Source organism: Cupriavidus basilensis, from assembly GCF_000876015.1.
GTDB lineage: Bacteria > Pseudomonadota > Gammaproteobacteria > Burkholderiales > Burkholderiaceae > Cupriavidus > Cupriavidus basilensis_B.
Map to the genome: position 1 here is coordinate 1 of NZ_BBQM01000015.1, position 451737 is coordinate 451737.

A 451737-nucleotide genomic window follows, 5' to 3' on the forward strand; every position below is an offset into this window, starting at 1 on the left:
GTTCGCGCTAATTGAGAAGGAAATCATGTTCAGCAACCTCCTCAACGCACTGTTTGGCGCCCGCGCGCCCGCCGCGCTTGCCCGCTCGGCCCAGGCCCGCTGGGAGCCGTGGCTGCAACCAATTCGCCCCGATGCCCCGGTTGGCGACGATCCCGGCTACGACGACGGCTTCCTCGCTATCAAGGAGGAAGTCGCCAAGTTGTCCGATATCGACGACGCGCTGATCATGGAATCCGCAGGCGAATTGCTCAAGCATGTCGCCAAGGATGTGCGCCTGGCGGCATACTATGCTTACGGATGTATGCGGCGCGAAGGTGCGGAAGGGGTAGCCTGTGGCTTCGAACTGCTGTCGGCGCTGATCGACCGTTTTGGCGCCCAGATGCTGCCCACCCGCGCCGAGAGCCGCAAGGCCGCGCTCGAATGGCTGGCTGGCGCCACGTTTACCGACCGCCTCGACCGGGTGCAGGGCTTGACCGGCGCGCCCCTGGAGCGGACGCTCTCCGCGCTGGCCCTGATCCTGGAGCGCACCGCGCAGTGGCCGGAGTCGGCGCGCCCGGCGCTCGACGGGCTATTCCGCCGCTTCGAAGAGCGCGTCGAGTCTCCACTGGCCGCCGAGAGTACCGGCATCGGTGAGCTATCAAGACCATCCGCCACCTCGTCGACCTTCCCGCCTGCCGCCGGCGAGGTGGCCTCCACGCGCGACCTGCTCGACCGGACGCGCCAGATGGCGCTCTTCCTGCGCGAGCAGCCCCAGGGCTATCTCGCGGCGTATCGCCTGATGCGCTGCGTGCGCTGGGATACGCTGACCGACGTGCCGCCGCATGAGGCGAGCGGCAAGACCCGCTTGTTGGCGCCGCGCGCCGAACTGCGGGCCCAGCTCAGGCGCCTGCTGCTGCAAAAGCAGTGGCCGGAACTGCTCGACCGCGTCGAACAGGCTTTCGCCGAAGGGGCGAACCACTTCTGGCTGGACTTGCAGTACTACGCCTTCACCGCCCAGGACCAGGCGGGCGGCGAGTATGCCCGCGTGCGCGACCTGCTGGCGACCGATTGCGCGCTGATGCTCGAGCGCCTGCCCGGCCTCGATCGGCTGGCCTTTACGGATGGCACGCCGTTCGCGGACGACGCCACGCTGGAGTGGATCGCACGCCATGCCACCGTGCGCGATGTGGAGCGCGGCGAAGCGGTGGCACCGGTATCGGTCGCATCCGCCAGCACCGACTGGGCGGAGACGGAAGCCCAGGCGGCCGACCTCGCCGCCCAGCAGAGCCTCGATGCCGCCTTCGCCTGGCTGCAGGGCCTGCCAGTGCCCGATGGAGAACGGGATCGCTTCGTCCGGCAACTGGTCATGGCGCGCGTGGCCGAACGTGCTGGCCGGCCGGACACAGCCTTGCACCTGCTGTCCGCTCTCGATCTGGCTGCCCAGCGCTTCCAACTGTCCGCCTGGGAGCCGTCGCTCGTATTCGAAGCCAAGCAGCAACTGCTGCGGCTGCTCAAAGCCCGCCTGACCCGCAAGGACGCGGACAAGTCCACGCTGACGCAGCGCATCGACGCACTGGTGGGCGACCTGACCGCCATCGACCCGGCCCGCGCGGTGGCCCTCGCCTAGCTGCAGAACCAATTACCTATTTCATGAACCATCCCACCCAAGACAACGAGATCCTGCGCTACTACGAGGCGGAGATGCGCTACCTGCGCGAGGCCGGGAAGGAGTTCGCCCAGGCATTTCCGGACCGCGCGCGGATGCTCAACATCGACCGCATCGGCGAGCGCGATCCCCACGTTGAACGGCTGTTCGAGGGCTTCGCCTTCCTGATGGGGCGGCTGCGCCATAAGCTCGACGACGAATTGCCGGAACTGACCGAAGGACTGGTCAGCATGCTATGGCCGCATTACCTGCGCATGATTCCCTCGCTGTCGATCCTCGAACTGACCCCGACCGCCGGCGCGTTGCAACGCCACGAGACGTTGCCGGCCGGGCTGGCAGTCACGTCCGACCCGATTGCGCTGAGTACCCAGGCCGCCAACGGCGGCGACAGCGTCGAGTGCATCTATCGGACCACGCAGCCGGTCGATTTGTACCCACTGCGGCTCACTGAAGCCAGTGCTCACGCGCGCGAGGATGGCCGCTCGGTGATCCGGCTGCGGCTCGCACTCCAGATGCAGGGGCGCCGCGAGCAACTGGCGGTGCCGCGCCTGCGGCTCTACCTCCATGCCGACCGGCCATTGGCGCTGGCGCTCTATGCCGCGCTCACCGCCGAGCCGCTGGCCGTGCTGGTACGGGTCCCGGGCTACCCGGCCGACCGGCCCGGTGCACCCCAGCCGATGGCGGGCCTGCGCCTGGAACCGGCGGGATTTGCGGCCGAGGAGCGCCTCTGGCCCAAGCCTGACAACGCCTTTGGCGGCTACCAGTTGCTGCTGGAATACTTCACTTTCCCCGAGAAATTCATGTTCGTGGACCTGGTGGGGCTGGACATGGACGCCATCCCGCAAGATGCGGAGCATTTTGACGTGGAGGTGGTACTCCACAAGCCGTTTCCGGACGACATGCGCTTCTCGGCCGAGAACGTGCGGCTCTTCTGCACGCCCATCATCAATCTGTTCGAGCTCGAAGCCAACCCGATCTCCGTCACTCACTTCGAGACCGAGTACCGGGTGCGGGCGATGGAGCAGCATGGGCAGCATGTCGAGGCATATTCCGTCGATACCGTACGCGGATTCGAAGCCGGCAGCGGCCAGCGCTTCGAGTACGCGCCGTTTGCGGCGTTCCGCCACCGGGGCGGCATGCTGCGCCACGAGATGCCGGAGCGCTACTTCCACACCCGCGTGCGTCGCGGTCCCTCGGGCAGGTTCGACACCTGGGTCGTCCTTGGTGGCCATGCTTGGGAACAGCAGCAAACCATGCCGCAGGAAACCCTGTCGCTATCGGTGACCGGCACCAATGGCATGCTGCCGCGCAAGGGCTTGCGCGAGGCCGGCATCACCCGCATGCGTGGCGGCTTCACCAATATCGGCACGGTGCGCAACCTGACCGCGCCGACCCTGCCGGTATATCCCCCCACCGGCGACCGCTTTCACTGGCGGGTGCTGTCGCACCTCGCGCCGAACTACCTGTCGCTGCTCGATGCCGAAGTCTTGCGCGGCAGCCTGGCGCTGTACGACTGGACGGACGGGGAACTGAACCGCCGGCGCATCGATGCCATTTCCGACGTGCGGCACCGTCCGCTCCAGAAGCTCGTCAAGGGAGGCCTGCTGCGTGGCGTGGAGATCGTGGTGACACTGGACAGCCCCCGTTTTGCCGGCGAGGGAGACGTGGAACTGTTCGGTGAAATGCTCAACCGGTTCCTGTCGCTGTACGCGACCGTGAACTTGTATACCCGGCTGGTGATCGTGTCCCAGCCCACCGGCAAGCGTCTGGCGTGGCCCGACAGCAAAGGGGAGGGGGCTCCGTTTTGAGCATGACAGACCAGGTTGCGACGTCCTCCCCGGCCGGCGCCTTGCTGCCGGCGCTGCTCGCCAATGCGCCACGGATGAATGTCTTCCGGCTCTGCGAACTGATCGAGCTGTCCGCGCCGCGGCACCCGCCGCTGGGTACGACCGATTCACCGGCCAACGAGCCTGTGCGTTTCCGCTCGCATGGGCGGCTGGGTTTCCCGGGGCGGGAGATCCAGGCAATCGAGCACGACAGCGACCACCCCGATCGGCCGCCCGTGGTCCGCACGACCTTCCTTGGCCTCTATGGCGTCGATGCGCGCATGCCGTCCTACTTCGTGGATGAAATTGCGCAGCGTCGCGACGGGGCCGAGCCGCTCGCAGCCTTTCTCGATCTGTTCCACCACCGGATTGTCACGCAGTTCTACCGCGTCGCGCGCAAGTATCGCTATCCGGTGGGTTTCCGTCCGGGCGGCCAGGACGACGTGTCGCGTTATCTGTTGAGCCTGCTCGGGCTGGGTTTCGGCGAGATGGAAGCCGGCCAGGCCCGGATCGAGGACACCGTTGGCACGCAGAAACTGCTGTCGATGCTGGGGCTGGCCAGCCAGCGCACGCGCACGGCCGAAGGCCTGGCCGGCGTATTGCAACACGCCGTGCCGGACGCCCGGATTGCGGTCGAGGAGTTCTACCCCGTGTGGGTGCGCCTCGACGCCGACGAACGGATGCCGCTCGGAGAGAACTGCGTGCTGGGACGCGGCTTCTACGATCGCGCGAACACCGTGCGCGTGGCGATCACGCCGCAGACACGGGAATCGGTGCTGGAGCTGATGCCGGGCAGGCGCATGCATGGGGAGGTGATGGCGCTGCTGCGCTTTTATCTCGGCTACGCAGCGCATGCCCATCTGGAGATGCGGGTAAGACCCGCGCTGATGCCGGCACCAGCCCTGAATTCGGACCAGGCGAGCCTGGGTTACACCACGCAACTGCGATGTCCGGCGGTGGCGGAAGCCAACGACGTCGACGGCGCCATGCCGGGCATGACGCGCGTGCAACTTGGGACATGGAACGGAGCTGGCGCAGCGTAGCAGGCAGCAAAGCTGTGCCGGCCGCGCGCAAGACGAATGCAACACGAAAACCTGATACGCCAAGAGGATCAATACGATGGGGCGACAGCTTCAAAATAGAGCCGGACTGCTGGTTGCCACCCTTGTTGTGGCTGGCTGCGGCGTTGGGCAAGGGATCAAGGACAGCACGGTGGAGGCGGCGAAGTGGGTCTTCACGACGCAGGTCAAGACCATGAACCTCGACCTCACCAGCCGGTTGTCGTTAAATGCTGACGGCGCCGGACAATCGTTGTCGACGGTGGTGAGGGTTTACCAACTGAAGACGCCGCAGGCCTTCGAGCAACTGAGCTACGCGCAACTGCAGGCCAACGATCTCGAGTCGCTCAAGCCCGATCTGCTGGCAACCAGGGACGTCATCCTGCGCCCGGATGCGAGCGTGAGCCTGAGTGAGCCGATGCACGCCGATGCCGGGTATGTCGGCGTGGTGGCGTTCTTCCGCAGAGCGGACAAAGAAGCGGTCTGGAAGGTGGTCGTGCCGAAAAAGCAGTGGAAGAAGACCGACCCGGTGAAGATCGAGCTGCGGGGCAGCACGCTGCAGTTGGCGGGTGTTTCCGCCGATGGCCGCGGCATTGGGAATGGCGGTATCACCCCGCGTCTGACGATGGCGCAGTCGGCTGCCAGTTCGCGAATTCCTCCGCCATGTACGGAGGAATCCCAAAAAAGTGGCATTCTAGACGCATTGACCGGTTCGCCGGAGACCTGAAATCCGGTGTGGCCACCGTTGGCGTACCGCATGTTCGCGCGTCGCCAAGGGTGTTTCGGTAACTGAGTTGCGGGTTTTCTTATCGATTCCCCCGCGCCGCCAGCCTCAGCCGGCCGCCAGGCTCACGCCCTGCGGGCCTTGCTGGGTGCGCCCGTCCTTGCCGTACAGCGTGCCGCCGGTGTCGCCGCGCTGGCGCAGCGTCTGGATGGCTTCCTGGGTGAACTCCAGGTGCGCGTCCACCACGGCCGCGTTGAGCGTGTTGGCGTCGCGCGCCATGCGGGCGGCGAACAGCAGGTTGCGCCAGGCCGTCTCGATGGCGGGGGAGAGGTCGCGCCCGGTGATCTGGCCGCCGGCGCCGAGCCGGATTCCCATCGCGCCCATCTGCGCCTCGCGCGCGCGCGTCTGCGTCTGCAGCAGGCCGGCCAGTTCGACCTTGCGCTCCAGCAGGCCGACCAGCGCCTGGTAGTCGCCCGCCTTGATCATGGCGCGCTCTTCGCCCAGCACGGCGGCGAATTCCTTGGACAGCTCGGTTTCCCGGGCGAGGTTCTGGATCAGGGACTGGCTCATGGCTTGCCTATGTTACGTGGGTTGGCTTGGCCGCCGCGGTGTGTGGCGCGTCAGGCGCCGCCGTTGAGTTCGCGCAGCGACGCCAGCAGACCGTCGGCGATCTTGCTGGGGTCGATCTTGATGCGTCCTTCGGCGATCGCCTGGCGGATTTCGTCCACCTTGGCGGTATCGATATCGTCGTCGTGGTCTTCCACCAGGCGCGCGCCGATCTCGCGCACCTGCGCGGCCAGCGGGCTGACGCGCACGCCGGCGGTTTCCGGGGCGGCGGCGGGGCCTGCGGGGGCGCCCGCCACGCTGCGCGGCGTGCCGTCGCTGGCGTCGGCCGGCCTCGAGGAGGTGGTCTGATTGATCTTCACGGTGGTTCCTTGCTGGGTTCCTCTGGCTTATCGGACGGCGGCGGCAGAACTTTAGGGCCGCCCGGTGCGGATCGCGGCCGTCCGGGCACGGGCTTGGGATGCCGGCTGCACTTCGTGCGCAGCGCGGCGCGCCATTGTCTCATGCACGGCGGCGGCGCCGGGCCGGCGCGCGGGCCTATTGTCTTATTGTCGCTATTGTTGCAGCACCACCGTATCGCCGTTGCGCACCAGCGCGTTGACCACCTGGCCGTTCTTGAGCCGGACCTGCACGTTGTTGCCGGCGGCGGCGTCGGCCATCACCTTGCCTTCGCTGCTGAGCTGGAACGACTCGCCTTCCACCACCACCGTCACGTTCTGGCCCTGCCGCACGGCAATGGCCTTCTTCAGCAGGTCCATGCGCATCGGCGAGCCCGCCGCGACGCGGTTGGCGACCACCGCGCCCGCCACCTGGGCGAGGTCGGTGACCACCGCGCGCGGCAGGCCGGACAGGTCGCCCTGGCGCAGTTCCAGGTCGGACGGGTCCAGCGGCTCGCCGGGCGTGAGGTTGCGGGCCGCCACGTAATAGTCGGCCACCACCGAGACGCGCGCCTGCACGTAGCGGGTCCAGGGTCGCTCGCCGCCGCAGCGCACGCCGACCGAGATGCGGCCCCAGGGCGACGCGCCCGGCGGCAGGAAGGGCTCGGGCAGCGGGCAGTCCGGCGCGCGGCCGCCCGACGGCGGCACCACCTGGATGCTGGCCTTGCCGGGCAGGCCGGCGGTCTGGCGCTCGAGGAACTGTTCCACGGCGGCGCGCACCGGATCCTCGGTGAAAGGCGAGGGCGGGGCCGCCAGCGCGCCGCCGCACAGCGCGCCGGCGGCGGCCAGCGCGCAGGGCAGCGCGCGCGTGGCGGTGCGCAGGGCGGCGCGGAAAGTGGCGCACAAAGTGACGCAGAAGCGAGGATTCATGTGTACATCCGGCAAGGCTGCGGGCCGGCGGCGCGCGGCGGGCGCGCGGGCCGGGCCGCGGAACAGGACCCATTGTAGGCAGCCGCGCCTTCGGGCTCGTGGCGAAATACGCGGGTTTTTTTGCCCTATTCGCGCGATTGGGATGACAGGGCCGAACCTAAGATGGCACACCTGAAGAAGGTCGACCTTCGTCGCTCTCTCCCTCCAGCGAGACACAGACATGATTGACAGACTCGATGCGGCGCTGCGCTTCCAGCAGGAAGCGCTGAGCTTGCGGACCCAGCGGCAATCGGTGATTGCCTCCAATATCGCGCATGCCGACACGCCCGGCTACAAGGCGCGCGACTTCGACTTTTCCAGCACGCTGGCGCAGACCGTCGAGCGCGGCAAGCGCGCCGAGGGCGTGTCGCTGTCCACCACCTCGGCGCGGCACCTGCCCGGCCAGGCGCCGGTGGCCGACGACATGGACCTCCAGTACCGCATTCCGCTGCAGTCGAGCATCGACGGCAATACCGTCGAAATGGACACCGAGCGCGTGGCCTTCGCCGACAACGCCGTGCACTTCGAGTCGGGCCTTACCGTGATGAGCGCCAAGATCAAGACCATGCTGTCGGCCATCCAGCAGTGAGCACGCCATGCCAGCAATGAATATCTTCGACGTCGCCGGCTCGGCGATGGCCGCGCAGTCGCAGCGCATGAACGTGACCGCCTCCAACCTGGCCAACGCGGACAGCGCGGTCAGCCCCAACGGCCAGCCCTACCGCGCCAAGCAGGTCATCTTCGGCCTGGCGCCGACCCCGGGCCAGAGCGACGTGGGCGGCGTGCAGGTCGAGGGCGTGATGGAGGACCCGTCGCCGCCGCGCATGGTTCACAACCCGACGCACCCGCTGGCCAATGCCGACGGCTACGTCACGATGCCCAACGTCAACCCGGTGGAGGAGATGGTCAACATGATCTCGGCCTCGCGTTCCTACCAGGCCAACGTCGAAGTGCTGAACACCGCCAAGACCATGATGCTCAAGACGCTGACCCTCGGTCAGTGACGCCCAGAAACCAGGACCCGCAATGACTACCACCGTCGACACCAGCACCCAGGGCATCAACAACGCCCTGCAAGGCAGCAGCGCCAGCGCCGCCGACCTGCAGAACAACTTCCTGACCATGCTGGTCACGCAGATGAACAATCAGGACCCGCTCAACCCGATGGACAACTCGCAGCTCACCTCGCAGCTCGCGCAGATCAGCCAGGTGAGCGGCATGCAGACCATGAACAATACGCTGCAGGCGCTGCTGTCGCAGGTCGCGGCCAGCCGCGCGATGGATTCGGCGTCGCTGATCGGCCACACGGTGATGGTGCCGGGCAACACCGCCACGGTGGCGGGCGGCGTGCCGACGCAGATCGGTGTGGACCTGCCGGCCACGGCCGACGCGGTCACGGTCAACGTGCTGGACAAGGACGGCAACATCGTGCGCACCATCGACATGAAGGGCCAGGTCGCGGGCGTGCACGACATCACCTGGGACGGCAAGAACGATGCCGGCGTGGCGGTGCCGGACGGCGACTACACCTTCAAGGTCGCGGCCACCGCCGATGGCAAGGACGTCTCGCCGGTCGCGCTGGTCTACGGCAAGGTGGGCAGCATCAGCGGTGACTCCACCGGCGTGCTGGTGGACATCGGCAATGGCCGCACGGCGTCGGTCGACGACGTGCGCCGCATTCTTTGATTTATCTGCGATTCGTCAGCTAACCAGTTCATTAGGGGAACATCATGGGTTTCGGTCAAGGGGTAAGCGGCATCAACGCCGCCGCATCCAACCTGGACGTCATCGGCAACAACATCGCCAACGCCAACACGGTCGGCTACAAGCAGTCGACCGCGCAGTTCGCCGACGTGTACGCCGGCACCAAGATCGGCCTGGGCGTGACGGTGAATTCGGTGGTGCAGTCGTTCAACCAGGGCAATATCGAATCTAGCGGCAGCGCGCTCGACGTGGCCATCACCAACGGCAACGGCTTCTTCCGCATGACCGACTCCACGGGGTCGGTGTTCTACTCGCGCAACGGCCAGTTCCAGCGCCAGCCGGACGGCAGCATCACCAACGCGCAAGGCCTGGCGCTGACCGGCTACCCGGCCGGCACGACCGGCGGCGGCGCGGTGCAGCCGCAGCCGCTGGTGATCCCGAACACCACGATGGCCGCGCGCGCGACCACGTCGCTGGCCATGTCGTTCAACCTCGACTCCGGCAGCAAGGTTCCCGTCACGCCGTTCGCCAGCACCGGCCCGCTGCCGGGACCGCCCCCGGTGCCGGCGGCGCTGCCGACCAGCGACATGTTCAACTACAGCACCGGCGTGACGGTCTATGACTCGCTGGGCAACGCCCGCCAGCTGACCGCCTACTTCTCGACCGGCACCCCGGGCGCCGGCGCGCTGCCCGCGCCGAATGCCGGCGGCACCGACTGGACCATGAACCTGACCGACGCGGCGGGCAACATCGTCAGCACGAGCACGCTGCAGTTCGGCCCGAACGGCAACCTGGTGGTGCCGGCGGCCGGCGCCACCACCAACATCGCGCTGCCCGCCTCCAACGGCGCCGCCGCGATGACGGTGGCGATGAACCTGACCGGCACCACGCAGTTCGCCGGCGACAACGACACCAAGCCGCCGGTGCAGGACGGCTACGCCGCGGGCAGCCTGCTGGGCTTCGCCGTGCAGCCGGACGGCACCATCCTCGGCAGCTACTCGAACCAGAAGACCCAGGCCCTGGGCCAGGTCGTGCTGGCGAACTTCGCCAACACGCAGGGCCTCAAGCCGGAAGGCAACAACGTGTGGTCGGAAACCGGCTCGTCGGGCCCGGCCGTGGTCGCCGCCGCCGGCGGCGCCTCGGGCACGCTCAAGTCCAACGCGGTGGAAGACTCCAACGTGGACCTGTCGGGCCAGCTCGTGAACCTGATCGTGGCGCAGCGCAACTACCAGGCCAACGCGCAGACCATCAAGGCGCAGGACACGGTCATGCAGACCCTGGTGAACCTGTAACCGAGCAGCAGAGCATGTCGCCGGCCGCGCAGGCCGGCGCTGAGGAAACGCCATGGACCGCATGATCTACACCGCCCTGTCGGGGGCCAAGCAGACGCTCGACCAGCAGGCCGCGGTGTCCAACAACCTGGCCAACGCCTCGACGCCGGGCTTCCGCGCGCAGGTCAACATGTTCCGCGCGGTGCCGGTGGTGAGCAACGCCTCGCCGACCCGCGCGTTCACGCTGGCCTCGACGCCGGGCGCCGACATGAAGGCCGGCCCGCTGACCTACACCGAGCGTCCGCTGGACGTGGCGCTGCAGGGCAACGGCTGGCTGACCGTGCAGGCGCCGGACGGCAGCGAGGCCTACACCCGCGCGGGCTCGCTGCAGGTGTCGCCCGACGGCCAGCTGCAGACCAGCACCGGCCTGCCGGTGATGGGCGACGGCGGCCCGATCGCGGTGCCGCCCTCGGCCGAGGTCACGATCGGCAGCGACGGCACCATCACCGTGCGCGGCCCCGGCGACACCGCCCAGGGGCTGGCGCAGATCGGCCGGCTGCGGCTGGTCAACCCGCCGCCGGACTCGATCGCGCGCGGCGACGACGGCCTGTTCCGCCTGCGCCCCGGCGCGCAGCCGCTGCAGCAGGACGGCAACGTGCGCGTGCTGACCGGCGCGCTGGAAGGCAGCAACGTCAACCCGGTGGAAGCGATGGTCGACATGATCGCCAACGCGCGCCGCTTCGAGATGCAGATGAAGATGATCCAGGGCGCGGACACCAACGACCAGCGCGCCAACCAGCTGCTCTCGACCAACTGATTTCACGATCTGACGCGCCGCCGCGCCCAGCGGCGGCCATGCAAGGACAAACATGATCCGCTCACTCTGGATTGCCAAGACCGGCCTCGATGCGCAGCAGACGCAGATGGACGTGATCTCGAACAACCTGGCCAACGTGTCGACCAACGGCTTCAAGCGCAGCCGCGCGGTGTTCGAGGAACTGATGTACCAGACCGTGCGCCAGCCGGGCGCGCTGTCGTCGGACCAGACCAACCTGCCCTCGGGCCTGCAGTTGGGCACCGGCGTGCGCCCCGTGGCCACCGAGCGCATCCACACCCAGGGCAATCCGCAGCAGACCGGCAACAGCAAGGACGTGGCCATCATCGGCCAGGGCTTCTTCCAGGTCACGATGCCCGACGGCACCACCGCCTACACGCGCGACGGCTCGTTCCAGACCGACCAGAACGGCCAGCTCGTGACCTCCAGCGGCTTCGTCATCCAGCCCGCCATCACGCTGCCGCCCAACTACACCTCGCTGACCGTGGGGCGCGACGGCACCGTCTCGGTCACGCAGCCGGGCTCGAGCGCCAACGTGCAGGTCGGCCAGATCCAGCTCGCGACCTTCCCCAACCCGGCCGGCCTCGAAAGCCTGGGCGAGAACCTGTACGTGCAGACCGACGCCTCGGGCGCGCCCAACGCCACCGTGCCCGGCCTGAACGGCGCCGGCACGCTGCAGCAGAACTACGTGGAAGCGTCCAACGTGAACGTGGTCGAGGAACTGGTCAGCATGATCCAGACCCAGCGCGCCTACGAGATCAACAGCAAGGCGGTGCAGACCTCCGACCAGATGCTGCAGCGCCTTACCCAGCTCGGATGAACATGATGGCCTCGCTGATCCGCCTGGGCGCGCTCGCCCTGTGCTGCCTCGCGACCGGCTGCGCGATGATGCCGCGCGAGCCGCTGGTCCAGCTTCCCACCACCGCGCGCGCCGAACCGCGCTCGGTGGGGCCGTCGAGCGGATCGATCTTCCAGGGCTCGTACGCGGGCAATCCGTTGTTCGAGGATCGCCGGCCGCGCAACGTGGGCGACATCCTCACCATCGTGATCAGCGAGAACGTCAACGCCAGCAAGAACTCGGGCACCAACGCCACGCGCACCTCCAACAGCGCGCTGACGTTCGACGCCGTGCCCAAGGCGCTCGGCGGCCTGTTCAGCAGCAGCCAGAACGCCAGCATGAGCGGCGCCAACGGGCTGAAGGCCAGCGGCGGCGCCACCGCCGCCAACACCTTCAACGGCACCATCACCGTGACCGTGCTGGAAGTGCTGCCCAACGGCAACCTGGTGGTGTCCGGCGAGAAGCAGATGGCCATCAACCAGGGCGCGGAGTTCATCCGCTTCTCCGGCGTGGTCAATCCGCGCACGATCACCGGCGACAACGCGGTGCCGTCCACCCAGGTGGCGGACGCGCGCATCGAGTACACCGCCAAGGGCTACATCGACGAAACGCAGAACATGGGCTGGCTGCAGCGTTTCTTCCTCAACGTCTCACCGTACTGATGGCTGACCGCATCATGTTCCCGTCTTCGTTCCCCGTCTTGCGCCGCCGCTTCGTCCGCGCTCTTTTCCTCGCGCTGACGCTGGGCCTGCTGGCAGGCGCGGCGCAGGCGGAGCGGCTCAAGAACCTCGCCACCTTCCAGGGCGTGCGGGACAACCCGCTGGTGGGCTACGGCCTGGTGGTCGGCCTGGACAACACCGGCGACCAGACCACGCAGACGCCGTTCACCACGCAGAGCCTGACCAACATGCTCTCGCAGCTCGGCATCACGCTGCCGGCCGGCAAGAACATGCAGCTCAAGAACGTGGCCGCGGTGATGGTGACCGCCACGCTGCCGCCATTCGCGCAGCCCGGCACCCAGCTCGACGTGGTGGTGTCGTCGATGGGCAACGCCAAGAGCCTGCGCGGCGGCACGCTGCTGATGACGCCCCTCAAGGGCGCCGACGGCCAGGTCTACGCCATCGCCCAGGGCAACATGCTGGTGGGCGGCGCGGGCGCGTCGGCCAACGGCAGCCGGGTGCAGGTCAACCAGCTCGCGGTGGGCCGCATCGCCAACGGCGGCATCGTCGAGCGCGCCGTGCCGGCCTTCCAGCCCGAAGGCGGCCTGCTCAACCTGGAGCTGCGCGAGACCGACTACGGCACCGCCGAGCGCGTGGTCGACGCCATCAACCGCAACATGGGCGGCGGCGTGGCCAGCGCGCTGGACGGGCGCGTGGTGCAGGTGCGCACGCCGCAGGCGCCGTCGGCGCGGGTGGGCTTCATGGCCCGCATCGAGAACATCGAGGTCACGCGCGCCAAGGCCGCGGCCAAGGTCATCCTCAACGCCCGCACCGGCTCGATCGTGATGAACCAGGCCGTCACCGTGGACGACTGCGCCGTCGCGCACGGCAATCTCTCGGTGGTGATCAACACCCAGCCGGTGATCAGCCAGCCGGCGCCGTTCAGCGGCGGCCAGACCGTGGTCGCGCCGGTCTCGCAGATCGACATGAAGCAGCAGGGCGGCTCGCTGCAGATGGTGCGGGCCGGCGCCTCGCTGTCCGCGGTGGTCAAGGGCCTCAACGCGCTGGGCGCCACGCCGGCCGACCTGCAGACCATCCTGGAAGCCATGCGCGCCGCCGGCGCGCTGCGCGCCGACCTCGAGATCATCTGACATGTCCGCCAGCCGCATGGCCGCGCAGGCCGAACTCTCGCAGCGCTTCGCCCTGGACACCCAGGGCTTCGAAGGCCTCAAGCAAAGCGCCCGCACCGGCGCCACCCCCGAGACGCTGCGCACCGCGGCGCGCCAGTTCGAGGCGGTGTTTACGCAGATGGTGCTCAAGAGCATGCGCGACGCCACGCCGCAGGACGGCCTGTTCGACAACGAGCAGACCAAGCTCTACATGTCGATGATGGACCAGCAGCTCTCGCAGCAGATGTCCACGCGCGGCATCGGCCTGGCCGACGTCATGGTGCGCCAGCTCGCGCGCGCCAGCGGCGCCGCGGTGCCGCCCGAGCTGGCCGGCACCGCCGGTGCCTCGGCCGCGAAGCAGGCCCTGATGCAGTCCGGCATGGACGACGCCGCGCCCGGTCTGGCCGGCGCGCTCGACATGCGCAACGGCGACGGCGGCGGCGACGGAAATACGCCGCGCCTGGGCAGCGTGGTGCCCGGCGCGAACTGGAACCCCACCGCCGGCCTGCGCCAGTACCAGGGCCAGGCCCAGGACGCCGGCGCCTGGCAGGGCAACGGCGCGGCGCTGCCGGAGGACACGCCGGCCCACATCAGCGCCTTCGTCTCGCGCATGGCGGGGCCGGCGATGTCGGCCGCGCGCGCCACCGGCGTGCCCGCCAAGCTGATCCTCGGCCAGGCCGCGCTCGAATCCGGCTGGGGCCGGCGCGAGATCGCCCACCCGGACGGCAGCACCACCTTCAACGTGTTCGGCGTCAAGGCCGGCGCCGGCTGGAAGGGGCCGGTCGCGGAGATCACCACCACCGAATACGTCGACGGCCAGCCGCAGAAGGTGCGCGCGCGCTTCCGCGCCTACGGCTCCTACGACGAAGCGTTCGCCGACTACGGCCGCCTGCTGAGCAACAACCCGCGCTATGCCGAGGTGCTGGCCGCGGGCAGCGCCGACGAGGCCGCGCGCGGCCTGCAGCGGGCCGGCTACGCCACCGATCCCGCCTACGGGGAGAAACTCGTGCGGATCATGCGCAAGGTGCCGGTCTGAGGCGGCCTGCCGGCCCGCCGGCAGGAAAATCCGCCGCCGCCCCTAAAGTCTTTTCGTACTTCTGCCGTTACCTACACCATTCACCGCCGTGGATCCAGGCAGCGGCGAACCGGCACCGAAGCGCCCTGGCGGCCACGGTGCGCGGATCGTCCCGTCGGGCGCGCGGCAGCCACCAGACGCGGAGCTAGAGCATGTCTCTCTTCAACATCGGACTTTCGGGCCTGAACACGGCGCAGAACGCGCTGACCACGGTTGGCCACAACCTCAGCAACGCCGCCACGCCCGGCTACACGCGCCAGAACACCATCATCGCCTCGGCCGGCGGCCAGTACACCAGCGCCGGCTTCTTCGGCCAGGGCTCCAACACCACCTCGGTGGTGCGCGTCTATGACGAGTTCCTGACCAACCAGCTGCGCGGCGCCCTGAGCTCGAGCGCCCAGCTCTCGACCTACTCCGACCAGATCAGCCAGATCGACAACCTGCTGGCCGACCAGAAGGGCGGCCTGGCGCCGCTGATGCAGAACTTCTTCGCCGCCGTGCAGGGCGTGTCCGACACGCCGGCCGACCCCGCCGCGCGCCAGAACATGCTCAACGCCGGGCAGTCGCTGGTGGGCCAGATGCGCGCCTCCAACGCCTACTTCCAGCAGCTGCGCGACGGCGTCAACACCCAGATCCAGAGCCAGGTGACGCAGGTCAACGCCTACTCGCAGCAGATCGCCAAGCTCAACACCCAGATCACGCAGGCCACCGCCGCCGGCGCCGGCCAGCCGCCCAACGACCTGCTCGACCAGCGCGACCAGCTGGTCCAGCAACTGACCCAGATCGTCGGCGTCAAGGTGGTGCCGCAGGACGGCGTGTTCAACGTCTACGTCGGCAACGGCCAGCCGCTGGTGATGGGCTCCACCTCGTACGACCTCAAGGCCGTGCAGTCGTCGGACGACCCCTCGCGCACCACCGTCGCGTTCACCCAGTCCAACGGCAACGTGTACCAGATGGACGAAAGCGCGCTCAAGGGCGGCTCGCTCGGCGGCCTGCTGCAATTCCGCAGCGAGACCCTGGACCCGGCGCAGAACGCCATCGGCCGCCTGTCGGTCACGCTGGCGCAGACCTTCAACGACCAGCACAAGCTGGGCGTGGACCTGACCGGCCAGATCGGCGGCGACCTGTTCAAGCTGGGCACGCCCGGGGTCATCGCCAAGAGCACCAACACCGGCACCTCGGGCATCACGGCGGCCATCAGCGACACGTCCCAGCTCACCACCAGCGACTACACGCTGCGCTTCGACGGCACCAACTACAACCTGGTGCGCGCCTCCGACAGCAAGGTCGTGGCCACCCAGGCCGGCGCCACCGCCACCTATCCGCTGACGCTGTCGGCCGACGGCGTGGACGTGACCATCCCGGCCGCCACCTCGATGGGCACCAACGACTCGTTCCAGATCCAGCCGACCCGCAACGCCGCCGCGGCCATGGACATGGCCATCACCGACCCGGCCAAGATCGCCGCCGGGGGCCCGCTGCGCACCAGCAACGGCACTACCAACACCGGCACCGGCACCGTCAAGGTCGGCAGCGTCGCCCAGGGCTTCGCCCTGCCGGCCAGCACCATCACGGCCACCTACAACGGCACCGGCTACGTCTTCACCGACGCCGCCGGCAACCCGGTCACGCCGACCACCGGCCCGACGACCAACGGCACCGCCACCGAGTTCTCGTTCAACGGCATCACCGTCAGCTTCGACGGCGCGCCCAAGGCCGGCGACACCTTCACGCTGGCGCCCAACCTCAGCGGCGTGTCCGACAACGGCAACGCGCTGGCGCTGGCCAAGCTGCAGAGCACCAAGACCATCGGCGGCGTGTCCAGCTACAACGACGCCTTCGCCCAGCTCGTCAACGACGTCGGCAGCCGCGCCAAGTCGGTGCAGATCGCCTCGACCTCGCAGGACAGCGTGACCACCCAGGTCAACAACGCGCAGCAGAGCGTGTCCGGCGTGAACATGGATGAGGAAACGGTCTCGATGCTGCGCTTCCAGCAGCTCTACCAGGCCAACGCCAAGGTCATCCAGACCGCCACCAACCTGTTCGATACCATCATCGGTATCGGCCGCTGATCGCCCGCCCGATCGAGATCGCCCGCCAATCGCCCCGACGACCCGGACACAGAAAGGAACAGACATGCGCATCGCAAGCTCCACGCTCTATCAGCTCGGCCTGGCCTCGATGAACAGCCAGCAGAGCGCCCTGATGCATGTGCAGCAGCAGCTCGGCACCGGCAGCCGCATCCTCACGCCGTCGGACGATCCGGTCGGCGCCACGCGCGCGCTGATCGTCTCGCAGTCCAGCGCCATCAACAACCAGTACGCCACCTCGCGCAAGCAGGCCAACACCAACCTGTCGATGGAGCTGAACTCCCTCAACAGCGTGACCACGGTCATTCAGAACATCCAGACCCTGGTGGTGCAGGCCGGCAACGGCACCATGAGCGACGCCGACCGCGCCTCGATGGCATCGTCGCTGCAGGATGCGTACAACCAGCTGGTGGGCCTGGCCAACGCCGACGACGGCAACGGCCAGTTCCTGTTCGCCGGCTACCAGTCCGCCACGCCGCCGTTCTCCAAGAACGCCAGCGGCGCCGTGCAGTACGGCGGCGACACCGGCCAGCAACTGCTGCAGGTCGACGTGGCGCGCCAGATGCCGACCAACGACAACGGCTACTCCATCTTCATGAGCGTGCAGAACACCGCGACCTACGTGGCCTCCGCACCCGCCGGCAACACCGGCACGGCCACGTTCAGCGCGGTCTCCGTCACCGACCCGACCAACGCCGACTACGGCAAGAAGCTGTCGATCAACTTCGCCACCGACCCCGTCAGCGGCAAGATGCAGTACCAGTTGATGGACAACAGCGGCGCGGCGCCCGTGGCCATCGGCACCCCGGTCGACTACACCGACGGCGCCGGCATCCAGGTCGGCGGCCTGTCCCTGTCGGTCACGGGCGCGCCCAAGGACGGCGACGTGGTCAACCTGCAGCCCGCGCAGCAGGCCGGCACCGACATCTTCGCCAACCTGCAGGACGTCATCACCGCGCTCAACAAGCCCATCGTCACCGACGCCGACCGCGCCGCGCTGAGCAACGTGCTGGCCACCACCAACCGCAAGATGGCCAACTCGCTCGACAACGTCAGCACGGTGCAGTCCTCGGTCGGCTCGCGCATGCAGGAACTCGACTCGCTCGACACCATCGGCTCCAACCGCTCGCTGAACTACAAGCAGACGCTGTCTGGCCTGCAGGACCTGGATTACTACTCGGCGATCACCGAGTATTACCAGCGCCAGACGGCGCTGCAGGCGGCGCAGCAGTCGTTCATGCAGATTCAGGGGATGAATCTGTTCAAGTATATGTAAGGGGTGGGTGCGTGTTGCGCGAGTGAATCGGAACTTGCGCAGCTCGCACATTGAAGCTCGAGAAGCCCGCATGGGAAGCCGCTAGGAAACTGGCTTCCCATGCGGGCTTCTCGACTTTCCAGCTCGTCGCCGAACCGGGCGAACCGGCACAGGCGCAGTCGCCGAAATGAGCGCCGTCTGTCATGCGGATGAGGACAGCGTCTTGTCCGTACTCTCCCGCGCAATCGTCTCGAACCCCACATCCACCGCCAGCGACGCTTCCTCCCCCCGCATCCGCGCCAGCAGCGCGCGCGCGGCGCGGTTGCCGATGCGCGTGCCGTCGACCCACAGCGTCGACAGCGCCGGCACGGCGTCGATCGCCAGGGCCTGGTTGCCGAAGCCCATTACGCCCAGCTGATCCGGGACCCGGATGCCGACGGCATGCGCGTGCGCGAGCACGCCCAGCGCCAGGGCGTCGGAGCTGCAGAAGACGGCGTCGGTCTCGGGGGCGCGCTGCAGCAGTTCCTTCAGCACTTCGCGGCCACGGCCGGCCTGGGGGTTGGATTCGGGGAACACGATCTCGATGGGTTCGGGGGCGCCGGCTTCGAGGGCGGCGCGCCTGAAGCCGAGTGCCCGGCGCGCGGCGCGGCTGTCGTCGGAGCGCAGCAGCGCCGCGCGCCGGTAGCCGCAGGCGGTCAGGTGGCGATAGGCTGCGCGGCCGGCGTCTTCCTGCGAGAACCCGACCACCACGTCGAGCGGGTGCGGGGTGTAGTCCCATAGTTCGACGATGGGGATGCCGGCGTTGAGCAGGAGCCGCCTCGTCCGCGCGGTGTGCTCGATGCCGGTCAGCACGACGCCGTCGGGGCGCCGGCTCAGCATGGTCGCGAGCCAGTTTTCCTCGCGCACGGGATCGTAGCGGGAAATGCCCAGCGTGGTTTCGTAGCGTTCGGCTTCGAGCGTGCCCACGAGTTCGTCGAGCATGTCGGAGAACAGCGAGTGGCCGATGGACGGCACGATGGCCGCCACCAGGCGCGTCTGCCGCGAGGTCAGCCCGCCGGCAAGCGAGTTGGGCACGTAGCCGGTCTGTTCGACGGCGGCTTCCACGCGCAGGCGCGTCGCCTCGGCGACGAGGTCGGGGCGGTGCAGCGCGCGCGAGGCGGTCATGGGGGACACGCCCGCGAGGCGGGCGAGGTCTTTCAGCGTGGGCGCCACGCTTGCGGGACGGGAAGCCATCTGTGCCTTGTCGACGTCAAATGATTGCAATGTTACGGCAATCATGATGGCAACACAAAATATCAGCGGTCATCCCTTGTTTCGCCTGATTCTTCCTCGGCTCCAGGGGATATGATTGCGCAATCATAAGAGGAGACAAACGATGGATCATCGCTCGCGCGCGGCCAATCGCCGCACTGTTCTGTTCTGTCTGCTGGCCGGCCTGCTCGCCCCGCTGGGCAGCGCTTTCGCGGACACCTATCCTTCCCGGCCGGTATCGGTGGTGGTGCCGTTCCCGCCGGGCGGCCAGACCGACGTGGTCGGCCGGCTGATCGCCAACCAGCTGGGCCGTGTGCTCGGCCAGGCGTTCGTGGTGGAAAACCGGCCGGGCGTGAACGGTTCGCTCGGCTCGGACATGGTGGCCCGCGCCGCGCCGGACGGCTACACGCTGGTGATCGGCGGGCCCGGCACGCATGCGATCAACCAGCTGGTGAACGCGAACGTGCGCTACGACGCGCGCAAGGACTTCACGCATATCGCGATGCTGAGCCGCGCGCCCATGCTGCTGGTGGCGGCGCCCCAGCTCAAGGCCAACACCGTGGCGGAGCTGATCGCGCTGGCCAAGGCGCACCCGAATTCGCTGAATGTCGCCTTGACCGGGATCGGCTCTTCCAGCCACGTGACGACGGAGCTGTTCAAGCAGACCGTCGGGATCTCGCTGAACTCGGTGCCCTACAAGGGCGACGTGCCCGCCATGACGGACCTGATCGGCGGGCAGCTGGACCTGCTGTTCGTGCCGGCGACGTCGGCGGTGACGTTCGTGCAGGGCGGCAAGCTCAAGGCGCTGGCCGTGGCCGGCTCGCAGCGGCTGGAAGCGTTGCCGAACACGCCGACCATGCCGGAGGCCGGCCAGCCGCGCATCGTCAATTACTCCTGGACGAGCCTGGAGGGCCCCGCCGGGATGCCGCCGGAAATCGTGCAGCGGCTGAACAAGGCCTGCCAGGAAATCCTGAAGCAGCCGGACGTCGTCGCCCAGCTCGCCAAGATCAACAGCGTCTCGACGCCGGGCACGCCGGAGCAGGCCGCGAGCTTCATCTCGGCCGAAGTTGCCCGCTGGGTACCCGTCGTCAAGAGCGCCAACATCCGGACGAATTAAGTACAGACATGCTGCCTATCAATCATTTCAAGCGCGCGCTGCAGAGCGGGCGCGCGCAGATCGGCGTGTGGTCGACCATTCCGTCGCCATACGTGTCCGAGCTCATCGCGGGTGCCGGTTATGACTGGGTGCTGCTGGACACGGAACACACGCCCACGGATGTGCCGCTCATGCTGAGCCAGTTGCAGGCCACCGCCGCGGCGCAGCCGCCCGAGGGCATGCTGCCCGCGCACGCGGTGGTGCGGCCGGCGTGGAACGAATCCGTCCTGATCAAGCGCTACCTCGACATCGGCGCGCAGACCCTGCTGCTGCCCTTCGTCCAGAATGCCGAGGAAGCGCGCGCCGCCGTGCTGGCGACGCGCTACCCGAGCGCCGGCATCCCCGGCATCCGCGGCATGGGCGGCTCCACGCGCGCCGCGAACTTCGGCCGCACGGCGGACTACGTGGCGCGCGCGGCCGAGGAACTGTGCGTGCTGGTGCAGGTGGAGACGGCCGAGGCGCTCGACCAGATCGAGGCGATCGCCGCGGTCGATGGCATCGACGGCATCTTCATCGGTCCCGCCGACCTGTCCGCGAGCCTGGGCTATCCGGGCAACGCCGGCCATCCCGCCGTCAGCGGCGCCATCGACGACGCCATCCGCCGGATCCGCGCCTGCGGCAAGGCGCCCGGCATCCTCATGGTGGACGAGGCGCGCGCGCGCGAATGCCTGGCGCTTGGCGCGCAGTTCGTCGCGGTGGCGCTCGATACCGTCATGCTGAGAAACGGGCTCGACGCCGCCGCGGCGCGCTTTCGCAACCCGGGCCAGGCGAGCGCCGCCCCCGCGCCCGGCGGCTACTGAGCGAGCGCAGGCACGGCGTCAGACGCGCATCTGACGCGCGTCCGAACCCATACCCGACCCAGATTCCACAGTGACCATGAAGAAAGCAGAAGAGCTGCGCAGCGCCCGGTGGTTCGCGCCGGACAACCTCCGAGGATTCGGCCACCGCTCGCGCATCATGCAGATGGGCTATGCCCCGGCCGACTGGGCGGGCAAGCCGGTCATCGCCATCATCAACACGTGGTCGGACATCAATCCGTGCCACGCCCACTTCAAGACGCGCGTGGAGGACGTCAAGCGCGGCGTGCTGCAGGCCGGCGGCTTCCCGCTGGAACTGCCGGCGCTGTCGCTGTCGGAGAACTTCGTCAAGCCGACCACCATGCTGTACCGGAACATGCTGGCGATGGAGGCGGAGGAGCTCATCCGCTCGCATCCGGTCGACGGCGTGGTGCTGATGGGCGGTTGCGACAAGACCACGCCGGGGCTGCTGCTCGGCGCCATCAGCGCCGGGCTGCCCGCGATCTACGTGCCCGCCGGCCCGATGCTGCGCGGGAACTGGCACGGCAAGATACTGGGCTCGGGCTCGGATGCCTGGAAGTTCTGGGACGAGCGGCGCGCCGGCGTCATCAACGACCAGGACTGGCAGGACATCGAGGGCGGCATCGCGCGCAGCCACGGCCACTGCATGACGATGGGCACCGCGTCGACCATGACCGGCGTGGCGGAAGCGCTGGGCATGACCTTGCCGGGCGCGTCGTCGATCCCGGCGCCCGACGCGAATCACGTGCGCATGTGCGCGGCCTCCGGGCGCCGCATCGTCGAGATGGTGTGGGAAGACCTGGTGCCGGGCCGCATCCTCAGCCGCGGCGCGTTCGACAACGCCATCGCCGTGGCGATGGCGATGGGGTGCTCGACCAATGCCGTGATCCACATGATCGCCATGGCGCGCCGCGCCGGCCACGACGTGACGCTGGACGACTTCGACCGCGCGAGCCGGGTGGTGCCGGTCATCGCCAACGTGCGGCCGAGCGGCGACAAGTACCTGATGGAGGATTTCTACTACGCCGGCGGCCTGCCCGCGCTGATGCGCAAGCTGCTGGGCTTCCTCTCGCCCGACGAGCTCACCGTCAACGGCCGCACCATCGCGGAGAACGTGCGCGATGCCGCCTGCCACAACGACGACGTGATCCGGGACATCGACCAGCCGATCTACCCCGAGGGCGCGCTGGCCGTGCTGAAGGGCAACCTCGCCACCGAGGGCTGCGTGATCAAGCCGTGCGCGATGGAGCAGCGGCTGATGAAGCATACCGGCAAGGCCATCGTGTTCGACGACTACCCCTCGCTGAAGGAGGTCATCGACCGCGACGATTTCGATGTCAGCGCGGACGACGTGCTGGTGCTGCGCAATGCCGGCCCGCAGGGCGGCCCCGGCATGCCGGAGTGGGGCATGCTCCCGATCCCGGGCAAGCTCGTCAAGCAGGGCGTGCGGGACATGCTGCGGATCTCGGACGCCAGGATGAGCGGCACCAGCTATGGCGCCTGCATCCTGCACGTCTCGCCGGAAGCCTTCGTCGGCGGCGCGCTTGCGCTGGTCCGCACCGGCGACCTCGTCGAGATCGACGTGATGGCGCGCAAGCTGGAGCTGCTGGTCAGCCCCGGGGAACTCGAGCGCCGGCGCGAGGAATGGACGCCGCCGGAGCGGAATTTCGAGCGCGGATACGGCTGGATGTTCGCCCAGCACATCCTGCAGGCGGACAAGGGCTGCGACTTCGACTACCTCGAAACGTCGTTCGGACGCTCGCCCGGAGAACCCGCGATCTATTGATCCCGTCCGGCCCGACACTGTGTCGGCCAGGCCGGTCCCACGCCTTCACCGGGCCGCTCAAGTCCGGTGGAGGCGTTTTGGCTGGCGCGGCGCGAAGCCCTGCGCGTAGGCCTCGCGCAGGTACTCGACGAATACCTGCGAGACCCTGGACGCATGGGCCGAGTAGGGCCGGATCGCGTACAGCCATTCGCCGAAGACGCCGGTGGAGCGCCAGCCGGGCAGGACCTCGACCAGCCGGCCGCTCTGCAGCGCGGACTGGGCGCTGAAATCGGGCAGCAGGGCGATGCCGAGGCCCGACATCGCGGCGTCCCGCAAGGCCTCGCTGTTGTTGACGGCCAGCTGGCCCGAGACCGGCACCGTGACGGGGTCCGGCTGCCCGGCATCGGCCGACACGAAGGTCCACGTGGGCGTGCCATGCGTGCGCGGGTAGTGCAGGCAGACGTGCCCGGCGAGCGCGGCCGGGGAGGCCGGCATGCCGCGCGCGCGCAGGTAGGCGCGGCTGGCCGCGAGCACCGTCCGCGTCGGCGCCAGGGCCCACGCCACGTGCGTCTCCGGCGGGGCGGCGGTGTGGCGCACGGCCAGATCGAAGCCTTCCTGGGCTAGCGGGCGGATGCGGTCGGACATGTCCAGCTCGATCTGTATGTCCGGGTAGCGCCGCAGGAAGGCCGGCAACGTCGGGACCAGCTGCTGGCGGGAAAACGCCACCGGCGCCGTCACGCGCAGCAGGCCGCGCGGGGCGCCGGCCAGATCGCGGACATTGGCGAAGCTCGTCGCAATCCGATCGAACGCGCCGCGCGTCGACTCGACCAGCTCGCGCCCCGCCGCCGTGAGCGTGGCGCTTCTCGTCGTGCGCTGCACGAGCATGATGCCGGCCGCCTTCTCCAGGTCGGCGATGTGCTGGCTCATCGACGCCTTGCTGACCCCCAGCCGGGCGGCCGCCTTGCTGAAGCTGCCCTGCTGGTCGAGCACCACGAGCCAGTGCAGGTGCTCCCAGAGATATTCCACGTTTCCTTGCCGCATTCTTGTCGCCGCCTCCCGCCGCGCACTACCGCGCACTACATCTCCGCGATGCCGATCATTCGCATGCCTGGTATGGTAGCAGGTCAAAATCCTGAACAATATGTTTGGCAAAGGACGTCTACCCGGTTGCCCGCGCCATTCATATACTGCGTCGACCGCATGGACGCACAATCGACAGGAGATACCCGTGACCGCGCCTTACACCAGTTCCGCCGAAGTCATCCACCACGTTTCCGGCAAGCCGTACGTCGGCACCGGCACGCGCACCCAGGACGTGTTCAATCCGGCCACCGGCGCCGTCGCGCGGCAGGTCCGCCTGGGTTCGGTGGAGGACGTGGACGCGGCCGTGGCCAGCGCGAAGGCCGCGTTTCCGGCATGGGCCGACACGCCGCCGATCCGCCGCGCGCGCGTCATGCTGAAGTTCCTCGAGCTGATGAACCGGCACAAGGACGAACTGGCCGCGATCATCACCGCCGAGCACGGCAAGGTGCTGAGCGACGCGGCCGGCGAGGTCAGCCGCGGCATCGACATCATCGAGTTCGCCTGCGGCATCCCGCAGTTGCTCAAGGGCGACTTCACCGACCAGGTTTCCACCGGCATGGACAACTGGACGCTGCGCCAGCCGCTGGGCGTGGTCGCCGGCATCACGCCGTTCAACTTCCCCTGCATGGTGCCGTGCTGGATGTTCCCGGTGGCCATTGCTGCCGGCAATGCGTTCATCCTCAAGCCGAGCGAGCGCGATCCGTCCGCGTCGCTGTTCATGGCCGGCCTGCTCAAGCAGGCGGGTCTGCCGGACGGCGTGTTCAACGTGGTCCAGGGCGACAAGACCGTGGTCGACGCGCTGCTGCAGCACGCGGACGTCAAGGCCGCCAGCTTCGTCGGCTCGACCCCGATCGCCAACTACATCTATGAAACCGGCGCCAGGCTGGGCAAGCGCGTGCAGGCGCTGGGCGGCGCCAAGAACCACATGGTGGTGATGCCCGACGCCGACATCGACCAGGCCGTGGACGGCCTGATCGGCGCGGCCTACGGCTCGGCCGGCGAGCGCTGCATGGCCATCTCGGTGGCGGTGCTGGTCGGCGACGTCGCCGACAAGATCATGCCCAAGCTGGAAGCGCGCGCGCGCGAACTGGTCATCCGCAACGGCATGGAGCCCGATGCCGAAATGGGGCCGGTCGTCACGCGGCAGGCGCTGGAACGCATCGAGGGCTACATCGCGCTCGGCGTGGAAGAAGGCGCGAAGCTGCTCGTGGATGGCCGCAACTACAAGGTGCCGGGCCACGAGCAGGGCTTCTTCACGGGCGGCACGCTGTTCGACAACGTGACCCCGGAGATGCGCATCTACAAGGAAGAGATCTTCGGCCCGGTGCTGGCGTGCGTGCGCGCCGACGACTTCGCCCACGCGGTCAGGCTGGTCAACGAGCACGAATTCGGCAACGGCGTGGCCTGCTACACCCGCGACGGCCAGATCGCGCGCGAATTCGCCCGCCGCATCGAAGTCGGCATGGTCGGCATCAACGTGCCCATTCCGGTGCCGATGGCATGGCACGGCTTCGGCGGCTGGAAGCGCTCGCTGTTCGGCGACATGCACGCCTATGGCGAAGAGGGCGTGCGCTTCTACACGAAGCAGAAGAGCGTCATGCAGCGCTGGCCGGACGACACCACCCGCGGCGCCGAGTTCGCCATGCCGACGGCCAAGTAAGCGCCGTCGCCTTCGGGCCGGCAGGCACCGCGATCCCCGCGCGGATTGCCGCCGGCCCGGTTCGCCTTTACGTTCGCCTTACGTTCGCCTTCATGTTCACTCTCGCGCCCGCCCTCAGCGGGCGCGAATGTCGAACGCGCCGCCGGTCTGCGCCTGGTCGCGCAGCGTCACCGCTTCCTTGCCCAGCAGCGGGAACACCAGCTCGGCGAAGCGGATCGCTTCCTCCAGGTGCGGATAGCCGGACAGCACGAACGAGTCCACGCCCAGCGCCGCGTACTCGGCCAGCCGCGCGGCCACGGTCTCGGCGTCGCCCACCAGCGACGTGCCGGCGCCGCCGCGCACCAGCCCCACGCCGGCCCACAGGTTGGGGGCGATCTCCAGCCGGTCGCGCCGCCCGCCGTGCAGCGCGGTCATGCGCTGCTGCCCCACGGAATCCATGCGCGCGTAGTTCTGCTGCGCGCGCGCGATGTCGTCGTCGGTCAGCTTGCTGATCAGCCGCTCGGCGGCCGCCCACGCTTCCTCGCCGGTTTCGCGCACGATCACGTGCAGGCGCACGCCGAAGCGCACCGTGCGCCCCAGCTTGGCCGCGCGGGCGCGCACGTCGGCGATCTTCTGCGCCACCTGCGCGGGCGGCTCGCCCCAGGTCAGGTAGGCATCCACATGTCTGGCGGCGAGGTCGTGCGCCGCGTCGGAGGAGCCGCCGAAATACAGCGGCGGATAGGGCTTCTGCACCGGCGCGTGGAACACCTGCCCCTTGCGGATGCTGTAGTGCTTGCCGTCGAAATCGACGGTCTCCCCGCGCAGCAGGCGGGTCCAGATCTGCAGGTACTCGTCGGCGGCCTGGTAGCGCTCGTCGTGGGCGAGGAACACGCCATCGGCCTCCAGCTCGGTGGCGTCGCCGCCCGGCACCACGTTGAGCAGCAGCCGGCCGTTCAGCGCCTGGTCGAGCGTGGCGGCCTGCCGTGCCGACGGGCCCGGGCCGCCGAGCGACGTGCGCAGTGCCACCAGCAGCTTGATGCGCTGCGTGACCGGTACCAGGCTGGAGGCGACCACCCACGGATCCAGGCACGAGGCGCCGGTCGGGATCAGCAGGCCGTCGTAACCGAGGTTCTCCGCGGTGACGGCGATCTGGCGCAGGTAGGGGATGGTCGGCGCGCGGCCGAAGTCGGACTTGCCCAGGTAGCGCGTGTCGCCGGAAGTGGGGAGGAACCAGAAGATGTCGAGAGCCATGCCGTTGGATGCCTGAGGCGGTGAATGTGCAGGGCATCATTTGAGCGCCGCCGCCGTCCGCGCGTAAGAATATTTGCGAGATAGCTTGGGCGTTGGCCGTATATGCGGCGTGGGCCGAATGTGGATAAGCATGGGAGGAAATCTTCGTTCGGGCGAAAAATGCCGCTTCTTATACTGGTCCCTTTCGATCCGGGACGACACACACATGAAGCGCTTTCTGAACACGATGATGGTCTGCGCGACGCTGCTGCTGGCGGGTGGCGCCGCGGCGCAATCCCGGGAGGTGGTGATCGCCTACCAGGACATGGTCGTGCCCTGGCGCTATGCGCAGGATGCGCAGGCGGTCGAGAAGAAAACCGGCTACAAGGTCAGCTTCCGCAAGCTGGCCAGCGGCGCCGACGTGATCCGCGCGCTGGCCTCGGGCTCGGTGCAGATCGGCGAGGCCGGCTCGGCGCCGATCGCCTCGGGGCTGTCGCAGGGCCTCGACATCGAGTTGTTCTGGATTCTCGACAACATCAACGATGCCGAGGCGCTGGTGGTGCGCAACGGCAGCAACGTCAGGTCGCTGGCGGACCTCAAGGGCAAGCGCCTGGCGGTGCCGTTCGTGTCCACCTCGCACTTCCACACGCTGCTGGCGCTGGAGGCCGCCAAGGTCGATCCGCGCGGCGTCAGGATCGTCAACATGCGTCCGCCGGAAATCGCCGCCGCGTGGGAGCGCGGCGACATCGACGCCACCTTCATCTGGGACCCGGTTCTCGCCAAGGCCAAGAAGAGCGGGCAGGTGCTGACCACCTCGGGCAAGATTGCCGCGCAGACCGGCAAGGCCACGTTCGACGGCATCGTGGTGAGCAAGGCGTTCGCGCGCGACAACGACGCCTTCCTGACGGAGTTCGTCAAGATACTGGCCGACACCGACGCGGCGTACCGCAACAACAAGTCCGCCTGGAGCGCCGATTCGGCCCAGGTCAAGGCGGTGGCGAAATGGTCCGGCGCCGAGCCGGCCGAGGTGCCGGCCAGCCTCGCGCTGTACGAATTCCCGACCTTGCAGCAGCAGGCCTCGGCGGCCTGGCTCGGCGGCGGCGCGGCCAGGTCGCTGGCGGCCACTGCGGCCTTCCTGAAGGAGCAGGGCACCATCCAGAACGTGCTGCCCGACTATGCGTCCGGCGTGAACGCGACATGGGTACGCAAGGCAGCGCAGTAAGTCACATGCCCGGCCACGCGCCCGGCCATGCCGGCAGCCCGAAGGCCGGCGGCCGGATCGAGGCGCGCCGCCTGTCGGTGCGCTTCGCGCCGTCCGGCGCGCAGGCGCCGCTCGCGCTCGCCGGCGTGGACCTGTCCATCGCGCCGGCCGAGTTCGTGGTCGCGCTGGGGCCGTCGGGCTGCGGCAAGACCACCTTGCTGAACTGCCTCGCGGGATTCATCCGGCCGTCCGCCGGCAAGGTGCTGCTCGACGGCGAGGCGGTGTCCGGTCCCGGCCCCGGGCTGGGCGTGGTGTTCCAGAAGCATGCGCTGATGCCGTGGCTCAACGTGCAGGACAACGTCGCGCTGGGCCTGCGCTTTCGCGGCGTGCCGCGCGCCGCGCGCCTCGCCGTGGCGCGGGAGAAGCTCGCGCTGGTCGGCCTGGAGCGCCACGGCGCCACGCCCATCCACCAGTTGTCCGGCGGCATGCAGCAGCGCGTGGGCATTGCGCGCGCGCTGGCCAACGATCCGCGCGTGCTCCTGATGGACGAGCCGATGGGCGCGCTCGACGCGCTCTCGCGCGAGTCGGTCCAGGAAGTGCTGGCGCGGGTCTGGGCGGCCACCGGCAAGACCGTCTTCTTCATCACGCACAGCGTGGAGGAAGCGCTGTTCCTGGGCACCCGCGTGATCGTCATGTCGGCGGGGCCGGGCCGCATCACCCACGATTTCCAGGTGCCGTTCCTGCGGCGCTATATCGGCGGCGGCGACGCCAGGGCGGTGAAGTCGTCGCCCGAGTTCATCGACTGGCGCGAGCGTCTGCTGCAACTCGTTCACGGACAAGGCGCATGAGCCAGGCCGACGATGTCATCCGTCCCGCCATCGCGGCGGCGCCCGGCGAGGTGCCGGCCGGGGCGGCTGCCTCAGCCGCATCAGCCGGGCCGCTGCCCGCGGCGCGGCCGTTTCCGCGGCTGGGCAGCGGCGGGACCGCGGCCATCACCGTGGCGACGGTCGTGGCGCTGCTGGCCGGCTGGTGGGGCGTGACCGCGGCGGGCTGGATCGCGCCGCTGTTCCTGCCGCCGCCGGCGGCGGTCTGGCGCGCCGCGGTGCAGGCGTGGGACGGCAACGTGCAGGGCGGCCTGCCGCTGTGGCAGCACATCGGCTGGAGCCTGTGGCGCGTGTTCGGCGCGTTCGCGCTGGCGGCGCTGAGCGCGGTGCCGGTGGGGCTGCTGATGGGGACCAGCCGCGTGGCGCGCGGCATCCTCGACCCGGTGCTGGAGTTCTACCGCCCGCTGCCGCCGCTGGCCTACCTGCCGCTGATCGTGATCTGGTTCGGTATCGATGAGACCGCCAAGCTGCTGCTGATCTATCTGGCCTGCTTCGCGCCGATCGCGCTGGCCACGCGCGCCGGGGTGGCCGGCGTGCAGGCCGAGCAGCTGCATGCGGCCTTGTCGATGGGCGCCACGCGCGCGCAGCTCGTGCGCCACGTCATCCTGCCGTCGGCGCTGCCGGACATCCTGACCGGGCTGCGCATCGCCATCGGCTTCGGCTGGACCACGCTGGTCGCGGCGGAGATGGTGGCGGCCACGGCCGGGCTCGGCCAGCTGGTGCTCAATGCGTCGAACTTCCTGCGCACCGACGTGGTGGTCATGGGCATCGTGCTGATCGGCCTGATCGCCTACCTGTTCGACCTCGCCATGCGGCGGCTGTCGCGCGCGCTGACGCCGTGGCAGGCGCACCGCTGAGCGCGAAGCCGCCGCGCGCCGGCATGGCGCCGGGCGCGCGGCCGACAGCGGCCAGCAGCGGCCAGCAGCGGCCGGCGTCAGCCGCGTCAGTCGCGGGTGAACGACACCGGGAAGCTGTACTCGTACAGCGGGATGCCCGCGAACGCCGCGCGCGCGTACGCGGCGGGATCGCGCCGCGCCTCCCATGACTTGCCCAGCAGCGCGGTGGTGCGCGCCGCGCCGTCGTAGGGCGTCCAGCCCGACACCGTGTCGCCTGGCCGGCCGGTGCGAGCGAACTGCGCCCAGATCGCGCCCATGCGGTCGCGCACCTGGAGCTGGTCGGGGCTGTCCTGCACCAGCGGCCGCGCCGCGTCGAGCGTGCCGAAGATGAACGGCACCTCCGCCGTGTGCGGTGAGCCCAGCGCGCCGCCGCGCGCGGGAGATTTCCAGTCGAACTCGTAGGCATAGACCGGCGCGCCTTGCTGCGCGGCCTTGCGCTCGGCCACGGCCAGCGTCGGCAGCCGGTAGTTGTAGTCGCCGGCGATGCGGATCAGCAGCTCGCTCGGCGTGGCCTTGCCGTCGCGCTCGCGGTAGGCCTCGATCAGCCGGTCGGTGGCGGCGCCGTCGAGCCGCAGGAAGCGCTGGATGCGCTGGCGCGCCTGGGCGGCGTCCAGCGAGAAGTTGCGCGGGTCGGCGGCGAGGAAGAAGGTGGCTTCGTCGGCGGCGTTGCCGATCAGCACCGGCACGTCCGCCGCCAGCGGCGAGGCCACCGGGTCGAACGGATCGTCGGCGAACACCCGGCCGTCCAGCGTCGGGCGGAACTCGCTGACGCCGCCGGCGGCGCCCGACACCTTGGCGAACGCGGCCACCAGCTGCGCCACCGGCACCTCGCGCAGGCGGCCCGCGCTGGCGGCGTTCAGGCCGAACTCGCGCAGGAACGCATGCGCGGCGCGCGCCGCCGCCTCGGGCCCGGCCAGCTTCCACGCGCCCGAGCCGCTCTGCACGATGGCGCGCTGGATGTAGCCGCGCGCCGCTGGCAGGCCCAGCAGCGCCGTGACCTTGGCCGCGCCGCCCGACTGGCCGAACACCGTGATGTTGGCCGGGTCGCCGCCGAACGACTCGGCATTGGCCTTGATCCATTTCAGCGCGGCGAGCTGGTCGAGCGTGCCGAGGTTGCCCGACTCGGCGGACAACTGTTCGGGATGCTCGCCGGTGAACAGCCCGCCCAGCACGTTGAGGCGATGGTTGACGGACACCACCACCACGTCCTGCGACACCGCCAGGTGGCTGCCGTCGAAGCCCGCCGAGGTGCCGGCGCCGATGGCGAACGCGCCGCCGTGCAGCCACACCAGCACGGGGCGGCGCCGGTGGTCGCGCAGCGCCGGCGTGAATACCGACAGCGACAGGCAGTCCTCGCTCGCGGGGATGGCCGACCAGTACCAGGCGAACTCGGCCGGGCTGCCGACCTGCGGCTGCGGGGCCGAGGCGCCGCCTTGCAGGGCGTCGCGCACGCCCGCCCACGGCTGGCGCTCGAGCGGCGGGCGGAAGCGGTTGTCGCCGGCGGTGGTGGCGGCATAGGGCACGCCGCGGAACGCGAACGCGCCTTGCGCGCGCGTGCCGCGCAGGCGGCCCGAGGTGGTTTCGGCGACCGGCTCGGCGGTGGCGGCGGTGGTGGCGCATGCCGACAGCGCGCCCAGGGCGGCCAGGCTGGCGCCGGCGCGGGCGGTGCCGAGCAGGAAGGTGCGGCGGGAGGTGCTGCTGGAAGTGCGGCCGGAGGTGCCGGGCACGGTCGGGATGGCTGGAGTCAAGTTGGTTTCCGGTGGGCGCCGCGGCGCGTCCGGCCAGGCCGGACGCCGCGCGGCAACAGGCCATGATGCTAGCCCGGCGCTCGCGGCCGGCAAACGAAGCTTCGTTCATATGCGTATTTGCCGGCTGGCGCGGCGTCCGGCGGCAGCGGCGCGCGGCAGCGGCACGCGTTGTGGCCGCACGGTTCGCATATGCATGTGCGAAAGCCTTCGTTAGAAAACTCGTATTAATACGTTTCAATACAAGTCTTCGCCCGGACCTGTCCGGCGCCCGCTTGAGGAATCACCGTGTCCACCCGCGTTTTCGCGGCGGCCTGCGCCGCCGCCTTCAGCCTGTTCTCCGTCCTGCCGCTCGCCGCGCCCGCATCCGCCGCCGAGGCCTACCCGAAGCAGGCCATCCGCCTGGTGGTGCCGTTCCCGCCCGGCGGGCCCACCGACATCGTGGCGCGCCCGCTGGCGCAGGCGCTGTCGCACCAGCTCGGGCAGCAGGTGGTGGTGGACAACCGCGGCGGCGCCGGCGGCATCATCGGCGCCGACCTCGTCGCCAAGTCGCCGGCCGACGGCTACACGCTGCTGCTCGGCACGGTGGGCACCAACGCCATCAACCAGAGCCTGTACCGCAAGCTGCCGTACCAGCCGTCGACCGACTTCACGCCGATCTCGCTGCTGGCGTCGGCGCCGGTGGTGCTGGCGGTCAACCCCTCGGTGCCCGCCCACACGCTGGCCGAGTTCATCGCGCTGGCGCGCAGCAAGCCGAAGTCGATCGCCTACGGCTCGGCCGGCAGCGGCTCGCCGGGGCACCTCGCGGGCGCGCTGTTCGCCGACGCGGTGCACGCCGAGCTGCTGCACGTGCCCTACAAGGGCAGCGCGCCGGCCATCTCGGACCTGCTGAGCGGGCAGATTCCCGCCATGTTCGACCCGGTGCAGTCGCCGCTGGCCAACATCCGCGCCGGCAAGCTGCGCGCGCTGGCGGTGTCCGGCACGCGCCGCAGCCCGGTGCTGCCCGACGTGCCGACGATGGCGGAGGCCGGCGTGCCCGGCTACGAGGCCGAGGCCTGGTGGGCGCTGTTCGCGCCGGCGGGCCTGCCGGCCGCCGTGCAGCAGAAGCTGCAGGCGGAAACCGCCCGGGTCATGCGCAGCGCCGAGATGCGCGAGCAGCTGGGCAAGCTGGGCATCGAGCCGGTCGGCAGCAGCGCCGCGGAGCTGCGCGCGCTGGTGGAGACCGAAGTTCCCAAGTGGGCGCGCGCGGTGAAGAGCTCGGGAGCGACGGTTGACTGAGACGCTCGAGATCCGCGCCGACGCGGTGCTGGACCGCCACGCCGCCACGCCGCTGTACGAGCAGGTCTGCCGCATCCTGCGGGACGGTATCGACGCCGGGCGCGGCACGCTGCTGCCCTCGGAGGCGGCGCTGCAGCGCCGCTTCGGCATCAGCCGCGTGACCGCGCGCCAGGCGCTGCGCAAGCTGGTCGACGAAGGGCTGATCGAGACCCGCCAGGGCAAGGGCACCTTCGTCTCGCGCGGGCGCGTGCGGCATCAGCTCGACACGCCGCGCGGCTTCTACGACGAACTGCTGTGCCAGGGCGTGATCCCCGAAACCACGCTGACCGCGTTCGGCGCGCGCGCGCCGCGCGCGCCCGGCCTGTCGACCTACCTGGAGCGGCGCTACCTGGTCGACGGCGAGCCGCTGGCGGTGGTGGCGTCGTGGCTGCCCGACGCGGCGCTGGCGCTGGGCGAGCAAGTCGCGGCCGAGCGCACCATCTACGGCATCGTCGAGCAGGGCCTCGGCCACCGCATCGCGCGCGTGGAAACCACCATCAGCGCCGAGCAGGCCAGCGCGCCGGTGGCGGCGTCGCTGGCGCTGGGGCGCGGCGGCTTCGCGCTGGTGCTGCTGCGCCGCTCGTTCGACGAGCACGACGCGCTGTGCGAGATCTCGGCCTTCCACGTGCGCCCCGACAGGTACGAGTTCGTCGTCACCGCGCAAGGCCCGCTGGCCGGCGTGCAGACGCGCGCGCGGCCGCCGGGCTGACCCCGGCGCCGGCCACCCGTTATCCGGAACCCCCACCAGAGAGAACGACAGAGAACGACATGAGACTCAACGACGAAGAGGCAGCCATGCTGGCCGGCGAGGCCGGCACCGTGGCGCGCACTGTCATCGAACACCAGATCAAGGTAGGCGACTTTTTTGGCGCGCAGGATTTCGTGCCGGTGTCGCAGGCCCACATCATGGCCGATACCGAGAGCCTGGGGCAGGCCGGCGTGATGTGGCTGGAGCGGCTGGCCGACGCCGGCGACGGGCGCGTGCGCATCCCCACCATCACCGACCCGCGCGGCACCGATTTCGAGAAGGCTTCGCTGCTCGGCCAGGCCGAGTGGATGCTGGAGCTGGAGCGCCGCGCCATCGACGCCTTCACGCGCCTGGGCGTGAGCATGACCGACACCTGCATCAACTACCAGACCGTGCTGGCCGCCACGCGCGGCGAGCACGTGGCGTTCGGCGACACCGGCGTGGTCATCTATTCGAATTCGGTCAGCGGCGCGCGCTCGAACTTCGAGGGCGGGCCGTCGGCGCTGGCGGCGGGCCTGACCGGGCGCACGCCGCGCTACGGCTTTCACCTCGACGCGCAGCGCCGGGCCACGCTGCGGCTGCGCGTGGACTGGACGCCGCAGAGCCTCAACGACTGGGGCGCGCTGGGCGGCGTGATCGGGCGGCTGGCGGGCAACTACTGGCAGGTGCCGGTCATCGAGGGCCTCGAAGCCGCGCCGACCTCCGACCAGCTCAAGCATTTCGGCGCGGCGATGGCCAGCTTCGGCTCGGTCGCGCTGTTCCACCTGGTCGGCATCACGCCCGAGGCGGCGCGCCTGTCCGACGTGGGCGGCGATGCGCTGCCGGTGGCGCACCGCATCGGCCAGGCCGAGGTGCGCGGCCTGCAGCAGAGCTACGCGGTGGAAAAGGAGATCGACGTGGTGGTGTTCTCGGCGCCGCAACTGAGCCTGTTTGAGCTGCGCCAGCTGGCGGGGCTGTGCGAGGGGCGGCAGTTCAAGCGCCCGCTGCTGGCGATCACGAGCCCGCAGGTCAAGCCGGACTGCGACCGCTTCGGCTACACGGCCGCCATCGAGCGCGCCGGCGGCACGGTGATGTCCGGCATGTGCTTCTACCAGTCCTACGCGCGCGAGATCCGCGAGGCCAAGGGCTGGACGCGGCTGGCCACCAACAGCGCCAAGATGGTCAACATCCTGGGCGGCTACGGCTACGTACCCATGCTGGCGTCGATGGAGCAATGCGTCGACGCGGCAGAAACCGGAGAACTCGCATGAGCGACACGATCTTCACCGCCCGCCACGCGATGGGCCGCCCGGTAGCGGGCCAGGCGCTGGTCGCCGCCGACGGCTTCTCCGCGCGCTACGACCTCGACCGCCTGCAAGGGGTGTTCTCGCGGCCCGGGCACAAGCTGGCCGGGCAGTCGTACCTCGACCGCATCCTGATCCTCGACACCGCCAAGGGCGGCGTGGCGACGGCCTGGATGCTGCACGAGATGCAGTCGCGCCACATGGCGCCGCTGGCCATCGTCCTCAACTCGGTCAACACCATCCTGGCCCAGGGCGCGGCGCTCGGCGACGTGACGCTGCTGGCGGGCTTCGATGTCGACATCACGGCGCAGATCGCGCACGGCGCCTGGGTGGACATCGACCCGGCCACGCGCACGCTGCGCGTGGTGCAGCCGCCCGCCTCGTCGACCTTGTCCACCTTGTCCAGTTCGTCCACCTCGCCGCTGCTGCCCGCGCATGGCGGCGGCGAGGGCGGCCTGAGCAAGGTGCACGGGCCGGCCTCGCGCGCGCGGCGCTGAGCCGGCGCGTGCGCCGGGCGGCGCCCGCATGCCGCCCGGCGTTCTCTCTCTCTCCGGCCCCCGCGGCTTCCGCCGCGCCGGCCTTGTATCGCCATGTATCCGCCCGCGCCTATGCTACATGGGCATGCAAGTCCGGCGCGCGGCGATACACGGGGGATACACGCGGCCCGCATGCTGTGCATGACCCGCCATCACCCGGAGAGAGCACCATGCCCGACCACATCAACCAGCCGCGCCGCCGCCTGTTCGGCGCCGCGGCCATGACCCTCGCCGCCGCCCCGTTCGGCGCGATCCGTTTCGCGCACGCGCAGGCCGGCCCGCCGCCGGGCGCGCCGGCCTCGTTCGGCCCGCTCAGGCAGGTCGATGCCGGCGAGCTCAACGTCGGCTATGCCGAGGCCGGGCCCGCCGGCGGGCCGGTGGTGATCCTGCTGCACGGCTGGCCCTACGACATCCACAGCTTCGTCGACGTCGCGCCCATGCTGGCGGCGGCGGGCTACCGGGTGATCGTGCCGCACCTGCGCGGCCACGGCACCACGCGCTTCCTGTCCGCGCAGACCTTCCGCAACGCGCAGCAGGCGGTGGTGGCGCTCGACATCGTCGCGCTGATGGACGCGCTCGGGATCAGGACCGCCATCCTCGCCGGCTACGACTGGGGCGCCCGCACCGCCAACATCATCGCCGCGCTCTGGCCCGAGCGCTGCAAGGCGATGGTGTCGGTGAACGGCTACCTGATCAACAACCTCGAGCGCAACAAGCTGCCGCTGCCGCCCAAGGCGGAGTGGGGCTGGTGGTATCAGTTCTACTTCGCCACCGAGCGCGGCCGGGCCGGCTACGAGGCGAACCGCAAGGCATTCGCCAACCTGATCTGGAAGGTCAACTCGCCGCAGTGGCAGTTCGACGACGCCACCTTCGAGCGCACCGCGGCGTCCTTCGACAACCCGGACTACATCAGCATCGTGATCCACAACTACCGCTGGCGGCTGAGCCTGGCCGCCGGCGATCCGAAGCACGACGCGCTGGAAAAGCGGCTCGCCGCCGGCCCCGTCATCGCCGTGCCGACCATCACGCTGGACGGCGATTCCGACGGCGTCGCCCCGGCCACCGACGGCACCGCCTACGCCGGCATGTTCTCGGGCAGGCGCACGCACCGCATCATCAGGGGCGTCGGCCACAACCTGCCGCAGGAGGCCCCGCGGGCCTTCGCGCAGGCGGTGCTCGACGTCGACAAGTACTGAGGAGCGGCGGCTCAGCGCAGGGTGACTTCCGCGCACAGCCCGCCGCCGTCGCGGTTGCGCAGCGCGAGCGTGCCGCCGATGGCCAGCGCGAGCTGCTGCGCGATGGCCAGCCCCAGCCCGGTGCCGCCGGTCTCGCGGCTGCGCGACTGCTCGAGTCGGAAGAACGGCTGCATCACCGCTTCCAGCTGGTCCTCCGGGATGCCCGGGCCGCGGTCCAGCACCGCGATGACCACCGCGCCGCCGGCGTCCCTGCGCACCGACAGCTCGGCGGCGCCGCCGAACTTCAGCGCGTTGTCGATCAGGTTGGTCAGGATGCGGCGCAGCGCGTGGGGGCGCGTGACGATGGCGCCGTCGATGCGGCCGGCCGTCGTCACGGCCTTGCCGGTGTCCTGGTAGTCGTAGGCGAGGCTCTCGATGAACGAGGCGATGTCGATGCGCGCGGCGGCCTCCGCGTCGCCGTGGGTGCTGCGCGCATAGGCCAGGCCTTCCCGCACCAGACGCTGGATCTCGGCGAGGTCCTGCACGAGCTTGTCCTTGCCGGCGGAATCCTCGGCCATCTCGGCGCGCAGCGTCATGCGCGTGATCGGCGTCTGCAGGTCGTGGGAAATCGCCGCGAGGATCCGCACCCGCTCCTCCACGTAGTGCGCGATGCGGTCGCGCATGGCGTTGAACGCCATCGCCGCGTGGGCCACCTCGGCCGGCCCCGCCTCGCTCAGGCGCGGCGCCGGCTTGTCCGGGTCCAGCGCGTCGGCGGCGCGCGCCAGGTCGGCCAGCGGGCGGATGGCCAGCCGCACGGCGAACCAGCAGCACAGCAGCAGCAGGACGAGCTGGATCGCCAGCACGTAGGGCAGCCACTGCGCCAGTGGCAGCGGCGCGGGATGCACGTCGATGGTCAGCGGGCTGCCGTCGCTCAGCGTCAGGTGGGCCTGCAGGCGCTTGCCGTCGCCGGGGATGGATTCGATCTTGACGGGATGGCGCCGGCCGCCCGCTTCCTGGATGCGCGCGGCGATGTCGGCGCCGCGCGCGCTGAGGTCGGGCACGCCGGGCAGGCCGGGGCCGAGCACGAAGCGGTAGGTGCCGCGGTCCAGGCGCGGCACCCATTGCGCGCGCTCGTCGGCGGGAAGGCGGTCGAGGATGGCGATGGAGGTCGCCACGTCGCTTTCCAGCGTGCCCAGCATGACCGCCCGGGCGGTGAGGTAGCGCTCGGCGAAGACCACGCCGAAGGCCAGCCCGTACGCGATGGTCAGCCCGGCGAGCAGGATCAGGAACAGCCGCGAGCCGAGCGTGCGCGGCAGCGGCAGCAGGCGCGCGGCGGCGGCGCTCATTGGCGGGGCTCGGCGATCTCGACCGGCATGGCGAACACGTAGCCTTCGCTGCGCACGGTCTTGATGTAGGCCGGCTCGCGCGCGTCGTCGGCCAGGCGCTGGCGCAGCCGGCTGACCAGCAGGTCGATGGAGCGCTCGAACAGCTCGGCCTCGCGCCCCTGCGTGAGATTGAGCAACTGGTCGCGGTTGAGCACGCGCTGCGGGTGGTCGACGAACACGCGCAGCAGGCGGTACTCGGCGCCGCTGAGCGCGACCGCGGTGCCGTCGCGGTCGATCAGGTGGCGGCCGGTGGTGTCGAGCTGCCACGCGCCGAAGCGCAGCAGCCGGCCGGCTTCCGTCACCTGCAGGTTGGGCGGCAGCATGCGCGTGCGGCGCAGCACCGCCTTGATGCGCGCGAGCAGCTCGCGCGCGGCGAATGGCTTGGCCAGGTAGTCGTCGGCGCCCATCTCCAGGCCGACGATGCGGTCGGTCTCGTCGCTGCGCGCGGTCAGCATCAGCACCGGCGTGGCCTTGTGGCGGCCGGCGCGCAGCTCGCGGCACAGGACCAGGCCGTCGTCGCCGGGCAGCATCAGGTCCAGCACGATCAGGTCGACGGCACTGGCGTCGAGGAAGGCGCGCATATGCCGCCCGTCCGGCGCGACGGTCACGCGCAGGCCGTTCCTGGTCAGGTAGGCCGAGACCAGTTCGCGGATTTCCCGGTCGTCGTCGACGATCAGGATGTGATCGATATGAGGTTCCATCGGGAGCACCTTCGGCGTGGATCGGAAGACGGCGTGGCAACGGCACCGAAAATACCGGAAGACGGCCGCGCCGGGGGCCATGCCGGCCGCCCTCTTTGTATCGCAGTGTATCCGCGCGCGCGCCGCTGACACTGCCTTACGCTTGCGGCCGATGCCGATACACAGCGGACATGCCGGCCGTGTCTCATGCGGTCATGGCCGGCCGCGCCCGCGCCGCCGGCGAGTTGACCCCGGGCGGCACGGCCGTGCCCGCCCCGATTTCACCACCAGGAGTTCATCATGACCCAGACGCAGAAAGTGCTCTACACCGGCAAGACCCACACCACCGGCGGCCGCGACGGCAAGTCGCGCAGCAGCGACGGCCGCCTCGACATCCAGTTGTCGTCCCCCGGCACCGCGGGCGGCGGCACCAACCCGGAACAGCTGTTCGCGGCGGGCTGGTCGGCCTGCTTCATCGGCGCGCTGGGACTGGCCGCGGGCAAGATGAAGGTCGCGCTGCCGGCGGACCTCGCGGTGGATGCCGAGGTCGATCTCGTCAAGTCGGGCGAGGCCTATTTCCTGCAGGCGCGCCTGAACGTCAGCCTGCCGGGGCTGGAGCGCGAGGTCGCGCAGGCGCTGGCCGACACCGCGCACCAGACCTGCCCGTATTCCAGGCTCACGCGCGGCAATATCGACGTCGTCATCAACGTGGTCTGAGTGGCCCCGGCGCTGCGCGCTTCTACCCGGCGGCCGGCCGCATGCCTGCCGTGGCTTGGCCATCGGCGCCGCGCAGCCGCCGGAGGCGGGCCTGCAGGTCGGCCAGCGGCTCGGTCACGGTGCGCACCGCGCCGGCATAGACGAGGCCGAGGTTGCCGTCCAGGGTCAGCAGGTCGCCTTCATGCAGGGTGGTCTCGCCGACGCGCAGCGTGCGCGCGGTCTCGTCGAGCTGCAGCGCGGCGCAGCCGACCAGGCACACCTTGCCGAGCTGGCGCGCGACCACGGCGGCGTGCGAGGTCCGCGCGCCGTGCTGGGTCAGCAGGCCCGCCGCCAGTTCGAGCGCGGCGATGTCGCTGGTCTCGGCGTCGCGCCGCACCAGCACCACCGGCGTGCCGGCCGCCTGGCGCGCGCGCGCCGCCGCTTCGTCGAAGGCGATCGCGCCGACGGCGATGCCGTTGGCCGCGCTGGCCGCCTGCGCCAGCGGCGTCGGCGGCGTGCCGTCCGGCGACACGGTGTGCGTGGCCACCAGTTCCTCCGGCTTCAGCGCGGCGGTGCGTTCGCGCGCCACCGCGGCCGGGATGATGCCGGCGTCGCACAGGTCGAGCGCGATGCGCGCCAGGGCCTGCGCGGAGCATTTGCCGTTGCGGGTCTGCAGCAGGTACAGGCGCCCGTCCTGCACCGTGAACTCGAAGTCCTGCATGTCGCCGAACGCGCGCTCAAGCGTGGCGGCAACGTCGGCCAGGTCCTGCCACACCGCCGGCATCACGGCGGCCAGCTCGTCGTGGCCGTAGGCGTTGCGCCGCCCCGAGACCACGTCCTCGCCCTGGGCGTTGAACAGGAAGTCGATCCACAGCGCCGGCTCGCCGCTGACCGGGTCGCGCGTGAAGCCGACGCCCGAGCCCGAGCGCCCGCCGGCATTGCCGTACACCATCGTCTGCACCGTCACCGCGGTGCCGATGGTGTCGGGGATGTCGCGCTGGCGGCGGTATTCGCATGCCTTGGGCGAGCGCCAGCTGGCGAACACCGCGCCGATCGCGCCGGTCAGCTGGGCCTGCGGGTCTTGCGGAAACGGCGTGCCCGCGGCGCGCGCGTAGGCTTCCAGGTAGCGGTGCGTGAGCATGCGCAGTTCGGCGAAGTCGAGGTCGCGCTCGTCGCGCGTGCCGGCCAGCGCCGCGCTCTCGGCATCGAACACCGCCGCCGGCACGCCGGCCACCACTTCGCCGTAGCTCGCCACGAGCCGGCGGTAGGTGTCCCACGCCAGGCGCGGGTTGCCGGTCTGGCGCACGAAGCCGGGCAGCGTGGCGTCGCACAGGCCGATGTTGAGCAGCGTCTCCATCATGCCCGGCATCGACACCGGCGCGCCCGAGCGCACCGACAGCAGCAGGGGCAGCCTGGCGTCGCCGAAGCGCAGGCCGGTGGCGTGTTCCAGGGCCTGCAGCCCGGGCCGCCAGAGCGCGGGCGCGGTGGCCGCCGGGCTGGTGGCGGCGCTTGCGCAATAGACCGTGCCGAGCGCGAACGCGGGCGGCACCGGCAGTCCCAGCGCGGCCATGCGCAGCAGGTTGAAGGCCTTGAAGCCCATCGTCCGCGCGGAGGGTTCGTGCGCCGGATGCGCAAGGCGGGCGGTGCCGACCGGCGCGGCGCAGCCGATCAGGTAGAGGGCGTCGGGCCAGTCCGGAGCCGCGGCGGGGTCGGGTGCGTTCATGTTTGCGTTCATGTCCGGGCTCATCCCTGGGCTCCGGCCTGGCCGAAGGCCACGTCGCGCAGCGCATAGCCGGCCACCAGCAGGCGGTCGGACGCCAGTTCCAGCGCGATGGCCAGGTCGTTGGCCAGCATCAGCGCGCCGGCGTCGCGGATCGCGGCCAGGATCGCGCGGCGGGCGGCACGCAGCAGCTCGTCGCACTCGCGTTCGGCGCGCAGCACGTTCCATGACGCGGCGAGGAAGGCGTCGTCGTCGGCGGCATCGCTGCCGGCGCCCAGTTGCCGCGCGATGGCCAGCGCCTTGACGTGTTCCTGCGTCGCCGAGAGCACGGTCTGCGCCAGCTTGCCGAGCAGGTGGCGGATGTCGGCGTTCCAGCCCTGGTGGTGGTCCTCGGCGATCAGGCTCATCAGGAACGCGGCTTCCTCGAGCGCATCGGCGATGTCGTCGGACAGTTCCAGCAGGCGCGCCGCGGGCTGCCAGCGGCGCTGGCGCCGGGCGTGGTCCCGCGCGCGCATCACGAGGTGGTCGGCCTGGCGCTCCCACACTTTGGCGCGCGCCGCCAGGCTATGGGCGGCTTTACCGGCCTCGCCGGCGGCCTCGCGCTCCGCCTTGCCGGACGGCGCGACCACGTCGTGCGCCAGCCCGTCGCTGACGGCCTGCGCCAGCGCCTGGCAATAGGCCGCGTGTTCTTCGATGAGGTCGAACTCGCTGCCGTGCTGGCGCATGCGCCGGGCCAGCAGCATGCGGGTTTCGTCGGCGACCAGCGCCAGCGGCTGGCCGGCCAGCAGCGCCCGGCTGGCCTGGCACAGCACCTCGACCAGGAAGGCGCGGGCGTCGGGCGGGCCGAGCACGGCGTCGAGGCGGTCGCCGATGCGGAACGCATCTTCGCCCGCGGCCTGCATGGCGGCGAACACGATCTGTTCGCCGCCGGCCTTGAGCCACGCCATGTGGCCGGCGTCGCAGCGCGCCACCTCGCGCAGGATGTCGATCGCTTCGGCCTTGCCGACGAAGGGCAGCAGGCGCTTGCGCGCGCGGTTCCAGTCGATCAGGAACACGATGCGCGAGCCGATGCCTTCGAGCGCATCGTCGAGCGCCGCCGTGCCCGCGCATTCGAAGCGCGCGGTGCCGAAGGTGTAGGCCCGCCCTTCGTTGAGCGCGGCATCGACCTTCGACTGCGTCTCGGTCCACTGCGCGCCGAACGGGGCCAGCAGCGCCTGGAAGAAGGCGAAGCGGGCGCGGTGCAGGTCCGAGTAGTGCAGCGTGATCGTGGTGCCCTCGACCTGCAGCACCAGCACGTGGGCGTCGTTGGTGCCGATGTCGTTCTGCAGCAGCAGCCGCGCGCCGTCGCGCGTGGCGGCCGTGTCGAGCCCGGGATGGTCGAACTTCAGCGGCGCGGTGCGGTTCAGGCCGCGCATGAACGCCGCCACCCGCGCGCGGTCCGCCGGCAGCAGTTGCCACACGTGGGCGCCGTCGACCTGTTCGCCGGACAAGGTGCCGGCGAGGTGGTTGAGCTGCTTGTGCAGATCCATCACCAGCAGGTGCAGGCTGTCGTCGTCCTCGCCGGGCGCGCCGTCATGCCTGTGCTTGTCCGCGCGCTTGCCGCTGGTCAGCGCGCGCAGTTGGCCGTTGCGCAGCGTCTCGCCGCCCGGCTGCTCCGCCGCGGGCGCGCCGAGCGTGCCGAGCCAGCCGCTCCAGTGCCTGACCCGTTCGCGCAGGTCGTCGCCGGTGTCGGGCACTTCGAGCAGCGGCCGCGCCATCACGCCGAGGTCCTCCGCCAGGTGCCGCGCCAGGCGTTGCAGCCCGGGCATCAGGAGCGCGCCTTCGACCCGCGACGCGGCCGCCGGCAGCTCGCGCAGCCAGCGGCCCTCGATGCCGGCCGCCGCCGCTTCCCGGCCGAAGTCCGGCGGCTCGGTGGTGGGCTGCTCCGCGTGGGCGGCGGCGGCCTGCAGGACCGTCAGGTACAGTTTGAGGCGGTCATTCGCGGCAAGCGCGGCGTGGATCCACGCGGGGAGCAGCAGCGTGCTCTTTCCCATCGCGGCGACGGCATCGGATTTTTGCATGCGGGCCTCTGGCTCGATTGTCGATGCGGCAGAGTCTGGGCAGCGGAAATGACCGTTTTGCGACAAACGGAAAGGGCCGGCACCAATGCTTGAGACAAGTCAAAGGCCGGCGCGAATCTTTCCGCCGGCGCTGGCGCGCCGGTCATATGCTGTACATGGATACGGGTCCGCGCATGGCGCCGGTTCCCGTCACTTGCTTCATTCCCGCTGGACCGCCGGAGAGCGATGATGTCCGTTCACAAACTCAGACAACCCGACCAGAAGGGCCTCGTCGCCTTGCTGGCAGCGAAAGCCCACATGCCGGTGGATGACGTCGAGCAGCTCTACGAACATGAGCGCGCCGAGCTGGCGGTGGACGCGCACATCACGTCGTTCCTGCACATCTTCGCCATCCGCAACGTGGAGAAGATCCTGCGCCGGCGGGTGGGCGAAAAGACCGCCTTGCGCGAGGGCGGCCGCGCGCCGCAGCCGGCCGGGCGGGACCGCCGCGCCGGCGCCTGAGCGCGGCGCGCGGCCGCGCAGGCCGCTACAGCGACTGCAGGAAGGCGACCACCGCGGCGCGGTCTTCCTTCGGCAGCGCCTCGAAGCGGGCGCGGCTGTCGTCCGCCTCGCCGCCGTGCCACAGGATCGCCTCGGTCAGCGTGCGGGCGCGGCCGTCATGCAGCAGCCGCACGTTCTGCTCGCCGCCCTGGACGAAGCGCAGCGAGCCCACGCCCCACAGCGGCGCGGTGCGCCACAGGTTCGGCGTGGCGCGGCCTTCGCTCAGGGTGTCGGCCAGGCCCGGGCCCATGTCGTGCAGCAGCAGGTCGCTGTACGGGTGGATGGTCTGGTCGCGCAGCTCGGCGAACGGGTGCGTGTTGCCGGTCTTCAGCGTCGGCGTGTGGCAGGCCACGCAGCGCGCCTGCGCGAACAGCGTGCCGCCGCGCGCGATCTGCGGCGGGTCGACGTCGTGCTCGGGCGACACCCGCACGCCGTCCGGGAAGCCGCTGCGCAGGCTGCGCTGGGCCGGCACGCCGATCAGCGAGAGGTAGTGCGTGAGGCGCTGCAGGTCGGTCTCGGAGACCGAGGTGGCCGCGGCGGCGCGGCAGTCGGCGGCCTCGCGCTGGCAGCCGCGCGAGGGAAACACCGGCGAGGTCACGCCCATGTCCTTGATCAGCGCGTCGCCGACCTGCTGCCGTATGCTGGCCTTGGTCGCCTTCCAGCCGAAGCGGCCGAGATGGGTCTTGCCGGTCTCGGGATCGGCGACCCAGTTGGGGATGCCGCGCACGCCGTCGCCGTTCCTGTCGTCCGGGTCGGCCAGCGCCAGGATGGTGGGCTCCGCCACCGCCTCGAGCAGCCCCATGCCGATGACCTGCGGCGCCTGGCGCGCCGAGAACTGCGCCGGCACCGGCCCCTTGAACGCATAGGACGGCTTGACCAGCGCCACCGTCTCGCCGCCGGACAGGGTGCGCGCGGTGGTCTCGTAGGATGCCACGCTGACGCCGTAGTCGGGCGCGCCCGGGTCCTGCGCGTGCTGCTGCACGTTCAGGCCGTAGGTCGGGTCGGCCTTGCCGCCGGCGGCGACGAGCATCGACATGGTGTCCAGCCGCGCGCCGATGGCCGGCGCCAGGCTGCGGCCGTTCTGCGTGTGGCACTCGATGCAGCGCGGCTGGTTGTAGCGCGGGCCGAGCTGGCCGATGTGCTCGGCAAACACCGGGTTGTCGGCGTCGTGCTCGGAGTGCTTGCCGTCGGCGAACGAGGTGTGGAACAGCCGGCGCCCCTCGACGAAGCGCTGGGTGTTGACGATGCCGATATTGTTGGCCATCTGCTGGAACACCCGCATCGGCTCCTCGGAGTAGTTGTACGAGATGCTGGCGTCGCCGCCGAGCAGCGTCTCGGCCGGCAGCGGCGCGGAGTCGAGATTGGGCGCGATGCCATACCACGGCCGCATGCCCACGCCGACCACGTAGAGCTGCTCGAACGAGTAGTAGCGGCTGCCGCCGCCATCCACCACCGGGTCGCGCTTGAGCCGCGGCGCCGGCGCCAGCTCGATCGGGTCGCCGATCTTCAGCGCGCTGTGCGGATCGGTGCGCCAGTTGGAGTCCACCACGATCATGCAGTCTTCGCGCGGCTGGCCCTCGCGGCAGATGGGCTGGCCGCCTTCCTTCGGGTTGTTGAAGCCGTAGTTGAGCGCCCAGCCGTAGTCGCGCACGGTCGGGTCGAGCACGTTGCGGAACAGGCTGAAGGTGGTGCCGTCGAAGACGCCCTGGTTGACGTGCAGGTAGATCTCGATGCGCTGGCGGCCGGCGGGCACGCCGTCGCGGATCTCCAGGCCGAAGGTGCGGTTCTGGAAATAGAAGGTGGGGAAGGTGAGGTAGCGGCCCGGGCCGGCGTCGGGCGCGTCCCAGGCCTCGCCGCGCTCGCGCGCGTGGCGCTCGGTCGGGCGCGAGCCCATCAGCGTGACCAGCGTGCCGTCCGCCTCGCGGTACTGGATCTGCTCGTTGACCGGCGTGCCGGGCGCGAACAGCGGCGCGTAGGCGGCGGTGTCGGCGGGCGCGGCGGCGGCCGGCGCGCCGCCGTCACCGCCGCCGCCGCAGGCGGCCAGCGCGGCCAGTGCCAGCACGGCGGCGAACAGCGCCGCCGCGCGCGGCGCGAGGCCGGTGCCGGCGTGGCCGGACCGGCGGGAGGGGGCGTGGATTGGCATGGTTGTCTGGCTCGGTGGCTCTATAGCTCGGTGGTGCGGCGGCATGCGCCGGCGCGGTCAGTGGAACGGCAGCGATACGTAGAACGAGCCGAGCTCGGAGAGCTGGCCATCGGCGCCGAGCAGGCTGGTGAAGTGAGTGTCGTTGTCCTCGCGGCCGGTGAACCACGCATAGCGGAACACGTCGGCGCGGTCTTCGCAGATGGCCACCATGTTCGCCATCTGTGCCTTCTGTTTGGCCACCGAATCGATCTGCGCGCCGTCGGCCTGGCTGTGCCAGTTGGCGAACTCCGTGACCCAGAACGCCTTGCCATATTTCGCGAGCCGGTCGAGCTGGCCGGCGAGGCCGTAGTCGTACCAGTGGAAGGCCAGGTAGTCGATGCGCGGGTCGCGGCCGCCGTTGGCGGCGCGGTAGGCATCGTAGAACGCGTCGAGCCACGCGACCGGGTCGGCATAACCGGGCATCGTGCCCCAGTTCATGGCGGGGCCGACGATCTGCACGCCGGTGCGCGCGGCGATGCCCTCGAACACCGGCCAGCGCTGCGCCGCCTGCAGCGGCGTGAGATTGGACTGGTCGGCGAGGTTGGGCTCGTTCATCACCAGCAGGTAGCGCACGCCGGGATTGGCCGCGAGGAAGGCCTCCACCTCGGTGGTGTCCTCGGTGCCGTTCCACATCATCGGCAGGAAGTCCATCGCGTAGCGCGCGCGATAGTCCGCCGGCACGCCGGCATTGCGCCGCGGGCTCCAGTTGTACCACCAGCTCACGCCGGGCGACAGCGCGGCGAGATCGGCCGGCGACGCGAGGTCGTAGGCAATGCCGCGCTTCGCGCTCTTCGGCACGGCCGGCGCGGACGGGTCCGGCGTGGCGGGAGCGGTGGGCGCGTTGGGGGCGGGCGATCCGGGCGCGGCGGGCACGCCGGCGGCTGGAGTTGCGGCGGGCGCGTCTTCGCCGCCGCCGCCGCACCCCAGCAGGGCAGCGGAAAGCGCCAGCGCGAGAAACAGGCCTTTCGGCAAGGTCATGTCGTCACCGTGGGTTGCATGCCGGCGCACGCGCGCCGGCCTTGTGTCTTGATGGATTGCGGTTTCCGGAAACCCGGAAAGACGGATTCCGGAAATCCGGAATGCCGGGCGATGCGCAAGCGGTAAAGAACCGGTCATTCCCGCATTGGGAAAGACGGGCCATGATCGGGGAAATTCGGCAGGGGGATTATCGTCGCAATGCGCGGAAAAATTGAACCGCATGGCATCGATCGGCGGTGAATTTCCGTTTGGCGTCGTTTCCATGCGACGCCGGTCCAAGCGGCAATGCCGCGTTCCAGCCCGGCGGCAGCGGGCATGCGCTGGATGCCAAAGCGCCGGAAAGCGCGTCCAGTCTGGTTTTCGGCGGATTGCCGCGGTCCGCGGCGGTGGTGGTATTGCAATGCACCTGTATTAACAATCAATACAAAGCAAGACAAAGCAGCGGTGGCGGGAAAAGCGGCGCCATGAATTAAAGAGGCGCCTTTTCAATGAGGCTATTTCCGCCGGGACAAGGCTGGTAGAAATTTCGCCGAACGAATCAAAAAATAATTAAAGACTGATATAAGGCATGACGTAGGCGGATGCCGCCGCCCGCATGCCGGCGCAGCGCCGGCCGCAACGCAGGCGCGCGGCGGCACGGCGTCGTTCGATCGGGGTACGCGGCGCTCAGATGAACGACAGCACGGTCTGCGCGGGCAGCCGCGACTTCGGCAGCTTGGCGTTGAAGTCCTTGTCGCTGCGGTAGCCGAGCGCGACCAGCACGACGCTGGTGAAGCCCTTCTCGCGCAGGCCGAGCTCTTCGTCGAGCAGGCGGAAATCGAAGCCTTCCATCGGCGTGGCGTCCACGCCCAGCGTGGCGGCGCCGAACAGCAGCGTGCCCAGCGCGAGGTAGGTCTGCTTTTCCATCCAGTGCTGCAGGTCCTTCTGGTCGTAGCGGTGCAGGTTGACGTAGCCGAGCCGGCCCTTGCGCTGGCCGGCCTTGGCGTCGGGCAGCGGGAAGCGGCCGTCGCGCTCTTCCTGCTCGAGGATGTTTTCCAGGTGCGCGTCGGGGATGCCGGTGCGCGCGCACAGCACGATCACGTGCGAGGCGTCGAGCGCCTTGCGCTCGTTGTAGGCAAAGCCGCCATGCAGGCCCTTGGCGACGCGCGCCTTGCCTTCGGGCGTGCCGGCCACCACGAAGTGCCACGGCTGCGAGTTCACGGAGGACGGGCTGTGGCGCAGCATCGTGAGCAGGTCGTCGATGGTTTCCTGCGGGACGCGGCGCTCCGGGTCGAAGGCCTTGGTGGTGTAGCGGGTGCGGGCGATGGTCGAGAGTTTCATCTGGTGCTTGCTGGTTTTCGAGGGTGGTTCGGGAGCATCGGCGAGGATGGTATGCGCTTGCCTTTCATCAGGCAATCGAATACTTTTAATCCCAACAATCTGAAATTCGACTGAATCGACTCGATGCCATGCGCCCTGACCTGGAAATAGACCTGCTGCGCGCCTTCGTCGCGGTGGCGGAGACGGGCGGCTTCACCGCCGCCGCCGAGGTGGTGCGCCGCTCGCAGTCGGCCGTCAGCCAGAAGATCCTGCGCCTGGAGGAGCTGCTCGGGCGCAAGCTGTTCCACCGCACCAGCCGCGCGCTGAGCCTGACGCGCGAGGGCGAGCAACTGCTGGTGATGGCGCGCCGCATCCTGGAGCTCAACGACGTGGCGGTGCGCGCGCTGACCGATCCGCCGGCCGCCGGCAACCTGCGCCTGGGCATTGCCGAGGATTTCGTGCCGATGCAGCTTCCCGCGCTGCTGGCGCGTTTCCGGCGGCTCTACCCGGACATGCACCTGGAGCTGCGCACCGGCCTGAGCTGCGACCTGCTGGCCGCCTACGACGACGGCAGGCTCGACGTGGTGATCGCCAAGAAGGACGGCAGCGCCCAGCGCGGCCGCGTGATCTGGCGCGAGCCGCTGGTGTGGATGAGCGGCAAGGACAGCCCGCCGGACCCGGACAAGCCGGTGCCGCTGGTGCTGCTGCTGCCGCCGTGCACCTACCGCGAGGTGATGATCCGCTCGCTCGACGCGATCCGCCGCGAGTGGTATTCCTCGTGCACCTCGGCCAGCCTGATGGGCATCCAGGCCGCGGTCGCGGGCGGTCTCGGCGTGACGGTGCTGGGGCGTTCGTTCGCGCAGCCCGGCCTGCAGATCCTGCCGTCGGGCGATGCCTGGCCGACGCTGCCGATGACGGAGATCGTCATTCTCGGCGAGGAGTCCGCGCCGGCCGAGCTGGTGCGGCCGCTGATGTCGTTCCTGACGGACAGCCTGTCCGGGGCGATGGGCGCCGCGGCGTAGCGCGCGCGGGAGCGCGGGGCCCGCCGCGCCGGCAGGCCCGGCTTCAGTCGTTGTGCGTCACCACGTCGCCGACCGGGTCGGGGTGGATCTGCATCACGGCGTCGCGCTTTTCCAGCAGGTGGCGCCGCAGGATGGCGCCGAGCAGCTTGCCGTCGCGCGCTTCCAGCGCCTTGATCATGTCCTCGTGGTCGTGCACGGCGCGGTCCCACTTGTCGGTCTGGTGGTTGGAGCGGAAGCGCAGCGCCTTCAGGCGGCGGTTGACCGACTGGTAGGTCTGCCGCAGCGCCGAATTGCGGGCGGCCTCGTTGATGCGGTCGTGGATCTCCTGGTTGCGGCTGTAGTAGCCGGGCAGGTCGTTCTGCACGCGGCAGGCCAGCATCGCGTAGTGCAGCGCCTTGATCTCGGCCAGCTCCGCCGGCGTGATGCGCTCGCAGGCCAGCTCGCCCGAGAACGCTTCCAGGCCGCTCATCAGCTCGAAGGTCTCCCACATCTCCGCCTCGGTCATGCGCGAGACGCTGGCGCCGCGGTGCGGCGAGATCTCGATCAGGCCCTCGGCGGCCAGCACCTTGAAGGCCTCGCGCAGCGGCGTGCGCGAGATGCCCAGGGTTTCGCACAGCTCGCGCTCGTTGAGCTTCATGCCCGGCGACAGCACGCCTTCCACGATGAACTTGCGCAGGTGCTCGACCACCATCTCGTGCAGCCGCTGCCGTTCCACCCTGGGCAGGATCGGGGCGGGACGGGGCACGCCGCTGTCGCCCGGATTTTGTGGATTTTGCATACAAAGTCCTTCCCTTTGCGTTTTCCGCATTTTACTGCATCTCATTGGCCGCAAGCGCCTCGCGGGTAAACACCGAGCCGCGGCGGCGATTCCGTCCTTGGATCGGGGCCGTTTCGTTGCTAAAGTATTTTGAATTCAAAATTCATGATTCAAATAAAGGAGGCACTGCCCATGATCAAGCTCGATTTCCACCCCGCCGGCCGCCACTTCCTGCAGATCCCGGGGCCGAGCCCGGTGCCGGACCGCATCCTGCGCGCGATGAGCTACCCGACCATCGATCACCGCGGGCCCGAGTTCGGCGCGCTGGGCCGCAAGGTGCTGGCCGACATCAAGAAGATCTTCAAGACGGAGCAGCCGGTCATCATCTATCCGGCCTCCGGCACCGGCGCCTGGGAAGCCGCGCTGACCAACACGCTGAGCCCCGGCGACGCCGTGCTGATGTTCGAGACCGGCCACTTCGCCACGCTGTGGAAGAAGATGGCCGAGGCGCTCGGCCTGAAGCCGGAATTCATCGGCCTGCCCGGCATCGAGGGCTGGCGCCACGGGGTGCGCGCCGACATGATCGAGGCGCGCCTGCGCGCCGACGGCGGCCATGCCATCAAGGCGGTGTGCGTGGTGCACAACGAGACCTCCACCGGCGTGACTTCGGACATCGCCGCGGTGCGCCGTGCCATCGACGCGGCCGGCCATCCGGCGCTGCTGCTGGTGGACACCATCTCCGGCCTGGCCTCGGCGGACTACCGCCATGACGAATGGGGCGTGGACGTGACCGTGTCGGGCTCGCAGAAGGGCTTGATGCTGCCGCCCGGCATCAGCTTCAACGCGCTCTCGGCCAAGGCCATCGCGGCCGGCAGGCAGGCCCGGCTGCCGCGCGCGTTCTGGGGCTGGGACGAGATCCTCGAGGCCAACAAGAACGGCTACTGGCCGTACACCCCCAACACCAACCTGCTCTACGGCTTGTCCGAGGCGCTCGACATGATCCTGGAAGAAGGCCTGGACCACGTGTTCGCGCGCCACCAGCGGCTGGCCGAGGCCACCCGCCGCGCGGTGCGGGCCTGGGGCCTGGAGATCCAGTGCGCCGATCCGGCGGTCTACAGCCCGGTGCTGACCGGCGTGATGATGCCCGAGGGCGTCGACGCCGACGCCGTGCGCAAGCGCATCTACGAACGCTTCGACATGTCGCTGGGCCAGGCGCTGGGCAAGATGCGCGGCAGGATGTTCCGCATCGGCCATCTCGGCGACTGCAACGACCTGACCCTGATGGCCACGCTGGCCGGCTGCGAGATGGGGCTGAAGCTCTCGGGCGTGCCGGTGGCCGCCAGCGGCGTGGCCGCGGCGATGGACTACCTGGTTTCGCTGGAGGACAAGCCGGCGCTCAAGGCGGCGGCCTGAGTTTCACAGGGAAGGCCGCGCCGCCGCGGCCTTCCCGCGCAGTGGCGGCGCTCGGCGGCAAATGGCGGCAAATAGCGGCGCATAGCAGCAAACAGCCGGACAGCAGTACGCACAGGCATGGCTTCACCCGCGCGGGCGAGGCCAGGGAGCGGTGTTGCCGATCGCAGCACCGCCGCCTGCCGCGCGCGCGCAAGCCCGCCGCAGAGCGGGCCCGGCACAGGAAACGCACAAGAGATGCAAAGCCGAGGCCCAGGCGGGCGCCGGGCAGGCAAAAAAAGACCGGAGACAAGCAATGAAGCGCTTTCGTGCCACCAGCATCGTGCTGGTGATGTTGTGCATCATGTATTTCATCACCTACCTGGACCGCGTCAACGTCAGCACCGCCGCGGCCGGCTTCGGCCAGGAGTTCCATCTCAACAAGACCGAGATCGGCCTGGTGTTCTCCGCCTTCGCCTATCCCTACCTCGTGTTCCAGATCATCGGCGGCTGGGTCAGCGACCGCTTCGGCGCGCGCCGCACGCTGATCGCGTGCGGCGTGCTGTGGGCCATCGCCACGCTGCTCACCGGCATGGCCGGCGGGCTGGTCTCGCTGCTGGCCGCGCGCCTGCTGCTGGGCCTCGGCGAAGGCGCGACCTTTCCCGCCGCCACCGCCGCGATGGCGCGCTGGGTGCCCAAGGACAAGCGCGGCTTCGCCCAGGGCATCACCCACGCCTGCGCGCGCGTCGGCAACGCGGTGGCGCCGGCGGCGGTGGTCGCCATCATGGCGGTCTACGGCTGGCGCGAATCGTTCTACCTCTGCGGCGCGATCAGCCTGGTCTGGGTGGCGCTGTGGGCGCTGACCTTCACCGAGCAGCCCAAGGACCATCCGCGCATCACGCCGGCCGAGCTCGAGACCCTGCCGGCGGCGCGCAGCAAGTCGCCCAACGTGCCGTGGCGCCGCCTGTTCCGGCGCATGGCGCCGGTGACGGTCGTCTACTTCTGCTACGGCTGGACGCTGTGGCTGTTCCTGAGCTGGATTCCGCAGTACTTCCTGCATAGCTACGACCTCGACCTGAAGAAGTCGGCGGTGTTCGCCTCCGCCGTGTTCTTCGCCGGCGTGCTCGGCGACACGCTCGGCGGCGTGGTGACCGACAAGCTCTACGAGCGCACCGGCAGCCTGAAGCGCGCGCGCAGCTGGATGGTGGCGGTCTGCATGCTGCTGACCATGATCTCGCTGCTGCCCATGCTGTTCACGCACCAGCTCTATGTCTCGATGGCCTGCCTGTCCGCCGGCTTCTTCTTCGCCGAGATGACCATCGGCCCGATGTGGGCGATCCCGATGGACATCGCGCCGGAATACTCCGGCACCGCCAGCGGCATGATGAACACCGGCTCGGCGCTGGCGGCGATCATCTCGCCGGTGCTGTCGGGCTACCTGATCGACCGCTTCGGCAGCTGGGAACTGCCCTTCATCGGCAGCATGCTGCTGATGGGCGTCGGCGTGGTGCTGGCCTTCCGCATGCAGCCCGAGAGCAAGTTCGAAGCCGATGCCGCCGGCGCGGCCAGTCCCACGCACCTGCATGCCTGAGCATCCCGCCATGCGTCATTCCGATCCCCAACTTCATCCCCAACCGCAGCAGGAACTGGCCCGCCTGCTCGCGCGCGCCGGCGGCGACGGTCTTCGCTTCGCCGATCTGCCGGCCGCGCTGCTGCCGCGGGACGCCGACGCGGCCTACGCCGTGCAGGCCGAAGTGCTGCGGCAGCGCGGCGCCGGCATCGGCGGCTGGAAGGTCGGCGCGAAGTCCGCCACCGGGCCGGTCCAGGGCGCGCCGCTGCCGGCCGACTGCGTGCATGCCAGCCCCGCCGCGTTGAAGTCGGGCAGCTTCCGCCGGCCCGGCCTGGAGCTGGAGATCGCGTTCCGCTTCGGGCGGGTCTTCGCGCCCCGCGCCGCGCCCTATGCCGACGAGGAAGTGCTGGACGGCATCGAATACATGGCCGCCGCCATCGAAGTGGTGGCCAGCCGCTACCGCGAGTGGCCCGCGGTGGACAAGCTCGCGCAGCTGGCCGACCTGCAGAACCACGGCGCGCTGGTGGTCGGCGACTGCGTGCGCTACCAGCCCGGTTACCCGTTCCTGCATCCCGCGCTGTCCTTCACCTTCGGCGGCGCCGGGGTGGACGTGGTCGCCGGCGCGCCGGCCAATCCCGCCGGCGATCCGCGCCGCCTGCTGCCGTGGCTGGTGAACCACTGCACGGCGCGCGGCATCACGCTCGGCCATGGCACGCTGGTCACGACCGGCTCCTACACCGGCATGCATTTCCCGGCGCAGGCCGGCGTGGCGCTGGGCACCATCGCCGGGCTGCCGCCGGTCGCACTCACGCTCGGCTAGCCGGGCGCCGGATTCCACAAGCCTCGACAAAAAAACGCCATGAACCCCACGCCTTCCTCCCTGCTGGTCAAGCCGGTCCACCTCGTGCCGCCGCAACGCGGCGCGGCCTCGCCGCTGTCGGCGCGGCTGCGCAAGGCGCTGCGCGGCGACGTGCTGTTCGACCGCGCCAGCCGCGGCCGCTACGCCACCGATGCCTCGATCTACCAGATCACGCCGCTCGGCGTGGTGGTGCCGCGCGACCAGGCCGACCTGCTGGCGGCGCTGGAGATCGCGCGCGAGGAACGGCTGCCGGTGCTGGCGCGCGGCGCCGGCACCAGCCAGTGCGGCCAGACCGTGGGCGAGGCGCTGGTGATCGACAACAGCAAGTGGCTCAACAACGTGGTGGACTTCGACGCCGCGGCGCGCACCGTCACGGTGGAGCCGGGCATCGTGCTGGACCACCTCAATGCGTGGCTCAAGCCGCACGGCTTGTGGTTCCCGGTGGACGTCTCCACCGGGGCGCAGTGCACCATCGGCGGCATGGCCGGCAACAACTCATGCGGCTCGCGCTCGATCGAGTACGGCAACATGGTCCACAACGTGCTGGCCATCGACGCCATCCTGGCCGACGGCAGCCAGTGCCATTTCGGCTCGCTCGCGCATGCGGCCGAAGGCGGCCGCGTGGCGGGCATCCTGGCGGACCTGCGCCGCATCGCCACGCGCGAGCGCGGCGAGATCGCCGAGCGTATGCCCAAGGTGCTGCGCCGCGTGGCGGGCTACAACATCGACATCTTCGATTGCCAGAATCCGCGCGCCTACACCGACGACGGCCACGCCAACCTGTCGCACATCCTGGTCGGCTCCGAGGGCACGCTGGCCTACAGCCGCCAGTTGACGCTCAAGCTGGCGCCGCTGCCGGCGCACAAGGTGCTGGGCGTGGTGAACTTCCCCACGTTCTACCAGGCGATGGACATGACCCGGCACATCGTCAAGCTCGGGCCGGTGGCGGTGGAGCTGGTCGACCGCACCATGATCGACCTGTCGATGGAGAACCCCGCCTTCCGCCCCGTCATCGAGCGGGCGCTGAGCGGCGACCCGCAGGCCATCCTGCTGGTCGAGTTCGCCGGCGAGGAGCACGCCGCGCTGCTGGCCCGGCTCGACGCGCTGGCCGAGCTGATGGGCGACCTGGGCTTGCCCGGCGCGGTGGTGAAGATGCCGGAAGCGGGCGCGCAGAAGGCGCTGTGGGACGTGCGCAAGGCCGGTCTGAACATCATGATGAGCATGAAGGGCGACGGCAAGCCGGTCTCCTTCATCGAGGACTGCGCGGTGCCGCTGGAACACCTGGCCGAATACACCCGCCGGCTCACCGAGGTGTTCCACAAGCACGAGACCGAAGGCACCTGGTATGCCCACGCCAGCGTGGGCACGCTGCACGTGCGGCCCATCCTGGACATGCGCCGCGACGGCGCGGTGCGCATGCGCGAGATCGCCGAGGAGGCTGCGGCGCTGGTGCGCGAGTACAAGGGCGCGTACTCCGGCGAGCACGGCGACGGCCTGTGCCGCGGCGAATGGGTGGCGTGGCAGTACGGCCCGCGCATCAACGCCGCGTTCGGCGAGATCAAGGCGCTGTTCGACCCGGACAACCGCTTCAACCCGGACAAGATCGTGCGCCCGCCGCGCATGGACGCGCGCGAGAACTTCCGCTTCGCGCCCGGCTACGCGGCGCTGCCGCTCACGCCCGCGCTCGACTGGTCGGCATGGAACGTCACGCGCGACCCGCTCACCGGCGCCGAGAGCGCGCCCGGCACCGGCACCGACCGCGCCGGCGGGCTGGCGGCCGCGGTGGAGATGTGCAACAACAACGGCCATTGCCGCAAGTTCGACGCGGGCACCATGTGCCCGAGCTACCGCGTCACGCGCGACGAGCAGCACGTCACGCGCGGGCGCGCCAACACGCTGCGGCTGGCGGTCTCCGGCCAGCTCGGCGACGACGGCCTGGCCAGCGCCGAGGTCAAGGAAGCGCTGGACCTGTGCGTGTCGTGCAAGGGCTGCAAGCGCGACTGCCCGACCGGCATCGACATGGCGCGCTTCAAGATCGAAGCGCGCCAGGCGTGGTCGCGGCGGCACGGCACCAGCCTGCGCGAGCGCATGGTGGCGTACATGCCGCGCTACGCGCCGCTGGCCAGCCGGCTGGCGCCGCTGCTCGCGCTGGCCGATGGCATTCCCGGCATCTCCGGCCTGGTCAAGCGCGCGCTCGGCTTCGCGCCGCAGCGCTCGCTGCCGCGCTTGCGGACTTCGTTCCTGTCGACGGCGCGGACGACAAGCACCGGGGGCAAGGACGCGCCCGCGCGCGAAGTCCTGCTGTTCGTCGACACCTTCAACAACTACATGGAGCCGGACAACGCGCGCGCGGCGCAGCAGGTGCTGGAAGCCGCGGGCTACACCGTGCATTTCAACGTCCGCGCGGGCGAGCGTCCGCTGTGCTGCGGCCGCACCTTCCTCGCCGCCGGGCTGGTGGACGAGGCCAAGGCGGAAGCGCGGCGCCTGCTGGACACGCTCAAGCCCTACGTGGAGCGCGGCGTGCCGGTGGTCGGGCTGGAGCCGTCCTGCCTGCTGTCGCTGCGCGACGAGTTCCTCGGCTACGGCTATGGCGAGGAAGCCGCGAAGCTGGCGTCGCAAGCCTTCCTGTTCGAGGAATTCCTCGTGCGCGAGCACCGCGCGGGGCGGCTCGCGCTCGACCTCGGCGCGCTGCCGGCCAGCGAGGCGGTAGTGCACGGCCACTGCCACCAGAAAGCGTTCGATGCCTTCACGCCGGTGCAGACCGTGCTCGGCTGGATTCCCGGCCTCAAGGTGTCGCCGGTCGAATCGTCATGCTGCGGCATGGCGGGCAGCTTCGGCTACGAGGCCGAGCATTACGACGCCTCCACGGCGATGGCCGAACTCTCGCTGCTGCCCGCGGTGCGCAAGCGCGCGGCGGACGCGCTGGTGGTGGCCGACGGCACCAGTTGCCGCCACCAGATCCACGACGGCGCGCAGGCCGAGGCGCTGCACGTGGCGCGGGTGCTGGCGATGGCGCTCAGGCAGAGCTGAGGCGCGAGGCGGGGGCGTGCCCGGGCAAATTTGTCCCAGCGACCGGCAGACCGTTCATCCACAGGTGCAGGCGGCGGTGACGCGGTGCGCGCGCCATGCCTACCATTGCTCGCGCCTGGAGACGACAGGCTTGGGCTGCTTGGACTGTTCAGGCGCGCTGTCCGAATCCTGCCTGGCCGGTTTGCGTTTCGTGGCGGCCGGGCGTTTCGCGGAGGCGGATGCGCCGGCCTCGGGTTGCTTGCGGGTGGCCGTGGGCGCTGCGTACCGGGCGGCGGCCTCCTGCACGTGCCTGGCCGCAGGGGGGGAGGACTGGTCGCCGGAAAACCAGGTGTTGGTCGGGCTCTGCCGTTGGGTTGTCGCGTCTTCCGCCCCGAGCGTCATCTGGACGCCGAGCACCGACAGCACGCGCAGAAAGCGCGCGAGGCTGACTACCTGCGGATTTGCCTCGAGGCGCGCATAGGTCTGCTGCGTGATGCCGAGCCGAGCCGCCAGCTCGGCCTGCGTCATGCCGGCCGCGCGGCGGAAGGCCTTGAGCGTGGGTGCCAGCTGGTCGACGGTCTGGATCGGGTAGTTCACGGCGGTCTTCCGGTGCGTGCCTTGAATACAGAGTATAGGCTGTTTTTCAAAAATACAGTCTATGAAGTGTATTTCTTGAAAAGAACATTATATAAGCTGTAATCAAGAGATACAGCTTAAAGGTTGTAACGCTTGGCCGTGCCACCTGCCGGCAGCTTGGCAGGTTTCGCGCGTCATTGCATTTCCGGGCCGGCTCCGAGGTCTGCCCCACCGGGTTTGACGCGCTCGCGCCGCTGCCCGCATGGCGAGACCGCTGCGCGTTTCCGTCGGTGCCGGCTGAGGCTCGGCCAGGCGCGCGCGGCCCGGCGATTCTTGCGCCGCGGTCAAGTCTCTTCTGCGCGGCGGCGGGTGTTTCCCGCCGCGGCTTGCCCGGATACTCCTGCCATGTGCAAAAGCCGGGGCTTGCCCGGCATGAGGAGTTTCCCATGCAGATCTTCATCACCGGCGCCGCCGGCTTCATCGGCGGTTCGGTCGCGGCGCGGCTGCTGGCCGACGGCCACACCGTGCGCGGTCTCGTGCGCAACCCGGCCCAGGCCGACGCGCTGGTCCGCCTCGGCATCGTGCCGGTGGCCGGCACGCTCGACGACGCGGCCCTGCTGACGCGCGAGGCCGCGCAGGCCGACGCCGTCATCAACACCGCCAGCAGCGACCACCGCGGCGCCGTGGAGGCGCTGCTGGCCGGCCTGCGCGGCAGCGGCAAGCCCTTCCTGCACACCAGCGGCTCCAGCGTGATCGGCGACGACGTGGGCGGCGACGTGCTGTCCGCGCGCATCTTCGACGAAGACACGCCGCTGGTGGTGGAAGCGGACAAGCAGGCCCGCCACGCCATCGACGAGATGGTGCTGGCCGCGGCCGCCGACGGCGTGCGCGGCATCGTGCTGTGCAACAGCATGATCTACGGCACCGGCGCCGGGCTGCACGCCGACAGCGTGCAGATCCCGCCGCTGGTGGCGCAGGCCCGCGAGAGCGGGGTGGTGCGCATCGTCGGCAGCGGCGTGAACCGCTGGTCCAACGTGCACATCGCCGACGTGGTGGCGCTCTACGCGCGGGCGCTGGAGCACGCGCCGGCCGGCGCCTTCTACTTCGTCGAGAACGGCGAGGCGTCCTACGCCGAGATCGGCGCCGCCATCGCGCGCCGCCTCGGGCTCGGCCCGGCGCAGTCCTGGACCGTGGCGCAGGCCGCGCCGGTGTGGGGCGAGGGCGCCGCGCGCTATTCCTTCGGCTCCAACAGCCGCGTGCGCGCCCGCCGCGCGCGCACCGAGCTCGGCTGGCGGCCCGCGCACGACTCCGTCACCGGCTGGATCGAACACGACATGCCGGTGGACTGAGCCAGCGCGCTTGCCCGCCACCCCCCGATCTCCGGCCGGGCCGCCGTCAGCCCCGGCCGCCACTTACCTGACAAAGGAACGAACATGAGCATTCCCGCACTCGGCCTCGGCACTTTCCGCCTGCAAGGCCAGGCCGCCATCGACTCCGTGCGCAACGGCCTCGAGGTTGGCTACCGCGCCATCGACACCGCGCAGATCTACGGCAACGAAGCCGAAGTCGGCACGGCCATCGCCGCCAGCGGCGTGGCCCGCGCCGACCTGTTCCTCACCACCAAGATCTGGATCGAGAACCTCTCGCGCGGCAAGCTGGTGCCCAGCCTCAAGGACAGCCTCGCCAAGCTGCGCACCGACCACGTCGACCTGACCCTGATCCACTGGCCCTCGCCCGGCGGCGCGGTGCCGGTGGCCGAGTTCATGGGCGCGCTGGCCGAGGCCCGCGAGCAGGGCCTCACGCGGCAGATCGGCGTGTCCAACTTCACCATCGCGCTGATGCGCGAGGCCATCGACGCCGTTGGCGCCGGCGCGATCGCCACCAACCAGATCGAGCTGCATCCGTTCCTGCAGAACCGCAAGGTGGCCGAGTTCGCCCGCAGCCAGGGCATCCACATCACGTCCTACATGACGCTCGGCTACGGCAGCGTGCTGCAGGACCCGGTGATCGGGCGGATCGCCGCGCGCCTGTCCGCCACGCCCGCGCAGGTGGTGCTGGCCTGGGCCATGCAGCTCGGTTATGCGGTGATTCCGTCGTCCACCAGGCGCGCCAACCTCGAAAGCAACCTCGGCGCGCTGGCCGTGCGGCTGAACGATGCGGACATGGCCGCCATCGCCGCGCTGGATCGCGGCGGGCGCTTGACCAGTCCGGAGGGGCTGGCGCCGGTCTGGGATTGAGGGGAGCAACCCGTTGGCAAGTCGGGGGTTGCATGCAGCCTGAAGCCCGGTCGGATGACCGGGTTTCTTGTCGCCGCGAAAAGCCCTGACTGCCGGATGGCCGACCGAACCGCGTCCGATCCGCCGCCGACGTCCGATACGTGACGATGGCCGGGGGCTCAGAAGTCCGTCACCACCGTCTTCGTATTGGTGTACTCCAGCAGTCCTTCCATGCCATTTTCCCTGCCGAAGGCCGATTGCTTGTAGCCGCCGAAGACATAGTCTGGCGACAGCACATGGATCGTGTTGATCCAGACGGTGCCCGCTTCCAGGCGCGCCGCAATCTTGCTCGCCGTCGCGGGGTCGGCGCACCAGACCGATGCGCCCAGCCCGTAGTCGGAGTCGTTGGCGCGCCGCACGACTTCGTCGATGCTGGCAAACCGGAGGATGGGCAGCACCGGGCCGAATGCTTCTTCGACGACGACGCGGGCATCGTCGGCCGGGTTGCCGATGATCGTCACCGGCACGAAATAGCCCGGCCCCGCGGGGATGTCTCCGCCGAGCAGGAAGGTGTCGCCGCGCGCCTTCGACGATGCGATCAGCTCGACCAGACGATCGTATTGCCGCCGGTTCTGCACCGGACCGAGCTGTACGCCGGGGTCCAGGCCGTTGCCGGCTCTCACGGTCCTGGCGAAGGCGACGAAGGCGGCGGTGAGGCGGTCGTAGATGCGCTCGTGCACGTACAGCCGCTTGATGGCCAGGCAGAACTGCGCGTTGTTCGCGAACGCGCCCCAGAACAGTCTCGGCACCACGGCATCGATGTCGACGTCGTCCATGACGATGGCCGCATCGTTGCCGCCCATCTCCAGCGTCACGCGCTTCATGGTGTCGGCAGCGGCGCGCAGGATGGCCTTGCCCGTCTGCGTGGAGCCGGTGAATGCGATCTTGTCGATGCCGGCGTGCGCGGTCATCCAGGGGCCGAGCTCGTCGCCGCCGCTGACCACGTTGAGAACGCCGGGCGGCAATATGCCGCGGGCCAGCTCTCCGAACTTCAGCATGGTCAGCGGCGTGAACGGCGAGGGCTTCAGGACCAGCGTGTTGCCGGTAAGCAGCGCCGGCGCGATCTTCCAGACCGCCAGCGTCATCGGGAAATTCCACGGCGCGATGGCGCCGACCACGCCGAGCGGCTCGCGGCGGACTTCGACGCGCCGCTGCGCGGTGTCGAGCAGCACCTCGGCTGCGGGCGACATGCGCGCGACAGCCTCCAGCCACGCCTGGACGCTGCGCACCTCGTAGCAGGACCCGCGCGCGGCATGGAGCGGCTTGCCTTGCTCCAGCGTGAGCAGGCGGGCGAAGTCGTCTTCGCGGGCCTTGACTCTGGCCGCCAGCTGCCTGAGCAGGCATTGGCGCTCTTGCAGGGAAGCCGCGCTCCAGTCCGCGCAGGCGCCGCGTGCCGCGGCGACCGCGTGGTCGAGATGCGCCCGCGTGGCGCGCGGCGCGTCGCCGACGCGCTGCCAGGTCGCCGGGTCGATGACGGGCAGGGTATCGGCGGCCAGGACCGGCGCGCCGCCGATGGTCATGCTGAAGTGCGCGAACAGGTTCATGGGTGGTTGCCCGGCTCCAGCGAGCGGCCGGGGCCGTCCGCGAGGATGGCGCCACGCGCGCGCGGCGCGGCCAGCGTGGCGAAGATGGTCGCGCCGCCGGCCAGCAGCACCGCCGCCACGGCGTACAACCCGCCGCTGAAGCTGCCGGTGGTGGTCCGCAGCGTGCCGATCACGATCGGGCTGATGAAGCCGCCGATCAGCCCCACCGAGCTGATGAGCGCGATGCCGGACGCGGCCTTCGCTTCGTCGAGATGATGGGTGGCGGCTGCCCAGAAGGTGGGGAAGCCGGCAAAGATGCCGACCGACGCGACCGACATGGCCGCGACCGCGAGCGCCAGGCTGTCCGTGTTCCAGCCCAGCCCCGCGATGCCGGCGCCGCCGGCGAGGACCGACAGCGTGCAATGCCAGCGCCGCTCGCCGGTGCGGTCCGAGCGGCGGCCGATCCAGACCATGCCGATGCCGCCGAGCGCATAGGGGATGGCCGTGAGCAGGCCGAGCTGCTGCGGCGTGCCGGCGGGGAACACGGTCTTGAGCAAGGCCGGAATCCAGCTCGCGGTAGTGACCACGCCGCAGACCAGCGCGAAGTAGACGAACAGCAGCGGATAGAGCTTCGCGTCCTTGAGCAGCGCGGCCAGTGTCTCGTTGAAGCCGGACCTGCTTCCGGCGCGCCCGGTCTCCACCGCCCGCCTGACGATGCGCTTCTCCCCGGCCGTCAGCCATTTGGCATCGTCGGGCCGGTCCACCAGGAACAGCATCACGACCACCGCCATGACGATGGACGGCAGGCCTTCGATGAGGAACATCCACTGCCAGGACTTCCATCCGTTGAGCCCCGCCATGTTCTGCATGATCCACCCCGACAGCGGCCCGCCGATGAAGCCCGCGAACGCGATCGGCGTCATGAACAGCGCGACGATCCTGGCGTGGCGCCCGGCGGGATACCAGTAGGTCAGGTAGAGAATCACGCCCGGAAAGAAGCCGGCTTCCGCCACGCCCAGCAGGAACCGCATGACGTAGAACTGCATCGGCGTCTGTACGAACATCATGCACGAGGAGATCATGCCCCACAGCAGCGCGATGCGGGCCAGCGTCTTCCTGGCGCCGATGCGCTCGAGCACATAGTTGCTTGGCACCTCGAACAGCAGGTAGCCGATGAACAGGATGCCGCTGCCGAAGCCGTACACGGCGGCGGAAAAACCGAGGTCCTCGCTCATGGCGGTCTGCGCGAAGCCGATGTTGATGCGGTCGAGATACGCCGTGAGATAGCACAGCAGCAGGATGGGAAGCAGCCTGGCGGTGATTTTCCGGTAGGTGGCGTCCTCGGCCGAGCGCTGCTGCGTCTGTTCGGGGGCAGTCATATCCATTGAACCCGTCTCCTTGTGTGGTTGGACGCGGCGGTGCGGTGGCCGCCGCGGTTGGATGCCGGCCAGGCCGGATGCCTGGCCTAGGGGCGCAGTACGATTCGTCCGACGACGTTCCCGGCTTCCAGGTCGTCGAGCGCGTCGTTGGCTTCGTGAAGGTGCCGGCAGGTGGTCGGCATCGGCGCCATCTCCACGCTGCGCACCAGCGCGACGAGGTCGCGCAGCTCCTGCAAGGTGCCGACATAACAGCCTTCGAGGGAAAGCGCGCGCAGCGGCAGCAGTGGCAAGGACAGGGTCAGTTCGCCGCCGGCCAGGCCTACCAGCAGCAGCTTGCCGCCCCTGGCCAGCAGGTCGAGGGCAAGCGCGGTGCTCCGGGCCGAGCCGACCAGGTCGACGACGGCCAGGATCGGCCCGCCGGCGGCTGCGCGGATGCGCTCGGCCACGCCGGCCTGCGCCGGGTCGAAGCAGGCGCGCGCGCCGGCCAGCGCGGCGGCCTGGCGCCGGTCCGCGTTGATGTCGACGGCGATGGTGCCCGCGCCGCCCATTGCCCGGGCCAGGCGCACGCACATCAGGCCGAGGCCGCCGGCGCCGATCACGACCAGCGAGGTCGCGCCCAGCGTTTGCGCGTCGAGCTTCCGCAGCGCGCTGTAGGTCGTCAGCCCGGAACACGCGAGCGGCGCGGCCGACTCGGGGGTCAGCCCGGCGATGTCGACGAGGAAGCGCGAGGCGGGCACGATCACATGGTCGCTGTAGCCGCCGGAGCGGAAGACGCCCAGCGAACGCGGCTGGGCGCACATGTTGTCGCGGCCGTCCTGGCACGGTGCGCAGGTCCCGCAGCCGATCCACGGATAGACCAGATATGGCTTGCCGAGCATGGCCGGGTCCACGTGCTCCCCCGCCGCCACGGCTTCGCCCACGATTTCGTGGCCGGGCGTGAGCGGCAGGCGGATGCCGCGATCCGCCATGCGCAGGGCCTTGCCGCCGCCGAGGTCGTATGCGCCCGAACGGGTATGGACGTCGGTATGGCATACGCCCGCCGCCGAGATCCTGAGCAGGATCTCGTCGCCGGTGGGGACCGGAGTGGACCGTTCATGGCGGACGAGCGCCTCGCCAAAGGTAACGATGTCGTAGCTGATCATGTCGCGGGCAGCATGAGGCCGCCGGTGGCTCGCGTGCAGCGCGCCGCCGGGGGCGGGTGGATTCGACGGGTTTGTGGCCGGCCGGGGCATGCGGCGCGGCAGGGGGCCGGGTCGGCGGTGTCTGGCGAAAGTGGTCGCCTTATGCGTGCCGGTTGACTAACAAGTTATACCCAAGGTTTTCTATGGTCAATGATATTCACCGTAGGGAAATACCATGAATTTGTTGTTCGCCGATTAAATGAATTGCCGACTAATTTTTCATGATTTTTCAAAGGCTTTGTTTGCTGTAAATAATAGGAATTTGTTTGTGTAGAGTGACCGGCTATCGGGCCATTCGAGCCTTGACCGGAGAACGCAATGGAAGCAGGCAAAGACGTTGGCGCGGTAATACAGGCGGCATCGATCCTGCGGGTGTTGTCGGATACGCGGCAGCCGCTGGGCGTGACCGCCATCGCGCGCATCGCCGCGCTGAATCCGTCGACCGCGCTGAACATCCTGAGGACCCTGGTGAAAGAGCGGCTGGTTGCCTTCGAGCCGGCCACCAAGACCTATGGCCTCGATCTCGGCCTGCTGGAACTGGCGCGGGTCATGCTGGGGAAGACGGAGGTGGAATTGTTGCGCCCGGGACTGCAGCGCATCGCGAACCAGTTCGAGGCCACCGTCAGCGTATGGCGGGTGGTGGATTCGCAGCGCGCTCCACCACGGGATTCAAGGGGAGATTCGCCGCGCTTCCTGCTGCTCGATCGATTGAAGCCGGAGCTCGGCGTGCATATCGAGTTCCGCAGCGCGATGCGGATTCCGCTGTACGCCGGCGCGATCGGGCGCGCGGCCGCGGCTGCCGGCCAGGTGTCCCCCGACCGGCTGCGGGAAGCCTTCGCGGGCATCCGCTGGAATACGCCGATGCCATTCGAGCGCTATCTCGCGGAGATCGACGAAGCGCGCCAGCGTGGTTACGCGGTGGATGCCGGCGTGCTGATCAAGAGCGTGGTCTCGGTCGCCGCGGCGATAGCGGATGCGCACGGCCGGCCAGCGCTGGCGGTCAGTACCCACACGTTCAGCGGACAGCTTGCCGACGACGCCTTGCACGAACTCGGGCGCTGCATCGGCGCGGCTTGCGCGCAGGCGCAGGCCGCGCTGTTCGGTCAGGCGGGGGCGCGGACCGGGTGACGAGCGGTCCGCGCGCCGCGGCTACGCCACCACGCGCATCTCATGGGGCACGGTCTCCGCGATGCATGCTGGAGCCTGAGCCGCCACCGCCTCACCATGAAAATGCGGCAGCACATGCGCCGCGATTTCCTCCATCGCTTCGCCGACCGGCCGCTGGCTGCGGCGGAAGTGCAGGGCGATGTGCGCGGCGCCGGCCGCGCGCATGGCGCGCAGTTCTTCGATCAGCCCGTTGCGGCCGACCGCCGCGCCGAAGCGGTGGCGGCGGATCGGCGCGTCGGGGTCGGCCAGCAGGTCGAGGTGGATGAAGCTGATGTAGGGCTTGGCGCCGGCGGCGCCGCGCCACATGGCGCTGCGGCGCGCGTGGTCCTCGGGCGTGCCGGGGTAGGCCAGCCAGCCGTCCATGTGCTCGCCGGCCCAGGCGGGCGCTTGCTGGGCCAGCCCGGCCACCAGCAGCGGCAGCGGTTGCTCCGGGCGCGGCAGCATGCGCACGCCTTCGGGCAGGCGCGACGCGCCGGCGTCGCGCAGCAGCGCCACGTGCTCGCGGAAGGTTTCGCCGCGGCGCGCGAAGTCGCGGCCGAAGACCGGGTATTCGACCGGGCGGTCGCCGCTGGCCACGCCGAGCAGCAGCCTGCCGTTGCTGAGCCGGTTCACCGTGGCGGCGGACTTGAGCGTCAGCATCGGCTCGCGCAGCGGCAGCACCACGGCGGCGGTGCCGAGCAGGATGCGCCCGGTCACGCCGGCGAGGTAGCCGAGGTAGCTGAAGGTCTCGAACACCTGCGCGGCGTCGCCGAACTGCGGGTCGTAGAGCGGCACGTCGCGCACCCACAGCGCGCGGAAGCCGAGCCGGTCGGCCAGCCGGGCCAGTTCGCCGTGGCGCGCCATGTCGGGTTCGCCGGGCAGGCGGCCGGATGCGCGCCGGGCGGCTTCGCCGGCGGGCGACCAGTCGTTGTCCAGCGGCAGTTCCACGCCGACGCTGAAGCCGCCGGCGGTCAGTTTGTCCAGTGCGCCGGGCATGGCGGTCTCCTTGGCGGCGGGATCAGGCGGCATCGGCTTGCGCGCCGGTGTTGCTGGCGTGCCGCGGATAGTCCGTGTAGCCGGCCTCGGCGCCGCCGAAGTATCTGGCGCGGTCGCCGGTGTTGAGCGGCAGGTCGTGGCGCAGGCGATACGGCAGGTCCGGGTTGGCGATGAACGGGCGGCCGAAGCCGATCAGGTCGGCCCAGCCCCGGGCGAGCGCTTCCTCGGCGCGCGGCTTGGTGTAGTTGCCGGAGTAGATCAGCGTGCCGGGGTAGATCGCGCGCAGCGCTTCCTTGAAGGCGGCGGGCATCACGGGCGCGTCTTCCCAGTCGGCCTCGGCGATGTGGATGTAGCCCACGCCGATCTGGCCGAGCGCGTGTGCGGCGGCGAGGTAGGTGGCTTCGGGCGTGTCGTCGACCGCGCCCTGCAGCGTGGTCAGCGGCGCCAGGCGCACGCCGATGCGGTCCTTGCCGACCACGTCGGTCACGGCCTGCGCCACTTCCTTGAGGAAGCGCAGGCGGTTGGCCAGCGAGCCGCCGTAGGCGTCGGTGCGGGCGTTGGCCTGCGAGTCGATGAACTGGTTGATGAGGTAGCCGTTGGCGCCGTGCAGCTCCACGCCGTCGAAGCCGGCTTCCAGCGCATTGCGCGCGGCGCGGGCGTAGTCGGCCACGATGCCGGGGATCTCGTCGATCGACAGCGCGCGCGGCGCGGAGTGCTGGACCATCTCGCCCACGCCGCCCTGCGGGCCCTGGCCGCTGGCGTCGACGAACACCTTCACGCCCTCGGCGACCAGCGCCGACGACGATACCGGCGCGGCGTTGCCCGGCTGCAGCGAGGTGTGCGAGACGCGGCCCACGTGCCACAGCTGCGCGAAGATCCGGCCGCCGGCGGCGTGCACCGCGTCGGTGATCTTGCGCCAGCCGCGCACCTGCTCCCCGGTGTAGATGCCGGGCGTCCAGGCGTAGCCCTGGCCCTGCCGGCTGATCTGCGTGCCTTCGGAGATGATCAGGCCGGCGCTGGCGCGCTGGGCGTAGTACTCGGCCATCAGGTCGGTGGCGACGTCGCCGGCGGCGGCGCGCGAGCGGGTCATCGGGGGCATCACGATGCGGTTCTGCGTGGTGATGTCGCCAAGGGTGTAGGGGGTGAACAGCATGGTTGCCTCGCTTCGGATGGGTGGATGAAGCGATTGTCGGGGCGGCCGGCTCCGGCAAAAACCCCGTGGCAGGCAAATGATTCTTGCCGCGCGATCAAGGAAGGCGCGCCCGCGCGGGTGCGGCGGCAGGCACAGAGGCCGCCCGCGCGTCATGCTTAATTTGCATGAGCCGCCGCCGCGGCTTGTGGAAGAATGCCGCATTCCCTTCCACCGCTGCCCCGAGACCCCTGCCAACCATGAACGAAGACATCGTCTACCTCAACGGCGAACTCACGCCCCTGTCCGAAGCCCGCGTCCCCGTGCTGGACCGCGGCTTCATCTTCGGCGACGGCGTGTACGAAGTCGTGCCCATCTACGGCGGCCGGCCGTTCCGCCTGCCGCAGCACCTGGCGCGGCTGGCGCGCAGCCAGGAAACCATCGGCATTCCCAATCCGCATACGGAGGCCGAATGGATGGCGCTGATCGACCGCGTGGTCAAGGCCAACGGGCTGTCCGACCAGATGGTCTACATCCAGGTCACGCGCGGCGTGGCGCGGCGCGCCCATGCCTTCCCCAGGGAGGTGACGCCGACGGTGCTGATCATGACCAACCCGATGACGCCGCCGTCGGCGCAGATGCGCGAGCAGGGCGTGGTGTGCGTGACGCAGGAAGACAAGCGCTGGCTCCATTGCCAGATCAAGTCCACCTCGCTGCTGGGCAACGTGCTGGCGGCGCAGAACGCGGCCGAGCATGGCGTCACCGAGAGCATCCAGTTCCGCGACGGCTTCCTGACCGAGGCGTCCTCGTCCAACGTGTGGATCGTCACGCAGGGCCGCGTCAGCGCGCCGCCCAAGGACAACCTGATCCTGGAAGGCATCCGCTACGGCTGGATGGAGGAGCTCTGCGCCAGGCTGGACATTTCGCTGGAAGCGCGCCGCATCGCGCGCGAGGAAGTGTTCGCGGCCGACGAGGTGCTGCTGACCTCGGCCAGCAAGGAAGTGCTGCCGGTGGTGGCCATCGACGGCAAGACCATCGGCGCGGGCGTGCCGGGGCCGGTGTTCAAGCGGCTGTATGCGGCGTACCAGGAGGCGAAGGCGGCGGCGTGAGGCGCGCCGCGGAATGACTGCGGGTCTGCTCCCCTCTCCCATTGCATGGGAGAGGGGAGCAGACCGTCGGCAGGCATGCGGCCATCGTGGCGCTTTGCGCGACCCGGCGTCAGGCCGGCGCGCCTTCCAGCTCGCGCAGCCGGAAGCGCTGGATCTTGCCGGTGGCGGTCTTGGGCAGCGCGGGCACGAACTCGATCACGCGCGGGTACTTGTAGGGCGCCAGGCGTTCCTTGACGAAGGCCTTGAGCTCGGCCTCGCCGGCCCGCGCGCCGGGCTTGAGCACGATGAAGGCCTTGGTCCTGGTCAGGCCGGCGGCGTCGGGCACGCCGATCACGGCCGCCTCGAGCACGGCCGGGTGCTGGGCCAGCGTGGCTTCCACCTCGAACGGCGAGACGTAGATGCCGCTGACCTTGAGCATGTCGTCGCTGCGCCCGGCGTAGCAGTAGCTGCCGTCGGGGTTGCGCACGTACTTGTCGCCGCTCTTGGTCCAGCCGCCGCGGAAGGTCTCGCGCGATTTCTCGCGGTTGCCCCAGTACATCAGCGCGGCACTCGGCCCCTGGATGTAGAGGTCGCCGACTTCGCCGTCGGGCACCGGGCGGCCTTCCTCGTCGCGCAGCTCGACCGCGTAGCCGGGCACCGGCCAGCCGGTGGTGCCGTAGCGCACCTGGCCGGGGCGGTTGGAGAGGAAGATGTGCAGCATCTCGGTGGAGCCGATGCCGTCGATGATCTCGCAGCCGAAGTGGGCGGTGAAGCGCTCGCCGAGCTCGGCGGGCAGCGCTTCGCCGGCGGACGAGCACAGGCGCAGCGCGACCGCGCCGCGCGCGGGCAGGGCCGGCGAGGCGAGCATGCCGGCATAGCCGGTCGGCGCGCCGAAGAAGACCGTGGGCCGGTGTTCCAGCCAGCGCCGGAAGGTGGCTTCGGGCGTGGGCCGCTCGGCCATCAGCACCACGGTGGCGCCCACGCTCAGGGGGAAGCTCAGGCCGTTGCCGAGCCCGTAGGCGAAGTACAGCTTGGCGGCGGAGAAGCAGACGTCGTTTTCATGCAGGCCGAGGATGGGGCCGGCGTACAGTTGCGCGGTCCAGTACGGGTTGGCCTGGCTGTGCAGCACGCCCTTGGGGCGGCCGGTGGAGCCGGACGAATAGAGCCAGAAGCCGGGGTCGTCGGGGCCGGTGCCGGCGGGCGCGGCCAGCGGCGCGTGGCGCGCGAGCAGTGCGTCGAGCGCGACGGTGCCGGCGTAGTCGGCGTCGGCGGCATCATTGGCGTCATTGGCGGGCGCGCCGTCCGGGTGCGAGACGATGACCTCTTTCACTTCGTGGCCGCCCTGCGCCATCGCCTGGCGCAGCACCGGCAGCAGCGCGGCCGACACCAGCACCGCCTGGGCGCGGCTGTGTTCCAGCATGTAGGCGTAGTCGTCGGCGGTGAGCAGCGTGTTGACCGCCACCGGCACGATGCCGGCGTACATGGCGCCGAGGAAGGACACCGGCCAGTCGTTGCAGTCGTGCATCAGCAGCAGCACGCGCTCTTCGCGGTGGATGCCGCAGTCCTGCAGCGCGGCGGCCAGGCGGCGCACGCGCTCGGCCAGCGCGCCGTAGCTGAGGCTGCCGCGGTCGTCGATATAGGCGGTCTTGCCGGCGCGCCGCGCGTTGCGGGCGATCAGGTGCGCGGCGAAATTGAAGGGTGTGCCCGGCGGCTGCGCGGGCGTGTCGATGGTCATGCTTGTCTCCCCTGGTGGGTGGCGGGTCGTGCGCCCGGCCTACAGTTGCGCCAGCACGCCGGTGCCGGCCTGCACGGCGCTGCGCCGGTGATAGAAGTTCAGCGCCCGCAGCCCGCCCAGTTCCTCGCCGCCGCCGGCGCGGCCCGGGCCGCCGTGCAGCGACTGCGGCATGACGTTGCCGTGGCCGGTGTGCGACTGGCCCACTTCGGGCGAGACCACGTGGACGCGGCCGTGGCTGTCGGCCAGCGCGACGGCGGCGGCGGCCAGCGCGGCGGCGTCGCTGCCGTACAGCGAGGCCACCAGCGAGCCTTGCCCGCGCCGCACCAGCGCCAGCGCATGGGCGGCGTCGCGGTAGGGCACCAGCGTGGCCACCGGGCCGAACACCTCGGTGTCGTGCACGCGGTCGGCGCCGTCGGCGCCATCGGCATCGCGCACGCCCAGCAGCGTGGGGCCGACGCAGCAGGCCACGGCCGGGTCGGCGTCGACCAGCGCGTGCGTGGCGCCGTCGTGCAGCACTTCGGCCTGTTCGCGCAGGTAAGCCAGCCCCTCGCGCACCGTGTCCAGCTGCGCGCGGCTGACCAGCGCGCCCATGCGCACCGCGTCGTGGCGCGGGTTGCCCACGGTGGTCTTGCGCAGGCGCGCGCCGATGGCCTCGGCGGCGGCGCCGTACAGCGCCGCGGGCACGAAGATGCGGCGGATGGCGGTGCATTTCTGCCCGGACTTGACCGTCATCTCGCGCGCGGCCTCGCGCACCAGCAGGTCGAACGCCTCGCCGCCGGCGGCTTCGCCCGGCAGCAGCAGCGCCGAGTTGACGCTGTCGGCCTCGATGTTGACGCGCACCGAGCGCCGCGTGACCGCCGCATGCGAGCGGATCAGCGCGGCGGTGTCGGCCGAGCCGGTGAAGGACACCACGTCGAACGGCTGCAACTGGTCGAGCAGGCCGGCCGCGCTGCCGCACACCACGGACAGCGCGCCGGGCGGCAGGATGCCGGCCTCGATCACGTCGCGCACCATGCGCTGCGTCAGCCATGCCGTGGCCGTGGCGGGCTTGACGATGACCGGCACGCCCGAGAGCAGCGCGGGCGCGGCTTTCTCCCACAGCCCCCAGGCGGGGAAGTTGAAGGCGTTGATCAGCAGCGCCACGCCGCGCGTGGGCGCGAGCACGTGCTGCGACTGGAACAGCGGCTCCTTGCCCAGGCGCGCGGCCTCGCCGTCCAGCAGGAAGCGGCGCGCGCCGAGCCCGTCGCCGAGCTTCGCGTAGGTGCCGAGCGTGAAGATGCCGCCGTCGATGTCCACCGCCGAATCGTTGCGCACCGTGCCGCTGTTGGCGGTGGCGATGTCGTAATAGGCGTCGCGGTTGGCCTGCAGCACCCTGGAGACGGCGCCGAGCAGGGCGGCGCGCTCGCGGTAGTCGAGCGCGCGCAGGGCCGCGCCGCCCTGTTCGCGGGCGAAGGCGAAGCCGGCGGCGAGGTCGAGCCCGGCGGCGTCCACGTGCACCAGTTCGTGGCCCAGCACGGGGTCGCGCAGCGCCGTGCCGGCACCGGTCCCGGCCTGCCAGCGGCCGCCGAGATGGTTGGAAAGCAGTTCGGTCATGATGCGGGTTGCCTGTGGTGTGAATCTAGTGCGAATTCACCGCGTGAATTCGATGCGCCCGGCGGGCAGCAGGTAGAGCACCAGCGCGCGGCCCTGCGTGACGGTGGGCCGGTGCGCGCTGCCCGGCGGGCAGACCAGCCAGCCGGCCGGGCGGCCGTCGAAGCGCGCGTCGCCTTCGAGCGGCATGATCAGGTCGATCTCGCCTTCGGGATGCACGTGGTGCGGCCCGGCGATGTCGCGCATGTCCACCACGTCGACCGAGAAGCCGTGCAGTTCGTCGTCCGGCCTGAAGATGCGGCCGTAGCGGATGCCGCCGCCTTCGCGGTCGCACAGCCAGCCCTCGGCCAAGCCGGTCTCGCAGGCGGCTTTCAGTTCGCGGTAGGCGGGGCTGCCGGCGCCGTGTTCGGTGTTGAGCCAGGCGTCGAGGGCGGCATCGAGCGGGCGGCCGGCGATCTCGGCCGTCAGCCGCGCGATCCGTGCGCGGAATGCCTGCGCATGAAATTCGGTTGGGGACATCTGGGGGCTCCATTAGACTTAGCCGGGTTGCATACCCACGCTTCATGCATTATTGTGCATGTGTGAAACATAGAGCCGACGAGAAATCATGTCAAGCAATATATTGCATGCGACCGGGTTAACTCCGATCGAGCAGCCGATCCAGCAGCCGATCGAGCAAGAGACCGCGCTGGACGAGGGCGAGGCCGGCGCAGCACAACCGGGTGCGCAGCCGGCCGCACAGCCCGCCGCCGGTCAGGACGCCGCTTCCGCGGCCGCCAGCGCCGGCGAGCGGAACACGCTGCTGGCCGGCCTGGGCGAGCGCGTGCGCGAGCTGCGCGCGCGCCGCGGCCTGACCCGCAAGGCCACCGCGCTGGCCGCCGGGGTGTCGGAGCGGCACCTCGCCAACCTCGAATACGGCAGCGGCAACGCTTCCATCCTCGTGCTGCAGCACGTCGCCGGCGCGCTGCAATGCTCGCTGGCGGAGCTGCTGGGCGACGTCTCCACCTCGTCGCCGGAGTGGCTGCTAATCCGCGAGCTGCTGGAGCACCGCGACGAAGCCACGCTGCGGCGCGTGCGCATCGCCATCGGCGAGATGCTGGGCACCGGCGGCGGCAACGCCGCGCGCAGCCCGCGCGTGGCGCTGATCGGCCTGCGCGGCGCCGGCAAGTCCACGCTGGGCGCGATGCTGGCCGAGGACCTCGGCTTTCCGTTCGTGGAGCTGAGCCGCGAGATCGAGCAGTTCGCCGGCTGCAGCATCTCCGAGATCCAGGGCCTGTACGGCATGAACGCCTACCGCCGCTACGAGCGGCGCGCGCTGGAGGAGGCGATCCAGATCTATCCCGAGGCGGTGATCGCCACGCCGGGCGGGCTGGTGTCCGACCCGGCCACCTTCAACCTGCTGCTGGCCCACTGCACCACGGTGTGGCTGCAGGCCGACCCGGAAGACCATATGAGCCGCGTGCGCGCCCAGGGCGACCTGCGGCCGATGGCCGCCAGCAAGGAGGCGATGGAAGACCTGCGCCACATCCTGGCCGGCCGCGCGGCGTTCTATTCCAAGGCGGAGTTCAGCGTGGACACCAGCGCCGAGCCGCTGGAGGAGACGTTCCAGGCGCTGCGGGACGTGGTGCGGCGGGCCTTGCGGTTGCCGCTCTAGCGGCGGAGGGGCGTTTCAGGCGCTTCGGCAGAAAAGATGCACAATAGTGCTTGACGTTGGTTTTGGTGGGAACTATATTTCGTTCCACCAGATTCCCGATCACTGCACTATCGTGCTTCGCTGCCGAGGAGACACCGCATGACTACCGCCCCCCGCGTCGATTACCAGACCGACCCGTCCCGATACAAGCACCTGAAGCTGACGTTCGACGGCCCCGTTGCCACGCTGGCGGTGGACATCGACGAGAACGCCGGCCTGCGCCCCGGCTACAAGCTCAAGCTCAACAGCTACGACCTCGGCGTCGACATCGAACTCAACGACGCGGTCAACCGCATCCGCTTCGAGCATCCCGAGGTGCGCACCGTGGTGGTCACGAGCGGCAAGGACCGCGTGTTCTGCTCGGGCGCCAACATCTTCATGCTGGGCGTGAGCAGCCACGCCTGGAAGGTGAATTTCTGCAAGTTCACCAACGAGACCCGCAACGGCCTGGAAGACTCGTCGCGGCACAGCGGCCTGAAATTCCTCGCCGCGGTCAACGGCGCCTGCGCCGGCGGCGGCTACGAGCTGGCGCTGGCCTGCGACGAGATCATCCTGGTCGACGACCGCGCCTCCGCCGTGAGCCTGCCGGAGGTGCCGCTGCTGGGCGTGCTGCCGGGCACCGGCGGCCTGACCCGCGTGACCGACAAGCGCCACGTGCGCCATGATCTCGCCGACATCTTCTGCACCACCACCGAAGGCGTGCGCGGCCAGCGCGCCAAGGACTGGCGCCTCGTCGACGACATCGCCAAGCCCGCCGTGTTCGCGCAGAAAGTGCGCGAGCGCGCGCTGGCGCTGGCCGCGCGGAGCGACCGCCCGGCCGACGGCCGCGGCGTGGCGCTGACCCCGCTTCGGCGCGGCGTGGACGCCGATGCGCTGCGCTACGAGCACGTGAGCGTGGAGATCGACCGCGCCGCGCGCCGCGCCACCTTCATCGTCAGGGCGCCGTCGGCCACGCAGCCGCGGACGCTCGGCGCCATCGCCGAGGCGGGCGCCGCGTGGTATCCGCTGCAGCTGGCGCGCGAGCTGGACGACGCCATCCTGTCGATGCGCACCAACGAGCTCGACATCGGCACCTGGCTGATCAAGACCGAGGGCGAGGCCGCCGACGTGCTGGCGATGGATGCCACGCTGCTCGCGCACAAGGACCACTGGCTGGTGCGCGAGACCATCGGCCTGCTGCGCCGCACGCTGGCGCGCCTGGACGTGTCGTCGCGCAGCCTGTTCGCGCTGATCGAGCCAGGCTCGTGCTTCGCCGGCACCTTCCTCGAACTGGCGCTGGCCTGCGACCGCAGCTACCACCTCGCGCTGCCCGACGACGAGGCGCGCGCGCCGAAGATCACCGTGGCCGAGGCCAACTTCGGCCTCTACCCGATGGTGACGGGGCAAAGCCGCCTGGGCCGCCGCTTCTACGACGAGCAGCCCGCGCTCGAAGCGGTGCGCGCCCGCGCCGGCCAGCCGCTCGACGCCGACGCGGCCCACGCGCTCGGCCTCGTCACCGCCAACCCCGACGACATCGACTGGACCGACGAAGTGCGCATCGCGCTGGAGGAGCGCGCCGCCATGTCGCCCGACGCGCTCACCGGCATGGAAGCCAACCTGCGCTTCAACGGCCCCGAGAACATGTTCACCCGCATCTTCGGCCGGCTCACCGCCTGGCAGAACTGGATCTTCCAGCGCCCCAACGCCGTGGGCGAGAAGGGCGCGCTCAAGGTCTACGGCAAGGGTGACAAGGCCGCGTTCGACTGGAACCGCGTCTAGACCGCACGCCCCCGGCGGCGCGGCGCGTTTCCCGGTGGGGGCGCCGCGGCCGGCACCGATCCTTCTCCACCCAAGCCAACGCAGCACAGCCAGCCACGGAGACAATGATGTCCGGCATCAACTACAGCGAAAAGATCCCCAACAACGTCAACCTCAGCGAAGACCGCACGCTGCAGCGCGCGCTCGAGCAATGGCAGCCCAACTACCTGAGCTGGTGGAACGACATGGGCCCGGACGGCTCGCAGAATTTCGACATCTACCTGCGCACCGCCATCAGCGTGGACCCGCAGGGCTGGGCCCACTTCGGCCACGTGAAGATGCCGGACTACCGCTGGGGCATCTTCCTCAACCCGGCCGAGGCCAACCGCAAGATCCACTTCGGCGACCACAAGGGCGAGGACGCCTGGCAGGACGTGCCCGGCGAATACCGCGCCAACCTGCGCCGCATCATCGTCACCCAGGGCGACACCGAGCCGGCCTCGGTCGAGCAGCAGCGCCACCTCGGCCTGACCGCGCCGAGCATGTACGACCTGCGCAACCTGTTCCAGGTCAACGTGGAAGAAGGCCGCCACCTGTGGGCGATGGTCTACCTGCTGCACAAGTACTTCGGCCGCGACGGCCGCGAGGAAGGCGAGGCGCTGCTGGAGCGCCGCAGCGGCCAGCAGGACAATCCGCGCATCCTGCAGGCGTTCAACGAGCAGACCCCCGACTGGCTGTCGTTCTTCATGTTCACCTACTTCACCGACCGCGACGGCAAGTTCCAGCTGTGCGCGCTGGCCGAATCGAGCTTCGACCCGCTCGCGCGCACCACCAGGTTCATGCTGACCGAGGAAGCGCACCACATGTTCGTGGGCGAGAGCGGCGTGTCGCGCGTGATCCAGCGCACCTGCCAGGTCATGAACGAGCTCAAGACCGACGATCCGGCCCGCCTGCGCGCGGCCGGCGTGATCGACCTGCCGACCATCCAGCGCTACCTGAACTTCCACTACAGCGTCACCATCGACCTGTTCGGCGCGGACGAGTCCAGCAACGCCGCCACCTTCTACAGCACCGGCCTCAAGGGCCGCTACGAAGAAGGCAAGCGCACCGACGACCACGTGCTCAAGGGCCAGAGCTACAAGGTGCTGCAGGCCGTGGGCGGGCAACTGGTGGAGAAGGAAGTGCCGCTGCTCAACGCGCTCAACGAAGTGCTGCGCGACGACTACATCAAGGACAGCATGGCCGGCGTGGAGCGCTGGAACAAGGTCATCGAGAAGGCCGCCATCCCGTTCCGTCTGAAGGTGCCGCACAAGGCGTTCCACCGCAACATCGGCGCGCTCTCGGGCGTGAAGATCTCGCCGGACGGCCGCGTGGTCTCCGAGGCCGAATGGCGCGACAACGTGGACCAGTGGCTGCCCAGCGACGGCGACCGCGCCTTCGTGTCCAGCCTGATGGGCCGCGTGGTCGAGCCCGGCAAGTTCGCCAACTGGATCGCGCCGCCGGTGATGGGCATCAACCGCCAGCCGGTGGATTTCGAGTACGTGCGCTTCAACTGAGCGCCGCGCCCGCGCGCGGGCGCTACCTGCGGCAGGGACCCCCGCGCCTGCCGCCGCAAGCCAATGGGGAAGCCCCCGGCCACAGGGGGCACGCTACCCGGAGATCGCCTTGGACATGTCCGACATCCAGGTCGTCAGGCAGCACCTGATCGACCCCGAGATCTGCATCCGCTGCAACACCTGCGAAGCCACCTGCCCGGTGGCGGCCATCACGCACGACGCGCGCAACTACGTGGTGGATGCCGACAAATGCAACGCCTGCATGGCCTGCATCTCGCCGTGCCCGACCGGCTCGATCGACAACTGGCGCACCATGCCGCGCGCGCGCGCCTACGGCATCGGCGAGCAACTCGGCTGGGACGAGCTGCCGGCCGAGCTCACGCCCGAGCAGCTGGCCGCCGCCGGCGTGGCGGCCGGCGCCGAGCCGCCGCCGCCGGCCGCCGTCTCGCTGCCCGCCGCCGCCAGCGGCGAGGCAGCGTTCAATAGCGCGCAGTACGGCGCCACCGTGCCGCCGTGGTCGGCCGCGCATGCCTACACCAACCTGTACGGCGCCAAGGCCGCCAGGACCATCGCCGCCACCGTGACCGGCAACGTGCGCGTGACCGAGGTCGGGCGCGAGGCCGGGCACGACTACGACACGCACCACATCGTGCTGGATTTCGGCGCCCTGCCGTTCCCGGTGCTCGAAGGCCAGTCGATCGGCATCGTGCCGCCCGGCGTGGACGCCGCCGGCCGCGCGCACCACGCGCGCCAGTATTCGGTGGCCAGCGCGCGCAACGGCGAGCGGCCCGGCTACAACAACCTCTCGCTGACCATCAAGCGCGTGCTGGAAGACCACCAGGGCAATCCCGTGCGCGGCGTGGCGTCCAACTACATGTGCGACCTGCAGGTGGGCGACAAGGTGGAGGTGATCGGCCCGTTCGGCAGCAGCTTCCTGATGCCCAACCACCCGCGCTCCAACATCGTCATGATCTGCACCGGCACCGGCAGCGCGCCCATGCGCGCGATGACCGAATGGCGCCGCCGGCTGCGCAAGTCGGGCAAGTTCGAGGGCGGCAAGCTGATGCTGTTCTTCGGCGCGCGCACCAGGGAGGAACTGCCTTACTTCGGCCCGCTGCAGAACCTGCCCAGAGATTTCATCGACATCAACATGGTGTTCTCGCGCACGCCGGGCCAGCCCAGGCGCTACGTGCAGGACGCCATGCGCGAGCGCGCCGCCGACCTCGCGGCGCTGCTGGCCGACCCCGACACGTATTTCTACGTGTGCGGTCTCAAGAGCATGGAGGAGGGCGTGGTGCTGGCGCTGCGCGACGTGGCGCAGCAGGCCGGGCTGTCGTGGGAGACGCTGGGCGCCGACCTCAGGCGCGAGGGGCGGCTGCACCTGGAAACGTATTGAGCGGCGGGCCGGCGCCGGCCCGGAGCCCTCCGCGATGGCGTTCCGCCCGAACGCCATCGAATGCACATCATCGAATTCCACACGCCCGCGGCCTGCCGTTCGCGCAACCGCCGCCGGCCGTCATGCCGCTTCCCGCGGCGGATCTTTCCAGCCAATTCCCGCGCGCGGGACGTGCGGGCTGCCGTTCAATGCGGCATGCCCGGCGCCGGACAAATGCGCGTGACTGGTCTTGCCGGCCACGGAGACGTCACGTTGCCGTTGGCTGATGGCATACTACATCGGCGAATTTCCGCGAGAAGCGCGTCAAGGCTGGTTCCGGTCTTGCCCGGGGAGATCCTCGTGGCGGCGATCGCATTGGGAGACAAGAGATGCCGAGGGAGTCATGATCAGATGTTTCGTCCGTTTCGTCCGCTTCGTCCGTTTCCTCCCGCTGTTGCTTGCGGCCGTGCTTGCCGCGCCTGCCTGGGCGGCAAAGCCGGGGAAGGTGTTCTCGCCCGGAGCGGGGGTCCTGTGCGACCGCTACGTGTGCGCGGGCGCAGGCGGAATATCCTACGCGCTGACGCAGAGATACCTTGGCAGGAAGGCGGTGGAAAGATTGCGCTCCCAGGGAGAATTCGACCTGACGGCATTCACTTTCGAATCGGGTCTGTTTTGCGATGCCAATCAGCGCGTGTGCCGGTTCGGCCGATATTTCGACAAGAACGGCGTTCGGGATGGCGTGGTCTCGCCCAAGTACACGCGCCTGCTGTTCGGGCAATGACGCGGCGGCGCGTCGGGAAGCAAGACATCAGGAATTAAGCATCGAGCGTCGCCGCGCGGCGTTGTGATCGAACCGGCCCCTGGAAAACATTGCCATGCTGCACCAGTTCTACCACGTCGTGCCTTATTCATGGCCGCTGCTCCTGCAGTACCTTGCCCTGTTGTCGGTCGTGAGCGCGTGCGGCGCGGTTGGCGCCAGGTATGTGCGGAACGCCGAATCGGGGGCCACCGACGATATCAGGGTGGTCCTGAGCGCCACGCTGACGCTGCTGGCGCTGGTCGTGGGGTTCGCCTTCTCGCTTGCCATCGGCGGATACAACGCGCGCCAGGCCAACGAGGCAATGGAGGCCAACAGGATCGAGTCCGCCTTTTTCAAGGCGGAACTGTTGCCGGGCGAGGATGCCGGCAAAGTGCGCGGCTTGCTCCGGCAGTATCTGGATGCGCGGCTGCGTTTTTACCAGACCGGCCACGGCAGGCAGACGGATGAGCTGGCCGGCAATGCGAATCTGCTCAGGTCGCAGATGTGGGCGATCGTGGCGCGGAACGCCGGAAGGCAGCCGAATCCGGTCGCCGTGCTGCCGGTGTCCGCAATGAGCGACTTGCTCGGTTCGTATGAGAATTCGACGGCCAGCTGGCGAAGCCAGATACCACCCGCGGCCTGGGGCCTGATCACGGCGCTGGCCGCCTTCTGCAGCGCGCTCATCGGCTACAGCGCCGGCGTTCGCAATCACCGCGGGCTCCTCGTGGTGTTTCCCGCGGTCATCTCGATTTCGCTCGCCCTCATCGCCGACATCGACGTGCCGGGCCGGGGACTGATTCACGTCAGCCCGGACAACCTGGCTCGGGTCGCAAGCCTCATCGCCGGCGCTTAGGGTCCGCTCAGGGTCCGGCCCGGCCGCGCGATCCCCGGTTACTTGGCCGCCTTGTCGTGCTCGGCGAGGCCGACGGCCTTGTAGTCGTAGGTCGGGTAGAACTCGGTGCGGTACGCGCCCCAGGCGGTGTCTTCCAGCACGCGGTTGACCTCGCGGATGCGCGTGGCGGGCAGGCGCAGCGTGATGACCTGGCCGATCCCCATCGCGACGTACCAGCTCACCACCTCGACGCCCGCCGGCGGAAACGCCTTGTAGAAGCCCTGCTTGGCCAGTTGCGCGTTCAGCTCGCTGAGCGGGCGCGACTGGTCGTGCCGCAGGAACACGGTGAGCAGCACCGCGTTGTCCGGCGTCGCGGTGGCCGTTCCCGCGGGCGGCGCGTTGACGGTCTGCGCGCCGGCGCTGCCGCTGTACAGGCAGGCGGCATTCAGGGCCGCGGCGGTGCCGAGGATGGTTGCGGCGAAACGAAGCTTGCTGGTGATGCTCATGGGGGCCTCTTGAGTGTGGCCGGGCCGGTGCCCGGTCTGAGCCTGGGGGGTTGCCTCATCCTGGTGGATGACGGGTCTGCCACGTCACGGTGGCCCGGGTAGGCTACTCGCGCCACCTGGCGTTGTCCAGCCAACAGGCATGCCGGCGCGCGCGTTCCGCGCGTCCCGTCCCGCGGCTACTGAACTGCCGGCGCCGATGCGCCGGCGGTCATCAGTCTGTCGCCCGGCGGTGCTACTTCGCGGGCCGTGCGCCGCGTCCCCTCACAACCCCTTCGGCAACAGCGTCGCCAGCGATTCGCGCATCGCGCGCGCGATCAGTTGCTGCCGCTCGCGCGGCATGCGCGCCAGCGTGGAGGCCACGCTGATGCCCGCGACCGGCTCGCCGTCCGGCGCGTGCACCGCCATGCCGACCGCCAGCACGCCGCTGGTGGCGTGGTTGCCGATCACCGACCAGCCGCGCTCGCGCGTGGAGCGCACCAGGATCTTCATGCGCTCGGGCGTCATGCCGCCGTAGCGGCCCAGCGCCGGCGCGTTGGCGGCGATGCAGCGCTCGATCTCTTCGTCGGGCAGCGCGGCCAGCAGCGCCAGCCCCGCGGCGCCCACGCCGAGCGGCTGGCGCGTGCCGATCTGGATCACGAGGATCTGCACCGGGTGCGTGCCCACGTGGCGCGCGATGCAATGCGAGATCGGCCCCTCGCGCACGATGGCGAAGGCCGCGTCGCCGCAGGCGGCGCTCACGCGCGCCAGCACCGGCTGCAGGCGCGCGGCGAAGCCGGGCGTGGCGCGCGGCTGCGCCAGCGCCGCCGCGCGCGGTCCCGCCACGTAGCGGAAACGCCCGCGCTGCGCCACGTAGCCGCTCTCGATCAGGGTCGCCAGCAGGCGGTAGACGGTGGCGCGCTCGAGCGCCGCGATGCGGCACAGGTCCACCACGCGCAGGCCGTCGCGGCCGCTGTCGAGCACCGCGTCGAGCAGTTGCAGGCCGCGCCGCAAGGTGCGCGCGCCACAGTCTTCGGCCGCCTCGGCGGCGGAGTGAACGTCCGGCTGGCGGACGTTTCGGCTGGCAGTGCGGGCAGGCATGGGGAAGAATTTCTCGGTCGACGGAGCCACCCCGCAGTATGCCGCAGCGCGGTCAGAAGGGGGCCCGAGACGGCATCGCACCGCCAAAACAGGAGACAACATGACTTCGCACAACGCACTGCGCCGGCGCTTGCTGGCATTCGCCGCGGCGCTCGCCTGCGGCGCCGCGCCGGCCCTGCGGGCCCAGCCCGCCGCGTGGCCGACCAAGCCGGTCCGGCTGGTGGTCGGCTATTCCGCCGGCGGCGCCACCGACGTGATCGCCCGCCTTGTCGCGGTCAAGCTCGGCGAGCAGCTCGGCCAGTCGGTGGTGGTGGACAACCGCGCCGGCGCCAACAGCAACGTGGGCGCCGAACTGGTGGCCAAGTCGCCGCCGGACGGCTACACGCTCTACGTCTACACCATCGCCAACACCATCAACGCCTCGCTGTACGACAAGCTTGGCTACGACCCGCAGAAGGACTTCGAGCCGGTCGGCCTGATCGCGCGGATTCCCAACATCCTGGTGGTCAACCCCAAGCTGCCGGTGAAGACGCTGGCCGACTACATGCGCCTGGCCAGGAGCGCGCCGGAGGGCGTGACGTTCGCCTCGTCGGGCAGCGGCTCGTCCATCCACCTGTCGGGCGAGATGTTCAAGATGCAGGCCAGGCTCAACATGCTGCACGTGCCCTACCGCGGCAGCGCGCCGGCCGTGACCGACCTGCTGGGCGGGCAGGTGCAGTCGATGTTCGACAACACGCCGTCGTCGCTGCCGCACGTGAAGGCCGGCCGGCTGCGCGCCATCGCCATCACCAGCGCGCAGCGCTCGCCGCTGCTGCCCGACGTGCCGACCGTGGCGGAGTCTGGTTTTCCCGGCTTCGACGTGCAGTCGTGGTTCGCGCTCGCCGCGCCGGCGGGCACGCCGCAGCCGGTGGTCGAGCGGCTCAACGCCGCGCTGGGCAAGGTGCTGGCCATGCCGGACGTGCGCCAGCGCCTGCAGGACCTGGCGGCCACGCCCGAGCCCGGCACGCCGGACCAGCTGCGCAAGCTGATCGCATCCGAAACCAGGCGCTGGCGCGATGTCGTCAAGCAGTCCGGCGCCAAAGCCGAATAAGGAGGATTTACCGCATGTTCCCGATCGATTTCTTCTGGCGCGCGGCCGCGCGCTGGCCCGGCAACATCGCCATCGACGCGCCCGAGGGCGCCATCCGCTACGACGCGCTGGCCGAGCGGGTCGCGGCGCTGGCCGCGGCGCTGGTGGCGCTGGACCCCGCGCCGCAGAGCCGCGTCGGCATCTGCGCGCGCAACAGCGCCGAGCACATCGTGGCGCTGCTGGCGGCGCTGGCCTGCGGCAAGGTCTGGGTGCCGCTCAATCCCAAGAGCACGCGGCCGGAGATCCGCCGCATCATCGACGCGACCGAGCCGTCCATCCTGGTGATCGATCCCGCCTGCGCCGGCCTGCTCGAAGGCGCGCCCGGCGAGCGCATCTACTGCGGCCCGCCGCCGGCCGGCGAGCGCACGCTGGCGGGGCTGGTGGCGCAGCATGCCGGCGCGGCGCGCCCGGTGTTCTCGCTGCCGCCCGAGGCCACGCAGGCGATCAAGTTCACGGGCGGCACCACCGGCGCGCCCAAGGGCGTGATGCAGACCTACCGCGCGTGGATGGCCAACATCGCCAACCAGATCCACACCTGGGGCTTCGACGAGCACGAGCGCTACATCGTGGCCGCGCCGGTCACGCACGGCACCTCCACCTACCTGCTGCCGATCCTGGCGCAGGGCGGCTGCCACGTGGTGCTGGCCGAGGCCGGCGCCGAGGCCGTGCGCACCGCCTTCCGCGAGCGCGGCGGCACGGTGTGTTTCATGCCGCCCACGCTGGTCTACATGCTGATGGCGCTGCCGGGCGCCTCGCGCGCGGACTTCCCGCACCTGCGCCGCCTGATCTACGGCGGCGCGCCGATGCCGCCCGAGAAGATCCGCGAGGTGCGCGAATTCTTCGGCCCGGTGCTGGGCACCACCTACGGCCAGACCGAAGCGCCGCAGAACCTGACCGTGATGCGCCCCGAGGATTTCGAGGACGAGCGCAACTGGGCCGCCGTGGGCCGCGCCACGTGGTTCAGCGACGTGGCCGTCATGGCGCCCGACGGCCGCCTGCTGCCCGCCGGCGAGGTGGGCGAGGTGGTGGCGCGCGGCGACCTGCTGATGAGCGGCTACTGGCGCCTGCCGGAAAAGACCGCCGAGACCCTGGTGGACGGCTGGCTGCACACCGGCGACCGCGGCCTGATCGACGCGCGCGGCTACCTGTATCTCAAGGACCGGCTCAAGGACATGGTCATCACCGGCGGCTTCAACGTCTACCCGATCGACGTCGAGAACGCGCTGGGCCAGCATCCCGCCGTGCACGAATGCACCGTGTTCGGCGTGCCCGACGAGAAATGGGGCGAGGCGGTGCAGGCGGCGGTGGAGCTGCGCCCCGGCCAGCACGCCAGCGAGGCCGAGCTGATCGCCTTCGTGCGCGAGCGCCTGGGGCCGGTGCAGACGCCCAAGCGCATCCACTTCCATGCCAGCCTGCCGCGCTCGCCGGTGGGCAAGGTGCTCAAGACCGCCGTGCGCGACCGCGCGCTGGCGCCCGCCGACGTATCCTGATCGTCCGCGCCTCCGCACCTCCGTTCCTCCGCACAACAAGAGACCAAGCCATGACCAACGCCGCTTCGAACGCCGCCACGCCCGTCACCCGCCTGTGCACGCACACGCTCACCAGCCTGCATTACCGCGATGCCGACCTGGTCGAGGACCTGATGGGCAAGCAGACCTTCACCGAGGTGATGCTGATGCAGATCCTGGGCCGCGCGCCGCGCCCGGTGGACCTGCGCATCACCGACGTGGTGCTGATCGTGCTGATGGAGCACGGCCTCACGCCCAGCGCCATCGCCACGCGCCTGATCTACATGAGCGCGCCCGAGAACCTGCAGGGCGCCGTCGCCGCCGGCCTGCTGGCCGTGGGCAGCTCCTTCGTGGGCACGATGGAAAACTGCTCGCAGCTGCTCGACCGCATCGGCGCGGCCGCCGACCCGGATGCCGAGGCGATGGAGATCGCGCGGCACTACAAGTCCATCAAGGCCCACGTGCCCGGCTTCGGCCACCACCTGCACAAGCCGGTGGACCCGCGCGCCTACAAGCTGCTGGAGATGGGCCGCGCCGAGCCCGAGCTGGGCGGCGACAAGATCCGCGCGCTGGAGCGCCTGTCCGCGGCGGTCGACGCGGTGGCGGGGCGGCCCATCACCATCAACGCCACCGGCGCCGTGGCCGCGCTGCTGGGCGAGCTGGGCGTGCCCACGGCGGTGATGCGCGGCTTTGCCGTGATCTCGCGCGCGGCCGGGCTGGTGGCGCATATCGTCGAGGAACAGCAAAGCCCGTCGGGCCGCTTCATCTGGGATACCGTCGAGCACGCCATTCCCTACGTGGGCGAAGGCGGGCGCGCGGCGGGAGAGGGCGCATGACGGCGGACGCGACGCGGGATGCGCGCCCGCCGGCGCTGCCGCTCGATCTGTCCAGGCGCACGGTATTCGTGGCGGGGGCCGGTTCGGCCGGGCCGGGCTGGAGCATCGGCCGCGCGTCGAGCGTGACCTACGCGCGGCTCGGCGCGCGGGTCTGCGTGGTGGACCGCGACGCGGCCTCGGCCGCGGAAACCACCGCATTGATCCGCGCCGAAGGCGGCACGGCCGAGACCTTCGTCGGCGACGTCGCCGTGGAGGACGACGTGGTGCGCCTGTTCGCCGAGGCGCGCGAGCACTTCGGCGTGGTGGACGTGCTCCATCACAACGTCGGCATCGGCAAGACCGGCGGCCCGCTGGAGACCAGCGCGGCCGACTTCGACCGCATCCACGCCGTCAACGTGCGCAGCCTGCTGCTGGCCAGCCAGCAGGTGCTGCCCGACATGGTGGCGCGCGGGCGCGGCGCCATCGTCGCGATCTCGTCGGTGGCCGGCATGCGCTACCTGGGTTATCCGCACCTGGCCTACAACGTGACCAAGGCGGCGGTGATCCAGTTCACGCGCATGCTGGCGCAGCAGTACGCGCCGCACGGCGTGCGCGCCAACACGGTGGTGCCGGGCCTGATCGACACGCCGCGCATCGCCACCACGGTGGCCGGCATGTTCTCCGCGACCAGCCTGGAGCAGGCGAAGGAAGCGCGCGCCGCGCAGGTGCCGCTGGGCCGCATGGGCAGCGCGTGGGAGGTGGCGCACGCCTGCGCGTTCCTGGCCTCGGACGCGGCCGCCTACGTCACCGGCACCGAGCTGGTGGTGGACGGCGGCATCACCGGCAAGTACGTGTAGCGCGCGCTGGCATGGTCGGCATGCCGGCGGTCAGTAGCCCTGGGCGCCGCCGCCGGCCGGCGCCTGCCCGGCGCGCATCTGCGTCACCACCTGGCGGGCGCCGGCGGCCATCAGGCGCGCGTCGGAGCCGACCGTGACGAAGCGGAAGCCCTGCCCGATGCGGCGCAGCGCCGCTTCCGGCGCGCCGTTGTGGATGCCGGCGACCACGCCGTGCGCCTGCGCGCGCGCCAGCACGTGGGCGATGGCGGCGGCCACCGGCGGATCGACGTCGTCGAAGACCGGGCGGCAGCCGAGCGCGAGCGAAAGGTCGGACGGGCCGATGTAGACCGCGTCCAGCCCCGGCACCGAGAGGATCGCGTCGAGATTGTCCAGCCCTTGCCGGGTTTCGATCATGGCGAAGGTGACGATGGTCTCGTTGGCGCGCTCGGGATAATCGGCGCCGCCGTAGAGCAGCGCGCGGATCGGCCCGAAGCTGCGCGAGCCCAGCGGCGGGTAGTGCGTGGCGGCGACGAAGCGCTCCGCGTCCTCGCGCGTGTTGATCATCGGGCAGATCACGCCGTAGGCGCCGGCGTCCAGCACCTTCATCAGGATGCCGGGCTCGTTCCACGGCACGCGCGCCACCGGCACGGTGTCGGTGGTGGACACGGCGGTAAACAGCGCGAGCGCGTCGCGGTAGTCGAGCGCGCCGTGCTGGAGGTCCACGGTCAGGGAATCCCAGCCCTGGTGCGCCATCGTCTCGGCCGCGAAGCTGCTGGGGATGGAGAGCCAGCCATTGACCACGGCCTGGTCGGCCGCCCACATCTTTCGAATCCGGTTCTCGCGCATCGGGCTTTGTCTCCTGGCTGGTCTTCGCCAGGCGACACGTGCCCCCGGCGTGTTCTCGACGGCGGATCGCGGCGATCCGCGCTGCTGCGGGGAAGTATAAGCCGGGGATAGCCGGGTTTGGGCCGGCCTCGCTCCCCTCTCCCGCTCGCGGGAGAGGGGTCGGGGGAGAGGGCCAGCGCTGGCGAATGCTGTCGGACTGGAAAAAACCGTCCGCTTGCGATGCCTGACCCCGCTGCCTCAGCGCTTGCCGACCGTGAACGCGATCTCGCCCACGCCTTCCACGCCCGCCGTCACCTTGTCGCCCTGGCGCAGTTCGCCCACGCCGGCCGGGGTGCCGGTGAAGATCAGGTCGCCGGGGGCCAGGGTCACGCTCTGCGAGACATAGGCGATCACGTCCGCGACCGGCCAGATCAGTTCGTCGAGGTTGCCGTCCTGGCGGGTCTCGCCGTTGACCGCGAGCCAGATGCGGCCCTTGGCCGGATGGCCGACGCTGGCCACCGGGTGCAGCGGGCCGCTTGGGCCGGAGGCGTCGAAGCTCTTGGACCAGTCCCACGGCCGGCTCATCTTCTTGGCCACGTCCTGCAGGTCGCGGCGGGTCATGTCCACGCCCACGGCGTAGCCCCACACGAAATCCAGCGCCTGCTCGGGCTTGATGTCGGCGCCGCCCTTGCCGATCGCCACCACCAGCTCGATCTCGTGGTGCAGGTTCCCGGTCAGCGGCGGGTAGGCCACGGTGCCTTCGGCCGGCACCACGGCGTCGGCCGGCTTGGTGAAGAAGAACGGCGGATCGCGGTCGGGGTCGTTGCCGAACTCACGCGCGTGCGCGGCGTAGTTGCGGCCGACGCAGAACACGCGGCGGATGGGGAAGCGGGCATCGCTGCCGGCCACGGCGACGCTCGCCTGGGCGGGCGGCTGGATCACGAAATCGGTCATCTTGGAATCCGTAGGTGAGGGGGCTTGGAAAAATGCGCCGGAACGATCCGGCGCCTGCTTGGCAAACGTGGCTTGCGGCCTGGCGGCACTTACTTGGCGAACACCTGGCTGAGGTCGCCGAAGGCCTTGAACTCGAGCGCGTTGCCCGACGGATCGAGGAAGAACATGGTGGCCTGCTCGCCGACCTGTCCCTTGAAGCGCACGTGCGGCTCGATCACGAACTGCGTATCGGCCGCGCGCAGCCTGTCGGCCAGCGCTTCCCATTCGGGCATCGGCAGGATCGCGCCGAAGTGGCGCACCGGCACCTCGTCGCCGTCCACCGCGCTGGTGGCGCGATGGCCGCATTCCTGCGGCGCCAGGTGCGCCACCACCTGGTGGCCGTAGAAATCGAAGTCGATCCAGGCGTCGGAGCTGCGGCCTTCGGGGCAGCCGAGCAGGCCGCCGTAGAAGCGGCGCGCTTGCGCCAGGTCGTTGACGGGAAAGGCGAGGTGAAACAGCGGGATGGCGCTCATCGGGGGCTCTCGGGGGGACGGGTTGGCCGGTTCCGCGCCGCGGCCGGCGCGGCGCTGGTCCGTTGATTGTAATCAGCAGAACTCGTAATATGAAACGAATGTTTTCTGCTCTGAGTATCGAAAGTTTCTATATATGATCCGCTACTTCCAGACCTTCCTCGTGGCCGCCGAGACGGCCTCCTTCTCCGCGGCCGGCGCGCGGCTCGGGCTGACCCAGTCCGCCGTCAGCACGCAGATCCGCCGGCTCGAGGAAGACCTGGGCTGCACGCTGTTCGACCGCGCCGGCAAATCGGTCGCGCTGAGCGGGGACGGGCGCCGCCTGCTGCCGGAGGCGCGCCGCTTCATCGACCTGTACGAGTCGATGAAGGGCCACGCGCAATCGGCCCCCGACACCGCGCCGCTGGACCTGGGCGCGGTCTCCACCGTGCAGGCCGCGTTGCTGCCGCGCGCGATGAAGCGCTTCCGCGACGGCTTTCCGAAGACGCACGTCAACGTCGTCCCCGGCATGTCCACCCAGCTGCTCACGCAGGTGGACGCGCGCGAGCTCGACGTGGCCGTGCTGGTCAAGCCGCGGCTGGGCATCCCGCCGGAGCTGAAGTGGGTGCCGCTGATGCAGGAGCGCTTCGTCGGCATCGCGCCCAGGGGCGCGCCGCGCGACCTCAAGGCCGCGCTGGCGGCGCTGCCGTTCATCCGCTACAACCGCCATTCGATGGGCGGCCAGCTGGTGGACCGCTACCTGCGCCGGCACCGGCTGTGGGTGGACGGCGGCATGGAGCTGGACGAGCCGGCGGTGATCCTGCAGATGGTGAGCGAAGGCTTGGGCTGCGCCATCATCCCGGCCGAGCTGGTGCCGCTCGGGCGCACGCGCAACGTGGTGGAGATCCCGCTGCCGGGCGAGCCGATGTTCCGCGAGATCGGCGTGCTGGTGCGACAGTCGGCGCTCAAGCGGGCGCCGGTGGCGGGGCTGATCGAGGCGCTGGTGGCGGTGGCGGCGCAGGCGCGAGAGCGCCCGCGGGCCGGCGGCGGCGCGCCTAGAGCGCGTAGCGCACGGTGAGATAGAACGTGCGCTGCGGGAACGGGTGGAACAGGAAATACTTCCGGTTGTTCAGGTTGTCCACGCCGAGCGCCGTGCTCCAGTGCTTGTCGAATTCGTAGCGCACGCGCGCGTCCATCACGAAGAAGCTCTGGAAGCCCTGGTAGGTCGCCGGATTGACGTCGGTGTTGTCGACCGTGGCGTACACGCGCGAGCTGTAGCGGCCCGCCAGCGTGTAGGTCCATTTGTTGTCGGGCCGGTACGTGGCCGCCAGCGTCGCGCGCCAGGTCGGCACGTAGGGCACGCGCTTGCCGGTGGCGGTGGCGCCCGCCACGGTGGGCACGTAGCTGTCGTCGGAGAGGATGCGCGAATCGACATAGGTGGCGTTGCCCGAGAGCGAGAGCCCGCGGATGAGCACGTTGTCCTGCTGGCCGGCCAGCTCCACGCCGGTCTGGCGCGTCTTGCCCACGTTCTGCGTGAACGATACCGGCGTGGCGAAGCCGGCGATGTTGGAGGTCTGCGAGATCAGCGCGTTGGAGACGTATTCGTTGAAGACCGACAGGCGGATCTTGCCGTCGCTGTCGTGGCGCTCGATCGCCAGTTCGCTCGACAGCACGCGCTCGGGCTGCAGGAACGGGTTGGCCTGCGTGAAGGTGGTGCCGGTCTGCACGCTCTGGTACAGCTCGCCGACCGTGGGAAAGCGCAGCGCCTTGCCGAACGAGCCGGTGACGGACCAGCGCTCGGTGGCGTCCCAGGTGAGCGAAGCCTTGGGCGAGAAGCCGGACTGGTCCACGCTGGGCTGGCTGATCGACACGCCCGCGCCGTTGCTGCCGAGCGAGAAGTTGTAGCCGTCGTAGGCGCGCCACCATTCGTAGCGCCCGCCCAGCGTGGCCTGCACGCCGGGCGCCACGCGCCAGACGTCCTGCAGCCACAGCGCGGTGGTCTGGGTCTTGCCGAGCGAGTTGCTGAACAGCGCGCCGCTGCTGCCGGCGGTCCAGTCCGCCGTGGTGTAGGTCGGGCTGACCAGCTTGAACTGGTCGTAGTGCGCGCCGAAGCTGACGATGTTGGCGCCGGCCACGCCCTGCGGGCGCCAGGTGCCCTTGAGGTCGAGCGTGGTCCAGCCGGTGCCGCTCATGTCGGTGGCGCGCCCGGGGCCGCCCGTGAGCGCGGCCGGGTAGGTGCCGGTGGACAGGCGGCTGAGGTCGCGCAGGTAGTAGAAATTGCTGACCGTCGCCTCGCCGTCGAACACGCCCTGCGTGTGGCTTTCCACCTTGAGGCTCTGCATCAGGTGCTGCTGCTCGACGTTGTTGCCGGTGAATTGCCCGGCGATGGTGCTGGCGTTGTAGGCGAAGCCGCCGATGTTGACGCTGCCGCCGGCGCCGCCGTAATAGGGCGTGCCGCCGGCGGTGCTCAGGTAGGTGCGGGCGCTGGCCTTCGCGTCGTTCTGCCAGTAGCCGAGCGAGTAGACCGCGCTGACCGCGGGCGTGAAGTCGTAGGCCAGCTTGATGGCGGCGTTGTCCTGCAGCGTGTGCTGGAAGTTGCCCGCGCCGATCACCTGGATCGCGCCGCCGGTGCGGTTGCGCTCGGCAAAGGCGCCGCTGACGACCGGCAGCGCGGCGCCCGCCGGCGTGGTGGACTGGGTGACGGTGCCGAAGCTCAGCGGCTGGCTGAAGCTGTTGAGATGGTTGGCGCTGAACCACCACGACAGCTTGCCCGCGCGGTCGCCCAGCGTGAGGCTGTACTGCTGGGACGGCTCGTTCTCGCTGGTGCCGTACTGGCCGAAGTGCTGGATCGCGCCGGTGACTTCGATGCTGCCTTCCAGCTTCTTCGGCATGCGCGTGGCGATCTCCGTCACGGCGCCGTAGGAGTTGCCGGGGTAGGCGGCGGAGAACGGGCCGTACATCACGTCGATGCGCTCGACCTGCTGGGGCGCGACCATGAACCACTGGGGCGAGCCGTTGCCGTTGTTGTTGTTCACGAGCGTGGACAGCAGCACGCCGTCGGCATAGATCAGGCTGCGCGCGCTGGCGTTGATGCCGGTGGTGCGGGTGGCCATCGGCGACTGCGTGTCGCCGATGAAGCGCTTGCGCACCAGCACGTCGGGCAGGTACTTGAGCATGTCTTCCGTGCCCATCGCGTTGATGGTCTCGGCTGCCTGCTGCGCCGTGATGCCGGCGGTGGTCTGCGGCAACTGGTTCTTCTCGGCGAACGAGCGCGTGCCGGTCACGCTCACGGCGGGCAGGCTGTGGTCGTCGGCGCCGGTTTCGCCGGCGGCTCTGGCCGGGTTGCCGCCGGCCTCCTGGGCGTGGGCGCCGGGCGCGGCCAGCGCGGCGCAAAGCAGGGTGCGGGCGGCCGCGGGAGCGGCCTCGCGCAGCGCGGTGCGGCCGCGGGAAAGCATCTTGTGCATCTGGGTCTACCTCGAATCGATGTCCGTCGCCCGCATGCCGGTGCATGCGGACGCCGCGGGCGCGCAGGGGCGCCGCGGATACTCAGGGGCGCAGACGAGGCAGGGCTGGCGGGGCGCGCGGGCGTCCCGAGGGGAACGCGCCGAGCGGCACGAACCGGGTGAAGAGCGCCGCCGCGGCGACGAAGGCGATCAGCAGGACGAGCGTGGGCGGCGGCGCGGGCATGGCGGGCGCCGCCGGATGATCGGCCAGCAGGTCGCAGTAGCCGCAGGCGGCGAGGTCGGTGGCCGCCGGCTGGCGGGCGGCATCGTCGGGATGGGCGGCGGAGCAGATGTAGCCGGCCGGGTCGGCGGCATGGGCGGACGCCACGAACTGGCTGACGACCGGCGCGAACACGATCAGCCACATGGCGAGCAAGCCGAGCCATGCGGTAGTCGAGATGCGTTTGCGGGGCGTCATGTGGGTGTGCGATCGGGGCGCGTGCAGTCTACCCGAAGCGGGGCGCGGCCGGGGCCGCGCGAGCCGTGGCATTTTGACACATTGGCGGTGGCGGATGCCATGCCCGGCGGAAATGGCATGCGCGTCACAACGGTGGCGGCGGCCGGCCCGGCAGACCGGTATTCACGCCGGCGCGGGCTGGAGTAGACTGAATGCACCGGATGCCCGCCACGACCTGCTTCGGAGTTGAAATGGACACGCATTCCACCAAGGAACGAGCGCAAAAGCGTCCGTCGGACCGGACCTTGAATGTGCTCTCTGTGCTCGTGGGACTGGTCACGCTTGCGCTCGGCATCGCCTGGCTCATCTACAAGCGCTACGTCGACCTGGACCTGCCGTATTTCGCGATTCCGCTGGTGCTCACCATCCCGGTGATCGTGGCGGCGGCATTCCGGAGTCTCTGGGACTAGCCGCGCCGGCGCCCGGGCAAGGCCCGCGCGCCAGGGAGCCATCCGGCTGCCGCAAACGAAAAAACGGCCGGGCCGGCCCCGATCCTCGGGGCGGCCCGGCCGTTTTTTTCGGGCCGGTCCTGCTTAGCCTTGCGTGGCGGCCAGCGCGGCGTTGAGCGTCTTGCTCGGGCGCATCACGGCTTCCAGCCTGGCGGAGTCGGGCCAGTAGTAGCCGCCGATGTCGGCCGGCTTGCCCTGCACGTCCGACAGCTCGCCGACGATGGTCTTCTCGTTGTCGGTCAGCTTCTTGGCCAGCGGCGCGAAGTGGGCGGCCAGCTTGGCGTCGGCGGTCTGCGCGGCGAGTTCCTGGGCCCAGTACATGGCCAGGTAGAACTGGCTGCCGCGGTTGTCGAGCTGGCCGGTCTTGGGCGACGGGCTCTTGTTGTTGTCGAGCAGCTTGCCGGTGGCGGCGTCGAGCGTGGTGGCCAGGATCTTGGCGGCGGCGTTGCCGGTCTTGAGGCCGAGGTCTTCCAGCGACACGGCCAGCGCCAGGAATTCACCGAGCGAGTCCCAGCGCAGGTGGTTTTCTTCCACCAGTTGCTTGACGTGCTTGGGCGCCGAGCCGCCCGCGCCGGTTTCGTACATGCCGCCGCCGGCCATCAGCGGGACGATCGACAGCATCTTGGCGCTGGTGCCCAGTTCCATGATCGGGAACAGGTCGGTCAGGTAGTCGCGCAGGATGTTGCCGGTGACGGAGATGGTGTCCAGGCCGCGGATCACGCGCTCCAGCGTGTAGCGCATGGCGCGCACCTGCGACATGATGTGGATGTCCAGGCCCTTGGTGTCGTAGTCCTTGAGGTAGGTCTCGACCTTCTTGATCAGCTCGGCTTCGTGCGGGCGGTACGGGTCCAGCCAGAACACGGCGGGCATGCCGGAGTTGCGCGCGCGGGTGACGGCCAGCTTGACCCAGTCGCGGATCGGCGCGTCCTTGACCTGGCACAGGCGCCAGATGTCGCCTTGCTCGACCTGCTGCGTCAGCGCGGCCAGGACTTCGCCGGTGGCGTTGTCGACGACGCGGGCCTCACCGTCTTCGGGGATCTCGAAGGTCTTGTCGTGCGAGCCGTATTCCTCGGCCTTCTGCGCCATCAGGCCGACGTTCGGCACCGTGCCCATCGTGGTGGGGTCGAAGTTGCCGTTGGTCTTGCAGAAGTTGATGATTTCCTGATAGATGCGGGCGAAGGTCGATTCCGGGATCAGGCACTTGGTGTCCTTCGGACGGCCGTCGGCGCCCCACATCTTGCCGCCGATGCGGATCATGGCCGGCATCGACGCGTCGACGATCACGTCGTTCGGCGCGTGCAGGTTCGAGATGCCCTTGGCCGAGTCCACCATCGCCAGTTCCGGGCGGTGCTCGTGGCAGGCGTGCAGGTCGCGGATGACTTCCTCGCGCTTCGATTCCGGCAGCGCCTCGATCTTGGTGTACAGGTCGATCAGGCCGTTGTTGACGTTCACGCCCAGTTCGTCGAACAGCTTGGCGTGCTTGGCGAAGGCGTCCTTGTAGAACACCTTGACGGCGTGGCCGAACACGATCGGGTGCGACACCTTCATCATGGTCGCCTTGACGTGCAGCGACAGCATGACGCCGGTCTTGCGCGCGTCTTCCATCTGGTCTTCGTAGAAGGCCAGCAGCGCCTTCTTGCTCATGAACATGCTGTCGAGGATCTCGCCGTCGAGCAGCGCGATCTTGGGCTTGAGCACGATGGTCTTGCCGCTCTTGGTGACCAGTTCCATGCGCACTTCACGCGCGCGGTCCAGCGTGGCCGACTTTTCGCCGTGATAGAAGTCGCCGTGCTTCATGTGCGCCACGTGGGTGCGCGAAGCCATGCTCCACTCGCCCATGCTGTGCGGGTTCTTGCGGGCGTAGTTCTTGACGGCGGCGGGCGCGCGGCGGTCCGAGTTGCCTTCGCGCAGGACCGGGTTCACGGCGCTGCCCAGGCACTTGGAATAGCGCTGGCGGATGGCCTTCTCTTCGTCGGTCTTCGGATCTTCCGGGTAGTCGGGCACCTTGTAGCCCTTCGATTGGAGTTCCTTGATGGCGCTGACCAGCTGGTGCACCGAGGCGCTGATGTTGGGCAGCTTGATGATGTTGGTGTCCGGCAGCAGCGTCAGGCGGCCCAGTTCCGCCAGGTTGTCCGGCACACGCTGCTCTTCGGTCAGGAATTCGGGAAATTCGCCCAGGACGCGCCCAGCCACCGAGATATCGCTGGTCGTGACGTCGATGCCGGCCGGCGCGGTGAACGTGCGGATGATAGGCAGAAAGGCACTGGTCGCCAGCAGCGGGGCTTCGTCGGTCAGCGTGTAGATGATGGTGGGCTGGGTACTCATTGCTTACCTCAAGGTCAAGAAATAGGTAGGGAAGGCGCCGCCGGCTGGATCGCAGTCCGCGGTAAATGTGAGATTTTGCCTGATTTTGCTTTCAGAGGCCTGACTTTGGCCCGCTTTCTTGCGCCCGGCGCCGTAAATGCACCTTAATGGTGCGTAAGAACGGGCCCTCCGCGCCGCGAGGCCGTGCCGGCGGCGGCGTGAGCGCTGCCGGCGGGGGCGGCCATCGGCGGTCCGGCCGCCGCCGGCCATGCGGCGTTTGCGGCGCACGTGTCGCGGCGTCCGGGCAGGCCGCCGGCTCCGCGCGTCCCGGCCGCGCCGGCGCGGCGGTCGCCGGGTGGAACGGCCGGCGTGTTCTCCGCCTCGCCGCTTTCCTCGTGCTCGCTTCCCATACGCGTTCCGCGCGCCGTCGCTCTGCGCGCCCAAGCCCGCGCGCCCATTTCCATATCGCCGTTCCAGCGCCCCGATTCGAATATCCGTGGCCGCGCTTTGTGTCTGAAATGTTTCCATTGCAGCCATATCGGTATCCCAATATGGGCTGTGCGGCACATGCATTTCACTCTGTTACTTCAAGCGGGTGACTTTAATACTTGTCATATGGCGCACCCGTATCCCGCGCACTACTATCGCCCTCGGGTTTGATCGACGGGATAAGGCGAATCCATTTTCATTATTCCGCAGAAAATCCCGTCAATCTCGCCGACCAATTAAAAGTTGGTGCCTTTTATTCATATGAACAGGAGTAATTAGTGAAGAAGAACGCAATCGTTTTTTCCATCGCCACGCTGTTTGGCCTGGCCGCTGCGCAAACCGCGTTCGCGCAATCCGCGGGCAAGGTGAAGTTCAACGGTGAACTGGTGAGCAGCACCTGCTCGATCACCGCCGGCGACGAAGACAAGACCGTCACGATGCCCACGGTGTCGACCACCGCGCTGGCCACCCAGGGCGCCACCGCCGGCGCCACCTCGTTCACCATCGGCGTGACGCAGTGCTCCGCGGACCTGAACACCGTCAAGGCGCATTTCGAGATGGACAACATGGATCCGGCCACCCGCAACCTGAAGAACCTGGCCACCACCAACCCGGCAGGGAACGTCAACGTGCAGCTCGTCGACGGCGACGGCGGCGCGCCGATTCCGCTCGGCGCCGGCGGCAAGCCCGTCAACCTCACCGGCACCGGTGCCGCGCGCGGCGCGACGCTGACGTACGGCGGCCAGTACTACGCCACCGCCGCCACCACGGCCGGCAAGGTGGAATCGTTCGCCCGCTTTACGCTGGCCTACAACTAAATCGATCCGCCGGGATCGGCGAATTCCGGGCTGTCTCGCCAGAGGCGGTTCGGAATTTTCCGGAAAAAGAATGAAAAGGAGTATTGCGTGCGCTTATGGAAAATCGGCGCCTTCATGGTGGCCATGATGTTATTGCCGGCGCAGGCAGCCGTCGTCATTACCGGAACGCGGGTCGTTTATCCGGAGCAAAGCCGCGAGGTCAATGTACGCATGACCAATATCGAAAATTCGCCGGTGCTGGTGCAGGCGTGGATCGACGACGGCGACGTCAATGCGCAGCCCGACGAAATCCAGGTTCCCTTTGTCCTGACGCCGCCCGTGTTCCGCATGGAGCCGAAGAAAGGGCAGACGCTCAGGGTGATGTACGCGGGCGAGAACGCGCCGCCGGAGCGCGAATCGCTCTACTGGCTGAACGTCCTCGAAATCCCGCCCACGGCGCAGGACGCGGCCAGCCGCAACCTGCTGCAGTTCGCCTTCCGTACCCGCATCAAGCTGTTCTACCGGCCTGCGGCGCTGCAGGAAGACCCCGCCGCCGTGCGGGCCCGGTTGAAGTGGCGGCTGGTGCCGGGCGCGAAAGACGCAAAAGACGCAAAAGACGAGAAGGGCGGCGGCCCGGTGCTGCGCGTCGACAACCCGACCCCGTACCACATCTCGTTCAGCCGCGTGTCGCTGAAGTCGGGCGACGGGGAAACATCGTTCAACCAGGACATGGTGGCGCCGTTCGGCCATCTCGATTTCGAGCGCAAGCAGGGCGAGCCGGGCCTGGTGAAGGCGCCGGGGCTCGTTTCCTACGGGCTGCTCAATGACTACGGCGCGGAAGTGAAGGACACGGCAAACGTGGAAACAGTGGAGTAAGTGGACCAGGCGGTAAAACGATTGGGGGTGAGCTGAGTGGCTGGCGTAGTAAGCAGGGCAATGCAGGGTGGACCGCAGGGCGGCGATCATGGCGTTTTCCGCTGCCGTCAAACGGTTTCGGCAGCGATTCTGGCCTTTGGCGCGGGAGCGTGGGCCGTGGATGCATCCGCAGAGGAGGCCGGCAAGCTCGCCGTGACGCGCCGGCCAAGCGTGGAACTGGCGGCGCTGTCCCCCAGCGCCGCCCCGCAGATCCTGGCCGACGGCATGCCGCCGCGCGCGCCCGCCAGCCGCCAGGAACCCGCCGAGCCGCTGGTGGTGGCCTTCAATTCCGCCCTGTTCGCCGGCAAGGGCGTCGACCTGACGCGCTATGCGCGCGGCAATCCGGTCGAGCCCGGCACCTATCCGGTCGACGTCTCCGTCAACGGCGCCGGGCGCGGCCGCCTCGAGGTCGAGTTCCGCGCCGTGCCCGGCAGCGAGACCGCGTCGCCGTGCTTCACGCTCGCGACGCTGGAGCGGCTCGGCGTGGACAGCCAGGCGGTGGTGCGCCAGCTCAAGGGGCTGGACGACGAGGACGCCGACGCCACCGTCGACGCCGCGCGCGCCACGCTGGACCCCGAAACCTGCCTGCCGCTGCGCGAGGCACTGCCGGGCGCCAGCGCCTCGTTCGACAGCGCCGACCTGAAGCTCGACCTCACCATCCCGCAGCTCGCCATGAGCAAGACGCCGCGGGGGTACATCGACCCCGCGCGCTGGGACAACGGCATCGACGCCGGCCTGCTGCAATACAGCCTGAACACCTACACCAGCGAGCAGAAGACCGGCACGCAGGATTTCAGCAGCGCCTATCTCGGTTTGCAGAGCGGGCTGAACATCGGTGCCTGGCGCTTCCGCCAGCGCTCCACGGTGAGCTGGATGAGCCGCGGCGCCGGCGTGGGCTGGCGCAGCCTCGAGGCCTACGCGCAGCGCGACATCACCGCGCTGCGCAGCCAGTTGACCGCCGGCGACAGCTACACCAGCGGCGAGGTCTTCGATTCGTTCGGCGTGCGCGGCGTGCAGCTCGCCAGCGACGACCGCATGCTGCCCGACTCGCTGCGCTCGTACGCGCCGGTCATCCGCGGCGTGGCGGACACCAACGCGCGCGTGATCGTGCGGCAGAACGGCAACATCATCTACGAAGCGAGCGTGCCGCCGGGCCCGTTCGAGTTCACCGACCTGCCCGCCACCGGCTACGGCGGCGACCTCGAGGTCACGGTGACGGAGTCCGACGGGCGCGCGCGGCAGTTCTCCGTGCCGTTCGCCTCGGTGGCGCAGATGCTGCGTCCAGGCAGCTACCGCTTCAGCGTGGCGGCGGGCCGCTACCGCGATGCCGCGCACGGCGCCACGCCGTGGGTCGCGCAGGGCACCTACCAGCACGGCCTCACCAATCTCGTGACGGCCTACGGCGGCGTGCTGGCATCGGCCGGCTACGTCTCGAGCGTGCTCGGCTTCGGCCTGAACACGCCGATCGGCGCGATCGCGTTCGACGCCACCGCCGCGCGCACCGAGCTGCCGGGGCGCGGCAACCGCAGCGGCATCAGCACGCGCGCCAGCTACAGCAAGATGATGCCGGGCTCGCGCACCAATTTCTCGCTGGCGGCCTACCGCTATTCGACGCCGGGCTTCTACAGCCTGGGCGACGCGGTCCGCGCGCGCGAGGACCACGCCGGCGCCGGCGGCACCGACGACTATCGCGACTATCGCGCGCGCAGCCGCCTGCAGGTGAACGTCAACCAGCAGGTCGGCACGCGCAGCGCGTTCTATGTATCGGGCAGCACGCAGAACTACTGGGGCACGGCGCGCGGGCGCGACCTGCAGTTCCAGTTTGGCTTCAGCAGCGTGTTCCGGCACGTCGGTTATTCGCTCTACGCGCAGCGCGCCACCGACGGCAACGGCCGCACGGTGACGCAGGTCGGGCTGAACCTGTCGATTCCGCTCGGCCGCGCCACCGCGGCGAACCGCAACACGTTCAGCTTCCTGTCGGCATCGGCCTCGCGCGATTCGAGCGGCAACAGCGCGCTGCAGACCAGCCTGTCGGGCAGCCGCACCGACATCGGCCTCGACTACGGCGTCAATATGGCGCGCATCGTGAGCGGCGACAGCACCAACGCCTCGCTCGGCGGCTACGGCACGTACCGCTCGCCGGTCGGCACGGTCACGGCGAATGCGTCGCTGAACAACCGCACGCGCCAGGCGTCGCTCGGCGCCACGGGCGCGGTGGTCGTCCACCGCGGCGGCGTGACGCTGAGCCCGCCGCTCGGCGCGGCCGCCGCGCTGATCGAAGCCAAGGGGGCGAAGGGCGGCAAGGTGATCAACGGCCAGGGGGCCTCGATCGACCGCTTCGGCTATGCCGTGGTTCCGTCGCTGATGCCATACCGCGCCAACACGGTGGCGCTCGATCCGGCCGCCATGCCCGACGACGTCGAGCTGAACAACACCAGCGAGGAAGTGGTCCCGCGCCTGAATGCCGTGGTGTTCGTGAAGATGGCCACGCGCCTGGGGCGGCCGCTTATCGCCACGGTGCGCAAGGCCGACGGCAGCCCGCTGCCGATGGGCGCCGAGCTGTTCGACACGTCCGGCAAGTCGCTGGGCGGCGTCGGGCAGGGCGGCATGACGTTCCTGCGCGGGCTCGAGGGCAGCGGCGCGCTCACGGCGAAGTGGGGCGAGCGCGCGGAGGAAAGCTGCACCGTGCCTTACGCGATTGCGCCGGCCGGCCTGCAGGCCAGGAAAGGCGCCACCACGCTGCGTGTGCAATGGCGCTGCCGGCCGTCCGCGTGAGGGCAGCGGCATGCGCGTCCGGGCGAAGACATCCGCGCCGCGTCCGCCTGGGGGCGCGCGCCGGCGCGGCGCTGCCGCCTTGCGCGGCGGCGTCCCATCCCGGTCCTGCGCCGGTCCAGCAATCCAATTCGTCGGGCGAACCGAAATGACGACACAGAGGCATACGTTGAAACAACTTGCGCGCGGCGCCCGGCGGGCCGCGCTGGCCGCGCTGGCGCTGGCATGGACCGCGCCGGCCGCGTTCGCGGCGGACTCGCCGACCGTCACGCTGAACTTCACCGGCACCTATCACGCGGTGTCGTGCACGGTCGCGGCGGGTGCGACGGACCAGACCGTCACGCTGCCGACCATCTCGACGCGCGTGCTGACCGCCGCCGGCGAGACCGCCGGGGCCACGGGCTTCCACATCCCGGTGCAATGCGACAGCGGCGTGGACTCGGTCATCGCCTATTTCCAGAGCGGGCCGACCACCGATCCCGGCACCGGCAATCTCCAGGTGCAGGACCAGGCCGGCGTGCAAAGTGCGACCCGCGTGCAGGTCCAGCTCACCAACGGCGACGGCTCGCCGATCAAGGTGGGCGACCGCTCGACGGTCAGGCCCGTGCCGGTCGAAGGCCGGACCAACCTGCAGATCCCGTTCTTCGCGCGCTATTTCGCCACCGGCCAGACCGGCGCGGGCGTGGTCCAGACCTACGTCACCTACATCCTCCAGATGCCGTGACGGCGGCATCGCTCCATCCAGACATTTCCTCGCATGAACCTCGGAACACCCGGTGCATCGCTGCGCCCGCTGATGCACGACACCGCGCTGCATCTCGCCCTGCTTTCCCACGGCGCGCAACTGCCGCCCATTCACGTCTGGCGCGCGCGCTGCGCCGGCCTTGCCGAAACGCTGGCGCAGGCGCTGCGGGACCGCGGCTACGCCGAGGCCGCGGTGAGCGAGATCGGCCTGGCGCACTGCGTGCTGCTCGACGAGGTGACGCTGCGCGGCCTGCCGCCGGGCCAGCGCGACGACTGGATGCGCGAGACGCTGCAGGCGCGCTTTCACGCGGCGCAGGACGGCACCAGCCGCGTGCGCGTGCGCATCGAGGCGCTGCTGAACTCGGCGGCGCCGTCGCCGGCGCTGCTGGACTGGTATGACCTCGTGCTCGAACTCGGTTTCCTGGCAGGGCGCGACCTGCGGCAGGCGTACCGCCGCCGCCTGGCGGCGGCCGCGGGGCGGCACCCGGAAGAGACGGCCGGCGCGCGGGCGGAACCGGACGGCGGCGCAGGCGCGCCGGAGCAGGCCGCGGCCGACGGCCGCGAGCTGCCGGTCGTCCTGGTGCTCGGCCCCTACGCGGGCGCGCTGTTCGCGCGCGAGGCGTCCCGCGCCACACTGCGGCGCGACGACCGCGCGGTGTGGCTGCGCGTCGATACGCCCGCGCAACTGGCCGAGACGATGGCCAAGGTCAAGGCCTCGCGCGGCCGTTTCCCCGACGCGGCGCTGATTCCCGTGCTGCCCGAAGGCGACGACGAGGCGACGCTGCGGCGCGAGTTCGCGCAGTGGCAGCACGTGCTGGCGACCGCGCTGTGCCATCCCGGATGCGTGCTGCCCTGCTATCTCGCGGTGTATGCCTGCCTGGGCCCGCTCGGCGCGCAGGCGCCGGCGCCGCGGGAGCCGCGATGGTTCGGCGATGCCGTCGATTTCGGCGCGCCGGTCCTGGCCGGCACCGGCCACGTCCGCGAGCGCTTGCGGGCGCTGCGCGCGCAACTGGAGCAGGCGCCGCCGCACGGCAGCGCCGCGCGCGGCGCGCTGGGGCTGGCGGTGTTCGAGTGGCTCGACGCCGCGGCGCTGCTGTCCTCGCTGTCGTCGCTGGCGAACACCGCGCCGCTGGCGCTGCAGGGCCTGCTGCTGGCCGACCTGGCGCAGACGCCGGTGCGGCCCGGCGCGTGGTCGCGCTGGCTGGTCGGCCGCACCGGCATGCAGCCGCGCCTGACGACGCCGGCGACCGGGCCGCTGCCGGTGCCCGTGCCGGTCGGGCAGCCGCTGCCGGCGGCGGCGCCGGTGGCCGCACCCGCGCCCGCGATGGTTCCCGAGGCGGCATTCGAGGCGGAATTCGAGGCGCCGCCGGCGCAAGCGTTCCACGCCGTGCTGACGCCGCTGGCCGCCACCACGGCGCCGGCCGCGAGGTCCGCTGCGCCGCCGCCGCACAGCCGCGCGCGCCCGTGGCCGCACCGGCGGCCGCTGCTGCTGGCAACCGCGACGCTGGCCTTCGGGCTGGGCATCGCGGCATGGGCGAATCATCAGGCCATCCTGCGTGCCTTCCCCGGCCTGTATGCCTACTGGCACACAGGCGAGGAACATGGCGACGGTACTTCGGCGGCGCTGGCGCCGCTGGACCGCGCGCTGGACGAACTGGCGTCGCGCCTTCCGTCCCAGCCCGCGGTGCGCATCGACAGCCTGTCGCTGTTCGACAGCGGCAAGGCGACGTTCGCGCCGGGCGCCGCGCGGCGCGACCTGCAGGACGTGCTGGACCGCATCCGCGCGACGCCCGGCCAGCGCATCCTGATCGCCGGGCACGCCGATGGCGAAGGCTCGGCCCAGGCGAACTTCGTGCTGTCGGAAGCGCGCGCGCGGGCGATTCGCGACTGGTTCGTCGCGCAGGGCCCCCTGCCCGTCACGCGCTTCGCCATCCAGGGCTACGGCGACACGCGCCCGGTGGCCGACAACCGCAGCGCGGCAGGCCGCGCGCAGAACCGCCGCGTGGACATCTTCTTCGTTCCCGAGAGCGCGGCGCGGTAAGCCGTTGCGCCCGGCACTTCACGCGCCGCGCCGCCCCGGCGCGCGCGTGGTCCGGCGCCAGGAGCAGCGTCGTCATCTTCATTTTCACGGCGTCAATAAATTCAGAGTCGAAAGCCATTTTTCGAACAATTCCCATATAAGCGGTACAACCAAACACGTAGCATTGCGACTGGTTTTATTGGGAATTCTAAAAACGAAGAATTTTTCAATAGATTTTTACCAAAAGACATAAGGCTGGAGAGTTCATGTCTGTCATTTCAAACAGTTCACAGAAATTCATCGCGCGCAACCGCGCGCCGCGCGTCCAGATCGAGTACGACGTCGAGATCTACGGCTCGGAGAAGAAGGTCGAGCTTCCGTTCGTGATGGGCGTCCTGGCGGACCTCTCGGGGAAGCCGCTGGAGGCGCTGCCCGCCGTCAGCGACCGCAAGTTCTTCAACATCGACATCGACAACTTCGACGAGCGCATGAAGGCCATGCAGCCGCGCGTGGCGTTCTCGGTGCCGAATACGCTGACCGGTGACGGCCAGATGATGGTCGACATGACCTTCGAGAGCATGGAGGATTTCTCTCCCGCGGCCATCGCCAGGAAGGTCGACGCGCTGGCGCAACTGCTGGATGCGCGCACGCAGCTGGCCAACCTGCAGACCTACATGGACGGCAAGTCCGGCGCCGAGAACCTGGTCAGCAAGGTCCTCAAGGACCCGGCGCTGCTCAGCGCGCTGGCCAAGGCGCCCAAGCCCGAAACGGAAAAGAAAGGCGCTGCCGCACCGGCGGAAAAACGCTGATTTTCGTTGAAGGAAAAGATTGAATCTGGACTAGTCCACAGGAGTAGAAATGGCTGTACGTGAATCACAATCCCGGTCCGCCGAGGCGACGCTCGCCACGCAACCGGATTTCAATGCCTTGCTGTCGCGCGAATTCAAGCCGAAGACCGAGCAGGCGCGCGAAGCGGTGGAAGGCGCGGTCAAGACGCTGGCCGAGCAGGCCCTGGCCAACTCGATCACGATGTCCGATGACGCCTACAAGAGCATCGAGGCGATCATCGGCGAGATCGACCGCAAGCTGTCCGAGCAGATCAACCTGATCCTGCATCACGAAGACTTCCAGAAGCTGGAGAGCGCGTGGCGCGGCCTGCACCACCTCGTCACCAACACCGAGACCGACGAGAAGCTGAAGATCCGCTTCATGGACGTGTCCAAGGACGACCTGCGCCGCACCATGAAGCGCTACAAGGGCGTGGCCTGGGACCAGAGCCCGTTCTTCAAGCAGATCTACGAAGAGGAATACGGCCAGCTCGGCGGCGAGCCCTATGGTTGCCTGGTGGCCGACTACTACTTCGATCACACCCCGCCCGACGTGGACCTGCTCGGCTCGATCGCCAAGGTGGCCGCCGCCGCGCACGCGCCGTTCATCACCGGCGCCTCGCCGTCGGTGCTGCAGATGGATTCGTGGCAGGAACTGGCGAACCCGCGCGACCTGACCAAGATCTTCACGCAGAACCTCGAGTACGCGCCGTGGAACTCGCTGCGCAATTCGGAGGACGCGCGCTACATCGGCCTGGCCATGCCGCGCTTCCTGTCGCGCCTGCCCTACGGCATCAAGACCAACCCGGTCGACGAGTTCGGCTTCGAGGAATCGACCGACGGCGCCGACCACCGCAAGTACGCGTGGTCCAATGCCGCCTACGCGATGGCGGTCAACATCAACCGCTCGTTCAAGCACTATGGCTGGTGCACGCTGATCCGCGGCGTGGAGAGAGGCGGCGTGGTGGAGAACCTGCCGTGCCACACGTTCCCGACCGACGACGGCGGCGTGGACATGAAGTGCCCGACCGAGATCGCCATCTCGGACCGCCGCGAGGCGGAGCTGGCCAAGAACGGCTTCATCCCGCTGATCCACCGCAAGAACACCGACTACGCCGCGTTCATCGGCGCGCAATCGCTGCAGAAGCCCGCCGAATACTACGACGCGGACGCCACGGCCAACGCCAACCTGTCGGCGCGCCTGCCGTACCTGTTCGCCTGCTCGCGCTTCGCGCACTACCTGAAGTGCATCGTGCGCGACAAGATCGGCTCGTTCAAGGAACGCAGCGACATGCAGACGTGGCTCAACGAATGGGTCATGAACTACGTCGACGCCGATCCCGGCAATTCCTCGCAGGACACCAAGGCGCGCCGCCCGCTCGCGGCCGCGGAAGTGGTCGTGGAGGACGTGGAGGGCAACCCGGGCTACTACCAGGCCAAGTTCTTCCTGCGCCCGCACTTCCAGCTCGAAGGCCTGACGGTATCGCTGCGCCTCGTCGCCAAGCTGCCTTCGGTCAAGGAAGCCGCCTGACGCCCGGCCGTGCCGCCGCGGCACGGCCACCCCACACACACGATGCGAGGCCGCGGCCGGGCGCGGCCTGCCGCGCGGTCCCGGCCGGCATCAAGGCATGCGGGGCGGCCTGACGGCCGCCCGGCCGAGCGACGGGCAGGCGCTCGTGAAACATCCCTGCCTGCCTCAACGCATTGTTAACCGAGAACGTAAGGAGTATTGCCATGTCGCACGACATCTTCCTCAAGATCAACGGCATTGATGGTGAAGCGGAAGACGCCACGCACAAGGGCGAAATCGAAGTCTTGAGCTGGGCATGGAACGTGTCCCAGCAGTCGAACATGCATCTGGGTTCGGGTGGCGGCGCCGGCAAGGCGACCGTGGACGATCTGCAGTTCGAGCATTACATCGACCGTGCCAGCCCCAACCTGATCCAGTACTGCCTGCTGGGCAAGCATATCGACGAAGCCAAGCTGGTGGTCCGCAAGGCCGGCGGCAACCCGCTCGAGTACATCAAGCTGACCATGAGCGACGTGCTGGTGACCCAGGTGAGCCCGTCCGGCGTCGCCACCGGCGAATCGCGTCCGCGTGAAAGCGTGCGCCTGTCGTTCTCGCGCCTGAAGCAGGAATACGTGGTGCAGAACGCCCAGGGCGGCAGCGGCGGCGCGATCACCGCAACGTTCGACGTCAAGAAGAACGCAGCCTAACCCCCGACGCCGGTTTTCCGGAAGAGGGCTCCGCCGCGCCGCGGCGGAGCCCGAGGCTGCTGACCGGAGCGCCCGCGCGGCGGGCGGTGCGGCCAGCGGTCCTCCCCGACATGATCATCCAGATGCCTTCTCGACTTTCCTCCCGGCGCATGACGCGGCGCGCGGCCACCCGGTGGCTCGCGTCGGGGACGCTATGCCTGCTTCTGCCCGCCTGCGGCAGCCTGCCCCAGCCGCGCAAGGAGCGGGCGGACCTGCACGTGCGGATCAAGTCGGGCGAAGGCACGAATCCGGACGACAAGGGGCGCCCGGCGCCCGTCATGGTGCGGATCTACGAACTGAAATCGGCGACGGCGTTCGAGAACGCCGACTTCTTCACGCTGCACAACGACAGCAGGAAGGTGCTCGGCGAAGACGCGCTGGCGATGGACGAATTCATCCTCCGCCCCGGCGACACGCGCGACATCCGCCGGCGCGCCAATCCCGCCACCGTGGCGATCGGCGTGCTGGCCGCCTACCGCGAGCTGGGCAAATCCGTATGGCGCGCGGTCTACCAGGCGCCGCCGGTGCCCGAGGAAGGCTGGTACCGGGCGGTCATGCCGCGCACCAAGGTCAGGCTGAACGTCGATATCGGCCAGCAGGCCATTCTGGTTACTGAATTGGATTAGTTGCAATGAGTTGGCATAACAAAGTCGTCTGGAGCGAAGGGCTGTTTCTCCTTCCCCAGCTGTTTCAGCAGCAGGAACGCTATTTCGAGCACTTCGCGCACAAGCGCGCGGCCGTGCTCGGCCCGTTCTTCTGGGGCTTCGGCCAGTACGAGATCGACCAGGAATCGCTGTCGTTCGGCAAGCTCGTGTTCAAGAACGGCACGGGCGTGTTCCCGGACGGCACGCCGTTCGACGTGCCCGGCCACACGCCGCCGCCGCCGCCGCTGACCATCGGGCCCGAGCACCAGGAGCAGATGATCTACCTGGCGGTGCCGCTGCGCCTGCCCAACACCGAGGAAACCGCGTTCGACGAGCAGCCCGGCTCGCTGGCGCGCTATGCCGCCTTCGAGAACGAGCTGCGCGACAGCAACGCGATCGGCCAGGGCCCGAAGCCGGTCCAGCTGGCCAACCTGCGCCTGCGCCTGCTGCCGGAGAAGGAGCTGACCCAGTCGTGGATCGGCATCGCGCTCACGCGCGTCAAGGCGCTGCGCGCGGACGGCTCGGTGACGCTGCACGACACCGACCACATCCCGCCGGTCTGTCACTACGGCGCGAATCCGCTGCTGCGCGAATGGGCCACGCAACTGCATGGCCTGGCCAAGCTGCGCGCCGACGCGCTCGCGGCCCGCCTGTCTGGCGGCGACGGTCGCGCCGGCGCCGCCGCGGAAGTGGCCGACTACCTGCTGCTGCAGGTGCTCAACCGCTACGAGCCGCTGCTCGAGCACGTCTGCCGCATCCGCGAGACGCCGCCGGCGACGCTGTACCGCGAGCTGGCCATGCTGGCCGGCGAGCTGTCGACCTTCGTGCGCCCGCAGACGCGCCGTCCGCTGCCCACGCCGGGCTACGACCACGCGCAGCTATACCGCAGCATCCGGCCGCTGGTCGACGAGGTCCACTACCTGCTCAACCAGGTCCTGATCCGCGGCGCGCAGCCGATCCCGCTGACCGAGCAGCCGCACGGCATCCGCGTGGCCACCATGCTGCCGGCCGATCTCGCGGGCTACTCCAGCCTGGTGCTCGCGGTCGGCGCGCAGATGTCGCCCGACGTGCTGCAGCAGCAGTTCGCGGCGCAGACCAAGATCAGCCAGCCGCAGCGCCTGCCCGAGCTCATCCGTTCGCACCTGCCGGGCCTTACGCTGCTGCCGCTGCCGGTGCCGCCGCGCCAGATTCCGTTCAATTCCAGCTTCATCTACTACGAGCTGTCGCGCAGCGGGCCGTTCTGGGAGCAGATCGCGCAGCAGGGCGGCCTCGCCATGCACATCGCCGGCCGCTTCCCCGAGCTCAAGCTCGAACTGTGGGGAGTGCGTCATAAATGAGCTCGGCCACGTTCGATGACGGCGCGTTCGATTTCCTGTCCGATGCCGCCGCCAGCGCCGGCGCGGACGCCGGCCTGCTGCCCGGGATGGCGCGGCCCGCTTCTGGCACCCTCGGCACCCTCGGCGCGCCGGAAGCGCCCGAAGGCGACGGCGCGTTCGACCTGCCCGTCGACATCCCGGCGCGGCTGGCGGCGGTGCGCGCGGCCGCGAACCCGCTGCTCGAGGCTGCCCATCCGCTGCTGCGGGCGCTGGCCGACATGCCGGCTGCGCTCGATTCGTCGGACGCCGTGGCCAGCCTGCGCACCCTGCTGGTGCGCGAGGTCAGCGTGTTCCAGAAGCTGTGCGAGAAGGCCGACCTGCCGTGGAAGCACATGGCGGTGGTGCGCTACTGCCTGTGCACCGCGCTCGACGAAGCCGCCAACCGCACGCGCTGGGGCGGCGGCGGCGTGTGGGCCGCGCAGAGCCTGCTGATCACGTTCGAGGGCGAGGTCGACGGCGGCGAGAAGTTCTTCCTGCTGATCGGCCGCATGGCGACCGACCCGCAGGAATACGTCGACATCCTGGAGATCCTCTATCGCGTGCTCGGCCTGGGCTTCGAGGGGCGCTACAGCGTGGTCGCCGACGGCCGCCGCCATCTCGAGCAGATACGCCAGCGCCTGTGGACGCTGATCGCCGGCGCGCGCGACGCCCTCCAGCATGAGCTGTCGCCGCACTGGCGCGGCGCGCAGGCCGGCAAGCTGCCGTTCCTGCGCAGCGTGCCGGTGTGGGCCACGGCCGCGTGCGCGGTGCTGTTCCTGTTCGGCCTGTTCGCGTTCTACCAATACCACCTGCTGTCGCAGCGCAACGCGCTGGCCGCGCGCATTCTCGCCATCGGCAAGGAGGCACCGGCCGTGCCGGCGCAGCGCCTGCGCCTGTCGATCCTGCTCAAGCAGGAAATCGCGCGCGGGCTGCTGACCGTGGCCGAGGACGAGCGCCGCAGCGTGGTGGTGTTCCGCGGCGATGCCATGTTCGTGTCCGGTCAGGCCCGGGTGCGCCAGGAGATCGACCCGATCCTGGTCAAGGTGGCGCAGGAGGTGGCGCGCGTGGGCGGCCGCGTGACCGTGACCGGCCATACTGACAACCAGCGCATCCGCAGCGCGGAGTTTCCCAACAACCAGGTGCTTTCCGAGAAGCGCGCGGCCTACGTCGCGCAGATTCTGCAGGCCCACGGCACCCCCGCCAGCCGCATCCAGGCGGTCGGCCGGGGCGATTCGCAACCGGTCGCCGACAACGCCACCGCTGAAACCCGCGCGCGCAATCGCCGCGTGGAAATCACGGTGACGCTGTAGCGACGGAGCCCGCCATGTCTTACTTGAAACGTTTTTTTCGATTCCTGTTCTCGCGGCAGATGCTCGCGTTCATCGCGGTCGCGCTGCTGTCGCTGGCGGTGTGGTTCGTCGGCCCGCTGCTGGCCTTCGGCCAGCTGCATCCGCTCGAGGATGCCGGCCCGCGCGTGACCGTCATCGTGCTGCTGCTGGCGCTGCTGCTGTTCTGGCTGCTGGGGTGGCCGCTGAGCCCGGTCGCCGCCGTCGCGCTGTGTGTGCTGCTGTGGCACGCGGGGCCGCTGTTCGGGCTGGCCGAGCATCATCCACTGGCGCCGGTGTGGGTGCGCGTGCTGCTGATCTCGGTGATCGTCTTCTGCTACTCGGCCTATGGCCTGTACCGGCTGTGGCACGCGGTGCGCGCCAACCCGGACCTGCTCAAGCGGATTCTCAATCCGTCCTCCGACAAGGCCGACCCGGTGGCGCGCGACGAGATCCGCACGGTCAGCCTGGTGGTCGCCAAGGCGGTCGGGCAGCTCAAGCGGCTGCGCGGCGGCACGCTGCGCACGCGCGTGCTCGAAAGAGGCCGCCATCTGTACGAGCTGCCGTGGTACCTGATGCTGGGCACGCCCGGCTCCGGCAAGACCAGCGCCATCCTGGGCTCCGGGCTGGAATTCCCGCTGGCCGACCAGATGGGCGCGCAGTCGGCGCCGCGCGGCGCGCGCGGCACCGCCAACTGCGACTGGTGGTTCGCCAACGAGGCGGTGCTGATCGACACGGCCGGGCGCTACGTCCAGCACGAGAACCGGAGCGACGCACAAGTCGAGCAAGCCGGACAGGCCGAGCAGGCCGAACAAGCCGGAGATGACGAACGCGGCGAACAAGGCCAGCAAAGCAGACCGGCCGCGGCGGTCAACGCGGCGGAATGGCGGGGCTTCCTCGGCCTGCTGCGCAAGCACCGTCCGCGCGCGCCGGTCAACGGCGCCATCCTGGCCATCAGCGCGGCCGAACTGCTGGACAAGTCCGACGGCGAGCGCACCGCGCTGGCGGCCAGCCTGCGCGCGCGGCTGGGCGAGCTGCGCAACCAGCTCGGCATCCGCTTCCCGGTCTACGTGCTGGTGACGAAGCTCGACCTGCTGCCGGGCTTTCCCGAGTATTTCCAGTCGCTGAGCGCGGAAGGGCGCGCGCAGGCCTGGGGCTTCACGCTGCCGCACGGCGGCGACGGCGCCTCGGCCGAGGTCGCCGACCTGCGCCAGCATTGCGCCGGCGAGCTCGCGCAACTGGAGGCGCGCATCGACGCCGGCCTCAACAACCGCCTGCTCGAGGAGTACGACAACGACCGCCGCAAGACGCTCTACGCGCTGCCGCGGGAATTCCGCAGCCTGTGCGCGGTCCTGGTCGACACGCTCGGGCTGGTGTTCCTCGACTCGCGCTACGACGACACGCAGTTGCAGACCACCATGCGCGGCGTCTATTTCACCAGCACCGAGCAGACCGGCCAGATCGTGCCGGCCGACCGCGAGACGCTGATGCAGCGCCTGCGGCGCCGGCTCGCCAGGCTGCGCCCGGACGACGGCGCGGCCGAGGCCGCCCGCGCCGACGCGGCGCCGCCGGTCCACCGCGGCTACTTCCTGCGCGACGTGTTCCGGCAGGTGATCGTGCCGGAAGCGCACCTGGTGCGGCCCAACCTGAAATGGGAGATCCGCCTGTGCATGGTGCGCTGGGCCGGGCACCTGCTGGTCGCCACGCTGTTCCTGTGGCTGGTCAGCGCGCTCACGGTGAGTTTCGACAACAACCGCGCCTACCTGACGGTGATCTCGCAGAAGACCGGCGAGCTGGCGGCCAGCGTCAAGGCCTACAACAAGGCGCCGCGGGCGGGCGCCATCGCCGGCATGCTGGACGCCTCGCGCGACCTGCCGCAGTACCGCAGCCTCGATCTGCTCGCGCCGGGCGGCGCCTACCGCTACGGCCTGTACACGGCGCCCGTCATCGTCGATGCGTCGCGGACGACGTACTCGAGCCTGCTGCACCAGGCCCTGTTCCCGCAGGTGGTGCGCCGCGTCGAGACCGTGCTGGGCGCGCAGGTCGACGCCGGCAACGCCGACGAGGTCTACCGCACGCTGATGGCCTACCTGATGCTCTACGACGACAAGCGCTTCGACGCGCAGACGGTCGGGAACTGGGTGCTGCGCGACTGGGAGCGCACCGACGGCGCCACGGCGATGGGCGGCCGCGAGGCCATGAGCCAGCATCTGGACGCCATGTTCGCCGCGCGCCCGGCCCGACCCGGCGTGCCGCAGGACGCGGCGCTGGTGCAGCGCGCGCGCAGCTTCCTGAGCAGCAACCCGGCGCCGCGCCGGCTCTACGAGCGCGCGATGGCCTCGATGGAGAAGGAAGCGCCGGAGAACTTCACGCTGGCCCGCGCGGCCGGCATCCAGGGCGCGTCGATCTTCGTGCTGGCCGACGGCACGCGGTACGAGCGCGGCGTTCCCGGCCTCTACACCTATGACGGCTACCACGAGGTCTTCGGCAAGCGCCTGCCCGAGTTCCTGGCGCGCGCGCAGAGCGACGACGCCTGGGTCATGGGCCGCGCCGAGGCCGCCGCGGCGCCGCTGGGCGGGCTGCGCAACACCAGTCTGGTGGCGGGCAGGTCGGCCATTGCCGACGACATCCGCCGCCAGTACCTGACCGACTACGGCAACCACTGGCAGCAGTTCCTGGCCGACGTGCGGCCGGCGGCGGCCGGCACGCAGAGCGTCGGCGGCACGCTGGCGCTCGATCTCAACACGCTGCGCGTGCTGGCCTCGCCGGATTCGCCGCTGGTGCGGCTGGCCCGCGCCGCCGTGCGCGAGACCTCGCTGTCGCTGGCCGGGCGCGAGGAGGATTCGTCGCTGGCCGACATGGCGCTGGCTGCGGTGGGGCGCAAGTCCGGCACCGCGCAGGCGGCGGCGACCACCGCCGCCAGGATTGCCGCGCAGCGGCCCGAGCAGCGGCTGGAAAAAGAGCTGGTGGACAACCGCTTCGCCGCGCTGCGCGAGGTCGTCACCGGCCAGGCGGACACCGGCAGCGGCCCGGCCATGAGCAATCCGCCGGTCAGCGGCAGCAAGGCGCTGCAGCTCGACGCGCTCATCGCGCTGCTCAACGAGCAGTACACGCGCCTGGCGGTGGCCGACAACGCGCTGGCCAGCAGCAGCATGCCGCCCGCGCTGGACATCGGCACCACGCTGCAGATGGAGGCCGACAAGCTGCCCGCGCCGCTGCGGCTGGTGCTGGGCGGCATCGCCTCGCAGTCGGCCAGCAAGGTCGGGCGCGAGGTGGGCGCGCTGCTGGCGCTGCAGATGGATTCCAGCGTCGGCGCGAGCTGCCGCCTGGCCATCGAGGGGAAATATCCGTTCGCGGCCAGCAGCCAGGAAGTCGACATCGAGGACTTCAACCGCGTGTTCGCCGCGGGCGGCCTGCTCGACGACTTCTTCCAGAAATCGTTCGCCAGTTATGTGGACACCAACGTCAGGCCGTGGCGCTACAAGGCGCTCAATCCCGGCATGCCGCCGATCCAGGGGCCGAGCCTGGAGCCGTTCGAGCGCGCCGCGGCGATCCGCGAGCTGTTCTTCCGCGAGCCCGGCGCCAAGCGCATGGCGTGGAAGATGGATGCCAGGATCGCCGCCATCGACCCGGAGATCACCGAACTGGCGGTCGACGTGGACGGCCAGGGCCTGCGCTACGCGCACGGCCCGGTGCGGCCCTTCGCGCTGAGCTGGCCCGGGCCGCGCGGCGGCGCGGTGGCCGAGATCACGGCCAGGCCGCGCATCCGGCCCGACACCTCGACGATCGTCGCCAGCGGGCCGTGGGCGCTGTTCCGGCTGATCGAGCGCGGCCGCCTGAGCGGCACCGCGTCGGCCAGCCGGCTGGTGGTGGATTTCGATTTCGACGGCCGGCACGCGGCGCTGGAACTGGTCACGGGCGGGCAGTTCAACCCGCTCGCGACCAGCCTGCTGAAGGACTTCCGCTGCCCCGGCACCGCCGCGGGCCGCGGCCCCGGCGGCGCGCGCAAGATGGCCGCGGCGCGGCCGGACGGCGCCGGGCTGCCGGCGGTGCATTGAGCCGGCCGGCGGCATGGCCCCTTACTCGTCAACAGGACAATAGGCGGATTCATGAACATCAGGGACGCTGACACCTACACCTTCGACAAGCTGCCGAGCCGGCATGAGCCGGATACGCGCGCGCTCGAGCGCGCCATCGCCTCGAACTGCACCACGCTGCGCAGCCGCCACCGGGAATACCGGGAAATCGTCGCCTTCCGGCGCCTGCCGCACGCGAAGAAGCTGGAGAGCGCGCTGTGGCGCGCCGCCTGGCGCCTGCGCGAGGTGGACGGCGCCAGGGTGGCCGCGCTGTGCGCCGCCGGCAACCTCCACACCATTGCCGGCATGCTCGGCGAGTGGCTGGGCGTCCACGCGACGCCGGTCGGATGGGTGAAGGGCATCGCCACGGCGGCGGGGGAGCCCGCCGTGCCGGGGCCGCGGGCGGTCTACTGCATGCGGCGGGTGGCCGAGTTCGGCCAGAAGATCGTCGACGCGCGTGGTCCGAGGGATCTCGACCTGGCTGCCGATTACCTGGTCGAGGCCGCGCAGGGCATCGGCGCCGATCTACTGATCGAGGTGCTGCTGCGGCGCGCGCAGGTGCGCGTGCAGCCGCCCCTGAACAGCGGCGGCGCCCGGCCCTGAGCGGCGCGGTGCGAAGCCGCGCGGCCGGGCCGGCCGCGTGGCGCAAATTTGTTTGGTTGAGTAGGATCGAGAGGACTGTATGTCAATGAATTCTTCTGCGAGCCGGATTGTCCAGGATCACACGGTGGCCATCCGCAGCGACGCGATGCCCCGGTTGCTTGGCCAGCCGGCACTCCGGTTCCTGTCCCTGCGGGGCGAGGAGCATCTCGGGAAGCTCTACGCATACGAGCTGCTCCTGCGCACGCCGGATGACTTCCACGTGCCGCTGTCCACCAGTGCCAATCTGGACCTGAAGGCGATGATCGGCACGGAAATGACGGTCAGCCTGCAGCTCGACGGCATCGGCACGGGGGCGCTGGGCGGGGTGGGCGCGGGCGTGCGCGAGATCAGCGGGCTGGTGGTGAAGGCGGGCTTCCTGCGCGGCGAGGGCCGCTACAACATCTACCGCGTGGAGCTGCGGCCCTGGCTGTGGCTGGCCACGCTGACCAGCGACTACAAGATCTTCCAGGACAAGACCGTGGTCGAGATCATCGACACGGTGCTGCACGACTATCCCTATCCGGTGGAAAAGCGCCTCGACATCGAGAAGTACTCGGTGCGCGGCGAGAGCGAGCGCAACGAGCCGCGCGCGTTCCAGGTCCAGTACGGCGAGACTGATTTCGACTTCATCCAGCGTCTGATGGAGGAGTGGGGCATCTACTGGTTCTTCGAGCACACCGACAACAAGCACCGCCTCGTGCTGTGCGACCACATCGGCGCGCACCGCAAGTCGCCCAGCGAGGCCTATCACGAGCTGGTCCACCATCCGGACGGCGGCAAGATCGACATCGAGTACATCGGCTACTTCTCCACCGACGAGGCTTTGCGGCCGGGCCGCGTGGTCATTGACGACTTCGACTTCACGCGCCCGCGCGCGCTGATCGGCACCTCCAACCACCAGCCGCGCGAGACCAACTGGGGCGAGGGCGAGCTCTACGAGTGGCCGGGCGACTACACCGACAGCAAGCACGGCGAGCTCATCAGCCGCGTGCGCATGGAGGAGCGGCGCGCGCCCGGCACGCGGGCCTACGGCAAGGGCAACGTGCGCGGCATCGGCTGCGGGCAGACCTTCGTCCTGACGCGGCACCAGCACGAGGAAGCGAACCGCGAATACCTGGTGATCGAATCCGCGCTGGCGCTGACCGAGGTCGCCGACGAGACCGGCAGCGGCCATCGCTACGAATGCAACAACGAGCTGGTGGTGCAGCCCACCGGCGAGGTCTTCCGCATGCCGCGCGAGACGCCCAAGCCGACCACGCACGGCCCGCAGTCGGCCATCGTGGTCGGGCCGCAGGGCCAGGAGGTGTGGACCGACGAATTCGGCCGCGTCAAGGTGCGCTTCCTGTGGGACCGCTACGCGCGCAACGACGCCACCGACTCGTGCTGGGTGCGCGTCAGCCAGGCCTGGGCCGGCACCAACTTCGGCGGCATCTACATTCCGCGTATCGGGCAGGAAGTGATCGTCGGCTTCCTGAACGGCGACCCGGACCGCCCGCTGATCCTCGGCAGCCTCTACAACACCATGACGCCGCCGCCGTGGGACCTGCCCGCGGAAGCGACCAAGAGCGGCTTCAAGAGCAAGACCATCACCGGTGGGCGGCAGAACTACAACGCCATCCGCTTCGAGGACAAGCTCGGCGCGGAGGAGGTCGAGATCCAGGCGGAGAAGGACATGAACCGCCTGACCAAGAACAACGAGTCGCACACGGTCGGCGTGAACCTCTCGCTCGGCGTGGGCCTGACGTACTCGTGCTCGGTCGGCGCGACGTTTACCAGCATCGTCGGCGGCGCCGCCAGCTATTCCGTGGGCGGCGCCGAGTCGACCCAGGTCGGCGGCGCGTCCGCGCTGAACGTCGGCGGCGCGCGCGCGGTCGCGGTCGGCGGCGCCTACTCGACCTCGGTCGGCGGCGTCTACGCGCTGGCCGTGGGCGGCCTGATCAACTTCTGCTGCGGCGCGGCCGGGATCACGCTGTCGCCCGATGGCAGCATCAAGATCGTCGGCACCAAGATTCGCATCATCGGCAGCAGCCACGTGGTGATACAGGGCTCGCAGGTCGATCTCAACCCGGGCGACTCCGACAGCGCCGCCAGCGGCGGCGGCGGCGGCAGCGGCGTCGTGCCGCCGATCCCGCTGCCCGCGTTCGGGTTCTCGGTGACGGCGCCGAAGCTGCGGCCGTTGCCGCCGGCGCCGGAGCCGTCGACGCCGAAGCCGTCGACACCGGAGCCGTCAACGCCTGAGCCGTCGACACCAGAACCGTCAACCCCTGAGCCGTCGACACCGGAGCCGTCAACGCCGGAGCCATCGACACCAGAACCGTCAACGCCTGAGCCGTCGACACCAGAGCCGTCAACGCCGGAACCATCGACACCGGAGCCGCCCGAGACGTATCCCGAAACTACAGGTGATGTCGATTGATCCGGCGCCGCCGCGGTCCCTCCGCGGGACCGAAAAGGGGCCGCGGCGTTTACGCGAACCAGGGCGCAGTCGCCCCATTTCTTCTGAAGGAGATTCATCATGGGTAGTCCCGCAGCAAGGCTCGGCGACGCCATCGGCCACGGCGGCGTGGTCGTCACGGCCTCGGGCGACGTGTCCATCAACGGCATCCCCGCCGCCTTCGTCGGCGGCAGCATCGCCGTGTGCGGGCCGCACTGTTCCGCGCAGGCGGTGGTGCTGGGTTCCGGCTCGGTTTTCATCAATGGCCTGCCGGCGGCGTTCGTCGGCAGCCTGACGTCATGCGGAGCGCCCATCGTCACGGGCTCCGGCGACGTCTCCATCGGCGGTTGAGCAAAGGAGAAGCATGAGCGGGATCGGAGGACTGGGCGGCGTGCTGGCCGGCCTGGAAGGCGTGGTGCTGGAATCGCTGGAGGTGGCGCCGCCGGCGGGCCGTTTCCGGCATCAGCCGGGCGACCTCGCGGGGCGCTACGGCGCGCGCCGCGCGCTCTCGGGGCTGTTGTGCGAAACGGTGGACATGACCACCGGGGCCAAGATATGCCTGCCGTGGAACGAGGCCGATTTCGCGCTGCCCGGACGCCTGCCGATCACCTGGAACCGCTTCTATTCCAGCCTGCTGCCCGGCGGCGGGCTGCTGGGACCGGGCTGGCGCTCGCCCTGGGAAGTCACGCTCGCGCGCGTGCACGACCGGCTGGTCTACACCGACGAGCAGGGCCGCGCGCTGTCGGTGCCGGCGCCGGCGCGCGGCGCCCAGGTCATCGTGTCGGCGGAGCAGCTGCACATCGCCTGCCTGCCCGACGGGCGCATGGTGGTGGCCGACCTGACGCCGCGCTACCGCGTGTTCGGGGACTTCGACGCGCGCGGCGTGGCGCGGCTGAAGTACGTCGAGGACATCCACCAGCATCGCATCGGCTGCATCTGGGACGAGGCCGGCCGCCTGCTGCGCATGCGCGGCACCTGCGGGCACGAGCTGCGCCTGCACTACGCGCAGGCGAGCTCGCGCCTGACCGGCATCGAGTGCGTCGACGGCGGCGCCGCCGGCTTCCTGGCCAGGTACGGCTACGACGCGCACGGCCAGCTTGCCGAGGTGCGCAACCGGCTCGGCGACGTGGTGCGCCGCTTCGCCTATGCCGGCGGGCGCATGGTCGAGGAGACCGGGCCGCTGGGCCACGTCACGCGCTACGTGTGGCAGCCCGTGGGCGGCGCGCAGCGCGTGGCCGAGCGGATCACCAGCGACGGCGCGCACGAGCGCTGCACCTACCGCATCGAGAACCGCACCAGCCAGGCGGTCGACGTGTTCGGCCACGCCGCGCATTGGCAGTACGACACCTGCGGCCGCGTGCGCGCCCACGTCGGCTTCGACGGGCGCCGCCACGTCTTCGAATACAACGACGCGGGATGGCCGGTCATGCTGGCCCTGCCCGGCGAGCGGCGCCTGCGCGCGGTCTACGACAACCTGGGCCGCGTCACGCAGGAGATCGACCCGCTCGGCGCCGAATGCTCGCGGGTCTATGCCTTCGCCACCGGCAAGCTCGTCAGCATCCGCCATGACGACGGCCGGACCTGGCTGTGGCAGCGCAACGACCGCCTGCAGGCGGTGCGCCGCCAGTCGCCGCGCCACGGCATCACGCAGATCCGGCACGAAGAGCAGGACGGCGGCCTGTCGGAGCACCGCACCGACGAGCAGGGCCAGGCGACCGTGCTGGAGTACGACGCGCGCGGCCAGCTGGCGCGGTGCGTGGAGCCGGGCGGCCGCGCCACCGCCTATGGCCGCGACGCCGCCGGCCACGTCGTGTCCGTCATCGACGCGCAGGGCGCGCTCACCAGGATCGAGCCCGACCGGCTGGGCCGCCCGCTCGTGGTGACGCTGCCGGACGGCCGCGAGGAGCGCCACGCCTGGAACGCCGCAGGCCAGCCGGTGTCGTGGACCGGCGCGGACGGGCAGACCCGGCACTGGCACCGCGACGCGCGCGGCAACGTCGTGCGCGCGGTCGACGAGGAAGGCCACGTCACGCTGCACGAGTACGACGCGCACGGCCGCCGCACGCGCACCGCAGGCAGCAACGGCGCGATACAGCAACTGGCCTGGGACCCGGCCGGGCACCTGCAGTCGGTGACGGATGCCGACGGCGTGCGGCGCGAGTTCGCCTACGCGGCGGCTGGCACGCTGGGGCAGGTCACGGCCACCGCGGGCGCGCTCGCGCGCACCGAGACGTTCGACCACGACGCGCTCGGGCGGCTGGTCTCGCGCGAGACGCAGCATGCCCGCTATCGCTTCATCTACACGCGCCGGGGACTGCCCGAGGCGGTCGGCTACGAGCCTACCGAGGCGGGGCGCGCGCTCGGCCTGGAGCCGGACACGATCCGCTTCGAATACGACGCGCTCGGCCGCATGACCGCCGAGCACGGCGCCAACGGCACGCTGACCTATCTCTACGACGCGGCCGGCCGCGCGACCGAGGTCACGCTGCCGCACGGCCAGACGGTCAAGACCGAGCACGACGAAGCGGGCGCGCCCGCGCTGCTCGGCCTGGGCAGCGGCCAGGACATGCATGGCATCGCCGCGTTCCAGCACGACGCCATGCGCCGCTGCGTGCTGCGCTCGCAGGGCGCGCTCTATCTCCACACTCACTACACCGAGACCGGCTGGCCGCTGCGCTGGTTCGCCATGACCGCCGTGCCTGGCGAGAACGGCGAGATGGCACCGGGCGAGGTGCTGCAATGGCGCGAGCTGCAATATAGCACTGCGGGCAACCTCGCGCGCCTGGACGACCGCTATGACGGCCGCATCCATTTCGACTACGACCGGCGCGGCGCGCTGCTGCGCTGCGTGTCGGACGACCTCGGCATCGAGTATTTCACGTGGGACGGGGCCGGCAACCTGCTCGACACGCCGCGCGCCGGCTGGCAGCCCGCCATCTACGCGGACCACCGTCTGCTCGAGTGCCGCGGCTACCGCTACGAATTCGATGCCTGGGGACAGGTGACGGGCAAGCACGGCGCGGCCGGTGCGCTGTCGCTGGAGTGGGATGCCGAGGGCCGGCTCGTCGCCGCGCGGCAGCGCGACAGCGTGGTGCGCTACCGCTACGACGCGCTGGGCCGCTGCATCCGCCGCAGCGCCGGCCCGGCCGAGCCCGGCCTGGCCGGACTGCAGGGGCTGCCCGGATTGCCGGGGTCACTTTTTGGCGGCGCGCAGGACGAGGCCACGCAACTGGTCTGGCAGGGCGGCCGCTTGGCGCAGGAGCGCACCGGCGACAGCATCCGGACCTATCTGTACCAGCCGGCCGCGGATGGCCTGACGGCCTACGCGCCGCTGGCCTGCGTGGATCAGAAGCGCCTCGAGGACGGCACGCTGGGCCCGATGCGCGTGCTGCACTATCACACCGATGGCGCCGGCACCGCCGTGGCGCTCACCGACGAGAGCGGCGAGCCGGTCTGGCGCGGCCGCTACAAGGCCTGGGGCGGACTGGCGCCGTCGACCGGCCTGCGCGAGCAGGCGCGGCAGCCGCTGCGCTTCGCGGGGCAATACGCGGACGAGGAAACCGGACTGCATCTCAATGGCGCGCGCTTCTACGATCCCGACGCCGGCCGTTATCTGAGCCCCGACCGCACCGCGCCGGCCGGCGCGAGCCCGTACCGCTACGTGTTCAATCCGCTGACCGGCGGCAATCCGGACGGGCATGCGGTGCAAATGGCGCGCATGCAGCCATGCGCGCCCGCGCTCCGGATGTCAGGCCTCGACCGCCTGCTCTATCCGTCCCAGTTGCTCACCGGCATCGTCGAGCAGTTCGACGACGTAGCTGGCGGGAAGCTGCCCGAGCCCGGAGGTGAAGATTAGGTTGCGGTCGAACCACTCGCCGCGCATGGCCTGGCCGAATTCCTCGGCCTCCATGACGCGATGGTGCAGCACGCTGCCTGTGGCGTCATGGACGGTCATGCGGCAGGTGTGGACTTTCGTCGATGCCGCGTTCATTGTCTTCCGATGCAGGCACAGGCGCAGCTCGTTCGAGCGTACCAGCGATGCCTTCCACTCCGCTTCGGTGCCACGCGCCGGCACCATTCCCTGCGCCGGCGGCGCGGCCTCGAGGGTCGCGCGCTGCACGCCGCGATGGGTGAAATCGATGCCCGCGTAGGTCTCGTACTCGGCGAGCGTGCGCTCGCTGCCCAGTCCGTACGGGCCGAATTCGGCGTCGCCGCGCGGCTCGCCGTCGATGCCGAACAGCGCGCGATTGCGCTGGTACGACATATTGTCGCGTTCCCCCCAGTACATCGGAATCGCGCCGTCGGCCTTGGCCTGCGCCGAGTGGTCGTCCCAGATCTTGGTGCGGCCCTTGCGCGTGTACTCGTGCCAGGCGATCAGCCGATGCGGGTGATAGAGATCGTAGCCGTGGGTATAGGCGCGCGCGGCGATCGAGATTTCCTCGCCAAGGAAGAAATACTGCGGATCATGTTGCACCTCGACCGAGAAACTCCCGTCGGCGAACGTGAAATGGCCACTGTAGAAGCGCGCCGGAACGGGTTGCCGCGGTGTCGCGTGCGACAGCCGGGCCGGGCAAAAGACCACCACGCCCCGCTTGCTGAAGTGGCTGAAGCGCATTTCGAGCTGGTTCTGGCGGCGCCCGCCGGGATCGTCGTGCGGAAAATACGACGGCAGGTATGCCGTGAGGACCGGCTTGGGGCTGGCCGCGCGCAGCGACTCCAGCATGTCGGTCAACTGGCTGTCCCAGCCATCGACGAAGCGGTGGTGCGAGTCGAGCTGCAGCGTGTAGCGCTCGGCGCGGTACTGCTGCTGGATCAGGTTGCGCGCCCAGCAGGCGCCCTGCGATGCCATGTGCGGCACGTCGATCAGTTCGATCGACGCATCGCCATAGGCCAGCGTATGGACCGTGTGCTGGCCGCTGGCATCGAGGCGCCACTTGGCGAAGCCGCGCGCGAAGAATTCGCTGACGGTCTCGTGCAGCGCGTGCTGCCAGCACACGACGATGCGCAGCATGTCGGGCCGGTCCGCGCGTTCGATCAGGTCGCGCAGCGTCGGGATCAGCTCGGGGTCCCGGTAGCTGGCCATCTGGACAAAAATCGTGGGTTTCATTTCATGAGATGCGGTGATGAGAAGGGAAGGTGTTCGTTCACAGGATGCTCAGCGTGACGGTCGCCGTGGCCTGGATCTGGCCGGCCGTGGGGGTCCGGCTGCCGACCCGCAGCACCGTGGCGTCGAGCGAGAAGCTGGACGCCATCGCGCCATACGGCTCGTGTATGAGCGCGCTGTTGCTGTCGTTGGGCTTGAGGACGTAGGACGTGCTCCGGTCCGCCAGCCGGATCGCCAGGTTGGTGGCGCCGGTGTTGCGGATGAAGCGGGGATCGTCGCCGTCGGGCGTGCCGGCCAGCGTGGCGGTGATCGTGGCGGGCGGGGTCGGGCCGGAGCAGCGCACGGTGAAATCGACCTGCCGCGTGGGGCCCGCGGTGGTGGAGACGTCGGCCGGGCCGAACGGACCGAAGTCGATGTTCAGCGTGCTGCTGTCGACATGACACTTCGGCAGGACCTTGAGTTCGATGCTGTTGACGCTGATGTGCCCGAGTGCCGGAGCAGGCAGGTCGCCGTAGAAGGTGGCAACCGTTCCCAGATTCACCACCGACCGGCTCGGCATGTTGTTGCCGGTCTTGATCAGCTCCATGCGGTATACCGCCCCGGCATTGATGTTGTAGTACACACTGCTGCTGCCTGCCCACGGGAGCGCGACCGGCATGACGTCGACACGCCCGTTGTTGGGGCGCTGATAGCTGAGCCGGAAGCCGACGCCGGGGATGCCGGTGTCATAGATTTTCTGTCCCAGCACGGAAAGCGTGAACGGTGCGAAGAACCCGTAGTTGATTGTCCCGGACGGAGTGATGCAGATGGCAAACCGGAGCCGGTCGTCCATTCTGTATTCGCCTGTCGCGATCGTTTCGCCGATGCCGAGGTCGGGATCGACCTCGGCCGGCCCCGGGAAGTTGATCTGGAACGACGAATACGCCTGGGCTCTGATACCTTCGACGTTGACCGAGTAGTCGATCTCCGGCTGCGTCATCGGCCGGCATTCGGCGAAGGCGCCCGGCGATGCGGCGAGCAGGCCGGCGGCGGACAGGGAGGCCAGTAGCGCGAAAGGTCTTTTCATGGCTGGAAGGGAGTGAGATGGGAACGGCGTGGAAACGAGGCGGGTCCGGGGCGGAAACCCGCGCGGAAGTCGGGGGCGCTGGATAAACGGGAAGGCCGGCCCGGACTACGCATCGACGGCGTCCCACAGCGGCAGCAGGTCGGCGGGGATGATGTGGGCCAGCTCGGAGAAGCGCTTGCCGACCATGCGCTCGGCCTGCCGCAGCAGCACGATGACCGGGCTGCTCGGCTCGTTCTCCTCGAACCACAGGCGCGTGTCGCGGATCGCGGCGAGCGCCTGCCAGCGGTCGGCCGGCGGGCCGGCGCAAGGGCGCGGCGCGTCCGCGGGACCGGCGGCTGCCGGCAGCGCGGGCGCCGCCGGCGGGGCCGCCCGCGTGTCCGGCGCATTGGGCGCATCCGCCGTGTCGCCCGTGTCCGGCATGTCCGCCGCCGGCGCGGGAAGTCCGGCGGGCTGGGCCGCCGCCGCGTGGGGCGATTCCAGGCTGGCCGGCGCGAATGGCTGCAGCAGCTTCGTCAGCGCGCCGAGGTCGGGCGCGTCGGCGCCGAGCGTTTCCCGGCTCCACGCATCGAGTTCGGCGGCGCTCCGCTGCGCCTCGGCGAGCGCCACCACGGCCGGGTCGCGCCTGGCCCACAACTCGCGCAGCAGCCGGCTGGCCGATTCCGGCGCCAGAGCGTCCTTCTGGCGCGGCACGGCGAAGGCCTTCTCGATGTCGCGCAGCTGCAGTTGCAGCCCCGCCGTCTTGGGCAGCGGGATGTCGCGCGCGTCGGCCAGCGCGCCGTCGGCGTCGGCCAGTGCGGCGATGGCGTTGGCGCACACCACGGGGTCGGGCTCGCCCTCGAAGAACGGCACCGGGTGGAGCGCGTCGCCGTAGCGGTCGAGCATGGCCTTGAGCAGCGCGAGGCTGTCGCGCAGGCCGGCCGCGCCGCCCTGGCGGGTGCGGCAGCGGGCCAGGATCACGGCCAGGCGGATGTCCTTGGTCCGCAGCAGCAGCGCGCGGCAGTCGCGCTCGGCCTCGGCCCAGTTGGCGGGCTGGGGCGCGTCGACGAAATCGCCGTACTGCGCGTCGGCCCGCGGCGCGATGGCGGCCTGCAGCATGACGAAGGCGGGATCGTATTCGAGGTCCGGGCCGCACGGCGCGTCGGCCGAGACGGGTTCCAGAAGATCGGCGTAGCGCAGCGCCGCGGCCGGCGTGTTCGCGTTCATGCGTGAAAATCTCCGAGGTCAGGCACAGTATTTCTCCGGCTCGAACACCATGCCGACGACCGGCAGGTCGTCCAGCGATTCGCCGAGCCAGGTGGAGTAGCCGAGCCGCTGCGCGGCGTCGGCGCGCGCCGGCGGCGCCGCGCGCGGCTTGACCAGCAGCTTGATTTCCCAGTCGTATTCGTAGCCGACGAAGGCGCGCACCCAGTCGACCAGCGTGGGCAGGTCGTCGCCGTGCGGCGTGAGGCGCAGGTACTGGTCCAGGTCCAGCGGGCCGATCACCAGCCGGAACTTGTGCTGGCAGTCGGGCACCATCTCGCCGAGCATGGCGCCCTCGCACACGATCGAGGACTCGGCCGGCGCGCCCAGCCGGGTGCGCTCCGGCCCGGCGACGCGGATCCAGTGCGCGACGTATTCGTCGACCGCCACCGGCACGCCGAAATAGTGGGACAGCGTGGCCGCCAGTCCGTCCGGGTTGCGCGCCTCGCGCACCAGGTGGGCCGAGGCGGCGTAGCGCGCGTGGGTCGGCGGATGGGTCAGCGCCGCCTCGGCGGTGTCCGTGCCCATCAGGCTGCCGACGTAGAACGAGAACGCCTCGTCGTCGGGGCGGTCGAGCGAGACGGTGGCCTGCGACGCGGCCCAGGCGCGGTAGAACAGCGTGAGCGCGCGCTGGTGGAACAGGTTGGCGAACGCGCTCAGCGTGTGGTCCTGGTGGCTCTCGGCGCGGGTGTAGGCCAGCTCCGTCATGTGCAGCGGCAGCGGCCCCTGCGGCCCCCACAGCCCGAGGCCGAACAGGCGGATGTCCAGGTGGCCGCCGCGCACGTCCAGCGCGGCGATCTCGCGCGGCGCGAAGGCCAGCGAAGGCTGCTGGCCGATGCGGAACGGTTCCTGGCCCGGCAGGCTCGCCGTGCCCGGCAGCGGCATGCCGGGCGCGCGCGCGGAGATCGCGCGCAGCAGGCCGAGGAAGCTGGACTGCCACGGCGCGCGCTCGTCGAACCACGCGCGCAGCGCGTCGGGATGGATCGGGGAGCCGGCGTCGACCGGATGCGGGGTGGGCGCGTGCATGGCTACACCGCCCCGCGGCCGCCCATGCGGGCCTTCCAGCGCGTGACGAGGCCGCGCTGCATCGAGCGCAGCTCGGTCTCGGTGAAGACGTTGATCGACACGTGGCGCGCCAGGTAGTGCTCCAGCACCAGCCCGAACAGGTAGGGGCTGACGCCGGAGAAGCCGGTCTCGTCCACGGTCAGCTCGCAGCGCACGCCGCGCCCGTAGACCAGCAGCCCGTGGCCGGGCAGGCGCCGCACCACGGGTTCGGTGCGCGCGCCGACCAGGCTGTCGATCTGCGCGGCCTGCTCGTGGTCGCCGCTGCCGACGAACAGCCGCAGCATGTTGCGCAGCGCCTGCCCGCCGTCGGCGTGGTCGAGCTCGGCCAGCGGCATGTAGTTGAAGCTGAGCTGGCGGATCAGCCGCCAGGCGGTCTCGCCGGCGGCGTAGGGCTCGCGCGGCACGCTCGGCGCGTGCACCAGGCTCACGCCCTCGATCGGCACCGATTCCTGCATGGTCAGGTCGCTGACGCCGTTGCGCGGGATCAGCCGGGGCAGGTCGCGGTTGGTGACCCAGGCCTCCACCGACAGGTAGCGGATGTCGTCGGCGTAGGGCGCCTCGGCCTGGTCGACCAGCGAGACGAAGACCTCGGTGCCGATGTACGGCGTGCGCGTGCCGTACTTGCGCACGTTGGCCGACAGCGTGCGCCGCTCGCGCAGGATGGAGAAGTAGCGGCCGTAGTTGCCGGTGTCGCTGTGCAGGGTCTGGTACAGCGGGTTGAAGACCACCTCGTTCGAGGTCTGCGCCTTCTGGCCGAACACGCGCGACACCGAGAAGACCTCATAGTCGAGCGGGCGGCTGCGGTCGGGCACCAGGTGGAAGGCGGTCAGCGCGCGGTTGATCTCGACGCGGTCGGTCCGCTTCGGGAACAGGTTGATGACGGGCGTGCAGAACAGCAGGAAGCGCGCGGCGTCGACGTGCGAGGTCAGGGTCTCGGGCAGGCGGTCGAGCAGCAGCACGATCTCCGCCTCCCTGCCGTCGATGGCCGACAGGCCGGCGCCGAGCTGCGTCAGCGCGAAGAAATAGAAGCGCTGGCGGCAGGTGAAATACTCCTGCAGCAGGTTGTGGCCGTGGAAGGTGTTCCACGGCACGGGCAGCAGGCTCTGGTCGGCGCGCAGCCCCTCGAAATCGACCGCGGCGCTGGACACCACATGACCTTCGCCGCGCGCCGCGCCGAACGCGCGCACCACCGAGGCGACGCTGCCGGCGTGGATCAGCTCGAACAGGTGCGAGGCGATGCGCTCGTCGCCGTTGATGTACAGCGGCAGGCGGTCGAGGCCGGCGATCTGCGAGAAGCGGATCTCGCCGACGGTGCGCAGGCGCAGCCGCAGCGCGCCGCGCAACTGCACGTGGGGCCGCAGGTGGCGCTCGGTGGGCGGCAGGTCGGGCGGGATCGCCGTGAGCTTGGCATCGACGATCTCGATCGGCCAGATGGTGACGTCGTGGCCGCTGCGAAACTCGCAGGCGGTCTGCTCGCCGGGCGGCACCGCCGAGCGCAGCACGCTGTGGCGCGGCACCTTGAAGCCCTTGCTGAAATTGCCCTCGCGCAGGCTCGGCCGCAGGCGCGCCACGCCCATCGACGGCGTGGGCGCCATGTAGTTGGGGTAGGTGACTTCGAGCAGGCGCTGGGTGAAACGCGGGAACTCGGCTTCGAGCTTGAGCTGGGTGCGCGCCGACATGAAGCAGAACGCCTCGATCAGGCGCTCCACGAACGGGTCGGCCACCTCGATGCCCTGCATGCCGAGCCGGCGCGCGATCTTCGGGTGCCGGGCGGCGAATTCGCCGGCCAGTTCCCGCATGTAGGTCAGCTCGCGGTTGTAGTGGTCGAGAAACTGCGGGTCCATGTCAGCTGCCTGTGCGTGCGCCCGGATCGAGCGTCACTTTGTTCATTTCGATGTCGAAGGTGCTCTGGATGCGGAACTCCAGCGGATACGGCGACCACTGCATGAGGCCGCTGATCTCGAACACCAGCTTGTTGTAGCTGGCCGCGCCGGGATCGGTCGCGGGGCGGATCGCCACCGACTCGGGAATCAGCCGCGGCTCGAAATGGATGACCGCGGCGCGCAGCAGTTTTTCGAGCGATTCCCAGTTGCGGTCGCTCAGGTAGCTGCCGGACAGCGGCGGCACGCCGTAGTTGACGACGGACGCGGCCGCCGCCGGAAAGCGCGCCGCGTCGAGTTCGCCGTCGAGATTGGTGGTGTTGAGCAGCAGGCTCAGGTCGCGCCGGATGATCCTGCGCATGCCCTCGCCGTCCGGCGCATAGGCGTCGGGGCGCTCGCTGCGCTTGTTGGGCGCGTCGTCCTGCAGCCGGTCGAGCAGCGACGGCAGGTAGGCGGGCCGGTGCCAGTTGTCAGGCTGCCGCATCGTCGTTTCCGTGCGCGAAGCGGCAACTGCCGAGGTCGAGCAGGCCCCAGTCGCCCTGGTCGGTGCTCCAGGTCTTCTGCCCCAGCCCGATCACGCCGGTGTCGCCGACGTCCGTCCAGCTCGTCTCGCGCGCCAGCCGGCACGGCGTCGGGCCCGCGTCGGAGCCGACGTAGCGGGTCGGCAGGTATCCCTTGAGGACCGTGGCGTCGCGCAGCACCGCGGTGGCCGGGCGCCACACCAGGTCGGTCAGCGTGCCGGCCGGCGTGAAGGTGAGCGACTGCATCTGCTCGAACGGAATCCAGCGGTAGCCGCCGGCCACCGCCATCTCGCAGACCGGGCCCAGGCGCGTGTCGCTTTCGGCCAGCCAGGCGAAGGCGCCCATCTCGGGGCTCTCGCCGGGGCTGACGGGCGCCTGCTCCAGCGCGGCGCGGCGCAGCGTGTCGGCCGTCGCCACGTCGCCGGCGCCGAGCCGGGCGTTGGCCTGCAGCAGCGTCTCGACCCACGCCGGCGCCGGCGCGATGAAGCCGGGCGTGCGCCGGCCGGCGAACACCTCGATGCGGAACAGCTCGCTCTGGATCAGGCCGCGATGCAGCTGGGCGCGGGCTTCGCCGGCGGGCTCCAGCGTGGCCCAGGTCTGGAGCTGCTTGAGCGCGCGGTTCCATTCGCCGTCGATGCACAGCAGCTGGAACAGCAGCCAGCGTTCCTGCGTATCGGCCGGGCGCTTGCGCACCGCTTCGGCGGTGCGCCGCTGCAACTGGTCGAGCGACTGCGTGCGCAGCATGCCGGCGAGCGTGGCGGCGCTGACGGCATCGGCGGCGGCGGTGGAAACGGTCATGTCAAGGTTGTTCGTCATCGTGGGGTTCCGGTGAAGGGTTCGTGTGTGCCGACGGCGCGTCCGCTGGCGCCTGCGCGCCGGTGCCGGCGGCCTGCGTGTCGGCGTCGATGTCGGCGCCGGCGTCCGCGCCGATGTCGGCGCCTGTCTCGTCCGGCGCGTCCGTGTCGGTGCGCGCCACCAGCATGGGGAAATGGCTGTCCACGCTGATCAGGTGGTGCTCCTGGCGGGCCAGCAGCGCGGCCTGCGACAGCGCCCGGCCGGCCTTGCGGGCCGGCGCGAGCAGCGCCAGGATCTCGTGGCGGTCTTCCTCGGCGAACAGGTGGTCGGCGCGGAAGGTGTCCATCTCGCCGAGCACGGTGTCGATGTTCTGCTGGCTGCCCAGCAGGTCGCCCAGCAGCGAGCCGGTCTCGAAGCGGCCCCGCGCGTCGAGGAACGGGTCCTCCGGCAGCGGCATGGCGACCTGGGGCCGCCCGATGGCCTTGAGCTCGTGCGCGTCGTGGTCGCGCTCGCGGTGGATCAGCGCGCGGCGGTACTCGGCGAGCAGGCCGGCCAGCGGGTCGGCATCGTCGTCGCTTTCCGGCAGCGCGCCCGGGCCGGCCAGCGGCTCCTCGTCGAAGATGAGCAGCGGCGCCGGCGCGCCCGCCGCCGCGTCGCGGTGCTGCATCGGGTCCGCCTGCGCGCCGGCCAGCGCGGCCAGGTCGCGGAAGTGGGCCGGCTCGCTGCGCGCCAGCGCGTTGCCGATGGCGATCAGGTCGGGCGGCGCGGGCGCGGCGTGGCCGTCCGGCGGCGGCGCTTCGCCGCCGGGCCGCGGAGCGTCGCTCCCGGCCGGGATGGGTTGGTGCGGCCCGGGATGCGCGTGCGCCGCCAGTTTCTCTCTCGACATCGTCAAAGGGTGGTATTTCGCCCGCCTCCATTTCATTTCCCGTTTCCGTTGCCAATGACGGCGCGGAGTGGGAAGGTGAAACGCGGAAGACGGAATAGCGTGTGATGCAAACCGGGGAGATGCTATGCCACGGGTCGATTTGTAGATATAGGAATTGTTCTAAATTTGGCGGCGCGGCGAATCGCCGATGTGATCCGCGCGTCGATCCGTGCGCGCGATCGCGGGCGGGAAATCCAGGCAGGACAAGGCAATACGCGCCGCCACGCCAGGGAAGTCGCGGCGCGCTTGCGGCGTGGGCAATGCGACGCTTATTCCCGTCCGGTATCGTGAATGCGGCATGTGCCAGGTGGATTTCTTTTATTCCGCCTCATGACATTGCCGACACAATTGAATGAAAGATTGATACTAGTCTTATTGGCAATCGGCAATGATCGCCATTAATGTCTTATTTTTTTCGCACGGCGGATTTCCCGCCCGGCGCTGCCCGCATTCCCGCCTGCATCCCCGCCCGCATCCGGCCCGCTTCCGACTCGCATCCCGCGCGGACAACGGTGCTCCCGATACGCCGCGCGGCGGATGCGCTCCCGCGCGCACGCCCCATCATTCACGGTCGAGACTATGACGATTTCACGACAGGCTTTGTTCGGCAAGCTCGGAAACTCGCTGTTCCGCAGCGTTGAATCCGCGACGACTTTCTGCAAACTGCGCGGCAACCCCTATGTCGAGCTGGTGCACTGGGTGCATCAACTGCTGCAGGCACCCGACGGCGACCTGCAGCGCATCCTCCGGCATTGCGAGGTCGACGCCGACGCGCTCGACCAGGACATCCTGCGCGCGCTTGCCGCGCTGCCCGCCGGCGCGAGCTCGATCAGCGACTTCTCGCATCACATCGAGACCGCGATCGAGCGCGCCTGGGTGCTGGCCACGCTCGATTTCGGCGACCGCCGCATCCGTGGCGCGTGGTTGCTGGCGGCGCTGGTCAAGACGCCGGAGCTGCGGCGCGTGCTGCTGTCGGTCTCGCCGGCGTTCGGCAAGATTCCGCTCGACGGGCTGCGCGAGATGCTGCCGGCGTGGATCGACGGCTCGCCCGAGGCCGACGACGCGCCCTACGACAACAGCGATTTCTCCGCCGCGCTGCCGGGCGAGGCATCGTCCGCGCTGGCCGCGCCGGCCGGCGGCGCGCCGCTCGAGCAGTTCTGCTCCGACCTGACCGCGCGCGCCCGCGCCGGCGAGATCGACCCGGTGGTCGGCCGCGAGCTGGAGATCCGCACCATGATCGACGTGCTGCTGCGCCGCCGCCAGAACAACCCGCTGCTCACGGGCGAGGCGGGCGTGGGCAAGACCGCGGTGGTCGAAGGGCTGGCGCGCGCCATCGTCGACGGCGACGTGCCGCCCAAGCTGGCCGACGTGCGGCTGCTGAGCCTCGACGTCGGCGCGCTGCTGGCGGGCGCCAGCATGAAGGGCGAGTTCGAGGCGCGCCTCAAGGGCGTGATCGAGGCCGCGGCGAAGTCCGCGATGCCGGTGATCCTGTTCGTCGACGAGATCCACACGCTGATCGGCGCGGGCGGGCAGGCCGGCACCGGCGACGCCGCCAACCTGCTCAAGCCGGCGCTGGCGCGCGGCACCATTCGCACCATCGGCGCCACCACCTGGGCCGAGTACAAGCGCCATATCGAGAAGGACCCCGCGCTTACGCGCCGCTTCCAGGTACTGCAGGTGCCCGAGCCGGAAGAAGCGGCCGCCATCGACATGGTGCGCGGCCTCGTGCAGACCTTCTCCGGCCACCACGGCGTGGTGGTGCTGGACGAGGCGATCCGCGCGGCGGTGACGCTGTCGCATCGCTACATCCCCTCGCGCCAGTTGCCGGACAAGGCCATCAGCCTGCTCGACACCGCCTGCGCGCGCGTGGCGCTGTCCCAGCACGCGCCGCCGCGCGAGCTGCAGGACGTGCGCCAGCGCCTGCAGGCCGCCCGCGTCGAATGCGAGCTGCTCGACAGCGAGCGGCGCATCGGCATCGGCAACGACCAGGCGATGGCCGCCGTGGGGCGGCGCATCGCCGCGCTGGAAGCCGACGAGCGCGCGCTGGAGGCGGGCTGGCAGGCCCAGGCGGGCGCCGCCCAGGCGCTGCTGCGCGCGCGCGAGGCCGGCATGCCGCCGGCGGCGCTGGCCGAGCTGGAGCAGGCGCTGTCCGACCTGCAGCAGGAGTCGCCGCTGGTGTTTCCCGAGGTCGGCGAAGCCATCGTGGCGGAGATCGTCTCCGACTGGACCGGCATCCCGGTCGGCCGCATGGTGACGGACGAAGTGGCCGCCGTGCAGGTCCTGCCCGATACGCTCGCGGCCCGTGTGATCGGCCAGGGCGACGCCCTGCGCCAGATCGGCGAGCGCGTGCAGACCGCGCGCGCGGGCCTCACCGACCCCGGCAAGCCGCTGGGCGTGTTCCTGCTCGCCGGCCCGTCCGGCGTGGGCAAGACCGAGACCGCGCTGGCGCTGGCCGAGGCGCTGTACGGCGGCGAGCAGAACCTCATCACGATCAACATGAGCGAGTACCAGGAAGCCCACACCGTGTCCGGCCTCAAGGGCGCGCCGCCCGGATACGTCGGCTACGGCGAGGGCGGCGTGTTGACCGAGGCGGTGCGCCGGCGGCCCTATTCGGTGGTGCTGCTCGACGAAGTGGAGAAGGCCCACGGCGACGTGCACGAGATGTTTTTCCAGGTCTTCGACAAGGGCTACATGGAAGACGGCGACGGCCGCTACATCGACTTCCGCAACACCACCATCCTGCTCACCAGCAACGTCGGCTCCGACCTGAGCGCGAACCTGTGCGCCGACGAGGCGCTCGCGCCGGACCACGAAGGCCTGTGCGCGGCGCTTGGCCCGGCCTTGCTGACGGTGTTCCCGGCCGCCTTCCTCGGCCGCGTGACCGTGGTGCCGTACCGCCCGCTGGCGCAGGAAGCGCTGTCGCGCATCGTCGCGCTGCACCTCGACCGCGTGGTCAGGCGCATGGCCTCGAACCACGCGATCGGCCTGACCTACGCGCCGGCGGTGGTCGACTACATCACCGGCCGCTGCCTGGTGCAGGAGACCGGCGCGCGGCTGCTGATCGGCTTCATCGAGCAGCACGTGCTGCCGCGCCTCGCCGCGCAATGGCTCGGCGCGTTCTCGTCGAAGCGCGCGCTGCGGCGCATCGAGATCGACGTGGCCGACGCGCAGGCGGCGCCCGCCGAGGCGTTCGTCTTCCGCGTGTTCGACGGCGACGCGCAGTGAATCCGGCGTGGCCAGGCGCGGGCACCGCAACGCGCGCGCGGCCGACGCCACGGTCCACGAGGCGGCGGTCGGGACGGGGCACGGCCCCGGTCGCGCGGCGCTGCAACGGCGGCGGTCCCGGCCACGCCAGGCAGCCCGGGTACGCGCCCGGGCCGGCGCGCGGGGAAAGGGCGGCCGCATGCGCACGGTGATATCCGTCGCGCATTCGCTTCCCGCTTGCCTGGTCCTGGCCGCGTCGCTGCTTGCCATGCCGGCGCAGGCCGGCGGCGTCGAGAACGCGCGCGCGGCATGCAGCGCCGGCTCGCAGGCCCGCATGCGCGATTGCCTCGCCGGCAAGGCGCGCGCGAGCGAGCACGCGCTGCGGCGAGCCGAGCGGCAGGCCGTGGCCGCGCTCGCCGCGTGGGACGAGGACGCCAGGTACGCCACCGCCGCCGCGCGCAAGCTCAAGGCATCCGGCGCGGTTTTCGCGCGCTACCGCGACGCGCAGTGCGAATTCGCCGCCGCGCTCGGCGGCGGCGGTGCCGGCAACACGCACGAGATGCTCGGCCTCGCGTGCGTGGCCGAGATGAACGCGCGGCGCGCCGCGCAGATCGGCAGCGCCGTTGCCGACTTGCCGCCGCGGTAGGCGGAGGCCGGCGCGGGCACGGCACTAGCTACCGTGCCCGCACCGACGGCCTTCGCGCCGGCAGCCACGGCATGGGGCAGTGGCGGGGCCCGCACGGCATCGCAATCCCGCCAATTCGTCACATCATCCGCGGTTTTGCTGCACCGCCCACGATTTGGTACTTGTCTTATTTCATGTGCCGGGACATTTACAGATACTAGCCACGTCCCATCCATTCATCGAAGTGACCACCATGAGGAAAGACGAAGGCAGCTTTTGTGCGCAAGCTGCGCAAATTGCGCAAGCTGTGCGGCCCCGCCGCACGATCGCGGCCGGCGCCATCGCGGTGCTTCTGTCGTCCGCATGCGGCTGGGCAGTGGCCGACAACATCGTCACCGCATTCGGGCGGGATCTCGCGTTCCCCGCGCTTGCCGCGCCGGGCACCGTGCTGGTCCGCGAGTCGGTGACGCCGCAGCAACTGTGCGGGGCGCCGACCTGCACGCTGGCACGGCCCTCGTTCTGGGTCCACGGCGGCGCCTATACCGCGGCCGGGCCGGTGGTCGACGTCGACGTGTCCGGCATCGGTCTGCAGGTGCTGCTCAACGGTGCTCCGCTCACCACGACCACCTTTGCGCCGGCAGTCACCATATCCAGTCCGCTCGAGGTGCAACTGGTGCGCACCGAGGCGACGATGTCGCAGGGGGATCTGGCTGGCGGCTGGCGCGCGAACCTGAACCTTTGCGCGACCGCGACCCCGGGCTATAGTGCCTGCTACAGCTACCAGCGCTTCGCCTCGATCCAGCTGGCCGGCAAGATCAAGCCCATCGCCGGCACCTGCCAGACGCCGAGCCAGACCATCACGATGCCGCCCGCGCAGAAGCGCGCGTTCACGGGCGCGGGCAGCACCACCGGCGAGATCGGCTTCGAGGTCCGTCTGCTCAATTGCCCGCCCGGCTACAACCGCGTCGGCTACGCGCTCGATCCGGCCGGCGGCACGGTCGCCAACGCGCCCGGCGTGCTGCCCGCGGGCTCGGGTTCCAGCGCGGGCGGGGTCAATATCCGGCTCACGGACAGTGGCGGCACGCCGGTGACGTTCAAGCAGTCGGTGCAGGTCGGTGCCTACGACAAGGGCACGGGCGGATCGTATGCGATCCCGATGAAGGCAGCCTATTTCCAGACCGGCGATACGGTCACGCCGGGCACCATCACTGGCGCTGTTACCGTGCTGATCGACTACCAGTAGATTCCCCGGCGGCCCTCGTTCTCCGGCCGGCAGCGCCGGCAAGGCGGCGGATTGTGCCGGGTTAGCGTCGGCATAGCGCGGGTCCGCATCGGGGCGCGGCTAGTGGTGATGCTCCTGGTCGTCCTCGACGGGCAGGCTCACGCCGACGCCCATCCCGCCACCACCGCCGCCGCCACCACCACCACCACCACCACCACCTCCTCCTCCCATGCCGCCGCCGGACTTTCCCTCGCCGCCCTTGGCGCCGCCTTCGGCCTTGCCGCGCGCCGCGGACGGGCGGGCCGGTCCCTGCTTCGGAATCTGCAGGCTGGCCGGCACCGGCTCCAGGTCGAGCACCTGGCGGATGAAGTTGCGCAGCGAGACCACCAGCTCGTCGGTATGCGTCGGCCGGCCCGCGGCCAGTTCCGCGGCCGCCTTCGACGCCAGCAGGACCTGTTCCTCGGTGCCGAGCAGGATGATGTCGGACAAGGCCGCCTCGACCGCGTCGCGCATGCGCCGCGAGCGGTCGACGCTGGGCCAGGCGCCGGCGGCCGGCGCATCCGCCGCGATGGCGCCGGCCGCCTGTTCCGCGTCGGGGCCGTCCGCGCCCGCGCTCCGCCGGCGCAGGTCGCGCAGGTGCGTGGGATCGACCGCGAGATTGCCGGTGAAGGAGCCGCCCAGCGTCTTGTAGGCGGCGATGAGCGTGCGCAGGCGTTCGTTGATCTGCCGGTTCTCGCGCTCGCGGCGCTGCTGGATCGTCTGCATGACGACGAGGCGTATGCCGACGCCGATCAAGGTGATCAAGGCCAGCCCGAACAAGGTCGAAAGCAGGCCCTGCCAGGAACTGAAATCCAGGTTGCGCATGTGGCGGCTCCGAGGGCTGGGATGCCGAATCTTAGCGGATGGGCCGGTCGGGCTCCCGCGGCGCGCCGGCGGAGAGCGGGACGCCGCCCGGGGCCGGCGGACCGCATCGGGATGCCGGGGGCTCGCGGCTCATTCGCGCCGGAAGTCTTCGCCGCGCGTTGCGCCGGCAAAAAAAAAGAGCCCCGCGCGGCGGGTACGCGCGCGGGGCTGGGCAGGACTGATGGTCGGGGGCGCCGTACCTCCTCTGGAGGCACGAGCGCATCTTACGCAACGGCCGCCGGTTCAAAACGCGGAGTAGCGCGGCCAATTCCGCTCAATCCCGGTTTTGTCCGCGTGGACGGACGCGCCGTCGCGTTTCAGGGCAGTTGGCCGGCCAGGAAGCGGGTGGGGATCTTGTCTGCCATTGGAAACATGGAGAAATAGGGCTGTGCCTCGGTCAGCACGCGCCGCACGCTCGGGCGGCTCACCAGCCGCTCGAAATAGGCGGCGAGATTCGGGTGCGTGTCGGCGAACGGCTGTGCGATGCCCGCGTAGAACAGCGCCGGCGTGGCCGCGCAGTCGGCCAGCGAGAACTGTTCGCCGGCGGCCCAGGTGCGCTCCGCCATGTGCTTGTCGGCCACGCCGTAGGCGGTGCGCAGGCCAGCCAGCGCATCCGCCACGCCGCGCGGGTCGCGCTCGGTTTGCGGGCGCAGGCGGTCGCCGACGATCTTCTGCATCGGCAGGTGCACGTAGAGATCGAACAGGCGGTCCCACAGGCGCGCTTCGCGCCGGCCGTCGCCGTCGGCGGGCAGCAGCGGCCGCGGGCCGGGATAGTGGCGGTCGAGGTACTCGATGATGATGGTGCTCTCCGGCACCGTCTGCGCGCGCGCGTCGTCGCGCAGCACCGGGAACTTGCCGACCGGCCACAGCGCCACGAAGGCGGCGCGGTCGGCCGCGTCGCCGAGGTCGACGACGCGGCCGGCGAACGGCGTGCCGTTCTCGTAGAGCGCGATCAGGACCTTGTGGCAGAACGATGACAGCGGATGGTAGTGCAGCGTCAGGGCCATGACATTTCCTCCTTGCCGTTCGGCGCAGCCGGGGCCTGGCGTGCGCCGTCACATCGCCTTCATGTTGCCTTCATGTCGCCGTCACGTCCCCATCACGTCGCCGCCATGCGCGGCGGGCGCGGCCGCGCGGCGACCGCGAAGGCGATCTGCACCAGCCCGGCGGCCAGCCCCAGCATCACGCCGATCTGCCAGGCCAGGGTGTAGGACCCGAGGGCATCATAGACCAGCCCGCCGCCGAAGGCGCCCACGAAGCTGCCGATCTGGTGGCTGAAGAACGCCACCCCGCCCAGCATGGCCTGCCAGCGCAGACCGAAGGTCTCGGCGATCCAGCCGGCCACCAGCGGCGCCACGCCCAGCCACAGGAAGCCCATCACGGCGGCGAAGACCAGCGTGCTGGCCGGCGTGGGCGGCGAGGTGAAATACCACGTCAGCGCCAGCGAGCGGATGGTGTAGATGGCGCCGAGCAGCAGCAGCTTGTTGACGCGCCCGCCGGCCCAGCCGAAGAACAGGCTGCCCAGCACGTTGAAGCCGCCGATCACGCCGAGCGCCTTGGCGCTGAGCATCGGGTCCATGCCGCAGATGTCGAGGTAGGAGGGCAGATGCGTGGTCAGGAACACCAGTTGCATGCCGCACACGAAATACGCCGCGCCCATGACCAGGAACGGCGTATGGTGCAGCGCGGTGCCCAGCGCCTCGCGCGCGTTCTGCTGCACGCCGCCCGGCGGCACCGGCAGCGGCAGGCGGTCGACGCGGCCGGCGAACCACGCCGCCGGCAGCATCACCAGCGCGAGCACCACGAAGGCCGCCAGCCCCACGCGCCAGCCGTAGGCTTGCGCCACCACCTGCCCGACCGGCGCGGCCACCAGCGCGCCCAGCGAACCGGCGCCCGAGACGATGCCCAGCACCGTGCTGCGCAGCGCCACCGGCACCGGGCGCGCGGCCACCGCCATCGCGAAGGCGCTGCCGGTGCAGGCCATCGACGCGCCGATGGCCACGCCGGCGCCGAGCGTGACCCCGACGATGCCCTGCGCGGTGGCCAGCATGACCAGCCCGAGCACGTACAGCAGCGAGCCCGCCATCATCAGCGGCCGGAAGCCCACGCGCGCGGCCCACGCGCCCGCGATCGGCTGCAGCAGTCCCCAGGCCAGGTTCTGCACCGCGATGGCGGCCGTGAAATCGGCAACCGAGATGCCGATGCCCCTGGTCAGCGGCGGCATGAAGATGCCCAGGCTCTGGCGCAGGCCCATCGCCAGGCTCAGCATGACGGAGGCGCCGAGCAGGATCGGCAGGACGGGACGGAGTTCGGACAGGCGGGAAGGCGCGGCGGTGCTCACGAGGAATTGTCTCTGTCTTTGTATTGTTCTTGTTGTTTTGTTTTTCTTCCGGTTTTCTTCCGGTTTTCTTCCGGTACCGCGCGCCGCGCGGGCCGGAGGCTCAGGCGAGGGTAAGGCCGAACCGGAACGGAAGTCAATGCGCGGGCCGGCTCGGGGTTTTGCCCGGCGGCGCGCGGGCGGCCGGAACGCCTATGCTTGAGCGGACGCCTACTTTCCCGCCAGCCCATGCCGAATGTCCGCCGATCCGCTGTCCTGATGAGCCTGGCGCTGGCCACGCTGCTGGCCGGCTGCGTGACCCGCTACCGCGTCGAGGCCGGCACGCCCGCCGCGCGCGTGCGGCTCGTGACCAATACGGACGACAACACCACCTTCAGCGTGGTCGATGCCGGCAAGTGCCCGAAGCCGCCGCGGCCCGCGCTGCTGGCGGCCACCGGCCACCAGGCGGCGGCCATCGGCAAGGAGGAAGACCTGAAGATGTGGGGCATCTCGCCGGAGCCGCCCGCGCGCACGCGCGAGCGCTGGCTGGTGGCCAGCCACCGCATCTACCTGACGGCGGCGGCGACTTCGGCGGCGGACGACCAGCCTTACCGCTGCGCGATCGGCGTGTCGTTCGTGCCGCTGCCGGGCTGGCAGTACGAGCTGCGCTACCAGCGCAACGCGGCGGCCCGCAACTGCGCCGGCCAGGTGCTGCGGCTGCTGCGCGCGCCCTCGGGCGAGATCGTGGCCACGCCGGACCCCACGCAGCAGGTGTTCCGCGGCTTCGAGCCGGACGCGGTGTGCGCGTCGCCGTGAGGCGCGGCCCGCCGACTAGGGCTAGGGCCGCGCGGCCACCGGCGCCGCGGCCGGCGGCATGGCGCTCGCGTAGGGCGCGTCCGTGAGCGTGCGCAGGAAGGCCGTGATGTCGTCGATCTCCGCCTCGGTCAGCGCCGGCGTGGTGCCCGCGCGCCGGTTCATCGGCGTCGCGTTGACGTTGACGTTGCCGCGGTAGGCGGCGGGCACGTCGTCGAAGGGCTTGCCGCCGCGATACCACTTGCCGGGATCGGTCGAGCGCGTGTTGTAGAACGCCACCGCGTCGCGCAGCGTGGTGAACACGCCGTTGTGCATGAAGCTCTGGCGCACCGCCACGTTGCGCAGGCCGGGCGTGCGCAGGTAGCCGCACCACTGCCCCGGCTCGGGCCAGCGCAGGCGGCGCGCGGTGTCGCACAGGCCGTTGTCGAAATGCTTCGGGTCGCGGTTGGCGGGCAGCGCGCGGTTGCGCGGCACGGCGATGGCGTCGTAGCCGAAGTCGGTAAACAGCGAGCGCTCGGGCCGGCTGGCGGTGTCCGCGAGCGTGTGGCAGCTCATGCAGTTGCCCTTGTCCGGGTTCTTGAACAGCGCCAGGCCGCGCGTTTCCTGCGGCGACAGCGGCGCGCGCCGGCGCAGGTAATCGTCGAAGCGCGAGCTGAACGGCGCCATCTCGTCGCTTTGCAGGTAGGCCTCCAGCGCGCGGCCCAGCGCCAGCATCATCTGCGCGGGATCGCGTTGCGCCGCGGGGCCGAAATGCGCGGCCAGCGCGGGCCCCAGTTCCGTGCTCCCGACCTTGCGCAGCAGGCGCGCCGGCGTGCCGTTGTTCATCTCCTCGGGGTCGAGCAGCGGGCCGCGCACCTGCTCGGCCAGCGTGTCGGCGCGGCCGTCGGCGAACAGGCCGCCGAACGGCGAGGCGTAGGGCGCGTCGTCGTCCTGGTAGAAGTGCCGGCGCGGGACGTAGCGCACGTACAGCAGCGAGGGCGCGTTGCGCAGGCTGAAGTGCCCGGGCCGGCTGCCCTGCGGCACGCGCGGCCCGGCCAGCGCGGCGTGCGAGAGCGTGGGCGCGAACGCGCGCGCGGGGTCGTGGCAGCCGGCGCAGGACAGGCCGCGCGGCTCGGACAGGCGCGTATCGAAGAAGATGCGCCTGCCGAGCGCGGCGAGCGCCGGGTCGGGGCGGAACACGGCGGCGGTCGGGTCGACCCTGGCGGCCACCTTGGGCGTGCCGTTGCCGATGGTGTCGACCACCACCGATGGCGGCGCGCCCGGCGTCAGCACGGTGTCCGCGGCGGGCGCGGTGGGTGCGGTGGGCGCGCCGGCCGCTAGGCCCGCGGCCAGGACGGCAGCGCCGGCGGCGAGCTGCCGCGCCGCCCGCGCGATGCGGATGCCGGCGGCCCGCGGCCCGGCGGGCCGGGCCGCGCAGGTGGCGGAAACCGATGCCGTCACGGCGCCAGGAAACCCGTCTTGTCGCAGGCCAGCGTGGTGCCGGTCTGCGCGCAGGTGGCCATCAGCTTGCCGGCCACGCTGTAGGCCTTGAAGGTCCAGCCGGTGGCGGGCGCCGGGCTGCGCTCCATCAGCAGGAAGCCGAAGCTGTTGTGATGGGTGATCTTGTCGATGGTGGTGCCCGGCGCGGGCACGGCGCCCGGCGTGAGCGGGTCGGGCAGGGCCACGTCCAGGTTGTCGCCGCCGTTGCCGGACACGATGGTGGCCGGGTGGTTGGAGGCGAAGCTGATGGCCTGGAAGTCATGCACGTGGCCGTGCAGCGCCACCTGGATGCCCGGCGGGTAGTAGGCCTGGGCGTTGAGGCTGCTCATCACCGACTGCAGCGCCAGGTTGCCCGGCGCCGGCGCGCTGCCCGCCACCGGCGCGAAGCCGAGCACCGGATGGTGGTTGGTGAACATGGTGTTGACCATGCCCGGCTTGCTGGCCAGCCAGCCCACGGTCTGGAACTGCTTCTGGTAGGCGATGAACTGCGGGTCGCTGGTCGGCAGCGCGGTCTTGCCGGCCTTGGCCGAGTCGAACACGATGACCTGCGAGTCGGTGCCCAGCGCCACCGTGTAGGGCTCGGAGTAGTTGGCGCTGCCGTCGTTGGCCGGGTCGTTGCACGAGCGGGCCTCGGTGTACGGGCGCGGGTCGAGGAAGCGGAACCAGCCCTGGCCGGCGCGCGCGCATTCCTCGTGGTTGCCGCGCACCACCACCCACGGCGCCCTGGCCATCAGCGCGGCGGCGGGCCTGAACAGGTCGGCCTGCCAGGTATCCCAGCCATAGCCCCACGGCGTGCCCTGGCAGCCGGCGATGTCCGGCGGGCACAGGTTCTCGCGGTAGTGGTAGTCGCCGATGTGCAGCACCAGGTCCGGGTTCATGGCGGCGGCGGTGGCCGCGAGCGTGGCGAACGGCCACACGGCGGTGTCGCTGCACGGCTGGTAGGCGTTGTCGGCCTTCTTCAGGCGGCAGCCGGTATCGGCCAGCACCAGCACGCGCCGGGGACTGGCCTTGGGCAGCGGCAGGGCGCGCCCGGCCACGCTGGCGGCGGAGGCGCCGGCCGGCAGCGTGGCTTCGCACGCCGAGACCGGGAAATCCGAGGGCTTGGAGTCGGCCGGCGCGCTGGCGGTGGGGCGCAGCGGCATGGTGCCGGCGCCCACGCGCAGCGCCATGCGCTGCTGCACGCCGTCCACGGTCAGCAGCGGGCACACGGCGTTGGCGGGCGGGGCGTCGCCGGCGGCGGCCGGCGCCGCATAGCTGGTGATCACGCGGGCGATGGCCTGGTTGCTGTCGCCGATCTCGACCCACGCGGCCTGGATGTTGGCGGCGGCGCTGGCGGCGTCGCCGGCCGGAGCCGCAGGCGCGGCCGGCGCGGTGGGAACGGCGGGGGCGATCGCGGCGGCGGCCGCGTCCGGGTTCTCGCTGCCGCAGCCGTACAGCGCGGCCGCCGTGGCCAGCACGGCCAGCATGGCGGCCATGCCGGGGCGCACGTGGTGATTGTCCTTGTGAGTGCCCATTCTTGTCTCCCTGTCAGTGGCGAGCGCGACTATAGGGAGGCGATGTTGCGTCGGGATGACGCTTGTGTGTCAGCGTGGCCGGCGGCTGTGCGTGCCGGCGCGGGCCTGCTTGGGGGATTGCTCTGGCGATAGTTCTGGCGACGGCTTGGGCGACCGTTTGGGGGCTTGTCCCGGGGCCTGTTTGCGGCTCGCCTTGCCGGCCGCTTCATCGGCGCGCCGGCCTGCGTGCCTGCCGGCTTCGGCCGCGGCCAGCCGCAGCTCGCGCGGCAGCGCCGCCAGCGCGGCCTGGAAGAAGCGCCGCTCGGCCGGGCGCAGCTTGCCCAGCAGCCCGGCCAGCCGCTCCACGGCGGCGAAGGCGGCCGGCGTGGCGCCCTGCTCGAAGGTCTCGAACCAGCTCGCTTCGAGCAGCAGGTTGGCCAGTTGCAGGGCGCCGTAGCGCACGTGGCCGCCGTCGTGCTCTTCCAGCGCGAAGCCGGCCAGCGACGACCAGCTGATGAAGCCCTTGGCCCGCGCGAACGGCGCGTGGAACGGGCGCAGCGCATCCACCGCGTCGTCCAGCCGCAGCGGCCGCTGCGCGCGGAAGGCGGCGAGCGCGCCGCCGCCGTCCTGTTTGCAGTTGCCGCGCGCGATGCGCAGCAGGAAGATGATGTTCCACGCCGAGCCGCCGCCCACGCCGAAGCGGTCGCAGATCCATTCGGACAAGCCCAGCCAGCGCACCGCCTGGCGCTGCACCTGCCCGGCCGGCCACGCGCGCGCGGGGTCGATCAGCGCGTGGTTCCAGAACAGCCACAGGCACAGGCCGAGGTTGGCCGCGACGTGCTGCGCGGCGGGCGCCATGTTACGCAGGTTACAGCGCGCGGCCTTGGCGCCGGCGCGCCGTCCTCCTATGCTGCGCTTCGTGCCCCGGGCCCGGGCGTCATCCCCGACAAGAACACGACACCACGGAGAACATCTTGAAGCGATTCGCAATCCTCGCCGCGCTGGGCGCGGCGCTGGCCCTGCCCGCGGCCCGGGCGGACGTGCTGTGCACCGTGATGGCCGACGCCGCCACCGGCAGGCTGCTGACGCAGGAAGGCGACTGCGGCACGCGCGTCACGCCGGCATCCACCTTCAAGCTGCCCATCAGCCTGATGGGGTTCGACGCGGGCCTGCTGGTCGACGCGCACGCCCCGGCCATGCCCTACCGCGCCGAATACGGCGACCGCAATCCCGCGCGCCGGGTCACGACCGATCCCGCGAGCTGGATGAAGAACTCCATCGTCTGGTATTCGCAGCAGGTCACGCGCCAGCTTGGCGAGACCCGCTTCCGGCGCTATGTCGACGCCTTCCAGTACGGCAACCGCGACGTCACCGGCAACCCGGGCCGGCATGACGGCCTGACCCATGCGTGGCTCGGCGCCTCGCTGCGGATTTCCCCGCTGGAGCAGGTCGCCTTCCTGCGCAAGGTGGTCCGGCGCGAACTGCCGGTCAGCGCGCGGGCGTACGACATGACCAGCCGCATCAGCGCGCTCGGCACGCTCGCCAACGGCTGGGCCGTGCACGGCAAGACCGGCACCGGCGCCCCGCGGCTGGCCGACGGCGGCGAGGACTGGGACCACGCCTATGGATGGTTCGTCGGCTGGGCGGAGAAGGATGGCCGCGGCGTGGTCTTCGCCCGCCTGATCCAGGATGCGAAGAAAGAGGCGGAGTATGCCGGCCCGCGCGCCCGGGCGGCCTTCATGAAGGAGCTGCCGGGCCGGCTCGACGCCGTCGCCGCGCTGCCGTAAAAGGCCGCCGCGCTCGATGCCGGCCCGTCTACCGCCCCAGCTGCCCCAGCACCATGCCGACCTCGGCCAGGCTGTTGTCGATCAGCCGTCCCATGTACGAGCTCATCTGCGGCATCACCAGCACCATCATCAGGAAACCGCCGGCCAGCGTGACCGGGAAGCCGACCGCGAAGATCGACAACTGCGGCGAGGCGCGGTTGAGGATGCCCATCGCCAGGTTGAGCGTGAGCAGCGCGGCGATCAGCGGCAGCGCCAGCAGCATGCCCGACGAGAACACGCTGGCGCCGGCCGCCGCCACCGCCGACCAGCCCTCGCCCGAGAGCGGCTGGGACGAGATCGGCAGGGTGGCGAAGCTGTCGGCGAGCGTGGCCAGCAGCATCAGGTGGCCGTCCATCGCCAGGAACATCAGGGTGGCGACCACGTTGAGGAAGCGACCCAGCACCATCGTCTGGCCGCCCGAGGAGCGGTCGTAGAACGAGGCGAACGACAGGCCCATCTGCAGGCCGATGGTCTCGCCGGCGTACTGCACGGCGGCGAAGGCCAGCCGCATGGTGAAGCCCACCGCGAGGCCGATGCCGACCTCGTTGAGGATGATGAGGAAGCCTTCGAAGGAATACACCGGCGTCAGCGGCAGCTTGTCGATGGTGGGCGAGACGATCATCGCGATCAGCGCGGCCAGGGCGACCTTGGCGCGGCGCGGGATGGTGGACTCGCCGAACAGGGGCGCCGTGCTGAGCAGCGCCAGCAGCCGGAACAGCGGCCACAGGAACGCGGCGATCCAGGCGTAGAGCTGGGCGGAGGTGACGGACAGCACGGCGGGCGCGGTGTGAGGGCAGCGTGGGTGCGGCGCGGGCGCTACGCCCGCATCAGTGCACCAGGGCGGGAATGCCCTGGAAGACTTCGCGCATGTAGTCGACGAAGGTGTTGATCATCCACGGGCCGGCCAGCACCATCGTGGCGAACAGGGCCAGCAGCTTGGGGATGAACGACAGCGTCATTTCGTTGATCTGGGTGGCGGCCTGGAACAGGCTGACCACCAGGCCGGCCACCAGCGCCACCAGCAGCAGCGGTGCTGCCAGCATCAGGGTCATCTTCATCGCCTGGGTGGCGATGCTCATTACGGTTTCCGGCGTCATGATGGAGCGGTCTCGGTGGGGACGCGGCGGGCGCGCCCCGTGTTCAATTCAGGAAACTCTGCGCCAGCGAGCCCAGCAGCAGTTGCCAGCCGTCCACCAGCACGAACAGCATCAGCTTGAACGGCAGCGAGATGGTGGCCGGCGGCACCATCATCATGCCCATCGCCATCAGCACGCTGGCGACCACCAGGTCGATGATGAGGAACGGGATGAAGACGGTGAAGCCGATCTGGAACGCGGTCTTGAGCTCGCTGGTGACGAAGGCCGGCACCAGGATGCGCATCTGCACGTCCTCCGGGCCCTGCATCTCGGGCGCCTTGGCCATCTGCGCGAACAGCGCCAGGTCCTTCTCGCGGGTCTGCTTGAGCATGAAGGCCTTGAGCGGCACGGCGGCCTTCTCGGCGGCGTCCTCCAGGCTGATCTTGTTTTCGCTCAGCGGCTTGTAGGCGTCGGTGTAGACGCGGTCGAACACCGGCGACATGACGAAGAAGGTCAGGAACAGCGACAGCCCCACCAGCACCTGGTTGGGCGGCGAGGTGGCGGTGCCGAGCGCGTTGCGCAGCAGGCCCAGCACGATGATGATGCGGGTGAAGCCGGTCATCATCAGCATGGCCGCCGGCAGGAACGACAGCGAGGTCAGCAGGACCAGCGTCTGGACCGACAGCGACCAGGTCTGGCTGCCGCCGGGGCCGGCCCGGCTGGTCAGCCCGGGCAGCGCCTGGGCCTGCGCCAGGGCGGGCAGCAGCACCAGCGCCAGGCAGGCGGCGGCCAGCGCGGCGGCGAAGGCCAGCCGCGAGGGCTGGCCGGCGCAGGCGCGCAGAGCCTGCAGGCGGCCTCGCAGCCGCTGCTGGAAAACGCGCCGCGAGGCGCCGGGCAGGAAATTCATGACTTCAGGTTGTGTTGCATGGCGCGCAGCAGCTTCTGGCCGAAGCTGCCGCTGCCCGCCGGATTGGCCGGGCCGCCGCGCTCCGGGTCCGGAGACTGGCCCGGCGCCCGCGCGGCCTGCGCGGGCAGGGTATGGAGCGTGCGGATCTCGCCGGCGCTGACGCCCAGCACCAGGCAGGTGTCGCCCACCTCCACCATCACCAGGCGCTGGCGCGGGCCGAGCGCGGTGCTGCCGACCACCTTCATGGTGCCGCCCTGGCCGTGGCGGACCAGGCCGGCGCGGCGCGCCAGCCAGGCCAGCAGCAGGATCAGGGCGATGACGGCGAACAGGCCGAGGCCGGCCTGGGCCATGCTGGCCGCGCCGCTGGGGCCGACGTGGCCCGCGGCGGCGCCGGTACCGGCCGCGATGCCGGCCGCGGGGGGATTGCCGGCGGCGGCGCTGGCTTGCGCCGCCGCCGGCGCAGCCTGCACCAGCGCCAGGCCGGCGACGAGCCCGGCGGTGGCCATCCGGCGCAGGCTGGCGATCATCTGTTGAGCTTCCGGATGCGTTCGGACGGCGTGATGATGTCGGTCAGGCGGATGCCGAACTTGTCGTTGACCACCACCACTTCGCCCTGGGCGATCAGGTAGCCGTTGACCAGCACGTCCATCGGCTCGCCGGCCAGGCCGTCGAGTTCCACCACCGAACCCTGCGCGAGCTGCAGCAGGGTCTTGATGGGCACCTTGGTGCGGCCGAGCTCCACCGTGAGCTGCACGGGGATGTCGAGAATCATCTCGATATCGTTGTGGAAGCCGCTCGGCACCTCCTTTTCCAGCGGCTGGAAGACCTTGGAGGCGGCCGGCGTCGCGGCTGCGGTGGCGGCTGCGACTGCCGGTGCCGGCGCGGCAGCAGCGGCGAGATCCTCGGCGCTGGTCTGCTCGGCCAGGGCGCTGGCCCAGTCGTCCATCGGGTCGGCCGGCTTGTCGTCTTTGCCGTCAGTCATGGTCGGTTTCCTTGTTGGAATCGCTTTCTTGGTGATTGATCATCCGTTCTACCCGCAGCGCGTACTGGCCGTTCATGGTGCCGAAGCCGCACTGCATCACGGGCACGCCATCGACCTTGCCGAACACCTGCTCGGGCAGCTCGATGGGGAGTACATCGCCGGCGCGCAGCGACAGCACTTCGGCCACGGTGCTTTCCAGGTGGGCGAATTCGGCCACCAGTTCCACCTCGGCCGAGCGGATCTGCTGCGACAGCTGGGAAATCCAGCGCTTGTCCACTTCGACCTCGTCCTGCAGCGGGTTCATCAGCAGGTCGCGCACGGGCTCGATCATCGAGTACGGGAAGCAGACGTGAAGCTGGCCGCCCACGGCGCCCAGTTCGATATGGAATGCGGTCGTCACCACCACCTCGCTGAGCATGGCGATGTTGGCGAACTTGGTGTGCATCTCCGAGCGGACGTATTCCAGCTCGATCGGGTGCACCGCGTGCCAGGCGTTGCCGTAGCTGTTGAGCGCCAGGTCCAGCAGGCGCCGGATGATGCGCTGCTCGGTCTGGGTGAAGTCGCGCCCCTCGACGCGGGTGTGGAAGCGCCCGTCGCCGCCGAACAGGTTGTCGACCACCAGGAACACCAGGTTGGGGTCGAACACGAACAGCGCCGTGCCGCGCAGCGGCTTGAGGTGCACCAGGTTCAGGTTGGTCGGCACCGGCAGGTTGCGCACGAAGTCGCCGTACTTCTCGATGCGGATCGAGCCGACCGAGATGTCGGCGCCGCGGCGGATGAAGTTGAACAGCGCGGTGCGCAGCTGGCGGGCGAAGCGCTCGTTGATGATCTCGAGCGTGTGCAGCCGGCCGCGCACGATGCGCTCCTGCGTGGCCAGGTTGTACGGGCGCACGCCGTCCTCGGCGACCGGCGCGGAAACCTCGGGCAGGTCGGCTTCGCCCGACACGCCTTTCAGCAATTCGTCTACTTCGTCCTGCGAGAGGAACTTGTCGTAGGCCATCTAGTGTCCTGCCCCGTGAGTGCCGTGATGAATGAAAGCGACCATGTGCCGATCAGCCCGCGCGCTGGCGTTGGCGCGCGTGCTGTTGTACGGGCAAGGCAGGCAGGGACGGATTCATGTCGGATTTGCTGGTGGGGCAGGGCACGTGCTTACTGCACCACGAAGGATGTGAATAGGACGTCCACGACCTGCTGAGCCGGCAGGTTGGGCGCGAACGGCTGGTTGACGGCGCGCTGGATTTCCTGCGCCAGGCGGCGCTTGCCTTCCACCGTCGCCAGGTCGGGCGGCTGCTTGGCCGACAGCAGCAGCAGGATCCGGCTACGGACTTCCGGCAGGTACTCGGTGATGCGCGTCTGATCCTTCGCGTCCGCCACCTTCAGCGACAGACCGGTGTGCAGGAAACGGTCGCCGTCTTCGCTCTTGAGATTGACGGTGAACGGCTCCAGCGGCACGAAGATCGGCGGCGGCACGACCGGAGCCGCCGGCACCGGCGGCTGGCGGTTGCTCAGGATGTTGCCCAGAAAAAAGCCCCCGGCACCCAGCGCCGCGACGATCACGACGCCGAGAACCAGCAGCAGTCGCCCGCGCTTGCTCTTGTTGCCGTCAGCCTGGGAAGAAGTGAGCGTAGTCGCCATGAGATGCCTGTATCGGAATGCCCTGCCATTCTTGGGTGAAGACAGGGCAAGCAAAGGGCCGAAAAAAAGGGTGAAACCCGCTCAGCTTGGCCATTTGAGCCAAGCGGGTGCGTCATCCGGATGATGCGGATGGTCTTACTGGGGGTTAACGAATGGCGTGCACGGAACTTGAGCCGGAATTGCGCCCGCGATGGGCCGGACGCCCGCCGCAGACCCGCGCCCCGGGCCGCGCGGCGGGCGGTGGCCGGTGGTGGCGGGGTGGCTGCAGGGCGGCGCCGTGGATGGCCGGCGCCCCGCCGCGCGGCCGGCCGCGCCCCGGCGCGGCGCGCCCCGCGCTGCCGCGCCGGCCGGCTAACTGCTTGATTCCATTGGCGCTTGCGCGTCGGCCGGGCCGCCGAAGCTGTGCCGGTACTGCTGCGGCGAGACGCCGAGCCGGCGGCGGAACACCGCGCGCATGTGATGCGGATCGCGGAACCCGCATGCGTAGGCGACCGTCTTCAGCGGCACCGCGCTGCGCTCGAGCATGACGCGGGCGGCGTCCAGCCGGGCGCTTTCGACGAACTCGGCCGGGGTCGCGCGGGCGTCGCGCGCGAAGATGCGCGAGAAGTTGCGGCTGCTCATCCTGGCCACCGCCGCCAGCCGGTCGAGGGTGAGATCCTCGGTGAGGTGAGCCAGCACATACTGCTGGACCCGCGCCACCGGCGACGCCGCCTCCGCCAGCGGGGTCAGGTAGGGGCTGAACTGCGACTGGCCGCCGGCGCGGCGGATGAACACCACCAGCCGCTTGGCCACGTCGAGCGCCACTTCCTCGCCGTGGTCCTGCGCCAGCAGGTACAGCGACAGGTCGATGCCGGCGGTGACGCCAGCCGAGGTGTAGAGGCTGCCGTCCTGCGCGTAGATGCGGTCCGCCTCCACGCGGGCGGCCGGGCAGCGCGCGGCCAGCGCGGCCACGTCGTTCCAGTGGGTGGTCACGGTGCGCCCGTCGAGCAGCCCGGCGCCGGCCAGCAGGAAGGCGCCGTTGCAGATCGAGCCGAAGCGCGCGGCGCGCTGGCTGGCCTGGCGCAGCCACGCGTACAGCGCGGCGGGAAAGGCCCGCTCGGGCAGCGTGGGGCCGCCCGCCACCAGCAGCAGGCCGGGGACATCGGCGTCGATGTCGGCGAAATGCCGCTGGGGGTGCAGCACCATGCCGTTGGAGCAGGCCACCGGCCCGCGCTCGGTGCCGATCAGCCCGAGCTGGTAGCGGTCCCCGGGCAGCAGGAAGCGGTTGGCCTCGGCGAACACGTCGAGCGGGCCGCTGACGTCCAGCGCCTGCACGCCGGGAAAGACAAGGATGGCGACGGATCGGTTCATGGGCGGGCCGGATGGCGGGAGGCGATGGCCGCCATGTTAGCCGGGCGGCGCGGCCCGCGCTGGCGCGAAAACGCCGCCATTTGGCGCCAGGGCACCGCCGGAGGCGGTTCTGCCCGGGCCGCCCGCTCTCCATACTGGTTCCTGACCGGCGCCGCACACGGCGCGCGCCACCTGACCCGGAGAGACCCCATGACAAAGACCGATGTTGCCGCCGCCGAACGTGTCGGCCCCGCCTTTTCCGTCGATGGCATGCTGCTGGCGCGCGACAAGACGCGCCAGGCCATCCGCGAGATCGCCGCCCGCGTGGCGCCCGGCATGGTCGAGGAAGACGCCGTGGCGATGGCCCGCTCGGTGCTGCTCGACGCCGGCCTCGCGCTGAGCTGGCACCCCACCCGCGTGCGCTTCGGCGGCAACACCATCAAGCCGATGAAGCAGGCCTCGGTGCCCGGCGTGGTGCTGCGGGAAAACGACCTTTTCTTCATCGACATCGCCCCGCGCGTGGACGCCTGGGAGGGCGACGGCGGCGCCAGCTTCACGGTCGGCCACGACGCCGAATACGCCCGCTGCGCGCGCGACGCCGAGGCGCTGTTCCACGACGTGCGCGCGGTCTGGCGCAAGGAAGGGCTGACCGGCCACGCGCTCTACGATCACGCCGACCGCACCGCGCGCAAGATGGGCTGGGAGCTGAATTTCGACCTGCCCGGCCACCGCGTCTCGGACTTCCCGCACGCCACCATCTACACCGGCTCGCTGGCCGACCTGGAAAGCTGCCCGTTGCCGATGCGCTGGATCCTGGAAATCCACCTGCGCGACCCGCGGCACCGCTTCGGCGCGTTCTTCGAGGACATGCTGCTGGACGACGCGCACTACGGCTGAACGGGCTCGCCGGGGCCTTTCCCGGGGGATTGCCCGAGCAATTTGGTCAAGGTCTCCTGTTGTGGGTTTCCGACGGGGCGGGAAGTCTAAGCCATTGTTTTTACTGTGATTGTGTAATTCAACTCTTATATAAGATATAAGACATTTGACCGCGGGCGCACTTCACTCTACAATCACGGCACAACTAGGTCTTCCCAACCCCTATTACCCCGCAGGATCCCATGCTTGATACCTATCGCGCCCATGTAGCCGAACGCGCCGCGCTTGGCATTCCCCCTCTGCCGCTGACCGCGAAGCAAACTGCGGAGCTGATCGAACTCCTGAAGAACCCGCCCGCCGGCGAAGAGCAGGCCCTGGTCGAGCTGATCACCCACCGCGTGCCGGCCGGCGTGGACGATGCCGCCAAGGTCAAGGCCTCGTACCTGGCCGCCGTGGCGCTGGGCAAGGAAGCCTGCCCGCTGATCACGCGCGCGCGCGCCACCGAACTGCTGGGCACCATGCTGGGCGGCTACAACATCTCGCCGCTGATCGAGCTGCTGGACGACGCCGAAGTCGGCACCGTCGCCGCCGCCGCGCTCAAGAAGACCCTGCTGATGTTCGATGCCTTCCACGACGTCAAGGAAAAGGCCGACCAGGGCAACGCCAACGCCAAGTCCGTGCTGCAAAGCTGGGCCGACGCCGAATGGTTCACCAGCCGCCCGGAAGTGCCGCAAAGCCTGACCGTGACGGTGTTCAAGGTCTCGGGCGAAACCAATACCGACGACCTCTCGCCGGCCCCCGACGCCACCACCCGCCCGGACATCCCGCTGCACGCGCTGGCCATGCTGAAGAACGCGCGCCCCGGCATCACCCCGGAAGAAGACGGCAAGCGCGGCCCGGTCAAGTTCATCGAATCGCTCAAGGAAAAGGGCAACCTGGTCGCCTACGTGGGCGACGTGGTCGGCACCGGCTCCAGCCGCAAGTCCGCCACCAACTCGGTGCTGTGGTTCACCGGTGAAGACATCCCGTTCGTGCCGAACAAGCGCTTCGGCGGCGTGTGCCTGGGCAGCAAGATCGCCCCGATCTTCTACAACACGATGGAAGACGCCGGCGCGCTGCCGATCGAGCTGGATGTGTCGCAGATGGAAATGGGCGACGTCATCGAACTGCGCCCCTATGACGGCCGCGCTCTGAAGAACGGCCAGGTCGTCGCCGAATTCCAGGTCAAGTCCGACGTGCTGTTCGACGAAGTGCGCGCCGGCGGCCGCATTCCGCTGATCGTCGGCCGCGGCCTGACCGCCAAGGCGCGCGAAGCGCTCGGCCTGGCCCCGTCCACGCTGTTCCGCCTGCCGCAGAACCCGGCCGACACCGGCCGCGGCTACACGCTGGCCCAGAAGATGGTCGGCCGCGCCTGCGGCCTGCCCGAAGGCAAGGGCGTGCGCCCGGGCACCTACTGCGAACCGAAGATGACCTCGGTCGGCTCGCAGGACACCACCGGCCCGATGACCCGCGACGAGCTGAAGGACCTGGCCTGCCTGGGCTTCTCGGCCGACCTGGTGATGCAGTCGTTCTGCCACACCGCCGCGTATCCGAAGCCCGTGGACGTCAAGACCCACCACACGCTGCCGCAGTTCATCAGCACCCGTGGCGGCATCTCGCTGCGCCCCGGCGACGGCGTGATCCACTCGTGGCTGAACCGCATGCTGCTGCCCGACACCGTCGGCACCGGCGGCGACTCGCACACCCGCTTCCCGATCGGCATCAGCTTCCCGGCGGGCTCGGGCCTGGTGGCCTTCGCCGCCGCCACCGGCGTGATGCCGCTGGACATGCCGGAATCGGTGCTGGTGCGCTTCAAGGGCAAGATGCAGCCTGGCGTGACCCTGCGCGACCTGGTCAACGCGATTCCGCTGTACGCCATCAAGTCGGGCGAGCTGACCGTGGCCAAGCAAGGCAAGAAGAACATCTTCTCCGGCCGCATCCTGGAAATCGAAGGCCTGCCCGACCTGAAGGTCGAGCAAGCGTTCGAGCTGTCCGACGCCTCCGCCGAGCGCTCGGCCGCCGGCTGCACGGTGCGCCTGAACAAGGAACCGATCATCGAATACATCAACAGCAACATCACGCTGCTGAAGTGGATGATCGCCGAAGGCTACGCCGACGCGCGCAGCCTGCAGCGCCGCATCAAGGCGATGGAAGCCTGGCTGGCCAGCCCCGAGCTGCTGCAGCCGGACGCCGATGCCGAATACGCCTCGGTCATCGAGATCGACCTGGCCGACATCCACGAGCCCATCGTGGCCTGCCCGAATGACCCGGACGACGTCAAGACCCTGTCCGACGTGGCCGGTGCCAAGATCGACGAAGTGTTCATCGGCTCGTGCATGACCAACATCGGCCACTTCCGCGCGGCGTCCAAGCTGCTCGAAGGCAAGCGCGACATCCCGGTCAAGCTGTGGGTCGCCCCGCCGACCAAGATGGACGCCAAGCAACTGACCGAGGAAGGCCACTACGGCGTGTTCGGCACCGCCGGCGCCCGCACCGAAATGCCGGGCTGCTCGCTGTGCATGGGCAACCAGGCACAGGTGCGCGAAGGTGCCACGGTGATGTCCACCAGCACCCGCAACTTCCCCAACCGCCTGGGCAAGAACACCAACGTGTACCTGGGCTCGGCCGAACTGGCCGCCATCTGCTCGCGCCTCGGCCGCATCCCGACCAAGGAAGAGTACATGGCCGACATGGGCGTGCTGAGCGCCAACGGCGACAAGATCTACAAGTACATGAACTTCGACCAGATCGAGGACTTCAAGGACGTGGCGGATACGGTGTCGATGTAAGGCACGCGACCGGCGGCGGTGAGCTCCCCTTTCCCGCAGGCGGGAGAGGGGAGCCAACGGTCGGCAATCCTCGCCAGCAGTCCCAGTCAGGCCCCTTCCCGGGGCCTTTCTTTTTGCCCATTCCACGCTCACGCCTTCACCGCATCATGGCCCGCCTCAAGCTCGAATTCCCCGAAGACCAGTACTACTACTACAGCACCCATCTCACGGTGCGCGTGACGGACATCAACAGCGCCAACCACCTCGGCAACGACTCGATGATCTCGATGATCTCCGAGGCGCGCGCGCGTTTCCTGTTCGACCTGCGCAGCGGCGACGGCGAGGCGGCCGAGACCGAGCAGGTCGGCACCATCGTCACCGATCTCGCCACCACCTACCGCAACGAGGCGCATGCGCGCGACCAGCTTTTGTTCGAGGTGGGCGTGATGGACTTCAACCGCTACGGCGGCGACATCACCTTCCGCATCACGCGCCCGAGCGACGGCGCGCTGATCGCGCTGGCCAAGTCCGGCTTCGTCTTCTTCAGCTATGCGCGCAAGCAGGTGATGCCGATGCCGGCGGCGTTCGCCAGCAAGTTTCCCCGGGTCAACTGGGTCGACCGCGGCTGAGCGGCGCCGGCTGCCGCGCAAGGAGCGGGCGCAAGGCGAGCGCCTACAAACCGTAGAACGGCCGGTTGGCCTCGATGCGGGCGCGCTCGGACTCGGGAAACCGCCGGTCGGCCAGCAGCTTGCGCAGCGCGGCGCGGCCCTGGTCGAGCGCGCCGATGTAGTAAGCGCTGACCACGAGTTCGTCGAGCGCGCGCCAGCTGTAGACCGAGGTGTCGACGAACAGCGAGTCGTCCGGCACCGCCAGCGCCGCGGCCTGCTGCGCGTACAGGTGCGCCTGCGCGAACTCGCCGCGCAGGCGGTGCCAGCGGGCCAGCTCGCACAGCGGCTCGGCGCGCGCCGGACGCGCCTGGTAGGCGGCCAGGTAGGCGTCGCGCACGGCGCCGGCGGCGACGCTCGCGTCCGCCGCAGCCAGCCGTTCGGTCAGCACGCCGATCTGGAACAGCGCGAACCAGCGCTCCTCGTCCCATCCCTCCAGCGCGGCGCGCGCGCGGTACTGCGCCAGGCTGGCCTCCACGTTCCCCGCGTCGCGGTAGCTCTGCGCCAGGTAGAAGCGGTAGCGCGGATTGGCTGGCTCCTTCTCCAGCGCGCGCTCCAGCACCTCGATGTCGCGCAGGTAGGTATGCGGATCGCGCGCCCGCGCGCCGTCGCGCGACACCACGATGGCGGGGCCGTCCAGGTGCTGCCATGCGTGCGGCGCGTCCTGCGTCAGGTATTCGTGCAGCACGCCTTCCCAGCGCCACGGCTGGCCGGCGGCCACCAGCGCGTTGCGCCGGTAGTGCCAGCCGCCCAGCTCGCACAGGAAACGGTAGCCGTCGGCGCCCAGCGCGGGCCAGCGGAAGCCGGGCGGCACGCGCAGGGTCTCGTCGGCGTCGATGAACAGCACGTAGTCGCCGGCGCCGGCGTTGGCGCGCGCCAGCGCCAGCGCTTCGTTGCGGTTGTGGGCAAAGTCCACCCACGGCCGCTCGTGCAGTTCGCCGGGCAGGCCGTCCATGCACGCGCGCACCAGCGCCTGGGTGCCGTCGGTGGAGCCGGTGTCGACGATCGCCCAGCGGTCGATCCACGGCTTGACCGACGCGAGGCAGCGCGCGATCACGGGCGCCTCGTTCTTCACGATCATGTTCAGGCAGATGCGGGGCAATTCGGATGTCCTGTCGGGAGGGTCGGGAGCGCTGTCGGGAGATGCCGCTGCCGGGAGATGCCGGCGGCGCGAGCAGCATACGCGCAGTCGCGCGTTTTCGGCAATGGCGGCGGCGCCGGCTAGCGTGTCTTGCGCAACGTCAGGTTGATGCGCTCGCGCCCGGTCAGCGGGTGGTCGCCGTCGGCCAGCGGCGCGATGCCGTGGAAGGCCAGCCGCGCCGGGCCGCCCCACACCACCACGTCGCCGTGGGCCAGGCGCACGCGCTGGCACGGGTCTGCGCGCCGCAGGCCGCCGAACAGGAAGACCGCGGGCAGGCCCAGCGAGACCGAGACGATGGGCGCGCGCAGGTCGAGTTCGTCGCGGTCCTGGTGCAGGGACAGGCGCGTGCCGGGCAGGTAGCGGTTGAGCAGGCAGGCGTCCGGGCTGAACCCCGCGAAACCGGCCTCGGCGGCGGCCGCGCGCGCCAGCGCCAGGAAGCTGGCGGGCATCGGCGGCCACGGCGCGCCGCCGAGCGGGTCCGCCGGCTCGTAGCGGTAGCCGCTGGCGTCGGAGACCCAGCCGAACCGGCCGCAGTTGGTCATCGCCACCGACATGCGCTGCCCGCCCGGCGTGATCAGGTGGCGCCACGGCGCCTGCGCGGCGACCTCGCGCACGGCGGCGAGCAGCGCCTGCTCATGGGCGCGGGCAAAGCCGCGCAGGACGGTCGCGCCGGGCACGATCGGCTCGGCGTGGGGCGGATCCAGCTGCGGCAGGGAATCGAAGAGGTCGAAGGTCATGGTGGCCGGGGACGCAGGCGGCGGGCCTGCGCTCAAACCACATGGTAGGCGCGATGGCGCGCGCTGGCGCGCGACGGCGCGCGTGGTCCGCGATGGCCGCCGGCGGGCGGGGCGCTGGTGCGCGCCGGCCCGCCGTGCGCGGCCGGGATCACGCGAAGGTGTCGACCTCGCCGCGGGCCAGGGTGCGCGCGGGCGCGGCAACGGCGCCGGCCGGGGCCGGCTGGCTGCCCGCCGGCGCGCCGAAGGCGGTCTGCTGGCTACCGGGCTGGCGCTGCTGCTGCGGCTGGCCGCTGCCGGGCTGGCCGGCAAAGCTGTCGGCGCCGACCGAGGCCTGGCCGAGCTGGATGCCGCTGTCGGCCATCGCGCTGCGCAGGTGCGGCAGCGCGGCTTCCACCGCCGCGCGCACGGCGGCGTGCGGGGAGACGAACTGCGCCTGCGCCTGGTCGTTGACCACGCTGAGCACGACCTTGAGCGGGCCGAGGTCGGGCGGGTTGAGCTGCAGCTCGGCGGTGTGGTTGCCTTGCGTCGACAGGCGCACCATCTGCTGGCTGAGCGCCTGCGGCCACTGGCCGTCGCCGACCGGCGGCGCCACCGGCAGCGAGGTCGCGGGCGACAGGCCGCTGCTGGTCGGCGCGGGGCCGGCGGCCATCGTGCCGGCGGCGGCCAGGGTGCTGGCCGCCGTGTCGGCGGGAGCCGCCTCGGTGGCGGCGGGCTCGGCCGCGCGCAGGGCGGCGGCGAACTGCGACGCGCTGGTCGGGGCGGCGGCCGCGGCGGTGTCGGCGGCGGGCGCCAGCGGGTTCCTGGCGCCGGTGGCTTCGCCAGGCTGGAGCGGCGCCTTGTGCTGCTGGCCGGCGGTGCCCTGCTGGCCGGCGGACTGGCCGCCGCCACTGGCGCCGCCGCCTTGCTGGCCGGCGATGGCGGTCTTGAGGCTGGCGGCCAGGTCGGGGCCGGCCTTGGCGGCATCGGCCGTGGCGGCGGTGGCGGGCCGGTCGGCGGCCTGTGTGGCGGCGGTGTGCTGCGGCACGGGCTGCAGCGCGGCGCGCTGGGACGCGATGGTGGCCAGCGTGTCGGCGGCGCTCGAGGCCGCCGCCGCGGCGTCGGCCGCGGCAGTGCCGGCGGCGGCGGCCGACGGCAGCGTGGGGTCCTTCAGGCCGGGCAGGCCGGCCTGCCCGCCGAGGGCGGCCGCGGCCACGCCGGGCAGGGCGCCGTCGCCGGCCGTGGCCGGCGCGGCGGGCTGGGCCGGTTGCGCCGGCAGCAGCACGGCCAGCGCGGCGGCGGCGGCCTGGGCGGCCGGGTTCACGGCCTGCGCGTCGGCCGCTTCGCCGTCCTTGTCGCCATCCTTGCCGCCGTTCCTGGCGCCGTCCTTGCCGCCCGGCCGCGCGGGCTTGCCGGCCACCGTATTGCCTTGCGTGCCCTGGGCGGCGCTGTTCTGCGCGGCGTTGCCGTTCTGGGCGTTCTGCGTGTTCTGCGTGTCCTGTGCCGGGGCGGCGGCCTGGCTGCCGGCGTTGCCGCTGTTGCCGGCATTCTTGGCGCCATTGGCATTGCCGTCGTCGCGCGCGCGCGCCAGCGCGTCGCCGAAGCCCTGCTGCGCGGCGTCGGTGCTGCCGGCGCTGCGCGAGGCGGCCGCGCTGCTGGCGGTGTTGCTGACAATCTGGGTGATATCGATCATGGTCGGTGTCTGGCGGCTTAGCGGTGGCGGTCGGCGACTTGCAGGCGGGCGGCGCGCGCGGCGTATTCGTCGGTGTCGCGCTGCTCGCGGCGCGAGAGGGCTTGCTGCTCGCGCGTCTCGGCGCGGGTGATGAGGGTGTCGAACGAGTTCTGGCGGCGCTTCTGCTGCTGCCAGTTGGCGCGCCCGGCCAGCAGCTGCGCCTCGGCGCGCGCGAGCGCCTCGGTCTGCTGGCGGATGGCGGTGTCGAGCGAGGCCAGGAACTGGGCGAAGTCCTGCCAGCGCGTGGAGGTCATGCCGTCCTGGGCGATGGCCTGCATGCGCTCGCGGTATTCCTGCCGGTACTGGGTGAGCGCGGCAAGCTGCTGCTCGGCCTGGTTGCGCAGGCCCTGCAGCCGGCCCAGCTCGCGCGCGGCCGCATCCGTATCGTTCTGGGCCAGGTCGGCCAAGGTATTCAATGCAGATGGCTTAGCCATGTTCGCTCCGTTGGAAGATGCCGTGCAGCTGGCCGATCGAGGCGTCGTAGCCGGCGCGCTCGTGGATGTCCTGCTGGAGGAACGCTTCCATCTGCGGGTGCAGGTGGATGGCGAGGTCCAGTTCCGGATCGTTGCCGGGCACGTAGGCGCCCACGCTGATCAGGTCGCGGTTGCGCTGGTAGCGCGACATCAGCTGCTTGAAGCGCCGCACCGAGGCGAACTGCATCGGCTCGACCAGCGCCGTCATGGCGCGGCTGATGGAGGCTTCCACGTCGATGGCCGGATAGTGGCCCGACTCGGCCAGGCTGCGCGAGAGCACGATGTGGCCGTCGAGAATGGCGCGCGCGGAGTCGGCGATCGGGTCCTGCTGGTCGTCGCCCTCGGTCAGCACCGTGTAGAACGCGGTGATCGAGCCGCCGCCTTCGGGGCCGTTGCCGGTGCGCTCCACCAGCGTGGGCAGCTTGGCGAACACCGAGGGCGGATAGCCCTTGGTGGCGGGCGGCTCGCCGATGGCCAGGGCGATCTCGCGCTGGGCCATCGCGTAGCGCGTGAGCGAGTCCATGATGAGCAGCACGTGGCGGCCCTGGTCGCGGAAATACTCGGCCAGGCGCGTGGCGTAGGCGGCGCCCTGCATGCGCAGCAGCGGCGAGGTGTCGGCGGGCGCCGCCACCACCACCGAGCGCCGGCGGCCGTCCTCGCCGAGGATGTTCTCGATGAAGTCCTTCACTTCGCGGCCGCGCTCGCCGATCAGGCCGACCACGATGACCTCGGCGCTGGTGTAGCGCGCCATCATGCCCAGCAGCACGCTCTTGCCCACGCCGGAGCCGGCGAACAGGCCCATGCGCTGGCCGCGGCCGACCGTGAGCATGCCGTTGATGGCGCGCACGCCCACGTCCAGCACGGTCTCGATCGGGGCGCGCTCGAGCGGGTTGATCTGGGTGCCGCCGAGCGTGACCTCGGTGGCGGCGCTGATGGGGCCGAGCCCGTCGAGCGGGCGGCCGGCGGCGTCGAGCACGCGGCCCAGCAGCCCTTCGCCGACCGGCAGGCGCTTGGAGCCGGGCTCGCGCGGGGCGGCGTCGCCGCTGGGGCGCGGCGTGGGTTCGAGCGGGTACACGCGCGCGCCGGGCACCAGGCCGACCACGTCGGACTGCGGCATCAGGTAGAGGCGGTCGGCGCCGAAGCCGACCACTTCGGCCTCGGCCATGCGCGGGCCGGTGCCCTTGCCGCCGGGCGACTGGCCGCCGGGCAGCTCGATCAGGCAGTCGCTGCCGACCGGCATGCGCAGGCCCACGGCCTCCAGCACCAGGCCGGCGGCGCGCGTCAGGCGGCCGCAGCTGCGCTTGCTGTCGAGTTCAGCGAGGCCGGCCGAGGCGCTGGCCAGCGCGTCGCGCCAGCGCTGGCCGTGCAGGCCGGGCAGCGCGGGCGCGGCAGGCGCCGGCGCGGCGTGGTCGGGCTTGGCCGCGCTGTTGTCAGGCATGGGGCGGCTCCCACGGGTCGTCGCGGCCGAGCGCCTTGACCACGCGGTTCCAGCGCGTGGACAGCGTGGCGTCGAGTTCGCCGCTGGCGGCGCTGGCCACGCAGCCGCCCCGCGCCACCGCGGGTTCGGCGCGCACGTTCCAGCCGGCGGCTTCGAGCTCGCCGGCCAGGTGGGTTTCCACCAGCGCCACGTCTTCGGGGTTGAGCAGCAGGCAGGGCGAGCCGGACAGCGCCGGCTCGGCGGCCAGCAGCTCGCGCACGGCCGGCAGCAGCACCGCGGGATCGGCCGCCACGGTCTGCTGCACCAGCTGGCGCGCCACGTCGAGCGCCAGCGCGATCAGGGTCTGGGCCACTTCCTCGTCCACGCGGCCGAGCGCGTGGCTGAAGGTGGCGGCCAGCTCCTGCAGGCGGCCGGCTTCGGCGCGCGCGCTTTCCAGGCCGCGCGCATAACCCTCGCGGTGGCCGTCGCCGTAGCCCTGGGTCTGGCCCTGGGTATAACCCTGGGCGTAGCCCTCCTTGCGCGCGCCTTCGCGCATGGCGTCGAGCGCGGCGAAGTCGATCGGGGGCGGGGCCGGCTCGAACGGCATGAACGCCGACGGCTCCGGCTCGGCGTCGCGCGGGTCGAGCGACACCATCTGCCAGCGCTGCCAGCCGCTTTTCTGCGGGGTGCGGCCGCCCGGCGGGGCGAAGCTGGTGAATTCGTTCTGGCCGCCCTGGCCGCCCTGGCCGCCTTGATTGCCCTGGCCATTCTGGCGCGGGCCGCCGCGGCCGCCCGCGCGGCGGCCATCGCCGCCGTCGCCGCCACCGCTGTTGCCGCTGTTGCCCTGGCGGTCGCCGCGGGCATTCGTGTAGGCCGGGTCCGCGGCATAACCGCGGAACTGGCCGAGGGCACGTTCAGACGTAGGCATCGTCGCCACCACCGATTACAACTTCGCCGGCTTCGGCCAGGCGGCGCACCACCTGGAGGATGTTCTTCTGTTCGGCCTCGACCTGCGAGACCCGTACCGGGCCCAGCGCCTCGAGGTCTTCGCGCAGCATTTCGCCGGCGCGGGTAGACATGTTGCGGATGAACTTGTCGCGCAGTTCCACCGGCGCGCCCTTGAGCGCGACGATGAGCGATTCGGTGGCCACTTCCTTGAGCACGCGCTGGATGCCGCGGTCGTCCACTTCCATCAGGTTCTCGAACAGGAACATCTCGTCGATGATCTTCTGGGCGAGGTCGCCGTCGTGCAGGCGCACGCCTTCGATGACCGCTTCCTCGTGGGCCGTGCTCATCAGGTTGATGATCTCGGCCGCGGTGCGCACGCCGCCCATGCGGCTGCGCTTGAGGCTCTGGCCCGCCAGCAGCTTGGTCAGCACGTCGGTCAGCTCCTGCAGCGCGCCCGGCTGCACGCCGCCGAAGGTGGCGATGCGCAGGATCACGTCGTTGCGCAGGCGGTCCGTGAACATGCCGAGGATCTCGGACGACTTCTGGCGGTCCAGGTGGATCAGGATGGTGGCGATGATCTGCGGATGCTCGTCGCGGATCAGCTCGGCCACCGAGGTGGAATCCATCCAGTTCAGCGAGTCGATGCCGCTGCCCGGGTCGCGCGATTCCAGGATGTCCTCGATCACCGACAGCGCGCGTTCCTCGCCCAGCGCCTTGTTCAGCACGCTGCGGATGAAGGTGCTCGAGTCCACGTCCAGCGCCATGTACTGCTCGGTCTCGGAGCGGAACTCGGCCAGCACCTCGGCCATCTGCTCGCGCGTCACCGAGGTGAGCGCCGCCATCGCCTGGCCCAGGGCCTGCACCTGCGGCGGTCCGAGATGCTTGAAGACCTCGGCCGCGGCGTCTTCCCCGAGCGACATCATCAGGATGGCGCTCTTCTGCAACCCTTCATCGTTCATCTTTGGACATCCAGTTCTTGATCACGCTGGCGACCAGGCGCGGGTCGCGCTGCGCAGCGTCGCGCACCAGGGCGAGATCGCTTTCGTATTTGGCGGCAAGCCGCAGGACTTCCGGATTGGACGGCTCTTCGGCGGGCAGCAGCACGGCCTGCTCTTCGGCGGTCTTCTCCTGTGGCGGCGGCAGCGGCGGCGCGGTGTACTTGCGCAGCACCGGGCGGGCGATCTTGAACCACACGAACGCGGCCAGCAGGGCCAGCATCAGGTAGCCGGCCACGGTCTTGGCCAGCGCGATCATGTCCGGCTGCTTCCACAGCGGCAGTTCGGGCTTGATGTCGACCTCGGCGGTAAACGGGCTGTTGACCACGTTGAGCGAGTCGCCGCGCTCGGCGGAGAAGCCCATCGCTTCCTTGGTCAGGTTCTCGATCTGGGTGAGCTGCGTGGCGGGCAGCGCCTCGGCCACCATCTTGCCGTTGGCGCCGGCCTTCTGGCGGTAGTTGACCACCACCGCCACCGACAGGCGCTTCACGCCGCCCGGGGCCTGCTGCACGTGGCGCACGGTGCGGTCGAGCTCGTAGTTGGTGGTGGAGTCCTTGCGGTTGCTGCTCGGGCCGGTCTGGGCCGTGCTGGTGGCGCCGGTCTGCGCCGGCTGCCCGGCCTGGCCTTGCTGGCCGGGCTGCTGGCCCGGCTGGTTGGGCTGGCCGGGGCGCGGCGGCTGGGCCGTGGCGATCGGCGCGGTGGCGGGCGCGGGCGGCTGGTTGGACAGCGCGCCGGGCACGCCGCCGACGGGCGCGGCGCCCTGCTGGCTCGATTCGCTCGACTGCTGGCTGCGGATGGCCGCGCGGGTCGGGTCCTGGTTGGGCTTGAATGACTCGTCGGTGTGCTCGACGATGGCGAAGTCCACGTCGGCCGTGACCTGCGCCTTGACGTTGTCCTGGCCGACCAGCGGCGCCAGGATGGCTTCCACGCGCTGCGCGTAGTTGCGCTCCAGCGCCTGCACGTACTTGATCTGGCTGGCGTCGAGCATGCGCTCGTTGGTGCCGTTGCCCGACAGCAGGTTGCCGTGCTGGTCGACGATGGAGATCGACTTGGGCGTGAGTTCCGGCACGCTGGACGACACCAGGTAGCTGATCGCCGCGACCTGGCCGTCGTCGATGGCGCGGCCCGGGTAGAGCTGCAGTATCACCGAGGCGGTCGGCTTCTGGCGCTCGCGCACGAACAGCGTGGGCTTGGGGATGGCCAGGTGCACGCGCGCGGACTGCACCGCGCCGATCGACTCGATCGAGCGCGCCAGCTCGCCTTCCAGGCCGCGCTGGTAGTTGACCTGCTCGGCGAACTGGCTGATGCCGAACTTCTGCGAGTCCATCAGCTCCATGCCGGTGGTGCCGCTCTTGGGCAGGCCCTGGGAAGCCAGGCGCAGGCGGGTCTCGTGGACCTTGTCGGACGGCACCATGACCGCACCGCCGCCCTCGGCGAACTTGTACGGCACGTTCATCTGCTGCAGGGAGGCGATGACGGCACCGCCGTCGCGCTCGGACAGGTTGCTGTAGAGCACCTTGTAGTCCGGCGCGCGCGACCACAGCACGCCCACCGCGATGGCCGCGGCAAGCGCCGCGGCACCCAGCATCATGGGCAGGCGCGGATTGGCCTTGAGGCGCTCGAACAGCTCGGATTTGCCCGACAGGGCGGCCACGGCGTTCATGCGCGCGCCCCGGTCATGGCCAGGATGGGCAGGGCCGGATGGCGGGCGGCGCTCTGGCTGCCCTGTCCACCCCGGCTGGCCTGGAGCATCCCGGCTACGGCATGGCTAAGATCACGCTGCTGACAAAACACGCGTACTCCCCGCGATAGTTGATCAAGATTCGGGTCCCGGAGCGGGCGCGGCAACGCGGCAGCGCCCCAGATCCGGCACGGTATCGATCATCGTCCAGGCGCGGCGCCGACAATCACGGGAATAAGCCTCGTTTTCCACCCGATTTCCCGCAATGGGCCGCCCGGCGGGGCAGGTACGCTTCGGGGGCTGGCACAGGTGGCGTGCGCGGATGCGGTCTTGCGGCATGCGCGCGCACCCCGGCGGATTTGCCGGCAGCGGCGCGGGGAGGGTCCGGCGCCATGTTCAACGACTTGACTCTTTGCGGGACCGGCTTGCCCCGAGCGGGCGCGGCGGGTTCCGAGCGGATCGCCATGACTACCATCTCTTCCATCGAAGGCATGCTGCAGCAGTTGCGCGGGCTGGCCCAGAGCGCCACCGGCACGCAAAGCCAGGCCACCACGGCCGCGGCCGCCGGCCCGGGCAGCTTCGCCAGCGAACTGCAGCGCTCGCTGGCGCGCGTCAGCGCCGTGCAGGAACACGCCTACGGCCAGGCCGACGCCTTCGAGCTGGGCAAGCCCGGCGTGTCGCTCAACGACGTGATGATCGACATGCAGAAGGCCAACGTGTCGTTCCAGACCGCCGTGCAGGTGCGCAACCGGCTGGCCGGCGCCTACCAGGAAATCATGAGCATGACGGTGTAACGGCCGCCGGGCCGGCGGCGCCGGTCCTAGATGGTTCGTTTGCCGGAAGAAGACCTCCGTTCGCGGGCGCGGGCGGGGGTTTTCGCGTTTTTTGGGCGGGGGCTGGCGAATGCCGCCGTGCCGGATTTCCCGGCGCCGCTGCCTTTGCCTTATATCCGGAAATACTCCGCCGCGCCCGGCTCGCGGGCCGGCTTGCACACCAGATCGCCGCCGTGCCCGGCATACACGAGGCAATGCCCGGGCGTGTCGCGGTTGACCACGCTCACGCCCTGGGCGATGACCGAGCCGTCGCCCACGTGGCTGCGGCCGATGATGGCGGTGTTGGGATACATCACCACGCCGTCGCCGATCACCGGCGCCACGCCGTGGTTCTTGCCGACCGTGGAGTTCTGGTACAGCACCAGATAATTGCCGTAGGTCGCCTTTGCCAGCACGATGCCGACCGAGTGGCCGATGAAGAAGACTTCCGGCAGCTCGACCTCGTAGAACATGTCGATGCCGTTGAGCGCCTTGTTCAGCAGGAACAGCCGCGTGCAGGCCTGCGCGTTGCCTTCGTTGCGCCAGATGGTGTTGGCCAGGTAATAGAGATACTGGCAGTACTGGCTCGAATGCAGGTAGTTGAAGCGCCCGGGCTGCCACATGCGCACGGCGGCGATGCAGCGCTCGAGCCGGGCCAGCGCTTCGGGCTGGTGGCGGGCGATCACGGGCAGCAGGGCGTCGGCCTTGCCGTCCGGCACCAGCGCGGCCACCTGGGCGCAGGTATAGGCCGCCAGGCTCTGCGGGGTCTGGTCGATCAGTTCCACGTTCGGATTCCTTGCAGGTGAGCGGCCACTACGTCGCGCACGTCGCGCGGCGCCACGCCGAGCGCGCGCAGGCGCGCCACGCTGCACACCGCGGCCGGCTGGGGCCGGGTGGCGCGGGCCAGCTCGACCTGCCAGCCGGCGCGGTTGAACACTTCGGCCAGTTCGCCGTTGGAGACGTTGGCGCCGCTGGCCACGTTGAAGATGCCTTGCGCGCCCTGCGCGGACATGGCGGCCAGCGCCTGGACCACGTCGTCGAGATGGATGTAGTCGCGCACGAAGGCGGCGTCGCTGTCGAGGCGGAACGCGCGCTCAGCGGCGGCGCGCTGCAGCCATTCCGAGAGGAAGCCCGGCGCGCCGGCGCACCAGTCGAACACGCACGACAGGCGCGCCACGGCGGTGCGCCGCGGTGCCAGCGTGAGGCACAGGTTCTCGCCCAGCGCCTTGGACAGGTCGTAGAGGTGGCGCGGGTTGGCCGGCTGCAGCGTGAGCGCGCCGGCTTCGTCGCCCACCGGCAGCGCGGAACTGTCGTACAGGCGGGTCGAGGACAGGTAGATCAGGTGGTCCCAGCGGCCCGCGCGCAGCAGCGCCGCCAGCAGGCCGACGTGGGCTTCCACCGTGTCGAACGGGCGCGCGGCGAAATCGGCGGTCAGGCCCGCGCAGTAGAACACACGGCCGAGGTCGCGCTCGAACAGGCCGGCGTCGTCGCGGCGCGGCACGTAGACTTCATGCCCGGCGTGGCGCAGCGCGCGCACCAGGCGCTGGCCGACGAAGCCGGCTCCGCCGATCACGGTGCACGGCGCGGCGGGGCCGCCGGGTGTGGAGGCGCTCACGTCGTTGCTCACGCCGCTCACGACAGCGGGTGGTGCAGCGCCGGGTCGCGGTGCCACAGCAGCTTGGGGCTGACGTGGTGGCAGACCGAGAAGTCCGCGCCCTGCAGCAGCGCCGGGTCCTTGACCGCGACCATGTTGAAGCCGTGCGCCGGGCCTTCCAGGTAGACCTCGTCGACCGGGATCAGCTCGATCGGGCGGCCGGACATGTCCACGTTGGAGTTGAAGTCGCGCACCGCGAACACGCTGTAGCCGAAGCCTTGCAGCATGCGGATGATCTCGGCGTTTTCCAGGCCGTTGCTCCAGTCCACGTAGTGGCGGTGCACCTCGAACACGATGTTGGGCGCGTCCGGGGCCGGGCGCGACAACTGGTTCTTCGCGCCCTTGAACACGTCGAGCTCGGCGCCCTCGATGTCCAGCATGATGAGGCTGAGCTTGTCGAGCTTCTGCTGCGCGCAGTAGTCGTCGATGGTGATGGTGGCGAAGCTGCTGTCGTCGGTGGCCGTGCTGGCCTCGGCGCGCTCGGCGTGGGCGAACGAGTCGTTGCCGACCAGGCGCAGTTGCGTGCTGCTGTCGGACCACAGGCCCAGGCGCCAGCTCTTGATGTTCTCCACCGCGTTGAGCTTCGCGTTGTTGCGCAGCATGCCGAGCTGGTCGGCGTTGGGCTCGAAGGCGTGGCAGGTGCCGCCGGCGGCGGCCAGCTGCCGGGCCATCAGGATCACCTGGTCGCCGAAGTAGGCGCCGCCCACCACCGCGTTGCCGCCGCGCTGGCACAGCTTGACCAGCAGCTTGGTGGTCTGCGGCTCCCACACGTGGTCCGGCTGCGCCGGCGTGCTCATGAGGAAGTCGCGCGCGATCTTGGTGCGGTAGAGGAATTCGAACACGGTGCCGTCGGCCAGCGTCTTGCGCAGGCGCGAGTCGTCGTCGTACATGGCGTCGACGATGGGGCCGGTGATGTCGTCGCGCACGCTGCCCGCGTAGCCGGACAGGTCGGCCTCGATGGACTTGCACAGGGCGACCAGCCGGTCGCGCGCGGCCTCGCTGTTGCCAACTTCGCGCAGGGCTTGGGACAGTTTCTGCAAGGTGTCGGTACTCATGGATTGGCTCCGAAGTTTGGCTTGTTGGTCGGTGACCGGTTGAATGCGGTGTGGATGAGGGTTCAGTACGCGCGGGCCGCCGCCAGGCGAGGCAGCGCCATGTCCTTGGCGGAGACGAGCCGGGACGCGCACGGCGGCCAGGCGATGCCGGTCTCCGGGTCGTCCCAGCGCACGCCGCCGCTGTGCGCGGGCGCGAACGGCACGGTCATCTGGTAGAAGACCTCGGACAGCTCGGTCAGGGTCTGGAAACCGTGCGCCACGCCGCGCGGGATGTAGAGCGCGCGCTGGTTGTGCGCCGACAGCTCCACCGAGAACCACTGGCGGTAGCTGGCCGAATAGGGCCGCAGGTCCAGCAGCGCGTCGAACACCGCGCCGGTGGTGACGCGCACCAGCTTGTCCTCGCCGGCGGGCTCGTATTGCAGGTGCATGCCGCGCACGATGCCCGCGCGCGTGTTGCGCGACACGCTCTGCTGCACGAAGCGGCCGTTGAGCCCGCGCTCGGCGAAGGCGTCCACGCACACGGTGCGGGCGAAGAAGCCGCGCTCGTCGGCGAGCGGCTCCGGGTCCACCAGCCAGGCGCCCTCGATGGGAGTCGGCGTGAAGATCATGGCAGCTCCGTCATGGCAGCACCGCGGTTTCCGGGATGGCCACCACGAAGCGCCCGCCCCACTCGCGGATGCCGGCCATCTGCGCCATCACCTCGTCCTTGATGTTCCACGGCAGGATCAGCAGGTAGTCGGGGCGGTCGCCGAAGACGTGCTCGGGCGCCACCACCGGGATGCGCGTGCCGGGCAGCAGGCGGCCCTGCTTGGTGGGGTTGCGGTCCACCACGTAGTCGATGAAGTCGGTGCCCGCGCCGCAGTAGTTGAGCAGCGTGTTGCCCTTGGCCGCGGCGCCGTAGGCGGCAATGCGCCTGCCGGCGTTGCGCGCCTCGATCAGGAAGGACAGCAGGTCGCGCTTGGCCTTGCGCACGCGCTCGGCGAAGCCCGCGTAGAGCGCCGTGCTGGTCAGGCCGGCGGCGTGCTCCTCGGCCAGCGCGGCGGCGACCGCCGGCGTGGCGGCGTGGGCCGCGCCCGCGTGGCAGGCGAACACGCGCAGGCTGCCGCCGTGGGTGGGCAGGTGCTCGACGTCGAACACGCGCAGGCCGGCCCGGGCGAAGACGGGCTGCAGCGCCGCCAGCGACAGGTAGGAGTAGTGCTCGTGGTACAGCGTGTCGAACTGGTTCTGCTCGATCAGGCGCAGCAGGTGCGGAAATTCCAGCGTGATCACGCCCTGCGGCTTGAGCACCACCGGCATGCCGCCGACGAAGTCGTTGATGTCCGGCACGTGCGCCAGCACGTTGTTGCCCAGCAGCAGGTCGACCTGCCAGCCTTCCTCGCGCAGGGCGCGCGCGCTGGCCGTGCCGAAGAACAGCTCGCGGCTGTCCACGCCCCTGGCGCGCGCGGCGGCGGCGGTGTTGGCGGTGGGCTCCACGCCCAGGCACGGCACGCCGGCCTGCACGAAATACTGCAGCAGGTAGCCGTCGTTGCTGGCCAGCTCCATCACGCGGCTGCCGGCGCCGAGGCCGAAGCGCGCGGTCATGGCGCCGACGTAGCGGCGCGCGTGCTCGAGCCAGGACGACGAATACGAGGAGAAATACACGTAGTCGTCGTGGAAATGGGTTTCTGCCGGCGTGGCGTCGCGCAGCTGGACCAGCCAGCAGTGCTCGCACACCATCGCGTGCAGCGGGTAGAAGGTCTCGGCGCGGGCCGCGTCGCCGGCCTTGATGAAGGCGTTGGAGACCGGCGAGAGGCCGAGGTCGACCACGGTTTGCGCCAGCGGCGCGCCGCAGGCGCGGCAGGGCGCCTGCGTGGCGGCGTGGTTGGCTTGGACAGCGTCTGTCATACGCGGAATTGATCGATTTGTCGTTCGGTCACGGCGCGGGCCGCGGCGGGGTCCGCCTGCACGGCGCGATACCAGTGGGCGGTGGCGGCCAGCGCCTGGTCGAGCGCCCAGCGCGGCTGCCAGCCGAGCATGTCCCTGGCCAGGGACGAGTCCAGGTGCAGGTTGCGCGCTTCGTGCGGCGCGCCGGCGCCGGTGTCGGCCAGTTGCCAGCGCAGTTCGGGCCAGTGCCGTTCGAGCGCGGTCAGCACCGCGCCCACGGCCAGGTTGCCCGATGCCTGCGGGCCGAAGTTGAAGGCCCGCGCGAGGGCCGGCTCGCCGCCCATTAGCCGCGCGCCCAGCAGCAGGTAGCCGTGCAGCGCCTCCAGCACGTGCTGCCACGGGCGCGTGGCGTGCGGGTTGCGGATCTCCAGCACGCCGCCGGCGGCGGCCGCGCGCGCGGCGTCGGGCACCAGGCGGTTGTCCGCCCAGTCGCCGCCGCCGATCACGTTGCCGGCGCGCGCGGTGGCCACCAGCACGCCGCGCTCGGCCAGGAAGGCATTGCGGTAGCTGGCGGCGACCAGCTCGGCCGCGGCCTTGCTGGCGCTGTAGGGGTCGTGGCCGCCGAGCGGGTCGGTCTCGCGGTAGCCCCAGACCCACTCCTTGTTGTCGTAGCACTTGTCGGTGGTGATCACCACCACCGCGCGCACGCCCGGGCACTGGCGCACGGCGTCGAGCAGGTTGACGGTGCCCATCACGTTGGTGGCCCAGTTGGCCACCGGGTCGCGGTAGCCGGCGCCGACCAGCGGCTGCGCCGCGAGGTGGAACACGATTTCCGGCTGCGCGTCCCGCAGCGCGCGGGCCAGCGTATCGGCCTCGCGGATGTCGGCCAGGTGGTGGCCGTGCAGCGTGTCGGCCACGCCCGCGGCGGTAAACAGGCCGGCCGGCTGCTCCGGCGGCAGCGCATAGCCGCTCACGCGCGCGCCCAGGCGCGCCAGCCACAGCGCCAGCCAGGCGCCCTTGAAGCCGGTGTGCCCGGTCAGGAAGACGCGGCGGCCCGCGTAGTGGCCGAGCCTGTCCGCCATCGGGTTCGCCGCGCTCATCGCGCTCATCGCGCCCGCCGTGCTCACCACGTCTTCCACGGGGCCGCGCCCGACTGCCACAACTGCTCGAGCATGTTCTTCTCGCGCAGGGTGTCCATCGGCTGCCAGAAGCCCTGGTGCTCGAAGGCCAGCAGGTGCCCGCGCGTGGCGAGCTCTTCCATCGGGCCTTGTTCCCAGCTGGTCTTGTCGTCGCCGATCAGGTCGATCACCTCGGGCTGCAGCACGAAGAAGCCGCCGTTGATCCAGGCGCCGTCGCCGCGCGGCTTCTCGGCGAAGCCGGCCACCATGCCCTCGCTGGTGCGCTCCAGCGCGCCGTAGCGCCCGGGCGGCTGCACCGCGGCCACCGTGGCCCAGCGGCCGTGGTTGCGGTGGAAGGCGATCTCGGCGGTGAGGTCGATGTCGGACACGCCGTCGCCGTAGGTGAAGCAGAACGGCTCGCCCGGCGTGAGATAGTCGCGCACGCGGCGCAGGCGCCCGCCGGTCTGCGATTCCTCGCCGGTGTCGACCAGCGTCACGCGCCACGGCTCGGCCTTGCGGCAGTGCACGTCCATGCGGTTTTCCGACATGTCGAAGGTCACGTCCGACATGTGCAGGAAGTAGTTGGCGAAGTACTCCTTGATGACGTAGCCCTTGTAGCCCAGGCAGATGACGAAGTCGTTGATGCCGTGCGCGGCGTACATCTTCATGATGTGCCACAGGATCGGCTTGCCGCCGACCTCGATCATGGGCTTGGGCCGCAGGTGCGACTCTTCGGAAATGCGGGTACCCAGCCCGCCCGCCAGGATGACGGCTTTCATGCGGCTTTCTCCAACACCTGGATGCCCAGGATCTCGTGGGTGGAAGGACGGCCCTGGCTGTCGATCAGCGCCAGGTCCAGGCCGAACTGCTGCTGCAGGATCTCGGCCAGCGGTGTCTTGTCGTGCCCGCCCGCTTCCATGCGGGCGCTGAGCAGCCGGTACAGCGGCAGGTGGTACGGGCGCAGGTTGACGGCTTCCATCAGCAGTTCCAGCGCGCGCTCGTGGTCGCCGGTGCGCTGCGCCATCTCGCCGAGCGCGAAGGCGATCAGCCAGTGCTTGCTCCACTTGGCCGACATGTTCTCCAGCAGGCTGTTCAGCTCGATGTGGCGGCCTTCTTCCAGCAGCATCCCGATGGTCAGCACGAGGTGCTCCATCGGATGCCAGGCGCCGGCGCAGAACACGCCGTCCTGCGCGCGCGGCGCCAGGTGGCCGATGTCGCGGTGCCGGCCGACCAGCTCCGCGAGCTGGTCCTCGAACCAGCGCGTGAAGCCGGCCGCGTCGAAGATCGCGCTTTTCTCGAAGCGGTGGCGCAGGCTCAGGCGCAGGGCGTTGAGCTGTTCGGCGTCGGCGGCCAGCTGCGCGGCCATCGTCACGTAGTCCGCCTCGGTCTCGCAGATCAGGCCGTCGAGCCCCACCGCGTGCAGGAACGGCGCCGACACCCGCGTGTGGAACGCCGGGCCGGCCAGCGTCACCAGCGGCACGCCCATCCACAGCGTGTCGCAGGTGGTGGTGCCGCCGGTCACGGGCGAGGTGTCCAGCGCGATGTCGATGTCGTGGTAGGTCAGGTACTGGTTCTTGCCCTCGCGCGGGATGCAGGTCACGCGCTGCGGATCGATGCCGGCCTGCGCCATGCGCGCGAGCAGCGGCTCGCGCACGCTGTCCTTGTCCAGCTCGGCGGCTTCCACCAGCAGGCGGCTGCCGGGCACGCGCGCCAGCACCGCGCTCCACAGGCGCAGGGTGCGGCCGGTGATCTTGCCGAGGTTGTTGCACGAGCCGAAGGTGATGAAGCCGTTGCGCAGCGCGGGCGTCTCGCGCACCTGGTATTGCGGCTGGTAGGCCAGCAGCGGGCTGTGCACCAGCGGCTGGTAGGCGGCGAACACCGGCGCGCGCAGCAGGTTCTCGGTGTAGTGCGCCTCGAAGCCGGCCGGGTCGCCGGTCCAGTCGGTGACGCGGTGGTGGATGGCCGGGATGCCGGTGCTGCCCGGGTAGCCGAGCCAGGTGACCTGCACCGGCGCCAGGCCGTGGACCATGTATTGCAGCGGCGGCGTGCCGGTGTAGCCGCCGAGGTCGATCAGCGCGTCGAGGTGTTCGTCGCGCACGGCCTGCACGACGTCGGCGTCGCTCTTGTTGGCCAGTTGCACGAAGCGGTCCGAATAGATCTCGAGCTTGTGCGTGATCTGGTCGCGGTACGCGTGCAGGCCGAGCAGCACGACCTCGAAGCGCGCGCGGTCCAGGTTGGCCAGGAACGGCACCAGGAAGTAGGCGCAGGCGTGGCGGTACAGGTCGTTGGACAGGATGCCCAGGCGGATGCGGCCGCCGGCCGCCGGCGCGGGCGTGCGCGCCGCGCCGGGGATCGGCTTGGCGGCCAGCAGGCGGGCGAAGCCCTGCGCCTCGGCCAGCAGGTCGGCGGCGGTGGTCTGTTCGCCGAACAGCATCAGGAACAGCAGGTTGGTGCGGATGCTGCGGTTCTCGGGCTCGATCCGGGCAGCCTTGCGCAGGATGCCGACGGCTTCCTCGGCGTTGCCGGTGTCCCGCAGGTCGTTGGCGTAGTTGGCCAGCACGGAGGCGTTGTCCGGCGCCAGCGCCAGCGCCTTGACCGAGGCCTCGAGGGCCTGCGCGTGCAGGCCGAGCACGCGCAGGACGATGGCGTAGTTGGCCCAGCCGCCCAGCGACTGCGGGTGCCGCGCCACGCAGGTCTCGAGCTGCTCGCGCGCTTCCTGCAGGCGGCCCATCTTGTTCAGGATGCGCCCGCGCATGGTCATCAGGTCGGGGTTGTCCGGCGCCACCGCCAGCCCCTTGGCGATCCACTGGTAGGCCTCTTCGTCATGGTGCTGCGCCAGGTGCGCGAAGGCCAGCCAGTAGTAGGGCTGCGGCAGTCCGGGGTCGAGCTTGCGGGCCTTGGCCGCATGCTCGATCGCCTCCTGGTAGCGGCCGGCGAAATAGCTCGCGTCGGCCTTCTGGATGTGCTGGTTGGCCTTGGGGGTGGCGAGGGTTTTCTTCATGGCTCAGGCGGGCGCGTGTTCGGTGGTGGTGGCGGACGGCTGCGCCGGCACGACTTCGATGCCGAGCACGTCGAACACCGTGGGCACGGCCTGCTGCCCGAGATAGTCCAGGCTCATGCCGAACTGCTGCTGCAGGAAGTCGGCCAGCACGGTCTTGTCGTAGCCGCATTCGTCCATGCGCGCGCTCAGCAGGCGGTACAGCGGCACGTGGTAGGCGCGCAGGCCGACGCTTTCCATCAGCAGGTCGATGGCGGCCTCCTTGTTGCCGCCGCGGTATTCCATCTCGGCCAGCACGTAGGGCACCAGCCAGTGCTTGCTCCACTTGGCGCTCAGGTTTTCCAGCAGGCTGCGGGTCTCGCCGAAGCGCCCGGCCTCGAGCAGGCCGGCGATGGCCACCACGATCTCGCCCATGCCGTGCCAGGCGCCGGCGAAGAACATGCCGTCGTGCTGGGCGGCGGGCGCCGGACCGCGCAGACCCCGCGGGTCGACCAGCGCCGCCAGTTCGGTCTCGAGCCAGCGCGCGAAGCCGGCGCCGTCGGCCACCGGGCTTTGCTCGAAGCGCTGGCGGATGCCCAGGCGCAGCGCGTTGAGCCCGTCGACGTCGCCGGCCAGCGTGGCGGCGGCGTCGACGTAGGCGTCCTTGTCGGCGCAGATCAGCCCGTCGAGGCCGAGCGCCTTGAGGAACGTGGCCGAGATGCGCGCGTGGTAGGCGTTGCCGGCCAGCGTGACCACCGGCACGCCCATCCACAGCGCGTCGCAGGTGGTGGTGCCGCCGGTCAGCGGCGCGGTGTCCAGCACGATGTCGATGTCGTGGTAGGTCAGGTACTGGTTGGCGCTGGCGCGCGGCACGCAGGTCACGCGCTGCGGGTCGATGCCGGCCTGCGCCAGGCGCGCGAGCAGCGGCGCGCGCACCGATTCCTGGTCGATCTCGCGCAGCTCCAGCAGCAGCCTGCTGCCCGGGCAGCGCGCCAGCACCGCCGCCCACAGGGCCAGCGTGCGCGCGGTGATCTTGCCGAGGTTGTTGCACGAGCCGAAGGTGACGAAGCCGTTGCGCAGCGCGGGCGTCTCGCGCACGCGGTATTTGGGCGCGTAGACCGACAGCGGGTCCTGCACCAGCGGCGCGTACACGTAGGAGACTTGCGGCGCGCGCAGCAGCGTCTCGGTGTAGTGCGACTCGAAGCCGGCCGGGTCGCAGGTCCAGTCGCTGATGCGGTAGCGGATGGCCTCCATGCCGGTGCTGCCGGGGTAGCCCAGCCAGGTCATCTGCACCGGCGCCAGGCCGTGCGCCATGTGCTGCAGCGGCGAATTGCCGGTATGGCCGCCGAGGTCCATCAGCACGTCGAGCTGCTCGGCGCGCACGGTGTCGATGAGCTGCTCGCGCGACATGCCCGCGAGCGGCACGAAGCGGTTGGCGTTCAGGCGGATCTTGTCGGTGACGTGGTCGCTGACCGGGTTCAGCGACAGCGCCACCACTTCCACGCGGCTGCGGTCGAGGTTGGCCAGCAGCGGCAGGATGAAATAGGCGCAGGCATGGCGCAGCAGGTCGTTCGACAGCAGGCCGAGGCGGATCGGCGCGCCCGGGCGCTGCGGCCGCGCCGGCTGCGGGCGCAGCAGGGGGGCGAGCTGGCGGCCGAAGGCCTTGGCCTCGCGCAGCAGGTCCTGCGCGGTGGTGGCCTGGTCGAACAGCATCACGAACAGCAGGTTGGCGCGGATCGCGGCGTCGCGCGGCGACAGTTGCACCGCGCGGCGCAGGGCCACGATGGCGGCGTCCATCTCGCCGGTTTCCTTGAGCGCGCTGGCGTAGTTGGCGTAGGCCACCGGCTCGTGCGGATCGAGCGCGAGGGCCTTCTGCGCGGCGTCGCGCGCGCCGGCGTACTCGCGCAGTTCCGCCAGCAGGGCGCCGTAGTTGATCCAGCCGTGGATCTGGCCCGGGGCCAGCTCGATGCAGCGCTCCAGCCAGGCGCGCGCGCGCGCGTGGTCGCCGTTGCGCATGGCGATGGCGCCGCCGAGCGCCATCAGGCGCGTGTGCTCGGGGAATTCCCGCAGCGCCTGGTCGATGACCTCGCCGGCGCGGATGGTGTCATGCAGCCCCAGGTAGGCCGCGGCCTGCCAGTAGCGGATCTCGGCCTGCCGGCCCAGCAGCTTCTCGGCCTTGTCGGCCTGCGCCAGGGATTCGCGGAACTTCCCCGCCTCATAGAGCGTCTGGGCCCTGGCGATCGGCGGCGGCAAGGTGGGAGCGTGCTGGGGTCGTTTCATCGTGAGTGGATTTCCAGGCATGCCGGAGCTGGCATTCCGATCGCCCACGACGCCTCGCGCGTACAGGAGAAATGACAATATCCGACGCCCTCAACCGTATCAGGGCGGCGTTTTCTTCAGAGGCGGGAATACAAGGCCAAAACGGGGCCAATTCATGGCCCGTGGCGGTGGCTGGCGGCGCGCCGGGGGCGCTCGCGGCCGGGGTGTGCCGGATCGGGCGCCGGCGCGCGGCTCAGGCGCCGCGGGCCGGCTTCGCGCCGGCCGCGCCCTCGCCGGCGGCGGCCTTTTCGAGCTGGTACAGCCAGGCCAGCAGCTCGGCCACGGCCACGTACAACTGCGGCGGGATGTGCGAGTCCAGGTCGACCTGCATCAGCAGCGTCACCAGCGCGGGGGAGTTGTGCACGTACACGCCGCTCTCGCGGGCGCGCGCGATGATGGCGTCGGCGATCTCGCCGTAGCCCTTGGCCACCACGCGCGGGCTGCCGTCGCGGCCTTCTTCGTAGGCCAGCGCGACCGCGCTGCCGCGCGCGTCGTCCTGCGGCATGGGCTGGCTCAAGGCAGGTTCTCCCCGGGCGAGAGGATGCCGTTGACGGCCAGCGCGGACAGATCGAGGCCGGTGGCGGCCAGCCGCTCCTGCAGCTGCGCGCGGGCCGCGTGCAGGCGGTTGACCGAGTCGGGCGCGGCCAGGCGCGCCTCGATGCGGTTGCCGGCCACGCTCAGGCGCGCCTCGACGGTGCCCAGGTGCGGGAACTGGAGCACCAGCTTGGTCGACCACGGCGCGCGCGCCGGGTCGGGCGCCTGGCCGTGGCCGCCCGCGTGGCGCTCCTCGGTCTCGCGGCGGATCTGCCAGTCCAGCGGCGTGCCGGGCCAGGCCTCGCCGATCCAGCGGAATTGCTGCGTGGCCAGGGTGTCGAGCTGCTGGCGCACCAGCGCGGCGGCGTCCGGGTGGACCGCCGGGCCGGCGGCCGGGGTGGCCGAAGCCGCGCCCAGGCGCGCGTCGCCGCCGCGGCCATCGGCCACGACACCGTCGGCGTCCACGTGGCGCGCCTGCGGCAGCGGGGCGGAGGCGGCCTGGTAGGCCTGCGTGGCCTGCTGCGCGAGATGGGCCGACGGCCCCTGCGGGACCGGCAGGCCGGACGTGGCCGGCGGCGCGCTGGATTGCGCGGCATGGCTGGCCGCGTTGGCCGGGTTGGCGGCGGGGGGCGGCGCGTCGTCGGCGGGCGCCTGGGTGTCCGGCTGGGCCACGATGGCGACCGTGGCCGCGGCCACCGCGCGGGCGTCCGCCGCGGCGGCCTGGGCCGCCGTGGGCGGCGCCACGGGGGCCGGCTGGTAGGTCAGCTGCAGGACCGGCGCGCCGTCGTCGGCGCCGGGCGCGGGGGCGCTGGCGGGCGCGGCCGGGCCGGGGCCGAGCGCGGCCTGCGGCTCGCGCATCAGGGCGTCGAGCGGCTGCGTGCCGTTGACCCACTGGCCCAGGTGCGATTCATAGAACAGGCCGCTTTGCCCGACCTGCTGCGCCAGCGCCGCGGCCAGCGCGCCGGTGCTGCCGGGTGCCGGCGCGCTGGGCAGCAGCGGGGCCGAGCCGCGCAGCGGGGCCGGCTCGGTGCCTTCGAGGATGTCCAGGATGACGCGCGCGGCCGAACTGAAGGTCTCGCGCGCGGAGGCCGGCGCGGCGCCGTCGGCGGGGTTCGGCGTGCCGCCGGTGACTATGCCGGGGCGGTTCTGCTGCACCGTGGCGCCGCTGTCGGCCGGCGCCACCGTCTCGGTGACGGCGCCGGCGGGCATCAGCGCGGCCAGCTTGGCCACGCTCAGCGCGGACTTGAGTCCCTGCGGGTCCGTGTTGCGCAGCGCCAGCGCGGGATCTGGCGGAAGATGGATGCCGACCATTCGGCGCGATCAGTAACGGGCGTCGGCGCCGTAGGCGTGATGCAGTTCCTGGCGGCGGCGCGAGTTGTTGAGCAGGTGGCCGAGCCGTTCGATCTGGGGCATCACCAGGTTGCGGATGGCGGCATCCTGCGACAGGATGGTCTCCAGCATCTGGTAGCGGTAGCGGCGCTCCTGCGGCGACAGCAGCACCACGTCGTCGTTGTTGCGCAGCACGTTGACCTGCGCCACGTAGCGCGCCTGCAGGGCGCTCAGCGCATCCCAGTCGCCGGCGCGGGCAGCCTCGCACATCTGGCCGGAGAGGACCAGCAAGGCTTCATAGCAGGCGATCAGGTGGTTCTTTTGCGTGAGCATGTCAGGCACCGATGGAGACGGCGTCCCTGGGGCGCAGCAATTGATGCTCCGGCTCGGGCTCGCGCGCGGGGTCGATCTGGCCCCAGGCCGCCGAGATGTCGGCCAGCAGCTTGTCCACTTCGAGCAGGCGCGCGTCGTCGTTGTGCAGGTTGGCGAGCATGAGCTGGCGCGCCATGTATTCGTAGAGGGAGTCGAGATTGGCCGCGAGCTCCTCGCCCGCCGTATGGTCGAGCGAGGCGCGCAGGCCGCTTTCGATGATCTCGATGGCCTTGGAGATGGCCATGCCCTTGTCGGCGACCTTGCCCGCTTCCATGTGGAAGCGGGCGCGGGCGATCGACGCGCGCGCGCCGTCGAACAGCATGACGATGAGCCGGTGCGGCGAGGCGCTCATGGCCCCGGTCTGGACGCCTACGTTGGCGTAGGCATTGGCGGCGGTGCGTGCGTACATGACGATCCCTGGGTTTGAAGCTGTGTCGGCAATGATCCCGGCGCGTTCAGTTCGACGACGTTCCGTTCATCGAGGCGAACTGCTGCGTCAGGTAGTTCTTGGTGGACGTCATCTGCGCCATGATGGTGTCGAGCTGCTGGAACTGGGCGCGGTATTGTGCCATCGTCGCGTCGATCTGGTTCGACATGTTGGTGTAGTCGTCGCCCAGCGACTTGAGCTGCGTGTTGACGCCGGCGGTGGCGGTGGTGAGCACGCCGTTGGTGGCGGTGAAGCTGGCGGCCAGGCTGGAGAGCTGGTTGCCGTAGCCGGACTTGCCGTCGCTGCCGCTGAACAGCTGCTGCACGCCGGCGCGGTTGCTGGTCAGCGCCGCGTTCAGCTTGGAGGTGTCCAGCGACATGCTGCCGTCCGCGTTGAAGCCGATGCCGACCTGCGTCAGGTTGATGGCGTTGCTGCCGGTCGGCGCCGTGTTGAACACGCCGCGCAGCTGGCTCTCGATGGTGCGCACGGTGCTGTCGCCGAGCAGGGTGCCGGCGGTCTTGGTGTCGGCGTCGTAGCTGTCGAGCTTGGCCACGGTGCTCTGCAGCGTGTTGTAGGCGGTGACGAAGCTCTGCACGGCGCCCGCCATCGACGAGGTGTCGGTGCTCACGCCGACGTTGCTGGCGCCCAGCGAGGTCAGCGTCATGGTCACGCCCGGCACCGCGCCCTGCACGGTGTTGCTGGCGCTGGTGATGGCCAGGCCGTTGACGGTCAGCTTGGCGTCGACCGCCTTGATGTTCTCCGTCATCGACTTGGTGCCGGCCGGATCGTAGGCCAGCAGGCCGCTGATCGTGGACGGGTCGCCGCTGCCGTTGCTGCCCACCGAGATGCGCATGCTGGACTTGGCGCCGGTGGTGTTGGAGGTCAGCACGATGTGGTACGGCGTACCGCTGCCGTCGTTGACGATGCTGGCCGTGACGCCGGCGTTCGATGCGTTGATCGCGTCGCGGATGCCGGTGAGCGTGTTGTTGGTGCCGTTGATGTTGATCGTGGTCGGCGTGCCGCTGCCCGGCGTGAAGGTGCCGTCGGCGGCGGTGGTGCCGAGTTCGATCTTGATGCTGGCGCTGCCCAGCAGCTGGCCGGTGGCGTCGGTGATGCCGTTCGACACCAGCGTCTGCGAGGTGGCGAGCTGGCTCACGTTGACGGCGTAGTTGCCGGCCACCGCGGTCTTGTCCGCGCTGGTGGTCAGCACGCCGGTGTTGCTCGACGAGGTGGTGGTGCTGTTGTACAGGCTGGCGGCGCCGAGCGCGGCGGCGGCATTCTGGAACGAGGCCAGCGCGCCCTGCAGCAGGCCGTAGGCGGACAGCTTGGTGGTGGCCGCGGTCTGCGCGTCCGTGATCGGCTGCAGCTTGGTTTCCTCCCCCGACTGCAGGTTGGTCAGAAGGGTGCTGAGGTCCAGTCCGGAACCAACGCCAATCGACGAAATCGGTGTGCTCATGATTTGCTGCCTGTGTTGTCTTGTTCGAGGGAGAGACTGCGGGGGCCGCCTATGCGGTCTGGTGGATCAGCAGGCCTTGCAGCCTGTCGATGGCGCGCGTGATGCGCAGGACTTCTTCGGAGGGAAACTGGCGGATGGTGTCGCCGGTGGACTTGTCCACCACCGTGGTCACGATCTGGTGCGTGTCGCCGTCGATGCTGAAGCGCACTTCCACCGGCGTGGCGCGCAGCGCCTCGGTCAGGCTGGTGAGCGCGCTGGCCAGTTCCTTCGAGCTTTCGGCGTGCGCCTTGTCGCCCGGCGCCTTGCCCGCCGCGATGGCGCCCGGCAGGCTCCCGGCCGGCACGCCTGCCTGGGCCGCAGGTGCCGCAGCGAGAGGGGTGGCGGGCAACGGCGCGGCGGGCAACTTGGCTAGCTGTTCGGTCGGGCTGATCATGGTCTGTCTCTCGCAAGGGACGGTCGGAGCGGGTGGCTCCGGTGGAAACGCTTTCAGAGCGGAGACCGCTCTGGAAGCATTCCCGGCGGCGCCGGGCCCGAAGGTCCGGCGCCGCCAGGGGTGCGGCTACTGTTGCGATTAACGCAGCAGCGACAGCACGTTCTGCGTGGTCTGGTTGGCCTGGGCCAGCACAGCGGTACCAGCTTGTTGCAGGATCTGGGCGCGCGACATGTTCGACACTTCCGTGGCGTAGTCGGCGTCCTGGATGCGCGAGCGCGAAGCGGACAGGTTGGTCACGGTCGAGCCCAGGTTCGAGATCACCGAGTTGAAGCGGTTCTGCACGGCACCCAGGGAGCTGCGCAGCTTGTCCACGGTAGCCAGGGCCTTGTCGATCGTGTCGAGCGGGTTGGAGCTGCCCACGCCGGTGAATTCGGTGGTGGCGGTGGTGGCACCCTTGGTGCTCAGTTCGATCTGCGTGGCGTTGGAGATCGTGGTGGTGGTCGAGCCGCCGTTGGCCAGCGCGCCTTGACCGGCTGCGTCCAGGGCGTAGTTCTTGCCGCCTTGGGTCACGTAGGCCACGGCTGCGCCGGCGGAGTCGGCACCGACCTTGACCAGCTGGGCGGCGATGCTGCTGCCGGTGTTGCCGTTGGCGGCGTCGCCGACGCTGATGTCGGCGGTGTTCAGCGTGACAGCGCCCGAAGCCGCGTCAACCGAAGCGGCGTAGTAGTCGCTGCCGAACTTGACGACGTAGTTGGAGGTGGCGTTGCCGGCCGTGTCCAGCACGTTGCTCAGTTGCAGGTCCTTGGCGTTGACGGTGCTGCCGGTGGCGGTCGACAGCGAGGTGGCGGCGGCGCTCAGGTCCACTGCGTTCGGAGCCGAACCCGTGCCGGCCACGACGGTCGTGATCGGGGCGCTGGTGGCCAGGGAGTTCTTGGCAACCGTGAAGCCGGTCATGCCCAGGGTGGTGGTGCTGATTTCCTTCAGGTCGATCGAGATGGTCTGGCCGTCTTGCGCGCCGACTTGCACCTTCAGCGACGAAGCAGCCGACGACAGCACCTTGACGCCGTTGAAGTCGGTTTGTTGCGACGTGCGGTCGATTTCAGCCAGACGCTGGGTGATTTCGTCCTGGATCGATTGCAGGTCCGAAGCGGAGTTGGAGCCCGTTGCGGCTTGCACGGCCAGGGTACGGATGGCTTGCAGGTTGTTGTTGACTTCGGTCAGCGCGCCTTCGGTGGTTTGCGACAGCGAGATGCCGTCGTTGGCGTTGCGCTGGGCTTGACCCAGGCCGTTGATGTTGGCGGTGAAACGGTTGGCGATCGCCTGGCCCGCTGCGTCGTCCTTGGCGCTGTTGATACGCAGGCCCGAAGACAGACGCTGAATCGCGCTGTTCAGCGACGATTGCGACGAATTCAGGTTGTTCTGCGTCATCAGGGACAACGTGTTGGTATTGATGACCATCGACATGGTACGACTCCTATTCTTTTACAGTGAGTTGTGCAATCCGGCTGTTGCCGCAACGTTGGCTGCCTGGCAATGCAGGGCGAGAAGTGCCACCGTTGTTTGGGTTATCGGTTGGGGCCGGGAAAGATTTAGAGTGACTTTTGCGATGGGCTCAAACTGTCCTGCATATTTGGCGGTGCTATTAGTAAACAGCATGGTGGGCGCGCGGAACCGGTCGTCAGCGCCGCTTGCGCGTGCGCGGGACGTACGGGCTGACGAACTCCGGCGAGCTCTCCGCGCCCGGCACGCTGGCCTGGGCTTCGGGCGCATGGGCCGGCGTGATGACGGCGATGGCGTGCTTGTAGACGACCTGGGGCAGCGGATCGCCGGCGTCCTCCGCGAGCAATACCATATAGTTGTCCGCGGCCACGATCACGCCATGCAGGCGGGTACCGCTGGACAGGTGCACGACCACGGGCTTCCGGCTCGCGCTATGGGTGGACAACTGCTGGTGCTGCAGTCTGCGGCTAGGGCGGTCCACCCTGATTTCCTTCTTGTTCACAACTTCTCCGGAAGAGCCCGCGCGGGTTCTGTCGGCTGGCAGGGATTCGATGGCCAGGCCTGGGCAACTGGGGTGTGACGCACTGCGGAGCGCGGACTGCGGCCTGGCCTTGGCGGAACCGGGAATGAAACATCCGCTCCCGGGACCGGCCAGGGGGCTGGCGGCACGGAGCGCGGCCAGCCGCGGCTGGTACGCGGGAGACGGGTCCGATGATACCGCCCCGCCACCGGTGGCGAGTGCCGCCGCCGGAAGAGAAGGGGAAGACTTCAGGCGCGAGGGTAACAAAATTTTACAAATGTGGACGGTTGGGAGAGCGCACCTGGCCTAGAGGTAAACCTCTAAAAAATCGATTGCATCACAGTGGCCGAATGTGGATTCATGCACACTTGTGTGGCAAATCCCAATGCTGTCCGACCGCAGCCCCAAGGTGCAACATGAGGTCTGCGGGCTGCCGCGCAGCCCTGGCTTGTTCCGGCCGAGGTTCCTCGCGCCGCCCCGATACCATCGATATGGCGGGGCCGGCACTTTTATATCAGAGGTTTCCCTGATAGAAATTGGATTTACACCTCATGTAAGCGGGTTTATATTCGCTATTGGACCTTTCGGTTCCTAGCAGTCCTGGAAAGCCTACGAGCACCCCGCGCGTGGGCTTCTTTTTTTGCGCGCCCGCCTGGGTGCCACCGGATGTCGCCGGCAGCGGCCGGCGGCGGCGCCCCCCCGCGTGCGTGCCGTCATTAGACGACAGGACGCCCGCTGTCAATTCCCCGAATTGCCCCGCTTTTTCCCTGCATATCTCCGCTAACCGGCGCGTTTTTGCCTTATTTCAACAAACCGCGGAAATATCCTCAAGCTTGCCCGGTGCGTGCCGTTAAGGCTGCGATGCGGCGTCGGTCCGGAGGTTCGTCCGGCACCAGGGTGCCGCCCGCGATGAAAAAGCAAAAAAGGAGCCGGGAAATGCGTTGGTTGCGAAACTTTGGCATTGGGGCGCGCCTGACCGTGGCGTTTTCGGTCGTGGCGCTGCTGCTGGTTGCGGTGGCCGTGCTGGGGGCGATGTCCCTGCGCACCATGAACGAATCGATGCGCCTGACGGTGGAAGGGCGGATGTTCCGCGTGATGGAGATCGAGCGCGTCAAGCAGGACGCGCTGTGGGTCGGCATCCTGGCGCGCGACGCCACCCTCAACGAGGATCCGGTCGCGGTGCGGCGCAACGCCGAGAAGATCGGCGCGCTGCGCGAGGACATGAGCACCGCGCTGGATGCGCTCGGCAAGTGGATGGCCAAGGCTTCCTCGCCGGCGGCGCAGGAAAACTACACGCGCCTGATCGAGGCGCGCGACGTCTACAACGGCCAGCTCGACACGGTGCTGCGCCAGCTGCAGAACGGCGAGTTCGACGGCGCCCGCAGCGCGATGGTGGCCACGCTGCCGGCGGCCCAGGCGCCTTATTTCGACAAGCTGACCGAGCTGGCCGAAACCGGGCGCAAGGTGGCCGTGGCCTCGGTGGACGAAGCCAACGCCAGCTACGAGATGGCGCGCAACCTGCTGGTGGGGCTGGCCGCGGTCGCGGTGGCGCTGGCGGCGGCGCTGGGCCTCGGCATCACGCGCTCGATCACCGGCCCGGCGCGCCAGGCGCTCGACGCCGCCCAGGCGCTCGCGCAGGGCAACCTGACCTACGCCATCAAGACGCGCAGCAACGATGAAATGGGCCGCATGCTGGGCGCGCTGGAGCGGGCCTTCGGCCAGCTCGCGGCGCTCGTGCACGGCATCCAGGGCGCGTCGCGCTCGATCGACGGCGCCACCCGCGAGATCGCCAGCGGCAACACCAACCTGTCCCAGCGCACCGAGGAACAGGCCGCGTCGCTCGAACAGACCGCGGCCTCGATGGAGCAGCTTACCTCCACGGTCCGGCAGAACGCGGTCAATGCGCGCCACGCCAACGAACTCGCGGTGAGCGCCTCGGGCGTGGCCACCGAGGGCGGGCGCGCGGTGCGCGGCGTGGTCGAGACCATGCAGAACATCTCGCAGTCGTCGGCCAAGGTGGCCGAGATCGTCGGCGTGATCGAGGGCATCGCCTTCCAGACCAACATCCTGGCGCTCAACGCGGCGGTGGAAGCCGCCCGCGCCGGCGAGCAGGGCCGCGGCTTCAGCGTGGTGGCGGCCGAGGTGCGCAGCCTGGCGCAGCGCTCGGCGTCGGCGGCCAAGGAAATCGGCCAGCTCATCAACGGCTCGGTGGGGCAGGTGGCGCATGGCGCGAAACAGGTCGAGGACGCCGGCCGCACGATGGACGACATCGTCGGCGCGGTCAAGCGCGTGACCGACATCATGGGCGAGATCGCCGCGGCGAGCGAAGAACAGTCCTCCGGCATCGAGCAGGTCAACCGCGCCATCACCCAGATGGAAAGCGTGACGCAGCAGAACGCGGCGCTGGTGGAAGAAGCCGCCGCCGCGGCCGAGAGCCTGCAGCAGCAGGCCGCCGGCCTGGTGAGCGAGGTGTCGCGCTTCCAGGTGACGCAGGAGCAGACCGGCGCGGCGCGTCCGGCGCCGGCGCGCGCGCCGGTTGCCGCCGCGTCCGCCGCCGCCGCCGTGAAGGCGCGGCAGCCCGCGGCGCGGGCCCCGGCGGCACGTGCCCCGGCCGCGCGCCCGGCGGCCACCCGCGCCAAGAGCCCCGCGCCGCTGCGCGCGGTGGCGGCCGCGCCGGCTCCCGCGGCCCCGGCCGAGGCGCCGCGCGCGGCGCCCGCCGTCCGCGCGGCCGCGCCGGCCAAGGCCCTGGCCGCTCCCGCGGCCCCGGCCAGATCCGCCGCGCCGCTGGCCGCCGTGGGCGGCACGCGCGCGCCGGTGCTGCCGAGCAAGGCCCGCGCGCCGGTGGTGCGCCTGGGACGCGAGCCGGTGCTGTCGTCCAAGTCGCTGCCCGCGCGCCCGGCCAAGGCCGCCGCGCCGGCCCCGGCGCGGCGCGCGCCGCGCGCGGTGCCCGCCGGCAATCTGGCGGTGGCCAACGGCGACTGGGAATCCTTCTGACGCGGGCGCGGTGCCGCCCGCGAAGACAGGCGGGCGCGGCACCGGAAAGGCCCCGGGTGGCGGCGGCGCAGTGGCGCGATGGCGGTGAAAGCGGGCTGAAAGGCCAATGAAAGCGCGCTGAAAGGGCCGCCGGAAAACATCGGGCAGCCACCGGAAAGCCGCCGGAAATCAGCCCGAAAAGGGCGCTGCAAGGCGGCGGGCTTCGGCCTACAATATGCCCCTTGTATACAAAAAACAGCGATGTGCGAGGCCCCCCAGCCTGCCAATCGTTGTCCTTTTTCCGCGTTTCCCTCCTCCCGCCCGCCCATGCCCGCCGCCTCCCAGACGTCGTTCCCGCCGGTTTCCGCCTTGCCTTCTTCTTCTTCCCCTGCCGCATCGGCGGCGGCCTCCGCCGCGCCGCCCGCGCAGGGCGCGGCCCGGCCGCCCGGCGGCGGCGCCGCGCCGCTCGCCACGCCGCCGGTGCCCGTCATGCAGGTCATCTTCGGCATCATGCTGGCGATGTTCCTGGGCGCGCTGGAGCAGTCCATCGTGGCCGTGGTGCTGCCCGAGATCGCGCTACAGCTCAACGGCTTCGAGGTGATGGCGTGGGTGGTGTCGGCCTACCTGGTGGCCTCCACCGTGGTCACGCCGATCTACGGCAAGCTGTCCGACCTGCTCGGGCGGCGCTCGGTGCTGTCCTTCGCCATCGTGCTGTTCTTCCTGGCCTCGGTGGCGTGCGCGCTGGCGCAGACCATGCCGCAACTGATCGTCGCGCGCATCCTGCAGGGCCTCGGCGGCGGCGGGCTGATCTCGGTCTCGCAGGCCACCATCGCCGATGTGGTGCCGCTGCGCGACCGCGGCCGCTACCAGGGCTACGTGAGCGGCGTGTGGGCCGTGGCCAGCATGGCCGGCCCGGTGATCGGCGGCTACCTGGCGCACTACCTGTCGTGGCGCTGGATCTTCTGGATCAACCTGCCGCTGGCCGCGCTCGCGCTGGTGGTGGTGCGCCGCGCGCTCAAGCACCTGCCCGCGGGCGGGCGCCGCCACCGCATCGACTATCTCGGCGCGCTGCTGTTCGGCGGCGGCCTGACCGGCGTGCTGGTGTTCCTCACGCGCCTGGGCCAGGGCCAGTCGCCGCTGGCGCCGCAGACGCTGGCCCTGCTGGTGGCCGGGCTGGCCGGGCTGGCGCTGTTCGTCTGGCAGGAAGGCCGCGTGGCCGATCCGATGATCCCTCTGGGCATGCTGCGCGTGCCGACCGTGACCATCTGCTGCATCACGCTGTTCCTGTGCTTCTTCCAGCTGATCGCCATGTCGGTGCTGCTGCCGCTGCGCTTCCAGGTGGTGGGCGGCGCGCAGGCCGACAGCGCGGCGCTGCGGCTGGTGCCGCTGACGCTGGCGATCCCGTTCGGCGCCTTCATCGCCGGGCGCACCATGTCCTGGAGCGGGCGCTACAAGCCGCTGCAGCTGGCGGGCTCGCTGGTCGCGCCGCTGGCTATCGTGGTACTGGCCTTCGTCGAGCCGCATGCGGTGGCGCTCACCGCGCTGGTGATGGTGGTGCTGGGCGTGTCGATCGGGCTGCAACTGCCCAGCGGGCTGGTGGCGACGCAGAACGCGGTGCCGCCCCAGCAGGTCGGCGTGGCCACCGCGCTGACGGCGTTCTCGCGCATGCTGGGCGGCGCGGTGGGCGTGGCGGTGCTGACCACGGTCCTGATCGGGCTGCTGCGCCACGGCGGCATGGGCGTGTCCGACCTGGGCGGCGGCGAGGACGTGCTGATGAGCATGTTCCACCGCGCGATGGTGGGCGGCGACGCGGCCGACGCGGGCGCGGTGCGCGCCGCCGCGGAAACCGCGTTCCGCGTGCTGTTCCTCTTCAGCGCGGCGGTGTCGCTGGTGGCGCCGTTCCTGGTGGCGCGCCTGCCCGAGACGACCCTGCGCGGCAGCAAGGCCCCCACGGTGGCCGCCAGCCTCGACTGACGGCGGCGGCGTCAGGGGGCGGGCGGTCCCTGACCCTGACCTTCACACTGCCCCTGCCCCGCGGGCGCCCCTTTGCCGAGGAAGCCGAACTCCACCGGCGTGCTGGCATAGAACACCTGCACGTCTTCCTCCGCCAGCCGCGCGAACAGGCGCGCCACCTCCTCGCCGGTGGCGATCACGGTGATCTCTTCCGGCCGGTCGGCCAACTCCAGGAAATGCCAGCTATGGAAGCGGCGGTCGTGGCCGATGCCCTCGGCCGCCACCAGGTGGGTGGCGCCGCGGATATGCAGTTCGCGCAGGACCTGCAGCAGCCAGTGCGACAACTGCTTGCCGTGGTGGCGGCGGTTTTCCACGGTGAACAACGTGAGTTGGAAGCCTTGCATGGCAGCCTCCCATGCGCCCCGCGGCGCCAGGCGCGTGCCGCGCCCGCGGCATGGACGCCCGCATCCGGGCAAGGGTGCCTGAATGAAGTCTAGGCCAGCCGCGATGGCATCTCGCCGATCTCCGTCGCCGCGCTTTTCGGCCACGGCATGCCGCGCAGCCGCGCCATCTCGCCGGCGATCTGCCGGCGCGCGGCGGCTATCGCCCCGGCCACCGCGGCATCGCCGCCGACCAGTCCCTGCAGCAGCACGAAGGTCACGTCATGGATGCCGATGGTGGCAAGCACGTGGCGCAGGTAGGGCGTGAGGAAATCGGGCTGGCGCGCGCGCTCGCCGGCATGGAAGCCGCCCGAGCCGACCAGCACGAAGGTTGGCCGGTCCCGCAGCAGCCCGACCTTGCCGGCCGGCGTCGCGGCGAAGGTGCGGTGGATGCGCAGCACGTGGTCGATCCACAGTTTCAGCGAGGCCGGCACGGTGAAGTTGTGCATCGGCGTGCTGATCACCAGCAGGTCGGTCTGCTCGAGTTCGCCGATCAGGCGCTCGGACCAGCCGAACGCGGCGGCCAGGGTGGCGGCGTCGGCCGCGCCCGGCGTGCCCGGCGGCGGCGAGGTGATCGCGCTGGCATAGGCCTGGCCGATCGCCGGCAAGGGCTCGGCCAGCAGGTCGCGCCGCACCAGGCGGAAATCCCGGTTTGCCTCGCCGTCCGGGCCGCGCAGCCCGGCGATCATTTCCTCCGCCAGCCGGCTGGCGTGGCTGGCCGCGCCGTGCGGGCTGCCGTTGACGTGCAGGACCCGCATCATGACGGCGCTCCCGGCGCCAGCGGCGCGACGAAATGCAGGCCGCGCGCCAGCAGGCCCTGGCGGAAATAGAAGCGCTGCGCCAGCGCCATGTGCAGGCCGGTATCGAGCACGAAATGCGCGCAGCCCAGCGCCACGGCCTGCGCGCGCGCGGCCTCCAGCAGTTGCGCGCCCAGCCCGCCGCGCTGCAGGGCGGCGCTCACCACGAGGTCGTCGACGTAGACGAACCTGCCGTAGATCAGGTTCTCCTGCAGGCGGTAGCCGGCCAGCCCGAGCACGGCGTCGTGCCGGCAGGCGGCGAGGAGGCGATAGCCCTGCGCGTGCTGGCGCCGCACCTGGCTGGCGAAGGCCGGCGCGCTGTCCAGGTGGGGGCGCAGTTCTTTCATGACCGGGAAGGCGGCCAGCAAGTCCTGCCGGCTTTCCAGGTGCCTGAATTCGATGGGTGCGTGCATGCGGATCGTGTGCCTGTCGCGGTTCGCGGGAGCACCCAATGTAGCGCCGCGGCGGCATATCCCGCAGAGCCAAGAAATGGAAAAGCGACTAGGCCATGCCGCGCCCGCGGCGGACGGCCAGGATCAGGAAACGGGCGTCACCGGCGCCGCCGGCGCCGGCTTCCCGGCGCGCCGGCGCGCGCGCGCCGCCAGCCCGCTGCCGAGCGCCCAGCGCAGCGTCGGCGCCAGCATGCGCATGCCCGCCAGCGACACCGGCAGGCGCAGCGCGGCCGCGCCGTGCAGGCCAAGCTCGCGCTGGGCCCAGCGCGGCAGCAGCGCGATGCCGGCATCGCCCATGATGCGCACGGCCGGCACCAGCAGCGGGCTGGCGACCGGCATGGCCATCACCAGCCGCACCACTTCGTGGGTGCGCTCGCTGACCACCAGCTCGGGGCGCAGGCGCTCGAGGTAGGCGGCCACGGCGGCGGCGCTGTCGGGCACTTCCGTGGCGCCGAGCAGGCGCGCGATCTGCGCCACCTCGGCGTAATAGCGGTCCTGGTCGGCCGCCGGCAGCGGACCCACGTAGCGCAGGTAGGCGCCGAGAAAGCTCGACACCTCGGCCACGTGGACCCAGGTCAGCAGCGCCGGGTCGTCGGCCGCGTAGGGGCGCCCGTCGGGCGCGATGCCTCTGACCGTGGTGTGGATGCGCCTGACGCGCTCGATCAGCGCCAGCGCGTCGGCGCGGCTGCCGTAGGTGGTGCCGGCGATGAACTGCGCGGTGCGGCCCAGGCGGCCCTGCATGTCGGTGCGGAAGGTGGAGTGGTCCCACACCCCGGCCAGCGCCAGCGGGTGCAGCGTCTGCAGCAGCAGCGCGCTGACGCCGCCGGCCAGCATCGCCGGGAAATCCGCGTGCACGCGCCAGCAGACCGCGTCCGGGCCGAACAGGCCGGGATCGCCGGGCGGGTTATCGTAGTCGAGGCTGAGGCCGGAGTTGCTGCGCGTGAGCCCGCGCACCTGCGCGCCGGCGCCGGCGCGCAGGCGGTCGAGCAGGCGCCGCGGCAGCGGGGCGGGCGGCGGGGAGGCGGGTGGCGTGCCGGGTTGCTGGCCTTGCGAGCCGTTCATGGGGCGGTCTGTACCTTGGTCGGTGCGAGTATGGGTGCGGCCGCCCGCCGGGCCTCGCTGGCCTCAGTAGTAATGCAGGTCGGTCGCCTTGCCCCAGAATACACGGTAGGCGTACAGCGTGTAACCCAGGATGGTCGGCAGCACCACCGCCGCGCCGGCCAGGATCACGCCCAGCGATTCCGGCGCGCTCGCCGCCTGCCAGACGTCGATCTTGTCCACCACCAGGTACGGGAACAGGCTGTAGGCCAGGCCATTGAACGCCATCAGGAAGATCACCGCGGTGCCGGCGAAGGGCACCCAGCACCAGCGGTCGTTGCCGCGTTCGAGCATGGCCGGCATGCGCCGCAGCAGCCGGTCGAGGATCACGAACAGCGCCACCGTCACCAGCGGGATCGGCGCCAGCAGGATGATGTTCGGCAGCGAGAACCACTTGTCGAAGATGCGCTGGCTCACCAGCGGCGTCACCACCGAGATCAGCGTCACGCCGGTGCCGGTCAGCCACAGGCTGCGCCTTGCCCAGTACACCGCGCGGCGCTGCAGCGCGCCTTCGGTCTTCATGATCAGCCAGCCCGCGCCCAGCAGGCAGTAGCCGGCCACCAGGCACAGCCCCACCACCACCGCGAAGACGATGTCCGGCCAGTCGTGGCGAAAGCCGGTGACGTACAGCCCCAGCATCAGCCCCTGCGAGAAGCCGGCCAGCAGCGAGCCGGCGTAGAACGCGCGGTTCCACCACGGCTTGTGGTGCGCGCGCGCCTTGACGCGGAAGTCGAACGCCACGCCGCGGATGATGAGCCCGGCCAGCATCAGCGCCACCGGCAGGTAGAGCTGGGTCAGGATCATGCCGTGCGCGATCGGGAAGGCCGTGAGCAGCAGGCCCACGCCCAGCACCAGCCAGGTTTCGTTGGCGTCCCAGAACGGGCCGATCGAGGCGATCATGGTGTCCTTGTCGGCATCGCCGGCGCGGCGCAGCAGCACGCCCACGCCGAGGTCGTAGCCGTCCAGGATCACGTAGACCAGCATGGAGATGCCCATCAGGGCCAGGAACACCAGCGGCATCCAGCCGGCGGGTTGGGTCAGGTCGTTCATTGCGCGCTCCGCAGCGCGCCGGGCAGCGCGGCTTGAGGGGGGGCGATGCCGGCGGTTTCGATGCCGGGCTCGCCGGCGTCCGTGCCTGCCTTGCGCGCCAGGTAGAACACCACCGAGATGTAGGCCGCGATCAGCGCCGCGTAGAGCGCCAGGTACATCGCCAGCGTGGCGCCGATCATCGCGGCCGGCACCTTGGAGGCGGCCTGCGCCGTGGTCAGCACGCCATAGACCAGGTAAGGCTGGCGGCCGATCTCGGTGACGTACCAGCCCGCCACCAGCGCCACCCAGCCCGAAAACGTCATGGCCAGCAGCGCGCGCGCCATCCAGCGCGACGGCTGGCCCCGGCGGCGCAACTGCCAGGCCGCGCTCCACGAAACCGCCAGCATCAGCAGGCCCACGCCCACCATGATGCGAAAGGCGTAGAACAGCGGCGCCACCGGCGGGTGCTTGCCCGCGAAGGCGTCGATGCCCTTGATCTCGCCGTCCATGCTGTGCGTGAGGTAGAGCGAGGCCAGCTTCGGGATCGCGATCTCGAAATCATTGCTTTGCGTGCTCGCGTCGGGCAGCCCGAACAGCACCGCCGGCGCGCCTTTTTCCGTCTTCCAGATGCCCTCCATCGCGGCGATCTTGGCCGGCTGGTGGTGCAGCGTGTTGAGGCCGTGCAGGTCGCCCGCCACGATCTGCAGCGGGATCAGCACCGCCGCGATCACCACCCCGGTGCGCAGCGACGACAGCACCTCCGGCGCGCGGTCGCCGCGCAGCCAGCGGTAGGCCGAGATGCCCGCCAGCAGGAACGCCACCGTCAGCCCCGACGCCAGCAGCATGTGCACGAGGCGGTAGGGGAACGACGGGTTGAAGATCACCGCGATCCAGCTCGTCACGTGGGCGCGGCCGTCGATCATCTCGAAGCCCGCCGGCGTCTGCATCCACGAGTTCAGCGCCAGGATCCAGAATGCCGACAGCGTGGTGCCGCCCGCCACCAGCAGCGTGGCCACGGTATGCGTGCGGTTGCTCACGCGGCGCGCGCCGAACAGCATGATGCCGAGGAAGGTGGCCTCCAGGAAGAACGCGGTCAGCACCTCGTAGGCCAGCAGCGGGCCGGCGATGTTGCCCACGGTTTCCATGTAGCCCGGCCAGTTGGTGCCGAACTGGAAGCTCATGGTGATGCCGCTGACCACGCCCAGCGCGAAGGTCAGCGCGAAGATCTTCACCCAGAAGCGATAGGCCGCCATCCAGCGGTCGTCGCCGGTCTTGTTGAAGCGCAGCTTGAAGAACAGCAGCACCCAGGTCAGCGCGATGCTGATGGTCGGAAAGAGGATGTGGAAGGTGATGTTGGCGCCGAACTGCACGCGCGCCAGCACCACCGGGTCGAGCGGGAAAGACATGCGACTACTCCTTGCGGGGACGGGCGGGCCGGGCCTTCGACTTCGTCCCGGGGGCGGGGGTCTCGGCGCGCGGCTTGCCGCCGATGGCGCTGCCGAGCTTGTCCTTCATCTCGAGCAGCCTGTTGACCTTGGCGCCCAGCTTCATCAGCTTTTCCAGCGTGGCCACGTCGAGCTTCTGGATGTCGCCGAACCAGCTCGTCACCAGCACGATCAGCCCGTACATTTCCTTCATGCGCGCCTGCGCATGGCGGTCCTCCGCGCTGGCTGGCGACTCCAGCTGGACCTCGCGCAGCATCGACAGCGTGGGGTCGATCTCGCGGCGCTTGCGCTCCTCGGCCAGCGTGCGGAAGATGGCCCAGACATCGTCCGGCGCCGAAAAATACTCGCGCCGGTCGCCCGGCTGGTGCGACAGCCGCACCAGGCTCCACGACTCCAGCTCTTTCAGGCCGATGCTGACGTTGGAGCGCGAGAACCCGAGCGCCTCGGCGATTTCGTCCGCGTTGAGCGGGCGCGAGGCGGTGAACAACAGGGCATAGATCTGCCCGACCGTGCGGTTGATTCCCCAGCGACTGCCCATTTCACCGAAATGGAGCACGAAGCGCTGGATCAGGGGCGACAGGTGCATTGCTTGTCTTTTTTGAATTTTTAGTAAGTTGTGAAAGTTTAGTATGGAACGGCGGGGCGGAGGAGCGGTGCGGCAACACGTCGCTGCCGCGTCTGGCGAGGGAGCGTAGTCACGTCTCAGCGCTCTTGATACCCCATCGAACTACAGATTTTCAGAGATCCTGAGTGGCGGGCATTGCATGAGTTGCTGCCCGTACCATAATCGACGGCGGGGTCATGGCGGGCCGCAACTGACGTGCAACCCCTCCACCCCGCTTCACGAGCATGGCTTGCGCGGCCCCGATTGTGTAGGATTCGGCTCACTATCGAACGAAAAAACGGCAGGGATCCAATCATGAAGGCTCGGGGAATCGAGGTGCGCTGGGTGGCCGCGCTATGCGCGGCGTTCTTGACGGCGTGTGGCGGGGACGATCCAGCCACCACCCCCACCCCGCCCACGACACCGGAGACTGCCGCGCTGGTCTCCGTCGCCGCCAACTCGAGCACGCCCACCGAGCTGCCCACGAGCGTGGTGGCGACGTTCAACGCGAAGGTATCCGCGCTGGGCGCCAGCTTCTTCAAGACCAGCGGCACCTGCGGCACGCTGCCGACCGCCACGCCGACGGTCGACGCCTCCGGCAAGATCGTCTCGGTGACGCTTGCCGGCAGCCGCTGCAACGACGGCCAGACCGTGACCCTGACGCTGGACCCCAACGCGGTGACGTTCGACGGCACGGTCGGAGAGAAGGGCACGATCTGGACGCGCACGTACACCATCTCCGGCACGGCGCGCAGCGTTGGCGGCACGGTCAGCGGCCTCGCCGGGACCGTCGTCCTGCAAAACAATGGTGGCGACACGTTGTCGACCAGCACCGACGGCACGTTCAATTTCCCGACGCTTGTCGCACAGGGCGGCGCGTATGCGGTGACCGTGGCCACCCAGCCCGCCGGGCAGACGTGTTCGGTCAGTCATGGCACCGGGACGGTCGGCGCCACGGCGGTCCAGGACGTGGCTGTCGTCTGCGCGACGAATACGCACACCGTCGGCGGCACGGCATCCGGGCTCGTGGGCACCGTGACCGTGCAGAACAATGGCGGCGATACGCTCGCCATTACCGGCAATGGCCCGTTCACGTTCCCCACCGCGATCGCCGAGGGCGGTGCGTACGCGGTCACCGTGCAGTCGCAGCCCGCCAGCCAGACCTGCACCGTGGGCAATGGCACCGGGTTGATGGGGAGCGCCGCGGTGCAGAACGTCTCGATTACCTGCGCGACGAACACCTACACCGTTGGCGGCACCGTTTCGGGGTTGTCCGGGCAGCTACAGCTGCAACTCAACGGCGCGGACACGCAGACCGTCACGGGCAATGGCACCTTCACGTTCGCCACGCCGGCTGCCGAAGGCAGCCCCTACAACGTGACGGTGCTGACCCAGCCTGCCATCCAGACATGCATGGTGGCCAATGGCAGCGGCACCCTGCCCGCGCATAACGTAACGACGGTCGGCGTGTCGTGCATCACGAATACCACCACGCTTTCGGTGGCGGCCACGGGCGTCATCCCCGTCAACGGCGGTACGGGCACGATCATGGTGACCAACATCGGATCGAATGCGGCGACCAACGTGGCAGCACAGCTTCCGTCCGCGTGGTCGGGCGTGACGCAGGACGCCAGCAACTGCGCCATGCTGCCCTCCAGTGCAAGCTGCATGCTGCGATTCACCTCGACGACGCCTTATGTCGCGCAGGGCGGCATCGCTGTCGCCGCGGATAACGTCGGCAGCCCCAATCCGACGACCGCGCTGGCGTTCAGTGTCGGCGGCGATCTCGTATTCGCGGTCACGAGCGCGTCCACCGCGAAGGTGGTGGGTTCGATCGACGCCGGCGCGGGCGTGTGGGGTGACATTGGGACGGCGGTCGGGGCATCCGCGCAGAGCCTGACGGATGGAGCGGGGAACACCTCGGCCATCGTCGCGTCGTTCGGCACGTCACTGACCTACGCGGCAAACCTCTGCAACGCCCGCACGTCCGGCGGCGCGCCTCCGGGGACGTGGTATCTGCCCGCGGCCTGCGAGGTCGGCGCCGCCGGCAACTCGGCCAACTGCCCGGCAGGCATCGCCAACGTCGAAGACAACCTGATGCGGCTGGGTTTCGGCAGTCTGACCGGTCCCTATTGGACGTCGACGGAATATTCCTCCAACCCGACCGGCCTCGCCTGGCTCATGGGCTATTCGTCGAATCCTGTGGCGGCCATCGTGGCGACGAAGACCATCGTGGTGAACGCTCGCTGCGTGAGGTCGGTCGACTATTGATTGAGTCAGGTTTTCTCCGGCATGGCCGATGAATTGAATATAACAAGACAGGCGCCGTCCTATATCCGAAGATCAGGAAAGAATCGCTTCAGAGCTGATTGCTAAGGTGCGGTAGTTTCTTCCCTAACCGGATGGTGGACATGTCGGAGTGCGACTACCACTGGCAGTCTCCCGCCTGCAAGGCCAGACCGTCGAACCACCAAGCGGCGCTTACCGGCCAGGAGCCGCCAGTCGACATCAACGGCTAGATTGCACACAATGCGTAGATCATGTCCTCAACTATCCAGAGCGCCATGCAACAACACACCCTGTATGCATACGTAGATGGTTCAGATCTCGACGACGACGTCGTGGACATCGAGAGGGAACTCGTCGAGTTCGTTGCCTCGCAGGGCTGGGTCCTTTCACGCCCCGTCGTAGTCAACCAGAAGAGCGTGGCCGTTGGCAGTCGCCCAGGCGATTTGCCGGATTGGGGCCTTGGAATCAACTTGGCACTACTCGACCCCGGACGTGAGCGACGCGAATGGTTTGCTGACATAGAGCGTGTCGTTGCACGCTTGGCCCATCTGCGCCTGCAATTCGGGCGCGATTTCGTCATTGGCATCGCTGACAACGTGACAGGCTCGGCGGACGATATTCTCTACATCGAATCGGAGTCGCCAGACTTAGGCCGGCTGCGCGAGGTCATCGAAGCTTAGACTGTCGAACCTTGCCGAGGTCCTGCACCAAGTTCCCTAGCTATCGACCATAGACACATGCACGAGAATCCAAGTAGCAAGCTTCTTCCACTTGAACAGCCCCACTCGACTGCATCTCATAGCGAATCATCAGCAAGAGAATCCGTTGTCGCGGGGCTCATGTCGGGCTTGGACTACTGGATTGGCCTCGCGATTGGATGGATAGAGTCAGGCCAACCAATTGATGCCGAGTTGGCCGATCTTTTACTCGCATTAGCGAAAAGTCCTACCATCGAGCAGCGACTGCGTCATCGCGCATTTTCATTGGCAAAGCGATGGCAGAAGAACTCGCAATGCGAGTTCATTGACGTTCAGTGGCGTCACTCGCTGGGAACGGAACCTACGCGTCTTGTCTCAGAACTCGACGAGCAACGCATGGAAACTCGAAAGCTCGAGTTCTTTGCAGATGGGCGGGTTGGGTACGCCTGGGCCGAACACACGGCTCATGGGACTGAGCTAGGATTGCTTCCGGTTCCGCCGCTTGCCGAGATTAACGCCGCCGCTGAGTTCATCGGTACCACAATCACTGGGGCTGAATTTGACGCTCTATGGTCGACGCACGTGCTGAAAGTTGTGCCTTTCGGCCTCCGACTGATGAGGCGAAACTACCCTTTGGCCGACGCAGCGACAGAGATTGAGGTGTTGCGCCGGACCCTTGAAGGAGCCCCGGGAGTTACGTTGGTAAAACGTATCGAACCTCATCGCAAAGGCGGTTATGTCGCGACATTGGATCTCTCACGCGATTCATTGGATTTGTTCATCGGACACCTTGAAGCATCAGGGTGGATGAGCGTGCTCTGACCGCACCACCAGCGTCTGCTTTGTGGATATTGGAGGGACCGCGTTGGGTCGTCAGCTGTCCTCCAAATCACCCTGGCAATGATGCCGGCCTCGATGGCAATGGCGAAACGCAGCTCTTCAAGTAGCCTGCGTCGCGGTAGCTGGGTCCGTTGGGGGCGCTGGCGACGCGTGGTCGCCCGCATGGCTCGGGCCAGCAAGCGGAAATTGGCTGCCTGTAGGTCCCGGCAGTCCCGACTGGCCCCGCCGGCGCCCGCGCGCGTCAGCGCACTCCTCGCATCGAGGTTGGGTCGTGGCATGCTGCCGGCAACTGGTGGTGTTGGTCTTGGGTGGTCAGCTGGCCGGTGTCGGCGTTGCCTCGGGTCTTGGCTCATTGTGAGCCCGCATGCGGTCGCCGGTCGATTCGCGCGGGGTGCCCGCTGGTGTGCCTGCCGGCAGTTGGTCGTCCCGCTGGCCCTTTGCCGGCCGGGCGCGGCTGGCGCCGCGGTTGATTAATATATTTGCCGGGATGGGCCTGAAGCGAAGATGGCATGCCGTATGGGCAGGTTGTCTCCCGATGTGGTCTCCTCATCAAACGAGGCATATGCGAGCTACGGGGCACTGTGGGAACGCATACCATCACTGAAGCTCGGAGAGCGCCTGTGCCGCGCGCCGAAGTCGTTGAGGCACCTCGCCGTCCCAATCCGACGCCATGCGCGACGCAGGGGCTGTGACGGAAAGCGCCAGGACCATATGTTCTTGTCGATCAAAGATTGGGGCACTAAATGCGTTCACGGGTATGTTGTGTAGTCGTGAGGGCGCCGTATTCGTAGCTCGCGCAATGCCGTGCGTGCGTGTTTCGAGTAATTCGGCATCGAGCGCTTCGCGCTGGGCATGCGTGTCCTCGCCCGGCGACCGGTGCATGCGCAAATCTTCGTCGATGAAGGCACGCGTGATCTCCGGAGGAAGGAACGCGGCGAATGCCTTGCCGGTAGCGCACTGAGTCGTGCCCATCACCAATCCCAGCCGGAGCTGGTCGCTGACTGGTTGGCGCGAGGGCTCCCAGTGAATGGCCGTTGGACCCCGATTGCCCCAGACCGCCAGGCAGAGTGTGTGCTCCCCCAGCGATTCCGCGATGGCGGGCATGGCGCTGATGACGTGCCGGACTACGTCAAGTCGTGCCGGCGACGAGGTGCCAAGGGGCGACAACGATGGCGCAAGTTCGTGCGACGAGGTCACCATGTACTTCCCGGCCCCGAATGCCAGTGGCCGCCGCAGTGCATTGACGAAACGCTCGATCTTGCCAAGGTACACAACGTGGTCGCCGCCGGGATAGGTCGCCACCTTCGTGCATTCGAGGTAAGCGGCTGATCCGGGCAGCACCGGGGCACCACGATGGCCATCCTCATAGTCAATCGACGCGAACTTGTCGTCGCCCGACTTGGCGAAATGATTGGAGATGGCGGTCTGGTCGTCCGCAAGGATGTTGACAACGAAGTGGTCGCTCTCGCGGAACGCAGGAAAGCTCCGGGAGCTCAACGACTGGCTCCAGAGAATCAGCGGCGGATCGAGCGACACCGAGCTGAAGGAGTTGGCCGTCACACCATGCGGCTTGCCCGACGGGTCGCGCGTGGTGATGACCGTGACCCCAGTCACGAAATTGCCCAGGACGTTGCGCAATTCGCGGGCGTCGAGCGGTTCGGTGGCGGCATGCATGACGGGTCTCCATGATTTGGCTTGCACGGCCAGAGTCTATGAAGACGGCGCGCTCGCAACAATTCGGCAATGATGATGAACCCATAGGCTGCGCCAATAAATCGACGTGGCAGATTGGCCCGGGAGGCCGCCGAATGCCGAGGCCGCGTCAGGAACGTCTGGACTGCGGCAAGGAGCGCTCGTCGCCAGCCACCGCGCGCCCCAGGAACTTGCAGAAGCTCGCCGCTGCCGTGCTGAGGTCGGTCTTGTACGGGAATACGACGCCGAAGCGGCGTGTCAGCGACAGGCCATCGACCGCCAGTGGCACGATGCTGACGTCACGACAGCGTTCGGCCATGCCGTGCGGCAACAATGTGATGCCCATGCGGGCATCGAGCATCCCCATCAACGTGTTCAGATTCCCGACCATTTTCGAGGGCGGCAACGAGAATCCCTGCTTTTCCATGGCTTCGGCAATACGGGCGCGCACGGGCAGGTATTGCTCGATCAGCATCAGCGGGTGGAAGGCCAGCTCGCGCGCGCCAACGCGCTCCAGGCTCGCCAGCGGATGAATCGACGGCACCACCAGGACCATCGTCCCGTTCCACAGGTGCTGGAACTTGTAGCTTGACAAGTCGATCTCGTCTAGCGACATCACCGCGACGTCGGCATCGCCACGATCCAGTGCGTTTAGCGCCTCGGTGTATTTCACGTCGAGAAGTTCCATCTGGACGTCAGGGTACCGTTCGCCATAAGCCTGCAGGATGGCGGGCATGCTCAACGCGGCAATCATGGGCGTGGCGGCAATCACCACGCGCTGGCGGGCCTGCCTGATCCTTTGCCGGAACTCTCCTACCAGCTCGCGCAGTCCATGCAGTGCCGCCCGGGCGGCCGCTTCGGCGCGCCTGCCGTCGTCGGTCAGTTCCACGCGCCGCGTGGTGCGGGTGAGCAGTGTCGTGCCCAACGCCGCTTCGAGACGCTGCACGCGTCCGGTTACCGAGGGCTGCGTGATGTGCATCCGCTCCGCTGCCTGGCTGAAGCTTCCAGTCTCCGCGACGGCGAGGAAGGTCTCGATCTCGGCCAGATCGACGCCGGCGCTGGATATGGCGTCGCCGATGGGGCGTGCTGGGGGCATGGGTGCGGGTCTCCGTGATTTATTGGCTTTGCGAATAATTGTATCGGGCTTGATGATTTGTTCAAGGCGTTGGCGTCGTCAAGAATGCATTCCACCTGCCGAACACGGCACTGAATGGAGTCCAACGCATCATGACCTCGCCATCGTCCCGCCAGATGCACCTGGTGGCCTTCCTGCAGGCGCAGAATTGTTCGAACTATGTCGGCTCCTGGCGCCATCCCGCCACCATGTCCGACTTCCTGTCACCGGAGTACTTCCAGCGCATCGCGCGCACGCTGGAAGATGGCCTGTTCGACATGGCTTTCTTCGACGACCGGCTGGCCATGCCCGACATCTACGGCGACGACCATCGTGAAACCGTGGCGCACGGCGTGCGGGCCGTGAAGATGGATCCCACGCCCGTCCTGATGGCGATGGCATCGGTCACCTCGCGCCTTGGGCTGGGCGCGACGTACTCCACCACGTACCACGAGCCGTTCCACGTGGCGCGGCTGTTTGCCACCATGGACCTGATGACGAAAGGCCGCGTGGCGTGGAACGTGGTGACCTCGCTCAATGACTCCGAAGCGGAAAACTTCGGCCGCGATGCGCACGAAGAGCACGACGCGCGCTATGACCGCGCCGACGAGTTCATGGAAGTGGTGATGGGCCACTGGGATTCCTGGGAGGATGATGCGCTGATCCTCGACAAGGAGAACGACCGCTTTGCCGATCCCGACAAGGTGCATCGGCTCGACTATCGCGGCAGATACTACAAGTCGCGCGGGCCGCTGCCGGTGCCGCGTTCGCGCCAGGGGCACCCGGTGCTGCTGCAGGCCGGGCAAAGTGGGCGGGGCATTGCCTTTGCCGCGCGCTGGGCCGAGCTGGTGTTTGCGGCCTATCCGAACCTGGAGGCGGGCCGCAAACAATACGCGCAGCTGAAGCGTGCCATCGCCGAAGCGGGCCGGGATCCGGCGTCGGTCAAGGTGGCGCCGGCCGTCAAGGTAGTGGTGGCAGAGACCGAATCGCAGGCGAAAGAGCAGTTCGCGCTGATCGATTCGCTGGCGCGGCCCATCGATGGCCTGGCGCTGCTGTGCGAAGTGCTCAACGTCGACTTCTCGAAGCGTGGCTACGACGAGCCGTTCACCGATGCCGAACTGGCCGCGGTGTCGTGGCACAGCCTGCGCGACCGCGTGATCGCCAAGAGCGGCAAGCGCAACCCGTCGGTGCGCGATTTCGTGGAGGCGTCCGGTCGCGGCACGGTACGTGAAGGCCCGTGCTTCGTCGGTACCGCGAAGCAGGTGGCCGACGAGATGGAAGCCTGGTTCCGGGATGCCTGCGACGGCTTTGTCGTCCAGGCGCTTTCGGTACCTGGCAGTTACGAGGACTTCGTGCGGCTCGTGGTGCCCGAACTGCAGCGGCGCGGCCTGTATCGCAATGCGTACCCGGGCCAGACACTGCGCGACTCGCTCGGCATGGATCGCCCGGCGACCCGCGCGTGGCGCCAGACCGCCTGATCCGACCGCTACCAGGATACCAACATGGAGACATACGCATGACTGCGACGGACAGCCCCGCACTTTCCCCCACGCAGGCGGAGCAGCTTGCCGCTTTTGCGCTGAACCTGCGCTACGAAAACATCCCCGGGGACGTTCTCGACCTGGCGCGCGAGCACCTGCTCGACGTGATCGGCATCGCTCTGGCCTCGAACACGTTCGAGTTCGCCCCGGCCACGCTGGAGGCCGCGCGGACCCTCGGCAGTGGCACCGACGCCACGGCCATCGGCAGTGGCAGGAAGCTGCCAGCGGCATCGGCGGCGCTGGTCAATGGCGTGCTGGCCCACGGGCTCGATTTCGACGACACGCACATTGGCGCGATCTATCACGCCAGCGCCCAGGCGATGGCCACGGCGCTGGCCTGTGGCGAGGCCAACCGCGCCAGCGGCCGGGACGCGCTGGTGGCATTCGTGGTCGCACTGGAGATCGGCTGCCGGCTGGCGGCAGTCGGGGCGGGCAGGTTTCATGACCGGGCTTTCCATCCCACCGCGCTGTGCGGCACCTTCGCGTCGGCGGCCGCAGCCGGGCGTCTGCACGGCATGACACAACAGCAACTGGTGTGGGCGCTGGGGCTGTGCGGCAGTCTGGCCTCGGGCATCCTGGAGAGCGGAAAGTCCTGGCTCAAGCGTCTGCATCCGGGCTGGGCCGCGCATAGCGGCATCGCTGCGGCCGCGCTGGGGCGTGCCGGTTTCCAGGGGCCAGCCACCGTGCTCGAAGGGCACAGGGGCTTCTATGCCGCCCATATCGAAGCCGTGCCGGAGGAAGGCAACGCGCCGGCCCGTGCGCTGGGCAGCGAATGGCAGGCGCGAGGCATCGCGCTGAAGCCCTATCCGTGCTGCCACTTCATCCATGCCTTCGTGGACGCCGCGCTGGAGTTGCGAGGCCAGTTCGCGCTGGATGATATCGAGCGCATCGATTGCCCGCTGACGCCGATGCTGCACAAGATGGTGGCCGAGCCGCGCGAGCGCTGCATCCGTCCCCCCACGCCATATGCCGCGCTGTTCAGCGTGCAATACGCCGTGGCCGTAGCGCTGGTCAAGGGACGCGTCGACCTGGCGACGTTCCACGATGAGCCGATCGACGATCCCGCCGTGCTGGCTGTCGCGGCCAAGACCTTCTGCGTGCCGGACACCAAGAGCGATTTCCCCAAACACTTCCCGGGTGAGGTGGTGGCGACGCTCAGGAGCGGCCGGGTGTTCCGCTGCCGTATGGCGACTAGCCTTGGCACGCCGGACAATCCGATGTCGCGCGACGCATTGCTGGCCAAGTTCGTGCTCAACGCATCGCGCGCCATCCCGCGCGAGCAGGCCGAATCGATTGCGCGGGCCGTCTTCGCCATTGACGATGCGCCGTCGCTGGCGCCGTTGATGGCGCTCTGCACGATGCGTTGAGCACCGGACGCTCAACGCGATGCAACCGGACGCGGGGTCCATGTCACCCCGCGCCGTCCACGATGGAGACAACATGCCGTACAACGCCTCGCAGCGGCTCGACCGCCTGCCGGAATCCTCATTTCACCGGCGTCTGGCCGCACTGATCGGTGCCGGACTGTTCTTTGACGCCTTCGACCTCTATATGGCCAGCGGCATCATGGTGGCCCTGGCCCGCGAAGGTTGGGGCACGATGCAGGCCAATGGCCAGTTCGTATCGGCCGGCGCGCTGGGCGCGTTGCTCGGCGCGGCGCTGGCCGGATGGCTTGGCGACCGGTATGGCCGCCGCTTCGCGTTCCAGTTCAACCTGATCTTGTTCGGCGTCATGTCGCTGGCTGCCGCGGTAGCGCCATCGATGGGATGGCTGATCGTGTTTCGCCTGCTGATGGGTATCGGGCTCGGAGCGGAGATCGTGGTCGGTTACGCCACCATCACCGAGTTCGTGCCGCCGTCCAGTCGCGGAAGGTGGGGCGCGGTGCTGTTCTTCTGCGCCACGGCGGCCTTGGTGGGTTCGAGCCTGGTCAGTTACTGGGTGATTCCGAGTCTGGGATGGCGCTGGATGTTCGGCATCGCCGGCGTGGGAGGCGTGCTGGTGTGGTTCTTGCGCAAGGAGCTGCCGGAATCGCCGCGCTGGCTGGAATCAGTGGGACGTCACCGGGAAGCCGATGCCATTCTGGCGCGCATCGAGACCATCGCCGAGCGTGAGCACGGGCCCTTGCAGATACCCGCGGAGATCACCTTCAGCGCCCCCTCGGTCTATCGTTTCGGCGACCTGTTTCACGGGCAACTGCTGCGCTCGACCGTCCTGGCGGTGGTCATGAATGTGGTTGGCCTGTGCGCAATCTATGGATTCATCATCTGGCTGCCCACGTTCCTCGTCAAACGCGGCTTGTCGCTGACAAGTTCACTCGGCCATACGGCGATGATGGCGGGCGGCAGCCTGCTTGGGATCGTGCTGGGCGGCTATCTGTCCGATCGCTTTCCGCGCCGGCGGCTGCTGATCGTGAACTCGGTGCTGTGCGCCGGGCTTGGGCTGCTGTACCCCAACATGGCCACGCTTGCTCAGACGACGGTGGTGGGCTTCCTGCTGGTGGCATCGCTCTACTTTACGGGAACGATTGGATTTTCCACCTATGTGCCCGAGCTTTTCCCGACGGAGTTGCGGCTGCGCGGCACCGGTCTGGCGAGCGCAGCAGGGCGGGGCGCTTCGATTCTTGCGCCCGTGACAGTGGCGGCGCTCTACGAGCTCAATGGCGTGCAAGGCGTGACGCTGGCGCTCGTACTGATGGGCGCCATCCAGGCGGTGATGATCGCCTGGCTCGGTATCGAAACGACACGACGTTCGCTGGACGAGGCGTTTGGCAGTGAGACTGCGGGGCGGTAGCGCGCCGCGGTGGCTTCAGTCCCATCTTGGAAGGAGAGGCAATGAAGGAAATCAGGATCGTGACGCCGGTCGGCATGCTCGGGTATGGCATCCCGGTGGAAGACTTCAACCGCGCCATCGAGGCCGGCGCGCAGGCCGTCATCGTTGACTCGGGGTCCACGGACCCCGGGCCCTATCAGCTTGGCCTGGGTGCCATGCTCGTATCCCCGGAGGCATATGCGCGCGATCTGCGGGTTATCCTGCAAGGCATTGGCCCGCGCAGGATCCCGCTGCTGATCGGCTCCGCAGGCGGGCCGGGCACCGCGCGCCATGTGGACGATCTCATCGCCATCATCGGCACGATTGCAGCCGAGCTGGGGCGGCGTCTCAAAGTGGCGGCCATCTATGCCGACGTGGACGCCGGCATCGTGCGCGACAGCCTGGCATCGGGGGGCATTGCGCCGTGCGCGTCGGCGCCGGCGCTGACGGTTGCCGACATCGACGGGTCGGCGCATATCGTGGCGCAGATGGGCGTCGAGCCCATTCTGAAGGTGTTGCGGGAGCAGCCGGATGCCGATGTTGTCGTGTGCGGACGCGCCTACGACCCTGCCCCATTCGCCGCGTTCTGCATGCTGCATGGCATCGATGAGCCGGGCATCTACTGGCACATGGGCAAGATCATGGAGTGCGGTGGCGTCTGCGCGGAGCCGAAGGGCAAGGTCATCCTTGCCACGGTGCGCGAGGACAGTTTCGACCTGACGCCGATGAGTCCGCATGAGCGCTGCACGCCGCTGTCCGTTGCCGCGCATACGTTGTACGAGAAGACGCGCCCCGACCTGCTGGCCGGGCCCGGCGGCGTGCTGGACCTGACCGCTGCGCAATACGAACAGATCGATCCGCAGACCACACGCGTGCGCGGCAGCGTGTTCCGGCCTTCGGATGGCTACCAGGTCAAGCTCGAAGGCGCAGCCATATGCGGCTACCGGACGATCTTCATCGGCGGCGTGCGCGACCCGATCCTGATCGGGCAGATCGATCCGTTCCTGGAGCGCGTGCGCGCGCGCATGGCGGGCATCTTTCCCGAGCTCGAAGGCGGAGAGGCCACGCTGCACTTCCACGTCTACGGCAAGCATGCCGTGATGGGGCGGCAGGAACCGCTACGCGATGCTGTGCCTCATGAAGTGGGCGTGCTGGGCGAGGTGACGGCGCCCACGCAGGCACTTGCCAATGCCATCTGCAGCGCCACCCGCATTGGCGTGCTGCACATGCCGTATCCCGGGCAGAAGGCCACGGCCGGCAACTTCGCGCTGCCGCTCAACCCGCCGGAGAACCCCATTGGACCCGTGTGCCGGTTCTCGATCTATCACCTGATGACGGTGGATGCGCCGGAGTCCCTGTTTCCCTATCGCATGCTGGAGGTCTGATCATGGCAACGCTGCGCGATATCGCCGATGTTATCCGGAGCAAGAACTCCGGGCCGTTCGAGATCACGTTCGACGTGATCTTTGCCGATGCCGACCGCTATCGCCATGTGCGCGACAGCGGCGTGCTCAATCCGGAGACCGTGCTGCGGCTCTATGGGGTTCCCGAGCGCGACCTGCTGACGTGCATGTTCTTCGAGCCCGCGCTGGCCTTCAAGTTCACGCTGCGCCGGCATGGCGACCAGGGTGGGGTAGGCGAGCGCGATACCTTCGGCGCGCAGCAGCATGCGCCGCTGATGACGCTCGAGGTGCCGGCATTCCGCGGAGCCTGATCATGCAGACCGATCCGATCGAGAGCGCGTTGGCGGCCATTGCCGCGGGATCGCTTGCCGTGGTGGTGGACGATGCCGGCCGCGAGAACGAGGGCGACCTGATCATGGCTTGCGAGGCCGCCACGCCGGAGACCATCGCCTTCATGGTGCGCTGGACCAGCGGCGTGATCTGCGCGGCATTGCCGGGCGAGCGGCTGGACGCACTGAGCCTGCCGCCGATGGTCAAGGAGAACACCGAGAGCATGCGCACCGCCTTTACCGTGACGGTCGACTACCGACACGGCACCACCACGGGAATCTCGGCGTCGGACCGCGCGGCGACGCTGCGCGCCCTGGCCGACCGGGCGCGCAAGGCGGGGGATTTCAATCGGCCTGGCCATGTCTTTCCGCTGCGTGCCCGCGCGGGTGGCGTGTTGCGCCGGCCGGGCCATACCGAAGCCGCCGTGGATCTGGCGCGGCTGGCGGGCATGCAGCCGGCGGGCGTGCTGGCGGAGGTGGTCAACGACGACGGCACCATGGCACGGCTCCCGGAGCTGGTGGCGTTCGCGCGGCGGCACGGACTGCCGATCGTCACCATCGCGGACCTGATCGCCTGGCGGCAGGCCAATGAACGGCTTGTGGCCTGAGGAGCGACGATGCCTCAAACGAACGAACAGGTGGCATACCGCTGCGTGCTGATGCGCGGAGGTACCAGCAAGGCGCTGTTCTTCCATGAGTCCGATGTGCCGCCACCGGGTCCGGAGCGCGACCGCATGCTCAAGCGGGCGATGGGTACGCCCGATCATCTTCAGATCGACGGTCTTGGCGGCTCCCGTCTGGTCACGTCCAAGGTGGCGCTGGTCCGTCGCTCTACCCGGGACGGTGCCGACGTGGATTACACGTTTGCGCAGGTCGACGTCGAGCGAGACCTGATCGGCTACACCGCGAACTGCGGCAATATCTCGTCGGCGGTGGGCCCGTTTGCCATCGACGAGGGCCTGGTGGCGGCCGTGGAGCCGGTCACGACGGTGCGGGTCTACAACACCAATACCGACAGTATTCTGGCAATGCAGGTCCCCGTGTCGCACGGCAAGGCCCGGGTGCACGGGAACTACGCCATACCCGGCGTGCCTGGTAGCGGCGCCGAGATACTGATGGACTACACCGATACCGTCGGCGCGAAAACCGGCAAGTTGCTGCCGACCGGGCTGGCGGCCGAGGTCATCGCGCTGGAAAGCGGCGGGGCGCTGGAAGTGTCGATCTGCGATGCCGCCAATCCGTGCGTCTTCGTGCAGGCGTCGACATTGGGGCTGACCGGTCATGAGTCGCCCGATGCATTGACTGGCGATATCGCGCTGATGGACGCCGTCTCGGAGATCCAGGCGAAGGCGGGGGAGCGGATCGGCATGTGGCCAGACTGGCGCAGCCAGCACAAGCCGGGCATTCCGCTGATGGTGCTGGTGGCGCCCGCCGGCGATTACCGGGACGCCACGGGCGCCATGCATGAGGCAGGTTCGATGGATGTGCGCGCGCGGCTGGTATTCCTGGGAAAGTGTCACGACAGCATGGCCGGCACGGGCGCGCTATGTGCGGCAGCGATTTCGCGCGTGCCAGGCAGCGTGGTGCATCGCCTGCTGGGTGACAATGGCGCACAGGCGCAGTCGTTGCGGATCGGCCATCCACTAGGGGTAATGGCCGTGCGGGTGGAAGTTGAGCCGGACCGGCCCGGCGAGCCGAGAGATATCCGCCTGCGATCGCTGGGCCTTGCCCGCACCGCGCGTCGTCTCATGGCCGGAGAGATCTACCTGCCGGATTTGTCCCGGGAAGCCGGCTGATCCGCATCACCCGCGTGGAAGATGGCCAGGTTCCGTGAAAAAGTGGAGCGACATCGTGCCGCTGTTGCATTCCCGCCAGAGCCGGAAGCACGGATTCTGGAAACTCGGGGCTTCATTGACAACAGGGGGCGTCAACGACTTTGTCGCGGCGTGATCTGGCCGCCGGCCCGACGCCGGGCATGCTCCGCGGAACCCGGCACGCGGGCCGCGCCGGCGTCTTCCGTTCTTACCGGGCGCTCTCGTGGCCCTCGTCGTCCCCGGCGTGCTCCATCGCCGCGCGTACCTTCTGCAGGCTGGCCTGCGTGTGCCGGCGCAGCAGTTCGCTGGCGCGCTCGCGCTGGCGGCCGCGGATGGCGTCGAAGATCATCCGGTGTTCCTGCAGCGAGCCGGCCAGCGTCGCCGGGTTGTGCCGGAACGAGTAGCTGCGGAAGAGATTGAGCTGCACCACCACGCGCCGGTACGCATCGTAGAGCACCGGATTGCCCGAGCCCCGGGCCAGTTCGTCGTGGAACTGGAAATTCAGCGCGGCATAGGCTTCCACGTCCAGCCGGGACACCGCGTCCTGCATGCGGTCCAGCACTTGTGAAATGGCCTCCTCGAGCGCCGCCGACATGTTGTCCGTGGCGGTCTCGCCGATCAGCCCCTCCAGCGGGATCCGCACCTGATAGAGGTACTCGGCCTGGCGCAGGTCCAGGTTGCGGACGCGCACGCCGATGTTTTTCTCGAATTCGACCAGGCCGCGCTCTTCGAGCATGCGGAATGCTTCCCGGACCGGGCCGCGCGAGATGCCCATGTCATTGGCCAGCGCCACCTCGCGCAGGGGGACGCCGGGCAGGATTTTCCCGGAAGCAATGCGCTTCTCCAGCTCTTCGTACACCAGGCCGGTCAACGATTGCGTGCGCAACACTTCAAGTGCGTTCGGCGAGTTCATGTGCATTTGGCAAGTTCAGGCGTGCATTATACCGATCTTCCGTCTAACTGCAGATTGTCAACAATATGCAATAAAGCGAGGGCATCATGCCGAACGAAACGTCAGCACAAGGAAAAAGATGCAGCGCGCAGTGGAAGTGAACGGCAATACCTATCTGTGGCCCGGGCGGCCTGTCGTGGTCGTCTGCATCGACGGGGGCGACCCGGAATACCTGAGCCGGTTCCTGGCCGACGGCAGCGTGCCGAACATCGCGCGCTTCGTCCGGGAAGGGTTCGCCACGGTGGCCGACGGCTCGATGCCCTCCGTCACCTGCACCAACAATATGTCCATCATCTGCGGCGTGCCGCCTTCGGTGCACGGCATCTCGGGCAATTTCTACCTGGACGCGGCGACCTGGGCGCCCGTGGCCATGACGGGGCCCGAGCTGCTGCGCAGCACCACTATCCTCTCGGCCTTCGCCAACGCGGGCGCCAGGGTCGTGTCGATCACGGCGAAGGACAAGCTGCGGCGCCAGCTGGGCAAGGACCTGGACGTGTCCCGGGGGCACGTGTCGTTCTCTTCCGAGCACGCCGACCGATGCACGCTGGCCGACAACGGCATCGAGAACGTGCTGGAGTACGTCGGCATGCCCAAGCCCGACATGTATTCCACGGCGCTCTCGCTGTTCGTGCTGGAGGCGGGCATCAAGCTGCTGGCGGAACGCCGCCCGGACCTGATGTACCTGTCGCTGACGGACTACGTGCAGCACAAGTTCGCCCCCGAGGATGCCGAGGCGCGCGCGTTCTATCGCCAGCTCGACGATGCGTTCGGCCGCCTGGCGGGGCAGGACATCGTGCTGGCGCTGACCGCGGATCACGGCATGAGCGACAAGAGCAATGCCGCCGGCGAACCGAACGTGATCTGGCTGCAGGACGTGCTCGACGCGAAGTTCGGCGCCGGCGAAACCACCGTGATCTGCCCGATCACCGATGCGTTCGTGGCCCACCACGGCGCCCTGGGCGGATTCGTGCGCGTGTGGAGCAAGGGCAAGGTCGCACCGCAGGCGATCATCGACGCGGTCTCGGCGCTCGACGGGGTCGACCTGGCGCTGGGCCGGGAGGCCGCCTGCCGGCTCTTCGACCAGCCCGCCGACCGCGAGGCCGATGTGGTCGTGGTGGGAAGAAAGGACGTGTGCATCGGCAGCGCCGCGAGGCTGCACGATCTCGCCGGGCTGAGGGGGCATCGCCTTCGCACGCACGGCGCGCTCGCGGAAACGAAGGTGCCGTTCATCCTCAACCGTCCGCTCAACGAGGCGTACCGGCAAAAGGCGGCCTGCATGCCGATCGACAGCTGGCGCATCTTCGACTTCGCGCTCAACGGGGTGCAGCCGTGAACCGCAGGCGAGCGGTCGTGGTCATCTGCGACAGCCTGCGCCGCGACCTGGTCACGCCGGCGAACAGCCCGCTGCTCACGGGGCTGGCGGCGCGGGCCACGTGGTTTGCGGACGTGCGCAGCGTGTTCCCGTCGACCACCCGCGTCAGCTCCGCCTCGATCGCAACCGGATGCTGGCCGCGCCGCCACGGGCTGCTGGGCAACTGCATGCTGCTGGAGCAGCCCGACGGCCTGCACAACCACTCGGTCGGCAAACCGGCGTTCCGCGAGCATCTGCGCGCCGCGACCGGCCGCACGCTGTGGGTGCCGACGCTCGCCGAGCGCCTGGCGGCGCATGGCGGCGCGCGCATCTATTCCAACGTGTCGCCGGGCGCGGCCTATTTCCACGACCCGGATGCCCACGGCCACGTGTATCACCGCGCGGGGTCCTACGGCCCGGGGCACGTGCCGCACACCGGCGCGCAGGCGCTGGACATCGCCAGCGGCGCGGCGGGCGACGCGGAGATGACCGAACGCTTCTGCGCCATGCTGCTCGCCGGCGACGCCCCGACGCTCGCCACGCTGTGGCTGTCCGAGCCGGATCATTCCGGTCACGGGCAGGCACTCGGCTCGCCGCCGCACCTGCGCGCCATCGGGCATGCCGAGGCCTGCCTGGCGCGCGTGCTCGAACACGTGGGCCGGCTGCGCGAGCGCGGCGAGGACGTGCTGCTGCTGGTCGGTTCGGATCACGGCATGGAAACCGTGCTCGGCGAGATCGATGTCGAGCAGGCGCTGGTCGACGCCGGCCTCAAGGATGGCAGGGAAAGCCGCGAAGTGGTGGTGGCGCCGAACGGAACCTCGTTCGTGCTCGGGGTCATGCCCGCCGCCGCCGCGCGCATTCCGGCCATCGTCGAATTCCTCCGCGGCCAGCCGTGGTGCGCGGAACTGTTCCACGGCGAGGCGCTGGCGCGCATCGGCATGCCGCAGGACCAGTCCGTGTGCACCCTCGCGGTCACGATGGGGCACGTCGACAGCGTCAACGCGCACGCCGTCGCGGGCGCGAGCTGGATCGTGGCCGACCATGCCGACCCCAAGTCATACGACGGCCGCGGGCAGCACGGCGGGCTCGGCGTCAACGAACAGGCGCCGTTCCTGATCGCGCAAGGCGGCGGCTTCGGCCCCGGGCGCGTCAGCCGGCATCCCGTCGGCCTGGTCGACTACGCCCCCACCATCCTGCGGCATCTCGGACTGCCCGCCGATGGCATGGACGGCGAGGCCATTCCCTTCCCGGACTCTTCCAACTGATCACCGATCCGCGTTGGTCACTTAAGCAAGGACACCCAAGCATGAAACGCCGCACGCTATTGAAACTCGCCGCCGCCAGCTCCGTCATGACTTCCGCCGGGCTGCACAGCAGCCTGCTGAGCGCGCAGACCGCGGGCACGCCGCGCCGCGGCGGGACCCTCAAGATCGCCCTGCTGGGCCTGGATACGGCGGACCCGCATCGCCACGCCGGCTCCATCGCGGTGCAGCAGGTCTACGTGGAAACGCTCACCAGCATTGCCGACGACGGCACCGTCAAGCCGTTTCTCGCCGAGCGTTTCGAGATTTCCCCGGACGGCAAGCGCTACACCTTCGCGCTGCGCAAGGGCGTGCGCTTCCACAACGGCCGCGAGATGACGGTGGCGGACGTGAAGGCCAATTTCGAGCGCGTGCGCGACAAGGTCAAGGGCGGCTGGCTGAGCGGCGCGATGAAGCTCATCAGCAGCCTGACGGTCAGCGCGCCCAACACGCTGCATGTGGAGCTGAGCAAGTCCTATGCCCCGTTCCTCAACCTGATCTCGGAGCTGTGGATCGTGGCGCCGGAGTCGCCGGGCTGGGAGGACACCATCCGCCAGCCCATCGGCACCGGCCCGTTCATGTTCGGGAAATGGCAGCCCGACGTGAAATTCACCGCGCCGGCGTTCAAGAACTACTGGCAGCCGGGCCTGCCCTACCTGGACGTCGTGGAGTTCGACCTGCAGGGCGACCGCGACAACAGCCTGTCGCTGCGTTCCGGCGACCTGCAGGTCGCCTACGTCGGCAACGACAAGCTGGCCACGCTGCGGCAGGAAAAGGTCGGCGTGCAGACCCTCAAGGACACGGCCTGGTATTTCCTGTCGTTCAACAATCGCAAGCCGAGCGCGCTGATGCAGGACGCCCGCGTGCGCGAAGCGGTCGCGCTGTGCATCGACAAGCGCGCGTACATGGACTTCATCGTCAAGGGGGCCTGGCCCAGCGACCAGCCCATGCGTCCGGACACGTTCTACTGGGACCGCGCCATCGAGGAGAAGGACCCCTACGCCAGGCCGGATCTCGCGCGCGCCAGGAAGCTGCTCAAGGATGCGGGGATCGACCCGGCGGCGCACACGCTGAAGGTGGTCTCGTGGAAGAACGACTACGCGCAGGTCGCCGTGCAGATGGTGCGCCAGCTGGGCTTCAAGATCGACCACCAGGCGCTCGACGACATCGGCGCCCAGCGCGCGCTCGGCCAGTACGACTGGGATCTGGCGCCGTTCCATTCCGGCCCGCGCGCCGACGTCTACCTGCGCTACGCGCGCCTGCTCTCCGACGGCCCGAGCCCGATGCTCTGGGGCGGCATCCAGGACAAGGAGCTGGACGCCAGGATCAACGCCGCCGTCACCGCGCCCAATGCGCAGCAGGCGAAGGCGGGCTACCTGCAGGCGTGGCAGCACGTCATGGACAAGCTGTACACGCTGGGCATCGGCCACGCGGCCGACGCCATCGGCGTCGCGCCGTCGGTGCGCGGCTATTCCACCGGCTATACCTGGAGCCAGCACCGCGTCGACGGGGGACTGGCCCGCACGTGGCTCGCCGCCTGATGCGCCGGCAACTCTCCCGCCTGGGCCGGTGCTGGCCCTGGGCCATCTTGCTCGCGGCCGTGCTGGCCGCGGCGCTCGGCCCCATGCTGCTGGCCCAGGATCCGTACGCGCAGGATCTGCTGGCGCGCAACGGCGCGCCCTCGGCGGCGCACTGGCTGGGCACCGACAATCTCGGCCGGGACATCCTGGCCCGCATCGTCGCGGGCACGCGCTTCACGCTGATCGTCGCGGTCTTCTCGGGCGCCATCGCGCTGGTCGGCGGTGCCGGCCTGGGCCTGGTCGCGTGCTCGATCGGCGGCGTGGTCCGCACCGCGCTCTACATGGTCTTCGACATGATCCGGACCCTGCCGCCGATCCTGCTGTCGCTGGCGATGATGGTTGCGTTCGGCGTCGGCACGCAGTCCGTGATCCTGGCCGTCGGCATTTCGTTCATGCCGCTGTTCGGCTACGTGTCCCGCGCCGCCAGCGAGCGCGAGATGACCTCGGGCTACGTGCGCGCCGCGCACGTGCTGGGCATCCCGCGCTCCACCATCCTGTGGCGGCACATCTTTCCCAACGTCGCCGGCACGCTGCTGACCCAGCTCGCCATCGTGGTGCCGCGCGCCATCGTCATCGAGTCCGTCCTGAGTTTCTTCGGCCTCGGCGTGGCGCCCGACGTGCCCACCTGGGGGCGCATCATCGCGATGGCGGTGCCCTACGCGGAAGACGCGCCGAATTCATTGCTGTTTCCCGTGCTGGCGCTGGCGCTGACCTCGCTGTCGCTGTCGATCGTGGGCAGCCAGCTGCGCCGGCGCTTCGACCCGCTGGCCCGGATGCGTCCGTCGGGAGCCTGAACCATGCATCCCATGCTCGAAGCCATCATGCATCTGGGCCGCCAGTTGCTCACCGTCGCGGCGATCTCGTTCGTCATCTTCTTTCTCGTGCGCGCCACGCCCGGCGACATCACCGACTACTACGCCGCGCGCGGGGACTACAAGGCCGAGGAGCTCGCCACGCTGCGCAAGGACCTAGGGCTGGACCGCAGCCCCGCCGTGCAGTTCGAGCGCTGGCTCGCGCACGCGGCGCATGGCGAGTTCGGGGAATCGATGCGCTACGGCGCGCCGGTCGCCACGATGCTGGCCGAAGCGCTGCCGCGCACCCTGCGCCTGACGCTGCTGAGCCTGGCCGTCGGGCTGGCGCTGGGCATCGGCCTGGCCATCCTGGCGCTGACCTGGCAGCGCCTGGGCCTGGGCGCGCTGATCGAGGCGATCAACATCTGGTCCATTGCCGTGCCCACGTTCTGCACCGGCGCGCTGGGCATCCTGGTGTTCTCGATCTGGCTCCGGTGGCTGCCCATCCGGGGCCAGATGCTGTTGCCGGTGCTCATTCTCGGGCTGGACATCGCCGGCCAGATCGCCAAGCCGCTCTATGAGGAGCTCAAGGAAACCACGCGCTCCGGCTTCGTGCGCACCGCGCGCGCCAAGGGGCTGTCCGCGTGGCGCGTCACCTGGCGGCATGTCCTGCCCAACTGCCTGTCGCAGGTGATTGCCTTGTCCGGCGTGATCCTGGGAGGGCTGGTGGGCGGAACCCTGACGATGGAAGCGCTGTTCTCCCTGCCGGGGCTCGGCGGGCTGACGCTCGAGGCGATCCTGAGCCGCGACTATCCGGTGATCCAGGTCTCCATCATGACCATCGCCGCCTTCATCGTTCTTGCCAATCTCGCGGCGGACGCCTTGCTGCGCTGGGTGGACCCGCGTCTGGCCAAGGTTTCCCGCCAATGACCGACGTGCATTCTCTTCCCCTTCTATCCATCCGGTCCCTGTGCGCGCATCACGGCGGCAAGCCGGTGCTGCACGATGTCACGCTGGACATCCATCCCGGCCAGTCCGTCGGCCTGATCGGCGAGTCCGGCAGCGGCAAGTCGCTGACCGCGCTGGCCTGCATGGGTTTGCTGCCCGACGGCATCGCCGCCACGGGCAGCATCCGCCATCGGGACACCGAGCTCATGCACCTGGGCGAGCCCGGCTGGCAGGACATCAGGGGCAAAAAGATCGGCATCGTGTTCCAGGACCCGATGACGTCGCTGAATCCCATCATGACGCTGGGGTCCCAGATCCTGGAGAGCCTGAAGCCGGTCGACGGCGAACGCGCGGCGGACCGGCGGGCCAGGGCCGCGCGCCTGCTGGACGAGGTCGGCCTGCCCGACCCGGCCGGCATGCTGCGCCGCTACCCGTTCGAGCTGTCGGGCGGGCAGCAGCAGCGCGCCATGATCGCCATGACGCTGGCGGCGGAGCCGGAACTGCTGATCGCGGACGAGCCGACCACCGCGCTGGACGTCACCACGCAGGCGCAGATCCTCTCATTGCTGCGCGACATACAGCGCCGGCGCGGCATGGCCATGCTGTTCATCTCGCACGACCTGGACGTGGTGTCGGCAATGTCGGATCACGTCGCCGTCATGTACGGCGGGCACCTGGTCGAGCAGGGCGGCACGCGGCAGATCATCGATGCGCCGCGCCATCCCTATACCCGCTCCCTGCTCGATGCGCATGCCGGGCTCTCCGTCAGCCGGCGCGGCATGCCGGCCGCCGGCGGCGTCGTGGTCGATATCGCCGGCCTTTGCGTGGACTACGGGCGGTTCCGCCCCAAGCGCGTGCTCGACGGCGTGGCGCTGCGGCTGCACGCGGGCATGACCCTGGGCATCGCCGGCGAATCGGGCTCCGGCAAGACCACGCTGGCCCTCACCATCATGGGGCTGCTGACGCCCAGCGCCGGGCAGGTCCGGGTCTTCGGCATGAACCCGGCCGAAAAGCGCCTGCGCCGGGAATTCGCCCGCCATTGCCAGTATGTCTTCCAGGACACCACCGGCAGCCTGAACCCGCGGCGCACGCTGCTGCAGGCGCTGTCGGAACCGCTTCTCGCGCAGGACCGCGCGCTGACCGGCCGCGAGCTGCTGCGCCGCTGCGCCGCCATGCTGGAAGAGGTCGGCATGGAGCCGTCGCTGCTGGCGCGCTTTCCGCACCAGATCTCGGGCGGGCAGCGGCAGCGCATCGTCATTGCGCGCGCGCTCGCCATGAATCCGCGCCTGCTTGTCTGCGACGAGCCCGTGTCGGCACTGGATGCCACGGTGCGCAATCAGGTCCTGGCGCTGCTGGCCGGGCTGCGCCGCGAACGCGACCTGACCCTGATCTTCATCGGGCATGACCTGAACGTGATGGCGTCGATGGTCGACGAGGTCATCGTCATGCGCCGGGGCGGCATCGTGGAGCACGGCGCGGCCGGCGAGGTGTTTTCCTCGCCGCGCCATGACTACACGCAGGAACTGCTGCGGGCCGGGCGCTGCGCGACGGTGTGAGCGGGCGGCGCTTCCCGCGCCGCGCGCGCTAGTCCCCGCCCAGTCCCGTCAGCCGCTGTTCGGCTTCGATCTTGTCGCTCCTGGCATTGAGCAGCGCGGTCTGCGCCTTGAGCGCATCGAGTTCGGCGCTGGCCGCCGCCGTGGCCGCGGCGGTATCGGCCGCCCGTTTCTTGGCGAGGTAGCCTTCCACCGAGGCCGAGGTGTCGGAGGCCGACGAGGCGATCTTCTCGATGGTGCTCTCCTGGCCGTAGGTGAAGCTCTCCAGCTGGCCGTTGGCGGCAAAGCTCAGGGACAGGTTGTTTTTCTGGAACGGGCCGTTCCTGAGCGGCAGGACGAGACGCCGCCCGAACTGGCCGGCGCGGGTTTCCACGGAAGCGAGCAGGCGTTCCGGCGTGCCGTCGCTCTTGCCGGTGGCGACTTCGACGGCGATGGGGGCGGGTTCGCGGTAGACGATGCCCTTGCCGTTCCACTCGGGGGCCGGCTCCGCGGGCTTTGGGGGCACGGCCCGGAGCCGGATCACCGTGGTGAACGCCGGCAGCCGGGCGGCGCCGTCGAGATAGTCCTTCCTGAACCAGGCCTGGAGATCGCCCGCGGCCGGCGCATGGACCATGCGCCGGCTCGCCTCGCTCCAGTCGGGGTCGAACGTGTAGGTCCGGGTGAGGGTCAGCACGGCACGCGCGGCGGTGACGGCGGCCGCCACGTTGGCCCGGCCCTTGTCGTCCAGGCCGGGGTCGATGAGCTGGGCCGTGCTGCCCTGCACGGTCTTCAGGGCGTCCAGGATGCCGGGGCTGCAGGGCTGCGGCGCCACGGCCGCGGTGGGGATGCCAGCCACTATCCGGGCCACGCCGAGCGCCGTCCCGACCACGGCCTTGGCCACCGCGGCGGAGCGGTCCTCGGCCTGCGCGCCGACCGTGTGCAGGGTCTGGTTGTCGTAGACCGTCGCGGTCAGCGTGGTGGTCTTCCAGCCCGAACTCAGCGACTGGAGCGGCAGCGAATAGTGCTGCGCCGGATCCGCGACCGACGCTTCGACGATGGTGGCGCGCTGCACGACTTCGATCCTGGGCTGGCAGGCCTGCAGCTCGTAGGTCGCCGTGACGGTGTAGCGCTGGCGCGGCAGGTAATAGGAGAAACCCGGCTCGGCCGGCTGGGCGCCGGGGCTGGCCAGTTGCTCGTGGGTGAGCTGCGTGGTGCAGGCGGACAGGACAAGACAGCCGAGGGGTAGCACCCGGACGGATCGCTTCATGGTTCTTCCTTTCTTGGCGGTAAGGACAACACGTGAGGCTGCGCAGAGGCGGGACCGGGTTCCGGCCGCGGCCGGCGCGAAACCCGTGCGCCAGTGTATGCGGATGCCGCCCGGGGCGGCTCCCCACGGCGGTGGGGCGGCGCGCATATCCATATCCGAAACGCTTTGTTGTCGCCGCCGGCGCGATCCCGCAAGATGCCCGCTTGCCTGTCCGTTCCCCCCTTTTCCCGTGCCTCGCCGCGCGGCCCGCATGCCTTCTTCCGTCTTCCGCTTTCCGCCCGCTGCCCGCACCGCCCGCGCCACCGTGGTGCTGGCTGCGCTGCTTTGCCTGATGGCCGGCGCCGCCCATGCCGACGCCACGCTGGACAAGATCCGTCAGCGCGGCCGGATCAGCGTCGGCATCGACGGCGCGAGCCCGCCGTTCGGTTTCATGGACACGGCCAGCGGCAAGGTCGGCGGCTACCAGACCGATCTGGCGGCCGATCTCGCGCGGCGCCTCGGCGTGCAGCTGGAGACCGTGCCGGTCACGGCCAACACGCGCGTGCAGTTCCTCAACACCGGCAAGGTGGACGTGCTGATCGCCAACATCCAGTGGACGCAGGAGCGCAGCGAGATCCTGTCGTTCGCGCCGACGCCCTACGATCTCGTGGGCGGCGCGGCGATGGTGTCGCGCGCGAGCGGCATCCACCGCTGGGAAGACCTGCGCGGCAAGGTGGCGTGCGTCTCGCAGGGCAGCAACTTCGCCCGGCCGCTGCAGGAGACCTACGGCGCCATCGTCAAGGGGCTGCGCGGCATTCCCGAATCGCTGCTGGCGCTCAAGGGCGGCTCGTGCGCGGCCTCGGTGCACGTGCAGCCGGCGCTTTACCAGAAGCTGCACGGCGACGGCGCCGCCGAGTGGAAGGACTACGAGCTGGCCACGCCGGACCAGCTGATCCCGTCGCCCACGGTGGTCTGGATGCGCCGCGGCGAGGCCGATACGCAGGCGTTCGTCGACGGGGCCGTCCGCGACTGGCACCGCTCCGGCCTGCTGCTGCGCACCGCGCAGAAGTACGGCGTGCCGGATGCCTACATCAGGCTGCGCAACCAGAAGGCGCAGCAGGGCGAGTTCGATCACGCGCCGCTGGCGCAGACCACGAAATGACATTGCCGATGCCGACTCTTCCCCGTTCCGGCGCGACCTCGCGCGTTCTGCGCGCCGCGCTGCTGGCCGGCCTCGCGCTGGCCGCCGCCGCCGCCCACGCCGACGCCACGCTCGACAAGATCCGCCAGCGCGGCAAGCTCGTGGCCGGCGTGATTCTTTCCGGCCCGCCTTTCGGCACGCTCGATCCGGCCACGCAGAAGCCCGTCGGCTACAACGTGACCCTGGCCGAGGGCGTGGCGAAGGGGCTCGGCGTGGCGCTGGAGACGGTGCAGGTGCAGCCATCCAACCGCGTGCAGTTCCTGCAGCAGGGCAAGGTCGACATCCTGATCGCCAACATGCAGTGGACGCAGGAGCGCAGCGAGATCCTGACCTTCGTGCCCACGCCGTTCGAGGAAGTCGGCGGCGCGGCGGTGGCCAGGAAGGGCAGCGGCGTGACCCGCTGGGAGGACCTGCGCGGCAAGCCGGTCTGCGTCTCGCAGGGCAGCAACTTCACCAAGCCGCTGATCGAGCAGTACGGCGCGCAGATCAAGGCCTTCCGCGGCCAGCCCGAGTCGCTGCTGGCGCTGCGCGGCGGCAACTGCGTGGCCGCGGTGCACGTGAGCCCGACCCTGCGCGACCTGGTGGAGCACAACGCGGACTGGAGCGGCTACGAGATCGTCTCGCCGCGCGACCTGATCCCGTCGCCGTCGGTGATCTGGGTGCGGCGGGGCGAGGCCGACGCGCAGGCCGCGATCGACCGCATCGTGCAGGACTGGCACCGCACCGGCTGGCTGATCGAGGTGGAGAAGAAGAACGGCATGACGCCCACGCCGCTGCTGCACCAGCTGCACGACAAGTACCGCAAGGCGCCGGGCTGAGCCAGCCGCGGCGCGAAGGAAGCCTGCCCATGACCTCTTCTTTGCTGGAAGCGCTGCGCGCCGGGCTCGGCGCGCAGCATGTCCTGGCCGGCGCCGACGCGGCCGGCTATCTCACCGACCAGCATGGCCGCCTGCACGGCCGGGCGCTCGCGGTGGCGCGGCCCGCCGACACGGCGCAGGTGGCGCTGGTGGTGCGGCTGTGCCGCGCGCACCGCGTGCCGGTGGTGCCGCAGGGCGGCAATACCGGCCTGATGGGCGGCGCCACGCCGGACGCCAGCGGCCGCGCGGTGCTGCTGTCGCTGGGGCGGCTGAACCGCCTGCGCGCCATCGACACGGACAACGACACCATCACCGTGGAAGCCGGCTGCGTGCTCGCCAGCGTGCAGCAGGCCGCGCGCGACGCGGGCCGGCTGTTTCCGCTGAGCCTCGGCTCCGAGGGCAGCTGCACCATCGGCGGCAACCTGTCCACCAATGCCGGCGGCACCCAGGTGCTGCGCTACGGCAACGCGCGCGAGCTCACGCTCGGGCTGGAAGTGGTGACGGCCGAGGGCGCGGTCTGGGACGGCCTGCGCGGGCTGCGCAAGGACAATACCGGCTATGCGCTGCGCGATCTCTACATCGGCAGCGAAGGCACGCTCGGCATCATCACCGCGGCCACGCTCAGGCTGTATCCGTTGCCGGCCACGCAGCAGACCGCGCTGCTGGCCTTTCCGTGCATCGGCAACGCGGTGGCCTTCCTGTCGCACGCGCGGGCCGGCTTCGGCGCGGCGCTGACCGCGTTCGAGCTGATCTCCGACACCGCGCTGGGCCTGATCGCGCGCCACGTGCCGGAGCAGCCGATCCCGCTGCCGGACCTGGACCATCCCTGGTACGCCTTGCTGGAACTGTCCGACGGCGAGGGCGAGGAACACGCCCGCGCGCGCTTCGAGGCGGTGGTGGGCAGCGCGTTCGAGGATGGCCTGGTCACCGACGCGGTCATCGCCGAAAGCCTGGCGCAGAGCCAGGCGCTGTGGCGCCTGCGCGACGAGGCGCTGGGCGAGGCGCAGCGCCGCGACGGCCGCAACGTCAAGCACGATGTCTCGGTGCCCATCTCGCGCATCCCGGCGTTCGTGCGCGGCACGGCGGCGGCGCTGGAGGCGCGCTTTCCCGGCGTGCGGCCGGTGGTGTTCGGGCACCTGGGCGACGGCAACCTGCACTACAACGTCTCGCACGCGCCGCACCAGAGCGCCGCCGCGGTGTTCGCGGTGGAAGACGAGATCCACGAGGTGGTGCACGACAGCGCGCACGCGCACGGCGGCTCGATCAGCGCCGAGCACGGCATCGGCCAGCTCAAGCGCGACGTGCTGCCGCGCTACAAGAGCGCGGTGGAGATGGACCTGCTGCGCCGGCTCAAGCAGGCGCTGGACCCGCTGGACCTGCTCAACCCGGGCAAGGTGCTGCGCGAGGCCGGGCAGGCGCCGCAGGCGTAGCGCCGCGCCGCGCGGCGGGCCGCTACAGCACCGCCGAGGTGCCGCCGTCGATATTGATGCTGGTGCCGGTCACGTAGCTGGCCGCCTGCGAGGCCAGGAAGGCGATGACGTTGGCCGCTTCCTCCGCATGGCCCACGCGCCCGAGCGGGATGTCGCCGGCCATGCGGGCATAGAGCTCGTCGACCGGGATGCCGGCCTGCGCGGCCTTGGTCTCGTGCTGGCCCGCGCGGATCAGGCCGATGCACACGGTGTTTACCAGGATGTTGTCCGGCGCGAATTCCTTGGACAGGGCCTTGGTGAACGCCAGCCCGGCGGCGCGCGTGACGGTGGTCGGCGTCGACCTGGCGCGCGGCTGCTTGGCGCCGATGTTGGTGACGTTGATGATGCGTCCGCCGCCCTGCTGCCGCATGTGGGGAATGGCCAGCCGCGCCAGCCGGATCGCGGCGAACAGCTTGAGCTCGAAGTCGGCCTGCCAGGCTTCGTCGGACACGCTCTCGAACGCGCCCGTGGCCGAGGTGCCGGCGTTGTTGACGAGGATGTCGAGGCGGCCGAAGGCGTCGAGCGCGGCCGTCACCAGTTGCGCGCAGTCGCCGGCCTGGCTCACGTCCGCCCGCACCGCCGCCACGCGCCCGCCCAGCGCGCGGATTTCCTCCGCCACCTGGTCCAGCCGCTCGCGCCCGCGCGCGGCCAGCACCACGGCCGCGCCTTCCTGCGCCAGCCGCAGCGCGGCGGCCCTGCCGATGCCCTGCGAGCCGCCGGTGACGATCGCTACCTTGTCCTGCAATCCCAGATCCATCGCATCCCCTCCCGTTTTTGCGGAAATCATCCGGCGCGTAGTGTATCCGCTAGGCGCGGCCTTTGCCGGGCGCGGCGCGGGGCCGGGGAGGGAGGGGGAGCGGCCGCCGTGCAACAGGATGTGACAAGCCGCCGCGATGTTCGATGTGGTGTTGCCAGCACCGCCCGGGCACGGCACTATACTGGGGCGCCCTTCCCATGCGCGGCGCGCGGGTATGCCGGCGGGCATGCCGGCCGGTGCGTCGTTCGATGTATTGTCCGATGCGTCGCCCGGCGTGCCCCGCGGCGTGCCGTTCGTCCGGCGGCACCCGCGCCGGTGCGCCGCGACATCCCCGACGTTACCGTCCAACGGCAGAAAAAGGCCCGAAATTGGCTGATCACGATCTGGCAAAGCTGAAAATCGAGCGCGGCCCGCTCGCTCCCGTTCCCCGGCGGCGCAGGTGGCTGCGCTACGCGGCCGCGGCGGTGGCCGTCGCCGTGGCGCTCGGCATCGGCGCCCGGCTGGCCGCGCCGCCCGCGGTGGAGACAGTCACGGTCGCCTCCGCCTACCCGTCGCAGGCCTACACGCTGCTCAACGCGACCGGCTACGTGGTGCCGCAGCGCAAGGCCGCGGTCGGCTCGAAGGCGCAGGGCCGCCTCGAATGGCTGGGCGTGCTGGAAGGCTCGCACGTGAAGCTCGACGAGGTGATCGCCCGCATCGAGAGCCGCGACGTGCAGGCGTCGCTGGCGCAGGCCTCGGCGCAGGTCAGCGTGGCGCAGGCCAACCACGAACTGCAGGTCGCCGAGTTGAAGGACGCCGAGATCAGCCTGCGCCGCTCCGAGACGCTGCTGGTGCCGAAGGCCATCTCCACGGCGCAGTACGACGCCGACTTCGCGCGCTACAACAAGGCGAAGGCGTCGGTCAGCAGCGCGCGCGCCGCCATCGTCTCGGCGCAGGCCAACGCGCGCGCCGCGCAGGTGGCGGTGGACCAGACCGTGATCCGCGCGCCGTTCGACGGCGTGGTGCTGATCCGGCATGCCAACGTGGGCGACAACATCACGCCGTTCTCGTCGGCCTCCGACACCAAGGGCGCCGTCGTGACCATCGCCGACATGGAGACGCTGGAGGTCGAGGCGGACGTGGCGGAATCCAACATCGGCAAGATCAGCGTGGACCAGCCCTGCGAACTGCAGCTCGACGCGCTGCCGGCGCTGCGCATGGAAGGCCGCGTGTCGCGCATCGTGCCCACGGTGGACCGCTCCAAGGCCACGGTGCTGGTCAAGGTGCGCTTCGTGGACCGCGACGCGCGCGTGCTGCCCGACATGAGCGCCAAGATCGCCTTCCTGGACAAGCCGGTGCCGGCGCAGGACCGCAAGCCGGTGGTCGCGGTGCAGCCCGCCGCGCTGGTCGAGCGCGGCGGGCGCAAGGTGGCCTACGTGCTCGGCAAGGACGGCACCGTGCGGGAAACCCCGGTCACGGCCGGCGCCGCGCTCGGCGAGCTGGTCGCGGTCGGCGGCCTGGCGCCGGGCGACGTGGTGGTGCTGGCGCCCGGCGACAAGCTGCGCGACGGCGCCAGCGTCACCGTGGCGAAGAAGTAGCATGCATTCCGCCGCCGCCCCGCTCATCGCCATCCGCCACGTCGCCAAGTCGTACCGGCGCGGCGCGCAGACCGTGCCGGTGCTGACCGACATCACGCTCGACATCGCCGGGGGCGACTTCATCGCGCTGATGGGGCCGTCCGGCTCGGGCAAGAGCACGCTGCTGAACCTGATCGCCGGCATCGACCGGCCCGACAGCGGCGAGCTGCTGGTGGCCGGGCTCGACATCACGCGGCTGGCCGAGGCCACGCTGGCCGAATGGCGCGCGGCCCACGTCGGCTTCATCTTCCAGTTCTACAACCTGATGCCGGTGCTGACCGCGTTCGAGAACGTGGAGCTGCCGCTGATGCTGACCCGCCTGAGCCGCGCCCAGCGGCGCGAGCGCGTCGGCATGGTGCTGGAGATGGTGAACCTGGCCGACCGCATGAGCCACTATCCGTCCGAGCTGTCCGGCGGCCAGCAGCAGCGCGTGGCGATCGCCCGCGCGCTCATCACCGACCCGATGCTGATCGTGGCCGACGAGCCCACCGGCGACCTCGACCGCACCTCGGCCGCGGAGATCCTGGCCATGCTGCAGCGGCTCAACGCGGAACTCGGCAAGACCATCGTCATGGTCACGCACGACGCGCACGCGGCCGCCGCGGCGAAGTCGCTGGTGCACCTGGAGAAAGGGGAGCTGATCCATGCCAGTGCCGGCTGAGCGGCGCCGCGGACGGATGCCATGTTCGCGCTGAAGCTGATCGTGAGGAACGCGCTGCGCCACAAGCTGCGCACCACGCTGACCGTGGCCGGGCTGGTGGTGGCGGTGCTGGCGTTCGGGCTGCTGCGTACCGTGGTGGACGCGTGGTACGCGGGCGCCTCGGCGGCGTCGAGCGCGCGGCTGGTGACGCGCAACGCCATCTCGCTGGTGTTCCCGCTGCCGCTGAGCTACGAGAACCGCATCCGCGGCGTCGACGGCGTCACGCTGGTGGCGCGCTCCAACTGGTTCGGCGGCATCTACCGCGACCCCAAGAACTTCTTCGCGCAGTTCGCCGTCTCCGACAACTATCTGGACCTTTATCCCGAGTTCATCCTGCCGGCGCAGCAGCGCGCCGATTACCAGCGCGACCGCCGCGGCGCGCTGGTCGGGCGCCAGCTCGCCGACCAGTTCGGCTTCAAGGTGGGCGACGTGGTCCCGCTCAAGGGCACCATCTACCCCGGCACCTGGGACTTCGTCGTGCGCGGCATCCTCGACGGGCGCGACGAAAGCACCATCACGCGCCAGATGGTGTTCCACTGGGAATACCTCAACGAGACCGTGCGCAAGCGCACGCCGCGGCAGGCCGACCAGGTGGGCGTCTACGTGGTCGGCGTGGCCAGCCCCGACAACGGCGCGGCGGTCGCGCGCGCGGTGGACGGCGTGTTCAGGAACTCCCTGGCCGAGACCCTGACCGAGACCGAGCAGGCCTTCCAGCTCGGCTTCGTGGCCATGTCCAACCAGATCATCGCGGCGATCCGCGTGGTGTCCTACGTGGTGATCGTCATCATCATGGCGGTGATGGCCAACTCGATGGCGATGAGCGCGCGCGAGCGCACGGTGGAGTACGCCACGCTCAAGGCGCTCGGCTTCGGGCCGGGCTTCCTGGCGCTGCTGGTGTTCGGCGAGTCGGTCGCCATCGCCGTGGCCGGCGGCGCGCTCGGCATGCTCGCCACGCCGCCGATGGCGACCCTGTTCAAGCAGTCCGTGGGCGGCGTGTTCCCGGTTTTCAGCGTGTCGCGCGAGACCGCGCAGCTGCAGGCGGCCTGCGCGCTCGTGGTGGGGCTGGCGGCCGGCATCGTGCCGGCCGTGCAGGCCGCGCGCGTGCGCATCGTCGAGGGCCTGCGGGCCATCGGCTAGGCGCAAGGAGCCGACGTGGCGATTCCGCTCTCCTACATCGCGCGCAACCTGTGGGCACGCCGCCTGACCACGGCGCTCACGGCCGGCGGGCTGGCGCTGGTGGTGTTCGTGTTCGCCACCATGCTGATGCTCGACGCCGGCCTCAAGCAGACCCTGGTGACGACCGGCGAGCAGGACAACGTGGTGGTGATCCGCAAGGGCGCCGAGACCGAGATTCAGAGCGCGATCTCGCGCGAGCAGGCCAGCATCATGGAGATGCACCCGGCCGTGGCGACGGGCGCCGACGGGCGCCCGTGGGTGTCCAAGGAAGCGGTGGTGCTGATCTCGCTGACCAAGGCCAGCTCGGCGCGGCCCTCCAACGTGGTGATCCGCGGGGTTTCGCCGGCGGGCCTGGCGCTGCGCCCGCAGGTCCGGCTGGTGGCCGGGCGCCTGTTCCGGCCCGGCTCGTCCGAGATCGTGGTCGGCAGCAGCATCGCCAAAGGATTCGACGGCGTGCAGATCGGCGAGCACCTGCGCTTCGCCCAGCGCGACTGGACCGTGGTGGGGCATTTCGACGCCGGCGGCAGCGGCTTCGACTCCGAGATCTGGGGCGACGTCGACCAGCTCATGCAGTCGTTCCGGCGCACCAGCTATTCGGCGATGGTGTTCCGCCTGGCGCAGGCCGGCCGGCTCGACGGCTTCCGCGCCGACATCGACGTCGACCCGCGCCTGGCCAGCGAGGCCAAGCGCGAGCAGGTGTTCTACAGCGACCAGTCGAAGGCGCTGTCCGCGTTCATCAACATCCTGGGCTTCACGCTGTCGGTGATCTTCTCGGTCGCGGCGATGATCGGCGCCATGATCACCATGTACGCCTCGGTGGCCAACCGCGTCGCCGAGATCGGCACGCTGCACGCGCTCGGCTTCAAGCGCAGCAACGTGCTCGGCGCGTTTCTCATCGAGGCCATGCTGCTGGGGCTGGCCGGCGGTGTCGCCGGCCTCGCCTGCGCGGCGCTGATGCAGTTCGCGTCGTTCTCCACCACCAACTTCCAGACCTTCGCCGACCTGTCGTTCCGCTTCATCCTCACGCCGTCCGTGGTGGCGAAGACGCTCGCGTTCGCGGTGGCGATGGGCCTGTTCGGCGGCTTCCTCCCGGCGCTGCGCGCCGCGCGCCTGAGCATCGTCGACGCGCTGCGGGCGCACTGAGCGCGGCTGTCCGCTTTTTCCGCGCGGCTTCCGGTTCCCGCTTGCGCGGTTGCGCGCCATCTCGCGCCACCTCGCGCCATCTCACGTTACCTCGCGCCACCTCGCTTCGTCTCCCCGCCCGTTCTCAAATACGGAACTGTTGTGCCGTATTTGGGAAACACCTACTGTAGCTTCATCGACAGGGAGACCTGGATGACCGATGCCGCTCAAGCCTGCAACACGCGCCGTGGCGCTACCCGCCACGCCCTTGCCCGCGTGCACTGCAGCATGAATCCCAACCTCGCTTCGACCCGCTCCGGCGCGCAGGACAGCGCGCGCCGGTCCCGCCCATGCCCCAGAACGGAGTGCTCCGCATGCTGATTCCCCGCCAGGCCGTCCCGGCCCTCGCCGTCCCCACGCTCGACCACGGCGACTACGTGTTGCAGCACGAGTCGCCGGCGCAGTTTTCCCTCGTGGTGTTCTACCGCGGCTACCACTGCCCGGTGTGCGCCAAGTACCTGATGGAGCTGGGCCGGCTGCTGCCCGAGTTCGATGCCCGCGGCGTGTCCGTGGTGGCGATCAGCTCGGACGCCGCGCCGCGCGCGCGCAAGATGGCCGACAAGATCGGCATGCCGGCGCTGCGCATGGGCTACGGCCTGCCGCTGGCGGTGGCGCGCCAGTGGGGCCTGTACGTGACCGAGGGCCACGGCAAGACCTCGATCGGCATCGACGAGCCGCCGATGTTCTCCGAGCCCGGCGTGTTCCTGGTGCGGCCCGACCAGACGCTGTACTACGGCGCGGTGCAGACCATGCCGTTCGCGCGGCCGCAGTTCGCCGAGCTGCTGACCTCGGTGGATTTCGCCATCACGCGCAACTACCCCGCGCGCGGCGAGTACACCGGCCCGGTCAGCGCGGCCGCGCAAGCCGAGATGGCGGCCTGAGATGCGCGCCCCGGAGGAGACCAGAACGCCGCTGCCGGTGGCCGATTTGCTCAGGCCGCGCTCGGTCGCGGTGATCGGCGCGTCGGAGGACCAGGGCAAGTTCGGCGGGCGCGTGCTGGCGATGCTGCTGCGGCATCGCTTCGGCGGCACGCTGTATCCGATCAACCCCAACCGCGACACGCTGTTCGGCCTGCGCGCCTACGCCTCGGTGGCCGATACGCCGGACGTGCCCGACATGGCCATCATGGCGGTGCCGCAGCCGCAGGTGAAGGCGCGCGTGGCCGAGTGCGCCGCGCGCGGCGTGCGCTGCGCCATCGTCATCACGGCGCGCTTTTCCGACGCGGACGCCGCCGGGCGCGCGCTGGAGGAGGAGATCGTGGCCATCGCGCGCGCGGCCGGCATGCGGCTGATCGGCCCCAACTGCCTTGGCGTCATCAGCCCGCGCAACCAGCTGGTGCTGTGCTCGTCGCCGGCGCTGGAGATCGAGCGGCTGCCGCGCAGCCCGATCGGCTTCGTCACGCAGAGCGGCGCGCTGATGGGCACGCTGTTCGACCGCGCGGTGGCGATGGGCGTGGGCTTCACCCATTGCGTGTCGGTCGGCAACCAGGCCGACCTGGAACTGTGCGATTTCATCGAGTTCCTGATCGACGACCCCGACACCGCGGTGATCTGCGCCTACATCGAAGGCATCAAGTCGCCGGCGCGCTTCCGCGCGCTGGCCGCGCGCGCCCGCGCCGCCGGCAAGCCGTGGCTGGTGGTCAAGGCCGGCCGCACCGCCGCCGGCCGGCAGGCGGCGTTCTCGCACACGGCCAGCCTGGCCGGCGACTTCGCCGCGCTGGAGGCGGTGTGCCGCGCCGAGAACGTGGTGCTGCTCGACGACGTGTTCGCCATGCTGCTGCTGGCCGCGGCGATGGCGCGCCACCCGGGCCACCGCGTGCGCGACACGGTGCTGCTGTCCACCTCCGGCGGCAGCGCCGCGCTTGGCGCCGACAAGCTGGCCGCCGCGCAATTGCCGATGACGCGCTTCGACGCCGACACGCGCGCGCGGCTGGCCACGCTCTACGTGCCCGGCCAGGCCGACAATCCGGTCGACCTGTTCGGCGCCAAGGTGGCCGAGGTGCCCGACTTCGCCTACCAGAGCACGCGCCTGGCGATGGCCGACCCGCGCGCCGACCTGTGCCTGGCGGTCATCACCACCGCGCCCGACCTGGCCGGCATGGCCGCCGGGATCGCGCGCGCCGCCGACGAGGCCGGCAAGCCGGTCATCCACGTGATGCAGCCCGCGCGGCTGGCCGACGGCGCGCGCGCGGTGCTGGCGCAGGCGGGCCAGCCGTTCACGGATGGGCTCGGCGAGGCGGTGGAGGCGGTGCGCGCGTGGGCCGCGTGGTCGGCGTGGCGGCCGGCGCCGGCCGCCGCGCGCGGCGGGCCGCGGCTGGCCGTGAGCCTGCCGGCCGGCGCCGCCGTGCTCGACGAGGCGGCGGCCAAGGCGCTGCTCGCGCTGGCCGGCATCCCGGTCAACGCCGGCACGGTGGTGGCGCACGCCGAGGCGGCGCGGCAGGCCGCGCCGTCGGTGGGCTTTCCGCTCGCGCTCAAGGTGGTCTCGCCGGACATCGTGCACAAGTCGGAGGTGGGCGGCGTGGCGCTGAACCTGCGCAGCGCGCAGGAGGTGGCCGACGCGGTCGGCGCGATGGCGGCGCGCATCGCCGCCGCGCGGCCCGATGCGCGCATCGAAGGCTGGTTCCTGCAGCGCATGGCCGGCGGCGAGGTGGAACTGCTGGTGGGCGCGCGCCGCGACCCGCAGTTCGGGCCGATGGTGGTGGTGGGCAGCGGCGGCGTGCTGGTGGAGCTGCTGCGCGACGTGGTGCTGCTGCCGGCGCCGGTCGGCGCCGCGGCGGCGCGCGCGGCGCTGGCCTCGCTCAGGCTGGCGCCGCTGTTCGCCGGCTATCGCGGCGCGGCGCCGGTGGACCTGGAGGCCGCCGTCGACGTGCTGGTGCGTTTCGGTGCGCTCGCCGCGCAGATGGGCGAGCGCGATTTCGAGATCGAAGTGAATCCGCTCAGGCTGGGCGCAGACGGCTGCGTCGCCGTCGATGCCCGCGCGCGGTTCGGGGAGGAACCACAATGAGTTGCCTGAAAATCGAAGAGCATGGCCCGGTCACCGTCTTCACCATCGACAACGCGGCCAAGCGCAACGTCATCTCGCAGGCCACGGCGCTGGACCTGCAGCGCGCGTTCGCCGAGTTCGACCGCTCGGCGCAGCGCGTGGCCATCGTCACCGGCGCCGGCAACGAGGCCTTCACCGCCGGCGCGGACCTGAACGACATCCCCGAGTTCTGGCGCTGCACGCCGGGCGCCGGCATCGCCACCGACAAGCCCATCATCGCCGCCGCGGCGGGCTGGTGCATCGGCGGCGGCATCACGCTGCTGGGCATGTGCGACCTTGCCGTGGCGGCCGACAACACCAGGTTCATGTATCCGGAGGCGAAGCTCGGCTTCACGCAGGGCTTCATCACCGGCATCGCCGCGCGCATCCCGCAGAAGGTGGCGATGGAGATCATGCTGCTCGGGCGCACCATCGACGCCGCGCGCGCCTACGAGGTCGGCCTCGTCAACCAGGTGGTGCCCGCCGGGCAGCAGCTCGGCGTGGCGCTGGAGATGGCGCACGAGATCGCCGGCCACGCGCCGCTGGTGGTACGCGCGATCAAGCGCTTCGTGCACGAGCTGCTGCCGGCCAGCCCGGCCGAGTCGTATGCGCGCACGCTGCAGCAGCTCGACGCCATGCGCCTGTCCGAGGACGCCAGGGAGGGGCAGCAGGCGTTCCGCGAGAAGCGCCCGCCCAACTTCCAGGGGCGCTAGCGCCGCGTGCAGTCCCACCGAGTACCGCCGAGTACCGCCGAGCGCCGTCCAGAGCGCCAACGCAGGAGACACCTCATGAACCGCCGCCGTTCCCTCCGCCAGCTCGCCGCCGCGCTGCTCGGCCTCGCGCTGCCCGTGCTTGCCGCCGCGCCCGCGCGCGCGCAGGACAAGACCGTGCGCATCATCGTGCCTTATCCGGCCGGCGGCAACGCCGACAACATCGCGCGCCTGTACGGCGACGCGCTGGCCAAGAAGCTCGGCCAGCCGGTCATCGTCGAGAACAAGCCCGGCGGCGGCGCCATGATCGGCGCGCAGGCCGCCGCGCGCAGCCCCGGCGACGGCAGCGTGCTGTTCATGGCGCCGACCGCCGTGTTCGTGGTGACGCCGCACCTGCGCGCCACGCCCTACGACGCGCAGAAGGACTTCATCCCGGTGGCCAAGATCACCTCGTGGATCCCGGTGATGGTCACGCGCAAGGACTTTCCCGGCCACACGCTGGCCGAGGTGGTGGCCGAGGTGAAGCGGCACCCGGGCAAGTACACCTTCGGCTCGGCCGGGCCGGCCACCATGACCCACCTGATGGGCGAGCTGATGAACCAGAAGCTCGGCATGAACACCGTGCACGTGCCCTACAAGGGCTCGGCCGACCTGATCTCCGAGGTGGTGTCCGGGCGCATCGACATCGCCTACGACAGCGTGCTGGTGCCGCAGGTCAAGGCCGGGCAGGTGCAGGCCGTGGCCAGCATGGTGGCGCTGCGCAACCCGGACCTGCCCTCGGTGCCGACCCTGAAGGAGCTCGGCACCGACATCGACGTGCCCAACTGGTACGGGCTGTTCGTGCCCAGGGGCACGCCGCAGGCGGTGGTGGACCGGCTCGGCGCGCTGTCGCGCGAGATCGTGGCCGGGCTCGACAAGGACCAGCTCGGCAAGATGAGCATGAAGGCGGACTACCAGGACCCGGCCGCGTTCAAGGCCCAGATCGGCCGCGACGACGCGCTGATGCGCGACGTCATCCAGAAGGCGAACATCCGTCTCGAATGACGGCGGCCGCCGGCTGCCCGGCCTGCTCCAGCAGCCAGTCGCGCAAGGCCGGCGCGCCGGCGCCGTGCAGCGTGGCCTCGGGATACACCAGGTAATAGGCCAGCCCGCTCGGCGCGGCAGCGCCGAACCAGTCCACCAGGCGGCGCGCGGCCAGGTCCGGCTGCGCCAGCGCGCGCGGCACCAGCGCCACGCCGTGGCCGGCGCGCGCGGCTTCCATCACGCCGTTGGAGTCGGTGAAGACCGGCCCCTTGCGCGCCAGCGCGGCGGGCAGGCCGGCATCGGCCAGCCACAGCGACCAGTCGCCGCGGTGCTCGTCGTGCAGCAGCACCTGCGCCGCCACGTCGCGCCGCGCCGGTTTCGCGCGGCGCCCGCGCAGCAGCGCCGGGGCCGACACCACGCTCAGGTCGTCGTCGAACAGCTTGTGCGCGCGCAGGCCAGGATAGCGGCCGCGGCCGTGGCGCACCGCGAAGGCGATGCCGTCGCGGGCGAAGTCGGCCACCTGGTTGGAGGCCTTGATGCGCAGGTCGACCTGCGGGTGGCGCGCCTCGAACGCGCCCAGCCGCGGCACCAGCCACTGCGCGGCGAAACCCGGCGTGCAACTGATGGCGAGCCGGGGCGCGGCGGCCGTGCGCGCCGCCGCGGTGGCCTGTGCGATCAGCCCGAGCGCGCCGCTCACGGCCTGGAAATAGACCTCGCCGGCCGGCGTCAGCGCCAGGCCGCGCGGCGAGCGCGCGAACAGCGCCACGCCCAGGCTCTGTTCCAGCCGCTTGAGCTGCAGGCTGACCGCGCCCTTGGTCACGCACAGCAGGTCGGCGGCGGCGCCCAGGTTCAGGCAGCGGGCGGCGGCGTCGAACGCCAGCAGGGCGTTCAGGGGTGGGAGCGATGTCTTCATGTTGAGGAAAACTAAACGAAGCGCCGCGAAATGTCGATAGCGCGGCGCGCATCGTCCCGCTAGTCTTGCGCGCAGGATCATTTCGCTCAACACCACCCAGCCCGCAGGCAGACACGATGCACGACCCCGGCCAGTCCACCGAAATCCCCCTGCTCGAACAGACGCTGGCGCACGCCCGCGACTACCTGGCCAGCCTGGCCGACGGCCCGGTGGCCGCCACGGCCTCGCGGCAGACGCTGCGCGCGCGCTTTGCCGCCGCGCTGCAGGAAGGCTCGCTCGATCCCGCGCGCGTGATCGGCGAGCTGGTCGAGAACACCAGCGACGGCCTCATGCGCAGCGCCAGCGGCCGCTTCTTCGCCTGGGTGATCGGCGGCAGCCTGCCGGCGGCGCTGGCGGCTGACTGGCTGACCTCGGTGTGGGACCAGAACGCCGCCATCCACGCCTGCAGCCCGGCCGAGGCGGTGATCGAGGAAACCTGCGGCGCCTGGCTCAAGGACCTGCTGCAACTGCCGGCGGCGGCCAGCTTCGCGCTGGTCACGGGCTCGCAGACGGCGCACACGGTGGCGCTGGCCGCGGCGCGGCACGCGCTGCTGGCGCGCGCCGGCTGGAACGTGGAGGAAGACGGCCTGTGGGGCGCGCCGCGCGTGCGCGTGCTGACCAGCGACCAGCACCACGGCTCGCTGCAGCGCGCGCTGCGGCTGCTGGGCCTGGGCCGCCGCGCGCTGGTGAGCCTGCCGACCGACGCGCGCGGCCGGCTGGCGCCCGCCACGCTGCAGTTCGCGCTGGACAGCGAGCCCGGCGTGCCGGCCATCGTGGTGCTCCAGGCCGGCGACCTTAACACCGGCGCCTACGACGACTTCGCCGCGCTGGTGCCGCTGGCGCGCGCGCGCGGCGCCTGGGTGCACGTGGACGGCGCGTTCGGCCTGTGGGCGGCGGCCAGCCCGCGCCTGCGCCACCTGGTGGCGGCGGCCGGCACGGCGGATTCCTGGGTGGCCGACGGCCACAAGTGGCTCAACGTGCCGTATGACTGCGGCTACGCCTTCGTGGCCGACCCGGCCGCGCACTTCGCCGCGATGTCGCACCGCGAGAGTTATCTGCTGCAGGTGGACGGCGCGCGCGACGCGCTCGACTGGAACCCCGAATGGTCGCGCCGCGGCCGCGCCGTGGCCACCTACGCGGCGCTGCGCCAGCTGGGCCGGCAGGGCGTGGCCGAACTGCTGGAGCGCACCAGCGCGCTGGCCGGCGCGCTGGTGGATGGCATCGGCGCGCTCGACGGCGCCGAGGTGGTGTGGCGCTCCGAGGTCAACCAGGGGCTGGTGCGCTTCCCGGCGCCGGGCGCCGGCGCGCGCGCCGCCGACCACGAGCGCCACACCGACGCGGTGATCGCCGCCGTCGCCGCCGGCGGCGAGGCCTACTTCGGCGGCACCACGTGGCGCGGCCGGCGCTGCATGCGGGTCTCGGTCTGCAACTGGCGCACCACCGGCGACGATGTGGCGCGCGCGGTCGCGGCGGTCAGGCAGGCGCTGGCGCAGGTGAGCGGACGCAAATGAGCGGACGCCGAACGCCGGCGCGGCCCCGGAGGGGCGTTAACCAGTGCCCAAGACGTTGTTTCAAAATGAAGCGAAGCGGTCCTGGCCAGGCGCGGGGCCGCAGACAGTACAAGTGGTACTTGCCGTGCCCCGCAACGACGCCAGGATCTTTTTGAAACGACTTCTCAGCCGATGAGCGGCCACAGCGCCGACGCCGCCGCGAAGTCGGCCTCCTCGCCGGCGATCGCGCGCAGCGTGGACACCAGCGAGCGCGCGTCGCCGCTGCGCCAGTGGAAGCAGTAGCGCAGGTTGTGCGGCGTGGGCGTGCTCGACAGCTCGGCCAGCTTGCCCGCGCGGATCAGCGGCGCGACATAGGCGCGCGGAAACAGGCTGATGCCCACGCCGGCGATCACCAGCGCGATCACCGCCGACAGGCTGTTGCACACCACCGCGCGCGAGATCACGATCTGCTGGCTGTCCGCCCAGTTCTCCAGCGCGCGCGACAGGCCGGCCTCGGCGCTGAGCATGATGACCGGGTTGTCGGCGAAGTGCGCGGGCGTGAGCCGGGTGCCGGCGGCGAGGCGCTGCGGCGCGGCCATCCAGCGGTATTCCAGCTCGCCGAGCAGGTCGGACGACAGCGCCGTCGACGGCACCGGGCCCGGCACGATGGCGAAGTCCAGCTCGCCGCGCTCCAGGCGCCGCTCGAGGTTGCGCGTCAGGTCCACCTGCGGCTCCAGCGCGAGGTTGGGATGCAGGTGGCGCACGCGCGCCACGAAGCGCGGGAACCACGTCGAGGCCACCAGCTCGCTGATGCCGAAGCGCGTGGTGCCGCGCAGCGACGCCGCCACGTCGAGGTCGGCGCGGATGCGGCTCTCGATGTCCAGCATCTGCGTGGCGTGCGCCACCAGCTGCTCGCCGGCGTCGGTGAGCACGGCGCGCTGGCCGGTGCGGTCGAACAGCGGCTTGCCGAGGTCGCTTTCCAGCTCGGCGATGCGCTTGGACAGGGTCGACTGCGTCACATGCAGGCGCCTGGCCGCCACCGCGAAGCTGTTGAGCTTCGCGGCCCAGAAGAATGCTTCCAATTGCTTGAGCGTCATCGGCGGCCCCCGGATCGATGGGGACGGATCATATTCCTTTTCTTCACGTGACGGATTGAATATTTGTCGCTTTCTTCATCAGAGGGGGCTGCGTATCTTTGTCGCATTGTCCAACTACGCCCCGGTGAAGAATCATGAGCAAACGCGGCCTGCGTGCCTTGTGCTTTTGTCTGCTGGCCAGCGCCGCCGCCGGCGCGCTGGCGCAATGGCCCGACGACAAACCGATCCAGGTGCTGGTCGGCTTCGCCGCCGGCGGCGGCACCGACACGATGGCGCGCACGATGGCGCCGTTCATCCAGAAGCACCTGGGCGGCCACGCCACGCTGGTGGTGCAGAACAAGCCGGGCGCGGCCGGCGAGATCGCCAACATCGGGCTGATGCGCGCGCCGGCCGACGGCTACACCATCGGCGTGGTGAACCTGCCGGCGATGGCGTTCGTGCCGCTGTACCGCAAGACCCAGTTCGATCCCGCCGCGCTGCGGCTGGTGGCGCGCGTGCTGAGCGACCCGACCATCCTGGTGGCGCGCAAGGACAGCCCGTACAACACGCTGGGCGAGGTGGTGGCGGCGCTCAGGCAGCGCCCCGGCTCGCTCTCGTTCGGCCACAACGGCGTGGGCACCAACGGCCATCTCGCGCTGCTGCAACTGCAGAACGCCGGCGGCGTGAAGCTCAACGACATCCCCTTCAACGGCACCTCGCAGTCCAAGACCGCGCTGTTCGGCGGCCATATCGACTTCGCCGCCGTGACCACCGGCGAGATGCAGGACGTGGGCAAGGAAGCCGTGCCGCTGAAGATCCTCGCGCAGATGGGCGAGCGGCGCGCGGCCTCGGTGCCGAACGTGCCCACCGCGCGCGAGCAGGGCATCGACGACGTGATGCCGGCCGAGCGCGGCATCGCCGTGCCCGCCGGCGTGCCGGCGGCGCTGGTGGCGCGGCTGCGGCAGGCCATCCAGGCCACGCTCAAGGACCCCGACTACCTGCGCCAGGCCGGCAACGACGCGCCGGTGCTGGCCTATCTCGACGGCGACGCCTGGGCCAGGGACATCGCGGGCCGCCAGGCGGTCATGCGCAAGCTCGCGGCCAGCATGCCGAAGGAATGACGATGGCCGGCCCGCGCGACATCGCGCCGCGGCTGGCCGCGGCCGCCGCCTTTTCCTTTTCCTCCACGGTCACCATCCCGACCCCTCTCGCCAACGCGCCCGCCATGTCCTCCATGTCCAAGCCGACTCCGCTTCGCCACGCACCGCTTCGCCACGCACCGTTTCGCCGCGCACCGTTTCGCCGCGCCGCCGGCCTGCTCCTGATCGCCGCCGCGGCCTGGTCCGGCACGGCGCCGGCAGCCGAGGCCTATCCGTCCAGGCCGATCCACCTGATCGTGCCCTACGCCGCCGGCGGCACCACCGACATCGTCGGCCGCGCCTTCGCGCTGGAGCTGGGCAAGCGCCTGGGGCAGCCGGTGGTGGTCGACAACCGCGCCGGCGCCGGCGGCATGATCGGCGCGGCCGCGGTGGCGCGCGCCGAGGCGGACGGCTACACGCTCGGCATCGCCACCGTGAGCACGCTGGCCACGGCGCCGCTGACCTCGCGCAAGCCGGCCTACGACCCGATGGCCGACTTCACGCCGGTCTCGCTGATCGCCTTCGTGCCCAACGTGGTGACGGTCAACCCGAACATCCCGGCCCGCACGCTGCAGGAATTCATCGCGCTGCTCAAGGCGAACCCGGGCAAGTATTCGTATGCGACCTCGGGCGTGGGCAGCATCGCCCATCTCGACGGCGAGCTGTTCAAGCGCCTGACCCGCACCGAGATCGCGCACGTGCCCTACCGCGGCTCCGGCCCGGCGCTGGCCGACACGGTGGCGGGGCAGGTCGCCGCGCAGTTCGACAACGTGTCGTCCTCGCTGGCCTTCATCAAGTCCGGCAAGCTGCGCGCGCTGGCGGTGGCGTCGGCGAAGCGGATTCCGGAGCTGCCGGACGTGCCGACCTACGCCGAGGCCGGCCTGCCGGAGATGAACAACATGGCGTGGTTCGGCCTGGCCGGCCCCGCCGGCCTGCCGCCCGCGGTCCGGAAGGTGCTGGGCGACGCCAGCGCGGGCGCGCTGCGCAGCCCGGAGCTGGTCGCGGTCCTGCAGCGCAACGGCGCGCTGCCGCAGTCCACCACCGCCGAGCAGTTCACCGACCTGATCCACCGCGAATACAAGCTGCGCCAGAAGATCGTGGTCTCGCAGCACATCACCGCCGACTGACCGAACCCATGACCCAAGACGCCACGCCGCTGCCCTGGCTATCGCTGCTGTACGTTCCCGCGCACGACGCGCGGCGGCTCGAGGACGCGCTGCGCAGCGGCGCGCATGCCGCCATCCTGGACCTCGAGGATTTCGTGCCCTATCCGCACAAGGCGCAGGCCCGGCAGGCGCTGCCGCGCGCCGCCGCCGCGTGCCGCGCCGCCGGCATGGGCGTGGCGGTGCGCATCAACCGGCGCATGGACCTGGCCGCCGCCGACATCGAGCACGCGGTCGCCGCCGGCGCCGACGCCATCATGATGACCAAGGCGATGGGCGCGCAGCATCTGATGCTGGTCGACGAGCTGGTCGGCGCGTGGGAGCGCCGCCGCGGGCTGGCCGCCGGCGGCATCCGGCTGATCGCGCTGGTGGAGACCGCCGCGGCCATCGGCCGCATGGAAGAGATCTGCCGCGCCAGCCGCCGCCTGGTGGCGATCGGGCTGGGCGGCGAGGACGTTGCCCGCGAATGCGCGATGGTGTCGTCCGAGGACACCTTGCGCCTGCCCAAGCAGCAGATGATCTTCGCCGCGGTCGCGGCCGGCATCGTGCCGCTCGGTTATCTCGCCAGCGTGGTCGACTACCGCAACGCGGACGAGTTCGCGGCGATGGTGCGGCGCTCGCGGGCGTTCGGCTTCCAGGCCGCCACCTGCGTCAACGCGGAGCAGGTCGCGGTGGTGAACGCGGCCTACGCGCCCACCGCGCGCGAGCTGGACGCCGCGCGCGCGGCGCTGGCCGTGCGCGATGCCGGCGCGCTGCGCGAGGACGACGGCGCGCTGCCGCACGAGACCGAAAGCGCGCGGCTCCGCGCCGCGCTGCTGCTGGCGCGCGGACGCATGGCCGCGTGCATGCCGTCATGACGGCGCGCGCGCAGACTCGCATGGAAACCAACACCTCAACGCCTCCCACGCCGCGCCCCACGCCGGCCGCGGCCAGGGCCGCGCTGCGCGCGCTGCTGCGCGAGGAAGCCTTCGTCGTCGCGCCGGCCGTGCACGACGTCTTCAGCCTGCGGCTGGTCGAGCAGGCCGGCTACCGCAGCGCCTGCATCAGCGGCGCCATGCTCTCGTACGCGCTGCTGGGCGTGCCGGACATCGGCCTGCTGACGCTGACCGAGACCGTCGAGCACTGCCGCCGGCTGGTCCGGGCTTCGGCCATCCCGATCACCGCGGACGGCGACGCCGGCTTCGGCAACGCGCGCGGCGTCCACTACGCGGTGGAGCTGTTCGAGGAAGCCGGCGCCGCCGGGCTCAACCTCGAAGACCAGGTGGTGCCGCGGCGCTGGGGCGCCGGCGCGGCCAAGGAAGTGGTGCCGGTGGCGGAGATGGTGGGCAAGATCCGCGCGGCGCGGGCCGCGCGGCGGGACCCGGATTTCCTCATCATCGCCCGCACCGACGCCTTTGCCTGCGAGCCGCCCGAGCAGGTGATCGCGCGCGCGCGGGCGTATGAGGCGGCCGGCGCGGACCTGCTGCTGCCGATCGCGCCGCGCACCGCGTCGAACGTGGAGCGGCTGGTCGGGGCGCTGGAGATTCCCGTCACGCTGAGCATCGGCACCGGGCTGGCGCCGAGCCCGTCGTCGGCCAGTCTGCCGCTGCGGCGCATCCGCGAGCTCGGCGTGCGCCGCGTCAGCCTGACCACGCTGCTGCCCGGCGCCGCCGCGCAGGGGATGGCCGATGGGCTGGACGCGCTGCGCCGGCTGCTGGAAGGCGGCATGGAGCCGCCCGTCGACGCCGGCGGCGAGCCGGCGGCGCGCGGCGCGCGCGGCTTCGACGCGCTGTTCGGCGCGCCGTCGCAGCAGGCGTTCGAGGACGCGCTGCTGCAATAGCCGCGTGCGCCGCGCCCGGGCCGGCGCATCGCCGGCCCCGCCGCATGCGCATATGCACATGCGGAAAAAATCCTTAGCCGTGCCCGGCTGGTGGGCTATCTTGACCAGTCGGGCCGCGCTTCCCGTGCGGCGCTCGTCCTCGCACGCTATGCATCACACGGATCGCCTGGTCCACTGGGTTCTGAGCAGCCTGGAACTCGAGACCACCCTCTTTCACATCGGGCAGTATTGCGGCAGCTGGCGCGCCTCGGTCGCCGGCCGCATGCGCGCGGGCTTCCACCTCGTGCTGCACGGCGAATGCTGGCTGCACCTGCCCGGCGAGCCCGGCGTGCCGCTGCAGGCCGGCGACGCGGTGTTCTTCCTGCGCGACGTGCCCCACCATCTCGGCCCGCATGCCGACGGCCAGGCCTGCGCGCCGGCCGCGGCCATGCAGCCGCTCGAGCCGCCCGCGCCGGACGGCACCGGGCTGGCCTGCGGCTTCTTCGATTTCCGCCCCGGCCTGAGCGAAGTCCTGCTGGCGCCGTTTCCCGACTACCTCGTGCTGCCCGCGCGGGACCAGGCGCTGGCCGGCGCGCGCCCGCTGTTCGACCTGATCCTGGCCGAGGCGCGCCGCGGCGACGCCGAGCCGTCGCCGCTGATCGCGCGGCTGGTCGACCTGCTGCTGTTCTACGTGGTGCGGCATCTCGCCACGCGCGAGGACGTGGCGCGCGGCCTGTGGCCGCTGCTGCGCAGCGCGGAATTCTCCAGCCTGATGCTGGCGCTGATCCGGCATCCCGGGCGGCCCTGGACGCTGGAGTCGATGGCGGAGCTGGTCCACATGTCGCGCGCCACGTTCTGCAAGCGCTTCATGGAAACCTGCGGGCAGTCGCCGGCGGCGTTCCTGCTGCTGCTGCGCATGAAGATCGCGTCGCAGCTGCTGGCCAGCCGCTGCAGCGTCGCGCAGGTGGCCGAGCAGGTGGGCTACCGCTCCGAAGCCGCGTTCGCGCGGGCGTTCAAGAAGGCCACCGGCGAGCAGCCGGGCGCGGTGCGCCGGCAGGGCCAGCCGGGCCAGCAGGGCCAGCCGGGCGCGCCGTCGGCGCTGCCGCACGCGGCGCCGGCGCTGGAATAAGCCGCGCGCGCATTCGCAGACGAAACAGCAGGAAATCGCGACACTCGCGCATGGCGGGGCGCACCGGCGGATCGCACAATCGGCCTGTGTCCAACACCTTTCCCCCGACGCCATGAGCCGCTTTCCCCTCAACACCGCAGACACCGCCCCCGAGGCCAGCCGGCCCTTCGTCGCGCGCGCCATCGCCAGCAACGGCTACCTGCCCAACCTGATCGCCGCGCTGTCCAACGCGCCGGCCGCGCTGGAAGCCTACCTGACGCTGTCGGAGATCAACGGCCGCGGCTCGCTGACGCTGGCCGAGCGCGAGGTGGTGCAGATCACCGCGGCGGCCACGCACGGCTGCGGCTTCTGCGTGGCCGGCCACACCGCGGTCGCGCTCAAGAAGGTGAAGTTCGACGCCGACACCGTGGGCGCGCTGCGCGCCCAGACCACGGTGCCGGACGCCCGCCTCGAAGCGCTGGCGGCGTTCACCCGCGCCGTGATCCGCGACCGCGGCGCGGTGCCGCAGGCCGATTTCGACGCCTTCGTGGCGGCCGGCTTCGAGGTGGCCCAGGCGCTCGACGTGGTGCTCGGCGTGGCCCTGGCCACGCTGTGCAACTTCGGCAACAACCTGTCGCAGACGCCGCTCAACCCCGAACTGGAAAGCTACCGCTGGACGCGCGGCGCGGCCTGATGCGGCCCGCCACCGAAGCCAAGCACAGGAGTGCCCGATGACCACGCTCGACCCGACCCTCGCGCAATGGCTTGACGACCACGCCGACGCGCTCGACAGCGGCGCCGCCGATCCGGCCGCGCTGCTCGCGCGGCTGGCGCAGGCCGGCCTGTTCCGCGTCGGCGTGCCGCGCGCGGCCGGCGGCGACGGCGGCAGGACCTCGGACGCCATCGCCGCCATCGCCGCGGTGGCCGGGCATTCGCAGACCGCCGCGTTCGTGCTGTGGGGGCAGCGCACCTTCATCGAATACCTGCTGCAGACGCCCAACCGCGCGCTGGCCGGGCGCTGGCTGGGGCCGCTGCTGGAAGGCACGCTGGCCGGCGCCACCGGGCTGTCCAACGCCATGAAGTTCCTCGGCGGCATCGAGGCGCTGCAGGTCAGCGCGCGCGCCACCGACACCGGCTGGCAGATCGACGGCGCGCTGCCGTGGGTCACCAACCTGAACCCGGACGGCTTCGCGGTCGCGGTGGCGGCCGACGACCTCGCCACCGGCCGCGCCGGCGTCTACGCCATCCCGTATCCGCTGGCCGGCGTGGCGCGCGGCAACGACCTCGACCTGATCGGCCTGCGCAGCAGCCACACCGCGACGCTGCGCTTCGACGCCGTGGCGCTGGATGCCGGCTGGCTGCTGCACGAGGACGCGCACCACTTCCTGCCGCGCGTGCGCCCGGCCTTTCTCGGCCTGCAATGCGGCCTGTCGATCGGGCTGGCGCGGCGCGCCCTGGCGGCGGCGCGCGGGCGCAGCGGCGCCGGCCGCTCGGTGCTCGACGACGAGCTCGACGCGCTGGCCGGCGAGCTGGAAGCGCTGGCCGCGCGGCTGGCCGGCGGGGTGGACGGCAACGCGGACGGTAACGCGGACGGCAGCGCGGACCGCGACGATTTCCTCGCCGCGCCGCGCGCGCTGTTCGCCATCCGCATCCGCCTGGTCGAGCTGGCGCTGGCCGCGATGCAGCTCGAGCTGCAGGCGCGCGGCGGCGCGGCCTACCTGCGCTCGCGCAACGACGGCTTCGCGCGGCGCTGGCGCGAGGCGGCCTTCCTGCCGGTGGTCACGCCCAGCCTGGTGCAGCTGAAAGCCGAGCTGGCGCGCCCGCAGCCCGGGCAGGCGCCGCGCGAGGCGGCATGAGCGGCGCGCTGCTCGAAGCCGCGGGCGTCGCGCTGGCGTATGGCGCCGGCGGCGGCGCGCGCACCGTGCTGGACCGGCTCGACCTGCGCCTGGCGCCGGGCGAGATCGTCTCCGTGATCGGCCCCAGCGGCGCCGGCAAGTCCAGCCTGCTGCGCCTGCTCGCCGGCCTGCAGCAGCCGACCCGCGGCAGCGTGCGCATGCTGGGCGAGACGCTGGCCGCGCCGCATCCGCGCATCGCGGTGGCGTTCCAGGACGCCTGCCTGCTGCCGTGGCTGTCGGTGGAGCACAACGTCGGGTTTGGCCTGGGCTTTCGCCGCCAGCCCGCCATCGGCCGCGGCGAGCGCGCCGGGCGCGTGGCGCAGACGCTGGCGGCGGTCGGCCTGCTGGACGCGCGCCACCTGTTCCCGGCGCAGTTGTCCGGCGGCATGGCGCAGCGCGTGGCGCTGGCCCGCTGCCTGGCGCGCCAGCCGCGGGCGCTGCTGCTCGACGAGCCGTTCGGCGCGCTCGACGAAATCACGCGCGTCGACATGCAGGCGCTGCTGCTCGGCATCGTGCGCGCCTACCGGCCCGCCACCTTGCTGATCACGCACGACATCGACGAAGCGCTGCTGCTGTCCGACCGCATCGTGCTGCTCGGCGGCCCGCCCGGCGCGCCGGCCTCGGTCGCGCACGAATGGCGCATCGGCCTGCCGCACCCGCGCGAGTCGCAGGTCGAGGCGCTCGGCGCGCTGCGCATCGAGATCGTGCTGCACCTGCGCCGGCTGCTGCGGCCGGCTTCCGTTTGACCAATCACGAACCCAACCGACGAGGTGAACGATGTGCCAGGTACCGATGTCCCGGCGTGAGCTGCTCAAGCTCGCCACGCTGTTTACCGCCGGCGGGGCGCTGCCGCTGCTCAATGCCCTGAACGCGCGCGCGGCCGCGGAGCCCGATGCGCCGGTGCGCATCGGCTACCTGCCCATCACCGACGCCACGCCGCTGCTGGTGGCGCACAACAACGGCTATTTCGAGCAGGAAGGCATCAAGGCCGAGAAGCCGACCCTGCTGCGCAGCTGGGCCCAGCTGGTGGAGGCGTTCATCTCCGGCCAGGTCAACGTGGTCCACCTGCTGTCGCCGATGACGGTGTGGGCGCGCTTCGGCAGCCAGGTGCCGGCCAGGGTGGTGGCGTGGAACCACGTCGGCGGCTCCGCGCTGACGGTGGCGCCGCAGGTGTCGTCGGTGCGCGACCTCGGCGGCAAGACCGTGGCGATCCCGTTCTGGTACTCCATCCACAACGTGGTGCTGCAGACGCTGCTGAGGAAGGACGGCCTGGTGCCGGTGACGAAGAAGACCGGCGCGCTGGCGCCGAACGAGGTCAACCTGGCGGTGATGGCGCCGTCCGACATGCCGCCGGCGCTGGCCTCGCGCCAGATCGAAGGCTACATCGTCGCCGAGCCGTTCAACGCCGCCGCCGAGACGCTCAAGATCGGCAAGGTGCTGCGCTTCACCGGCGATGTCTGGCGCAACCACGCCTGCTGCGTGGTGTTCATGCACCAGCAGGACCTGGACCGCCGCCCCGAGTGGTCGCAGAAGGTGGTCAACGCCGTGGTCAGGGCGCAGCGCTGGACCCAGGACCACCGCGCCGAGGCCGCGGCGCTGCTGTCGAAGGACGGCGCCAACCGCTACACGCCGCACACGCTCGACGCGCTGCGCAAGGTGCTCGCCCCCGATGCCGGCGACCACGGCCGCTATCTCGCCAGCGGCGCCATCCACCATCCCGACTGGAAGGACAACCGCATCGACTTCCAGCCCTATCCGTATCCGAGCTACACCGAGGAACTGGTGCGGCGCCTGAAGGGCACGCTGATCGAAGGCAACAGCGCGTTTCTCGCCACGCTCGACCCGCAGCGCGCGGCGCGCGAGCTGGTCGACGACCGCTTCGTGCGGCGCGCGCTGGCCGACGCCGGCGGCCTCAAGGCCTTCGGCTTCCCCGAGGGCTTCACGCGGCAGGAGGAGATCGCGGCGTGACGCAGCGGGAGAACGTGCCGGCGCGGGGGCCGGGAGATGGTTCGGTGAATGGGCTGACGAGCGGGGCCATCGTCGCGCCCGCGAACGCAACCGCGAACGCGCCGGCGAAGGGCGCGGGAACGGGCACGACAAAGGGCGCCGCAAAGCGCACGTTCCACGCCGACCTGTGGCGCGGCCTGGCCGGGCTGGCGGTCCTGGTGCTGCTGTGGTGGCTTGCCACCGGCGCGGGCCGGGCCGAGGGCCTGGCGGCGCGCTTCACGCCGGCGGCCACGCTGGCCAGCCTGGCGGAGCTGCTGCGCCAGCCGGACCTGCCCATGCACGTCGCCGCCAGCCTGAAGCGCGTGCTGCTCGGGCTGGCCATCGCGCTGCTGGCGGGCGTGCCGCTGGGCCTGCTGGTCGGCGGCGCCCGCGCCGTCGATGCCGCGGTCTCGCCGGCTTTCCAGTTCCTGCGCATGATCTCGCCGCTGTCGTGGATGCCCGTGGTGGTGATGGCGCTCGGCGTGGGCGACCGCTCGGTGGTGTTCCTGCTGGCCTTCGCCGGCGTCTGGCCGATCCTGCTCAGCACCGCCGCCGGCGTGCGCCAGCTCGACGCGCGCTGGATCCTGCTGGCGCGCAGCCTGGCCGCCACGCGCGCCGAGATGCTCACGCGCGTGGTGCTGCCCGGCGCGGTCAGCAGCATGCTGACCGGGCTGCGGCTGTCGATCGGCATCGTCTGGATCGTGCTGGTGCCGGCGGAAATGCTCGGCGTCAACGCCGGGCTGGGCTACTTCATCCTCGACACGCGCGACCGCCTGGCCTACTCCGAGCTGCTCGCCACCGTGCTGGTGATCGGCGTGCTGGGCTTCGCGCTCGATACGCTGGCGCGCTGGCTGCACCGCTGGTGGGTGCCTTCCTAGGCAGCACGAGGCGGTGGCGTGGCGCGCGCCGCCGCTCCCCCTCTTTTCCTGCCTCCCGCCGGAAGTGATGCCGGGACGGCACGGCCACCAGTTTCCGTGCGCCGGCGCATATACCTATATATGATTCCGCGCGCAAAACGCCGCCCGTATCATGCAGTCGAGGGTAGCCGGACTGCCGCCGCCGCTGGCGCGCCGGACCCATTGCTCAGCTTGGTCGAGGTAGTCGCTTTGCATAACAACCAGATAATCGCCATCGTTGACGACGACGATTCCGTTCGCCTCGCCACGTCAAGCCTGGTGCGCTCGCTGGGCTGGAAGGTGCTTTTGTTCGCTTCGGCCCACGCCTTTCTCGATTCGGGCCGCGCCGCCGAGGTGGCCGGGGTGATCTCCGACATCCAGATGCCGGGCATGACCGGCCTGGAGATGCAGCGCAAGCTGGTGGAGGCCGGCTGCCGCATTCCGGTGATCTTCATCACCGCGTTCTGCACCGAGGCGATCCGCCGGCAGGCGATGGAGAGCGGGGCGCTGTCGTTTCTCTGCAAGCCGGTCGACGGCGCTTCCGTGCAGGAATGCCTGGACCGGATCGCGCGCGGCGACGCGGCGCCGGGCCGTTGAGCGGCGCCGGTGGACTTGTCGATGGGTTTGCCGCCGGATCCGCCGCTGGATTGGCCGCCGGGTTCGTCGTTTCCGGCACGGGGACAAAGGCCGCGCAACGGTATAATTTTCCGCGCCATGCCCGGCGTGCCGCGTTTGCCGCGTTTGCCGCGTGCGCCGGGCCGCCGCCGGCCACCGCAGAAAACGAAGCGCCGAGGAACCATGCCATCGAATCGGTTTGTCCGAAATGAGCCGTCCCCCAGATGCGCCGCCCCCATTCCCTTCGCGCCCCGCCGCGCGCCGGCAGTCCCGCGATGAATGAGTCGTTCCGGGCGGGCGACCCCGCGCTGTCGGACTCGCGCATCCTGCTGGGCGCGGCCGCGCTGCTGGCCGTCGCGGTCTTCCTGATCGACGCGCTGACGCCGCTGGACATCGCCATCGCGGTCCTCTACGTGGTGGTGGTGCTGCTGGTCGCGCTGACCGGCTCGCGCCGCGCCACGCTGGCGGTGGCGGTGGTCTGCGCCGTCCTCACCGTGATCGGCTTCCTGCTGTCCAAGGGCGCGCACATGGGCGGCGGCTCGCTGGCGCGCTGCGTGTTCAGCCTGCTGGCGATCGGCATCACCTCGCTGCTGGCGGTGCGCAACCTGGCCAGCAACGCGCGCCTGCGCGAGCAGGTGCAGATGCTCGACATGACGCACGACGCCATCGTCGTCTACGACCTCAACGACATCATCACCTTCTGGAACCACGGCGCCGAGGAAGTGTACGGCTGGACCGCCGCGCAGGCCATCGGGCAGCCCATGCACACCCTGACGCAGACGCGTTTCCCGATCCCGCCGGAGCGGATCCACGAGGAGCTGCTGCGCAACGGGCGCTGGGACGGCGAGCTGGAGCGCGTCCGCCGCGACGGCGCGCGCGTGGTCATCTCCAGCCGCTGGGCCCTGTGGCGCGACGGCGCCGGCAAGCCGGTCGCCATCATCGCCACCAACAACGACATCACCGAGCGCCAGCGCGCCGAGGCGGCGCTGGCGCAGAGCGAGGCCTTCCTGGCGGAGGCGCAGCAGCTGAGCAAGACCGGCAGCATCGCCATGCGGCTGCCCGAGGGCGCCATGACGTGGTCGGACGAGGCCTACTCCATCTTCGGCTACGGCCGGGACGTGCAGCCGAGCGCGGAGCGGGTGATCGAGCGCACCCATCCGGAAGACCTCGCGCTGGTGCAGGCCGCGCGCGAGCAGGCGCGTGCCGGCGTGCCGCAGATCGACGTGGCGCACCGCCTGCTGCTGCCGGACGGCACCGTCAAGCACGTGCACCTGGTGGCGCGGCGGACCGTGGCCGCGGCCGGCCGCTACGAGTACGTGGGCGCGCTCATGGACGTCACCGACACCACGCTGACGCAGCAGGCGCTGCAGCGCACCTTGTCCGAGCTGGCGCACGTGATGCGCGTCACCACGCTGGGCGAGCTGGCGGCGTCGATCGCGCACGAGGTGACGCAGCCGATCGCCGCCATCGTCACCTGCGGCGACTCCGCGCTGCGCTGGCTCAACCGCCCGCAGCCCGAGGTCGGCGAGGCCACCGAGTCGATCCGGCAGATGATCCGCGACGCCCGGCGCTCCAGCGAGATCATCCGCCAGATCCGCTCGATGGCGCAGAAGCGCGATCCCAGCTACGCGGAGATGGACCTCAACGCGCTGGTCGACGAATCGCTGGCGCTGGTGCGGCGCGAGCTGCAGGACCATCACGTGGAGGCCGAGCTGCGCCTGGGCGAGCCGCCCGCGCTGATCTGCGGCGACCGCATCCAGCTCCAGCAGGTGCTCATCAACCTGCTGATGAACGCGGTGCAGGCGATGGATTCGGTCGGCGGACGGCGCTGCCTGCGGGTCGCCACGCGCGCGGCCGACGAGCGGCACGTGCGGGTCGAGGTGCGCGACTCCGGCAAGGGCATCGCGCCCGAGGACGCCGGGCGCCTGTTCAACGCCTTCTTCACCACCAAGGGCGACGGCATGGGCATGGGGCTGTCGATCTGCCGCTCCATCATCGAGGCGCACGGCGGGCGCATCTGGGCCGAGTCGCCGCCGGAGGGCGGCGCGCTGCTGCAGGTGCTGCTGCCCCTGCACGAGCCGGACGACGGCGATGCCGCCGGCGTGGCCGAAGGCAATAACAAGGGAGCCAGCCATGAGCAATGAGCCCGGCGCAAGCGGGGGTACGGGGGTCGTCTACGTGGTGGACGACGACGAGTCGATGCGCGTCGCCGTCGGCATGCTGCTGCGCTCGGTGGGGCTGCGCGTCGAGGCGTTCGCCTCGGCGCAGGAATTCCTCGCGCACGAGCTCGGCGACGCGCCGAGCTGCCTGATCCTTGACGTGCGCCTCAAGGGCCAGAGCGGCCTGGCCGTGCAGGAGCAGATCGCGGCCGGGCGCATCCCGATCCCGATCGTCTTCATGACCGCGCACGGCGACATCGCCATGTCGGTCAAGGCCATGAAGGCGGGCGCCACCGATTTCCTCGCCAAGCCGTTCCGCGACCAGGACATGCTCGACGCCGTGACCAGCGCGCTCGAGCGCGACGCCGCGCGGCGCGCGGCCGACCAGTCCAGCGCCGACCTGCGCCGGCGCTACGGCACCCTCACGCCGCGCGAGCGCGAAGTGATGGCGCTGGTGGTGCGCGGCCTGATGAACAAGCAGATTGCCGGCGAGATGGGCCTGAGCGAGATCACCGTGAAGATCCACCGCGGCCAGGCCATGAAGAAGATGGGCTCGCGCTCGCTGGCGGACTTCGTGCTCAAGGCCGAGGCGCTCGGCATGACGTCCGGCGCGCTGTCGTGACGGCGCCGCGCGCCGCCCATATCCCGGTATAGCCGCCTCACCCCGACGGGCGCGCCGCGCAACCGATCGTAGGGCTGTCCGCGCCGCCGCGCGTGCACTACCTTCAAGCTGACGCGGCGGCCGCTCCCGGCCGCCGCCAATGCCGCGGAGGACAAGCACATGCGCGTACTGGTGATCGAGGACGAGCCCAAGGCGGGCGCCTATCTCAAGAAGGGCATGCAGGAATCCGGCTGCCAGGTGGACGTGGCCGCCGACGGCGCCGACGGCCTGTTCCTGGCGCAGGAATATCCCTACGACGTGATCGTGCTGGACGTGACGCTGCCGGCGATGGACGGCTGGTCGGTGCTCAAGGCGCTGCGCGCGAGCCACGCCACGCCGGTGCTGTTCCTGAGCGCGCGCCGGCTGAAGGCACAGGGGCGCCGCGGGGCGGGTCCGACGATCCATATCGAAGCCTCCAGGCAAGGGGTGGCGGGGCGCCGCGGGGCCGGTTCCGCGCGGCGCCGGGTCATGGATGCAGTGTGGCGCGGCGGACTTACCGGGCGCTGACCGGCGCATTACCAAACTGTCATGTTGCGCGGGAAGCGCAGGAGCGGCCCGGAAAGAGAGGAAAGAGCGGCTTGCGGGAGGCGCGAGACCGGCGCAGCGCCAACGTGACAACCTTGTAATCAGATGGTCAGCCGCGAGTCACCACGTCTGACCAACAATGATCACAACTTGCTCACATCCTGACGCAAGAACCAAGGCACCGCACTCCGGCGGGCCACCCAACCGAAAGAGGTAATCATCATGAAATCGCTGATCCAGACCGTACTCGTCGCCTGCGTCATGGCCGCTCCCGTGGTGTCGTTCGCGCAGAGCGCACAGAGCGCGCAAGGCCCCGTGACCCGCGCCGAAGTGCGCGCCGACCTGATCCGCCTCGAGAAGGCCGGCTACGATCCGCACATCGACAACGCGACCTATCCGGCCGACATCCAGGCCGCCGAAGCCAAGGTCGCCGCGCAGGAACAGATGGCCAGCAACGACAAGGCAGCCGCGCCGGCCGCCGCGCAGACGGCCGGCATGCCGATGCAGGCGTCGATGGACACGGTGCCGCGCATCGACCTGCCGCGCAACCCGTTCTACGCCGGGGCCTGAATGCAGACCACGCCGGCAGCAGCCCGCCCCGGAGCAGCCGGGGCGGGCTGCTTTGCTTTGGTTGTGCCTGGCGCGCGCGTTTGGCGCGCGGCGGCGTTGTAGCGTGCCGGTGCCCGAGGCATCGGCGGTATCGAAGTACGTGAACATCCCTCATGGATCCCGGCGCGCGGGATTCGACGATCCGTCCCGGTTCTTCTTCTTCTTCTTCCTCCCCGTTCCATGCAAGGCATGCCGGTCATCGGTGCGAGCCGATGCGGCTGGGCACGGTTTCGTGCGGCATGCGTGTTGAGAGTGGATGGCGCCCGGCAGCGCGGGCGCCGCCGGTGCCGTCGCGGTGTTCAGGCGTGCGAGTTCTGCTCGTCGGCGGGCGATGCCGACACGCCGCTCTGGTCGCGGCCGGCCAGTTGCAGGCCCGCGAACGGCCGCGGCGGCTGCCCGGCGCGCGCGCCTTCGGTGAAGGCGTCGTACTTGCGGCCGTGCGCGCCGTCCAGGTAGACGTCGCGCTTGTCGTTGCGCGCGCCGTCGGTATAGACGTCGCGCGGCTTGTCGACGCTGAAGCGGTAGCCGTGGCTGTCGCCGGCCTGCGCGCTGGCGCGCGGGTCGGCGGCGTGGGCAAGCGTGGCGCCGAGCGCGCTGGCGGCGAGCAGGGCGGTGGCGAGCAGGCGTCGGGTCAGGATGGTCATGGTGGTCATGGTGGTTCTCCGGTGGGTCGAGGCGTGGTGTCGGCAGGTGTGCCGTCGAGGGGAACCGCACGATGCCGGCTCCTTGCTGGAAAGCATAGAAGCCGCGTTGCGCCGGCGCCTTCGTACGCGAGGTGCGCCGGGCTAGCGCATTGGTAGCGCCACCCTATCCTTTGGTTTAGCCGGAGATGCGCGCGAAGCTGCGCGCGGCTAGGCCGCGGCCGCCCGCAGGCGGCGCATGCCGGCGGCGCCGAGCCACGCGCCGCACACGCCCAGCGCCACCGGCAGCAGGAAGGCGCCGCCGGGCCGCGTGAACTCGGCGATCAGCACCGCCGCGGTGAGCGGCGCGCGCATCGTGGCGCCGAGGAAGGCCGCGCCGCCGACCAGCGCGAAGGCGCCGGGCGCGGTGCCGGGCCAGGCGAGGGACCAGCCCTCGCCCAGCACGATGGAGAGCAGCGCGCCGATGGCCAGCGCCGGCGTGAGCAGGCCGCCCTGCGCGCCCGCGCGCAGGCTGGTCAGCGTGAAGAGCGCGCGCAGGCCCAGCAGGGCCAGCGCGGCCGTGGCGCCGAAGGCGCCGTCGAAGCCCACCTGCGCCGGCCCCTTGCCGTTGCCCAGCAGCGCGGGAAAGCGCGTGGCGACCAGCCCGATGCAGGCGAAGTTGAGCACGCACAGCAGCGGCAGCCACCAGCCGGCCGCGGCCCGCCGCCGCGCCGCCGCGGTCCAGCGCGCGAACACGGTGCCGAGCGCGCCCAGCAGCGGCCCGGCCAGCGCGGCCCACGCCAGCAGCGCGGGCGTCACCGGATAGTGCGGCACCAGGTATTGCGGATGATTGCCGAGCCCCGCGCGCGCCACCAGCGCGGCCAGGCACGAGGTAGTGAGCGCGGCCAGCACCGCGCGCCAGCCCGCCGTGGCGAGCAGCGCTTCGAGCACGAACACCGCGCCGGCCAGCGGCACGTTGTACACCGCCGCCAGGCCGGCGCCCGCGCCGCACGCCACCAGCAGGCGCGCGTGCGTGGCGGGCAGGGCGAGGCGGCGCGCCAGCACGCCGGCCAGCATCGCGGCCAGCTCGCGCGGCGCCACCTCGCGGCCGAGCGGCGAGCCCAGCGCCACGGTGATGACCTGCAGCAGCGCGTGGCAGGTGGTGGCGAACGGCGGCAGCCAGGCTTCGGCCCGCACCGCGCGCGCGATGCCGCGCAGCGGCTGGCACCAGCGGTACACGGCCCACCAGCCCGCGCCGGCGACGATGCCGCACAGGCACAGCACCGCCACGCGCCGCAGCGGAGAGGATTGCGTCACGCCTTGCAGGAAGCTCTCGGAAGCCAGCGCGCCGTAGCCGTAGGCGAGGTGCTGCACGAAGTGGAGCAGGGTGGCCACGGCGAGGCCGACCACGCCGCCGGCCACGCCGGTGGCCAGCAGCGCGAGCGGCCAGCGCAGCAGGCCGGCGGCACGCGCCGCGCCGCCGCCGCTGTCACTGCGCGGCGGCATCGAGCACGGTTGCCAGGATCATGGCATCGGCATTGCGCGGGCGCGGGCGGCACGGGCGCGGCTTGTAGATGGCGTCGCCCGGCGCGATGGCCTGCCCGCTCATGGCGCACACGCCGGCCGCGCGCGCGGTGGCGGCGTCCCATTCCTGGTCGCCGTAGCGGCAGTGGGTGGCGTCGCGCCAGGCCAGCGTGGCGGTGCCGGGGCCGGGCCGGTCGATCACGCTGATCAGCGCGCCGTAGTAGCCGCGCGCGGCGCGCGGCGCGGCGTTCGCGCACGGCGGCGCGAGGCCCTCCGCGCGGGCCGACAGCAGGCGCAGGGCCTGCTGCCAGGGATCGGCGGCGCGCGGGGCGGGGGCGCCGCGGTCGGTGACGTTGCTGTCGGCTGGCATGTCGACACCTCCGGTTCGGGATGGCCTGGCGCGCGCCGCGCGGCGGCGGCGCATCATGCGGATCAGGCGGCCTTGCGCTCGAGGCCGCTCTTGACCTTCCAGTTGTAGGGCGTCTCGCCCACGAAGCGCTTGAACACCGTGGTGAAGTGCGACTGCGAGCGGAAGCCGCAGCCCAGCGCCACGTCGAGCATGGTCTGGCCGCTGGCGCCGAGCAGCACCTGGGCCCGCTCGATGCGCCGGCGCAGCAGGTATTCGTGCGGGCGCAGCCCGGTGGCGAGGCGGAACTGCGCGGCGAAATGCATGCGCGTGAGGCCGGCGCTGTCGGCGATGTCGGCCAGGCCGATGGCTTCCGACAGATGGGCGTCGATATAGTCGGTGGCGCGGCGCAGGCGCCACGCGGGCAGCGCGGTCATGTTGCGTCCCCTGGGCGCGGCCTGCTGGAAGTGGCGCGCCACCAGCCGCGAGACGATGGCCAGGCTCACGCTGTCGGTGAAGATGCGGCCCGCGCCGCCGTCCCGCGTCTGCGCCACCGCCAGCGCCTGTCCCAGCCGCTCGAGCGCGCCGTCCTGCACCAGGCGCGGATCGCCGAGCACGATGTCGCCGGCATGCGCGTGGCCGAACAGGTCCTGGTAGCACTCGGCCAGCACGGCCTGCGAGGCGTACAGGTGGAGCACGTCGCTGGGCGCGTCGAAGGTGGCGCGCACCGCCACGCGCGGCGCGGTGACTTGCACCACGCCCGCGGTCACGCGGCCGGACACCACCACGCGGCTGGCGTGCGTGAACGTCAGCGAGGTGCATTTCAGGCTCATGGCGATGCAGTGGTGCGCGTCGTTGCCGGGATGGGCCACCGCGCAGGGCGCGCCGGCGCGGCGCGTCCAGCGCGACACCGGCACCACGCCATGCGCCGCGCCGCCGGGCGAGCGCCAGGCGCTTTCCTGGTCGATGGGGCAGCGGGACGGCGCCGGCGCGAGGTCTTCCGGGGCGGGGTGGCACGCGAGCGGGGCATGGAACATGATGGACCTCGATGTGGGTTCTGGATGGGGGCGGGACGTCGGTCCGCGATGGATTCAAGGTATCGCAGCGCCGGGCGGGCCACCAGCCCTACGAACGGTTGCGGGCGGCGTCGGATGGTTTGCGCGATTCATACCTAGGTTTAGCTTGCGGCGCGGCGGGCGCCTGTGCTGCTGACACGGGCGTATGCTGTCTGGTGACCGGCGCGGCCACGCTGGTGTGGGAAAGCCGGCTCAGCTACGCGCTGCTGAACCGCGAGGCGCAGAGCGCGCTCGCGCGCAGCCGCGAGACGCCGGTGCCCGCCATGCCCGACCGCTGAACCGGCCTTCGCATCGACCACCGACCCCGCACGCACACGGAGACGCCATGACCGGCCAGGACCCGCACGCCAACCCGGACCCGGACTGGGACCCCCAGGCGCACACCGCGCTGCTGAGCATCCTCGCGGTGTGCTGGGAGGCCGGCCAGGCCGGCGATGGCCGCGCCATGTCGCTGGCGCGCCTGCGCAAGCGCGCCGGCCTGCCGATGAGCGAGCTGCGGCGCACGCTGGTGGATCTCGAGGAAGGAAACCTGCTGGCCGTGCGCATGGAGCCGGACGGCGCCACCGGCACGGTCTGGCTGACCGAGGGCGGCACGGCGCTGTGCAGGGAGCTGTTCGGCGCGGCGTGAGCGCCGCCGCCCGCCACCCCGGTCGTTGCGTCGGGGCGCTCAGCAGTGTGCGAGCGCCTCGCCGGCGAACTCGGAGAGGCTGTCGCGCCGGCAGAAGCTCAGCAGCCGCATGCCGGCCTGCCGCGCGATGCCGATCGCCAGCGAGGTCGGCGCCGAGATCGTGGCCAGCGCCGGGATCTGCATGCGCGCGGCCTTGCGCACCAGTTCGTAGCTGGCGCGGCTGGACATGAAGACGAAACCCTGGCGCAGGTCGGCGCGCGCCAGCGCGAGCTGGCCGATCAGCTTGTCCAGCGCGTTGTGGCGGCCCACGTCTTCCATCACGCGCAGCACTCCGCCGTCCGGCGCGCACCACGCCGCGGCGTGGATGCCGCCGGTCTCGCGCATCAGCGGCTGGTGCGCCGGCAGATCGCGCGCGGCGCGCCAGACCGCCTCGGGCAGGATCTCGGCGCGGCCCGGCACCGGCGCCAGCGGCGCCGGCGCGAGATCGAGCAGCGCCAGGCTTTCCAGCCCGCACACGCCGCAGCCGGTGCGCCCGGCCAGGCTGCGGCGGCGCTGCTTGAGCAGCAGGAAGGCTTCCTGCGCGATGCGGAGCCGCACCTCGGCGCCGTTCTCATGCATGGCGAGCTCGATGTCGAAGATGTCCGAGGCGGCCCCGACGATGCCCTCGGTCAGCGCGAAGCCCACCGCGAACGCCTCGAGGTCGCGCGGGGTGGTCATCATCACCGCGTGCGAGATGCCGTTGAAGACCAGCGCCACCGGGAATTCCTCGGCCACGCGGTCGCGGCCGGGGCGGGAGAAGCCGGGGCCGTGGCGCACCACCGCGCAGGCGATGCTGCCGGCGCGCTCGTCGCCTTCGTCGTTCTGGCCGCCGGGGCCGCGGCGCGCGGCGGGCGGGTTGGTCGTCTCGGGCATGGCGGGCTTCCTCAGGTCAGGTGGTAGGCGCGCACGGGCGTGGCCGCGGGCGGCAGTTCGAGCTCGCACAGTTCCAGCAGCGAGCGTTCGATGCCGTTCGTGATGGCGTCCAGCGCGAGGTTGTTCGGCGCCAGGCCGAACGGCTCGGCGATGTCGCTGGCGATCGCCTCCAGCGCGATCAGCGTGTACGACACGAAGATGGCGATCAGCGGCGTGGCTATGCCGATGGAGTCGACCAGCCCGAACGGCAGCAGCATGCAGTAGGCGTACACCGTGCGATGGAGCAGCACGCCGTAGGCGAACGGGATCGGCGTGGAGGCGATACGCTCGCAGCCGCCCACCACCTCGCCAAGGCGGTCGAGCTGGCGGTCCAGCATCCACAGCTGGGTGCCGGTGATGCCCAGGCGCCGGTGCGAGGCCGCCAGCGCCGCGCGCAGCGCGTTGAGCTGCGCCACCGGCTTGTACTGCTTGGCGGCCAGCGCCGCCGCCGCGTGCGCGGGCAGCAGGCGCCACAGGTCGGCGGCGGGGCTGGTGCCGCGCAACTGGTGCTTCAGCGCGCAGGCGAAGGCGACGATGCCGCGCGCGAAGGCCGCGCCGTCGAACGCGCCGTCCACCGGCGCGGCGTAGCACAGCGCCTGCGACGCCAGCGTGCGCGAGGCGATGAACAGGTGGCCCCACAGCTTGCGCGCTTCCCAGTAGCGGTCGTAGCTGGCGTTGTTGCGGAACGCCAGGAAGATGGTCAGCGCCACGCCGCACAGGGTGAAGGGAACGGCATTGAGCGGGATCTTCTCGCCCAGCACGCGCCCGCCGGTGGCCACCGCGAGCCCGCTCACCAGCGCCATGAAGACCAGCTGCGGAATGATGTCCTGGAGCACCGAGCCGTTCCAGACGAACAGCATGCGAAACCAGTTCTGCGGGGGTCGGACGATCACGGTGCGGGCCTTGGGGACGGTGGAATGGCGGGTGTGACGGAACAGGGCCGCAGCGTAGCGCGCCGCGCCGCGGCTGTATTCGCGCCGCCCGCGCGTTCTTCCGATTCGCACGGTGGCGGCGTGGTGGCGGCGTGATGGCGGCCCGCCGTCCGCGCGGTGCCGTGCGAATCCGACATCGGCGGGCCGCCGCGAAAGCCGCCCGCCGCCGCGCGCACTAACCTGCCGCCACTGACGCAACCGCGCTGTACGGAAACCCGGAGCCTCGCCATGAGCAGCAAGCCGAAAGCACGCATCGAACCCTATACGCACCCCGCCGCCGGCTGGGGCGCGCTCAAGTACGTGGCGATCAACCTGCTCAAGGAGCGGGTGGCCGGCGGCAACTACCGCACGCTGTTCCGCCAGAACCAGCCGGACGGCTTCGACTGCCCGGGCTGCGCGTGGCCCGACCGCGAGCACGCCTCGACCTTCGAGTTCTGCGAGAACGGCGTCAAGGCGGTGGCCGCCGAGGCCACCTCCAAGCGCGTGACGCCGGCGTTCCTGGCGCGCCACACGGTCGAGGCGCTGATGAAGCAGACCGACTACGAGCTGGAGCAGCACGGCCGCCTGACCGATCCGGTGGTCTACGACCCGTCGAGCGACACCTACCGGGCAATCGCCTGGGACGAGGCCTTCGCGCTGATCGGCAGCCACCTGCGCGCGCTGCCCGACGCCGACCGGGCCGCGTTCTACACCTCCGGGCGGGCCAGCAACGAAGCCGCCTTCCTGTACCAGCTGTTCGCGCGCGTCTACGGCACCAACAATTTTCCCGACTGCTCCAACATGTGCCACGAGGCCACCAGCCGCGGCATGCCGCTGACCGTGGGCGTGGGCAAGGGCACCGTCACGCTGGACGATTTCGAGCACGCCGACACCATCCTGATCTTCGGCCAGAACCCGGCCACCAACCATCCGCGCATGCTCGGCGAGCTGCGCGAATGCGCCAGGCGCGGCGCTACCCTGGTTTCGATCAACCCGCTGCGCGAGCGCGGGCTGGAGCGCTTCACCAGCCCGCAGCACCCGATGGAAATGCTGACCATGTCGAGCACGCAGATCTGCTCGGTGTTCGTGCAGCCGCGCATCGGCGGCGACTACGCGCTCATCAAGGGCGTGGCCAAGCGCGTGGTGGAGCTCGACGACGAGGCCGTGGCCGCCGGCCGGCCGCGCGTGCTCGACACCGGCTTCATCGCCGCTCACACCACCGGCTTCGAGGCGTTCGCGGCCGACCTGCGCGCCGAGCCGTGGGGCGTGATCGAGCGCGAGTCCGGCGTGCCGCGCGAGGACATCGAGGGCCTGGCGCTGATCTACGCGCGCGGCCAGCGCGTGATCTGCACCTGGGGCATGGGCCTGACCCAGCACAAGCATTCGGTGCAGACCATCCAGATGCTCACCAACCTGATGATGCTGCGCGGGAACATCGGCCGCGAGGGCGCGGGCCTGTGCCCGGTGCGCGGCCACTCCAACGTGCAGGGCAACCGCACCGTGGGCATCGAGGAAAAGCCGGCCGCGGCGTTCCTCGACAAGCTCGGCGAGGTGTTCGCGTTCTCGCCGCCGCGCCATCACGGCTACGACGTGGTGGAGACCATCGCGGCCATGCTCGCCGGCAAGGTCAAGGTGTTCGTCGGGCTGGGCGGCAACTTCGCCGCGGCCACGCCGGACACGCCGCGCACCTGGGACGCGCTGCGCTCGTGCGACCTCACCGTGCACATCGCCACCAAGCTCAACCGCAGCCACCTGGTGCACGGCAAGGCCGCGCTGATCCTGCCCACGCTGGGCCGCACCGAGATCGACATGCAGAACGGCGTGGCGCAGGGCGTCACCGTGGAGGACTCGGTGGCGATGGTGCACGTCTCCTACGGCATGAACCGCCCGGCCTCGCCCAACCTGATGTCCGAGACCGCCATCGTCGCGCGCATGGCGCGCGCCACGCTCGGCGACGCGCTGGTGCCGTGGCTGTGGTACGCCGAGGACTACGCGCGCATCCGCGACAAGATCGCGGCGGTGGTGGACGGCTTCGAGGACTACAACGCGCGCATCGCCCACCCGGGCGGCTTCCACCTGCGCGTGGCCGCGCGCGAGCGCGAATGGCACACGCCCTCGGGCAAGGCGGTGTTCCTGGTCAACCCGCTCAGCGCCGACACCCCCATCGCGCGGGCGCGCGCGCAGCACGGCGAGCGCCTGATGACGCTGATGACCACGCGCTCGCACGACCAGTACAACACCACCGTCTACGCGCTGGACGACCGCTACCGCGGCGTGTTCGGCCAGCGCCGCGTGGTCTTCATCAACCGCGACGACCTGGCGCTGCTCGGCTTCGCGGCCGGCGACTGGGTGGACATGACCACGGTCTGGGACGACGGCATCGCGCGCCGCGCCGACGGTTTCCTGCTGGTCGAGTACGATATCCCGCGCGGCTGCATCGGCGCGTATTATCCCGAGACCAACCCGCTGGTGCCGCTGGACAGCGTGGCCGACCTCTGCAACACGCCGACCTCGAAATCCATCCCGGTGCTGCTGCACCGTACCGCCGCGCCGCGCGCGGCCGGCTGACGCGCCTCCAGGAGACCACCACCATGCCCACGGCACCGCAACCCGGCGTCACCTGCTTCGGCTTTCCGGCCGATGCCGAAGCCATGCAGTTCTGGCGCTACATTCCCATGAGCGTGCGCTTCGCGCTCGACCGCGCGGGCGTGACCATCGCGCTGTCGGAGTGGCAGGCGCTGCCGCTGCCCGCGCGCCGGCAGCTGGTGGCGGCGAGCCTGGACAGCGCGCGGGACGAGGATGGTGGTGGAGATGACGGTGACGATGACGGTGGCGGCTTCGGGGCATTGCTCGACGCCGCCATGCGGCAGCACATCGGCCGCGCGCCGGCCGTGCTCGACGCCGCGCCCGATGCGTCGTGGCGCGCGCTCGACGCGCTGCCCGCCGCCGTGCTGGCGCAGTACGCATGGGCCGGCCTCGCGCCGGCCCCGGCCGAGGCGTGGCGGCGGCTGCCGCCGCTGGCGCGCTACACGCTGGTCAAGATGTCGCGCAAGCCGCGCCCCAACGACGCCTTCGCGCTGGCGCTGGCCGAACTGCGGCTGCTGTAGGCGGCCGCCGGCCGGCCGCCGGCCGGATCACCAGAATCCGAGGATCTTCCACCAGACGCCGCCGATCACGGCGAAGACGATCAGCTCGAACACGCACATCACCGCGCCGGCCCGCCACCACTGTCCCATCGTCACGTAGCCGCTGCCGAAGATGATCGGCGAGGTGCCGGTGGCGTAGTGGGTCAGCGTCATCATGATCGCCGAGCCGGCCGTCATCATCAGCATGAAGGGCGGCACGTAGGGCGGCGGGATCAGGTGCGCGCCCACGGTGAGGAAGGCCAGCATCATCGCGCTGACGTGCGCGGTGGTGCTGGCGAACAGGTAGTGGGAAAACACGAACACCAGCACCAGCACCGAGGCCACCGCGAGCCAGCCCATGCCGCTGGCGGCGATGGCGTCGCGCATGTCCGCCGAGAACCACGCGATCACGCCGAGCTTGTTGAGCTGCTCCGCGAGCATGACCAGCGCGCCGAACCAGATCAGGGTGTCCCAGGCGCTCTTTTCCGAGAGCACGTCGTCCCAGTCGATCGTGCCGGTGATGATCAGCGTGAACAGGCCGAGGAAGGCGACCACGGTCGGGTCGAGGGTGAAGGCCGGGCCGAAGATCATCGCCGGCACGTTGGCCCACAGGAACAGCATCACGGCGAAGACGCCCATCATGACCCGCTCCTTGCCGCTGAGCGGGCCCATGCGCGCGAGCTCGCCCTTGGCGTAGTCGATGGCGTTGGGGGTCGCCTTCAGCTCGGGCGGGTTGAGCACGAAGATGATGAGCGGCATCAGCAGCAGGCACAGCAGGCCGGGCACCAGCATGCACAGCGCCCAGGTGGTCCAGGTCAGGTGCAGCGCCTGGCCGGTGGCCCTGGCCACGTAGTCGACCACCAGCGGGTTGGGCGCGGTCGCCGTCACGAACATGGCCGAGGTGATCGGGTTGGCGTGGTAGTTGACCAGCGCGAGATAGGTGCCGACCTTGCCCTGGGTTCCCTTGGCCGGATCGGAGTCGAAGGCGCCGGCGATCGAGCGCATGATCGGGTGCACGATGCCGCCGCCGCGCGCGGTGTTGCTGGGCGTGAACGGCGCCAGCACCAGCTCGCAGATCGCCAGCCCGTAGCCGATGCCGATGGTGCGCTTGCCCAGCAGCGCGATGAACATCAGGCCGATGCGGTTGCCGAGCCCGGTCTTCTTCAGCCCGCGCGAGATCAGCACGGCCACGACGATCAGCCAGATCAGCGGATTGGAGAAGCTGCTCAGCGCATCGGCGATGGCGCCCTTGGACGAGTTCGAGGTCACTTGCGCCAGCGACACGATCACGATGGCCATCATCGCCATCACGCCGATCGGCATCACCTTGAGAATGATGGCGACGATGGTGGTCAGGAAGATGGCCACCAGGTCCCACGCGTTGTCGTTCAGGCCGGCCGGCGTGGGGATGAGCAGCAGCGTGATGAGCACGACCGTGGTGATGATGGCCGGCGTCAGCCGGAAGGGCACCACGGACATGAAGTAGCGATACAGCGCGACTATCCTGGCGAGCATCTTCGAACTCCTCGAGGGATACACAGTGAATGAAGACAGCCGAAGTCCCCGTGCCGGTCGACGCGAACCGTGCCTGCCGGCGGCATGGCGCGCGTTCGAGGCTCAGGCAATCCTGATCGATGGACTTCGCAAGCGGAAGTGAATCTTTTCGACGGAAAGAATAAGAAATCGCGCCGCGATGCCCGCGGCAATGGCACCGGTCTGGTGCATTTTTCCTGGGTGGCTTTCGGCATCATGTGGACGATCAGGCCGACGAAAATGATGGAATGATGCCATATGTGCCGGACAGAGCGCTCCGCGGCGCGGGTGAGGATGATGAAAATCAGTGCCGCGCGTGTGGCAGCGACCCCCCGGAATGGCGCCATCGCGATTCCCCTCTTGCTTGCCTCTTTGCCATAACCGCCATGTGCTATGGTTTATATGATCTTTTAGGCAAGTGCGCCAGCGTGGCGCCGGCGCCGCCAGACAAAATGACAAGGTGCGAAGGATGGTACGTCTGACCATCGAAGGCCACCAGATCGATGCCCCGCCGAACTGCTCCATCCTGCAGGCGTTCCTGCACGCGGGGCAGACGCTCGTGGAGGGCGTCGGCTGCATGGGCCAGGGCGTGTGCGGCTCCTGCCGCGTGCTGGTGCGGCGCGGCGGCGAGCGCGAGGTCAACACCGCGCTTGCCTGCGAGACCCTGATCGAGGAAGGCATGCAGGTGGCCTCGCTCGAGTATTTCACCGCGCCGGTGCGCCACGTCTATCGCCCCGAAGAAGCGGGCGACAGCTGGCATCTGCTGCAATCGATCGGCGAGACCTTTCCCGAAGCCGCGCATTGCCGCCACTGCGGCGGCTGCGACCGCGCGTGCCCGAAGGGGCTCGACGTGCAGCGCGGGGTGAACCTCGCCGTCGAGGGCAAGCTGGCGGAGTCCGGCCGCGTCTTCGACGAATGCGTCATGTGCAATCTCTGCACGCTGGCCTGTCCCGAGCTGATCCGGCCCAACCACCTCGGCCTGTTCGTGCGGCGCATGACCGCGGCGCTGTGGCTGCGCCCGGCGAACCTGATGCACCGGCTGCAGCAGATCGAAAGCGGCGAGATGCGGATCGATTTCGACGCGCCGGGCGCGCGCCCGCCACGCTGACCGGACCAACAAATACCATGCTTGCAGGCATTCCCTACGACGAGGCCCGCCAGCGCTACCGGCCCGGCATGACGCCGGCGGTGCGCGGTGCCGGCGGCTCCAATGCGGCGCCCGATGACGATCCCGGCAACGACGCCACCGACGCCCTCCTGAAAGGCTTTCATCCCGACCACGGCCCGGACGCGCGCGTGCCGCTCGCCATCGGCGTGAACCGGGGAGAGCCATGCCAGCCGGATCTGGCGCGCCAGCTGCAGGCCAACGCGCTGATCGACGACGTGGACATCGCGGGGGCCCAGCTCGTGACCACCGACGTGCTGGTGATCGGCGGTGGCGGCGGTGGATGCGCGGCGGCGCTCACGGCGGCGAAGGAGGGCGCGCGCGTCATCCTCGCCACCAAGCTGCGCCTCGGCGACAGCAATACCGTGATGGCCGAAGGCGGCATCCAGGCGGCCGTCGGCGAGGACGACAGCCCCCAGCTGCATTTCGAGGACACGCTGCGCGCCGGCCACTTCCGCGGCGATCCCGAACTCGTCGCGCAGATGGTGATGGACGGCCCCGACGTCATCCGCTGGCTGATCCGGCTCGGCATGACGTTCGACCAGGAGGACGACCGGCCCATCGGCAATCTGCTGCGCAAGAAGCCGGGCGGGGCGTCGGCCGCGCGCATCCTCTCCTACCGCGACTACACCGGGCTCGAACTGATGCGGGTGCTGCGCGAGGCGGTGGACCTGGACCCCGGCATCGAGGTGTGGAACCGGTGCCCGGCGGTCGAGCTGCTGTCCGACGAGCGCGGCAACTGCGCCGGCGCGGTGATCTACAACCTCGAATGGCGCACCTTCGTGCTGGTGCGCGCGCGCGCCGTGATCGTCGCCACCGGCGGCGCGGGACGCCTGCACCTGAATGCGTTCCCGACGTCGAACCATTACGGCGCCACGGCCGATGGCCTGGTGCTGGCCTACCGCATGGGCGCGCGGCTGCGCGAACTCGATTCGTTCCAGTACCATCCCACCGGCATCGCCTACCCCGAGCATCTCGCCGGCGGGCTCATCTCGGAGGCGGCGCGTTCCGCCGGGGCGAAGCTGATCAACGGCGAGGGCGAGCGCTTTGTCGACGAGCTCAAGCCGCGCGACGTCGTGGCCTCGTCGATCCTGCGCGAGTGCGCGCAGGGGCGCGGCATCGTGCGCGGCCAGCAGGTGGGCGTCTTCCTCGACACGCCGACGCTGGAAATGGCGCATCCCGGCATCCTGGCCGAGCGCCTCGTCACGCTGAGCCACCTCGCGCGCCGGTGCGGCCAGGACGCGGCCAGGGAGCCCTTCCTGGTTTATCCGACGCTCCATTACCAGAACGGCGGCGTGGCGGTCGGCAAGGACGGCGCCACGAACGTGGGCGGCCTGTACTGCGTCGGCGAGGTGGCGGGCGGCATCCACGGGCGCAACCGGCTGATGGGCAACGCGCTGCTCGACATCCTGAGCATGGGGCGGCGCGCGGGCGCCAGCGCGGCCGGGTCGTGGCACGGCGTGATGGCCAGCCGCGCGGGCATCGGCCACGTGCATGCCTGGCAGCGCGAACTGACGCTCGCGGGGCTGCCGCTTCACGTCAAGGCGCCGATGCTGTTTCCGGGCTACGCGAATTTCGACCTGCGCGTCGATGCGGGGCTGCATTCCGGCGCGCGGGGCCGCGTGGTCCGCGGGGTCCGGTGAGCGGGGCGGGGGGAGCGCGATGACACAACCGAATCAGGTTCTCCTGAAGGAAGACAACCGGGTCGGCGCCGACCTGGACGCATGGCTCGCGGTCGGCGGCGCGGAGGGGCTCGCGCGGGCGCTGCGCGAGCCGGCGGCCATCATCGGCGAGATCGGGCAGGCCGACCTGCGCGGCATGGGCGGCGCCGGCTTCGCGACGCATCGCAAGTGGGCGCCGGTCGCCGCCGCGCCGGACGGCGACAAGTACATCATCTGCAACGGCAACGAAGACGAGCCGGGCACGTTCAAGGACCGCTTCCTTCTGGAGCACACGCCGCACCAGGTCATCGAGGGCGCGCTCATCGCCGCCGCGGCGTGCCGCGCCAACCATGTCGTGCTGTACGTCAACCCGCACCAGCCGGCATCCCTCGCGGCGACGCGCGCGGCGGTCGGGCAATGGCTGCGGCATCCCCGCTTCGCAGAACTGGAGCGGCTGGTGGGCGGGCCCGTGTCCCTGGAGGTGGTGCCCAGCTCGGGGCTCTACATCGGGGGCGAGGAGACCGCGGTGATCGCCAGCGTCGAGGGGGGCTTCCCGTTCCCGCGCCGCAAGCCGCCCTTTCCGGCCGAGCACGGCGTGCGCGGCGCGCCGACCGTGGTCAACAACGCGGAAACGCTGGCGCACGTTCCCGGCATCCTGCGCCACGGCGCGCAGTGGTACCGGGACCTCGGCGTCGGCAATGCCGCGGGAACCAAGCTCTTTTCGCTCTCGGGGGACGTGCTGCGCCCCGGCCTGTACGAGCTGCCGATGGGCACGAGCCTCGAGTCGCTCGTGTTCGAGCATGGCGGCGGCATGCTGCAGGGCAAGGAGTTCAAGGCGGTGTTCACCGGCGGCCCCTCGAACACCCTGCTGACGAAACGCGATCTCGACGTCGCGCTCGATTTCGACTCGGTCAGGCTGCGGCGCTCGCGGCTGGGCACCGGCGCCATGATCGTGGTGTCGGAAGGCACCAGCATCGTGCGCAAGGTGGCCGAGTACGTGAGCTTCTTCGCCCAGGGCTCGTGCGGCCAGTGCCCGCCATGCAAGGGCGGCACCTTCCAGCTGATGCGGCTGCTCAACCGGATCGATACCGGCCGGGGCGTGCATGCCGACCTGGAGGCGCTGGAGAACCTGTGCAGCATCCTGCCGGGCAGCGGGCGCTGCGGCCTGATCGACGGCGCCGTGACGGTCGTGGAGAGTTCGCTGCATCAGTTCCGCGAGGAATACGAGGCGCCGCTGACGGCATAGGCGTGTGCGGCGCCCGATTCAGTCGTCCAGGTGCGGGCGGATCAGTTCCTCGAACCACTGCGCGAACATGTCCAGCCGCCGCGAGCGTTGGCGCCGGTGCGGATAGAGCAGCGACACCGGCATGGCGGCGGCGCGGTGGCCGGGCATGACCTCGGCCAGTTCGCCGGCGTCGAGCAGGTACTGCACGTCGAAGCGCGGGATCTGGATCAGGCCCAGCCCGGCCAGGCAGCAGGCGATATAGCTCTCGACGTTGTTCGCGATCACGCGGCTGGGCACCTCGATGGTGTGGGTGGCGCCGTCGCGCCCGGCGTATTCCCACGGCAGCTCGCGCCCGGTCCGCGGCGAGGCGTAGCCCACCGCCCAGTGGCCGTGCGCGAGGTCGCCGGGCTGGGCGGGCTCGCCGTGCTCGCGCAGGTAGGCCGGGCTGGCGCAGTTGACCAGGGCGACGTGGCCGAGCGGCCGCACCACCAGGCTGCTGTCGTGCGGCGTGCCGAAGCGCACCGCGCAGTCCACGCCTTCCTGCGCCAGGTCGATGGCGCGGTCGCTCGAGCCCAGCGACAGTTGCAGCCGGGGATGGCGGCGCAGCAGGCCGGGCAGCGCGGGCGCGATCAGGCGGCGGGCGATGCGGCTGGGCGCGTCGATGCTGAGCCGGCCCGACAACTGCCGCCCGCCGGCGTGGAACAACTGGTCGATGCTCTCCACCTCGGCCATCAGCGGGCGCAGGCGCTCGAGCAGTTGCTCGCCGTCGGTGGTCAGCCGCACGTGGCGCGTGGTCCGGTGCAGCAGCCGCACGCCGACCTGCGCCTCCAGTTGCTGGATCGCCGCGGATACCGACGCGCGCGGCAGCTCCAGCGCATGCGCGGCCTTGATGAAGCTGCCCATCTCCGCCACCTGGGCGAACACGCGGTACTGGTCGAATCTATCCATGTGGCCGGCTCGCTGCCATCGACTGCCTCTCCCCGCTATCTGTTGCACCCGCCGCCGTGCCGGCCCGGCGGCGGGCGCGTCCGCCTGGCGGCTTACTTGGTGGCTTACTTGGTCGTGTAGCCGCCGTTGATCAGGATGGTCTGCCCGGTGATCCACCAGCCGTCGCTGACCAGATGGCGGATGAACGGCACCACGTCCGCGATGTCGGTCAGGCCGGTCCTGGAGAACGGCGACAGCGCCGCGGCCGTCTTGTGGTAGGCCACCGCGTCCTCGCCCTCGGCCGGATAGAAGAACGGCGTATCCATCGGGCCGGGCCCCACCGCCGTGACCGAGATCCCGCGCGCGCCGAATTCCTTGGCCGCCGCGCGCGTGAAATGCTCCACCGGCGCCTTGGTGCCGGCATAGGAAGCATAGTACGGCGTGAACGCGCCCAGCAGCGAAGTCACCAGCGTCACGATCTTGCCGTTGTCGTTGAGGTGCCGGCCCGCTTCCTGCAGGAACAGGAAGGCGGACTTGGCGTTGACCGCCGCCATCTCGTCGTACTCGGCCTCGGTGATCTCCACCAGCGGTTTCTTGAGCACCTTGCCGACCGTGTTGATGGCGATGTCCGGCCTGCCCACGGCGGCAATGGCGTCGGCGAACAGCTTGCCCGTGGCCGCGGCGGTGGTCAGGTCGGCCTGCAGCGCCACGGCCTGCGCGCCGGCGGCCCGGATGGCGGCCACGGTCTGGTCGGCGTCGGCCTTCGAGGCGGCGCTGTTGTAGTGGATGGCCACCGCCCTGGCGCCTTGCGCGGCGAGGTCGCGGGCAATCAGGCCGCCGAGGTTCTTGGCGCCGCCGGCGATCAGCGCGACCTTGCCCTTGATGGAATGGTCTGCCATGCACGTCTCCTTCATGGGTTGACAGGGCATCCAGCTTAAGCGCCCGGCGGCGGCGGATAAACCGTCCCGGCCTGGATGGATTATCCAGAATATCCGCCCAATCGGGCCGCGCCGCGGGCATGCCGATTGATGGTATTTTCGAGGCTGCGCGGCGCGCGGCAATGGCAACGGCGCCGGGACGGCGACAGATACGAAAAACGACAAACACAGAAAAGGGGAATCATGGTCCGGCTGATGCTGCTGCTGCTTGGCGTCGATTATCTGCGCAAGCGCGCCCGCGCGATCCTGGCGATCGGCATTCTGTGGCTGGTCGCGGGCATCGTGGTGTTCATCGACGCGCTCGACGGCGCCGCCTATTTCCCGATCGATGTCTTCGCCTGGCTGTTCCTCGCCGAGGGGCTGGCCACGCTGGCGGTGGCGTGGACCGGCGTGGGCGGCCAGCGCGTGCTGCGCTACGTCAAGGGCTTCGCCGTGGTCGGCGCGGCGATCCTGATCCTGGCCGGCCATCACCACGGCAACTTCCTGCTGTCGATGATCTTCGGCACGCTGTTCCTGGTTGACGGCCTGCTCCAGTGCATCTCGGCGTGGGTGGTGCGCTACCGGCGCTGGAAGGCCGCGTTCTCGTGGGGCTGCGCGGAGATCCTGCTGGCGATCTTCTTCTACCAGCCGTTCCCGACCCACTACGTCGGCACGCTGCCGTATTGCCTCGGGCTGTTCCTGTTCTTCGGCGGGCTGAACCTGGTCACGCTGGCCACGCGCGTGCGCCGGCTGGCGCGCAACCCGGCGCTGAACCGCGCCAGGCATCCCGCCGTCGAGCCCGACCGGGCCGAGCCCGGCGCCGGGCCGGTGTTCGCCGAGGCCGGCTGGGACGGCCCGCCCGGCGACGAGGAGCACGCGCTGACGGTCCATGTCTGGACGCCGGCCGGCTCGTCCAAGGCGCCGGTGCTGCGCCATCCGATCATCGGCCGCTACATCGCGGCGGTCGACGTGAACGGCGTCATCTCGACCGGCCACGCCGCGCTGGAGTCGCCCGAGGGCATCTACATCAGCCTCTATCCGGGCGTGGAGATCGACCGCTCGCCGGACGAGTTCGGCCGCATCCTGCGGGCCACGCAAGAGAACGACGTGCCGGGCGAGTTCCAGCCCGACTACGCCACCGAGTCGCGCGCCTGGTGCCCGTCGACGGTGCGCGTGCGCATCCGCAACTACGACCCGGGCAAGCTGAGCGCGTTCTGGGAGCGCTACCGCGCCGACACCACCTACAACCTCACGCACCGCAACTGCTCCAGCACGGTGTCGAACGCGCTCGAGGCCGCGCTCGAAGGCGCCGCGGCCCGCCTGCGCGGCGGCCGCGCCGGCTGGGCGAGCTTCTTCCGCATCCTGGCCACGCCCGAGCTGTGGGTGGCCGCGCAGATCCGCAAGCGCGCGGTCACGATGGCGTGGACGCCGGGGCTCACGCTCGACTACGCGCGCGCGCTCAGCATGCTGGCCGACCCGCGGCCGTTCGCGTGGTGGAAGGTCGCGCGCCGCGCGCTGGACCTGATGCGGCAGCGGCGCAAGGAGTGGCGCGCGCAGGATTCGCAGGCCGCTTCCTGATTGCCGCCGACGCGACCGGCAGCGCCGCGCGCCGGCGCGGCCTATTGCGGCTGCCGCAGGTAGTCCACGAGATGATTGAGCACCGCGCGCGTCTTGGCCGGCATGCGCAGGCCGAGCGGGATCATCGCGTGCACGGGCGGGCCGGGCACGTCCGCGTCCGGCAGCACGTGGCGCAGCCGGCCCGCGTCGACATGGGGCCGGGCCACGCGGTCGTGGATCTGGGTCAGGCCGAAGCCGTTGATCGCGGCGTCCACCAGCGCCTGGCCATCCGCCAGCGCCAGCACCGGGTTGGGGGAAATCTCGCGCACGTGCGCGCCGTCCGCCACGCGCCACGGCCGCAGCCGGCCCGACGGGCCGCGGAAGACGATGGCATCGTGCCCCGGCAGGTCCGCCACCGAGCGGATCTCGCCGTGCCGCGCGAGGTAGTCGGGCGAGGCGTACAGGCCCTGGCGCAGGTCGCATAGCTTGCGCACCGTCATCTCGCTGTCGGCGGGCAGCTCGCCGATGCGCACCACGATGTCCCAGCCTTCGGCCACCGGGTCGGACATGCGGTCGTTGAGCGCCAGCTCGAAGGTGAGCCTGGGATGGTGCCGGCGCAGTGCCGCCAGCGCCGGGAACAGCAGCCGGCCGAAGCCCGCCGGCAGGTCCAGGCGGACCTTGCCGATCGGCTCGGCGCGGCGCGCCGCCAGCGCCTGTCCGGCTTCGCGCAGTCCCTCCAGCGCGGACTCGGCGGCCATCAGGTAGGTCTCGCCGTCCTCGGTCAGCCGCACCGCGCGCGTGGTGCGCTGGAACAGGCGCGTGCCAAGCGTGGCCTCCAGCCGCTGCACGGACTTGCCGACATTCGACTTGCTGGTTCCCAGGCCCTCGGCGGCGCGCGTGAAGCTGCCGCTGTGCGCGACCGCGACGAACGCTTCTATGTCGGCGACGGAGGCATCGATGCGCTCGGACATTGTTTCCGCTCCGGAGACAAAGAGTCGCACTCTAGCATGTTTATCGAGCGCGGGCGGACAGCCACAATGCCCTCGCCGATGCCTGCCTGCGCGCTGCCGGACACCGCGAAACGGGCGGGCCCGCCTGCCTGTCCCGCGGCGGGCTCGCTGCGGATTCGCCACGAATTCGCCATGAATTCGCGGCCGGATTGCCGGCGCGCGCGCATGGCACGGCAGTACAGGAAAAACGCATGCTCACCAGAGAAACCATCAATTCCGGCGCTTACCTCGGCAGCTTCGGCCTGCCGCGGGAGGTCGCCTGGACCCAGGACCAGATCGAGGCCTCGCTGGCCGAAACCATGCGGGCGCGGCCCGCCGGCGCGGACGTCTGGGTCTTCGCCTATGGCTCGCTGATGTGGAACCCGCTGCTGGATTTCGACCGGCGCGAGATCGCCACCTTGCACGGCTGGCGCCGCAGCTTCTGCCTGCGCATGACCGCCGGGCGCGGCTCGCCCGAGGTGCCGGGCCGCATGCTGGCGCTGGAAGCCGGCGGCAGCACGCACGGCGTGGCCCTGCGGCTGGCCGCCGCCACGCTCGAGGAAGAACTGCGCGTGCTGTGGATCCGCGAGATGGTCACGGGCTCCTACCTGCCGACCTGGGCGCCGCTGACGCTGGCCGATGGCACCGGCACCGCCGCCATCGCCTTCGTCGCCAATCCCGCGCGGCCGCAGTACGAGCCGGACGCGAGCGTCGCCACCGTGGCCTCGATCGTCGCCGCCGCCTCGGGGGCGTTCGGCTCCAACGCGGACTACGTGCTCGCGCTCGAATGCGCGCTGTCCGAGTGCGCGCTGGCGGACGGCTACATCGAGGCTCTCGCCGCGGCCCTGCGCCGTGAGGCGCCGGCCGCCGCGCGCTGACGTCGGGGTGGCGACACGCACGAAAACCGTGGCTTCGCACGCGCAAATTGTCTCCATGATGGATACAAAGTTCGCAAGAAAGCCATCTTTATCCGCCCGCTGGCGGTAGCCATACTGGGTTCCATCGGTCCGCCCCGGGGGCATGCCCACAGGCAGCGCCGGATTCGCCAGGACCCGCTCGGACCCAACTGATCGCTCGATTCCAAAGGAAAAGGAGTTTCAACCATGACCGCCAACCGCAAGAGGCTGTCCGTCGCGCTGGGCACGGTGTTCGCGCTCGGCGTCGCCGGCCTGGCCGCCACCCGGGGCTTCGAGCCCGTCGCCTCCGCCCAGGCGGACGCGCCCGCGCCGGCCGCCGAGGTCGACGTGGCCACCGTCGTCAGCGACTCGATCGTCGAGTGGCAAAACTACTCGGGCCGCCTCGAGGCCATCGACAAGGTGGACATCCGCCCGCTGGTGCCGGGCAAGATCGTGGCCGTGCATTTCAGGGACGGCCAGCTGGTGAAGAAGGGCGACGCGCTTTTCACCATCGACCCGCGCCCCTACGTGGCCGAGGTCGACCGCGCCGCCGCGCAGGTGGCCGCCGCCGAGGCGCGCGCCAGCTACGCCGGCAGCGACGCGGCGCGCGCCGACCGCCTGATCGGCAGCAACGCCATCGCGCGGCGCGACTACGACGAGAAGCAGAACGCCGCGCGCGAGGCCGGCGCCACGCTCAAGGCGGCCCGCGCCGCGCTCGAGGCCGCCCGCGTCAGCCTGTCGTACACCGAAGTCACCGCGCCGGTGGCGGGCCGCGTGTCGCGCGCCGAGCTGACCGTGGGCAACATCGTCTCCACCGGCGCGAGCGCGCCGCTGCTGACCACGCTGGTCTCGGTGGCGCCGATCTACGCCGCCTTCGACGTCGACGAGCAGACCTACCTGCGCTACATGCGCAACACCGGCAGGCAGGCCGTGCCGGTGGAACTGGGCCTGGCCGACGAGAGCGGCTACTCGCGCCGCGGCACCGTGGTCTCGGTGGACAACCGCCTGGACACCTCGTCCGGCACCATCCGCGTGCGCGCCCGCATCGACAACGAGGACGGCTCGCTGGTGCCGGGCCTCTATGCGCGCGTCAGGGTCGGCGGCGGCGAGCCGCACCCGGCGGTGATGATCGACGACGGCGCGGTCGGCACCGACCAGGCCCGCAAGTTCGTGCTGGTGGTCGACAAGGACAGCCGCGCGCAGTATCGCGAGATCCGGCTCGGCGCCATGCACGACGGCCTGCGCGTGGTGGCCTCGGGCCTGAAGCCCGACGAGAAGATCGTCGTCAACGGGGTGCAGCGCGTGCGCCCCAACGACCCCGTCAAGGCCAATCCGGTCAGGATGGTCGACGCCACGCGCGCCACCGGGCCGGCGGCCTGATCCGTCGGCCTACGTCGAGAGCGCATCATGAACATCTCCAAATTCTTCATCGACCGCCCCATCTTCGCGGGCGTGCTGTCGATGGTCATCCTGCTGGCGGGGCTGATCGCCCTGACCAAGCTGCCCACGGCCGAATATCCCGAGGTGGTGCCGCCGTCGGTGGTGGTGCGGGCGCAGTATCCCGGCGCCAACCCGAAGGTGATCGCCGAAACCGTGGCCGCGCCGATCGAGGAGCAGATCAACGGCGTGGAAAGCATGCTGTACATGCAGTCGCAGGCCAACAGCGACGGCAAGATGACCACCACGGTCACGTTCAAGCTGGGCACCGACCCGGACAAGGCGCAGCAGTTCGTGCAGACGCGCGTGGCGCAGGCGCTGCCGCGCCTGCCCGAGGACGTGCAGCGCCTGGGCGTGACCACGGTCAAGTCCTCGCCGACGCTGACGATGGGCGTGAACATCGCCTCTCCCAACGGCCGCTATGACCTGACCTACCTGCGCAACTACGCGCTGATCAACGTCAAGGACCGCCTGGCGCAGGTGCCCGGCGTGGGCGAGGTGGTGATGTGGGGCTCGGGCGACTACTCGATGCGGGTCTGGCTGGACCCGCAGAAGGTGGCGCGCCAGAACATGACCGCCACCGACGTGGTCAAGGCCATCCGCGAGCAGAACGTGCAGGTCGCCGCCGGCATCGTCGGCGCCTCGCCGATGGACGCGGGCGTGCCGACGCAACTGAGCATCAACGCGCGCGGCCGCCTGAAGACGGAAGAAGAGTTTCGCGACATCATCCTCAAGACCTCGGCCGACGGCGCCGTCACGCGCCTGTCGGACGTGGCGCGCGTCGAGCTGTCCGCCTCCGAGTTCGCGCTGCGCGGCCTGATGGACAACCAGCAGGCGGTGCAGCTCATCATCTTCCAGCAGCCCGGCGCCAACTCGCTGCAGATCTCCGACGACGTGCGCAAGATCATGGACGAGCTGCAGAAGGACATGCCCGACGGCGTCAGGTCCGAGATCGTCTACGACCCGACCCGCTTCGTGCGCGAGAGCATCGACGCGGTGGTGCACACGCTGTTCGAGGCCATCGCCCTGGTGGTGCTGGTGGTGATCCTGTTCCTGCAGACCTGGCGCGCCTCGCTGATCCCGCTGCTGGCGGTGCCGGTGTCGATCGTCGGCACGTTCTCGCTGATGCTGGCCTTCGGCTACACCATCAACGCGCTGTCGCTGTTCGGCATGGTGCTGGCGATCGGCATCGTGGTGGACGACGCCATCGTGGTGGTGGAGAACGTCGAGCGCAACATCGCCGAGGGGCTGTCGCCGCGCGACGCGACCTACAAGGCCATGCAGGAGGTGAGCGGCCCCATCATCGCCATCGCGCTGACGCTGATCGCGGTGTTCGTGCCGCTGGCCTTCATGAGCGGCCTGACCGGCCAGTTTTACCAGCAGTTCGCCATGACCATCGCCATCTCGACGGTGATCTCGGCCTTCAACTCGCTGACGCTGAGCCCGGCGCTGGCCGCGCTGCTGCTCAAGGACCACCACGCGCCCAAGGACCGCCTGACGCGCATCATGGACGCGGCATTCGGCAAGTTCTTCGCCGCCTTCAACAAGGTCTTCCAGCGCGGCTCGGCGTCGTATGGCCGCGGCGTGGGCGGCGTCATCAACCGCAAGATGATGATGTTCGTGGTCTACGGCCTGCTGCTCGGCGGCGCCGTGCTGATGGGCAAGGTCGTGCCCGGCGGCTTCATCCCGGCGCAGGACAAGGATTACCTGGTCAGCATCGCGCAACTGCCGCCGGGCGCCTCGCTCGACCGCACCGACGCGGTGGTGCGCCAGATGGGCGACATCGCCCTGAAGCAGCCCGGCGTGGTCCACCTGCCGCAGTTTCCGGGCCTGTCGGTCAATGGCCTGACCAACTCGTCGAGCAGCGGGCTGGTGTTTCCGGTGCTCAAGCCGTCGAAGGAGCGCGGCAAGGGCGAATCCGCGGCGGACATCGCCGCCGCGCTGAACGCCAGGTACGCCCACATCAAGGGCGCGCAGATCGGCACCTTCCCGCCGCCGCCGGTGCAGGGCCTCGGCACGCTGGGCGGCTTCAAGTTCCAGCTCGAGGACCGCGGCGCGCTCGGCTACGAAGCGCTCAACGACGCCACGCAGAAGTTCCTGGCCGCCGCCGCCAGGGCGCCCGAGCTGGGCCCGGCCTTCACCAGCTTCCAGATCAACGTGCCGCAGCTGGACGTGGACCTGGACCGGGTCAAGGCCAAGCAGCTCGGCGTGTCGATCACCGACGTGTTCGACACCATGCAGATCTACCTCGGCTCGCTGTACGTGAACGACTTCAACAAGTTCGGCCGCGTCTACCAGGTGCGCGCCCAGGCCGACCAGCAGTTCCGCGCCACCGCGGCGGACGTGCTGCAGCTCAAGACCCGCAACGCCGCCGGCGAGATGGTGCCGCTGTCGTCGCTGGTCAAGGTGACGCCCACCTACGGCCCGGAAATGGTGGTGCGCTACAACGGCTTCACCGCCGCCGACATCAACGGCGGCCCCGCGCCCGGCTACTCGTCGGGGCAGGCCAAGGCGGCGGTCGAGCGCATCGCGGCCGAGGTGCTGCCGCGCGGCATCAAGATGGAATGGACCGACCTGACCTACCAGCAGATCCTGACCGGCAACGCCGCGCTGTGGGTGTTCCCGATCAGCGTGCTGCTGGTGTTCCTGGTGCTGGCCGCGATGTACGAAAGCCTGACGCTGCCGCTGGCGATCCTGCTGATCGTGCCGATGAGCATCCTGTCGGCGCTGCTGGGCGTGTGGCTCACCAAGGGCGACAACAACATCTTCACGCAGATCGGCCTGATGGTGCTGGTCGGGCTGTCGGCCAAGAACGCGATCCTGATCGTGGAGTTCGCGCGCGAGCTGGAGATGCAGGGCCGCACCATCGTGCAGGCCGCGATCGAAGCCAGCCGCCTGCGCCTGCGCCCGATCCTGATGACCTCGTTCGCCTTCATCATGGGCGTGATTCCCCTGGTGACGTCGACCGGCGCGGGTTCGGAAATGCGCCGGGCGATGGGCATCGCGGTGTTCTTCGGCATGCTCGGCGTGACGCTGTTCGGGCTGATGCTCACGCCGGTGTTCTACGTGGCGCTGCGCAAGATGGCCGGCGGCAGGCCGCTGGTGGACAAGCACCACGCCCACACGCAGCCGCTGCATGCCGGGCATGCGCCGGCGGTGCCCGTGGCTTCAGCCGAGTAAGGATCGGGGAGATCATCATGAAGACATCTTCATTCAAGCCGTCGGCCCGCTGGCTCGCGAAGGGTTCGGTGCTGCTGGCGTCCCTGCTGGTGCTGGCCGGCTGCTCGCTGGCTCCGGCCTATGACAAGCCGGCGGTGCCCACGGCGGCCGGCTTCAAGGAAGCTTCGGCCGACTGGACGCGGACGCAGATCAAGCCGGGCGAGGCCGGCACATGGCAGCCCGCCAGGCCTTCCGAGGAAGTGGCGCGCGGCGCATGGTGGACCGTGTTCGGCGACGACAAGCTCGACGCGCTGGAACGGCAGGCGCTCGAAGCCAACCAGGACCTGGCCGCCGCTGCCGCGCGCCTGAAGGAAGCGCGGGCGCTCAACCAGGCCGCGCGCGCCGGGCTGTTCCCCACGCTGGACGCGGGCTTCGGCCCGACCCGCGAGAAGCTCTCGGCGGCGTCGCAGCTGCAGCCGGACGGCACCGGCATCCCGCAGCAGACGCTGTGGCGCGCGCAGGCCAGCGCCTCCTACGAGGTCGACCTGTTCGGCCGCGTGGCGTCCTCGGTGGACGCCGCGCGCGCCGACACGCAGCGCAGCGAGGCGCTGTTCCGCTCGGTGCAGCTCGCGCTGCAGGCCGACGTGGCGCAGGCCTATTTCACGCTGCGCGGGCTCGACGCCGAGACCGAGGTGTTCGCCCATACGGTGAGCCTGCGCGAGCAGGCGCTCAAGCTGGTGCAGAGCCGCTTCGACGAAGGCGACATCAGCGAGCTCGACGTGGCCCGCGCCCGCGCCGAACTGGCCACGGCGCGCGCCGACGCGATGAGCGTGCAGCGCCTGCGCGCGGCCTCGGAGCACGGTCTGGCCGTGCTGCTGGGCAAGGCGCCGGCCGAGTTCTCGATGCCGCCCGCGCCGCTCAAGGCGGTCAGCCTGCGCATCCCGGCCGGGCTGCCGTCGTCGCTGCTGGAGCGCCGCCCGGACATCGCGGCGGCCGAGCGCGCGATGGCCGCGGCCAATGCGCGCATCGGCATCGCCCGCGCGGCCTTCTTCCCGTCGCTCACGCTGACCGGCACCGGCGGCTTCGAGTCGGCCACGCTGGGCGACCTGTTCAAGTGGAGCAGCCGCGCGTTCCTGCTGGGGCCGCTGGCCGGCACCGCGCTGAACATCCCGCTTTTCGACGGCGGCCGGCGCAGCGCCAGCCTGGCGAATGCGCGCGCGGTCTATGAAGAAGACGTGGCCAAGTACCGCCAGCAGGTGCTGACGGCCTTCCGCGAGGTGGAGGACGGCCTGTCCGACCTGCGCATCCTGGAAGCCCAGACGCAGACGCAGGCCGACGCCGTGCAGTCCGCCGCGCGCGCCGCCGACATCTCGCGCACGCAGTACCGCGAAGGCGCGATCAACTTCCTCGACGTGATCGACGCCGAGCGCACCGCGTTGCAGACCCGGCGCGCCGCGGTGCAGCTGCAAAGCGTGCAGGCCGCCGCTACGGTCAACCTGATCCGCGCGCTCGGCGGCGGCTGGGGCGACGTGGTGGCGGGCAGCGTGGCGAGCAATTGAGCGCGCCACGAAGCATGCCGCGCTGCTGACAAGGCCGAGATTGCCCGCGGTTTGCTCCCCTCTCCCATTGCATGGGAGAGGGGAGCAAACCGCCGGTGCCGCGACGCCCGCGCTCCGTCATCCATCTTTCCCGGCATCCCGGCAGCCAGCCCCTTCTCTTCCTCTTCTTTCCATCACCGGCCTTTTCCATGACCCAACCCGACCCCCACGCCCCCGAGCGTGGCAAGCCACTGATCCTGCTCGCGGTATGCCTGGCCGCCGTGGTCCTGCCGCTGAGTTTCTCCGGCGGCGCGGTATCCACGCCCGCCATCGGCCGCGAGCTCGGCGGCAGCGCCGTGTCGCTGACCTGGATCACCAATGCCTTCATGCTGACCTTCGGTAGCCTGCTGATGGCCGCCGGCGCGCTGGCCGACGTGTACGGGCGCAAGCGCCTGTTCGGCATCGGCATCGGCTTCTTCATCCTGACCTCGTTCGCGCTGGCCGCGGCGCCGACGGTGGCGTGGATCGACATCCTGCGCGCGGTGCAGGGCATCGCCGCCGCCGCCGCGCTGGCGGGCGGCTCGGCCGCGCTGGCGCAGGAGTTCGAGGGCCACGCCCGCACGCGCGCGTTCAGCATGCTGGGCACCAGCTTCGGCATCGGCCTGGCGTTCGGCCCGCTGCTGGCCGGCGTGCTGATCGATGTCTTCGGCTGGCGCTCGGTGTTCCTGTCCACCGGCCTCATCGGCGCGGCGGCCATGCTGTTCGGCCTGCCGCGCATGCGCGAGACCCGCGACCCCGGCGCGCGGGGGCTGGACTGGCCCGGCACCATCGCCTTCACCGCCACGCTGGCGCTGTTTACCTTCGGCGTGATCGCGGCGCCCGAGCGCGGCTGGTCGAGCGCCGCGGTGGCCGGCTCGCTGGCCGGCGCGGCGCTGATGCTGGCGGTCTTCGTCGCGGTGGAGTCGCGCGTGGCGCGCCCGATGCTGGACCTGAGCCTGTTCCGCATCCCGCGCTTCGTCGGCGTGCAGATGCTGCCGATCGGCACCTGCTACAGCTACATCGTGCTGGTGGTGATGCTGCCGCTGCGCTTCATCGGCATCGAAGGGCTGAGCGAGATCGACGCCGGCATCCTGATGATCGCGTTGTCGGCGCCGATGCTGGTGGTGCCGGTGGTGGTGGCGTCGCTCACGCGCTGGGTCCCGGCCGGCGTGCTGTCCGGCATCGGCTTCCTGGTCGCGGCGGCGGGCCTGCACTGGTTCAGCCTGGTCGAGGTCGGCAGCGCCGGTTTTGCCGTGGTGCCGCCGATGCTGCTGATCGGCATCGGCGCGGGCATGCCGTGGGGCCTGATGGACGGACTCGCGGTGAGCGTGGTGCCGAAGGAGCGCGCCGGCATGGCGACCGGCATCTTCAACACCACGCGCGTGGCGGGCGAGGGCATCGCGCTGGCCATCGTCGGCGCCATCCTGGCCGCCATCGCCAACGTCAGCCTGGGCGCGGTGCTGGCCGAATCCGGCGCCGGCGCCGCCGGCAGGCTGGCCGAGGCGGCGCAGCGCCTGGCCACCGGCGACCTCGCCCATGCCGCGCAGGCGCTGCCGCAGGTCAGCCGCCAGTTGCTGGTGGCCGGCTACGGCGAGGCGTTCCGCATGCTGCTGCACGTGCTGACCGCGGTCACGGTGCTGTCCGCCGTGGCGGTGTTCGGTTTCCTGTCGCGCCCGCCGCGGCGGGACGCGGATGCCGGCGGCGCCGCGGTGCGGCCGAACGCATAGGCGCAGGCCGGGCCTCCACCGTCGGCCCGGCGCCCGCGCGCAAAAAAAAGCGCAGCAAACGCTGCGCTCGAAGCAGAACCGCAATGTTGCCACGGAGAGGAGGCGAACAACAAGCTGGCTGCTTCCTGAAAGACAGAACAGGGCGCCTGTGTCAGGCGCCAGGGCCCCGGGAGGAGGTATCCGGGTCCCGCGACGAACAATAGCAAGCCGCGGCGCGCGGATAAATGGGGTTTGCGCGAACACACTCTTCACGTGGCGACAACAACGGGTGACGATAACCGGCGACGACAACCGGCGGCAACAACCGCGCCGGCCCCCGCCACGCCGCCGCCGCTGATTGCGGCGATTGTTGGCGATACGTAGACAAAGAATCCCTGCTTTCGCCATTTATCGGCGGCGCGTCGACAACGATAATCGCGTCACCGGCTTGCCGAGGGCCCCTGCAGAGGGGCCGGCTGCGCCATCGCGCCGTTGTCGCGCCGTTGTCGCGGCAACGGCTCAAGAACAAACGGAAGACGCTCGCGCGGACGGTTTCATCGCTGCCGCCGCGCGGGACGGCTTTCCAACCCGACCCGAAGAGTTCCCATGTTCTCCAGCTTCCCCTCCTTCCGGCGGTTCTCGCCGCACGCCGTCTCCCTGCTTGCGGCGGCGGCGCTGGCCGGCTGCGCGAGCAGCCCGGTGGCCAGCCCGGCCGATCCGCTGGAGTCCGTCAACCGCGCGGTCTTCGCCGTCAACGAGCAGGTCGACAAATACGTGGCCGAGCCGGTCGCCAAGGGCTACGAGGCTGTGACGCCCAGCCCGGTGCGCACCGCGGTCAGCAATGTCTACGGCAATCTCTCCGACGTCGGCAACTTCGCCAACAACCTGCTGCAGGGCAAGGGCGTGGAGGCCGCGGAGAGCCTGATGCGCGTGGCCATCAATTCGGTGCTCGGCATCGGCGGGCTGATCGACATCGCCACGCCGGCCGGGCTGCAGAAGCACTCGCAGGACTTCGGCCTGACGCTCGGCACCTGGGGCGTGCCCGCCGGCCCCTACGTGGTGCTGCCGCTGTTCGGCCCCAGCACCGCGCGCGACGGCGTGGGCCTGCTGGCCGACCACTGGCTGGCGCCGGTCACTTATCTCGATCCCGCCTGGCGCAACGCGATGACCGGCGCGGGCATCGTCAACGGGCGCGCCAACCTGCTGGGCGCCACCGACCTGCTGTCGCTGGCGGCGCTCGACAAGTACACCTTCGTGCGCGACGCCTACCTGCAGCGCCGCCACTACCTGCTGCGCGACGGCGCGGACCCGCTGCCGGCCTACGAGGAAGAGGACGCGGCGCCGGCGCTGGCCGCCGCGCCGCCGGCGCCGGACGGCGCCGTGGCCAGCCGCGCCGACTAGGCGCCGCGGAGATTCCCTGGGCCGCCGCGCCGGCGGCCGGTTTACCGGAGCGAGGAAATGGATCTGAAGAGTTGCGCGGCCATCGTGGGCGGATGGCTGGCGGTGTGCGTCGGCTGCGGCTGGCTGGCCGGCCAGCTGGCGCAGTGGCTGTCGATGTCCTGAATACATGGCGCGGGCATGGTGCGGCGCCGGGGCGTCGCCGTGCCCCGGCGCCGCGGTGGAACGCACGGCGTTCCACCGCTTGCCGCTCCCGCTTACGGGTTGAAGGTGTCGCCCAGCACCACGCCTTCGCGGCGCGGGTCGGTGCCGCCCATCAGTACCGCCGCGCCGTTGAGCTGGGTGCGGATGATGGAGTTGATGCCGCTCGCCTGCGAACTGGTCGAGACGGTGTGGCCGAGCGCCCGCAGGCCCGCGATCAGCGGGTCGTCGTTGCCGCTGTTGGCGGTGTTGACGTTGGGATGCTCGCCGCCGACCGTGGTGGTGGCGCTGTTGCTGGCGCCGAAGTCCACCAGCCCGGACGACTGCTGCGCGTCGAGGCCCCAGTCCAGCACGCCCACCAGCGTCTTCACCACGTATTGCGGAATGGTGCCGCCGCCCGGCGAGCCGGTCGCCATGAAGAACTCGCCGATGGAACCGTCGGCCGCCTTCCTGAACACCAGCGTCGGCGCCATCGAGCTGCGCGGGCGCTTGCCCGGCGCCACGCGGTTGGCGATCGGGTTGCCGCCGCCGTCGAGCGGATTGGCCGAGAAGTCGGTCAACTGGTTGTTCAGCAGGAAGCCGTTGGTCATGTGGAACGACCCCATGCTCGACTCCACCGTGGTGGTGGCGGTCAGCACGTTGCCCTTGCCGTCGACGATGGTGAACTGGTTGGTGCCGTGCTCGATGAGGTTGGCGTCCACGCCCAGCGGCACCGCGCCGAGATTGCCCGCCGTGGTCACGCCCATGCTCAGCGTCGGGCTGATCAGGGCGGCGCGGCTTTGCAGGTAGGGCTTGTTCAGCATGGTGTCCCAGGTGCCGCCCGGCAGCGGCACGAAGTCGGTGTCGGCCACGTACTTGTCGCGGTCGGCATAGGCCAGGCGCTCCGCCTCGGAGATCAGGTGCACGCCCTGCACGGTCGGCTTGCCGCCTTCGAGGTCGATGGCGGTCGGCTTGAGCGGGGCCAGGTCGAAGTTCTCCAGGATGCCGAGCGCCGAGGCCACGGTGATGCCGCCCGACGACGGCGGCGGCGTGCCGCACACCCAGTAGGCGCGGTAGGTGGTGCAGACCGGGTCGCGCAGCTTGGCCTGGTAGGCGGCGAGGTCGGCCAGCGTGGTCTTGCCCGGGGTGGTGGGATTGCCGTCGGCGCCTTGCGTCGAGCCGATCTTGGCGATGATGTCGGCGGCGATCTGACCGGTGTAGAGCACGTCGGCGCCGCCGGCGGCCATTGCCGTCAGGGTGCGCGCGTAGGCGGGGTTCTTCAGCACCGTGCCGAGTGCCTTGGGCGTGCCGTCGGCCTCGAAGAAGTAGGCCAGCGCCTCGGGGTCGCGCTTGAGCGCGGCGGCGTTCGACGAGATCGCCTGGGCCAGGCGGCCGCCGATCTTGAAGCCGTTGGTGGACAGCGAGATGGCGTTGCCGAACAGGTCCTTCCAGGCCAGCGTGCCGTGTTCCTTCTGCACCCGTTCGATCAGGCGCGGCACGCCGATGGTGCCGATCGAGCGGCCGCTGGCGCGGGCGCTGGGCTTGGGCGCGGTCTGGTCGGCGACGTCGTCGACGTAGCGCAGGTAGTTGGCGGTGGCCGCGGCGGGCGCGGACTCGCGGCCGTCGTAGGCCTGCACCGTCTTGGCGGCGGCATCGTAATAGATCATGAAGCCGCCCGAGCCGAGGCCGGTGGCTTCCGGCACCGTCAGGCCCAGCACGGCCTGCACGGCCACCGCCGCGTCGGCCGCGGTGCCGCCTTGCTTGAGCACCGTGCAGCCGGCCACGCTGGCCAGCGCGTTCGAGCTGGAGACCATGAACTTCTTCGCGTACACGGGCTTGAGCCCGGTGCGGTAGCCGGAGGCCGGCTCGGGCAGCGCGGGGTCGCCCGGCTGGTCGGAACCCACCACCACGGCGTTGCCGTCGCTGGAGAGGATCTGGCAGCTGGTGTCCGGCACGACGGGTTGGGAGGGGGGCGCGGGCGTGACGGCAACGGGCGGGCTCGGATCATCTCCGCCGCACGAAGCCAGCATGACGGCGGCCAGGACGGCCGCGGCCAACGCTGTAAGCGCCGGTTTGTTCTTGTACATCGTGATTTCTCCCTGGGGGACTATAAAGATGGCCCTCGTGGGGAGCCTGGGGGGGGGCACCACAAGAGGGAATCATGTTTTTCCGGTGGTGCAGGATGCCCGCGATCCGTTCCCTTTCCCTTTAAATCAGGAACGGCTGCGTGATTCATGGCCCTGCACCGCGGTCTTTAAATCCGACAAGTTGTTCAAGCCAGCGGGTGGCAATAAAGCAATGGCCAATATGCTCTGGCCTCATATCGAAGTGCTGGCATATGCAACATGCGTACCACCACGCAAATCGGAAGACGGGCCGCGAGGTTTTTCCGGGGTGCCGCGGCGGGGTGTGGGAGGCGGGCGCGGAGCGCGCCGGCGCGGGCGTTCCGGGCCGAACCGCGCATCGCCGCGGGTGCCGCGCGATGGCGGATGCGCGCCGGAATCCGTGCGTCGGCATGGCCGCCGGGCGCCGGTTTTCCGTGAGGCGCGCTGGCGCCATTTCATGTCATCTGCCGCGATTCCGGTGCGATCGATTGATGAGTGCGGCAATAATCGGGGCGGCAATTCCCATTGCAATAATGTCTTGCTACATTGGATTTTCCAATGTCGATACATTAACCGGAATGCGTCGGGAGATTCCGATTTTCCGGGTGCCGCGGCGGCGCGAATCCGGGACTGGCGCGAAGGACATGGCAGCGCGCCGCGGCCATTATGTCCACCAGTGGATTTCACTGTTCTGCCGGTGGAGATTCCCGGCGTGGCGATCGTCCGCTATAATCCCGCGCCCCGCGCGGGTCCCGTGGCAATGGCCTGTCACCGCGGCGCGCGAATATTTTCCTAAAGTTCTTCTCCGGTCCGGTCGTTAACCGGGTGACGAAACGGGCGAAGTCCATGATAACGGGGAGATGAAACGATGGCGTTCTTTGGCAACCTGAGCATCCGCGCGCGCCTGGGCGCCGGTTTCGCGGTGGTGCTGGTACTGGCGGCGGCGGGGATCGTGGCGGGGCTGGGCAGCCTGCCGGACGCCGCCGGGGGCGGCCTGGAGCAGGCCGTGTCTTCCGCCCGCGCGTGGATGTACGGCTTGTGGGGGGCCGCGCTGCTGGCCGCCGTGGTCTTCACCTTCGTCATCGCGCGCGGGGTGGAGCAGCCGCTCGGCGAGGCGGTCTATATTGCCGAGACCGTGGCCTCCGGCGACCTGAGCCAGGAATTCGAGACCGAGCGCGGCGGCGAGTTCGGCCGCCTGCTGCGCGGCATGGGCGAGATGGAAGACATGCTGACCGACCTGGTCAGCCGCATCAAGGGATCGACCGATTCCATCACCGATGCCTCCCGGCAGATCGCGGTGGGCAACACCGACCTCTCGCAGCGCACCGAGGAACAGGCCGCGGCGCTGCAGGAAACCGCCTCCAGCATGGGCGAACTGACCACGATGGTGCGCCAGAACACCGAGCGCGCGCATGCCGCCAACGACCTCGCGGCCAATGCTTCGCAGATCGCCGAGCGCGGCGGCGCCGTGGTCGGCGAGGTGGTGGAGACCATGCATGCGATCAGCGCCAGCTCGAAGAAGGTGGTCGACATCATCGACGTGATCGAGGGCATCGCCTTCCAGACCAATATCCTGGCGCTCAACGCGGCCGTGGAAGCGGCGCGCGCCGGCGAGCAGGGCCGCGGCTTTGCCGTGGTGGCGGGCGAGGTGCGCACGCTGGCGCAGCGCAGCGCGGCGGCGGCCAAGGAAATCCGCGGCCTGATCGGCGATTCGGCCGAGCAGGTGCGCACCGGCTCCGTGCGGGTGGAGCACGCCGGCGAGACCATGCGCGAGATCGTCGAGGCCTCGCGCCAGGTGACGGTCATCCTCAAGGAAATCTCGGTGGCCTCGGCGCAGCAGAGCAGCGGCATCGACCAGGTCAGCCAGGCGGTGATGCAGATGGACACGGTCACGCAGCAGAACGCGGCGCTGGTGGAGCAGGCCGCCGCCGCGTCCACCGCGCTGGCCGAGCAGGCGCAGCAACTGCAGGGCGCGGTCGGCGAGTTCAAGCTGGACTGAGGCGGTCGGGCGGCGAGGGGCTCGCGAATGCCGCGGGCCCGGCGCGCGCTGGTGCTTCTCATATGGCCGGCGGTTTGCTCCCCTCTCCCACTTGTGGGAGAGTAGGGGAGAACACAAGCGTCCCGGATTTCACGGCGCCTCCCCGGCCGCCCGTGCAGTTTGTGCGCCCGTTGCAATTCTTACCGACCTCCCCGCCCATCCTTGCCGTGGCCTTTCCGTGGCCCGCGCGCGGCGGTCCGGGCGCATGGCGCCGGCGCCATGCGCCGCAGCCACTATCCTTGAAGCGGGCATCGAAGTTGCGAACCACGCCATTGCGACGGATTGCCGCGCGCGTGGCCGGCTCGTGGCATGGCGCGTGCCCGGATCGATGTGTCGACGCGCCGCCACCGCGCGGCCACCGCGGCTATCGTGGCCGACCAAAGGAGTGCTCGATGACAAAAACCGTGAAAAGCAGATTGCTGGCGGGCCTGTTGCTCGCCGCCGGGTTGCTGGCCTCGGCGCAGGGCAGCGCGCAGCCCGGGCCCGACCGCGGGCGCGGCTATCAGTACCAGCCCCAGGCGAGTGGCCCGGGGCCGGGCGACGACCGCAACAACGACCGCATGACGCCGCCGCGCTGGCACAAGGGCGACCGGCTCCCGGCCGAATACCGCGACCGCCAGTACGTGGTGGACGACTGGCGCGCGTACAACCTGCCGGCGCCGCCCAAGGGACGCCACTGGGTCGGCGTGGGCGCGGACTTCTACCTGGTGGCGCCCAACGGCGCGATCGTGGACATGGGGCCGGGCCGCTAGGCGGCGACCCGCTCATCCCGCCGTCTTTCTCTGCTGCCCGCGCGCCACGCGCGGATGGGCGCGCGGCCGGCGCGTGGTGTTGCCGCGCGCCGGCCGTTTTCTTTCCCCTACCCGTTTTTTGCCGCCGGCGTGCGGTTTCCCGGCGTTATGTTGCCCTGCGTCAAGCGCGGCCGCCGCGCGCATCACGCGCGCGGCGCCGCGCGGCCGCGTTGGCCTAGAATCTATCGGGTACCGGCTTCAGGCGCCGGCGTGGGTCCGTGGCGGGTGTGTCTGGCGCCCGCGGCGGCCTGCCGCGCGGCCGAGCCGGTATCGGGCGTGCCGCATGGCGCGCCGATGGCTGCCGGCCTTGCCGCGTCTTGCGCGCGTGGCCTGCCCAGGTTGTTCCCCCACAGAAAAAAGGATTAAAAGATGTCATCACGCCGTCATTTCTTGAAAGGCATCCCGATCGTCGCCGCCGGTGCGCTGGTGCTGTCCCTCCCCGCGCGCGCGCAGGGCAGCGGGCCGCTGGTGGACGAGAAGGACCCGCAAGCGGTCGGACTCGGCTACAAGGCCGACTCCAGCAAGGTCGACAAGGCCAAGTATCCCAAGCACGACGCCACCCAGCACTGCGGCAACTGCCAGTTGTTCCAGGGCAAGGCGACCGACGCCAGTGGCGCCTGCCCGCTGTTCGCCGGCAAGCAGGTCGCCAGCAAGGGCTGGTGCAGCGCATGGGTGAAGAAGGCCTGAGGAAGGCCGGATGCGGCGCGCCTGAGTGCGCCTGAGCGCGGCGCCGCCGGCGGGGCATTCCCGCCGCCGCCGCGACGGCCTGCCCGATCCGGTTTCCGGGTCTTCGGGCCGGCCGTTTTCACGGTTTTCGCGGGCGTGATGGCTGGTGCCGCCACCTCGCCGACGGTGCCGCCCACGGTGCCGTTCGCTGCCGGCGCGGTTGCCGGCGCGGTTGCCGGATCACCCGGGCCGCCATTTCGCGCCACGCGGACATCGTTCCGCACGCCGGTCACGTTGCCGCGCGGATCCTGTCGCGCCGATCCTCCAGCCGTCATCGTATTTCCCGCCGGGGTCAGAACTGCATCTCGACCTGGCGCACGGCCTGGCGGCCGCGGCGCACGCAGTGGTCGTGCAGGGTGGCCTTCATGCGCAGCAGCGACGCGGTGAGCACGGCGCGCTCCTCGCTGCTGAACGGCGCCAGCGAAACCGAGTGCAGCGCCTTCAGCGCGCTGTACACGCGGTCGATGCGCGGCAGCGCCGTGTCGGGGATGAAGGGCGTGCCGGCCGCGTCGAGCGCGATCCAGCCTTCCGCCTGCAGCGGGCCGAGCATGGACTCGGACTGCGCCACCGGGATCGGCATCAGGCCGGCATAGGGTGCGTGGCGCACGAACTCCTCCTGGCGGATGGCGCGCAGCAGCAGCCAGCCGGGATAGTCGAGGCCGACCTCCGAAAGGGTCTGGTCGAGCGCGCGCTGCCATTCGCGCACGCTCGCCATGAGGGCGAGCAGCACGGATTCGGTCGGTTCTAGGGCCTTGGGCCGCATTGTCTTGTCTCCTGTCTTTGGGCATTGCCGCAGGCCAGGGGCCGGTGCTTGGCCGGCCCGGGCGGCGCGGGACCGGCGGTCTCTCCTCCCCCGGTTTTCCTGCGGGTCAGACATTAGCAGACAAAGGTGGCACCGGCGAAGCGCGCGCGGCGCGGCGCGGGCCGGAAAAGGCAGGGGACTGCGCTTGCGGCCGCAAACCAAGGGAAAATCCCAGTCGGCGCCGGATGGCCGGTGCGGCTCGCGCTGCTCCCGCCGGGCGTGGCGACGGACTGGCTCCGCGGCGCGGGACCCGCGGGCGGAGCGCGGGTTCCCGGGCCGGCCGGCGCGCGCGCCGCGGCCGCGCGGACCGCCTCGCGGCGCCGGCGCGGCCGGCAAGCCAGCAGATATTCGCGTTTTCCCTTATCGTGTCGGCTTGCCGCGGCTTTCGGCCGGCCCCCAGCGCCGAGCCGCGGTCCATGTATCAGACATGGCGGGCGCATGGCACGCGACGCACGCGCGGCACGCCCGAAGCGGTTACCGGTAAAGACAGTGTCGAACACAGCGGACTCCAATCTGGCAGCGCGCGCCGCAGACGCGCCCATGACATCCATCGAACGCCGCGGCATGGCCGCCATGCTGCTGGCGGTTTCGCTCGCCACGCTGGACACGGCGATCGCCAACACCGCGCTGCCGGCCATCGCGGCCGACCTGCACGCCACGCCGGCGGCCTCCGTCTGGATCATCAATGCCTACCAGCTGGCGATGGTCGCCACGGTGCTGCCGTTCGCGGCGCTGGGCGGCATCATCGGGCACCGGCGCGTCTACCTGGGCGGGCTGATGCTGTTCATCGTGTCCTCGGTGGTGTGCGCGCTGTCGTGGTCGCTGCCCTCGCTGGCGGCCGCGCGCCTGCTGCAGGGCGTGGGCGCGAGCGCCATCATGAGCGTGAACGCGGCGCTGGTCAGCGCGATCTTCCCGCCGCACCGGCTCGGGCGCGGCGTGGGGCTGAACGCGCTGGTGGTGGGCGTGTCGTTCGCGGTCGGGCCCACGGTGGCGTCGCTGATCCTCTCGCTGGGGCCGTGGCCCTGGCTGTTCGCCGTCAACCTGCCGATCGGCCTGCTCGCGCTGGCCGCGGCGTGGCCCACGCTGCCGCAGACCGCGCGCAGCACGCACCGCTTCGACCGCGTGGCGGCCGGGCTCAACGTGCTTACCTTCGCCTCGCTGATCTTCGCGCTGGGCGAGGGCGCGCAGCGCGCGCCGGCGGCGCAGTCGCTGACGGCGCTGGTGGTGTTCGCGGTGGCCTTCGTGCTGCTGCTGCGCCGCGAGCGCGGCCATCCCGCGCCGATGCTGCCGGTGGACCTGATGAAGCGGCCGATGTTCGCGCTGTCGGCGATGACCGCGGTGTGCTCGTTCGCCGCGCAGGGCCTGGCCTTCGTGTCGCTGCCGTTCTTCTTCGAGAGCGTGCTGGGGCGCAGCCCGATCGAGACCGGCTTCCTGATGACGCCGTGGTCGGCGGTGGTGGCGCTGATGGCGCCCATCGCCGGGCGGCTGTCGGACCGCTATCCGCCGGGCCTGCTGGGCGGCGTGGGGCTGGCGGTGCTGAGCGCGGGCATGGCCTCGCTGGCGCTGATGCCGGCGCAACCGAGCGCGCTCGACATCGGCATCCGCATGGCGATCTGCGGCGCCGGCTTCGGCTTCTTCCAGTCGCCCAACCTCAAGGCGCTGATGTCCAGCGCGCCGCGCGAGCGCGCCGGCGGCGCCAGCGGCACCATCGCCACCGTGCGCCTGCTGGGCCAGGCCACCGGCGCCGCGCTGGTGGCGCTGTGCTTCAGCATCGCCGGGCACCACGGGCCGACGCTGGCGCTGGCGCTGGGCGCGGGCTTTGCCGGCGTGGCCAGCATCGCCAGCGGGCTGCGGCTGGTCGCGCGCGAGCCGGCGGCGGCCGGCAAGTCTTGATGCCTTGATCTGCCGCCGCGGGCCGCTCCGGGGCTAGAACCCGACCGGCTCGTGCGGCACGTAGGGCGCTTCCAGCGCCTGGATTTCCTCGGCGCTCAGCCCGAGCGACAGCGCGGCCACGGCGTCTTCGAGATGATGCGGCTTGGACGCGCCCACGATGGGCGAGGTGATGCCCGGCTTCTGCAGCAGCCACGCCAGCGCGACCTGCGCCGCCGGCACGCCGCGCGCCCGCGCGATGGCGTGCACCTGCTCCACCACGGCGCGGTCCGCATCCTCGGCGCCGCGGTACAGCGTCTTGCCGAACTCGTCGCTGGCCTCGCGCGCGCTGCCGGCATGCCACGGCCGCGTCAGCCGGCCGCGCGCCAGCGGGCTCCACGGCATCACCGCGATGCCCTCGGCCGCGCACAGCGGCAGCATCTCGCGCTCCTCTTCCCGGTTGAGCAGGTTCACGTGGTCCTGCATGCTGGCGAACTGCGTCCAGCCGCGCTGGCGCGAGGTGTGGATGGCGCGCGAGAACTGCCACGCGAACATCGACGAGGCGCCGATATAGCGCGCCTTGCCGGCCTTGACCACGTCGTGCAGCGCTTCCAGCGTTTCCTCGATCGGCGTGGCCGGGTCCCAGCGGTGGATCTGGTACAGGTCCACGTAGTCGGTGCCGAGCCGGCGCAGGCTGTGGTCGATCTCCGCCAGGATGGCCCGGCGCGACAGCCCCGCGCCGTTGGGACCGGGCCGCATGCGTCCGTGCACCTTGGTGGCGATCACCACGTCGTCGCGGTGCGCGAAATCCTTGAGCGCGCGCCCGACGATTTCCTCCGAGGTGCCGTCCGAGTAGACGTTGGCGGTGTCGAAGAAGTTGATGCCGGCGTCCAGTGCCTGGCGGAGCAGCGGACGGCTGGCTTCCTCGCCCAGCGTCCACGGGTGGTTGCCGCGCTCGGGCACGCCGTAGGTCATGCAACCCAGGCACAGCCGCGAAACCTTCAGTCCTGTCGAGCCAAACCGCACGTAATCCATCTTGCCGCTCCTTGGTGATCGGTGGTTGGTGAGGGTTGCATGGTAGGCCAATCCCCGCGCGGCTGCAGGCGGCGCGCGCGGCGGAGATTGGCCTCTTCCGCGCGCTATCGCGAACAGCGGACCGGCATCTTCGATTTTGTCGCAGCGGTTTCACCGCGTGGAAATGGCAAAAGCAAGCCGCGATTGAAAATCAGACGGGTCCAATATATCCAATTTCTGATGTTTGATAGGTTTGGCCGTCGGGATCGCGCATGGGGCATGCGTTCACGACGCAGATCGGATCAACATAGAAGGAATCATGGAATAGGAGACTTCATGCTGTTCATATCAAAGCAGGGCCATGTGGACGCGGAGCGCGTCATCGTGAAGATCTTTCCGGCAATCGAGAACGGGCCAATGGAGAAGGTCAATGGCATTGTCGTCCATCAAACCGGAGGGTCTACCGCGAATAGTGCGTTTGAAAGCTATAAGGAAGCGGGTGCCAATGGGGCCCATTTCCTGATCGACAAAAGTGGTGTTATCTATCAGACGGCTTCACTACTCAGGGGTACCAGTCACGTTGGGAAATTGAAGTCCCGGTGCGTCGCCACGAAGGCTTGTTCGCCAGAGGAGTTCAAGACCGCATATTCAATGCGAAACAAGTACAAGAAGCTGTCGAGACGAGAGCACAAAAAGAAATTTCCAGAAAGATACCCATCCAATTTCGATTCTGTTGGCATCGAGCTGGTTGGAAAAGCAATATCCGGCGAAGGCGAGGATGCAATCTATGAGCCAGTGACAAGTCAGCAGAATGCATCTCTGGAATGGTTGGTCAGGGAGTTATCCGAGACGCTGGGTACTTCTATGCAGGAAGTTTATCGGCATCCGGATCTTTCATACAAAGTGAAATCGGAGGCAAGGACAGCAAAATGGGATCGTTGAAATATTTGACCTGGGCTGTTCTTGTTTATCTGGCTTGTATGCCACCATCGGCCTTTTCTCGGACGGTAAAAAATGTCTCGGTCGAACTAGCCGGGGCGAGCGACATACAGGATGACCCGCCGTCCGGGGGGTGCAGAGCATTCCGGCCGACAGCGGCACAGGTGCGCCAGTATTTTTCCAGGGCTTATCCTGTCCCGGCGAAGCTGGGCGCGCATGATCGCTACTCGCCGTGCCATGCAAAAGGAACGGTTGCCTTCAGCGACAACACGCGTGGAACGTGGAAGCTATCCTCGGGAGGCGCGGCGACCCTGTTCTGGGATACCGGTGATGTGGTTAGCCTGTTCTACGGGAAATATAAATGGCACGATCCATTTGCCGGCATGTATGGACTCTGCGATGAGGGCGATTGCTAGCGCCCGTGTGGAAATGCATGTGGCGACATGCGCGCAGTCGGCCGGCAATCACCTCACTCCTGCGCCGCCGGCGCCGCCAGCGTCACGCCGGGCGGCAGCGGCTGGCGGCGGATGTCGTCGAGCAGCACGCCGAGCAGGCGCTGCGCGCTCGGCGACAGCGAGCGCAGCGGCCGGGTGATCACGCAGATCTCGCGCGACAGGCGCGGCTCGTGCAGTTCGAGGAAGACCAGTCCCGGATAGGCGTGGCCCTGGTAGGCCAGCGCGGGCAGCACCGAGTATTGCTTGCCGGTGCCGAGCATGGCGAACAGCGCGCCCGTGCTTTCCACCTCGTCGTGCGCGCCGCCCAGCACGGGCCAGTGCGTGGCGTGGCTGCGCAGGAAGTGGCCGATGCCGGTGTCCGCGTTGAAGCCGATGTACTGGGCGGGCGGCAGGTCGGCCCAGCGCAGCGGCCGGCCCAGGTGCGCGAGCGGCAGGTCGCGGTGGCAGGCCACGCCGTAGCAGTCGGACAGCAGCGGGGTGTAGTGCAGGCCCTCGTGGCCCTGGTACTTGCTGTCGATGGCGAAGTCCACCTCGCCTTCGAGCACCAGCCGCTCGGCCTGGCGCGCGGCGGGGTTGCGCAGCGAGATGGTGATCTCGGGGTAGGTCTCGCGAAAGCGCGGGATGGCGCTGACCAGGAACAGGTTGATGACCGAGGTGGCCGCGCCGATGCGCAGGTGGCCGCGGTTGCCCTGCGCCAGCGCCATCAGGTCGTAGACCGAGCTGTCGAAGCCGTTGACGACCCTCTCCGCCTCGGGGCGGAAGCGCTCGGCGTGCTGGGTCAGCGCCACGCGCCGCGTGGTGCGGTCGAACATCTTCAGGTCCACCGCTTCTTCGAGCTGCTGGATGGTGGCGGTGAGCGCGGACTGGGTCATGCACAGGCGCAGCGCCGCCGCGGTGAACGAGCCGGTATCGGCCACGGCGAGGAAGCAGCGCAGTTGCTTGAGGGTGACGTTGTGGCGCATGGGGCGGGGTCCGGAGCGTAGGTGGCGGCGCGGGGGTGGCGCGCCAGCCTATTTTTCAGCTTTTCAGAAAAATCGGCAAGATAAATTCGTTTGTCTGGATTAATCGGCGTCCCTAGAATCGTTCTTCATCCACGGCGGCGGTACTGCGTGGCGAACGACAAAAAGACAAGAAAGCCCGAAGCCAGCACAGCGACACCTTCTTCCCCCCACCAAGGACCCCCGATGAAGCGCCTGATCCGCCTTAGCGCAGTACTGCTTGCCTGTTTGCCATGCCTGGCCGCCGCGGCCGACGGCGCCGCCGACGACGCTTATCCCAACAAGGCGGTGCGCATCGTGGTGCCGTTCGCCCCGGGCGGCTCGACCGACGTGGTGGCGCGCATCGTCGCCGAGAAGCTGGCGCAGCAGTTCAAGCAGCCGTTCCTGGTGGACAACCGCGCCGGCGCCAGCGGCAACATCGGCGCCGAGCTGGTGGCCAAGTCGCCCGCGGACGGCTACACGCTGCTGATGGGCGCCACCGGCGTGCTCTCGATCAACGACCATCTCTACAGCCGCATGAACTACGACGTGGCCCGGGATTTCGTGCCGGTGAGCTACGTCACGCAGAACGCCAACATCCTGGTGGTCTCGCCGAGCCTGCCGGCCACCACCGTGTCGGAGCTGGTGGCGCTGGCCAAGAGCAAGCCGGGCACGCTGAGCTTCGCCTCGTCGGGCCCGGGCAGCTCCACCCACCTGTCGGGCGAGCTGTTCAAGGCGATGTCGGGCGTGGACATCCTGCACGTGCCCTACAAGGGCAGTTCCGCCGCGCTGACCGACCTGCTGGGCGGACAGGTGACGATGCTGTTCGACAACGCGCCGTCCTCCATCGGCTTCGTGCAGCAGGGCAAGCTGCGCGCGCTGGCCGTGACCAGCCGCAAGCGCCTGCCCGGCCTGCCCAACGTGCCGACCGTGGACGAGGCCGGCTTCAAGGGCTACGAGTCGCTGTCGTGGTGCGGCATCGTGGCGCCGGCCGGCACCCCGCGCGCGATCGTGCTCAAGCTCAACCGCGCCATCGACCGCATCCTGGCCACCGACGAGGTCAGGGAGAAGCTGGTGCAGCTGGGCGTGGAGCCGGTCGGCGGCCCGCCCGAGGCGTTCGCGCGGCTGATCCAGTCCGAGCACGAGAAGTGGGGCAAGGTGGTCAAGACCGCCAACATCAAGCTCAACTGACCCCGCGCCGCCGCCCCTTCCTCCCGACCGACACGATGGCGAACACCGACCAATCCCCGGGCCGCACGCTGGCCGAGAAGCTGCTGTCGCGCGCCGGCGGCCGCGACGTGCGCGCCGGCGACCTCGCCATCTGCGCGCCGCACGCCGTCATGGGCACCGACGGCTCGATCCCGATGGCGCTGGACTACTTCCGCCAGATGCAGCCCGAGGGCGAGCCGCTGCCGCCGCCGGCGGCGCCCGAGCGGCTGGTGTTCGCGCTCGACCACTACGGCGCCACCTCCGGCGCGCGCGCGCTGGCCTTGCAGGAAGTGGCGCGGGCCTATGCGCTGGCGCACGGCGTGGGCCTGTTCGAAGCGGGCGAGGGCATCGGCCACCAGTTGATGCTGGAACGCGGCCGGGTGCTGCCGGGCACGCTGGCGGTGGGCGCCGACTCGCACGCCGTGAGCTACGGCGCGCTCAACGCCTTCGGCTCGGGCATCGGCTCTTCCGACCTGGCCGGCATCCTGCAATGCAACCAGCTGTGGCTGAAGGTGCCGGGTTCGCTGCGCATCCGCCTGCATGGCGCGCTGCCGGCCCATGCCTCGGCCAAGGACCTCGCGCTGGCGATGGCGCGGCGCATCGGCGCGGGCGGCGCCAACTACCTGGCGCTGGAATTCGCCGGGCCCGGCGTGGCCGCGCTCGACATGGACGACCGCATCGTGCTGGCCAACATGTCGGTGGAGATGGGCGCCAAGGCGGGCCTGTTCCCGTTCGACGCGCGCACCGCGGCCTGGTTGTCGGGCCGCGCGCGCGAGCCCTACGAGCCGGCCGCGGCGGACCCGGACGCGGCCTACGCCGGCACGCTCGACTTCGACCTCGGCGCCGTCGTCCCGCAGGTGGCGCTGCCGCACCGCGTGGACGGCGTGATCGACCTCGCCCAGGCGCCGGCGACCCGCGTCGACATGGTCTACCTCGGCACCTGCACGGGCGGACGCAGCAAGGACTACCGCGAGGCGCTGGACGTGCTGCGCGCCGGCGGCGGCGTGGCGCCCGGCGTGCGGCTGGTGGTGACGCCGGCCTCCGAGACGGTGCGCGCCGAGCTGGCGGGCAGCGGCATGCTGGCCGAGTTCGAGGCGCTCGGCGCGCAGATCCAGCCGCCCGGCTGCGGCGCGTGCTGCGGCACCTGCGGCAGCATTCCCGCCGACGGCATGCGCGTGATCTCCACCGCCAACCGCAATTTCAAGGGGCGCATGGGCAACCGGCAGTCGGAGATCTTCCTGGCGTCGCCGCGCGCGTGCGCGGGCGCGGCCGTCACCGGCCACCTGGTGGATCCGCGCGACCTCGCGCCGTGAGGCCCAGGTGCGGCCCCCGATGCCAGCCATGCAGTGAACGCAGCAGCAAACCGAGCAGCAAACCGAGCAGCAGACGATGCAGCAGATAGCGCAACAACAGCAGCAGCAAGAACAGCAGCAATCGCGGCGGTCGCCGGACGGCGCCGAGCGCATCCACGGCCGCGCGCGCCTGCTCGGCGACGACATCAACACCGACTACCTGATCGCCTCCAGCCGCAAGAAGGACAGCCTCGATCCGCGGGTGCTGCGCCGCTACCTGCTGGAAGACCTCGATCCCGCCTTCGCCGCCAGCGTCGCCGATGGCGACATCCTGGTGGCCGGCCACAACTTCGGCTGCGGCTCCGCGATGGAAGTCGCGGTCACGGTGGTGCTGGCCGCGGGCATCCGCGTGGTGGTGGCGCGCAGCTTCGCGCGCACCTACTGGCGCAACGCCATCAACAACGGCCTGCTGCTGATCACCGCCGATACCGCGGGCATTGCCGAAGGCGATGCCCTGGCGCTGCGCCTGGACGGCGCCAGCGCCGAGCTGCTGGTCGGCTCTCCGGCGCATGCAGCGCACGCGGCGCCGGCGCGGCGCATCGCGTGCGAGCCCGTGCCTGACATCGTGCTGACCATCCGCGCGGCCGGCGGGCTGGTGCCGTACCTGCGCCACCACCGCAAGCTGGCCTGAGCCCGCCCCGAACCCCGAACCCCGAACCTCGATCGCCCTCTCAACCTGGAACCGCCCGCATCATGACTTTCATTGCCGCCCGCCTCAACCGCATCAAACCGTCGCCGAGCTCGATGGCCGGACAACGCGCGCGCGAACTGCGCGCCGCCGGCCGCGACATCGTCGGCCTGACCTCCGGCGAGCCCGACTTCGACACGCCCCAGCATGTCTGCGAAGCCGCCACGCGCGCGATGGCCGCCTCGCGCACCAAGTACACCGACGTGGGCGGCACGCCCGAACTGAAGGCGGCCATCGCCGCCAAGTTCCGCCGCGACAACAACCTCGACTACGCCGCCAGCGAGATCATCGTCGGCACCGGCGGCAAGCAGATCATCTTCAACGCGCTGATGTGCACGGTGGACACGGGCGTGGAGGTCATCGTTCCGGCGCCGTACTGGGTGTCGTACCCGGACATCGTGCTGCTGGCCGACGGCACGCCGGTGTTCGTGCCGTGCCCGCCCGAGAACGGCTTCAAGCTGCGCCCGGAGGACCTGGAGCGCGCCATCACGCCGCGCACGCGCTGGCTGGTGCTCAACGCGCCCAACAACCCCAGCGGCGCGGCCTACACCCATGCCGAGCTCAAGGCGCTGGCCGAGGTGCTGATGCGCCATCCGCACGTGTGGGTGATGACCGACGACATCTACGAGCACATCCTCTACGACGGCCGCAAGTTCTGCACCATCGCCGAGGTCGAGCCGGCCCTGAAGGCGCGCACGCTGACCATCAACGGCGTCTCCAAGGCGTATGCGATGACCGGCTGGCGCATCGGCTACGGCGGCGCGCCGGCCGAGCTGGTCAAGGCGATGGTCAAGCTGCAGTCGCAGAGCACGTCGAACCCGTCGTCGATCAGCCAGGCCGCCGCGCTCGAGGCGCTGAACGGCCCGCAGGACTTCATCGCCGAGCGCACGCGCATCTTCCAGTCGCGGCGCGACATGGTGGTGGCCGAGCTGTCCAGCATGCCGGGCATCACCTGCCACTCGCCCGAAGGCGCGTTCTACGTCTATCCGTCGTGCGCGGGCGTGATCGGCAAGCGCACGCCGGAGGGCAAGGTCATCGAGACCGACAACGATTTCGTGCTCTACCTGCTGGAGTCGCAGAACCTGGCCGTGCTGCAGGGCGCCGCGTATGGCATGTCGCCGTTCTTCCGCATCTCGTTCGCCACCTCCGAGGCGCAGCTGCGCGAAGGCATGCGCCGCCTGCGCGCGGCCTGCGAGGCGCTGCGCTGATCCGCCCCGGCCCAACCGAAAACCGAACCTGGAGACGCCCATGAGCACCGAATCCCAACCCGTCCAGTGGCCAGCCGGCTACCGCATCAACCCGCGCGCGGCCGGTCCCGCGGCCGACCTCGTGGCGGCCTTCCGCGACATGCCGGTGGCCGCCGTGGGCGACGCCATGAGCCGCAACGTGGGCGCCATCGGCCTGCGCCAGTACCACGCGCGGCTCGATACCGTGCTGTGCGGCCCGGCCGTCACGGTGCGCGTGCGGCCCGGCGACAACCTGATGATCCACAAGGCGCTGATGATGGTGGAGGCCGGCGACGTGCTGGTCATCGACGGCGGCGGCGACGTGACGCAGGCGCTGGTCGGCGGCCTGATGCGCACCACCTGCGTGGCCCGCAAGCTCGGCGGCCTGGTGATCGACGGCGCCGTGCGCGACCTGTGCGAGTGGGCCGAGGAGGGCATGCCGATCTTCGCCAGGGGCCACACCCACCGCGGCCCGAGCAAGGACGGCCCGGGCGAGATCAACGTGCCGGTGTCGTGCGCCGGGCTGGTGGTGATGCCGGGCGACCTCGTGATCGGCGACGCCGACGGCGTGATCGCGGTGCCGGCGGCCGAGGCGGCCGACGTACTGCGCAAGACCCGCGCCCACCTGGAGAAGGAAGCGCAGATCCGCGAATCCAACCGCACCGGCACCGCCGACCGCGAGCGCTTCGACGCCGTGCTGCGGGCCAAGGGCCTGCCGGTCTGAACGGCCACGCCCGCGCATGCCTGGCCGGCGGGCCGGGCATGCGCGGGCGCGCGGCAGCCGCCGGAAAGCACAAAGCCCGCGCGGCGTGAACCGTGCGGGCTTTGCTGGAATCCTGGTTGCGGGGGCAGGACTTGAACCTGCGACCTTCGGGTTATGAGCCCGACGAGCTGCCAACTGCTCCACCCCGCGAAACGAAATATACCCGGATTGGTGCGTAATGGAAAGTCCTGATTGGATTTTCTTTTTCCATTGTCGGTGGGAGCCGGGTGCTCGATACGGGGCTGGGTGGTGGAAAGATCGCGCAAGTTTGCGCATCTTCGTGCTATGAAGTGGGAAAAACCGCATTCACGGCCATCATCCGACGTGATCGGAGCGGCGTCGGCGGGGCTTCGCATCGTTCCTGCCGGCGCAATAATGCCGGTGGCCCGGCGGCGTGCCGGGAGGCATGGGCGCGCGGAACGGCCCGGGAAGTCGTCAGCCGGTGCTGCCGTCCGCCTTCTGCGCCGGTGCCAGCGTGAAGCGCGCGGACAGGTCGGCTTCGTCGCTCAGCGGGTCCTGGGGCTGCACGATGCCTTTGGCGCTGAGCTTGGTCAGGGTGCGCGCGGCCTGGATCGGGCTGACGCCCGCGGCCTTGGCGACCTGGTATGCATCCATCGGGGTGCCCGCTTTCTGCAGGGCGTCGAGTACTGCCTGGCGGGTGTCGTGATTGTTGTTCATTTCCGGGCGCGGGTTGGATGTGGTCAGACTAGACGGAGTGGGGCGCGCGCGCAACCCCGGGTTCTCGCCAATCGCGCCGCTTGAAGCGCCGCGGCCATCGCCGCCGTTGCCTTTCGCGCCCGCCGTCTTGCCCACTTTGCCGCGCGCGGCCGGCCGCCGGCGCCGCGCCGCGGTTGCGCCGGCGGCCCGGCACGTCAGAATAGAGGGTCTGACGAGAAGTCGCACCGCACGCACCATGACGCAAACACTCCTGCTGATCGACGGCCTGAACATCCTGCGCCGCGTCTACGAGGCCAACCCGGCGCAAGACATCCCGGCCAAGGTCGAGGGCGCGGTGATCTCGGCGCTGGCCTCGTTCCGGCGCGCGCTCGCCGAGTGCCGCACCACGCATGCGCTGGCGGCGTTCGACACCGGCGGCAAGACCTGGCGCCACGAACTCTATCCGCCGTACCGCCAGCACCGCAAGCCGATGGACCCGGAGCTGGCCGAGGTGATCCCGGATTTCCGCCTGACGCTGACCGAGGTGCTGGGCCTGCAGACCGTCGCCATCGACGGCTTCGAGGCCGACGACATCATCGGCACCGCCTATTACCGCTGGACCGCGGCCAAGGACGGCGCGGCGATCCCGGTGAGCACCGACAAGGACGTGCTCCAGCTGATCGCCGACGGCGCCGTGGTGCGCAACCACTTCGCCACCGCGAAGAACGGCGAGCGCGCGTGGTTCGACGAGTCCTACGTGATGGACAAGTTCGGCGTGGCCAGCCACCAGCTGGCGGACTACCTGGCCTTGCTGGGGGACAGCTCGGACGACATTCCCGGCGTCGAGAAGATCGGCGCTAAGACCGCCGCGCGGCTGCTGGGGCAGTACGGCGACCTCGAAGGCGTGCTCGCCAACGCGGCCGGGGAGAAGGGCGTGATCGGCAAGAACCTGGCCGAGCAGGCGCATCTGGCGCGGCTGTCGCGCCAGCTGTTGTCGCTCAGGACCGATGCGCAGCTCGGGCTGACGTGGAACATGCTGCGGCTGCCCGAGCCGGCCTAGGCGCGGGCGCGAGGGCGGCGGCAGTGCTTCAGTACGCCGCCGAGGGCCCGCCGGCCGGCGCGGCGGCGCCGGTGAATTCCGCGGCCAGCCTGCGCGCGGCGTTGGCATAGACCAGCACGTCCACCCCGGTGGCGACGAAGGTGCAGCCCAGTTCCAGGTAGCGGCGCGCGAGGCCGTTGTCGGAGGTCAGCGTGCCGGCCGCCTTGCCGCTGGCGACGATGGTGCGCATGGCGCCCTCGATGGCGGCCTGCACCTCGGGGTGGCCGGGGTTGCCGCGGTGGCCCATCGACGCGGCCAGGTCCGCCGGGCCGATGAACACGCCGTCCACGCCGTCCACCGCGCAGATCGCTTCCAGGTTCTGCAGCGCCGTCACCGTCTCGGCCTGCACCAGCAGGCAGATTTCGTCGTCGGCCACCGCCAGGTAGTCGGCGCGCGCGTTCCAGCGCGAGGCGCGCGCAATCGCGCTGCCCACGCCGCGGATGCCGTGCGGCGGATAGCGCGTGGCGGCCACCAGCGCGGCGGCCTGTGCGGCGGTGTCCACCATCGGCACCAGCAGGCTCCTGGCGCCGATGTCCAGCAACTGCTTGATCAGCGGCACTTCGCCGGCCACCGCGCGCACCACCGGCTGCGACGGGTAGGGCGCGACGGCCTGGAGCGCGTGCAGGATGCCGCCGAGCTCGTTGGGCGCGTGCTCGCCATCGATCAGCAGCCAGTCGAAGCCGGCGGTGGCCGAGACTTCCGCCAGGTAGGGCGAGGCCATCGAGACCCAGAGGCCGATCTGCGGCTTGCCGGCCGCCAGCGCGGCCTTGAAGGGATTGTTTGCGGGCATGGGGGTCTCCGGGTTTGCCGTTGTGGTCTGTCGTGCGCGGGCGCCGCGTGGCGCCGCGGAACCTGCCGAATATACGGGCAGCCGGTGGCGCGGTCCAGATGCCGGCGCCCCGGCATGCTCGCGCGGCGCCGGCCGGCGCGCCTGCGGCTACGGCTGGCTCGCCGGCGGCTTGACGAACTTCAGCGTCATGCGGTCGGACTCGCCGATGGCGAGGAAGGCGGCGCGGTCGCGCTCGCCGCCGCGCAGCGTGGGCGGCAGCGACCACACGCCGTCCGGGTGGTCGTGGCCGTCGCGCGGGTTGGCGTTGATCTCGCTGCGGCCGGCCAGCGCGAAGCCGGCCGCGCGCGCGTGGTCGATCACGTAGTCCTCGGTGACGTAGCCGGTGGCGATCATCTGGTCCAGCGAGGTGCCCGGCGTGGCGCGGTGTTCTTCCACGCCGAGCACGCCGCCCGGCTTGAGCACCGCGTAGAAGGCGCGCAGGCTGTCGTCCAGGTGGCCGTCCTGGATCCAGTTGTGGATGTTGCGGAAGGTCAGCACGAGGTCGGCGCTGCCGGGCGGGGCGAAATCGGCGGGCTGGCGCAGCGGCAGCGTGCCGACCACCACCTTGCCGTAGCTGGCCGGGTCGCGCGCCAGCTTCTGCGCGTAGTTGGCGCGCGCCTTCGCGCTTTCCTCGCCGGCCGCGCCCGCGTCGTAGTGCGCGGCGTAGAGCTTGCCGCGCTCGCGCAGCAGCGGCGCCAGGATCTCCGTGTACCAGCCGCCGCCGGGCGCGATCTCCACCACGGTCTGGCCCGGCGCGAGGCCGAAGAAGCGCAGCGTCTGCAGCGGGTGGCGGTAGGCGTCGCGCGCCTTGTTGGCGGCGCTGCGCTGCGGGCCGGCGATGGCCGCGGCCAGCGCGGCCTCGTCGTTGCCGGCCTGGGCGCCCGCGGCGGTGGCGGCCAGGGCGAGCGTGCCGGCGCAGGCCAGCAGCAGGGCGCGCCGCGCGAGGCGGTGCGGTGAAGACTTCGGGGTCATGGCGTCCTTTGCCGGTGTGAGGGGGCGGTGGCGGCACATCGCGCGCCGCCGCGGGCCGGACTCGAATCTGGACTCGGCGCCGCCGCCTGTCAAGCCGGCGCGCCGGCGTGCCGCCGCCGTCTTTGGAAATGCGTTTTTATTCGTTTTCAATCTCCGCGCCCGCTTTCATAGTGCAGACGTGATGGCTATAGGCGGTTGCCGGCCACCGGAAACCGTGCCACGGGCGCGGATGACAGGCGAGCAGCGTGCCGGCGCAACGCACGGCCCGCGCGCCACAAGGAGAACACGACACATGACGACTGCATTGGAAAACCAGACCAGCCATGCCGTGCTGGAAGCCGCGCGCGGCGTGGCACGTTCGTCCGGCCTGCCCTACGCGGGCCGCGTGACGCCGCAGCAGGCCTGGGCGCTGTTCAGCGCGGGCGACGCCGTGCTGGTGGACGTGCGCACGGCGGAGGAGCGCAAGTTCGTCGGCTACGTGCCGGACAGCGTGCACGTGCCCTGGGCCACCGGCACCAGCCTGACCCGCAATCCGCGCTTCGTGCGCGAGCTGGAAGCCAAGACCGGCAAGGACGCCGTGGTGCTGCTGCTGTGCCGCAGCGGCAACCGCTCCGCGCTGGCCGCCGAGGCCGCCGCCAAGGCGGGGCTGGCCAATGTGTTCAACGTGCTGGAAGGCTTCGAGGGCGACCTCGACGAGCGGCAGCGGCGCGGCCGCAGCGGCGGCTGGCGCTTCCACGACCTGCCCTGGGTGCAGGACTAGCCGGGGCGGGCAGGGGCCGGGCATGCCCGGCCACGCCGCGCGGGACGGCGGTGCAGCGCCAGAGCGTTAGAGCGACAGAGCGGCACAACAACACAACGCAGAACGGGGAGCATCACAGTGGCTGACTTCGAGATCGGCGGGATCGTGCTCGCCTTGCAGCAGGTGCGCCAGCATTGGCGCGAGGGCCAGCAGCGGCTGCTGGAGCCGGGCGGGCGTGACCTGCCTTCGCGCGATGCGCTGGCGCAGGTGGTGGCCGCGCTCAAGGGCGTGCTGTTCCCGATGCGGCTGGGGCCGCCGGACCTGCGCCAGGAAAGCGAGAACCTGTACGTGGCGCACTCGCTCGACGCCGCGCTGCACGGCCTGCTGGCCCAGGCCCGGCTCGAGCTGCACTACGCCGCGCGCCACGGCGAGCGCGACGAGGCCGGCGAGCGGGCGCGGGCGCTGGCCGCGGTGCGCGAGTTCGCGGACCGCCTGCCGCGCATCCGCGAGCTGCTCGACAGCGACGTGCTGGCCGCCTTCCACGGCGACCCCGCCGCCGGCAGCGTGGACGAGGTGCTGCTGTGCTATCCCGGCATCCTCGCCATGATCCACCACCGCATCGCCCATGCGCTGTACGGGCTGGGGCTGCCGCTGCTGGCCCGCATCGTGGCCGAGCTGGCGCACGCCGAGACCGGCATCGACATCCATCCCGGCGCGCGGATCGGCGGCGGTTTCTTCATCGACCACGGCACCGGCGTGGTGGTGGGCGAGACCACCATCATCGGCGAGCGCGTGCGCCTGTACCAGGCGGTCACGCTCGGCGCCAAGCGCTTTCCGCGCGACGCCACCGGCAAGCTCGAGAAGGGCCTGCTGCGCCATCCCATCGTCGAGGACGACGTGGTCATCTATGCCGGCGCCACCATCCTCGGGCGCGTCACGCTGGGGCGCGGCGCGGTGATCGGCGGCAACGTCTGGGTCACGCAGGACGTGCCGGCGGGCGCGCACGTGACGCAGGCCGTGTCCCGCAACGAGACGGCCCGCAGCGGCGGCGCGCCCGGCGAGAGCGCGCGCGGCGGCGCGCCGCTTGCCGCCGAGGGCAGCCTGCCATGACGGACCTGGTGCGGAGCCTGGGCACGGCGGTGCGCCAGTTGCGCGAGGCGCATGCGTGGTCGCAGGAGGAACTGGCCGAGCATGCGGGCCTGAACCGCTCCTACATCGGCGAGATCGAGCGCGGCAGCGCCGTCGCTTCCATCGTCACCGTGGAGAAGCTGGCCGCGGCGCTGGGCGTGCCGATCTCCTGGCTGCTGCGCCCGCCCGGCGCCGCCGCGCAGTCCGGCACGGCGGCGGCCGGGCGCTGAGCGCGCGCCGCCGCGAAAGCCGCCGCGGCGCGGCCCGCGATGGCCGTTGGCGGATTGCCGTCTATAGCATGTTGAACGGCCCGTGCCGGCTCCAGATAATCGCTGCGGTAATAAGCATTCTCGTTTTTGTCATAAGCCCCCACCCACTTTTGTCCATCAGCCACGGAGCAGCACATGTCGGTACACGGGAGCAGCCACACGGCGCTCGGCGATAACGCAGCACGGCAACTAGCCAATGCCACCAAGACCATCCCCCAGCTTGCGACCATCACGCCGCGCTGGCTGACGCACTTCCTGCAGTGGGTGCCGGTGGAAGCCGGCATCTACCGCCTGAACCAGGTGCTGGACCCCGAGTCGGTCAAGGTGGCCTGCACCCAGCGCGACGACGAGGGCAAGCTGCCGCGCACCTTCGTCAACTACGACGAGCATCCGCGCGAGTATTTCCTCAACGCGGTGAGCACCGTGCTGGACGTGCATACCCGGGTGTCGGATCTCTACAGCAGCCCGCACGACCAGATTAAGGAACAGTTGCGCCTGACCATCGAGACCATCAAGGAGCACCAGGAAGGCGAGCTGATCAACAACCCCGACTACGGCCTGCTGGCCAACGTGGCCGAGGAGCAGCGCGTGTTCCCGCTGACCGGCGCGCCCACGCCGGACGACCTCGACGAGCTGCTCGCCAAGGTGTGGAAGGAGCCGGCCTTCTTCCTGACCCATCCGCTGGCGATCGCCGCGTTCGGGCGCGAGTGCACGCGCCGCGGCGTGCCGCCGCCGACCGTGAGCCTGTTCGGCTCGCAGTTCATCACCTGGCGCGGCATCCCGCTGATCCCGTCGGACAAGGTGCCGGTGGCCGACGGCAAGAGCAAGATCCTGCTGCTGCGCGTGGGCGACAAGCGCCAGGGCGTGGTCGGCCTGTACCAGCCCGGCGTGGCCGGCGAGCAGGGGCCGGGCCTGTCGGTGCGCTTCATGGGCATCAACGACCAGGCGATCGCCTCGTACCTGATCTCGCTGTACTGCTCGCTGGCGGTGCATTCGCCGGACGCGCTGGCGGTTCTCGATGACGTGGAGATCGGCAAGTACCATGACTACCCTGACACCTACAAGTAATCCGGCGGCGGGTTCTCCCGCGGGCCTGCCGGGCGCGCCGTCGGTGCCGCCGGGCCTGCCCGATCCCGCCGCGCTGGCGCGGCTGGCGGGCGCGTTCTTCTCGGCGCTGCCGGGCACCTCGCCGGCCGCCGTGCAGTCGCCGCCGCTGGTGAACAACCCCGCGCCGCCGGGCTCGCCCGTGGCCGGCCCCGGCGGCACCGGCACCGGCGTGCCCGGCGCGGCCATCCCGCAAGGCCACGTGCCGGGCGCCAACCTGCTGCCGGCCGCGCCCACGCACGTGCTGTCGCTGCCCAACCGCGCGCCGTCCCTGGCGCCCACCGCGGCGGCGCAGAACGGCCTGCCGGACACGGCGGTGACGGTGGCGCCCGCGCTGGAAAGCCGCTTCGGCGGCCAGGCGCTGGGCGTGCCGCACGCGGCCGCGCCGTCGCCCCATGCTTCGGCCGCGCCCGCCTACTACTTCCTGGAAGGCGCGGGCCGCGCCCCGCACGGCGGCGCGGCGGAGCTGCGCGAGATCGCCACGTTCGGCGATCCGCTCGCGCTGCACCTGCCGCGGCAGGGGCCGGGCGCGCAGGGCTACGGACAGGACCGCGCCGGCAAGGAAGCGCTGCCGTGGGCCGCGTCGTCGGCGCGCGTGCCGTTCGACGTCAACGCCATCCGCCGCGACTTCCCGATCCTGCAGGAGCGCGTCAACGGCCGCCAGCTGGTGTGGTTCGACAATGCCGCCACCACCCACAAGCCGCAGTCGGTGATCGACCGCCTCGCGTACTTCTACGCGCACGAGAACTCCAACATCCACCGCGCCGCGCATGCGCTGGCCGGGCGCGCCACCGACGCCTACGAGGCCGCGCGCAGCAAGGTGCAGCGCTTCATCGGCGCGGCCTCGCCGGAGGAGATCGTCTTCGTGCGCGGCACCACCGAGGCCATCAACCTGATCGCCAAGACCTGGGGCGCGAAGCACGTGGGCGAGGGCGACGAGATCGTCGTCTCGCACCTGGAGCACCACGCCAACATCGTGCCGTGGCAGCAGCTTGCCGCGCAGACCGGCGCGCGGCTGCGGGTGATCCCGGTGGACGATTCGGGCCAGGTGCTGCTGGACGAATACCGCAAGCTGCTCAACGACCGCACCCGCATCGTCTCGGTGACGCAGGTCTCGAACGCGCTCGGCACCGTGGTGCCGGTCGCGGAGATCGTCGAGATGGCGCATCGCGCCGGCGCCTGCGCGCTGGTCGACGGCGCGCAGTCGGTCTCGCACATGCGCGTGGACGTGCAGGCCATCGACGCCGATTTCTTCGTGTTCTCGGGCCACAAGGTGTTTGGCCCGACCGGCATCGGCGTGGTCTACGGCAAGCGCGCGCTGCTCGAGGACATGCCGCCCTGGCAGGGCGGCGGCAACATGATTGCCGACGTGACCTTCGAGCGCACGGTGTTCCAGCCGCCGCCCAACCGCTTCGAGGCCGGCACCGGCAACATCGCCGACGCGGTGGGGCTGGGCGCCGCGCTGGACTACGTGGAGCGGGTCGGCATCGAGAACATCGCCCGCTACGAGCACGACCTGCTGGAGTACGCCACCCATCTGCTGCAGCCCATTCCGGGCGTGCGGCTGGTGGGCACGGCGCGCGACAAGGCCAGCGTGCTGTCGTTCGTGCTCAAGGGCTACGAGACCGAAGAGGTGGGGCAGGCACTCAACGAGGAAGGCATCGCGGTGCGCTCCGGGCATCACTGCGCGCAGCCGATCCTGCGGCGCTTCGGGCTGGAAGCCACGGTGCGGCCTTCGCTGGCCTTCTACAACACCACGGAGGAGGTCGACCGGCTGATTTCGGTGGTCAGGCGCCTGTCCGGGCGGCGCTGAAGCCGGCGCAAGTGGAGACCAGCCGCTGAAAACGCAGGCACAACGGCCGCGAAACCCGCATAAAACCATGACATCGGGCATGAATTGGCACGCGGCCTGCGTTTTCTCCTAAAATCCGCTATCTTCTCACTTTGAATCGGCGCGCCTTCCTGCCTTCGGACCGGAGCCGCCTTGTTGAACGCAACCGGCACGCTTCCCGCCCGCCACTGGCACCAGGCCCCCCGACGCCGGCGCAATACAGCGCTTTCCAGCGCTTTTTTCATGAGCAATCTGAACCAGCAAAGCATCCTTTCCGTCCATCACTGGACCGACACGCTCTTTAGTTTCACCTGCACCCGCGACCCCGGTTTCCGCTTCGAGAACGGCCAGTTCGCGATGGTCGGCCTGGAAGTCAACGGCCGCCCGCTGCTGCGCGCCTACAGCATCGCCAGCGCCAACTACGAGGAAACGCTGGAGTTCTTCAGCATCAAGGTGCCCGACGGCCCGCTGACCTCCCGCCTGCAGCATCTGCGCGAAGGCGACCAGATCTTCGTCGGCAAGAAGCCCACCGGCACGCTGCTGGTCGACAACCTGCTGCCCGGCAAGACCCTGTGGCTGCTGGCCACCGGCACCGGCCTGGCGCCGTTCCTGTCGATCATCCGCGACCCGGAAGTGTATGACCGCTACGACAAGATCGTGCTGACCCATACCTGCCGCTTCGTCGAGGAGCTGGCCTACCGCGAGCTGATCCAGGAACACCTGCCCCAGCACGAGTACCTGGGCGAGCTGGTGCGCGAGAAACTGGTGTATTTCCCCACCGTGACGCGCGAAGAGTTCGACAACAAGGGCCGCATCACCGACCTGATCGCCTCCGGCGAGCTGTTCGAGCGCCTGGACGTGCCCCCGTTCTCGCTCGAGAACGACCGCATCATGCTGTGCGGCAGCCCCGACATGCTCAAGGACGTGCGCAACATCCTGATCGAGCGCCAGTTCACCGAAGGCAACATGAGCCATCCCGGCCACTTTGTGCTGGAAAAGGCCTTCGTCGACTGAGGCTTGCGCCGGCGGCGGCGCGATGCCGCCGCCGCTTGCCAGCCTGACTCGCCCGTTCGCGGCGCGTTCCTGCCGGCGGTCCTAGCCGCCCTGCTGGCGGGACATCACCCAGAAATGCACGCCCAGGGTGGTCAGGAAGACCCCCGCCAGTTGCAGCCAGCCCGCCTCCGTTCCCAGCGCCAGGCCCAGCCCCGCCACCGTGGCGGCGGCGCCCGCGCGTCCGCGCCATCCTTCATGCCATTCGCCGCGCCGCGTCCCGGCCTGCCGGTCCGCCCGCGCGCGCGCCGGCTCCCTGACTCGTTCCATCGTGACTCCCGCCGTGCCGGCGGGGCCGCCAGGCCCCGCGCCCGCGCAGGCTAACGCGCGGGCGCGCGGGCGCGCAAAGAAGAAAACCGCCTGTGGATATGCGGCCAGGGATGCGGCCAGGGATGCGGCCAGGGATGCGGTCGGCATGCGGCCGGCGCCATCGGCCGCCACGGCGTGAACCGCATATTCACCGTCGTTCTTATTCGTTAAGAACCGCGCCCGCGCGGCGTATGTTCATGGCTTGTCCGCGCGGCGCGGGCGCGTTGCGCGCCGCCGCCGCATCCGCAAACCAGCAACAGGGGAGTCTTCGATGAGCGTGGAAATCATTGGCATGATCCAGACCCAGAAGCAGTCGGAGATCCATCCGGCCAGCGGGCCGGCGGTGGATCGCGATTACGTGCGCGCGTTCGCGCAGGCGCACGAGCAGGGCGGCTTCGACCGCGTGCTGGTGCCGCACCATTCCACCGGCCCCTCGGCCACGCTCGCCATCTCCTACGCGGCGGCCGTGACCGAGCGCGTGCATTTCATGCTGGCGCACCGCCCCGGCTTCACCGCACCGACGCTGGCCGCGCGGCAGATCGCCACGCTCGACCAGTTCAGCGGCGGCCGGCTCGGCGTGCACTTCATCTCGGGCGGCTCGGATGCGGAGCAGCAGCGCGACGGCGATTTCCTCAACCACGACGAGCGCTACGCGCGCACCGACGAGTACCTCGGCATCCTGCGGCGCATCTGGACCGAGGACAAGCCGTTCGACCACGAAGGCAAGTACTACCGCTTCACGCAGGGCTTCTCCGAGGTCAAGCCGGCCCAGCGCCCGCACGTGCCGGTCTTCTTCGGCGGCGCGTCGCAGGTCGCCATCGAGGTTGCCGGGCGCCATGCCGACGTGTACGCGCTGTGGGGCGAATCGCTCGACCAGGTGCGCGAGCTCACCGCGCGCGTGCGCGCCGAGGCGGCGAGGAACGGGCGGCAGGTGCGCTTCTCGGTGTCGTTCCGCCCGATCCTGGCGGCCACCGAGGCGCAGGCCTGGGCGCGCGCCGAGCGCATCCTGGCGCGGACGCGCCACCTGCGCGAGGTGGCCGGCCTGGCGCCGGGCGGCCCGCAGCAGAGCGAAGGCGCGCGCCGCCTGCTGGCCGCGGCCGACCAGGGCGCGCGCGTGGACAAGCGCCTGTGGACCGAGATCGCGAAGCTGACCGGCGCGCGCTCCAACTCCACCGCGCTGGTCGGCACGCCGGAGCAGGTGGCCGACGCGCTGCTGGACTACTACGACCTCGGCGTCACCACCTTCCTGATCCGCGGCTTTGATCCGCTGGAAGACGCGGTGGACTACGGCCGCGAACTGATCCCGCGCGTGCGCGCACTGGTGGCGCAGCGCGAAGCCGGCCGCAAGGCGGCATGAGCATGATGACGCGGAGGATGGCACGGCAGATGGCACGGCAGACGGAGACGGCGAAGCAGGACATGACGGCATCCAGGCGGCGATTCCTGCGCTACGGCGTGGCCGCGGGCGCGGCGGCGGCGAGCGGCGCGCTGCCGTTCGCGGCGCGCGCGCAGGCGCGCCCGGTGCTCAAGGCCGGCGACCAGAAGGGCGGGCTGCGCGCCCTGCTGGAGAACGCCGGCGAGCTCAAGAACCTGTCCTACGACATCCAGTGGACCGAATTCCCGGCCGCCGCGCCGCTGGCCGAGGCGCTCAACGCGGGCGCGGTGGACTCCGGCCCGATCGGCGACGCGCCGGCCATCTTCGCGCTGGCCGCCGGCACGCCCATCAAGATCATCGGCGCCAACCGCTCGGACCCGTTCGGCACCGCGGTGCTGGTGCGCGCGGATTCGCCGTGGAAAAGCGCGGCCGACCTGCGCGGCAAGAACATCGGCACCAACCGCGGCTCCATCGGCCACTTCGTCACGCTCAAGGCGCTGGAGTCGGCCGGGCTGAAGCCCGAGGACGCCAACATCCGCTTCCTGCCGCCGGCCGACGCCAAGCTCGCGCTGGTCAACGGCTCGATCGACGCCTGGGCGACCTGGGAACCCTACACCGCGCTGGCCGAGACCAGCGGCCACGCGCGCGTGCTGGTCAGCGGCCGCGGCCTGTGGTCGGGCCTGAGCTACCTGGCCGCCACCGACAGCGCGCTGGCCACCAAGCGCGAGGTGCTGCGCGACTTCCTGCAGCGCGCGGCGCGCGCGCAGGTATGGTCGTACCAGCACGTGGACAGCTATTCCGCGGCGCTGGCGCGCATCATCGGCATCCCGCCCGAGGCCGCGCGGCTGCAGTTCGAGCGGCGCCGCACGCAGTGGCGCAACATCGACGCCGCGCTGATCGCCGAGCAGCAGCGCACCGCCGACTTCTATCTCAAGGCCGGCCTGCTCAAGCAGCGGCTGGACGTGCGCACCACGTTCGACACGGGCTTCCCGCTGGCGGCGTAGGCGGCGTAGGCGGCGTAGGCGACGTGGGGCGGGGCCTGGTCACAAGGACAGGTTGGCCGCGCGGATGACGCCGCCCCAGCGCTTCACGTCGCTGGCGCCCACGCGCGCCAGCTCCGCGCTCGAGCCGTACTTCGGCGTGTAGCCGTTCTGCGCCATCTTCGCGGTGAAGTCCTTGTCCTTCAGCACCTCGGCGACGGCGCGGTCGACCGCGTCGATCATCGGCTTCGCGGTGCCCTTCGGCGCGAACAGGCCGAACCAGTTGTTGACGTCGTAGCCCGGGATGCCGGCCTCGACCAGCGTCGGCAGCTGTTCCAGCGCGGGCATGCGCTGCGTCGACGCCACCGCCATCGCGCGCACCTTGCCGCTGTTGATGAGCGGCAGCGACGACGGAATGCTGTCGAACATGAACGACACCGTGCCCGAGAGCAGGTCCGTGACCGCCTGCGACGAACCCTTGTAGGGGATGTTGTTGAGCTTCACGTTGAGCTTCTGCCCGAGCAGGATGCCTTCGAGGTGCGACAGCGTGCCGAAGCCCGAGGCATAGTCCACCTTGCCGCTGCGGCTGTTCAGCCACGCGGCGAATTCCTTGAAGTCCCTGGCCGGTACCGACGGGTGCACCACCAGCACGTGCGGGGCGCTCGCCATCAGCGCGACCGGATCGAGGTCGCGCACCACGTCGTAGCGCGCGTTCTTGTTGAGCAGCGTGCCGATGATCTGCGTGGTCAGCGCGCACAGGTAGATCGTGTTGCCGTCGGGCGCGGCCTGCGCCGCCGCGTTGAGGCCGATCATGCCGCCCGCGCCGGCGCGGTTGTCGACGACGATGGTGCGGTTCAGGAGCTGGCCGAGCTTCTGCCCCAGCATGCGCGCGAGGATGTCGGCCGAGCCGCCGGGCGGATAGGCCACGATCAGGCGCAGCGGCCCGGTGTTGTCGCTCTGTGCCCATGCCGTGCCGGCGGGCGCCGCGCCCAGCCCCGCGGCCAGCAGCGCGCCCGCGCCGATGCGGCGCAGCGCTCGCCGCCTGCGGGCGAGGCGGGTGGGGCAGGATTCGGACACGGCGTGGTGCATTGGCTTGGCTCCTATGGCAGAGGACATGACGGGACGATGCGCGCCGCGCGCTCCGTGGCGCGCGGTCGGTGATCAATGATCGTCGCATCGGTGGCCGGCGCAAATACGTGTTTCGCGAGCGTGGCATCGTCAACCGCGAGTGCACCGCAATGGTGACGCGCGCGGTGGCGCACTCGATGACGTGCCTGGTGGCGTGTCCTGTGGCGCTTGGTAGGAACCCGGATTGACGGCGGCCCGCACATCGTCGGATCGTGCAGCCATTCGCACGGCGTCACCTCCCACGGAGCCCGGGCACGGACCTTGCTCCGTGTTCGCCCAACATGAACCTGCCAGTCAAGCCCACCCATACCCAGACCGATGCCGCCAGGCCGCCGGGCCAATGCCGGCCGGCCGCGCGCGGCCGGCATCACGGCGGCCTTGTGTCGCGCCTCGACCTCGTCACGCTGAAGCTGTTCGTGGCGATCGTCGAGGAGCAGAGCATCAACCGCGCCGCCGAGCGGGAATTCATCGCGCCCTCGGCCGTCAGCAAGCGCATCGCCGACCTGGAGCATGCCACGCAGACGCAGCTGCTCATCCGCCATCGCAAGGGCGTGGAGCCGACCGTGGCGGGGCTGGCCATGCTCAACCACGCGCGCACCATGCTGCGCAATCTCGCCGAGCTCGAGAGCGAGATGTTCGACTACGCCGACGGCGTGCGCGGCAACGTGCGCATGCTGGCGAGCGAGTCGGCGCTGTTCGGTTATTTCCCCGACGCGCTGAAGACCTTCACCGGGCTGTATCCGGAGATCCGCATCGACCTGGCCGCGGCCACCAGCGCGGCGTCGGTGCAGGCCGTCACGGACGGCGCGACGGACATCGGGATCTTCTGGGGCGACGTGCCGGCGCCGCATCTCAAGGTGGTGCCGTGCTATTCGGACCGGCTCGTCGCCGTGGTCCCGGCCGGCCATCCGCTGGCCGCGCACGAGGCGGTGCGCTACGTCGACGTGCTCGACCACGAGATGGTCGAGCAGGAGGCCACCAGCGCGCTGCAGGCGCTGCTACTGCGCCAGGCGGCCGAGCTCGGCATCACCCCGCGCACGCACGTGCGCGTGGAGGGCTACGACGCGGTGTGCCGCATGGTGCAGGCGGGGCTCGGCGTCGGCATCGTGCCGCACAGCTACGCGGTGCGGCTGTCGCCGCAGGCCGGCGTGGTCGCGCTCGGCCTGCTGGAGAACTGGGTGGACCGGCACTACAAGGTGTGCGTGCGCGACCTGGAACAGCAGCCGGTGGCGACGCGGCTGATGTTCCAGCACCTGACCGGCGGCACCTGACCCGCCGCAAGGCCGGCGCGCCGCGGCCGGCGCCGCGCGTCAGTCCCTGCCCGCGTGGCGCCAGGCCTGGGCGCGGCGCCCCAGCAGCATCGCCAGCATCGACTGCGCGAACTTGACCAGCGCCGAGGTCAGCAGCACCATCACCGCCATCGCGCACGCCGCCGCGGTGTCGCCGGTATCGTCCATCGCCACCGCCGCCACCGAGGCGACCATGCTGAGCGGCTCGTAGAGGAAGATCACCGCCGCCACCGTCGTCATGGCATTGACGAAGAAATAGGTGGCGATGTCGAGGATGGCGGGCAGGCAGATCGGCACCGTGACGCGGCGGAAGGTGGTCCAGAACGGCACGCCGAGCGAGGCCGAGGCCGCCTCGAACTCGCCGTCGATCTGCTGCAGCGCGGTCAGCGCGGTGAGATGCGGCACCGTGTAGTAATGGGCCACGCAGCACATCGTCATGAGCCACAGGCTGCTCTTGATGGCCGACAGCGGATTGGCGGGGTCGTTGAAGAAGAACACGAAGCCCAGCCCCAGCACCAGCCCGGGCACCGCCAGCGGCAGCATCGCCAGGAAATGCAGCAGCTGGCGCAGCGCGCGGAAGGCCTTGATCTTGCCGACCAGGTACGCGCCGCCGAAGGCCAGCACCGTGCCCGCCGCCGCGGTCCAGGCCGCGACCGCCAGGCTGTTGTAGTAGGCGCCCCAGCCCAGGCTGTCGTAGGCGGCGAAATCGTAGCTGCCCAGCGCCAGGCTCAGGTCGTAGGGCCAGAGCTTGACCAGCGAGGCGAACACCGCGGTGCCGACGATGGACAGGATCGCCAGCGCCACGACCACCGCGAACGCGCCCATGACGCCGTCGAACAGCGGGCGCGCCTCGGGCCGGTACAGCACCGAGCGCGCGTTCAGCAGCGCGCGCTGGCGGCGGCGCACGACGGCGTCGATCACGAACGAGAGCACGGCCGGCACCAGCAGCACCACGCCCACCACCGCGCCCATCTGGAAGTTCTGCTGCCCGATGATCTGCTTGTAGATGTCGATCGCCAGCACGTTGAACTGCCCGCCGATGACCTTGGCGATGCCGAAGTCCGTGACCGAGAGCGTCACGATGACGAACGCCGTGCTGATCAGGCCGTAGCGCGCCGACGGCAGCGTGATGGTGAGGAACGCGCGCAGCGGCCGGGTGTTCAGCGAGCGCGCGACCTCGTACATGCGCGCGTCGGACAGGCCCAGCGCGGTGGCGAGGATCAGCACCGCGTGCGGGAAGCAGTAGAACACCTGCGCGGCGACGATGCCGATGAGCCCGTACACCGGATGGCCGCCCAGCCAGGACTTGAGATAGCCCTGGTTGCCGAACATGTAGGTCAGCGCGATCGCCGGCAGCAGCGACGGCGCCAGCAGCGGCAGCAGCGAGATGCCCTTGAACAGCGCCTTGCACGGCAGCCGGCTGCGCACCAGCGCCAGCGCGTACAGGAACGCGAGCGGCAGCGTGATGGCGGTGGTCAGCGCGCACACGATCAGCGTGTTGCGGAGCGAGGCCACCAGCCCCGGGTTGGAGACGTAGGCGGCAAAGTTCGCCAGCCCGGCGAAGCGGCCGGCGGCATCCTGCAGGCTCTTCGACAACACCGCGTAGAGCGGCATGCCGATCAGCACCAGCGCGACCGCGCACAGCAGCGCCAGCAGCAGCCCGGCGACGGCCCGCTCCGGGAGGCCGCGCGGGCGCGGCCGGGCGCGCGCGGCCGGCGCCGCGCCGTCGAGTCGTGAGGCGAACGTCATGCCGGCTCTCCCGCGGGAAACAGATGCAGGTGCTCGGGCCGGATCGCCACGCGCAGGTGCTGGCCGGCGTGCAGGCCCAGCGTGCGGGCGTCGTCGCTGGAGAAATCGGCCATCACCGGCACGTCGCCGAGCTGCGGGCATGCCAGCGTGGCGCGCCACGTCGCGCCGAGGAACTCGACCTGCGCGACGCGCGCGCCGCAACTGTTGGGCGCGTCCTCGCCGAGGCCGCGGAAACACACCTCCTCGGGGCGGAAGCCGAGCGTGACCGGCTCGCCCTCGCGCGCGCCCGGCTGCGGCGGCAGGCGCAGCACGGTCTGCCCGGCCAGCGCCTGCGCGTCGCCGGTGCGCCGCGCCGGCAGGAAGTTCATCTTGCCGACGAAATCCGCGACGAAGCGCGAGGCCGGGTGGCGGTAGATTTCCGCCGGGGTGCCGATCTGCTCGATCGCGCCGTGGTTCATGACCACGATGCGGTCGGCCATCGTCAGCGCCTCTTCCTGGTCGTGCGTGACCATGATGGTGGTCAGGCGCAGCGCGGCCTGCAGCTGCTTGATCTGCTGGCGCAGGTGCACCCGCACCTTGGCGTCGAGCGCGGACAGCGGCTCGTCGAGCAGCAGGATGCCAGGCGAAGGCGCCAGCGCCCGCGCCAGCGCGATGCGCTGCTGCTGCCCGCCCGACAGCTGGCCCGGGTGCTTGCCGCCGATGCCGGGCAGGCCGACCAGCGCCAGCAGCTCCTCCACGCGCCGCGCGATGTCGGCGCGCGCCATGCGCCGGTTGACCAGGCCGTAGGCGACGTTCTCGGCCACCGTCAGGTTCGGGAACAGCGCGTAGGACTGGAACAGGATGCCGACGTCGCGCGCGGCGGCCGGCAGGCGCGAGATGTCCACGCCGCGCTTGAACAGCCGCCCGCCGCTGTGCGCCTCCAGCCCGGCGATGATGCGCAGCAGGGTGGACTTGCCGCAGCCGGACGGCCCGAGGAAGCAGAGAAACTCGCCTTCGGCGACGGCCAGGTTGATGTCGTGCAGGACGTCGGTCCTGCCGAAGCGCTTGGCGATGCGCTCCAGCGAGAGCATCGGTCCGGCGGAGGCTGGGTTCATGATGCGCTCCCGCTTCAGTTGGGCTTCGGCTCGGACTTGCCGTCGTAGCGCCGGGTCCATTCGTTGGTCAGCCGGGTCTGGTTCTCCACGGCCCTGGCGACGTTGTCGTCGGCCATCATCGCCTCGGCGTTCGGCGGATAGTTGGGCGGCACCTGGCGCACGTCCGGGTGCGAGACCACGGCCATGAACTTGTTGAACTGCTCGTTGGCCTCCCGGGTGGTCATCCAGTCCGCCACCACCTTGGCCGCCGCCAGCCTGGGCGTGCCCTTCATGATGGCGGTCGACTCGATGTCCCAGCCGAGCTTGTCCGCCGGCACGATGATGTCGATCGGCGCGCCCTTGCTCTTGAGCTGCGGCGCGGTGATGTCGGTCGAGATGCCGATCACGTATTCGCCCGTGGCCGCCAGCTTGCACGGCTTGGAGCCGCTGTGCGTGTAGAGCGCGATGTTGGCGTGCAGGCCGTCCATGTACTTCCACGCTGCGTCCTCGCCCATGCTCTGCACCCAGTGGTTGACGCCGAGATAGCCGGTCTGGCTCGAGACCGGGTTGGGCATGGTGATCTGGCCGCGGTAGATCGGCTTGGCCAGGTCCGACCACGTGACCGGGGCCGGCAGGTTGCGCTTTTTGGCCTCCACGGTGTTGAAGCAGATCATGGTCATCCACGCCTCGTTGCCGGTGTAGACGGGCGGCTTGTTGGCGGTGTCGCGAAAGCGCGGCTTGAGCTGCGCGTAGCCCTTGGGCTCGTAGGGCTGGATCAGGCCGAGCTTGTTCAGCGCCAGGATGTGCATCGACGGCACGCCCCACAGCAGGTCCGCCTTGGGCGCGTCCTTCTCCGCGATCAGGCGCGCCAGGATGATGCCGGGGCTGTCGCGCAGCCACGCGATCTGGATCTCGGGGTGCGCCTTCTCGAAGGCGGCCTTGTAGGGCGCGAGCTGCTCCTTTTCCAGCGTCGTGTACACGGTCAGCGTGGTCCTGGCCTGGGCCAGCGCGGCCGGCGCGTGGGCGGCGCCCGCGGCGGCGGCGAGGACCGAGGCGGCCAGCAGCAGGCGCGAGGCCAGTCGCGATGTGAGGCGCGACGTGAGGTGCGAAGCCAAGCGCGCAGTCAAGCGCAAGGCCGGGCGCGCGGGGCGCCGTTCTGGGGTCGGGTTCAGCATGTGCATGGCAGTGGATCCTCTGGTTTTGTACGGCGTTGGCAGGAAGGGATCGTGGTCGCGGCCGGGCGGGCCGCCGGCGTCGTTGGCCGTGTCAGTGGTCGAGCAGCGCGGCCACCACGGCGTCTCCCATCGCCGCGGTGCCGGCCAGCGTGCAGCCGGGCTCGTGGATGTCGGCGGTGCGCAGGCCGTCGGCCAGCACCCGCCGCACCGCGTCTTCCACGCGCGCGGCGGCTTCGGGCTGGCCGGCGCTGTCGCGCAGCATCATGGCGGCCGACAGGATCGAGCCGAGCGGGTTGGCGATGTCCTTGCCCGCGATGTCGGGCGCGCAGCCGTGCACGGGCTCGTACAGGCCCTTGCCCTGCGCGTTGACCGAGGCCGACGGCAGCATGCCGATCGAGCCCGTCAGCATCGAGGCCTCGTCGGACAGGATGTCGCCGAACAGGTTGCCGGTGACGATCACGTCGAACTGGCCCGGGTTGCGCGCCAGCGCCATCGCCGCCGCGTCCACGTAGAGATGCGTCAGCGCGACGTCCGGGTAGTCGCGCGCCACCTCTTCCGTCACCGCGCGCCACAGCTCCATGCTTTCCAGCACGTTGGCCTTGTCCACCGAGCACAGTTTGCGCCGCCGCCGGCGCGCCGCCTCGAAGCCCGCGCGCACCACGCGCGCGATCTCGTCCTCGGTGTAGCGCATGGTGTTGATGCCCACGCGGCGGCCGTTTTCCGTCACGATGCCGCGCGGCTCGCCGAAATACAGGTCGGAGGTCAGCTCGCGCACGATCAGCAGGTCGAGGCCCTCGACGACCTCGCGCTTGAACGACGACGCGCCCGCCAGCTCGCGGAAGGCCACCACGGGCCGGTAGTTGGCGAACAGGTCCAGCGCCTTGCGCAGCGTCAGCAGCGCGTCGCCGGGGCGCAGGCCGCGCGGCAGCGTCTCGTACTGGAAGCCGCCTTCGGCGCCGAACAGCACCGCGTCGGCGCGCCGCACCGCCGCCAGCGTCTGCGCGGGCAGCGGATGCCCGGTCTGGTCGTACGCCGCGCCGCCGACCAGGCATTCGGTCAGTTCGAAGGAAAGGCCGCGGGATGCCAGCGCGCGCAGGACCTTCACCGCCTGCGCGGTCACTTCGGGTCCGATGCCGTCGCCGCCAAGTACTGCAATTTTCATGTCAAAAGGCTCGCTGTGGATTTGAGAGGTCAGGGAAAGCGGGTCTGCCGGGTCTGCTCGAAGCGGTCGATCGCGCCGGCCATCGACAGCGTCACGTCGATGTCGTCGAGGCCTTCGAGCAGGCAGTGCTTGCGGAAGGCGTCGATGTCGAAGCCGCACGCGCGGCCGTCGGGCGCCGTCACCTGCTGGCGCGGCAGGTCCACGGCGATGCGCGCGCGCGGGATGGCCTCGATGCACGCGAACAGGTGCTCGACGAAGTCCGCCGGCAACACCACCGGCAGCACGCCGTTCTGGAAGCAGTTGTTGAAGAAGATGTCGCCGAAGCCCGGCGCCAGGATGGCGCGGAAGCCATAGTCGGCCAGCGTGAACACCGCATGCTCGCGCGACGAGCCGCAGCCGAAGTTGGCGCCGGCCACCAGCACCGAGGCGCCGGCGAACGCGGGCTGGTTGAGCACGAAGCCGGCGCGCGGCCGGCCCTGCGGATCGAAGCGCAGGTCGTGGAAGCAGTAGCGGCCGTAGTCTTCGCGCACCTTGTGCATGAAGCGGCCCGGCACGATCTGGTCGGTGTTGATGTCGGCCTCGCGCATCGGCGCGGCGATGCCGTGGACGTGCTCAAACGGCTGCATGGATCAGTTCCTCGCGATAGTCGGCCAGGCAGCCGTGCACGGCCGCGGCGGCGGCCATGCCGGGATTGACCAGATGGGTGCGCACGCCCGGCCCCTGCCTGCCGACGAAGTTGCGGTTGGTGGTGGAGACGCGGCGCTCGCCCGGGCGGCCGATGTCGCCGTTCACGCCGAGGCACATCGAGCAGCCCGGCGTGCCCCACTGCATGCCGGCCGCGGTGAACACGCGGTCCAGGCCCTCGGCCTCCGCCTGCGCCTTGACGAGGCCGGAGCCGGGCACCACCAGCGCCGGCACCTTCGCGCGGCGCCCGCGGACGACGCTGGCCGCGAGCCGGATGTCTTCGATGCGGCCGTTGGTGCACGAGCCGATGAAGACCCGGTCGACCGGCAGCCCGAGCAGGGCGCTGCCGGCTTCCAGCCCCATGTAGGCCAGCGCGCGGTCCACCGCGGCGCGGCGGTCCGCGTCGGCGATCTGCGCGAGCTCGGGAATGCGCTCGTCGATGCCGCAGCACTGCGACGGGTCGGTGCCCCAGGACACCAGGGGCACGATGGCGTCGGCGGCGATCGTCACGGTGCGGTCGAAGACCGCGCCGGGGTCGCCGCGCAGCGCCAGCCAGGCCGCGCTGCGGGCCGCCCACTCGGCGCCCGCGGGGGCGAAGGGCCGGCCGCGCAGATAGGCGAGGGTGGTGGCGTCGGGCGCGACCATGCCGGCGCGCGCGCCGGCCTCGATCGAGAGGTTGCACAGCGTCATGCGGCCCTCGACCGACAGCGCCTCGACCGCCGCGCCGCCATACTCGACGACGTGCCCGGCGGCGCCGCCCACGCCGACCTGGCGGATGAACGCGAGCGCCAGGTCCTTGGCGGTCACGCCCGGCGCGGGCATGCCGGTGAAGCGCGCCAGCAGCGTCTTCGGCCTGGCCTGCCACAGCGTCTGCGTGGCCAGCACGTGGCTGACCTCGCTGGCGCCGATGCCGAAGCCGAACGCGCCGAACGCGCCGTGCGTGGAGGTATGGCTGTCGCCGCAGACCACGGTCATGCCCGGCAGCGTCATGCCCTGCTCGGGGCCCACCACGTGGATGATGCCCTGGCGCCGGTCGCCGAGGCCGAAGTGGACGATGCCGTTGCGCGCGGCCTGCGCCGCCAGCCCCGCCACCATGTCGCGGCGGTCGTCATCGATCACGTCGGCGAGCCGGGTGCTGTGCGACGGCGCGTAGTGGTCCGGGATGGCGACGGTGGCCGCCGGCCGGCGGATCGGGATGCCGCGCCGGCTCAGCGTGTGGTACGACTCGGCGGGCAGGTCGTCGCTGAGATAGTGGCGGTCGACATAGAGCAGGGTCTGGCCGGACGCCTGCTCGAGGACCACATGGGCTTGCCAGATCTTCTCGAACAGCGACAGCGGCTGCGCGGCAGGGGAGGGGAGCGGCATGGGGCGAATCGGAGGGCTCGTGGGACATGTGTATGGCCAGCATCATGCATAGCGGCTCCGGCTTCGTATATTGCCGATTCGCGAGGCTGCCAACGCGAATGACGATGGCAGGCCGGCGCGGCGGTGATTACGATGAGTCCCGGTCCGGCGTGGGGTGCGCCCCGCGCCTCCGCCCCGGTTTTCATCCCCTGCTTTCACCCCTCGCCGCCAGGAGTCCCCGTTGCTGCAACCCGATGCCGCCCTGCTCAAATCCCTGCTACCGTTTCCGCTGCTGATCCGGGCCCTGCGCGAGGCATTCGTCGCCGGCGCCACGGTGCCGCTGCGGCACACGCACGCCATCGGCGAGGCCGGCGCGCCCGATGCCGGCATCTCGCTGCTGATGCCGGCGTGGGACGCCGAAGGCTTCTACGGCGTCAAGATCGTCAATATCTACGAGGGCAACGCCGCGCGCGGCCTGCCGGGCCTGCACTCGACGTACATGCTCTACGACGCGCGCACCGGCGTGCCGCTGGCCATGTTCGACGGCAACGAGATCACCTCGCGGCGCACCGCGGCGGCGGCGGCGCTCGGCGCCGACTTCCTCGCGCGGCCCGACGCGCAGGCGCTGCTGGTGGTCGGCGCCGGCCGCGTGGGCAGCCTGGTGGCGCCCGCGATGGCCTGCGTGCGCCCGCTGGAGCGCATCGCGGTGTGGGACGTCGATGCCGAGGCCGCGCAGCGCTGCGCGCACGGCCTGCGCGAACAGGGCTATCCGGCCGTGGCGGCCGCTGACCTGGAGCCGGCCGCGCGCGCGGCGGACATCGTCAGCTGCGCCACGCTGGCCACCGCGCCGCTGATCCGCGCGGACTGGCTGGCGCCGGGCAGCCACCTGGACCTGATCGGCAGCTTCACGCCGCGCATGACCGAGGCCGAGCCGGCCTGCTTCGCCGGCGCGGGCGTATGGGTCGACACGGCGGAGGCAACGGCGAAGTCCGGCGACCTGATCAACGCCTTCGCGGCGGGCTGCCTCGCGCCGGAAGCGATCCGCGGCGACCTCGCGGGCCTGGCCCGCGGCACCGCCGCCGGACGCGGCGCGGCGCGCGAGCGCACGGTGTTCAAGGCCGTCGGGACGGCGCTGGAGGACCTGGCCGCCGCGCGGCTGGCCTACCAGCAGCTGAGCGCGGCGCCGCGCGGATAATGTCACTGATACCAACCACGGAGCAAAAACGCATGACTCGCATTCAACGGTTCGAAACCAGCGCCCGGATGTCCCACGCGGTGGTGCACGGCGATACCGTCTACCTGGCCGGCGCGATCGCCGCCGACCTCGACGGCGACATCGCCGCCCAGTCCGCCGAGGCGCTGGCGGAGATCGAGCGCGTGCTGGCGCTGGCCGGCAGCGACAAGTCCAGCCTGCTGACGGCGCAGATCTGGCTGAAGGACCTGCCGCGCGATTTCGCCGCGATGAACGCGGTGTGGGAAGCGTGGGTGCCGGCCGGCCACGCGCCGGCGCGGGCCACCTGCCAGGCGGAGATGGCGGACCCCAGGGTGCTGGTGGAATTCATCGTCACGGCGGCGCTCGGCTGACGCGGCGGGGCGCGCGCCCGGCCATCGGGCAGCGCCCGAGTGGCGCTTGAGGGTGGCGCTTGAAGGTGGTGCCTGCGGCAGCCCCCGCGGCAGCGCTTAAGGCAGCGCCGCCTCGGACGCCTGGGCGCTGACCACCCGGTTGCGGCCGCTGCGCTTGGCCTCGTAGAGGGCCTCGTCGGCGCGCCCGTAGGCGTATTCGAAGCTGGTGCCGCGCGGGTTCCAGCTCACGCCGAAGCTCGCCGTCACCTGCAGGTCGGGCGCCTCGGAGAAGGTGTGGTCGGCGATGCGCACGCGGATGCGGTTGGCCAGTTCCATCGCGGCGCCGAGCGGGCGCGCCGGCAGCAGCGCGGCGAATTCCTCGCCGCCCACGCGGCCGACCATGCCGGCGTCCAGCACGGTCTGCGTCAGGCATTCGGTGACGCCGCGGATCACCGCGTCGCCCACCGGGTGGCCCAGCGTGTCGTTGACGCGCTTGAAGTGGTCGATGTCCAGCACGATCAGCGCCAGGCTGCCGCCGGCCAGGATCAGGCCGGCCTGCTCGATCACCGCGCCGCGGTTGAGCGCGCCGGTCAGGGTGTCGCGCGTGGCGCGGAACTCGAGCTCGCGCGCCAGTTCCTGCAGGCGCTGGTTGAGCCGGTTCATTTCCAGTTCTTCGCGGTCGCTGCGCCGGATCAGGCGCCGCGTCTCGCGCATCAGCCGCTCGTAGTGGCCGATCAGCTCGCCGAGCGTGCGGCGATACGCCTGCGCGCCGGCATCCGGATTGCAGAAGACCGCGCGGGCCCCGGCCACGGCGCTGTTCTCCAACTCGAAAAGATCGGGCTCGGACATTCGGCGGATCGGCGCGGTTCAGGTGGCGGTGGTGGCGTGGTCGATGAACTCGATGGCCGGGAAGTCGGCGTGCAGCTCCTGCCCGAATTCCAGGATGGTGTCGTCGTCGACGTCGTGGTACCAGTTCACGATCACGCGGTTGCCTTTCTCGGCGGCGTCGTTCATGGCATCGAACATGCTGAACAGCACCTTGGTGCTGGAGCTGTTGAAGTAGGTCAGCGCCACGTGGACGGTGACCTCGGTGTCTTCGCACGCGGCCAGGTACTTGCGCATGCGCACGATCACGTCGCCGTAGAACACGGCGGCGTTCTCGGGGTAGGACTCGCCCCTGAGCGACAGCGTATGCTGCGCGAAGTCGAAATTCACCTCGGGCGAGGACGGGGTTGCGGCGATGAACAGGTTTTCCATGACGTTGTTTTTCTCGTCCTGCTCAGATCGTGGCGACCAGGTGGAACATGGTCGACGCCGGGTCCGCATCGATCGGCTGGAAGTTGAACTCCAGGGGAGCGCTGGCGTCGCGCGCCACGGTCAGGAAGCCCAGGCCGGCACCCTTGCTGCCTTCGGGCGACTCCGACCGCATGGTCTCCCGGTAGGCCTGCTTGATCTGGTCCAGCGTCATCGTGCGCAGCGGCTCGAGCGCGGCGCGCAGCTGCGCCACGCGCGAGATCGCCACGGGGTTGGAGCACATCAGGCGGTAGCGGTCGTCGATCATGCTGATGCATACGGAGCCGTGGCGGAGCTGGTCGGTGTCCTGGGTGGGCGGCGTCAGCGCGTCCGAGGAGTAATGGACGATATTCTGCGCCATTTCCACGAACGAGGAAAACAGCTTGCGCCGCGTCGAGTTGTCCACGCCGCTGACGGCGAGCTGCAGCCGCACCGCGTCCGACATGGCGGCGATGATGTTCTGGGAAAAATAGCCGACGTAGTAGAAGATCACGTTGCGTTCCCGGGCCATTTTGAAGAAGGCCCCATATTCGTTGTCAATCGAAGTACCGTTCATCGGCGTGGTGTCGTTGGCGTTGTTGTCAGGACTTGCTGCCCGCTTACTGAACGCGAAAGCAGAAGAAGGTCAGGTCGTCCCGGCGGTTCTGCTGCCCTTGCCAGGCGCTGTATTGCTCCAGCACGGCCTGATTGATGCGCGCGGCCGGCTCATGCCGGCTGGCGCGCACCGCTTCGCGGATGCGCCGCTTGCCGAAGGCGATCTCCTTGGGGCCGCCGATCTGGTCGACCAGCCCGTCGGTGGTGACGAACACCACGCTGCCGGGCACGGTCGGCACCACGCGGTTCTGCCAAGCGAAATCCATGCCCGTGTCGAGGTAGCCGGCGCCCATGCGCTCGCCTTCCACCATCTCGCCGTCCTCGTCGCCGGGGTGCAGCACGAACAGCGCGCTCTTCGCCCCGGCGAAGGACAGGTGCCGGCTGGCATTGTCGAACCAGAAGAAGGCCGCGTCCAGGCCGTCGTTGGATTCCGCAGTGTCGCCGTAGCGCTCTTCCTGGCCGAGCATCTGCTTGATGCCGCGGTTGAGCGCCATGAGCAGCGCGCCGGGGTCGCGCGGGCCGCGCTGCTCGATGGCCTGGGTCAGGATGGAGGAGGCGATCAGCGTCATGAAGGCGCCCGGCACGCCGTGCCCGGTGCAGTCGGCCAGCGCGGCGAACCAGCCGTCCTCGAACGCCGCGAAGTGATAGAAATCGCCGCCGACCACGTCGCGCGGCTCCCACACCAGCCCGGCGTCGCCGAGCGTGCGGGCCATCGCCTCGCGCGAGGGCCGCAGCATCGAGCGCTGGATGATGCTGGCGTAGTCGATGCTGTGCATGATCTGGCGGTTCTTCTCGGCCTGCATGTCGGCCACCACCCGCATCAGCTGCAGGCCGCGCCCCAGGCCGAGGAAACGGCCCTCGCGCGCGACGATGAAGCCGTCCGCCAGCGCCTTCTCGCCGTATTCCACCGCCTTGAAGGTCAGCGCCTCGATGCTCATGGCCGCGTCCACCACCAGCGGCTCCTTGTCCATGAAGGCGATGCAGCTCTTGCGGTTGTACAGCTCGCGATGGTAGGGCTTGCTCATCTGCGACATGAAGATCGCGCGGTTGATGAGCCCGATCGGCCGGTCGTCCTCGGTCACCGGCAGGCTGTCGAGGTCGCGGTGCCTGCCGAAGACGTCCAGCACGTCCTGGTTGGTCTGTTCCGTTGTCACCGACGGCGTGGCAACGCACAAGTCTTCCGCGCAAGGCTGGCGGAAGCGGGAACGCGCCGCGCGGGGTTCGACCCTGCTGGTATCGGCCGGAGCGTCAGACATCGCCAAGGTATCCGGATTATTTCGAAGTCGCTGATTTTAGAAGTGGCGTATGTCTTCTATGTGACAGTTTCAAGAAAAGAGGGGATTAAGGGGGGTATCTTTCGCGAATGGCACGGGCGCGCGCCGGCCGCCGCCGGCAGCGCGGCCGCTCAGGCGTGGCAGACCAGGCCGCTTTGCAGCTCGCCGGCCTGGTAGGCGAGGTCGCCGGCGCGCTGCTCGCGCGCCCGCGCCAGGCCGCCGCCGCCGACCCAGTAGCGCACCGCGCGGTCCAGGTAGGCCGCGGAGTCCGGGTCGGGCTGGCGCAGGCCGATCTGCGCGCCGCCGTCGCCGTCCAGGTCCTGGTCCAGCACCCGGTAGAAGCGCCATTCCGGCAGGCCCGCCAGCCGCGCCAGCGCCAGCTTGTCCTCGGCCAGCGCCTGGCATTCGCCGGCCATGAAGGCGGCGACCGCGCGGATCGCCGACGCATAGACCACCGGGGCCGCATGATAGCGGCTGGCCAGTTCCTGCGCATACGGGCTGCCCTGCGCCACGCACACCGGCCGCCGCGCCAGGTCCCCGGCGCGCCGGTAGGGGCTGCCGCGCAGCGCGATCAGCCGGCCGCTGCCGCCCGCGTAGGGGCTTGCCACGCGCGGCTCGCCGGCGGCGCCGGGGCGGGCGCCGGCGATGACCAGGTCCGGCGCCGGCGCGCCGGCGCCGTGCGCGCGGCCGTCCGCGTCCAGCCCGACCAGCTTCACCGGCACCCGCAGGCGCTCGCCCAGGAAACGGGCCAGGCCGGCGTCGAAATCGTCCGGCCCGGGCGGGTTGGACGCGCCGGGCGGCGCCGGCCGGGCGTACTCGCGCACGCCGACGACCAGCACGCCGCGGCGGCGCGCCCCGGCCAGCACCGGGCCCTGCGGCAGCGCGTCCCAGCGCGGCTCGGGCTGCAGCCGCTGCAGCAGGTCGAGGGCCGGCGCGGGCAGGCTCTCCACCGGCAGCCGCAGCGGCAGGCGGCCGAGCACGGCGGGAAGGCCGAGCCAGGCCAGCGCCAGCACCGTCACGGCAGCGGCCAGCGCGGCAACCAGTATAGGCAGCCGCGGATGACCGCCGCGTGACGCCGCGCGCGGGAGCGGCGGCATGGTGGAAGACACGTCAGGCATTGAGGGTCAGCCCCCGGCGCCAGCGCGTGAGGCGGCGCTCGATGCGGGCCAGGATGAAGTTCAGCGCCAGCCCCAGCAGCGCCAGCAGCAGGATGCCCGCATACATGGCCGGGATCTGGAACACCTCCTGCGAATTCAGCGTGAGGAAACCCAGCCCGGAATGCGCGCCGATCATCTCGGCGGCGACCAGCGCCGTGATGCAGTAGGTGCCGGCCAGGCGGATGCCGGTGAAGATGGACGGCGACGCCGCCGGCAGCACCACCTTGCCGAACACGAACAGGCGCGACGCGCCCATCGAGCGCGCCGAGTTGATCAGCAACTGGTCCACCTGCTTGACGCCGCTGATGGTGCTCAGCAGCACCGGCCAGAACGAGGCCCAGAAGATGATCGCCACCTTGGACAGCTCGCCGATGCCCAGGAACAGGATGAAGACCGGGAACAGCGCGAACGCCGAGGTCTGCCGGAACAGCTGCAGGATGGGGTCGACGATGGCTTCGAGCCGGCTGAACCAGCCCATCAGCAGGCCCAGCGCCACGCCCAGGCCGATCGCCAGCAGCAGCCCCCACAGCGAGCGCTGCAGGCTCGCGCCCACGTGCTTGAGCAGCTCGCCGCTCTGCGCCATCTGCCAGATGGCCGGCAGGATCTGCGACGGCGGGCTCAGGTAGGCCTCGCTGACGATGCCGGCGCGCGGCACCAGCTCCCACAGCAGCAGGAAGCCGACGATGCCGACCAGGCCCAGCGCGCGGTCGCCCAGGCGGGCGGCCAGCGAAGGGCCGGCAAGCCGGCGGATGGCGGCGGCCGGATGGCGCGCCGCGGAAGTGCTGACGGCGGGATCGCTCACAGGACGGCCTTGGCTTCGGTGGTGGCCGCCAGCGGCGCCGGGGTGGCGGCGCGCGCGGCGGATGTGGTGGACGCGGCGGACGTAGCGGACGCAAGGGACGCGGCAGGCTCGCCCGCCACGCGCTCGCCCGGGTTCGCGGTGGCGCCGAGCGGGCGCGGCACCGCGGCGCTGAACTGGACTTCGTCCTTGAGGATGTCCCAGGCCTGCTGGCGCAGTCGCACGAATGCCTCGGAGTTGCGCAGCTCGGGCTGGCGCGGGCGCGGCAGCGGCACGTCGATGATGGCCTTGACCGCGCCGGGCCGGCGCGTCATCACGGCGATGCGGTCGGACAGGAAGATGGCCTCGTCCAGGCTGTGCGTGATGAAGACGATGGTCTTGCGGTACTGCTCCCAGATCCGCAGCAGCTCGCCCTGCAGGATCTCGCGCGTCTGCGCGTCGAGCGCGGCGAACGGCTCGTCCATCAGCAGCACCTCGGGCTTGTAGGCCAGCGAGCGCGCGATCGCCACGCGCTGCTTCATGCCGCCCGAGATCTCGTGCGGGTAGCGCTCGCCGAAGCCTTCCAGCCCGACCAGCTCCAGATGCGCCTGCGCGATGCGGCGCCGCTCGGCGCGCTTGACGCCGCGGATCTCCAGCCCGACCTCGATGTTCTGCAGCACCGTGCGCCACGGGAACAGCGCATAGCCCTGGAACACCACGCCCTGGTCGCGGCTGATGCCGGCCAGCGGCTTGCCGTCGATGGCGATGTGGCCGCCGGTGCGCTCGGTCAGCCCGGCCAGGATGCTCAGGAAGGTGGACTTGCCGCAGCCGGACGGGCCCAGCACGGAAAGGAACTCGCCGTTGCGGATGGCGAGGTTGAAGTCCTGCAGCACGGCCACGTTCTCGGGCCGCCCGTTCTCGCCGCGCACGGCGTAGTCCATCTGCACGCCGCGCGCGAGAATCTTGTCGGTCATGATGCGCTGCCTCTCAGGCTTTCGCCTGGGCCTTGGCCGCGAACGGGTTGAACTCGTTGGTGTAGATGCTGGCGGCCGTCACCTTGCCCTTGGCCAGCTTGCCCTCGGCTTCCAGCACGTCGATGTAGTACTGGATCGGCGGCTCGGTCACCACCAGGTTGTCCACGTAGGCATAGCGGTCCACGTAGTCGAGCTGCAGCTTGATGCGCTCGGACACCAGCTTGCGCGCGTCCTCGGGGTTGGCGTTGACCCAGTTGGCGGCCTTGGCCAGCGCCGTCACCACGTCGCGCACCGACTCGGGATGCTCGCGGATGAACTTGCCGTGCGCGCTGTACGGCTGCATGCCGCCCAGGCCGCCGTCGAGGTCGAAGTCGCTCCACAGGCGCACCAGCTTGTCGGCGTGGTCGGCGCGGCCCGAGAACGGCGCGTGGATGATGGCCAGGTCGGTATTGCCGGTGGCCAGCGTCTGCTCGGCCTGGTCGTCGGGGATCACCACGAAGTTGATCTTGGTGACGTCCACGCCCTTCTGGCGCAGGTAGGTCTTGGTGACGAACTCCGCGCACGCGCCGAAGCTGTTGATGCCGATGGTCTTGCCTTCGAGGTCCTTGGGCTGGCGGATGCCGGAGGCCTTGCGCACGAAGTACTTCATGTGCGGCGCGTCCTGCAGCGTCTTGTTGCCGGCCGCCACCACCTTGATGTCGGCGCCGCTGGCCACCGCGGAAATCACCAGCGGCACCATGCGCGAGCCGAAGTCGATCTCGCCGGTGCCGGTCAGCGGGATGATCTGCGGCGCGGCGACCTTGCCGATGTACTGCGGGCGCGTGTTGGTGCCCTCGAAATAGCCGAGCTGCTCGGCCAGGTAGACCAGGTCGAAGGTCGGGTTGTCCGGGTAGCGGAAGCGCACCTTGTCGCCCACCTTGGCCACCACCGCCGGCGCGCCGCCGGCCGCGCCATTTGCCGCGCCGCCGGCCGCCTGCGGCGCGCCTTCGCGCGAGCAGGCCGCCAGCAGGGAGCCGAAGCCGCCGGCGGCGGCCAGCGAGGCCAGTTGCTTGAGAACGAGGCGGCGGGAGCCGGGGGCGGAGGAGGGCGCTGGCATTCGAAGTTGTCCTGTCGGAATGTCCTGCCGGCGCGGGAGCGCATGCATCCTGCGCGTCGATGGCGGACGGGGATCAGCCCGGAGTATCGGCCAGCGCGGGCGCGCCACCAACGAAGGCTTTCAACTATGAATATCAGGTGGATGCAGCCGGCGCGCGGCCGGCCTCGCGTCCTCACTCATTTGTCTTCACTCACTTCTTCATCAGCCGCCTGAGCGTCTCCACGAAATCCTGCGCCAGCCGCGACAGCGGCTCGGTCTGCACATGGAAGATCTGCACCGAGCCGCTGACCTTGGTCCGGACCGGCACCGCCACGATGCCCGGCCAGTCCTGGCCGAACACGGTCATGGCGTCCACCAGCGCGATGCCGGCGCCCGCCTGCGCCAGCGCGCGCGCCACGTGGGCCTGTTCCACCTGCACGCGCATGTCGGGCTGGTCGTCCTCGCCGCCGAACATCTCGCGCACCAGCAGCCCGAACGGCACGTCGGCGCCGTAGCCGATCAGCGGCTCGCCGGCCAGCTCGGCGGGCCGCACCGAGGCGCGCGCGGCGAGCCGGTGGCCGGCCGGCACCAGCGCCACGATGGGGTTGCGCACCAGCAGCCGCGCGGCCAGGTTGGGGTGCGCCAGCGGCATGTTGGAGATCGCCAGCTCGACCTGGCCGGACAGCAGCGCGCGCAGCATGTTGGCGGGGATCTGCGTGCGCACCACGATGCGGATGTCGGGGTGCGCCGCGCGGAACGCGGCGATCGCGCGCGGCAGCACGGTCTGGCCGAGGTTGGGGTTGCACGACACGCGCAGGCTGCCGGTGCGCTTGGCGGCGAGGTCCTCGGCGATCTCGTTGACGCGCTCGATGCCCTCGTACACGGCATTGACCTCGCCGAGCAGGCGGCGCGCCTCGGGCGTCGGGTAGAGGCGGCCCTTGATGCGCTCGAACAGCGCCAGCCCCAGGCGCTGCTCGGTGTGCGACATGAGGCGGCTGATGGCCGGCTGCGACACGTAGAGCAGCTTGGAGGCGGCGCTGATCGAGCCGGTGAGCATGACGGCGCGGAAGACTTCGATCTGCCGGAGATTGAGTTTCATCGTGGTCGCGGGGCGGCCGGCGAAGGCCCGCGGCGCGCCCCGCCAGTCCATAACATGATGTTAAGTCAGATGGACAAATAAGCATACGACATTCATGGCCGCGATACCTAAACTTGCTCTCGAAGGCGCCCCACGCCGGGCATTTCCGCCGCGGCGGCAAACGCGCACCACAGTGGTTCCGCCGGGCACGCCGATGGGGCGCCGATGCACCGGGCGCCGCGCGCGACGCACCGGGCGCGTGCATTCACTTACTTGAAACCTGAAGACAGGAGACGGCATGAGCGACATTCATCTGACCTACATCAACGGTCCCGACATCGCCAGACTGGCGATGACCGACGCGGAGATCCTCGATGCGGTCGAGCAGGGCCTGCTGGCGCAGGGCAACGGGCAGACCGTGATCGAGCCGCGCGTGCACCTGACGCCGGACCCGGCGTTCAACGGGCACTTCAACGTGCTGCGCGGCTACGTGGCGCCGCTGGGGCTGGCCGGCGTGAAGATCGTCGGCGACTACGTCGACAACTACAAGCTGGGGCTGCCGTCCGAGATGGCCATGCTCAACCTGTTCGACCCGCGCACCGGCATGCCGGTGGCGATGATCGACGCCACCTTCATCACCGACGCGCGCACCGGCGCCGTCACCGCGCTCGGCGCGCGCCACCTGGCCCGCCGCGACAGCAAGGTGCTGGGCCACATCGGCGCGCGCGGCACCGCGTACTGGAACGTGCGCCTGCTCGACAGCCTCTATGACTTCGACGAGATCCGCGTGCACTCGCGCCGCCCGGAAAGCCGCAACGCCTTCGCCGAGCGCCTGGCGCGCGACCTCGGCAAGAAGATCGTGGTCACGCAGGACTGGGAGTCGTGCGTGCGCGGCGCCGACATCGTGGTGGAAGCCTCGCGCCTGGAGCGCCCCACGCCGATGCTCAAGACCGAATGGATCAAGCCCGGCGCGTTCGTGGTGCCCTACGGCACCATGAGCGCGGTCGAGCTGTCGCTGACCGACATCATGGACAAGCTGGTGGTGGACGACTGGGGCCAGTGCAAGGGCGGCGTGCTCGGCTCGCTGCGCGCGCACGTGGAAGCCGGCAAGCTGTCCGAGCAGACCCTGTACGGCGAGCTCGGCGAGATCGTCGCCGGCCGCAAGCCGGGCCGGCAGAGCGACGCCGAGACCAACCTGTTCTGGCACCGCGGCCTGTCGCTGAGCGACATCGCGCTGGGCCACGCCATCCTGAAGAAGGCCGAGCGCATGGGGCTGGGCCAGAAGCTGGTCTACGCATGATCGCCAACGCACGCATGTACTCGGTGGCCGCGCCGGTGGCGCAGGCGTGGCGGGAGCTGTTCGCGCGCGTGGCGCAACGCGCCGGCGTGGACCTGCCGTACCTGGAGCATGCCGCGCCGGCGCCGGTCAGCGCCCTGTGGGCGCGGCCCGACTGCGGCTGCGTGTTCATGTGCGGCTTCCCCTACGTGAATGCCGCGGTGCGGCCGCGCCTGCTGGCCGCGCCGGTGCCCTCGCCCGAACGCTACGGGCAGTGCCCGGTGTATTTCACCGAGTTCATCGTGCGGGCCGACGCGCCGGCCGCGGCGCTGGCGGACACCTTCGGCATGCGGCTCGCGCACATGCTGCCGGAGTCCAACTCGGGCTACAACGCGCCGCGCCATTTTCTGCTGCGCCAGGCCGCGCCCGGCACGCGCGCGCCGTACCGCCCGGCCGACACGCCCACGCCGACGCCCAACGAAGTGATCGACGCCGTGCTCGCCGGCCGCGCGGACGTGGGCGTGGTGGACAGCTACGTGCTGGACCTGCTGCGCTTGCATGTGCCCGGGCGCATGGCGCGGCTCAGGACGCTGGCGGTGACGCCGGCGTCGCCGGTGCCGGCGCTGGTGGCCTCGCCCGCGCTGGGCGACACCGCCGCCGCGCGCATCCGCATGGCGCTGCTCGACCTGCACCGCGACGCCGGCAACGCGGCGCTGCTGGCCAGTCTGTGCCTGGCGCGCTTCGCGCTGGTGGAAGAGGCCGACTACGCCGTGCTCGCCGGCTACGCGCGCGAGGCCGACGCGGCCGGCTTCGCGCTGACCGGCACTGGCGTTCCCTGACCATCGCGCGCCGGCGGCCTGCCGGCGCGCGCCGCCCCGTTTTCCCGACCAACCGAGTATCTGCGATGAAGCGTTTCCTTTTCACCCTCATGGCGGCCTGCCTGCCGCTGCTGGCAGGCGCGCAAGGCTATCCCGCCAAGCCCGTGCGGCTGGTGGTGCCGTTCCCCGCGGGCGGTCCCGCCGACGTGCTCGGCCGCGTCGTCGGCGAAGGGCTGTCGAAGGCCTGGGGCCAGAACGTGCTGGTCGACAACCGCGCCGGCGCGGCCGGCAACATCGGCGTGGACCAGGTCGCCAAGGCGCCGCCGGACGGCTACACGCTGGCCGTGGTGCCGGTCGGCAACATCGCGGTGAATCCCACGCTGATGCCGAACCTGCCCTACAAGCAGACGGACCTCGCGCCCGTGGCCATGCTCGCCACCGCCGAGAACGTGCTGGTGGTCAGCGCGGGCGTGCCGGCCAGGACGCTGCCCGAACTGCTCAGGCTCGCCGGCCAGAAGCCCGGCGAACTCACCTTCGCCTCACCCGGCGCCGGCAGCCAGGCGCACCTGGCGGGCGAGCTGCTGCAGCTCGACGCCGGCATCAAGCTGATCCACGTGCCATACAAGGGCGTCAGCCCCGCCATCACCGACCTGGTGGGCGGCCAGGTCACGATGATGTTCGCGCAGCTTTCCTCGGCGCTGCCCTACATCAAGGCCGGCAAGCTGCGCGCGCTCGGCGTGGCCAGCGCGCGGCGCTCCGCCGTGCTGCCCGACGTGACCACCATCGCCGAGCAGGGCTTTCCCAAGTTCGAGGCGGTCTCGTGGTACGCGCTGATGGCGCCCGCCGGCACGCCCCGCGACGTGATCCAGCAGCTCAGCCACCAGGCCGGCCAGGTGCTGGCCAGTCCCGCGCTCAGGGAAAAGCTCGCCGTGGTCGGCATGGACGCCGCCGGCGGCACGCCCGCCGAACTGGCCACGGCCATCCAGAAGGAAAGCGCGCGCTGGGCCGAGGTCATCCACAAGCGCCATATCACCGTGGACTGAACACGGCCGACCGGGCGCGCCGGGACTTGCATATGAAAATGCAGACTGGTTATGATGATTTTTATTCCTTTTTAGAATCGTCCGCGGAGGCATAAGCTGTGTGCATCGGATACGGCATCGCGACCCACGATGGATCGGATGGAGCCGTACCCCTCCGAGGAAAGGAATCATCATGAACACCCAGCGTTTTGTCTCCGTTGCCATTGCCGCCGCACTTGCGGCGGCCTTCGCCGCAGGTAGCGCCCAGGCTTCCAGTGCCAGGCGGGATGCTTTTACCGATGGCGCGCGCATCGAGCAACGCAGCCCCTTCACCGACGGCGCCAGGGCCGGCAAGGTGGTGCCGCGTGGCGACCTGGTCGCCGGCATGGACCTCACCGGCGTATCGGCCACGCCGGCGCGCGCCGGTACCCGCGACCCCTACACCGACGGCGCGCGCATCGACAGGCGCGACCCGTTCACCGATGGCGCGCGTATCGACAAGCGCGACCCGTTCACCGACGGCGCCCTTGCCTGAGCGGCGGCCCGTCTGCGAGCACGCTGGCTGAACCTCGGCTCGGCCAGCCCGCTTCTTCATAGTGCGCCTGCCGGCGCCTTCACGCCCGCACGATTCTTCTCGTCGTGCGGGCTTTTTCATGCCGGCCGCCTATCCTGGGCGGGTCGGGGGGGCATAGCCCCCCGAGGTCAGAAACGCGTGCGCAGGCCCACGCCGGCGCCGGTCCGGGAGCGCGCGCCACCGAACGAGCCTGCCGGGTTGTTCGGATCCGTGATGGAGCCGCCCGACAGCTTGCTGTAGTCGGCCTCCAGGTAGGCATCGGTGCGCTTGGACAAGCTGTACACGGCGATCGCGTACACGGACTGTACCAGGCCCGATACGCCGGGGCGGACCCCCGTCACGTTGTCGCGCATATAGGCCAAAGTCACCTTGACCGCCCCCGGCGATTGATAGGAAACGCCCACTGCCGCGTACTTGTCGCGCCGCTCGGACGTCTGCGTGCTGGTGCCGAGGACGGTATTGGCATTGCCGCCGATGCTGGTGTTGGCCAGCGGCGTGCCGCTGCCGCTGGCGCCGATCACGAAGCCGGGCTCGCGCCAGGAGTCGAGGTAATAGCCATGCAGCGTGAAACTGCCGAGCGCGTAGCGGGCGCCGGCCGTCCACAGGCGCATCGCATTCCCGTTGGCGTCCTTCGATTGCTGGCCGACGGCCCCCGCGTGAAGCGCGTCGACGTCATAGGTGATGGCCAGCTGCACGGTGCTGCCGCTGGCCATCTGCCCCGCGCGCTCGCCGAACGAGTACTGTGCCTCCACGCCCAGGCCGCCCCATTGCTTGCTGTAGTCGACGGTGTTGTCGTAGCGCAGTCCCGTCAGCGCCGTCTGCCAGCTCAGTTCCGTGTAGTTGCCGATGGTGATGGGGTCCACGCCGATGACGAAGAGATAGGCCGCACCCATCTGCCGGCCCAGCTTGATCGTCCCGAAGGTGTCGTTGCCCAGGCCGACCCACGCCTGGCGCCCGAACAGCTGGCCCTGCTGTCCCGCTCGTCCGGTGTCCGGGCCGAAGCCGCTTTCCAGCGTAAACAGTGCCTTGCTGCCCATGCCCAGATCCTCGGCGCCGCGGATCCCCCACCTGGAGTTGTTGAAGGCGCCCTCGGTCAGGGCGATCTGGCTGCGGGGCCCGTTGCCGGTGGCCTGGTGGGTGGTGTAGCGAATGCTCGTATCGATGACGCCGTACAGGGTGACGCTCGATTGGGCAACTGCGCTGCAGGAAATTAAAGATAAACCTGCAAGCGGAATAATGCCGGGTTTCAAAATCCTCTCCCTTTATGTGGAAAACAACAAAGAACATTTAGCCGGCGGCTAAACGAAATATGCTGCGCGAAAGCGCGCGACGGTTATCCGCGGCGCTCCGGCGGGTGGTTTTCCGAGGGGCTATGGCTCGACCGGGCACGGATTCCACCCGGTCGTCGTCATTCGAGGCGTGCTGGATGCATGGGGGCGTCTGACGTTCGTCGTCCGGCGCTGGCGATCCTCCTGGGCGGAATCGCGCATGGGTCGCGCCGTTTTTGTTCTTGCTTGCTAGTGTATGGAGTTCATGGTTTTCATGTCATGAAAAAAACGATCCGGGATTATTCGGTTTTTTCTTTATTGTTTATCCGAATGTCACGTGCCGATGTCGCTCGATGCCGTTATTTCGTTTTTCCGGGGCGGCGCGTCGTATCGATTATCGAGATCGGCTCCAATGGGCACGCATGGCATGCGCGCGTTCCCGGCGAGCACGGTGCCGCTGCCTTCCCGCCGTCTTCCCGCTGGTGCTCCGCGCAAGCGACGGACGGCGGGCAACTAAAGGTTTTCCCTGATTTGCCGATAAGGGATCATCGTCCCAGATGGGCCTCCATCCGGCAGGCGGCAGGCAAAAAGGGCGGACCGGTGTCCATTTTCCTCCCGACGCACCGGCACTTCGCCACCATTCAATCGCAAATCAGGTAGAAGAAATGAAAAGCTTGGGAATTGGCGTGCGCCTCGGCATTGGCTTCGGCGTAGTGATATTGTTGTCCACCTTCATGACCGTGCTGGGTATCGTGCGCCTGCAACAGGTCGCCGACCGCACGAACGACATGATGCGGCAGCCGCTGGCCAAGGAACGCATGGTCAGCGACTGGTACCGCCTGATGCATACCAGCGTGCGCCGCACCACCGCGGTGGCCAAGAGCTCCGACCCGTCGCTGGGCGCGTTCTTCGCGGCGGAGACCAAGGGGTCGTTCGCCGCCATCGGCGCGCTGCGCGACAAGATCGAGCCGATGCTGACCAGCGACGAGGAAAAGGCCGCGTTCAAGAAGATCCTGACCGTGCGCAATCCCTACAACGATTCGCGCGAGAAAATCTCCAAGCTCAAGGAGGCCGGCAACGCGGACGAAGCCAACCAGGTGCTGGAGAAGGAATTCGTGCCGGCCGGCGACGCCTACCTCGCCGAGATCCAGAAGCTGCTCGACATCCAGCGCGCCAGCATCGACGCCACCGCGCTGGAGATCCACGGCATCTACCTGAACGCGCGCAACGGCATGATCGTGATCGGCGCGCTGGTGCTTGCCATCGGCGTGGCGTTCTCGGTGTGGCTGACGCGCGGCATCACCGGGCCCCTGCACCGCGCCGTCGCCATCGCGCGCACGGTCGCGGCCGGCAACCTGGGCAGCCGCATCGAGGTGGACAGCAAGGACGAGACCGGCCAGCTGATGCAGGCCCTGTCCGACATGAACGCCAACCTGCTGCGCATCATCAGCCAGGTGCGCAACGGCACCGACGCCATCGCCACCGGCACCAGCCAGATCGCCGCGGGCAACACCGACCTCTCCCAGCGCACCGAGGAACAGGCATCGTCGCTGCAGGAAACCGCCTCCAGCATGGAAGAGCTGACCAGCATCGTGCGCCAGAACGCCGACAACGCCAAGCAGGCCAGCACGCTGGCCGTCAACGCGTCGGAGATCGCCGTCGAAGGCGGCGAAGTGGTGGGCCAGGTCGTCACCACGATGGAAGACATCAACGGCGCCTCGCGCAAGGTGGTGGACATCATCGCCGTGATCGAAGGCATCGCCTTCCAGACCAACATCCTCGCGCTCAACGCCGCGGTGGAAGCCGCGCGTGCCGGCGAGCAAGGCCGCGGCTTCGCCGTGGTGGCCGGCGAAGTGCGCAGCCTGGCCCAGCGCAGCGCCACCGCCGCCAAGGAAATCAAGGCCCTGATCGGCGACTCCGTCGACCGCGTGGAAAAGGGCTCCCAACTGGTGGCGCACGCCGGCCAGACGATGGAGCGCATTGTCGGCGCGGTCAAGCGCGTGACCGACATCATGGGCGAGATCAGCGCGGCCTCGGCCGAGCAGAGCGCCGGCATCGAGCAGGTCAACCAGGCCGTCACGCAGATGGACACCGTGACGCAGCAGAACGCGGCACTGGTGGAACAGGCCGCGGCAGCCGCCGGCTCGATGGAAGAGCAGGCCCAGCGCCTGAAGGAAGCGGTGGCATCGTTCAGGCTGGCCGCGTAAGCCGTCCGGCCCGGCGCGGGGCGCAACGCCCCGCCGGGCGCCCCATCCGCGGAAAAAGCTTGCATTTTTCCACGGCTGCGATATAGTCGCGGCCTCGCGTGCGGCTGTAGCTCAGTTGGATAGAGTACTTGGCTACGAACCAAGGGGTCGTGGGTTCGAATCCTGCCAGCCGCACCATCCATTACAGTGACGATGCAAGCAATGGCCCGGAGAGTTGTCGCTCTCCGGGCCGTTTTTTTTTGCGCGACCCGCTTCGTTGGCGTCAGGCCAGCCGAGACCCGTCCAGCACCCAGAACGCCCAGACGGCAAGAAAGGGCATGGCGCACAGCCAGCGAAGACGCCACCCATGTCTTGTGGCAAACAACGCGCAGAGTGCCAGCACGCTGCTCGCCCACAGCGCGGCGACCGAGACCAGATAATGCGCCTGCGATTGGTATGCCCACATGGCGGCGGCGGGTCCGGCGGCGTCAAACGGATACGCTTCCGGTGCGGTCCAGGCATGCCAGAAGTCGATTGGCATCAGCGCGGCGATCAGACCGGGCATGATTGCCGCCGCTATCTTAATAGCGAACTTCCAGTTCCATGTCTTTCGCATAATATAAAAACTCTTTGGCAAACGCTTCCATCGAATTCGTAAGATCGATGCATCCAATGGAACCCGGGAACCAGCCGCCATGAATTGTAAAATTGCTGCGTCCGTAGACCTCAGTCCCGGGGTATGGCAGCAGACCTACGCGCCGGGTGCCCCAGGCCATCGTACAGCCTGGCCATCTTCCGGCCTTGATCTTGATGATGTTGAGCAGGCAAGCGGCTCGATTGAATATCCCGGTGTCTTCCCAGCGCTGGAAGTCCCGTTGCAGGGCCGTATATTTTCCTTCGGGGATTGGCCCCACATCTTTTTTCGTCTGATGGATCGGTGCGGTATAGCCTTGTTTTCCTGAGGTCGCAGGCCAGAATCTCATATTTCGACCCTCGACCCACTTCAGGTGCGTGCCGTCGAAGAACAACCGTGCCCTGCGGTTCTGGATCCGCCGATCCATCTCGTCGAGTTCCAGCATCTTGACGATTTCACGCGGCGTCAAGGAGGTTTCGGGCAGGGAGAAGGCGGATCTTTCTCTCAGCAGATCTTCGAATGCTTGCCTCAGGTGCTGGTTGCTGTCGATCTCGTATTCCAGATGGCTCATGGGTAGATTCCAGATAGTCCGGCTTTAGGAACATATGTATATGCTGGCTTTGGTAGCGCGCCCGCTCGCTATGGCTGGCCATTTGACTGGAATCGGTGTGAAGAGTAAATCTGACAAATTCCAAAAATAAGGACTCTCAGGGGATTCTTCGAATCAAGGACCGACGTCGACGCGATTGCCGGAAGAAGGCTGTAGGGCGGCGTCATTGCCAGGCTTCCACGTACGGGAATCGAAAGTGTCCGCTCATGTGTATTGGTTGGTCCGATCGTCCGCCTTCCCGCACCGACAGCCTCCCAAGCCGATTGCGGTAACATGCGGCCACCGTTTTTTGCCGAAGGAGAGAAAATGTCCCACCGACGCGTATTGCTGTCCGCCGCGCTGGCGCTGGCGGTTTCATGGCTCACGGGATGCGCCAGCGGCGTCAGTCCGGAGTCCATCCAGGCGAGGGAGCCGGTGCGCGTGCACTCGGCGGCCAGCCCGGCCGCGCTGGTGGCGTGCCTGAAGGGCCGGCTGGGCGATGACGCCAACGTGGTGTCGTATCCCGAGCCGGGCAGGGTGGATATCCGCATCGGCAGTACCGACAATTCCGAGTACAGGTATTACCACCTGGTCAGCCTGCGCCGGGGCGGGGAAGGCACGGAAGTGGAGATCCGCAGCGCGGACGAATGGCATCCGCTGCTCAGTGGCGGCCGCGTGCGCGGCATGGTCGAGGACTGCGCGCCGGCGAAGACGCGCTAGCGCTGCCGTGCCGGTGCCGCCGCGCCGGCGGCACCGCGGGCGGCGCTGGTTCAGGGCTGTATGGTGCGCAGCAGGTGTTCCTGCAGGCGGCTCAGTTCGAGCGCGATGCCGCCGGGAAAGCCCTGGCGGCCGCCGCGCCGGTCGATCAGCAGGTCGGTGAGGTAGGCCGACAGCACGGCGGGGCTGGCCGCGAGCGCGGCCATCTGGTTGCCGATGCGGGCGTAGCCGCGGCACAGTTCCAGCGGCCGCGCGTCGGGCGGCAGCGAGGCCAGCCATTTGAGCGCGGTGTCGGTGAGGACCTGCGTCCCGGTGCTTTCGGGGCGCCGCATGGTCGGCCAGTCGGGTTCGGCCTGCGTGGGGACCGCGCCGTCCAGTATCTGTTTTGCTTCCTCGATTGAGACGAACTCGAACGAGAGGGATTCCATGCCAACTCCGGGATCAGGTATGCGCGCCGTCGTGAATCGGCGGCGTCTGATTTTACCGGTATCGGCCGTTTCCGTGCCTTCTTGAGCCGCGCGGGCCGGACGCCTTCGCGCGGTCTTGCCGGCAGCCCGCCGGCTCATTTCATGTTCTCGCTCCAGTAGGCCTCGATCTGCTTGACCAGCACCGGCGGCAGGGCCACGTAGTGCTCGGCGGTGGCGTCGGCCTGGCCGTCGTTGAGCGCCCAGCGGAAGAACGACAGCGCGTTCTTCGCGCTGGCGGCATCCCTGGGCGCCTTCGGCATGATGACGAACACCACGCCGGTGATGGGCCACGCCTGCCCGCCGGGCGGATCGGTGATGACCTGGTAGAAGTCCGGCTGCTGGTTCCAGTCCGCCGACGCCACCGCGGCGCTGAACGTCTCGCGCGAGGGCACGACGTAGGCGCCGTCCTTGTTGCGCAGCGCCGTGTAGGGCAGCTTGCGCTGGAGCGCGTAGGTCAGCTCGGCATAGCCGATCGCGCCCTTGACGCTCTTGATGTAGGCGGCCACGCCCTCGTTGCCGACCGCGCCCACGCCGGTCGGCCACTTGATGGTGGTGCCGGCGCCCACGCCGCGCTTCCATTCGCCGCTGACCTCGGACAGGTAGTTGGCCCAGTTGAAGGTGGTGCCGGAACTGTCGCTGCGATGTACCACCAGGATCTTCTGGTCCGGCAGCGCGAGGCCGGGATTGAGCGCGCCGATGGCGGGATCGTTCCACCTGGCGATCTTGCCGAGGTAGATGTCGGCCAGCACCTGCCCGGTCAGCCGGACCTGGCCCGGGACCACGCCGTCGAGATTGACGATGGGCACCACGCCGCCGGCCACCAGCGGGAACTGGACCAGCCCCGAGGCGCGCAGCTCGTCCGGCTTGAGCGGCATGTCCGAGGCGCCGAAGGCAACGTTGGCGGCCTTGATCTGGCGGATGCCGTTGCCCGAGCCGATGGCCTGGTAGTTCACCTCCTGCCCGGTCCTGGCGTAGTAGGTCGAGGCCCATTTCAGCAGCAGCGGGTAGACGAAGGTCGAGCCGGCGCCGGTGATGTCGCCCGCCTGCGCCAGCAGCGCGCCGCCGGCGAGCACGCATGCCAGGGTGGCCCGTTGCCATGCCTTTTGCCAAGATCGGGAGCAGGTCATGTCGGCGGCCTCCTTCGTATGCGGGCGGAGCAGATGTCTGCGCGGGCCGCCGTGCTATCCGCTGCGCGGCGGCGATGCGCAGCGGGGCAATCGGCTTCCTCTCATGCTAGCAGTCGCGCGCGAATTTCCAACAGGTGTTTTGCCGGCGCCGCGCGCAGCTTGCCGTGCGGCGGGTTGTCGAGGTCGAAGTGGTCGCAGGCATCGTCGCGGGTGTCGATGCGCTGGCAGACGCAGCGGTGCAGGGCATCGCCGATGCGTGCGCGCGTTGCGGTCTTCCAATCGTTCGTGGCCGGTCACGCTGATGAACCGCGGCGGGATGTCGGTCCTGCCTGCCGGCGCGCCGCATCCAGCCACGCAGCCGGCCACGTATCCGGCCACGCAGCCGGGCGCGGCGGGCGTTCTTCCCGCCCGCGCCCGTGCCGCGCAGCGCGCATCACTTCGGCGTGGGCATGTGCAGCTGGCCATCGTCGCCGAGCACCAGCCCCTGCCACGTGGCGGGCTTGCCCGACAATTCCCAGGCCGCGATCTGCACCGGGGTCCTGCCGATGCCGCCTTTCACGGCTTGCATCGCTTCGCGGTCGAGCGCTTCCGCGGCGGGAAGGTCCTTGATTTCGAGGGTGTCCATGATGGTTCTCCGTGACGGGTCATGTTGGCGGCGGGCCAACGGTGTGGCCCGCCTGACCATGACAACGCACGGTCCGTGCCGGTGGCGCGGCGCCGGCATTTGTGGCGCATGCCCGCCCTGGCGCGCGGGGGCCGCGCGTTTGCGCCGCGGAACAGGCGGGCCGCGCCCAACAGGCGCCGCTGCGGTGACGGTGGCCGGCCAACAGCGCCGCCGCCGGCCGGATGCCCTCAGGACAGGTTGGCGCGGAAGAAGGCCGCGGTGCGGTCGTTGGCGGCCTGCGCGGAGGCCGCGTCGAAATGCACGCCGTTGTTGCGCGCGAACGCATGCGAGCAGCCGGGGTAGGTGTGTATCTCGATATGGGACCGCGGCGACAGCGCGGCGATGATCCGCGTCCAGGTTTCGCGCGGCACGAATTCGTCGGCTTCCGCGATATGCATCAGCAGCGGCTGGCGGATGTTGCCGGCCTCGCCGAGGTACTGGTCGATGCCGACGCCGTAGTACACCGTCACGGCATCGGCGTCCGTGCGCGCCGCGGTGAGGAAGGCGAGCAGCCCGCCCAGGCAGAAGCCCACCGCGCCGACCTTGCCGCCGGCGCCGTCCAGCGCGCGCGTGTAGCGGATGGTGGCGTCGATGTCGCGCACGCCCGCCGGCACGTCGAAGCCGTTGTAGAGCTTGAATGCCTTGTCCCACTCGGCCTGGGTGGCGTCGGTCAGTTCCACGCCGGGCTCCTGGCGCCAGTAGAGATCGGGGCAGATGGCCACGTAGCCTTGCGCGGCGAAGTCGTCGCAGGTCTTGCGCATGTCCGCGTTGATGCCAAAGATCTCCTGGATCACCACGATCGCCGGCGCCTTCGCCGCCGCCGGCCGCGCCAGGTAGGCGGCAAAGGTCCCGTCCGCCGTGCTTATCTTCACCATTTCGCCCATCGTCGTGCTCCCGTTCGAGATTCGATGCAGTCGCCCGGGGCAGCCTGCGCCGGACGTGCGAATAGGATTATTGGCGGCCTGCGCCGGACCGCAAGGGAAAACCGGCACGCCGGCCCGCCGCGTCGTGTCGCGTCCTGCCGTCGGCATCCTCACTGCAATTAACGGCCAGGAAGCGAGGGGGGCCGCGCAGGTGGCCGGCCGCTTGCGGCCGGCACCGGGGGCGTGCAGGATGGGGGCCTGTCCAATCCCGACAGGCGCTGGAGACCCGTATGCCGTACATGCTGCTGATCGTGGAACCTGTCGGCCAGCGCGCCGCGCGCACCGAGGAGGCGGGCCGGCAGGCCTACGCGAGCATGACGCAGTTCGCCGGCCGCCTGACCGAGCGCGGCGTGCTGCTGGGCTGCAATTCGCTCACCTCGGATGCCCGGGGCGTGCGCGTGCAGGTGCGCGAAGGCCGCCGCGACCTGCTCGACGGTCCGTTCGCGGAGGCCAAGGAGATGGTCGGCGGTTATTTCCTGCTCGACTGCGCCAGCCAGGACGAGGCCATCGCCATCGCCGCCGAATGTCCGGCCGCAAGCTGGTGCACGGTGGAAGTGCGCGAAGTGGGGCCGTGCTTTACGTGAAGCTCCACGCGGCTGCATGGGCGGCATGGGCGGAGGTGGATGCTTCTAGGTAATTACCCTGGGTTCGCGGGATTTTCGCGCGCGCGCTGTCGATCCTGCCGCGCGCGGCGCGTCGTGCCGGCATGTGCCGCGGCACCGGGCCGGTCACAGGACCGACCGCAATGCCGGTGCCGCCGGCTTCCGACCGACGGTCAACCCGAGGAGCGATGCAATGCGATTCATGATCCTGGTGAAAGCCACCCAGGCCAGCGAAGCCGGCCAGATGCCCGAGGAAAGCCTCATTGCCGCGATGGCGGCCTATCACGAGCAACTGGCCAGGGCCGGCGTGCTGCTCGACGGCGCCGGGCTCAAGCCCAGCGCGGCCGGCTGGCGCATCCGCCATGCCGGCGGCCGGCGCACGGTGACGGACGGCCCGTTCGCGCAGACCAACGAACTCGTGGCCGGCTACACCCTGATCCAGGTGCGCAGCCGCGAGGAAGCGATGGAGTGGGCGCGCCGCTTTCCCGCGCCGCACGGCGAGACGGCCGACGGCGAGATCGAGGTGCGTCCGCTCTATGAACTGGAGGACTTCGCGCCCGGCCCCGCCGTGGACCGCTTCCGCGCGCTCGGCATGGGCCAGCGCTGAAGGCGCCGAAGCGGACGCGAGCGCAACGAGCGCAACGCACATCACGAGCACCACGAGGACATCATGCACAAGCAAATCTACGTCAACCTCGCCGTGGCCGACCTGCCGCGCGCGATGGATTTCTTCAAGGGCCTGGGCTTTGCCTTCAACCCGCGCTTCACCGACGGCAACGCGGCCTGCATGGTCATCGGCGAGAACATCCACGCCATGCTGCTGACCGAGGCCTTCTTCAAGAGCTTCACCACGCGCGCGCTGTGCGACACCGCGCACAGCACCGAGGTGCTGATCTGCCTGTCGTGCGAGAGCCGCGCCGAGGTCGATGCGCTGGTCGCCAAGGCGCTGGCCGCCGGCGCCCGCGTGCCGCGCGCGCCGCAGGACCACGGTTTCATGTACGGCCACGGCTTCGAGGACCTGGACGGCCATATCTGGGAACTGGTGTACATGGAGCCGCAGGCCGCGGACCCGGCCTGAATGCCCCGGGGCGGCAGGATGACGGCGATTCCCCCGGCGCACCGCGCGATCGAGGCCGTATGGCGCATCGAATCCGCCAGGGTCATCGCCCACGTGGCGCGCGTGGTGCGCGACGTGGGCCTGGCCGAGGAACTGGCGCAGGACGCCTTGCTGGCCGCGCTGGAGCGCTGGCCGGAAAGCGGCGTGCCGGACAACCCCGGCGCGTGGCTGATGACCACGGCCCGGCACCGCGCGCTGGACCACCTGCGCCGGCAGGCGCTGCACGCGCGCAAGCACGAGCAGATCGGCCATGAGCTCGACGCGCTGGAGGCCCGCATAGTGCCCGACTTCGTCGATGGGCTCGACGCGGCCCGCGAGGACGACATCGGCGACGACCTGCTGCGCCTGGTCTTCACCGCCTGCCATCCGGTGCTGTCGCGCGAGGCGCGCGTGGCCATGACCCTGCGCCTGCTCGGCGGCCTCACCACCGCCGAGATCGCGCGCGCGTTCCTCACGCCGGAGCCCACCATCGCCCAGCGCATCGTGCGCGCCAAGCGCGCGCTGGGCGCGGCGCGCGTGCCGTTCGAGGTGCCGGGGCCGCAGGCGCGCGCGGCGCGCCTGGCGTCGGTGCTGGAGGTGATCTACCTGATCTTCAACGAAGGGTATGCCGCCACCGCCGGCAGCAACTGGATGCGTCCCGCGCTGTGCGAGGAAGCGCTGCGCCTGGGCCGCACGCTGGCCGGCCTGATGCCGGACGAAAGCGAGGTGCACGGACTGGTGGCGCTGATGGAGATCCAGGCCTCGCGCACGCACGCGCGCGTCGACGCGCAGGGCCGGCCGGTGCTGCTGCCCGACCAGGACCGCGGCCGCTGGGACCCGCTGCTGATCCGGCGCGGCCTGCACGCGCTGGCGCGCGCGCGGGCGCTTGGCGGCGCGCTCGGCCCCTACGCGCTGCAGGCCGCGCTGGCCGCCTGCCACGCGCGCGCGCCGAGCGCGGCCGAGACCGACTGGGCGCGGATCGCCGCGCTGTATGACGCGCTCGCGCGGGTCATGCCGTCGCCGGTGGTGGAGCTGAACCGCGCGGTGGCGGTGGGCATGGCCTTCGGCCCGGCGGCCGGGCTGGAGATCGTCGATGCGCTGGCCGCGGGGGGCGCGCTGGAAAACTATCACCTGCTGCCCAGCGTGCGCGGCGACCTGCTGTCGAAGCTGGGCCGCTTCGCGCAAGCGCGCGCCGAGTTCGAACGCGCCGCCGGCATGACCCGCAACGCGCGCGAGCGCGAACTGCTGCTGGCGCGGGCGCGCGCGGCGCGGGGGTGAGGGCAGGCGCCCGCCACCACCACAAGCCCCCGCCAGACCATCGCACCGCCTACTGCGCCACGATGCCCGGCCGCGCCATCCGCGTGTACACCAGCAGGCGTCCCTTGTAGGCGTCCTGGTCGGTGCCGGCGGGACGGTCCAGCCGCTGCTCCGCCAGCGAGAAACCGAGCGCCGCCATCCACCGGTTGAAGGCCGGGCGGTTGCCGCGGTCGGGGTCGACGATCCAGACCTCCGCGGCCGCGCTGGCGTGGCTGTCGATGTAGCGCGCGAGCCTGCCGTCGGTGTCGCGCTCGTAGAGCAGGTCGCTGCCGATGATCAGGTCGAAGTCGCCCGCCACGTTCTGCACGCCTGCCAGGCTCGGGTCGCTGCCGTCGGCCGCGCCCCAGTGGCCGTGCCGGTATTTCATCGGCGCGAGGCCGTTGATGCGCGCGTTCTCCGCCAGGAAGGGGCCGGCCATCGGGTGGCAGTCGCTGGCGGTCACGTCGGCGCCGCGGCGGTGCGCGACCAGGCTGGCCAGCGCCGTGCCGCAGCCGATCTCGAGGATGCGCTCGGCCGGGTCCACCGGCCGCGCGGCGATGCGTTCGGCCAGCAGCGCGCCGGACGGCCACAGCATGCCGAACAGCGGCCACGCGGCGGAGGAAATGCCCATGCGTTCGGCGTCGCCGTGGGGATCGTGGAACTGCTGCTGGTCCAGCAGGCAGCGGATGACCAAATCGGGCGCGCCCGCGATGGCAACGCGCTCTTGCTTGGTTTGATACCCGGGCATGGGGAGAGGGGGAGGCCGGGAACCGGCCCCGCTAGAGGGAGGGAGCGGGCAGTATGCCCGAAATACCCCGCCGTGGGCCGGAATTCGCCGTCAAATGCGCGCAAAAGCCGCGCCGCAGGCACCCCGTGGATGCCCGCGGCGCAGCAAGGCACAGGCCATGCCGGGCAAGGCGTCAGGCCGGCGCGTCTTCCAGCGTGACCAGCTGCGCGCCGTCCTGCACCTGGTCGCCCACCGCGTACAGCACTTCCTGCACCACGCCGTCGGCGGGCGCGGTCAGCGTGTGCTCCATCTTCATGGCTTCCATCACGATGAGCGGGTCGCCCTTGCCGATCACGGCGCCGGCCTTGACCATCACCGCGATGATGCGGCCCGGCATCGGCGCCACCAGCTTGCCGCCCTCGGCATCGGCGCCGGCCGCGTGCGCGAGCGGGTCGATCACCTCCAGCCGGGTTTGCCGGTCGCCGCTGAACACATGGATGGCATCGCCGTCGAGATGGGTGCTGCCCTTGACCGTGCGCTCGCCAAGGTCGAGCGCATGGCCGTCGCCGGCGCTGGCCGCGCGGAAGGGCACGGTCTGCCCGTTCACGCTCAGCCATTGCCGCGCGCCGTCGTCGCGCAGGCTGGCCTCGGTCTCGCCCTCGGCCGTGCGCAGGCGGAAGCGGCGCGTGGCCTCGCCGTTCAGGCGCCAGGCGCCGCCGTGTCGCCACGGCGAATGCGCGTCGGCCGGGTCCACGCGGCGCGCGCGCGCCTGCGCGTCGAGCAGCGCCGCCACCGCCAGCGCGATGGCGTCGATGCCCTCCGGCCCGGCGGGCGGGAACAGCGCCGCGTGGTTGCGCTCGATCAGGCCGGTGTCGAGGTCCGCCGTGGCGAACGCCGGCGAGGCCACCAGCCGCTGCAGGAAGGCGATATTGGTGGACAGGCCCACCACGTGGTACTGCGCCAGCGCCTGCGCCATGCGCGCCAGCGCTTCCTCGCGGTCGCGGCCCCACACGATCAGCTTGGCGATCATGGGGTCGTAGAAGGGGCTGATGGTGTCGCCCTCGCGCACGCCGGAATCGATGCGCGCGCCGGCCGGGCCGCCGCGGTCCTGGCCCAGCTCGAACTGCACCGCCGCCGGCGTGCGCAGGTAGCGCAGCGTGCCGGTGGACGGCAGGAAGCCCTTGTCCGGGTTCTCGGCGTACACGCGCGCCTCCAGCGCGTGGCCGTGGATGCGCAACTGGTCCTGCCTCAGCGGCAGCGGCTCGCCGGCGGCCACGCGCAACTGCCACTCCACCAGGTCCTGCCCGGTGATCATCTCGGTCACGGGATGTTCCACCTGCAGGCGCGTGTTCATCTCCATGAAGTAGAACGAGCCGTCCTGGTTGGCGATGAACTCCACGGTGCCGGCGCCCACGTAGCCCACCGCCTGCGCCGCGGCCACGGCGGCGTCGCCCATTGCGCGCCGGCGCTCCTCGCTCATGCCCGGCGCCGGGGCTTCTTCCAGCACCTTCTGGTGGCGCCGCTGCACCGAGCAGTCGCGCTCGAACAGGTAGACGCAGTTGCCGTGCGTATCGGCGAACACCTGGATCTCGATATGGCGCGGGCGCGTCAGGTACTTCTCCACCAGCACCTTGTCGTCGCCGAAGCTGGCCGATGCCTCGCGCTTGACCGAGGCCAGCGCGGCCTCGAAGCCAGCGCCGGCCTCGACCACGCGCATGCCCTTGCCGCCGCCGCCGGCGCTGGCCTTGAGCAGCACCGGGTAGCCGATGCGGTCGGCCTCGCGGCGCAGCAGCGCGGCGTCCTGGTCCTCGCCGTGGTAGCCCGGCACCAGCGGCACCGCGGCCTTTTCCATCAGTTGCTTGGCCGCGCTCTTGCTGCCCATCGCGCGGATGCTCGATGCCGGCGGCCCGATGAAGACCAGCCCGGCGGCCGCGCAAGCCTCGGCAAAACCGTCGTTCTCGGACAGGAAGCCGTAGCCCGGGTGGATCGCCTGCGCGCCGGTGGCCAGGGCCACCGCGATGATGTGCTCGCCGCGCAGGTAGCTGTCGCGCGCGGCCGCGCCGCCGATGTGCACGGCTTCGTCGCACAGCGCCACGTGGCGCGCGCCGGCATCGGCGTCCGAGTAGACCGCCACCGTGCGGATGCCCAGGCGGCGGCAGGTGGCGGCCACGCGGCAGGCGATTTCGCCGCGGTTGGCGATCAGGATTTTGTTGAACATGCTGGTGGTCCTCTTGTCTTTTCCTTGCGTGCGGCGTGCCTCAGACCTTCCAGGCGGGCGCGCGCTTCTCCAGGAAGGACTTCACGCCTTCCCGCCCTTCGTCCGAAGCGCGGATCGCGGCAATGCGCTCCGCCGTCTGCGCCAGCAGGTCGTCGTCGACCGGCCGCCCGGCCACCTCCTGCACCAGCCGTTTGCTCTCGCGCACCGCGTTCGGGCTGTTGGCCGCCAGCGTGGCGGCCAGCTCGGCCACCTTGGCGTCCAGCGCGGCGGCGGCCACCACCTCGTGCACGAAGCCCAGCCGCAGCGCCTCGGCCGCGCCGAAGCGCTCGGCGGTGATGAAGTAGCGGCGCGAGGCCTGCTCGCCCAGCGCGCGGATCACGTAGGGGCTGATGGTGGCCGGCAGCAGGCCCAGGCGCGCCTCCGACAGGCAGAAGGTCACGCCCTCGGCCGCCACCGCGATGTCGCACGCCGCCACCAGCCCCACGCCGCCGGCGTAGGCGTCGCCGTGGATGCGCGCGATCACCGGCTTGGGGCAGGACCAGATGGTGTGCAGCATCTGCGCCAGCGTCAGCGCGTCGGAGCGGTTCTCGTCGTGCGAGTAGCCGGCCATCTTCTTCATCCAGTTCAGGTCGGCGCCGGCGCAGAAGGCCGGGCCGTTGCCGGCCAGCACGATGGCGCGCACCGAGGGCTCGCTGCCCAGCGCGCGGAAGGCGCCGGTCAGCTCGGCGATCACGGTTTCGTTGAAGGCGTTGCGCACGTCGGGCCGGTTCAGCGTGACGGTGGCCACGTGCTGCGCGGTGGTGACGGTGAGGGTGGTGAATTCCATTTCGGTGTCCTGTGGCGGTGCGTGGGCGTGGGCGGGGCAGGGCGTTACATGCGGAACACGCCGAACTTCATCTCGCCGATCGGCGCGTTGAGGCTGGCCGACAGGCCCAGGCCCAGCACCGTGCGCGTCTGCGCGGGGTCGATCACGCCGTCGTCCCACAGGCGCGCGCTGGCGTAGTAGGGATGGCCCTGGTGCTCGTACTGGTCGCGGATCGGCTGCTTGAACTTGTCTTCTTCCTCGGCGCTCCAGGCGCCGCCGCGGGCCTCGATGCCGTCGCGGCGCACCGTGGCCAGCACGCTGGCGGCCTGCTCGCCGCCCATCACCGAGATGCGCGCGTTCGGCCACATCCACAAGAAGCGCGGCGAATACGCGCGCCCGCACATGCCGTAGTTGCCCGCGCCGAACGAGCCGCCGATGATGACCGTGAACTTGGGCACCTGCGCCGTGGCCACCGCCGTCACCATCTTGGCGCCGTTGCGCGCGATGCCTTCGTTCTCGTACTTGCGGCCCACCATGAAGCCGGTGATGTTCTGCAGGAACACCAGCGGGATCTTGCGCTGGCAGCACAGCTCGATGAAGTGCGCGCCCTTGAGCGCCGACTCCGAGAACAGGATGCCGTTGTTGGCGATGATGCCGACCGGGTAGCCCCAGATCCGCGCGAAGCCGCACACCAGCGTGGTGCCGTAGCGCGCCTTGAACTCGTCGAAGTCGGAATCGTCCACGATGCGCGCGATGACCTCGCGCACGTCGTAGGGCTTGCGCGTGTCGGTGGGGATCACGCCGTACAGCTCCTCCACCGGGTAGCGCGGCGGCAGCGGCTCGTGCAGGCGGATCTGGTCCGGCTTGCGGCGGTTCAGGTGCTGCACGATATTGCGCGCCAGCGACAGCGCGTGCGCGTCGTTCTGCGCGAAGTAGTCCGCCACGCCGGACAGGCGCGTGTGCACGTCGGCGCCGCCCAGGTCCTCGGCGCTCACTTCCTCGCCGGTGGCCGCCTTCACCAGCGGCGGGCCGCCCAGGAAGATGGTGCCCTGGTTCTTGACGATGATGGACTCGTCGCTCATGGCCGGCACGTAGGCGCCGCCCGCCGTGCACGAGCCCATCACCACCGCGATCTGCGGGATGCCCTGCTTGGACAGGTTGGCCTGGTTGTAGAAGATGCGGCCGAAGTGGTCGCGGTCGGGGAACACGTCGTCCTGGTTGGGCAGGTTGGCGCCGCCCGAGTCCACCAGGTAGATGCAGGGCAGGTTGTTCTGCTCGGCGATCTCCTGCGCGCGCAGGTGCTTGCGCACGGTCAGCGGGTAATAGGTGCCGCCCTTGACGGTGGCGTCGTTGCAGACGATCACGCATTCCTGCCCGGCGATGCTGCCGATGCCGGTGATGATGCCCGCGCCCGGCGCGGCATCGTCGTACATATCGTAGGCCGCCAGCTGCGACAGCTCCAGGAACGGCGTGCCCGGGTCCAGCAGCTGCTGCACGCGCTCGCGCGGCAGCATCTTGCCGCGCGACAGATGCTTGGCGCGCGCGTCCTCGCCGCCGCCTTCGGCCAGTTTGGCGATCCTGGCCTTGAGGTCGTCGACCAGCGCCTGCATGGCGTCGGCATTGGCGCGGAACGATTCCGAGCGCGCATTGAGTTTGGTTTCGAGCGTGGGCATGGGTCTGGGTATCTCGTATCAGGGGTCGCGCTGGCGAGCGGCCTTACATCGTCTCGGCGTACAGTTCGCGCCCGATCAGCATGCGGCGGATTTCCGAGGTGCCCGCGCCGATCTCGTACAGCTTGGCGTCGCGCCACAGCCGGCCCACCGGGTATTCGTTGATGTAGCCGTTGCCGCCCAGGATCTGCACCGACTCGCCCGCCATCCACGTGGCCTTCTCCGCCGTGTACAGGATCACCGCCGCGCAGTCCTTGCGCACCTGCCGCACGTGCTCGCGGCCCAGCGCGTCGAGGTTCTTGCCCACCGTGTACAGGTAGCTGCGCGCCGCCTGCAGGGTGGTGTACATGTCCGCCACCTTGCCCTGGATCAGCTGGAACTCGCCGATGCTCTGGCCGAACTGCCTGCGGTCGTGGATGTAGGGCGTGACCACGTCCATGCACGCCTGCATGATGCCGACCGGCCCGCCCGAGAGCACCGCGCGTTCGTAGTCCAGCCCGCTCATCAGCACGCGCGCGCCGCCGTTCTCGGCGCCGAGGATGTTCTCCACCGGCACTTCCACGTCCTCGAACACCAGCTCGCCGGTGTGCGAGCCGCGCATGCCGAGCTTGTCCAGCTTCTGCGCCACCGAGAAGCCCTTCATGCCCTTCTCGACGATGAACGCGGTCATGCCGCGCGCGCCCAGGTCCGGCTCGGTCTTGGCGTAGACCACCAGCACGTCGCAGTCCGGGCCGTTGGTGATCCACATCTTGGTGCCGTTGAGCACGTAGCGGTCGCCCTTGAACTCGGCGCGCAGCTTCATGCTGACCACGTCGGAGCCGGCATTGGGCTCGCTCATGGCCAGCGCGCCGATCCAGTCGCCCGAGACCAGCTTGGGCAGGTACTTGGCTTTCTGCGCGGCGCTGCCGTTGCGGTGGATCTGGTTCACGCACAGGTTGGAGTGCGCGCCGTAGGACAGGCCGACCGAGGCCGAGGCGCGGCTGATTTCCTCCATCGCCACCATGTGGGCGAGGTAGCCCATGCTGGCGCCGCCGTATTCCTCGGCCACGGTGATGCCGAGCACGCCGAGGTCGCCCATCTTCTTCCAGGCGTCCATCGGGAACTGGTCGGTGCGGTCGATCTCGGCGGCGCGCGGGGCCAGCTCGGCCTGCGCCCAGTCGCGCACGCTCGCGCGCAGCATGTCGATGTCTTCGCCGAGGTGGAAGTTCAGGCCGGGGAGTTCTGTCATGTCGGTGCTCGTCGTCTTGTGGGAAGGGGCCGCCGGCAGCGGGCGGCCTTGCGTCGAATGGAAATGGGGGAAAGCGGCAATGCGGGCCGGGAATCAGGCGGCGGAATCAGGCCGTCCTGACCACGGCCAGCCCGAGTTCCTGCGTCATGCGCTCGCGCATCACGAACTTCTGCACCTTGCCGGTGATCGTCATCGGCATCTCGGCGACGAAGCGGATATAGCGCGGGATCTTGTAGTGCGCGATCTGGTCGCGGCAGAACGCGCGGATGTCGTCTTCCGTGGCGCTCTCGCCCGGCTTGAGCACGATCCACGCGCACACTTCCTCGCCGTACTTCGGGTCCGGCACGCCGAACACCTGCACGGCCTGCACCTTGGGGTGGCGGAACAGGAATTCCTCGATCTCGCGCGGGTAGATGTTCTCGCCGCCGCGGATCAGCATGTCCTTCACGCGGCCGACGATGTTGCAGTAGCCTTCCTCGTCGAGGGTGGCGAGGTCGCCGGTATGCATCCAGCCGTCGCGGATCGCCTCGCGCGTGCGCGGCTCGTCGTCCCAGTAGCCCTGCATCACGGAATAGCCGCGCGTGCACAGCTCGCCCGTCTCGCCCACCGGCACGATGCCGCCGGCGCCGTCCACGATCTTCACTTCGAGGTGCGGCTGCACGCGGCCCACCGTGGTCACGCGCTTTTCCAGCGGGTCCGTGGTGGCGCTCTGGAACGACACCGGGCTGGTCTCCGTCATGCCGTAGGCGATCGTCACCTCTGCCATGTGCATCTGCGCGATCACGCGCTTCATGGTCTCGATGGGGCAGGGCGAGCCCGCCATGATGCCGGTGCGCAGCGTGGAGAAATCGTACCTGGCAAAGTCGGGGTGGTCGAGCTGCGCGATGAACATGGTCGGCACGCCGTGCAGCGCGGTGCAGCGTTCCTCGCTCACCGCGGCCATCGTCGCCACCGGGTCGAACGCCTCGCCCGGGAACACCATGCAGGCGCCCGTGGAGACGCAGGCCAGCACCGCCAGCACCATGCCGAAGCAGTGATAGAACGGCACCGGGATGCACAGCTTGTCCTGCTCGGAGAAGCGCATCGCCATCGCGATGAAGCGCGCGTTGTTGACGATGTTCCGGTGCGTCAGCGTGGCGCCCTTGGGCGCGCCGGTGGTGCCGCTGGTGAACTGGATGTTGATGGGGTCGTAGCGGTCCAGCGAGGCGCTGATGGCGTCCAGCTCGCCCTTGATGGCATGCGTGCCATGCGCGAGCAGCGCATCGTAGTTGAGCATGCCCGGCGTGCGCTCCGCGCCCATGCGGATCACCCAGCGCAGCGCCGGCAGGCGCGCGGCCTGCAGGTGGCCGGGCTCGCTCGTGGCCAGCTCCGGCGCCAGCGTCTGCAGCATCTCCAGGTAGCGCGAGGTCTTGAACGACTCCGCCGCGACGATGGCCTTGCAGCCGACCTTGTTGAGCGCGTATTCCAGCTCCGACAGCCGGTACGCCGGGTTGATGTTGACCAGCACCAGCCCCAGGCGCGCGGTGGCGAACTGCGTCACCAGCCACTCCACCCGGTTCGGCGCCCAGATGCCGATGCGGTCGCCGCGCACCAGTCCCAGCAGGCGCAGGCCGCCGGCCATCGCGTCGACCACCTGCGAGAACTCCAGCCAGGTCCAGCGCACCCCCTGCTCGCGGAACACCACCGCCTCGCGGTCGGGGAAGCGCGCCACCGTCCCGGCCAGCAGCGCCGGCACCGTCAGCTCGGACAAGGGCGTGTCGGTCTCGCCCCGTACGTGGGACAGGCCCGCCACGGGCAATGTCGATGGGCCAGCCGCACCCTGCATGGTCATACTCGTCTCCAAAGCGCTGTCGCTATCTTGTCCGGATCCCGGTTTCCTGAGTCGGGCTCAACTTAGTTGAGTGCGGCTCAAGTTCCGGGCTGCGCATATTTTTGGGTTGCCAGGCCTGTTGTTTTCATGTTGGGCCAGCCGCGCTGACAGGAAAAGTACACGCTGCGCCCAAAAAATGCAACCTTGAGTTGAGTAAAGATCAATTACAATGCCGTGACACGCGCCAAGGCCCGCGCGGGCGGCCCGGCGGCGCCGTTTCTTGTTGCGTCGCAACATGCGCGCCGCACTATAATCAGCGCCTTCCGGCATGCGAGGTAACAGGTCGATGGACGACATCACGGTGCGGCGCCGCCTTCCCGCGGGCGCCAAGGCGGAACAGCGCATCCGCGACATTCTGCGCGTGAGCCGCGAAGTCTTCGCCGAGCTCGGCTACGAGCGCGCCACCACCACCGAGATCGCCCAGCGCCTGGGCATCTCCGAAGCCACCGTCTTCACCTATTTCCACGGCAAGCGCGAGCTCTGCGCGCGCGTGATCGAAGACTGGTACGACGAAATCATCGGCGTGGTGGAGGCGGGCCTGCCGCGCGGCCAGAGCACCAAGGCCCAGCTCGAGTTCTACGTGCGCACCCATCTGCGGCTGTTCCTGATCCAGGGCACCGGCCTGTGCGCGCTGGTGCTCTCCGAAGGCCGCGCCAAGGGGCCGGGGCTGGGCGAGGTGTTCGTGCCGCTGCAGCGCCGCTACACCGCGCCGCTGATGGACCTGCTGGCCCGCGCCCGCGAGAGCGGCGAGATCCGCGCCGACCTGCCCCTGAGCCTGCTGCGCTCGGCCATCCTCGGGCCGATGGAGCATATCCTGTGGGACGCCATCGCCCGCCAGCGGGAAGTGGACATCGAGCGGGACATCGAGCGCACCGCGCGCGACCTCGTCGCGCTGCTGTGGCCGGCGCTGCTGCCGCCGGACCTGGACACGGCGGCGCTGCGGGAGTTCTACGGCGAGGTCGGGGCGGCGCTGCGGCGCGCCGGCGGCACCCTGGGCCAGCCCTAGGCGCGGCTGTGGCGGCCCGCCGCCGCCATCGCGCCCGCGCGGCGCGCGGCGGCGGTGCTGTATGCATATCCAGTGGCGCGGCATGTGAAAGCCAGCAACAAAGAGCGGCGCCGGAACGCGCCCGGCCCTTCCCACGCGGACACCTGCATGAGAGCATGCAGGCTTTGCTGTCCATGCGGCCCCGGCGGGGTTTCGCCGGGGCCGGCCCGGCGCCATGCCGGGAAGCACATTTGAAGGACCACCGAGGTTCGCAGGGCCGGGGGATTCGCCCGGGTTCCGCCGCGGTCATAAGAAAGAACGATCGGTGCCAGATTTTTTTTGCGGGGTCAGACAGTGACAAGACACGGACTAGGCGGGCTACTTCTTGCGCTGTGCTGCCTGGGCAATGCCCAGGCAAGCGGTCCGGACTGCGCGCGGCCGTTTACGCTCGCGCTGCACGATCATGGCCTGCTCTATTCGCTCGACACCGATACCGGCATCGACAAGGACTTCGCCGACGAGATGATCCGGCGCAGCGGATGCCAGATCCGGGTCAGCCTGATGTCGCGCGCGCGCATCTGGAAACTGATCGAGTCCGGCGCGCTCGATTTCAGCCTGTCCGGCATCGCCAACGCCGAGCGCAACCAGTACGCCGCCTTCGCCTGGTACTTCAGCAACAAATACTATCTGCTGGTGCGCAAGGACGCCGGCATCCAGAAGCTGTCCGACTTCGCCTACAACGACCGCTTCCAGCTCGGCGTCATCCGCAGCTTCCGCTACAGCAGGTCCGCCAACCAGCTGGTGGACCGGCTCGCCGCCGCCAACCGCGTCAGCCAGGCCGGCGGCCTCGAGCCGCTCTACGAGGCGCTGGCGCGCCGGCGCATCCAGGGCATGATCATCGAACCGTTCGACTATCCGGCGCTCGACGCCAAGCACATCCGCGACGTCACCTCGGTGGTCGAGTTCAACGACCCGCCCGTGCTGCATGGCCTGATCATGTCGAAGAAGGCGCTGCCGCCGGCCGAGCAGGAGAAATGGCGCGCGCTGGTCGACGACATGCGCGCCGACGGCACCGTGCGCCGGATCTTCGCCAAGTATTTCAAATCCGACATGGTCGACGCCATGACCGAATTCAAGTCGCCGCTGTGAGCGCAGTCCGCCTTATCCTGCTGCCCTTGCTGATCCTGGCCGCCGGGCTCGGCGTGACCTGGGCGGTGTGGGACCACGACCAGCAGGCCTCCCGCCATGAAGTGCGCAGCCAGTTCAACTTCGCGCTGGGCGACGCCGTCGGCCGCATCGAGCAGCGCATGGCCACCTACGAGCAGATGCTGCGCGGCGTGCACGGCATGTTCGCCGTGAGCGGCACGCTGGACCGCGACCAGTTCCACGACTACCTCAAGGCCATCAACCTCGACGCCAACCTGTCCGGCGTGCAGGCGGTCGGCGTGGTCAAGTGGGTGCCGGCCGCAGACAAGGACGCCCACGTCGCCGCGCTCGGCGGCACCGGCGTGGCCGGCTACGGCATCCATCCCGGCGGCCGGCGCGAGGCCTACGCCCCCATCGTCCAGCGCGAGCCGCCCGCCGACGGCGATCCCCCCGTGCTCGGCTTCGACACGTGGTTCAACCCGGAGCGCCGGCTCGCCCTGCAGCGCTCGCGCGACTCGGGCTCGGCGATCGTCTCCGGCAAGGTCCAGCTGGCCGTGGACACCCGCGGCGACGAGGAACCCGGCTTCGTCATGTACCTGCCGGTGTACCGCCGCGGCCTGCCGCAGGAAACCGCGGCGCAGCGGCGCGACAGCCTGGTCGGCTGGGTCTACGCCTCGTTCCGCATGCGCGAGGTCATCGCCAGCCTCTACGGCGAGCAGCCGCCCGGGATCTCGCTGGCGCTCTACGACGGCGTGGAGCCGTCGGCGACGGCGCTGCTCTACCGCTCGCCCGAGGCCGGCGGCAGCAGCACGGACGCCGTGCTCTCCGCCAACGAATACCTGGTGGTGGGCGGGCACGACTGGATGCTCTCCATGACCGCCCACAAGGCCTTCGAAGAGCGCTTCGGGCGCAACTCGCAGGCGGTGATCGCCTGGACCGGCACGGGCCTGAGCCTGCTGCTCGCGCTGCTGGCCTGGGCGATGGCCAGCGGCCGCAGCCGCGCCATGCGGCTGGCTTCGCTGATGACCCGCGAACTGCGCGAAAGCGAAGAGAAGTTCCGCGCGCTGGCCGACTGCACCGTCAACCTGGAGGTCTGGTGGGGGCTGGGCGGCCGGCCGCGCTGGATCAATCCCTCCGTCAAGGAATACACCGGCTACACCGTGGAAGAATGCATGGCGATGCGCGACCTCGCCGGCACGCTGATCCACCCCGAGGACATGCCGCGCGTGGCGCCCGAGCTGCTCAAGGGCCAGCACGGCCTGCGCGGCAACAACCTGGAATTCCGCTGCCTGCGCAAGGACGGCTCGGTGCTGTGGCTGTCCGTCTCCTGGGGCCCGATCCACGACGCGCGCGGCGTGTTCACCGGCTTTCGCATCAGCGGGCGCGACATCACCGAGCGCAAGCTGCTCGACGCCGAGCGCAAGATCGCCGAGGACAAGATCCGCGAGCTGGCCTTCTTCGACGCGCTCACGCGCCTGCCCAACCGCACCCTGCTGGCCGACCGCCTCAAGCAGGCCATCGCGGTCAGCGCGCAGAGCGGCGCCTCCGGCGCGCTGCTGTTCATCGACGTCGACAACTTCAAGACCCTCAACGACACGCTCGGCCACGACAAGGGCGACCTGCTGCTGCAGCAGGTCGCGCAGCGCCTGTCCGCCAGCGTGCGCGAAGGCGACACGGTGGCGCGCGTGGGCGGCGACGAATTCGTCGTGGTGCTCGGCAACCTCAGCGGCAACCGGCAACTCGCGGCCAGCGAGACCGAGGCCGTCGGCGAGAAGATACGCACCATCCTCGGCAAGATCTACCATCTCGACGGCGTGGAATACCGCAGCACCGCCAGCATCGGCGTGACGGTGTTCAACGGCCACCATGCCTCCATCGACGAGCTGCTCAAGCAGGCCGACCTCGCCATGTACAAGTCGAAGGAGCGCGGGCGCAACGCCATGCGCTTCTTCGATCCAGCCATGCAGACCGTGGTGGTGGCGCGCGCCGCGCTCGAAGCCGGCCTGCGCAAGGCCGTCGACGAAGACCTGCTGCTGCTGCACTACCAGGCGCAGGTCACGGTCGACAACCGCATCACCGGCGCGGAAGCGCTGGTGCGCTGGCAGCATCCCGAGCGCGGCATCATCTTCCCCGCCGAATTCGTTCCGCTGGCCGAGGAAGCCGGGCTGATCCACGCGCTCGGGGACCGCGTCCTGCGCGCCGCCTGCCTGCAGCTGGCGCGCTGGTCGGTCCAGCCCGACCTCGCTCACCTCACCATCGCCGTCAACGTCAGCGTCCACCAGTTCCGCGAGCCGGACTTCGTCGCGCGCGTGCTGGCCGTGATCGGCGAGACCGGCGCCGACCCGCGCCGGCTCAAGCTCGAACTCACCGAAAGCGTGCTGGTGGACAACGTGGAAGACATCGCCGAGAAAATGCACGCGCTCAAGGACTCCGGCGTGGTGTTCTCGCTCGACGATTTCGGCATCGGCTACTCCTCGCTCTCCTACCTCAAGCGCCTGCCGCTCGACCAGCTCAAGATCGACCGCTCCTTCGTGCGCGACATCCTCGTCGACCCCAACGATGCCGCCATCGCCAAGACCATCGTCGCGCTCGGCAAGAGCCTGGCCCTGGAGGTGATCGCCGAAGGCGTCGAGACCGCCGCCCAGCGCGATTTCCTCGCCGACGCCGGATGCCACGCCTACCAGGGCTACTTCTTCTGCCACCCCGTGCAGGTGGAAGGCTTCGAAGCGTTCGTGCGCCGCTTCAGCCAGCGGCACCGCCAGGCGGCGGCGCCCGCAAGAGAGCAGGTGGACGGCTGATTGCGTGCCAGGGCGCGCTTCGTTCCCGATGCATCAATCCCCGTAGACGCGCTGCGGCACGAGCCAGCGGCCGGCGCGGCGCGCTGTCGATGACGGGCTTGTCCGCGCCAACGGCGCCGGAAGGCGCTGCCTCAGCGCGGCGCCGAACAGGCCGTCCCGGAGCCCGGGCGGCAGCCGGCATCGCACACCACCGCGCCCGAACTGTCCAGGCTCGCGCCGCCGCCCGCCGTGCTGGAACACATCACGTTCCCCTTCATGTCCACCGCGCAGCGGCCCACGCCGCAGCGCGCGTCACCTTCCCGGTCCAGCGCGATCCCGCCGCCATCCCTGGCGCAGCGGACCTCGCCCGAGCGCGTCATCATGCAGGCGCTGTTGCCGGGGCAATTGACCGCGCCCCGGAAATCCGGCGCGCAGTTGGCGGCCAGCGCCGCCTGCGCGGCGGCGGCAAGTGCCAGGGTAAGTAACAGTTTCTTGGTCAGCGCGACTGCCATTTTGTGATTCCCCTCGATGCTTTTGTTTTTCTGGCTCTGGGCCCGGTTCGGGCCGGGGGCATTGTACTGGGGTTGGGCAAGCGCGGACCTCCCGCTTCCGGGTTTCTCCCCGGTGGCCCCCTCTAAAGGGGTATGCCGGACGCGGGGCCGGAAATGCCGGAAATGGCCGGAGCACGCCCGGCGCGAGGCCGCGCAGGCCATGCATCGACGCCCCCCGGGCAGGTGAAAGGCCGCCGGAATACCGGGATCGCGGTGGATGCGGACCGCAGGCGCCCGGGCGCGCAATGGCCCTCACATCGACGGCGGCTCGTGGTCTTCCCGGGCGCCGGCTGCGCTTCTGTGGCGGACAGGCCAAAAAGATCGGGAAAAGTTGACGCGATTCCTGTAGCACCGCTGCAGTGCCGGCGCGCCCGGCATGCGTGCACGGTACCGCTCCGCGCACCCAAAACGATCGCTTTTCCCGGCTCTGGCGCGGCCCCATGCCCCTTCTTTGCGCTTATTTCTCCATGCCGGGGAGACGCGGAAACACGCCTGTCGGTATGCATAGGAGTTTGCTATGCAGTGCATTCGAAAATATTTATTTTCCTTTAATTGGGCGGTGTTAGATTTCACCGGCGCCTGCAAGCCGAGGCGAGTCCATCACCGAATTCGCATCCGGACACCCGTCGATTCAAGGAGTGTTTTTCATGGCAGATACCGCCACCAAGATCAATGACGTCGCAAGGACTTCTGCCATGCCGCGCGACATCAAGATGCGCGCGCTCCGGCTGTCGAAGCGTTACGGCGGCACCACGGCCCTGCACCCCGTCGATCTCGATGTGCGTACCGGCGAGCTGCTGACGCTGCTGGGCCCCTCCGGGTCGGGGAAGACCACCTTGCTGCAGATCATCTGCGGGCTGGTCGAACCCAGCTCGGGCGAGCTGTTCATCGATGGCGTCGACCGCACCCATGCGCCTTCGCACCAGCGCGATGTGGGCGTGGTGTTCCAGAACTATGCCTTGTTCCCGCATCTCTCCGTGTACGAGAACATTGCCTTCCCGCTGCAAATGCGCCGGGTGGACCGCGACGCCATCCGCGCCAAGGTGATGCGCGTGCTCGAGATGGTGGGGCTGGGCAGTTTCTCGGCGCGTTTCCCGCGCGAACTCTCCGGCGGCCAGCAGCAGCGCGTGGCGCTGGCACGCTGTCTGGTGTACCAGCCGTCGCTGGTGCTGATGGACGAATCGCTGTCGGCGCTGGACCGCAAGCTGCGTGAAAGCATGCAGGTGGAGATCAAGCGCATCCACCGCGAGACCGGCACCACCATCATTTTCGTGACGCACGACCAGGAAGAGGCGCTGGCGCTGTCGGACCGGGTCTGCCTGATGAATGCCGGGCGAATCGAGCAGATCGGCACGCCCGCCGAAATCTACGAGCAGCCGCAAAGCACCTTCGCCGCCGACTTCATCGGCATCTCCAACAAGATCAGGGGCCGCGTCGCCGGCGACGGCTGGCTCTCGAGCGTCGACGGCAGGATCCCGGTGCCGGCGGCCGACAGCGCGCGCGCGCTGTCGGCCGAGGCGACCATCAGCATCCGCCCCGAGTACATCGAGCTGGTGGAGCAGGGCGGCTACGTCGATGGGGAAGTCATCGAGCAGATCTACGCCGGCTCCGAGACCCGCCTGCTGGTGAAGCTTGGCAGCGGCACCGTGATGACCGTGCGCCAGGCCGCCGGCAGCCGCGCGCGCCACGTCGGCGCGACCGTCTCGCTGCAATGGCGCGAGAGCCATTCGCGCCTGCTCGAAAAATGAAAGTCGTCTCAAAGGGGAGTGCCTTGATCCATCCTGCTCGTCAACTATCTGGGGCCTGAAATGAACAAGAAATTGAATAGTCGCCGCGAATTCATCAAGACCGCCGCCGTCACGGGCGCCGTCGCCGCCGCCCCCATGCTGTGGCTGCCGCGTGCCTCCGCCGCCGAAGCCCTGACCGTCGCCGACAACGGCGGCGCGCTTGGCCCGGCCATGCGCAAGGCCTTCTACGACCCGTTCGAGAAGGAAACCGGCATCCGCGTCATCAACGTCGCCCACGAATCCGATCCCGTGACGCAGTTCAAGCTGGTGGTCGACTCCGGCTCCGGCATCTGGGACGTGGCGATGGTCACCCCCGACAACGTGCTGCGCCTGACCAGCGCCAAGAACTACGTCGCGCCGCTCGACAACGCGCCCGGCGACGGCAAGAACATCCTGCCCGGCATGCTCACCGCGAACTGGTTCGGCTTCTCGGTCTACGGCGTCGTCATGGGCTACCGCAGTGACAGGTTCCCCAAGGGCGGTCCGCAGAGCTGGCGCGATTTCTGGGACACCGCGCACTTTCCCGGACGCCGCGGCCTCTTCCGCTCGCCCAGCGGCACCCTCGAGCTGGCCCTGCTGGCCGATGGCGTGGCGCCCCAGGACCTCTATCCGCTCGACATCGACCGCGCGATGAAGTCGCTCAGCAAGATCCGCAAGTCGGTTTCGGTGTGGTGGTCCAACGGCGCGCAGAACACCCAGCTGCTGCAAAGCGGCGAGGTCGATCTCTCGGACACCTGGAACTCGCGCGCGCTGGCCGCCATCGCCTCGGGCGCCCCGGTGAAGATCGTCTGGCAGGGCACCTACAACGTCGACGGCTGGTCGATCGTGGCCGGCACCAAGAAGCTCAAGCAGGCACAGCAGTTCGTGCGTTTCTGCATGCGCGCGGACCGCCTCGCCGAATACGGCACCCTGTCCGGCAACGGCCCCACCAATACCGAATCGATCAAGCTGATCGACCAGAAGCGCGCCGAGCTGCTTACCACCTATCCCAAGAACCTCGAGGGACTGCGCCGTCGCGACACCGCCTGGTGGGGCAAGAACTACGACGTCGCCAACGAGCGGTTCCAGGAGTGGCTGATCCAGGGTTGATCCGGGCCCGACCCTGGCGGTCCGGCGAACAAGCAAGGCAGATTTGAAGGAGTGGTAACGTGAACGATCGACAAATACATCTGGGCCTGTTGACGCATCCTACCGGTGCGCATCCGGCCTCCTGGCTCAAATCCAGCGCGCCGCGCGACGCGGCCACCGACATCGATTACTACCGGCGGATCGCCGCCACGGCCGAGCAGGGGCTGTTCGACCTCTTCTTCATCGCGGACACGCCCGCTGCCCGCACCGAGAAGCTGCATATCCATTGCCGCAACCCGGAGTTCATGAACCGCTTCGAGCCGATCACGCTGCTGTCGGCCCTGGCCGGCTCGACGCAGCATATCGGCCTGGGCGCCACCGCCTCGACCAGCTTCTACGAGCCCTACAACATCGCCCGCCTGTTTGCTTCGCTGGACCATATCTCGCACGGCCGCGCGGGCTGGAACGTGGTGACGTCGGCCAACGACTATGCGGCGCGCAACTACGGGCTGGACAAGCTGCCGCCGCACGACGACCGCTACGTGCGGGCGCGCGAGTTCTACAAGGTGGTCGAAAGCCTGTGGGATACCTGGGAAGACGATGCCTTCGTCCAGGACAAGGAACAGTGCATCAACTTCGATCCCGGCAAGTTCCACATCACCGACCATTCCGGGAAATATTTCAAGGTCTACGGAGGCCTCAACATCCGCCGCACGCCGCAGGGGCGTCCGGTGATCATTCAGGCCGGTTCGTCGGAGGTGGGCAAGCAGTTCGCCGCCGAGACCGCCGAGGTCGTGTTCGCCTCGGACCCGACCCTGCCCCAGGCCAGGAAATTCTATGCCGACCTGAAGGGGCGCCTGCCGCAGTTCGGGCGCAGCGCCGATTCCCTGAAGATCCTGGCCGGACTCTCGGTGGTGGTGGGCGAGAGCCAGGCGGAAGCCGAAGACAAGTACCAGGAACTGCAGCGCATGATCCATCCGGACGTGGGCCGCATGCGCCTGGGCGCGGATCTCGAAGCCGACCTGACCAGCCTGCCGCTGGATGAGCCGGTGCCGGTGGAGATGATTCCGCAGAAGTCCAACTTCCACCAGGCTTATTTCAATCAGATCGCCGGCATGATCCGCGAGCAAAAGCTGACGCTGCGCCAGCTCTATTCCAGCTATGAACGTGGCAAGGTGACTCTGTGCGGCACCGCCGCGCAAGTGACCGACCACATGATGGAGTGGATGGAAAGCGGGGCGGCGGACGGCTTCATGCTGAGCTTCCACGTACTGCCCGACGACCTGCACAACTTCGTGGGCATGGTGGTGCCCGAGATGCAGCGCCGCGGCGTCTATCGCAAGGCCTACAGCGGCGCCACGCTGCGCGAGCACCTGGGGCTGGCGCGTCCCGTCAACCGGCATGTCGATGCCGTTACCGCATAAGGTGCAGCCTTGTCCATTGCCGAGCATCCGGGGCAACGCATGAAAGTGCCGACCGACGTAGTCCTCGACCGCACCGCCGCCCGCGCCAGACCCTGGCGTCCGGGGCCGTTGTGGCTGGCCCTGCCGGGCGGCCTGTTCCTGGCGATCTTCCTGCTGTTGCCGTCGTTCCGGATCTTTCCGCTGAGCCTGTTCGACAGCCAGGGGGCACTGTCGTTTGCCGCCTTTGCCCGTTTCTTCGGCCCCAGTGTCTACCGGCAGGTTTTGCTCAACACCTTTGCCACGGCCGTCGAGACCACCGCCATCTGCCTGCTGATCGGCTACCCGGTGGCGTACTGGCTGTCCAACCTGTCCAGGCGCTCGCAGCAGATCCTGTCGCTGTTCGTGCTGCTGTCGTTCTGGAGCAGCACGCTGGTGAAGAACTTTTCCTGGCTGATCCTGCTGGGGCGGGGCGGCTTCGTCGAGCGCATGGCGCAGGCCGCGGGCCTGGACTGGTCGCAGTTCCTGTTCAACCGCAACGTGGTGGTGTTCGCGATGTCGCACACCTTGCTGCCGCTGGCCGTGGTGACCATGCTGCCGGTGATGAACCAGATCGACCGCCGCCTGACCATGGCCGCGTCGACCCTCGGCGCCGATCGCGCCAATGTGTTCTGGCGCATCTTCTTCACGCAGTCGATCCGCGGCGTGGCCGCGGCCGGGCTGCTGGTGTTCATCAGCGCGCTCGGCTTCTTCGTCACCCCGTCCTTCCTGGGCAGCCCCAAGGAAATGATGCTGGGCCAGTTGATCATCGTGCAGATCAACGAGCTGCAGAACTGGCAGATGGGCAGCGCGCTGGCGGTGGTGCTCGTCATCACCGCGCTGGTGAGTTGCGTGGTCTACGACCTGGTGTTCGGCCTGTCGTCGCTGGCCGGCAGCGACAGCAAGCAATCCAGCTCGCGGCATCGCCACCTGCGCAGGTTCGGGCTGGGCCTGGTCTATGCGCTGGGCCGCGCGTCGGGCTGGATCGTGTCCGCGTACGACCGCCACGTCGCCCGCATGGTCAAGATCCCGCTGCTCCCGGTGTTTTCCTGCGTGGTGATTGCCATCCTGCTGCTCCCCATCCTGGCCATCGTGCCGATGTCGTTCACGGATGGGCAGTTCCTGACTTTCCCGCCGCAGGGCCTGAGCCTGAAGTGGTACGAGGTCTATCTTGAGTCGCCGCTCTGGATCAATGCCACGCTGCGATCCTTCGGCATCGGCTTCCTGGTGGCGATCGCGACCTGCATTCTGGGTTCGCTGGCGGCGCTGGGCATGGCGCGCTCGAGCGGCCGGGTGGCCGGCGGCATCTTCTTCCTGTTCCTGCTGCCGATGATCGTGCCGTCGATCGTGATCGCGATGGCGCTGTTCTACCTGTGCGCCCAGATCTCGCTGGTGGCGACCAATACCGGCATCGCCATCGGCCATATCGTCATCGCCATGCCGATGGTGTTCGTGATCCTGCTGACGACCTTCAAGGGGCACGACTGGTCCATCGATCAGGCGGCGGCCACGCTGGGCGCCAACCGCTTCCAGGTATTCATGCGCATCACGCTGCCTTCGGTGAAGAACGGCCTGGCGGCGGCCTTCGTGATCGGCTTCCTGACCTCCTTCGAAGAACTGACGATTGCCCTCTTCATGGGCGGCGGCGTCAAGTCGACCCTGCCCAAGCAGCTGTGGGACGACATCCTCCTGCAAGCCAATCCCACGCTCGCGGCGGCATCGTCGATCGTGCTGTTCGTGGTCGTGATGCTGTTCGCGGTGCTGCAACTGGTGCGGCCGCGGGCGCGGGCTGCTTGATCTGGTGCTCCCCCGACATGAGACGCACTGCAACCGGCAAGCAACAACAATGAACGAACATCAACTCCGCATCGACCTGGCCGCGTGCTTTCGGCTCTTTGCCCGCCTGGGCATGCATGAGGCCGTAGCCAACCATTTCAGCGCGGCCGTCTCGCCGGACGGCAAGCGCTTCCTGATGAACCGCAAGTGGCAGCATTTCTCGACCATCCGCGCCAGCGACCTGCTGCTGCTGGATGCCGACAGCCCGCCGCAGACTGCCGCCGCCGGCACCGTCGACCCGACCGCGTGGGCAATCCACGGCCAGCTGCACCGCCGCGCCCCGCATATCCGGGTGGCCCTGCATCTGCACCCGGTCTACGCCACCGCCATCTCGACCCTGGAAGACCCCGCCATCAAGCCCATCGAGCAGAACACGGCGCGCTACTTCAACCGGGTGGCCGTCGACGGCAACTTCGGCGGCATGGCCGATACCGAAGACGAAGGGGCACGGCTGATCGCGCAGCTGCAGGGAAAGTCGCGCCTGATGATGGGCAACCACGGCGTGCTGGTGACGGCGGCCAGCATCGGCGAAGCCTTCGACGACATGTACACGCTGGAGCGCGCCTGCCAGATCCTGGCCATCGCCTACGCCACCTGCCAGCCCCTGAAGGTGCTGTCGAACGAGGTGGCTGAAAAGACCGCGCAAGACTGGGAGGGCATCCGCGATTTCTCGGTGGCCCACTTCGAAGAGATGAAACGCATCCTGGATCGCGAGGACCCATCCTATGCTCACTGAAACCACAAGCCGCGCGCCCGCGCACAGGGCCGCCGCCACGCAGCAGGAGTTCCGCAACGCGATGGCGCGGATCGCCGCCACCGTGCACATCGTCACCACCGACGGGGAACACGGCTACGCGGGCTTCTCCGCCTCCGCGGTATGCAGCATCACCGATACTCCGCCGACGGTGCTGGTGTGCCTCAACCGCGGCTCGTCGGCCTATGCGACCACGGTGGGCAACGGCATCGTCTGCATCAATACCCTGGCCGCCGACCAGCAGGAGATGTCGGCCGCCTTCGCCGGAAAGACGCCCATGCCGGAGCGCTTCTCGCATGGAAGCTGGACCCGCTGCGAAGGGTATGCGCCGGCGCTGGACGGCGCGGCAATGTCCCTGCACTGCAAGATCATCGGCAGCTCCACCGTGGGTACGCACGATGTCCTGCTATGCGAGGTGCTGCACATCGACGACCGCGATATCGAGACCTGCCTGCTGTACTACCAGCGCCGATATCACGCGCTCTCGAGCTGAGGACTGGCCATACCGGCGCGGCGGCCCGAGACCGCCATGCATCCTGCCCATCCACCGCAAGCAACCAACGCATGACCGCACTCGTTTTCACCGACAAGGCCGCGCTGCACTATGCACCGGCCATCAGCCGGATTGCCCCGGAGCTGGACATCTGCACCCTGGACGACCCCGCGTCGGCACGCGCGGAAGTGGCCATCAGCTGGGCGCCGCCGGCCGAGAGCTATGCGCGGCTGCCGGGCCTGCGACTGATCCACAGCATCGGTGCCGGCGCCGATCGCATCATCTCGTCGGCATCGAACCTGCAGGTCCCGATCTGCCGCATCGTCGATGCAAGCCAGGCGCGGAGCATGGCGCAGTACGTGGTCTGGGGGGTGCTGAACCGCCATCGCGGGTTCGACGGCATCCGCGCCAATCAGCGCGCCGTCCAGTGGCAGCGCGTGCCCGGGCAGAGCGCCCCCGGCACGGTGGTGGGGATCATGGGCATGGGCCTGATGGGAAAGACCGTGGCGACACTGCTGCTGCAACTCGGCTTCACGGTGCGCGGCTGGTCGCGCCGGGGCACCGAGATGGCAGGCGTGCAAGGCTACGCGGAGGGGCAGCTGGACGAATTCCTGGCGGGCACCCAGATCCTGGTCTGTCTGCTGCCACTGACGCCGGCCACGCGGCAGATACTGTCGCGCGATCTGTTCGCCCGGCTGGCCGAGGACGCCTACGTGATCCACGTCGGCCGCGGCGACCAGCTGCATGTGGGCGACCTGCTGGCGGCGGTGGACGCCGGCCGGCTCGGCGGCGCCTTGCTGGATGTGTTCCCGGTCGAGCCGTTGCCGGCCGATGACGGCTTGTGGCGGCATGAAAAGATCATCGTCACGCCGCATGTCGCCGCGATATCGGATGCCGGCGTGGTGGCCACGCAGATAGTGGACAACGTACGGCGCCTGTCCGATGGCCAGCCCTTGCAACACCAGGTGCAGCATGCGCTGGGATATTGATCGCGCGCACGCGGCCGCGGCCATCCCGCGCGGCGGTCAGTCGATGCGCATCTTGCGGATGTGGCTTTCGCAGAATGCCGCCAGCCTGGTGACGATCTTGCGCGGCTTCATCGCCTGCGACTGGGCAATGCCGAGCGTGGTCGCCTTGACCTCTTCCTTGAAGCGCTTGACGACGAATTCGTCACCGCCCACGGTGCGTGTCGACTTGAGCGGGAAGTTGAGAATGCTGAAGCCGAGTCCGCAGGCCACCATGCCGCGCACGACTTCAGGCTGGGACGAGCGAAAGGCAGTGACCGGACGCCGGCCCAGGGTGTCGAAGAGGGAGGAGAAATACTCGCGGCTATGCGGCAAGTCGAGCATCACATAGGGCTCATCGAGCAAGGACGCCAGCGACACCTTGCGCGCGTTGGCGAAGCGATGGGTCCTGGGCAGGATGGCGTAGGGCGGCAGCGAGACCAGCGGCGTGAAATGGATGTCGTCGTCGATATCGAGGCTGTAGGTCAGGGCAATGTCGATGGAACCGTCGCGAAGGCCGCTCAACAGCGTGTCCTGATGGGCCTCGGTGGTCTGGATGGAGATCGACGGGTTCTCCGCCACGAAGCGGCTGATGATGCCGGGCATGAGCGGCGGCGCCAGCGACACCATGCAGCCCAGCGCGATCGAGCCGGTCATGCCTTCGTCCAGTTCGGCCGCCGCCAGTTGCAGTTCTTCGGCGTTCTTGAGCAGGTTGCGCGCGTTGCCCAGCAGATCCCGCCCCGACTGCGTCAGCGACAGGCCGCTGGCGTGATGGCGAATGAAGAGCTGGACGCCGATCGCCGCCTCGAGCTCGGCCAGCGCGGTCGAGATGGAGGGTTGGGAGATGTGCAGGCGCCTGGCCGCGCCCGTGAAGGAGAGTTCCTCGGCGGCCACCACGAAGTAGCGTAGCTGGCGCAGCGAATAGCGAAGTGGATTCATCTCGATGACGGATCTGGTTGGAGAACTGGAACGGAACAGACGGTTGACCGGTATTGAATAGCTTTTTTGGATTCAGATCGAATATTACATAGATTTCTGATCTACCCACGAATTTGCCCCCGAGCGGGGGGCACAGGCGGTTCCACGTCCCGTACCGGGACATCTGATGCTCATGAAATGCGTCATTTATCAAAGGAGGCAGCGATGTCTGCGCAAACAGAGTCAATCGATACGCTGATCATCGGCGCCGGCCAGGCAGGTATCGCCATGAGCGAGCATCTCACGCGGCTCAAGGTCCCGCACGTGATACTCGAGCGGGATCGTATCGCCGAGCGGTGGCGCAGCAGGCGCTGGGATTCGCTGGTCGCCAATGGCCCGGCCTGGCACGACCGCTTCCCCAACCTCGAGTTCGACAACGTGGACCCGGACGGCTTTGCCGCCAAGGAACAGGTGGCCGACTACTTCGAGCGATACGCGCGGCAGTTCGGCGCGCCCGTGCGCACCGGCGTCGAGGTCCTGGGCGTCGAGCGCCGCGACGGACAACCGGGCTTCGTGGTCGATACGAGCTCCGGGCGCTTTCATGCGCTCCGCGTCGTGGTGGCCACGGGCGCGTTCCAGCGCCCGGTGATCCCCGCCATCGCGCCCGTGGATGCGGGCCTGACGCAATTGCATTCGGCGTACTACAAGAATCCCGCGCAGCTGCCCGCCGGTGCGGTACTGGTGGTCGGCGCCGGTTCGTCGGGGGTACAGATCGCCGACGAACTGCATCGTTCGGGACGCGAGGTCTATCTCTCGGTCGGCGCGCATGACCGCCCGCCGCGCACCTATCGCGGCCGCGACTTTTGCTGGTGGCTGGGCGTGCTCGGCGAGTGGGACAAGGAAATCGCGGTGCCCGGCCGCGAACACGTGACCATTGCCGTCAGCGGCGCCTATGGCGGCCAGGCCATCGATTTTCGCCGGCTCGCGCACGGCGGCATGAAACTGGTCGGGCTGACCAAGGCCTTCGACAACGGCGTGGCCAGCTTCGAAGGCGACCTCGCCGCCAACCTTGCGCGTGGCGACCAGAGCCTGATGGCCATGCTGGACGCCGCCGACGCCTATGCGGCGCGCAACGGCCTGGACCTGCCGGAGGATCCGCAGGCACGCTACATCCCGCCCGACCCGGATTGCGTGCGCAACCCCATCGCCAGCCTGGACCTGGCCCAGGCCGGCGTGAAGACCATCATCTGGGCCACCGGCTATGCGGTCGACTACGACTGGCTGAAGGTGGATGCCTTCAACGAGCAAGGCAAGCCGCAACACCAGCGCGGCGTATCCAGCGAGCCCGGCGTCTATTTCCTGGGCCTGCCGTGGCTGTCCCGGCGCGGCTCATCGTTCATCTGGGGCGTGTGGCACGACGCCAAGCACGTCGGCGACCACATCGCCAACCAGCGCAAGTACCTCGCCTACGACGTCGCCCTGCGCGCCAGGGCGGCGCCGCGCCCGCGCGAGGTCGCCAGCACCACCATCGCCCCAGAGGCGCCATTGCAAACCACCTTCGCAGGAGCGAAATGATGCCGACGCACCATCGCATACGCATGTTCAACACCAAGGACACCTATCCCAATCAGGCGCTTGACAATGACCTGTGCCAGGCGGTGCGGGCCGGCAATACCGTCTATGTCCGCGGACAGATCGGCACCGATTTCGACGGCAATCTGGTCGGGCTGGGCGATCCGCGCGCGCAGGCCGAGCAGGCGATGAAGAATGTGAAGCAGCTGCTCGAGGAAGCCGGCAGCGACCTGAGCCACATCGTCAAGACCACCACCTACATCACCGACCCGCGCTACCGCGAGCCGGTCTACCAGGAAGTGGGGAAGTGGCTCAAGGGCGTGTTCCCGATCTCGACGGGCCTGTGCATCAGCGCCCTCGGCCAGCCGCAGTGGCTGATGGAGATCGACGTGATTGCCGTCATTCCCGAGAACTGGACGGCGAAGCCGGCGCAAGGAGCCTGACATGACATTTTCCATCGTCGGCCGCTGCCCGCAGACCGGGCAACTCGGTATCGCCATCAGCTCTTCGAGCATCTCCGTCGGCGCGCGCTGCCCCTGGGTACGCGCGGGCGTCGGCGCGGTGGCCACACAGAACGTCACGCTGCCCGCGCTGGGCCCGGAGATCCTGGACCTGCTGGAAACCGGCAAGTTGCCGCCGGCGCAGGCGTTGGACCAGGCGCTGGCCGCCCGTGAGTGGAGCGAGTACCGCCAGGTCGCCGTCATCGACCAGCAGGGAAGGACGGCGTTCTTCACCGGCAAGGAAGCACTGGGCCTGAGCCATGCCGTTGCCGGCCAACAATGCCTCGCCGCCGGCAACATGCTGGCGGACCGGCGGGTGGCCGACGTCATGGTGGCGGCCTTTGAGCAATCCGAGGGCGCCTTGGGCGACCGCCTGCTGCACGCCATGCACGCCGCCGTGAAGGCCGGCGGCGAAGCCGGACCGGTTCATTCGGCCGCGCTCAAGATCGCCGGTACGCAAACCTGGGCGCTGGTGGACCTGCGCGTGGACTGGACCGATGACGATCCAGTCACCGTGCTGGACGCGCTGTGGCGGAGGTATCAGCCGCAGATGCAGGACTACGTGACGCGGGCGCTCAATCCGCTCGCCGCGCCCAGTTACGGCGTGCCGGGCGACGAGTGAGGCGGTGCCGGCGGTGCGCGCCTCGATGGTATCGAGGCGGCTCACGTCGGCCGGCAACAATCGTCGGCATATGGTTGCGGCCGAACGTCAGCTCAGGCCATCGGCCGCTATTGCCGCGTGAGCATCAGGTTCAGGTTCTGCACCGCTGCGCCGGATGCGCCTTTGCCAAGATTGTCGAAAACCGCGGACAGCAGGACGTGCCCGTGTTCCATGTTGGGAAATACGCTCAGGCGCATGTCGCTGGTGCCGTTCAGCGCCTGCGGATCCAGGTGCTTCAGGGCGCGCGATTCGTGCAGCGGCGTGACACTTACGTGGGCCGCCTCGGCATAGTGGCGTGCGAGGCATGCGTGCAACGCGGCGCCATCCACGTCGGGTGCCAGCAGCCGCAGCGTCAGGGGGACCGTCAGCACGATGCCCTGGCGGAACGCCCCAATCGCGGGGACGAAGATGGGACGCTGCGCGAGCCCGGCGTGCTGCTGGATCTCCGGGGTGTGCTTGTGCGCGAGTTCCAGGCCATATACCTGGTATGAAGGCGCGTTGACGGCTCCCGGTCCCTCATATTCCTCCACGCCGGCACGCCCGCCTCCGGAGTAGCCGGACACCGCATGAATGCTGACGGGGTAGTTGCCCGGTATGAGCCCGGCCTGCAACAGGGGGCGCAGCAAGCCGATGGCGCCGGTCGGATAACAACCGGGATTGGTGACCCGACGCGCGTTCGCGATGCGCTCGGCCTGTCCCGGCGCCATTTCCGGAAATCCGTATGTCCAGTCCGGCCGCGTGCGGTGGGCGGAACTGGCGTCGATGACTCTGACGGCGGGATTGACAATGGCGTCCACCGCCTCGCGCGCGGCGGCATCGGGCAAGCAGAGGATGGCGATGTCGCAGGCGTTGATGGCTTGCGCGCGGCGCCGCGGATCTTTGCGTTCCGCGGCGGCAAGCGTGAGCAGTGCGAGGTCGGTCCGGTTGCGCAGCCGTTCGTGGATTTGCAGCCCGGTGGTGCCTTGGTCGCCGTCGATGAAAACAACAGGAGAGCGCATACGGGGAATACTCCGGTGACTGTGGGTTGTGACAAGGAGAACGAGCCCCTATGTTCTCCGGACCGCTAGAATAGAGAAAGTTGAATTTGATAACGTTAATATTCAGTTTTCCTGAATCTGGATGCCGACATGCGAGAGATCAGCCTGGACCGTCTGCGCACGCTGGTCGCCATTGCCGACCGTGGCTCATTTGCCGATGCGGCGCGCGCACTGCACCTGGCGCCGCCCACGGTCAGCCTCCACATCGCCGAACTCGAAGACCGCATTGGGGCGCCGCTCCTGTCACGGAAGCGCGGGCATGTCAGGCCGTCGGCGATAGGCGAGGTGCTGGTGGAGCGCGCGCGCCGGCTGCTGGCCGATGCGGAGCAGGCGTTGGACGATATTCAACGCCAGGTGCAGGGGCTCGAAGGGCGCGTGCGGCTCGGCGCGTCGACCGGCGTGATCGCGCACCTCTTGCCGCAGGCGCTCGAAGCGCTGCGCCAGCACCATCCCGCCATCGACATTCAGATTGCGGTGCTCACTTCGCATGAAACGCTGTCCCGACTGGCGGATGGAACGCTCGATGTCGGGCTGGTCGCACTGCCTCAGCCCCCGGTGGCCGGACTCGTGATAAAGCCCTGGCGCCGCGACCCCGTGATGGCCTTTGTGCCGGCGCACTGGCGGTGCCCGGCCCGCGTCACGCCGGAATGGCTCGCCGCCCAGCCTCTCATTCTCAATGACGCGACCACGCGCCTCTCGCGCCTGACCGCGGAATGGTTCGCGGCCGGAGGGCAGCATCCCGCGCCGCGCATTCAGCTCAACTACAACGACGCGATCAAGAGCCTGGTGGCGGCAGGCTATGGCGCGGCGCTGTTGCCCCATGAGGCCACCACGCCATTGCTCGACGGGCGCATTGTCATGCGTCCGCTGCGCCCGGCGTTGTGGCGCCGGCTCGGTATCGCGCATCGTGCCGGGTACGTTGAGCGTTCCACGCAGCACGTACTCGATGTGTTGTGGGATCTGCGATTGACGTAGGCGTTGCCGTTTGCCGTTGGCTGTTTACTGTTTGCCGCTTCGGTTCGTTCTCGCCGCGACGGCAGCCTTGTTGCACGCCACGACGAACGGATACCGATGAAGACATCCATGAAATCGCGTGGGGCGGAGCAGGCGGCCGCGAGGCTGTTCTGCGACGAAGGGATTCGCGCAACCGTCATCGAGCGGCAGTCGCCACCGCGGGCGTCGTCACGCCGGCGTGCCGCGGTCCGGTCCGTTTCAGGGCTGGCCGGGCGAGAGAAGTCCCGCCGAAGGTCGCGCACGGCACGCGGATGGTGGGAACGAGGTCTGCGCTACGTCGGAATACCGAGTGCCGCGACCAGCGTCGTCCGCCGCACGCGCGGCAGCAGCATCCGGATAAAGTCGAAGGCGAACGGTTTGAGCAAGTGATCCCGTCGAACCATGACCATAGCCGTCGAGGCAGGGAAAATATGCCCGGCTTCGATGCAGCGCAGCCTCGGATCCGGGTCGTCTTCCATCGCCATCTTGTTCAGCGCGGCGATGCCGACGCCTTGCGCCACGTAGGCCTTCATCACGTCCACGTCCATGGCGCGCATCACGATGCGGGGCTGTAGCCCGTGCATCTGGAACGCACGCTGCACCACGGCGCCGGACGTGAATTTCTCGTCGTGCACAATCCACGGCCAGTCGGCCAGATCCCTGATCTTGATCTCGCCCAGTGCCAGCAGCGGGTGCCCCCGCGGCACGACGAGGCAGCGCTCCATCTCGTAGGCGCGAAGCGAAAGGATATCGGGTGCGGCGTTCGACGGCATGGTGCTCAGGCCGATGTCGATGCTGCCGTCGCGCACGCCGGCGTGGATTTCGGGCGGCGTGCCGACCGAGTACTCCAGCTGGACGTGAGGGTAGGTGCGCAGGAAGCGCCCGGTGACGGGCAGCAGCCGGTAGCGCGCATGAACATGCGTGGTGCCCAGGCGGATCGTGCCGCGCGCCTGCCCGCCTTGCCCGTTGTCGCGCAGGCCGCGCAATGCCTGCGAGTCCTGCAGGATGCGGCCCGCAAGCGAATAGGCCTCGCGTCCGGCATCGGTCAGCCCCACCAGCCGATTGCCGCGCCTCGCGAAGACCACGATGCCCAGTTCGTTTTCGAGCGCGCGCACCATCTTGCTCACGCCTGGCTGGGTGGTGAAGAGCGCCTCGGCCGTGCGTGAAACGCTGAAGCCGTTGGCCACGATCTGGCGGATGCAGTGAAGTTGCTGGAAGGTCATCGACATGGCGGCACGGGGAGTCTCGGCACAATGGCCATATTATGCAATGCAGGCAATGATTGATGCCAATTAATTCATTTGACGGCATGAACTGACGGGACGCACATTAGCGGCAACATAACTCCGTTCCATGTGCCTCCATGTCAGCACCATCCGCACCTTCTGCACCGTCCGCACCATCCGCACCTTCCGGCCACGCCAGCGCCGCCTACGCCGTCAAGGACGTCAACGAAGCCTTCCGCGGTGGTGCGCGGGTTCCGGCATTCCTCGGCCAGATCAACCAGGCCTCCCTCGTCATGCTCACCGAGCGCGACGTCATCGGCGCGCAGGATGCCCGCGCGATTGCGCAGGCCATCCTGGCCCTCGAGAACGAAGCGCCAGCCGCACGCCCCTCGGGCGACTATCTCGACTACGAGCGCCGGCTGGCGGCGCTGGCCGGCCCGTCGGCGTCGCTGGTGCATGCCGGCCGCAGCCGGCAGGACATTGCCTCCACGCTCTCGCGCATGAACCTGCGAGCCGACCTGCTCGATGCGCACGCGGGCCTGGGCGACATGCGGCGCGGGCTGCTGAAGTTGGCGGGGGACCACGTGCGCACGGTCATTCCTGCCTACACGCACGGCGTGCAGGCCCAGCCCACGACGCTGGCGCACTACCTGCTGGCCGTCGTCGCCGCGCTGGGCCGGCAGCAACAGCGGCTGGAGCAGGCCTATGCGCGCATCAACCTCAGTCCGCTGGGCGCGGCCGCCCTGGCGGCGTCGAGCTTCCCTGTCGACCGCGAACGCCTGGCCAGCCTGCTGGGCTTTGGCGGCATCGTGCGCAACACCTACGACGCGAACCATCTTGCCTCGGTGGACAGCAGCCTGGAACTGGCATCCGTGCTTGCCAGCTGCGCCGTGCAGATCAGCCAGTTTGCGCAGGACCTGCATTCGCAGTACCTCACGCCTCATCCCTGGCTCACGATGCGCGGGGGCGAACTCATGGGCATCAGCAGCCTGATGCCCCAGAAGCGCAATCCGGCCGCCCTGGAGCAGTTGCGGGCGCAGAGCAGCCTGCTGCTCTGCGAGATGCAGGGGCCGTTCCTCGTCGCCCACAACGTGCGGACCGGCATGTTCGACTACCGCGCCTACGACCCGCTGTCCTCCAAGCGCTTCGTGGCGCTGTTCGCGCTTTTCACGCGGATCGTCGACAGCCTCGTGGTCGACGCGCAGCAGGCCCGCCGCGAGGTGGATGCGGACTATTCCACGGTCACGGAGATTGCCGACGTGCTCATGCAGCAGGCCCGCGTGCCTTTCCGCCTCGGCCACCATTTCGCCTCGCTCCTGACCGATTTCGGCCGCGAACGGCGGCTGCGCCTGGCGGAGATCTCCTACGAACAGGCCTGCGCGCTTTACCGCGAACAGGCCGGCGCGGAACTCCCGATCGACGCCGTGCAGTACAACCAGTGCGTGGATGCCGAGCAGATGATCCTGCGGCGCCGTGGCGCGGGCGGACCCCAGCCAGACGAGGCGATGCGCATGCTGGACGAGGAGCGCGCGGCAGCCGAAGCCGCCGGCGTCTGGAACGCGCAGGCCCGGCAGGCTCTCGCCCGGGCCGGCGACGAACTTCTTGCGCTCACGCGCGCGCGGGCCGGCTGAGCGGCGCCGCTTATCCGAAATCGGAACAATCCAACCAAATAAAACGAAAGGAGACCATGCCAATCCTCAACCTTCGTCCCCTGCGCCGCGCCGCGGTCGCCGTGGCGGCGCTTGTGCTCAGCGCCGCCGCGCACGCGGAGTACCCCGACCACCCCATTCGCCTCGTCCTCCCGTACGCCTCGGGCGGCGGCGCCGACACCGTCGGCCGGCCGATGGCCGTTGCCCTGTCCAAGCAGCTCGGCGCCACGGTCATCGTCGACAACCGGGGCGGAGCGAGCGGCGGCATCGCCATGTCCCTGGTGGCCCACGCCAAGCCGGACGGCTACACGCTGGCGTTGGCCCTGACAGCCCAGGCGGCCATCAACCCGGGACTCGTCAAGCGGCTCTCCTATGATCCCGTCAAGGACTTCGAGCCGATCTCGCTGCTGGCGCAGGCGCCGTACTTTCTGGCCGTCTCGCCGAGCCTCGGCGTCAAGACGCTGCCCGAGTTCATTGCGCTGGTGCGCAAGAATCCCGGCAAGTTCTCCTACGGTTCCTCCGGCACCGGCAGCGGCCTGCACCTGTCGATGGAACTGCTCAAGTCGATGGCCGGGCTGGACATGGAGCACATCCCCTACCAGGGCGCCTCGCCGGCCTATACCGACCTGATGGGTGGGCGCCTGCAAGCCGTGTTCGCCGGCTTCGGCAGCGGCGGCAGTTTCCTGCAGGCAGGCAAGATGGTGGCGCTGGGCGTCACCACCGCCCAGCGCTCTCCCGCGCATCCCGAAGTTCCGACGATCGCCGAGGCCGGCGTGCCGGGGTACCAGTCCTATGTCTGGTACGCCTTGCTGGCGCCCAAGGGCACGCCCCAGCCCATTCTCGACAAGTTGCAGCGCGCCGCCGTCGCGGCGCTGAAGGATCCCGAGGTGCAGAAGCTGTTCATGGTCGACGGCGTGCAGCCGATCGGCTCCTCGCCGCAGGAGCTGTCGGCCTTCATGCGCAAGGAGACGGTCAAGTGGCGGGAAGTCATCCAGCGCGCCGGCATCGAACCGGAATGAGCGCTCGACCTGAATGCCGGGCGAGGCGAAGCGCCGCGTTCCATTCGCGCGCCTCGCATTCCGTCCCGGGCTTCAGGCATTGAAGGCATTGAAGGCGTTGCGGGCAACCCGGGCAACCCGGGGCCATAAGCATTCAAGGCATCGACGCGCGTGGCGCGTCATCCATCCACCTGCCGGCGAGCAGGCTTTTTTCGAACGAAACCAGGAGTACGAATTCATGCACCTTTCAGCCAGCGAGAAGATCGCCGCCTTCGCGGTCGGCTTCGACGCCTCGGCGATTTCCGCCGAGGCCCGCGCCGCCGCAGCACGCGCGCTCTACGACACCATCGCCGTCGCAGTGGGCGGCGCGCATGAGCCCGCGTCCGCGCGGGTGCTGGACTATGCGCGCGGCCAGGGCACCAACGCCGCGCGCATGGCCACGGTCTGGGCCACCGGCGAGCGCCTGCCCGTCGAGATGGCCGCGCTGGTCAATGGCACGATGGGCCACGTGCTCGATTTCGACGACGTCAGCTCCCCGCTGCGCGGCCATCCGAGCGTTGCGATGTTCCCCGCGGTGGTGGCCCTGGGCGAGGGGCTCGGCAGTGCCGGCCGCGCGGTGCTCGACGCCTGCGTGGTGGGCCTGGAGGTGACCGTCCGCATCGCGCGCGCCATCGTGGACGACCAGTACGCCAAGGGTTGGCACTCCACCGTCTCGATCGCCGCCTTCGGCACGACCGCCGCCTGCGCGCGCCTGTTGGGGCTCGACCAGCAGCGCACGATTCATGCGCTGGGCATCCTCGTGTCGCAGATCGCGGGAACCCGGGAGAACTTCGGCACGATGGGCAAGGCCTTCCAGGCGGGACAGGCGAATGCGATCGCGCTCCGGTCCGTGCTGCTGGCCGACGCGGGTCTGGATGCATCGCCCGCGGCGCTGGACGGCAAGCAGGGCTACGCGGTGCTCTATGCCGACGGCCAGGATCTGCACGCGGAGCTCGACCGCCTGGGCGAGCTGCCGTTGGAGATCGAACGTTCGGGGCTCGACATCAAGAAGTATCCGCTGTGCTATGCCACCCACCGGGCGATTCAGGGCATGCTCGACATCCGGCGCGAAACGCCGTTCACGCTCGACGACGTGGAGCGCGTGGACGTGAAGACGAACTACCGCGCCACGGTGCCTCTCATCCACGATCGCCCGCGCACGGGTCTCGAAGCCAAGTTCAGCATGCAGTACGCCATGGCGGCGGCCATTTGCGATGGCGCGGTAAATCTGGCGAGCTTTCGCGACGAGCCGGTTCTGCGGCCCGAGATCCAGGCCTTCTTCGACCGGGTGCACCTGAGCCAGGGCGAACCGCCGACCTTCCCGCGCTGGGCCGAAGTCGCCGTTCACCTGCGCGACGGCCGCCGGCTGGCGATTCGCGTGGAGGCCCTTCGCGGCAGTGCGCAGCTGCCGCTCACCGATGACGAACTGATCGAGAAGGCGACGGATTGCTTCGCCTACGGCCGCAAGGCGCCTGGCGATGCCGGGCGGCTCGGTCAGGCCTGCTTCCACCTGGAAAGGCTGCCGCTGCAGGCCGTGCTGGACTCGCTGCGCGGCTAGGGCCGCCGCGCATCCCCGATGGAGAGCCTCGCGGCGCCCCATGCGCCGCGATAGTCACCTGTCCGGCGCCGGCCAGTTACCTACGTAGAGATCTCTACAACATTGAAGCGCAAGCGATGGCCCGCTAAGCTGGGTGCATGACTGCGCTTCCATTTCCCTCCCAATGGGTGCTGCTGGTTGCCAGCCTGCCCACTTCGGCCGCCACGGCCCGCATGCGCCTCTGGCGCGGCATCAAGGCGCTTGGCGCGGCCGCGCTGCGCGACGGGGCCTATCTGCTGCCCGATCTGGCCGGCGTGCGTGAGCCGTTGCAGGCGCTTGCGTCGGACGCGGCCGGCGAGGATGGCAAGGTCTGGACGCTCTCCGTTCAGGCCACCGACACGCGGCAGGACGCCGAATACCGCGCGCTGTTCGACCGCACCCCCGAATACGCGGACTGGATGGCCGAGCTCTCCGGCGCGCGCGTGACGCTGGCCAACACGGACGAAGCGGCACTGCTGCGCATGGCTCGCCGGTACGGCCGCGGATTCGACGCGATCCGCAGGATCGACTTCTTCCCGAACGAGGCCTCGGTCCGCGCCGAAGCGCGGTGGCGCGATTTCAACGCGGCCATCGACACCATGCTGTCGCCGGGCGAGCCACAGGGCAGGGCGGGCAGCATCCCGAGACGCGACCCAGCCCAATACCAGGGGCGATGCTGGGCAACCCGACGGCACCTCTGGGTGGACCGCGTTGCCTGTGCCTGGCTGATCCGGCGCTTCATCGATCCCCACGCCAGCTTCCTCTGGCTGGAAGACGTTCGCCAGTGCCCGGAGGCGGCGCTGGCGTTCGATTTCGACGGCGCGACATTCGCGCATGTCGGCGACCGGGTTTCCTTCGAGGTGTTGCTCGCCAGCTTCGGGCTGGACGAGGACAAAGGACTGGCACGCCTCGGCCAGATGGTTCACGTGCTGGACATCGGCGGCACGCCGGTTGCGGAAGCGAGCGGTTTCGAAGCGATGGTGGCGGGCGCGCGCGAGCGCCTGCCCGACGACGACGCGCTGCTGACGGAGGCCGGTCATGTCCTCGACTCGCTCTACACGCACTTTTCCAGCGCTCGCAAGCGCTAGCCCGTTGCTTGTTCCCCGTTCCCCGTTCCCGGATTGCCGGGCTTCTTTCCACTCAGGACCGGACCGGACTGGCAGCCTGTCCGCTGCCGCATCATCGAGCCACAGGAGATCATCATGATCCATGAGAACACCATGACAACCGAGGCCGCCGACCAGTGAATCGCACCATGCTCTCCGGCCTCGTGCTGCCGTCCGGTGCCGACGCAAGCGTCATGCCGCTTCTTGCCGGGCGGGCGCTGCGTGGCTTCTGCGACGGTTTCGTGGCGGTGCTGTTGCCGGCGTACCTGCTGGCGCTCGGCTTCGACCAGCTCGCCGTCGGGCTGATCAGCAGCGTCACGCTGATCGGCTCCGCGACTGCCACCATTCTGGTCGGACTCATCGGGAACCGCTTTGCGCAACGTCGCCTGCTGATCGGGGCGGCAGTCATGATGGCCGCAACCGGGGCGGCCTTTGCGGGCCTGTCGTCGCTCTGGCCGCTGTTGATCGTTGCCTTCGTCGGCACGCTGAACCCGAGCTCGGGCGATGTCAGCGTGTTCCTGCCGCTGGAGCAGGCACGGCTGGCGGAATCCGCGAAGCCCGAGGCGCGCACGGCATTGTTTGCGCGCTACGGCCTTGCGGGCTCGCTGTCCGCCGCATTCGGGGCGCTGGCCGCGGCCGTGCCGGGCTGGCTCGCCAGGCATGCCGGCCTGTCGTTCCTGGATGCCATGCGCCTGATGTTCGTCGTCTACGCCCTGACCGGCATTGCGCTCTGGGCGCTCTACGCGAGGCTGCCCGCACCCCATCCGCACTCGACGTCGACGGCCGCGCCGCTGGGACCATCGCGTCGGATCGTCATCCGGCTCGCGATGCTGTTCAGCGTGGATGCGTTTGCGAGCGGCCTGGTCGTCAATGCCTTGCTGTCGCTCTGGCTGATGCAGCGTTTCGGGATGTCGCCCGGCGCGGCGGGCCAGTTCTTCTTCTGGGCCGGATTGCTGACCACGGCGTCACAGCTCGCCGCCGTTCCGCTGGCCCGAAAGATCGGGTTGCTGAACACGATGGTGTTTACGCACATTCCATCCAGCGCGTTCCTGATCGCCGCCGCGTTTGCACCGTCGTTGCCGCTGGCGTTGCTGTTGCTGCTGGCGCGCAGCGCGCTGTCTCAAATGGATGTGCCAACGCGCACCGCCTTTGTGATGGCGGTGGTCACCCCCGCCGAGCGGGCAGCGGCGGCAAGCCTGACCGCGGTGCCGCGCAGCCTCGCCGCCGCGATCAGCCCGGTGCTTGCCGGCGGACTCATGGCAATGGGCTGGGCCGGCGCCCCGTTGCTGGCCTGCGGCGTATTGAAGATCGGCTATGACCTGGCCATCCTGGCCGCATTCCGGCGTGTCAGGCCGCTGAACTGAGCGGACGCCGGGGTGGAGTTTTCCTCGGTATTGCAATCGCGCGGGGTACGTTGCGCGTTCCACGTAACACGTACCCGATGTGTTGCGGGATCCGCGACTGACACAGGCATGGCCATGCGCGCCGCTTGCAGGCCACCCTACGATTGCCTGAACCGCCGTCGATAGGCGGACGGCGTGAGCCCCACCACCCGCTGGAACCGTGCGCGGAACGTGACCGGGGAATCGAAACCCGATGCCGAAGCCACCTGATCGACCGAGGCTTCGCTGGTCTCCAGAAGCTCCTGCGCGCGGCGAACCCGTTGTGTGATCAGCCACTGAATGGGCGTGGTCCCCGTCTGGTCGCGAAACCGGCGCGCAAGGGTCCTCGGTGTCATCCTGGCCTTTGCCGCAAGCGCCGTCACGTCGATCGGCTTGTGGAGATTTTTCAGCATCCAATCGAAGAGGGGGGAAAGGCTTGTCGTCGTATCGGCAACGGGCTGCCGGATAAACGGCGCCTGTCCGCCGTCCCTGTGAAGCGGCGCCACCGCGAGCCGTGCCGCCTGCACGGCGGCGGCCTGTCCATAGTCGCGCCCGACCAGGTGCAGGCACATGTCGAGACCGGCCGAGCTTCCCGCGGACGTGACGATGTCCCCCTCGTCGACAAACAGAACGCCGGTGTCCACCTCCAGCGCGGGGTAGCGGTGCGAGAGCTCGTCCGCGGCCGCCCAATGGGTCGTCACGCGATGGCCGTCCAGCAGTCCCGCTTCGGCAAGCACAAAGGCGCCGGTGCAAATCGAAGCCAGTTGCGCGCCGCTTTCGCGCGCGGCCTTCAGCGTTCGGCAGGCGCCGGCGGAAACCCGCCGCTCGATATCGTCGACACCCGGAACGATCACGAGATCCGCGTCCAGCGCATCTTCCAGCCGCCCGGGCGCCCGGATATCAAAATGCCCGCCGGCGTCCACGCGCGCCGACTCGCCGCACACCAGTACACGATAGCCAGGCTTGCCGTTCGCAAGCACGACCCGCGAAAACACATCGCAGGCAATACCGAGGTCGAACGGCACCACGCCCTGGAGGGCAAGCACGGCGACGGTTTTCAATCACATCTCCTTGGTCATGGCGGCGATCCATGGTGACAATCGGGCAACGCAGACCGCATTCTAGCGCGCGTGTCGGAAATCAATCGGTCCTGGTCATTCCTGCCAGGCACGGCATCGCCGTCATGCATTCAACCGGGAGATGCCCAGCCACCGCCCAACGCCCTGAACAGATCCACCTGCGCGTTGGCAATGCGGCCTTCGGCATCGGCGAGCTGCGCTTGCGCATCGGCAAAGGTCCGTTCGGCATCGAGCAGGGCAAGGCTGTCGCTGCGTCCCTCCCGCTGCTGGGCCCGGACGATGCGCGCGGCGCGGTCCGCCTGCTCCCGGGCCGCGTCGAGCGCGGCGCGCTGGTCAAGCGCGCGGGCGTAGTTCGACAGCGCCGTTTCCGTCTCGGCCAGCGCTTGCAGCACGCTGCCGTCGAAGGTGGCAAGCGCGCCATCGCTATCCGCCCTGGCGGCGGCGATGCGCGCGCGGATCCGCTCCTGGTTCGGGAAGGACCAGGAGATCGACGGCCCCGCCAGCCATCGCAGGGGACCGGCGCCGAAGAGATCGCCAAAGCCGAATCCGGTCGATCCGATCGACGCGCCGAGCGAGATCCGCGGATACAGATCGGCCGTGGCGACGCCAATTCGCGCGGTAGCGGCAGCGAGCCGTCTCTCCGCGGCGCGGACATCCGGCCGCCGGGCAAGCATCGCCTTCCCGTCACCGACGGGAATCGGCACCTCGATGGCCGGCGGCGTATCGGCCGTGGCCGCGGCGGCGGGCAGATCCCTGGGGGCACGGCCGGTCAGGACAGCGAGCCGGAAAAGGGCGGCCTGCCGCTCGGCGGCAATCGCCGGGATGCTCGAACGCCGCTGCTCCCGCAAGGCGGCCATTCTGGCCGTATCCAGCGGCGTGGCCAGCCCGGCCCGTTCGCGGCCGCCCGTCACCCGCAGCGAGCGATCCAGCAACTCGACGATGCGACGGGCGACGGCGAGCCGCCGGGCTGCGCTGGCGGCATTGAGGTAGGCCCGCGTGGTGTCCGCGACGATCGCCACCCTGACGGCATCCCGGTCCGCCTGCGCGGCTTCGAAGTCGCCGCGGGCCGATTCCAGGCTTCGTCTCACCCTGCCGAAAAGGTCGACTTCATAGGCCACGCCGAAGCCCGCGTCGACGAGCGTGTTCTCCCGGTCCAGTCCGGGAAGCGTCTGGACGGCGGCCTGTCTCTGGCGATTCGCCGTGGCATCGAGTCCGGTGCCCGGATAAAGATCCGCGCCGGCGTCGCGCAACATCGCGCGCGCCCGCTCCAGACGCGCGACGGCCACCCGCACGTCGGTGTTCGCGCCCAGCGCGTCCTGAATCAACTGATCGAGTATCGGGTCCCGATACAGGCGCCACCAGTCGTCATGCGCGGGCCTGTCATCGTAAAGGGCCGGCTCCGCGCTGGCGGCGAAGGTGCCGGTGGCGGAATCCGTCAGGGTGGGCGCCACATAGTCGGGACCCACGGCGCAGGCGCTCAAGGCCAGCGCAAGAATGGAAAGCGGCAGCGTAAGTATTCTCATCGGTGCACCTCAATCAGCATGCTGCAACCGGGCCGGCGCCGCCGGCCGGCGGCGCCGCGACAGCCGCGCGCCAAGGGCGCGGCAGACCACGTAAAAGGTAGGCGTGTAGAGCAGCCCAAAGCCCGTCACTCCCAGCATGCCGAAGAACACGGCGGTCCCGAGCGCCTGCCGGAGCTCGGCGCCCGCGCCCTTGGCGATCAGCAAGGGCACCGCCCCCAGAATGAAGGCAAAGCTCGTCATCAGGATTGGCCGCAAACGGGTCTGCGCGGCGCGCACTGCCGCCGCGACGGGCGTCAGGCCGTCCTGCTCCTCCGCCTGCTTGGCGAACTCCACCACCAGGATCGCATTCTTGGCGGCAAGCGCAATCAGCACCACAAGTCCGATCTGGGTCAGGACGTTGTTGTCCATGCCCCGGAGATTGATGCCGATCATTGCCGCGAGCAGGCACATCGGCACGATGAGGATGATCGCCAGCGGGAGCGTGACGCTCTCGTACTGGGCAGCCAGGACGAGGAACACCAGCACCACGGCCAGCGCGAACACCAGCACGGCGGTGTTGCCGGCGATCTTCTGCTGATACGCGATACCCGTCCATTCACTGCCATAGCCGGCCGGAAGCGTGTCGGCGGCAAGCCGTTCCATGGTCGCCAGCGAGTGCCCCGTGGAGGAACCGGGCGCGGTGTCGCCGTCCACTTCGACCGCCGGAAAGAGGTTGTACCGAACCACGCGATACGGCCCCGTTTCGTCATGGAAGGTGGCAACCGACCCCACCGGCACCATCGCCCCGCTCGACGAGCGCGTCTTCAGGTTGGCAATGTCGGCCGTGTTGCCGCGATGAGACTGGTCAGCCTGCGCGGTCACCCGGAAGGTCCTGCCCAGCAGGTTGAAGTCATTGACGTAGGCCGACCCGAGATAGACCTGGAGCGCCTCGAAGACGCGCTCCGCCGGGACACCAAGTATCTCGGCCTTGCGGCGGTCGATGTCCGCGAAGATCCGCGGCGTCAGCGTATTGAAGAACGTGTACACCTGGGACAGGCCCGGTGCCGCGTTGGCCTTGGCAATCAGCTTTCCCGCCTCGCCGCCCAGTTCCTGGTACCCGTGGCCGCTGCGGTCCTGCACCATCATCCTGTAGCCGCCCGCGGAACCGATGCCATCGATCAGGGGAGGGGGGATGACCATGACGCGCGCGCCGTCGATATCCGCGGTGGCCTTGCGCGCCTCGTCCAGAATGGAGTTCGCGGAACGGTCGCGCTCCTCGAACGGCTTGAGGGGGATGAATGCGGTGGCCGAGTTGGGCGAATTGGTATTGGATGCGGCGTCATAACCGGGAAGCATGATCGTGCCCCTGACACCCTCGATCGCGAGCAGGCGCCTGGAAACGTCCTGAAGCACGGCGTCGGTCCGTGCAAGAGACGCGCCCGGCGGCAATTGCACCACGGTAATCAGATAGCTCTGGTCCTGCGCGGGAATGAAGCCTGTCGGCGTCACCCAGAACAGCGCGACCGTCGCCAGAATAAGGCCGCAATACGACAGCATCACCCTCCTGGGCCGGGCTACCAGCCACGCCGTCAGTTTCCCGTAGGCGGCGCTGAACGCATCGAAGCGCCGATTGAACGCGTCGCCCGCCCGGTGCGCCGCGCGCAGGACCGGATGCCCGGCGTCCTTCGCGTCGTGCGCGCGCAGAAGCTGCGCCGCGAGGGCGGGCGACAGCGTGAGCGAGAGAATCAGCGAAATGATGGTGGCGCCGGATATCGTCAGCGCGAACTGCTTGTAGAACGCCCCGGACAGTCCGGTGAGGAACAGCGTCGGAATGAACACCGCGCACAGGACCAGCACGATGGCCACCAAGGCCGCCGATACCTCATCCATCGATTTGCGTGCCGCGTCGAGCGGACCCAGCCCCAACCCGAGGTTGCGCTCGACGTTCTCGACGACCACGATGGCGTCGTCCACCACGATCCCGATCGCCAGGACCAGGCCGAATAGCGACAGGCTGTTGAGACTGTAGCCGGCAACGGCAAGAAGCGCGAAGGTGCCGACCAGCGAAACCGGAATGGCGACGACCGGAATGATCGCCGCCCGCCAGCGCTGCAGGAACAGGAAGATGACCAGCACCACGAGCACCGCGGCCTCCAGCAGCGTCTGGCGGACCGCGGCGGTGGACTGGGCGATGAACTTCGTGGAGTTCCACATGATGCGGTACTCCAGCCCGTGCGGAAACGACTTTGCGGTCTCCCGCATGACGCGCTCGACGGTTTCGCCCGTCTCGAGCGCGTTCGTGCCCGGTCGCTGGAAGATGCCGATCATGATCGACGGCTTGCCGGACAGGTACGCGTTGGTGCCGTAGTCGGCCGCCCCCAGTTCGACGCGCGCCACATCGCGCACCCGGACCTGCCGGCCGTCCTTGTCGGTACGGACGATCACGTCGGCGAACTGTTCCGGATCGGAGAATCGGCCCTGCGTCCGGACATTCAGCTGGAAGGCATCGGCGGACGCGTTGGGCGGCTGGCCCAGCGCGCCGGCGGCGACCTGCACGTTCTGGGCACGAAGCGCCGCGACCACTTCGCCGGCGGTCAGGTTCAGCGATGCCGCCCGGTCCGGGTCGATCCATACCCGCATGGCAAATTCCCGGCTGCCAAAAATGATGGCGTCGCCAACGCCGTCGATCCGGCTCAGCCGGTCGCGTACCTGGGTGAGTGCGTAGTTCGAAATGTAGTCCTGATCGAAGGTGCCGTCCGGCGAGACCAGGTTCACCGCCATCAGCGCACTCGGCGCGGTCTTGCGGGTGGTCACGCCGAGGCGCTGCACCTCTTCGGGCAAGCGCGGCGTCGCGGTGGCGACCCGGTTCTGCACCAGCATCTGCGCCGCATCGAGGTTGGTCCCGACCTTGAACGTCACCGAGATCGCAACCTTGCCGTCGCCGGTGGACTGGCTGGAGATGTACAGCATGTTGTCGACGCCGTTGATCTCCTGTTCGATCGGCGCGGCGACCGTCTCGGCAACCGTCTCGGCCGACGCGCCGGGATAGGTGGCGGACACCACGACGGTCGGCGGAATGATGTCGGGGTACTGCGATACCGGCAGTCGGAAGTAGGCAATGGCGCCCACGATGGTAATCACGACCGCCAGGACTGCGGCGAAAATCGGCCGTGTGATGAAGAAGCGCGACAGGCGCATGGAGTGCTTTCCTTAAGGAGGAGATGCCGCCGGGGCCTTGCCCTAGGAGGCAAAGGTGGCCTCGCCGGCGGTCGCCGGCGTGAGCGAGCGATTCAGGGGCGCCGCGGGCTTGATGCTTCCCGGCCTGGTCAGCACCTTGCTGCCGGGGACCGCCATCTGCACGCCACCGACGACGACGTTGTCATTCGGCGCCAGGCCCGAGCGCACGATGCGAAGGCCGTCGACCACCGGGCCCAGCGCCACCGGCTTCGCTTCGACGGTGCCGTCCTTCGATACGGTCAGCACAACCTTGCGCGCCTGATCGGTCTGTATGGCGGCGTCGGGGACCAGCAGCGCCGTCGTGGCGCCGCCGCTGGCCAGGCGCATGTTGCCGAACATGCCGGGCGCGAGGAACAGTCCGGGATTGTCCACGACGGCGCGCAGCCTGATGGTGCCCGACCGCGGATCCAGGCCGTTGTCGGTAAAGTCGAGCGCGCCGCGCCAGCGATAGTCGGCTTCGTCCTGAAGGCGGACCTCGATTGCGGACATTTTCGCGCCGCCTTGCTTCGCGCGCAGTGCCTTGAGATAGAGCGCCTCCGACGCATCGAATACGAAATAGATGGGATCCAGCGCGTTGACGGTGGTCAGGAGCGTCCCGCTTCCGCCCTCTCCGGTCGCGACCAGATTGCCCGGGTCGACGCGCCGGTATGAAACCCTTCCGGCAATCGGAGCGCGGACTTCGGTGAATTCGAGATCCAGTGATCTGGCGTCGGCCCGGGCCTGCGCACCCGCCACGGCGGCAATGCCGGCCTGCACCCTTGCGTGGAGGCGGTCCAGCTCGCTTTTCGAAACAGCGTCTTCGCCGACCAGATTGTCTGCCCGCTGCGCATCGGCACGGGCCAGCGCAAGTTCGCTGCGCGCGCTTGCCAGGCTCGCGCCGGCTTCGGCGAGGGCCGCCGCGAATGGCCTGCGGTCAATGGTAAACAGCAACTCGCCCCGACGAACGGTCGCGCCATCGGCGAAGTGGACAGCGGTGATCTGGCCCGATACGCGCGGCCGGATTTCTACCGTGCGGCTGGGCTCGAAGCGGCCGACGTAGGTATCCCATTCGTTCACCTGCCGTGAGAGTGGCGCCGATATCGACACCATCGGCGGCGTCATCGCCGCGTTGGCGACGGGCGTTTTGCGAGCGAAGACAAAGAGTCCGACGCCGACGATTGCCACGGCGATGCCCGCGATCGCCGCCGGGCGCAACACGGCCGGACGCGGCCTGGAACGCGACGCGGCGCGTTCGTTGAGTTTGGTCTGAGTGTTCATCCGATCACCGGTCGCTGGTTGTCAAGTCGAGCGGCATTTTCGCCAACGCCTCCTGATGGCGAAAGGACGAACTTCCCTCGTTTCTGGCCGCGCCAGGTTGTCAGCCGATGTTTGGCAGAAAACAATCATAATTCGTCGTTTCTGCCACTCACGCCGGTGCCCGCGCCCGGGATATAAAACGAGGGTTTCGATCTTCCAGACACCAGGAGCCATTCCTCATGGAACCGCAGTCCCCGCGCACCGGCCTGGCAGGCCGCGCCTCTCGACGTGGCCAGGAACCGGATTTTCCCGGCGAGCCGAATCATGCCGAGGCAGTGACGCAACGGCGGGCACAACTTCGCCGGCTCGAGTTCGCATCGGTGATCGAGGGCACCACGCTCATTCTTCTTGCCGGCGTCGCCGTTCCACTGAAGCACCTCGGCGGCTGGCCCGTCGGTGTGCAGGTCCTGGGGCCGCTGCATGGCCTCGCGTTGCTGATCTATCTGTGGATCGCCATGCAAGCCGTCGCCGAAGCCGGCTGGTCGCGCAGCGACGTGATCCGCGTGTTTCTGGTTGCCGTCCTGCCGTTCGGCGGATTCTTCAATGCGGCTTTCATCTCGCGCAAGATCGCCGGCCTCGGGGAGGAGCCGTCCCGATGAGTCTCGTTGCGCCATACCCCTGGCTCAAGGCACTGCACGTGGTGTCCGCGCTGATCTTCGCCGCTGGCGTGATGACCGTGGCGGCATTCCTGTGGGCAGCGGCCAGATCCGGCCAGGACGTCGCGAGGATCTCGGCGGCCTTGCGCAGATGGGACAGGGCGGTCACGACGCCGGCGATGCTCCTGGTCTTGGTGCTCGGCTTTCTGCTTGCCAGGTCCGGAGGCTGGTTTGGCGCCCCGTGGCTGCATGTCAAGCTCGCCCTTGCTCTCCTGCTCGCGGCCGCGCACGGCATGCAGTCCGCAAGACTTCGCCGCCTCGCCGGCGGGGCCGCCGCAAGACCTTGGCGGGCGAGCCCGTTGCTCCTGGCGGGGTTCGCCGGCATCGCAATGCTCGCCGTGCTGAAGCCATTTTGACTCGTGCGAGAGAACAGCATCCGGCCCGACGGGCATCGCGCCACGGCTGTCCTCTCCCGCCTCTCCCGACGTTCGACATGTGCATGAGCATCGATCCCGCGCTGGCAATTCGGCACATCGGGTTCTTCGTGTACCCAGGCTTCCAGATTCAAGACCTGAGCGGCCCGCTCGCGGCCTTCGAGCTGGCCGAGCTGGACGCCGGCATCAAAGCATACCGGTGTCACGTCGTCTCCCAGGCCGGCGGCGAGATCGCAAGCTCCGGCGGTCTGAAGGTCATTACCGATTCGATCCCTTCGACACTCGATACCTTGCTGGTCGTCGGTGGCGAGATATCGGACGACCCCGCGGGGCTGCCGGCAATCACCGGGCACCTTGCCGCCGCCCAGGAAAACGGCACACGGCGCATCGGAAGCGTCTGCACCGGCGCGTTCATACTTGCCAAGGCTGGCTTGCTCGACGGTCGTTGCGCAACCACGCACTGGAAGCACTCGCGCCAGCTGCAGCGCATGTTTCCGAAAGCCAGGGTGCAGTCAGACCGCATCTTCGCGAAAGACGGGCATATCTGGACGTCGGCTGGCGTGACCGCAGGGATTGACCTGGCGCTGGCGCTGATCGAAGAAGACCTCGGCCATGCGGCCTCGCATGCCGTAGCCCGGGCGCTGGTCGTGTACCACCGCCGGCCAGGCGGCCAGTCCCAGTTCTCTGCCCTGGCCGACATGGAGCCGGAGTCCGACAGGATTCGGGAGGTACTGACGTATATGCGCGAGCATCTGAACGAGCCGCTCTCCACCGAGACACTGGCTTCCGTCGCATGCCTCAGTCCCCGGCAGTTCGGGCGAACATTCCTGGCCGAAACTGGCGAGACGCCCGCAAAGGCCGTCGAGCGGCTGCGCGTCGAGGTAGCACGCCAGAGAGTGGAGCGGGGCGCCGAGCCGATCGAGCGGATCGCCTACTCGGTCGGATTTGCCGATCCCGAGCGGATGCGCAGGGCGTTCATACGGGTCACGGGCCACCCGCCGCAGAGTCTTCGCCGGATGGCTGCCTGAAGGGCGCAATAGGGCAAAAAACAGATGCCTGGGATGAGAATTTTCGGCCTTCATTCACTTGTCGTATCCTGGATACCCAAGTTTCCAGTCTGCCGATCCATGTGAAGACTATTGGTCTGCCTGACAGACGCTTCTTGGGGCAATGAAGAAGGTGGGCGGGCGTTGAGCTTCGCTTGATATTTTGCGTTTTAAGTGCGATTCGATCGAGGCCTTCCGGCCAGGAAGCGATGCTCGCCCGGTGGCGACAAATGGCTAAAACTTTGCGCCTTTCGGTCGGCCGATCCGTTTGCTGTCGACTAACCTTCCCATGAAGATCCCCAGCCTACGACACGGTTTTCGAGCCTAATATTGACGAGATTAGCTGTCCGGTATGTTTGTTGCTGCAGTGCACACGACTGCTGCCACGTCAAAGGTTACTCTTGGAATGGAAAGCGGGCAATCACGCATTCTCGTGGCCGCTCAGGTCGCCGCCCCCACAACGAGGGGGCTTTCGTGTGCTTTAACGTACGCACCGCGAAGCGCGCAGTGGATGTATACTCGCAAAACTCAATGGTAATTTTTTGTAACGTCGTGCTACATTCAGGACAAAGTTCGGGCGCGCGTTCTAGGTTGGAGTGCTGCTGCAGTAGGGGAAAATTCACATCAACATTCAGGGGAACGGTCAAAATGAAAGGATTTCTCAAAGCATTCGCGGCAGTGGCCGCTGGATTTGCCGCTCAAAATGCTCCGGCTATGCAAGTTCCTACGCAGGATTCTTCCGCGCAAAGCTCGGTTGCCCCGTCCGACATTGCGACTAAGGAGCGAGTTGCGGTTCGTACTCAGGGCGGTGACGCATTCAGCTTTGTGCTGAAACGCAATGCCGAAGAAGGCAACTTGATGGCTTATCACCAGTCGCATGCATCTCACGCGTCCCATGCATCCCACTACTCCGGCCGCTAATAGGTTGCCAGGATGTTAGTACCGGCTCCTTTGGGAGCCTTTTTTTTGAGCCAACGATGACACTACGCCTGGAACTGGACCCCGCCATCTATCGTCTGGAGGCTGTTCAGAAGGCAGCCTATCGGTTCATTGATCGCCTCACCATCTTGATATCCCAAAGCGGGGATAAGCTAATTTGCGAAATCGATTCGGTAAAGCCTGGAAGCGCCGCATTGGACGACATATTGGCTAACTTCAAGCGGGAGTTGCTTGACCAGCAACTGCGTCTTCAAATCAAAGAAGAGACAGAGCCCGCCCGGAACCTCATCCTGGCATACGCTTTTTCGCGCACGGGACTCCAAGGATGAGCAAGTTCCAGCCATTGGAAAGCTACTTGGACCGTTCTGGCACGTATCATCTCCTGCCTTTCCGGTTCGAGCCGCTGGACGGTGAGGAGGTGGTTCTCACCAACACGGTTGGTGAGTTTACCTTCTTGACTCGCGAAAAGCTCAATGACTTGGTCCATCATCGCCTGAAGCCTTCAGACAGTGACTACACCGCTCTGCGGTCGCGGCACTTTATTAGGGAAGATGGAGACGAGGCGAGTCTAGAATTGCTCGCGCTAAAGACTCGTACCAAACTCAGTAAGCTTGCGAACTTTACGAACTTGCATCTGTTCGTTGTCTCATTGCGCTGCGATCATAGCTGTCAGTATTGTCAAGTATCTCGCCAGTCAGAAGACAAAGATGCCTTCGACATGACGCGTGAGACCGCGGACAATGCCCTGGAGCTAGTCTTCCGTTCACCCAACCCGGCCATCAAAATTGAGTTCCAGGGCGGTGAACCCTTGCTTAATTTCGATTTAATTCGATATGTGGTTGAGAAAGCTGAGCGACGTGGCCACGTTGAAGGTCGCGACCTCGAGTTCGTTATTACGACGACTCTAGCACTCGCGACGGATGAAATCCTCGAGTACTGCCGAGACCACTACATTTATCTATCTTCATCGTTGGATGGTCCGGAAGACTTGCACAACAAGAATCGCGCGCGCCCAGGGCGTGATAGTCATGCACGGTTTGTCGCAGGGCTTCAGCGGGCGAGGGATATTGTCGGATACGACTCCGTATCGGCGCTTATGACAACGTCTCCAGCAAGCCTAAATCGCGTCAGAGACATCGTCGACGAGTACGTCAAGCATGGCTTCAGCGGCATCTTCCTGCGACACTTGTCTCCCTATGGTTTTGCCATGAAGACAAAGAGCTTCCAGGCCTACAACGCCGAGCGATGGTTGCAGTTTTACAAAGAAGGGTTGGACTACATCTTGGAACTCAACAAGGCTGGCCTGCCATTTACCGAGTATTACTCCAGCCTCATTCTGACCAAGATGTTGACGTCGAGTGATCCTGGGTTTGTTGATTTGATGAATCCGGCAGGTGCAGGTATCGCTGCGGTGGTGTTCAATTACGATGGTGAAGTATATGCGTCGGACGAAAGCCGCATGCTTCGCGAAATGGGAGATACGACGTTCCGACTTGGAAACGTATACGAGAACACCTACGAGCAGATCTTTACAAATGACGCTCTTCTCAGCGCGCTGGAGGACTCATTTACGGGTTCTGCACCAATGTGCAGCGATTGCGCCTTTGAGCCGTGGTGCGGAGCTGAACCGGTGTTTCATCATGCGATGTATGGCGATGTCTTGGGTCGAAAACCAGAATCCGAATTTTGCAGACGCATGATGGGCGTGACAAAGCACTTGTTGGACATCATGCGTCGAGATGCTGAAGCGAAAGAAATCTTTATGCGGTGGGTGAACCGATGCTAACTCTCACAGGGCGCGTCATCTGGCAGGAAAAACGTACCGCTCAGCGCCAAGTATTTAGTCTGAGCACAAATCGTACGCTTCCTCAACCGCTGCGCGGAGGCAAAGCTTTCCTAGCCAAAGGCTCGGGGCCGATACCAGTGGGATTTGCACACTACTTGGCTTTCAACTCTCGGCCTGAAGCACTCGAGGACGGGATGCCATGTATTTTGCTAGGCGACGAATTTCGGTACCTGGATGATGATGATGTCATCGCTCTGAGCAGCGATGGCCGAGTTCGCTCGCTGTACCGCGCAAGTTCCAACCACAACAGCCTCCTGCTCACAGAGCAGTGCAACAACTATTGTTTGATGTGCTCGCAGCCGCCCAAGCGAGTAGATGACAGTTGGCTTCTGCACGAAGCCAAAGAAACCGTTCGCGTTATCCCGCGAGAAACACGCAATCTGGGCATTACCGGCGGTGAACCAACACTCTATGGCGACGAATTTATTGGCTTACTCTATCACATCAAGAATTGGCTGCCGCATACCTCGCTGCATATCCTGTCTAACGGACGGACATTTGCAGACGCACAATTTTCGGAGAAGTATGCCGCTGTCAACCATCCCGATATGATGGTCGGCATACCAGTCTACTCGGCCGATCCAGCTCGCCATGACTACGTTGTGCAAGCCAGGGGCGCGTTCGACGAAACCATCCGCGGCATCCTCAACCTCAAACGCTTGAATCAGAAAGTCGAGATTCGCATCGTGCTCCACAAGCAAACCTGTCAAGGCTTGCCGGAACTGGCCGAATTCATTGCACGCAATCTGCTGTTTGTCGATCATGTCGCACTGATGGCGCTGGAGATGACAGGCTTCACACGAGCAAATCTAGATGCGCTCTGGATCGACCCTATCGAATACAAATCGGAACTGAGCAAGGCCGTGAAGATCTTGAGGAGCTATGGCCTCAAGACTTCCGTGTATAACCATCCGCTGTGCCTTGTGAATCGTGACGTCGAGACTTCCTACGTCAAGTCCATCTCTGACTGGAAAAACGAGTATGCGACAGAATGTGAACCTTGTGTCAGGAAGTCGGACTGTGGTGGTTTCTTCTCGTCTGGTATTCGACATGGTTACAGCAAATCTATCCAGCCATTCCTCAGCGTGATGAGTGGTACTGAAAGGTCCTGACCTAGTGCAGGATTAGCCCAGCCGTGCACGTCTAGCAGCGGAAATCCCTCAAACACTCCGTGAACCGCTAGGATCGACCAGATAACATCACGCCACGAAAAGTCTACTAATGACGCAGGTATAGTCAGACGTTTCACGATTTTAGCTCTTGGATGTGCCTTGTTTTCGCAACGTGCCGAAGAGCCCAGAAGGGTCGTCACCGCCCTCCATGTCAGTCCCCCCACCAGCATCCGCAGCGCCCCCTCCGAAGACCTACCCCCGCCGCCCCCGCACCGACGCCACCCCATGCACGAGCGCCGTCAATGGCCTGGCGCCCAACGTGCGCAGGAGCGCGGCCTCCGCATCCTGCAGTGCGCTTTCGATGAGTCGATTCACCGCCTTTTCGACAGGACAGCTCGGATTGTCATCTGCCGACCCGATTGCGAAGGCGGTGGTATGAGCGATGGCGTCATACACATGCCGCGCAGTCACGCGGTTCAGGTCGCAGGCCAACTCCCATCCACCGCCTCGGCCGCCGGTTGATGTGACCAGCCCGGCATCGCGCAGCGACGCCATGGTCCGGCGCACGACGACGGCATTGGTGTGCAGCATCTGCGCGATGGTTTCCGATGTGGTGGTGCCGTCGCGAAGATGCATGTGGATCAGCACGTGCAACAAGCGGGCGAGACGGGTGTCCTGTGCCATGAGTGCATTTCCGTAACGTTGATAGTTACGGTATTATACGATCCGGTACGCTATCGCTCATTCGATCCATGAACCCAGTCCACGAACGCATCCTGGAAGTCAACGGCATTCGCCTGAACGTCACGGAACAGGGGGCCGGGCCTTTGGTGCTGCTGGTGCATGGTTTCCCCGAGACGTCGCTTGCCTGGCGTCACCAGCGCAGCGCGCTCGCCGCCGCGGGCTTCCGGGCGGTGGCACCGGACCTGCGGGGTTATGGCCGCAGCGAATGTCCCGCGGACATTGCGGCGTACACCACGTTTGACGTGATCGGCGATCTCGTCGCCCTTCTTGATGTATTGGGCGAGCGTCAGGCAGTCATCGTCGGCGGCGACTGGGGGGCGACCATTGCCTGGCAGGCTGCCCAGTTGCGACCGGACCGGTTTCGCGCGGTGGTGGCGCTGGGCGTGCCTCTCATGGGGCGGGCGCCGATGCCGCCCAGCAGGCTGTTCCCGCGGACCGAGGCCGCGATGTTCTACACCCACTACTTCGCGGAGCCGGGCGTCGCCGAGCGGGAACTGGAGCTTGACGTAGAGACGACGGTGCGCAAGATCTACTTTGCGGCCTCCGGCGATGCCGGACCACGCGACGATCCCGCTACACCCAACCCGTTCGGCATGGTGGCGCGCGCCGGCGGCCTGCTGGATGCGCTCCCGGATCCGGCAAGCGTGCCTGCCTGGCTCGACGCCGCCTGCCTGGCCGCGGTCGTCGATGGTTTCAAGACCAGCGGCTTTCGCGGCGGCCTGAACTACTACCGCAATCTCGACAGGAACTGGGCGCTGCAAGGCGCCTTCGAGGGGATCAAGGTCGAGGTGCCCGCGTACTATCTGGTGGGCGAGCGCGACACAGGCCGCGCGATACCGGGGATGGACAGCATTGTTGCGGCCATGCCGACCCTGGCGCCCCACCTGCGGGGCTGCGAAGTCGTCGCGGGCGCTGGCCACTGGCTGCAGCAGGAGGCTCCGGACGCGGTGAATGCCGCGTTGCTCGGCTTTCTCGGCAGCCTGTAGCGCTGTCTGCCCGCTGCCTGCCCGCTGTCTGTCTCCGCGAGCGGTTCGTGATTCCGCGAGCGGTTCGCAATCGGCCGTCTGCTCGCGCGCGGCCCGAAAAGAGACGGCCCCGCGCGTCCGGTCGGCTATCATGCCGATCTTCTCCGAAGTGGCCCCCTATGATCTCCGTCCGTAATGTCACGCTGCGCCGCGGCGTCAATGTCGTACTCGACCGCGCGTCCGCCACCTTCAATCCCGGAGAGAAGATCGGGCTTGTCGGCCGCAATGGCGCCGGCAAGTCGTCTTTTTTCGCTCTTCTCAACGGCACGCTGCACGAAGACGGCGGCGAGTTCTCGATTCCCGCTGCATGGAAGATGGGCCAGGTCGCGCAGGAGATGCCGGAGACCGAGCAGAGCGCTACCGACTTCGTGGTCGAGGGTGACACCGTGCTGCTGGCCGCGCAGGCCGAAGTCGCCGCGGCCGAGGCCAGCGACGACGGCATGCGCATGGCGCACGCCTACATGGCCCTGCACGATGCCGGTGCGCACGATGCCCCCGCACGCGCCCAGGCGCTGATCCAGGGTCTTGGCTTCAGCGCCGAGCAGCTTGGCCAGCCGGTCAACAGTTTCTCCGGCGGCTGGCGCATGCGGCTGCAACTGGCGCGCGCGCTGATGTGCCCGTCCGACCTGCTGCTGCTCGACGAACCGACCAATCACCTCGACCTCGACGCGCTGGTCTGGCTGGAAGCGTGGCTCAAGCGCTATCAGGGAACCCTGGTGGTGATCAGCCACGACCGCGAATTCCTCGACGCGGTAACGCAGGTGACGGTGCACGTCGACAACGCCAAGCTCGTGCGTTATGGCGGCAACTACAGCAAGTTCGAAGACATGCGCGCCGAGCAGCTCGTGTTGCAGCAGGCGGCGATGGCCAGGCAGGAAGACAAGATCGCCCACCTGCAGAAGTTCATCGACCGCTTCAAGGCCAAGGCCTCGAAGGCGAAGCAGGCGCAGAGCCGGGTCAAGGCGCTCGAACGCATGGAGAAGATCGCGCCGGTGCTTGCCGACGCGGAGTTCAGCTTCGAGTTCAAGGAGCCGCTCAGCGTCCCGAACCCGCTGCTGTCGATGCTGGACGCGAGCTTCGGCTACCCGGCGCCGGCCGGCGCGCCGCCGGGCACGCCGCCCACGGTCATCGTGCGGGGCATCAACCGTTCCGTGCTGGCCGGGCAGCGCATCGGCGTTCTCGGCGCCAACGGCCAGGGCAAGTCCACGCTGGTGAAGACGGTGGCGCATGCGCTGGCGCCGATTGCCGGCGAAATCAGCGAAGGCAAGGGCCTGAACATCGGCTACTTCGCGCAGCAGGAACTCGACGTGCTGCGCCCGCTCGACACGCCAATGGAACACATGATCCGCCTTGCCAGGGACACGCCGGCGCACATGCGCGCGCCCGGCCAGAGCGGCACCGAGCAATCGCTTCGCACCTTCCTGGGCACCTTCAACTTCACCGGCGACATGGTCCACCAGGCGGTCAGCACGATGAGCGGCGGCGAAAAGGCGCGGCTCGTGCTGTGCATGATCGTGTGGCAGCGCCCCAACTTGCTGCTGCTCGACGAGCCGACCAACCACCTCGACCTGGCCACGCGCGAAGCGCTGGGCATGGCGCTCAACGAATTCGAAGGCACGGTGATGCTGGTCAGTCACGACCGTGCCCTGCTGCGCGCCGTATGCGACGAGTTCTGGCTGGTCACCAAGGGCGGCGTCGAGCCCTTCGACGGCGATCTGGACGATTACCAGCAGTTCCTGCGCGACGAGGCCCGTCGCATGCGCGAGCAGGCCGCCGCGGCGCCCTTGCAGAAGCCGTAGAAGGACTGAGCAAACGGCCGCGCCCCTTCGTCAGGCGGTGCATGGCCGGCGCTGGCGAGATCGAGGGGCGGCGACGGGGCGAGCGGTGCCGGCCCCGGCTGGCGACGACGGCGCCGCGCGCCCGCTCAAGCACTCACTCACTCACTTTCCGGGATAGTGCCCGGCCGCGATGTCTTCCAGCAGCGTCGCGTGCGTCGGCTCCCAGCCCAGCAGCGACCGCGTGCGCGCGCTGGAGGCCGGGGCGTCGGCGCCGAAGAACATGCCCAGCCAGCCGAAGTGCTGCTGCGCGTGTTCGGCGGGAATCGATGCCACCGGCACGTCCAGGAACTGGCCCAGCGCCGTGGCGATGTCGCGCGTGGCGACGCCTTCTTCGGCGACGGCGTGCAGCACGCTGCCCGGCGCTGCCTTGTCGATCGCGAGTTGCACGAGCTTGCCGGCATCGAGCCGGTTCACCGCCGGCCAGCGGTTTTGCCCTTCGCCGATGTAGCCCGAGATGCGTTTTTCGCGGGCGGTGCGCGCCAGCACCGCGACGAATCCGTGGTCGCCGCCCGCGCCGTGCACCGTCGGCGCGAAGCGCACGACCATGGAGCGGATGCCGCGCCCGGCCAGGCCGAGCGCGTGGGCCGCGTTGGCGATGCGCGGGTGGACTCCGGCGTCCGGCATGTCTGTCTCGGTGCCGACGCGGCCCGGGGCCAGCCCCAGCGAGCCCGAGGCGACCAGCAGCGGACCACCCGTGCCTTGCAGCACGTCGGCGAACGCGTCGATGGCCGCGCGGTCGGTCTGCGCCGCGGCCGCCATCTGCGAGAAGTCGTGGTTGTAGCCGAGGTGCACGACGCCTTCGGCCAGCGCCGCCGCGCCGCGCAGGCTGGCGAGGTCGTCCAGGCTGCCGCGCACCACCTCGGCACCCAGCCCGGCGATCCTGGCGGCGGACTCGTCGTTGCGGGCGAGGCCGAGGACGTGATGCCCCGCGGAGATGAGTTCCTTGACGCTGGCCGAGCCGATCCAGCCCGAGGCGCCGGTGACGAGAATTCGCATGGTAGGGCTCCTTGATGTCATTAAGTGACATCAGTATAGACTTATGATGTCACTTTGTGTCAACACAAGAGAGGGGACATGGGTCGCTGGGAGCCCGATGCCGAGAGCCGCTTCCGTGCCGCGGCCATCGAACTGTTCGGTGAGATCGGCTACGAGCAGACGACCGTGGCAGCCATCGCGGAGCGCGCGGGGCTGACCGCGCGCACGTTTTTTCGCTACTTCGCCGACAAGCGCGAAGTGCTTTTCAATGGCTCCGAGCGTCTTCAGCAGTCGATGGCCGAGGCGCTGGCCCAGGCGCCGGCCGAGGCTTCGGCGCTGGATGCGGTCGCCGCCGCCTTGACCAAGGCCGGCGATTTCTTCGATGACGAGCGCCGCCCGTTTGCCCGCCTGCGCAGCACGGTGATCGCGGCCAACGCGGACCTGCGCGAGCGCGAGCTGAGCAAGCTGGCGAGGCTGTCCGCGGCGCTCGCGCAGGCGCTGCGCGAGCGCGGTGTCGGCGAGCCGGACGCGACCCTCGCGGCCGAGGCGGGCATCGCCGTCTTTCGGATCGCGTTCGCGCAGTGGGTCGGCGAGTCGGAGCGGCGCGGCTATGGCGAGATCGTGAATGCATCGCTGGCGCGGCTGAGAGCGCTCGTGGCGGGCTGACCGGCCCGCTTGCGAGCCGAGCACCGCGGCGCTCGCCGGTCGGCCAGTTCGCGCGCGTGCGCGGCGCGCGCCCGCTTACTCGATGCGTGCGCCCGATGCCTTCACGATGCCGGACCAGCGCCGGACCTCGGCGTGGATGAAGCGCCCGAAGTCCTCGGGCGAGGCGGGCGCGGCCTGCAGGCCGGCCGCCGCAAAGCGCGCCTGCAGTGCCGGCGTGGCCAGCGCCCTGGCCAGCGACTGGTTCAGCGCGACGACGATGTCGCGCGGCGTGCCCGCCGGCGCCAGCATGCCGTGCCAGGTCGCCATCTCGTACCCCGGCACGCCGGACTCCGCCAGCGTGGCCAGCTCGGGCAGCTGCGGCATGCGCTTCAGCGAGGTCACGCCGAGCGCGCGCAGGCGGCCGCTTTGCATATGGGGCAGGGCGGTGGGGAAGATCTCGAACATCATGTCGATCTGTCCGCCGAGCAGGTCGGTCATGGCCGCCGAGCCGCCCTTGTAAGGCACGTGCATCAGGTCGACATTGGCCTTCGATTCGAACAGCTGGCCGCCCAGGTGCTGCGAGGAGCCGTTGCCGGCCGACCCGTAGCGCAGCGTGCCGGGCCTGGCGCGCGCCAGCGCGATCAACTCCTGCGCCGTGCGTGCCGGCAACTGCGGATTGACGATCAGGATCAGCGGCGACGAGGCGATCAGGCCGATCGGCTCGAAGCTTTTCTCGGCATCGTAGGGCAGCTTCGAATACAGCGTGGGATTGATGCCGTGGGTGCTGGTCGAGCCCTGCAGCAGCGTGTAGCCATCGGGCCGGGCATGCGCGACGAGGCCGCTGCCGATCGTGCCGCCGGCTCCGCCGCGGTTGTCTACCACCACGGGCTGGCCAACTTCGGCCGCGAGCGCCTGGGCGACCGCGCGGGCCACGAAGTCGGTGGTGGTGCCGGCCGGGTAGGGCGCCACGTAGGTAATCGCGCGGTTCGGATAGCCGGTGGCGGCCTCGCTCAATCCGGGGCGCAGCAGCGGCACGGCCCAGGGCAGCGTGCCGGCCGTGGCGAGAAAACGTCGTCGATCCATCTTTGTCTCCGTATGTGTTTATGTTTTATGTCGTCGCGGAATTCAGCGCGGGGGTACCGGTACCAGCCGGTCTGGTGTCATCTGCGCGAGCGCGTTGATGCCGAGCGCGCCCATCGTGCGCACCACCTCGTCGTGCAGAATGCGGATCGCGTAGGCCACGCCGTCGTGTCCGCCGAACGCGGTGGCGTAGTTGAACGGCCGGCCCACGAACACGAAGCGCGCGCCCAGCGCCAGCGCCTTCATCACGTCGGTGCCGCGCCGGATGCCGCCATCGAGCATCACCGGCCGGCCGCCCGCCGCATCGACCATCGCCGGCAGCGTGCGCAGCGGCGAGACCGCGCTGTCGAGCTGGCGTCCGCCGTGATTGGAGGCGATGATGCCGTCGGCGCCGGCTTCGATCGCGCATCGCACGTCGGCCGGATCGAGCAGTCCCTTGATCACCAGCGGCCCTTGCCAGCGGGCGCGGATATGGCGGATCACGCTCCAGTCCAGATGCGCGCGTCCGCTGAATTCCCGCTCCACATTGCGGGACATGATGGGCGCGCCGCGCGTGGCGAACGAGTTCTCGAAATGCGGCATGCCGTGACGGACCAGCGTGCGCGCGAAGGTGCCAAGCAGCCATCGTGGCCGGGTCAGCCCGTCCCAGGCGAGCCGCGGCGTGGGGCGCAGCGGCGTGGAGAAGCCGGTACGCAGGTTGTTCTCGCGGTTGCCGGGCACCGCGACGTCCACGGTGACGACCAGCGTCTCGATCTTCGCGCGGGCCACGCGATCGAGCAGCGCATCGGTACGCGCGAGATCGGGCGGCAGGTAGATCTGGAACCACGGCCGGTCGCCCGCGGCGGCAATGGTCTCCAGCGGAATCAGCGACGATCCGCTGATGATCATGGGAATGCCGGCGCCGGCGGCGGCGCTGGCCAATGCGATATCGCCGCGATACCCGGACAGCGCCACGATGCCCATCGGCGCGATGCCGAACGGCGACGCATAGGTGCGGCCGAACAGCGTGGCCTGTGCCGAACGTCCGGCCACGCCCGCCAGAAAGCGCGGCAGCAGGCCATATTCGGCGAATGCCCGCCGGTTGTCGTCGAGCGACAGGCCGTCTTCCACGCCGCCGCTGACATAGCCGAAGATCGGGCGCGGCAGGCGCCGCTGCGCGGCCCGCTCGAAATCGTCGAGGGAAAGAATGCCGCGAAAGCGGGTATCGACGCGGCGCCGTTGCGTATCGGCGGAACTGGACGCCGGCTGCGCGGCGCGCGGCTGGGCGCTCGCGGTCATGCGGAAACTCCGTGGCTCATCGGGAAATCTTTCTGGGGACAGGACATTGGCGCGAGTCTATATGGCGCACCGGGAACCGGCATGAGCCTTGGCTGAACGGGTGTTCGGTATACTTGAACACCCCCCGCCCCCCTATATCCAGATGGAACTGCGCCAGCTTCGCTATTTCGTGCGTGTCGTCGAGTTGAACAGCATGGGACGCGCCGCGATCGAACTCGATCTGGCGACCTCGACGCTGAGCCAGCAGATCAGCCGGCTGGAGGGTGAGCTGTCCACGCGCCTGCTGCAGCGGCGCTCGACCGGCGTGTTTCCCACCGATGCCGGCCTCGATTTTTTCCGGCATGCGCAACTGATCCTGCGCCAGGTCGAGGCGGCAGCCAGCGCGGCACAGCAGGGGCGGCTGTCGGGGCTGGTCAGCATCGGCCTGGCCGGCACCACTGCGGCGATGCTGGCGCTGCCCTTCGTCACCGCCATGCGCGCGCGCTATCCCGCCGTGCGCCTGCGGATCGTGGAGGGCCTGGCCGGCAATCTCGAAGCGCTGCTCAACTCGCGCCAGCTCGATCTGGCCATCGTATTCCAGGCCGATGCCGCGCGCCGCTGGACCGTGGTGCCGCTGCTGGACGAGCACCTGTTCCTGCTTGGCAGCGCCGGTCTTCCGGGCATGCCCGACGCCGACGAAGCCTCGGTGGCGGAACTGGGCGATCTGCCGCTGATTCTCCCGAGCGGCACCCACACGCTGCGCAATCTCGTGCTCGACGCGTTTCGCGAAGTTGGCGGCATGCCGAATGTCGTGCTCGAAGTCGATGGCGCCGGCACGCTGATGGATGTGGTGCGGGCTGGCGTGGGCGCCACGATTCAGCCCGGCTCGCTGCTGGCCCGCGTGGGCATTCCGCATGGCGGCACGTCGGGCGCCGATGGCTTGCGCGCCATTCGCCTGCGCGACGACGTGATGCATCGCACCAGCCTGCTGGCCAGCCTGCCCGACGACGAATTGTCGACGGCCGCGCTTGGCGCGCGCGTGGTGCTTGTGGAGGTCGCGCGCGAACTGGCGCGCAGCGGGCGCTGGCCCGGGGCGAATGGCGAGATCGGGCAATAGCGGCCTGCTCGGAGCGTTGAACCTCATCCGCGGGGAATCTTCGCTGCGGGGAATCTGCAGGCAGGCGCTAAGGCGCAAACCGATAGGTAATCCCGAGCAGCCATTCCCGCGATGGCACCTTCGCCCGCACGGTGGCCTGATAGCCGATGTCCAGATCCAGGCCCGGAAACACCGTATAGATGACGCCGGCCAGCAGTGTCACCGGCCAGGCTCCGCTCGCGGGGTTCGGGTCGGTGACGGCCACGGCCTCCGCCGTCAGGATCAGGTGCTCGTTGGCTGCCCACATGACTGCCGCGGCCACTCGCTTTTCCCACGTTCTCGCCCCGCTTCCCTCCGGGTTGCGCGCGAGTCCGACATTGCCGTGAAACGTGAAGGGCGCGGCATCGTAGGTAGCGAGCATCAGCGCGTGCGCGGACACCTTGTCGTGAGGCAGCCCGAGGCCATGCTGGCTGGTTGGCGCCGTCACGCCCAGCCTCGTCCCGAACGCCCAGGGGGCGCTGCCATGGAAGCGCCATTTCGCGTCGATGTTCGTGTCGCCCAGCCCCCGGGTTCGCGCGCCATCCGGATCGAACCCGCGTATCCAGGACGGCTGGACGATCAGGTCCAGGGTCGGGGTCAGGCCATATGAGATCTGCGGCTGATACGTGAACACCGTCGCGCCCTCGGCGCGCAGCCACGACATGCCGTTCTCGAGCTCGATATTGCCCTTGCCCTGGGTGCTCGTGTCCTCGGCCTCCAGCGGGTGCGCGCCGAATGCCGGGGGCGCGGCCGCCAGCGCCGCAGCCGCTATCCAGGCGGCCGGTTGCCTCCGCTGCGTCGGGCGCGGACTGTCATCTGCTCGTTGCGGCATTCGATCTATGATCCCATTCCACGCAATCACTGTAGCCATCGCTTGTGACGCTTGCGCGACGCCGGGGGAAGTCATGAATCGTGTTGCTCACCTGATCCTGCTGTTGGTGGCCGCCCTGGCACTGACGGCGCACCGGCCGTCATTCGCCGCCGACGTGGTCCTGCGCGGGGCCGGCGCGACGTTTCCCTATCCCATCTATGCGAAGTGGGCCGCGGAGTACAAGCGCGCCACGGGCGTCGACATCCGCTATGAAGCTGTCGGCTCCGGCGCGGGCATCGATCTTGTCGGGCACGGTATGGTGGACTTCGGCGCGTCGGACGTGCCGCTTGCCGAGGAGGAACTGCAGCGGGCGGGTGCCATGCAGTTTCCCGCCGTGATCGGCGGCGTGGTGCCGGTCATGAACGTCGGCGGCATCAAGTCCGGGGAGCTGCGGCTGAGCGGGCAGGTCCTGGCGGAGATCTACCTCGGCAAGATCACGAAATGGAACGACCCCGCCATTTCGGCGCTGAATCCCGGGCTGCATCTGCCCAGCACCTTCATTACGGTCGTGCACCGGTCCGATGCGTCCGGCACCACCTTCCTCTGGTCCGAGTTCCTGTCGCGGTCGAGCGCGGAATGGCGCGCAAAGGTCGGCGCGGACAAGGTGCTCGCATGGCCGACCGGGGTGACGGGCGCGGGCAACGAGGGCGTGGCGTCGTCGGTGCAGCGCACGAAGTCATCGATCGGCTATGTCGAATACGCCTACGCCCGGGAGCACAACCTCACCACCGCCTCCGTGCGCAATCGCGATGGCGCATTCGTGCAGCCGGGCGAGGCTTCGTTCGAGGCGGCGGCACGGGCGGCGCAGTGGCGGCGCTCCGCGGATTTGTATCAGCTCCTGATCGACCAGGCCGGCGCGGCGAGCTGGCCCATTGCCGGCGGCACGTTCATCCTGCTGCGCACCGCGGCCGATCAGCCCGCGCGAAGCCTCGAAGTCCTGAAATTCTTCGACTGGGCGCTGCACGATGGCCAGCGCTTCGCGATCGACCTCGACTACGTTCCGCTGCCGGCGCCGGCGCTCGATCTGATCGACGGCGTGTGGGCGGATCAGGTCAGGAGCGCGTCCGGCGGGGCCGTCTGGACGCGCCGCGCTTCGTCGCACCGGCAGGAGCATCGCTAGGGGGCGTCGCCAGGGGGTGTCGAAGGGCGCCGCAGCGCAGGCGGGGAACCCTCGTTCAGTCGGCAGCAAGAACGGGCCGGCTCCTGATCTGGTCGCTGATGGATTCCAGCAGCTTCCTCGACTCCTTGACCGCATCGGCCTGGGACAGGTGTTTCTTGATGACCAGGCGGCGAATGTCGGAGGCGGCGAATTTCTTCAGGCCGGGAAAGAGCGTCTGGAAGTGGGCGCGCAGTTCCGGCTCGTCGCAGATCGCGGCATTGAATTCGCCCCGTGCCCAGACCAGGCGAAGGTTGAACTTCGGCGCGTCCGGGCGGGAGGCCCTGGCGTCGCGATACACGTTGATGTAGACCGGCCAGAAGGCATCGTCGCCGTCGCGCAGCAGATCCACGGTCTGCGCGGGCGTGGCGTTGAACCAGGTCCTGCCGGTTTCGATCAGGTCCTGGTTCAGCGAGGGCATGCTCCTCACCAGTTGCTGGACGATGGTGGCCACGCCCTGGATGCCGGTGAGCTGCTCGCAGACCTGGGGATACTGCGCCTGGAAGAGCCGCAGTTCGCCGATGGCGCCTTCGAGTGACTTCGGTTTCCAGTCGAGGACGGACTCCTTGCGCACTTCGCGCATGGCCTCGACCACCTGCGGATGGGCGAGCGCGAGGTCGGCGGCGAGTTCGGAGATGCGCTGCTCCGCCGGGCTCTCCCATTCCGTCTGCTTCTGGCAGTACGCAACCAGCAGCTGCGCGGCGTTCTTGTCGCGCGCCAGCTGGAACCGCGCGCGTTTCGCCGAGGCTTCGAGCCAGCTGTAGTCGAGCAGCGTCCATCGTTTCCCGAGCGATTCGATGGCGTCTTCCGGATAGTCCTTCAGGTCGCGGTCGAGCACGATAAAGGCCTGGTCGTAGTCGGAGAAGACCGGGCGCGACGAGACTTCGGCCTTGACCGCCTTGACGTACCTGTCCAGCTGCTCGGCGGTCAGGTTCGCGCCGGCCTTGTTCTCGATCGTGATGAGCATCTTGTTCTGCGGGTCGATCAGGAACAGGTCGAGCCGGCCTTTCTTCGTGCCGTTGTCCACCTCGACGCTGAATTCGCGGGTAACGAACGCGGCGCCGAAACTGCTCGTGCGGATCCTGCCCGGCGTCCATTTCTCGAAGAACCGCTTGTTGTCCCAGATGGGATCCACGCTGGCGGCATAACCGGCCTCGAGAAAATCCTTGATGACGGCATCGCCCTGGGAGTGGCCCTCGTTCGGGTTCATGCACCACGCCAGCGTGTCGGAGTGCTGGTTCTCGGTGAGCTTGATGACGTCGAAGAGGTCGTCGGTCGTCTTGTTCTGCTCGATCAGCTCCACGAGGTTGGTGTCTCGCAGGAATGCATACAGATCGGTTGGTTCCACTTGTACTTGTGTCCTCGGTGTCTTGGCCGGTGTCCTGATGCCCGGTGGTTGGTGGACCGCCTCGCCTCGCCTTGCGTCGATGGCCCGGCGCGGGCGGTCTTGCGCGCGATGAGATGCTATCGGAGAAATCCGGCAAAGCTTGAGCGTTTCGGCCTGCCTCTTCCGAGGGGCCGCGGCACCGCGTCCGCCGGCTGCCGGCGCGGCACAGCCGGCCCGGAAAGGAGCCGTCCCGAAGGCGGCACACGGCCCGCCGGACCCCGGCGCGGTCAATCTTGCGCGGCGGAGAGCGCAAAAACAGAAATTTCCCATTTATTTCGCGCCCGATACTGGGTATATGTTGAGTCACTCCAATGTCACTCAAAGGAGGTGTACTCAAATGGCGCAACCGAACCCGCCATCCCGCCCCTGCGGGCATGTCCTGCACACCACGCCGGAGCTGTTCCTGCTGGTCAACTACGCGCCCAGGGAAGGCGAGCCGAACTGGTGCAACGCATTGTGCGAATTCGTGGAGGAGGGCGACGCCGACTCCGGCGACGCGCTGTCCGTGCACATCTCGCCCTTCGACGCCCTGCTCGACGCCGCATTCATGTCCGGCCCCGGCAAGCCGTATCACGTGGTGCGCGCGGCCACCTTCGATCCGCGCCCGCTGATCCGGCACGGCGGCGGCAAGCTCCATCTCAACCTGCATTGCGGCTGGGCCGCGAGCGACGGCCGCATCGTGGTCCGGCGCAAGGGCGCTCTCGCCAGCGTCTGCATGATGCAGACCGAGGACATCCCGCAGACGCGGCTCGACGCCATCGATCTGGAGATCGGCCCCGAAGGCATGGCCAGGTACGAGCGCCTGCGCGAACACGCCGGGCTGTTCGCGCACGCGGACTCGCACGGCCTGCTGGAAACCTGGACGGAACAGCAGCGGCACCAGGCCGTGGGGCTGGCCATACAGCGCATGCCGGGCGTCGTGCCGGTCGGCGCGGAAGTCGACCAGGTCGCGCTCTACGACCCTGAAGCCGCGCAATGGCACTTCGTGCCCATCGCGGTGTTCCGTGGCGGCCCCGGCGTCAAGGCGACCGCCTGAGCGCCGCATCGCGCGGCGACGGCCGTCACCGCGCCAACCCATCCAACCGCGAGAGGTCTTCTGATGATGGACATGCGACGAGCGCTCCGCAACGGCGACCGCACCAGCAGCAACGGCACGCTGATCGGCACCGGCGCGATGACGCACCACGGCGTGCGGCTCGGCGTCGAGGGCGACATCGCCACCTGCCCGGCATGCCAGGGCAGCGGCGTCGTCACCAACGACTGCCAGCCGTCGTTCAGCGTGATGGGCACGCAGGTCCTGGTCGAAGGCGCGCGCGTGAACTGCAAATGCGCGGACAAGCCGGTCGTCATTGCCTCGCAGGACGATTTCACCATCGAGGTGAACCGCGGCGGCATCCGTCCGCCGGCGGGCAGCGCCGCCGCGCCCGTGGCGGCTTCGAACAAGCTGACCGAAGGCGCGCCGCGGGAAACGGCCGCGGACGACCCCACGCTGATCTGCCAGAACATGAGCAACGCGGAGTTCTACGCCACCATGAACCGGCTGCGCGACAAGGCCGTGCGGCTGCTGGGCGACCGGCTGGCCGAACTGGAACGGTGGGACACCGCGGACCAGGACAAGGTCAGGCTCTGGTTCGGCAATGCGCGGGAGGATACGCGGGAGCGGCTGCGTGGCGGGATGGCGCGCATGCGGCAGATCATGCGCGGGCTGACCGACAGGAACTATGAGCGCTATACGGTGGAGGGGCTGGCGCGGGTGGGGTGTGTGCCGAGGGCTAGGGAGGATGAGTTGCCACCAACGGCCTCCGTCTGTAAGCCCGATGGAACGTATATGATTTTTATCGGGGATATATTTTGCCGAACCGATGTCGAGGCAAACAGTATTCATGGTGTCCCGTTCAATAAAGAGTCAAAACTTACCATTCTGATACATGAGATATCACATTTTCCATTGGCGATGGATAGCAGGGACACTTGGTCAAGTATCCGCATATCAATGGAGAAGGCAGCCGCACGAGATGAATTTTGCATAAACAATGCAGATAATATTTCGTACTATGTGGCAAATATTCCTAACTGGACCGGCAACGTTCCGGTATGGAGGCCTTGATGAAATATTTACTGGGTTTAATCCCGTTGGTATCAACTTGGTCTGCTTTCGCTTGCCATCCGCCATATGTTGAATACGAACCTCTCTATGAGGGCCAGCGGATCACTCTTTCGGCCAGCGAAATTCGCCGCATGGCTGACTGGAGGGGGATGGCGAGACGGTCCTTCCCCAATGACGGTACGTATTCCATTTCGGTTCAGAAAAATCCACGAGTTGGCATATCGGCCCGTCTGGCAAAGATCAGGGCGCAGGACTTGAAGCGGTTGCTGTTGAATTTTGGTGTCAAGGAGTCGGACATTCTGGATGCGGAGATCAAGAACTACGGCTACGACGCCCCCCCGAACGCCGAAGCGCGGCGGCTGGCGAACACCGCCTATATCTCCGTCGATCCGCGTTGTCCGCATCCGTGCTGTCCCGGGCCGCAACCATCGAAATGAAATCAATCAACTGGAGAACTGATGTCCAAGAAAAATAGCAGTGGACCGATGTGTCGGCATAGGCAATGGCTCAGGCGAGCCATTCTGGCAATGTGCTTGTCGACCGGCACAACGTATGCATGCAGTCCGGGTTTTCCTGATATATACCTGCGGTTTCCCAAGCATTCACACATGCTGACCGCCGACGCGGCGCTTAAACTGGGAACATGGCTTGCGGAGCAGCGGGTCAACTACCCGAACTACGACTATTTCCTTGTCGATGCTTATCGGGTCGGGGGTGAAGCAGGAGGTGTGTCACTTATCAGTGCGCGGGCCGAGACGGTTCGTCGCTTCTTTCTCGACCGGGGATTCAATCCGGAAAGGATTGAGTCGAGCGCGCGGAAATCCCTTCTGGACGACCCTGCCAAGCCGGAAGTCGCCCGCGCAGTGAATGTCAGTATCGTCGCTGCCTGCCCCCATGCCTGTTGCAGCATGGAAACCCACAAGGTTGAATTCACCGGCCTGCCCATGCCCACGGACAGCGGCATGGCCGCCGCGGGCGGCGAAGCGCGCTAGTGTCCGGTCCATCCTGTATGTTCCCGCCGCCGCGGGATGACATGGCTCGCCGCAGGCCGCGAAGCGACCTTGACCCACATCAAGGGCCCCCGGCGGGCGGCGTATAGATTGAGCAGATCGGCGGCCGGCCCGGCAACGACAGCATGCGGGACGGCCGCGCCCGTTCATCCGTACCCGCCAGTCCTGCCCGAGGGAGACCGATGTCCCAGCCCATCATCGAAACCCATGCGTTGGTCCGCCGTTTCGGCAGCATGACGGCGGTCGGCGGCCTGACGCTGTCCATCGAGGCGGGCGAGGTCTTCGGCCTGCTGGGCCGCAACGGGGCGGGCAAGACGACCTTGATCAAGATGCTGACGACCTTGCTGCCGCCCAGCGGAGGCACGGCGTCGGTGGGCGGCTTCGACATCGTGCGGGAGGCCGCGTCCGTGCGGCGCATCATCGGTTATGTGCCGCAGGCCTTGTCGGCGGATGGCGACCTGTCGGGTTTCGAGAACCTGCTGGTGTTCGCCAAGCTCTACGACATCCCGCGCGCGCAGCGCGAGAAGCGCATCCAGGATGCGCTCGCGTTCATGGATCTTGCCGACGTGGGGCACAAGCTGGTCAAGACCTATTCCGGCGGCATGATCCGGCGCCTGGAGATCGCGCAATCCACGCTGCACCGGCCGCGGGTCCTGTTCCTCGACGAGCCCACCGTCGGGCTGGACCCGGTGGCGCGCATCTCCGTGTGGGAGCAGCTGGAGAAGCTGCAGGCGGAGTTCGGCAGCGCCATCCTGCTGACCACGCACTACCTGGAAGAGGCGGAGCGGCTGTGCGACCGGGTCGGAATCATGAATCACGGCACGATCGCCGCGATCGGCTCGCCCGCGGAACTCAAGGCTGTCGTCGGCGCGCATGCCAGCTTTGAAGACGTTTTCGAACACTACACCAGCGCGGACGCTGCCCAGCAAGGTGCCTACGATGAAACCTCTCAGACCCGCCGCTCCGCCAACCGCCTTGCCTGACGTGCTGCCGCAACGCGACGCGGGCAGGCCCTGGCCGGTGGTGGCCTTCGTTGCCAAGACCTTCGCCATTGCCGACATGGAGGTGCGCAAGCTCTGGCACGACCCCACGGAACTGGTGACGCGCGCGGTGCAGCCCGCGCTGTGGCTGCTGATATTCGGGCAGGTCATGAGCCACGGCCGCGTGATCGATACCGGCGGCGTGCCTTACCTGGATTTCCTGGTGCCGGGCATCCTGGCGCAGAGCGTGCTGTTCATCGCCATCTTCAACGGCATTTCCATCATCTGGGAACGCGACCTGGGCATCGTGCACAAGTTTCTCGCCAGCCCGACGCCGCGCGCCGCGCTGGTGCTGGGCAAGGCGCTGGGCGGCGGCGTGCGCGCGCTGGTGCAGGCCGTGGTGGTCATGGGGCTGGCCGCGCTGCTCGGCGTCAAGATGCAGTGGGACCCGTTGTCGCTGGCGGGGCTGGTGGTGTTCGTGCTGCTCGGCGCGGCGGTGTTTTCCACGTTCTCGCTGATCATCGCCTGCCTGGTGAAGACGCGCGAGCGTTTCATGGGCGTGGGGCAATTGCTGACCATGCCGCTGTTCTTCGCCAGCAACGCGATCTATCCCACTTCCCTGATGCCGCGCGCGCTGCAGGTCATTTCGCACCTGAATCCGCTGACCTACCAGGTGGATGCGTTGCGCACGCTGCTGCTGTCCGGGCGCGCTGCCGGCGGCGGCATCGGCCTCGCGGTGGACGGGGCCGTGCTCGGGGTCACGCTGCTGGGCATGGTGGCGGTCAGCACCCGGATCTATCCGCAGATCGTGCGCTAGGCCGCGCGGCGGGGAGGGCGGCATGCGGGGCAACGCTTGCGTTGTCCGCATGCCGCCGCCCGCGCCGCGGGTCAGGCGGCGGCTTCTTCCTTCAGCGACGCCATGTCGATCACGAAGCGGTATTTCACGTCGTTCTTTTCGAGCCGCTCGTAAGCTTCGTTGACGGCCTGGATCGGCACCATCTCGATGTCGCTGACGATGTTGTGCTCGGCGCAGAAATCCAGCATCTCCTGCGTCTCGGCCATGCCGCCGATGGCGGAGCCGGCGATGGACTTGCGCCCGCCGATCAGGCTGATGCCGGCCAGCGGCTCGATGTCGGTCAGCACGCCCACCAGCACCATCGTGCCGTCGAGCTTGAGCAGCGCGGCGTAGGGGTTGAGGTCGTGGCCGGTCGGGATGGTGTTGAGCAGGAAGTCGAAGCTGCGGGCGTGGCGGGCCATGTCGTCGGCGTCGCGCGAGAGCAGCACCGCGTCGGCGCCGAGGCGGGTGGCGTCCTTGCCTTTCCCGGGGGACGTGGTGATCATCGTCACGTGCGCGCCGAGCGCCTTGGCGAACTTGATGCCCATGTGGCCGAGGCCGCCGAGGCCGATCACGCCGACCTTCTGGCCGGGGCCGACCTTCCAGTGGCGCAGCGGGGAGTAGGTGGTGATGCCGGCGCACAGCAGCGGCGCCACGGCCTTGAGGTCGAGCTTGGGGGAGACCTTCACCACGAAGCGCTGCTCGACCACGATCTGCTCGGCGTAGCCGCCGAAGGTCAGCTGGTCGCTGCCGCGTTCCTTGTCGTTGTAGGTCAGTGTGGCGCCTTGCTCGCAGTATTGCTCGAGGTCGGCACGGCAGGCCGCGCAGGCGCGGCAGGAATCGACCATGCAGCCCACGCCGGCGTAGTCGCCGACCCGCAGGCCGGTCACGGCGCTGCCGACCTCGGCCACGCGGCCCACGATCTCGTGGCCGGGGACCATCGGGTAGAGCGAGTTGCTCCAGTGGTTGCGGGCCTGGTGCAGGTCGGAGTGGCAGATGCCGCTGTAGAGGATCTCGATCCGCACGTCGTGGCTGCCCACGTCGCGGCGATGGAAGCGGAACGGGACGAGGGGAGACTCGGCGTTATGGACGGCGTAGCCGCGGACTTCGAACATGGCGATATGGGCGGGTAGTTCAGGGAACCCACACAATAGTGCGCGGCTCGCGCGGGTTCAATCTGGAAGATTGGCATAGGCTGTCCAATAATCCTGCACAATCCGTGCTGTTCGACAATTTCTCTCCCCGCCCGGCTGCCTCTGCGCCGTCCGGCGCGGCTGCCCGGCCACAATGAAAAAATCCACAGTATTGATCCTGGCCTTCGCGTTTCACGCCGCGGCGCATGCCGCCGGGGACGCGCGGGCCGGCAGCAATGTCTTCACCTCGAAATGCGCGTCGTGCCACAGCGTCGGGCCGTCGGCGCGCGGCGGATTCGGGCCGCAGCTCAATGGCATCTTCGGCCGCGTTGCCGGCAGCACGAGCGATTATCAATACTCTGCCGCCATGAAGCAGTCGGGCATTGTCTGGTCCGAGAAGACATTGGCGGCGTTCGTTTCGTCGCCGGGCAAGGTCGTGCCCGGCACCAGGATGCGTTTCTGGGGGCTCGGCAGCGAGCGGCAGATCGCGGACCTGCTGGCCTACCTGCATGCCAATCCGTAGCGCGGGCGCGGCGCCCGGGCCGAAAGCAAAAACCGTACTGGAACTTTGCCGTGCCGGCAGCTACGCTGTCAGACGGAGGCCACTGCGCCGGGTTAGCGCGAGGGGCCGCGGACCTCGATTGGAAGGAGTGACCTATGAAAATCGCTATCGCGCTGGCAATTGCCGTTCTCGTTCCAGGTATCGTCCATGCCGCCGGCCCGGCGAATCCGGCCGACCGCTATGACTACAACATGCGCAGCACCAACAAGGACGGCTACGTGCCGGACCCGCAGCGTGTGACGAACAAGGATGGCTACGTGCCGGACACGGCGCGGGCCAACGACAAGTTCGACCCCTATACCCAGGGGGCCAGGCAGAGCACCGCTTCCGCGCTGACCGACTCGAAGACGACGAAAGCGCACGGGAAGACACGCAGTCACAAGAAGGCGCCGACGGTCGGCACCGACAAGTAAGCGCGCGGCGCCTGCCCCGGCGGCGCCGGCCGGAAACGTCCCGATGGCCCCGAATGCCATTCGGGGCGTTTTGCTTTGCGCCGCGCGCGGCACGATGCCGCCATGACGAAGGCGGGCGCCGCCGCGCCGCTCACGCCGCCGGCGCCATGTCGTTCTCGGCCCACAACTGGCTGTCCGGAAACCAGAACGCATCGGGGCGCGGCGGCGATGCCAGCCTGACCGGCAGCGCCGGGTTGAATATCTTGGACCACGCCGACAGGTAGGACGGCGTCTTCACGAGAAACCCGCAGCGCGACAGCAGCAGGCTGGAGACCAGCGCCTCGCGGCCGATTTCCAGGCCGGCGTAACCCCGGAAATGGATCGGCATGCTGCCGTCGGCGAGCAGTTTCGATGGCGCCACGCGCACGGGCTTGCCGAACGGCCACGCGGCGAAGAAATCGAGAAACGCCGCCTCGTCGCTGGACACGAAAAGACTGGTCAGGCGCGGGTTCTCCGCCAGCGTCGACGCCACCACCTGGCAGAACGCCTCCCAGCTCATGGATTCCGCTTCGTGGCGCTTGTCGGTGCCGCGGAAATGCACGCCGAGCGTGGTCTCGCCGATGCCGAGCGTGGCGCACAGCGCGTCGACTTCATCGCGGATGAAGGCCGCGGGCCGGTAGTGCGCCTGGAACAGGGCGCTGGCGCTCTTGAGTTCGAGCCGGGCTTCGTAGCGCCCGCGCAGGCCCAGTTGCACGAGGTCGTGGACGCGCGACGTCCTGACCTTGCGCGCCGGCGCGGCGTCCGGTGGCGGCCGCACGGTTTCGAAGAAGGTCGAGAACCAGTCGATCCTGCCGTCCGGGTCGCCGTAGATCGGGCCGTGCGCGGAGATGCGCGGGACCAGGCCTTTTTCCTCGCAGTACATCAGGATGAACAGGACCATCTGCAGCACGGAGAAGAAACCGGAGTTCTCGTGGATGTCGATGGCGAACACGCCCGGGTTCAGGCGCTGCCGGGCGTGCAGCGCCAGCCGGCTGAAGGTGGCCAGCGCGTACTTGAACCGTTCGCTGCGCCGGATCTGCCTGGCCCGCTCCATCGCTTCTCGCAACGCCTCCCGCAACGCTTCCTGCAGCATGTCCCGCTCCCGTCCGGTTTTGTGTTTTCCGGGGATTGGCCGCGCGCGCGGCCTCCCTGCCGGGCCGGCGCGCTGGCGGCGAGAAGTGAGCCTACAAGCAGGCCGGGCCCGTGTTTGTGGGGTGCCGCACAAAGCGCCCGCGGCGCGCGCGCCGCCCACGCGCGGGCTGTGTCGGCCGCGCAACCGGCGCGCCGCACGTGCGCGGGACGTACTATCCTTGCCGCTTTCCCAACCCTACGTTGCCGATCATGGACAAAGCGCGCGTACTGACCCTGTTTCTCGGCGTGGTAAGAGCCAGGAGCTTTCACCAGGCCGCCGTCGACGCGGGCGTGACGCCGCAGGCGGTGAGCAAGGCGGTGCGCACGCTCGAGCAGGAACTGGGCGTGCGGCTCCTGCACCGCACCACGCGCAAGCTGAGCCTGACCACGGAGGGCGCGCGCCTGTTCGCGCTGGCCGACCCGGGCATGCGGCAGCTGGACGAGGCGCTCGAGCAGGTGCGCGCCAGCAAGCGCGAGAGCGACGGGCTGATCCGCCTGGCCGCGCCGCCCTCGGTGGGCAGCCGCGTGCTGGTGCCGCTGGTGAAGGCCTTCCGCGAGGAATATCCCGAAGTGACCTTCGACGTGGTGCTCAGCGACCTGTTCACCGATCTGGTCGAGGCGCGCATCGACGTGGGTTTCCGCGCCGGCACCAGCCCCGGGCCCAACCTGGTGGCGCGCCGCCTGTGCGACCTGCCGCTGCTGATCTGCGCCGCGCCGGACTACCTGGCGCGGCACGGCGAGCCGAAGAGCCTGGAGGAACTGCGGCGCCACCAGTGCACCGGATTCCGCCGCCCGGTCACGGGCCGCCTGGTGCCGTGGGAGATCGCGCTCAAGGGCGACCTGGTCTACGAGGAGCTGCCGGCGGTGGTGACGTTCAACGACGTGGAGGCCGAGGTCGAGGCGGTGCGCGCGGGCATCGGCATCGGCCAGCTGGCGGCCTACGCGGTGCACGCCGACATCAAGTCCGGCCGCCTCGTGCCGATCCTGCCGGCGCTCACGAGCAACAGCGTGGGGCTCTACATGTACTACCCGCATCGCAGCCACATGCCGGTGCGGGTGCGGCGCTTCATCGATTTCGTGGCGGCGGCGAGCCGGGGCGCCGAGCAGGCGCTGCTGCATCTGGCGGGCGTGACGGCGGTGGCGGAACTGTCGCGGGAGAAGGCGCGGACATCGCCTTGAAGGGATGCGACTCAGTGCGCTGCGGTCGCGGAATCCGACAGCATCATGCCGGCGATATCCAGCATCGCCCGCAAGCGTTCCATGTGCCGCAGGTCGTGGTGATAGCCCACCCATATATCCCGCGCCGGTGGCGGCTCCGGCGTCTCGATGCGCCGCAATCCGGAGACGGCATCGCCAACCGGCCTTGGCAGCACCGCAATGCCCATGCCTCTCAGGCACATCTGTGCCTGGACCGTCCGGCTCGTGCTTGTGAAGACGCGCCGGCAAAGCGGGAACCGGTCCAGTACCCAGGCCACGTCGGGAAAGTGCGATTGTGCGGTATTCATGAGAATGACCCCGACGGATGCCGGGTCGTTCTGCAATGCCCGCGCGGTTTCGGCCGAGGCATAGAGACCGTATGACATTCGCATCAGACGGCGCTGGACAATATCCGGTTCGCTGAACGGCACGATTCGGAAGGCCACGTCGGTCTCGCGGCGTGAAAGGTCGAGCAATCGATAGCTCGCGATGACCTCCGGCACGACAGCGGGATGACGGCGCGTCAACTCGACCAGGACGGGAGCCAGGACATGGCCGGCAAACCAGTCCGCCGACGAAATCCGCAGGATGCCTTCGAGGCGCTCGTGGTTGCCGGCCAGGCGCCTTTCCATGGACAGCGCGGAATCCTCCATGGATTCCGCCAGCGCCAGCACGGTGTCACCGGCATCCGTCAGCACCAGCCCGTCCTTGGTCCGGCGAAAGAGCGGTTGCTGGGCTTCATCCTCGAGCACCTTGATGCGGCGGCCCACCGTCGGATGGCTTACGTCCAGCCTCCGGGCGGCCTCGCCAAAGGATCCCCCGCGCGCTACCGCCAGGAAGATGCGGACGTCGTTCCATTCCATGTGATGCACATCCGTTCAGAAATGTACGTGAAATATACAGAAATGGCAGTCCACGGACAATACTGTGGGTGCCATCATGGCCCCGTCATCAATGTCCCCCACGGACCGACTGCGCGCCTATTCCGGGGGCGGTCGTATCTGGAACCTCAAGCCATGAACACCGAAGCTTCCCATGTTGTTGTCTATGTGACCTATCAGGGCACACCGCAAGATCGTTTTGATCGTGACCACTACGTTGCGGTTCACCTGCCGCTGGTCATGACGGCGTGGAAACAGTACGGCTTGCTCAGCCTGAACGCATTCTTTCCCGTGGCCGCGCAGGCAGGAACGCTTGCCCTCTGTGAATGCGTCTTCCGGGATGAAGCGGCGCTTGAAGCCGCATTTGCGTCACCCGAAGTCTCCGCCGTGATGGCCGATGTGCCGCGCTTCACCGCCATCGCCCCGCTGCGTGTTCGAGCGGTTGCACTTTAAGGCGCGCGCGTCATGACTACGTTGACCCGGGCCTCCGAGGCAGCGGCCCCTGACACCCGCCGCTGGCTCGCCCTGGTTGTCCTGCTGACCGGCACGCTCTTGCCGCCCCTGGACTTCTTCATCGTCAACGTGGCGCTCCCCGCCATGCGGACGGGCCTGCAGGCATCGTCGGATGTCTCGCAACTGGTGATCTCGGTGTATGCCGCGGCCTATGCCGTCACGCTGATCCTGGGCGGTCGCTTAGGTGATCTGTATGGCCGAAAGCGCGTATTCGCAGGCGGCATGGTCGGCTTTGGCATCGCTTCGGCATGGTGTGGCCTGGCGCCGTCACCGGGCATGCTCGTCGTCGGCCGGCTGCTGCAAGGGATCTCCGCGGCGATCATGGCACCACAATCGTTGGCATCAATACACGCCATCTTTCCGGCAAGCGAGAAGAATCGCGCGCTCAGCCTATATGGCGCGACATTCGGCCTGGCTTCCGTGGGCGGTCAACTGCTGGGCGGCGTGCTGGTTTCGGCCAGTCCGTGGGGCCTGGGGTGGCGCAGCGTCTTTCTGATCAACCTTCCCATCATCGTGTTTGCCGTTCCGGCGGCATTGGTGCTTCTGCGTGAAAGCAGAGCCGAGCGCTCGGGCCGCCTGGACGTGCCGGGGGCATTGCTGCTGGCGGCTGGCCTGCTGGCCCTTGTGGTACCGCTCATCGAAGGGCGGGAACACCACTGGCCGTGGTGGTGCCTGGCGCTGCTGATCCTGAGCACGCCGTTGTTGTGGGCCTTCTGGCGGTACGAAAAGGCACAGGAGCTCGCCGGCGGGACGCCTCTTGTGCTGCCCTCGCTCTTGGCCGTGAGCGGGTTGCGGCGCAGCCTGGCATCGACATTCTTCTTCTATTCGCTCGCCGCGTTCTTCCTGGTGTTCGCCGTGTACGAACAGGCCGGTCTGGGCCACGATGCGCTGGCAGCCGGCCTGGCCATCCTGCCGCTCGGCATTGGCTTCTTCCTCGGGCCACTGTGCGGCCCGCGCATCGCCCGGCGGATGGGGTCCCGCACCGCCGCGGCCGGCATGATCCTGGAGGTGCTCGGTCTGGCCATGGTCGCGGCGCTGGCTTGCGCCGGCGCGCCATCCTGGCTCGCGTTGCCCTTGTTTCTGATCGGCGCCGGACAAGGCATCGCCCTGCCCGCGCTGGTGCGATTGAACGTGGACCATGTCGAAACCCGCTGGGCGGGGCTGGCTTCGGGCCTGGTGACCGCCACCTTGCAGATCAGCGCCGCGGTAAGCGTCGCCATGATCGGCGGACTATTCATCTCGATCGCGCCCGATGGGGCAAGCGCCCGGGACGTGCGGCTCGGCTTTGCCGTGGCCTCATTGGCCGTGGGCGCGGCGCTGGCACTGGCCGCCGGACTGAGCTGGAAGCGCCAGGAAACGTGAAAGATCAAGAATCCTTTGCATGAAGCGGGCCGGCTCCGCACGCCGCCTTTCTTGTTTTTCCGGCTGTCGGGCCGCGCGCGCAATTCACAACAGGAAGTTGTTAAAAAGACAAACAAGCGCTATCTAGTTTGCCAATGGACTGGCTCCTACCATGAAGACTCCAAAGCCGCGGTACGTCACGAAGACAGCCGCAACCGGAACCCAACCCGAAGGAGATCGATCATGTCGCAGTCCAGCACCCGGTCCGCCAAGACCACTCATTCCACCCGCCAGCCCGCCAAGGTCTGGTTCATCACCGGCGCCTCGCGCGGCTTCGGCGCGCTGATCGCGCGCGACGCGCTGGACCGTGGCGACCGCGTGGTCGCCACCGCGCGCAATCCCGAAGCCGTCATCGCGGTGCTCGGCGAGCATCCCGACCTGCTGGCGGCACGGCTCGACGTCACCAGCGAGGCCGACGCGATTGCCGTCGCGCAGGAGGCCGTGGCGCGCTTCGGCCGCATCGACGTGCTGGTCAACAACGCCGGCTATGGCCTGCTCGGCGCGGTCGAGGAAGCCAGCGACGTGGAAACGCGCCGCCAGTTCGACACCAACGTGTTCGGCCTGCTGAGCGTCACGCGCGCGGTGCTGCCCGCCATGCGCGCGCAGGGCAGCGGCCACGTCATCAATATCTCGTCGATCGGCGGTTATGCCTCGTATGCCGGCTGGGGCGTGTACGGCGCCACCAAGTTCGCGCTGGAAGGCATCACCGAGGCGCTGCGCCAGGAGCTGGCCCCGCTGGGCATCCACGCGACCGTGGTCGAGCCGGGCTTTTTCCGCACCGACTTCCTGGAGTCGACCTCGATGGTGTCGACGGCGCGCCAGATCGACGCCTATGCCGACACGGTGGGCGCCATGCGCACGATGATGGCCGCCGCCAACCACAAGCAGCCGGGCGACCCGCGCAAGCTGTCGGCAGCGATCCTGCGACTGGCCGACAGCGCCGAGCCGCCGCTGCGGCTGCCGCTGGGCTCCGACACCGTGAGCAAGATCCGCGAGACCAACCGCTTCGTCGAGGACGAACTGGCGCGCTGGGAAGACGTGGCCATGTCCACCGACCACGACGACGCGCGCGGCTGATTGCCGTATCGCTGCCATGCGCCGTTGCCCGTGGGCCGCGGCGCTTTTTTGTTTACGCGCGTGGCCGCCGGCACCGGCACCGGCATCGGCATCGGCGGCGGGAAGCGGACTCCCCGGCATGCCGGGTTTGCGCCGGCACCGGCGTGGCAAGTCCGCCGGGCCGGCCTCGGGGTATCATCCATCCAGGCCGTTTTCCCGTCCGAGCCCCGCACGCCATGCCCGCTCCCGCGCATCTTTCCCCCAAGCTTCACCTGACCGCCACGCACGGCTTCGCGCTGCACGACAGCCGCCAGGCGGATTTCCGGCGCGAGTGGCACACGCACGACTGCGGCATGCTGCTGTGGCCGCGCATGGGGCGCCTCAAGAGCGTGTGGGAACCGCATGCGGGCCGTACCGGCGTGCACGGCGGCGGCGACACGCTTGCCGTCACCGCCCGGCTGGTGCGCGGCGACGCGGTGCTGCTGCCCGCGCACACCACGCACCTGACCGTGGCCGAGGCCGGCCGGCAGCAGCATGGCGAGCTCTACCTCGCGCCCGAGCACCTGCGCGCGTTCAGCGTGTTCGGCGCGGTCCACCTCGACGGGGCGACCGTCGCCATGCTGGAGGCGCTGCTGTCTCCCGTGCTCGCGCCGGCCAGTTCGGCCTGGCTGGTGCGCGCCATCGTGGCGCAACTGATGTCGAGCCGGCCGCTGGCGGCGCCGGTGGCGCCGGCCTCGCTGGCGCTGCGCATGGCGAGGTGCTTCACCGCGGCGCTGGAGCGCGACGGCGCGCTGCCGTCGATCGACGCGGCCGCGGCGGCGCTGGGCGTGTCGGCGCGGCAGCTCCAGCGCGCGTGCCAGGCCGAGTTCGGCGCCAGCCCGGTCGCCATCCGGCGGCGCGTGCTGGCCGCGCATGCGCGCGCGCTGCTGGCGGAAGGCCGCCCGCTGGCGCGCGTGAGCGAGCAGCTCGGCTTTGCCAGCAGCGGTCATCTGACCCGGCTGTTGCGCGCGTCGGGCGGCGGCTGAGCGCCGGCGGGCGCGAGCCGCGCATCCAGTTCGATCTCGATCCAGGTCCGGTCGGGCAGGCTCGCCGCGCCCACGGCCGTGCGCGCGGGCAGCGCATGGCCCGGAAAGGCCAGCGCCAGCAGTTCCGATGCGGCGTCCAGCACGGCGGTGTGGCGCGTGAAGTCCGGGCCGCAGCGGATGAAGCCGCGCACGCGCGTGACCTGGGCCACGTCCCGCAACTCGCCGCCGCAGGCCGCCTTGAGCGCGGCCAGCGCGTTCAGCATGGCGACCTGCGCGGCCTGCCGGGCCGGCGCCACGTCGGCCTCCGCGCGGCAGATGCCGGCGATGGGCGCGCCGTCGCGCCGGCAGGTCTGCCCGCTGACGGCGATCCATTCATCCGCCACGCAGAACGGCGCATAGGCGCCGCGCGGCGTCGGCGCGGGCGGCAGGGCGTGGCCGGCGGCGGCCAGCCGCTGCTCGGGCGTCATTGGCGTCAACGGTGTCACTGGCGTCTCTGGCGTCTCCGGCGGCGCGGTCATGCCCACGCCACCTTGCCGCTGAGCCAGCAGCCCCGCGGCGCGCCCGTTTCCGACCAGCGCGGCGCGACCAGGATCTCGGATGGCCGTCCCATGCTTTCTCCCTGGCGCACCGCGAGGGCCGAGGGCTCGCCGTGCGCGCCGGCCAGCGCGCCCGACCCGGCCAGATGCCCCCACAGCGCCGCGGCGGCGATGCCGGTCGCGGCATCCTCCGGGTAGCCGGAGGACTTCGGGAACTGGCGCGCGTGCGCCACGGCATGGCCGCCGGCCGCGCCGGGCGCGATCGAGTAGGGATAGAGCCCGGTGGAGCCGATGGCCGCGCACGCCGCCTCCATCGCCGCGAAGTCGGGGCGCAGCGCATGCAGCATGGCGGCATCCGGCAGCGCCACCAGCGTCTTGACGCGGCTGGTCGCGGCATTGGTCATGGCAAAGCCTGTGCCCTCCGGCCCGAGTCCCAGCACCTCGGCAACCCGGCGGCGCTCGGGCGCGGCGAGCGGGCGCGCCCGCACGGCCGGCTGCGAGATCCACACGCGCCGCGCCGCGGCGTCCCAGCGCGCGTCCACGATGCCGCTGAGCGTTTCCACGCGCGCCGTGTCCGTGCTCCACCGCCCCCACTGGCGCAGCGCCCACAGCGTGCCCACGGTGGCGTGGCCGCACATCTCCATCTCGTGCTGCGGCACGAAGAAGCGCAGGCGCAGGTCGCAGCCGGCGTCGCTCGCCGGCAGCACGAAGGCGGACTCGTGGCCGTGCGCGGCCGCCACCTGCTGCATGGCGGCGGCGCTCATGCCCCGCGCGTCGGCCACCAGCGGCACCGGGTTGCCGCCGCTGCTGCCATTGCCGTCATGCGTGCCGACGAACACGTCGATCACCACGACTTCGCCCGGGCCGGGCACCCGCATCGAGGCCGGCTTATTCAATCGTCGCTCCCACGGACCTGGCGATGGCGCCCCAGTACGGGATGTCGCGCGCCACGGCGGCCTGCATTTCCGCCGGCGTGCCGGGCCGGGCGGTGACGCCTTTCTCGGCCAGGTCCCGGACCACGTCCTTGTCGTTGAGCACCTTGTTGAGCGCGCCGTTCATGCGCGCGACGATCGCCGCCGGCGTGCCCTTGGGAAACGCCAGGCCGTACCACAGCTCCTGCGAGAAATCGCCGATGCCCTGGCTGGCGAAGGTGGGCACGCCGGCGAGCAGCGGCGTCGGCGCGGTGGTGGCCACCGCCGTGAGCTTGTGCGCCTTGATGTACGGCGCCAGCCCGACCGGGTTGTCGAACATGATCTCGATCTGCCCGCCCATCAGGTCGGTATAGGCGGGCGCCGCGCCGCGGTAGGGCACGTGCGTCATCGGCACGTTGGCGAGCTTGCGGAACTGCTCGCCGATCAGGTGCGAGACCGTGCCCACGCCGACCGAGCCGAAGCTGTGCTGGGCCTTGCCGCTGCGCAGCTTGTCGATCAGGTCGCGGGCGCTGGTGGCCTGCACCGTGCTGTTGACGGCCAGCACGTAGGGCGAGGTGCCGATGAAACCCGCATAGGCGAAATCCGTGGCGGGCCGGTACGGCAGCCTGGGATAGACGCTCACGCTCACCGCGTGGGTGCTGGTGGTGGCGACGCCGATGACGTAGCCGTCCGGCGCGGCGCGCGCGACGAAGGTGGAGCCGATGGTGCCGCCGGCCCCGCTGCGGTTGTCGATGACCACCGGCTGGCCGAGCTCGCCCTGCAGCTTCTGCTGCACGGAGCGCACCACCAGGTCGGTGCCGCCGCCGGCCGGAAACGGCACCACCAGCGTGATGGGCCGCGCCGGCCAGCTCTCGGCGAAAGCCGTCCCGCAGGCCAGGACGGCGAAGAGGCAGGCCGAAGCCCGCAAGCGTAGCTGCATGTGTGAGGCCATGACGTTCCCCGTTGAATGAATGCGTCCACTCTATGGGCCGGCGCGCGCGCGGCCAAACCAGGACGCGACAGCGCCTGAACCGGAATGCGACACGCCGGCGGGGTGGTCCAGACATGGTCCAGATGTGGGCCGAGCGCAGGCCACGCGCGCCGTTGCCTAACCACAGGTTGGGCAACGGCGCAGTTTTTCTCATTTGTGCCGCGCCTGCCGGCATGAGAGAGTCGGCTTCACGCAAAGGTGCGGCACGCACCGCCAAATAAAGGAGACTCCATGCAAGACCAAGACGTCCAGCCGTTCCTGATCGGCGCCGAATGGACCCGCGGCGAAGGCACGCCGTTCGCATCCCGCAATCCCGCCACCGGCGTGCTCAACGGCCTGATCGGCGCGGCCAGCGCCGCCGACGTGGAGCGCGCCGTGGCCGCCGCGAAGGCCGCGCAGGCGGACCCCGCGTGGCGCGACATGCTGCCGCACAAGCGCGCGGCCATCCTGCGCCGGCTGGCCGACCTGATCGAGGCCGACGCCGAGTGGCTGGCGCAGCGCCAGATGCAGGAAAACGGCAAGCGCCTGCAGGAATGCCGCGACCAGGCCCTGGCCGGCGCCAACGCCTACCGCTACTTCGCCGGCATCTGCGAGGTGATGCCGTCCGAGGTGGCGCCCGCGCGCGGCAACCACCTGTCGCTGGTGGTGTACGAGCCGTTCGGCGTGGTGGCCGCCATCACGCCGTGGAATTCGCCGCTGACGCTGGAGTCGCAGAAGGTGGCGGCGGCGCTGGCGGCCGGCAACGCGGTGGTGCTCAAGCCGTCCGAGTTCACGCCCGGCCCGGCGCTGCGCGTGGCCGCGCTGGCGCTGCAGGCGGGTTTGCCGCCGGGCATCCTCAACGTGGTGACGGGGCTCGGGCAGGAGACCGGCGGCGCGCTGGTCGCGCATCCGGACGTGCGGCTGATCTCGTTTACCGGCGGCACCGCCACCGGCAAGGCCATCGCGCGCGCCGCCGCGCAGCGCATGGCCGCGGTGGCGCTGGAGCTGGGCGGCAAGTCGCCCCACATCGTGTTTGCCGACGCCGACCTCGACAAGGCGCTCGACGGCGTGCTGTACGGCGTGTTCTCGTCCACCGGGCAATCGTGCATCGCCGGCACGCGCCTGTTCGTCGAGCGCGGCATCCACGATGCGTTCGTGGCGCGGCTGGTGGCGCGCGCGCGCGAGCTGAAGGTGGGCCTGCCCGACGACCCGGCCACGCAGGTCTCGCCGCTGTCGTCGTTCATCCATCGCGACAAGGTCGAGTCGATGGTGGCGATGGCCACGCAGGACGGCGGCCACATCCTGGCCGGCGGCACGCGGCCGGCGGACCCGGCGCTGGCCGGCGGCGCGTTCTTCCTGCCGACCATCGTCGCCGGCCTGGCCAACGACGCGCGGCTGTGCCAGCAGGAAGTGTTCGGCCCGGTGCTGTGCGTGCTGCCGTTCGACGACGAGGCCGACCTGCTGTGCCAGGCCAACGGCACCGCGTTCGGGCTGGCCGCCGGCATCTGGACCGCGAGCATGCCGCGCGCGTGGCGCGTGGCGCGCGCGCTGGAAGCGGGCACGGTGTGGATCAACACCTACAAGGAACTGTCGGTCTCGGTGCCGTTCGGCGGCTTCAAGGAAAGCGGCAGCGGGCGCGAGAAGGGCTTCTACGGCATCCGCACCTACCAGGAGCCGAAGACCGTGATGTGGGGGCTGGCATGAGCGGCGCCGCGCCGCGCCTGGGCTTCATCGGCCTGGGCGTGATGGGCGCGCCGATGTGCGCCAACCTGGCCCGCAAGGCGGGCGCCGCGGTGACTTGCTTCGACCTCGACCCGGCCCGCGCGGCCGGCCCGCGCGAGGCCGGCGCGGCGGTGGCGTCGTCGGTGGCGGCGCTGGCGCAGGCCGCCGACATCGTGTTCCTGTGCCTGGCCGACGGCCGCGCCACCGAGTCGGTCGGCGCCGAGGTCCTGCGCGCCTGGACGGCGGCGGGCCGGCGCGGCACGCTGGCCGACACCGGCACCACCTCGGTCCACGTCACGCAGTCGCTCGCCGCGCTGGCCGCCGCCGGCGGCCATGCGTTCGCCGATGCGCCGGTGGCGCGCATGCCGGAGGCGGCCATCGCCGGCACGCTCAGCATCATGGCGGGCGGCAGCGCCGGCACGCTGGACGCGCTGATGCCCTACCTGCGCTGCATGGGCACGGACATCACGCACTGCGGCCCGGCGGGGGCCGGGCAGGTGGTGAAGATCCTGCACAACACCTTCCTGTTCGAGACCGTGCACGCGCTGGCGGAAGTGCTGGCGATCGCCCGGCGCCACGGCGTGGACGGCGACGTGCTGTTCCACGCCATCGAGCTCGGCTCCGCCGACTGCCGCGCGGTGCGCGTGCAGGGGCGCCAGGCGCTGCTGCCCGGCGATTTCCCGGGCGGGCGCTTCCCGGCGCGCTATGCGCTCAAGGACGTCTCGCTGGCGCTGGAGCTGGCCGAGGCGGCCGGCGTGGCGGCCACCGTGGGCCGGCATACGGCGGACGTCCTCGCGCGCAGTTGCGGCGCGGGCGACGCCGACCGCTACTACCCGGTGCTCTACAAGCAGATCGACAAGCAGATCGACACGGCAGGCTGACCTGCCGCGCGGACCCCGCCGCGGCGCCGGCGGGGCCGCAGCAAAACACACAAGCAAAAGACTGGAGACTGGCAATGCACAAGACCTTGCTGGCGAGCGCGCTCGCCCTTTGCACCACCTTTGGCGCCGCATCCGCGCACGCCGCCTACCCCGACAAGCCGCTGAGCCTGGTGGTGCCGTTCCCCGCCGGCGGCGCCACCGACGCGATGGCGCGGCTGCTGGCCGAGCGCCTGGGCCGGCAGCTCGGCCAGCCGGTGATCGTGGACAACCGCGGCGGCGCCGGCGGCTCGGTGGCGGCGGAGTATGCGCTGGCCGCGCCGCGCGACGGCTACACGCTGTTCTTCGCCACCACCGGCACGATGGCGATCAACCCGCACATCTACCGCAAGCTCAAGTACGACCCGCAGAAGGACTTCGCCCCGGTGGGCACGCTGGCGAGCGCCTCCAACGTGCTGGTGGTCAGCCCGCAGGTGAAGGCGCGCATGGTGGCCGAGCTGATCGCGCAGGCCAAGGCCAGCCCCGGCAAGCTGACCTACGGCTCGGCCGGGATCGGCAGTTCCAGCCATCTGTCGGGCGCGCTGTTCGCCTCGATGACCGGCACGCAACTGCTGCACGTGCCGTACCGCGGCTCCGCGCCGGCGCTGGTGGACTTCCTGGCCGGGCGCGTGGACATGATGTTCGACACCGCTTCCACGCACGCGCCCAACGTGCAGGCCGGCAAGGTGCGGGCGCTGGCCGTGACCAGCGCGGCGGGCTCGCCGGCGTTCCCGGGCGTGCCGTCGGTCGCCGCGGCCGGCGTGCCCGGCTACGACGTCTCGATCTGGTTCGGGCTGGTGGCGCCGCAGGGCACGCCCAGGGCCAGCGTGGACAAGCTGGCTGAGGCCATGCGCGGCGTCATGCAGGGGCCGGACCTGAAGCCCGCGCTGGCCGCGCTGGGCGCCACGCCGCTGGCCAAGACGCCGGCCGAGTTCGCCGCGTTCATCCGGCAGGAGAGCGAGCGCTGGGGCCGGACGGCAAAGCTGGCCGGGGCGACCGACCTGGACTGAGCGGCGCGCATGGCGGAGCGCCGTCGGCCTGCTGCGCGGCGGCGGTCGCGCGCAGCAGCCATTCGCGGAACGCCTGGAACGCCTGCGATTGCGCCGCGCCCGCCGGGTACAGCAGGTAGTAGCCGTCCTGCAGCCGGTGGACGTGGCCGAACGGCGCCACCAGTTCCCCGGAGGCGAGATAGGACTCCACCAGCACGCGGATGCCGATGGCGATGCCCGCGCCCTGCAAGGCCGCCTCGTAGGCCATCGCGGAATTCTCGAACTTCATGCCGTTGCGGGCGCTGATGCCGGCCGCCGCCGCGCCCGCCGAGCGCAGCCACGTGCTCCAGTCGTCGGGCCGCGACAAGGAGTGCAGCAGCGTCACGCCGCGCAGCGCTTCGGCCGGCGTTGCCGCGCCGGCCAGCAGGCCCGGCCGGCACACCGGCACCAGCTCCAGCGGCGCGAGCGGGTCCGCCATCAGGCCGGGCCAGTGGCCGCTGCCCGAGCGGATGGCCGCATCCACGCCGCCCAGCTCGAAGCTCGCCGGCAGTAGCGACGCCGTGAGGCGCACCTCGATCTCCGGATGCGCGCGCGAGAACAGCGCCAGGCGCGGGATCAGCCAGCGCTGCGCGAAGGTGGTGTAGGCCTGGATCGACAGCATGTCGCGCCGGCCGCGATGCTTCAGCCCGCTGGTGGCCGCGGCGATGTCGTCCAGCGCGCGCGTGAGCGGCGGCAGCAGGCGCGCGCCGTCCTGCGTGAGCCGGATGCTGCGGTGCCCGCGCTCGAACAGCGTCATGCCGAAATATTCCTCCAGCGCGCGCACCTGCTTGCTCACCGCGACCTGGCTCACGCGCATTTCGCGCGCGGCCAGCGTGAAGCTGCGCAGGCGGGCGGCTGCCTCGAAGGCACGGAGCGGATTGAGCGGAGGCAGGCTGCTGCGCATGGTGACGGCGGTGACGGTGTTCCGTCATGGTCGGTGCCGCGCCGCGCGGCGCGCAAGCCTATTCTTTGAAGCACGCCTTCCGGCGGTTTTAAGGAAAACTGCAGGATCGCCGCCGCCTGGCTGTCGCTAGCGCTCGTGCAGCGCCAGGGTGCCGTCGATGCGCGGCGTGGGCGGCTGCTGGCCGCCGAGCTTCTGCGCGGCCAGGAAATCGATGAACGCGCGCAGCTTGTTCGGCACCCGGCGGCGGTCCGGGTAATAGAGCGTCAGTCCCGGCAGGACCGGGCTCCAGTCGGCCAGCACGCGCACCAGGCGGCCGTCCGCGAGCAGCGGATCGATGTAGCCGTTGATCATGTAGGCGATGCCGAGCCCGTCGAGCGCCGCCTGCACCAGCGCGGCCGAGTCGTTGACGACCAGCCGCCCCTTGACCACCAGCTGCACCGCGGCATCGCCCTTGCGGAAGTCCCAGCGCTCCACCTGGCCGCTGCTCACGTGGCGAAAGCCGATGCAGCAGTGCACGGTGAGGTCGTCCGGCTGCGCTGGCGTGCCGCGCCGGCGCAGGTACTCCGGCGAGGCCACCACGTGCGCGGACATCTTCGGCCCCACGGGCACCGCCACCATGTCGCGCTCCACCAGGTTGCCGAAGCGGATGCCCGCGTCGAAGCCGCGCCCCACGATGTCGACCAGGCTGTTCTCGATGCAGATCTCCATGTCGATCTGCGGATAGGCGGCCAGGAAGCGCTCGAGAATGGGCTGCAGCACGATCATGTAGGCCGAGCGCGGCACGTTCAGGCGCAGCAGCCCGCCGGGCTCGCGGCCCTGGTCGCCGAGTTCCTCGGTGGCGTCGATCAGCTCGCGCACGGCCGGGCCGATGCGCGCCAGGTACTGCGCGCCGGCCTCGGTCAGGCTCACGCTGCGCGTGGTGCGGTTGAACAGCGCGAAGCCCACGCGCTTTTCCAGCATCCGCACCGACTGGCTCACGGCGGACGGCGACACGCCGAGCCGCACCGCGGCCGCGGAGAAGCTGCTGAACTCCGCAACGCAGACGAAGGTGGCAAGGCCATCCAGTTGGTCTTGAGGCATCCGGCTCGGTTTCCTTGAAGTGGGCGGCACCTCGCGGTGCCAGGTGCCGTACTGGCCGACGACGCGATTCTAGCGCCATTGCCGGCGCGCGCCGGTATCGGGCGGCCGGCGAGGCATGGAACCGCGCCAACTGCTGTCTCCCCGCTCCCATGCAATGGGAGCGGGGCCGGGGGAGAGGGCAAGGCGCCGGCAGGAATGAAGCCGTCCGCGCCGCGCGGACGCATGACGGCAGCGGCACGACTATGCAAATCCCCTTCAAAGGCCTTGCGGGCGCGCGCCGTTCCGCGGCGGCGGGCCGGGCCGTAGACTGACCGCCAACGCGAACTGACACGATCGAAGGGGTGTGCGATGGCAATGGACAAGGAACCCGAAGTACTGGAACGAGAGCAGGCCGGCGCGGCGGCCGTGTCGCGGCGCACCTTCCTCAAGGCGGGCGTGGCGGCCGGCGGCGCCCTGGTGCTGGCCTTCAGCCTGTGGCCGCTGGCGCAGCGGGAACTGGCGGACGGCGCCGGCGCGCCCGAGGCCGGGCCGCCGTTCGAGCCCAATGCGTTCATCCGCATCGGCACCGACGGCAAGGTGACTTTCGTCGTGCCGCGCGTGGAAATGGGGCAGGGCACCTACACCGCCTTGCCGGTGCTGCTGGCCGAGGAGCTCGGCACCGCGCTGGACAGCGTGGTGCTGGAGCACGCGCCCGCCGACAAGCACTACGACAACCCGGCGCTGGGCTTCCAGGTGACGGGCGGCTCCACCTCGATCCGCAGCGCGTGGGAGCCGATGCGGCGCGCCGGCGCCGCCGCGCGCATCATGCTGGTGGCGGCCGCGGCGCGCGCCTGGCAGGTCGATCCGGCCACCTGCGAGGCCGGCGGCGGCGCGGTGACGCACGCGGCGTCCGGCCGCCGGCTCGGCTACGGCGAGCTGGCCACGCGCGCCGCGCGCGAGCCGGTGCCGCAGGAGGTGCCGCTCAAGCCGGCCGGCGCGTTCAAGCTGATCGGCACCGCGCAGCGCCGGCTGGACTCGCCGGACAAGGTGACGGGCCGCGCCGTGTACGGCATCGACACGCGGCTGCCGGGCATGAAGGTGGCGGCGATCCTGCCGTGCCCGGTGCTGGGCGGCAAGCTGTCCGCCGTGGACGACGCGCCCGCGCTGGCGGTGCCCGGCGTGCGGCAGGTAGTGCGCCTGGACGATGCCGTCGCCGTGGTGGCCGACCACACCGGCGCGGCGCGCAAGGGCCTGGCCGCGCTCGCGCCGCGCTGGGACGGCGGCGCCAATGCCGCCTACTCCACGCAGGAGATGGTGGCCGACCTGGCCCGCGCTTCCGAAAGCGAAGGCGCGGTCGCCCGCAAGGTGGGCGACGCGCCGGCGGTCCTCGCCGGTGCCGCGCGGGTGGTGCGCGCGGTCTACGAGCAGCCCTTCCTCGCCCACGCCTGCATGGAGCCGGTCAACTGCACCGTGCACGTGCGCGACGACGGCTGCGAGCTGTGGCTCGGCACGCAGGTGCCCGGCCGCGCGCAGGAAGCCGCCGCGCAGGTCACGGGCCTGCCCGCGGAGAAGGTGCTGGTGCACAACCAGTTCCTCGGCGGCGGCTTCGGGCGGCGGCTGGACGTGGACTACGTGACGCAGGCGGTGCGCGTGGCGCGGCAGGTCAAGAGCCCCGTCAAGGTGGTGTGGTCGCGCGAGGAAGACACGCGCCACAGCACCTTCCGTCCCTATCACTACAACCGCATCAGCGCCGCGCTCGACCGCGACGGGCGGCCGGTGGCGTGGCAGCATCGCGTCACCGCCTCGTCGGTGCTGGCGCGCTGGCTGCCGGCGCGCTTCACCAACAACGTCGACGGCGATGCGATCCGCGACGCGGCGGGCCCCTACGATTTCCCCAACATCCTGGTCCAGTACGTGCGGCGCGAGCCGGCCGCGGGCATCACCACCGGATTCTGGCGCGGTGTCGGCCATACGCAGAACGCCTTCGTGGTGGAGAGCTTCCTCGACGAGCTGGCGCACACGGCGGGCCAGGACCCGGTGGCCTACCGCCTCGCGCTGCTCGACAAGCATCCGCGCGCGCGCCACGTGCTGCGGATGGCGGCCGAGAAGGCGGGCTGGGGCAGGCGCATGCCGGCGCGCAGCGGGCTGGGCGTGGCGGTGACGTTCTGCTTCGGCTCCTACGCGGCCCAGGTCACGGAGGTGGCCGTGGATGCCAGCGGGCAGGTGCAGGTCAAGCGCATCGTGACCGTGATGGACTGCGGCCGCGCGATCTCGCCCGATACCGTGATCGCGCAGATGCAGGGCGGCGCGGTGTTCGGCCTGACGGCGGCGCTGTTCGGCCGGATTTCGATCAAGGACGGGCGCGTGGAGCAGGGCAACTTCGACAGCTACCGCATCCTGCGCATCAACGAGACGCCGGTGCTGGAGACGCACCTCGTGGACAGCACCGAGGAGCCCGGCGGCGTGGGCGAGGTGTCCACCGTGATGATCGCGCCGTCGCTGATGAACGCGATCTTCGCCGCGACCGGGCGGCGCCTGCGCAGCCTGCCGGTGGACCCGGCCAGGCTGGCCTAGCGCATGCGGGGGGGGGCGTGCCGGTCCCCCGTCGTTCACGTCTCAGGCTTCAGGCCGCCTTCGGGGCGTTGCCGCCGGCGGCGGCTTCGCGGATCGCCGTGCGGATGCGCGCGTACGTGCCGCAGCGGCAGATGTTGCCGGACATCGCGGAGTCGATTTCCTCGTCGCTCGGGTTCGGGTTGCTCTGCAGCAGCGCCGTGGCGGACATGATCTGTCCCGACTGGCAATAGCCGCACTGCACCACCTGCTGCGCCAGCCACGCCGCCTGGACGCGCTTGCCGGCGTCGCTCTCGCCCACCGCCTCGATGGTGGTGATCTCGCGCGTGCCGATGCTTTCCAGCGGCGTCAGGCACGCGCGCGCCGGCGCGCCGTCGACGTGGATGGTGCAGGCCCCGCACAGGCCCATGCCGCAGCCGAATTTGGTACCGGCCATGCCGACGAGGTCGCGCAGCACCCACAGCACCGGGGTGTCGGCTTCGGCATCGACGGTATGGGGCGACCCATTGATCTTGATGGTGTAGCTCATTCGGGAATCCTCGCGCGGCAGTGTGATGGGGAGGGCGGCGCTCCGCGGCCCGTGGCCGGTCCGCCCCGTATTGCCGCCAAGGGTAGCCCGCCGCGCCGGGCGCGATAAGGGCGCTGCGGCTGGATAGGGCTTGAAGCGCTGCTTTATGGCGCGCCGGGCTATCCGCCCAGGTACATGCTCCGGTCCGCTCCCGGCGCGGGCACCGGCGCCTGCGCGGCGGCCGGCGCGGGCGGCGTCGACGGCGTGGCGGATGTGGACGGCGGCAAGTCCGGCTCCAGCGGGTCTTGCGGGCGCGGCGCGCCGGCGGCATAGCGCTGGCGGCGCGGCGCGTCGTCGGCCTGCCGTTGCTGGTAGAGGCGCAGGCTTTCCCGCGCGTTGCCGATGCCGCCGCGCTGCCGGGCCAGGTCCAGCTTTTCGCGGCGCTGCACGCGGCTGGGGTCCTGGCGGTCGAGCGCGTCGGACGCTTCGAGGAAGCGGCGGTCGGATTCGCTGAGGTACGGATACTGCATCAGCCGGTCGCGGATCGCGGCCAGGTGGCTGGCTTCTTCCTCGAATGCCTTTTGCTGCTCCCTTTGCTGCCGGCGCTCGGTCTCTTCCTGCTCTTCCTGTTTTTCGTGCGCGTAGGCGGCGCGCTCGGCCATCGGGACGTGGCCCGCGGCGCGCAGGCGCTGCAGCGCCGCGGCGGCGTCCGCGCGCTCGCGCGGCGTGGCGCGGGGATCGTTGGCGGTCCGGTAGAGGGCCTCCACGCGCTCCTTGATGGTCGCCGTGCTGGCCGCCGGGCAGGCGGCGTCGGCCGGCTCGCAGGCGGTGGCGAACCAGCCGAAGCCATAGTGCAGGACCACGAGCGCGATGCAGATCACCAGGATGCCGGTAGCCGACAGCGCCAGCAGCCCGCCGGCAGGCGCGCCGTCCCCGGCGCCCCTCGCGGCGGCGGCCCTGGCTGCCGTCCGCTTCGATACCCAGATTCTCTTGCTCATGACTCGCTTTGTCCGACCCCGCGCCCGCTCTGCGGTGGGCGTCGGCCATCATAGCATCCGGGCCGGGCAATCCATTGCGCCGGCCGGGCGGGGGTGCCCGCCGACCGGCGCGGTGGACTAGGTTCCGGTCAGGCGCCGGCGGACAAAGGCGATGTGCTCGCGCAGCACGTAGAACTGGTCGGCGTAGGCCAGCGGCATCTTGAGCCGGTTGACGGCCGCCTCGATGTGATCCAGGCGCGCGATCAGCGAGGTTTTTTCTTCCTCGGTGGGATCGACCATCGCCACGCGCTCGATCTCGATCAGGGCGCCGTACCAGCGGTAGATGCGCGACTTGACGCGCCAGGTGTAGAGCGACGGCACCACCTTGAACGCCGGGATCAGCAGCACGATGATCGGCAGCACCACCAGCAGCGCGCGGTCGGCCAGGCTGGCCAGCCAGAACGGCAGGTGGCGGTAGAGGAAGCCCTTGCCGGAGGCGTAGTAGCGCGTGGCGTCGTCGCTGAGCGGGAACTCGTGCACGGTGGCCGAGGGGAACTGCCCCGCGCCCTGCAGCAGCCCGGCCTTGCCGTGGACCTCGCGCGCGGCCTCGATCAGCAGGTCGGACAGGGCCGGGTGCAGCGTGTCGCGCGCCACCAGCTCCACCGTGGGGCTGATCAGGTGGATCGGGCGCGGCGGCAGGTTCTTGCCCAGGTCCAGCACGCCGGCGGGCAGCACCAGTTGCTGCAGGTAGAGAAAGCGCCGCGTGTAGGCGTCGGCCTGGGCGAAATCCAGCAGGCGCACGCCGGGCTCGCGGAACAGCTTGCGCATGGTCGGCCCGGTGGCGGAGTCGCCGGTGAGCATGGCCACGTCGATCCTGCCGTCGAGCAGGGCCTGCGCCGCCTCGTCGCCGTCATAGGAGATCAGCGTGGCGCTGCCGCCGGGCTCGATGCCGTTGGCCTTGAGCAGGGTCAGCGCCAGCGCGCGGGCGCCGCTGCCCTCGCGGCCGATGGCGATGCGCGCCGTGCGGAAGTCGGACAGCTTGTGCCTCTCCCGGCCGCGGTACAGCACGCTGATCGGCGCGTAGAACATGCTGCCGAGCGAGACCAGCCCGTCCTTGTTCACGTCGCCGGAGACGCCGCCCTGGACCAGCGCCACGTCGACGGACTGCCCGCGGTCGGCCAGCCGCTTCACGTTCTGCTGCGAGCCCTCGGAGGCCAGCACGTCGAGGCGGATGCCGTTGCGCGCGAGGATCGCGCGGTACTGCTCGGCCGCGTTCCAGAACGAGCTGTCCTTCGGGCCGGCGCTGATGGTCATGGTGTTCGGCGGCGCCGGCTGGATCAGCCACACCGCCAGCCACGCGGCGGCGATGCAGAACACCACGGCGGGCCCGAACGAGACCGCCCGGTCGCGCCACGAGATGGCGACGAAGCGGGCGCCCAGGCGGCGGATGTCGGGCTTGGCGAGCCTGGCGGTCCGGGACCGTGGCGTGGCACCGGGCGTGGTATCGGGCGTGGCGTCGGGTGGCGTGGGCTGGTCTTGCCCGGAGTCTGGCGTCATCGGCTCGCGTGCGGGGAAGGGAGCGCCCGATCATAGCACCGGCACCGGCGCGCCTCCCGCGCGTGGTGCCGGTCAGAATCGACCGCCCCCGCATTGCCCGCCATACCCCTCGTCAGACGCATTGTGCAGCGGCCTGATTCGTGCCGCCTGCGGGTTTTCTTCACGATATCGCTTCGACATTAAAGAACCGCGGCGTCAGGCCGATAACGGGGACTTGCAAGGCGCCCTGCAAGAGAAGGCGCCGGTTGAAAAACCGCCGCCGGCCCATCCGGGCAGACGGTGCTCCGCGCACCGGCGCGCAGAGCGGATCCTTGATACGAGACTGACGACCATGAACCGAATCAACAGGCTGCTGCCTCCCACCATGCTGGCGGCGGCGCTGCTCGCTGCCGCCTGCAATTTCCCGGGGATCGACGGCGGTGGCGCCGCGCCGACGGTGGCGCAGGTGCAGGCCACGCTCGCCGACAAGAACTTCGGCCAGGCCGCGGCGCTGGCGGACCAGCTGACGGCGGCGGACCCCAAGAACGCGGATGCCTGGATGGCGGCGGCCGAAGCCAAGGCGGCCGTCGGCAGCCGGCTGGGCGCGCTCGCCGCGCTGGAGACCGCGCTGGCCAACGGCATGCGCGACGGCGCGCGCATCGACGCCAGCCCCTATCTCGCGCCGCTGCGCTCGTCCAGCGAATACCAGCCGCTGCTGCAGCGCTTCAGCGTGACCAGGCAGGCGGCAGCGGCGGGCGACACCGCCATCGAGCAGACCGCGGCCGGCATCGAGGCGCGCGCCGGCGATGTGTCGGTCAAGATTTCCAACTGATTCCAGCACCCAGAAACATGAACGCTTTCAACAAGACGCTGCTGTGCGCGGCAATCGCGGCCGTGGTGGCCGCGCCGGCCGCGTACGCGATGGACATCGAGGCGCGCGGCGTCGGCACGGCGAAGATCTCCGAAGACCTGAACTCGGTGCGCACCTCGGCGCTGCGCCAGGCCAGGCGCAATGCCGTGCTGGCGGCGCTGGACAAGGTGGTGGGCGCCGGCACCAGCAAGAACCCCGAGGTACAGGCCAGGCTGGACGACCTCGTGGTGCAGGTGGGCGAGGAGTCGTTCTACGGCGCCACGCCCAGCTCGGCCGACGGCGAGTACCGCGTCAGCATCACGCTGCGCATGGACGACAAGGCCCTGCGCACGGAGATCAGCGACCTGGGCCTGGCCCTGAACACCACCACCACGCGCAGCCAGCCGATCCTGGTGATGATGGACGAGTTCTTCACCACGCCGACCAACCTGCGCGCGCCGCTGGAAGAACTGACCGAGTTCCGCCACGAGGAGGGCGCCAGCTACAACGAGAAGGAAGCCGCTTCCAGCGCGAGCAAATCGGCTTATGCCGCCAGCAGCAAGGCCGCCTATGCCTCCAAGGAGCAGGCCGCCTATGCCGTGAAGGATGCCTCGGCCGGCCGCGTCAGCGCCGCGCGCGACACGCAGGTGGCGGGCGCCGCGCAGGACGGCTACGGCGGCCAGGCCGCGGTGGCGGGCCGCGACAGCGCGCGCTACGACGCCGCCAGCGCCAGCAGCCACCAGGCCGCGGGCGCGGCCTCGCGCCAGGTGGCGGCGGCCAGCAGCAGCAACGTGGCCGCGGCCTCGTCGTCGCAATCGGCATACGCGCGCAACGTCAGCGCCGAGGACCACAACAACACCTACTTCCGCAAGCTGGTCAAGTACCAGCCGCAGAACACCGGCCCGGACAAGAAGAACTACACCTACAACGAGCTCAAGGGCCAGCTGGGCGACCTCGACATCAAGGTGCTCGACAACGCCATCTTCAAGAGCAAGTACTTCGGCAACCGCGCCATCACGCTGGACCAGCTCGAGAACGGCGCCGAGCTGGCCAGGTACGTGGACTTCGCGCGCCAGGAAGCCACCGCGGACTACCTGATGATCGGCTCGTCGGTGATCTATGACCTGGGCGTGGACCGGAACTCGGGCCAGCCCGCGTGCACGGGCGTGGCCAGCACCAAGACCTTCTCCACCAAGACCGGCGAGGACATCGGCTCGGCCACGCAATCGGAAACCGCGACCGGCGTGTCGTCCGACGATTGCCGCGCCCGGCTGGCCGTCAAGCTCGCCGGCAGCCTCGGCAACCAGGTGGGCAAGCGCATCCAGGAGTTCGCCAAGAAGCGCACCATGTACGGCGCGGAGTACGTCATCCGCCTGACCGGCGGCAATCTTTCGCTGATGAGCCGCACCGCCTTCAACCAGGCGCTCAAGAACGTGCCGGGGCTGGACAAGGCCGTGCAGCGCCAGGCCGGCGCGAGCCAGCTGGAGGTGGTGGCGACCTACAAGGGCAGCGACCCGCTGGACCAGGCCGTGGCGATGGCCCTTGGCGGCAATCCGCTGTTCGCCGGGCTCGACTCGATGGTCGACGGCAACATCGTCACCCTGTGCATGAATGGCTGCGGCAAGCCCAAGGCGGGACGCTGAGATGCGCCGGCATATCGTGGCGCTCGGCGCCGCCATCGCCGCGGCCGCCGGCTGGGCCGGCCACGCCGCGGCCGCGCCGGCGGCGGGCCTGTACGTGGTCCCGGGCATCTTCTTCGACGACGGCGCCGCGGGCGCGGGCAGCAGCAAGGTCGACCCGGCCTTCCGCCCGGCGCTGGACGTGAAGCAGGCGAGCGCGCTGCTGCAGGAGCGCGCGCAGGCCCACTTCAAGGCGCTGGCGCCGGACCTGGACAGCAAGAACCGCCTGCGCACGCTGGCGCTGTCGGTGCAGGTCACACGCGTGTCGCGCTACCGGATCGACAAGAGCGACGGCACCACCGACATCTACCTGCCGATCACGCTGAGCGTGTATTTCAGCAACCCGATGACCGGAGAGGTGCTGCAGTCGTTCAGCCAGACCCGCTACGACGTGCTGACCGTCGCGCAGGCGCAGGGCGCCGCCGGCATCGATGCCAAGGTGGCCGCCGCCTACCGCGCGGGCTTTGCCGCGCTGCTGGACAGCACGCTGGCCGCCGCGGCCGCGCAGTTCAACCCCTACGTGGTCGAGACCCGGGTGGCCGACACCTGGCGCGGCTTCGTCATCCTGGACCAGGGCTACCAGGCCGGCATCGGCAAGGGCGACGTCCTGAACGACGGCGAGTCCGAGATCCGCGTGGAGTACGCCGGCCAGCGCTATGCGGTGGCCGTGCCGGTGCTGGGCGCGCCCAGGGATGGCGCGGTGTTCAGCCGCGCCAACACGATGGCGCTGTCGGACGTGCGCAAGCCGCGCGTGCTGGCGCTGGTCAGCGACGGCAACCCGGACTTGTCGGATGCGGTCAGCACCCAGCTGTTTACCGACAAGCTCGGCAGCGGCGCGCCGTTCGCCACGCTGCCGCTCAACGCCAACTTCAGCCAGGTCCAGGCGTCCATCGACAGCCACACCAGGATCGGGCACGAGGTCAGCGGCAGGCGCGCGCTGCCCGACTATTTCATCCGCATGGTGGTGCCGCCGGCGCGCCACTACGAGCTGCCGACCAACCTCAGCTACAAGGCCCGGCAGAGCTACCAGGCCTGGGTCTTCGCGGAGCTGCTCTCGCGCGACGGGCGCGTGCTGTACGCGGCCGACGTGAGCCAGCGCATCGACGACACGGTGACGGACAAGTCGGGCTTCAACGCCGCCGACCGCCGCGAGGTGGTGCTGAAGAACGCGCTCAACGAGCTGGCCGAGCGCTTCGGCAAGGAGGTCCGCTTCAAGCCGCTGTCGCTGCAGGTGAGCGGGGCGGCCGGCGACAACTTCGAGGTCGACGATCCCGGCATGAACCTGCAGATCGGCGACACCATCCGCACCTATCGCAACGCGGGCCGGCCCGGCGGCATTGCCGAGGACGCGCTGGTGCCCACCTGGGAAGCGAGCGTGGTCGGCCGCGACGGCGCGCGCGTCACGGCCTCGCCGGTCCTGCCGGTGGCCGGCAAGCCGCCCCGGCCCGCGGCCGGCGACCTCGTGCTGTTCGACAGCGTGGCCAGTGCCGGCGCGTCCGGCCAGCGCGTGGCGTATTGCCCGGCGCAGAAGAGCCAGGTGGGCTCGGTGGCGCTGGAGCGCTTCGACTGGCTGGCCTACGCCAGCGCCGCGCAGGCGCCCGTGGTCATGATGAACCCGGGGCTGGCCGCGCTGGTGAAGGGCAAGGTCGGCGGGCAGTCCGGCTTTGCCGGCAATCTCGAATTGCGCCCGGGCGCCTACGACAAGTGCCTGGAAGCGCTGTACCGCATCGACCCGAAGGAACGGACCTGCGACGACGGCATGTGCGCGCAGGGCTATGGCATCCGCCTGGCCTACCGGCAGAAGGCGGGCGGCAGCGCCGCCGGCCAGGCCATCCTGGAGCACGCCTTTACGTCGAACGGCTACCCGGCCGCGGCGGACGCCGACAACGTCGGCGTGCTGCAACGCATCGACCTGGACAAGGACACCCGCGCCGGTCTCGATGCTGTCATGAAGCAATTGCTGAATCCCAACTAAGGAAAACACGCTGTGAAAAAAACATCCGCACTCCTGGGCGCCCTGATGGCAGGCATCCTGCTGACCTCCACCGCGCCGGTCATGGCGTTCGGCCTGGGCAACCTCGCCGCGGCCATCCCGGGCGTGGGCGGCGGCACCTCGGGCGCCGCCGTGTCCGCGGGCGACATCGATGCCTTCATCCAGACCGCGCAGGAAGCCGACCAGATGATCGGCACCTCCAGCCGCCACATTTTCAAGGCGGTGGCGAGCAAGCAGGACATCGCCGAGCAGGAAGCCCGGCTGGCCACTGCCAACGCCATCGCCGACCCCGCCGAGAAGGCCGCGGCGATCAACAAGATCCGCGACGACGAAGCCACCGCGCTGCAGAAGTCGCTGGCGAGCCAGGAAGTGCAGGACAAGCTCAAGACCATGAACCAGGCGCAACTGGCCTCGTTCGGCAATGCCGCCTTCACCTTCATGCTGGGCGTGCTCAAGGACAAGCAACTGGCCGAAGGCAGCACCGCGCTGGTGTCGGGCGTGACCTCCAACCCGACCCTGCTGCCGCGCCTTGGCGCGCTCAAGGATGTGGTCACGTCGGTCGGCGCGCAGGCGGTCAGCACGGCGAAGATCGGCGAAGGCCTGCTCAAGCTGGCCAAGTCCGGCAAGATCGCCGCGCTGCCGGCATCGGCATCGGAAAAACCGAAGAAGGTCGACGACATCTAAGCCGGATTCCCGCCTGTCGCCTGGACCGCGGCCCGGATGCCTTGCGCATGCCGGGCCGTTTTTTTTCAGCCCGCGAGCTTCCCGCCGAGGATGCCGATCAGCTCGGGCACCGTGGCCTGCGGCCGCTCGCTGCCGGCGGCCTGCTCGTAGGTGCCCAGCACGGCCTCGGCGGTGGCGCGCGCGGCGCCGAGTTCGCGCGCCATCGTGGTGTAGTAGCCCATGTCCTTGCGCGCGTTGGCCAGCGTGAAGCGGAAGCCCGAGTCGTCCCCCGATTCGATGTAGGGACGCAGGCGGTCGAGCACCACGCTGTCGCCGCCGCCCGTGGACAGCACTTCCAGCAGCACGGCCGGGTCGACCTCGGCGCGCCCGGCGCAGGCGGCGGCTTCGGCGAGCACGGCGGAGAAGCCCAGCGAGACGTAGTTGTGCAGCAGCTTGAGCCGGTGGCCGGAGCCGGTGGGGCCGGCGTAGACGATGTTCTCGGCGAAGCAGGCCAGCAGCGGGCGGCATTGCTCGAACAGCGCGCGCTCGCCGCCGACGATCAGGTTGAGGCGGCCCTCGGCGGCTTCCCTGGGCGTGCGCGTCATCGGCGTGTCGAGAAAGCGGCCGCCGGCACGCGCCACGGCCTCGGCGATGCGCACGGTGGAGGACGGAATCGCGGTGGAGCAGTCGATCACCACCGTGCCCGGGCGCAGGCCGGCCAGCACGCCGTCGGCGCGGAACAGGGCGTCCTCCACTTCCGGGGTGCCGGTCACGCACAGGATCACGGTATCGGCGGCGCGCGCCACCTCGGCCGGCGTGGCGGCGGTGACGGCGCCCGCGGCCAGCAGCCGGTCCAGCGGCTGGTTGCCGGGGTGGTCCAGCAGCACCAGCGGGTGGCCGTGCCTGGCGAGGTTGGTGGCGATGCCGTGGCCCATCATGCCGATGCCGATCATGCCGATTGTGTTCATCTTGTCTCCGTGTCGTGCGGGCTGGTCTTGTATTCGACGTATCCGCTACTGTACCCGGAGCATGAAGCGGCGGGGCCGCGCCAGGCCTTGGTCGCGACCATCATCGCCGCCTGCGGGCAGGGATCGTTGAAGACGTCGCCCGGGCAGAAGCGCCGGCGGCTGCCGGGCGCGGCGCGAAATTTCCCCCAGGAAGTGTTATTGCCGCCGCCGGCGGCGGCATGGAGACTGTCGGCACTTCACGGCCGGGGACGGGAATGATGGCAATCAGGGGACAGGGCAATGCAGCCGCGAACGGAGCAAGGCGCGTCGCGCGCCTGCGCGGCCACGCGGCGCGCTTCCGGAAATTCGTCAGCGCGTGCCTCGCGCATGACGGTTTCCTGCCCGACGTGATCGTGGCCTGCGCGGGACTGCCCGGCGACGAGGAAGAAAGCTTCACGCTGCATACCGCCGTCGGCCGCCTCTACGCGCAGTTCGGCTTCGCGCAGTGGGACGGCCATCTGGTGGGCAGGTACCGGTTCTCCCGCTTCCTGCTCGGCGACGACCTGAAGGAGCGGCTGGTGCCGTTTCACGCGATCCTGATCGAGCAGGAAGGGCGCGCCACCTTTGCCGAGGACGGTTTCTTCGAGTGGGAGATTCCCGATGCCTTCCGCGCCGACAGCCATCACGGCCAGGCGCTGACGCGGACCTTGCTGGAGGCTTACCAGGCGTCGCTGCCGGCGTTCGAACGGCCGCGGTAGCTGCCTGCCGCCGCCTGTCCCCAAGGCGCTCCGGGGCAAGGCGCCGCCGCGCCATGTTGCCCGCCCAATCCCCTTGCTGCGATACTGCCTGTCTCATGACCCGCCGGCCTGCGCGGCGGTTTTCCGGGAGACGGCGATGGCGCAATTGCGGTTCCACGAACTGCCGGCGCAGGAGCGCGACGCGTTCGCGTCGGCCTGCGCGCTGCACGGATTTGCCCAGGAAGATTTCGAGGTCAGCGCGGCGGCGGCGGGGGACGGCGATGCCGGCCGGCCGCCGCGCCGGATCGCGGTGGTCCGCGTGACGGGCGGCGAGGCGCGCGAGTACCGGGACGGCCCGGTCAGGTGGACGGAGGCTTTCGAGCGCGACCTCGCGCGGGACGTGTTCGGTTTTCCGCTGGCCGATTAGCGGGCCGGATATCCGGCCTTCAGGACGACTGGCCTGCCGCGCGGCGCCGCGCGCTTGCCGTGCCGGCGGCCGGCGCCGGGCGGCGGATGGCTTCTTCGAGCGCATCGGCCAGCGCGCGCGTGCGGCGCTCGGCGAGCTGCTGCCGCGTGGGTTCGCCGCCGGGCTGCGGGCGGTTGCCCGCTGGCGCCGCGTCGGTCAGGGATTTCGGGTTCCGGATCATAGGGGCTCGGTCCAGGATCTGCCGTTACCGGCAAGGTTGCATGCCGACAGGTACGGCCACGGGCGCATTGTGCGCCCGGGCGGCATGGCGCGGCTCCCTCTCGTGGGAGTAAGCGCGAAGGACTATTGACGCGGCCGGGCCATTCCGGGTACGCCGCGCCGGCCGGGAAAAACGGGGCCGCGCGCGTCGCCCGCGGCCTGCGAAGCCCCAGCCATGAGGCTACCTCCCTGTTGCGCGATGCCCGCCGCCCGGCCGGGCCGCGCGCGATGTCGCGATGCCGGTGGCGCGCAGGAATCGTGCCACGCGTCGCGCGGGGCACAGCCCGCTTGCGGTCGACTTGCACGCCCGCGGCCCGGCGGGACTTCCGGCCGCAGGGGCGCGCCGGCGGCGCGCGTTCGCCCGCGTGGCGGTGCCGGCACCGGGCATCCCTGATTTTCCGATCGATGTAAAAAAGCGCTTCGCGCCACGAGCGGCCGGCGGGGCGCGGGCAAAAAAAATGCCCGCAGGGAAATGACTCCGGGGGCATTGAAGAAGTGACATGGGCGAGAGGCTTTCCCGCCCGAACGCAGTGTCTCATTCCCGGCCCCGCTTGACGCCCCCAACACCGTAGGGTTTGTGCTCTGCCATTTGCTTGACTTGGATCAAAAAGTGAAGCAGGCGCCAGTGGCGGCGAGGCGGCCACGCCGGGTCCGTCGCCGGCCACGAGGACGATGGGACGCGGACGCCGCCCGAATTCTGCCTATGATGAAGGCTTGCCGCCGATGGCCGCGCCGCACGCAAAGGCCGGGTCGCCGCGCTGTGGTGTCCACCGGAGCCTGTCCATGCCGCTTGTGCAGACCATGCCGGACGTACCGGCCGCGCGCGCGGTGCACAGCGACATCCCCGCGCGGCTGGACCGGCTGCCGTGGTCGCGCTGGCACTGGCGCGTGGTGGCCGCGCTGGGCGTGGCGTGGGTGCTGGACGGGCTGGAGGTCACGCTGGTGGGCTCGCTCGGCGGCGTGCTCGAGCAGCCCGAGGGGCTAGGGCTGGATGCCGCGCAGGTAGGCTGGCTCGGCTCGCTGTACGTGGCGGGCGCCGTGGCCGGCGCGCTGGTGTTCGGCCGCCTGGCCGACCGCTTCGGCCGCAAGACGCTGTTCCTGGTGACGCTGGCGGTGTACGCGGCGGCCACCTTTGCCACGGCGTTTGCGCCGGGCTTCGGGTTCTTCGCGGTGTGCCGCTTCCTGACCGGGCTGGGCATCGGCGGGGAGTACGCGGCCATCAACTCGGCCATCGACGAACTGATCCCGGCGCGCGTGCGCGGGCGCGTCAATCTCGCCATCAACGGCAGCTTCTGGCTGGGCGCGGCGCTCGGCGCGGGCCTGAGCCTGCTGCTGCTGGACCCGCGCGTGCTGGGCCCGGCGCTGGGCTGGCGCGCCGCCTTCGCGCTGGGCGCGCTGCTCGCGGTGGCGATCCTGCTGGTGCGGCGCGACGTGCCCGAGAGCCCGCGCTGGCTGCTCCTGCACGGGCGCGCGGACGAAGCCGAGCGCATCGTCGTCGCCATCGAGGCGCAGGTGCGGGCCCAGTGCGGCGCGCTGCCGGCGGCGGCCGGCAGCATCGCCCTCGCGCGGCGCGGCGCGGCCACGCTGCGCGAAGTGGCCGGCGTGCTGCTGCGCCGCTACCGGCTGCGCAGCGCCGTGGCGCTGGCGCTGATGGTCTCGCAGGCGTTCTTCTACAACGCCATCTTCTTCACCTACGCGCTGGTGCTCACGCGCTTCTACGCCGTGCCGGACAACCGCGTGGGGCTGTACATGTTCCCGTTCGCGCTCGGCAACGTGCTGGGGCCGCTGCTGCTCGGGCCGCTGTTCGACCGCGTGGGGCGCCGCCGCATGATCGCGCTGACCTACGTGCTCTCCGGCGTGGGGCTGGCGCTGACGGGCTGGGCCTTCATGCAGGGCTGGCTCGATGCGCGCAGCCAGGCGCTGTGCTGGTCCGCCGTGTTCTTCCTGGCGTCGGCCGCGGCCAGCTCGGCCTATCTCACGGTCAGCGAAGTCTTTCCGCTGGAGACGCGCGCGCTGGCGATCTCGGTGTTCTACGCCGTGGGCACGGGCAGCGGCGGCTTCGTCGGGCCGCTGCTGTTCGGCACGCTGATCGCCAGCGGCAGCCGCGCCGCCGTGGCCGCCGGCTACGGCATCGGCGCGGCGCTGGTGATCGTCGCGGGCCTGTTCGCGCTGCGCTATGCGGTCAACGCCGAGCGGCGGGCGCTGGAGGACATCGCGCCGCCGCTGTCCGCGCATGGCGGGCACGAACGGGAATAGCGCCGCCGCTTCAGGCCGGCGCCGCCGGGTCCTTGCGGCGGAACGCCGCCTGCGCGGTGGCGATCACGCGGCCCTGGCTGTCGGTGACTTCGGCGTGGGAGAAGAACACACGGCGCCCGCCGCCCACGCGGCGGCCCACTACGGTAAGCAGCTCCAGCTTCCCGGAGGCGACGTAGTTGACGTTGAGCGAGATGGTGGTGGCCGCGCGCCGCACGCCGCCTTCGGGGAACAGGCCGGCATAACCGCCCGCGGCATCGAGCAGCGTGGCCAGGATGCCGCCCTGGACCACGCCGGTATTGTTGAGATGCGCCGGCTGCGGCGTCAGCGACATGCGCACGAGGTCGGGCTCCCATGCCACGATGGTCACGTCGAGCGATTCGAGGAAGGGATTCTCCAGTGCCCAGGCCGGGCTCGCGGGCGTGTCTTGGGCAGGCTGGGCGGGGGTCTGGTCGGACATGGCTTGAAGCGGGGGGCGTTCGGTTGGCATGGCCGTCATGATAGCCGGCGGCGGCGGGCGGGCCTTCATATCCTCGAGAGGCAGGCTTCGCCGCCGGAGAGCGTGGCGCGTTTGTCCGCGCCGCCGCCTGGCAATGTTCGGCACCGCGCGCGCTCAGGGCAGCGCGCGCAGCGCCAGCAGCCCGCAGCCGCCGAGCGCGCCGCTCCAGCCCGCCGCGCGCAGCGCCAGGGCGGGCGCGCAGGACAGCAGCAGCACCACCGGCAGCGCGCCCAGCGTCAGCATGCCGACCCAGGCCACGGTGCCCATCGGCCAGCCTTGTTCCAGCACGCACGCCGCCAGTGCCAGGGCCAGCGCGGCCCAGCCCAGGCCGTGCAGGCGCACGCGCTCGGCGGCGCTGGGCACGCTGCCGCGGCCGTTGCGGTCGGCATAGTGCCGGTCGAGCGTCTGGCTCAGCGTGCTGAAGCCGCTGAACACCAGCGCCAGCGCGGCCAGGAAGGCGAGGCCGTTCATGTCGCCCCCTTGGCGTCGCGCGCGCCGTGCGGCTGGTGCGCCGCGGGCACCGCCTTGCGCGCCGCCGTGCGGCGGCCGAGCACCCACGCCGCCGCGCCCAGCGCGATGCCCAGCGCCAGCACCGTGAGGTCGAAGCCGGCCACCGCGGCCGGCCCCTGTCCCCGCAGCAGCGTCGCGCCGAGGTGCGTGTCCGTGGTGAGCGCGTTGAGCACGGGAATGCCGGCGAGCATCAGCGCGCCGGTCCACAGCTGCGCGCGCCACATGGCGCGCGCGGGGTGCAGCTGCGCCAGCACCGCGGCCACCGCCCAGGCGGCGAAGAACGCGCGGATCTCGGCGTCGGGGCGGTGGGCCATCGCCACCGGTAGCAGCCGGTTGGCCCAGAAGTAGGCCGCGAACGCGATCGGCAGGCCGGCGACGGCGCCGATGTTGAGCGCGTCCACCAGCCGCAGTCCGAACGAGGGGCGGGCGCCGGCGGCCAGCGCCTTGGCCTGCCGCTGGCGCGTCTTCACGCCCCACAGCAGCGCGCCGGTGGCGACCATCACGCAGCCCGACAGCCCGCTGACGAAGAACAGCGCGCGCAGCAGCGGCCCGGCGAAATGCGCCTCGTGCAGGCCGACCATCACGCCGCGCGTCTGGCTGGCGGGTGCCGGCGCGTCGCCGTTGGTGGCGACCAGCTTGCCGGTGGCGCCGTCGAAGCGCATCGACGGCTCGTCGACGGACAGCGCGCCGGCGCTGCCGCGCGAGATGGTGACGGTGGCGTTGGCGTCGCCGGCCAGCGTGATCGCCACGCGGCTCGGCCCGGCGCCGTTCCAGTGCCGCATGGCCTGCGCGACCAGCGGCGCCACCGGCACCAGCGGCGCGGCCTGGCCGCTGGGCAAGCCCAGCGGCGCGCGGCCGAAGGCTTCGTTGTTGAAGGCCTGCAGGTCGCCGCGGTAGGCCGTCTGCACGCCCCACGGCATGTACATGAACATCAGCGTCACCAGCCCGGTGTACGTGATCATCAGGTGGAACGGCAGCGCCAGCACGGCGGTGGCGTTGTGCGCGTCGAGCCACGAGCGCTGGCCCTTGCGCGGGCGGAACGTGAAGATGTCCTGGAAGATGCGCCGGTGCGTGATGACGCCGCTGAGGATGGCCACCAGCATGCACATCGCGCACGCGCCGATGATCCAGCGGGCCCACAGCGGCTGCATGTAGTACAGGTCGAAGTGCAGCCGGTAGAGGAACTCGCCGCCGCGCGTGTCGCGCACGGTGCCGAGGAAGGCGCCGGTGGCGGGGTCCAGCGTGCGGCTTTCGAAGCGGCCGCGGCTGCCGCCGATGCCGGAGCCGGGCTCGCCGGGCGCGCGTATCCACAGCACCTGCGTCACCGGGCTGCGCTCGTCGGGCAGGCTGATGAACCAGCGCGGCGAGCGCGGCGCGTTGTGCTGCAGGAACGCCACCGCGTGGGTGGCGGCCTCGGCGGGCGGCACCGGCGCGGCCGCCGCGCGGTGCAGCTCCGGTTTCATCCACAGCGTGATCTCGTCCTTGAAGTAGCTGGCCGTGCCGCCGCAGAACACCAGCAGCAGCACCCAGCACACCAGCAGGCCGGACCAGCCATGCAGCCACGCCATCGACTGGCGCAGGCCGGCCCTCATGCGCCGCTCCGCACGGCGGCCAGCGCGGCCGCGAGGATGGTGCCGAGGACGGCGGCGGCCACCGCCAGCCCGGTCCACGCGCGCCATGCGCTGCCCACGGCGAACACCCACAGCACGGCGCATGCGTACAGCGAGAACGACAGCAGCGTGGCGGTCATCACCGCCTCGGCCGGCGGCATCGGCAGCACCACCGCCAGCAGGCCGGTGGCCAGCGCCGCCAGCACGTAGCCGCCGCCGATGGCGGCCACCACGCGCGAGGCCACGCCGAGGCGATAGCGGCCGTTGCGGCTCAGGCGCATGCGCGCGCCTCCGGGGCGGCCGTGCCGGGCACGACAGTTGTTCGCGAGGCGGTGGAAATGAGGCGAGGCATTGGCTATATGTCCTATGGAGGCGGCAGCGTTGCGCGGTGGCCGGCCGCCGCGCGCAAGCCGCATATGATAATCGTTCTCATTTGAATTGTGTGATTTCCAGCAGCTTCGCGGTGGCTTTCGCGCAGGGGGAGAGGCCGCTCGCGGCCGCCGCCCGGCGGGCATTCGTGCCGTCCGGGGAGGCGGCTTCCGCGCTCGGCTATCATGTGCGAGCTTCAGGGTCAGGGGTGTGCGCAGAGCGCCGCATGATGAACCGTCTACCCGCATCTTCTATTGGTTTTTAATCGTGTCTACCGCTATCGCCCCCGCCGCCTCACCGGACCCTTCATCGGACCTTCCTCCGGACCTTCCTCCGGCCGTTCCCGCCGATGCCTCGGCCGACGTTTCCCCCGACGTGAAGAGAGTCGCCGCCATTGTCTGGATCCGCGTCCAGATGGAGCGGCTGGGCATCACCGCCGAGGACATCGAGGCCGCGCTCGCGGCAGCGGCGCCGGCGGTGCGTGTGGAGAGTGTGGAGGATGAGGCGGTGGATGCGCCGTCAGCGGAGCAGGCGCCTGCGGCGGCCAGGCCGGCCGCAACGCTGGTCGTGGAGCCGCTCGGCCCGACCGCCGGCCTGCTGCCGGCGGCGCCCGTCACCGCGCCGCCGGCGACGCCGCGGCAGCAGCGCAAGAAACGGCTGGGCCAGCAGAACGCGGCCAACGCCCAGGCGGCGCTGGCCATGCCGGCCGCGGCGCCGGCCGAGGTTTCGGCGCAGCCGGAAGCCGGAGGGAAGATCGAGCGGAAGGATGAGCGGATGAGTGCGCGGGCGGACGCGCCGGCCAGCCGGCCGCCGCGCGAAGCGCAGGCCGAACCGGCGCCAGCCGCCGCGCCTTCAGGCGCGCCTTCCGCCACCCCCGCGCGCCGCTACCGCAACGCCGAAGGCCAGGTGTGGGACGGCGAGGGCGCGATGCCCTCGTGGCTGGTGCGCGCGGTCAATGCCGGCCAGTCGGTCGAGCATTTCCGCGTGAGCTGATCCGCGCGGACCGGTCCGCGTGCGTCGGCGGCGGGCCGCCGGCCTGCCGCCGCGGCGTTCGCGTCAGCCCTGCTCGTTGCGCAGCACGCGGCAGCGGATGAATGCGCTTTCTTGGTCCAGCGCGGCCACCAGTTCGGCCGACGGCGCCTTGTCGAGATCGGTCACCACATAGCCCATTTCCCCGCGCGTCTGCAGGTGCTGCGCCACGATGTTGACGCCGTCGCGCGCGAGCAGCGTGTTGAGCGCGGCCAGCGCGCCCGGTGCGTTGCCGTGCACGTTGAGCAGCCGCGCCGGCGAGGTCAGCGGGCCCGGGCTTACCTCGGGGAAGTTGACCGCGCCGACGGTGTCGCCGGTGCGCAGGAAGGCGATCAGCTTGGTGGCGACCTCGGTGCCGATGTTTTCCTGCGCCTCTTCCGTGCTGCCGCCGATGTGCGGCGTCAGGATGGCGTTGGGCACGCCCTGCAGCGGGCTGGTGAAGCGGTCCGCGTTGGTCTTCGGCTCCTCGGGGAACACGTCGATGGCCAGGCCGGCGATGTGGTTGTCGTCGCAGGCCGCGCGCAGCGCCTCGATGTCCACCACGGTGCCGCGCGAGGCATTGATGAGGATCGCGCCGCGCTTGAACTGGCGCAGCACGGCGGCGTCGATCATCTTCTTCGTCTGCGCGGTGGCCGGCACGTGCAGCGTCACGATGTCCGCGTGCGACACCGCGTCGGCCAGCGAGCGCGCCGCGCGCGCCGAGCCCAGCGACAGCTTGGCCTGCACGTCGTAGTACACCACCCGCATGCCCATCGCCTCGGCCAGCACGCCCACCTGCGAGCCGATGTTGCCGTAGCCGACGATGGCGATGGTCTTGCCGCGCGCCTCGAACGAGCCGCTGGCGCCCTTGGCCCACTTGCCTGCGTGCGCGAGCGTGTTCTTCTCCGGCACGCGGCGCAGCAGCAGGATGGCCTCGGCGATCACCAGCTCGGCCACCGAGCGCGTATTCGAGAACGGCGCGTTGAACACCGGCATGCCCGCGCGCGCGGCCGCGTCGAGGTCGACCTGCGAGGTGCCGATGCAGAAGCAGCCGATGGCCAGCAGGTGGCGGGCGGCCTCGATCTCCGGCGCGCCCAGGTGCGTGGCGGAGCGGATGCCGAGGATCTGGTGCGCCTGCGGCGCGCGGTGCAGTTCTTCGCCGGCGAGCGCGCCGCTGCGGCGCTCCACGGTGACGAGCGCTTCCTTGAAGCGTTCTACGGCGGTGTCGTGGATGTTTTCGAGCAGGAGAGCAGAAGTCATGGCAATGGCGGGAGTGGCGGCAATGGCGGAAGCGGAGGCGGGCGGCGCGCGCGGTGCCGGGCGCGGGCACGGGGAGAAACCGGGACCGTCATGGTAACGCAGGCGGCTGCCGCGCACAGAACACCCACATTGCCGCCAATGGCAAAGGCGGTGTGCCTCGGGAGGCGCGCGGCGCCCGCTTACTTCGGCAGCAGGTCCTGCAGGTCGCGCAGCGTCGCGCCGCCGGGCACGCCCGGCGTGGCGGCCGGGTTGGCGGCCTGATTGGCGGCCTGGCCCGCGGCCGGGCCATGCGCCACCACCGCGGCGCCCGCGCCGTCCGCCGCCACGGGCGGCCGGATGGGCGCGCCATGCACGATCACCGGCACCGCCGCCGGGTCCAGCCGGCCGTTCTGGCCCAGCGCGATCGGCGCGCAGCCGTTCAGGAAACCGTCTTTCTTCAGGTTGTTGGTGAGGTCGATGGCGAACACCGCGGCGCGTTCCTCGATCGGGATCGCCGTGGAGCCGCGGCTGAAGGTGTACTGGCCCTTCCAGACCGGGCGCCGCAGCCGGACGTCGGTCAGCGTGCTGGCGTAGCGGATCGACAGGCGCTGGCCGTAGGCGCTGAGCACGCCGCCGCCGCTGGAGATGGTGAGCAGCGCGTCGGCGTGGAACGCGCGCATGCGGCCGTTGATGGCGTTCGGGTCCAGCTCCAGGCCGGACAGCTCGTCATAGGCCGCCGCCACGCCGCACTGCCCGGCCACCTCGCGGAACTTGGCGGCGAAGGCCTGCGAGAAATCGCTGTCCCAGCCCATGCCGGTCATGCCCACCACGTACAGGCGCGTGGGTTTGCCGCTGTAGTCGGTGGCGCGCGTGGAGACGCCGACGGTCGCCGGCGCGCAGCCGCCGAGCAGCAGGGCGGCGGCCACGGCGGCGGCCGTGGCGGCGCGACGCATGGAATGCATGCCCGTGGACGGCGGGCAGGACAGGGAGGGCGTGCCGTGCTGTTTCACGTTATTTCACGTAGGAAAAGTAATAGGGGCTGGAGACCGAGCGCATCACGTAGCGCCCGCCGGCCTCGGTCAGCCGGTAGCACGTCTGCATGGTCCTGAACTTGGGGTTGTCCATGTCGATGCAGACCTGGCCGCTGTCCGGCTCGATACGGTAGCGGCCCGGCGAGTAGCCGCGGCTGACGGCATTGGTCACGTCCAGCTCGCCGCTCTCGCGGATGTTCAGCCACAGCGTGATGCCGGACGGCGCGGTGGCGTCCACGCGCCCGAGATGCGTGAAATGCGCGGCCAGTTCGGCGCCGGTCAGTTGCCGGTCCTGCGTGCCGGCCGGCAGCGGCTGCGGCGCCGGCGGAGGCAGCGCCCGCGCGGGCGCCGCGGCCGCCGGCACGGCCGCGGCCTCGCTGCGAAAGCGCTGCAGCGCCAGCGCCGAGCGCGCCGGCACCTCGTCGATCCACTGCGCGGGCACGGCGAAATTGAGGTTCTGCGCGTCGGCGCGCATCAGGTAGGTGATGCCGATCAGCTGGCCGTCGGTATTGAACAGGCCGCCGCCGCTGGAGCCCGGCGAGATCGGCGCGGTGGTCTGCAGGCGCACCACGCGGTCGGCGGCGTCGCGGTTCAGGGAGGACAGCAGGCCGTCGCTCAGGGTCAGCTCATAGCCGCGCGGCGCGCCGATGGCATAGACCTTCTGGCCGACCTTGAGCGAGGCGAGCGGGGCGATCTTCACGGCCGGCGCGGCCAGCCCCCTGGCGTGGAGGATGCACAGGTCGCGCTCCACGTCGGCATGCACCAGGCGCGCGCTGTGCGCGGTGTTCTCGCGCCGGATGCCGATGGACTTGCCGTTCCTGAGCACGTGGCAGTTGGTGACCAGCTCCTCCGGCCCGATCACCACCGAGCTGCCCAGGCCGATGCGCCCGCCCTGGGCGTCGAACACGGTGACGACCCAGATGCTGGGCGACTCGCGCTCGTACAACTGCGCCGAATCCAGCGCCAGGCCGGGCAGGGAGATGCCGGCAGTCAAACACGAAATCGCGATGCGGCCCGCTATTTTTTTCGCCCGACCCATGATGTTCTTTTTGGTGACTGGTCCTGCCGGAATCCTTGCCGGAATTCTTGCGGCAATCTTCGCCGGCGCGCCGCCCGGTGCGGCCACCGCCCCGGCGATCCGGTCTTTCCCCCGCCCGCTGTTCCGGACCCGGCGGACGAGCGCGCGGGGTTGCCTATCATAAACGTTCCGCCCGCCGCGCTAAAGCTTTGTCGCGGCGGGCCGACAACAAACTGGCAGGAATCCCTCCCGCGCGTGGCGCCGCGGCTTTTTCCGGCCGGCCTGCCGGCATCCCGGCCACCCGCACCACCAACCGCAACCCGAAACAGGACGATTCACTCATGGATACTGCCATCGTCAGCGCGGCAAGCAACGCCGGTTCCGACCCGGTGCCCTTGCTGATGCTGCGCAAATCGCTGGACCTGCAGGCCGAGGGCGTGGCCGCGCTGCTGGCGTCGGTGGCGCCGGCCAGCGTGGCCGCCAGCAACCCGCCGCACCTGGGCCAGAACGTCGACATCAAGGTGTAACAAAGGCAAGCCCGGCGCCCGGGGTCGCACCCGGGCGCCGGCCCCCATTTCATGCTCCGCCGCCGCGCTCAGAGCGCCGGCCGCTGGCCGGTGGCGAGCTGCAGCGCCACCGTGGCTTCGGCCAGGTCCGCGCGCGACTGGAGATAGTCCAGGTAGGTCTCGTCGGCGGTGCGCTGCGCGTCGAGCAGCGCCAGCAGCGGCGCCGCGCCCTGGCGGTACGACTGGCGCATGCCGTCGAGCACGCGGTCGGCGTCGGCGCTGACCGCGTCGCGGTAGCGCCGGAAGTTCTCGCGCGCGGCCGCGAAGGCGAGCAGGGCGCGGCGGACTTCGGCCGCCGTCTTCAGTTCCGCCTCGCGCAGCGCCAGCATGGCCTGCGTGACGTCCGCCCCGGCCTGCACCAGCTCGCCGCGCTGCAGGCGCGACAGCGGCAGCGGGACCGACACCGACACGCCCAGCATGCGCGAGCGCGCCGTGCCGCCGCCATCGCCATCGCCGGGCGTGCCCGGCGCGAGCGTCAGGCCGAGGCTCACGCTCGGGTCCACCCAGCGGTTGGCGCGCGCCAGCGCCGCGTTGTCGCGCATGTGGTCCAGCGCGGCGCGCGCGATGCGCACCTCGTCGCGCGCTTCCAGCGCCTGCGCGACCAGCGCGCCGGCATCGGCGCCGGGCTCGTAGGCGGCGAAATCGCAGGCCAGCGGCGCACCGCCGAAGGCGTCCTCCACGGGCATGCCGAGCTGCACCGAGAGCGCCTGCATGGCCGCTCCCGCCGCCGCCCGCGCGGCGGTGACGCCGGCGGCGAAGCGGTCGCGTTCCACGCGCGACTGCGCCAGCTCCAGCCCGCCGATGTCGCCCGCCGCGCGCCGCGTCTCGTTGGCGCGCACCACCCGGCCCAGCGCCGCCAGCGCGGACTCCTGGCGCACCAGCGCGTCGCGGCTGCGGCAGGCTTCGGCGAAGGCCGCCGCGGATTCCGCGTACAGCGCGTTGCGGAACCCCCGCTCGCCGGCCTGCGCCAGGCGCAGGCCGCTGCCGGCGGCGCGCACGCGCGCGGCGCGCTTGCCGCCCAGCTCCAGCGCAATCTCCAGGCCCAGCGCATGCGTGCGCGGCGGCCGCGGCGTCACCGCGCGGCTGAGCTCGATGTTGCCCCGGCCATAGGTCAGCACCGGGTCCGGCCGCACCCCGGCGATGTCGATGCCGGCCCGCGCGCTGCGCACGGTTTCCTGCTGCGCGGCCAGGCCGGGATTCTGGCGCTCGACCACCTCGAGGAAATCGGCGAAGCGCACCGGCCCGGCCGCCGCCGCGCCGTGGGCCGGCATCAGCAGCGCGCACGCCAGCAGGCCCGGCAGGGCGAAGGGTTTGTGCTTGTTCTTGTGCTCGTACGTGTTCTTGTCGTTCATCCGGATTCTCCTCAGGCCGCGCGCCGCGCGGCGCGGGCTTCCACGAGGTAATAGAGCGCGGGCAGCAGCCACAGCGTCAGCAGCGTGGCGCTGGCCAGCCCGCCCACCACCACGGTGGCCAGCGGGCGCTGCACGTCGCTGCCGAGACCCGTCGCCAGCATCGCGGGCGTGAGGCCGATGGCGGCCACGGTGGCGGTCATCAGCACCGGCCGCATGCGGCTGGCGGCGCCTTCGATCACCGCCGCGCGCAGGCCCATGCCGTCCTGCGCGCGCAGCCGGTTGATCTGCGCGATCATCAGCACGCCGTTGAGCACCGCCACGCCGGACAGCGCGATGAAGCCCACCGCGCTGGACACGTTGAGCGTCATGCCGCGCAGGTGCAGCGCGGCCAGCCCGCCGATGGCGGCCAGCGGCACCGCCAGCAGCACCAGCGCGGGCTGGCGCAGGTTGCGGAACGCGGCGAACAGCAGCACGAACATCAGCGCCAGCGTCATCGGCAGGATCAGCGCCAGGCGCGCCTGTGCGCGCTCGAGGTTCTCGAACTGGCCGCCCCATTCGACCTGGATGCGCCGCGGGTCGTAGCGCAGCGCGGCGTCCAGCGCCGGGCGCGCCTGCGCCAGGAAGCCGGACAGGTCGCGCCCGCGCACGTTGAGCCGCACGATCAGGTGGCGGCGCGCCATCTCGCGCACGATCACGCTTTCGCCCGAGGTGGCGCGGATGTCCGCCACCTGCGCCAGTGGCACCCTGGCGCCGTTGGCCGCGTTCAGCATCAGGCCGCCGATGCCGTCGGCGCCGGCGCGCGCCTCGGGCGCGAAGCGCACGGTCATGTCGTAGCGCCGCTCGCCCACGTAGACCTGGCCGACCGGCGCGCCGCCGATGCCGGTGGCGACCAGCTCGGCCACGTCGGCCGCGCTGATGCCGTGGCGCGCGGCGGCGGCGCGGTCCAGGTCGATGCGCAGGTTGGGCAGCGGCGGCTCCACGTCCACCGCCACGTCGGCCGCGCCGGGCACGCCGCGCAGGGTGTCCGCCACCTGGGCGGCGAGGCCGCGCAGCTCGGCGAGGTCGTCGCCGAAGAGCTTGACCACGAGGTCGCTGTGCGCGCCCGAGAGCTTGTCCTGCACGCCGTCGATCATTGGCTGCATGAAGGCCACCGTGAAGCCGGGCATCTGCGCGTAGCGCGCCGCCAGCTTGTCGATCAGTTGCTGCTTGCTCATGCCGGAGGCCCAGGTCCGGTACGGGTGCAGGCCCACGCTGGCCTCGATGTGCGAAGGCGTCCAGTAGTCGGTGCCGTCGTCGTTGCGGCCGGTCTGCGTGACCACGTAGGAGACTTCGGGAAACGCGCGCGTGGCGCGGCGCAGCTCGCTGGCCATGTCGGCGGCGCGCTCGAGCGTGATGCCGGGCGGCATCTGCACCTGCAGCCACAGCGAGCCCTCGTCGAGGTAGGGCAGGAAATCGCGCCCGATGGTGGCGCCCAGCGCCAGCATGCCGGCCAGCGCCAGCGCGCAGGTTGCGGCCACCCGGCGCGTCTTGCCGATGCCGCGCTCCAGCGCGGCGCGGTAGCGCGCGCCGAGCCACGCCAGCGCCGGGTTGTGGAACACGCGGCGCGGCTTTCGCATGGCGAGCCACGCCAGCCCCGGCACCAGCGCCAGCGCCACGATCAGCGCGCCGGCCAGCGCCGCGCCCACGGCGAAGGCCATCGGCGAGAACAGCTTGTACTCGATGCGCTCGAACGAGAACAGCGGCAGGTAGGCGGCCACGATCACCAGCATGCCGAAGCCCATCGGCCGCGCCACCTGCAAGGCCGCGGCGAGCGCGTCGCGCGGCGCCAGCGGGCGCTGCGCCTGCTGCTCGCGCCGGCGCAGGATGTTTTCCACCAGCACCACCGCGCCGTCCACCAGGATGCCGAAGTCGATCGCGCCCAGGCTCAGCAGGTTGGCCGGGATGCGCAGGTGGTGCATGAAGATGAACGCGATCAGCAGCGACAGCGGAATCGTCAGCGCCACGATCAGCGCCGCGCGCGGGCTGCCCAGGAACAGCAGCAGCACCACCGCCACCAGCGCCATGCCCTCGGCCAGCGTCATGCCCACGGTGCGCATGGTGGCGTCGATCAGCGTGGCGCGGTCCAGGTAGGACACCACCTTCACGTCCGCCGGCAGCAGGTTGTCGTTGAGGTCGCGCACGGCCGCGTGCACGCCGTCGAGCGCCTGTGCCGCGTTGAAGTCCTTGAGCAGCAGCGCGATGCCGGAGACCGCGTCCGGGTCGTCGTCCTTGCCGAGGATGCCGCGCCGCTCCACGCTGCCGTAGCGCAGCGTGCCGAGATCCCTGACCAGCACCGGCGTGCCGTCCTTCACCGTCACCACCACGTTGCCCATGTCGCCGAGCGAGCGCAGCAGCCCGGTGCCGCGCACCACGTAGGACTGCTCGCCGCGGTCGATCACGCCGCCGCCCGCGCTGGCGTTGTTGGCGTTGAGCGCCGCGCTCACCTGCGCCAGCGTGAGCTTGTACGCCGCCAGGCGCGCGGGGTCCACCTCCAGCATGAACTGCGTGGTCAGGCCGCCGAAGGTGGTCACGTCCACCACGCCGCGCACCTTCTTCAGGCGCGGCACCACGGTCCATGCCTGCAGCTCCGACAATTCGCGCAGGCTGCGCGTGGGCGAGGCCAGCGTGTAGCGGTAGAACTCGCCGGTGGGCGAGGTGTAGGGATCGAGCCCGGGCCTGGCGCCATACGGCAGCTCGACTTCGTTGAGGCGCTCCTGCAGCCGCTGGCGCGCCCAGTAGCCATCGGTGCCGTCCTCGAACACCACCGTGACCAGCGACAGCGCGAACAGGCTGCGCGTGCGCAGCACGTGCATGCCGGGCGTGGCCAGCAGCGCGCGTTCCAGCGGGATGGTGATCTGCTGCTCGATCTCCTCGGCGCCCAGGCCGGGCACCTGGGTGACGATCTGCGAGGTGACGTCGGCAATGTCGGGATAGGCCTCGATCGGCAGCTGCTTCCAGCTATGGGCGCCGTACAGCGCCATCAGCGCGAACACCAGCCACACCACGGCGCGCCGCTCGAAGCACAGGGTGACGAAACGGTCAATCATGGAGCAGCACCCCGTTCTTCACCACGATGCGCTCGCCGGCCTCGAGGCCGGAGAGGATTTCCACCATGCCGCCCGCCTGCGCGCCCGTGGCGACCACGCGCGGCGCGAAGCGGAACGGCGCGGTCTCCACCAGCACGCGCGTCTCCAGCCCGCCCTGCAGCAGCGCCGCGGGCGGCACCAGCAGGGCCGGGTGCGCCGCGCCGGCCAGCACGACCGTGGCGTACATGCCCGGGCGGTAGCGCCCCTCGCGGTTGTCGATGGCCACGCGCACCTTCACCGTGCGGGTGTCGGCGTCGAGGATCTCGCCCACGTAGCGCACCTGCCCGGTGACGGCCGCGCCGGGGTAGGCGTTGAAC

The 451737-nt window shown here is 69.8% G+C and carries 403 protein-coding genes, 2 tRNA genes and 1 pseudogene (1 of these 406 only partly in view); 228 read left to right on the forward strand and 178 right to left on the reverse strand.

Features of this window, described 5'->3' with window-relative positions; all coding sequences use genetic code 11:
• The first annotated feature begins 25 nt into the window (after positions 1 to 25).
• The 4 genes from tssA to tssJ (KF708C_RS14015) all read left to right on the forward strand — a co-directional run bounded on the left by tssA (position 26) and on the right by tssJ (KF708C_RS14015) (position 5256).
• Positions 26 to 1606 (forward strand): type VI secretion system protein TssA, encoded by a 1581-nt coding sequence (gene tssA, locus KF708C_RS14000; protein WP_059412600.1) that lies wholly within the window; start codon positions 26 to 28, stop codon positions 1604 to 1606.
• 23 nt (positions 1607 to 1629) lie between these two features.
• Positions 1630 to 3453, forward strand: coding sequence for a type VI secretion system baseplate subunit TssF (gene tssF, locus KF708C_RS14005; protein WP_059412304.1), 1824 nt, complete (start codon positions 1630 to 1632; stop codon positions 3451 to 3453).
• A gap of 74 nt (positions 3454 to 3527) precedes the next feature.
• Positions 3528 to 4514: a type VI secretion system baseplate subunit TssG gene (tssG, locus tag KF708C_RS14010; RefSeq protein ID WP_082079595.1), complete on the forward strand. Its 987-nt coding sequence runs from the start codon at positions 3528 to 3530 to the stop codon at positions 4512 to 4514.
• Between the two features lie 76 nt (positions 4515 to 4590).
• Positions 4591 to 5256 carry a type VI secretion system lipoprotein TssJ gene (gene tssJ, locus KF708C_RS14015; RefSeq protein WP_059412306.1) on the forward strand — a complete coding sequence of 222 codons (666 nt, stop codon included), beginning with the start codon at positions 4591 to 4593 and terminating at the stop codon, positions 5254 to 5256.
• 105 nt (positions 5257 to 5361) lie between these two features.
• Here the strand turns inward: tssJ (KF708C_RS14015) and KF708C_RS14020 are convergent, their stop codons facing one another.
• From KF708C_RS14020 to flgA, 3 genes are all read right to left on the reverse strand, one after another.
• On the reverse strand, positions 5362 to 5823 hold the full coding sequence (locus tag KF708C_RS14020; RefSeq protein WP_059412307.1) for a flagella synthesis protein FlgN: 462 nt from the start codon (positions 5821 to 5823) through the stop codon (positions 5362 to 5364).
• 50 nt (positions 5824 to 5873) lie between these two features.
• Positions 5874 to 6179: a flagellar biosynthesis anti-sigma factor FlgM gene (gene flgM / locus KF708C_RS14025; RefSeq protein WP_059412308.1), complete on the reverse strand. Its 306-nt coding sequence runs from the start codon at positions 6177 to 6179 to the stop codon at positions 5874 to 5876.
• A 192-nt stretch (positions 6180 to 6371) separates the two neighbouring features.
• A complete protein-coding gene (gene flgA / locus KF708C_RS14030; protein ID WP_082079556.1) occupies positions 6372 to 7124 on the reverse strand; it encodes a flagellar basal body P-ring formation chaperone FlgA in 753 nt (250 codons plus the stop codon).
• Positions 7125 to 7344: 220 nt separating this feature from the next.
• Between flgA and flgB the strand changes: the two genes are divergently transcribed.
• The 11 genes from flgB to flgL all read left to right on the forward strand — a co-directional run bounded on the left by flgB (position 7345) and on the right by flgL (position 18080).
• Positions 7345 to 7752: a flagellar basal body rod protein FlgB gene (gene flgB, locus KF708C_RS14035; RefSeq protein WP_020203990.1), complete on the forward strand. Its 408-nt coding sequence runs from the start codon at positions 7345 to 7347 to the stop codon at positions 7750 to 7752.
• Positions 7753 to 7759: 7 nt separating this feature from the next.
• Complete coding sequence (flgC, locus tag KF708C_RS14040; RefSeq protein WP_029043818.1) at positions 7760 to 8167, forward strand: flagellar basal body rod protein FlgC; 408 nt, start codon at positions 7760 to 7762, stop codon at positions 8165 to 8167.
• Between the two features lie 22 nt (positions 8168 to 8189).
• Positions 8190 to 8849 (forward strand): flagellar hook assembly protein FlgD, encoded by a 660-nt coding sequence (gene flgD / locus KF708C_RS14045; RefSeq protein WP_020203988.1) that lies wholly within the window; start codon positions 8190 to 8192, stop codon positions 8847 to 8849.
• Between the two features lie 44 nt (positions 8850 to 8893).
• Positions 8894 to 10159 (forward strand): flagellar hook protein FlgE, encoded by a 1266-nt coding sequence (gene flgE / locus KF708C_RS14050; protein ID WP_020203987.1) that lies wholly within the window; start codon positions 8894 to 8896, stop codon positions 10157 to 10159.
• A gap of 52 nt (positions 10160 to 10211) precedes the next feature.
• Positions 10212 to 10955: a flagellar basal-body rod protein FlgF gene (gene flgF, locus KF708C_RS14055; RefSeq protein WP_020203986.1), complete on the forward strand. Its 744-nt coding sequence runs from the start codon at positions 10212 to 10214 to the stop codon at positions 10953 to 10955.
• 52 nt (positions 10956 to 11007) lie between these two features.
• A complete protein-coding gene (flgG, locus tag KF708C_RS14060; RefSeq protein WP_020203985.1) occupies positions 11008 to 11793 on the forward strand; it encodes a flagellar basal-body rod protein FlgG in 786 nt (261 codons plus the stop codon).
• Positions 11790 to 12473, forward strand: a complete 684-nt coding sequence (flgH, locus tag KF708C_RS14065) for a flagellar basal body L-ring protein FlgH (RefSeq protein WP_020203984.1) — start codon at positions 11790 to 11792, stop codon at positions 12471 to 12473. The genes flgG and flgH overlap by 4 nt, the downstream gene beginning before the upstream one ends.
• Complete coding sequence (locus tag KF708C_RS14070; protein WP_059412309.1) at positions 12473 to 13621, forward strand: flagellar basal body P-ring protein FlgI; 1149 nt, start codon at positions 12473 to 12475, stop codon at positions 13619 to 13621. Before flgH ends, KF708C_RS14070 begins: the two co-directional genes overlap by 1 nt.
• 1 nt (position 13622) lies before the next feature.
• Complete coding sequence (gene flgJ, locus KF708C_RS14075) at positions 13623 to 14675, forward strand: flagellar assembly peptidoglycan hydrolase FlgJ (protein WP_020203982.1); 1053 nt, start codon at positions 13623 to 13625, stop codon at positions 14673 to 14675.
• 191 nt (positions 14676 to 14866) lie between these two features.
• Positions 14867 to 16786: a flagellar hook-associated protein FlgK gene (gene flgK, locus KF708C_RS14080; protein ID WP_020203981.1), complete on the forward strand. Its 1920-nt coding sequence runs from the start codon at positions 14867 to 14869 to the stop codon at positions 16784 to 16786.
• A gap of 64 nt (positions 16787 to 16850) precedes the next feature.
• Positions 16851 to 18080, forward strand: a complete 1230-nt coding sequence (gene flgL / locus KF708C_RS14085) for a flagellar hook-associated protein FlgL (RefSeq protein ID WP_020203980.1) — start codon at positions 16851 to 16853, stop codon at positions 18078 to 18080.
• Positions 18081 to 18260: 180 nt separating this feature from the next.
• Here flgL and KF708C_RS14090 read toward each other — a convergent pair whose 3' ends face one another.
• On the reverse strand, positions 18261 to 19292 hold the full coding sequence (locus KF708C_RS14090; protein ID WP_059412310.1) for a LacI family DNA-binding transcriptional regulator: 1032 nt from the start codon (positions 19290 to 19292) through the stop codon (positions 18261 to 18263).
• 142 nt (positions 19293 to 19434) lie between these two features.
• Here KF708C_RS14090 and KF708C_RS14095 point away from each other — a divergent pair, with 142 nt between their 5' ends.
• The 3 genes from KF708C_RS14095 (at position 19435) to araD (ending at position 23070) form a co-directional block, all read left to right on the forward strand.
• Complete coding sequence (locus tag KF708C_RS14095) at positions 19435 to 20427, forward strand: Bug family tripartite tricarboxylate transporter substrate binding protein (protein ID WP_020203978.1); 993 nt, start codon at positions 19435 to 19437, stop codon at positions 20425 to 20427.
• 8 nt (positions 20428 to 20435) lie between these two features.
• Entirely contained in the window at positions 20436 to 21266 is an 831-nt protein-coding gene (locus KF708C_RS14100) for an HpcH/HpaI aldolase family protein (RefSeq protein ID WP_059412311.1), read from the forward strand.
• 76 nt (positions 21267 to 21342) lie between these two features.
• Positions 21343 to 23070 (forward strand): L-arabinonate dehydratase, encoded by a 1728-nt coding sequence (araD, locus tag KF708C_RS14105; protein WP_059412312.1) that lies wholly within the window; start codon positions 21343 to 21345, stop codon positions 23068 to 23070.
• Between the two features lie 57 nt (positions 23071 to 23127).
• Here araD and KF708C_RS14110 read toward each other — a convergent pair whose 3' ends face one another.
• The gene (locus KF708C_RS14110) at positions 23128 to 24090 is read right to left on the reverse strand and encodes a LysR family transcriptional regulator (protein WP_029043815.1); all 963 of its coding nucleotides are present in this window, start codon (positions 24088 to 24090) and stop codon (positions 23128 to 23130) included.
• Between the two features lie 187 nt (positions 24091 to 24277).
• Between KF708C_RS14110 and KF708C_RS14115 the strand changes: the two genes are divergently transcribed.
• Positions 24278 to 25792 (forward strand): CoA-acylating methylmalonate-semialdehyde dehydrogenase, encoded by a 1515-nt coding sequence (locus tag KF708C_RS14115; protein WP_059412313.1) that lies wholly within the window; start codon positions 24278 to 24280, stop codon positions 25790 to 25792.
• Between the two features lie 114 nt (positions 25793 to 25906).
• Here KF708C_RS14115 and ssuD read toward each other — a convergent pair whose 3' ends face one another.
• The gene (gene ssuD, locus KF708C_RS14120) at positions 25907 to 27022 is read right to left on the reverse strand and encodes an FMNH2-dependent alkanesulfonate monooxygenase (protein WP_059412314.1); all 1116 of its coding nucleotides are present in this window, start codon (positions 27020 to 27022) and stop codon (positions 25907 to 25909) included.
• Positions 27023 to 27227: 205 nt separating this feature from the next.
• Between ssuD and tauA the strand changes: the two genes are divergently transcribed.
• The 3 genes from tauA to KF708C_RS14135 are packed head-to-tail and all read left to right on the forward strand — an operon-like array spanning position 27228 to position 29943.
• Entirely contained in the window at positions 27228 to 28223 is a 996-nt protein-coding gene (gene tauA / locus KF708C_RS14125; RefSeq protein WP_059412315.1) for a taurine ABC transporter substrate-binding protein, read from the forward strand.
• Between the two features lie 5 nt (positions 28224 to 28228).
• On the forward strand, positions 28229 to 29050 hold the full coding sequence (locus KF708C_RS14130) for a taurine ABC transporter ATP-binding protein (protein WP_059412316.1): 822 nt from the start codon (positions 28229 to 28231) through the stop codon (positions 29048 to 29050).
• Positions 29047 to 29943 carry an ABC transporter permease subunit gene (locus KF708C_RS14135; RefSeq protein ID WP_156173827.1) on the forward strand — a complete coding sequence of 299 codons (897 nt, stop codon included), beginning with the start codon at positions 29047 to 29049 and terminating at the stop codon, positions 29941 to 29943. The genes KF708C_RS14130 and KF708C_RS14135 overlap by 4 nt, the downstream gene beginning before the upstream one ends.
• Positions 29944 to 30029: 86 nt before the next feature.
• Here the strand turns inward: KF708C_RS14135 and KF708C_RS14140 are convergent, their stop codons facing one another.
• Positions 30030 to 31730 (reverse strand): carboxylesterase/lipase family protein, encoded by a 1701-nt coding sequence (locus KF708C_RS14140; protein WP_231586487.1) that lies wholly within the window; start codon positions 31728 to 31730, stop codon positions 30030 to 30032.
• A gap of 285 nt (positions 31731 to 32015) precedes the next feature.
• Between KF708C_RS14140 and KF708C_RS14145 the strand changes: the two genes are divergently transcribed.
• From KF708C_RS14145 to KF708C_RS14165, 5 genes are all read left to right on the forward strand, one after another.
• Positions 32016 to 33005 (forward strand): tripartite tricarboxylate transporter substrate binding protein, encoded by a 990-nt coding sequence (locus KF708C_RS14145; RefSeq protein WP_059412318.1) that lies wholly within the window; start codon positions 32016 to 32018, stop codon positions 33003 to 33005.
• Positions 32998 to 33753, forward strand: coding sequence for a GntR family transcriptional regulator (locus KF708C_RS14150; RefSeq protein ID WP_059412319.1), 756 nt, complete (start codon positions 32998 to 33000; stop codon positions 33751 to 33753). Before KF708C_RS14145 ends, KF708C_RS14150 begins: the two co-directional genes overlap by 8 nt.
• A gap of 59 nt (positions 33754 to 33812) precedes the next feature.
• Positions 33813 to 35042, forward strand: a complete 1230-nt coding sequence (locus tag KF708C_RS14155) for an aconitase X (RefSeq protein ID WP_020203966.1) — start codon at positions 33813 to 33815, stop codon at positions 35040 to 35042.
• Positions 35039 to 35572 (forward strand): aconitase X swivel domain-containing protein, encoded by a 534-nt coding sequence (locus KF708C_RS14160; RefSeq protein ID WP_059412320.1) that lies wholly within the window; start codon positions 35039 to 35041, stop codon positions 35570 to 35572. The genes KF708C_RS14155 and KF708C_RS14160 overlap by 4 nt, the downstream gene beginning before the upstream one ends.
• A 209-nt stretch (positions 35573 to 35781) precedes the next feature.
• Positions 35782 to 36807 (forward strand): alpha/beta fold hydrolase, encoded by a 1026-nt coding sequence (locus KF708C_RS14165; protein WP_059412321.1) that lies wholly within the window; start codon positions 35782 to 35784, stop codon positions 36805 to 36807.
• Between the two features lie 11 nt (positions 36808 to 36818).
• On the opposite strand, the gene KF708C_RS14170 is transcribed toward KF708C_RS14165, so the two are convergent.
• Both KF708C_RS14170 and KF708C_RS14175 read right to left on the reverse strand, forming a co-directional pair.
• Positions 36819 to 38132 (reverse strand): sensor histidine kinase, encoded by a 1314-nt coding sequence (locus KF708C_RS14170; RefSeq protein ID WP_059412322.1) that lies wholly within the window; start codon positions 38130 to 38132, stop codon positions 36819 to 36821.
• The gene (locus tag KF708C_RS14175) at positions 38129 to 38872 is read right to left on the reverse strand and encodes a response regulator (RefSeq protein WP_059412323.1); all 744 of its coding nucleotides are present in this window, start codon (positions 38870 to 38872) and stop codon (positions 38129 to 38131) included. Before KF708C_RS14175 ends, KF708C_RS14170 begins: the two co-directional genes overlap by 4 nt.
• Positions 38873 to 39151: 279 nt before the next feature.
• Here KF708C_RS14175 and KF708C_RS14180 point away from each other — a divergent pair, with 279 nt between their 5' ends.
• On the forward strand, positions 39152 to 39568 hold the full coding sequence (locus KF708C_RS14180; protein WP_059412324.1) for an organic hydroperoxide resistance protein: 417 nt from the start codon (positions 39152 to 39154) through the stop codon (positions 39566 to 39568).
• A 22-nt stretch (positions 39569 to 39590) separates the two neighbouring features.
• Here KF708C_RS14180 and KF708C_RS14185 read toward each other — a convergent pair whose 3' ends face one another.
• Both KF708C_RS14185 and KF708C_RS14190 read right to left on the reverse strand, forming a co-directional pair.
• On the reverse strand, positions 39591 to 41270 hold the full coding sequence (locus tag KF708C_RS14185) for a PEP/pyruvate-binding domain-containing protein (RefSeq protein WP_059412325.1): 1680 nt from the start codon (positions 41268 to 41270) through the stop codon (positions 39591 to 39593).
• Positions 41271 to 41290: 20 nt separating this feature from the next.
• Positions 41291 to 43327, reverse strand: coding sequence for a hypothetical protein (locus tag KF708C_RS14190; RefSeq protein WP_059412326.1), 2037 nt, complete (start codon positions 43325 to 43327; stop codon positions 41291 to 41293).
• Positions 43328 to 43555: 228 nt separating this feature from the next.
• On the opposite strand from KF708C_RS14190, the gene KF708C_RS14195 reads away from it, so the two are divergent.
• A complete protein-coding gene (locus tag KF708C_RS14195; protein ID WP_197090358.1) occupies positions 43556 to 43828 on the forward strand; it encodes a DUF3562 domain-containing protein in 273 nt (90 codons plus the stop codon).
• Between the two features lie 25 nt (positions 43829 to 43853).
• Here the strand turns inward: KF708C_RS14195 and KF708C_RS14200 are convergent, their stop codons facing one another.
• The 3 genes from KF708C_RS14200 to KF708C_RS14210 all read right to left on the reverse strand — a co-directional run bounded on the left by KF708C_RS14200 (position 43854) and on the right by KF708C_RS14210 (position 48347).
• Positions 43854 to 46010 (reverse strand): di-heme oxidoreductase family protein, encoded by a 2157-nt coding sequence (locus tag KF708C_RS14200; RefSeq protein WP_082079557.1) that lies wholly within the window; start codon positions 46008 to 46010, stop codon positions 43854 to 43856.
• A gap of 57 nt (positions 46011 to 46067) precedes the next feature.
• A complete protein-coding gene (locus tag KF708C_RS14205; protein ID WP_059412328.1) occupies positions 46068 to 47027 on the reverse strand; it encodes a glycosyl hydrolase in 960 nt (319 codons plus the stop codon).
• Positions 47028 to 47693: 666 nt separating this feature from the next.
• Positions 47694 to 48347 (reverse strand): oxygen-insensitive NAD(P)H-dependent nitroreductase NfsB, encoded by a 654-nt coding sequence (locus KF708C_RS14210; protein WP_020203955.1) that lies wholly within the window; start codon positions 48345 to 48347, stop codon positions 47694 to 47696.
• 128 nt (positions 48348 to 48475) lie between these two features.
• Between KF708C_RS14210 and KF708C_RS14215 the strand changes: the two genes are divergently transcribed.
• Positions 48476 to 49348 (forward strand): LysR substrate-binding domain-containing protein, encoded by an 873-nt coding sequence (locus tag KF708C_RS14215; protein WP_059412329.1) that lies wholly within the window; start codon positions 48476 to 48478, stop codon positions 49346 to 49348.
• Positions 49349 to 49391: 43 nt separating this feature from the next.
• On the opposite strand, the gene KF708C_RS14220 is transcribed toward KF708C_RS14215, so the two are convergent.
• On the reverse strand, positions 49392 to 50126 hold the full coding sequence (locus tag KF708C_RS14220) for a GntR family transcriptional regulator (RefSeq protein ID WP_029043811.1): 735 nt from the start codon (positions 50124 to 50126) through the stop codon (positions 49392 to 49394).
• A gap of 171 nt (positions 50127 to 50297) precedes the next feature.
• Between KF708C_RS14220 and KF708C_RS14225 the strand changes: the two genes are divergently transcribed.
• From KF708C_RS14225 to KF708C_RS14240, 4 genes are all read left to right on the forward strand, one after another.
• Positions 50298 to 51518, forward strand: coding sequence for a pyridoxal-phosphate-dependent aminotransferase family protein (locus tag KF708C_RS14225; protein ID WP_020203952.1), 1221 nt, complete (start codon positions 50298 to 50300; stop codon positions 51516 to 51518).
• Positions 51519 to 51810: 292 nt separating this feature from the next.
• The gene (locus KF708C_RS14230) at positions 51811 to 53085 is read left to right on the forward strand and encodes an MFS transporter (RefSeq protein ID WP_059412330.1); all 1275 of its coding nucleotides are present in this window, start codon (positions 51811 to 51813) and stop codon (positions 53083 to 53085) included.
• A 10-nt stretch (positions 53086 to 53095) separates the two neighbouring features.
• Positions 53096 to 53884, forward strand: a complete 789-nt coding sequence (locus KF708C_RS14235; RefSeq protein WP_059412331.1) for a 2-keto-4-pentenoate hydratase — start codon at positions 53096 to 53098, stop codon at positions 53882 to 53884.
• A 39-nt stretch (positions 53885 to 53923) separates the two neighbouring features.
• Positions 53924 to 56953, forward strand: coding sequence for an FAD-binding and (Fe-S)-binding domain-containing protein (locus KF708C_RS14240; RefSeq protein WP_059412332.1), 3030 nt, complete (start codon positions 53924 to 53926; stop codon positions 56951 to 56953).
• A gap of 99 nt (positions 56954 to 57052) precedes the next feature.
• On the opposite strand, the gene KF708C_RS14245 is transcribed toward KF708C_RS14240, so the two are convergent.
• The gene (locus tag KF708C_RS14245) at positions 57053 to 57529 is read right to left on the reverse strand and encodes a helix-turn-helix transcriptional regulator (RefSeq protein ID WP_059412333.1); all 477 of its coding nucleotides are present in this window, start codon (positions 57527 to 57529) and stop codon (positions 57053 to 57055) included.
• Between the two features lie 425 nt (positions 57530 to 57954).
• Here KF708C_RS14245 and KF708C_RS14250 point away from each other — a divergent pair, with 425 nt between their 5' ends.
• Together KF708C_RS14250 and dkgB are read left to right on the forward strand one after the other, a co-directional pair.
• Complete coding sequence (locus KF708C_RS14250) at positions 57955 to 58857, forward strand: NAD-dependent epimerase/dehydratase family protein (protein ID WP_059412334.1); 903 nt, start codon at positions 57955 to 57957, stop codon at positions 58855 to 58857.
• An 84-nt stretch (positions 58858 to 58941) separates the two neighbouring features.
• Positions 58942 to 59745, forward strand: a complete 804-nt coding sequence (dkgB, locus tag KF708C_RS14255; protein ID WP_059412335.1) for a 2,5-didehydrogluconate reductase DkgB — start codon at positions 58942 to 58944, stop codon at positions 59743 to 59745.
• A gap of 158 nt (positions 59746 to 59903) precedes the next feature.
• Here the strand turns inward: dkgB and KF708C_RS14260 are convergent, their stop codons facing one another.
• From KF708C_RS14260 to KF708C_RS14270, 3 genes are all read right to left on the reverse strand, one after another.
• Entirely contained in the window at positions 59904 to 61328 is a 1425-nt protein-coding gene (locus tag KF708C_RS14260; RefSeq protein ID WP_059412336.1) for an aldehyde dehydrogenase family protein, read from the reverse strand.
• A complete protein-coding gene (locus KF708C_RS14265) occupies positions 61325 to 62692 on the reverse strand; it encodes an MFS transporter (RefSeq protein ID WP_059412337.1) in 1368 nt (455 codons plus the stop codon). The genes KF708C_RS14260 and KF708C_RS14265 overlap by 4 nt, the downstream gene beginning before the upstream one ends.
• Before the next feature lie 80 nt (positions 62693 to 62772).
• Positions 62773 to 63828, reverse strand: a complete 1056-nt coding sequence (locus KF708C_RS14270) for an alcohol dehydrogenase (RefSeq protein ID WP_059412338.1) — start codon at positions 63826 to 63828, stop codon at positions 62773 to 62775.
• Positions 63829 to 64185: 357 nt separating this feature from the next.
• Between KF708C_RS14270 and KF708C_RS14275 the strand changes: the two genes are divergently transcribed.
• Positions 64186 to 64995 carry an IclR family transcriptional regulator gene (locus KF708C_RS14275; protein ID WP_082079558.1) on the forward strand — a complete coding sequence of 270 codons (810 nt, stop codon included), beginning with the start codon at positions 64186 to 64188 and terminating at the stop codon, positions 64993 to 64995.
• Between the two features lie 21 nt (positions 64996 to 65016).
• On the opposite strand, the gene KF708C_RS14280 is transcribed toward KF708C_RS14275, so the two are convergent.
• Both KF708C_RS14280 and KF708C_RS14285 read right to left on the reverse strand, forming a co-directional pair.
• Positions 65017 to 66009 (reverse strand): TIGR03571 family LLM class oxidoreductase, encoded by a 993-nt coding sequence (locus KF708C_RS14280; protein ID WP_059412603.1) that lies wholly within the window; start codon positions 66007 to 66009, stop codon positions 65017 to 65019.
• Between the two features lie 22 nt (positions 66010 to 66031).
• Positions 66032 to 67162, reverse strand: a complete 1131-nt coding sequence (locus KF708C_RS14285) for an alkene reductase (protein WP_059412340.1) — start codon at positions 67160 to 67162, stop codon at positions 66032 to 66034.
• A 236-nt stretch (positions 67163 to 67398) separates the two neighbouring features.
• Here KF708C_RS14285 and KF708C_RS14290 point away from each other — a divergent pair, with 236 nt between their 5' ends.
• Positions 67399 to 68247, forward strand: a complete 849-nt coding sequence (locus tag KF708C_RS14290) for a D-amino acid aminotransferase (protein ID WP_059412341.1) — start codon at positions 67399 to 67401, stop codon at positions 68245 to 68247.
• Between the two features lie 109 nt (positions 68248 to 68356).
• On the opposite strand, the gene KF708C_RS14295 is transcribed toward KF708C_RS14290, so the two are convergent.
• Genes KF708C_RS14295 through KF708C_RS14305 form a run of 3 tightly spaced genes read right to left on the reverse strand, consistent with a single transcriptional unit; the run spans position 68357 to position 72070 of the window.
• On the reverse strand, positions 68357 to 69961 hold the full coding sequence (locus KF708C_RS14295; RefSeq protein ID WP_059412342.1) for a benzoate-CoA ligase family protein: 1605 nt from the start codon (positions 69959 to 69961) through the stop codon (positions 68357 to 68359).
• Positions 69962 to 70000: 39 nt separating this feature from the next.
• Positions 70001 to 71554, reverse strand: a complete 1554-nt coding sequence (locus tag KF708C_RS14300) for a 3,4-dehydroadipyl-CoA semialdehyde dehydrogenase (protein ID WP_059412343.1) — start codon at positions 71552 to 71554, stop codon at positions 70001 to 70003.
• Positions 71555 to 71590: 36 nt separating this feature from the next.
• Positions 71591 to 72070 (reverse strand): DUF4863 family protein, encoded by a 480-nt coding sequence (locus tag KF708C_RS14305; RefSeq protein ID WP_059412344.1) that lies wholly within the window; start codon positions 72068 to 72070, stop codon positions 71591 to 71593.
• 88 nt (positions 72071 to 72158) lie between these two features.
• Between KF708C_RS14305 and KF708C_RS14310 the strand changes: the two genes are divergently transcribed.
• The 6 genes from KF708C_RS14310 to KF708C_RS14335 all read left to right on the forward strand — a co-directional run bounded on the left by KF708C_RS14310 (position 72159) and on the right by KF708C_RS14335 (position 79564).
• The gene (locus tag KF708C_RS14310; RefSeq protein ID WP_082079559.1) at positions 72159 to 73205 is read left to right on the forward strand and encodes a helix-turn-helix transcriptional regulator; all 1047 of its coding nucleotides are present in this window, start codon (positions 72159 to 72161) and stop codon (positions 73203 to 73205) included.
• 138 nt (positions 73206 to 73343) lie between these two features.
• Positions 73344 to 75002, forward strand: coding sequence for a 2,3-epoxybenzoyl-CoA dihydrolase (boxC, locus tag KF708C_RS14315; protein ID WP_059412345.1), 1659 nt, complete (start codon positions 73344 to 73346; stop codon positions 75000 to 75002).
• A gap of 107 nt (positions 75003 to 75109) precedes the next feature.
• Positions 75110 to 76537: a benzoyl-CoA 2,3-epoxidase subunit BoxB gene (boxB, locus tag KF708C_RS14320; RefSeq protein ID WP_020201772.1), complete on the forward strand. Its 1428-nt coding sequence runs from the start codon at positions 75110 to 75112 to the stop codon at positions 76535 to 76537.
• Between the two features lie 109 nt (positions 76538 to 76646).
• Positions 76647 to 77933 carry a benzoyl-CoA 2,3-epoxidase subunit BoxA gene (gene boxA, locus KF708C_RS14325; protein ID WP_059412346.1) on the forward strand — a complete coding sequence of 429 codons (1287 nt, stop codon included), beginning with the start codon at positions 76647 to 76649 and terminating at the stop codon, positions 77931 to 77933.
• Positions 77934 to 78315: 382 nt separating this feature from the next.
• A complete protein-coding gene (locus KF708C_RS14330; RefSeq protein ID WP_059412347.1) occupies positions 78316 to 78693 on the forward strand; it encodes a YcgJ family protein in 378 nt (125 codons plus the stop codon).
• 94 nt (positions 78694 to 78787) lie between these two features.
• On the forward strand, positions 78788 to 79564 hold the full coding sequence (locus tag KF708C_RS14335) for a bestrophin-like domain (RefSeq protein ID WP_059412348.1): 777 nt from the start codon (positions 78788 to 78790) through the stop codon (positions 79562 to 79564).
• Positions 79565 to 79602: 38 nt separating this feature from the next.
• Here KF708C_RS14335 and KF708C_RS14340 read toward each other — a convergent pair whose 3' ends face one another.
• Positions 79603 to 80049, reverse strand: a complete 447-nt coding sequence (locus tag KF708C_RS14340; RefSeq protein WP_020201776.1) for a hypothetical protein — start codon at positions 80047 to 80049, stop codon at positions 79603 to 79605.
• Between the two features lie 261 nt (positions 80050 to 80310).
• The gene (locus KF708C_RS14345; RefSeq protein ID WP_059412349.1) at positions 80311 to 81126 is read right to left on the reverse strand and encodes an IclR family transcriptional regulator; all 816 of its coding nucleotides are present in this window, start codon (positions 81124 to 81126) and stop codon (positions 80311 to 80313) included.
• A 100-nt stretch (positions 81127 to 81226) separates the two neighbouring features.
• On the opposite strand from KF708C_RS14345, the gene KF708C_RS14350 reads away from it, so the two are divergent.
• Genes KF708C_RS14350 through KF708C_RS14365 form a run of 4 tightly spaced genes read left to right on the forward strand, consistent with a single transcriptional unit; the run spans position 81227 to position 85435 of the window.
• The gene (locus tag KF708C_RS14350; RefSeq protein WP_059412350.1) at positions 81227 to 82216 is read left to right on the forward strand and encodes a tripartite tricarboxylate transporter substrate binding protein; all 990 of its coding nucleotides are present in this window, start codon (positions 81227 to 81229) and stop codon (positions 82214 to 82216) included.
• A gap of 14 nt (positions 82217 to 82230) precedes the next feature.
• On the forward strand, positions 82231 to 83745 hold the full coding sequence (locus tag KF708C_RS14355; RefSeq protein WP_020201779.1) for a class I adenylate-forming enzyme family protein: 1515 nt from the start codon (positions 82231 to 82233) through the stop codon (positions 83743 to 83745).
• Positions 83745 to 84599, forward strand: a complete 855-nt coding sequence (locus tag KF708C_RS14360) for a citryl-CoA lyase (RefSeq protein WP_231586508.1) — start codon at positions 83745 to 83747, stop codon at positions 84597 to 84599. The genes KF708C_RS14355 and KF708C_RS14360 overlap by 1 nt, the downstream gene beginning before the upstream one ends.
• Positions 84596 to 85435, forward strand: a complete 840-nt coding sequence (locus KF708C_RS14365; protein WP_059412351.1) for an SDR family NAD(P)-dependent oxidoreductase — start codon at positions 84596 to 84598, stop codon at positions 85433 to 85435. Before KF708C_RS14360 ends, KF708C_RS14365 begins: the two co-directional genes overlap by 4 nt.
• A gap of 30 nt (positions 85436 to 85465) precedes the next feature.
• On the opposite strand, the gene KF708C_RS14370 is transcribed toward KF708C_RS14365, so the two are convergent.
• The 3 genes from KF708C_RS14370 to KF708C_RS14380 form a co-directional block, all read right to left on the reverse strand.
• A complete protein-coding gene (locus KF708C_RS14370; protein WP_029043335.1) occupies positions 85466 to 86260 on the reverse strand; it encodes an HpcH/HpaI aldolase family protein in 795 nt (264 codons plus the stop codon).
• 237 nt (positions 86261 to 86497) lie between these two features.
• Positions 86498 to 87193 (reverse strand): fumarylacetoacetate hydrolase family protein, encoded by a 696-nt coding sequence (locus KF708C_RS14375; protein ID WP_020201783.1) that lies wholly within the window; start codon positions 87191 to 87193, stop codon positions 86498 to 86500.
• 89 nt (positions 87194 to 87282) lie between these two features.
• The gene (locus KF708C_RS14380; RefSeq protein WP_020201784.1) at positions 87283 to 87705 is read right to left on the reverse strand and encodes a VOC family protein; all 423 of its coding nucleotides are present in this window, start codon (positions 87703 to 87705) and stop codon (positions 87283 to 87285) included.
• 133 nt (positions 87706 to 87838) lie between these two features.
• Between KF708C_RS14380 and KF708C_RS14385 the strand changes: the two genes are divergently transcribed.
• Positions 87839 to 88759 (forward strand): LysR family transcriptional regulator, encoded by a 921-nt coding sequence (locus KF708C_RS14385; protein ID WP_020201785.1) that lies wholly within the window; start codon positions 87839 to 87841, stop codon positions 88757 to 88759.
• Here KF708C_RS14385 and KF708C_RS14390 read toward each other — a convergent pair.
• Positions 88737 to 91145: a TonB-dependent receptor gene (locus tag KF708C_RS14390; RefSeq protein ID WP_059412352.1), complete on the reverse strand. Its 2409-nt coding sequence runs from the start codon at positions 91143 to 91145 to the stop codon at positions 88737 to 88739. The two genes, KF708C_RS14385 and KF708C_RS14390, sit on opposite strands and share 23 nt — an antisense overlap.
• A gap of 82 nt (positions 91146 to 91227) precedes the next feature.
• Positions 91228 to 91602 carry a DUF2946 domain-containing protein gene (locus tag KF708C_RS14395; RefSeq protein WP_059412353.1) on the reverse strand — a complete coding sequence of 125 codons (375 nt, stop codon included), beginning with the start codon at positions 91600 to 91602 and terminating at the stop codon, positions 91228 to 91230.
• Positions 91603 to 91886: 284 nt separating this feature from the next.
• On the opposite strand from KF708C_RS14395, the gene KF708C_RS14400 reads away from it, so the two are divergent.
• Complete coding sequence (locus KF708C_RS14400) at positions 91887 to 92051, forward strand: hypothetical protein (RefSeq protein ID WP_020201788.1); 165 nt, start codon at positions 91887 to 91889, stop codon at positions 92049 to 92051.
• Between the two features lie 123 nt (positions 92052 to 92174).
• Here KF708C_RS14400 and KF708C_RS14405 read toward each other — a convergent pair whose 3' ends face one another.
• Positions 92175 to 94415: an NADP-dependent isocitrate dehydrogenase gene (locus KF708C_RS14405; RefSeq protein ID WP_059412354.1), complete on the reverse strand. Its 2241-nt coding sequence runs from the start codon at positions 94413 to 94415 to the stop codon at positions 92175 to 92177.
• 746 nt (positions 94416 to 95161) lie between these two features.
• Here KF708C_RS14405 and KF708C_RS14410 point away from each other — a divergent pair.
• The 16 genes from KF708C_RS14410 (at position 95162) to KF708C_RS14485 (ending at position 119546) form a co-directional block, all read left to right on the forward strand.
• Positions 95162 to 95701, forward strand: a complete 540-nt coding sequence (locus KF708C_RS14410) for a fimbrial protein (protein ID WP_020201790.1) — start codon at positions 95162 to 95164, stop codon at positions 95699 to 95701.
• An 87-nt stretch (positions 95702 to 95788) separates the two neighbouring features.
• Positions 95789 to 96556, forward strand: coding sequence for a fimbria/pilus periplasmic chaperone (locus KF708C_RS14415; protein WP_370552823.1), 768 nt, complete (start codon positions 95789 to 95791; stop codon positions 96554 to 96556).
• Between the two features lie 264 nt (positions 96557 to 96820).
• Positions 96821 to 99370 (forward strand): fimbria/pilus outer membrane usher protein, encoded by a 2550-nt coding sequence (locus KF708C_RS14420; protein ID WP_059412604.1) that lies wholly within the window; start codon positions 96821 to 96823, stop codon positions 99368 to 99370.
• A 166-nt stretch (positions 99371 to 99536) separates the two neighbouring features.
• Positions 99537 to 100091 (forward strand): fimbrial protein, encoded by a 555-nt coding sequence (locus tag KF708C_RS14425; RefSeq protein ID WP_063923010.1) that lies wholly within the window; start codon positions 99537 to 99539, stop codon positions 100089 to 100091.
• 33 nt (positions 100092 to 100124) lie between these two features.
• Positions 100125 to 102152: a DotU family type IV/VI secretion system protein gene (locus KF708C_RS14430; protein ID WP_082079561.1), complete on the forward strand. Its 2028-nt coding sequence runs from the start codon at positions 100125 to 100127 to the stop codon at positions 102150 to 102152.
• Positions 102153 to 102397: 245 nt separating this feature from the next.
• The gene (gene tssB / locus KF708C_RS14435; RefSeq protein ID WP_020201795.1) at positions 102398 to 102940 is read left to right on the forward strand and encodes a type VI secretion system contractile sheath small subunit; all 543 of its coding nucleotides are present in this window, start codon (positions 102398 to 102400) and stop codon (positions 102938 to 102940) included.
• Between the two features lie 49 nt (positions 102941 to 102989).
• Complete coding sequence (gene tssC / locus KF708C_RS14440; RefSeq protein WP_059412358.1) at positions 102990 to 104489, forward strand: type VI secretion system contractile sheath large subunit; 1500 nt, start codon at positions 102990 to 102992, stop codon at positions 104487 to 104489.
• A gap of 203 nt (positions 104490 to 104692) precedes the next feature.
• Complete coding sequence (locus KF708C_RS14445) at positions 104693 to 105175, forward strand: Hcp family type VI secretion system effector (protein ID WP_020201797.1); 483 nt, start codon at positions 104693 to 104695, stop codon at positions 105173 to 105175.
• 110 nt (positions 105176 to 105285) lie between these two features.
• Positions 105286 to 105840 carry a type VI secretion system lipoprotein TssJ gene (tssJ, locus tag KF708C_RS14450; RefSeq protein WP_231401575.1) on the forward strand — a complete coding sequence of 185 codons (555 nt, stop codon included), beginning with the start codon at positions 105286 to 105288 and terminating at the stop codon, positions 105838 to 105840.
• A 5-nt stretch (positions 105841 to 105845) separates the two neighbouring features.
• Positions 105846 to 107195 carry a type VI secretion system baseplate subunit TssK gene (gene tssK, locus KF708C_RS14455; protein WP_059412359.1) on the forward strand — a complete coding sequence of 450 codons (1350 nt, stop codon included), beginning with the start codon at positions 105846 to 105848 and terminating at the stop codon, positions 107193 to 107195.
• Positions 107192 to 108523 carry a type VI secretion system protein TssL, long form gene (gene tssL, locus KF708C_RS14460; RefSeq protein WP_059412360.1) on the forward strand — a complete coding sequence of 444 codons (1332 nt, stop codon included), beginning with the start codon at positions 107192 to 107194 and terminating at the stop codon, positions 108521 to 108523. Before tssK ends, tssL begins: the two co-directional genes overlap by 4 nt.
• A 14-nt stretch (positions 108524 to 108537) precedes the next feature.
• Positions 108538 to 112596: a type VI secretion system membrane subunit TssM gene (gene tssM / locus KF708C_RS14465; RefSeq protein ID WP_059412361.1), complete on the forward strand. Its 4059-nt coding sequence runs from the start codon at positions 108538 to 108540 to the stop codon at positions 112594 to 112596.
• Positions 112597 to 112647: 51 nt separating this feature from the next.
• Complete coding sequence (locus tag KF708C_RS14470; RefSeq protein ID WP_020201802.1) at positions 112648 to 113217, forward strand: hypothetical protein; 570 nt, start codon at positions 112648 to 112650, stop codon at positions 113215 to 113217.
• An 85-nt stretch (positions 113218 to 113302) separates the two neighbouring features.
• Complete coding sequence (locus KF708C_RS14475; RefSeq protein ID WP_231586490.1) at positions 113303 to 115672, forward strand: type VI secretion system Vgr family protein; 2370 nt, start codon at positions 113303 to 113305, stop codon at positions 115670 to 115672.
• Positions 115673 to 115771: 99 nt separating this feature from the next.
• Positions 115772 to 116041, forward strand: coding sequence for a PAAR domain-containing protein (locus KF708C_RS14480; RefSeq protein WP_020201804.1), 270 nt, complete (start codon positions 115772 to 115774; stop codon positions 116039 to 116041).
• Positions 116042 to 116054: 13 nt separating this feature from the next.
• A complete protein-coding gene (locus KF708C_RS14485; protein WP_059412363.1) occupies positions 116055 to 119546 on the forward strand; it encodes an RHS repeat-associated core domain-containing protein in 3492 nt (1163 codons plus the stop codon).
• Here the strand turns inward: KF708C_RS14485 and KF708C_RS14490 are convergent.
• The 8 genes from KF708C_RS14490 to KF708C_RS35660 form a co-directional block, all read right to left on the reverse strand.
• Positions 119439 to 120797 (reverse strand): GlcNAc-transferase family protein, encoded by a 1359-nt coding sequence (locus KF708C_RS14490; RefSeq protein WP_059412364.1) that lies wholly within the window; start codon positions 120795 to 120797, stop codon positions 119439 to 119441. The two genes, KF708C_RS14485 and KF708C_RS14490, sit on opposite strands and share 108 nt — an antisense overlap.
• Before the next feature lie 37 nt (positions 120798 to 120834).
• A complete protein-coding gene (locus KF708C_RS14495; RefSeq protein ID WP_020201807.1) occupies positions 120835 to 121860 on the reverse strand; it encodes a fimbrial protein in 1026 nt (341 codons plus the stop codon).
• 105 nt (positions 121861 to 121965) lie between these two features.
• Positions 121966 to 123063, reverse strand: a complete 1098-nt coding sequence (locus KF708C_RS14500; RefSeq protein ID WP_059412365.1) for an ImpA family type VI secretion system protein — start codon at positions 123061 to 123063, stop codon at positions 121966 to 121968.
• An 18-nt stretch (positions 123064 to 123081) separates the two neighbouring features.
• A complete protein-coding gene (tssG, locus tag KF708C_RS14505; RefSeq protein ID WP_020201809.1) occupies positions 123082 to 124125 on the reverse strand; it encodes a type VI secretion system baseplate subunit TssG in 1044 nt (347 codons plus the stop codon).
• 2 nt (positions 124126 to 124127) lie between these two features.
• The gene (gene tssF / locus KF708C_RS14510; RefSeq protein ID WP_059412366.1) at positions 124128 to 126008 is read right to left on the reverse strand and encodes a type VI secretion system baseplate subunit TssF; all 1881 of its coding nucleotides are present in this window, start codon (positions 126006 to 126008) and stop codon (positions 124128 to 124130) included.
• A gap of 1 nt (position 126009) precedes the next feature.
• Positions 126010 to 126528 (reverse strand): type VI secretion system baseplate subunit TssE, encoded by a 519-nt coding sequence (tssE, locus tag KF708C_RS14515; RefSeq protein ID WP_020201811.1) that lies wholly within the window; start codon positions 126526 to 126528, stop codon positions 126010 to 126012.
• Positions 126515 to 127363 (reverse strand): type VI secretion system accessory protein TagJ, encoded by an 849-nt coding sequence (locus tag KF708C_RS14520; RefSeq protein ID WP_059412367.1) that lies wholly within the window; start codon positions 127361 to 127363, stop codon positions 126515 to 126517. The genes tssE and KF708C_RS14520 overlap by 14 nt, the downstream gene beginning before the upstream one ends.
• Position 127364: 1 nt before the next feature.
• Positions 127365 to 128246 carry a TagK domain-containing protein gene (locus KF708C_RS35660; RefSeq protein ID WP_059412368.1) on the reverse strand — a complete coding sequence of 294 codons (882 nt, stop codon included), beginning with the start codon at positions 128244 to 128246 and terminating at the stop codon, positions 127365 to 127367.
• Positions 128247 to 128864: 618 nt separating this feature from the next.
• On the opposite strand from KF708C_RS35660, the gene tssH reads away from it, so the two are divergent.
• The 3 genes from tssH to KF708C_RS14540 all read left to right on the forward strand — a co-directional run bounded on the left by tssH (position 128865) and on the right by KF708C_RS14540 (position 133357).
• Complete coding sequence (tssH, locus tag KF708C_RS14530) at positions 128865 to 131510, forward strand: type VI secretion system ATPase TssH (RefSeq protein WP_029043342.1); 2646 nt, start codon at positions 128865 to 128867, stop codon at positions 131508 to 131510.
• 178 nt (positions 131511 to 131688) lie between these two features.
• Positions 131689 to 132135 carry a lysozyme inhibitor LprI family protein gene (locus tag KF708C_RS14535; protein WP_059412369.1) on the forward strand — a complete coding sequence of 149 codons (447 nt, stop codon included), beginning with the start codon at positions 131689 to 131691 and terminating at the stop codon, positions 132133 to 132135.
• 232 nt (positions 132136 to 132367) lie between these two features.
• Complete coding sequence (locus tag KF708C_RS14540) at positions 132368 to 133357, forward strand: fimbrial protein (RefSeq protein ID WP_063923018.1); 990 nt, start codon at positions 132368 to 132370, stop codon at positions 133355 to 133357.
• Between the two features lie 99 nt (positions 133358 to 133456).
• On the opposite strand, the gene KF708C_RS36420 is transcribed toward KF708C_RS14540, so the two are convergent.
• From KF708C_RS36420 to KF708C_RS14555, 3 genes are all read right to left on the reverse strand, one after another.
• Positions 133457 to 134200 (reverse strand): hypothetical protein, encoded by a 744-nt coding sequence (locus KF708C_RS36420; protein WP_059412370.1) that lies wholly within the window; start codon positions 134198 to 134200, stop codon positions 133457 to 133459.
• 356 nt (positions 134201 to 134556) lie between these two features.
• The gene (locus tag KF708C_RS14550; protein WP_059412371.1) at positions 134557 to 135246 is read right to left on the reverse strand and encodes a glutathione S-transferase family protein; all 690 of its coding nucleotides are present in this window, start codon (positions 135244 to 135246) and stop codon (positions 134557 to 134559) included.
• Positions 135247 to 135338: 92 nt separating this feature from the next.
• Complete coding sequence (locus KF708C_RS14555; RefSeq protein ID WP_052165810.1) at positions 135339 to 136508, reverse strand: MFS transporter; 1170 nt, start codon at positions 136506 to 136508, stop codon at positions 135339 to 135341.
• A 327-nt stretch (positions 136509 to 136835) separates the two neighbouring features.
• Here KF708C_RS14555 and KF708C_RS14560 point away from each other — a divergent pair, with 327 nt between their 5' ends.
• The gene (locus tag KF708C_RS14560) at positions 136836 to 137372 is read left to right on the forward strand and encodes a hypothetical protein (RefSeq protein WP_059412372.1); all 537 of its coding nucleotides are present in this window, start codon (positions 136836 to 136838) and stop codon (positions 137370 to 137372) included.
• A 21-nt stretch (positions 137373 to 137393) separates the two neighbouring features.
• Here the strand turns inward: KF708C_RS14560 and KF708C_RS14565 are convergent, their stop codons facing one another.
• From KF708C_RS14565 to KF708C_RS14575, 3 genes are all read right to left on the reverse strand, one after another.
• Positions 137394 to 138863 (reverse strand): cytochrome-c peroxidase, encoded by a 1470-nt coding sequence (locus KF708C_RS14565; protein WP_370552836.1) that lies wholly within the window; start codon positions 138861 to 138863, stop codon positions 137394 to 137396.
• Entirely contained in the window at positions 138806 to 140362 is a 1557-nt protein-coding gene (locus tag KF708C_RS14570) for a metallophosphoesterase (RefSeq protein ID WP_082079564.1), read from the reverse strand. Before KF708C_RS14570 ends, KF708C_RS14565 begins: the two co-directional genes overlap by 58 nt.
• A 69-nt stretch (positions 140363 to 140431) precedes the next feature.
• Positions 140432 to 141199: a hypothetical protein gene (locus tag KF708C_RS14575; RefSeq protein ID WP_231586491.1), complete on the reverse strand. Its 768-nt coding sequence runs from the start codon at positions 141197 to 141199 to the stop codon at positions 140432 to 140434.
• Between the two features lie 116 nt (positions 141200 to 141315).
• On the opposite strand from KF708C_RS14575, the gene blaOXA reads away from it, so the two are divergent.
• Positions 141316 to 142128 (forward strand): class D beta-lactamase, encoded by an 813-nt coding sequence (blaOXA, locus tag KF708C_RS14580; RefSeq protein WP_059412373.1) that lies wholly within the window; start codon positions 141316 to 141318, stop codon positions 142126 to 142128.
• Between the two features lie 28 nt (positions 142129 to 142156).
• Here blaOXA and fliR read toward each other — a convergent pair whose 3' ends face one another.
• The 8 genes from fliR to KF708C_RS14620 form a co-directional block, all read right to left on the reverse strand.
• Positions 142157 to 142942: a flagellar biosynthetic protein FliR gene (gene fliR, locus KF708C_RS14585; RefSeq protein WP_059412374.1), complete on the reverse strand. Its 786-nt coding sequence runs from the start codon at positions 142940 to 142942 to the stop codon at positions 142157 to 142159.
• Between the two features lie 52 nt (positions 142943 to 142994).
• On the reverse strand, positions 142995 to 143264 hold the full coding sequence (gene fliQ / locus KF708C_RS14590; protein WP_029043347.1) for a flagellar biosynthesis protein FliQ: 270 nt from the start codon (positions 143262 to 143264) through the stop codon (positions 142995 to 142997).
• A gap of 43 nt (positions 143265 to 143307) precedes the next feature.
• The gene (gene fliP / locus KF708C_RS14595; RefSeq protein ID WP_020201827.1) at positions 143308 to 144150 is read right to left on the reverse strand and encodes a flagellar type III secretion system pore protein FliP; all 843 of its coding nucleotides are present in this window, start codon (positions 144148 to 144150) and stop codon (positions 143308 to 143310) included.
• Complete coding sequence (gene fliO, locus KF708C_RS14600) at positions 144147 to 144677, reverse strand: flagellar biosynthetic protein FliO (protein WP_059412375.1); 531 nt, start codon at positions 144675 to 144677, stop codon at positions 144147 to 144149. The genes fliP and fliO overlap by 4 nt, the downstream gene beginning before the upstream one ends.
• The gene (fliN, locus tag KF708C_RS14605) at positions 144674 to 145132 is read right to left on the reverse strand and encodes a flagellar motor switch protein FliN (RefSeq protein ID WP_020201829.1); all 459 of its coding nucleotides are present in this window, start codon (positions 145130 to 145132) and stop codon (positions 144674 to 144676) included. Before fliN ends, fliO begins: the two co-directional genes overlap by 4 nt.
• Positions 145125 to 146132 carry a flagellar motor switch protein FliM gene (gene fliM / locus KF708C_RS14610; protein ID WP_059412376.1) on the reverse strand — a complete coding sequence of 336 codons (1008 nt, stop codon included), beginning with the start codon at positions 146130 to 146132 and terminating at the stop codon, positions 145125 to 145127. The genes fliN and fliM overlap by 8 nt, the downstream gene beginning before the upstream one ends.
• Positions 146133 to 146281: 149 nt before the next feature.
• Entirely contained in the window at positions 146282 to 146767 is a 486-nt protein-coding gene (fliL, locus tag KF708C_RS14615) for a flagellar basal body-associated protein FliL (protein ID WP_020201831.1), read from the reverse strand.
• Positions 146768 to 147118: 351 nt separating this feature from the next.
• Positions 147119 to 148117 (reverse strand): GlxA family transcriptional regulator, encoded by a 999-nt coding sequence (locus KF708C_RS14620; RefSeq protein WP_059412377.1) that lies wholly within the window; start codon positions 148115 to 148117, stop codon positions 147119 to 147121.
• 189 nt (positions 148118 to 148306) lie between these two features.
• Here KF708C_RS14620 and KF708C_RS14625 point away from each other — a divergent pair, with 189 nt between their 5' ends.
• The 3 genes from KF708C_RS14625 to KF708C_RS14635 all read left to right on the forward strand — a co-directional run bounded on the left by KF708C_RS14625 (position 148307) and on the right by KF708C_RS14635 (position 152408).
• Positions 148307 to 148993, forward strand: coding sequence for a M24 family metallopeptidase (locus KF708C_RS14625; RefSeq protein ID WP_020201833.1), 687 nt, complete (start codon positions 148307 to 148309; stop codon positions 148991 to 148993).
• A 221-nt stretch (positions 148994 to 149214) separates the two neighbouring features.
• Positions 149215 to 151800 (forward strand): bifunctional aconitate hydratase 2/2-methylisocitrate dehydratase, encoded by a 2586-nt coding sequence (gene acnB / locus KF708C_RS14630; RefSeq protein ID WP_059412378.1) that lies wholly within the window; start codon positions 149215 to 149217, stop codon positions 151798 to 151800.
• A 146-nt stretch (positions 151801 to 151946) separates the two neighbouring features.
• The gene (locus tag KF708C_RS14635; protein ID WP_059412379.1) at positions 151947 to 152408 is read left to right on the forward strand and encodes a thioesterase family protein; all 462 of its coding nucleotides are present in this window, start codon (positions 151947 to 151949) and stop codon (positions 152406 to 152408) included.
• A 43-nt stretch (positions 152409 to 152451) separates the two neighbouring features.
• Here KF708C_RS14635 and KF708C_RS14640 read toward each other — a convergent pair whose 3' ends face one another.
• The 8 genes from KF708C_RS14640 to fliF form a co-directional block, all read right to left on the reverse strand.
• Positions 152452 to 153546, reverse strand: coding sequence for a tetratricopeptide repeat-containing glycosyltransferase (locus tag KF708C_RS14640; RefSeq protein WP_197090359.1), 1095 nt, complete (start codon positions 153544 to 153546; stop codon positions 152452 to 152454).
• Positions 153547 to 153665: 119 nt separating this feature from the next.
• Positions 153666 to 154322, reverse strand: coding sequence for a DNA oxidative demethylase AlkB (gene alkB / locus KF708C_RS14645; RefSeq protein WP_059412380.1), 657 nt, complete (start codon positions 154320 to 154322; stop codon positions 153666 to 153668).
• 148 nt (positions 154323 to 154470) lie between these two features.
• Positions 154471 to 155991, reverse strand: a complete 1521-nt coding sequence (locus KF708C_RS14650; RefSeq protein WP_059412381.1) for a flagellar hook-length control protein FliK — start codon at positions 155989 to 155991, stop codon at positions 154471 to 154473.
• Positions 155992 to 156008: 17 nt separating this feature from the next.
• Complete coding sequence (gene fliJ / locus KF708C_RS14655) at positions 156009 to 156464, reverse strand: flagellar export protein FliJ (protein WP_029044218.1); 456 nt, start codon at positions 156462 to 156464, stop codon at positions 156009 to 156011.
• A complete protein-coding gene (gene fliI / locus KF708C_RS14660) occupies positions 156457 to 157941 on the reverse strand; it encodes a flagellar protein export ATPase FliI (RefSeq protein ID WP_020205880.1) in 1485 nt (494 codons plus the stop codon). Before fliI ends, fliJ begins: the two co-directional genes overlap by 8 nt.
• Positions 157934 to 158848: a flagellar assembly protein FliH gene (gene fliH / locus KF708C_RS14665; RefSeq protein WP_059412382.1), complete on the reverse strand. Its 915-nt coding sequence runs from the start codon at positions 158846 to 158848 to the stop codon at positions 157934 to 157936. The genes fliI and fliH overlap by 8 nt, the downstream gene beginning before the upstream one ends.
• Positions 158835 to 159827 (reverse strand): flagellar motor switch protein FliG, encoded by a 993-nt coding sequence (fliG, locus tag KF708C_RS14670; RefSeq protein ID WP_029044219.1) that lies wholly within the window; start codon positions 159825 to 159827, stop codon positions 158835 to 158837. Before fliG ends, fliH begins: the two co-directional genes overlap by 14 nt.
• Positions 159817 to 161526: a flagellar basal-body MS-ring/collar protein FliF gene (fliF, locus tag KF708C_RS14675; protein WP_059412383.1), complete on the reverse strand. Its 1710-nt coding sequence runs from the start codon at positions 161524 to 161526 to the stop codon at positions 159817 to 159819. The genes fliG and fliF overlap by 11 nt, the downstream gene beginning before the upstream one ends.
• A gap of 482 nt (positions 161527 to 162008) precedes the next feature.
• Here fliF and fliE point away from each other — a divergent pair, with 482 nt between their 5' ends.
• Positions 162009 to 162338 (forward strand): flagellar hook-basal body complex protein FliE, encoded by a 330-nt coding sequence (gene fliE, locus KF708C_RS14680; protein ID WP_059412384.1) that lies wholly within the window; start codon positions 162009 to 162011, stop codon positions 162336 to 162338.
• Between the two features lie 149 nt (positions 162339 to 162487).
• Here the strand turns inward: fliE and KF708C_RS14685 are convergent, their stop codons facing one another.
• The 17 genes from KF708C_RS14685 to KF708C_RS14765 all read right to left on the reverse strand — a co-directional run bounded on the left by KF708C_RS14685 (position 162488) and on the right by KF708C_RS14765 (position 179895).
• Positions 162488 to 163141 carry a hypothetical protein gene (locus KF708C_RS14685; protein WP_059412385.1) on the reverse strand — a complete coding sequence of 218 codons (654 nt, stop codon included), beginning with the start codon at positions 163139 to 163141 and terminating at the stop codon, positions 162488 to 162490.
• Positions 163132 to 163983: an NAD-dependent epimerase/dehydratase family protein gene (locus tag KF708C_RS36425; RefSeq protein WP_197090360.1), complete on the reverse strand. Its 852-nt coding sequence runs from the start codon at positions 163981 to 163983 to the stop codon at positions 163132 to 163134. The genes KF708C_RS14685 and KF708C_RS36425 overlap by 10 nt, the downstream gene beginning before the upstream one ends.
• Positions 163984 to 163988: 5 nt before the next feature.
• Complete coding sequence (locus tag KF708C_RS14695) at positions 163989 to 165065, reverse strand: FkbM family methyltransferase (protein WP_059412387.1); 1077 nt, start codon at positions 165063 to 165065, stop codon at positions 163989 to 163991.
• 62 nt (positions 165066 to 165127) lie between these two features.
• Entirely contained in the window at positions 165128 to 165673 is a 546-nt protein-coding gene (gene rfbC / locus KF708C_RS14700) for a dTDP-4-dehydrorhamnose 3,5-epimerase (protein ID WP_059412388.1), read from the reverse strand.
• 10 nt (positions 165674 to 165683) lie between these two features.
• Positions 165684 to 166949, reverse strand: a complete 1266-nt coding sequence (locus KF708C_RS14705; protein ID WP_059412389.1) for a class I SAM-dependent methyltransferase — start codon at positions 166947 to 166949, stop codon at positions 165684 to 165686.
• A complete protein-coding gene (rfbG, locus tag KF708C_RS14710) occupies positions 166946 to 168010 on the reverse strand; it encodes a CDP-glucose 4,6-dehydratase (RefSeq protein ID WP_059412608.1) in 1065 nt (354 codons plus the stop codon). The genes KF708C_RS14705 and rfbG overlap by 4 nt, the downstream gene beginning before the upstream one ends.
• 41 nt (positions 168011 to 168051) lie before the next feature.
• On the reverse strand, positions 168052 to 168825 hold the full coding sequence (gene rfbF, locus KF708C_RS14715; RefSeq protein ID WP_059412390.1) for a glucose-1-phosphate cytidylyltransferase: 774 nt from the start codon (positions 168823 to 168825) through the stop codon (positions 168052 to 168054).
• Positions 168822 to 171047, reverse strand: coding sequence for an O-linked N-acetylglucosamine transferase, SPINDLY family protein (locus KF708C_RS14720; protein WP_059412391.1), 2226 nt, complete (start codon positions 171045 to 171047; stop codon positions 168822 to 168824). Before KF708C_RS14720 ends, rfbF begins: the two co-directional genes overlap by 4 nt.
• Positions 171048 to 171050: 3 nt before the next feature.
• Positions 171051 to 173303 (reverse strand): O-linked N-acetylglucosamine transferase, SPINDLY family protein, encoded by a 2253-nt coding sequence (locus KF708C_RS14725; RefSeq protein WP_059412392.1) that lies wholly within the window; start codon positions 173301 to 173303, stop codon positions 171051 to 171053.
• A gap of 232 nt (positions 173304 to 173535) precedes the next feature.
• A complete protein-coding gene (locus tag KF708C_RS14730; RefSeq protein WP_059412393.1) occupies positions 173536 to 173847 on the reverse strand; it encodes an EscU/YscU/HrcU family type III secretion system export apparatus switch protein in 312 nt (103 codons plus the stop codon).
• Positions 173848 to 173855: 8 nt separating this feature from the next.
• Complete coding sequence (fliK, locus tag KF708C_RS14735; RefSeq protein ID WP_059412394.1) at positions 173856 to 175187, reverse strand: flagellar hook-length control protein FliK; 1332 nt, start codon at positions 175185 to 175187, stop codon at positions 173856 to 173858.
• 9 nt (positions 175188 to 175196) lie between these two features.
• Positions 175197 to 175538 (reverse strand): flagellar protein FliT, encoded by a 342-nt coding sequence (locus KF708C_RS14740; protein ID WP_020205897.1) that lies wholly within the window; start codon positions 175536 to 175538, stop codon positions 175197 to 175199.
• A gap of 1 nt (position 175539) precedes the next feature.
• Complete coding sequence (gene fliS, locus KF708C_RS14745; protein WP_020205898.1) at positions 175540 to 175986, reverse strand: flagellar export chaperone FliS; 447 nt, start codon at positions 175984 to 175986, stop codon at positions 175540 to 175542.
• Between the two features lie 46 nt (positions 175987 to 176032).
• Positions 176033 to 177460, reverse strand: coding sequence for a flagellar filament capping protein FliD (gene fliD, locus KF708C_RS14750; RefSeq protein WP_020205899.1), 1428 nt, complete (start codon positions 177458 to 177460; stop codon positions 176033 to 176035).
• 49 nt (positions 177461 to 177509) lie between these two features.
• The gene (locus KF708C_RS14755) at positions 177510 to 177893 is read right to left on the reverse strand and encodes a flagellar protein FlaG (RefSeq protein WP_059412395.1); all 384 of its coding nucleotides are present in this window, start codon (positions 177891 to 177893) and stop codon (positions 177510 to 177512) included.
• A gap of 138 nt (positions 177894 to 178031) precedes the next feature.
• Entirely contained in the window at positions 178032 to 179357 is a 1326-nt protein-coding gene (locus KF708C_RS14760; protein ID WP_059412396.1) for a FliC/FljB family flagellin, read from the reverse strand.
• Positions 179358 to 179571: 214 nt separating this feature from the next.
• Positions 179572 to 179895, reverse strand: coding sequence for an RNA chaperone Hfq (locus KF708C_RS14765; RefSeq protein WP_029044221.1), 324 nt, complete (start codon positions 179893 to 179895; stop codon positions 179572 to 179574).
• A gap of 954 nt (positions 179896 to 180849) precedes the next feature.
• Here KF708C_RS14765 and KF708C_RS14770 point away from each other — a divergent pair.
• Entirely contained in the window at positions 180850 to 182907 is a 2058-nt protein-coding gene (locus KF708C_RS14770) for a methyl-accepting chemotaxis protein (RefSeq protein ID WP_059412397.1), read from the forward strand.
• A 468-nt stretch (positions 182908 to 183375) separates the two neighbouring features.
• Complete coding sequence (locus tag KF708C_RS14775; RefSeq protein WP_020202415.1) at positions 183376 to 184860, forward strand: MDR family MFS transporter; 1485 nt, start codon at positions 183376 to 183378, stop codon at positions 184858 to 184860.
• Between the two features lie 11 nt (positions 184861 to 184871).
• Here the strand turns inward: KF708C_RS14775 and KF708C_RS14780 are convergent, their stop codons facing one another.
• The 7 genes from KF708C_RS14780 to KF708C_RS14810 all read right to left on the reverse strand — a co-directional run bounded on the left by KF708C_RS14780 (position 184872) and on the right by KF708C_RS14810 (position 190686).
• Entirely contained in the window at positions 184872 to 185243 is a 372-nt protein-coding gene (locus KF708C_RS14780) for a DUF190 domain-containing protein (RefSeq protein WP_059412398.1), read from the reverse strand.
• 89 nt (positions 185244 to 185332) lie between these two features.
• Complete coding sequence (locus KF708C_RS14785; protein WP_059412609.1) at positions 185333 to 186037, reverse strand: FMN-dependent NADH-azoreductase; 705 nt, start codon at positions 186035 to 186037, stop codon at positions 185333 to 185335.
• Entirely contained in the window at positions 186037 to 186489 is a 453-nt protein-coding gene (locus KF708C_RS14790) for a GNAT family N-acetyltransferase (protein ID WP_020202412.1), read from the reverse strand. The genes KF708C_RS14785 and KF708C_RS14790 overlap by 1 nt, the downstream gene beginning before the upstream one ends.
• Positions 186490 to 186612: 123 nt before the next feature.
• On the reverse strand, positions 186613 to 187590 hold the full coding sequence (locus KF708C_RS14795; protein ID WP_059412399.1) for an oxygenase MpaB family protein: 978 nt from the start codon (positions 187588 to 187590) through the stop codon (positions 186613 to 186615).
• A gap of 63 nt (positions 187591 to 187653) precedes the next feature.
• Complete coding sequence (locus tag KF708C_RS14800; protein ID WP_059412400.1) at positions 187654 to 188676, reverse strand: cytochrome d ubiquinol oxidase subunit II; 1023 nt, start codon at positions 188674 to 188676, stop codon at positions 187654 to 187656.
• Positions 188673 to 190061: a cytochrome ubiquinol oxidase subunit I gene (locus tag KF708C_RS14805; RefSeq protein WP_059412401.1), complete on the reverse strand. Its 1389-nt coding sequence runs from the start codon at positions 190059 to 190061 to the stop codon at positions 188673 to 188675. The genes KF708C_RS14800 and KF708C_RS14805 overlap by 4 nt, the downstream gene beginning before the upstream one ends.
• A 4-nt stretch (positions 190062 to 190065) precedes the next feature.
• Positions 190066 to 190686, reverse strand: a complete 621-nt coding sequence (locus KF708C_RS14810) for a GbsR/MarR family transcriptional regulator (RefSeq protein WP_059412402.1) — start codon at positions 190684 to 190686, stop codon at positions 190066 to 190068.
• 333 nt (positions 190687 to 191019) lie between these two features.
• Here KF708C_RS14810 and KF708C_RS14815 point away from each other — a divergent pair, with 333 nt between their 5' ends.
• The 3 genes from KF708C_RS14815 to KF708C_RS36430 all read left to right on the forward strand — a co-directional run bounded on the left by KF708C_RS14815 (position 191020) and on the right by KF708C_RS36430 (position 194513).
• Entirely contained in the window at positions 191020 to 192975 is a 1956-nt protein-coding gene (locus KF708C_RS14815; RefSeq protein ID WP_156173832.1) for a hypothetical protein, read from the forward strand.
• Between the two features lie 293 nt (positions 192976 to 193268).
• The gene (locus KF708C_RS14820) at positions 193269 to 193673 is read left to right on the forward strand and encodes a hypothetical protein (protein ID WP_156173833.1); all 405 of its coding nucleotides are present in this window, start codon (positions 193269 to 193271) and stop codon (positions 193671 to 193673) included.
• A gap of 57 nt (positions 193674 to 193730) precedes the next feature.
• Positions 193731 to 194513 (forward strand): DUF6881 domain-containing protein, encoded by a 783-nt coding sequence (locus KF708C_RS36430; protein ID WP_197090361.1) that lies wholly within the window; start codon positions 193731 to 193733, stop codon positions 194511 to 194513.
• Positions 194514 to 195128: 615 nt separating this feature from the next.
• On the opposite strand, the gene KF708C_RS14825 is transcribed toward KF708C_RS36430, so the two are convergent.
• Both KF708C_RS14825 and KF708C_RS14830 read right to left on the reverse strand, forming a co-directional pair.
• Entirely contained in the window at positions 195129 to 196205 is a 1077-nt protein-coding gene (locus KF708C_RS14825) for a flavin reductase (RefSeq protein WP_059412405.1), read from the reverse strand.
• A 148-nt stretch (positions 196206 to 196353) separates the two neighbouring features.
• Positions 196354 to 197319, reverse strand: a complete 966-nt coding sequence (locus KF708C_RS14830; protein ID WP_059412406.1) for a LysR family transcriptional regulator — start codon at positions 197317 to 197319, stop codon at positions 196354 to 196356.
• Between the two features lie 131 nt (positions 197320 to 197450).
• Here KF708C_RS14830 and KF708C_RS14835 point away from each other — a divergent pair, with 131 nt between their 5' ends.
• The 7 genes from KF708C_RS14835 (at position 197451) to KF708C_RS14865 (ending at position 205214) form a co-directional block, all read left to right on the forward strand.
• Positions 197451 to 198815, forward strand: a complete 1365-nt coding sequence (locus KF708C_RS14835) for an LLM class flavin-dependent oxidoreductase (RefSeq protein WP_059412407.1) — start codon at positions 197451 to 197453, stop codon at positions 198813 to 198815.
• 38 nt (positions 198816 to 198853) lie between these two features.
• Positions 198854 to 200245, forward strand: a complete 1392-nt coding sequence (locus KF708C_RS14840) for an MmgE/PrpD family protein (protein ID WP_059412408.1) — start codon at positions 198854 to 198856, stop codon at positions 200243 to 200245.
• Positions 200246 to 200318: 73 nt separating this feature from the next.
• A complete protein-coding gene (locus KF708C_RS14845) occupies positions 200319 to 201668 on the forward strand; it encodes an MFS transporter (RefSeq protein ID WP_063923011.1) in 1350 nt (449 codons plus the stop codon).
• A gap of 41 nt (positions 201669 to 201709) precedes the next feature.
• Positions 201710 to 203071, forward strand: a complete 1362-nt coding sequence (locus tag KF708C_RS14850; protein WP_059412409.1) for an acyclic terpene utilization AtuA family protein — start codon at positions 201710 to 201712, stop codon at positions 203069 to 203071.
• 2 nt (positions 203072 to 203073) lie between these two features.
• Positions 203074 to 203400 (forward strand): DUF4387 domain-containing protein, encoded by a 327-nt coding sequence (locus KF708C_RS14855; RefSeq protein WP_059412410.1) that lies wholly within the window; start codon positions 203074 to 203076, stop codon positions 203398 to 203400.
• Between the two features lie 2 nt (positions 203401 to 203402).
• The gene (gene ribB, locus KF708C_RS14860) at positions 203403 to 204026 is read left to right on the forward strand and encodes a 3,4-dihydroxy-2-butanone-4-phosphate synthase (protein ID WP_082079566.1); all 624 of its coding nucleotides are present in this window, start codon (positions 203403 to 203405) and stop codon (positions 204024 to 204026) included.
• A 9-nt stretch (positions 204027 to 204035) separates the two neighbouring features.
• Complete coding sequence (locus KF708C_RS14865) at positions 204036 to 205214, forward strand: 2-methylaconitate cis-trans isomerase PrpF family protein (RefSeq protein WP_059412411.1); 1179 nt, start codon at positions 204036 to 204038, stop codon at positions 205212 to 205214.
• Between the two features lie 226 nt (positions 205215 to 205440).
• Here KF708C_RS14865 and KF708C_RS14870 read toward each other — a convergent pair whose 3' ends face one another.
• On the reverse strand, positions 205441 to 206145 hold the full coding sequence (locus KF708C_RS14870; protein ID WP_043366180.1) for an FCD domain-containing protein: 705 nt from the start codon (positions 206143 to 206145) through the stop codon (positions 205441 to 205443).
• 118 nt (positions 206146 to 206263) lie between these two features.
• Between KF708C_RS14870 and phnA the strand changes: the two genes are divergently transcribed.
• The 6 genes from phnA to KF708C_RS14900 are packed head-to-tail and all read left to right on the forward strand — an operon-like array spanning position 206264 to position 213711.
• On the forward strand, positions 206264 to 207517 hold the full coding sequence (gene phnA, locus KF708C_RS14875; protein ID WP_059412412.1) for a phosphonoacetate hydrolase: 1254 nt from the start codon (positions 206264 to 206266) through the stop codon (positions 207515 to 207517).
• A complete protein-coding gene (locus tag KF708C_RS14880) occupies positions 207514 to 208800 on the forward strand; it encodes an alkaline phosphatase family protein (RefSeq protein ID WP_059412413.1) in 1287 nt (428 codons plus the stop codon). Before phnA ends, KF708C_RS14880 begins: the two co-directional genes overlap by 4 nt.
• Positions 208801 to 208841: 41 nt before the next feature.
• Positions 208842 to 210377, forward strand: a complete 1536-nt coding sequence (locus tag KF708C_RS14885) for an ABC transporter substrate-binding protein (protein WP_029043469.1) — start codon at positions 208842 to 208844, stop codon at positions 210375 to 210377.
• Positions 210377 to 211210, forward strand: coding sequence for an ABC transporter permease (locus KF708C_RS14890; protein ID WP_029043468.1), 834 nt, complete (start codon positions 210377 to 210379; stop codon positions 211208 to 211210). Before KF708C_RS14885 ends, KF708C_RS14890 begins: the two co-directional genes overlap by 1 nt.
• A gap of 3 nt (positions 211211 to 211213) precedes the next feature.
• Positions 211214 to 212137, forward strand: coding sequence for an ABC transporter permease (locus KF708C_RS14895; RefSeq protein ID WP_059412414.1), 924 nt, complete (start codon positions 211214 to 211216; stop codon positions 212135 to 212137).
• Complete coding sequence (locus KF708C_RS14900; RefSeq protein WP_063923012.1) at positions 212134 to 213711, forward strand: dipeptide ABC transporter ATP-binding protein; 1578 nt, start codon at positions 212134 to 212136, stop codon at positions 213709 to 213711. The genes KF708C_RS14895 and KF708C_RS14900 overlap by 4 nt, the downstream gene beginning before the upstream one ends.
• A gap of 28 nt (positions 213712 to 213739) precedes the next feature.
• Here KF708C_RS14900 and KF708C_RS14905 read toward each other — a convergent pair whose 3' ends face one another.
• Positions 213740 to 214954, reverse strand: coding sequence for a hypothetical protein (locus KF708C_RS14905; protein ID WP_059412416.1), 1215 nt, complete (start codon positions 214952 to 214954; stop codon positions 213740 to 213742).
• A gap of 250 nt (positions 214955 to 215204) precedes the next feature.
• On the opposite strand from KF708C_RS14905, the gene KF708C_RS14910 reads away from it, so the two are divergent.
• The 3 genes from KF708C_RS14910 to KF708C_RS14920 are packed head-to-tail and all read left to right on the forward strand — an operon-like array spanning position 215205 to position 218421.
• A complete protein-coding gene (locus tag KF708C_RS14910; protein WP_059412417.1) occupies positions 215205 to 216095 on the forward strand; it encodes a transporter substrate-binding domain-containing protein in 891 nt (296 codons plus the stop codon).
• An 8-nt stretch (positions 216096 to 216103) separates the two neighbouring features.
• On the forward strand, positions 216104 to 216952 hold the full coding sequence (locus tag KF708C_RS14915) for a transporter substrate-binding domain-containing protein (RefSeq protein ID WP_059412418.1): 849 nt from the start codon (positions 216104 to 216106) through the stop codon (positions 216950 to 216952).
• Between the two features lie 29 nt (positions 216953 to 216981).
• Positions 216982 to 218421 carry an FAD-binding oxidoreductase gene (locus KF708C_RS14920; protein WP_059412419.1) on the forward strand — a complete coding sequence of 480 codons (1440 nt, stop codon included), beginning with the start codon at positions 216982 to 216984 and terminating at the stop codon, positions 218419 to 218421.
• Between the two features lie 22 nt (positions 218422 to 218443).
• On the opposite strand, the gene KF708C_RS14925 is transcribed toward KF708C_RS14920, so the two are convergent.
• Positions 218444 to 219217 (reverse strand): SDR family NAD(P)-dependent oxidoreductase, encoded by a 774-nt coding sequence (locus KF708C_RS14925; RefSeq protein WP_029043464.1) that lies wholly within the window; start codon positions 219215 to 219217, stop codon positions 218444 to 218446.
• 368 nt (positions 219218 to 219585) lie between these two features.
• Between KF708C_RS14925 and KF708C_RS14930 the strand changes: the two genes are divergently transcribed.
• From KF708C_RS14930 to KF708C_RS14965, 8 genes are all read left to right on the forward strand, one after another.
• Positions 219586 to 220794, forward strand: coding sequence for an efflux RND transporter periplasmic adaptor subunit (locus KF708C_RS14930; RefSeq protein ID WP_059412420.1), 1209 nt, complete (start codon positions 219586 to 219588; stop codon positions 220792 to 220794).
• A gap of 1 nt (position 220795) precedes the next feature.
• Positions 220796 to 221494, forward strand: a complete 699-nt coding sequence (locus KF708C_RS14935) for an ABC transporter ATP-binding protein (protein ID WP_059412421.1) — start codon at positions 220796 to 220798, stop codon at positions 221492 to 221494.
• 21 nt (positions 221495 to 221515) lie between these two features.
• Entirely contained in the window at positions 221516 to 222670 is a 1155-nt protein-coding gene (locus tag KF708C_RS14940) for an ABC transporter permease (RefSeq protein ID WP_020202393.1), read from the forward strand.
• A 15-nt stretch (positions 222671 to 222685) separates the two neighbouring features.
• Positions 222686 to 223852, forward strand: a complete 1167-nt coding sequence (locus tag KF708C_RS14945) for an ABC transporter permease (RefSeq protein WP_059412422.1) — start codon at positions 222686 to 222688, stop codon at positions 223850 to 223852.
• A gap of 353 nt (positions 223853 to 224205) precedes the next feature.
• Complete coding sequence (locus tag KF708C_RS14950) at positions 224206 to 224772, forward strand: peroxiredoxin-like family protein (protein WP_020202391.1); 567 nt, start codon at positions 224206 to 224208, stop codon at positions 224770 to 224772.
• Position 224773: 1 nt separating this feature from the next.
• Complete coding sequence (locus tag KF708C_RS14955; RefSeq protein ID WP_059412423.1) at positions 224774 to 226894, forward strand: acetate--CoA ligase family protein; 2121 nt, start codon at positions 224774 to 224776, stop codon at positions 226892 to 226894.
• The gene (locus KF708C_RS14960; protein WP_059412424.1) at positions 226891 to 227625 is read left to right on the forward strand and encodes an enoyl-CoA hydratase/isomerase family protein; all 735 of its coding nucleotides are present in this window, start codon (positions 226891 to 226893) and stop codon (positions 227623 to 227625) included. Before KF708C_RS14955 ends, KF708C_RS14960 begins: the two co-directional genes overlap by 4 nt.
• Positions 227626 to 227700: 75 nt before the next feature.
• A complete protein-coding gene (locus tag KF708C_RS14965) occupies positions 227701 to 228666 on the forward strand; it encodes a Bug family tripartite tricarboxylate transporter substrate binding protein (protein WP_059412425.1) in 966 nt (321 codons plus the stop codon).
• On the opposite strand, the gene gcvA (KF708C_RS14970) is transcribed toward KF708C_RS14965, so the two are convergent.
• Positions 228635 to 229558 carry a transcriptional regulator GcvA gene (gene gcvA, locus KF708C_RS14970; protein WP_059412426.1) on the reverse strand — a complete coding sequence of 308 codons (924 nt, stop codon included), beginning with the start codon at positions 229556 to 229558 and terminating at the stop codon, positions 228635 to 228637. The two genes, KF708C_RS14965 and gcvA (KF708C_RS14970), sit on opposite strands and share 32 nt — an antisense overlap.
• Before the next feature lie 116 nt (positions 229559 to 229674).
• On the opposite strand from gcvA (KF708C_RS14970), the gene KF708C_RS14975 reads away from it, so the two are divergent.
• Complete coding sequence (locus KF708C_RS14975) at positions 229675 to 231108, forward strand: pyridoxal phosphate-dependent decarboxylase family protein (protein WP_059412427.1); 1434 nt, start codon at positions 229675 to 229677, stop codon at positions 231106 to 231108.
• 164 nt (positions 231109 to 231272) lie between these two features.
• Here the strand turns inward: KF708C_RS14975 and KF708C_RS14980 are convergent, their stop codons facing one another.
• On the reverse strand, positions 231273 to 232184 hold the full coding sequence (locus KF708C_RS14980; protein ID WP_020202384.1) for a LysR family transcriptional regulator: 912 nt from the start codon (positions 232182 to 232184) through the stop codon (positions 231273 to 231275).
• 134 nt (positions 232185 to 232318) lie between these two features.
• Between KF708C_RS14980 and KF708C_RS14985 the strand changes: the two genes are divergently transcribed.
• The 15 genes and pseudogenes from KF708C_RS14985 to KF708C_RS15055 all read left to right on the forward strand — a co-directional run bounded on the left by KF708C_RS14985 (position 232319) and on the right by KF708C_RS15055 (position 246678).
• Complete coding sequence (locus tag KF708C_RS14985; RefSeq protein ID WP_059412428.1) at positions 232319 to 233284, forward strand: tripartite tricarboxylate transporter substrate binding protein; 966 nt, start codon at positions 232319 to 232321, stop codon at positions 233282 to 233284.
• A gap of 2 nt (positions 233285 to 233286) precedes the next feature.
• Positions 233287 to 234429, forward strand: a complete 1143-nt coding sequence (locus KF708C_RS14990) for a Bug family tripartite tricarboxylate transporter substrate binding protein (protein WP_082079568.1) — start codon at positions 233287 to 233289, stop codon at positions 234427 to 234429.
• An 8-nt stretch (positions 234430 to 234437) separates the two neighbouring features.
• Positions 234438 to 235322, forward strand: coding sequence for an HpcH/HpaI aldolase/citrate lyase family protein (locus tag KF708C_RS14995; protein ID WP_059412429.1), 885 nt, complete (start codon positions 234438 to 234440; stop codon positions 235320 to 235322).
• Between the two features lie 20 nt (positions 235323 to 235342).
• Complete coding sequence (locus KF708C_RS15000) at positions 235343 to 236284, forward strand: isocitrate lyase/PEP mutase family protein (RefSeq protein ID WP_059412430.1); 942 nt, start codon at positions 235343 to 235345, stop codon at positions 236282 to 236284.
• 148 nt (positions 236285 to 236432) lie between these two features.
• Positions 236433 to 237392 (forward strand): AraC family transcriptional regulator, encoded by a 960-nt coding sequence (locus KF708C_RS15005; RefSeq protein WP_059412431.1) that lies wholly within the window; start codon positions 236433 to 236435, stop codon positions 237390 to 237392.
• 112 nt (positions 237393 to 237504) lie between these two features.
• The gene (locus KF708C_RS15010; protein WP_059412432.1) at positions 237505 to 238065 is read left to right on the forward strand and encodes a carboxymuconolactone decarboxylase family protein; all 561 of its coding nucleotides are present in this window, start codon (positions 237505 to 237507) and stop codon (positions 238063 to 238065) included.
• A gap of 37 nt (positions 238066 to 238102) precedes the next feature.
• Complete coding sequence (locus KF708C_RS15015) at positions 238103 to 239227, forward strand: acyl-CoA dehydrogenase family protein (protein WP_059412433.1); 1125 nt, start codon at positions 238103 to 238105, stop codon at positions 239225 to 239227.
• A complete protein-coding gene (locus KF708C_RS15020) occupies positions 239224 to 240012 on the forward strand; it encodes an ABC transporter ATP-binding protein (protein WP_059412434.1) in 789 nt (262 codons plus the stop codon). The genes KF708C_RS15015 and KF708C_RS15020 overlap by 4 nt, the downstream gene beginning before the upstream one ends.
• A gap of 31 nt (positions 240013 to 240043) precedes the next feature.
• Positions 240044 to 241234: an ABC transporter substrate-binding protein gene (locus tag KF708C_RS15025; RefSeq protein WP_029043458.1), complete on the forward strand. Its 1191-nt coding sequence runs from the start codon at positions 240044 to 240046 to the stop codon at positions 241232 to 241234.
• Between the two features lie 44 nt (positions 241235 to 241278).
• Complete coding sequence (locus KF708C_RS15030; protein ID WP_370552825.1) at positions 241279 to 242130, forward strand: ABC transporter permease; 852 nt, start codon at positions 241279 to 241281, stop codon at positions 242128 to 242130.
• Positions 242131 to 242250: 120 nt separating this feature from the next.
• Positions 242251 to 242745, forward strand: coding sequence for a response regulator transcription factor (locus KF708C_RS15035; RefSeq protein ID WP_370552826.1), 495 nt, complete (start codon positions 242251 to 242253; stop codon positions 242743 to 242745).
• A gap of 293 nt (positions 242746 to 243038) precedes the next feature.
• Positions 243039 to 244907, forward strand: coding sequence for a PAS domain-containing sensor histidine kinase (locus KF708C_RS15040; protein WP_059412435.1), 1869 nt, complete (start codon positions 243039 to 243041; stop codon positions 244905 to 244907).
• The gene (locus KF708C_RS15045) at positions 244897 to 245544 is read left to right on the forward strand and encodes a response regulator transcription factor (protein ID WP_059412436.1); all 648 of its coding nucleotides are present in this window, start codon (positions 244897 to 244899) and stop codon (positions 245542 to 245544) included. Before KF708C_RS15040 ends, KF708C_RS15045 begins: the two co-directional genes overlap by 11 nt.
• A 159-nt stretch (positions 245545 to 245703) precedes the next feature.
• Positions 245704 to 245943, forward strand: a pseudogene (locus tag KF708C_RS36680) (response regulator); the annotation flags it as partial.
• A 387-nt stretch (positions 245944 to 246330) separates the two neighbouring features.
• Positions 246331 to 246678, forward strand: coding sequence for a DUF4148 domain-containing protein (locus KF708C_RS15055; protein ID WP_059412437.1), 348 nt, complete (start codon positions 246331 to 246333; stop codon positions 246676 to 246678).
• A gap of 338 nt (positions 246679 to 247016) precedes the next feature.
• Here KF708C_RS15055 and KF708C_RS15060 read toward each other — a convergent pair whose 3' ends face one another.
• The 4 genes from KF708C_RS15060 to KF708C_RS15075 all read right to left on the reverse strand — a co-directional run bounded on the left by KF708C_RS15060 (position 247017) and on the right by KF708C_RS15075 (position 250244).
• Positions 247017 to 247370 carry a hypothetical protein gene (locus tag KF708C_RS15060; RefSeq protein WP_059412438.1) on the reverse strand — a complete coding sequence of 118 codons (354 nt, stop codon included), beginning with the start codon at positions 247368 to 247370 and terminating at the stop codon, positions 247017 to 247019.
• 198 nt (positions 247371 to 247568) lie between these two features.
• Positions 247569 to 248843 carry a chloride channel protein gene (locus tag KF708C_RS15065; RefSeq protein WP_059412439.1) on the reverse strand — a complete coding sequence of 425 codons (1275 nt, stop codon included), beginning with the start codon at positions 248841 to 248843 and terminating at the stop codon, positions 247569 to 247571.
• Positions 248827 to 249231 (reverse strand): DUF3331 domain-containing protein, encoded by a 405-nt coding sequence (locus tag KF708C_RS15070; RefSeq protein ID WP_059412440.1) that lies wholly within the window; start codon positions 249229 to 249231, stop codon positions 248827 to 248829. The genes KF708C_RS15065 and KF708C_RS15070 overlap by 17 nt, the downstream gene beginning before the upstream one ends.
• Positions 249232 to 249293: 62 nt before the next feature.
• A complete protein-coding gene (locus tag KF708C_RS15075; protein WP_059412441.1) occupies positions 249294 to 250244 on the reverse strand; it encodes a helix-turn-helix domain-containing protein in 951 nt (316 codons plus the stop codon).
• Between the two features lie 194 nt (positions 250245 to 250438).
• On the opposite strand from KF708C_RS15075, the gene KF708C_RS36905 reads away from it, so the two are divergent.
• Complete coding sequence (locus tag KF708C_RS36905; RefSeq protein WP_020202364.1) at positions 250439 to 250561, forward strand: hypothetical protein; 123 nt, start codon at positions 250439 to 250441, stop codon at positions 250559 to 250561.
• Between the two features lie 47 nt (positions 250562 to 250608).
• Positions 250609 to 250911, forward strand: coding sequence for a hypothetical protein (locus KF708C_RS15080; RefSeq protein WP_020202363.1), 303 nt, complete (start codon positions 250609 to 250611; stop codon positions 250909 to 250911).
• Between the two features lie 39 nt (positions 250912 to 250950).
• Here KF708C_RS15080 and fdhD read toward each other — a convergent pair whose 3' ends face one another.
• Positions 250951 to 251823, reverse strand: a complete 873-nt coding sequence (gene fdhD, locus KF708C_RS15085) for a formate dehydrogenase accessory sulfurtransferase FdhD (protein WP_059412442.1) — start codon at positions 251821 to 251823, stop codon at positions 250951 to 250953.
• A gap of 11 nt (positions 251824 to 251834) precedes the next feature.
• Positions 251835 to 252755, reverse strand: coding sequence for a bestrophin family protein (locus KF708C_RS15090; protein WP_059412443.1), 921 nt, complete (start codon positions 252753 to 252755; stop codon positions 251835 to 251837).
• A 267-nt stretch (positions 252756 to 253022) separates the two neighbouring features.
• On the opposite strand from KF708C_RS15090, the gene KF708C_RS15095 reads away from it, so the two are divergent.
• Together KF708C_RS15095 and KF708C_RS15100 are read left to right on the forward strand one after the other, a co-directional pair.
• The gene (locus tag KF708C_RS15095) at positions 253023 to 255341 is read left to right on the forward strand and encodes an FdhF/YdeP family oxidoreductase (RefSeq protein WP_059412444.1); all 2319 of its coding nucleotides are present in this window, start codon (positions 253023 to 253025) and stop codon (positions 255339 to 255341) included.
• Positions 255342 to 255364: 23 nt separating this feature from the next.
• Positions 255365 to 255880, forward strand: coding sequence for a nitrate reductase associated protein (locus KF708C_RS15100; RefSeq protein ID WP_059412445.1), 516 nt, complete (start codon positions 255365 to 255367; stop codon positions 255878 to 255880).
• Positions 255881 to 255907: 27 nt separating this feature from the next.
• Here the strand turns inward: KF708C_RS15100 and KF708C_RS15105 are convergent, their stop codons facing one another.
• Positions 255908 to 257413, reverse strand: a complete 1506-nt coding sequence (locus tag KF708C_RS15105; RefSeq protein ID WP_020202358.1) for a DASS family sodium-coupled anion symporter — start codon at positions 257411 to 257413, stop codon at positions 255908 to 255910.
• 138 nt (positions 257414 to 257551) lie between these two features.
• On the opposite strand from KF708C_RS15105, the gene KF708C_RS36910 reads away from it, so the two are divergent.
• The 4 genes from KF708C_RS36910 to KF708C_RS15120 all read left to right on the forward strand — a co-directional run bounded on the left by KF708C_RS36910 (position 257552) and on the right by KF708C_RS15120 (position 261503).
• Positions 257552 to 257683 carry a hypothetical protein gene (locus tag KF708C_RS36910; protein ID WP_269432153.1) on the forward strand — a complete coding sequence of 44 codons (132 nt, stop codon included), beginning with the start codon at positions 257552 to 257554 and terminating at the stop codon, positions 257681 to 257683.
• Between the two features lie 217 nt (positions 257684 to 257900).
• Positions 257901 to 258539, forward strand: a complete 639-nt coding sequence (locus KF708C_RS15110; RefSeq protein WP_020202357.1) for a 2Fe-2S iron-sulfur cluster-binding protein — start codon at positions 257901 to 257903, stop codon at positions 258537 to 258539.
• Positions 258540 to 258556: 17 nt separating this feature from the next.
• Positions 258557 to 260239 carry an FAD-binding protein gene (locus KF708C_RS15115; protein ID WP_059412446.1) on the forward strand — a complete coding sequence of 561 codons (1683 nt, stop codon included), beginning with the start codon at positions 258557 to 258559 and terminating at the stop codon, positions 260237 to 260239.
• A 19-nt stretch (positions 260240 to 260258) separates the two neighbouring features.
• Positions 260259 to 261503 carry a complex I 51 kDa subunit family protein gene (locus KF708C_RS15120; RefSeq protein WP_020202355.1) on the forward strand — a complete coding sequence of 415 codons (1245 nt, stop codon included), beginning with the start codon at positions 260259 to 260261 and terminating at the stop codon, positions 261501 to 261503.
• A gap of 18 nt (positions 261504 to 261521) precedes the next feature.
• Here the strand turns inward: KF708C_RS15120 and KF708C_RS15125 are convergent, their stop codons facing one another.
• Both KF708C_RS15125 and KF708C_RS15130 read right to left on the reverse strand, forming a co-directional pair.
• Positions 261522 to 262430, reverse strand: a complete 909-nt coding sequence (locus KF708C_RS15125; protein ID WP_020202354.1) for a LysR family transcriptional regulator — start codon at positions 262428 to 262430, stop codon at positions 261522 to 261524.
• Between the two features lie 104 nt (positions 262431 to 262534).
• The gene (locus tag KF708C_RS15130) at positions 262535 to 263308 is read right to left on the reverse strand and encodes an SDR family oxidoreductase (RefSeq protein ID WP_059412447.1); all 774 of its coding nucleotides are present in this window, start codon (positions 263306 to 263308) and stop codon (positions 262535 to 262537) included.
• A gap of 222 nt (positions 263309 to 263530) precedes the next feature.
• Between KF708C_RS15130 and KF708C_RS15135 the strand changes: the two genes are divergently transcribed.
• Positions 263531 to 264904 (forward strand): HdeD family acid-resistance protein, encoded by a 1374-nt coding sequence (locus KF708C_RS15135; RefSeq protein WP_020202352.1) that lies wholly within the window; start codon positions 263531 to 263533, stop codon positions 264902 to 264904.
• A 41-nt stretch (positions 264905 to 264945) separates the two neighbouring features.
• On the opposite strand, the gene KF708C_RS15140 is transcribed toward KF708C_RS15135, so the two are convergent.
• Positions 264946 to 265854 carry a LysR family transcriptional regulator gene (locus KF708C_RS15140; RefSeq protein WP_059412448.1) on the reverse strand — a complete coding sequence of 303 codons (909 nt, stop codon included), beginning with the start codon at positions 265852 to 265854 and terminating at the stop codon, positions 264946 to 264948.
• 230 nt (positions 265855 to 266084) lie between these two features.
• Between KF708C_RS15140 and KF708C_RS15145 the strand changes: the two genes are divergently transcribed.
• From KF708C_RS15145 to KF708C_RS15170, 6 genes are all read left to right on the forward strand, one after another.
• A complete protein-coding gene (locus KF708C_RS15145) occupies positions 266085 to 266750 on the forward strand; it encodes a gamma-glutamylcyclotransferase (protein ID WP_020202350.1) in 666 nt (221 codons plus the stop codon).
• Positions 266751 to 266975: 225 nt separating this feature from the next.
• Entirely contained in the window at positions 266976 to 268148 is a 1173-nt protein-coding gene (locus tag KF708C_RS15150) for an efflux RND transporter periplasmic adaptor subunit (protein WP_059412449.1), read from the forward strand.
• Positions 268149 to 268175: 27 nt separating this feature from the next.
• Positions 268176 to 271385, forward strand: coding sequence for an efflux RND transporter permease subunit (locus tag KF708C_RS15155; protein WP_059412450.1), 3210 nt, complete (start codon positions 268176 to 268178; stop codon positions 271383 to 271385).
• Positions 271386 to 271402: 17 nt separating this feature from the next.
• The gene (locus KF708C_RS15160; protein ID WP_059412451.1) at positions 271403 to 272923 is read left to right on the forward strand and encodes an efflux transporter outer membrane subunit; all 1521 of its coding nucleotides are present in this window, start codon (positions 271403 to 271405) and stop codon (positions 272921 to 272923) included.
• 188 nt (positions 272924 to 273111) lie between these two features.
• Positions 273112 to 274668, forward strand: a complete 1557-nt coding sequence (locus KF708C_RS15165) for an MFS transporter (protein WP_059412452.1) — start codon at positions 273112 to 273114, stop codon at positions 274666 to 274668.
• 585 nt (positions 274669 to 275253) lie between these two features.
• The gene (locus KF708C_RS15170; RefSeq protein WP_059412453.1) at positions 275254 to 276048 is read left to right on the forward strand and encodes an MlaA family lipoprotein; all 795 of its coding nucleotides are present in this window, start codon (positions 275254 to 275256) and stop codon (positions 276046 to 276048) included.
• Between the two features lie 254 nt (positions 276049 to 276302).
• On the opposite strand, the gene KF708C_RS15175 is transcribed toward KF708C_RS15170, so the two are convergent.
• Complete coding sequence (locus tag KF708C_RS15175) at positions 276303 to 278312, reverse strand: gamma-glutamyltransferase family protein (protein WP_059412454.1); 2010 nt, start codon at positions 278310 to 278312, stop codon at positions 276303 to 276305.
• Positions 278313 to 279198: 886 nt separating this feature from the next.
• Between KF708C_RS15175 and KF708C_RS15180 the strand changes: the two genes are divergently transcribed.
• The 3 genes from KF708C_RS15180 to KF708C_RS15190 all read left to right on the forward strand — a co-directional run bounded on the left by KF708C_RS15180 (position 279199) and on the right by KF708C_RS15190 (position 281846).
• Entirely contained in the window at positions 279199 to 280329 is a 1131-nt protein-coding gene (locus KF708C_RS15180; RefSeq protein WP_020202342.1) for a methyl-accepting chemotaxis protein, read from the forward strand.
• A gap of 443 nt (positions 280330 to 280772) precedes the next feature.
• Complete coding sequence (locus tag KF708C_RS15185; protein ID WP_231586492.1) at positions 280773 to 281120, forward strand: RcnB family protein; 348 nt, start codon at positions 280773 to 280775, stop codon at positions 281118 to 281120.
• A gap of 408 nt (positions 281121 to 281528) precedes the next feature.
• Positions 281529 to 281846 carry a high-potential iron-sulfur protein gene (locus KF708C_RS15190; protein ID WP_029043453.1) on the forward strand — a complete coding sequence of 106 codons (318 nt, stop codon included), beginning with the start codon at positions 281529 to 281531 and terminating at the stop codon, positions 281844 to 281846.
• Positions 281847 to 282177: 331 nt separating this feature from the next.
• On the opposite strand, the gene KF708C_RS15195 is transcribed toward KF708C_RS15190, so the two are convergent.
• A complete protein-coding gene (locus KF708C_RS15195) occupies positions 282178 to 282648 on the reverse strand; it encodes a hypothetical protein (protein ID WP_059412456.1) in 471 nt (156 codons plus the stop codon).
• Between the two features lie 579 nt (positions 282649 to 283227).
• On the opposite strand from KF708C_RS15195, the gene KF708C_RS15200 reads away from it, so the two are divergent.
• On the forward strand, positions 283228 to 284580 hold the full coding sequence (locus KF708C_RS15200; RefSeq protein WP_059412457.1) for an MFS transporter: 1353 nt from the start codon (positions 283228 to 283230) through the stop codon (positions 284578 to 284580).
• A gap of 33 nt (positions 284581 to 284613) precedes the next feature.
• Here the strand turns inward: KF708C_RS15200 and KF708C_RS15205 are convergent, their stop codons facing one another.
• A complete protein-coding gene (locus KF708C_RS15205; protein WP_029043375.1) occupies positions 284614 to 285591 on the reverse strand; it encodes an aldo/keto reductase in 978 nt (325 codons plus the stop codon).
• A gap of 315 nt (positions 285592 to 285906) precedes the next feature.
• Between KF708C_RS15205 and KF708C_RS34575 the strand changes: the two genes are divergently transcribed.
• Positions 285907 to 286512, forward strand: coding sequence for a peptidoglycan recognition protein family protein (locus KF708C_RS34575; protein ID WP_082079571.1), 606 nt, complete (start codon positions 285907 to 285909; stop codon positions 286510 to 286512).
• Positions 286500 to 286925: a hypothetical protein gene (locus KF708C_RS35670; RefSeq protein ID WP_155888003.1), complete on the forward strand. Its 426-nt coding sequence runs from the start codon at positions 286500 to 286502 to the stop codon at positions 286923 to 286925. Before KF708C_RS34575 ends, KF708C_RS35670 begins: the two co-directional genes overlap by 13 nt.
• A 53-nt stretch (positions 286926 to 286978) precedes the next feature.
• Here the strand turns inward: KF708C_RS35670 and KF708C_RS15210 are convergent, their stop codons facing one another.
• The gene (locus KF708C_RS15210) at positions 286979 to 287926 is read right to left on the reverse strand and encodes a LysR family transcriptional regulator (protein ID WP_059412458.1); all 948 of its coding nucleotides are present in this window, start codon (positions 287924 to 287926) and stop codon (positions 286979 to 286981) included.
• A 222-nt stretch (positions 287927 to 288148) separates the two neighbouring features.
• Between KF708C_RS15210 and KF708C_RS15215 the strand changes: the two genes are divergently transcribed.
• The 5 genes from KF708C_RS15215 to KF708C_RS15235 all read left to right on the forward strand — a co-directional run bounded on the left by KF708C_RS15215 (position 288149) and on the right by KF708C_RS15235 (position 293140).
• Positions 288149 to 289132, forward strand: a complete 984-nt coding sequence (locus KF708C_RS15215; protein ID WP_059412459.1) for a Bug family tripartite tricarboxylate transporter substrate binding protein — start codon at positions 288149 to 288151, stop codon at positions 289130 to 289132.
• 35 nt (positions 289133 to 289167) lie between these two features.
• On the forward strand, positions 289168 to 290463 hold the full coding sequence (locus KF708C_RS15220) for a 3-isopropylmalate dehydratase large subunit (RefSeq protein ID WP_059412460.1): 1296 nt from the start codon (positions 289168 to 289170) through the stop codon (positions 290461 to 290463).
• A 76-nt stretch (positions 290464 to 290539) separates the two neighbouring features.
• Entirely contained in the window at positions 290540 to 291133 is a 594-nt protein-coding gene (locus tag KF708C_RS15225) for a LeuD/DmdB family oxidoreductase small subunit (RefSeq protein ID WP_082079573.1), read from the forward strand.
• Positions 291134 to 291195: 62 nt separating this feature from the next.
• A complete protein-coding gene (locus KF708C_RS15230) occupies positions 291196 to 292398 on the forward strand; it encodes an aspartate transaminase (protein WP_020201943.1) in 1203 nt (400 codons plus the stop codon).
• Positions 292399 to 292438: 40 nt separating this feature from the next.
• Positions 292439 to 293140, forward strand: coding sequence for an RraA family protein (locus KF708C_RS15235; protein WP_020201942.1), 702 nt, complete (start codon positions 292439 to 292441; stop codon positions 293138 to 293140).
• A gap of 113 nt (positions 293141 to 293253) precedes the next feature.
• On the opposite strand, the gene KF708C_RS15240 is transcribed toward KF708C_RS15235, so the two are convergent.
• Both KF708C_RS15240 and KF708C_RS15245 read right to left on the reverse strand, forming a co-directional pair.
• Positions 293254 to 293329 (reverse strand) — tRNA-Met (locus KF708C_RS15240).
• 285 nt (positions 293330 to 293614) lie between these two features.
• Positions 293615 to 293857: a hypothetical protein gene (locus KF708C_RS15245; protein WP_020201941.1), complete on the reverse strand. Its 243-nt coding sequence runs from the start codon at positions 293855 to 293857 to the stop codon at positions 293615 to 293617.
• Between the two features lie 235 nt (positions 293858 to 294092).
• On the opposite strand from KF708C_RS15245, the gene KF708C_RS15250 reads away from it, so the two are divergent.
• Positions 294093 to 294896: a 5'-3' exonuclease gene (locus tag KF708C_RS15250; protein WP_020201940.1), complete on the forward strand. Its 804-nt coding sequence runs from the start codon at positions 294093 to 294095 to the stop codon at positions 294894 to 294896.
• 28 nt (positions 294897 to 294924) lie between these two features.
• Here the strand turns inward: KF708C_RS15250 and hpaI are convergent, their stop codons facing one another.
• Together hpaI and KF708C_RS15260 are read right to left on the reverse strand one after the other, a co-directional pair.
• Positions 294925 to 295725, reverse strand: a complete 801-nt coding sequence (gene hpaI / locus KF708C_RS15255; protein ID WP_059412461.1) for a 4-hydroxy-2-oxoheptanedioate aldolase — start codon at positions 295723 to 295725, stop codon at positions 294925 to 294927.
• Between the two features lie 147 nt (positions 295726 to 295872).
• The gene (locus tag KF708C_RS15260; protein ID WP_020201938.1) at positions 295873 to 296736 is read right to left on the reverse strand and encodes a class I SAM-dependent methyltransferase; all 864 of its coding nucleotides are present in this window, start codon (positions 296734 to 296736) and stop codon (positions 295873 to 295875) included.
• Positions 296737 to 297028: 292 nt separating this feature from the next.
• On the opposite strand from KF708C_RS15260, the gene KF708C_RS15265 reads away from it, so the two are divergent.
• The 6 genes from KF708C_RS15265 to KF708C_RS15290 all read left to right on the forward strand — a co-directional run bounded on the left by KF708C_RS15265 (position 297029) and on the right by KF708C_RS15290 (position 302821).
• Positions 297029 to 297496: a rhodanese-like domain-containing protein gene (locus KF708C_RS15265; RefSeq protein ID WP_029043373.1), complete on the forward strand. Its 468-nt coding sequence runs from the start codon at positions 297029 to 297031 to the stop codon at positions 297494 to 297496.
• 117 nt (positions 297497 to 297613) lie between these two features.
• Positions 297614 to 298585: a serine O-acetyltransferase EpsC gene (gene epsC, locus KF708C_RS15270; protein ID WP_059412462.1), complete on the forward strand. Its 972-nt coding sequence runs from the start codon at positions 297614 to 297616 to the stop codon at positions 298583 to 298585.
• Positions 298582 to 298833 carry a helix-turn-helix domain-containing protein gene (locus KF708C_RS15275; protein ID WP_020201935.1) on the forward strand — a complete coding sequence of 84 codons (252 nt, stop codon included), beginning with the start codon at positions 298582 to 298584 and terminating at the stop codon, positions 298831 to 298833. The genes epsC and KF708C_RS15275 overlap by 4 nt, the downstream gene beginning before the upstream one ends.
• Positions 298834 to 299007: 174 nt before the next feature.
• Complete coding sequence (locus tag KF708C_RS15280) at positions 299008 to 299940, forward strand: family 2A encapsulin nanocompartment shell protein (protein WP_020201934.1); 933 nt, start codon at positions 299008 to 299010, stop codon at positions 299938 to 299940.
• Positions 299915 to 301789: a family 2A encapsulin nanocompartment cargo protein cysteine desulfurase gene (locus KF708C_RS15285; RefSeq protein ID WP_059412463.1), complete on the forward strand. Its 1875-nt coding sequence runs from the start codon at positions 299915 to 299917 to the stop codon at positions 301787 to 301789. Before KF708C_RS15280 ends, KF708C_RS15285 begins: the two co-directional genes overlap by 26 nt.
• Positions 301790 to 302050: 261 nt before the next feature.
• The gene (locus KF708C_RS15290) at positions 302051 to 302821 is read left to right on the forward strand and encodes a ferredoxin--NADP reductase (protein WP_020201932.1); all 771 of its coding nucleotides are present in this window, start codon (positions 302051 to 302053) and stop codon (positions 302819 to 302821) included.
• Between the two features lie 81 nt (positions 302822 to 302902).
• Here KF708C_RS15290 and KF708C_RS15295 read toward each other — a convergent pair whose 3' ends face one another.
• Positions 302903 to 303127 (reverse strand): hypothetical protein, encoded by a 225-nt coding sequence (locus KF708C_RS15295; RefSeq protein WP_059412464.1) that lies wholly within the window; start codon positions 303125 to 303127, stop codon positions 302903 to 302905.
• 310 nt (positions 303128 to 303437) lie between these two features.
• Here KF708C_RS15295 and KF708C_RS15300 point away from each other — a divergent pair, with 310 nt between their 5' ends.
• The gene (locus KF708C_RS15300) at positions 303438 to 304523 is read left to right on the forward strand and encodes an LLM class flavin-dependent oxidoreductase (RefSeq protein ID WP_059412465.1); all 1086 of its coding nucleotides are present in this window, start codon (positions 303438 to 303440) and stop codon (positions 304521 to 304523) included.
• Between the two features lie 62 nt (positions 304524 to 304585).
• Positions 304586 to 305545: an ABC transporter substrate-binding protein gene (locus tag KF708C_RS15305; RefSeq protein WP_029043371.1), complete on the forward strand. Its 960-nt coding sequence runs from the start codon at positions 304586 to 304588 to the stop codon at positions 305543 to 305545.
• A 39-nt stretch (positions 305546 to 305584) separates the two neighbouring features.
• Here KF708C_RS15305 and KF708C_RS15310 read toward each other — a convergent pair whose 3' ends face one another.
• Positions 305585 to 306610 carry a Bug family tripartite tricarboxylate transporter substrate binding protein gene (locus tag KF708C_RS15310; RefSeq protein ID WP_059412466.1) on the reverse strand — a complete coding sequence of 342 codons (1026 nt, stop codon included), beginning with the start codon at positions 306608 to 306610 and terminating at the stop codon, positions 305585 to 305587.
• Between the two features lie 320 nt (positions 306611 to 306930).
• Between KF708C_RS15310 and KF708C_RS15315 the strand changes: the two genes are divergently transcribed.
• Positions 306931 to 307920, forward strand: coding sequence for a LysR family transcriptional regulator (locus KF708C_RS15315; protein ID WP_020201927.1), 990 nt, complete (start codon positions 306931 to 306933; stop codon positions 307918 to 307920).
• Positions 307921 to 307959: 39 nt separating this feature from the next.
• On the opposite strand, the gene KF708C_RS15320 is transcribed toward KF708C_RS15315, so the two are convergent.
• The 6 genes from KF708C_RS15320 to leuC form a co-directional block, all read right to left on the reverse strand.
• Positions 307960 to 309687, reverse strand: coding sequence for a putative 2-aminoethylphosphonate ABC transporter permease subunit (locus KF708C_RS15320; RefSeq protein ID WP_059412467.1), 1728 nt, complete (start codon positions 309685 to 309687; stop codon positions 307960 to 307962).
• Positions 309684 to 310781, reverse strand: coding sequence for a putative 2-aminoethylphosphonate ABC transporter ATP-binding protein (locus tag KF708C_RS15325; RefSeq protein ID WP_059412468.1), 1098 nt, complete (start codon positions 310779 to 310781; stop codon positions 309684 to 309686). Before KF708C_RS15325 ends, KF708C_RS15320 begins: the two co-directional genes overlap by 4 nt.
• A gap of 14 nt (positions 310782 to 310795) precedes the next feature.
• Entirely contained in the window at positions 310796 to 311875 is a 1080-nt protein-coding gene (locus KF708C_RS15330; protein ID WP_082079576.1) for a putative 2-aminoethylphosphonate ABC transporter substrate-binding protein, read from the reverse strand.
• Positions 311876 to 312026: 151 nt separating this feature from the next.
• Positions 312027 to 313097 (reverse strand): 3-isopropylmalate dehydrogenase, encoded by a 1071-nt coding sequence (gene leuB / locus KF708C_RS15335; protein WP_059412469.1) that lies wholly within the window; start codon positions 313095 to 313097, stop codon positions 312027 to 312029.
• A gap of 29 nt (positions 313098 to 313126) precedes the next feature.
• Positions 313127 to 313723, reverse strand: a complete 597-nt coding sequence (gene leuD / locus KF708C_RS15340; protein ID WP_059412470.1) for a 3-isopropylmalate dehydratase small subunit — start codon at positions 313721 to 313723, stop codon at positions 313127 to 313129.
• Entirely contained in the window at positions 313710 to 315146 is a 1437-nt protein-coding gene (gene leuC, locus KF708C_RS15345) for a 3-isopropylmalate dehydratase large subunit (RefSeq protein WP_059412471.1), read from the reverse strand. Before leuC ends, leuD begins: the two co-directional genes overlap by 14 nt.
• 220 nt (positions 315147 to 315366) lie before the next feature.
• Here leuC and KF708C_RS15350 point away from each other — a divergent pair, with 220 nt between their 5' ends.
• Both KF708C_RS15350 and KF708C_RS15355 read left to right on the forward strand, forming a co-directional pair.
• Positions 315367 to 316320 (forward strand): ornithine cyclodeaminase family protein, encoded by a 954-nt coding sequence (locus tag KF708C_RS15350; RefSeq protein ID WP_020201920.1) that lies wholly within the window; start codon positions 315367 to 315369, stop codon positions 316318 to 316320.
• Positions 316321 to 316352: 32 nt separating this feature from the next.
• The gene (locus KF708C_RS15355) at positions 316353 to 316709 is read left to right on the forward strand and encodes a RidA family protein (protein WP_029043366.1); all 357 of its coding nucleotides are present in this window, start codon (positions 316353 to 316355) and stop codon (positions 316707 to 316709) included.
• Positions 316710 to 316805: 96 nt separating this feature from the next.
• Here the strand turns inward: KF708C_RS15355 and KF708C_RS15360 are convergent, their stop codons facing one another.
• The 9 genes from KF708C_RS15360 to KF708C_RS15400 form a co-directional block, all read right to left on the reverse strand.
• Positions 316806 to 317537: a GGDEF domain-containing protein gene (locus tag KF708C_RS15360; protein WP_020201918.1), complete on the reverse strand. Its 732-nt coding sequence runs from the start codon at positions 317535 to 317537 to the stop codon at positions 316806 to 316808.
• 18 nt (positions 317538 to 317555) lie between these two features.
• On the reverse strand, positions 317556 to 317945 hold the full coding sequence (locus KF708C_RS15365) for a DUF1987 domain-containing protein (protein ID WP_020201917.1): 390 nt from the start codon (positions 317943 to 317945) through the stop codon (positions 317556 to 317558).
• 22 nt (positions 317946 to 317967) lie between these two features.
• Positions 317968 to 318537 carry a SiaB family protein kinase gene (locus tag KF708C_RS15370; RefSeq protein WP_020201916.1) on the reverse strand — a complete coding sequence of 190 codons (570 nt, stop codon included), beginning with the start codon at positions 318535 to 318537 and terminating at the stop codon, positions 317968 to 317970.
• Between the two features lie 43 nt (positions 318538 to 318580).
• Complete coding sequence (locus tag KF708C_RS15375) at positions 318581 to 319831, reverse strand: SpoIIE family protein phosphatase (protein ID WP_082079577.1); 1251 nt, start codon at positions 319829 to 319831, stop codon at positions 318581 to 318583.
• A 149-nt stretch (positions 319832 to 319980) separates the two neighbouring features.
• Positions 319981 to 320946, reverse strand: a complete 966-nt coding sequence (locus KF708C_RS15380; RefSeq protein ID WP_059412473.1) for a transporter substrate-binding domain-containing protein — start codon at positions 320944 to 320946, stop codon at positions 319981 to 319983.
• Between the two features lie 13 nt (positions 320947 to 320959).
• Positions 320960 to 321733, reverse strand: a complete 774-nt coding sequence (locus KF708C_RS15385; protein ID WP_155888001.1) for an ABC transporter permease — start codon at positions 321731 to 321733, stop codon at positions 320960 to 320962.
• A gap of 71 nt (positions 321734 to 321804) precedes the next feature.
• The gene (locus KF708C_RS15390; RefSeq protein ID WP_059412474.1) at positions 321805 to 322758 is read right to left on the reverse strand and encodes an ABC transporter ATP-binding protein; all 954 of its coding nucleotides are present in this window, start codon (positions 322756 to 322758) and stop codon (positions 321805 to 321807) included.
• Between the two features lie 13 nt (positions 322759 to 322771).
• Entirely contained in the window at positions 322772 to 323854 is a 1083-nt protein-coding gene (locus KF708C_RS15395; RefSeq protein WP_082079579.1) for an ABC transporter substrate-binding protein, read from the reverse strand.
• Between the two features lie 190 nt (positions 323855 to 324044).
• The gene (locus KF708C_RS15400) at positions 324045 to 324932 is read right to left on the reverse strand and encodes a LysR substrate-binding domain-containing protein (RefSeq protein ID WP_059412614.1); all 888 of its coding nucleotides are present in this window, start codon (positions 324930 to 324932) and stop codon (positions 324045 to 324047) included.
• A 277-nt stretch (positions 324933 to 325209) separates the two neighbouring features.
• On the opposite strand from KF708C_RS15400, the gene KF708C_RS15405 reads away from it, so the two are divergent.
• From KF708C_RS15405 to KF708C_RS15420, 4 genes are all read left to right on the forward strand, one after another.
• Positions 325210 to 326211 (forward strand): ornithine cyclodeaminase family protein, encoded by a 1002-nt coding sequence (locus KF708C_RS15405; RefSeq protein WP_059412476.1) that lies wholly within the window; start codon positions 325210 to 325212, stop codon positions 326209 to 326211.
• Positions 326208 to 327026, forward strand: coding sequence for a phosphate/phosphite/phosphonate ABC transporter substrate-binding protein (locus KF708C_RS15410; protein ID WP_059412477.1), 819 nt, complete (start codon positions 326208 to 326210; stop codon positions 327024 to 327026). Before KF708C_RS15405 ends, KF708C_RS15410 begins: the two co-directional genes overlap by 4 nt.
• Before the next feature lie 65 nt (positions 327027 to 327091).
• Positions 327092 to 328048, forward strand: a complete 957-nt coding sequence (locus KF708C_RS15415) for a Bug family tripartite tricarboxylate transporter substrate binding protein (protein ID WP_059412478.1) — start codon at positions 327092 to 327094, stop codon at positions 328046 to 328048.
• A 172-nt stretch (positions 328049 to 328220) separates the two neighbouring features.
• Positions 328221 to 328562, forward strand: a complete 342-nt coding sequence (locus KF708C_RS15420; protein ID WP_020201906.1) for a hypothetical protein — start codon at positions 328221 to 328223, stop codon at positions 328560 to 328562.
• Between the two features lie 167 nt (positions 328563 to 328729).
• Here KF708C_RS15420 and KF708C_RS15425 read toward each other — a convergent pair whose 3' ends face one another.
• The gene (locus tag KF708C_RS15425) at positions 328730 to 329812 is read right to left on the reverse strand and encodes a porin (protein WP_231586512.1); all 1083 of its coding nucleotides are present in this window, start codon (positions 329810 to 329812) and stop codon (positions 328730 to 328732) included.
• Between KF708C_RS15425 and KF708C_RS36685 the strand changes: the two genes are divergently transcribed.
• The 4 genes from KF708C_RS36685 to KF708C_RS15435 all read left to right on the forward strand — a co-directional run bounded on the left by KF708C_RS36685 (position 329751) and on the right by KF708C_RS15435 (position 332253).
• Positions 329751 to 329903, forward strand: a complete 153-nt coding sequence (locus tag KF708C_RS36685) for a hypothetical protein (RefSeq protein ID WP_231586514.1) — start codon at positions 329751 to 329753, stop codon at positions 329901 to 329903. The genes KF708C_RS15425 and KF708C_RS36685 overlap by 62 nt on opposite strands.
• A 245-nt stretch (positions 329904 to 330148) precedes the next feature.
• Positions 330149 to 330529, forward strand: coding sequence for a hypothetical protein (locus KF708C_RS35675; RefSeq protein WP_156173835.1), 381 nt, complete (start codon positions 330149 to 330151; stop codon positions 330527 to 330529).
• Positions 330530 to 330534: 5 nt separating this feature from the next.
• Positions 330535 to 332076, forward strand: coding sequence for a methyl-accepting chemotaxis protein (locus KF708C_RS15430; RefSeq protein WP_059412480.1), 1542 nt, complete (start codon positions 330535 to 330537; stop codon positions 332074 to 332076).
• A gap of 100 nt (positions 332077 to 332176) precedes the next feature.
• A tRNA-Arg gene (locus KF708C_RS15435) sits at positions 332177 to 332253 on the forward strand.
• Between the two features lie 85 nt (positions 332254 to 332338).
• Here KF708C_RS15435 and KF708C_RS15440 read toward each other — a convergent pair.
• Positions 332339 to 332620: a hypothetical protein gene (locus tag KF708C_RS15440; protein WP_059412481.1), complete on the reverse strand. Its 282-nt coding sequence runs from the start codon at positions 332618 to 332620 to the stop codon at positions 332339 to 332341.
• A 16-nt stretch (positions 332621 to 332636) separates the two neighbouring features.
• Positions 332637 to 333260, reverse strand: a complete 624-nt coding sequence (locus KF708C_RS15445) for a DUF2778 domain-containing protein (protein WP_059412482.1) — start codon at positions 333258 to 333260, stop codon at positions 332637 to 332639.
• Positions 333261 to 333605: 345 nt separating this feature from the next.
• Here KF708C_RS15445 and KF708C_RS15450 point away from each other — a divergent pair, with 345 nt between their 5' ends.
• Complete coding sequence (locus KF708C_RS15450) at positions 333606 to 333998, forward strand: hypothetical protein (protein WP_059412483.1); 393 nt, start codon at positions 333606 to 333608, stop codon at positions 333996 to 333998.
• A 50-nt stretch (positions 333999 to 334048) separates the two neighbouring features.
• On the opposite strand, the gene KF708C_RS15455 is transcribed toward KF708C_RS15450, so the two are convergent.
• The 4 genes from KF708C_RS15455 to KF708C_RS15470 all read right to left on the reverse strand — a co-directional run bounded on the left by KF708C_RS15455 (position 334049) and on the right by KF708C_RS15470 (position 337137).
• On the reverse strand, positions 334049 to 334423 hold the full coding sequence (locus KF708C_RS15455; protein ID WP_020201850.1) for a hypothetical protein: 375 nt from the start codon (positions 334421 to 334423) through the stop codon (positions 334049 to 334051).
• Between the two features lie 134 nt (positions 334424 to 334557).
• The gene (gene pstS, locus KF708C_RS15460; protein WP_052165816.1) at positions 334558 to 335589 is read right to left on the reverse strand and encodes a phosphate ABC transporter substrate-binding protein PstS; all 1032 of its coding nucleotides are present in this window, start codon (positions 335587 to 335589) and stop codon (positions 334558 to 334560) included.
• A 433-nt stretch (positions 335590 to 336022) separates the two neighbouring features.
• On the reverse strand, positions 336023 to 336214 hold the full coding sequence (locus KF708C_RS15465) for a hypothetical protein (RefSeq protein ID WP_020201848.1): 192 nt from the start codon (positions 336212 to 336214) through the stop codon (positions 336023 to 336025).
• A gap of 227 nt (positions 336215 to 336441) precedes the next feature.
• Positions 336442 to 337137 carry a dienelactone hydrolase family protein gene (locus KF708C_RS15470; protein ID WP_059412484.1) on the reverse strand — a complete coding sequence of 232 codons (696 nt, stop codon included), beginning with the start codon at positions 337135 to 337137 and terminating at the stop codon, positions 336442 to 336444.
• A 269-nt stretch (positions 337138 to 337406) separates the two neighbouring features.
• Here KF708C_RS15470 and KF708C_RS15475 point away from each other — a divergent pair, with 269 nt between their 5' ends.
• The 4 genes from KF708C_RS15475 (at position 337407) to KF708C_RS15490 (ending at position 340152) form a co-directional block, all read left to right on the forward strand.
• The gene (locus KF708C_RS15475; protein WP_020201846.1) at positions 337407 to 337760 is read left to right on the forward strand and encodes a YciI family protein; all 354 of its coding nucleotides are present in this window, start codon (positions 337407 to 337409) and stop codon (positions 337758 to 337760) included.
• Between the two features lie 211 nt (positions 337761 to 337971).
• Positions 337972 to 338385 carry a YciI family protein gene (locus KF708C_RS15480; RefSeq protein ID WP_020201845.1) on the forward strand — a complete coding sequence of 138 codons (414 nt, stop codon included), beginning with the start codon at positions 337972 to 337974 and terminating at the stop codon, positions 338383 to 338385.
• A gap of 63 nt (positions 338386 to 338448) precedes the next feature.
• The gene (locus KF708C_RS15485) at positions 338449 to 338856 is read left to right on the forward strand and encodes a VOC family protein (RefSeq protein ID WP_059412485.1); all 408 of its coding nucleotides are present in this window, start codon (positions 338449 to 338451) and stop codon (positions 338854 to 338856) included.
• 18 nt (positions 338857 to 338874) lie between these two features.
• A complete protein-coding gene (locus tag KF708C_RS15490; RefSeq protein WP_059412486.1) occupies positions 338875 to 340152 on the forward strand; it encodes an RNA polymerase sigma factor in 1278 nt (425 codons plus the stop codon).
• 49 nt (positions 340153 to 340201) lie between these two features.
• On the opposite strand, the gene KF708C_RS15495 is transcribed toward KF708C_RS15490, so the two are convergent.
• The 6 genes from KF708C_RS15495 to KF708C_RS15520 all read right to left on the reverse strand — a co-directional run bounded on the left by KF708C_RS15495 (position 340202) and on the right by KF708C_RS15520 (position 348649).
• Positions 340202 to 340918: a class I SAM-dependent methyltransferase gene (locus tag KF708C_RS15495; protein WP_029043349.1), complete on the reverse strand. Its 717-nt coding sequence runs from the start codon at positions 340916 to 340918 to the stop codon at positions 340202 to 340204.
• Between the two features lie 172 nt (positions 340919 to 341090).
• Positions 341091 to 343115, reverse strand: a complete 2025-nt coding sequence (locus KF708C_RS15500) for an acetyl/propionyl/methylcrotonyl-CoA carboxylase subunit alpha (protein ID WP_059412487.1) — start codon at positions 343113 to 343115, stop codon at positions 341091 to 341093.
• A 40-nt stretch (positions 343116 to 343155) separates the two neighbouring features.
• Positions 343156 to 343941: an enoyl-CoA hydratase/isomerase family protein gene (locus KF708C_RS15505; RefSeq protein ID WP_059412488.1), complete on the reverse strand. Its 786-nt coding sequence runs from the start codon at positions 343939 to 343941 to the stop codon at positions 343156 to 343158.
• Positions 343942 to 343985: 44 nt separating this feature from the next.
• Entirely contained in the window at positions 343986 to 345593 is a 1608-nt protein-coding gene (locus tag KF708C_RS15510; protein ID WP_020201839.1) for a carboxyl transferase domain-containing protein, read from the reverse strand.
• Between the two features lie 43 nt (positions 345594 to 345636).
• Positions 345637 to 346818, reverse strand: coding sequence for an isovaleryl-CoA dehydrogenase (locus tag KF708C_RS15515; RefSeq protein ID WP_059412489.1), 1182 nt, complete (start codon positions 346816 to 346818; stop codon positions 345637 to 345639).
• Between the two features lie 106 nt (positions 346819 to 346924).
• Entirely contained in the window at positions 346925 to 348649 is a 1725-nt protein-coding gene (locus tag KF708C_RS15520) for an AMP-binding protein (RefSeq protein ID WP_059412490.1), read from the reverse strand.
• A 325-nt stretch (positions 348650 to 348974) separates the two neighbouring features.
• On the opposite strand from KF708C_RS15520, the gene KF708C_RS15525 reads away from it, so the two are divergent.
• From KF708C_RS15525 to KF708C_RS15535, 3 genes are all read left to right on the forward strand, one after another.
• Entirely contained in the window at positions 348975 to 349694 is a 720-nt protein-coding gene (locus tag KF708C_RS15525) for a TetR/AcrR family transcriptional regulator (protein ID WP_059412491.1), read from the forward strand.
• A 333-nt stretch (positions 349695 to 350027) separates the two neighbouring features.
• A complete protein-coding gene (locus KF708C_RS15530; RefSeq protein ID WP_020205225.1) occupies positions 350028 to 350822 on the forward strand; it encodes a substrate-binding periplasmic protein in 795 nt (264 codons plus the stop codon).
• Complete coding sequence (locus tag KF708C_RS15535; protein ID WP_059412492.1) at positions 350819 to 353617, forward strand: bifunctional diguanylate cyclase/phosphodiesterase; 2799 nt, start codon at positions 350819 to 350821, stop codon at positions 353615 to 353617. The genes KF708C_RS15530 and KF708C_RS15535 overlap by 4 nt, the downstream gene beginning before the upstream one ends.
• Before the next feature lie 131 nt (positions 353618 to 353748).
• Here KF708C_RS15535 and KF708C_RS15540 read toward each other — a convergent pair whose 3' ends face one another.
• Positions 353749 to 354108, reverse strand: a complete 360-nt coding sequence (locus KF708C_RS15540; protein ID WP_020205223.1) for a hypothetical protein — start codon at positions 354106 to 354108, stop codon at positions 353749 to 353751.
• A gap of 686 nt (positions 354109 to 354794) precedes the next feature.
• On the opposite strand from KF708C_RS15540, the gene KF708C_RS15545 reads away from it, so the two are divergent.
• The 7 genes from KF708C_RS15545 to KF708C_RS15575 all read left to right on the forward strand — a co-directional run bounded on the left by KF708C_RS15545 (position 354795) and on the right by KF708C_RS15575 (position 362513).
• Positions 354795 to 355895, forward strand: coding sequence for an ABC transporter ATP-binding protein (locus tag KF708C_RS15545; RefSeq protein ID WP_059412493.1), 1101 nt, complete (start codon positions 354795 to 354797; stop codon positions 355893 to 355895).
• 60 nt (positions 355896 to 355955) lie between these two features.
• Entirely contained in the window at positions 355956 to 357023 is a 1068-nt protein-coding gene (locus KF708C_RS15550) for an ABC transporter substrate-binding protein (RefSeq protein ID WP_059412494.1), read from the forward strand.
• Between the two features lie 59 nt (positions 357024 to 357082).
• A complete protein-coding gene (locus KF708C_RS15555; protein WP_156173836.1) occupies positions 357083 to 358426 on the forward strand; it encodes an LLM class flavin-dependent oxidoreductase in 1344 nt (447 codons plus the stop codon).
• A gap of 39 nt (positions 358427 to 358465) precedes the next feature.
• On the forward strand, positions 358466 to 360238 hold the full coding sequence (locus KF708C_RS15560; RefSeq protein ID WP_043367086.1) for an ABC transporter permease subunit: 1773 nt from the start codon (positions 358466 to 358468) through the stop codon (positions 360236 to 360238).
• Between the two features lie 49 nt (positions 360239 to 360287).
• The gene (locus KF708C_RS15565) at positions 360288 to 361013 is read left to right on the forward strand and encodes a class II aldolase and adducin N-terminal domain-containing protein (RefSeq protein WP_059412495.1); all 726 of its coding nucleotides are present in this window, start codon (positions 360288 to 360290) and stop codon (positions 361011 to 361013) included.
• A complete protein-coding gene (locus tag KF708C_RS15570) occupies positions 361003 to 361524 on the forward strand; it encodes a flavin reductase (RefSeq protein WP_059412496.1) in 522 nt (173 codons plus the stop codon). The genes KF708C_RS15565 and KF708C_RS15570 overlap by 11 nt, the downstream gene beginning before the upstream one ends.
• A 71-nt stretch (positions 361525 to 361595) precedes the next feature.
• Positions 361596 to 362513: a 2-hydroxyacid dehydrogenase gene (locus KF708C_RS15575; protein WP_059412497.1), complete on the forward strand. Its 918-nt coding sequence runs from the start codon at positions 361596 to 361598 to the stop codon at positions 362511 to 362513.
• 36 nt (positions 362514 to 362549) lie between these two features.
• Here the strand turns inward: KF708C_RS15575 and KF708C_RS15580 are convergent, their stop codons facing one another.
• On the reverse strand, positions 362550 to 363467 hold the full coding sequence (locus KF708C_RS15580; RefSeq protein WP_020205215.1) for a LysR family transcriptional regulator: 918 nt from the start codon (positions 363465 to 363467) through the stop codon (positions 362550 to 362552).
• Between the two features lie 204 nt (positions 363468 to 363671).
• On the opposite strand from KF708C_RS15580, the gene KF708C_RS15585 reads away from it, so the two are divergent.
• Genes KF708C_RS15585 through KF708C_RS15595 form a run of 3 tightly spaced genes read left to right on the forward strand, consistent with a single transcriptional unit; the run spans position 363672 to position 366140 of the window.
• Complete coding sequence (locus tag KF708C_RS15585; RefSeq protein ID WP_059412498.1) at positions 363672 to 365021, forward strand: flavin-containing monooxygenase; 1350 nt, start codon at positions 363672 to 363674, stop codon at positions 365019 to 365021.
• Positions 365021 to 365461 (forward strand): RidA family protein, encoded by a 441-nt coding sequence (locus KF708C_RS15590; protein ID WP_059412499.1) that lies wholly within the window; start codon positions 365021 to 365023, stop codon positions 365459 to 365461. The genes KF708C_RS15585 and KF708C_RS15590 overlap by 1 nt, the downstream gene beginning before the upstream one ends.
• A gap of 1 nt (position 365462) precedes the next feature.
• The gene (locus KF708C_RS15595; RefSeq protein WP_059412500.1) at positions 365463 to 366140 is read left to right on the forward strand and encodes a DUF1028 domain-containing protein; all 678 of its coding nucleotides are present in this window, start codon (positions 365463 to 365465) and stop codon (positions 366138 to 366140) included.
• 107 nt (positions 366141 to 366247) lie between these two features.
• Here the strand turns inward: KF708C_RS15595 and argC are convergent, their stop codons facing one another.
• Positions 366248 to 367177 carry an N-acetyl-gamma-glutamyl-phosphate reductase gene (gene argC, locus KF708C_RS15600; protein WP_059412501.1) on the reverse strand — a complete coding sequence of 310 codons (930 nt, stop codon included), beginning with the start codon at positions 367175 to 367177 and terminating at the stop codon, positions 366248 to 366250.
• A gap of 129 nt (positions 367178 to 367306) precedes the next feature.
• Here argC and KF708C_RS15605 point away from each other — a divergent pair, with 129 nt between their 5' ends.
• Positions 367307 to 368191: a LysR family transcriptional regulator gene (locus KF708C_RS15605; protein ID WP_020205208.1), complete on the forward strand. Its 885-nt coding sequence runs from the start codon at positions 367307 to 367309 to the stop codon at positions 368189 to 368191.
• Positions 368192 to 368502: 311 nt separating this feature from the next.
• Here the strand turns inward: KF708C_RS15605 and KF708C_RS15610 are convergent, their stop codons facing one another.
• Entirely contained in the window at positions 368503 to 369438 is a 936-nt protein-coding gene (locus KF708C_RS15610) for a LysR substrate-binding domain-containing protein (protein WP_059412502.1), read from the reverse strand.
• 134 nt (positions 369439 to 369572) lie between these two features.
• Here KF708C_RS15610 and KF708C_RS15615 point away from each other — a divergent pair, with 134 nt between their 5' ends.
• The 5 genes from KF708C_RS15615 (at position 369573) to KF708C_RS15635 (ending at position 376167) form a co-directional block, all read left to right on the forward strand.
• Positions 369573 to 371066: a lyase family protein gene (locus KF708C_RS15615; RefSeq protein ID WP_063923015.1), complete on the forward strand. Its 1494-nt coding sequence runs from the start codon at positions 369573 to 369575 to the stop codon at positions 371064 to 371066.
• Between the two features lie 56 nt (positions 371067 to 371122).
• The gene (locus KF708C_RS15620; protein ID WP_020205205.1) at positions 371123 to 372103 is read left to right on the forward strand and encodes a Bug family tripartite tricarboxylate transporter substrate binding protein; all 981 of its coding nucleotides are present in this window, start codon (positions 371123 to 371125) and stop codon (positions 372101 to 372103) included.
• A 217-nt stretch (positions 372104 to 372320) separates the two neighbouring features.
• Positions 372321 to 373679 carry an MmgE/PrpD family protein gene (locus KF708C_RS15625; RefSeq protein ID WP_059412504.1) on the forward strand — a complete coding sequence of 453 codons (1359 nt, stop codon included), beginning with the start codon at positions 372321 to 372323 and terminating at the stop codon, positions 373677 to 373679.
• 137 nt (positions 373680 to 373816) lie between these two features.
• Positions 373817 to 374785, forward strand: a complete 969-nt coding sequence (locus tag KF708C_RS15630; protein ID WP_059412505.1) for a chromate resistance protein ChrB domain-containing protein — start codon at positions 373817 to 373819, stop codon at positions 374783 to 374785.
• A 167-nt stretch (positions 374786 to 374952) separates the two neighbouring features.
• Positions 374953 to 376167, forward strand: coding sequence for an MFS transporter (locus KF708C_RS15635; RefSeq protein WP_059412616.1), 1215 nt, complete (start codon positions 374953 to 374955; stop codon positions 376165 to 376167).
• A gap of 137 nt (positions 376168 to 376304) precedes the next feature.
• On the opposite strand, the gene KF708C_RS15640 is transcribed toward KF708C_RS15635, so the two are convergent.
• The 4 genes from KF708C_RS15640 to KF708C_RS15655 form a co-directional block, all read right to left on the reverse strand.
• A complete protein-coding gene (locus KF708C_RS15640) occupies positions 376305 to 377246 on the reverse strand; it encodes a GlxA family transcriptional regulator (RefSeq protein ID WP_059412506.1) in 942 nt (313 codons plus the stop codon).
• A gap of 128 nt (positions 377247 to 377374) precedes the next feature.
• Positions 377375 to 378787: an efflux transporter outer membrane subunit gene (locus KF708C_RS15645; protein WP_059412507.1), complete on the reverse strand. Its 1413-nt coding sequence runs from the start codon at positions 378785 to 378787 to the stop codon at positions 377375 to 377377.
• A gap of 9 nt (positions 378788 to 378796) precedes the next feature.
• Positions 378797 to 381964 (reverse strand): efflux RND transporter permease subunit, encoded by a 3168-nt coding sequence (locus tag KF708C_RS15650; protein WP_059412508.1) that lies wholly within the window; start codon positions 381962 to 381964, stop codon positions 378797 to 378799.
• A gap of 42 nt (positions 381965 to 382006) precedes the next feature.
• Positions 382007 to 383260 carry an efflux RND transporter periplasmic adaptor subunit gene (locus KF708C_RS15655; protein ID WP_059412509.1) on the reverse strand — a complete coding sequence of 418 codons (1254 nt, stop codon included), beginning with the start codon at positions 383258 to 383260 and terminating at the stop codon, positions 382007 to 382009.
• Positions 383261 to 383478: 218 nt separating this feature from the next.
• On the opposite strand from KF708C_RS15655, the gene KF708C_RS15660 reads away from it, so the two are divergent.
• The 7 genes from KF708C_RS15660 to hxsC all read left to right on the forward strand — a co-directional run bounded on the left by KF708C_RS15660 (position 383479) and on the right by hxsC (position 389272).
• Positions 383479 to 383898 carry a DUF3817 domain-containing protein gene (locus KF708C_RS15660; protein WP_231586493.1) on the forward strand — a complete coding sequence of 140 codons (420 nt, stop codon included), beginning with the start codon at positions 383479 to 383481 and terminating at the stop codon, positions 383896 to 383898.
• A complete protein-coding gene (locus KF708C_RS15665; protein WP_059412511.1) occupies positions 383895 to 384311 on the forward strand; it encodes a CopD family protein in 417 nt (138 codons plus the stop codon). Before KF708C_RS15660 ends, KF708C_RS15665 begins: the two co-directional genes overlap by 4 nt.
• Before the next feature lie 83 nt (positions 384312 to 384394).
• Positions 384395 to 385357 (forward strand): GlxA family transcriptional regulator, encoded by a 963-nt coding sequence (locus KF708C_RS15670; protein WP_059412617.1) that lies wholly within the window; start codon positions 384395 to 384397, stop codon positions 385355 to 385357.
• Positions 385358 to 386023: 666 nt separating this feature from the next.
• Positions 386024 to 386296, forward strand: a complete 273-nt coding sequence (hxsA2, locus tag KF708C_RS35680) for a His-Xaa-Ser repeat protein HxsA2 (protein ID WP_156173837.1) — start codon at positions 386024 to 386026, stop codon at positions 386294 to 386296.
• A gap of 56 nt (positions 386297 to 386352) precedes the next feature.
• Positions 386353 to 386643, forward strand: coding sequence for a His-Xaa-Ser system protein HxsD (gene hxsD, locus KF708C_RS15675; RefSeq protein WP_059412512.1), 291 nt, complete (start codon positions 386353 to 386355; stop codon positions 386641 to 386643).
• Positions 386640 to 388100 (forward strand): His-Xaa-Ser system radical SAM maturase HxsB, encoded by a 1461-nt coding sequence (gene hxsB / locus KF708C_RS15680; RefSeq protein ID WP_059412513.1) that lies wholly within the window; start codon positions 386640 to 386642, stop codon positions 388098 to 388100. The genes hxsD and hxsB overlap by 4 nt, the downstream gene beginning before the upstream one ends.
• Positions 388094 to 389272 (forward strand): His-Xaa-Ser system radical SAM maturase HxsC, encoded by a 1179-nt coding sequence (gene hxsC, locus KF708C_RS34580; protein ID WP_082079582.1) that lies wholly within the window; start codon positions 388094 to 388096, stop codon positions 389270 to 389272. Before hxsB ends, hxsC begins: the two co-directional genes overlap by 7 nt.
• A gap of 252 nt (positions 389273 to 389524) precedes the next feature.
• Here the strand turns inward: hxsC and KF708C_RS15690 are convergent, their stop codons facing one another.
• Positions 389525 to 389956, reverse strand: coding sequence for an RrF2 family transcriptional regulator (locus tag KF708C_RS15690; RefSeq protein ID WP_020203433.1), 432 nt, complete (start codon positions 389954 to 389956; stop codon positions 389525 to 389527).
• A 68-nt stretch (positions 389957 to 390024) separates the two neighbouring features.
• On the opposite strand from KF708C_RS15690, the gene KF708C_RS15695 reads away from it, so the two are divergent.
• A complete protein-coding gene (locus KF708C_RS15695) occupies positions 390025 to 391002 on the forward strand; it encodes an alpha/beta fold hydrolase (protein ID WP_059412515.1) in 978 nt (325 codons plus the stop codon).
• A gap of 158 nt (positions 391003 to 391160) precedes the next feature.
• Positions 391161 to 392840 (forward strand): ABC-F family ATP-binding cassette domain-containing protein, encoded by a 1680-nt coding sequence (locus tag KF708C_RS15700; RefSeq protein ID WP_059412516.1) that lies wholly within the window; start codon positions 391161 to 391163, stop codon positions 392838 to 392840.
• 141 nt (positions 392841 to 392981) lie between these two features.
• On the opposite strand, the gene KF708C_RS15705 is transcribed toward KF708C_RS15700, so the two are convergent.
• Positions 392982 to 393875 (reverse strand): SDR family oxidoreductase, encoded by an 894-nt coding sequence (locus KF708C_RS15705; RefSeq protein ID WP_020203430.1) that lies wholly within the window; start codon positions 393873 to 393875, stop codon positions 392982 to 392984.
• 78 nt (positions 393876 to 393953) lie between these two features.
• On the opposite strand from KF708C_RS15705, the gene KF708C_RS15710 reads away from it, so the two are divergent.
• On the forward strand, positions 393954 to 394520 hold the full coding sequence (locus KF708C_RS15710) for a TetR family transcriptional regulator (RefSeq protein ID WP_059412517.1): 567 nt from the start codon (positions 393954 to 393956) through the stop codon (positions 394518 to 394520).
• 75 nt (positions 394521 to 394595) lie between these two features.
• Here KF708C_RS15710 and KF708C_RS15715 read toward each other — a convergent pair whose 3' ends face one another.
• Both KF708C_RS15715 and KF708C_RS15720 read right to left on the reverse strand, forming a co-directional pair.
• On the reverse strand, positions 394596 to 395582 hold the full coding sequence (locus KF708C_RS15715; RefSeq protein ID WP_059412518.1) for a Bug family tripartite tricarboxylate transporter substrate binding protein: 987 nt from the start codon (positions 395580 to 395582) through the stop codon (positions 394596 to 394598).
• A 42-nt stretch (positions 395583 to 395624) separates the two neighbouring features.
• The gene (locus tag KF708C_RS15720) at positions 395625 to 396857 is read right to left on the reverse strand and encodes an alpha-hydroxy acid oxidase (RefSeq protein WP_059412519.1); all 1233 of its coding nucleotides are present in this window, start codon (positions 396855 to 396857) and stop codon (positions 395625 to 395627) included.
• Positions 396858 to 396999: 142 nt separating this feature from the next.
• On the opposite strand from KF708C_RS15720, the gene KF708C_RS15725 reads away from it, so the two are divergent.
• Complete coding sequence (locus KF708C_RS15725) at positions 397000 to 397953, forward strand: LysR substrate-binding domain-containing protein (protein WP_059412520.1); 954 nt, start codon at positions 397000 to 397002, stop codon at positions 397951 to 397953.
• A 67-nt stretch (positions 397954 to 398020) separates the two neighbouring features.
• On the opposite strand, the gene KF708C_RS15730 is transcribed toward KF708C_RS15725, so the two are convergent.
• On the reverse strand, positions 398021 to 398803 hold the full coding sequence (locus tag KF708C_RS15730) for a transporter (protein WP_059412521.1): 783 nt from the start codon (positions 398801 to 398803) through the stop codon (positions 398021 to 398023).
• A gap of 73 nt (positions 398804 to 398876) precedes the next feature.
• Between KF708C_RS15730 and pstS (KF708C_RS15735) the strand changes: the two genes are divergently transcribed.
• Positions 398877 to 399962: a phosphate ABC transporter substrate-binding protein PstS gene (gene pstS / locus KF708C_RS15735; protein ID WP_059412522.1), complete on the forward strand. Its 1086-nt coding sequence runs from the start codon at positions 398877 to 398879 to the stop codon at positions 399960 to 399962.
• A 55-nt stretch (positions 399963 to 400017) separates the two neighbouring features.
• On the opposite strand, the gene KF708C_RS15740 is transcribed toward pstS (KF708C_RS15735), so the two are convergent.
• Entirely contained in the window at positions 400018 to 401346 is a 1329-nt protein-coding gene (locus tag KF708C_RS15740; protein WP_059412523.1) for a PDDEXK-like family protein, read from the reverse strand.
• A 376-nt stretch (positions 401347 to 401722) separates the two neighbouring features.
• On the opposite strand from KF708C_RS15740, the gene KF708C_RS15745 reads away from it, so the two are divergent.
• From KF708C_RS15745 to KF708C_RS15760, 6 genes are all read left to right on the forward strand, one after another.
• Positions 401723 to 402421 (forward strand): hypothetical protein, encoded by a 699-nt coding sequence (locus KF708C_RS15745; RefSeq protein WP_020203422.1) that lies wholly within the window; start codon positions 401723 to 401725, stop codon positions 402419 to 402421.
• A gap of 63 nt (positions 402422 to 402484) precedes the next feature.
• Complete coding sequence (locus tag KF708C_RS15750) at positions 402485 to 403492, forward strand: M35 family metallo-endopeptidase (RefSeq protein WP_059412524.1); 1008 nt, start codon at positions 402485 to 402487, stop codon at positions 403490 to 403492.
• Positions 403492 to 403929 carry a hypothetical protein gene (locus KF708C_RS35685; protein ID WP_156173839.1) on the forward strand — a complete coding sequence of 146 codons (438 nt, stop codon included), beginning with the start codon at positions 403492 to 403494 and terminating at the stop codon, positions 403927 to 403929. The genes KF708C_RS15750 and KF708C_RS35685 overlap by 1 nt, the downstream gene beginning before the upstream one ends.
• Before the next feature lie 171 nt (positions 403930 to 404100).
• On the forward strand, positions 404101 to 404484 hold the full coding sequence (locus tag KF708C_RS35690; protein WP_156173840.1) for a hypothetical protein: 384 nt from the start codon (positions 404101 to 404103) through the stop codon (positions 404482 to 404484).
• Between the two features lie 200 nt (positions 404485 to 404684).
• Positions 404685 to 405485, forward strand: coding sequence for an ATP-binding cassette domain-containing protein (locus KF708C_RS15755; protein WP_059412525.1), 801 nt, complete (start codon positions 404685 to 404687; stop codon positions 405483 to 405485).
• Positions 405442 to 406299 (forward strand): ABC transporter permease, encoded by an 858-nt coding sequence (locus KF708C_RS15760; RefSeq protein ID WP_081651420.1) that lies wholly within the window; start codon positions 405442 to 405444, stop codon positions 406297 to 406299. Before KF708C_RS15755 ends, KF708C_RS15760 begins: the two co-directional genes overlap by 44 nt.
• Positions 406300 to 406370: 71 nt before the next feature.
• Here KF708C_RS15760 and KF708C_RS15765 read toward each other — a convergent pair whose 3' ends face one another.
• Positions 406371 to 407432: an NAD(P)-dependent alcohol dehydrogenase gene (locus tag KF708C_RS15765; RefSeq protein ID WP_020203417.1), complete on the reverse strand. Its 1062-nt coding sequence runs from the start codon at positions 407430 to 407432 to the stop codon at positions 406371 to 406373.
• A 172-nt stretch (positions 407433 to 407604) separates the two neighbouring features.
• Here KF708C_RS15765 and KF708C_RS15770 point away from each other — a divergent pair, with 172 nt between their 5' ends.
• Positions 407605 to 407973, forward strand: coding sequence for a c-type cytochrome (locus KF708C_RS15770; RefSeq protein WP_059412526.1), 369 nt, complete (start codon positions 407605 to 407607; stop codon positions 407971 to 407973).
• Positions 407974 to 408107: 134 nt separating this feature from the next.
• Positions 408108 to 408425: a hypothetical protein gene (locus tag KF708C_RS15775; protein WP_059412527.1), complete on the forward strand. Its 318-nt coding sequence runs from the start codon at positions 408108 to 408110 to the stop codon at positions 408423 to 408425.
• Positions 408426 to 408555: 130 nt separating this feature from the next.
• Here the strand turns inward: KF708C_RS15775 and KF708C_RS15780 are convergent, their stop codons facing one another.
• Positions 408556 to 409536: a hypothetical protein gene (locus KF708C_RS15780; protein ID WP_059412528.1), complete on the reverse strand. Its 981-nt coding sequence runs from the start codon at positions 409534 to 409536 to the stop codon at positions 408556 to 408558.
• Positions 409537 to 409784: 248 nt separating this feature from the next.
• Between KF708C_RS15780 and KF708C_RS15785 the strand changes: the two genes are divergently transcribed.
• Complete coding sequence (locus KF708C_RS15785; RefSeq protein WP_059412529.1) at positions 409785 to 410753, forward strand: LysR family transcriptional regulator; 969 nt, start codon at positions 409785 to 409787, stop codon at positions 410751 to 410753.
• Positions 410754 to 410764: 11 nt separating this feature from the next.
• Here KF708C_RS15785 and KF708C_RS15790 read toward each other — a convergent pair whose 3' ends face one another.
• Complete coding sequence (locus KF708C_RS15790; RefSeq protein WP_059412530.1) at positions 410765 to 411634, reverse strand: LysR family transcriptional regulator; 870 nt, start codon at positions 411632 to 411634, stop codon at positions 410765 to 410767.
• A 153-nt stretch (positions 411635 to 411787) separates the two neighbouring features.
• On the opposite strand from KF708C_RS15790, the gene KF708C_RS15795 reads away from it, so the two are divergent.
• The 4 genes from KF708C_RS15795 (at position 411788) to KF708C_RS15810 (ending at position 415647) form a co-directional block, all read left to right on the forward strand.
• The gene (locus KF708C_RS15795; RefSeq protein ID WP_059412531.1) at positions 411788 to 412105 is read left to right on the forward strand and encodes an EthD family reductase; all 318 of its coding nucleotides are present in this window, start codon (positions 411788 to 411790) and stop codon (positions 412103 to 412105) included.
• Positions 412106 to 412117: 12 nt separating this feature from the next.
• Positions 412118 to 413527, forward strand: a complete 1410-nt coding sequence (locus KF708C_RS15800) for an MFS transporter (protein WP_059412532.1) — start codon at positions 412118 to 412120, stop codon at positions 413525 to 413527.
• 222 nt (positions 413528 to 413749) lie between these two features.
• Complete coding sequence (locus KF708C_RS15805; RefSeq protein ID WP_059412533.1) at positions 413750 to 414643, forward strand: oxidoreductase; 894 nt, start codon at positions 413750 to 413752, stop codon at positions 414641 to 414643.
• Positions 414644 to 414858: 215 nt separating this feature from the next.
• A complete protein-coding gene (locus tag KF708C_RS15810; protein ID WP_059412534.1) occupies positions 414859 to 415647 on the forward strand; it encodes a helix-turn-helix domain-containing protein in 789 nt (262 codons plus the stop codon).
• Here the strand turns inward: KF708C_RS15810 and KF708C_RS15815 are convergent.
• From KF708C_RS15815 to KF708C_RS15825, 3 genes are read right to left on the reverse strand one after another with little or no spacing between them, the layout of a single operon-like run.
• Positions 415608 to 416132, reverse strand: coding sequence for a RidA family protein (locus tag KF708C_RS15815; RefSeq protein ID WP_231586494.1), 525 nt, complete (start codon positions 416130 to 416132; stop codon positions 415608 to 415610). The genes KF708C_RS15810 and KF708C_RS15815 overlap by 40 nt on opposite strands.
• Positions 416133 to 416161: 29 nt before the next feature.
• Positions 416162 to 417061, reverse strand: coding sequence for a PhzF family phenazine biosynthesis protein (locus KF708C_RS15820; protein ID WP_059412536.1), 900 nt, complete (start codon positions 417059 to 417061; stop codon positions 416162 to 416164).
• Positions 417062 to 417071: 10 nt separating this feature from the next.
• Positions 417072 to 418034: a Bug family tripartite tricarboxylate transporter substrate binding protein gene (locus tag KF708C_RS15825; protein ID WP_231586495.1), complete on the reverse strand. Its 963-nt coding sequence runs from the start codon at positions 418032 to 418034 to the stop codon at positions 417072 to 417074.
• A gap of 282 nt (positions 418035 to 418316) precedes the next feature.
• Between KF708C_RS15825 and KF708C_RS15830 the strand changes: the two genes are divergently transcribed.
• The 3 genes from KF708C_RS15830 (at position 418317) to KF708C_RS15840 (ending at position 421713) form a co-directional block, all read left to right on the forward strand.
• Positions 418317 to 419768, forward strand: coding sequence for an aldehyde dehydrogenase family protein (locus tag KF708C_RS15830; RefSeq protein WP_059412538.1), 1452 nt, complete (start codon positions 418317 to 418319; stop codon positions 419766 to 419768).
• On the forward strand, positions 419765 to 420667 hold the full coding sequence (locus KF708C_RS15835) for an NAD(P)-dependent oxidoreductase (protein WP_059412539.1): 903 nt from the start codon (positions 419765 to 419767) through the stop codon (positions 420665 to 420667). Before KF708C_RS15830 ends, KF708C_RS15835 begins: the two co-directional genes overlap by 4 nt.
• 74 nt (positions 420668 to 420741) lie before the next feature.
• A complete protein-coding gene (locus tag KF708C_RS15840) occupies positions 420742 to 421713 on the forward strand; it encodes a Bug family tripartite tricarboxylate transporter substrate binding protein (protein WP_059412540.1) in 972 nt (323 codons plus the stop codon).
• Here KF708C_RS15840 and gcvA (KF708C_RS15845) read toward each other — a convergent pair.
• Positions 421646 to 422635, reverse strand: a complete 990-nt coding sequence (gene gcvA, locus KF708C_RS15845) for a transcriptional regulator GcvA (RefSeq protein ID WP_020203401.1) — start codon at positions 422633 to 422635, stop codon at positions 421646 to 421648. The two genes, KF708C_RS15840 and gcvA (KF708C_RS15845), sit on opposite strands and share 68 nt — an antisense overlap.
• 126 nt (positions 422636 to 422761) lie before the next feature.
• Entirely contained in the window at positions 422762 to 423715 is a 954-nt protein-coding gene (locus KF708C_RS15850) for a LysR family transcriptional regulator (protein ID WP_059412541.1), read from the reverse strand.
• A gap of 354 nt (positions 423716 to 424069) precedes the next feature.
• On the opposite strand from KF708C_RS15850, the gene KF708C_RS15855 reads away from it, so the two are divergent.
• The gene (locus tag KF708C_RS15855) at positions 424070 to 426268 is read left to right on the forward strand and encodes a xanthine dehydrogenase family protein molybdopterin-binding subunit (RefSeq protein WP_059412542.1); all 2199 of its coding nucleotides are present in this window, start codon (positions 424070 to 424072) and stop codon (positions 426266 to 426268) included.
• A gap of 49 nt (positions 426269 to 426317) precedes the next feature.
• Here the strand turns inward: KF708C_RS15855 and KF708C_RS15860 are convergent, their stop codons facing one another.
• From KF708C_RS15860 to KF708C_RS15870, 3 genes are all read right to left on the reverse strand, one after another.
• Complete coding sequence (locus KF708C_RS15860; protein WP_020203398.1) at positions 426318 to 426794, reverse strand: (2Fe-2S)-binding protein; 477 nt, start codon at positions 426792 to 426794, stop codon at positions 426318 to 426320.
• A gap of 158 nt (positions 426795 to 426952) precedes the next feature.
• A complete protein-coding gene (locus tag KF708C_RS15865; protein ID WP_059412543.1) occupies positions 426953 to 427771 on the reverse strand; it encodes a hypothetical protein in 819 nt (272 codons plus the stop codon).
• A 117-nt stretch (positions 427772 to 427888) separates the two neighbouring features.
• Positions 427889 to 429307 (reverse strand): TAXI family TRAP transporter solute-binding subunit, encoded by a 1419-nt coding sequence (locus KF708C_RS15870; protein WP_059412544.1) that lies wholly within the window; start codon positions 429305 to 429307, stop codon positions 427889 to 427891.
• A gap of 331 nt (positions 429308 to 429638) precedes the next feature.
• Here KF708C_RS15870 and KF708C_RS15875 point away from each other — a divergent pair, with 331 nt between their 5' ends.
• From KF708C_RS15875 to KF708C_RS15890, 4 genes are read left to right on the forward strand one after another with little or no spacing between them, the layout of a single operon-like run.
• Positions 429639 to 430118 carry a hypothetical protein gene (locus KF708C_RS15875; protein WP_020423803.1) on the forward strand — a complete coding sequence of 160 codons (480 nt, stop codon included), beginning with the start codon at positions 429639 to 429641 and terminating at the stop codon, positions 430116 to 430118.
• Positions 430119 to 430135: 17 nt separating this feature from the next.
• Positions 430136 to 431779 (forward strand): hypothetical protein, encoded by a 1644-nt coding sequence (locus tag KF708C_RS15880; protein WP_020423802.1) that lies wholly within the window; start codon positions 430136 to 430138, stop codon positions 431777 to 431779.
• Between the two features lies 1 nt (position 431780).
• Positions 431781 to 433790: a hypothetical protein gene (locus KF708C_RS15885; RefSeq protein ID WP_059412545.1), complete on the forward strand. Its 2010-nt coding sequence runs from the start codon at positions 431781 to 431783 to the stop codon at positions 433788 to 433790.
• A gap of 12 nt (positions 433791 to 433802) precedes the next feature.
• On the forward strand, positions 433803 to 434492 hold the full coding sequence (locus KF708C_RS15890) for a hypothetical protein (RefSeq protein WP_020203393.1): 690 nt from the start codon (positions 433803 to 433805) through the stop codon (positions 434490 to 434492).
• A gap of 65 nt (positions 434493 to 434557) precedes the next feature.
• Here KF708C_RS15890 and KF708C_RS15895 read toward each other — a convergent pair whose 3' ends face one another.
• Positions 434558 to 435439, reverse strand: a complete 882-nt coding sequence (locus KF708C_RS15895; protein WP_059412546.1) for an NAD(P)-dependent oxidoreductase — start codon at positions 435437 to 435439, stop codon at positions 434558 to 434560.
• 254 nt (positions 435440 to 435693) lie between these two features.
• Here KF708C_RS15895 and KF708C_RS15900 point away from each other — a divergent pair, with 254 nt between their 5' ends.
• Positions 435694 to 436176 carry a hypothetical protein gene (locus KF708C_RS15900; protein ID WP_020203391.1) on the forward strand — a complete coding sequence of 161 codons (483 nt, stop codon included), beginning with the start codon at positions 435694 to 435696 and terminating at the stop codon, positions 436174 to 436176.
• A gap of 136 nt (positions 436177 to 436312) precedes the next feature.
• Positions 436313 to 436582: a hypothetical protein gene (locus KF708C_RS15905; protein WP_020203390.1), complete on the forward strand. Its 270-nt coding sequence runs from the start codon at positions 436313 to 436315 to the stop codon at positions 436580 to 436582.
• A gap of 19 nt (positions 436583 to 436601) precedes the next feature.
• Here KF708C_RS15905 and KF708C_RS15910 read toward each other — a convergent pair whose 3' ends face one another.
• Positions 436602 to 436802: a hypothetical protein gene (locus tag KF708C_RS15910; protein ID WP_059412547.1), complete on the reverse strand. Its 201-nt coding sequence runs from the start codon at positions 436800 to 436802 to the stop codon at positions 436602 to 436604.
• 821 nt (positions 436803 to 437623) lie between these two features.
• Between KF708C_RS15910 and KF708C_RS15915 the strand changes: the two genes are divergently transcribed.
• Positions 437624 to 439096 (forward strand): MFS transporter, encoded by a 1473-nt coding sequence (locus tag KF708C_RS15915; protein WP_059412548.1) that lies wholly within the window; start codon positions 437624 to 437626, stop codon positions 439094 to 439096.
• A gap of 10 nt (positions 439097 to 439106) precedes the next feature.
• Here the strand turns inward: KF708C_RS15915 and KF708C_RS15920 are convergent, their stop codons facing one another.
• The 4 genes from KF708C_RS15920 to KF708C_RS15935 form a co-directional block, all read right to left on the reverse strand.
• Entirely contained in the window at positions 439107 to 439553 is a 447-nt protein-coding gene (locus KF708C_RS15920) for a PaaI family thioesterase (RefSeq protein ID WP_059412549.1), read from the reverse strand.
• Between the two features lie 153 nt (positions 439554 to 439706).
• A complete protein-coding gene (locus KF708C_RS15925) occupies positions 439707 to 440063 on the reverse strand; it encodes a DUF3325 domain-containing protein (RefSeq protein WP_059412550.1) in 357 nt (118 codons plus the stop codon).
• On the reverse strand, positions 440060 to 441694 hold the full coding sequence (locus tag KF708C_RS15930) for a PepSY-associated TM helix domain-containing protein (protein ID WP_059412551.1): 1635 nt from the start codon (positions 441692 to 441694) through the stop codon (positions 440060 to 440062). Before KF708C_RS15930 ends, KF708C_RS15925 begins: the two co-directional genes overlap by 4 nt.
• A complete protein-coding gene (locus KF708C_RS15935; RefSeq protein WP_059412552.1) occupies positions 441691 to 441993 on the reverse strand; it encodes a DUF3649 domain-containing protein in 303 nt (100 codons plus the stop codon). The genes KF708C_RS15930 and KF708C_RS15935 overlap by 4 nt, the downstream gene beginning before the upstream one ends.
• 298 nt (positions 441994 to 442291) lie before the next feature.
• On the opposite strand from KF708C_RS15935, the gene KF708C_RS37030 reads away from it, so the two are divergent.
• Positions 442292 to 443074 (forward strand): H-NS family nucleoid-associated regulatory protein, encoded by a 783-nt coding sequence (locus tag KF708C_RS37030; protein ID WP_370552832.1) that lies wholly within the window; start codon positions 442292 to 442294, stop codon positions 443072 to 443074.
• A 63-nt stretch (positions 443075 to 443137) separates the two neighbouring features.
• Here KF708C_RS37030 and serA read toward each other — a convergent pair whose 3' ends face one another.
• From serA to KF708C_RS15955, 3 genes are all read right to left on the reverse strand, one after another.
• The gene (serA, locus tag KF708C_RS15945) at positions 443138 to 444349 is read right to left on the reverse strand and encodes a phosphoglycerate dehydrogenase (RefSeq protein WP_020203382.1); all 1212 of its coding nucleotides are present in this window, start codon (positions 444347 to 444349) and stop codon (positions 443138 to 443140) included.
• A gap of 179 nt (positions 444350 to 444528) precedes the next feature.
• Positions 444529 to 445290, reverse strand: a complete 762-nt coding sequence (locus KF708C_RS15950; protein ID WP_059412553.1) for a hypothetical protein — start codon at positions 445288 to 445290, stop codon at positions 444529 to 444531.
• Between the two features lie 49 nt (positions 445291 to 445339).
• Positions 445340 to 446353 (reverse strand): S1C family serine protease, encoded by a 1014-nt coding sequence (locus KF708C_RS15955; protein WP_059412554.1) that lies wholly within the window; start codon positions 446351 to 446353, stop codon positions 445340 to 445342.
• Between the two features lie 365 nt (positions 446354 to 446718).
• Here KF708C_RS15955 and KF708C_RS15960 point away from each other — a divergent pair, with 365 nt between their 5' ends.
• A complete protein-coding gene (locus KF708C_RS15960) occupies positions 446719 to 446904 on the forward strand; it encodes a YjfB family protein (RefSeq protein ID WP_020205827.1) in 186 nt (61 codons plus the stop codon).
• A 68-nt stretch (positions 446905 to 446972) separates the two neighbouring features.
• Here KF708C_RS15960 and KF708C_RS15965 read toward each other — a convergent pair whose 3' ends face one another.
• The 3 genes in view from KF708C_RS15965 to KF708C_RS15975 are tightly spaced (at most 11 nt apart) and all read right to left on the reverse strand, a layout consistent with a single transcriptional unit that may run on beyond the window.
• A complete protein-coding gene (locus KF708C_RS15965; RefSeq protein WP_059412555.1) occupies positions 446973 to 448295 on the reverse strand; it encodes a TolC family protein in 1323 nt (440 codons plus the stop codon).
• An 11-nt stretch (positions 448296 to 448306) separates the two neighbouring features.
• Positions 448307 to 451381 (reverse strand): efflux RND transporter permease subunit, encoded by a 3075-nt coding sequence (locus KF708C_RS15970; RefSeq protein WP_059412556.1) that lies wholly within the window; start codon positions 451379 to 451381, stop codon positions 448307 to 448309.
• On the reverse strand, positions 451374 to 451737 hold the 3' portion of the coding sequence (locus KF708C_RS15975; protein ID WP_156173842.1) for an efflux RND transporter periplasmic adaptor subunit. It continues 806 nt past the right edge of the window; only the last 364 of its 1170 coding nucleotides appear in the window; the start codon falls outside the window, past its right edge — the gene reads right to left on this strand; its stop codon occupies positions 451374 to 451376. The genes KF708C_RS15970 and KF708C_RS15975 overlap by 8 nt, the downstream gene beginning before the upstream one ends.

Coding starts and splice junctions, on each gene's coding strand:
- tssA (WP_059412600.1), top strand. CDS start 26: ATGTTCAGCAACCTCCTCAACGCACTGTTTGGCGCCCGCGCGCCCGCC.
- tssF (WP_059412304.1), top strand. CDS start 1,630: ATGAACCATCCCACCCAAGACAACGAGATCCTGCGCTACTACGAGGCG.
- tssG (WP_082079595.1), top strand. CDS start 3,528: ATGAATGTCTTCCGGCTCTGCGAACTGATCGAGCTGTCCGCGCCGCGG.
- tssJ (WP_059412306.1), top strand. CDS start 4,591: ATGGGGCGACAGCTTCAAAATAGAGCCGGACTGCTGGTTGCCACCCTT.
- KF708C_RS14020 (WP_059412307.1), bottom strand. CDS start 5,823: ATGAGCCAGTCCCTGATCCAGAACCTCGCCCGGGAAACCGAGCTGTCC.
- flgA (WP_082079556.1), bottom strand. CDS start 7,124: ATGAATCCTCGCTTCTGCGTCACTTTGTGCGCCACTTTCCGCGCCGCC.
- flgB (WP_020203990.1), top strand. CDS start 7,345: ATGATTGACAGACTCGATGCGGCGCTGCGCTTCCAGCAGGAAGCGCTG.
- flgC (WP_029043818.1), top strand. CDS start 7,760: ATGCCAGCAATGAATATCTTCGACGTCGCCGGCTCGGCGATGGCCGCG.
- flgD (WP_020203988.1), top strand. CDS start 8,190: ATGACTACCACCGTCGACACCAGCACCCAGGGCATCAACAACGCCCTG.
- flgE (WP_020203987.1), top strand. CDS start 8,894: ATGGGTTTCGGTCAAGGGGTAAGCGGCATCAACGCCGCCGCATCCAAC.
- flgF (WP_020203986.1), top strand. CDS start 10,212: ATGGACCGCATGATCTACACCGCCCTGTCGGGGGCCAAGCAGACGCTC.
- flgG (WP_020203985.1), top strand. CDS start 11,008: ATGATCCGCTCACTCTGGATTGCCAAGACCGGCCTCGATGCGCAGCAG.
- flgH (WP_020203984.1), top strand. CDS start 11,790: ATGAACATGATGGCCTCGCTGATCCGCCTGGGCGCGCTCGCCCTGTGC.
- KF708C_RS14070 (WP_059412309.1), top strand. CDS start 12,473: ATGGCTGACCGCATCATGTTCCCGTCTTCGTTCCCCGTCTTGCGCCGC.
- flgJ (WP_020203982.1), top strand. CDS start 13,623: ATGTCCGCCAGCCGCATGGCCGCGCAGGCCGAACTCTCGCAGCGCTTC.
- flgK (WP_020203981.1), top strand. CDS start 14,867: ATGTCTCTCTTCAACATCGGACTTTCGGGCCTGAACACGGCGCAGAAC.
- flgL (WP_020203980.1), top strand. CDS start 16,851: ATGCGCATCGCAAGCTCCACGCTCTATCAGCTCGGCCTGGCCTCGATG.
- KF708C_RS14090 (WP_059412310.1), bottom strand. CDS start 19,292: ATGGCTTCCCGTCCCGCAAGCGTGGCGCCCACGCTGAAAGACCTCGCC.
- KF708C_RS14095 (WP_020203978.1), top strand. CDS start 19,435: ATGGATCATCGCTCGCGCGCGGCCAATCGCCGCACTGTTCTGTTCTGT.
- KF708C_RS14100 (WP_059412311.1), top strand. CDS start 20,436: ATGCTGCCTATCAATCATTTCAAGCGCGCGCTGCAGAGCGGGCGCGCG.
- araD (WP_059412312.1), top strand. CDS start 21,343: ATGAAGAAAGCAGAAGAGCTGCGCAGCGCCCGGTGGTTCGCGCCGGAC.
- KF708C_RS14110 (WP_029043815.1), bottom strand. CDS start 24,090: ATGCGGCAAGGAAACGTGGAATATCTCTGGGAGCACCTGCACTGGCTC.
- ssuD (WP_059412314.1), bottom strand. CDS start 27,022: ATGGCTCTCGACATCTTCTGGTTCCTCCCCACTTCCGGCGACACGCGC.
- tauA (WP_059412315.1), top strand. CDS start 27,228: ATGAAGCGCTTTCTGAACACGATGATGGTCTGCGCGACGCTGCTGCTG.
- KF708C_RS14130 (WP_059412316.1), top strand. CDS start 28,229: ATGCCCGGCCACGCGCCCGGCCATGCCGGCAGCCCGAAGGCCGGCGGC.
- KF708C_RS14135 (WP_156173827.1), top strand. CDS start 29,047: ATGAGCCAGGCCGACGATGTCATCCGTCCCGCCATCGCGGCGGCGCCC.
- KF708C_RS14155 (WP_020203966.1), top strand. CDS start 33,813: ATGAGACTCAACGACGAAGAGGCAGCCATGCTGGCCGGCGAGGCCGGC.
- KF708C_RS14160 (WP_059412320.1), top strand. CDS start 35,039: ATGAGCGACACGATCTTCACCGCCCGCCACGCGATGGGCCGCCCGGTA.
- KF708C_RS14165 (WP_059412321.1), top strand. CDS start 35,782: ATGCCCGACCACATCAACCAGCCGCGCCGCCGCCTGTTCGGCGCCGCG.
- KF708C_RS14170 (WP_059412322.1), bottom strand. CDS start 38,132: ATGAGCGCCGCCGCCGCGCGCCTGCTGCCGCTGCCGCGCACGCTCGGC.
- KF708C_RS14175 (WP_059412323.1), bottom strand. CDS start 38,872: ATGGAACCTCATATCGATCACATCCTGATCGTCGACGACGACCGGGAA.
- KF708C_RS14180 (WP_059412324.1), top strand. CDS start 39,152: ATGACCCAGACGCAGAAAGTGCTCTACACCGGCAAGACCCACACCACC.
- KF708C_RS14185 (WP_059412325.1), bottom strand. CDS start 41,270: ATGAACGCACCCGACCCCGCCGCGGCTCCGGACTGGCCCGACGCCCTC.
- KF708C_RS14190 (WP_059412326.1), bottom strand. CDS start 43,327: ATGCAAAAATCCGATGCCGTCGCCGCGATGGGAAAGAGCACGCTGCTG.
- KF708C_RS14195 (WP_197090358.1), top strand. CDS start 43,556: ATGTCCGTTCACAAACTCAGACAACCCGACCAGAAGGGCCTCGTCGCC.
- KF708C_RS14200 (WP_082079557.1), bottom strand. CDS start 46,010: ATGCCAATCCACGCCCCCTCCCGCCGGTCCGGCCACGCCGGCACCGGC.
- KF708C_RS14205 (WP_059412328.1), bottom strand. CDS start 47,027: ATGACCTTGCCGAAAGGCCTGTTTCTCGCGCTGGCGCTTTCCGCTGCC.
- KF708C_RS14210 (WP_020203955.1), bottom strand. CDS start 48,347: ATGAAACTCTCGACCATCGCCCGCACCCGCTACACCACCAAGGCCTTC.
- KF708C_RS14215 (WP_059412329.1), top strand. CDS start 48,476: ATGCGCCCTGACCTGGAAATAGACCTGCTGCGCGCCTTCGTCGCGGTG.
- KF708C_RS14220 (WP_029043811.1), bottom strand. CDS start 50,126: ATGCAAAATCCACAAAATCCGGGCGACAGCGGCGTGCCCCGTCCCGCC.
- KF708C_RS14225 (WP_020203952.1), top strand. CDS start 50,298: ATGATCAAGCTCGATTTCCACCCCGCCGGCCGCCACTTCCTGCAGATC.
- KF708C_RS14230 (WP_059412330.1), top strand. CDS start 51,811: ATGAAGCGCTTTCGTGCCACCAGCATCGTGCTGGTGATGTTGTGCATC.
- KF708C_RS14235 (WP_059412331.1), top strand. CDS start 53,096: ATGCGTCATTCCGATCCCCAACTTCATCCCCAACCGCAGCAGGAACTG.
- KF708C_RS14240 (WP_059412332.1), top strand. CDS start 53,924: ATGAACCCCACGCCTTCCTCCCTGCTGGTCAAGCCGGTCCACCTCGTG.
- KF708C_RS14250 (WP_059412334.1), top strand. CDS start 57,955: ATGCAGATCTTCATCACCGGCGCCGCCGGCTTCATCGGCGGTTCGGTC.
- dkgB (WP_059412335.1), top strand. CDS start 58,942: ATGAGCATTCCCGCACTCGGCCTCGGCACTTTCCGCCTGCAAGGCCAG.
- KF708C_RS14260 (WP_059412336.1), bottom strand. CDS start 61,328: ATGAACCTGTTCGCGCACTTCAGCATGACCATCGGCGGCGCGCCGGTC.
- KF708C_RS14265 (WP_059412337.1), bottom strand. CDS start 62,692: ATGGATATGACTGCCCCCGAACAGACGCAGCAGCGCTCGGCCGAGGAC.
- KF708C_RS14270 (WP_059412338.1), bottom strand. CDS start 63,828: ATGATCAGCTACGACATCGTTACCTTTGGCGAGGCGCTCGTCCGCCAT.
- KF708C_RS14275 (WP_082079558.1), top strand. CDS start 64,186: ATGGAAGCAGGCAAAGACGTTGGCGCGGTAATACAGGCGGCATCGATC.
- KF708C_RS14280 (WP_059412603.1), bottom strand. CDS start 66,009: ATGCCCGGCGCACTGGACAAACTGACCGCCGGCGGCTTCAGCGTCGGC.
- KF708C_RS14285 (WP_059412340.1), bottom strand. CDS start 67,162: ATGCTGTTCACCCCCTACACCCTTGGCGACATCACCACGCAGAACCGC.
- KF708C_RS14290 (WP_059412341.1), top strand. CDS start 67,399: ATGAACGAAGACATCGTCTACCTCAACGGCGAACTCACGCCCCTGTCC.
- KF708C_RS14295 (WP_059412342.1), bottom strand. CDS start 69,961: ATGACCATCGACACGCCCGCGCAGCCGCCGGGCACACCCTTCAATTTC.
- KF708C_RS14300 (WP_059412343.1), bottom strand. CDS start 71,554: ATGACCGAACTGCTTTCCAACCATCTCGGCGGCCGCTGGCAGGCCGGG.
- KF708C_RS14305 (WP_059412344.1), bottom strand. CDS start 72,070: ATGTCCCCAACCGAATTTCATGCGCAGGCATTCCGCGCACGGATCGCG.
- KF708C_RS14310 (WP_082079559.1), top strand. CDS start 72,159: ATGTCAAGCAATATATTGCATGCGACCGGGTTAACTCCGATCGAGCAG.
- boxC (WP_059412345.1), top strand. CDS start 73,344: ATGACTACCGCCCCCCGCGTCGATTACCAGACCGACCCGTCCCGATAC.
- boxB (WP_020201772.1), top strand. CDS start 75,110: ATGTCCGGCATCAACTACAGCGAAAAGATCCCCAACAACGTCAACCTC.
- KF708C_RS14330 (WP_059412347.1), top strand. CDS start 78,316: ATGATCAGATGTTTCGTCCGTTTCGTCCGCTTCGTCCGTTTCCTCCCG.
- KF708C_RS14335 (WP_059412348.1), top strand. CDS start 78,788: ATGCTGCACCAGTTCTACCACGTCGTGCCTTATTCATGGCCGCTGCTC.
- KF708C_RS14340 (WP_020201776.1), bottom strand. CDS start 80,049: ATGAGCATCACCAGCAAGCTTCGTTTCGCCGCAACCATCCTCGGCACC.
- KF708C_RS14345 (WP_059412349.1), bottom strand. CDS start 81,126: ATGCCTGCCCGCACTGCCAGCCGAAACGTCCGCCAGCCGGACGTTCAC.
- KF708C_RS14350 (WP_059412350.1), top strand. CDS start 81,227: ATGACTTCGCACAACGCACTGCGCCGGCGCTTGCTGGCATTCGCCGCG.
- KF708C_RS14355 (WP_020201779.1), top strand. CDS start 82,231: ATGTTCCCGATCGATTTCTTCTGGCGCGCGGCCGCGCGCTGGCCCGGC.
- KF708C_RS14365 (WP_059412351.1), top strand. CDS start 84,596: ATGACGGCGGACGCGACGCGGGATGCGCGCCCGCCGGCGCTGCCGCTC.
- KF708C_RS14370 (WP_029043335.1), bottom strand. CDS start 86,260: ATGCGCGAGAACCGGATTCGAAAGATGTGGGCGGCCGACCAGGCCGTG.
- KF708C_RS14375 (WP_020201783.1), bottom strand. CDS start 87,193: ATGACCGATTTCGTGATCCAGCCGCCCGCCCAGGCGAGCGTCGCCGTG.
- KF708C_RS14380 (WP_020201784.1), bottom strand. CDS start 87,705: ATGAGCGCCATCCCGCTGTTTCACCTCGCCTTTCCCGTCAACGACCTG.
- KF708C_RS14385 (WP_020201785.1), top strand. CDS start 87,839: ATGATCCGCTACTTCCAGACCTTCCTCGTGGCCGCCGAGACGGCCTCC.
- KF708C_RS14390 (WP_059412352.1), bottom strand. CDS start 91,145: ATGCACAAGATGCTTTCCCGCGGCCGCACCGCGCTGCGCGAGGCCGCT.
- KF708C_RS14395 (WP_059412353.1), bottom strand. CDS start 91,602: ATGACGCCCCGCAAACGCATCTCGACTACCGCATGGCTCGGCTTGCTC.
- KF708C_RS14405 (WP_059412354.1), bottom strand. CDS start 94,415: ATGAGTACCCAGCCCACCATCATCTACACGCTGACCGACGAAGCCCCG.
- KF708C_RS14420 (WP_059412604.1), top strand. CDS start 96,821: ATGCCGCCGCGCGCGCCCGCCAGCCGCCAGGAACCCGCCGAGCCGCTG.
- KF708C_RS14430 (WP_082079561.1), top strand. CDS start 100,125: ATGAACCTCGGAACACCCGGTGCATCGCTGCGCCCGCTGATGCACGAC.
- tssB (WP_020201795.1), top strand. CDS start 102,398: ATGTCTGTCATTTCAAACAGTTCACAGAAATTCATCGCGCGCAACCGC.
- tssC (WP_059412358.1), top strand. CDS start 102,990: ATGGCTGTACGTGAATCACAATCCCGGTCCGCCGAGGCGACGCTCGCC.
- KF708C_RS14445 (WP_020201797.1), top strand. CDS start 104,693: ATGTCGCACGACATCTTCCTCAAGATCAACGGCATTGATGGTGAAGCG.
- tssJ (WP_231401575.1), top strand. CDS start 105,286: ATGATCATCCAGATGCCTTCTCGACTTTCCTCCCGGCGCATGACGCGG.
- tssK (WP_059412359.1), top strand. CDS start 105,846: ATGAGTTGGCATAACAAAGTCGTCTGGAGCGAAGGGCTGTTTCTCCTT.
- tssL (WP_059412360.1), top strand. CDS start 107,192: ATGAGCTCGGCCACGTTCGATGACGGCGCGTTCGATTTCCTGTCCGAT.
- tssM (WP_059412361.1), top strand. CDS start 108,538: ATGTCTTACTTGAAACGTTTTTTTCGATTCCTGTTCTCGCGGCAGATG.
- KF708C_RS14470 (WP_020201802.1), top strand. CDS start 112,648: ATGAACATCAGGGACGCTGACACCTACACCTTCGACAAGCTGCCGAGC.
- KF708C_RS14475 (WP_231586490.1), top strand. CDS start 113,303: ATGAATTCTTCTGCGAGCCGGATTGTCCAGGATCACACGGTGGCCATC.
- KF708C_RS14480 (WP_020201804.1), top strand. CDS start 115,772: ATGGGTAGTCCCGCAGCAAGGCTCGGCGACGCCATCGGCCACGGCGGC.
- KF708C_RS14485 (WP_059412363.1), top strand. CDS start 116,055: ATGAGCGGGATCGGAGGACTGGGCGGCGTGCTGGCCGGCCTGGAAGGC.
- KF708C_RS14490 (WP_059412364.1), bottom strand. CDS start 120,797: ATGAAACCCACGATTTTTGTCCAGATGGCCAGCTACCGGGACCCCGAG.
- KF708C_RS14495 (WP_020201807.1), bottom strand. CDS start 121,860: ATGAAAAGACCTTTCGCGCTACTGGCCTCCCTGTCCGCCGCCGGCCTG.
- KF708C_RS14500 (WP_059412365.1), bottom strand. CDS start 123,063: ATGAACGCGAACACGCCGGCCGCGGCGCTGCGCTACGCCGATCTTCTG.
- tssG (WP_020201809.1), bottom strand. CDS start 124,125: ATGCACGCGCCCACCCCGCATCCGGTCGACGCCGGCTCCCCGATCCAT.
- tssF (WP_059412366.1), bottom strand. CDS start 126,008: ATGGACCCGCAGTTTCTCGACCACTACAACCGCGAGCTGACCTACATG.
- tssE (WP_020201811.1), bottom strand. CDS start 126,528: ATGCGGCAGCCTGACAACTGGCACCGGCCCGCCTACCTGCCGTCGCTG.
- KF708C_RS14520 (WP_059412367.1), bottom strand. CDS start 127,363: ATGACCGTTTCCACCGCCGCCGCCGATGCCGTCAGCGCCGCCACGCTC.
- KF708C_RS35660 (WP_059412368.1), bottom strand. CDS start 128,246: ATGTCGAGAGAGAAACTGGCGGCGCACGCGCATCCCGGGCCGCACCAA.
- tssH (WP_029043342.1), top strand. CDS start 128,865: ATGACGATTTCACGACAGGCTTTGTTCGGCAAGCTCGGAAACTCGCTG.
- KF708C_RS14535 (WP_059412369.1), top strand. CDS start 131,689: ATGCGCACGGTGATATCCGTCGCGCATTCGCTTCCCGCTTGCCTGGTC.
- KF708C_RS14540 (WP_063923018.1), top strand. CDS start 132,368: ATGAGGAAAGACGAAGGCAGCTTTTGTGCGCAAGCTGCGCAAATTGCG.
- KF708C_RS36420 (WP_059412370.1), bottom strand. CDS start 134,200: ATGCGCAACCTGGATTTCAGTTCCTGGCAGGGCCTGCTTTCGACCTTG.
- KF708C_RS14550 (WP_059412371.1), bottom strand. CDS start 135,246: ATGGCCCTGACGCTGCACTACCATCCGCTGTCATCGTTCTGCCACAAG.
- KF708C_RS14555 (WP_052165810.1), bottom strand. CDS start 136,508: ATGCTGAGCCTGGCGATGGGCCTGCGCCAGAGCCTGGGCATCTTCATG.
- KF708C_RS14560 (WP_059412372.1), top strand. CDS start 136,836: ATGAGCCTGGCGCTGGCCACGCTGCTGGCCGGCTGCGTGACCCGCTAC.
- KF708C_RS14570 (WP_082079564.1), bottom strand. CDS start 140,362: ATGGGCACTCACAAGGACAATCACCACGTGCGCCCCGGCATGGCCGCC.
- KF708C_RS14575 (WP_231586491.1), bottom strand. CDS start 141,199: ATGGCGCCCGCCGCGCAGCACGTCGCGGCCAACCTCGGCCTGTGCCTG.
- fliQ (WP_029043347.1), bottom strand. CDS start 143,264: ATGACGCCGGAAACCGTAATGAGCATCGCCACCCAGGCGATGAAGATG.
- fliP (WP_020201827.1), bottom strand. CDS start 144,150: ATGAATTTCCTGCCCGGCGCCTCGCGGCGCGTTTTCCAGCAGCGGCTG.
- fliO (WP_059412375.1), bottom strand. CDS start 144,677: ATGATCGCCAGCCTGCGCCGGATGGCCACCGCCGGGCTCGTCGCCGGC.
- fliN (WP_020201829.1), bottom strand. CDS start 145,132: ATGACTGACGGCAAAGACGACAAGCCGGCCGACCCGATGGACGACTGG.
- fliM (WP_059412376.1), bottom strand. CDS start 146,132: ATGGCCTACGACAAGTTCCTCTCGCAGGACGAAGTAGACGAATTGCTG.
- fliL (WP_020201831.1), bottom strand. CDS start 146,767: ATGGCGACTACGCTCACTTCTTCCCAGGCTGACGGCAACAAGAGCAAG.
- KF708C_RS14620 (WP_059412377.1), bottom strand. CDS start 148,117: ATGAACCGATCCGTCGCCATCCTTGTCTTTCCCGGCGTGCAGGCGCTG.
- KF708C_RS14625 (WP_020201833.1), top strand. CDS start 148,307: ATGACAAAGACCGATGTTGCCGCCGCCGAACGTGTCGGCCCCGCCTTT.
- acnB (WP_059412378.1), top strand. CDS start 149,215: ATGCTTGATACCTATCGCGCCCATGTAGCCGAACGCGCCGCGCTTGGC.
- KF708C_RS14635 (WP_059412379.1), top strand. CDS start 151,947: ATGGCCCGCCTCAAGCTCGAATTCCCCGAAGACCAGTACTACTACTAC.
- alkB (WP_059412380.1), bottom strand. CDS start 154,322: ATGACCTTCGACCTCTTCGATTCCCTGCCGCAGCTGGATCCGCCCCAC.
- KF708C_RS14650 (WP_059412381.1), bottom strand. CDS start 155,991: ATGATCGATATCACCCAGATTGTCAGCAACACCGCCAGCAGCGCGGCC.
- fliJ (WP_029044218.1), bottom strand. CDS start 156,464: ATGGCTAAGCCATCTGCATTGAATACCTTGGCCGACCTGGCCCAGAAC.
- fliI (WP_020205880.1), bottom strand. CDS start 157,941: ATGCCTGACAACAGCGCGGCCAAGCCCGACCACGCCGCGCCGGCGCCT.
- fliH (WP_059412382.1), bottom strand. CDS start 158,848: ATGCCTACGTCTGAACGTGCCCTCGGCCAGTTCCGCGGTTATGCCGCG.
- fliG (WP_029044219.1), bottom strand. CDS start 159,827: ATGAACGATGAAGGGTTGCAGAAGAGCGCCATCCTGATGATGTCGCTC.
- fliF (WP_059412383.1), bottom strand. CDS start 161,526: ATGAACGCCGTGGCCGCCCTGTCGGGCAAATCCGAGCTGTTCGAGCGC.
- fliE (WP_059412384.1), top strand. CDS start 162,009: ATGACTACCATCTCTTCCATCGAAGGCATGCTGCAGCAGTTGCGCGGG.
- KF708C_RS14695 (WP_059412387.1), bottom strand. CDS start 165,065: ATGAGTACCGACACCTTGCAGAAACTGTCCCAAGCCCTGCGCGAAGTT.
- rfbC (WP_059412388.1), bottom strand. CDS start 165,673: ATGATCTTCACGCCGACTCCCATCGAGGGCGCCTGGCTGGTGGACCCG.
- KF708C_RS14705 (WP_059412389.1), bottom strand. CDS start 166,949: ATGACAGACGCTGTCCAAGCCAACCACGCCGCCACGCAGGCGCCCTGC.
- rfbG (WP_059412608.1), bottom strand. CDS start 168,010: ATGGCGGACAGGCTCGGCCACTACGCGGGCCGCCGCGTCTTCCTGACC.
- rfbF (WP_059412390.1), bottom strand. CDS start 168,825: ATGAAAGCCGTCATCCTGGCGGGCGGGCTGGGTACCCGCATTTCCGAA.
- KF708C_RS14720 (WP_059412391.1), bottom strand. CDS start 171,047: ATGAAGAAAACCCTCGCCACCCCCAAGGCCAACCAGCACATCCAGAAG.
- KF708C_RS14725 (WP_059412392.1), bottom strand. CDS start 173,303: ATGAAACGACCCCAGCACGCTCCCACCTTGCCGCCGCCGATCGCCAGG.
- KF708C_RS14730 (WP_059412393.1), bottom strand. CDS start 173,847: ATGCCGCAGGACGACGCGCGCGGCAGCGCGGTCGCGCTGGCCTACGAA.
- fliK (WP_059412394.1), bottom strand. CDS start 175,187: ATGGTCGGCATCCATCTTCCGCCAGATCCCGCGCTGGCGCTGCGCAAC.
- KF708C_RS14740 (WP_020205897.1), bottom strand. CDS start 175,538: ATGCTCACGCAAAAGAACCACCTGATCGCCTGCTATGAAGCCTTGCTG.
- fliS (WP_020205898.1), bottom strand. CDS start 175,986: ATGTACGCACGCACCGCCGCCAATGCCTACGCCAACGTAGGCGTCCAG.
- fliD (WP_020205899.1), bottom strand. CDS start 177,460: ATGAGCACACCGATTTCGTCGATTGGCGTTGGTTCCGGACTGGACCTC.
- KF708C_RS14755 (WP_059412395.1), bottom strand. CDS start 177,893: ATGATCAGCCCGACCGAACAGCTAGCCAAGTTGCCCGCCGCGCCGTTG.
- KF708C_RS14760 (WP_059412396.1), bottom strand. CDS start 179,357: ATGTCGATGGTCATCAATACCAACACGTTGTCCCTGATGACGCAGAAC.
- KF708C_RS14770 (WP_059412397.1), top strand. CDS start 180,850: ATGCGTTGGTTGCGAAACTTTGGCATTGGGGCGCGCCTGACCGTGGCG.
- KF708C_RS14775 (WP_020202415.1), top strand. CDS start 183,376: ATGCAGGTCATCTTCGGCATCATGCTGGCGATGTTCCTGGGCGCGCTG.
- KF708C_RS14780 (WP_059412398.1), bottom strand. CDS start 185,243: ATGCAAGGCTTCCAACTCACGTTGTTCACCGTGGAAAACCGCCGCCAC.
- KF708C_RS14785 (WP_059412609.1), bottom strand. CDS start 186,037: ATGCGGGTCCTGCACGTCAACGGCAGCCCGCACGGCGCGGCCAGCCAC.
- KF708C_RS14790 (WP_020202412.1), bottom strand. CDS start 186,489: ATGCACGCACCCATCGAATTCAGGCACCTGGAAAGCCGGCAGGACTTG.
- KF708C_RS14795 (WP_059412399.1), bottom strand. CDS start 187,590: ATGAACGGCTCGCAAGGCCAGCAACCCGGCACGCCACCCGCCTCCCCG.
- KF708C_RS14800 (WP_059412400.1), bottom strand. CDS start 188,676: ATGAACGACCTGACCCAACCCGCCGGCTGGATGCCGCTGGTGTTCCTG.
- KF708C_RS14805 (WP_059412401.1), bottom strand. CDS start 190,061: ATGTCTTTCCCGCTCGACCCGGTGGTGCTGGCGCGCGTGCAGTTCGGC.
- KF708C_RS14810 (WP_059412402.1), bottom strand. CDS start 190,686: ATGCACCTGTCGCCCCTGATCCAGCGCTTCGTGCTCCATTTCGGTGAA.
- KF708C_RS14815 (WP_156173832.1), top strand. CDS start 191,020: ATGAAGGCTCGGGGAATCGAGGTGCGCTGGGTGGCCGCGCTATGCGCG.
- KF708C_RS14820 (WP_156173833.1), top strand. CDS start 193,269: ATGCAACAACACACCCTGTATGCATACGTAGATGGTTCAGATCTCGAC.
- KF708C_RS36430 (WP_197090361.1), top strand. CDS start 193,731: ATGCACGAGAATCCAAGTAGCAAGCTTCTTCCACTTGAACAGCCCCAC.
- KF708C_RS14825 (WP_059412405.1), bottom strand. CDS start 196,205: ATGCATGCCGCCACCGAACCGCTCGACGCCCGCGAATTGCGCAACGTC.
- KF708C_RS14830 (WP_059412406.1), bottom strand. CDS start 197,319: ATGCCCCCAGCACGCCCCATCGGCGACGCCATATCCAGCGCCGGCGTC.
- KF708C_RS14835 (WP_059412407.1), top strand. CDS start 197,451: ATGACCTCGCCATCGTCCCGCCAGATGCACCTGGTGGCCTTCCTGCAG.
- KF708C_RS14840 (WP_059412408.1), top strand. CDS start 198,854: ATGACTGCGACGGACAGCCCCGCACTTTCCCCCACGCAGGCGGAGCAG.
- KF708C_RS14845 (WP_063923011.1), top strand. CDS start 200,319: ATGCCGTACAACGCCTCGCAGCGGCTCGACCGCCTGCCGGAATCCTCA.
- KF708C_RS14850 (WP_059412409.1), top strand. CDS start 201,710: ATGAAGGAAATCAGGATCGTGACGCCGGTCGGCATGCTCGGGTATGGC.
- KF708C_RS14855 (WP_059412410.1), top strand. CDS start 203,074: ATGGCAACGCTGCGCGATATCGCCGATGTTATCCGGAGCAAGAACTCC.
- ribB (WP_082079566.1), top strand. CDS start 203,403: ATGCAGACCGATCCGATCGAGAGCGCGTTGGCGGCCATTGCCGCGGGA.
- KF708C_RS14865 (WP_059412411.1), top strand. CDS start 204,036: ATGCCTCAAACGAACGAACAGGTGGCATACCGCTGCGTGCTGATGCGC.
- KF708C_RS14870 (WP_043366180.1), bottom strand. CDS start 206,145: ATGAACTCGCCGAACGCACTTGAAGTGTTGCGCACGCAATCGTTGACC.
- phnA (WP_059412412.1), top strand. CDS start 206,264: ATGCAGCGCGCAGTGGAAGTGAACGGCAATACCTATCTGTGGCCCGGG.
- KF708C_RS14885 (WP_029043469.1), top strand. CDS start 208,842: ATGAAACGCCGCACGCTATTGAAACTCGCCGCCGCCAGCTCCGTCATG.
- KF708C_RS14890 (WP_029043468.1), top strand. CDS start 210,377: ATGCGCCGGCAACTCTCCCGCCTGGGCCGGTGCTGGCCCTGGGCCATC.
- KF708C_RS14895 (WP_059412414.1), top strand. CDS start 211,214: ATGCATCCCATGCTCGAAGCCATCATGCATCTGGGCCGCCAGTTGCTC.
- KF708C_RS14900 (WP_063923012.1), top strand. CDS start 212,134: ATGACCGACGTGCATTCTCTTCCCCTTCTATCCATCCGGTCCCTGTGC.
- KF708C_RS14905 (WP_059412416.1), bottom strand. CDS start 214,954: ATGAAGCGATCCGTCCGGGTGCTACCCCTCGGCTGTCTTGTCCTGTCC.
- KF708C_RS14910 (WP_059412417.1), top strand. CDS start 215,205: ATGCCTTCTTCCGTCTTCCGCTTTCCGCCCGCTGCCCGCACCGCCCGC.
- KF708C_RS14915 (WP_059412418.1), top strand. CDS start 216,104: ATGCCGACTCTTCCCCGTTCCGGCGCGACCTCGCGCGTTCTGCGCGCC.
- KF708C_RS14920 (WP_059412419.1), top strand. CDS start 216,982: ATGACCTCTTCTTTGCTGGAAGCGCTGCGCGCCGGGCTCGGCGCGCAG.
- KF708C_RS14925 (WP_029043464.1), bottom strand. CDS start 219,217: ATGGATCTGGGATTGCAGGACAAGGTAGCGATCGTCACCGGCGGCTCG.
- KF708C_RS14935 (WP_059412421.1), top strand. CDS start 220,796: ATGCATTCCGCCGCCGCCCCGCTCATCGCCATCCGCCACGTCGCCAAG.
- KF708C_RS14940 (WP_020202393.1), top strand. CDS start 221,516: ATGTTCGCGCTGAAGCTGATCGTGAGGAACGCGCTGCGCCACAAGCTG.
- KF708C_RS14950 (WP_020202391.1), top strand. CDS start 224,206: ATGCTGATTCCCCGCCAGGCCGTCCCGGCCCTCGCCGTCCCCACGCTC.
- KF708C_RS14955 (WP_059412423.1), top strand. CDS start 224,774: ATGCGCGCCCCGGAGGAGACCAGAACGCCGCTGCCGGTGGCCGATTTG.
- KF708C_RS14960 (WP_059412424.1), top strand. CDS start 226,891: ATGAGTTGCCTGAAAATCGAAGAGCATGGCCCGGTCACCGTCTTCACC.
- KF708C_RS14965 (WP_059412425.1), top strand. CDS start 227,701: ATGAACCGCCGCCGTTCCCTCCGCCAGCTCGCCGCCGCGCTGCTCGGC.
- gcvA (WP_059412426.1), bottom strand. CDS start 229,558: ATGAAGACATCGCTCCCACCCCTGAACGCCCTGCTGGCGTTCGACGCC.
- KF708C_RS14975 (WP_059412427.1), top strand. CDS start 229,675: ATGCACGACCCCGGCCAGTCCACCGAAATCCCCCTGCTCGAACAGACG.
- KF708C_RS14980 (WP_020202384.1), bottom strand. CDS start 232,184: ATGACGCTCAAGCAATTGGAAGCATTCTTCTGGGCCGCGAAGCTCAAC.
- KF708C_RS14985 (WP_059412428.1), top strand. CDS start 232,319: ATGAGCAAACGCGGCCTGCGTGCCTTGTGCTTTTGTCTGCTGGCCAGC.
- KF708C_RS14990 (WP_082079568.1), top strand. CDS start 233,287: ATGGCCGGCCCGCGCGACATCGCGCCGCGGCTGGCCGCGGCCGCCGCC.
- KF708C_RS14995 (WP_059412429.1), top strand. CDS start 234,438: ATGACCCAAGACGCCACGCCGCTGCCCTGGCTATCGCTGCTGTACGTT.
- KF708C_RS15000 (WP_059412430.1), top strand. CDS start 235,343: ATGGAAACCAACACCTCAACGCCTCCCACGCCGCGCCCCACGCCGGCC.
- KF708C_RS15005 (WP_059412431.1), top strand. CDS start 236,433: ATGCATCACACGGATCGCCTGGTCCACTGGGTTCTGAGCAGCCTGGAA.
- KF708C_RS15010 (WP_059412432.1), top strand. CDS start 237,505: ATGAGCCGCTTTCCCCTCAACACCGCAGACACCGCCCCCGAGGCCAGC.
- KF708C_RS15015 (WP_059412433.1), top strand. CDS start 238,103: ATGACCACGCTCGACCCGACCCTCGCGCAATGGCTTGACGACCACGCC.
- KF708C_RS15020 (WP_059412434.1), top strand. CDS start 239,224: ATGAGCGGCGCGCTGCTCGAAGCCGCGGGCGTCGCGCTGGCGTATGGC.
- KF708C_RS15025 (WP_029043458.1), top strand. CDS start 240,044: ATGTGCCAGGTACCGATGTCCCGGCGTGAGCTGCTCAAGCTCGCCACG.
- KF708C_RS15035 (WP_370552826.1), top strand. CDS start 242,251: ATGATTCCGCGCGCAAAACGCCGCCCGTATCATGCAGTCGAGGGTAGC.
- KF708C_RS15040 (WP_059412435.1), top strand. CDS start 243,039: ATGAATGAGTCGTTCCGGGCGGGCGACCCCGCGCTGTCGGACTCGCGC.
- KF708C_RS15045 (WP_059412436.1), top strand. CDS start 244,897: ATGAGCAATGAGCCCGGCGCAAGCGGGGGTACGGGGGTCGTCTACGTG.
- KF708C_RS15055 (WP_059412437.1), top strand. CDS start 246,331: ATGAAATCGCTGATCCAGACCGTACTCGTCGCCTGCGTCATGGCCGCT.
- KF708C_RS15060 (WP_059412438.1), bottom strand. CDS start 247,370: ATGACCACCATGACCATCCTGACCCGACGCCTGCTCGCCACCGCCCTG.
- KF708C_RS15065 (WP_059412439.1), bottom strand. CDS start 248,843: ATGCCGCCGCGCAGTGACAGCGGCGGCGGCGCGGCGCGTGCCGCCGGC.
- KF708C_RS15070 (WP_059412440.1), bottom strand. CDS start 249,231: ATGCCAGCCGACAGCAACGTCACCGACCGCGGCGCCCCCGCCCCGCGC.
- KF708C_RS15075 (WP_059412441.1), bottom strand. CDS start 250,244: ATGTTCCATGCCCCGCTCGCGTGCCACCCCGCCCCGGAAGACCTCGCG.
- KF708C_RS15080 (WP_020202363.1), top strand. CDS start 250,609: ATGACCGGCCAGGACCCGCACGCCAACCCGGACCCGGACTGGGACCCC.
- fdhD (WP_059412442.1), bottom strand. CDS start 251,823: ATGCCCGAGACGACCAACCCGCCCGCCGCGCGCCGCGGCCCCGGCGGC.
- KF708C_RS15095 (WP_059412444.1), top strand. CDS start 253,023: ATGAGCAGCAAGCCGAAAGCACGCATCGAACCCTATACGCACCCCGCC.
- KF708C_RS15100 (WP_059412445.1), top strand. CDS start 255,365: ATGCCCACGGCACCGCAACCCGGCGTCACCTGCTTCGGCTTTCCGGCC.
- KF708C_RS15105 (WP_020202358.1), bottom strand. CDS start 257,413: ATGCTCGCCAGGATAGTCGCGCTGTATCGCTACTTCATGTCCGTGGTG.
- KF708C_RS15110 (WP_020202357.1), top strand. CDS start 257,901: ATGGTACGTCTGACCATCGAAGGCCACCAGATCGATGCCCCGCCGAAC.
- KF708C_RS15115 (WP_059412446.1), top strand. CDS start 258,557: ATGCTTGCAGGCATTCCCTACGACGAGGCCCGCCAGCGCTACCGGCCC.
- KF708C_RS15120 (WP_020202355.1), top strand. CDS start 260,259: ATGACACAACCGAATCAGGTTCTCCTGAAGGAAGACAACCGGGTCGGC.
- KF708C_RS15125 (WP_020202354.1), bottom strand. CDS start 262,430: ATGGATAGATTCGACCAGTACCGCGTGTTCGCCCAGGTGGCGGAGATG.
- KF708C_RS15130 (WP_059412447.1), bottom strand. CDS start 263,308: ATGGCAGACCATTCCATCAAGGGCAAGGTCGCGCTGATCGCCGGCGGC.
- KF708C_RS15135 (WP_020202352.1), top strand. CDS start 263,531: ATGGTCCGGCTGATGCTGCTGCTGCTTGGCGTCGATTATCTGCGCAAG.
- KF708C_RS15140 (WP_059412448.1), bottom strand. CDS start 265,854: ATGTCCGAGCGCATCGATGCCTCCGTCGCCGACATAGAAGCGTTCGTC.
- KF708C_RS15145 (WP_020202350.1), top strand. CDS start 266,085: ATGCTCACCAGAGAAACCATCAATTCCGGCGCTTACCTCGGCAGCTTC.
- KF708C_RS15150 (WP_059412449.1), top strand. CDS start 266,976: ATGACCGCCAACCGCAAGAGGCTGTCCGTCGCGCTGGGCACGGTGTTC.
- KF708C_RS15155 (WP_059412450.1), top strand. CDS start 268,176: ATGAACATCTCCAAATTCTTCATCGACCGCCCCATCTTCGCGGGCGTG.
- KF708C_RS15160 (WP_059412451.1), top strand. CDS start 271,403: ATGAAGACATCTTCATTCAAGCCGTCGGCCCGCTGGCTCGCGAAGGGT.
- KF708C_RS15165 (WP_059412452.1), top strand. CDS start 273,112: ATGACCCAACCCGACCCCCACGCCCCCGAGCGTGGCAAGCCACTGATC.
- KF708C_RS15170 (WP_059412453.1), top strand. CDS start 275,254: ATGTTCTCCAGCTTCCCCTCCTTCCGGCGGTTCTCGCCGCACGCCGTC.
- KF708C_RS15175 (WP_059412454.1), bottom strand. CDS start 278,312: ATGTACAAGAACAAACCGGCGCTTACAGCGTTGGCCGCGGCCGTCCTG.
- KF708C_RS15180 (WP_020202342.1), top strand. CDS start 279,199: ATGGCGTTCTTTGGCAACCTGAGCATCCGCGCGCGCCTGGGCGCCGGT.
- KF708C_RS15190 (WP_029043453.1), top strand. CDS start 281,529: ATGTCATCACGCCGTCATTTCTTGAAAGGCATCCCGATCGTCGCCGCC.
- KF708C_RS15195 (WP_059412456.1), bottom strand. CDS start 282,648: ATGCGGCCCAAGGCCCTAGAACCGACCGAATCCGTGCTGCTCGCCCTC.
- KF708C_RS15200 (WP_059412457.1), top strand. CDS start 283,228: ATGACATCCATCGAACGCCGCGGCATGGCCGCCATGCTGCTGGCGGTT.
- KF708C_RS15205 (WP_029043375.1), bottom strand. CDS start 285,591: ATGGATTACGTGCGGTTTGGCTCGACAGGACTGAAGGTTTCGCGGCTG.
- KF708C_RS34575 (WP_082079571.1), top strand. CDS start 285,907: ATGCTGTTCATATCAAAGCAGGGCCATGTGGACGCGGAGCGCGTCATC.
- KF708C_RS35670 (WP_155888003.1), top strand. CDS start 286,500: ATGGGATCGTTGAAATATTTGACCTGGGCTGTTCTTGTTTATCTGGCT.
- KF708C_RS15210 (WP_059412458.1), bottom strand. CDS start 287,926: ATGCGCCACAACGTCACCCTCAAGCAACTGCGCTGCTTCCTCGCCGTG.
- KF708C_RS15215 (WP_059412459.1), top strand. CDS start 288,149: ATGAAGCGCCTGATCCGCCTTAGCGCAGTACTGCTTGCCTGTTTGCCA.
- KF708C_RS15220 (WP_059412460.1), top strand. CDS start 289,168: ATGGCGAACACCGACCAATCCCCGGGCCGCACGCTGGCCGAGAAGCTG.
- KF708C_RS15225 (WP_082079573.1), top strand. CDS start 290,540: ATGCAGCAGATAGCGCAACAACAGCAGCAGCAAGAACAGCAGCAATCG.
- KF708C_RS15230 (WP_020201943.1), top strand. CDS start 291,196: ATGACTTTCATTGCCGCCCGCCTCAACCGCATCAAACCGTCGCCGAGC.
- KF708C_RS15235 (WP_020201942.1), top strand. CDS start 292,439: ATGAGCACCGAATCCCAACCCGTCCAGTGGCCAGCCGGCTACCGCATC.
- KF708C_RS15245 (WP_020201941.1), bottom strand. CDS start 293,857: ATGAACAACAATCACGACACCCGCCAGGCAGTACTCGACGCCCTGCAG.
- KF708C_RS15250 (WP_020201940.1), top strand. CDS start 294,093: ATGACGCAAACACTCCTGCTGATCGACGGCCTGAACATCCTGCGCCGC.
- hpaI (WP_059412461.1), bottom strand. CDS start 295,725: ATGCCCGCAAACAATCCCTTCAAGGCCGCGCTGGCGGCCGGCAAGCCG.
- KF708C_RS15260 (WP_020201938.1), bottom strand. CDS start 296,736: ATGACCCCGAAGTCTTCACCGCACCGCCTCGCGCGGCGCGCCCTGCTG.
- KF708C_RS15265 (WP_029043373.1), top strand. CDS start 297,029: ATGACGACTGCATTGGAAAACCAGACCAGCCATGCCGTGCTGGAAGCC.
- KF708C_RS15275 (WP_020201935.1), top strand. CDS start 298,582: ATGACGGACCTGGTGCGGAGCCTGGGCACGGCGGTGCGCCAGTTGCGC.
- KF708C_RS15280 (WP_020201934.1), top strand. CDS start 299,008: ATGTCGGTACACGGGAGCAGCCACACGGCGCTCGGCGATAACGCAGCA.
- KF708C_RS15285 (WP_059412463.1), top strand. CDS start 299,915: ATGACTACCCTGACACCTACAAGTAATCCGGCGGCGGGTTCTCCCGCG.
- KF708C_RS15290 (WP_020201932.1), top strand. CDS start 302,051: ATGAGCAATCTGAACCAGCAAAGCATCCTTTCCGTCCATCACTGGACC.
- KF708C_RS15295 (WP_059412464.1), bottom strand. CDS start 303,127: ATGGAACGAGTCAGGGAGCCGGCGCGCGCGCGGGCGGACCGGCAGGCC.
- KF708C_RS15300 (WP_059412465.1), top strand. CDS start 303,438: ATGAGCGTGGAAATCATTGGCATGATCCAGACCCAGAAGCAGTCGGAG.
- KF708C_RS15305 (WP_029043371.1), top strand. CDS start 304,586: ATGACGGCATCCAGGCGGCGATTCCTGCGCTACGGCGTGGCCGCGGGC.
- KF708C_RS15310 (WP_059412466.1), bottom strand. CDS start 306,610: ATGCACCACGCCGTGTCCGAATCCTGCCCCACCCGCCTCGCCCGCAGG.
- KF708C_RS15315 (WP_020201927.1), top strand. CDS start 306,931: ATGAACCTGCCAGTCAAGCCCACCCATACCCAGACCGATGCCGCCAGG.
- KF708C_RS15320 (WP_059412467.1), bottom strand. CDS start 309,687: ATGACGTTCGCCTCACGACTCGACGGCGCGGCGCCGGCCGCGCGCGCC.
- KF708C_RS15325 (WP_059412468.1), bottom strand. CDS start 310,781: ATGAACCCAGCCTCCGCCGGACCGATGCTCTCGCTGGAGCGCATCGCC.
- leuB (WP_059412469.1), bottom strand. CDS start 313,097: ATGAAAATTGCAGTACTTGGCGGCGACGGCATCGGACCCGAAGTGACC.
- leuD (WP_059412470.1), bottom strand. CDS start 313,723: ATGCAGCCGTTTGAGCACGTCCACGGCATCGCCGCGCCGATGCGCGAG.
- leuC (WP_059412471.1), bottom strand. CDS start 315,146: ATGCCGCTCCCCTCCCCTGCCGCGCAGCCGCTGTCGCTGTTCGAGAAG.
- KF708C_RS15355 (WP_029043366.1), top strand. CDS start 316,353: ATGACTCGCATTCAACGGTTCGAAACCAGCGCCCGGATGTCCCACGCG.
- KF708C_RS15360 (WP_020201918.1), bottom strand. CDS start 317,537: ATGTCCGAGCCCGATCTTTTCGAGTTGGAGAACAGCGCCGTGGCCGGG.
- KF708C_RS15365 (WP_020201917.1), bottom strand. CDS start 317,945: ATGGAAAACCTGTTCATCGCCGCAACCCCGTCCTCGCCCGAGGTGAAT.
- KF708C_RS15370 (WP_020201916.1), bottom strand. CDS start 318,537: ATGAACGGTACTTCGATTGACAACGAATATGGGGCCTTCTTCAAAATG.
- KF708C_RS15375 (WP_082079577.1), bottom strand. CDS start 319,831: ATGTCTGACGCTCCGGCCGATACCAGCAGGGTCGAACCCCGCGCGGCG.
- KF708C_RS15380 (WP_059412473.1), bottom strand. CDS start 320,946: ATGCCGCCGCTCCCGCGCGCGGCGTCACGCGGCGGTCATCCGCGGCTG.
- KF708C_RS15390 (WP_059412474.1), bottom strand. CDS start 322,758: ATGACCGACAAGATTCTCGCGCGCGGCGTGCAGATGGACTACGCCGTG.
- KF708C_RS15395 (WP_082079579.1), bottom strand. CDS start 323,854: ATGCCAGCGCCCTCCTCCGCCCCCGGCTCCCGCCGCCTCGTTCTCAAG.
- KF708C_RS15400 (WP_059412614.1), bottom strand. CDS start 324,932: ATGAAACTCAATCTCCGGCAGATCGAAGTCTTCCGCGCCGTCATGCTC.
- KF708C_RS15405 (WP_059412476.1), top strand. CDS start 325,210: ATGAGCGACATTCATCTGACCTACATCAACGGTCCCGACATCGCCAGA.
- KF708C_RS15410 (WP_059412477.1), top strand. CDS start 326,208: ATGATCGCCAACGCACGCATGTACTCGGTGGCCGCGCCGGTGGCGCAG.
- KF708C_RS15415 (WP_059412478.1), top strand. CDS start 327,092: ATGAAGCGTTTCCTTTTCACCCTCATGGCGGCCTGCCTGCCGCTGCTG.
- KF708C_RS15420 (WP_020201906.1), top strand. CDS start 328,221: ATGAACACCCAGCGTTTTGTCTCCGTTGCCATTGCCGCCGCACTTGCG.
- KF708C_RS36685 (WP_231586514.1), top strand. CDS start 329,751: ATGCTCGTATCGATGACGCCGTACAGGGTGACGCTCGATTGGGCAACT.
- KF708C_RS35675 (WP_156173835.1), top strand. CDS start 330,149: ATGAAAAAAACGATCCGGGATTATTCGGTTTTTTCTTTATTGTTTATC.
- KF708C_RS15430 (WP_059412480.1), top strand. CDS start 330,535: ATGAAAAGCTTGGGAATTGGCGTGCGCCTCGGCATTGGCTTCGGCGTA.
- KF708C_RS15440 (WP_059412481.1), bottom strand. CDS start 332,620: ATGCCCGGTCTGATCGCCGCGCTGATGCCAATCGACTTCTGGCATGCC.
- KF708C_RS15445 (WP_059412482.1), bottom strand. CDS start 333,260: ATGAGCCATCTGGAATACGAGATCGACAGCAACCAGCACCTGAGGCAA.
- KF708C_RS15450 (WP_059412483.1), top strand. CDS start 333,606: ATGTCCCACCGACGCGTATTGCTGTCCGCCGCGCTGGCGCTGGCGGTT.
- KF708C_RS15455 (WP_020201850.1), bottom strand. CDS start 334,423: ATGGAATCCCTCTCGTTCGAGTTCGTCTCAATCGAGGAAGCAAAACAG.
- pstS (WP_052165816.1), bottom strand. CDS start 335,589: ATGACCTGCTCCCGATCTTGGCAAAAGGCATGGCAACGGGCCACCCTG.
- KF708C_RS15465 (WP_020201848.1), bottom strand. CDS start 336,214: ATGGACACCCTCGAAATCAAGGACCTTCCCGCCGCGGAAGCGCTCGAC.
- KF708C_RS15470 (WP_059412484.1), bottom strand. CDS start 337,137: ATGGGCGAAATGGTGAAGATAAGCACGGCGGACGGGACCTTTGCCGCC.
- KF708C_RS15475 (WP_020201846.1), top strand. CDS start 337,407: ATGCCGTACATGCTGCTGATCGTGGAACCTGTCGGCCAGCGCGCCGCG.
- KF708C_RS15480 (WP_020201845.1), top strand. CDS start 337,972: ATGCGATTCATGATCCTGGTGAAAGCCACCCAGGCCAGCGAAGCCGGC.
- KF708C_RS15485 (WP_059412485.1), top strand. CDS start 338,449: ATGCACAAGCAAATCTACGTCAACCTCGCCGTGGCCGACCTGCCGCGC.
- KF708C_RS15490 (WP_059412486.1), top strand. CDS start 338,875: ATGACGGCGATTCCCCCGGCGCACCGCGCGATCGAGGCCGTATGGCGC.
- KF708C_RS15495 (WP_029043349.1), bottom strand. CDS start 340,918: ATGCCCGGGTATCAAACCAAGCAAGAGCGCGTTGCCATCGCGGGCGCG.
- KF708C_RS15500 (WP_059412487.1), bottom strand. CDS start 343,115: ATGTTCAACAAAATCCTGATCGCCAACCGCGGCGAAATCGCCTGCCGC.
- KF708C_RS15505 (WP_059412488.1), bottom strand. CDS start 343,941: ATGGAATTCACCACCCTCACCGTCACCACCGCGCAGCACGTGGCCACC.
- KF708C_RS15510 (WP_020201839.1), bottom strand. CDS start 345,593: ATGCCCACGCTCGAAACCAAACTCAATGCGCGCTCGGAATCGTTCCGC.
- KF708C_RS15515 (WP_059412489.1), bottom strand. CDS start 346,818: ATGACAGAACTCCCCGGCCTGAACTTCCACCTCGGCGAAGACATCGAC.
- KF708C_RS15520 (WP_059412490.1), bottom strand. CDS start 348,649: ATGACCATGCAGGGTGCGGCTGGCCCATCGACATTGCCCGTGGCGGGC.
- KF708C_RS15525 (WP_059412491.1), top strand. CDS start 348,975: ATGGACGACATCACGGTGCGGCGCCGCCTTCCCGCGGGCGCCAAGGCG.
- KF708C_RS15540 (WP_020205223.1), bottom strand. CDS start 354,108: ATGGCAGTCGCGCTGACCAAGAAACTGTTACTTACCCTGGCACTTGCC.
- KF708C_RS15545 (WP_059412493.1), top strand. CDS start 354,795: ATGGCAGATACCGCCACCAAGATCAATGACGTCGCAAGGACTTCTGCC.
- KF708C_RS15550 (WP_059412494.1), top strand. CDS start 355,956: ATGAACAAGAAATTGAATAGTCGCCGCGAATTCATCAAGACCGCCGCC.
- KF708C_RS15560 (WP_043367086.1), top strand. CDS start 358,466: ATGAAAGTGCCGACCGACGTAGTCCTCGACCGCACCGCCGCCCGCGCC.
- KF708C_RS15565 (WP_059412495.1), top strand. CDS start 360,288: ATGAACGAACATCAACTCCGCATCGACCTGGCCGCGTGCTTTCGGCTC.
- KF708C_RS15570 (WP_059412496.1), top strand. CDS start 361,003: ATGCTCACTGAAACCACAAGCCGCGCGCCCGCGCACAGGGCCGCCGCC.
- KF708C_RS15575 (WP_059412497.1), top strand. CDS start 361,596: ATGACCGCACTCGTTTTCACCGACAAGGCCGCGCTGCACTATGCACCG.
- KF708C_RS15580 (WP_020205215.1), bottom strand. CDS start 363,467: ATGAATCCACTTCGCTATTCGCTGCGCCAGCTACGCTACTTCGTGGTG.
- KF708C_RS15585 (WP_059412498.1), top strand. CDS start 363,672: ATGTCTGCGCAAACAGAGTCAATCGATACGCTGATCATCGGCGCCGGC.
- KF708C_RS15590 (WP_059412499.1), top strand. CDS start 365,021: ATGCCGACGCACCATCGCATACGCATGTTCAACACCAAGGACACCTAT.
- KF708C_RS15595 (WP_059412500.1), top strand. CDS start 365,463: ATGACATTTTCCATCGTCGGCCGCTGCCCGCAGACCGGGCAACTCGGT.
- argC (WP_059412501.1), bottom strand. CDS start 367,177: ATGCGCTCTCCTGTTGTTTTCATCGACGGCGACCAAGGCACCACCGGG.
- KF708C_RS15605 (WP_020205208.1), top strand. CDS start 367,307: ATGCGAGAGATCAGCCTGGACCGTCTGCGCACGCTGGTCGCCATTGCC.
- KF708C_RS15610 (WP_059412502.1), bottom strand. CDS start 369,438: ATGTCGATGACCTTCCAGCAACTTCACTGCATCCGCCAGATCGTGGCC.
- KF708C_RS15615 (WP_063923015.1), top strand. CDS start 369,573: ATGTCAGCACCATCCGCACCTTCTGCACCGTCCGCACCATCCGCACCT.
- KF708C_RS15620 (WP_020205205.1), top strand. CDS start 371,123: ATGCCAATCCTCAACCTTCGTCCCCTGCGCCGCGCCGCGGTCGCCGTG.
- KF708C_RS15625 (WP_059412504.1), top strand. CDS start 372,321: ATGCACCTTTCAGCCAGCGAGAAGATCGCCGCCTTCGCGGTCGGCTTC.
- KF708C_RS15630 (WP_059412505.1), top strand. CDS start 373,817: ATGACTGCGCTTCCATTTCCCTCCCAATGGGTGCTGCTGGTTGCCAGC.
- KF708C_RS15635 (WP_059412616.1), top strand. CDS start 374,953: ATGCTCTCCGGCCTCGTGCTGCCGTCCGGTGCCGACGCAAGCGTCATG.
- KF708C_RS15645 (WP_059412507.1), bottom strand. CDS start 378,787: ATGAGAATACTTACGCTGCCGCTTTCCATTCTTGCGCTGGCCTTGAGC.
- KF708C_RS15650 (WP_059412508.1), bottom strand. CDS start 381,964: ATGCGCCTGTCGCGCTTCTTCATCACACGGCCGATTTTCGCCGCAGTC.
- KF708C_RS15655 (WP_059412509.1), bottom strand. CDS start 383,260: ATGAACACTCAGACCAAACTCAACGAACGCGCCGCGTCGCGTTCCAGG.
- KF708C_RS15660 (WP_231586493.1), top strand. CDS start 383,479: ATGGAACCGCAGTCCCCGCGCACCGGCCTGGCAGGCCGCGCCTCTCGA.
- KF708C_RS15665 (WP_059412511.1), top strand. CDS start 383,895: ATGAGTCTCGTTGCGCCATACCCCTGGCTCAAGGCACTGCACGTGGTG.
- KF708C_RS15670 (WP_059412617.1), top strand. CDS start 384,395: ATGAGCATCGATCCCGCGCTGGCAATTCGGCACATCGGGTTCTTCGTG.
- hxsA2 (WP_156173837.1), top strand. CDS start 386,024: ATGAAAGGATTTCTCAAAGCATTCGCGGCAGTGGCCGCTGGATTTGCC.
- hxsD (WP_059412512.1), top strand. CDS start 386,353: ATGACACTACGCCTGGAACTGGACCCCGCCATCTATCGTCTGGAGGCT.
- hxsB (WP_059412513.1), top strand. CDS start 386,640: ATGAGCAAGTTCCAGCCATTGGAAAGCTACTTGGACCGTTCTGGCACG.
- hxsC (WP_082079582.1), top strand. CDS start 388,094: ATGCTAACTCTCACAGGGCGCGTCATCTGGCAGGAAAAACGTACCGCT.
- KF708C_RS15690 (WP_020203433.1), bottom strand. CDS start 389,956: ATGGCACAGGACACCCGTCTCGCCCGCTTGTTGCACGTGCTGATCCAC.
- KF708C_RS15695 (WP_059412515.1), top strand. CDS start 390,025: ATGAACCCAGTCCACGAACGCATCCTGGAAGTCAACGGCATTCGCCTG.
- KF708C_RS15700 (WP_059412516.1), top strand. CDS start 391,161: ATGATCTCCGTCCGTAATGTCACGCTGCGCCGCGGCGTCAATGTCGTA.
- KF708C_RS15705 (WP_020203430.1), bottom strand. CDS start 393,875: ATGCGAATTCTCGTCACCGGCGCCTCGGGCTGGATCGGCTCGGCCAGC.
- KF708C_RS15710 (WP_059412517.1), top strand. CDS start 393,954: ATGGGTCGCTGGGAGCCCGATGCCGAGAGCCGCTTCCGTGCCGCGGCC.
- KF708C_RS15715 (WP_059412518.1), bottom strand. CDS start 395,582: ATGGATCGACGACGTTTTCTCGCCACGGCCGGCACGCTGCCCTGGGCC.
- KF708C_RS15720 (WP_059412519.1), bottom strand. CDS start 396,857: ATGACCGCGAGCGCCCAGCCGCGCGCCGCGCAGCCGGCGTCCAGTTCC.
- KF708C_RS15725 (WP_059412520.1), top strand. CDS start 397,000: ATGGAACTGCGCCAGCTTCGCTATTTCGTGCGTGTCGTCGAGTTGAAC.
- KF708C_RS15730 (WP_059412521.1), bottom strand. CDS start 398,803: ATGCCGCAACGAGCAGATGACAGTCCGCGCCCGACGCAGCGGAGGCAA.
- pstS (WP_059412522.1), top strand. CDS start 398,877: ATGAATCGTGTTGCTCACCTGATCCTGCTGTTGGTGGCCGCCCTGGCA.
- KF708C_RS15745 (WP_020203422.1), top strand. CDS start 401,723: ATGGCGCAACCGAACCCGCCATCCCGCCCCTGCGGGCATGTCCTGCAC.
- KF708C_RS15750 (WP_059412524.1), top strand. CDS start 402,485: ATGATGGACATGCGACGAGCGCTCCGCAACGGCGACCGCACCAGCAGC.
- KF708C_RS35685 (WP_156173839.1), top strand. CDS start 403,492: ATGAAATATTTACTGGGTTTAATCCCGTTGGTATCAACTTGGTCTGCT.
- KF708C_RS35690 (WP_156173840.1), top strand. CDS start 404,101: ATGCTGACCGCCGACGCGGCGCTTAAACTGGGAACATGGCTTGCGGAG.
- KF708C_RS15755 (WP_059412525.1), top strand. CDS start 404,685: ATGTCCCAGCCCATCATCGAAACCCATGCGTTGGTCCGCCGTTTCGGC.
- KF708C_RS15760 (WP_081651420.1), top strand. CDS start 405,442: ATGAAACCTCTCAGACCCGCCGCTCCGCCAACCGCCTTGCCTGACGTG.
- KF708C_RS15765 (WP_020203417.1), bottom strand. CDS start 407,432: ATGTTCGAAGTCCGCGGCTACGCCGTCCATAACGCCGAGTCTCCCCTC.
- KF708C_RS15770 (WP_059412526.1), top strand. CDS start 407,605: ATGAAAAAATCCACAGTATTGATCCTGGCCTTCGCGTTTCACGCCGCG.
- KF708C_RS15775 (WP_059412527.1), top strand. CDS start 408,108: ATGAAAATCGCTATCGCGCTGGCAATTGCCGTTCTCGTTCCAGGTATC.
- KF708C_RS15780 (WP_059412528.1), bottom strand. CDS start 409,536: ATGCTGCAGGAAGCGTTGCGGGAGGCGTTGCGAGAAGCGATGGAGCGG.
- KF708C_RS15785 (WP_059412529.1), top strand. CDS start 409,785: ATGGACAAAGCGCGCGTACTGACCCTGTTTCTCGGCGTGGTAAGAGCC.
- KF708C_RS15790 (WP_059412530.1), bottom strand. CDS start 411,634: ATGGAATGGAACGACGTCCGCATCTTCCTGGCGGTAGCGCGCGGGGGA.
- KF708C_RS15795 (WP_059412531.1), top strand. CDS start 411,788: ATGAACACCGAAGCTTCCCATGTTGTTGTCTATGTGACCTATCAGGGC.
- KF708C_RS15800 (WP_059412532.1), top strand. CDS start 412,118: ATGACTACGTTGACCCGGGCCTCCGAGGCAGCGGCCCCTGACACCCGC.
- KF708C_RS15805 (WP_059412533.1), top strand. CDS start 413,750: ATGTCGCAGTCCAGCACCCGGTCCGCCAAGACCACTCATTCCACCCGC.
- KF708C_RS15810 (WP_059412534.1), top strand. CDS start 414,859: ATGCCCGCTCCCGCGCATCTTTCCCCCAAGCTTCACCTGACCGCCACG.
- KF708C_RS15820 (WP_059412536.1), bottom strand. CDS start 417,061: ATGCGGGTGCCCGGCCCGGGCGAAGTCGTGGTGATCGACGTGTTCGTC.
- KF708C_RS15825 (WP_231586495.1), bottom strand. CDS start 418,034: ATGCAGCTACGCTTGCGGGCTTCGGCCTGCCTCTTCGCCGTCCTGGCC.
- KF708C_RS15830 (WP_059412538.1), top strand. CDS start 418,317: ATGCAAGACCAAGACGTCCAGCCGTTCCTGATCGGCGCCGAATGGACC.
- KF708C_RS15835 (WP_059412539.1), top strand. CDS start 419,765: ATGAGCGGCGCCGCGCCGCGCCTGGGCTTCATCGGCCTGGGCGTGATG.
- KF708C_RS15840 (WP_059412540.1), top strand. CDS start 420,742: ATGCACAAGACCTTGCTGGCGAGCGCGCTCGCCCTTTGCACCACCTTT.
- gcvA (WP_020203401.1), bottom strand. CDS start 422,635: ATGCGCAGCAGCCTGCCTCCGCTCAATCCGCTCCGTGCCTTCGAGGCA.
- KF708C_RS15850 (WP_059412541.1), bottom strand. CDS start 423,715: ATGCCTCAAGACCAACTGGATGGCCTTGCCACCTTCGTCTGCGTTGCG.
- KF708C_RS15855 (WP_059412542.1), top strand. CDS start 424,070: ATGGACAAGGAACCCGAAGTACTGGAACGAGAGCAGGCCGGCGCGGCG.
- KF708C_RS15860 (WP_020203398.1), bottom strand. CDS start 426,794: ATGAGCTACACCATCAAGATCAATGGGTCGCCCCATACCGTCGATGCC.
- KF708C_RS15865 (WP_059412543.1), bottom strand. CDS start 427,771: ATGAGCAAGAGAATCTGGGTATCGAAGCGGACGGCAGCCAGGGCCGCC.
- KF708C_RS15870 (WP_059412544.1), bottom strand. CDS start 429,307: ATGACGCCAGACTCCGGGCAAGACCAGCCCACGCCACCCGACGCCACG.
- KF708C_RS15875 (WP_020423803.1), top strand. CDS start 429,639: ATGAACCGAATCAACAGGCTGCTGCCTCCCACCATGCTGGCGGCGGCG.
- KF708C_RS15880 (WP_020423802.1), top strand. CDS start 430,136: ATGAACGCTTTCAACAAGACGCTGCTGTGCGCGGCAATCGCGGCCGTG.
- KF708C_RS15885 (WP_059412545.1), top strand. CDS start 431,781: ATGCGCCGGCATATCGTGGCGCTCGGCGCCGCCATCGCCGCGGCCGCC.
- KF708C_RS15895 (WP_059412546.1), bottom strand. CDS start 435,439: ATGAACACAATCGGCATGATCGGCATCGGCATGATGGGCCACGGCATC.
- KF708C_RS15900 (WP_020203391.1), top strand. CDS start 435,694: ATGATGGCAATCAGGGGACAGGGCAATGCAGCCGCGAACGGAGCAAGG.
- KF708C_RS15905 (WP_020203390.1), top strand. CDS start 436,313: ATGGCGCAATTGCGGTTCCACGAACTGCCGGCGCAGGAGCGCGACGCG.
- KF708C_RS15910 (WP_059412547.1), bottom strand. CDS start 436,802: ATGATCCGGAACCCGAAATCCCTGACCGACGCGGCGCCAGCGGGCAAC.
- KF708C_RS15915 (WP_059412548.1), top strand. CDS start 437,624: ATGCCGCTTGTGCAGACCATGCCGGACGTACCGGCCGCGCGCGCGGTG.
- KF708C_RS15920 (WP_059412549.1), bottom strand. CDS start 439,553: ATGTCCGACCAGACCCCCGCCCAGCCTGCCCAAGACACGCCCGCGAGC.
- KF708C_RS15925 (WP_059412550.1), bottom strand. CDS start 440,063: ATGAACGGCCTCGCCTTCCTGGCCGCGCTGGCGCTGGTGTTCAGCGGC.
- KF708C_RS15930 (WP_059412551.1), bottom strand. CDS start 441,694: ATGAGGGCCGGCCTGCGCCAGTCGATGGCGTGGCTGCATGGCTGGTCC.
- KF708C_RS15935 (WP_059412552.1), bottom strand. CDS start 441,993: ATGCGCCTGAGCCGCAACGGCCGCTATCGCCTCGGCGTGGCCTCGCGC.
- serA (WP_020203382.1), bottom strand. CDS start 444,349: ATGACTTCTGCTCTCCTGCTCGAAAACATCCACGACACCGCCGTAGAA.
- KF708C_RS15950 (WP_059412553.1), bottom strand. CDS start 445,290: ATGCATTCCATGCGTCGCGCCGCCACGGCCGCCGCCGTGGCCGCCGCC.
- KF708C_RS15960 (WP_020205827.1), top strand. CDS start 446,719: ATGGATACTGCCATCGTCAGCGCGGCAAGCAACGCCGGTTCCGACCCG.
- KF708C_RS15965 (WP_059412555.1), bottom strand. CDS start 448,295: ATGAACGACAAGAACACGTACGAGCACAAGAACAAGCACAAACCCTTC.
- KF708C_RS15970 (WP_059412556.1), bottom strand. CDS start 451,381: ATGATTGACCGTTTCGTCACCCTGTGCTTCGAGCGGCGCGCCGTGGTG.